This is a genomic window from Pedobacter sp. GQ55 (assembly GCF_059758925.1).
In genome coordinates this window covers 403700-865072 of sequence record NZ_JCAXEI010000001.1, presented here as the reverse complement: position 1 = coordinate 865072, position 461373 = coordinate 403700, and the positions used below count along the sequence as shown (strand labels likewise).

Sequence of the window (461373 nt, the reverse complement as noted above, 5' to 3'; positions counted from 1 at the left end):
GGTACTTATATCGGCACTCATCCCCTGGAAAAAATAGCCGGTGACTTTTACTATAACGGCGACTTAAAAAGCTGGCAAAAAGCAATAAACGCTTATACCATTAGGGTATTGATATCGCTGAGCAAAAAAGCAGATGATGCAGACTTGAAGATCAAAGATCGTTTTTCAGCGATCATCAACAACCCAGCTCAATACCCACTAATGACTGGTTTGGCTAACAATATGCAGATTACCCATAGAGATGAGGATGGCTTTAGAGGAAATTACAATCCAAATGCGGCCGTATATCGTGCAAGTGTGGTATTGGTAGATACTTATGTAGACCTGCTGAAAGGGTATATGGATCCGCGTTTACAAAAAATAGCCGACCCTACGCCTGACGCGTTAGCGGCCAATCCGACAAATGAGACTGCTGTAAGAGAAGATTTTAATTCGTACGCTGGTGCAAACACTGCTGCAAGCGGCGCAACCAATGTATCGAGAAAACAAAATGGCGAATTATCACTTCCAAACGAAAAACGTTACTGGAATTTTATCGGGCAGCCATCGATACTAATCGGTTATCCTGAACAGGAATTAAACATTGCTGAAGCCGCCCATTTGGGATGGATTGGTGCCAGTGCAAAAACCCATTACGACAATGGTGTAAAAGCATCTATGGAATTTTACACTGTAGACCTTTCAGCGGCCAATGATTATGTGAATAATAAGGCACCGTATCTACCTGGAGCTGCCGGCTTAAAAAGAATACATGAACAAATGTACCTGGCCCTTTCAGAAAATTCAGGCTTGGAATCATTCTTTATGACCCGTAGAACAGGAGTACCTACCTATAAATTCTCAGATGAGAATAGTGTAACCAAGATTCCGGTTCGCTGGGCCTACCCTACTGCAGAAGATACCGACAACAAAGCGAATTACAGAGCCGCACTGAGGGCTCAGTTTGGAGCCGAAGTAGACGACAGAGACCAAATAATGTGGTTGTTAAAATAATGGTTGGTTAGTTGATGAAGGGCCGTTTAAACGCGGCTCTTTTCACTAATTTTACATAAACCAACCATCCTGTTTAACAATGACCAAAACAACGTCTTGAAAAGCAACTAAAAACAATAAAAACAACGTAATAATGAATAATATATCAACTCAACCCTTTTCAGTTAATGGTAAAACGTATACACCGCCGGCAAAACCCATTGTGGTAATTTGCATGGATGGCTCCGCAGATGAATATCTGGATACTACCATGGCACATGATCGAATGCCTAACCTCAAAAAAATGGCTTTGCAGGGCTACAGAGGTATGGTGCGTGGTGCATTGCCATCATTTACCAATGTAAATAACTCATCCATAGTTACAGGCGTTAGCCCTGCTGTTCATGGCATTTGCGGTAATTTCTTTTATGATACAGTAAAGGATCAGGAAGTAATGATGAACTCCTCGGAATACCTTAGAGCAGAAACGCTTCTTGCCGCAGCTGCAAATGCCGGCCGTAAGGTTGCAGTGGTTACTGCAAAGGAAAAACTGCGCGACATCCTTTCTTACAAACTAAACGGCATCGCTTTTTCGGCAGAAAAAGCAGATCAGGCAAAACTGGATACCCATGGGATTGAAAATGCAGAGCAAGTTATTGGTCACAAAACACCAGCTATTTACAGTGCCGAAGCCAGCTTATTTGTATTGCGTGCCGGTGTTGCTTTAATACAGAACGGAATGGCCGATTTCTTATACTTATCATTAACTGATTATATGCAGCATACTTATGCACCTGATACGGAAGAATCATTGGCATTTTATGAAGCTCAGGATGTTGAGCTAGGAAAAATGCTTGACCTGGGTGCTGTTATTGGTGCTACGGCAGATCATGGCATGAATGCAAAGGTTAAAGCCAACGGCGCGCCTAATGTATTGTTTATTGAAACCATGCTTACCGAGAAATTTGGCAATGGCTTTAGAGTGATTTGCCCGATTACAGATCCTTATGTAAAACACCATGGCGCTTTGGGTTCTTATGTCGCCGTGCATATAGACGACACATCAAAAGTTAACGAAGTGAAAAACTGGCTTGCGGTACAACCGGGAATTACAGAGGTATACGACAAAGAAACAGGATGCCGCATACTTGAGCAACCTACCGACAGAACAGGAGATCTCTTTGTATTGTCGGCCCGGGATGTGGTTGTTGGTAAAACCGCAGCTCATCATGACTTAAAAGCACTAGATGGCACACTGCGCTCACATGGCGGCAGGTATGAAGAAATGGTCCCGTTGGTTGTTTCTCATCCGCTAAATGCGACCTACAAAATGAAAACACAGGGCGACCCCCGCAATTTCGATGTGTTCGATTTTACCGTTAATGGTACTAATTAAGTAAATGATGTTAATTAAATATTAATCGTCATCCTGAGCACCCGGCATTAGAAAAAATACAAAAAAGTGGTAATGACAATCATACTATCGTCTCGACGATAACGGGATGACGACAGCTTTAAACACCCCATCATTGGTAATTTATATAAAAAATGAAAGAAGAAGATATTAATAACGCTCGCAATATTTTAAAATTGGCATCACTAATTGCCGGCAAGCCTGTCTCATCAGGCAATCAATTGGCTGTACGCAATCCCTACAACGGCGAACTGGTAGGAACTGTGGAAACAGCTGACTTAAACGACACCAACAACGCTATTGAAACTGCCCTTAAAGGTGGTGTTGCAATGACTCGCTTTGAAAGATACACTGTGCTTGATAAAGCCAGAACATTGCTCTTAGAAAGAAAAGAAGAATTTGCTCAGCTGATCACTTCCGAATCTGGCCTGTGTATATCTGAAAGCACTTATGAAATTGGAAGGGCGCATGATGTGCTTCTGTTTGCTGCTATTGAATGTCTTAAAGACAATGGGCAAATATACTCATGCGACATATCGCCCAATGGCAAACAGCGCAAAATATTTACTACTTATGAGCCGTTGAAGCTTGCGGTAGCCATCACTCCTTTTAATCATCCGCTAAACCAGGTTGCACACAAGATTGCTCCCGCCCTGGCAGCCGGGACTCCGGTGATTTTAAAACCATCGGAAAAAACACCTTTAACGGCTATTCGCTTTGTAGAGTTATTGTATGAAGCAGGCTTACCTCCGTATATGTTAAGTGTACTTTTAGGAGATACTAAAGTCGTTGCCGAAATACTGGTACAAGATCCAAGAATTGACGTTGTTTCTTTTACAGGCAGCGTTGCTGTTGGTAAAATGATAGCGAAAACAGTTGGCTACAAAAAGGTAATTCTTGAACTCGGCGGTAACGACCCACTAATTGTCCTGGAAGATGCGGACCTCGATCTGGCAGTGGAATTGGCTGCCGAAGGATCATTTAGAAACTCTGGCCAGCGATGCACCGCAGTAAAACGTATTCTGGTACAGGAAAGTATTTCTGAAGAATTCACCAAACGATTTGTTGAAAAGGCTAAAGAATATACCTGTGGCGATCCCGAAAATGCTGCAACCAAAGTTGGGACAGTTATAGATGAGGAATCGGCCATATACCTGGAAAGTGTGGTAAAGAAAGCAGTTGCACAGGGTGCTAAAGTTTTACTTGGCGGTAAACGTACCGGTGCTTTATTGGAACCAACTGTAATTACCAATGTGCCCAGAGATGCACAAATGGTAGTACAGGAATCTTTTGGCCCGCTTGCCCCTATTTTAACATTCAAAGATATAGATGATGCCATCAAACTTTCAAACGCTACCGCTTTCGGCTTATCATCTGGAGTGGTTACGGTGAATATGGATCATGCCATCCGTTTTGTAAAAGAACTTAAAGTGGGTACAGTAAATATTAATGAAGTACCCGGATACCGGATAGAAAATTCTCCGTTCGGAGGAATTAAGGATTCGGGTTTAGGTATAAAAGAAGGAGTAATTGAGGCGATTAAGTGCTTCTCTTATGTAAAAACATTTTCAATGCCCTGGTAATTATGACAAAGAATATTCAATATGATTTAATAGTGGTGGGCGCTGGTATACTGGGCACTTTCCACGCATTACATGCGCTTAGGTTAGGTAAAAGTGTACTGCTTACAGAAAAGGATCAATATCCTGTAAATGCTACCGTACGAAACTTTGGACAGGCAGTGGTATCGGGTATGTCATCGGACTGGTTTGATTACGCCAGAAGGTCAACCGAACTGTATCAGGAAATTCAACAGGAAGCCGACATCAGCGTGCGGAACAACGGCACCGTTTATCTTTCTTCTGATGATGATGAGACGCAGTTACTGCATGAGCTAAAGGAACGGATGGATGCGATTGATTATGAGGCCAATTTGCTATCTGTAGAGGATTGTTTAGCGAAATGGCCCTCATTAAAAAGAGGATATTGTAAAGGAGGGCTGTTCTTTCCACAAGAAGTAAGTGTAGAACCAAACAAGTTGATTTATCAGTTAATTGAATATGCTGTTGCTAAATACCCTCAGCTTACTTACATGCCTTCAACAGCAGTTTTAGATTGCGTCGTGGTAGGTGACCATGTTGAGATTGCCACTGCTGCCCGGCAAACATTTACTGCAGAAAAAGCAATTATTTGCAATGGAGGCGAGTTTAAACTGCTGTTTGCAGATCTGTTTAGCCAAAGCGGGATCATATTAAGCAAACTCCAGATGATGAAAACTGTCCCGATGCCCGAGGTACAGCTGGAAGGGAATATCTTGACAGGATTGTCTATCCGCAGGTATGAGTCATTTCAGGAATGTCCATCTTTCTCCGGAATTTCTACTCCTGAACATTATAAAGAATGCCAGAAATGGGGAATTCATATTCTGTTTAAGAAAGCAGTAGATGGTTCAATTATAATTGGTGATTCGCATGAATATGCCGAGGTAAATCATACAGATGATCTTGGTTTTGGCATTAACAGCCACATTAACGAACTGATGTTAGCCGCAGCACAAAAGATTGTAAGCTTTGATGTACGTAGAATAGCAACGACCTGGGCCGGCTTTTACCCTCAGCACGACAGTAAGCATATTGTGGAATATGATATTGAAGACCGGATACACATCAGAACTGCCATTGGAGGCAAAGGAATGACGTCCTCAGCCGGATATGCAGAGGCAAGTATAAAAAAAATTTACAACTAGGCAGACTCAGATAAACTCTACGATCAATCCTTATGAAGCGAATAAACCATTTACTGGCCAACTCGAAACTCTTCTTTATTATCTGGTGTATGCTTGCCGCCTTTGGCACTTACTTTTGCATGTACGCTTTTAGAAAACCTTTTACCAATGGAACCTACACCGGGATAACACTCTGGGATCTTGATTACAAAGCGATCTTAATAATTGCGCAGCTTATGGGCTATATGCTTTCTAAGGTTATGGGCATAAAGATAATTTCGGAACTTAAGGCATCGGGCAGAAAAAAGCTGATCATTTTCCTTATTCTTTTTGCGGAGGCGGCACTCCTTCTTTTTGGAGCAGTGCCGCAGCCCTACAATTTCTTTTTTCTGTTTTTAAATGGCCTTCCACTCGGCATGGTTTGGGGAATTGTATTTAGTTATCTGGAAGGCAGACGCTTTACAGAAACACTGGCCATGGGATTAAGCATTAGCCTGATCTTTTCATCGGGAATGATCAAAACAATCTATTTTACAGTACATGAATGGATGCCATTGGTTTCCGAGTTTTGGATGCCCGCATTGATAGGCATACTTTTCTTGCCGCTGTTTCTCACTTTTGTTTGGATGCTTTCTGTGATTCCTGAACCTACAGAAACCGACAAGCTTTTACGCGTTGAACGTTTACCGATGAATGCTGAAGATAAACGCTCGGTGATGGCAGAATTTGGTTTCGCTATTTTTGGTATTGGTTTGATCTATATGATGCTGACCACCATGAGGGATTTTAGGGATAATTTTTCAGTTGAGATCTGGAATGAAATTGATAGTCATTGGGATAAGGGTGTATTATCCCTAACAGAAACGATTTCGGGAATTATCGTATTAATCGCTATAGGGAGTCTTTCGATGATCCGCAACAACATACGCGGTTTTTGGGCCACGCAATATCTGATTGCCCTTGGCCTGGTACTTAGCGGTGGTAGTACCCTGTTTTTCCAACTGCATCTGATAAGTCCTTTTTGGTGGATGTTACTGGTAGGAATGGGTATGTTTTTAGCCTACACCCCTATTCAGGTAGTGCTATTCGACAGGATGATTGCATTATTTAAGGTAAAAGCCAACGCAGGATTCTTTGTTTATATATGTGATTCGGCAGGATACCTGGGCAGTGTATTCTTACTGCTTTACAAGGAGTTTTTCATGAAGGATTTAAGCTGGTGCAAGGTGTTGATTCGGTTCAGCTATGCGCTTACGGTGATTTGCCTGATCCTATTGGTTATGGTGTCCCTATTTTTTAACCGTAAAATCGGCATTAAAGGTCCGATTACCGGGGTATTGGATAGAAAGGTTTAAAACTGGCCAGATAAAGAGAAGCCGAAAGCCTTATTTTGATACATGGGCACCACATTAAAATCAGAAGCTTGCTTACCCATGATCAGCTTTTTTAAATGTGGATATACCAGATAACTTATTTTGGTTGACAAAATACCAAAGCCGGCCCCTGCTACCACATCACTAACCCAGTGCCTGTTGTTATATAACCTAAAAACGCCTGTAGCGCCGGCAACGGCATATCCGGCATAACCTATCCATGGCGATACATCTTTATATTCCTGCTTTAGAAACTCTGCTGCAGCAAATGATGTTGCGGTATGACCGGAAGGAAATGAGTTGTTGGTGCTGCCATCAGGGCGAAGCCTGTGTGTATTAGATTTAACAATAAGTGTAGAGGCTTTCATTAATCCGAAAGAGATTGCATAAATACCTGTAGCATCTGCAAGGTTGTGTCTGCCTTTCACACCTGATAGATTTAAGGCATAAACGGCTGCTGCAGGAGCATATTGCATAAAATTATCGGCATGTACGGAAAAGAAAGGATGATCCTCCTGTAATTCATTACGGGTACTTACATCCAGGTCGTGCACAAAATTATTACCACCTCCCATTGCTCCATATGTGAGAAACACCGCAGGAATAATAAAGGGTGCGACTTTGAAAGTATTCTTTTTTTGAGTCAGGGAGTCTGTTGGGTCGGAGTACTGCGCGAGACAACAAAAGGGTAAACAAAGGATAATCAGAAAGCCGTACTTCATTTTTAATATCTTCTTATTAAATTCTTTGCCAAAACTAGCTGCCAATTTTGTAGTAACTCTGAAGTTCTCCCTTGTTCAAAAACTCACCGTAAAAATGTGCCGTAGATCTTGGTACGCATAATTTAACTTAAAATGATATAAGTTACAAATTTGATTAGATATAGCAAGACCTAAACCCATTCCTTCTGAGGCTGCATTTTTATAAAATCTTTCAAAAACCTTATCGGCAATCAACGCTGCATCTGAGCTGGTATTACTGATGGTAAGCTGGCTTTCATCTAATTGGATAAAGATTTCACCATCTTCATAGTTATGACGGATGGCATTACTAAGCAGGTTATTAATCAACATATCGGCAAGATGCTTGTTCATATTGATTTGCTTGTTGGCAAGATCTGTTTTGAGGCGTATGTTATGCAAGTGAAGCAGTTCCTGAAATTGCCTTGTTTTTTGCCTGATCAAATTATCCAGGTCAATTGTTTCCTGATCTGCTATCAGGTTGTTCTCGATCTTGGCAAGCATCAGTAAGGACTGGTTAAGGCGGGATAACTTGCCTACTGCAACATATATATCTTCTATAAGCTCCCCTTGCGAATCACTGAATGTTTCTGTTTGGATCAGTGTATCAAGTTTCGAGTTGATTACAGCCAAAGGCGTCAACATTTCATGAGAGGCATTATCTGTAAAACTCTTCAGCTCCCTATAATCTTGTTTTACCCGTAACGACATTGCTGCAACGGCGGTATTTAGCTCTGTAAATTCATCAATTTTGGTTGACTCTATTTTTATATTATTTTTATCTGCCAAATTAAAGGCCTTCATTTGCGACAATATGCCATAAAATGGCTTCCATATGTTATCGAGTATAAATCTATTGATTAACAATAGGGTAATCAATAGCAGTATGGTTACGCTAAGGGTTATTAAAAATATTATTCTGACAAGGTCTTCTGCCTCTACTCTGGATTTCGTTACCGTAACAGAATACAGTTTTCCTTTTACTTCTATTTCACTGACGAGGCTTCTTCCCGGTTCTATCCTTTGTTCTGATTCATTAAAATAATCATTATAGAAATACCTGCGTTCAAGATTATAATTGGGATCTAAAAGGTGATAACTCACCTTCTGCTCTTTAAAACTACCTGCTTGTGGTAATTTACCATTCGTTTTTACATAGGCAGCAATTTCATCTTCTTCAATAGCCAAATCCCTGTCCAGCTGATCCGTCAGAATATAATGGATTACTGAGTAATAGATAACTCCTGTAAATATAAAAACAATAATAGAGGCGATTAAGGTGACTCTGTTATATTTTGCAGCCAGTTTCATATATTTTCGAATTTGTAGCCAACACCATACATGGATTTGATGTAGTCTTTGCACCCCGCTTCAATCAACTTTTTCCTTAAGTTTTTAATATGGGTATAAATGAAATCGAAATGATCGGAAAGATCCATTTCATCTCCCCACAAATGTTCTGCTATTGCGCTTTTTGTAATCACCTTGCTGTGATTTGCAATAAAATAAACAAGTAGATCATATTCCTTACGGGTAAGGGTTAATACATTATCTCCTATTTTTACACTCATCGCCTGGGTATCGATATGTATTTCATCAAAAGTGATAATGTTGCTGCCATCATAACTTTTTCTACGCACTATTGCCGTTACCCTTGCTTTAAGCTCAGAAAGGTGGAAAGGTTTTACCAGGTAATCATCGGCACCGAGATTCAGTCCGTCAAGCTTATCATCAAGTGAGTGCCGGGCAGAAATGATGAGTACACCTTCTTTTTTATTGATCTTTTTAATCGCACGCAGAATTTCCATCCCATCGCCACCAGGCAATGTGAGGTCTAAAAGAATACAATCGTAATTATAGATATTGATTTTCTCTATTGCTGATTTATAATCTACCGCAGTTTCGCAGATATTACCTTCCCCTGTAAAATAGGTAGTAATACTTTCACGCAGTGAGCTTTCATCCTCTATCAATAGTATTTTCATTTTGGGGGTGTTAAAATTTAAATTTAGCAATAAAAAAGGCAGTTACTAGCTTTGCAGATGTCAACAACCAAATATGACAGAAAGGTAAAATCAAACTTTGAAGAAAATCTGTAGCGCTGCTGGCTATATCTAAACTAGCTTTTTCTTTTATGATGGATAAGCTTATCCATAGCCTCCTGAAATGATCCTGCCCTGGTAACCTCTCCGCTATTTACAAAGAAGATTTCATCGGCATTTTCTATGGTATTTAAACGATGAGCAATAATTACCAGGGTAGTTTCTTGTGGCAATTTGTCCAATATCTCACCCAGTAGTTTTTCTGTTATGGTATCAATATTTGCTGTCGCTTCATCAAGAATTAGGAGATCCGGCTTTCTGAGCACCGCACGCATAAAAGCGATCAATTGTTTTTGCCCCAGACTTAAGCTGTCGCCCGAAGAAAGAATCTTTGTTTCTGCTCCATCATCAAAAACTGAAACTAACCCCTCTAGTCCGGTAGCTTTAATTATAGCTAAGAAACTTTCCTGATCATATTCATGATATTGTTCATTGCCGTATAAGATATTCTCTCTAACCGTTCCTGTAAATAAGAATGGTTCCTGAAGTATAAATCCAATTTTCTTACTCCTTTCCTCGGGAGTATAAGATTTGATGTCTTTCCCATCCAAAAGGATCGATCCACTAACCGGATCGTATAAGCGTGCCATAATGGATGCTGTTGTGGTTTTGCCTCCACCTGTAGGACCTACCAGGGCATATGTTTTTCTTTTTTCGAGCTTAAAATTCACGTTGTGCAGTATCTCATTACTTGTTGTATATCCAAAATGTACGTTTCTGAATTCAAGTAATGAATCTGAAGCTTTTGCAACACTTCCGTTAACAATATCCAGATTACTTTGCAGAGATAACATACGGGAGATCCTATCCCAACCCGCAAGCGCCACCTGGAAACTTGTCCACAAAGCAGCCAACTGTCTTAATGGGTTATAAAAATTAGTAGCGTAAGCCAAATAACTTACCAGCAAGCCGATACTGAATTCTGAAGCAGTTATGAGGTAAATCCCGTAGCTCAGCACAATTAATTGCGCCAAAGCGGAGAACAACCCAAATACAGGTAAGAACATGTTGTTTGCCATTCCTGTGCCCATGGCAGTTTTATAATTATGCTGGTTGGCAACATCAAACTTTTTTCTAAAATAGTCTCTTCTGTTAAAAGCAATTATCACCTTGAAGTTGTTCAGGCTTTCCTGTATTTCGGCGCTTAGCCCACCAGAACTTTTTAAACTTAACGCATTCCTTTTTCTTACCCATGGCGAAACACTTCTTGTAAAAATCAGGATAACTAAGGCCGGCAGCAGGGTAGCCAGCCCAAGCTTTATATTGATAGATAATAAGAATACTCCGGAACCGATCATCGTAATAATACTACTGATGAACTGCATTAGGGCCTGAGAAAAGAATTGACTCAATTTATCCGTATCATTATTAACCCTTGAGATCAGATCACCTGCTTTGTTCTCATTAAAGAAGGCTACCGGTAATTGCTGGATTTTATTAAAGATTACGTTTCTTAACTTAAAGATGGCGCGCTGAGCTACCCCTCCCATCCATTGCGTTTGTAAGTAACTGCTTACAAAAGCGATAGCATACATGCCTAGTAAAATACCTGCAAATACCAAAACGCCGTGATATTTTCCGGTTTGCACGTAATGATCTATCGTATACCCTATTAAAAACGGGCCAAGGAGGTTAAGTGACGCGCTGACAAGAATTGCCGATAAAGAAAGAAATATACGCTTCCTCTCCTGGGCAACCAGATTCAACAGGTTTTTGAGACCTGTCCAGGATGAACTTTTTTTCTCCTGCTCGGCTATGCTGTTCAGATTATAATTCATAGTTGCTTGTGCTTTTTTGTGAATTAAAGATCTGTACATATTCAGGGCTCGTATTCATAAGCTCTTTGTGGGTTCCGGCAGCCAGTATTTCGCCCTGCATAAGCAAAATGATCTGTTCATAATGCTCCACCGCAGCTATTTTCTGAGTTACCGATATGAGCGTTAAATTAGGGTAGTTGCGTTGAATATTTTCAAGTATGCGCCTTTCAGTCTGATTATCTACCCGCGCCGTAAAATCATCGAGCAGCAATACATTTGGATTTATAGCCAATGCACGTGCCAGCATAATCCGTTGCTTTTGTCCACCGGAAAGACTCAGTCCCCTTTCGGAAACGCTGGTATTTAAACCTTCTGGCAATGATTCCATAAAATCTTTTAGTTCGGCGGTCTCAATTGCCCTTTGTAAAGATTCGTCTGTTACCGTTTCACTAAAGGTAATATTTTCACGGATGCTCATATTGAACAGGATACTATCCTGAAAAACAAAACCTAGCTTTTGGTAAAAAGATTCACTTTTATATTCATCTATTTGATGTCCGTCGAATGTTAACACACCGCCGTCGGGTTTAATTAAACCACTAAGCAAATAGAGCAATTGTGTTTTACCCGCTGCTGTTGGCCCAATTACCGCAGTACGAGATCCGGGATGCACAGAGAAATCGATATGCTTTAATACAGGTTTTTCACTGTAATTAACGTTTATATCTTTCATTTCTATAGCTCCGGTTAAATTAGCTGTCAGCTGACCCGTTTCAATTGTATCTGGTCTTTCTAGCATTTCGCTGATCCTGCCATAGGAAGCAGTAGCCTGAGCGATTACGTTACTCATAAAACCTATGATCAGAATCGGAAAAATTAACAATGCCAGATAGCTGTTAAAAGCAGCAAAATCACCCAAGCTCATTTTGCCGTTAATTACATAATGGCCACCTAGTACCAGGATCATCAGACCCGCCATATTAGCAGTGAATACAATTATGGGGATTAACCAGGCAAATAGCCTGAGGATTGAAAGTCCAATATCTTTGGCCTTATTGCTCGCCTCAAAAAATTTATCATATTCCAGCTGTTGCGAATTAATTACCCGAATTAACATGGCCCCAAGGATACTTTCATTAATTACTTTATTTAACCAGTCTATTACTTCCCTGCTTTTTTTGAATAGCACACGTACCTTGCCCAATACGATAAAAAACGTACCTCCAATAATTGGAATGATGGCCATTACAATTAAACCAAGTTTCCAGTTGATGCTAAGCAGTAAGATACTTGCTCCAATAATGATGAACAGGGAAGATACGATAGAAACAATGGCCTGGGATACAAACAATTTTATTGAATCTACATCGGAAGTAAGATTGGTAAGTAAACGGGATGGGTTGGTGGTTTGTATGTAGGCAAAGCTTTGTCGGGATATTTTATCGGCTAACCGGGTTCTTAAGTCTCTTGCTACCTTTTCTGAGGCATAGGTTTGCATTAAACTTTGCAGGAAACTGAATAGAAAGATGATGAGTACTACCACTATAAACTCGGTAGCAATGGTTTTATATGAAAATTTGCCTCCACTATATGCATCTATACCACTACCAATAAGTTTTGGTATCCAAAGGTTGAGACCATTGCTGAGCAATGCAAATAAGATGAGTAGCATAATCAGGCCTGAATAAGGTTTAAGCAAACTAAAAATGCTTTGACCCTGTTTCGTTTTCTGTTTTGGACCCTGACTATCTGAATTTTTCATTTTCAACTTACGAAATTGGGATTTTTTTTCAATACTATAACCCAATATCAATTATAATTCAGTTATTTTTAAGTTACGAAAATGAATCTCGGCGCCCTCAGATTCTAAACACAGGTATCCCTTTTTTACGGTTGATTTACTTATCCCATTTACGAACTTGCCATTCACTGATAATTTGATGGTTCCATCCACACAAACCACGGTATAACTATTCCATTCACCTTTTCCTTTGCAACGGTTCTCTACAGATTTACTGCGTTCGCCCCTTGGATTGTCCGGAACTGTTTGTACACCCCCAACCCCAAAAAGTTCGCCGTGAACATATGCAATAGGTGGCTTTTCCCCATTAGTAATATTTTGATTTACCCAGTCAAGCTCAAGCATCTGTACTTCTACCCCACCGGGCAGGCGATTCTCTGCTCCTGGTTTTGCATCACTCCATACAAATACTCCGGAATTTCCGCCAGCTTCCATATGCTTCCATTCTACCTGAAGTATAAAATTCTCATACAATTTTTCTGAGCGCATAACGCCAATGGGCTTGCCTTTACAAATGAGCAGATCTTTGTCTACTCTCCAGGTATCGGGATCGGTATTTACATTTATCCAATTAATCGACTGTCCCTTGGCTTTATCACCACTGGTTGTTTGCTCAAATTTTAACTCAGTCCCAAATTTAATAGATTTTGGTTGCGCGTATAATGATGATTTGCAAAGTAAAAGAAATAGAAAGGTCATACCTATCCCACTTAATATTCTCATACCTATACAGGTTAAATTACTTTAGTGATACCTGGTAAAGCTACCGGATGGTCTTCCCATTTAAGATCCCAATGATAATCCTCTATTTTCGGGCCTAGCGTTTCGGTAGATTTCATGACTTGTTCTAAGGTCAGCGTTTGACCACTATATGCAACCATGCGCCCCCAAATAGCCAACAGGGTGCTGTTTGCCATTTCTTCGCCCTGGTTTATTGGATTTCCACTTCTTATACCAGCAAAAAGTTCATTATGTTGAGTTTGGTACATATTATTTTTCTCTCCATTATAGATCCATTTGTTTTTCCCGGTGATTTCATATTTACTGCCAACATTAATAACTGCATTTCCATCTGAGCCTAAAACGTCTACACTGTTGCGATGCGATGTCCCCTCCTGCTGTCTGCAGAAATGGTATCCCTTAACTCCATTAGCAAACTCATACTCGATTGCAAAATGGTCATATATATTACCAAAGATTTCATCAACACGAACTTGTCTGCCACCAGTTCCCGTTGCACTAATCGGCATTTTTCCGCCCATTGCCCATGACATCAAGTCCAAGCTATGAACAGCCTGTTCTGTTATAAAATCACCCGAAAGCCAACCGTGGTAATGCCAGTTACGCATTTTATAGGTGAGATCAGTCCAATCCGGCTGGCGAGGGTTTGACCAATTTCCTGCACCATTCCTGAATGTAGAAACAGTTCTGATATCGCCAACATCACCATTTAAAATTCTTCCGAAAGTGGCCCTGCTTGGCAGATCATAACGGAAACAAAAACCAGACACCAGTGAAAGGTTTTTCTCGCGTGCTTTTTTTGCTGCATCTAAAACTTTACGTATCCCGGGTACATCAACGGCAACAGGCTTTTCACAGAAAACATGTTTATCCGCATTTATTGCAGCGGTCAGATGGTCGGGTCTGAATGCCGGCGGGGTTGTAAGCAAAACAACATCAACTCCAGAATCTATTAGCTTTTGATAAGCATCAAACCCAATAAATCTATTCTTCTTATTTACTTTAACCCTATCACCTCCAATTTCTACAAGAGCCGCATATGCACCTTCCAATCTATCCTCAAAAACATCGGCCAAGGCAGTAATTATAACATCAGGGTCAGCTTGCAATGCTTGCGCTGCAGCACCCGTACCGCGGCCACCGCAGCCTATTAAACCTACTTTAAGCTTAGACTTCGCTGAAGAAAACAATGGAGAAGCAAAGCCCGATTGATAAGCCAATGTACTTCCTACAAGTACCAGACCCGATTTTTTCAAAAACGATCTTCGATCTGTTAAATTTGGAATTGTAATTTTAGTCATAATATTAGGTTCATTTGTTTGGTTGTGTTCTCCCTGGCAGGAGTAGTTTCATTTTGTACTAAATTTATGGTTAAGTTATTTAAAGATGTTATTATTCACAAAAAGATTACTTAAAAAACGTGTAAAACCATAAGAGATCTAGTAGTACTTTTTCGTTACAAATTGAGTCGTCAACAATAATTTCATTGGTTAAATGATAAAAAAATTGCATGATGATGTCCAATTTCAGAAATTACAATCGTCATCTGTTTTTAACCATTAAAACTTAAACAAAATGAAAGAGTTCTTATTTGTATTTAGAAATGATTATCAGGCAATGAACGCAGGTTCTCCTGATGAAATTCAAGCTGTAACAAAAAAATGGATGGATTGGATAGGCGGCATTGCTGCACAAAACAAACTGGTTGACCGGGGTAACCGTTTAGGCGATGAAGGCAATACTGTAAAACCTGGAAATGTAATTACCGATGGCCCGTACATGGAAATAAAAGAATCTATTGGAGGGTATACTATTGTAAGGGCTGAATCATTAGCAGAAGCTACCGAAATGGCTAAAGCCTGTCCTATCTTTCAGGTTGGTGGCAGCGTAGAAGTGAGGGTTATTAACTCTTTGTAGCCCCTTAATTTCAATTCGTTTAAAAAAACGAAAAGCCTTTGTATTTTGCAGAGGCTTTTCAATTTTGAGCGTGTAACTCATACCAGTTTCACTATGGAACAAACAGAAGAATTAATACCGCATTTATTTAGAACAGAATACAGGAAATTAACTGCTGTACTCACTAAAATATTTGGTCTGGAACATATAGAAATTGCGGAGGATATTTCAAGCGATACTTTTTTGATGGCTTCTGAAACCTGGGGGATAAAAGGTCTGCCCGAAAACCCTGTTGCCTGGCTCTATACTGTAGCAAAAAACAAGGCCAAAGATTATTTGAAAAGGAATACGCTGTTTGATCAAAAGATCATGCCGCACCTCCAAAACAATAGCTCCGAAATTCAGGAATTTGAAATTGATCTGTCGGAACAGAACATTACAGATTGCCAGTTGCAAATGATGTTTGCCGTGTGCCACCCTTCAATTTCATCTGAAGCGCAGATAAGCTTATCGCTCCGTGTGCTCTGCGGTTTTGGAATTGATGAAATAGCAAATGCCTTTTTAACCAACAAAGAGGTTATTAACAAGCGACTGTTTCGGGCTAAAGAAAAACTCAGGATTGAACAGGTTAAAATCGAATTTCCTAATCAGGGAGCAATTGAGGGCAGATTAGAAATGGTTCTAAGAACTTTATATCTTCTTTTTAATGAAGGTTATTATTCATCTGGAAAAGATGTAACCTTAAGAAAAGAGGTTTGCCTGGAAGCCATGCGTTTGACTAATCTGCTACTTGAAAACAAAACAACAAACAAACCAGCCGTAAATGCGTTACTTTCCCTAATGTGCTTTCATGCCTCCCGTTTTGAAGCAAGAGTAAATGTAAACGGAGAAACCATACTTTATCAGGATCAGAACGAGAAACTTTGGAATGAAGAACTCATTATTCAGGGAGAATACTTTTTAAACCAGGGTTCGGCAGGCAATAAACTTTCAAAGTACCATCTGGAAGCAGGTATTGCCTATTGGCATACCCATAAGCAAGACACAGCTGAAAAATGGGAAAGCATTTTGCAACTTTATAATAAGCTGCTTCAACTAGAATACTCGCCAATTGCAGCATTAAACAGAACCTACGCCTTATCAAAAGCCAATGGTAAGAACCAAGCAATTGTAGAGGCAGAAAAGCTCAATCTAAAGGATAATCATCTATATCATGCCCTCTTGGGTAATTTATATACGGGAATTGACAACGCTAAGGCACGGTCACATTTTCAAAATGCATTAAAACTAGCTAAATCAAAAGCTGATAAAACGATAATATCCAAAAACATAAGTGATCTTGGTTCTGATTAATGATTTAAATTTAAACATCAAACAAAGACTCGAGCAAACGATAACAAACTGATCCTTATTTTCCCAAGAGCAATCTGGCCTGTGTTCCCCATTGGCCAATAAAAAGGTCTGGTTTGCCATCTCCGTTTACATCACCAACAGCGATCCCCCAGCTTCTGCCTACTGTAGATTCCGGAATGACCTCATTGGTCACTAATTTAAAATTTCCTTTGCCATCATTTTGCAATGCCTGAACTTGCATCGGTTGGAAAGGAGGAATCTTGAGCGAACTTAAGATAATGTCTGGATGGCCATCATGGTTGAAATCAAAAATTGCCCCTGCATAAGTAGAGTATTCTTGCTTAGGAATCCTTTTTACCGTTTCATCTTTAAAATTCCCCTTACCATCATTAATCAGCAAACGAGCAGTAGGATCTTTCTCAAATGCACCACCATTGCTTGTCAGGTTAAGAAATAGAATATCAGGGTGTTTGTCTCCATTTGCATCGAACACTAAAACTTCTCTTGTATGTAAAGGCACCAGTAGCTCCAGCTTTTCTGCATGTTCAGTGAAACGTCCTTTGCCATCATTAAAGAATAAACGATTGGGAGGAACCTCATTCCCTGCAATTAAATCCAGATGTCCATCGCCGTTTAAATCAGTCAGCTTAACTGATTGTGTTTCCCAGCGGAGTGCAGGCAACCCTGTTTTTGTATAATCAATAAAGTGCCCCGGCTTTTCCGGGTTATTTAGCCACAGGAAATTCTGAGGCGTAGGTCCGGTATTTCCAACGACAACATCCAATAAACCATCTCCGTTTAGGTCTCCGATGTCCAGTCCATTCGCTTCACTTTTTGCAGGCAATCGCTCGCTTACATTTCTAAAAGTGCCGTCTCCATTCCCTAAATAGAACTCATGATTTTGATCATCTTCGGCAACGAAGATGACATCTAAGTTTCCATCTTTATCAAAATCTCCTGCACGTACGTGTTCTGTATCGTGCGATTCTTCTGCAAAAATGCCTTTATTCCAGGTAAATTTTCCTGTACCATCGTTTAGGTACAATCGGTTGGGCAAATTTTCTAACGCCAATATCGCGTCCAAATGACCATCTTTATTCACATCAGCCAAAACCACATCCAAAGCATGTGCTTCTGCATCAATAGGCAAATGAGTTAGGGTAACATCTTTGAAATACTTACTTTCTACGCCCTGCGAACAAGCATTATTAATAACGACAAGGCTTAGTAAAGCCGCAATCGTATAGAATTTTCTGAATGGAGAAAGCTGCATAATTAAAGTTAATCATATTTTTTTAATCCATTCCGTTGAGTATGGTGAAAAAAGAAATTCAAAACAAAATGATTTTTCATCAAAAGTTGTTTGTATTAAATCTAAATAAGAATACCTTTGCGGGCAGTTTTAATCTTTACACGAACAATTATATGCCAGATTCCCAAATCAAAACGCATGCAGAAAACCAATCTTCCTTATTAACATATAAATTATTACTGATTTTATCAGTGTTGCTTCTTATTGTAACACCTGTTATCTCATTTGCACAAAACAACAACAATTCGAAGGCTTCGCTATCAGGTATAGTCAATGATAATGAAGGCCAACCGCTTAAATATGCGACTGTTGGGCTGAGTGGCGGTAAAAGCATTCCGACAGATAAACTTGGCAGATTCCTGATCAAAGATCTTTCTGCCGGCGTTTATCGTGTTAGTGTCAGCCTGGTCGGCTATCAAACTTCAGTCAAAGAGGTAACGCTTATTGCCGATACCACCACCGAAGTTTCTTTTGTGCTTGAAACAGGAAATGCCCTTTCTGAAGTAGTTGTTACTGCTGGTAGAAAACCAGAGAGCTTGAAGGATGTTCCCTCTTCAGTTACTATTCTTACCGCGAGAGATGTAAAGGAGCAGCTGAATGTTAACCCTTCAGTTACCGCCATTCTTGGAAACACCGTACCGGGACTGGGAACTTCCAGTAATAAGGCAACCAATTCAGGGCAGACCCTACGCGGCCGTCAGGTATTGGTACTGATTGACGGGATTCCCCAATCTACGCCGCTTATGAACGGAAGTCGTGATATCCGTACACTTGACCCGGCAGCTATTGAACGCGTTGAGGTCATTAAGGGTGCAACTTCTATTTATGGTAATGGATCCGCAGGTGGTATTATTAATTTCATTACTAAAAAACCAGCGGCTGATCAAACGTTTAGCGGCACTAGCAGTGTGGGGATAAATGGTAACCTGGCCCATCCATCAAACACAACAGGATACCGATTTTCGCAAACTTTTTCAGGAACGATAAATAAGTTTTCCTATGTGGTGAATGGAACATACAATTATACCGGGGTATTAAAGGATGCTAAGGGAAACGTGAATGCCCAGCCTGATGGACTTGGAGAAAATTCACTTTATAATACCTTTGTTAAACTTGCTTACAAACCAAATGAACATAGTGAAATTATTGCTTCATATAACCTGTTTAGAAGCGTACAAAGCAGCGATTATATCAACGTAACAGGGAAATATGGCGAAAATCCTTCAGTAGGTAAAAAAGGAGATGATCCGGGAGAAGCTGCAGGTACACCATATAACCACAACGCTTTGGTTTCCTATCATAATGATGCGCTACCCTTAGCCAGTTCTCTTGATGTTTCAGCTTATTACAATAGCTTTATTTCTATGAACAGGTATGTAGAGAAGGCAACGGCCTGGTACGGCCCAGGGCAAACGAAGATACAGTCGTTCAAAAAAGGTATGCGCCTGACATTGAACACACCATGGAAAATGGGTACTTTTGGAGATGGAGAGTTGACCTACGGACTCGATCTGCTGAGCGACAGAACCAATCAGGTTCTTACCGATGGCAGAGTATATATTCCGGACATGAACATGCTTAATCTTGCACCATATGCCCAGATGAAGATGGACATAATGACCAATTTTGTTTTGAAAGCCGGAGTCCGCTATGAAAATGCCCGTGTTAAAGTACAGGATTTCAGCACAATTGCCAGAGGGCCTAACGGCGAAGGCAGTATTGCTGTTACCGGGGGTAAGATTCCTTATCATAGCACCACTTTCAATGCTGGCTTACGATACAACAAACATGATATCTTCAATCCTTTCGTGAGTTTCTCTCAAGGGTTTGCAATCAACGAATTGGGTCGTATATTAAGAAGTGCGACCAGCAATACACTGGAGAGCATTGCCACAGATCCTATTATTACCAATAATTACGAAGCGGGCTTCAGCAGCAGGTTAGGCATTGTTAATTTAACCGCATCTTATTATATCAGTACATCTAAACTGGGAGCCAACCTTGTTGATGTTGGGGGGTACCTTGTCCCTCAGCGCGAGCCGGAACGGATCCATGGCTACGAAATTTCAGCTGATGTTTACTTTAGTCAGAAATGGACTGCAGGAGGCAGCTACTCTTATGTAGAAGGAAAAGCAGAACAAACAGGCGGCGCAAAAGTATATATGAATGGCTTACGCATTGCGCCACCTAAAGCAACCGCTTACCTGGGCTATCGCCCGTTGAGTTCGCTTGATGTAAAACTATACTGGGTATATACCGAGGGTCGTGATCGTTTTGATGTTCGCGCTAATGGTTTATACGCCAACAGTGAGGGTCCGGTTAAACCGGTAAGTCTTTTCAACCTGTCGGCCGGTTACAGATTTAACAGTAGATGGTCAGTCGGACTGGGTGTAGAGAATCTGCTGAATAGCTCGTACTACCCTGTAGTAAGCCAGTACCGTGCCATTGATGCAGAATATGTACGTGGCAACGGCGCAACCATGAATCTGAATCTTTCTTACAACTTTTAATAATGCTGCGGAAATTTTTTTTCTGGTTGCATAAATGGCTGGGTCTGATTACAGGCCTGGTTGTTTTGGTTGTTAGTTTAACTGGTTGTATAAATGTCTTTTCGGATGAACTGAAAGAATACTTTTATCATAAGCGATATTATGTAGAACCCGAGGGAAATCGCAACTTTTTAAATTTTAGTGAGCTGCGCAATCAGGCACAAAAGGCTCTTGGCCCGAAGATTAAAATTACCCGCTGCGAGATCTATCCCGCTAAAGGCCATACCTGGATATTTCGGGCATCGCTTACAGATAAAAAAGCCATCGGACACTGGAACTATTACAAGTATTATTACAGGGTCTATGTAAACCCCTACAATGGGAAAGTAGTATACGTGGAGGACACGCGAAACGAATTCTTTCAACTGATCTTGAACCTGCACATGAACCTGCTATTGGGGGACTCAGTTGGCGGCATGGTAACAGGAATTTCGGCACTGTGTTTTTTTGTTTTACTGCTGAGCGGTCTGGTTCTCTGGTTTCCTCGAAAATGGAAGAAAAAAACCTTCAAAAAGGGACTAGTATTTAAGCGCGATGTGGGAATAAAGCGAAGGATCTATGATTTGCACAATACATCAGGTTTTTATATCCTGATTCCGGCGATCCTGATCTGTGTAACAGGTTTGGTCTTTGCTTTTCCTTGGGCCGATCAGTCCGTTCAGTTCCTGGCTAATGGTGGAAAAGCTGCTGAAAAGCGGGTTATTCCATTATCTACGCCCAACGACACCTACCATCTTCAGCCGACCGACAGCGCGATTACCCATCTTTTTCAGTTGCATCCTCAAGCCGATATACTATCGATCCGCTTCCGCGAAAAGAATACAGATCCAATGGATGTTCAGGTACGGCTTGCCAAAAATCGTACACACGTGTTCGAATGGTATTATTTTGATCGTAACAACGGCAAACTGCTGATGAAATATGGCGACCGGGACATAAAGGGTGGTGAGAAATTCAGAAGCATGAACTACGACCTGCATACCGGAGCCTATGCGGGCATCCCAACCAAACTTTTCGCTTTCTTTGTTTCATTAATCTGTGCCAGCATGCCTATCACAGGCTTTTTAATGTGGTACAACAAAGGGAACAAAAAGAAAAATAAGAAAACCCTTTCTTTCACATAGTTTCTTGAAGGATATGTAACTTTCGCCAACATTGCCGGCAGTTTTGTTGCAGAACCGCTTGATAGGGATTTCAAGAAAAAATACCAACGCAAATTCACCCCAAAAAGAAATCCCAGAGTTTCCTTTATCACAGATTGAGTGCGGTATAACCGCAGCGCAGACTTTATTTATGCTCCCAGATAACCCGATCAGCTTACTTGGTTTGTGTCGGACGTACCTCTATTTTACTTGGCAATACATTCGGATTCATGTTCAGCAAATTAACAATTATTTCACCAATGTCCGATGGTTGGATCTTCCAGGAATCGGCATCATTTGGGGTATGCTTATTAAAATGAGAGGTCACCGAACCCGGCATGATGGTGGTCGACTTTATGCCGTATTCCCTCAAATCTAGCATTGCAGCCTGCGTAAAGCCCACTACGCCGAATTTTGAAGCGTTATAGCCCGATCCACCTGCGAAAAAATTTGTGCCTGCCAGACTGGCGATAGTGATATAATATCCTTTATTTAATTTGAGCTGCTGCACCCCTGCTTTGAGCGTATGAAACGCTCCCGTCAGATTGGTGGATATCATCGCGTTCCAATCCGCCAGACTTAACTGATCCACAGGAGCAAACTTTCCTACGCCGGCATTCGCAATAAGAACGTCCAGCTGACCAAAAGTTTCTACGATCTGTTCCACTGCGCGGGCTTCATTTTCAAAGTTTGAGACATCAGAAGCGATAGCCAATACATTTTCAGAACCGAGTTCTTCCCTTGCTCGTTGCGTATCTTCCAGTTTGCGGCCCGAAATGGCTACTTTCAAACCAGCTTCTACCAGTGCTTTAGCGATCCCAAAACCGATGCCTTTTGTTCCACCAGTAACGTAAGCCACTTTATTGTTTAAATTTTGCATATGAAATTGTTTTATGGAGCTTGTAAATATTTTTTTGCTTAAAACCTCCAATTCTTATTCCAAAATATAAAACATTGGACAATTGAATGAAAGATGTGCGAATAAACTTTCTAATATATATATCAGAAGCATGCAATGGTACGTCCCTTGTTCAAAGACAATCTTGCTACGATGGGTGCACTTAGAACTAATTCGCGCACTATGATAATTTATTAAAAATCGAGAGGGTTGCTTTTTTATGAGCAACCCTCTCGATTTTTGGCTTTGAGCCCGGTTAGTACTCGGTGCAAAATTCTATCCCTACCAATTGGGGCATGATTTAAGGATTATTTGCAGGATATCGATTGATCCATTGGAACTGTCTGATCATGATGAAGTACATTGAAAACACATTTGTTCAGTAGCGTTTTCGATTATTCTCATAATTGTAAGTGCCTAATCAAAAATTTGTGAAGGGCTATTCACCTCTAGAAATCAGACCTAAGTTTACTTGAGTCATAAAATTTAGTAGGATTAGAAGCCATACATGCCGCCCGAAACCGAGATTTGCTCACCGGTGATCCAAGCTGCATCATCAGATGCGAGAAATACTACAGCTTTCGCAATATCTTCGGGCTGGCCTCTTCGACCAAGTGGTGTATTGGCAATAAACATTTTTTCATAATCACTCCCAGTGGTTACACCCGCACTGGTTGCGCCTTCTGTTTCAGTAGCGCCAGGCAAAATAGAATTGATCCGAACTTTTTTTGCACCCAGCTCTTTTGACAAAGCGATGGTGAAGGCATCTAGTGCAGCCTTGGTTGAAGAGTACAAAGAGGCATTCGGAAGTGGATATTTACTTGCACCCGAACTGATATTAATTATGTTGCCTCCCTCATCACCGAAAAGTTTCAATGCTGCCTGGATAGTCAATATAGGCCCTAGCACATTGACATTAAAACTTTGGCGAAATGCTTCTACTGAAATCTGCTCAATAGGTGCGTACCCTTGAGATACTGCATTGTTAACTAAAATATTTAATGTTCCATAAGCATTTTCCGTTTCTTCAAACAGCCTAATCACATCAGCTTCTTGAGATACATCTGCCTGCACGGCAATGGCTGTGCCTCCATTATCTGTTATGGCTTTCACCACTTTTTCTGCACTTTCTTTACTTGAGGCATAATTCACTACAACTTTTGCGCCTTCTGCAGCAAAATGTTTTGCTATTGCTGCACCTATTCCTTTTGAAGCACCGGTAACAACCGCCACTTTGTTTTTTAATCTGTTCATTCCGAATTATTTTAAATACTTAATAGACAGTAATAAATCCGCACTAAACGTGAGGCTATTACTTAGATAAATAGGTCATGCCACCATCAACAAGTAATTCGGCACCCAACATGAAAGAAGAATCATCTGAAGCTAGGAATACCGCTGTCTTACCGATATCTGATGGTTGGCCGATCCTGCCAATTGGCATCACACTAGCAAAGTGTGTTTTTAGAGCTTCGATTTGTTCAGCAGGAACAAACTTGTCAAATGCCGGCGTATCCGTTGTACCTGGTGTAATTACGTTTACTCTAATCTTTCTTTCTATAAGGTCATTTGAAAACCCTTTTGCCAGATAGATTACTGCTGCTTTTGCAGCGCCATAAAGCCCAAATGAAGGGTAGGCACGATGTGCTGCATTAGATCCGATTAGAATAACAGAACCACCATCATTCATGTAAGGCAGTGCTTTTTGAACAGTGAAGTAAACACTTTTTAAGTTTAGGTTCATGGTTTTGTTATAGTCGGCTTCAGTCGTATCTGCCACGGTTCCGGCAGTTCCAACACCTGCGTTCGCAACAACCACGTCTATCTTACCAAATTTTTCAGCGGTTTCTTTAAACACCCTCTCCAGATCGGCTAGATTGGTTACATCGGCGTTGATGGCTATAAAATCATCACCAAGCTGTGCCACAGCACTAGTTAGGGTTTCCTTGTTTCTGCCAACAATAGTTCCGACTGCGCCGTCATTTTTAAATGCTTCCGCAATACCAAAGCCAATACCACTATTGCCGCCTGTAATTACCGCGACTTTATTTTTTAACTTATTCATGATTTTTGTGATTTAATTAACATATCCAAAGATGCAGCCTCATAACGGGCTGAGTATTGACTTAAGTCATTAAATACACTTGATAAAAATCAATTCATTTTAAGGAGTTCTTCCTTATCCTACTTAAAGTCTCGGGGGATAATCCCAGGTAAGATGCGATCATGTTTTGTGGAAACCGCTGTAGAAAATGTGGATATTCATTAACCAATTCTTGGAAACGCTCTTCGCCGGAATGGCTTATGGCAGACTGCATCCTTTTCTGTGCTGCAATGGTGTAATTTTGACTGATAACGTTTTGCATTGCCGAAAAAGCGGGAATGGGCTTTATAAACTCATCAACAAGCGCATTCGTTATTTGAAGAATTTCCATATCCTCCAGTGCTTGTATATTAAATCGACTTGGTGTTAATTGATAAAAACTTTCAAAATCGTTTAACCACCAGTTTTCGACACTTAATTTCAGAATATGTTCATGCCCTTTTTCATTTACTGTAAACGTTCTAGCTGAGCCTTTTACGATAAATCCAGTATATTTACATATATCCCCCTCTTGTAGAAAATATTGTCGCTTTCGTAGTCTTTTTGACTTGAAATGTGTCATAAATATTTGCTTCTCGTCATCTGAAAGTATCTTGCCAGAAAGTTTTTGAACATAATCAAAAAGCGCTGAGAAATTGGACATCATATAAATATCTATAAAAATAAGATCAAAAATAGCCTTTTTTGATCTTATTTTTATAGTCTTTTATCACTTGAAACTCCCTTGAACTTACTTTAACGGCCGCTTGGGAAAAGCTATACCCTTATGATCATCCCATCGCCGTCTACAGATATAGGTAGTACACGAAAACTAACAAACCATTAAATAAATCAAAACAGAAACTGACCACTAAAGGATAAAATTGAAATAAGACCATGAAGGCAAATACCAAGAAGAGCTTCCAAGGCAGGATTGTGTTTTGGACGAAACCCAATCCTGGTCTATTTCATTAAAAAGTAAACCTTACAAACGGCACAGGGAAAAATCCCTGCTGGTAATTGTTTACGACTTGTCCGGTACGGGCGTTCCAATCCTGTCTGAAAATATTATTGTTATTGGTAACGTTTTGCAGGTCCAGCGAAATTTCTAAAGACGATTTTCGGTATTCCTTCCGGTAGGATAGCTTTACATCCGAACGGAAATAAGGCGATTGCCTTAATGAAAAAGCCTCTTCTTCGATAAACTGTATTTCGCCGTCTGCAATAGATGCTGTAATGTCCACAGGTGAAAGATAGCGACCTCCGACGGCAGAGATCTTCATTGAAATGCTGAAATATCTTTCCCTGTTGAACTTCCATTCCTTGCCTGCAAGGGCATTGATTACATAACCCATATTAAACGCCGTATTTCGCAATACCCCATCGCTTCCCTGATATTTGGAATCAAACAGGGACGTGGTAAGCAGGTAATAAAGTCCTTTTGAAAAATTCCTTTCAAGCGTAAGCTCTACGCCGAAATTTCTTCCCTTGCCCTGGTTGATAAGACTGTCCCGCAATGTAGGAGTGGCATCTGCTCCAAGATTGATGGTCGAAAAAGAAGACGGATGACTTTCCACAGGCAGGTCATACAACGACTGGTAATAAAGTTCGGTCTTCAGGCTTGTATTATTGTTTAATTTCCAGCTGTGTGACAACACAGCATGGTTGCTTCTTATAAACCCTAAAGATTCATTTGTATACAGGTGGTCGGACGGAGTGGATGTTACAACCGTGTAATTTAACAGATTGTCCATTTGGCTGTGCATTCCGAAACCGAAGCCTAAAGTATGCCTGTTGTTTATTTTAGCATTTAGCCCGATTCTTGGCTCTATGCTTTGGCTCTGGGAAATATCCAGATATTGGTAGTGCATCCCTGCGATAAATGTCCACACATCGTTCATCCTGTATTTCCATTGAGCGTAGCTCTGCAACAGGTTCAAACCGCGTTGGCGGTCAGCAATTACAAGGTCGTGTACGCCGGCATAGATCCGTTTGTTGAGTATGGAAAAGTCGGTATAGTCATTGGAAACCCCTGCAATAAGGCTATGCCTTGCATTTAACTTATGATTCAACTGAAAGACAGCAGAATATTTTTGCGTGGAGAATTTCCAGTGCCAGTCAGGAGTAGCGATATCGGGTTTTACCGTACTGATAGAATCCCTGTCAAACCATTCGTTCGTACTGCTATAACCGACTGTTATTTTCGCAGTAGTCTTATTATTTAGCAGATGCTCATAACTAAGTCCTGTAATGTTGGTTTCGTAATCGGCAAAACGATTGGAGTAGCTATTTCCATAAGCCTGTCCGTCGGGATCATAATCTTTGCCCAGGCTCACAAATGAACTTCTGCCCCATATACCGAACAAACTCAGGTTTCCTTTTGCCCCGACTGATGAGTTTACTTTATAATTTACATCGTAGTAGTCGGGTTGCCCTCCGCCAGTACCAAAGTTGAGCCCCAACTGCCGGAATACAGAAAGGGTGGAATATCTGGCATTTACGAGGTAGGATGCTTTTTTAACTTTACCGATCGGCCCCTCTGCTCCGGCTTCAAATCCGTTGAAACCTACTTGTCCTACAAATTCGTGCTTGTCTTTATTTCCATTTCGCAACCGTAAATCAAAGACGCCCGCAACAGCGTTACCATATTGGGCGGGGAAAGCACCTGATATAAAATCAGACTTGGCTATCAGGTTGTTGTTCAGCATACTTACAGAACCTCCCATACTGTTCAGCGCACCGAAGTGGTTAGGATTGGGAATGTTAAGACCTTCAAACTGCCATAACATAGCATTTGGGGAATTGCCTCGTATAATGATGTCATTTCTTGTGTCATTGGTGGATACCACTCCGGCAAAGTTTATAGCCATCCGCGCAGGGTCGCCAAAAGAACCGGCGTATCTTTTGGTTTCTTCCATATTGAACGTGCGGACGCTTACAGTAGCCATTTCATTGTTGGGTGATTTCCTGTTAGGAGCGCTAATGACCGCTTCATCCAACATCTTAATTTTTTCACGCATTGCCACATTATTAAGTTGAAGTTCTTTCCCTGCGGTGATCAATAAATCGGAAAGAAACAAGGGTTCGTATCCAACAAACGTAATGATAATAGATTGCCTGCCTAAAGGAACTTCCATAAGCCTAAAACTTCCAAGCGAATCTGAAAACGTGCTTATCCCGGGGTAATTTGCCATTTGTATTGTCGCACCACCGATAGGGGCAAACGAGGCATCGTCAACTAATTTCCCGTTTATAGTTTGGGTTTGGGCTTGTACATTGCTGAAAAAGGCAATGAGGAACACAGCCAATAAAGTGGCCTTATAATAGATTGATTTTGCTGCCATAATTCGATACATTTGTCTCAGGAAATTATTTTGGACAAATTTCCACAACAGGATCTCCCTGTTCATTGATTTGGGTCAATAAAGAAAGTACCCTAGGAAAAACAGTCTATTGAAGCCCGCTAAGTTTATGTTTGAAAATATTCATCAGTATTTTTTGCAATTTTTACCCAACCTTTCTACCGGGGCATGGGAGCCTCTTACTGAGCTTTTGGTAGTGAAGTCTTACAAGAAAGGGGAAATTATCAGTGATTTGGGTTCTGTAAACAAATGGGTTTCCTTTATTGAGAAGGGGGCGGTGATCGCATTTGATTTGTCTGACGGGAAGAAGACCGTCTATGAGTTCTTTTTTGAACATCAATTTACAGGAGATTATGAAAGTTTTTTGACGTCCCGTCCTGCTAATTATGGAATAGAAGCCTTGGAAGATTGTGAATTGTATCATCTTCATTTCAACAGCCTGCAAAAGCTGTATGAAAGGTTTCCTGAGTATGAACGCATTGGCAGGCTCATTGCAGAAGCTCAGTTTTTGCGTGTTACCCAAAAAAACGCCAAGTTGATGGGAGAAAAGCCCGAAGAGCGGTATTTGAATCTTATAAAAGAAAGGGAAGAGTTGATTCAAAGAGTACCGCAGTATTACGTGGCATCTTATCTCGGAGTTACGCCCGAAGCATTAAGCCGGATCAGGAAAAGGCTGGTTTCAAAATAGTTGCAACACTGCATAGTGGATAATGGAACCGTTGGCCGGAAGAAAATTAAGAAGGGGCCGTCTCATTTTAACTTTCCATAAGCTAATTTGTTTAAAGGCTATGGCACGCGGAAAAACCTCCATCATCCTTTTTAAAGCAGACTTGCAACATCAAGTGATGTTGTTCCCACCCGATCTTAACGATCTGATTACTGCTAAGATCACCCCCTCTACTCTAAGTTTGTTTATTAAACAAGAAATTATAGGATTATAAAGTGTTCAAAGAATCCGTCACTATCCTGATCGAGAATCGAACACACTTATAGATATAAATGTATGATTTATAGAGTTTTACAAAAGAAATGAAAATTAAAAATACGCATTATCGCCTAGTAGATTAAAGGACAAAGCCCTAACAATCAGATTGTTAGGGCTTATTTACTCGCTTTTCGTACCCAGCGCCGGAGTCGAACCGGCACGGTTTCCCACAGGTGTTTGAGACCAGCGCGTCTACCAATTCCGCCAGCTGGGCATTTGCTTATTCAGCGGGATGCAAATGTATTAATTGAATAACTAATTACCAAGACTTATTTAAATTATCTTCTTTAAGTCTTTTGTCTACCCAAAAAGGGGCAAATGGCACTAATGATGCAAACCCTATGAGTACCACCTTTTTAAAGCTCCATTTATACTCTTGCCATGCCATAATTAAAAAAACAATATACAGCACAAATAAAAGGCCATGAGCCCAGCCTGTATATTTCACAGCCAAAGGCATGTCGGCCCAGTACTTTAGGGGCATCGCAATAAATACCAGTAAGATGTAAGAAATTCCCTCAGCAACGGCAATTTTTCTAAAAATGGATAATGTGTTCATATGTATGGATTTGCGGCAAAGGTATCCAAACAATCATTGTAAAAAAGTAGCATTTTACTTTTTTACAATGATTTAACAGCTAGCCTTATAAATTGGCAGCTTTAGCAATACTTTCTCTAAGTCTTAACAAATACTTAGTACGATAATACAAGTCCTTTATTGCAATAAGTGTTTTATCCTGTTCCGCTGAGCTCTGATGTTCAAAAGAAGTTGTAAGTGATAAAATTTCATCCGACAGCCCCTTCTCCACCCCATTAACAGCATCCTTTAGACTTGCCAGTTTCACAGGGTCAGGATCAAATTGCAAATCCATCAGCGCCTCATTGATATCCATCATCTCCATTAAAAAGCTCTGAGGCAGAACATAGTTCTCACCTTCCTTTAACAAGCCTTTTAATTCCAGAACATAATGTAACCGCTTCTGCGGATCACTTAGAACCTGATATGCTTTATTGTTTGCCGTACTTAACTCCAGTACCTCAGCCTGTTTCTCATCGTTTTCATTAATATAAAAATCAGGATGATACTTCTTACTAAACTCATAAAACTTTTGCTTTACAAGAGCCACATCAGGATTAAAGCTTAATGGTAAGCCATAAAATGCAAAATAATCTGTCATAAGGGTTTAATGCATTACGGCCTTAAATATGTCGTTGCCGAGCACAAAAACCATCAAGGACAATAGCAGAACAAAACCAACTATCTGGGCGCGCTCCATAAATTTATCGCCAAGAGGCTTTCCTTTGATCATCTCTACAATAAGAAATACAACATGTCCCCCATCCAAAGCTGGTATAGGTAACAGATTCATGAATGCTAGAGCAATAGAAATAAAACCAGTAGAAGCCCAGAATCTAGTCCACACCCACTCTCCGCCATAAACTTTACGCGCAATCTCTACAGGGCCCGAAAACGCTTTGTTTGCCTGGATCTTGCCAGTAAGCACTTTCCAAATTCCTTTACCATTGTCACTAAAAACTTTCCAGGCCTGGTTAGCCCCTATTGGAAGCGAAGCAAAAAATCCATAATTAATCGTTTCTTGCTTAATTTCACTTGACGTAAATCCAATACCCACTGTACCGCTGGTATCTATAGGGACTTTAACAGACAACTTCTCTGCGCCTCTATTAATGCCTACATCTATCGTTTTACCTTTATATTTCGGAACAAGAGATCTGAAATCAACATCATAGTTCACAGGTATGCCATTTAAAGAAGTAATTTTATCGCCTTTTTTTAAGCCCGCTTTCTCTGCAGCCTTTCCTGTAACTATGCTGTCTATCCTAGTGCTTAAAAGAGGCATCCTGCTAATAAACGCTTCAATTCCTAAATCAGAAACCTTATTTAATATATTCTCAGGCACTTTAATATCTAAAGTTCTGTCCCCACGAATAACTGTTAAATTTGTATTTCCCAACAAAACCTTTGAACTGATCAACTCATCAAAGCGAATTACCTTGTTTCCATTAACGGCAATTACCTTATCTCCTTTTTGAAGTCCGATTTCTTTACCGATACTTCCGGGATTAATACCATTCTGTACAGAACTATTAGGAATAAATGTTTCCCCGTATTTAAAGGTAAGCATCCAGAAAATCAGGATACCAACAACTATATTAACAATAACACCACCAAGCATTACTATTAAACGTTGCCAGGCTGGTTTAGATCTAAATTCCCAAGGCTGTGCTGGCTGATTCATTTGTTCGGTATCCATAGATTCATCTATCATACCTGCTATTTTAACATAACCACCTAATGGTAACCAACCAATCCCGTACTCACAATCCCCTTTCTTAAAACTAAACAACTTAACACCCCAGGCGTCAAAAAACAGATAAAACTTCTCTACCTTAATTCCAAAAGCACGTGCCGCAAGAAAATGTCCTAATTCGTGTAAAATAACTAATATCGATAATCCCAGAAGTAACTGGGCCGCCATAATCAATCCGCTCATATATGATTTTAAATGTTTCTAAATTTGACTGTAAAAAACTTATTTTGTTACCAGCTCGCCCGCAAATATACGTGTATGCTGGTCGGTTTCTAAATAATTATTAAGAGTTGGTGTCGCTATAAAGCTGATATCAGACATACATTGTTCTATTATATCGCTCATTTCCAGGAAACCAATCTGATTTTGTAAAAAAGCATTTACCACTACTTCATTAGCAGCATTAATGATGCAAGGCATATTTCCTGCTTTGCGTAAAGCCTCAAATGCAAGGTCAAGATTTCTAAAGGTACTTCTATCAGCCTTTGAGAACGTAAGCTCCGGATAATCCATAAAGTTGAAACGTTTAAAATTGCTGCTTATTCTTCCAGGGTATGCAAAAGCATAATGAATTGGCAATTTCATATCAGGAAGCCCCATCTGAGCCTTCATAGAACCATCATTAAACTGCACCAGCGAATGTACAATAGATTGAGGATGTACAATCACATCAATCTGGTCCACATTCAAATCAAACAGCCATCTTGCTTCAATAACTTCGAGGCCTTTATTCATTAAAGACGCAGAATCAATAGTGATCTTTGCGCCCATTACCCAGTTGGGGTGTTTAAGTGCCTCGACTTTGGTAACATTAGCTAAAAAAGCACGCTCTTTCCCTCTAAATGGCCCACCGGATGCGGTTAAATAGATCTTTTCAATTGTATCAACTGCCTCACCTACCAGACACTGAAAAATTGCGGAATGCTCAGAATCTACAGGTATAATTTTTACCCCATATTGCTTTGCTAAGCTAGTTATCAAATCACCGGCAACCACCAGCGTTTCTTTATTGGCCAGGCCAATATCTTTTTTAGCTTCAATAGCAGCAATAGTCGGTTTTAAACCAACAGAACCTACTATTGCAGTAAGTACCAAATCTGTCTCTGCCAAACTAGCTGCTTCACACAATGCTGCTTCACCTGCCAAAACCTTGATGCCTGTAGCTGATAAAGCCGCTTTTACTGATTGATATTGACGCTCGTCGCCAATAACAACCATTAAAGGCTTAAATTTTAATGCCTGGGCAATCAACAGATCAGCATTTGATTGTGCTGTAAGCGCTGTAACCTTATACAACTCCGGATTTGCCTCAATAACTTCTAAGGCCTGTGTTCCTATTGAACCGGTTGCGCCTAAAATGGATATGTTTTTCAATTTGTAAAACTACTTAAATTATCAGCAATCTTTCTGTCGTTCGATAATCTTGGAACCTTATTCTGCCCGCCAAGCTTACCCTGGCTACGCATAAAATTCACAAAGGCATCTTTTTGTAAAGAACGAATGATCAGTGGCTGCAGTATTTTTCCCTCAATGAGGTCAAAATAGTAAATATTCTTCTTTTGTAGTGCTTCATCTACTTTTTTACTGAATGCTTCAATATCTTTAGGAGGATTAGAAAACTCCACAAACCACTCGTGGTAAGGCAATTCGCCTGGTTTGGTTTCTACCTGAGGAGCTACAGTAAATTCTGTAATACCAACACCTTCCTGGTTAGCTACGGTAAGTAAAGCATGTTCTACCTCTTCGCCAATTACATGTTCTCCGAAGGCTGAAATAAAATGCTTAATACGTCCTGTCACCAATATTTTATATGGGTTTTTAGATACAAACTTAATCGTATCTCCAATGCTATACCCCCATAACCCGGCATTTGTATTGAGTATCAAAGCATAATTCTTTTCTAGCTCCACATCTTCCAGGCTTACTCTCAAAGGGTTATCATTATAGTACTCATCGGCAGGAATAAATTCATAAAATATGCCTGCATTTGCCAGCAGCAACAGACTTTTATCCTGCTGAGAATCCTGATAGGCGATAAATCCTTCGGAGGCAGGATAAGTTTCAATTGTATCTATTTTCTTGCCTATGCTTTCCTCAATTTTAGCCCGATAAGGTTCGTAATTAACCCCACCATACACAAACAAGCTAAAATTTTTAAAAATATCTTTAATTTTTTTGCCTCCGGATTTCTGTGCAAGCCTGTCAAAATACATTTGCACCCATGGTGGTATGCCCGAAATCAGGGTCATATCCTCGTTAATGGTTTCTTCTACTATTGCATCAACCTTTTGCTCCCAATCTTCAATACAATTTGTAGCATAAGAAGGCAAGCGGTTTCTCTGTAAATACCCCGGAACAAGATGGGCAACTATACCCGATAATCTGCCTACATTAATTCCATTTTTTTTACTCAGCACAGGGCTTCCCTGCAAAAAGATCATCTTACCATTAACAAATGCGGTGTTACCGGTTTGGTGAATATAAGTAAGTAAAGCATTACGGGCAGCTTTAACATGCTCGGGCACCGATTCTTTGGAAAGTGGAATGTATTTAACGCCCGATGTGGTACCAGATGTTTTTGCAAAATAAAGAGGTTTACCTTTCCACATTACATCCGGTTCGCCTGCAACTACCCTTTCAATATAAGGTCTTAACTCTTCATAATCCCTAACAGGCACCGCCTTTTTAAAGTCTTCATATGTTTTTACAGAGGCAAAACCATGATCCTTACCAAAGGCTGTACCTTTTGCAGAATCAATGAGTTGGCTTAAAGTTTCCTTCTGTGCGCCCACTGCATTTTTTTTCCATTTATTGATGCCTTTTACAATAAAGGCAGCAAACGGTTTACTTAATGCCGCTTTTAATCCCATAAGTTCTGTTTAAACTATGTTATGTATAATATCAGGCTCAGCATCTCCCTTGTATTCACTCATCATTTTACGATAAGCAATAGTTAAAGCCACACTTGATAGCGGAACAATAATAAAGGAGCTCAAAATATTTATAAAGAATGAGAACACCGGCCAGTGTATGTAACTAAAAAACAAATAAAGCAGGTGAAAACTTAATAGCACTAATAAAAGCAGGAAGATCTTTGTAAAATTGCCTTTTGTAGTGGCTAAGCTAAACTTTATAGACAGAAATGGGGGTAAATCTTTATCGATTATAAAAAACGGAAAGAAAGAAATACGGATCCATGTAATGAATATTGCAATTACACCAACAGAAATAGCCACATTGGTTATCACTTCCATTTTTATCCCTGTGTATATAAAAGGAAAAGCGATCAATACCACTATCGAATACACGCCTACAATACAAAGCATAAAGTAAAGTGTTGCTACCAGGAATCTGATAATTTGTTTCCGGGTGGGAATGGTGCTTACAATGCTTACATCATGCTCTTCGTCATCCAGTAAATGAAAAATATACTTAAACAGTGACAGATTGATGGTAAAGTAGAACATCACAAAAATGAAAGCCATCAATATGCTCAATCCCTTACTCACATCCTTTAAAAAGAATGCCATTAAGCCCGAAGCATTAGAAGTAATAAACATCAAAAAGCACAGCGTCGCAATAGAAAAGTAATTCCTTTTGGTCACTGTCCAGGCCTTGCTAATCACCTCATTTACAGCAAATGTACTCTCCTTTAAAAATTCTATCATTGTTGTTTAAATACTACTCTTTTAATAAAATCCTGCATAAAACCCAAACCGTAGGCAGTTAGCTGAATGAACGCTGCAATAATGCTCAAAAATGCAACTTTTAATGACTTATTAACCTGCCATGAGTGAAAAAATATCAACATAAAGTATATCAGCATTACAAAGTTACAAATGAATGCCAAAGGCCAATATAATATATTAATAAGCACAGTAAATATTACCGTACATGTAAATGCTGCCGGAAAGAAATGTACCAATTTTAATTCGGAGGGGAAATGTTTATAAATATTTATCCTGGCCCTGCCAAAAAAGTGCAGCTGCTTATAGAACTGGCTAAAACTTGTGCGTCGTTTATGAAAAACTCTGGCTGCCGGAATTAGACCGATCTTAAAGCCGTGTTCGTGGATACGAATACTATATTCGATATCCTCTCCCAATCTTGTTAAAATAAAGCCGCCAACTTTTTCCCATACTTCTCTGGATACCCCCATGTTAAAACTACGGGGATGAAATTGTCCGATATGCTTTTTATTGCCTCTTATCCCTCCGGTTGTAAATGGAGAAGTCATAGCATAGCTGATGGCCTTTTGTACCGGAGTAAAACTTTGGTGTGCAGCATCAGGCCCACCATAAGCATCCAGTTTATGTTCAAAAAGATAATCCTTTACTATTTCAAGGTAATCCTCAGGGATCAGACAATCGGAATCAAAAATCACAAAGAAATCGCCTTTGGCCCTTTCAAACCCATAATTACGCGAAAATCCTTGTCCCTCGTTAGGTTTAAAGAAATATTTTACATCAAGCGAGTTGGCATATTTATCAACAATAGCCTTAGCATCATTTACAGAACCATCTTCAATTACCAATACTTCGAATTGGGTATAGGTTTGCCTGGTAAGCGTAGTAAGCAATTCATCAATCTCCTGGGGGCGATTGTAAAGGGGAATTATAATCGAAAAAAACATTTGTTATAAAATCTCCTTTTCTATTAAATATTGATTACGTTCTGGTGCATTTCTGGTCACCAGTTCTGCAACAAAACCAGTTAAAAACAACTGAGAGCCAAGTATTATGGCTACCAAAGCAATATAGAACAATGGTTGATCGGTTACATCTCTTTTATACGGAATGGCCATAGATATATGATATAACTTAACGCCAATAAGCCATAAGGCCATAAATGTTCCTACTACAAAACTCAGCACCCCTAATGAACCAAAAAAGTGCATTGGGCGTTTGCCAAATTTACCTACAAAAAAGATAGACAGGAGGTCTAGAAATCCGTTAACAAAACGGCTCATTCCAAACTTGGTAACCCCATATTTACGTGCTCTATGTTCTACTACCTGTTCCCCTATATTCTTAAATCCTGCCCATTTTGCAATTACAGGAATGTAACGGTGCATCTCGCCATAAACTTCAATGGTTTTAACCACATCACTACGGTAAGCTTTTAAACCGCAATTAAAATCATTTAATTGAATGCCCGACATTTTGCGGGTGGCTGCATTAAAGAGTTTGGTGGGTATGGTTTTGGTAATCGGATCGTAACGCTTCTTTTTCCAGCCGGATATAATATCAAACTTTTCCTCTTTTATCCGACGGAAAAGCTCGGGTATCTCATCCGGACTATCCTGTAAATCAGCATCCATAGTAATTACCACATCACCCTGTGCAGCCTCAAAAGCAACATTTAAAGCCGCAGACTTACCATAGTTTCTTCTGAATTTAATTCCTTTTACTGAACTATATTGTTGCTTTAAATCTTCAATTATGCTCCAGGAGGTATCAGTACTTCCATCGTCAACAAAAAGAACCTCATAACTAAAGTTATGCTCCTGCATTACCTTAGCAATCCATGAAGTTAATTCAGGTAACGATTCTTCTTCATTATATAGGGGGATTACAACAGAAATATCCATGTGTGATTACAACGCTTAAAACTGTGCAAACTTACGATTTTTTTCTGTTAGAAGACTAATACACTTGAGCCTTAGGCGGTGAATGAATTTGGGATTATTTGGTTTTCAATATATCCTTTAATGGTATCATCTAAAATATGTCCGATTGTCTCACCACAATAACTTCATGTCCACAAGGAGGTAATTTCGTTTTCAGCTAAGGGAATTCCTTTTCAAACTTAACAAATATGCATTCACAAAATTGTTAAGTTTAGCCACCATCTGAGCCCTATTATATCCATCTCAATCTTAACACGCCGGTTAGAATCAAACTGTAACAATATTAGCCGTTCCCAATAAATACTTAGAGAATTACTATAATTAATCCCATTTAATTATAAATTTGAATAGTTATTAAATTAAATCACACAATGATAAACATGCGTAAATCAGTTATCCTTGCTACATTAATGATGGCAGGAATTAACATTGTTCAGGCTCAAGATGCAAAACCTGAAGACACCGAAGTATATACTCCAGTTCCTAAAGTAGTATCAACACCGGAGCTTACAATAGCCCCTCCTTCTGATGCTATTATACTTTTTGACGGCAAAAACCTTGACCAATGGGTAATGACTGAAGACAGGTCTAAACCTGCTGCATGGACAGTTGCCAACAAAGTATTTACCGTAAATAAAAAATCGGGAAACATAGAAACCAAAGAATCATTTGGTAATTATCAGTTACACCTGGAGTGGCGTGTGCCTGCAAACATTACTGGCAAAGGACAAGGCAGAGGCAATAGCGGACTTTTCCTTGCTTCTATTGGTAAAGGCGATGCTGGTTATGAATTGCAAATTCTTGACTCTTATAAAAACGACACTTATACAAATGGACAGGCTGCAAGTATTTACAAACAATTTGTGCCTCTCGCCAACCCAACCCGCAAACCTGGAGAATGGAACAGTTACGATGTAATCTGGACTGCACCTACATTTAACGAAGATAAAACTGTAAAAACGCCTGCCAGAGTTACCGTGTTATTTAACGGAGTGTTGGTTCAGGATAATACTACATTATTGGGCCCAACACAATATATCGGAGCTCCTGCATACAGACAAGCTCATGGCCCTGCACCAATTAAGTTACAATCTCATGGAGATCCTAGCGAGCCGTTGAGTTTCCGTAACATCTGGATCAGAAATCTGTAATATCCATTAGTATACATCATAAGAAGAGGCCGTTGTACGGCCTCTTCTTATGATGTATGTATTTCTGTGATGTTTTTAGTTTTGATATTTCCCCGACACAGCTTGTCCCTGGTAATCAGTTAAAAGCCTGACGAAATTCCAGCGGCGATAAATTCGTCTTTTTTTTGAAAAGCGTGCTAAAGGATTGCGCGTGCTCAAAGCCTAAGGCATAGGCGATCTCGCTAACCGAAAGACTGGTCATGGAAAGTTTTTCCTTGGCTTTCGCGATCAGTTTTTCATGAATATGCTGCTGTGTGTTCTGTCCGGTATGAGCCCGAAGCAAGTCACTCAGGTAGTTCGGCGACAGGTTCATCTGCGCAGCAATATATTGTACCGTGAGCAAACCCTGTATGTCGCTGTTAAAGTAGTCATCGATTAACTGCTCGAACCTGGTCAGCAGCGCTGAATTATTATTCTTGCGGGTCAAAAACTGCCGCTCATAAAAACGGTTGGAATACTTTAGCAGGCTCTCGATCTGCGTCAGAATGATCTCCTGGGTATGCTTATCGATATGCTGGCACTCCTTATCAATTTTATGGAGGATTGTGATCAGGTCATCTTCTTCCTCGGCCGACAGGTGCAGCGCTTCGTTAACCGCGTAATCGAAAAAACCGTAATGATGAATGCTGTTCGCCAGAGTATGCTGTAACAGGAAGTCCGGGTGAAAGATCAGGAGATAACCGGAACCGCATTCCATATTTTGGAGGTCCAGTTGTTGCACCTGATTAGGGGCAGTAAAACTCAATACTCCTTTATCGTAATCATAATGCTGCTGTCCGTACCTGATTTTGCCCTTGGCTTCGCGTTTGAGCGCCACGCAATAAAAGCGGTTAACGAAACCTTTCCAGATCTGGTCTTCCAAAAAAACACTTTCCGCCAGATTGATCACGCTCACCAGCGGGTGGCGGGGTTCTGTTAAGGATAGCAAACGGTGAAATTCCGATATGGAGTTAATGGCGTTCATAAACAAAATTAATCAATTAAGCCCATACTGAACTCATCATAAGGCGCGCCAGTATCCGTACCTAAAGGCACGATGCTTTCCAGTTGTGATAGGTCCGCCTGAGTTAAAACAATAGTTGTTGCCGCAATGTTTTGCTCCAGGTACTTCCGGCGTTTCGTTCCCGGGATCGGCAGGATACCTTTGCTCATGATCCAGGCCAAAGCCAGCTGCGAAGAAGTCACCTGCTTGGCTTCAGCCATTACTTCGATAGCTTTCACCAATTCAATATTCTTGTCGAACTGTATGCCCTGGAAACGCGGGATTGCCCTGCGGAAATCATTCTCAGGCAGGTCATTGATGCTTTTGATCTGTCCAGATAAGAATCCACGGCCCAGCGGTGAGTAAGCTACAAAACCAATACCCAATTCCTTTAAGGTTGCCAAAACCCCACGTTCTTCCACTGTCCGCTCGAACAATGAGTACTCACTTTGTACAGCAGTGATTGGGTGCACGGCATGCGCCCGCTTAACCGTTTCAGACGAAACTTCCGACAAACCAATATAACCCACTTTACCCTGTTGAACCAGCTGAGCCATCGCCTCAACCGTTTCCTCGATCGGCGTATTTTTATCCAGACGGTGCAGGTAATACAGATCGATGTAATCCGTATTCAGATTTTTGAGCGAACGCTCCAAAGATTTCTTTACATAATCTTTCTTACCATTGATGGCCCAGGTTACCTTATTGTTATCATCGATTTCCCAGCCAAATTTGCTCGCCAAAATATACTGATCACGTTTACCACTGATCGCTTTAGCAATCAACTGCTCATTCTTCAGCGGTCCGTACAGATCGGCAGTATCTAAAAAACTACCGCCTAACTCAAGCGAACGTTGGATCGTCGCGATGGCTTCCTGCTCATCCGCAGGACCATACATATGCGCCTTTTCAAAACCCGTCATCCCCATACAGCCCAGGCCGATCACAGGCACAACCAAACCCTGGCTGCCCAATGTTATTTGCTTTATTTCCATGACCCAAAGGTCGGTTAGCCAAATCGCACGCATGTATGCAAACCCCTGAAGCTTGTAAGCAAATCAAGGAATGATTTTTTAAACGCCTATAAACGTTTCGACTTATGGGAGGATCTGACTTACTTTGAAATAGCGTTATCTCAATATTTTTGTAAAATTGGGTTAGAGATAATTATTTGATATGAATTTAACGCGGCTTACTCCTCGTAAAGGGGTTGTTCCTTTTTAATAACAGCTGCACCAATTAAACTGATAATCAAACCATATATCGTATAACTCACTGCTACTCCAAATCCTATAAAAAAGATCATATAAGGTCTCATCATCTCTACCCCTTTAACCTTGTTTTCATCATCACCAGCCGCAGCTTTTGCTGAATCCATTAGCTGATTAAAAGCATTCGTATCTAAGACCTTATAATAAAGGATAGTAAATACAGCTATAAACAATCCTGCATATGCAGCTACTTTAAAGCCCGAAGAAAAAGCTTTACCAAAGCTTATATATCCCCCCAATTCCTTTTTGTATGTAGTTTGCACAAATACAACAGCCATAATAAATGGAATATAGGAAGCTAGCGAGTATATAATTTTCTCTGCTACACTGGTATTCGGATTGTTCTGATCAACTCCTAGCCACTTCATTACAAACATAAGCACAAGGAAATAAACAGAATATGCCATTGCGCTTTTAAACGCCAGCATATTTGGATTCTTTTTGGGTTCAACTACTACTTCTTCCATTTGAAAGTTTTAAATAAACGTTAATATATAAGTTAATAATAAAAACTATTGCCTAAGCTGTAGCTGCATTAAAATTAGCGATTAAGGTATACACCGCAATATCAAACTCTTTGTTTGCACTAAAATCCTCAAGCTCTTTAATGATCTTATCATTGGCCTTAGGCTGATGGAAGAAAACCATGAAAGGAACAAAAAGCTCTTCCATTTCTTCACCCAGATCTATCATTCCGGCATGACTGCAGATATCTTCAACACTTCCTTCAATCAATTGCTGATTGCTGATCAGGTCTTCATAAATATGAAATTCATCCTGAAACTCGTCTTCCTCAACCAATAAGAATTCTTTAAGGAAATCACCTAATTCAGGTTTTATACGCTCATCATGACATTCATTGATATACAACAAAAGGTTTAATAACTCTGTTCCTCTATCTATTGTTTCTTCTTCAATCCTTAGCCACTCTTCAGAGTCAAGATAGTCTTCTTCAAGTTTTTTAATGTCAATAGAAAAGAAATTAATCATCAGCAAATCAAAGAATACTTCTCTAAGTTCATCAAATGATGGATGCTCATCAAAAACTTCATCAAACTCTTCAACTTTCTCTATAAAGCCAAGGTCTTTGCTAAACACTTCAACAAGGCTTTCCTCTAACTTAACCGAGTCATTACCAGATACTGCAGCAAATTTATCTAACGATGCAATTAGTGCTACTTTTACATGATTATCCATATGATTGTAATTGTTTGTTATTATATACCAGTTGAACTTTACCGGTCAGTTTTTTATTTAATAGCGGAGAGTTGGCAGATTTTGAATAGTTGCTTGCAATATTATACTCCCATTGTAAAGCAGGATTATACACTGTAAAGTTGGCTTCAGCGCCTTCTTCAATCACAGGAATTGCAAGACCCAGTAATTTACGGGGATTTACAGAAAGCTTCTCGGCTATCTGCGTTGCATCAAGTCCAGCTTTAATAAGAAAAGGTAAAACAGTTTGCAGGGCAATGATACCATACGATGCGATTTCAAACTCAACATCTTTAAATTCAATCTCATGCGGGCGATGCTGCGATCCTACTGCATCAATAGTTCCGTCTTTTAAACCTGTAAGCAAGGCCTTCACATCAGTTTTACCACGCAAAGGTGGCTTAACCTTATAATTGCTATCAAAATCATTCAGCAGCTCCTCTGTAAACACCAAATGATGTGCAGCTACATCACAAGTAATTTTAACACCATCCTTTTTAGCTTTCTTTATAAGCGCTACAGATCCGGCCGTTGAAATATTACTAATATGAACAGGAGCATCATGATAAGTGGCTAAAAAGATGTCGCGACTAATGTGCATTTCCTCTGCCAATGATGGCAATCCTTTCATTCCCAATAACACGCTGGTTTTACTTTCGTTAATCTGCGATTTTCCTGCGATGGATTTATTCTCTGGATATACCATTAAAAGTCCGTTAAAGCCCTGGGTGTATTGTAAAGCGCGACTCATAAAGCCATCGTCAACAATAGCTTTTCCTCCATCAGAAAATGCGACTGCACCGGCCTGCTTCATGTCGTACAATTCCGCAAGCTCTTTACCTTCTAGTCCCTGACTAACCGCTCCTATTGGCAGCACATCTACCAGGTTGTTTTTTGCCCTGTTAATAATGTATTCAACTTCGGCCTTAGATTGTACCACGGGCTTAGTGTTTGGCAAAACAGCAATCCCTGTGAACCCACCTGCTTTAGCAGCTTCGGTTGCCGTATTAATATCTTCTTTGGTTTCGAAACCTGGATCACCGATTGAACAGTTTAAATCAAAGAAACCCGGAGAAAGAACAGCACCTTTGCCATCAAAAACCTGTTCATTTTTGGAGGGAGCCAGGTTGTTTCCTATAGCCGTTATCTTTCCTTGTTCTACACGAACATCACATTTCTTTTGATTGAACTGGCTGTTTGGATCGGCAATAACTATACCCGTGATAAGAAGGTTCATGATATTTCTATGTTTTTTATGTTATTAAAGAATCTAATAAGTAGTATTTCACCGGCTAAAAAAACAATAGCTAAAATTAGGCAAAGTTTCCATAATTCACTGCTGCTATTTTTTCCCTCGATATTTAATGATTGTGCATCCTTTTTAGAATTAAATACTGCCACTTTTTGTTTGCCAAACAAGTTGTTAAGCTCCGTTTCCGCAGCATAATGCATATCAGATTCCGTGCGGTTGTCATTAAATGCTACAACGGCCAAAACAGAATCTGCTTTTTTTAATTCATAAAAGCCAGATTTCTTTACCTGATCTGCTACATATAATAAAGTTTTTCCGGCAGTTTGTCGTACTTCAGGGATAACTTCAAAGTTATCCGACATCAATTTTAACGACTGATTAGCAAGAAGACTAATTTTTTCACTTTCCAATAGATTATTGAGGCCTATTGTATAATACAGTGGTTGCTCTTTTGCACTTGCAAAAGCGATCTTATACATTAAGGGTACAAAAACCGGGTGCTTAGGCAGGTTGCTATCTTTAATATCCAATGAGCTTGATGAAAGATATAGTTTACCAGCCCCTGTAGTATACTTTGCAAAAAGGAAACGATTTAAAGGCAATTGCAAAATGCTTTCTTTAGCACTTGTATTCTGCTCAGTATAACTAAAATACCTGGTTACTAAAGGCAGATCTATATTTTTAGGAATCTGATCGAACACATCTTTAAAAACAGAGTTCTTTAAATCCATACTACTTGCTAATGGTAGTCCCGAATTTAATTGCTGAACCGCAGGCAGCGACAAGCCGGTTAAGAACGAAGTGTAAACACTGCTATTTGCATCAAGATCAGGGAAGATAACTACTGACCCTCCATTTTGCACATAACCTTTTAATTGTTGAGCCAAGCCTGAGGATGGTTCTTTTAGTCCGTTAAGAACTATTAAACTAAAATCTGAAAAGCTAGAATATTTAATGTTCGACTCAGGCATTTCGGTAAGTTTAAAATAACTGTCGGATGCAAAGAGCGCCTTTATGAATTTATCAGAAGAATTGCCTGTAATGTTTAGCACCTTTAGCTCATTACTTACCTTAAAGCTAAAATTCAGATCATCATCAAATGTTAAAGGAAAGTCTTTAATACTAATAACGCCTTTTTGCCATCCGCTTTTTAATCCGCTAAAAGATAAAGTGTCATTAACTGATTTACCTGCCCCAACATTTACATTACTAATTGCTTTTTGTTGCTTGTTTATGGTCAGCTTCAAGGCTATACCCGAAGCATCCTCTTCACCATAATTTCTTAATTGAACCACAACCTTCTCTGCTTGCCCTGGTTGGTGTACCGGAGAAAGAGTCCAAACACTATCAATCGAAATATTTGGAAGGCTATTCGCATTTAACTTAATTATGGTATAGCTGATCTCCTTATTTACAGCTAAAGGTTTATTACCCGTAAAACTATTTTGAAAGTCGGAAAGCAGGTAACAGATTTCGTTTCTGCTGGCCGAAAAACTAGCCTGTTGTCTATGGAGAATTTGTTGTAAAGTCTTATTTGCAGGTGATATCTTAATTTCATCCAGCAATTGAATAAACTCTTCTTTATTAACCAGTCTTTGGTGCTTGCCTTCAAAATCGTTTGTAATTAATTGAAACTGATCATTAATATCGTATGATCTAACAATTTCCTTTGCCTTTCTTTTAGCTTCGTCAAGTAAACTCCCTTCCTTGTTTACGGTCTCCATACTATAAGAGTTATCAATATATATACTGATAACATTTCTCTGTCCTGGATTATGTTTGTTGCCTGAGGGAATAAAAGGTCTGGCAAATGCCAGGACAAGAAATACAATGGCCAATATCCTGCACAAAAGCACAAGTAAATTTTTAAGCTTTTCTCTCGAAGAATTTTGCTCCTTTGCCTCCTTTAAGAATTGTACATTACTAAAATATACTTTCTTAAATTTTCTGAAATTAAATAAGTGAATTACAATAGGTATGGCTATTGCCAGCAGTGCGAAAAGAAAACCTGGGTATAGGAAATTCATTAAAAACCAAAGGTAGAACTTTTACATGAATTTTTTCATAGCATCCCATAAAGTTTCATCTAAACCATAAACATCTGGTCGGAACTGCAAACTACCGTTTTTCGACCATGCGGTTATGTAATTGATGATCAAGGGGACAGGTTTTTTAACGCCAAACCATTTAGGCCTTAATTTATAAACATTTACTGTATCGGCTTTTTTGGCCATTTTTTTCCGGTAAACCGCCATTCTATTGGTATCTATTGGCGGCAGGTTTACTTCCATCCTTAACTGATCGTATTCGTATTTATCTTTAACCAGCGTTTCGGCAAATTGTAACGGTTTTTCTACACGAACACAACCATGGCTTATTGCGCGGTTGGCTCTGGAAAAAGCGCTTTTATTATTCGTATCGTGCAGGTAGATGCTCGAGCCATTGTCGAATATAAATTTAAACTTACCTAAAGCATTCCCCTCTCCTGAGCCTTGCTTGAATTGGAAAGGCAGCTTTTCTCTGGAATACTTACTCCATTGAATGGTATCAGGCTCCCCTATTTGTTTACCCTTATAGTAGACTTTGATGTTACTGTTAGAAAGATAATACGGATCTCTGACTGCCTGCCAGTAAATCTCACTCTGTGCAATGCTAACTGGAATATTCCATATCGGATTTACCTGTATAGAGTTAAGTTTACTGTACAATAACGGCGTTTCATGATTTTTTGGCTTATCATCAAGATTTCCAGATTTCAGATACTGCTTAATTTTATCTGCATAACCTTCCTCGCGTTTTCCCCCAACACAAACTTTCATTTGGGTAAGTGTGTCTTGGTTTTTAAACCAGGTAAGCGAAAAATCAGGGATATTTACCTGCACATACTCGTCGCCAAGCTCTGGCAATTTCCAGCGCAAACGCTCCATATTTACCATAATGGTTTTTACCATATAGCTTTTACTGCCAGAGTCGGCCTTGTATTTCGAGAGTTTATTCTGGAATACCTGATAATCCGGAGAAGAAGGCTGGATGCTCGTTAGTAGTTTTTGAATGTCTTTTGTCTGCAAAACAGCAGTTACACTTAAGCTATCAGGTCTTTTTACCGGCACATAATACCGGCTAAATAATTTCCTTGGATTGATGCTACCGTAATAAACAAAATTATTGTATTTGATAAGTCCCTCGGCAGCATTAAGTTCCAGATCGGCAATTACAGGATAAACCTCATTAATTGAGTTGAATTTATTGGCCTGTAATGTAGCCAATAGTGATTTTATTTGCTTATACCTAAATAGATTTGGGCTAAAGCCGTGCTGCTCACTCCTGCCTATATAGTTTTCCAGACTATCTAATCCGCCATTTACAAAGAATTTTGTAACCAATTCAGGTTTATACTCATTCGTATAATAATAATTTGTTAATGTATTGGGATTCGAAAATTTAGATTTTAAAGAATCAAGGTGTTTTTTAAAAACACCATTATATACAGCAGTATCAAATTTTTTGTACAGTTTATTTTTGAAATGATCTGACAGTACAACACCCACTTCAGGTATATCCTTAAACCAATTACACGATGATAACATCGTTATTAACACAACAACAGGCAGTACAGTTTTTTTCAAAGCAAGGGAGTTAGCGACAAATTTAGGCGTTTTTTTTATACTTAATGCTTTACCTAAACAAATTAAGTGCCACTTACTATTTCTTAAGCTCCAAACTTCCTTACTTTAAATATAAACGAAAGCATAAAATATCTTCCCAATCTGTTTACTTGTCTATCTACAATTACGTTATCAAACACATCTCTTGAGATACCCGAATTTTCATTAAATAAATCAAAACCATCCAGACGCAGGGTGCCCATGTCTTTTTTAAGAAACTTGTACTCCATAAACAAGCGTAATATAGTAGGGTTATTCACAAAAGAATTATCATAACCAGAATTGATCTGTTTAGTAAAATCGTAACCAAGAGTGAGATCTTTTAAAAAGTAATTACGACCTTCTATCCCATATTCAAAGCGATTGGTCTGCCGATCTTCGAAATTGTCTTGCGAATAGGTAGTCCTATTTTGCATATAAGACGTCTCTATTTCGAAATTAACAATATTTTCCAGGTCTACTCTAAATTCCAGTTCTTGTCTCCATACTGCATTTTTTGCGACGTTTTTATTTTGATCAACAAAAGCAACATTGTTATTTAAAGAACCCCAGCCAGAAAACTCTAGCGTAAACTTACGCTCAAAGAATGGCTTGGAATAGTTATAGTCTCCACTTAAATTATAAAAACCGTCGGTATTGGTATAACTGGTTATCTGATTTACTGTATTTGGGATCAGCACTTTAGTAGTTACGATCTTATTTTGTGTTTGGTTATAAGAAATGTTGGCCGATAACATGTGCCCACGGTTCCAATCTGATTGTTTGTAGCGGGCATTTACACTGTGAATAAATTCAGGCTTTAAGTCGGGATTACCAATCACTACGTTTTGAAGGTTAGAATTATCAGCAATTGGCTGTAGTTGTAAAAACCCGGGTTGGTTGTTGCGTCCCCAATAATTGAACTCAAATGACTCCTGATTTGAAAATCTATACACCATTCTGGCCGAAGGGATCAGATTAAATGTCCTTTGTTCTGTACTGATGTCTTTACTGATATTTTGTCCTTTAAGTACGGCTGGCTGACCATTTACACCTAAAGTATAATTAAACTTTTCACTAATAAAACGATAGTTTACCCCTACTTTATTGGTAATAAACTGATAATCGTAGTTATTACTTAAATCCGGATTAAACACCTCTTCTCCGGTAAGCACATCACGGGTATCTCTGGTGCTGGAAGTAGCAGATCGGCTATAATTGTAGTTGAATTCTATAAATGTTTTACGCCACAATGGCTCCATGTAAGAAAATCCCGAGTAGGTACCAAGGGTATGGCTATTCTGATCAGTAAGTTGATTTTGGAATCTTGTAGAATCAATCCCATCCTCAGTAATCAGGTAATCATTAGACACATCCTTAAAGTTATCGCCATTAGAATAGTTAAAACCACCCCAATAACTAAAATTCCTGCCTTTCTTAGAAAACTTATGATTGTAAAACAAGTTAGTTTTCATAAATAAGGAGTTAGCATTATTCAGGTTTTTACTATTGCGGTTAGTGATCAGGTCTTCTTGAGTAATAGTAGAAAGGCCACCACTACTACCACTATTTGTATTGTATGTAAATTGTGGAGACACTTTAAGGTAATTCATAGTATCTCTCTTATATTCTACATTACCATTAAACTCATGATTATACCTGTTGTTTAAATTATCGTTTCTTGAGTCCTCTAAACGGGTATAACTATCAAGAAAGTTCTGGGTATGCGAAGTACTGACAGTATTATTTTTAGTGTTATCAAAGTTATAGCTTGCATCAGCAGAAAGTTTTGGGCTCCACTCATTTCGATAATTCAATCCACCTGCATTTCGGGTAGTAATTCCATCACCCCCACCGCCTCTGTTGTTTGCATTATTTATTGTACCATCAAAAGAAACCTGTCGCTCTCCTTTCATACTATTGCCCCTAAAGCTGGTATTATACCTATCGGAATTCCCTACCCCTCCCTGGGCCCGGGCAAAGTATCCCTTTTTTTTATCCTCTTGGATGGTTAGGTTCAGTATTTTTTCGGGCTCACCTGTTTTTATGCCTGTTAATTTAGCCTGATCACCATAGTCATCAATAAACTGGAGGTTTTTAATGATGTCGGCGGGTAAATTTTTAATGGCAGTAGCCACATCAGTACCAAAGAAATCCTTTCCGTTTACTTTTATCTTGGTTACCGGTGTGCCTTGGTTAGTTACATTTCCATCTTTATCCACCTTTATACCGGGCAGCTTTTTCAATATTTCATCTACAGCATCTCCTTCTCTCACCGGAAAAGAAGCGGCATTAAAGCTTACTGTATCTTCCATAACTTTTACAGGCGGGACTCCCGAAATAACTACTGCGTCCAAGGTATTAGAAGCTGGCTTTAGTTTAACATTAGGAATTACCAGACTGTTACCTTGCGTAATCGTGTATTGCTTGGTAAAAGTATCAAATCCAATAAATGCTGCTGTTAAGGTAAATTGTTTGGATTTAACCTTGGTAAAACTGAAGCTTCCGTCTGAATTGGCCGAAATACCCAGGCTATCCTTAACCCAGTTAATTCTAACGATGGCACCGGGCAATGGCAGCCCTGCGGTATCTAATATGCTTCCTTTAACCGTGTAGTTCTGTGCTTCACTGGTTAAAAAAGCACCAGTAAGCGCTACAAGTAAAAGAATTGATTTAATAAAATGGTTCATTTGGTTGTGTGTGTGCCATAAAGGTACAATAAGCTTTGCTAAAGCGTTTTAAGCGTAATTAACATGTTACAACAAACACGGTCGCCAAATTCAGAATACCAAGATCGGGAAGCCCATGCTATCGCATGGGCACCGATCATTTCGATTGAGAGTCGCTGGGCTTCTTTATATGAGCATTCATAATTAGTCTTTTGTTTTTGGTAAGATATAATCCATTGGCACCATATCTGCAACCTTTTCATAGCCCCAAAAACCTTCATAGAGCAATGACCCGGGATCATAAATACCCCCGTTCTCATAAAAGTTGATGGACGATTTTAATTGATAAACCAAAGAGATCTGAAACCTCGAATATTCTGGCGGTCTTTCAATCTTGTAGCCTGAATGACTTGCATAGTTTCTTGTTTCCTTTTCTTTTTTAAAAACGACATACAGTGCATCTTTGTAATTGAGGGTTTTTAGGCTGCTTAATTTTTGTTTAACCAAAGTATCTGTTAACACCTTCCCTCTGGTTAACACCTCCAAAGTATCTGGCTTATTCTTCATTATAGTCCAATAACTCAGAGAATCTCTTCTTTTCTTTAAGCTTATTTGTTTCCCTCTTATATCAGAAAAGTAATTAATCTTAGCCTCAGTCAATGTATCCGGCCGTTTACTCTTATTTGGAGCCTTTACCAGCTTATTAATAATAAAGCCATCTTCCTCAATTGAGTTGCGGTATAAGGACCTAAAAAAATGTTGGGGAGAACCTAAGTAGGCTACTTTTCTTTTTTCCTGATAACCTCTTATTTTTGATCTTGTGCCCTTGATTTCCTCAAAATAAGGATAGCCATAAAATAAGACAATCTTTGTTTCTTCATCTTCTTCAAAGTATCTAAGCAGATATTTAATTCGGTACCCCAATGCTTTATTTTCTACAACAATAAATTCATCAGCTATTGCTTTTAAGATGTGCTTTTCCTCATCATAATCAAATTGTATTACCTCAGGGTTAGTAATTTTGCACTTTTTGGAGTTTGGAGATGCGCCAATGAAACTTTCTTTAAAGGCCTTAAGGCGCGCTTCACGACGTGGGTCTAATGTAATTACAACCTCTTTTAATTGCTTAACGTTTTCCTGAAGCTTAAATTCTATATCGGCAGATTTGCTAATGATTGTTACATTCTGATTGGCAGGTAAATACCCAATCATTTGAACAAGCACATTATAATTTCCTTCCTTTAAATTTCGAATCACAAACTTTCCTTCATTATCCGCCACAGTTCCTGTTTGGTATCCGCTAAGCAAAATCCCTGCGCCCGGCAATGTTTCTCCATTTTTATCTTTAACCACCCCAGAAATAGCATACAAACTCTGTGGCGGCAAAACTTCATTCTTATTCTTGGCAATAATCATTACGATTTTATTTTCGATAATGTAGGTTACAGGCAATTCTTCAAAAACAGTACTCAACACCAAATCAATGCCCGCATTTTTAACAGTTATACTTACCGGTTTTAAACCCTGAAGTAAAGAGTTATCGTACAAAAAGTCATAACTACACTGTTTTCTGATCTCCTTAAAAACTGCCGATAATGCTGCATTCTTTAGCGATAGGGTGATGCCTTGCCCATTTGCATTAGATGTGGTATGCAGAAATACAATCAAAAAAAATGCGAATATCAATCTCATCTACTCTGTAACTATAACTCTATTTCCGTCTATTTTAAATTTAACCTTACCTGTTACTTCTAATGCTTTTAAAACAACCGAAATATTTTTTGAACGGGATACAGTACCACTTAAATGCAGGTTCTTATGATTTCCATTGTCAATAATTGCAACATTATACCATCGGGCAACCTGGCGCAGAATACTGCCAAAATCTTCGTTATTAAATATAAAATCTCCATTTTTCCAGGCCACAGCCTCCTCTGTATCTGCCTTACGAACACTCAGGTTATTTTTGGCTAACAATGATTCCTGGCCAGGCCGTAAAATCTTTTGTTCATTATGGTTGGATACCTTAACAGATCCTTCTAATAATGTCGTTCTGGTTGCATCCTCATCACTATAAGAATTTATGTTGAAATGAGTACCCAATACTTCGACCTCTTGTCTATCTGTTTTCACGATAAAAGGATGGGCTTTATCTTTCGCAACTTCAAAATAAGCCTCGCCTACAAGTTCAACTTTGCGCTGAAGTGAGGTAAAAGTTGCTGGAAATGTAAATGTTGAAGCGGCGTTTAACCAGATCTTTGAACCATCGGGTAAAACCACCTGATATTGCTGTCCCCTTGCCGTAGTTATACGATTTAGTTCAGCATTGTTTATCGCTGTTTTCTGCTCATTGTTCTTTAAAAATTTAGCTTTATAGACCAATTTCCCGTCTGCAGTTTTAAAAATAGATACATTTGTTTGTTCAGCAATCATACCTATCGGCGCATCAGATAAAATTATCTTTTCCCCGCTTGCAAGAGTTAAAGTAGCCGTATTTTGAGCAGGTGCTACATCATTAGTGATATTTGTTACTATAGCAGCCTTAGGTTCGGGACTGATTTGCTGATTGTAATAAAACAAACCGCCCCCAATAACCATTGCCAAGCATGCAGCAGCAACAGCCAGATACCATAAGTGTTTTACTTTTGCCGGGGCCTTATCTTCCATCAGCGATATGTAAATCGCTTCAGTTTCCTGATTCAGCTCATCTTCAGAAAGTACGGGAATATCATTTTTAGAAAAATAATGCAGCCAATATTTAGCAGTTTGTTCATCAGCAGGAGTCGCTGTACCTGCACTCACTTTATCCAAAACTTTTTTAATATCTTTCCTTTCCATTGGCATATTAGAATTTCCGCTGATTTGAATTTGAAATTCCACTCTTTGTAGATATAGACAACTCAGGGTTACCAAATGGGGACAGCCTGTGAAAATATTTTACACAAATCAGGAATTAACAATAAAAACCAAATAAATAACAAGACCTAGTTTTAATTTCAAGTGCTTCATTGCCCTTTTAAGCTGCGTATTTACCGTGGATTCAGCCACGCCTAAATGTTCAGATATATCTTTTGCAGACATATATTGTTTGCTTCGCAATTCATAAACCTTTCGCATTCCTGGTGGCATTGCCGCTATTTCTTTTTCTATCATCGTAGCAATATCCTTCTCTCTTATCAGAAAATCGGTTTCTTCACTATCAACATCTATGTAATGATTTCCTTCATCAGCGTATCTGCGCAAAACGTCTTTATGTTTAAAAACGTTAAAAATTTTATTAAGAACAGATTTATAGAGATAACCAGAAAGGGTGGTTTTTAAATGGAGCGTTTCACGGTTGTTTAACATCCATGCAAAAACATCCTGCACTATATCTCTGGATTCTTCTTTATTACCAAGTTTGTGATAGGCATAGAGATAAAGCGGCTTATCGTGCCTCATGTAGATTTCCCTAAACGCGGCATCGTCTCCAGACTTAAATAGCCGGATTAACTCACTTTCGTTATATTTGGTATAGTCTAACATATTAGCAACTTCTCTAAAGTTAACTATTATCTGAATACTCAAATCAGAAAATATCCCCGTATTGAGAAAATTACAATAGGTGAATAAGAGCGTACACTAGCGGCTGATGGGGTTAGGCCCTTTCTAGGGTTTGGGGGAGGGTCAATTGCCCTATGAACGCCCTGGCAAAGCTCCACCGCACTTAACTCCCTATCAAGTTTGAGGAGGTTTTGGCTCCTTTTTTTTGGTACAACAGCTAGATATTAATTTTAAACCAAATTTTATTTGGAATTGCGATTTCAATCTATATATTTGCATCTCCTCAGGATGCTAGCCATTGTTGATAAGGAACTTAAATAATATTATGAACACTATTTTGAACCATCATTTACATTTGCACCATCGCCAATTGGCGATGTATATGTAATGTTTTGTACTTCAAAACTTGTTTCCGACCTTATTTTCTTGTTCAATTCAATAATAATCAAAAGCACATTTGAAAACACTTAAAATCGCTATCCAGAAATCGGGTAGATTAAACGAAAAATCAGTAGAAATCCTTAAAAATTGTGGTCTATCTTTCGAAAACTACAAAAGCTCATTAATTTCAACCGTTACAAACTTCCCATTGGAAATCCTTTTCTTAAGAGATGATGACATTCCGGAATATGTACAGGATGGAATTGCCGATCTGGGTATAGTTGGCGAAAACGTAATTGTGGAGTCTGGCTCTGAAGTTACCTATCTTCAAAAATTAGGCTTCGGTAAGTGCACCCTTAAAATCGCAATTCCTAACGAAAGTCACATTACAGAAATTGCACAATTGGAAGGAAAAGCCATTGCAACTTCTTACCCTGTAATCCTTGAAAAATACCTTAAAGACAGTCATGTAAATGCTGAGGTTCGCACCATATCAGGATCTGTAGAAATTGGTCCGGGTTTAGGGTTAAGCGATGCGATTTGCGACATCGTTTCAACTGGTGGAACATTGAAAAGTAATGGCCTAAAGCCATTCTCAGAAGTGATGAAATCTGAAGCTGTTTTGATTGGAAAAGAAGGTTCAGAATTATTACCAGAAGTTCAGGAGTTGTTGCAAAGGATCCGTTCGGTACTGCGTGCAAAAGAAACCAAATATGTTGTGCTGAATGTGGCTAAATCTAACCTTAAAAAAGTTGTAGATCTTTTGCCTGGCGTAAAAAGCCCGACTGTAGTTCCATTGTTCGATGAGGACTGGGTTGCTGTACATTCGGTTATTGCAGAACATGATTTCTGGGAAAAGATCAATAGTCTTAAAGCAGCCGGCGCACAAGGAATTGTTGTTATGCCTATTGAAAAAATCATTGCTTAATCATAAGATTACAATAGAAAAATGCTTATTTTATCATTAACTAATAGTTAAACTTAAAATATAACAACTTGAAAATCTACAGTTATAAAGACTTATCTAAACAAAAGATTGAATCGATCTGTTTAAGGCAGCTGGAAGACGACACTACAATAAAAGACCGTGTTAAAGGCATAGTCGATGCGGTTAGAACCGACCGAGACAAGGCCTTGTTTAACTTTGCAAAACAGTTTGACCAGGTTGAATTAACACAGCTGTTCATCGGCAAAAAAGAGATTGAAGAGATTGCTACATCAATTCCTGCAGAGGCAAAGGCGGCTATTGACACGGCCTATCAAAACATCCGAACCTTCCATGCGGCTCAGGCCAATAAAGAAGAAAAGATAGAGACAATGCCAGGTGTAACCTGCTGGCGCGAAACAAGGGCTATTGACCGCGTAGGCCTTTATATCCCTGGTGGCTCTGCTGTTTTGCCCAGTACTTTTTTGATGCTGGGGATACCGGCTATACTTGCAGGATGCAAAGAGATTGTGGTATGTTCTCCTCCTCAAAAAGATGGAAAAACAAATTGCTACCTAGCCTATTGTGCCTTGAAATTGGGAATTGAAAAGATCTATCTTGTTGGCGGTGCACAGGCAGTTGCGGCAATGGCTTACGGAACAGAAAGCGTACCTAAGGTATATAAGATCTTTGGTCCGGGTAACCGTTATGTAACGCAGGCAAAACAGCTGATACAGTCGACAACCATGACTGCAATTGATATGCCGGCTGGTCCTTCAGAGGTTTTAGTGCTTGCAGATGAGACTGCCAATCCGTCATACGTTGCTTCCGACCTACTTGCACAGGCTGAACACGGCGCTGATAGTCAGGCCATACTAGTCTCTACCTCAAATGAAATTATAACTAAAACACTTGAACAAGTTGACATTCAACTAAAAGAGCTTCCAAGAAAAGACGTAACCGCTCTTGCAATAGCAAATTCGTACGCTGTACTGGTAAATGATCTGGAACAAGGCATGGAATTTAGCAACACATATGCTCCGGAACACCTGATCCTTTCTACAGATCATTTTGAACCGCTTATACCGCTGATAGCTAACGCAGGATCAGTATTTCTGGGCAATTTAACCCCGGAAAGCGCAGGAGATTATGCGTCGGGAACTAACCATACTTTGCCTACAAGTGGCTTTGCAAAAGCTTATTCTGGTGTTTCACTTGATTCGTTTGTAAAGAAGATTACCTTCCAGCACATCACTCCTAAGGGTTTAGAAAATATTGGAGGCACTGTTGAGGTACTTGCAGAAGCAGAAGGCTTAAGGGCACACAAGAATGCGATTAGTATTAGATTGAAAGACATAGTTTAATAATCCGTCATCTCTCTCTTCGTTCGAGATGACGGTGGCAAAAATTAATCCCCTTAACATGGATATTAATAAATTACAAAGAGAAAACATTAAAAACCTTCGCCCCTATTCTACAGCGAGGGATGAATATAAAGGTCAGGCCAGCATATTTTTGGATGCAAATGAGAACAGCTATGGCTCTCCACTAGATCAGAATTACAACCGCTACCCCGATCCTTTACAGCTTGATCTTAAAGATGCGATCAGCAAAATCAAAGGAGTTCCAATTGAAAATACCTTTCTTGGAAACGGAAGCGACGAAGCGATTGATCTTCTTTTCAGGGCTTTTTGTGAACCGGGAATAGACAACATCATCATCCTTCCTCCCACCTATGGCATGTATGAAGTTTCAGCAAATATCAACAATGTTGAAATACGTAAAGTCGATTTACTACCTAGCTTTCAGCTGGATCTTGAGGGCATTGCAGAGGCTATTGATGAACACACTAAACTGATCTTTATCTGTTCACCAAACAACCCTACCGGAAACTCAATTATCCGTACCGATATTGAAACAGTGCTGGCTAATTTCAATGGCCTGGTGGTGATAGATGAGGCGTACATTAACTACGCAAAACAGCGCACATTTATTAAAGAATTAACGGAATATCCGAACCTTGTGGTCTTGCAAACTTTCTCTAAAGCCTGGGGGTTGGCAGCGCTGCGTTTAGGTATGGCTTTTGGCGCCCGTCCAGTTATAGATGTACTGAATAAAGTTAAACCTCCATACAACATTAACCAAGCCACTCAGGATATTGCTTTAAAAGCTTTAGAAAATATAGAACAGGTAAATGACTGGATTAAAATTACTGTTGAAGAAAGAGACAAATTAAGTACAGATCTGTCAGCATTGGCCATGGTTAGAAAGGTATATCCATCTGATGCTAATTTTATACTAATACAGGTTGATGATGCGTTACATACATACAATGCCCTGGTAGACCAGGGTATCATCATCAGAGACCGATCTAAAGTATCATTGTGCGAAGGATGCCTGCGCATCACTATCGGAACCACCCAAGAAAACGAAACCCTCTTAAAAGCCCTAAAAACACTATAATGAAGAAAGTATTATTTATAGACCGTGATGGTACACTCATTAAAGAGCCCGCGGATGAGCAGATTGATTCATTTGCCAAATTAGAATTTTACCCCAAAGCGCTTTACTACCTTTCAAAAATTGCGGCAGAACTGGATTATGAGCTTGTAATGGTTACTAATCAGGATGGTTTAGGTACAGATTCTCACCCAGAGGAGCACTTCTGGCCGGTACATAATTTCATTATGGATACTTTTGCTGGTGAAGGCGTAGAATTTAGTGAGGTAATTATCGACAAGACCTTTGCCCATCAGAATGCAATAACACGCAAACCCAATACAGGTTTACTGCAACACTATTTTACTGATGCTTACGATCTGGACAATTCATTTGTAGTTGGCGACCGTATAAACGACGTTATTCTGGCTAAAAACCTTGGTGCAAAAGCCATATGGCTCTGCAATAATGATCAGCTCGGCGCTAATGAAAAGCTTGAAAAAGCCGAGCATTTAACTGAGTATATTGCTTTAAGAACCCAAAATTGGGTGGATATCTATACCATGCTTAAAGCCGGAACAAGAACAATTAGACATGAACGCAATACCAATGAAACCAAGATTAGCATTAGCATTGATCTGGATGGAACCGGTAAAGCGAACATCGACACAGGGTTAAATTTCTTTAACCATATGCTTGATCAGATTGCGCGTCATGGAAGTATTGATTTACGAATCAAGACCAATGGCGATTTGCATATAGATGAGCACCATACTATCGAGGATACTGGCATTGCACTTGGAGAAGCTTTTGCCAAGGCTATAGGAAACAAACTTGGTCTTGAACGCTATGGCTTCTGCTTGCCTATGGACGATTGTTTGGCTCAGGCAGCAATAGACTTTGGCGGACGTAACTGGATTGTTTGGGAAGCAGATTTTAAACGCGAAATGGTTGGCGATATGCCTACCGAAATGTTTTATCACTTCTTTAAATCATTCAGCGATGCGGCAAAATGCAACCTGAACATTAAAGCCGAAGGCGAAAACGAACATCATAAAATTGAGGCTATATTTAAAGCTTTTGCCAAGGCAATTAAAATGGCTATTAAGCGTGATGCTGAAAAGCTCGTTTTACCTAGTACTAAAGGAGTATTGTAGCGTATAGCAGATGACCAGGAGCATAATAAATAAATATAATGACAACTGAAGTATTTACACCACAAGACCTGGACCAGATCAATGGTACGATCAAGCCCAAACATAGGAAAACACTATTCGTGTTGTCGCTGGGTGCGTTGGCACTTTGTTTTTTATTGCCTTTTTTCCCCGGTAAGCATGGCCGTCTCTCCCCTTATCTTGAAGGTACTTACTGGCACGCTTTTATTTTCTACCTGATATTTTTTTCTGCTTCGATGCTGCTAGTCTACTACAGACTTATCATGGGTCTCAATCAGGACCTGCGGGACGGCGAAAAGATTGTGGCCACTATCCCTGTAAAAATTAAGAATACCTTGATTTTTGGTGGAAAGTTCGCGCTTATATTTGAAAAAGGACGCTTGTTACATACACCAAAAATCACGTTACCAAAAGAAGAACTGGACAATTGGCAGGAAGGTGACTTGGTAAAAATCAACCTATTATACAAAAGTGGGGAGATATTGAATTATAAAAAAGTAAACAGTAAAGATCTATGATTGGAATAGTAAACTACGGCGCTGGCAACATCTTTTCCCTTACTTCCGCATTGGAAAGGTTAGCTATACCCTTCGGAATGGTAAACACAGAAGCTGATCTGGACAAATACACCCACATCATTATTCCAGGTGTGGGACATGCAGGAGCTGCAATGAGTAAACTGGAACAAACAGGACTGGTTGAACCAATAAAAGCATTAAAAAAACCAGTGCTAGGCATCTGTGTGGGCATGCAATTACTTACCGAACATTCGGAAGAAGGAAATGCCAACATGATGAACATAGTACCTGTTAAAACAAAACTATTCGATAAGAATCAAGGGATTAAAATCCCGCACATGGGTTGGAATAATATAGATCATAAAAACAATTCTTTGTTTGAAGGTGTTGAAAATCTGACACAATTTTACTTTGTGCATTCGTACTTTATTGAATATAACCCTACTTTTGATATCGCGACTGCAAATTATGGTAAACCATTTTCTGCAGCAGTGCAAAAGGATAATTTCTATGGCGTACAATTTCATCCAGAGAAATCTGGTATCGCCGGAGAACGTTTATTAAAGAATTTTTCAAACTTAAAACAGTAAAATGTACATAATTCCCGCAATTGATATTCTAGATGGTAAGGTTGTTCGCCTTAGAGAAGGTGATTATAACCAAAAGACAGTATATGATGTTTCCATCGCTGAAATGATAGACACTTACCGGTCTAATGGTACAGAATTCATACATATTATTGACTTAAATGGAGCAAAAGGAGATTTCAGTAATCAGGCAGCGCTTTTTGACATCATTAGAAAAACCGACATGCGTGTTCAATATGGAGGTGGTATACGCACAATTAAGCAAGTTACAGATTTGCTTGATGCAGGTATTCATCGCGTTATTGTTGGTACGCAAGCCATTACCAACCCGGATTTCTTAAAAGATCTTAGTACCGAAGTAGGCAAAAAATATGATTATGCAAATCGTATTGTAATCGCTATTGACGTATTAGACGAAGTAATTAAATACTCAGGCTGGATGGAAAGCTCGCCCATTAAGCTATTGGATTACGTTGACAAGTGCTTACAGCTTGGATTTTTTAGGTTCTTGTGCACAGACATCAACAAAGACGGTAAACTGGGTGGTGCGGCCGTAGATTTGTATAAGAAGCTATTGGAGCACTCTCCGTTTATAAAACTGATTGCATCTGGTGGTATCAGCTCAATGGCCGACATTGAAGAACTGGCAAATCTGGATATCCGCTCAGTAGTTGTTGGTAAGGCTATATATGAAAACAGGATTTCTATTGATGAAATTAAGCAATGGAATTTAAAGCAAATGACCTCTCTTTAATCGATGTTAAGCAAACGTATTATTCCATGCCTTGATGTTAAAGATGGGCGCACGGTTAAAGGTGTAAATTTTGTTGACCTGAAAGATGCCGGAGACCCCGTAGAACTTGCCTGGCAATATGCCCAGCAAGGAGCTGATGAATTGGTTTTTTTAGACATTACTGCAACACATGAAAGACGTGGCACCACGATAGAAATGGTGAAATCGGTGGCCCGTCAGCTGAATATTCCCTTTACCATAGGTGGGGGTATTACTACCATTGCTGATGCTGAAGCGCTGTTGAATTCAGGTGCTGACAAGATCAGCATCAACTCTGCAGCTGTCAGAAACCCTTCGTTAATTGAAGATCTGGCTAAAGCATTTGGTGTTCAGTTTGTGGTGGTGGCTGTGGACACCAAGTTGGTAGATGGCAAAAATATGGTTCACCTTAATGGCGGACGATTGATTACGGAACTGGAAACAGAAGATTGGATCCTTAAGGCTGAAAGCTTAGGCGCAGGAGAAATTCTATTGACTTCAATGGATCACGATGGGACTAAAAATGGCTTTGATTGCCTATTACTTGATAAAATAGCGCGAGCTATCAACATCCCTGTAATTGCCTCTGGTGGTGCAGGTAAGGTTGAGCATTTTACAGAAGTATTTTTAGAAACAGGTGTTGATGCTGCTTTGGCAGCCTCGGTTTTCCACTTTGGTGAGATTGCTATCCCCTATTTAAAAAGCGAATTAAAAAAACACAATATACCGGTAAGATTGTAGCAAAATCTTGTAACTAAAGCGGCCATCATCCTGAATTCATTTCAGGATCCCGTAAGAGAAAGATAAATAACATCGCCGGGTGCTGAAATAAATTCAGCATGATGAGATCGTATAAAGAGTTAAAAATGATATGAACATAGATTTTGAAAAAACACAGGGTTTGGTACCTGTAATTATACAGGATGTACATACCCTGGAAGTTTTAATGCTGGGTTACATGAACCAGGAAGCATGGGATAAAACGCTTGCAGAAGGGAAAGTTACTTTCTTTTCGCGCAGTAAAAACAGACTATGGACTAAAGGTGAGGAAAGCGGAAATTTTCTTTTTGTAAAGGAAACGCATATAGATTGTGACAACGATACAATCCTTATAAAAGCTACACCCGTTGGCCCTACTTGCCATACAGGTTCCCGCAGCTGTTTTAAAACTGATTACAACCAGAACTTTATCTTTGAATTGGAGCAGATCATTGCCGATCGTTATGAAAACCCATCAGAGGAATCTTATGTAAATAAACTTCGCGCAAAAGGCCTTAATAAGATCGCACAAAAAGTAGGTGAAGAAGGTGTTGAAACCGTTATCGCTGCATTGGCAGAAACTGATGTGGATTTTGTTAACGAGAGCTCTGACCTGATCTTTCATTTACTGGTTTTACTTAGAGAAAAGGGCAAAACATTGGCAGATATCGGCTTAAATCTAAAAGGCCGACATAGCAAGTAATTATATGTTAAAGCACTTACATACACTTAGCGGTCACCAAAACCCAATTTATGCGCTAGCCAGTCCTGCTGCAAAAGAAGATGTTTTTTTTAGCGCAGGCAATGATAAAGGCGTAGTGGAATGGTCATTAAAAACAATGACCTTTGTTAAGGTTCTGGTGCCCGTACAAAGTTCTGTGTATGCTTTACACAGCTATAAAGATTTGCTCTTTATAGCACAAAGAAGTGGGTTAATTCTTGTATTTGACCTAATGCTTGAGAAAACCATTGCGACTTTAAGTCATCACCAAAAGGGAGTGTTCGATCTAAAAACCATTGCTTATAAAAACGAACTTTTAAGTACCGGAGAAGATGGAACAGTGGCTGTATGGTCGCTCAGTGATTTCTCATTACTTTATAATTTCCCTGTTTTACAGAATACAGTTCGTACCATTGCGGTAAGCAATTCAGAAGAAGAAGTTGCTTTTGGTTGTAAGGATGGAATTATCAGAGTTTATAATTCTTTGGATTATAGCTTAAAGATCGAGTTGAGCAGTCATAAACTCCCAATTACCTCATTACAGTATGCTCCGGATGGATCATCTTTAATTTCGGGTGGTCGTGACGCACAATTAAAAGTATGGACCTTACCGGCCTATCAACTGGTAAACAACATAGCCGCACATATGTTCAGTGTGTATACTATTGCCTTCCATCCTACTCAGCCTTATTTTGCTACCTGCAGTCAGGACAAAAGCATTAAGCTATGGGGAGCCAATGATTTTAAACTTTATAAGATCCTTAGTTTAGAAAAAAACACTGAGGGACATTTCCATTCCATTAACAAACTCATCTGGAGTTCAGATGGTAAATACCTGATCTCTACCGGCGACGACAGACAGGTAATGGTTTGGGAGTTTAATTCTTAAAGTATACTATTTTTTTAAGGAAAGTTTGTTTAAATTGGAGGCTACTAAGTATAAGTTATGGCCAAAGAACATCTATATCAGACGAGTTTAACATGGACAGGTAATAAAGGTTCAGGAACAATGGACTACCGGTCTTACGAAAGAAGTTATATCATATCAATAGACCATAAGGCAGATATCCAGGGATCATCAGATTCGGCATTTTTAGGGGATAAAACTAAACACAATCCAGAAGATTTGTTGGTTTCATCATTATCATCATGTCATATGCTTTGGTTTTTACACCTATGCTCTCAAAATGAGATCATAGTATTGGATTATACCGACAATGCAGTAGGAAAAATGGTCGAAGAACCTAGTGGAAGCGGTCATTTCACTGAAGTTATTTTAAACCCCGTGGTAGTAATTAACAATGAAGACCACGTAGAAAAAGCCAATTCATTACATGAACAGGCAAACAAGATGTGCTTTATTGCTAATTCTTGCAATTTCCCGGTTACGCATAGCCCTAAATGCATAGTAGAAAAGGGTTAAATTCATCAAAATTTTAACTTAGAATCATTAAGTGAATCGCTTAATGATTCTAAGTTTATGAGAATATCTTCCTAATTCCGGGTTATAAATACCTTGATTATCCATTGGATCTATCCTGACTTTGCCCGAAGCATGAATAATATCGGTTGCATTTAGCATAATACCAACATGAATAATGCGACCTTCTTCATTATCAAAAAAAGCTACATCCCCTGGTTTAATTTCTGGCAAAAAATCAACCGTGGTGCCTTGTTCTGCCTGTTGCCACGCATCTCTGTTTAATGGTATCCCATTTAGTTTAAAAACGATCTGCACAAATCCGGAACAATCCATTCCAAACAAATTTTTGCCGCCCCATAAATAAGGAACGTTTTGAAAGAAAAGTGCTGTATTTATCACATCAACCTGCTCAGAAGGAGGAATTACCCCTGGGCTAAACAAAACCTTATATTTTTCAATACCTATACTGCAATAGCCATTATTAAACGAAGGAAGATTACTGCCAGGAGAAATGTAATATTTACTACCCTGCTGATCTGTTATTACATTCCCTATTTCGGCCGGAGCCAGGTATTTGCAACTATGGTTACTTACGAACTCTTCTAAAGGTACTTCTGTTAACTGCTTAAAGTCTATCCAGCCCTCATATCTATCATAAGCATTACGTACTTGCCACCACTTTTCATTTCGTTGAAGTATCTCCACATGATCTCCAAAAAGCAATTGAGATGCAATTTCGGCTCTGTCTGATGGTTCAGATCTTAAGGGTGCTACTGCCACCCTGCACATTCCATAGTATTGTTCCATAGCATAAAATCAATGGTATAAATGTAAACTTTTGCACAGTTATTTTGTTATTTTTATAGTATAAACCTTAATCTATAAGACGATGAACCTCAAAAAAATTTTAATTGCTGTTGATAATAGCACCTGTTCAGAAAAAGCAGCAAAAGTTGGTTATGAAGTAGCGAAGACATTTGGCGCAGAGGTTGCACTTGTCAACATTATAGAACCCGTGCCAGCAAACATCAGCCCTGACTTAACCTTAGCCCCTGTTTTTTTGGAAACTTACGACAACAGTGAAGAAAACAGTCATTTATTATTAAAGGAAATTGAAACTAAATTTAGCCATGGCATAACTACCACATATTTAAGTGTGGTTGATAGTGCTGCACACGGTATTATACAGCAATCTGATGAGTATGGCTCTGATCTTATTGTAATTGGCACATATGGCCGCACAGGTCTATATCACTTTTTAATGGGAAGTGTTGCGGAGCATGTGGCCAGAAAATCGGCTTGCCCGGTTTTAATTGTGCCAAACAAATACGAAGAAAAAGCTTAAATAAAAAAGGACACCCAAAAGGTGTCCTGTATAAATTTGATTAGAAAAGCTAAACTAGTTCTCTTGGTGTAACCAAGCTTTTTTAGCCAATAATTCTTCTTCTGTTTCGCGAACATCCTCATCGTCAACGCAGCAATCTACCGGACAAACCGCAGCGCACTGAGGTTCATCATGAAAGCCTTTACATTCTGTACACTTATCTGAAACAATATAATAGACCTCGTCAGATGCCGCATCCTGTGCAGCTCCAGCGTCTATTTGTTTGTCGCCAAAGTCGATAATACCATTTAAATTAGTACCATCAGAAAATCTCCAGGCAGTGCCTGCATCGTAAATTGCATTATTTGGGCATTCAGGCTCACATGCTCCGCAGTTAATACATTCGTCTGTTATTTTAATAGCCATGTCTTCGTGTAAATCTATTGCTAAGGGTTACCTTTGCATTGCAAATATAACACTTAAACTTTAAAATTGTTGGAAATATGCCAATCCTTACTGCGGAAAAACTAATTATTGCTTTAAAAAAACTTAGTGACTATATAGCCATTCCTGATCAGGGATTCAAAAACCTGATTTTAGCGGCCCAAAACAGCAATGCTTGGTTTACTATAGATGAGGTGGAAAGATCATTAAATGCTTTGCATAAAATGCTTAACCAACAAGATCTGGAGACCTGGTTCAAACATATTACGATTAATGAAAATCCTAAAAAAGTTGGGCTAATATTGGCAGGAAACATCCCTCTGGTAGGTTTTCATGATGTACTATCTGTTTTGGCTACCGGAAACATAGCGCTTATTAAGCTATCATCATCTGATGACAAATTGCTACCCGCCCTGCTCGCTCAATTAATAATTATTGAGCCTCAGCTGACAGATCATATTGTTTATGTGGAACGTTTGAAAGATTTTGATGCGGTGATTGCTACAGGCAGTAATAACACCTCAAGATATTTTGATTTTTATTTTGGCAAGGTTCCAAACATCATTCGAAAAAACAGAAATAGTGTTGCGGTATTAAACGGGCAAGAGAGTCCTTCCGAAATTGCCTCGCTTGGTCATGATATATTTGATTATTTTGGCTTAGGTTGCAGAAATGTTTCTAAACTATTTATCCCGGAGGATTATAATATCAAAGATTTTTTTGAGCCGATAGAGCATTTCAAAGAAATTATTAATCATTTCAAATACAACAACAACTACGATTATAACAAATCTATTTACCTGGTAAATATGGCTGAGCATTACGATAACGGTTTCTTATTGTTAAAAGAAGATTCAGGAATGTCATCACCGTTGGCTGTACTGTATTATGAGCGCTATAAAAACATCGAAGATGTTGCAGCTAAACTAAAGGCAGAAGAAGAAAACATTCAATGCGTGGTAAGTAATATTCCTTTTGAACTAAAAACCGGTGTATTAGGATTCGGAGAAAGTCAGGTTCCAAAACTATGGGATTATGCTGATAATGTAGATACCATAGCCTTCCTTAATAAGCTATAAAAAAGCCAGCCTATTTCATATCTTCTGATATGAAATAGGCTGGCTTTGCCTTTAATGTAACCTGCTATTTATGTATAACACCATTTAATTTAATGGTGATTAAATAAGTACCCAGTTGCTTAATCTGGAAGCCAAATCTTGGATTAATACTAAATGTTGAGCCTGGTGCATGACCTGCCGGGAATGTAGTCAAACTAGCAAACTTACTTGGTATCCTGTAATACATTAGAAAATCTCCATATCCGCTAATTCTCTTGATCGGGAAAGGCGTAATTTCAAAATTACACACCATCGAAGTATCTGTATACGTTACCGGATTAAATTTCGCATATGATTCAAAGGTTGGCCTATCTCCTCTTTTAATGATCTCTCCAGTTTTAGGATTAAAAGGCACCCCATTTTGATCTACAATTTTCACTATTGCATTGGTCCCCTCATCACTGATTTTTGTAATGATCATTTCTGGATTAGCGGATAAAGCACCATTGTCTGTTGCCACCCCATTATCATTAAACCAGCTTGCTGCTATTGCATACGGCTTAAACAACTCCGGATCTCTAAAATGAATTTCGCCAATGTTTTTAAACACCTTTTTTCCACTCTCATTACTAACTTCCACATCAAATTCATACTCAGATCTGGCCGGCAAAAATGATGTACCTGCATTAAACAAGAATTGTCCGCTTGGTAAAAATTCAAAAGGAGGCAGCATTTTCTTCTCTCTTTTGGCATTTACCTGAGCAATAGTAGTATCTACATCCGGGTCAATTGGTTGCTTATAAACATACACTTCATGTTCTTCATAAAATTCCTCAGCTTTTTGGCTTGTACCTTTTTTTCTCACTTCCAGCAATTTAACTAACACTGGAAGTGTTGATCCATCTAGATTTAGTGAGCTTGTTACTATTTTAACATTACCCTGTTCAATCAAAAAAGGGCTGTCTTTATAATACATTGTTTCTCCAATAAAACCTACGGGGATCTTTTTACACCCCACCCAGGCCAAACTTGCGCATACAATTAGTATTAGTGCATATCTTATAATTTTCATTTCTTTCAATTTAATTGAGTAAAAGATTTACCAGTAAAATTTGTGCGTATTATTTAATACGTGGAGCACTCCGTTGGTCGTTAAAATCCCAGAGGTTTGAACCAGTTCTATTATATCCCTATCCTCATCAAGATAATCATCCGGAATCGGATCGGGATCCAGGCCATTTCTTATCTTAGTCAGAAAAAGATACTGCGGTTTAGTGGTTACAAGCCCTGTATAGCTATCAACTTGTTTTAGTAAAATAGAGAAATCCTCACCAGATAGACTCTTGAAAACTTTATTTTCTAAAGAAAGCTGCTCGCGATTAATCTTACCGGCAAAAAGGTGAGACCTTAATGAGTCTCTTAATTCTGGAATAGGCAAACTATCCAATGTATACTTGATATTCTCATCCTGATATTTCTGTTGGATAACGAGCGTCCTTCTTGCCAGAAGAGATTTAATTGAATAATCTGTAGGTGCAAAAAAAGTGTTGCTTCCGTTAATCTCATCTTTCAATCCTGCTTTATCAATAAGGACTATCAGCGTATCAAATAGAGGCTTGGTTTTAAGAAAATCATAAGTTGTCATATTTACATGTGGATCATGTAAATCGCCTCCAATGATATAATCATTCTTTTTACAGGCAGTAAATGCCAGGCAAAAAGAGAATAGAGTTAGAATGTATGATAATTTAATTTTCATGATATTTAATTTAAGAGTCCGCTTATCTTAGCTTTCCGATCCAATATTTATTTTGTGTCAATACTTTATTATCAACAAACAATCCTCTGTTAATAGGCCATTTCCAGCCTTCTTCATCATATCTGGATTGAGGAAAACGATCGGCTCCAAGATAATCCACAACCATTTTGTTTCGCACCATATCATACCAGGTATGACCTTCGCAAAACAATTCGCGAAAAGTTTCATCAAAGATCTCATACCTAAGATCATCTCCACTTCCGGCATAGTTTTCAAGATTAGACCTTCTTTTAACTGCATTTAAGTCAGTAAGTGCCTCTCCGCTTTTATTAAGCAAGGCATTGCATTCTGCTCTCAGCAATAACATTTCTGCCAATCGGAAAATACTGATATTACAATCTATAACAGCGCCTGTTTGGGCATTGGGATCTTTAAAAGTCAAATTCTGTTTGTTTTTACCAATGTATTTTGTGAGGATCATATCTTCAGGTTTCGACCTGTCGAAATAATAGTTGTATCTCGCATCAGAGTCATCTGCAAAAATTGCATCGACCATATCCTTATCAAAAATTGTAGATCTTACTTTATTTGGAACATAAGGAATACCAAGCGTATATAAATAGAAACCGCCGTTTACCTGATATTCACCTTGTGAAAAGTTGGTGCTGATCTCAAATATACCTTCTGATGATTTCCCCTTAAATAGTTTGGGAAAACTTGAAGCGGGCTCTAACTGATATTTTCCAGATGTTGTTATAGAATCAATTGCGGCAACCGCATTATTTAATAAAGTTTGGTCTGTTTCTTTAGTTACAAAATATTTCCATCTGTTTAAATGTGCCATCAAAGCAAAGGCCGCCCCTTTATCAGCTCTAACAATTTCTTCATTACTGGTTTTCCAAGCTAAAAGCTTTACAGCTTTATCCATGTCCACAGCACAAGAATCCAAAACTATGGCTTCAGAAGTACGTGAAATGTTTACAGAAGTTACCGGATCTGGATCATACTGAAGTACCAGAGGCAAATCTCCCCATATACGAACCATATAAAAATAGGTATAGGCACGAATAAAGTAGGCCTCCCCCAAAATCTTCCTTTTATCAGCAGGGGTCTTAAATACATTATCTGGCATTTTGCCTACCTTTTCGATTACGGTATTTGCTTGCGTTATTGTTTTATAAAAGGGAGTCCAGGTTTGGAAATCATCCAGGTAATCGCCTCTGAAATCATTAACATTTAATCCTGTACCATAATACTCATCACCCCTAACAAGAAAGTTTAAGGCATAATCTCCCCCTTGATTAAAAACTCCTGCAGTAAAATCGCCAAACACAAAATTCGACATACCTTGTCCGCCAAGAGTAAGCGACTTCCGCAATAAAGAATAGGCTCCCATTAAGCCAGAAGTGGCGTCATCCTGAGTTTTCCAATACACTCCTTCATATACCGAACCTTCTGGCTTTAAGTCTAATAATTTTTTACAGGAAAATAGTCCTGTGCAAAGCATTCCTCCTAAAAGAAAAATACTTAATGCTCTATATTTTGATAAAATCATGATCTATGTTCTAATTATTAATTATTTATTTACCGTAGCCTAAAAAGAGGCCTGAATACCAAAAGTGAATTTTCTAGGTACCGGATAACTATTTCCCGTATATATTCCAAGCTCATTCACGGCTTCAACATCTGGTAATGTTGATTTCTGGAAAGAGTAAACATTATCTATGATGGTATAAATCTGTAAGCGCTTCATTTTTAATTTCTCAAGCATCTTGGTTGGAAAATTATAGGCTAAATTGATGTATTTGATTTTCGCATAAGATCCATCTTCCATATAAGCTGAAGAGAAATTATTAAATTGATAATAATAATCTCCATAAGGATTTAAATCAGCATAGGTAGCCTTATCTCCCGGTTTACGCCAAATAGGTAATTTATCCAGATTGATAAGGCCGGTGCTTGGGAAGCTTCCAAGTTGTTTGTATTGATCCAGTAAGCTCGATATATAAGTGTTATAAACCTCTCTGCCCAATAAGAAGGTTGTGAAAACTTCAAGAGAGAAATTCTTATAGGTAAAGGTATTACTGAGACCACCTGTAACCCTTGGATTCGGATTACCTACCCTTACTTTATCAAAATGATCCCATACATCATAGTCAAAGTTTTGATCTATCCACCTGTATGAACCAGGTTTTGCTGTTTGTGATCCGTTCCAATAAGTAATTAGGTCTCCGGTACGAGGATCGAAAGGAATTTCATTCTTATCTGAATATACCCCAGCCGATTTAACCAAAAAGTACTCATAAATAGGACGCCCTTTGGTAAGTATAAAAGTAGTACCCGTATTACCATCAGTAACCATAATGTCTCTATTACCGTTAGGCAACGACATGATTTGATTTTTATTGAATGACATTACCAATCTTGGGTTCCATTGAAATTTACTTTCAGGATTAAATACTCTTCCTGTAACATTCAAATCAATCCCTAAATTCCTAACATCAACAGCATTAGTTCTTACTTTATCGTACCCGCTGGTAACCGGCATGATCAAATCGAAAATGAGGTCTGATGTACCACGGTTATAGGCATCAACAGACATGTTTAATCTGCTTTTAAAGAATTCGGCATCAATACCAATGTTTGATTGGATTGATCTTTCCCATGTCAAATTATCCTGGGTAATTGATCCTGGATTATAAGTAACCGCATTTATGCCATCGTAAGTATTTGTGGCAGCAGATCCTTGATACCCTGCGCCCCCATTTCCAGTAATGTATGAGTTAAATGGCGCATAGTAATCTGCCGGTAAGTTACCAGAAACACCATAACTACCCCTTATCTTCAATAAAGACACCCAATTTTCTGCCGATTTCATAAATGGCTCGTCTGATATTACCCAACCTGCAGAAACAGACGGAAAGTGAGCCCATCTGTAATTTTTGCCAAAGCGAGATGAGGCATCGGCACGGAAACTAACTGAAAAGAGATACTTATCTTTATAATCATAGCTTGCTCTTCCAAAGAAAGATAGCATTCCGGAAGCTTCGCGCTTAGACCCCGTTATCATGTTACCGTATGGATCACTAAATACATACTCATTGATCCCTTGGACCGTAGAAATTACGTTATTCCCTTTTCCAATTCCTCCGATTCCTGTATATTCTCGTGTCAGGTAGTTTATGGTATTTCCACCCAGTACAGTAATATGATGATCCGAATTTACGGAAGTAGTATACGAAAGAAGGTTATCTATATTAAAGTTATCAAAATTCGATTTCGATGATTGAACATAAAAATTACCATCTGCATCCAAAATACTTGGCCTGAAGATGTCCCTGCCCCCCCTACTTGATTGTAATGATCCTTGTGTTTGGAAATGAAACTTTTTACTGATATCGTAATTAAGTGTTATACTGGAAGTGATATCGTCATTGATATTCTTATCCTTCACCTGATCAAGCACACCTGTAAAGTTTTGCATATCCACATCACTTATATATAACAATGAAGTAGGGAATGTCCCTGCATTTATTGGAAGTGGATTTTCCCATGGTGCTTGTCCGCGCCCTCTGGCACGGTCTCCTCTTGACAATCTAAACAACGCATCAAGTTTAAGACGCTCTGAAAGCTTAACTCCCATTGATCCCGACATGGTATAACGTTTAAACCCCGTCCCTTTAATAATACCACCCTCGTTGTAATAGTTACCACTAAAACGGTAATTCATGGTCTCCGAGCCACCAGAGGCAGAAGCATCGTAATTTTGAATGATACCTGTGCGGTAAAATATTCCCTGCCAATCGTTCGCGTTATTAAATGCGGGATTTAAACTATCGGTTAGTAACATTGGATATAAACCCTGCTGCTCATGGCTGGCATACTTGTTCAAATAATCCATTTTATACCTACGTTCCTGAGCACCTGTGATGTACTCCTGCATCTCACCTTGTTTAGAAACACCGGTATATGCACTTACATTAATCTCAGGTTTTCCAGACTTACCACGCTTAGTTTTAACAACTACTACTCCGTTTGCACCTCTTGATCCATAGATTGATGCCGCTGCTGCATCTTTTAAAACATCAATGGATTCTATATCATTGGGATTTAATCCAGCAATGAAGTTAGTACCCGTCAAATCTCCAAATGAAGTAACATCCTCACTTGAAATAGGAATTCCATCTATCACAAATAATGGACTGCTCAATGCACGTGCTGCGTTTACTGCTCTTCCGATTGATGAATTACCACGTACAACAAATGTTGGTGTACCGCCTGGCTCACCAGAAAAAGCCTGAACATTTAGGCCCGCCACCCTACCTTGCAGTAGCTTATCAAATGTTGGTGACGGTAAATTCTCTATGTCTTTAGCTTTCACCGTAGATACTGCTGCAGTACTCTTTTTCCTTGATACTTCCTGGTATCCTATAACTACTACATCCTTAAGTGCATTTGCTGAAGGAGTCAATTGAACATTGATTTCACTTTGTCCGGCAATGTTTACATCCTTGGCATTATATCCTATATATGAAAAATGAAGCACACCTTCTGCAGGTGCGTCAATTGTAAATTTTCCATTTCCATCTGTACTAACCCCTTTCGAGGTTCCTTTTAATGTAACAGACACTCCTGGAAGAGGACCACCGTCATCTGATCCTTTAACTGTTCCGCTAATCTTTTTTTGTGCGAATGCAATTACAGAAAACAGTAGCAACAGGCCGGTAAAGAGTTGCTTCTTGTAAAAATTATTCATAAACATTTTTTTAGTTTAAAATCAAATAGTTGAATTCAATGAAGAGAGATTTTCTTTCAATCTGTTAAGTGGCTAGACTATTCCTGGATAGCCATATTCACCAATTGCAATTAGGTAACTTGATTTTTCATGGGTTGGTTAGTTGTTAGTTTAAATAAGTTTGTTAATACAATTAAGGCATACGAATCCCCCGGCTATATTTATTGTAAATAGCCAATTGAGGTTTACCTAATTCCCTCGTTTAAAATTATATATGGTTATTTGTTGTTCTGGTTTGATGCCCTAAATCAAATCCTGGTTAATGGTTAGAAAATGGTTAATAATTAATTATCAAGCTTTTATATGCTAAAATATTATCGTTGTTTTGGTTGATAGGTCTAATCTAGTGTTATTGAAATGTCATTTAACAATCCTTAACAACGCAACCGTTTGCATTAACGAAATAAGATTACTTGGGGTGCTCATATCAGTATATAAGTCTTAAACAATACTGGAAATAATTTAACCATAGTGACATTAATGATCGTTATTCATTACATATGTGGATGCCAAAAAAAATCAGATAGTTAGCTATATCAATAATTCAACACAAACGGTTGCTTTACATAAAAAATGTTATTTGAAGGCCATTAATGGGGTTTTAGCAACAAGCTCGTTCTCTTACTCTTTCCTTAAAAAAACACCTCAAACAACTAATAATAAGGCACTTAAACAAAACATGAATTTTAGCCATTAAAATTTGTTTTTTATGTCATTATAGTAAATGGCATGATCAAGATTCGGATGGCTCCATTAGGGGGCAACAAGATTATTTAAAATACAGAGAATAAGCAGTATATTGTATTGGCTTAAATAACTGTATTGACCTGGGGATATACAAAACTTATTGCATTATTTTTGATTCTGACCTTTAATGCTGCAAAGGTGATGGCACAGGTATGTACCGGTTCTCTAGGAGATCCTGTGGTCAACATAGATTTTGGAAGTGGGAGTGCGGATGCCGGTCCCGATCCGGGTTTTAGCAGTTACACCTATGTAAACGACAGAAATGTACGGGATGGCACTTATACCATTGCAAAAACAACTATAGGAATGAACAGGAACTGGTATACTGTAACCAACCATACCCCTGGTGATGTTGACGGTTATATGATGGTTGTGAATGCTGATTACGGTCCTGGTGTTTTTTTTGAGGCGCCAGTACAGACACCGCTTTGCGCCAACACCAAATATGAATTTGCCGCATGGCTGTTTAATATGCTCGACTATAATGGTCTAAAGCCGAACATCACATTCGTTATATTGGATATGAACAACACAGAATTAGGCAGATACAATCCGGGTGACATTCCTGATCAGAACAACAATTGGCGACAATACGGTTTCACTTTTCGGACCACAGCAGCAACCCAAGTAAAAATCAGAATGATCAATAATGTTTTTAATACAGATCCTAATCCACGCGGGGGTAATGACTTCATAATAGATGACATTACATTTAGAGCCTGTGGGCCAGACATTAAGGCTGGAGTAGGCAGCAGTTTCAACCGGACTCAGGATATTTGCCGGGGAGCAAATACTGTCATCAACTTATCGAGCGTGATAGCCGGTTCAGAAACATTCCATTTTCAGTGGCAAAAACAGACTAATGGTATCTGGTTGGATATTGCAGGAGCTACTGATCCATTAAGCTACAATGTCCCATTTCCTAATGCAAGCCCGGGATCCAACCATTATAGGCTAACCGCCGCAGAACCTGGGAACTTTAATTCGCCGGGTTGTCGTACGGCTTCCCAAACTATAACAATCAGAGTTAATCCTCCGCCAGTAGTAAACCCGATAAGTAACGGGCCTGTGTGTGTAGGAGATGCGATTATGTTACATGTAGATAATGAAGGTACATATATATGGCGAAAGCCCGATGGCACTTTACTTTCGCCAGATAAATCGCCAAAAATCCCAAATGCAACCGTTGGCATGTCCGGCACCTATACTGTTACTGTGAAAAATCTGGGGTGTGAGGTTACTTCTGCAATAAATGTAAACGTCATTCCTCCACCCATTCCGGTTGTAGACAATCCGGCACCTCAGATTTGCGAAGGAAAAAATGTACAATTGAGCGCTTCAGGAGGCACAAGTTATACCTGGTCGCCGGCAACCGGGCTTTCAGATCCCAATATTGCGAATCCCGTCGCATCACCAACGATAACTACATTATATACAGTTCAGGTGAAGAGTGGCACCTGTTACAGGGAAGCTCAGGTAAATGTGATTGTTAACAAAATACCAACTGCTGATGCGGGTCCTGATAAAAAAATATTGCGTGGATATGATGTCAAACTAAGCGGAAAGGTATCTGGTGATGGCATAACATATTTCTGGACCCCAAACACTGATATTGAAGATCAAAACTCCCTTACCCCCAGGGTATCGCCTAAAGAGGATACAGAGTATACCCTGCATGCTGAATCGAATCTAGGCTGTGTAACGGCTCTGGATACCGTATTTGTTAAGGTTTACCAAGGGTTTATTGTCCCAAATGCCTTTAGTCCGAATGGCGACAATATTAATGATGCGTGGAATATCACTGCTATAGATGCGCTGGATGCCCCTGTGGTAAAAGTAATGAATCGTTATGGTACCCTCGTCTTTGAAAGCACTGGCTATGAAAAGCCATGGGATGGAAAGTACAGAAATGAGGATGTTCCAGTCGGTGTCTATTATTACATCATTGATCTGAAAAATGGCATGAAAACAGTCACCGGATCCCTTACCCTGATTAGATAAATACATCACATGCCTTATTTCTCAATTTGAAATACTATTTTTGACCTAATGTATGTTATTAAAGTAAAAGGCATTGCCAAGATCCCTGATTATGTACAATTAAGGGATGATAAATTTACCTTATTGGCCTACTTTAGGGTAGACAGGCCTGATAAATCGCTTGAAAAATTGGGCTTAGGTGATAAATTGCCTTACATTATGAATTTTGTAAATGATTTGCCTTTTGGACAAATTGCTAAAATAGATATTTAAAAATGACAGGAAACGCAGTTATAAATCTAAAGAATGTAGATGTATTTCAACAAAAACATCTGGTTTTATCAGATGTAAATTTAAATGTTGATAAAGGAGAGTTCGTTTTTTTAATTGGTCAAACCGGTTCCGGTAAAAGCAGTTTGCTTAAAATCATTTACGGAGATCTTCATATCGGTAACGGAGACGGACAAATAGCCGGTTTCGATTTAAAAAACCTGGCCATTAAAGATGTACCCTATTTACGTAGAAAATTAGGAATCGTATTCCAGGACTTTCAACTGCTTACCGACAGAACGATTGAAAAAAATCTTGAGTTCGTATTAAAAGCGACGGGTTGGAAAGATCAAGCGCTAATTGAAGAACGCATAAAAGATGTTCTTGAAAAGGTAGGCTTACGTTCAAAGATCAGAAAAATGCCTCATGAGCTTTCGGGCGGCGAGCAGCAACGCGTTGTAATTGCACGTGCGTTATTAAATAACCCTGAAATAATACTTGCTGATGAGCCTACAGGAAACTTAGATCCTGATACATCAGAAGAAATAGTAATGTTGCTTAAACAGATTAGTCAGAGCGGAACTGCTGTACTTATGGCTACCCATGACTATCATATTATAAGAACTTTCCCTTCAAGAATCATCAAATGCGAAGGTGGTATTGTGCATGAAGATGCGCAAATTGTTTAACCGCCAAAATCTGACAAAACATTCCTTTTCAGTCATTCGCGTCAGTTTATTTTAAATAAAACTGCCACCATGACTGATATATTTCATTGGCAAAACTTTTGAGTTTACAATCAAAAATTCTACTATACCATGTTTAGCAAGAAGAAAAAGAACGATAACACAGATCCAATTGTGAAAAATAACGCTGAAGAGCAGATGAATAATACCGAAGATCAAATAAATACTGAAGAAGTAACTGCAGAAAATCCAGTTGCTGAAACCGAAGTTGTGCCAGAGCTTTCTGCCGAAGAAAAATTACAACAAGAAAATGCAGCTTTAAACGATAAATATCTACGCTTGTTTGCCGAGTTTGACAATTTCAAACGTCGTACCCAAAAAGAACGTAGTGAGCTTTTACAAACTGCCGGAAAAGATGTAATAGTTTCACTTTTACCTGTTTTAGACGATTTTGATCGTGCCACCAAGGCTATAGAAACTGCTACTGATATAAATCCAATTCGTGAAGGTGTTGCTTTAGTGCATAGCAAGCTAAAAAGTATTTTAGCTCAAAAAGGTTTAAAAGAAATTGAAAGCATCAACAATGTTTTTGATACCGATAACCATGAGGCTATTACTAAAATACCTGCGCCAAATGAGGAGTTAAAAGGAAAAGTAATTGATGAATTAGAGAAAGGCTACACTTTGAATGATAAAGTAATTCGCTTTGCTAAAGTTGTAGTAGGTAGTTAAAATTATGAGTAAGAGAGATTTTTATGATGTACTTGGTGTAACCAAAAGCGCATCTGCCGAAGAGATTAAAAAGGCTTATCGCAAACTAGCTATCAAATTTCACCCTGATAAGAACCCTGGGGATAAAGCTGCCGAAGATAACTTTAAAGAAGCTGCTGAAGCCTATGAAGTTTTAAGCAATCCGGAAAAGAAACAGCGTTATGACCATTACGGTCATGCTGGTGTTGGCGGCGCTTCTGGTGGTGGATATGGCGGAGGCGGCATGAACATGGAAGATATCTTCAGTCAGTTTGGAGATATTTTTGGTGGTGGTGGCAGTCCTTTTGAAAGTTTCTTTGGAGGCGGCGGTCAGCAGTCACGCGGCGGTCGACGTGTAGCTAAGGGAACTAACCTGCGCATCAAAGTAAAACTCACTCTTGAGGAAATTGCCAATGGTACCGAGAAGAAGATCAAAGTAAATAAACAGATTAGCTGTAAAACATGCGACGGAACAGGAGCCAAAGATCGCTCATCGGTAAGTACATGTAAAACCTGCGGTGGAAGCGGTGCAGTTCGCAGAGTGACCAATACAATTCTTGGTCAGATGCAAACTACCTCTACCTGCCCTACCTGTAATGGTAGCGGACAGCAGATCACCGCTAAATGTACATCTTGCCATGGTGATGGTATAGTTCGTGGCGAAGAAACCATTACAATTAATATCCCGGCTGGTGTAAGTGATGGTATGCAATTAAGCATGAGCGGAAAAGGTAATGCAGCACCTAGCGGAGGTATTCCTGGAGATCTGATCATCCTGATTGAAGAAATACCTCATGAAACCTTAAAACGTGAAGGAAATAATGTGGTTTATGATTTACACGTTTCTATCATTGATGCTGCATTAGGCTATAGTGCTGAGGTTCCAACTATCGATGGTAAAGCAAAAATCAAAATTGAACCAGGTACCCAAAGCGGAAAGTTATTACGCTTAAAAGGTAAAGGTATCCCTGAAATCAATTCATACCACAGAGGCGATGAGATTATCCATGTAAACATATGGACTCCAAAAGCACTAAGTTCTGAAGAAAGAAGCATGCTTGAGAAATTAAGAGACTCTCCTAATTTTAAACCACAACCGGGTAAGCACGATAAGAGTTTCTTCGAGAAAATGAAGGAATATTTCGAATAATAATTAAATAATTTTTTAAAAAGCCATCCAATAGGGTGGCTTTTTTTTGCACTTTTACCATTAAATAAACCTTTGATGAGAGCCGCAGTTATTGATCTTGGTACAAATACCTTTCACCTAATCATAGCAGAAATATCTGCTACAGGGGTTCAGATAATCTATAAAACAAATGTACCCGTTCGGCTTGGTCAGGGGCGCATTAATGAAAACATCATTATACCAGAAGCATTTGAACGTGGAATTGAAACATTAAAGACCTTTAAACAAGAAATTGATAAACACCATGTTCAACAAGCACTTGCAATTGCTACTTCCGCAGTAAGGAGCGCAGCCAATGGAAGTGATTTTGTTGATGCTGCAAAAAAAAACGCGGGCATCAATATAGACGTTATTGATGGCGACAAAGAAGCTGAATACATTTATAAAGGAGTAAAAGCCACAGGTGCAATCAACGGGACATCATTGATTATGGATATCGGCGGAGGAAGCACTGAATTCATAATCTGTAATAACAAAGAACTCCTGTGGAAGAAAAGCTATAACATAGGTGCAGCCAGATTAATGCAGGCTTATTTCCATTCAGATCCAATTAGTGAGCTGGATAAATCAGCTATTATTAGCCATTTAAACAATGAGCTCACAGGTCTAAAAGAAGCTTGTATATTGTATAAACCTGATCATTTAGTTGGTTCAGCAGGAGCTTTTGAGACCTTCGCTGGTATGATCTTAAAAGAAGTGGATATAGCGCATATAAAATCAATACCCATTGAATTTGCGGCGTACGGCAGTCTCTCAGAAAAACTGATTAAATCTACCCATGCAGCGCGCGAAAACATGCCTGATCTCATAAAATTAAGGGTTGATATGATTGTTATTGCTGCAATTCTTACAAATCACGTTCTATCAATGTCTCAGATTAAACAGATCAGTTTATCTACTTACGATTTAAAAATGGGTGTTTTATATTCGTTATCAGAACTAAAATCCTGACAAAGCCTTATATAGCTTTTCAGTTGGCAAACCCATCACATTTGTATAGGAACCAATGATCTTATCGACAGCAACAAGGCCTATCCAATCCTGAATACCATAAGCACCTGCTTTATCAAAGGGATTAAAATTGGCGATATAAAATTCAACCTGTTCTGGTGTAAGTGGATTAAAAAACACTTCTGTAACATCGTAAAAAGAATGCATTTTACCCGCATGAGCAATACTCACACCAGTATATACCTGATGGTTTGTGCCAGACAATTTGGTTAGCATTTCAGTAGCATGGGTTACATCCTCAGGTTTACCCAATATTTCATTGTTATAGGCCACAATAGTATCTGCAGTAATCACTATACTTTCATGGCTATCATCTGCAAAGGCTGCTGCCTTCTTTTCGGCAATGTAAATCGCAATTTCGGCTGGGAGTAAATCCTCCGGATAGCTTTCATCAACTTCCTTCAAAACTACTTTAAAATCAAGATTCATCGATTTCATCAATTCTTGTCTGCGTGGAGATTTTGAGGCGAGTATTATTGGAAGTGTCTGTCTATACATAATTAATATTTGCTCAAAAATAACAAAAGCGACCATATGCCGCTTCTATTATTTTAAATGTTTTTATGATTATTGCCCCCCGCCATTACCATCTTGTCTTTTTTTCATCGCTTCTTTTCGCTCTTCTTTCCAGGTGGTGTAAGCTTTTTTCTGATCGTCGTTTAACAAAGCATTAATCTTAGTGTCGCTTTCCTCGTTAGATTTCACCATTGCAGCCCGCATTGCGTCCCTGTCTCCTGCCGCATCTTCACGCAATTTTTTCATCGCCTCAGCTTGTTCCAGGTAAATGGCAGAAACTTTGGTTTGCTGATCTGCTGTAAGACTAAGCTTTTTAGTCAACATTTCGGTATTTCTTTTTGCTCTCTCTTCAGGTGTTCCTCCTCTGCGACCACCTTGACCCTGTTGTGCTTGTGCAAATGTTATTACACTAAATAACAATCCGCAGATAATCAATAATTTTTTCATACTCTTTTACAATTTTTAATGGTTATAAAGCTTTTAGCTTCGGTTTTGTAAGAGATTGGAGTACAAACAGAGGATTAGGTTTAATCCGGCAGAAGTAACATAATTGTTGCAGGCTGTTACTTCCCGGAATCGGCTGCAGAGGGGCTCTCATCGAACCATTTTTGCTGTACTTTAAGTACTTTTTCAATAATATCCCGAACTGCTGTTTTACCTCCCGGATATGGAGAAATATATTCAGAAATTGCTTTTATTTCGGGTACAGCATCTGAAGGGCATGTTGCCAGGCCTGCCAATTGCATAACTTTAAGATCGGGAATATCATCGCCCATATACAATACTTCGTCGGCCGTGATGTTATGCTTAGCTAAAAGAGAATTAAAAACATCTACTTTATCTGAAACACCCAGAAATACTTCTGCAATGCCTAAACCTTCAAAACGTCTTTGCATTGCTAAACCCCGTCCCCCGGAGATGATACAAATGAGATATCCCCTTTTTACGGCCAACTGTAAAGCATAACCGTCTTTAATGTTAAATGTGCGCAGAAACTCCCCACTGTCTGATGCTATAATATCACCATTTGTGAGCACACCATCCACATCAAAAATAAGGGTGGTAATGTTTTTAAGTTTCTGCAGGAACATATCTTACTAATCCTGGTTATCTCTCCATTCGTAAACCCAGGCCGATTGGATTTGTTCCAAATGACCTTCACTACTTTCTTCTCTGGTTCCTTTAAAATTAGGTAATTCTAGTACCCATTCTATTAGCTCAGTGAATCTGATACGGTATATTTTGGCTTCATTAAAATCGTCACCAAATTTCTCGTATAACTCCTGGGCGATATCCTCATGGTCATTCCAGTATATTGGTAAAGCAAATTTATCTTGCATGTTTTTGTATAATTTATTGATTAATTGTTAGTGACCTAAAAATTCTGATTGATCGGGGATCGTTACTTCTATATCTCCATCTATAACAACACACTGGCAACCTAATCTTGAAGTAATTCTAGGACGAACAGCTCTGTCAATAAAATCCTCTTCTTTATCAGAAATTTCCTGGATATTATCCATTCCCTTTAACACGTAAACATGACATGTGCTGCAGCCGCATACTCCGCCACAGTTATGCTGTAATTCTATTCCGTGATCTAAACAAGCATCAAGAACCGATTCTCCGCTTACAATAGGTAATTCAAGAGGTTCTTTTCCTTGTTCTTCAAAATTTATCTTTAATTTAAAAATACTCATAATTGTGTCCAAAAATAAGCACGAAAAACGGCATTTATAACTATAAATGTGTTTTTTTAATGCTTTTACTTAAAGTTTGATAGATTTCTTTTAATTCAGGCATACCATTTAGTAAATCCTGATGTTTAATCATAGTTTGCTCATCATTCCGAACGGCAGGTCCGGTTTGTACATTTATAGGTAGTTCAGTCTGTACTTTTAAAGCTGTTTCCATTATTAATGGCTTAAGCATCTCAAAGTCGAGCTCAAAATGTTCCACTATTTTATCACTTAATGTGTAAAGATGGTTAACAAAATTACAGGCAAAAACTGCCGCCAAATGCAATATTTTCCTTTTCTCGCTATCCACTTCATAAACAGGCGACGAAAGCTTACCCGCGACACTTCTTAACACTTCCAAAGAATGTACATTGTTTGCCTCAATACATAATGGAACATTCGCAAAATCGATTGGCTTTGCTTTAGAGAAAGTTTGCAGTGGATATAAAACACCGTAATTTTTCAGTGCCGACAAGGCGTCTATTGATGTAGCTCCAGAGGTATGAACCACCAATCCGTTTATATCTTTTAAGCTATAAGATACCGATGAAATGGCATCATCTTTCACGGCAATAATGTATAAGTCAGCAAAACGGTCAATCTCATCCAGATTTGAGATCGCTACTGAGTTTGTGCGCTTTGCCAGCTCAGAGGCATTCGCTAAATCACGGCTCCATACCTGAATCAGATCTACACCCTTTGCTTTTAGTGCATTAGCCAAATGGGTTGCCACATTGCCAGAACCAATACAGACTACTTTCATTAAACAGCTTTAACTTCTTTTTGTCTCCTGAAAATGGATATTAAAAATCCTGCAACCATTACGATGGTACCAATCCAATATAAATTGATGTAAGGGAATTCAATAGATTTAAAAACAACCCAGTCCTTAGCTTGCTGAGGTTTTTCAAAAACCTGCAATTCTACTTTGCCTTGATCAGGAATTACTTTTGTAAACCTAACCCTTAATCCTAAATCATCAATATTACGGGCAAAGTCAAACACGTTATTTCCTTTAACCAAAAAGATGGGTTCAGTTTTATATATTTTACCATTTACGTCAACCTCAATTGGCATACCTACAGCTAAGTCTTTAGGCCCTAATATTAAATCTTTCGCCTGGGGTTTTGGATTTAATGCTTTAACCGTAAGCACCCCACTGCTTGTATGCAAAGTATCACCAACGCTAAGTGTTACAATCCTCGGAGCCTTGTAGTTCTCCTCTTCACTATGTCCTTCATGGTCTCCATGCTCTTTATCTTCTTTCAAAGGAGCACTGGTAACGTGAGTATAAATATCGTAGGTTAGATAATGTTTCGTATCCGGAGAGGCGATAAGCCCCATTTTCTCGTTCGACTGAATATGAGGATTTACTTCGAAATCTTCTTTTACCTTGCCGGTACTTTCATCATAAACTTTAAAGTTCAATTTGTAAAAAGTATTTGGAGCAACAGTAGTATCGCTAATATAGGTAACGGTGTACTTACCCATTTTCTTTGGCTCATTCTTGTAAAGAACAATGTTTTCCCCAGGTTTTTCAGCCTTCTCGAAATCTTTAACCGGAATAAAGTTAGATGCATTTAACGAGATTGGTTTGTTAGTAGCAGCGGCTACTAAAGCGCCAAGCAGCAGCAAAGCGAAACCAATGTGTGCAACGGCCGCACCTACCAATTTCCGCTTACCTCCAAAACCCTGCCCCAGAATCTTCGCGTTAGACATAACTGCAAACACACAACTGAAGGTTAAAAGAATATACATCAGGTTATGATATACATTGGTGATATACACAAAACCGGCAGTAATTACAATTGAGAAAATCACAGTAGCCGCAAGACTGCTATAGAATTTACGGATATCAGTTCTCTTGTACTTCATGAACTGAGTGAATCCTGATATGATCGTTACTAAAATAGCAAACGGAGCCTGCCATTGGTTGTAGTACTTAATGGCATCTATAGGAGGTGCAAAGTTAGTTCCAAATGCTGCGTTAAACACAGGTACCGAAGTGGAGAAAATTACCTGGATACAAGCTACAGTAATAACAAGCGCACCTATAAACATCCAGAATTCTCTTGAATAAGTTTCTTCGTCTTTATTGGTAATAGGCAACTCTTTCCACCTTACAATTAGTAAAATTACCGGTAAAGCCAAAAAGACAACATTGTATAATATCAGGTGGCCAAACATGCCCAGATCTGTAAATGAGTGTACAGATGTTTCGCCTAAAATTCCGCTTCTGGTCAGGAATGAAGCATATAGTACCAGTACAAAGCTGAGAAAGATCAATACAATTGCAGTGAAGAATGCGTGCCCAGTATTTTTAAAGGCAATCATTACGTGTACACCTGCTATAAGGGTTAACCAGGGAATAATGGAAGCATTTTCAACCGGATCCCAGGCCCAGAAACCGCCAAAGTTTAGTGCTTCATATGCCCAAAACGACCCCATAATGATACCTGTTCCCAAAATCATTACTGCAAACAATGCCCATGGCATTGCTGGTTTTACCCATTCTTTATATTTCTTTTGCCATAGTCCTGCAATTCCATAAGCGAATGGCACAACCATGCTTGCAAAACCTAAAAACAAGGTTGGAGGGTGAATAACCATCCAGTAATTTTGAAGTAACGGGTTTAATCCGCGTCCGTCGGATATAAATTTAAGGTAGTTTTTAAAGTTTTCAGGATCTGCAAACACAACTGGTGCCATCTCCTTAAGGTTTAAAGCATCTCTTAAAAGTATAAATGGAGAGCTACCTATTCTTTCGCCAAAGATTTCAACACCTAATAACATTGAAGTTAAAAACGCTTGCGAGAAAGCTACCACTGTCATAACGCCAGTTTCCCAGGTTCTGGCCTTCCACATTAATATTACGCCCAGCAATGATTGCCAAAACGCCCATAACCAGAAACTCCCCTCTTGTCCTTCCCAAAATGCTGACACGATATAATATACAGGCAGTTCTTTTGAAGAGTGTGAATAGACGTAATAGTATTCGTTGTAATGATTTAATATCAGAAAAAAAAGTGTAGCTCCTATACCTATTACACTAAGCCAGTTTATTAGAAATGAGATGCGTCCGATGCGTTTCCATGATTGATCTGCAAGATCCTTATTTTGGGTAGCAAAAAAATAAGAGATGGCTGATAGTAATGACGCAGCGAATGCTAAAACAATAAAGAATTGCCCGACTTTACCCGGAAGGAGGTTCTCTCCAATAAATTGTATATCCATTAAGATTAATTGTATTTTTCCACTTTACCGTCCTTCTTGACTTCTACAAGATCGTTATTATATTTAGATGGACATTTCATGAGTATTTTAGAAGCGTAAAAGGTATCGTCTTTCATCTTACCGATTAATACCAGCTTTTCGGAGCGTTCAAAGTCCTGAGGTTTAGTACCATTGTAAACAACTTTATTTACACTGCCTTTTTGATCCTTCATGTAAAAAGCAAAATGGTTAGCATCCTTCTGAGCGTCGTAATAGGTACCCTTTTCTTTTTCCCAGTATCCCATTACGTGAAATTCCTTAGGATCTTTTGCAGCTTCAGTAAATGTAGAATAGCTATTTGTATCGGCGTTTAGACTAACTAAAAAACCTACACATATCGCTATAGTAATTAAACCAACAATTGCACTTTTTCTCATGGTCGTAATAAAAATAAATTGAACCCTACAAAGATAAAAAATATAAGTACCTAAAGTCTTTTAGCCACCTCCAATTCGGGATGATGACCGTTTATTGATAGTTCTCTGACAAAAAGTGCATTTTTCAGTCTTTATATTCAGATTTTATGAGGTAAGGCATAGTTTTTCTGAGTTTTAGCACTTTTGGGCGAGAAACATTTCTAATGTATGGCTCCCAGCTACGCCTCCTATAATAATCCTGATGTTCGGTTTCGGCTGGATAAATGACTTTAAATGGAACCACCTCAGTTACCACCGGCCTGTTGTAACCATTAATAGAATCAATCCTACTAATTAGGTTGTGAATTATCATTTTCTCTGAGGGCGACCTATAAAAAGCGATCGAACGATAATCAGGGCCCAGATCAGGTCCCTGTCCATCCTCCTGGGTAGGATCATGCGCATTGAAGAATGCTTCGGTTAGTTTTTCAAAGCTTATTACTTTTGGGTCATAATAAACCTGCACGGCTTCTGCATATCCGGTAGTTTTAGACAATACCTCATTATAATCCGGGTTTGGTTTGGTACCACCTGAATAGCCACTTATAACCTTACTCACTCCTTTTAACTCCAGCATACATTCCTGCATTGCCCAAAAACAGCCACCAGCATAAGTTGCCACAGCTTCTCCCCTTTTTGCTGCTGTTATTACTGCAAATCCGTTTTTAGTTTCCAGTTTTTGCGCTTCATTACAGGCACAGAAAAAGGCAGGCAGAAGTATCAAAAATATTAGCTTAACTTTCATAATCAGGCTTTATGCAATATACGCGGATAAACGCACTTTGATTTTAACACCTGGTTTAATTAGCAAACAGATGACAAAAAAAATCCGCACCATTATACGTGATGCGGATTAAAATAGCTGTCTTTAAAACCTATGGCCAGATACCAAGGTTCATATAAGAAACCGCGATCTTGTCAATTGAACCAACAAAAGCAGCTGTCCTTAATGTTTGAACACCGGGTTTAGTAATTAAATTCTCTCTGATCTCATGATAGGAATGCATCATTGTGTCCTCTAATCCTGAATTTACAAGCTCCATCTCAGAGGCCCCCTTAACAATCATTAGACGATTTTCTGCAGGAATCTTTTTACCAGTAAGATTTTCTAAAGTATTGATCAAATTGGCATTAGAATTCTCTGCATAACGATTTTCCATACGTCCAAATGCCACGTGTGAAAGATTTTTTAGCCATTCAAAATAAGAAACAGTAACACCACCTGCATTACAATACATATCAGGAATAATGATTCCTCCCATTTCAGTAAATATTTCTTCCGCCTCAGGCGTAGTTGGCCCGTTTGCACCTTCAGCAATAATTTTTGCCTTTATATTACGAATGTTGTTTACCGTAATTTGATTCTCTAAAGCTGCCGGAACTAAAATATCGCATGGTTGTTCTAATCCTTCCATTGAATTTTTGAAATCAGTCGCTCCAGGGAACCCTAATATCGATCCTGTATTTTTACGATGAGCAAAAACCTCATCAATATTTAATCCGTTTTCATTGTAAATTGCCCCCTCGTACTCGCAAAGACCAACAATTGTTGCTCCGAATTCCGAAAGGAATTTAGCCGAATGATAACCCACGTTTCCTAAGCCCTGAACAATAACACGTTTATCGCCTAATCCTGCTTTAAATCCAATCTTTTTCATGTCCTCGGCAACATTAACGCATTCCTTAACCGCGTAAGCAACACCACGCCCGGTAGCTTCTTTACGACCGCGAATACCATGTAAAGCAATTGGCTTTCCTGTAACGCAACCTAAAGCATCAAGCTGACCAGGATTCATAGTCATATAGGTATCTGCAATCCAGCTCATTTCACGTTCACCAGATCCATAATCTGGAGCCGGAACATCAATACCAGGACCAATAAAATTTTTCTTTATTAACTCAGTTGTGTAGCGGCGCGTTATGGTTTCCAACTCGGCCACAGAGTAGTTTTTAGGATTAATACAAATACCACCTTTTGCCCCACCGAAAGGAACATTTACAATAGCACATTTGTAGGTCATTAGGGCTGCTAAAGCCATTACCTCATCTTCATTTACCATCTCACTGTAACGGATACCACCCTTGGTAGGGCTCATGTGATGAGAGTGTTCTACTCGCCATGCATCAATAACTTCAAATCCATTTCCTCTTCTAATTGGGAACTGGAAACGATACACACTGTTACAGGCTTTAATTTGATTTAATAATCCCTCGGGATGGGATGTGAACTGCGCTGCACTGTCAAAATTTTTACACACGTCTGCAAAAAATTTTGTCTCATTTGCTGAATTAGCCATTATTTGTTTTTTATGAATTTTGAATAAGTTCTCAGTTATGAGTACAAAATTGCACTAAAAAAAATGATTAATACAAATGCTGAATTACTTAGTGTACACCACACACTAGCGTTAAAAAGGCGCAAAAACGATGATTAAACGATTTAAAATTAGTTTTTGTCAGAAGATTTCTTTTCTATTTTTTTTAATCTTTTATCGAGAGAGAATAGATAAATCAACAAACCGACAAGAATTATTACGATACAGATAACAACAACATATATCTTTCCGTTGCTGCGTAAAGCATCAGCCATCTCCACATCATTAGATTGAGCAAATAATTGCACTGAACTTAATAGCAGCATTAAAGCAAATATGATCTTCTTCATTTTAGGAATTTTGTTTGTTTTCTATTGTACGAATCCTGAATCTAATAGTATAGATCCAATATCCAATTATTGACCAGCCAATGAAAGCCGGATATAAAACAGCACGCATACGGCTATCTAAATCGTAACTATTAAAGCCCGGATTACCACCGTTTCCGGGGTGTAAAGAATCTGACAAACGGGGTAATACCATTATGAGTACCACCATCATCGGAAAGGCAAAAATATTGTAAATAGCCGATATTTTGGCTCTTTTTTGTTGCTCATCAATAGCATTTCTAAGTACCAGATAGGCAAAATATAAAAGTATGGCCACCGCTGTAAAATTCTGTTTCACATCAAAACTCCAGAACTGTCCCCAGGTAAACTTAGCCCAAACTGCTCCTGTAATTAAGCCAAGTATACTAAAGATGATCCCCACATTTACACTCTCTATTGCTCTGATATCATCAGATTCCTTTCCGTACAATAAATATTTCACACTGTAGAATACCGAAATGGAGAATAGTGTAAGCATTGCAAACCACATGGGTACATGGAAATACAGGTTGCGAATTGTCTCATTTAATATGGCCAAATGGGGTACTCCCGATAGTAATCCTGCAATGGCGGTATACAAAACTAATACCGACCCTAAAATCTTCCACCAAATCTTGTTCATTATATAGGCTTAATTGTAACAAAGGTAATAACTGGGCAGGGGATTTTAAAGCTCAATCTCTCCATAAATAAGGGAATAGCAGTAATGTTACCGCTGCAACCAGTGCATTTATAATCAAAAGCAGGCCAATCTCATCTAAACTAACACTTCTGTCCAGGCCGTCAATTGCATTTTTTGTAAGCTTGATCAGTACAATTAGCACCGGTATAATAACAGGAAAGCTAAGTATAGCCATTAGCATCCCTCCGTTACCTGCTTTAGACGCAATTGCTGAAATCATGGTAAAAATGGTTGAAAAGCTTAGACTACCAAGCACTGTTGCTATGATGTAAAGACCAAGATCCTGAGGCACATAATCGAATACCATCATGTAAAAAAACAATGCAATAAGGGTAAGCAGCATCATCAAAAGTACATTGTATACCGTTTTAGAAATGATGAGCGCCAGTGGGCTTGCAATGGTATAAATGTATAATTGCTGTCCTTTGCTTTCATGTAAAAAACCTTTTGAAACCGCATTTATAGATGCAAAAAGCATGATAATCCAAAACAATGCATTCCAGGTAATTGGAGCAATACTTACGAAAGACAGAAAACAAACAAAAACGGTTGAAACTACATAAAGCAGAACGCCATTAAGTGCATATTTAGAGCGCCACTCCAGCAGTACTTCTTTCTTAATTAAATATTTTACCTGATGTAGTAGTTGCATACTGTGGCAAAGATAATTTTTAATCGGTTATTTTCGATTCAAATAGGTGTTTTGTAAACTAAATATGAATAATATTGTATTAATAATGAACCCTGATCATGAACCAATATCTTGACATCATTTTAAGAAGCCTTGCTGTTTATGCTTTTATGCTTGTTGCAATTCGCTTAACCGGCAAAAAGGAACTCTCGCAGCTCAACACTACTGATGTAGTATTGATTTTACTGATCAGTAATGCTGTTCAAAATGCTATGGTTGGCAACAACACAAGCTTATTAGGAGGATTAATTGCAGCAGCCGTTTTGTTTGCTTTAAACTACGCTTTAAAAAAGCTCATGTTCAAAAACAAAAAGCTGAGAGACTTTATCTCTCAGCATCCTGAAATCCTTATCCACAATGGTAAATTTAATTTCGACAAACTCAGCAAGTTGGATATCACCAACGAGGAACTTGAAGAAGCCATGAGAGAGCACGGAATTGAAAAATATAAAGATGTAAAATTGGCTATTCTTGAGGTTGATGGAAACATCAGCATCATCAGCGGTGATGAACATCTAAAGCAAACTCAGTTTAAAAGGAAAAGGAAGCACAAATCATTAGGCGATTTGAATTAAGAACTTACTTTACCTGAACCACTTCATTTACCAAAACAACTTTCGGTTTTCTTACAGTTATCAATATAAATGTTCCGGCGGCAATAACATACCATCCCCATTTTAATTTAACCATACCTGCACCAAAGTTTATGAGTTTTTTAAAATGAAGAAAACTAAATGAATCATGTGCCTTAAAGTATATCCCGGCCAGGGTAATTAGCACCAAAACAATTCCTCCCCAACCGGCCAATTTTATGAGTCCGGCTTTATTCGCGAAGGTCCCTATCAATCCAATTACTACCATTACATAAAAAGCAATAGCTAATCTCTGATCTATATCAAAATAATTCCAGCTGCCAATAATTGGAATACGCATAAGTGGGCACATCCCTCCCACAGCCATAATTACTGACCCAATAATTCCTTGCAGTCTCATTTTATTTATCCTTGAGTATTGATCCCCATTTTATCGGCAAAATGCGCACAGTAATCACGCAAATCTTCCACTATAAGTGTTTCTCCTGTGGCCTTTAAAAAACTATCGCCCATAGTTTGCAACGTTTCATAAAAAAAACGCTTCATCTCATCAACAGGCATGTCTTTAGTCCAAAGATCAATGCGCATTGAGTTCTTATAGTTGTGATCCCACAATGCCAGCATCATAGACTTAACCGGAACTTGTTCCTGAGTTTGTGCATCTGTAGATTCCCAAAGGATATTGTCAGGAACATTATTATCGTCTAACTGAACGGTGATTTTGATTTCTGCTTGCTTCATTAACTTATACTAGCTTTTATTATAAATATTAAAATGATGATGAAAATAACTAACACGCCTTCTACAACCCATAGTTTCTTTAGGTTTAAAATAAACCTTCTAAAAATTTGATCTGATATGAAAGCAACAATTGCGGTCAAAAAGCTAAACCCAATAAGAATTCCGGTAATATCCACATATTTGGGATTCCCCTCTTCTTTCTTATTTATCAGCAACATTATGGCGATAACCAGGCAGATGGCTGAAACAATATTAAGCGGGGTCAGTTTTACTTTCAATGTCTTTAACTATTTTTTGAATTTCTTCTTTTTCCAAGCAGGCTGCTTATTTGTTTTATTTCTTGCAGCAGCTGCAATGGCGGCAGCATGTTTTTTCTCATGGAAAGCACCTTTAAAATCAGGATCTTCTTTACGCTTTTGATCGTCAATTGCACGATTTATTGCCTGTTTCTCCTCATAAGGGGTTTCTTCCACAAAAACTTCAGCTGGCAAAGGTACAACAGGAATTTCTTGTCTTATTAATTTTTGTATTTTCTCAATGTAATATTTTTCGGCTGGTGTACAAAAGGTAAGCGCATCTCCTTTTGAATATGCTCTTCCGGTACGACCAATTCTATGCACATAGTCTTCAATGATAATTGGAACATCAAAATTAATCACATGACTTACTTCCGAAACATCAATACCTCGTGATGCGACATCGGTTGCTACCAATACCCTGATATTGCCTTCTTTAAAATTATTTATAGAATTAATCCTTGTATTCTGGCCTTTATTGGCATGGATTACCCTAACCGCTTCTGCCCCAAACTTACGCTCAATGAAACTAAAAATGTTATCGGCTACCGTTTTGGTTTTACAGAAAATGATCAGTCTTTTAAACTCCTCATCATTTTTCATTAAGTGTTGCAGCAGGTTGATCTTTGTTTTAAAGTTAGGCACTTCGTACAAGGTTTGAGTAACCGTTGCTGCTGGCGTAGCTTGCTCCGCTACTTCAATTAAAGTTGGGTGTTTTAAAAAGTCGCCCGCAATCTTTTGTACCAAATTACTCATGGTAGCCGAGAACAAAAGGTTTTGCCTTTTACGAGGTACAATCTCCAAAATCCTATGAATAGAGCCAATAAAGCCCATATCCATCATCTTATCTGCCTCATCTAGCACCAAAAACTTTATGTATTGGGTATTGATATGGCCTGCTAAATAAATATCTAAAAATCTTCCTGGTGTAGCTACAATAATATCAACACCGGCTTTAATCTGTTCAATCTGAGTTTTAGGCCCAAGTCCTCCATAAACCACAACAGTACGTAGATCTGTATATTTAGAGAAAATCTGGATATGCTCGGTAATTTGCATAGCCAACTCTCTTGTTGGAGCTAATATTAATGCGCGCGCAGAATCTCCCTGAGCATATTTCAATTGCATTAGAATAGGCAAAACATAAGCAGCAGTTTTACCTGTTCCGGTTTCGGCAATACCAAAAATATCCTGACCCGATAATACAGGGGCTATTGCTTTTTCTTGTATAGGAGTTGCAACAGTAAAGCCTGCATCAGCTACAGCATTTAAAATCTGTCGATTTAGGTTAAACTCTTCGAAATTCTTGGCCATTCGGCAAAAGTAGTCAAAATTTATTTCCTAGCCTTTGTATTTAACCACCACCTCATCCTGAATTTATTTCAGGACCTCATACCTGCAATGCCTCCTTTCTCTTTGGAGGTCCTGAAATAAATTCAGGATGAGGTAAGCCGAAAAGAATATTTTATTTAAGTTTGATACCATGAATACCATACTTATAAAAGCTGCTTCAATTGTAAATGAAGGCCAAATTGTAGTCGCCGACGTACTCATCAAGGCTGGGTTTATTGAAAAAATTGCACCAAACATTGATGAACCTGCAGATCAGGAAATCAATGCGGAAGGATTACATCTTTTCCCTGGAATGATTGACGACCAGGTACATTTCAGAGAGCCTGGCCTTACAGACAAGGCAGATATCTTTTCTGAAAGTATGGCAGCAGTAGCAGGGGGCATCACCTCTTTTATGGAAATGCCCAATACCATTCCTAATACACTAACGCAGGAATTACTTGCAGATAAGTATCAGATTGCAGCTGAAATGTCTCTTGCCAACTACTCTTTCTTTATGGGTGCATCAAATACTAACATTGAAGAAGTACTAAAAACAGATCCTAAAAACGTTTGTGGAATTAAAGTTTTTATGGGCTCATCAACCGGTAATATGTTGGTCGACAATGAAAAGGTATTAGAAAACATCTTCAAAGAAGCCCCAATGTTAGTCGCAACTCACTGTGAAGATGAGCAAACCATAAGAGCCAATATGGCCTTATACAAGGAAAAGTATGGAGAGAATATAACCATTGATATGCACCCTCTTATCAGAAGTGCAGAGGCTTGTTATATTTCTTCATCAATGGCTATTGAACTTGCTAAGAAACATGGAACCCGCCTACATATTTTACACATATCAACTGCTAAAGAAGTTGCATTGTTCGACAACACAACTCCTTTAAAAGATAAAAAAATCACTGCGGAAGCCTGCGTTCATCACCTTTGGTTTGACGACAGAGACTATGCCACTAAAGGAAACTGGATAAAGTGGAATCCTGCTGTAAAAACAGCTGAAGACAAGGATGCCATTTTAAAAGGAGTATTGGACAACCATTTGGATATTATAGCTACAGATCATGCTCCGCATACCATAGCAGAAAAGGAACAGCCTTATCTGAAAGCTCCTTCTGGTGGGCCATTGGTACAGCATGCACTGCCTGCTTTATTTGAAATGTACCATCAAAAAAAGATCACTTTAGAAAAGATTGCCGAAAAAACCGCTCATAATGTAGCTATTTGTTTCAATATCGATAGAAGAGGCTTTATCAGAGAAGGCTATTGGGCAGATCTGGTATTGGTAAACCTAAATGATCCGTTTAAAGTGACCAGACAAAATGTGCTTTACAAATGTGGATGGTCTCCTTTTGAAGGTCAAACATTCCAGGCCGAGGTAACACACACCTTTGTATCGGGCAATCTTGCCTATCAAAAAGGACGATTCACGACAAGAGAAAACGGAAAAAGATTAACCTTTAACAGGTAATGAATGCAGCTTATAAACCTGAAATACGGAAATTTGTTATCCTCCTATCTCTTTCAGTAATTGTATTTTTAGCTGGCTTTTTTAGCCAGTTCATTGAAAACATTTATTCAGAAGGACTTTACCAGGTCATTTCCGTTATTCAGCGCTTTATAAGCTCACTGGTTCCTTTTGCCCTTGGCGATTTTCTTTACTTGCTGCTTATACTTTTTGTAATCAGAAGCTTATTTCTATTCTATAAAAAGATAGCCCGTAAATCGCTAAAAAAAGCCGATCGGGTAAAAGTGCCCTTACAGGCAGTAAACTTTATTCTTATTCTTTATTTAATCTTTAAAATCCTTTGGGGCTTAAACTATTCGCGCCCTTCCGTTTCAAAACAGCTGGGCATCAACAATGAAAAATACAATACACCTGAGCTGGTTTTACTTGGCAAGTTTTTCATCAATAAACTGAATCATCTCCAAAAAGTAAAGAAAACAAGATATAACATTAAGGAATTAGAGCTTAAAGCAAAAGCTGGTTATGACAAGATGGAGCAAAGAAATTCCATTTTTAAATACCGTAGTCCCGCGGTAAAACCGGTATTAAATAGCTGGATAGTTACTAAAATTGGCATCGAAGGATATTACAATCCACTCTCTGGAGAGGCAAATGTGAATATGAGATTACCGGCTATAGCCCTACCCTTTGTTACCTGTCACGAAATAGCCCATCAGCTGGGTATTGGTCGCGAAGATGAAGCAAATCTTATCGGTTACCTTGTAGCTGCAAATAGTGATGATCCTAATTTTCAGTATTCTGCATCCTATGCGATGTTAAAAAGCATTCTTTTCGAGATCAGAATCAAATCTCAGGAAGATTATGATGCCTTATATGCTACCATTAATACCGGCACCATACAGGATTTTAAAAACGATCGTAATTTTTGGCGCAAGTATAACAGCGAAATGTTTGGGTACATGGATGTTGCTTTCGACAGGTTTCTAAAACTAAACAATCAGGATAAGGGAACAGACAGCTATCAGGATATTGTGCTTTGGCTTTATAACATTCATAAAAAGGAACTTGCCCCTTAAAATTAGTGGTTCAATTAAAATAATTCCTTAGAGATTACGAATTACTCAATGTATTGAGTAATTTTACTCAATACATTGAGTAATTCGTAAAACATGTTCCAAAGACCTCATATTAAAGAACTTACATCTAGAATCTTAGAACCAAGGAAGCACATTCAAGTAGTACTGGGCCCACGTCAGGTAGGGAAAACCACATTAGTTAATCAAATAGCTAAGCAAATCAACACCCCATCCTATTTCGTTTCTGCAGATGCGGTAGCATTTTCTGATAAAGCATGGTTATCTCAACAATGGGAAGTCGCACGACAGCGAATGGCTGTTAATAAGGCTTCAGAATTTTTACTAATTATAGATGAGATCCAGAAAATAAATAACTGGAGTGAAACCGTAAAATTATTATGGGATACGGATACAAGAGAAAATAGACCGCTAAAAGTAATTTTATTAGGTTCGTCAAGGTTACTCATACAACAAGGTCTCACAGAATCACTTGCCGGTCGATTTGAAACTACCTACATGTCTCACTGGTCCTATACAGAAATGAGCAGCGCCTTTAACTGGACGCTTGATCAATATATCTGGTTTGGGGGGTATCCAGGGTCCGGAAATATGATTGAAAATGAAAAACGATGGAAAAACTATATTAACCAATCACTCATAGAAACAAGCATTTCCAAAGATATTTTGATGCTCACACGTGTGGATAAACCTACACTAATGAGAAGACTATTTGAACTCGGATGTTTGTATTCGGGACAAATTCTGTCATTCACAAAGATATTAGGTCAATTACAAGATGCAGGCAATACGGTAACATTATCACATTACCTTGAACTGCTTGATACTGCCGGTCTATTAGGTGGAATTGAAAAATATGCTGCCGATGTAATTAGAAAACGTTCTTCAAGCCCTAAATTTCAAGTTCACAATACTGCATTAATTAGCGCACAGCGTAATGAGTATTTCGATGAAGTTAGGCAAGATCCAAAAGAATGGGGTAGAATCGCAGAATCTGCCATAGGAGCTCATTTGGTTAATTCGGCACTCACCGAAGGCTTTAAAGTATATTATTGGCGCGAGCGCAACAATGAGGTAGATTTTGTATTGGAGCGTCGGGGAAAAGTCATAGGACTCGAAGTAAAAAGTGGCCAAGATTTAAGTATGTCCGGTTTAAATGAATTCCAAAAACAATTCAACCCTGAGAAGATACTGCTCATTGGAAAAAGCGGACTGAGCATAGAAGAGTTTTTGAAGCTTGATCCTGTAACTTTATTTTAAACCTCCTGGTAGAACAAGTTAATTTCCCACCATCTGAAAAACATTACAACCTTAAAACAAAAAAACAGCTAAACATTCCTAAATTTGCCGAACTATGGCAAAAATATCCATCAACCTGGCAACAGGCTCATTCCAGCAGGAAGAAATCATCGTTGGAATTGATTTAGGAACAACTAACAGTCTGGTTGCCTTTATCGATCCGGACAAAAACCCTAAAGTGATAAACGACACTGGTAAAGGTTTATTGGTTCCTTCTATTGTACATTTCAATGCGCAAGGGGATGCTTTGGTTGGAAACGAAGCCAAAGAGTTTTTAATTACAGATCCTTCAAACACGATATTTTCTGTTAAGCGCTTACTAGGCAGGTCATATAAGGATGTAGCCAGCCATCAGGATACTTTCTCTTATAAAATAATTGATGACCAGAACGATTCCCTGGTCAAAATTAAAGCCGGCGACAAGTTCTATACCCCAATTGAATTATCAGCCGAAATACTAAAAGAGCTTAAAGCCAGAGCAGAGCACGCACTTAAAACCCCTGTAAACAGAGCCGTAATAACCGTTCCTGCGTATTTCAACGACAGTCAGCGCCAAGCAACCCGCGATGCAGGAAAACTAGCAGGGCTTGATGTTTTAAGAATTGTAAACGAACCAACTGCAGCTAGTTTGGCCTATGGACTGGGTCTGGACCCTACTCAACAAAAAACCATAGCCGTTTATGATCTGGGTGGAGGCACCTTTGATGTGTCTGTACTTTCAATTCAAAACGGGATATTTGAAGTATTATCAACTAATGGCAATACCTTTTTAGGTGGAGATGATTTTGATCGTGCCATCGTTCATTACTGGATAGACAAAAACAAACTAAACAAAGAAGATCTTGCTGCAGATTCAGGTTTGATGCAAGCTTTAAGGTTAAAAGCCGAAGAAGCTAAAAAAGCTTTAACCACCCAAAATCTATTTAATGAGAAGCTTGGCGAAATCTGGTGCTCAATAGATAAACAAACTTTTGAACAACTAATAGCCGCTAAAGTTCAAGAAACCATAAACTCATGTAAACAAGCCTTAATTGACGCCAAATTAACAATTGAGAATATTGATGAGGTGGTTTTAGTTGGTGGCTCGACACGCACTCCTTATGTTAAAAAACAGGTAGCTGATTTCTTTGGCCGTACTCCTCACGATCAGATCAACCCCGATGAGGTAGTTGCTTTAGGAGCTGCTATACAAGCCGATATCCTTGCCGGAAACAGGTCAGACATCCTTTTATTGGACGTAACCCCTTTATCATTAGGAATTGAAACTATGGGCGGCTTAATGGATGTAATTATTCCAAGAAATGCAAAAGTTCCTACCAAGGCAGGCAGACAATACACCACCTCGGTTGACGGACAAGTAAACATGAAAATATCTGTATTCCAGGGGGAGCGTGATCTTGTTCAGGAAAACAGAAAACTAGCAGAATTTGATCTTAAGGGAATCCCATCTATGCCGGCTGGGTTACCGAAGGTCGATATCAATTTCCTTTTAAACGCCGATGGAATTTTAACTGTGCAGGCTGTTGAATTGCGCTCCGGTGTAAAACAGGAAATAGACATCACTCCTAGTTATGGTCTTACTGATGAAACGGTCGAAAAGATGTTGATTGATAGCATTACGCATGCAAAAAGTGATGTAGCACAAAGGATGCTGATTGAAGCCAGAAGTGAAGGCGAACAATTGGTTTACACAGCCGAACGCTTTATCGAAAAACATGGAACTTTCCTTACCGCAGACGAAATCGAAAACACCAACATCCGTATTCTAGCACTTAAAGCAGCACTTGCTAAAGCAGAGAAAGATGAAATTCTTAAGAAAGCCGACGAATTAAATGAATTTACGCGCCCATTTGCCGAACGGGTTATGGACGTGGCTGTTTCTTCAGCAATGAAGGGAAAAAGCATCGATAAATAACCACCTCAAAGGTTTCTTTATATCGTTTTACGGAAATGAAATATATACTTTTATTTCCGTAAAACTAATTGCGACAATTGTGCTGTTTAGCTCCTACGGGATTCTTTGCTCATATGAGAATTAACCACCTGGCAGTTTTCACGCGTCCTTCTGGCATCAATAGTTTCTATAACAGAATATGCCAGAGCACATCATACTTATATGAACAATATGGTAGAAAGGCCGATGAAATCAGCGATATTAACCATACGGTCATTCTGGTACTCAGCATGGGTTGATGCGGGTCAGCCCTCCTACTAATCTACTCTTTTACTTCTTTCTTTTTAAACTTAGATCTTAAGGCCGCAAATATTGCCGGGAAAAAAGTAACAACAGCAATCACTACAATTACGATATCAAAGTTCTTTTTAACCACAGGAATCTGTCCCAATAAGTATCCTGCCATCAGTAAACTGGTTATCCAGGCAACCCCTCCAATAACATTAAAAAGAGTAAATCTTCCAAAAGGCATTTTTGCTACACCCGCAACAAACGGCGCTATTGTCCTGAAAATAGGCAGGAAGCGACTAAAAATAATGGCTTTACCACCATGCTTTTCAAAAAACATGTGCGACTGGTTATAATATTCAAGTTTTAGTATTCTGTTGTTCTCTTTAAATACCCGAACCCCAAAATAACTGCCTAATTTATAATTTAAGGAATTACCTAATATCGCTGCTACAATTAAGAGAATCAGCATTACCCAAATACTTAAACCGGTATTCCCTCCGGCAATTAAAGTCCCCATGGCAAATAATAAAGAGTCGCCTGGTAAAAAGGGAGTAACTACAAAACCTGTTTCGGCAAAAATGATTAAAAAAAGAATGGCGTAAGTCCAATTCTGATAATCTCTGATGATCTCCTCCAAATGCTTATCAATATGAAGAAGAAAGTCTATTAAAAAAGTGAAAAATTCCAAGTTTTATAAATTAAGCCCAAAAATAAAAATATCATGCTTATTACCATGATATTTTTAAACTTAGAAATGTCATTTAATTAATTAGTGTGCTATAACGTGTCCTGTTAGTTCTGTTGCGGTTACACCATCAACCCAAATGGTATAATTTTTATTTGCTTGCAAATTCGGATCAAGTTCAACCGAAGCAGGTGAATCTACTATATCTGCAACAAATTTAAATTTGGTACCTGGATCTAAATCGATATAAGATGATGAACTTTTAAAAGGGATTTTTTCTACGATTTTAGTTGTTCCAGATAAAACCGAAATCGTATTAAGTAATAAATAATTTAAATTAACAAATCTCACCTTAGCCTTACCTGCAACCGCTGATGGCTTCATATCATCATTGGTAATAGTAGCCATATGCAATTCCTCTTGAGTGCCTTCACTCTTCGATTCGGTATAATAAAAAACCGTTGCGTTAACCCCAATTGGCACACCTACAACTTGTGTAGCAGCGTTAGCTGTTTCCGAACTTACATTACCAAAAGCAAACTGACTATTTCCTGAGGTAACAGTAATATAGCCACTGGATGCACCATAAGGAATAGGAACAGAATTTTTCTTACTTCCGTTCAAATAAAATTCCTGTGGACTCGACCCTCTTACCGCGTTAACAGCATTAATATACGCGTCTCCAACAGGTTCTGGTTTGGGTTCTTTAAAACAAGAGCTCAGGAGTACAACACCCAGAGTTAAGCATAAAAAGAATGATTTTTTCATAGTAATATTATTAAAATTACACTAAACAACGATGACCTGGTCAAAAACCAAGCCATCCAAAATATTTAAATGAGTATTAATTATAGTTATTCAACATTACCGGCATAACCAGCATTAAAACATCTTCATTTTCATCATTAGTCTGTGGAATTAACAATCCGGCACGATTTGGGGTAGAAAGTTCCAATGTAACTTCCTCTCCGCTCAAATTGCTTAACATTTCAATTAAGAAACGTGCGTTAAATCCTATTTCCAGATCTTCTCCTTCGTACTGGCAACTTAAACGCTCATGCGCTTCATTCGCAAAATCTAAATCTTCAGAAGAAATGTTTAATTCACTTCCATTGATTTTTAACCTTACCTGGTGAGTGGTTTTGTTAGCAAAAATAACTACCCTACGTAGTGTATTCAAAAACAAAGCTCTGTCAATCACTAACTTATTTGGATTATTAGCAGGTATTACCGCTTCATAATCTGGATAGCGTTCATCAATCAAACGACAAACCAGGTTTATATTCTCAAATTTAAAGAAAGCGCTTGTTGCGTTATAATCAACAGAAACATTCACATCTGTTGATGGTAAGGCCGCTTTCAATAAAGTTAAAGCTTTTTTAGGAAGAATAAAAGAAGATGTTTTATCTGCTTTACTATCCATACGTCTGTATCTCACCAATTTATGTGCGTCGGTTGCTACAAAAGTGATGTGTTCTTCAGACAATTGACAAAAAACACCAGTCATGGCTGGTCTTAACTCATCATTACTTACTGCAAAAATGGTTTTGGTAATGGCCTCGGTCAATACAGATGCCGGTAAGTTTACAGATGAAGCATTTTCAACAACCGGTATTTTTGGAAAATCATCTCCATTTTCACCGCTCAATTTATATTTACCATCTCCTGCACTAATTTCAATTGAGAATGATGCATCGTCAATATTAAAAGAAATAGGTTGATCTGGTAAAGTCTTTAAGGTATCTAACAGTATTCTTGCCGGCACAGCTACTTTACCGCCTTCTTTAGATTCAACAGCCAAAGAGGTGGTCATGCTGGTTTGTAAGTCCGTTGCAGATATCGTTAAATTTCCGTCTTTAATTTCAAATAAGAAATTTTCCAGTATAGGCAAAACAGTACTGCTGCTTGATGCACCATTTACTGTTTGCAAATGTTTTAATAACGTTGATGTGGATACAATAAATCTCATAGTATGATCTTGTCAGTTCTCAAAAATATAAAAATTACCTTGCATACTTATGTTTGCGGTAATAATGTTGAAAAATTGCGAACGATATTAACAATAGTAAAGGAAAAACAACATTAATAAGCTGCCATTGTAGCTTTTCGGTACGCAAACGCACCTTATCCAACAACCTGATCTTAACTTCTTTATTGCGTAAAGAGATCAAATTATCATCATTAGATAAAAAGTCGGCAATATTTAATAACAATGCCTTATTTCCATAGTTTCTTTCCGTATATCTGTCAAAACCCAATGGAAAAACAGATCCGTCTCTGGCACTTATCTGATTTTTGAAGAGATCTCCATCCCCAATCACTATCATTTTTGTGGGTTTACCCTCTGCAGGCACACCATATTGTTCAGTAATTCCGGCAGGAACAGGTCTGTTTAAAAATACAGATTGAAATTTACCCTCCAATAGCACACCCACAGTTTGCTGAACACTGGCATACTCGCGCGGATCCGGCTGTTCAGCAACCATTTGCAAGGAAAGCATCTTTGGTGTATGGTGCACTTTATTATAAGCCGAGCTTTGTAAAATCACCTTTTTGCTAATTCCTTTTACCCCAATAGTATCAACAGTACTAACAAACTCACTTCTTATTCCATCAATATTTTTTACCAGACTATTAGCTGTATCCGGCATCAGAATTGGATAAAACACCCAGGGTGCCATTTGAATCTGCCCCTGCTGTCCACCCATGCTTAAGGGGATTTCTGCACAATTGGCATCAGCTATAAGATCGTAGTTAACCCTTGCGCCGTATACAAACAGCATATCATCAAGGTTCAGTTTTTTGTTAAAAGCCAATTGCTCTCCTGCTCCTCTTAAACTATCTAAACTGGCGCTCACCTGATCTATACTCCAAACTACCCTGCCGCCGTTCATTACAAAATAATTGATCTTGTATTTTTCGGCTTCTGTAAATTCCCTTTCGGGTTTTGCAATGATCAATAGCTTTAATTTATCTAAACCCCCTTTATCAATTTGGCTAAGGTTTACCCTACCCACGTCGTAACTATCCGACAAACTTTTTATCGCATCATTCAACAGCAAATCAGAGAGCTCACCATTTCCTTCCGTAAAGCCAATTCTTGGGTGCTGTCCGCTCAATATCTTTTGAATGGCTGAAGTAAATACATATTCCAGGTTTTGGATAGAATTATTAATATTTTCTTCATAGTTGCCCGATGCATCGAGGTTTTGCAGCAATTTTAAGGACAACTGATTTCCATTCCCTTCAACCATTGCCATCGGAAATATGGTTTTCTGTGCAAATCCATTATCGTTCTTAATATTTAAGGTAGTAGGCTCTATTCCGACCTGATATAGGTGATTGATAACCGTATCCTGCTCGGTGGCAGACAGCCCGGATATCGGATCAACAAATTCAATATTAATATCAGTACCTGCATAGGCTTTGTAGTCTGTTAGCAGATCCTTTGTAGCGTTTCTCAAACGCTTAAAAGCCGCCGGTAAATCCCCCTCCAGAAAAACAGTAATTGTTATTGGTGTCTTAGCTTCTTTTAAAATCGTTTTAGATTTTGGTGTTAACGTAAAACGCTTCTCTTTTGTAAAGTCTATCCTGGTATAAACGTATTGTGATGCAATATTCAGTAATATTAGCCCTGCCAAAAGACCAATTAATCCGGCACTTTTGCTATTTTTCAACTTTACCATTTTCTCCCCCCTATTACCAGCTTGGTAATTCCCAAAAAGAACAGTACAAAACTGACAAAATAAACAAGGTCACGAGTATCCAAAACCCCCCTGCTTATAGATTGATAGTGCTCATTTACACTTAATCCTAAAAAAATACTTTCCAGATACCGCATCGAAAAAATTTTGCTCAATGCGTCAAAACCGCTGTACGCTACAAAGCAGATAAATACTGCAACGGCAAAGGCAATAACCTGGTTTTTAGTGATAGATGATGCAAATATACCAATGCCAACAAAAGCACTTCCTAATAATAATAAGCCCAGGTAAGAACCAATTACCGCACCAGTATCAATATTCCCGGCTGGCAAACCCAGCTTGTAAATAGAGTAGTAATAAATTAGCGTGGGTATTAATGAAAATAACACCAGTACCAAACATGCAAAATACTTTGCCAGAATAATTTGCCAATCTGTTAATGGTCTTGATGCCAGCAAAATATAGGTACCTTCTCTCCTTTCTTCAGCAAACGAACGCATGGTAATTGCAGGGATCAGAAACATGAATAGGAATGGCACCAAACTAAAGAACCCAGTGAGTTCAGCATATCCATACTCCAATATCGAGGTATCCGGAAAAAACCAAAGCAGCAGCCCTGAGGTCAATAGAAACACACCAATGGTAATATAAGCCATTAATGAATTTAACAAACTAAATAATTCCCTTTTAAAAACTGCGTACATTTATTTGCTTTTAAAAATTGTATCCGGCCCTTAAACCAATAAATGATAAAGTTCCGGCATTCTTTGTCCACCCCTCATATCTGGTGCCTATATCTAAAGAACCTGTACGTGAAATAGGAATTTCAACGCCCAAACCCGGTGTGTAAATAAAAGAAGCTCCACTGCCGTTAGCTGTGGCGATAGACGAGCCGACTTCAGCGGTTCCGTAGATATTTTCAGTTATGAAATATCTTACCCCAACTTTAATTGGAATAAAACTTTGCCTGTATTTCAATGTCCCAATCGTTTCTTTTCCATTGAACCTGATATAGCCTACATTTCCGGTAATGTTTAATGATTTTGATACCGGATGTTGATAAAGTATAGAACCACCTGTTCCATAATTTGCAAAATCTCCAAAATCACCAATAGGTAAGCCCAAGTCGAACCCTATCCCCAGTCTAGGCGCTGCAATTTGAGAACCTGATTGTGCTTTAGCGGTAACCAACTGGAAAAGTCCGGCAGTAATAATTAAGAAAAATATTTTTTTCATTAGTTAAATTTCACTGAGCTGCAATATTATAAAATATAGCTAGTATAACAAAAAAAGGGCTTCCTAATGGAAGCCCTTTTAACTCTTTTCGGTAAATATTAATTATAAACCGAAGTTATATGCTAATCTAAGTCCGATGAAAGACCTTGTAGTTGAATTAGCTGACCATCCTTCATAACGTCCTCCTAATTCGATAGCACCACCATCAGAAACGGGAAACTCTATGCCAATGCCAGGAGCGTAAGCAAAAGCCGTTTTACCACCTTTTTCAGTAGAGAAAGCAGCCCCAAGTTCACCACCTATATAAAAGTTTTCAGCTACAAAATATCTTGCGCCTGCTTTAACAGGAATCGAACCAGAAGTACCGCCTCCAAATTCATCCTTAGCTTTAAAACTCAAATAGCCTGCGCTACCAGTTAAATTCAAGTTAGCGGCTACTGGATGTTGATACAATAGCGAACCACCAAAACCTAGATTATAAACATCACCGAAGTCACCCATTGGAAATGCAAACTCAGCTCCAATACCTAACTTTGGACCTGTCATGGCAACGTCTTTCTGCGCTTTAACGCTTGAAAAAGCAAAAAGACCTGCAATTGCTGTTAGTAAAAATACTTTTTTCATTTCTGTTTAATTTAAATTGTGTAATTATAATCCTTAGATACAAAAACTTGGCCAATCGTTACAAAAAATAAAACTCTACAGTAAATAATTATTAACAAACGCACAATTGACTTATCATATTAAGAAGTCAGTTTTCTAAAAATATCTTCAAGAGACGAAGACTGGTGTTGTTTTTTAAGTTCAGTGATTTCAGCATTTGCTACAATCTTTCCTTTATTGAGAATGATAACCTCGTCGCAAACGGCCTCTACTTCTTGCATAATATGTGTTGAAAGGATAACTGTTTTGTCCTTTCCAAGCTTCTTAATCAGTTCCCGAATGTCGGTAAGCTGATTTGGATCTAAACCTGATGTAGGCTCATCAAGGATTAAGATCTCCGGATTATGAATAATTGCCTGGGCCAATCCTACCCTTTGCCTGTAGCCCTTGGAAAGCATATTTATCTTTTTGTGTTGCTCAGTCCCTAAGCCAACAGCTGCTATAGTGTCCTTAACTTTTTGTTCAGGATGTTGAAGCTTATAAGCATTGGCAACAAACAGTAAAAACTCTTTCACATACATATCGGTATATAAAGGTGTGTTTTCTGGCAGGTAACCAATAATACGCCTAACCTCTAAACTTTGGGTTTGCGCATCAAAGCCGCACAGCTCAGCTGAACCCGAGCTTGGTTTCAGATAACCGGTAAGCATGCGCATGGTGGTAGATTTTCCGGCGCCGTTAGGGCCCAGAAAACCTAATATCTTGCCCGGTTTAACTTCAAAACTAACTTCATCGACAGCCTTTTGCTTATCGTAGTACTTAGACAAATACTGTACTTTAATGCTCAATTTATTTAATTTTTAGGTTTACCGGAGTGATCATCTTCAAAAGTAGAAAAAACACCACTGCATTCATGAAAACCATTAAAATATTTTATCTAAGTTTGCATCATTATGGCAAAAAACACTAACGACGAGCAATTTAAAAATGTAATATCACACGCCAAGGAATATGGTTTTGTATTCCAAAGCAGCGAAATATATGATGGACTAAGTGCTGTATACGATTACGGGCAGTTAGGAGCAGAATTAAAAAACAACATCAAAACTTATTGGTGGAAAGCCATGGTACAAATGCATGAAAATATTGTAGGTATTGATTCTGCTATATTTATGCATCCAAAAATATGGAAAGCAAGTGGTCACGTTGACGGATTTAACGATCCTATGATCGATAATAAAGATTCGAAAAAACGCTACCGTGCTGATCAGTTACTAGAAGATAAAATTGCACGTTACGAAAAAGACGGCAAAACAGATAAAGCTGCAAAGCTGCAAGCTGATATGGATGAGGCTTTAAAAGCTGAAAACCTACAGCAATTAAAAACATTAATTGAAGAACACGAAATAGCATGCCCAGTAAGCGGCACCAAAAACTGGACGGAAGTACGTCAGTTTAACCTGATGTTTAGTACCCAGTTTGGTGCTATGGCCGAAGGAGCAGAAGAGATATACTTGCGCCCTGAAACTGCTCAGGGTATTTTTGTAAATTTCCTTAACGTTCAAAAATCGGGAAGGATGAAAATTCCTTTTGGTATTGCACAGATAGGAAAAGCCTTTAGAAATGAAGTGATTGCCCGTCAGTTTATTATGCGCATGCGCGAGTTTGAACAAATGGAGATGCAATTCTTTGTACGCCCTGGTGAAGACAAGAAATGGTTTGCTTACTGGAAAGAGGCACGTTTAAAATGGCATTTAGCGTTAGGCACCTCTGCCGAAAAATACAGATACCACGACCATGTTAAGCTTGCTCACTATGCAAATGCAGCTACTGATATTGAATTTGAATTCCCATTCGGTTTTAAAGAAGTAGAGGGTATTCATAGTCGTACAGATTTCGATCTTTCACAGCACCAGGAATTCTCTGGTAAGAAAATGCAATATTTCGACAATGATCTTAATGAAGAAGGAAAACCATATGGCAACTATGTACCTTATGTAATAGAAACTTCTATCGGCTTAGATCGTATGTTCCTTTTAACCATGATCAATGCTTTTGAAGAGCAGGATCTTAGTGATGGAGAAAAACAAGACAGCAGAACATTATTACGCTTACACCCTTGCCTTGCTCCTGTTAAAGTAGCAATATTCCCACTTACCAAAAAAGATGGCTTACCGGAAAAAGCAAGAGAAATCATGAACAGCTTAAAACTGGATTTCAACTGTGTATACGAAGAAAAAGATGCTATTGGTAAACGCTACCGCAGGCAAGATGCCATTGGTACCCCATTCTGTTTAACAATTGACCACCAAACGCTGGAAGATGATACGGTAACCATCCGTCATCGTGATACAATGGAGCAGCAACGTATCGATATTAAAGACCTTCAAACATTAATTGAAAGCAAAACAAGCTGGAAAAACTTGTTGAGATAGTATTTCGAAGCTGCCGTCATCTCTCCTATCCTAGAGATGGCGGCTGTTTTAGAACAGATAATATATATCAAACAGCTGTCCCATAGCTCAAATTCATCGCTCTTATTACCTCAAACAAGCATTTTTGCTTTTATTTAAATTAGTTCTAAATAAATTTGTTACTCTAAACCAGAGATACTACTTTTGCGGCCAACTAGAATTAATCTAAATAAAGCAAATGAAACACTTATACAAATTACTTATTCTTACTGGTTTTATATTCTCAGGTCTTACAGCTTCCGCACAACTAGCATCCGCTCCTGCAAGAGGAACTATAGCCGGAAAAATAAAAACCAATGATGGAAAACCTGCTGCTTATGTGAGTGTTCAAATTGTTGAGAATAATAAAAAAACTGCCTCTGATGAAGATGGCAACTTTACTTTTAACAGTTTAAAAACTGGCGAATATACCCTTAAAACTTCTTACGTAGGTTTACAGGTACAAACTCAAAAAGTATCTGTTACTGAAGGACAAACTACAACGGTTGAATTTACATTGTCAGAAAATTCTGCCCAGTTAGATGAAGTAGCTATTAATGGGTATAGAACACCTAATGAAAAACCGGTAAGCGTCGGAAAAATAGCTATTGCACCAAGAGATTTGCCTCAGTCTGTTCAGGTTATCGGCGCTCAGGTCATTGCAGATCAGCAAGCCAACCGCTTAAGCGACATCATGAAAAACGTAAATGGTATTGCATTAGGTGCTAACCGAGGATCTGTAGGTGATAACTTTTTTGCAAGAGGCTATAGTCTTGGTTCTAATAATATTTTCAAAAATGGGGCAAGAACTACTATCGGAGGTTTTCCTGAAGCAAGTACATTAGAATCTGTAGAGGTTTTAAAAGGAAGCTCTGCATTACTTTACGGTGGTGTTTCGGGCGGTGCTGTGGTAAACATGGTAACCAAAAAACCCAAATTTGAATATGGAGGTGAGGTTTCTATGCGTGTTGGCAGTTATGACTTATATAAACCAACTGTAGATGTTTACGGTCCCATTTCCCAAAAAGTTGCATTCCGTTTAATCGGAACTTACGAAACCGCAGGTAGCTACAGAGACAATGTTGACTCTAAAAGATTCTATGTAAACCCATCTCTACTTTATAAAATCAGTGAGAATACAGATATACTAGTTCAAGGAGATTACCTGAAAAGTGATTTCACTCCTGATTTCGGTATTGGTACTGTCGGCAACAAAATATCTCCACTTGGAAGAAATGTATTTGTTAATACTGATTGGGCATATAACAAAACAAATACTGCAACTGCACAGGCTGCATTAAATCATAAATTTAATGATAACTGGAAATTAAATGCAATAGTATCTCTACAATCTTATAATAGAAATTATTTTTCTTCAGAGCGTCCCTTTGCGGATAATGCAGGAGTATGGTATCGTGCACTTACACGTTCTAAAATAAAAGAGTTGACATATAATGAGCAAATCAATTTAACCGGAACATTTAAAACTGGTTCTATAGCACATAATTTATTAGTTGGCATTGATGCGGATCAGTCTGGCACAAAAACCGGGGGTTTCAGCAATCCCAACACACAGCCTGCAAGCACAAACCCTGCAAAGGCAGCCTATTATGATTTGGTGAACATTCTTGATCCATCTTCATTTAACATACCTACAAACATTAACACACCTGAGACTAATCTTCTAACCAATACCAAAGCCCCTGTTTTCAGAATGGGCGGTTTCGCACAGGATTTAGTTGCATTGACAGATAAATTTAAGGTATTGGCCGGTATTCGCTGGACTTTCCAAAAAACGCCAACTACAACAATTGACACTTTGGCGAACGGAAAAGTTGGAAAAGGTGCTGTTGCAGACAAGATTGACAAAGCTTTCTCTCCAAAAGTAGGCTTAGTATATCAACCGCTTAAATCAACCTCTGTTTATGTAAGTTACGCTAATAATTTCACCTCAAATGCCGGTATTGACGTTGCTACTAACGCACCTATGCGTCCCTCGATCATTGATCAGTATGAAGCTGGTGTAAAGAATGACTTCCTGGATGGCAAACTATCTGCAAATGTAACCTGGTATAAAATACTTAATAATAGGTTTGCACAAACCGCTGATTTTAATCTTAGCGGAGATCCTAATGGCGATACCAATTTAAAAGAGTTTACCGGAAAAACCGCCAGTGAGGGATTAGAATTTGATATTTCAGGTACGATAGTAAAAGGATTAAACTTTATTGCCGGATATAGCTACAATTACATGCGTTATACCTCTACATCTGATACCAGGAAATATATTGATGCTAAGGGTAAGGAAACAACTATAACTGGGATAGTAGAAGGCGAGCGTTTGGTAGGTACTACTAAAAATACTGCCAATGGAACATTATTTTACACCTTCAGCGATGGAAGCTTAAAAGGATTAAAACTTGGTGCTTCGGCCTTTTACACGGGAGATCGTAACGGTGGTAGAAATACCAATAAAGCTGGCACTTCTAGCGGAGTAATCCCGGTTAAAGCTTTTACCACAGTTGATTTCTCTGCTGGTTACGCTTACAAAAAGTTCACAATCCTTGGTAAATTATCTAACATAACTAACGAATTGAATTACTATGTTCATGAGAACTATAGCGTAAACCCAATTCCTCCAAGACAATTTGTTACGACACTTAGCTACCGATTCTAGATATTATATTTTACCTATTTAAACAATAAAGGCGCCAATGGCGCCTTTATTGTTTAATATGGCCTGGCTTTTGCTCTTGGTGAAAACATGAAACTTTTTTCTATCTCTATCCTATTTCTATTTTCTGTTTTTACGACTACTCAGGTCAACAGCACATCTGGCGACTACACCTGGTCTAAAGAAGAGTTAAAAATGGCCAATACTGCAGGTAATTCAAATTACCTCAGCGGAGAAGAAAAGGACCTGGTTATTTATATGAATCTGGCACGTATGGACGGTGAAAAATTCTTTAACACTTATTTTCAGGATTTTGTAGCCGCTTACAACAAAAAAGCCATGAAGTATAGCAATTATAATGAGCTTAAAATAACTACAAATAACAAATACTACAGGAGTTTAGCACAGCAGATTAGAGCGGTGAAAGGCCTCCCGATGCTTTGGCCGGATGAAGCTTTAAGCATTGTAGCAAGACAACACGGGAGAGATATGAATCGCAACAATTTTAGCGGGCATAACTCCAGCGACGGAAGGTCTGTTAAAGACAGAATATCAGAGATTTACCCTAAAAGATCTAATGGTGAAAACCTTGCATTCGGGTTTTCTTCCGGTCTCGACAACATTTGTATGTTACTTCTAGACAAAGGTGTTCCAGATCTTGGACACAGGAAAATGATCTTAAATGATTCCTATGGGTTAAACTATATTGGGGTAAGCATTCAACCTCACAAAAAATTTGGTTATTGTGCGGTGATTGATTTTGTGGCTTTACCCAGGTAATTCCGCGTCATCAATATTTCAAAAAGAACCTATCGTAAACTTATTGTTAACAAATCGTTTCCAAAATACTTAGTTTTACTGCCTCTAATTAAAAGCAGTTGAAAATTAAGAACACAAAAGAGGTAAACCTTTACCTGGCACTAGCATATCGGTTTTTTATTGTATTGATTTTATATACGCTTTGCAGATTGGGCTTTTATGCCTTTAACCATAGTTTATTTCAAGGCATTACATTTCCTAAATATCTTGTTATCCTATATGGAGGGGTCAAGTTTGATGTTTCTGCCCTGCTGTACATTAACCTAATATTTATATTATTACATGTTATCCCCTTCCCTTTCAGGTACAAGGAAGGATATCAAAGGTTCTGCAAATGGCTTTTCATTATTACCAACAGTATAGGTATAATGGCAAACTTTGCTGATTTTGCCTATTATAAATATACCTTAAAGCGTACTACGGCAACCGTTTACGATCAGTTTAAAAACGAGCAAAACAAGCTTAAACTATTAGGTGACTTCCTTGCGGACTATTGGTATCTTCTGATCCTTTTTGCTTTGTTTGTCTGGTTATTTGTTAAGCTTTACGATCTGGTTAAAATTAACAAAGCACCTGGTTTCACCTGGCCTATTTATGTGTTACATACCGCGCTTATGCTCGGTGTAGCACTAGCCTGCCTTACTGGAATAAGAGGTGGATGGGGTTTTGGAACAAGACCAATTACGCTGAGTAATGCAGGTGAATTTGTAGACACACCAGATCAGATGAACCTGGTTTTAAATACACCATTTTGCATATTCAGAACACTTAAAGCTTCTAAGTTAAAACCTGTTCATTTTTATGACGAACAGACATTAAATTCGATTTATAATCCGGTTCACATGCCGGCTGATACGGGTAAGTTCAAGCCGCTCAATGTAGTTTTTCTAATCATTGAAAGTTTAGGGAAAGAGCATGTTGGAAGCCTAAACACTGATCTGGACGGAGGAAAATACAAAGGCTACACTCCTTTTCTTGATTCTTTGATTTCGCAGAGTTACACCTTTACACATACTTATGCTAACGGCCGCAAATCTATAGATGCCTTGCCTTCTGTTATTACCGGTGTTCCCAGTATCAGAGAGCCCTTTATTCTTTCCATCTATTCTGGCAATAAAACCACCAGCATTGCTAAATTATTAGGCGACAAGGGCTATGAAACAGCATTTTTTCATGGCGCCCCAAATGGATCAATGGGTTTTTCATCGTACACCCACCTTGCAGGTATAAAACATTACTTCGGGCAAAACGAGTATAAAAAAACTGGCGATACGGATGGTACCTGGGGAATTTGGGATGATCCTTTTATGCAGTACATGGCCCAAACCATGAATACTTTTAAACAGCCATTCTTTTCAAGTTTCTTCTCGTTATCATCTCATCACCCTTTTAGATTACCTGACCAGTATAAAGGTAAATTTCCTAAAGGCCCCCTTCCTGTGCAGGAAATTTTTGGTTACACCGATATGGCTTTGCGCAACTTTTTTAAAACCGCATCAACAATGCCCTGGTATAAAAACACGCTGTTTGTTCTTTGTGCAGACCACGCAACGGTTTCTTACTTCCCGGAGTATCAAACAACGCCCGGCTATTTTTCCATTCCAATTGTGTTGTACTATCCGGGCGGAAACTTAAAAGGAAAGGCCGACAAAGTTGTACAGCAGATAGACATTATGCCAACGGTATTAAACTATTTACATTACGATAAGCCCTATTTTGCATTAGGTTTTGATGCATTTAAAGAAGGTAATGATAACTTTGCTGTAAACAGTAACGATGGCACTTTTAGCTTCTACCAGGGCGATTATCTGTTGGTTAATGATGGGAAAGAAAATAACGCCTTGTATAATTTAAAAACAGATCGTTTAACAAAAAACAACATTCTGGAAAAAGAACCGTTAATTGCAGAGAAAATGGAGAAATACCTGAAAGCATTTATCCAGCAATACAACAACAGGATGATTGAAAATAAACTAACAGCAAATTAATTGCATGCGCAAAGCCTTATTAAAAATAATAGACTTCTTTTATCCCCCATTTTCTCGTTGGTTACCCATTCATACATTCAGATACATGGTATCTGGTGGCACTACTGCGGCCACTGGAATTGTAGTATATTATATTTGCTACAACTGGGTATTGCATCAAAAAGATGTTCACCTCTCTATACCATTTTTTCCAAACTTAATTACCGCACCAACGGCAGCTTTGGCCATAGAATCTGTAATTACTTTCTTTATTGGTTTTATATTAAATAAGTATCTGATTTTTACAAAATCAGATTTAAAAGGCCGGATCCAATTGTTTAGATATGGATCAGTGGTAGCAACCAATATCCTACTTAACTACGCCTTACTTAAGGTATTTTTATCTTTCGGATTCTATCCAACCATTTCAAAGATTATCATTACCACTATTCTAACTGTTTTCAGTTATTTTTCTCAAAAACACTTTTCGTTTAAAGTAAAAAAATAGACCATCGTATCTATTGTCTAATTAATTTTACTTGTTTAAAGCCCGTTATACCATTAACTTAGACAATTAATACAAGAATTTAGTAATGAGTGATTTTAATGACTTTAATAATCCACAAGTAGCTAATTTGCCAACGCATCTAAAGCAATTTATTGTAGAGCAACACTACGAGAAATATACGCCAGTAGATCAAGCAGTTTGGCGATATGTGATGCGTCAAAATTATAGCTATTTAAAACATGTCGCTTATTATCCTTATATAAAGGGCTTACAGCGGGCAGGTCTTAGTATTGAACATATACCTGATTTGCAAAACATGAACGATAATCTTGGCAAAATAGGCTGGGGTGCAGTTACTGTTGATGGATTTATCCCACCTTCGGCATTCATGGAATATCAGGCATACCGTGTACTTGTTATTGCAGCCGATATCCGTCAGATTAATCATATAGAATATACCCCTGCTCCTGATATTATTCATGAGTCGGCCGGCCACGCCCCAATTATTGCAGATGCTGATTATAATAATTACCTGAGTTATTTCGGATCTATTGGTGCAAAGGCCATGTTCTCTTCAAAAGATTTTGAATTGTATGAAGCCATACGACACCTTTCTATATTAAAAGAGGCTGCTGATGTTCAGGAACAGGAAATTGCAAGGGCTGAACAGCGCTTACAGCAAATCTCTGAAGACATGGGCGAGCCCTCAGAAATGGCCTTATTGAGCAGGTTACATTGGTGGACTGTAGAATATGGCTTGATAGGCACCTTAGAAAATCCTAAGATTTACGGAGCTGGCTTGCTGTCGTCAATTGGAGAAAGTTCATCGTGCATGAAGCCTGATGTAAAAAAATTATGGTATAATAAAGACACCATAAACTACCCATATGACATTACTAAACCACAGCCTCAGTTATTTGTGACGGAAACTTTCCAAAATCTGATTGATGTTTTGGAAGATTTTGCAGATACGATGGCATTCAGGCGCGGTGGTTCAGAAAGTATCATTAAAGCTATTGAATGTAAAAACCCCGCAACTGCTGTTTACAGTTCTGGTTTGCAGGTTACCGGTGTATTTACAGATATGGGAATCGATCAGAATGATGAGCTTACGTTTATAAAAACCACCGGACCGTCGGCCCTTGCTTTTGGAGGTCAACAACTTGAAGATCATGGCAAATTTCATCATAAAGATGGTTTCTCATCGCCAGTAGGTAGACTGAAGGGAATTGATACGCTGCTGGAAGATATGGACACATTGCAATTGTTGAAATGCGGAATCAAACCTTTTAACCTGGCCATCCTGGAGTTTGAAAGCGGTATTACCGTAAAAGGTATAGTCAAGATCATCCATCAGAAAAATAAAAAGACTTTCCTTATCAGGTTTGAAGATTGTACAGTTAAGGAAAGTAACGGAAATATACTTTTCCAGCCAGACTGGGGCGTATACGACATGGCTGTTGGTGCAACCATTGTTTCTGTTTTTAATGGCGCAGCAGATAAAGGTTCTTATGAGGAAATTACGCATGTTAGCGATAAGCAAACTCATAAAATAAATTACGATGAGAATACGCAAAAGCTTCATAACATCTATAGAAGCGTGCGCTTGATAAGGGAAAATGAGGTAGGCTTTGAGCAATTACCTGTTTTGTTTGAAAAAGTAAAGACAGAACATCGCCAGGATTGGCTTTCTGCTCTTGAAATTCTTGAAATTTTACACCACAAAAAACTTTTTCCTGAATTGGAAAGGGAAGTTCGCAATTATTTAGAGCTTAAGTCTGAGAACGAAGCTGAACATAAAAAACTGATTAATGATGGATTACATGTAATCGAAAATCCTGTTAGTCAATTAATCACTGAAGAAGATAATTAATGAATATAGTATTAACCGGTGCAAGCAGCGGAATCGGCTTTGAAGCCGCTTTAGAATTTACATTGAGTAGTGAGAACAAGGTAGTATGTATTGCCCGATCTTCTGATAAGTTGCGTAAACTTTTGGAAATAGCGAAAGGCATTAATCCTGATTGTACGCTGCTACCCGTAGAGTTTGATATTGTAAATGACGACTATGCGGCCCTAACCCCTTTTTTGAAAGAAAGACTTGGTAAGGTTGATGTTCTAATAAATAATGCTGGTGCATTAATTAACAAACCGTTTCTGGAGACTACTCATGCTGATCTTTATGAGATGTTTGAAAGCAATGTTGTCGGACATTTTAGTATGATCCAAAACCTAATTCCTTTAATGGGTGAGAGCAGTCATATTGTAAATATTGGCAGTATGGGTGGGTTCCAGGGAAGTGTTAAATTTCCGGGACTTTCGGCCTATTCTTCGAGCAAATCTGCTTTGCATACTTTGACCGAATGCCTGGCATTTGAACTGGCAGAAACTGGTATTAAAGTGAACTGTCTGGCTCTTGGTTCTGCACAAACAGAGATGCTTGAACAAGCATTTCCTGGTTACCAATCGCCGGTTTTAGCTTTCGAAATGGCCAAGTATGTGGCTGATTTTGCAAGAACTGGACATAAATTTTTTAACGGAAAAGTAATCCCTGTTGCAGTAACAACGCCATAATCAACAAGTTATCAACATTTTTAGGGTTCAAAGATAATTTTAATATCTTTAACCCGATTGATATGAAGAAAACCATTATTCTATTCAGTATAATACTTTTAAGTTTTACGGCAGCGAAGTCACAAACTTCTATACCCGTTCAATTTCAGGAACTGGTGCATAAGCTTAGCGAGGAAGTACCGGGTCAGGATAAAAAATCAGCAATCACTACTTCGCCAAATCGCTTATTGGAATTTGCAAGATCCATGCTTGGTATTCGATACCGGACAGCTTCCAGTAGTCCCAGCAAAGGTTTTGACTGCTCTGGTTTTGTAAATTATGTTTTCAGCAATTTTGGATTTAAAGTGCCCCGCTCATCCAGAGAATTTGCAACTAGCGGTGAAGCCAAAAAGCTAGAGGACGCAAAAATTGGAGATGTAATCCTGTTCACAGGAACAAATAGCAGATCAAGAACCCCAGGCCATGTGGGGATTATCTATTCCATAGATGGAGATGAAATCAAATTCATTCATTCTTCTTCAGGAAAGAAAAGAGGAGTAACGATTACAAGTCTCGATGATGGCTTTTACAAGAAACGCTTTATAAAAGTAATCAGCATCCTATAACAATACTATTTTTAACGCTTGGTTTACATTGCCCTGCGCCAACCAGTCCTTAGCAAGTTCATGAAGCTCACGCTCGCGATTATTAGCATCACCAATGGTTGCGTCTAAAATCTCTTTCACTTCCGGTACATTTCTAACTGCATCTATTTCATCGTCTGTTGGCAAATGCTCTATATTACCAAGTTTCCCAAGATCATTTCCCGTGAGTACAATTGAATTACGGACGGCTTTTGGTAGTGCATCAACCCCTATTCCAAGTGTTGTTAATGGTTTAGCTACTTTAAACAAATTTTCCGGTGTAACCCTGCAATACCAATCTCCCCCTAAACGCGCTACAAGATCAATTTTGGCCTGATCAATTTTTCCCTCTTCATCTAATATTTCTTCTTTAATGTGAATTAGCTTTACCTCAGCCAAGATGAGATTACCTGCTCCGGGATTTTCTCCCAGATGAATTATTTCTCTGACCACACATTCCATCTGCACAGGAGCCTCTGCAACCCTTGGCGGCTTAACCAATTGTGAAGGGAGCATAGTAAACCCGGCCTTTTCAAATTCATTTACTCCTTTTGGATATTCAGTACTGGCTAAACTGGTCTGCTGTACCATAGGGTAATTTACAATATTAATAACGCACTCCTTTATCTCTAATATGTTTTCGAGTGTATGTTTGGTTGTATTATCACGTACCCTTCTTGCCGGAGAAAATATACACAAGGGCGGGTTGGTACTAAACATATTGAAAAAACTAAAGGGGCTCAAATTGATATTTCCTGCCTTATCGACAGTTGTAGCAAAACAAATTGGTCTTGGTGCAATTGCATATTGCATATAGTTCTGCAATTGTGCAGGATTAAGCTCTGAGGTATTGAGGGTAAGCATTTTTTATAAGAATTATCTTGTTATTTTGTTTTTAAAACGGTCGTCACCCTGAATTTATTTCGGGGTCCTGGAAGAGAGAAATAGCCTTATAAGTCCGGGATCCTGAAATAAATTCAGGGTGACGGGTGGCAATAGCACGACCTACGATTGAATTATTTCTTCAAAGTCAAAATTTACTTCTTCTTTAATGCCAAAATAGAAAAAACGGTGTCCACCTTCTTGATGGTATTACTTAAATGACCAAGGCCTGTGATTTCCATTTCCACTACATCACCGTCCTGCAACCATTGAGGTTTAAAATTTGGGTTATTTAATAATCCTGTACCGTTTAATTCAAGAAAACATCCGGTTCCAACGGTACCAGACCCTATTACATCGCCTGGTAAAATATCTACACCATACGCACACCGTTCAATAATTTCAGCAAAAGTCCAGTCCATATCGGCCATGTTTCCGGCAGACACTTGCTTACCGTTCACAGTACAAGTCATTTCAAGATTATAAGTACTACCGGTATGCCCTGATTTAGCTGAGGTTTTGTACTCTAACAATTCATCAGGAGTTACCAGCCATGGTCCTATTATAGTGGAAAAATCTTTGCCTTTAGCAGGTCCAAGATTTAACAACATTTCTTCCATTTGCAATGTTCTGGCACTCATATCATTCATAATGGTAAAACCAGCTATATAATCATCAGCCTCTGCAGCTGTAATATTTCTTCCCTTTTTGCCTATTACTACGGCTACCTCCAATTCAAAATCAAGTTTTTGGAAATGGTCAGGCATACATTCAATTTCACCGGGACCCTGGATGGCATTGTGATTGGTGAAATAAAAGATTGGATATTGATCAAACTCCGCAATCATATCAACTTTACGGTTCCTGCGGGCGGCAGCTACATGCTGGCGAAAAGCGTAACCATCTCTGCACGAGGTTGGATGAGGTACCGGGGCAAGCAATTCAAAAAAGGCTTCCTGCTTTGGCGACAGCTCCCCTAATTTGATCTGATTGTCAATTTTTTTTGCGCGTTCCATCAAAACTTCGCCACCTTGCAAAAAGGCATTCATCTCATCAGGCAGTTGTTTATCGCATGAATTTAAATTGTAAATGTGTCCGTTTACAAAAACACCAAGGTGTTCTCTGTCTTCTGTTTTATAGGATACCAGTTTCATATGATCAATAGTTTTTTGTAGTTATTCAAATCTATATAAAAATAAGGCAAACAGACTAAATAATTTTCGCAGAGAATTATCGTCTACAATTTGTTGATTAGCAGATTAAATACTTAATTTAGCCACCGTAAAAGAAAAATGATACAAAGCAATTTTATATATCAGAGTCAGATAGCCAGGCAAGCATTGGCTTCATTTAGATACGCGATGCTTTCCAAAATCATTTTTGCGCAATATTCCTTTTAAGCTCCCCATCATCCGGCTTTATTTAAAACGTTTTGCACGTTTTAATCGTTATTAAATTACATTTTAACCAAATACCTACTGTTATGCCTATATATCATACCTTAGGAACTATACCTGCTAAACGCCACACTGTTTTTCGTAAACCGGATGGTAAATTATACGCAGAAGAATTAGTCTCTACTGAAGGGTTTTCAAGCCTATATTCACTTGTTTATCACTGCCACCCACCTACCATTGTAAAGTCATTAGGAGAACCATATTCTGTAGAGCCTAAGATTGCCCGTGAAAAACACTTACGCCATACCAGTTTAATCGGATTTAATATCAAACCTGAAGATGATTATTTACAAAGCCGTAAACCAGTATTGGTCAACAGTGATTTACACATTTCTCTCGCTGCTCCAAGAAAATCAATGACTGATTATTTTTATAAGAATAGTCAGGCAGATGAGGTAATTTTTATTCATGAAGGTACTGGTACTTTAAAAACAGGTTTCGGCAAGATACGCTTTGAATATGGCGACTACCTGGTGGTACCACGGGGCACCATTTATCAGATGGAATTTGATGATGAAAAAAATCGCTTGTTTATTGTAGAAAGCTTTAGTCCTATCCGATCTCCTAAACGTTACCGTAATGAATATGGGCAATTAATGGAACACTCGCCTTATTGCGAGCGCGACATTAAGCGACCAGCAGACCTGGAGACCATTGATGAATTTGGTGATTTTAAGGTACTGATTAAAAAACAAGGATTAATGTATCCATATACCTATGGAACCCACCCTTTTGATTTTATAGGATGGGATGGCTTTCATTACCCATGGGCTTTCTCTATTCATAACTTCGAGCCGATTACTGGTCGTCTGCATCAGCCGCCGCCTGTTCATCAAACATTTGAAGGACACAATTTTGTAATCTGTTCTTTTGTTCCGCGCAAATACGATTACCATCCGCTTTCTATACCTGCTCCCTATAATCATAGTAATGTAGATAGTGATGAAGTACTTTATTATGTTGACGGAGATTTTATGAGTAGAAAGAGCGTAGTTAAAGGCCAGATCACTTTGCATCCCGGAGGCATCCCTCATGGCCCACATCCAGGTGCAGTGGAAAAATCTATAGGCAAAGAGAGTACAGATGAGCTGGCCGTTATGATAGATCCTTTTAGACCGTTAATGCTCACTGAAGATGCAGTTAATATTGAGGATGAAAGTTATCATAAAAGCTGGCAGGAAAATATAGAATAAAATTAAAAAACTGAAACTAACTTATTATTCAAATAATACTGAAATGACTACACAAACATTTGCAGAAAAGATTGCTAAAGCGCAAGATTTTCTTCCCATAAATGGAACAGATTATATAGAATTTTATGTAGGAAATGCCAAACAGGCTGCACATTTTTATAAAACAGCATTTGGCTTCCAATCATTAGCCTATGCAGGTCCGGAAACAGGGCTGCGTGATCGGGCATCTTATGTACTGCAGCAAGGAAAAATCAGATTGGTATTAACAACCGGGTTAAAATCTGACAATCAGATTTCTGAACATGTAAAAAAACATGGTGATGGAGTTAAAATATTAGCCTTATGGGTAGACGACGCCTACAGCGCTTTTGAAGAAACCACCAAACGTGGCGCTAAGCCTTATTTAGAACCGGTTACTAAAACTGATGAGCATGGCGAAGTACGTATGTCCGGCATTTATACCTACGGCGAAACTGTACATATGTTCGTTGAGCGTAAAAACTACAATGGTTCCTTTTTACCGGGATATCGGGATTGGAAAAGCGACTACAACCCTGTTGATGCAGGTTTACTTTATATAGATCATTGTGTGGGCAATGTTGGCTGGAACCGAATGAATGAAACTGTTAAATGGTACGAAGATGTAATGGGTTTTGTAAACATTCTTTCGTTCGATGACAAACAGATCAACACAGAATATTCAGCCCTGATGAGCAAGGTGATGAGCAATGGGAATGGCTACTCTAAATTCCCAATCAATGAGCCTGCAGAAGGCAAAAAGAAATCGCAGATTGAGGAGTATCTCGAATTTTATGAGGGCGAAGGGGTGCAACATATTGCTGTAGCAACGAAAGATATTTTAGCTACAGTAAAGGAATTAAAAGCTCGAGGGGTTGAGTTTTTAAGTGCACCCCCTGAAGCCTATTACAGTATGATGCCCGAACGTGTTGGAGAAATTGATGAAGAAATAGTGCAACTAAAAGAGCTCGGAATTCTTGTCGATTGTGACGAAGAAGGCTATTTACTCCAAATATTTACCAAACCGGTTGAGGATCGTCCGACTTTATTCTTTGAAATCATACAGCGCAAGGGAGCTCAATCCTTTGGTGCAGGAAATTTCAAAGCTTTGTTCGAATCTCTGGAACGTGAACAAGAACTGAGAGGAAACTTGTAAACTACCCACCCACGTTATCCCATGGGTTGGGCGTCATAGGTCATAGACTCACCTATTGGCAACGCCTCACTATGTTTCTGTTTTGTGTCCGATTGCATCCCACAACCAGACATATATTTATAAACCAGAGCGTTTGGTCGCTTAGGCCCCATCCACGTTCCATGAATGGGTTTTACGCTCTGGTTTATGAAAAAAAATAGTTACTTTCGGGGTTCAAGGCTATAATGTGGAAATAGAGATTAATAGAGTTAACAAGATAATGCTGTTTTGTACACATTTCAAAGCAGCATTTAAATTATTTCAAAAAAACGATCCATTACGTTTAGCCGGAGCTACAGCCTTTTTTGCAAATTTTGCACTGCCTCCTATCCTAATTATATTAATTAGGCTTTTTGGGTATTTTATTGACAGAAAAATACTCGCTTCGAGAATGTTTGAACGCTTAGCCAATATTTTAGATGATACCAGTACAGGGCAGATCAGACAGACCTTAAGAAATATAAGAGGAATTGACCATAAATGGTATGCAACCTTACTCAGCTTTATTTTCTTCTTATTTGTAGCTACTACACTTTTCACTGTAATTAAAAATTCTATGGATCAGATATGGTCCATTGCAAATAAAGAACATGCAGGTTTTATGTTTAAAATGAAGTTAAGAGCGCGCTCCATGATAATCATTTTACTGGCCGGACTTTTATTTACCATGGGGTTTATAACCGACAGTATTCAGGCATTTATAGGCTCCTATATAAACACAGCCGCTCCTACTTTTGGAAAAATATTTCTATCAATATTAAATCAGCTTTTATTTATAGCCATTGTAATGATCTGGTTTACGGTGTTATTTAAATTTCTAACCAATGGTCGGCCAACCTGGAAAGCGGCGCTAAAGGGTGGGCTCTTAACAGCCGTATTATTTACAATTGGCAAGTATATACTTAGAATAATGCTTCCACTTAGCGGAATAGGGAACATTTACGGTACTTCTGGCTCTATTGTTCTAATTATGTTGTTTGTATTTTATTCATCTTTTATATTTTATTTTGGGGCCTGCTACATTAAGGTGTTAAGTGATTCCAAAGAAACTCCTATACGTCCAATAAAAGGGGCGTTTGAATATGAAATAAAAGAAGTGTTAAAAAACACTTAGCATATCTGAGGTTTGGAAATCTGCTCGAATCCATGCATTTCAAATACCGCCAACTTGTTTAATAAATTGTAATGTAAAGTACCAAAGAAGTTGACAATCCCATCTTTGTTTTTACCTTCAATACAGATGTTCTCTTTGACAATCTCCTGGTGTGCTAATTTATGATCAGCAAGAAGGACATCTTCATCCTGAATTTTCACATCATCTGCCTCGATTGAGAACTGATTTAGCAGCTTAGAGAAGCTTTGGCCATTTAGCAATAGTTCTTTGATGTTCATGATCAATTTGATTTAAGTAGGGACGGAAGCATCATCAATTTTAAAGCCAAAAAGAAAGGGCAAACAATTAATGTTTACCCTTTTATAAAAAATGTTAATAACTTGATATTTCTAAAACAATGTATAAGCTAAACCTAAGGTAAACAAACTAAGTTTTGTATCATCATAGCCATCTTTCCCTATTTTAGAAAGCCCTTGTTCGAATCTTAAATCGATACCTAATTTTTTGATATCTAAGCCCGCACCAAATTGCCAAGCAAAGTTCTGACCTTTAAAATTACCAGAAAATGCTTCTCCGACAGCCTTTTTAACTGACTGACTGTCATCTACGATAAAGGAAACCACCGGACCTGTATTGAGGCGCACGCCAATGCCTGCAGCTCCTATTTTTGTTCCTATTAAAACAGGAACATCCACGCTGGTAAATTTCACTTCATTCTCGGCACCGTCACTTTCTCTTTTTAATGTGGTGTTTTTTCCGCTTATGTATAATTCCGGCTGTAAATGAATACCGGCGCCACCAACACGCGCCCATAAACCACCATAGAATCCAGCTCTGTTATCGCTGCTAAGCGTATTTTCTTTACTCAATTTAGACAAGTTGGCTCCTGCCTTTAAACCTAATTGGAAACTTGGTAAAAGTTGACTAAATGCCGCCAGGTTAAAGCAAACAAATAATGCGGATAAGATTAATTTTTTCATATTAGAATGATTTGTATTTTATTAATTAACGGACTATTACTATGTAAAACTAAGAATATTTTTAATTTGTAACTAAATTACGTAGTTTTATCTTAAAAAGATCAACACAATATCATTGCTGTCCTCTTATCCCTCATTATTATTATTTATTACTTTACCAATTTAAATGGATTTTACATTTAATTTATACTCGATTGTTCTAATTTTATTTGGCGCAGCTACGCTCCTGCTCTCTTATTATATCTGTAGAAAAGAAGGAGGAGCCGTTCGCTTTTTTGGCATTATGATGTTCTCAAGTGCCATATGGTCGTTAGCGTATGGCTTTGAATTGGCTAGCACCACAATTGAGCAAGCAAAACTTTGGATAAGTATTGAGTATATAGGTATCTCCATGCTCCCGTTATCCTGGCTGCTATTCTGCTTAAAGCTATCAGGGAAGGATCGTTGGTACCAGAATAAAATCAATATGTTTTTTTTAATCGCCACAGCAGTTATTCCCACATTAATGGTCTGGACTAATGATTATCACCATTTGCATTTTAAAAGCTACCATATGGACTCTACAGGGGGTTTTCCAATGGTCGCTCTTGAAATGGGACCATCATTTTGGATATTCACTTTATATTTCTATCTGTTATTGGCTACTGGAAGCTATTTATTATTCATCACATTCCGCAAATCAGACCCCATTTACAAAAGTCAAAACTATAGCATAATAGTAGCTGCATTTATACCTTGGGTAACAAACATCACCTATTTTTTGGGGTTTAGACCTTTCGGCCAACTCGACATTACTCCCTTTGCATTTATTATTACAGTATTTTTAATCACCATTGCCATCTATCGCTTTAAGCTCTTTGATATTTTACCCGTTGCAAGAGAAAAAGTATTAGAACTAATGCAAGATGGTTTCGTTATCCTGGATAGCAAAAACAGGGTAATTGATTATAACTCTTCTTTCAGAAGATATTTATCAGATATTAAGAAAAATAAAATAATAGGAACTCAGATTGAAGCGCTTTTTCCCGATCACAAAAAACTTGCAACATTGATAAAAGAAAGGCAATCGGGAAAAATAGAAATAAAAATAGAAAACCATAACGGATCATTTGAACTGGAAGCTGAAATTAGAACGTTAAATGAAAATCAGCTTAAATTAAATAGTGAGGCAGTAATTATAAAACTCCAGGACCTTACTACACTAAGAAAAGAAGCCCTACGATCTAAATCACAAACAACAGAACTTCAACAACTTAATCAGCTTAAAGACAGGGTATTTTCAATAATTGCTCATGATTTAAGGGGGCCTTTGGTTAACCTTGGACAAATTCTTAAAATGACATCCGAAGATGTGATTACAATTGAAGAATTCAAAGCGCTGTCCCCCACTTTAAGCAAAGACATTTCATATACCACAGAACTTTTAGATAACATTTTGCATTGGTCTAGAAGCCAATTAAAAGGTTACGGAATCAATAGGGACCTTTTTGATCTAAAAAGCATACTAGTCAATGAAATCAACTATCATTTACCGGCCGCAGAAGCAAAAAGTATTCGAATAGTACAGGATGTTTTTCCGGGTGAGATGGTTTATGCCGATAGATTGATGATACAGATTGTGGTTAGAAATATATTAAATAACGCCATTAAATTTTGTAACGAAAATTGTGAAATACACATTACCGCTGTGTATAAGAAAGGTGGCTTTGTTGAGCTGTGTATTGAGGACAATGGTATTGGAATGTCAGAAATTGCACTCAAAAAAATACATAATGGAGATAACATATCCACAAGAGGTACAATGAATGAGAAAGGCACGGGATTAGGCCTGGTGATATGCAAAGAATTTATGGAAAAAAATGGCGGCAAGCTTATAGTAAAAAGTAAATTAGGTAAAGGATCTTCTTTTTACATATATCTACCGGTAGACGTAAAGTAAAATGCCCACAAGTTGCGGGCATTTTACTGTGTTTAGATTTTTATTTACCTGTGGCGTCGTTTATAGCTTGCTGCTCTTTTAATGCATCAACATTATTTTTGTTACCAAAGTTTTGAGTTTTATCTGCAAAATAATCGAGTATGCCAACAATAGTATCCAAATTATCTGAAACTCTCTGATGCATATCAGGCAAATCTTTCTCTAACCTTTTATCTCCAAGTTCTATATTATCAACTTCAATTTTCCCTATTTTTTGAATTATTGCCTGTTGTGAGTGCTGTAAGTCTTCTAATTCTCTTACGATTTTCTGCATCAATTCAAACTTCTTTAAAGTATCCATATTCGTATTTTAATTAAGATTAATATTCATTTTATATTATAATTCAACCAATTACCCTGCCAATATGTTTTGATTTTTTATAATGAGATCGTCCGGGTATCGTTATATACGTAAATAAATAGGGACAAAATTTGCAATACCAACAAATAACTAATACTTTAGTTGTTTAAATATTACCCGTATGAAAAGAGCACTTCTTGTATTTTTTGCAGTTATTTCTTGCCAGATTAGTTACGGACAGAGTAAAGCTGTTCTTGATAATGAGAAACTCCTGGAATATTACCAAACGCAAAAATATATTGATGCCGCTCAATATTTAAAAAGCATTTATGCCGAGGATACTCAGGATGAAAAAGAAATATCGCAGCTTGCTTATGCCAATATGATGGCCGGCAAACTTCCAGAAGCAGAAAAAAATTATTTAAAGCTCCACGATAAACAACCTCAGAATTTACCTGTATTGTTTAGCCTTGCCAACATCAACCTTAGAAGAGGTAACGATGAAAAAGCTAAAGCCTATTACATGGATATCCTTAAAATCGACAGCACAAATTTTACGGTGTATAAGCAGCTGGCAAATTTAAATAAGGGTGAAATGAACCTGGCTAAAATAGGCTATCTGGAAAAAGCGAATGAAATAAATCCTATTGACCCGGATGTGGTATTTGATTTATGTGAGCTATATTTTAAAATGAACTTTTTTGACAAAGCAAGTAATATATTACGACCGGCCTTAGATGCCGACAGCACCAATCTGCAATTGCTCAAAATGAAAATGCCTATTAGTATGGCAAATAAAAAATATGATGAGGCTATCAAAACAGGCGAGAAATTATTAAGCTATGGTGACAGCTCGACCTTTGTCTTAAATAATCTGGGGAAATCTTATTTCTTCAATCTTGATTATAAAAATGCGTTAAAGAATTTTTTAGCGATAGAAAGCAAGTCGATGGACAGCGAAGCGCTATATTATGCCATTGGACTTAGTTACAGAGGAGTAAAAGATTACAAAAGCGCTATTCCCTACCTCGAAAAAGCAATACAAGAAGGCATATCAACCAAAATTGCCAGCTATTATGGGTTACTTGGAGATTCATTTGAAGGTGTAAACAAGAATACAGAAGCAAATACGGCTTACAAAAAAGGCCTCCAATTCGAAAATAACGGAAGCCTGTTGTATAATATCGCCCTTGTCTATGAAACAAAGCTTAACGACAAGAAGAATGCAATTGATTATTACGAGCAATACTTAAAAACAATCAATCCTAAGGAGCAAACAAAGCTGATTGGATTTATCAAAAACAAGATTGCCGAATTAAAAAGATAACTACCTGTTTACCAGTCTTGCAACATATTTACCTATAATATCAAACTCAAGGTTCACGGTACTATCTACAGTAACCTCATGTAAATTAGTATGTTCAAAAGTGTAAGGTATTATGAATACAGAAAATTCATCAATATCTGAATTCACTACCGTTAAGCTGATCCCATTAACAGATACTGATCCTTTTTCTACAGTAACATTCCCACTATTAGAATCGTACTTAAACCTGTACTCCCAGCTTCCATCGAGCTCAGTTCTCTTAATACATACTGCTGTTTGATCTACGTGGCCTTGAACAATATGTCCGTCCAATCTTCCGTTCATTAACATACAGCGCTCCAGATTTACTTTATTACCTATCTTTAGCTCATTAAGATTGCTTTTCTGCAGAGTCTCTTCTATTGCTGTAACAGTATGGGTATCGTCTGACAGCGCGACTACAGTTAAACACACTCCATTATGCGAAACACTTTGATCTATCTTAAGCTCGTTACTTAAATTTGATTTTACAATATAATGTTTGTTTGTTCCTTCCGATATTATATCTGTAACCTCCCCAAGTGTTTCTATTATTCCTGTAAACATATTTATTAATTAAACTTAACTCTATTTTTCCTCCAGTTGCTTACTACTTCCACCCGGTTTTGCGCTGGTATCACATCTGGTTTTCTCAATGAAATCACTGCGGTTAAAGCCGCCATCAGCGCCTCATCCTCATCTTCTTTTTTTAAACTTTCAGCACTAAAGTATTTGCTTACAAAATGGGTGTCAAAATTACCCTCTTTAAAAGCAGCGTGCTGCATTACAAATTTCCCAAAAGCAAGGGTAGTTTTTATACCCGTAATGTCATATTCATCAATGGCACGGATCATCCGTTCAATTGCCTCTTCCCTATCCTTGCCGTATGTGATTAATTTTGCAATCATTGGATCATAATAGATCGGAATTTCCATTCCCTGTTTAAAACCATCATCAACACGTACTCCGTTCCCCTTTGGTGTATTATATGTTTGCAATACACCTATATCCGGCAAGAAATTGTTTTCCGGGTCTTCAGCATAAACCCTCAGTTCAAGAGCATGTCCGTTAATCTTTAAGTCCTCTTGTTTATAGGAAAGTTTTTCGCCTCTGGCAATCTTAATCTGTTCTTTTACCAGATCCAAACCCGTTATCATTTCAGTAACGGGATGTTCCACCTGAAGTCTGGTATTCATTTCAAGGAAGAAGAAATCAAGATTTTCATCCAGAATAAATTCAACCGTTCCCGCTCCTACATAACTTACAGAACGCGCCACATCTACTGCACAAGCGCCCATTTTTCTACGCGTTTCTTCGGTTAGAATACTAGATGGCGCCTCTTCAATTACTTTCTGATGTCTTCTTTGAATAGAACATTCACGTTCAAACAAATGAACAATATTACCATGAGTATCACCAAGAATTTGAATTTCTATATGCCGTGGCGATGAAACATAGCGTTCAATAAATACAGATCCATCACCAAAAGCTGATGTAGCTTCGCTAACCGCCAATTGCATTTGTTCCTCAAAGTCAGCCGCTTGTTCCACCACTCTCATTCCTTTTCCACCGCCACCGGCAGCAGCTTTAATCAAAATGGGGAACCCAACTTCAACGGCCCTTATCTTTGCTTCTTCAATATCCGTAATTGCTTCTTCGGTGCCCGGAACCATAGGAATATTATATCTCAAGGCAGCGGCTTTGGCCGATAATTTATTACCCATAATTTCCATTGCCTCTGGAGTGGGACCAATGAGAATTAATCCTGATTCTTTAACCAATCTTGCAAAGCCTGCATTTTCTGATAAAAAACCATATCCGGGATGTATTGCTTCAGCTCCGGTAACCTTACATGCCTCTATTATTTTTTCTCCTATCAAGTAGGATTGATTTGACGGAGCCGGGCCAATGCAAATTGCTTCATCCGCATAAAGTACATGCAACGCTTCCCTATCAGCTTCAGAAAATACAGCAACTGTTTTTATTCCCATTTCACGTGCAGAACGCATAATGCGCAATGCGATCTCACCTCTGTTGGCTATAAGAATTTTATTCATCTGTTAAAGTTATTTATGGGCAATTGGATGCAAATGTATTATGTTTTCGATTGCCATATCTATCATTTGCGAAGAAACATCCAAATGAGTAACCATTCTAATTGTATTTGGACCAGTGGTATTACAGGCAATGCCCTTTTCGGCTAATAGATGAACGATATCATTAGCTCTAAATCCTGGCGCTACATCAAATAGTACAATATTTGTTTGGACAGGTAATACAGACGACACATAATTAACTTCACTTAAAGCACTTGCCAATACTGCGGCGTGCTGATGATCGATCGCTAAACGCGCAACATGATGATCTAACGCATAGATACCTGCTGCGGCTAAAAAACCTGCCTGTCTCATCCCGCCACCAAATGCCTTGCGTATCTTCCTTGCCTTTTTAATTGTTTCCTGAGATCCAAGCAGCACAGAGCCTACGGGAGCACCGAGTCCCTTTGATAAGCAAACCGATATTCCATCGAAATATTTCCCATAATCTTTTGCATGGTCGCCGGTAGCAATTAAAGCATTAAATATCCTTGCTCCATCCAGATGAAGTTTTAATCCTTTAATATTACATAATGTGTGAATGGGCTCTATTTGATCTAAAGTATAAGCTATCCCTCCCCCTTTATTTACAGTATTCTCTAAAACTACCAGGCTTGAATTTGGATAGTGAATATTATTTTCATTTATTTCCGGTTCAATTAACTCTGGTGTTAATATCCCTCTGTTTCCATACAACAGGCGAACTGAAGCCATAGAGTGATAAGCGATACCGCCTCCCTCATAACGATACACGTGAGATGTTTGGTCACATATCACCTCGTCCATAGGCTGTGTAAAACACTTAATTGCAATCTGATTGGTCATTGTACCTGATGGACAAAACAATCCGGCTTCCATATTAAATATGTTTGCCAGTTTTCTTTCCAATTCATTTACAGTCTCATCTTCGCCAAAAACATCATCACCTATTTTTGCACTCATCATAGCTGCCCGCATTTCTGCTGTAGGTTTTGTTACTGTGTCGCTTCTAAAATCAACTTTTATTGCCATGTTATTTTTTACTGAATACAAAGATTTATTTTTAATGTTTCTAATGAAAGAGGGATTGATAATTTTACAAAATACAATATAAAATAACGCTTTTAGATAAAAAAAGAATTAACAGCGGCTTTAAACAGATAAAAATCATATTATCGTTCATTTTTAACCAAAAAACTACTATTATAGCGGCTGTAACCTAAATTCATAAAAACAAGAAATTTTATAATTTGGATTTTAAAATAACAAGTGTATTTTAGCCTTAGTGTTTATTTAACAATATGGTAATCAAAAAATCACGAGCAAAATTAAAAAAAACACTGTTTTTAAGCATTTAAAGGCAGAAAACTAACAACTAACCAAAACTAAAAAATTAAATTTATGAAAAAAAACCATACGAAAGTTGTAGGATTATTTACTTTTATCCCGAAAAAATCAAATTAAGATGATAGTTATTGCAGATGGTGGTTCAACTAAAACCAATTGGTGTTTAATTAATGAGGCTGGTAGAAAAATTCATTTTAATACAGAGGGCTATAACCCGTACTTTTCGAGCACAGAGTACATAGTAGAGTCATTAAGAAAAACCTTACCTGATCACTTGGAAACTGACAAGTTGAAAGAGGTAAATTATTATGGAGCGGGCTGTTCTACAGACGCCAAACGTAAAATTGTTGCTGATGCAATGAAGCAGGTTTTTCCTAATGCGGAGATCAATATTGGTCATGACTTATTAGCTTCATGCAGAGCATTATTAGGTGATGAGCCTGGTTTTGCCGCAATTTTAGGAACAGGAACAAACTCATGTTTATACGATGGAAAAGACATCACTTTAAACATTGATTCACTTGGATATTTCCTTGGTGATGAAGGAAGTGGCTGTTTCATTGGAAAAAGAATTCTTTCAGACTATATGAAAGGTTATATGCCAAAAGGGCTTAGAGAAAGTTTCTATGACAACTTTGCATTAACCAACGAAGATATTTTTGATCATATTTATAACAAACCATTGCCAAATCGCTTCTGCGCGAGCTTTAGTAAGTTTTTATATGACTTCAAAGACAACTATGAGGATTATACTTTCTCTACTGTTGAATATGCATTTACTGCATTCTTTGAAAACCTTGTAATTCATTATCCTAACTATAAAGAGCATTCGTTAAACTGCGTAGGTTCTGTTGGTTATAGCTTTAGAGATATATTAAGTATAGTAGCAGACAGATATGAAATGGGTGTTGGTAAAGTTATCCGCTCACCTATAGATGATCTAGTTGATTACCACTTATTAGTAGCCAACAAGTAATAGCAAATAAGCACAATAAAAAGGGCCAGTTTCAATGATTCTGGCCCTTTTTATCTTTTTATTGTGTAGCAAATACTTAAAAGGAAATCTCCTTTTCAAACAATTTGGCATACTTTCTCTTGTCAAATTTATACAAGGTAGCCGCCCTAAAGGAAACACCCTGTTGCTTCTCCTGAAGGTCTCTTAACACGCCGAAGCTTAACATTTTCTTTCTAAAATTTCTTTTATCCAATTTCTTGTTCAAGATAATTTCATAAACATTCTGCAGCTGGGTTAGTGTAAACTTCTCCGGCAAAAGCTCAAACGCTATTGGCTGATGTTTAATACGACGCTTGATCTTTTCAAGCCCTTTATCAAAAATCTGCTGATGGTCAAATGCCAACCTTGGCAAATCCTTTACATTAATCCAGTGTGCCCGCTTTGCATAGGTACTAATGGGCTTTACAGCCTTATCGCCGCCTAAACGCAAAAGTGCATAGTAGGCAATACTTACTACCCTTCCTTGTGGATGTCGGTTAACATCGCCAAAAGTGTAGTATTGTTCCATATAAATGTTACTTAGTCCGGTGAGCTCGTTTAAGATCCTGGAGGCCGATTGATCTAGACTTTCAACTTCTCCAACAATATTACCCGGCAATGCCCACCAGTCTTTAAACGGCTCTTCATTTCTCTCGATTAATAGGATCTTTAATTCTCCCTCGTCGAATCCGAACACCACACAGTCAATCGAAAAAGTGGAATCAAACTTTGGTAAGACTTCTTTCAAAATATTAAATATTAATTACGCTAATTACTCGTTATACAATACCTCTAAATATAATTAAAGGTGGTTTCATTTGTTGTAAAATCCAAATTACAATCTCCTATTTTATCAAAAACTGTATATGAATTTCTCCATAAAGATAGATAAGAATCCCAATTTAGCAATACATAACGTTTACTCTTGGATTTATTTTCGAACTTCCTCTTTCATTAAATAATCCGTTAAGTAAAACAATAAGTATGCTTCTATTTTACTTTTTTTCCATTCCTTTGAAACCGGGTTCAAGCTAGGCACTTATTCTTCTGTTTCAATATATTAAATTTTTAAATATTAAAGCAAATAAATATACTTGTCCCCAAATTACACAGAAAATACAAAATAAATTACTTAGTGTAAAAAATACACCCTATATTCGTATAATAAATCATGAAACCAAATATCAAAAATATCGCTGTGTTGACATCTGGAGGAGATGCTCCGGGAATGAATGCTTGTATTAGAGCTGTAGTAAGAACCGGAATATACAATGGTATAAATATGTTTGGAGTTTTGCAGGGATACCAGGGATTAATAAACAACAATATTAATCCAATGGATGCAAGGTCCGTAAGTAACATTATCCACCTCGGAGGAACAATATTAAAAACAGCACGTTGTCTGGATTTCAAAACTGAAGAAGGACTAGATCTTGCTTTTGAAAATTTAAAAGCAAGAGACATAGATGGACTAATTGTCATCGGTGGAGACGGAACTTTCACTGGAGCCCTGAGATTTGCAAAAAAGCATGGCGTAAAGGTTATAGGTATTCCAGGAACTATTGATAATGATTTATACGGATCAGATTTCACGTTAGGATATGATACCGCAATAAATACAGTTATTGAAGCCATTGACAAAATCAGAGATACAGCCGACTCACATGACAGGTTGTTCTTTATTGAAGTAATGGGCAGAGATTCTGGATGTATCGCTTTAAGAAGTGCAATTGCCAGTGGTGCAGAAGCTGTTTTGTTACCTGAAAGAGAAACTAGTGTTGATGAATTGGTAGCTCAACTGGAAACAGGTGCATCTACTAAAAAATCTTCGAGCATCGTTATTGTTTCTGAAGGACATAAAGATGGTGGGGCCTATGACATTGCCAAAAAAGTGAAAGAAAGGTTTAACCACTATGATACAAAAGTGACTATCTTAGGCCACCTTCAACGAGGAGGCAGCCCGAGTAGTTTTGACAGGATACTTGGAAGCAGGCTTGGCTTTGCTGCTGTAAATGAACTTTTGAAAGGGAACACCATGCGAATGGTTGGCCTACGTGGTAATGATATACACACAACCACTATTGAAGAAGCACTTACAAAGCACAGCTTTAAATTGGAAAGTGATTTATTGGAAATGACTAAAGTCTTATCAATATAAATATGATTGCAGTAGTTTATAGCGGATCAAAAACAGCGTTCTGGAAAATTGCACGGGATGGTAAAACCATTGCCGAATGCACTATGCCCGGCATTAATCCCTGTTTTAATGATCAGAAAGCAGTACTGCAATTTTTAAACAAAAAGGCTACACTGATTAATCATGCCGAAAGCATAAAGAAAATATATGTGTTTGCCGCAGGAGCTTCCTCAGTAGAAAGAAGAAACGAATTGGCAGAAACGCTTGGAATCTTCTTTAAGTACAGCAAGATCACCGTTAGGGATGATCTGTATGGGGCAGCAATTTCTGCATGCTACAATAACAGTGGCATTGTAGGGATATTGGGCAGTGGTGCCAACTGTGCATATTTTGATGGTAAAAGTCCTGAGAAAAACAACTTTGGCCTTGGATTTATTCTAGGTGACGAAGGCTCAGCGACTTATCTGGGAAAGATTCTGGTAAAGGACTTTCTTCAGGAAAAGTTACCAAAAGATTTACAAAGTGAGTTTCAGGTTAAATATAATCTTGACAGACCGCAAATACTTGAGCGTGTGTATAAAAAACCAATGGCTCAGCAGTTTTTCAGTTCTTTCTTCGATTTTTTCCTTGAGAACCGCAACCATAAATATATACTAGATCTAATAGATAAAGCGTTTGAAAGTTACTTCAAAATATATCTGTTGCCAACAATAAAGCTACACCCTGGAAAGGAAATACATTTTGTGGGCCTTGTTGCAGGAACATTTCAGGAGCAATTACGAGAAACAGCAGGAAAACACGGATTAAAAATAACATCAATTACTAAAGAACCAATATATAATTTACTAAACTACTATTCAAATTAATAAGATGAGCAAAATTGGAATAAACGGCTTTGGCCGTATCGGCAGACTGGTTTTTAGAGCTGCTTTAAAAAGAGGATTAGATATCGTTGCAATCAATGACTTAGTTGAGCCTGATTACATGGCTTATATGTTAAAGTATGATACTACACATGGTCGTTTTGATGGTACTATCGCTGTAGAAAATGGAAATCTTGTAGTAAACGGAAAGACCATCCGTATCACTGCTGAAAGAGATCCGGCAAACTTAAAATGGAATGAAGTTGGTGTAGAAACTGTTATTGAGTCAACTGGTTTATTCTTAACTCAAGAAGATGGTGCAAAACACATTGCTGCTGGTGCAAAAAGAGTAGTATTCTCTGCTCCGGCAAAAGACGATACCCCTACTTATGTAATGGGTGTAAATCATCATAAATTAACTGCAGACCAAACTATCGTTTCAAATGCATCTTGTACTACTAACTGCTTGGCACCAATTGCTAAAGTATTAAATGATAATTTTGGTATCGTAGAAGGTTTAATGAGTACTATTCACGCGGTAACTGCAACTCAAAAAACAGTTGACGGTCCTTCAGCTAAAGACTGGAGAGGCGGACGTGGTGGTTTCTCTAATATCATCCCTTCATCAACAGGTGCTGCAAAAGCTGTAGGCTTGGTACTTCCTGAATTAAAAGGTAAATTAACTGGTATGTCTTTCCGCGTTCCTGTAGCCGACGTTTCTGTAGTCGATCTTACTGTACGTTTGGAAAAACCTGCTACTTACGAAGACGTAAAAAAAGCCATGAAAGCTGCCTCTGAAGGTGAGTTGAAAGGCGTATTAGCATATACTGAAGATGAAGTGGTTTCTTCTGATTTTATCGGCGATGAGCATGCATCAATTTTTGACGCTAAAGCTGGTATTTCATTGAATGATAACTTCGTTAAAGTGGTTTCTTGGTATGACAACGAATGGGGCTATTCTAATGCATTAGCTAAATTCGTAGAGTACTACGGAAACTTAAAGTAAAACCCGTTCATACAGGTTTATATTTGGTTAGAAAAGGGATGTGCGTGGATGCGACATCCCTTTCTTTGTTTCTAAGCCTCTTATACCCCATGTATTTCAACTAGTTAGACTCCAAACTAAGGTTCAACATGTGTTAATAATTCTGTTACTTGTATTGCAATATTGAATGCTAATATAGAGATTTAAGCCCTGTATCGAAGGTCTTGTCCTATCCCTATCGGCCACTAATCCGCATAGAGCACATTGATCACCACTTCATAAAAATCCTCCCCTTTTTTGATAAAAGGAGGAGCTTCACCCCATGCTTTCAGGGAGGTTAAATAAAGAGTAAATACATTTTTGATATTCTGTGGATCCGGATATGTCGGATAGAACGCACTGGTGCGGTATGTTGAACCGCCGTGATCAAGTATCGTTTCTCCTGTCGCGCTATTGATGAATTCAAAATAATACTGTGCGTCCAGCCCACCATCGGGGACACCGTCCGGTAAGACCACATAGGTGGCATCGTCTATTTGCCTGCTAACGTTACTGATGGTGCCCACCTCAGCAAAATATTCATTCCAGTCTTCGTCACTGTACTTTACTGTTACCTTGATATCTGTCTGCGCAAAAGGGATGAGATCCTGCGCGTAATTGGCAATTTTCAACTTGATATGCCCCTCCGGGGCAGCCTCTTCTGAGGACTGTGCATGCGGGTCAATAAATTTAACCGGGGAATCCGTCGTAGGCTGAAAAAGATAATACTCCTGTTTTTCGCCAGGCATCACCTCGATCGTCGTATCGCATACCACCTGATTGTTGCGGGTATCATAAAATTCAAATGTTCCCTTCCCCTCCACTACCCGGACCTTACCGGGACTAAAATCCCAGTCGATGGGGTGTCCATTGTATCGCAAAGCGATAGCCGGGCCGGCGTCCGTTTGAAGAGTTGTTAAGCGTGCATCAAAATAAACATCTACAAAATTATGATATGATTTCACGTATTCGTTTTTTTTACAGGAAGATAACCCTGATACCATCAGGAATACTAACCAAATTACTGCTATTTTCTTCATCGTATTATTATATTGCGGTTAAAAATTATAGGTCAGCGACAGGCTAATGCGCTGTCCTTCCTTTCGGCGGTACATGATGGTATCGCCGTCTTCTTTATTGAATTTATTGTCGCCCTTGTGAGGCACCCAATCAGCGCCCTCGGTGCCGCCGGTCATCAACTCCGAATTGCGGTAAAAAAGTGTCCATTTGTTCAACAGGTTGGCCATATTCAGCTTTAGCTCCGCTTTTTTCTTAAAAAACCGTGCATAGAACTGTGCATCCAATTGGCCGGGCGTCTTTTCATATTCCACGGCGTTCTCGATTCCGGCCGTGAGGTTGGTCCGGTATCCCCGTTGGTTGTAGCTCGCTGTAACTCCAAACCGGTCTCCCCAGTACCCCATTCCGAGGTTGAGCAACCAGGGCGATTGTCCGAGTAAGGGCCTGTCCTGTTCCCCTAACTTTTCCTGTCTGAACTCTGAGTTGCCTTGTTCATCGATGACCTTTGCACGCCAGCCTGTCATCACCTTCACATTGGACTTCAGCAAACTTCCGTTGCCATAGACAAAGATATCATCCCACCATTCGTGATCACCGAGGAAGCCCAGGTGCTTACGAACCTCCATTTCCAGCCCCAGGTTGGTTGCCGATTCCATATTGGCGAAGGAGTAATATTCACCCTGTACCTGATCTTTGATCAGTTCTATAGGGCGGTCCAGGTATTTGTAATAGCCTGTCAGGGAAATGATCTCTCCAGGGGAAGGGTACCACTCCAGGCGCATATCCAGGTTGTCTATCAGGGTAGACTCCACCCGGTCTCCGCTGATGTTGGCATCCAGCTCATAGTCATAAAACCCGAAAAAAGAGCTTTCCCGGAAATCAGGACGGATAACCGTACGCGAATAGGACGAGCGTACATTGAAGTCTCTAGTCACCTCATAAGTAGCATTGATCGATGGCAGCCAGCGCCAGCCGCTTTCCATCACTCCCTTCCGAAAACTGATGAACTCATCGGGATTGGGCCCGTATTGCCGCTTGAGCAGATCCTCCTGACTGCTGTTCAGCTGGAAGGATTCACCCCTTACACCATACACTAGGCGCAGCCTGTCCCACATTTTCTGGTCGGCCATCGCAAACACCGAATGCGATTGGATTCGTCCGTCAAAGATTGGACCATTGGTCTGCTGCGCCCAGTAGTAGGCCTGATTGGCGCCACTGCCCATATTGGCCGGATTCAGTACTTCCTCATAAGATGCTTCTATTAAGCTGCCCCGCGAGGCATATGGAATCATCCGCAGCAAAGCTAGGTCGCGCCGCTTGTCATAACCCTGATAACCCAGTTTTACCAAGGTACTGACGGTACCGCCTGTGCCAAAAGCCCTGGAAAAGCCGGTCGCCCAGTTGTAATCCTTTTCATTCACATGCGTCCACATGCGCGAATCTGCCGACACCGCATCGGTACCTGCCTGCGCCGGCGTAGCGATATTGGGCGTTTGAAAATAATATTGATCGCCGATCTGCATGGTCAGGAGGTATTTGAACTTACGCTCGTCCAAGATACGCTGGGTAATCTTATTGAAAGTGACCATCCCGGTCCCCTTGATATCCCAGGGCAGCTGGTATTCACCACTCAGTTGGTGCTGCTGCAACGCCATCGCTTCTGGCAATTGGTACTGCTCTTTGTACGGCTTTGGATTGTCACCGAGATCCGGATAATTCAGCCGGACGGCTTCATTGTAATTATTGCTGTAGGTGCGGGCATACATATTTTTCAATACTACCTTGACGCGGTTGCCCTGCAGCCCGAGGTTGGCCACCAGACCGCTATTGCTATTGGAACGGTACGATTTCCCTGCTCCATTGTATCCATACTTCGTACTATCGATGTACTGTACGCCTCCAAACGGGGCACCTCTCAGGTTGTTGAATTCGTACAGCTGCTGGTCATTGCGCAGGCTGGCACTTGCCGAAAAGCCGAAACGCATCCCATCGGAAAAATTGTACACCCGGCCCAGACTGAAGCGATAGTTCTGGTTTGGCCTCCCAGAGCTCCTGTAGAGTTTAAGCGGCTCTGCCGACAGGCGCTTCGACTGCGCTACAGCATCTAAGCTGCTATACGGAATACCGGAGCCCGGGTAGAGTTCCATCTGTTCAGTATCAGAACCGGGGATGCCCGGTGGCGGTGCGTCTTGATTCTGGAAACTCCAGGACTGAATCCCTTCGGGCTGCCTGGCCGATTGGTCAAAAAAACCAAAGTATTCGCTGGCATGCCGCTGCCCCAACCGGTACATGTCGCTGCCGGCGGACTGGCTGTTGAATCCCGATCCCACCTGGATACTCATGAAGTTTTGCTCGGGGATATCCAGCGTGTTGATGGATACCTGTCCGCCGGAAAACTCTGAAGACACATCTGGTGTAGCCGTTTTATTGACCACTACGCTACTGACCATCTCGGTGGGAATGATGTCGAAAGAAAAGTCGCGCTTGTTCATGGAGGTGCTGGGAACCGCCACGCCATCAAGCATCGCTTGATTGTATCTGTCAGACATTCCGCGCACCACTACGCTCTTGTTGTTAATGGTCGTCAGGCCAGAAATGCGTTTCAGCACCTGTCCCATGTCATTATCCGGCGTACGGGCAATTTGCTCGGCGCTGATGCCATCAGTAACCGAGGCGGCATTTTTCTGTGCCGCATACAGGCCTTCCACTGATGCTTTTTTGTAGGAAGATTTTACAACCACCTCTTTAAGTGAACTTGAGGATATCTTAAGCAGCACATCCAGCCTGGTCAGTTCACCCACTTTTACAACCACATCCGAAATGCGTTTAGTCTGAAAAGAGATGTAGCTTACCTCTACAGTGTAAGTACCAGGTTTTAAACTAATGTTGTAAGTACCGTCAATGCTGCTTTGAACACTCTGCCTTGTTTCTATAATTTTAACAGAGGCACCGGGCAAAGTTTCGCCCTTGTCGTCTACAATCTTGCCAAAAATACGGCCGGGCTGCTGACGAGCTGCCACCTTCAAACGAGTAACCTCAGGTACTGCCTTTTCTTTTATCAGGATCGTTTTTTCAAGGATTTCATATTCGAGAACCTGATCTTCGAACACCAGGTTCAGGGCCTCATCTAGCGATGTCTTTTTTACATTCAGGTCTACTGGTTTTCCTCTCCTTAGCAGTTCGGTGCTATAGAGCACTTCATAGCCCGTCTGCCTGTTAATCTGTTTCAATACGGTCTCCAGTGGGGCTTTTTTTACTGAAATGGTAATTTTTTGGGAAAACACTGCTGAGCTGACCTGCATACAGGCAAGTGTAATGATCAATGCTGTGAGTTTCATAGCACGTATAGTGTTAAATGACGATTTTCTACAGACCTTTTGCAGGGCTGCTCGCGTTCTCTTGCGGGGAACGTTAAAATTCATATTTTTGTTGAAGTTAAGCGGTTAAAAAACTTGATAATTTAATTGTTGCACGATTGATTACAGGCGCTTAATAATACCGGTAGCGTTCCACCGCTATCGGTTTTTACACCTTTGTTTGTACTGGCTTTAGGTCATGAGCAAGGGGGGGTTAAGAGTTAAATAATTATTTAGCTAATTCGATCTTCACGTTTTTGCCGGTAATGGTAAAATTGATCCCGCCGGTGATTTCCAGCATTTTCAGCACCCGAGATAAAGGGACATTCCTGGAAACCCCTCCGTTGAAATGCAATAAGGGCATGTTTTTATAATCTATATCGACATCATACCATCGCTCCAGCTGCTGCATTACCGTTTTCAGGTCATCGTCCTGAAAGCGGAACAGCCCGTTTTTCCAGGCCAGGGCGTTTTCGATATCCGCATCCTGTATCTTCATACCGCTTTCTGTAAGCAGAGACTGTTGTCCTGGCTTCAAAAATCTGGCAGCCAATCCTGTAGGTTTTACTTTTATGCTGCCTTCTGCAAGGGTTGTTTTTACAACCGGTTCATTGCTATAGGCATTAATGTTAAAGTGCGTCCCCAAAACCTCCACCTGCTGCTTTTTCGTAACCACCATAAAGGGCATCCTGCCGTTGTTCTTCATTACTTTTGCCACCTCAAAATAGACCTCACCAGTCATTTGGACTTTTCGTCCGTCTTTTGAAAAGGTTACCGGATAAATAAGTGATGAGCCCGAATTAAGCCAGGCATGTGTCCCATCGGGCAGAACTACCTGATATTGTCCACCCCTTGGCGTGGATATGGTATGATAAGCGATGCGTTCCTGATCAGCCGGGGATGTATGATTTGCTGTCGCTGGGCCTGAAAGCTCATAAACTAGTTTTCCCTCTTTTGTTTTTGTGATTTTAACTCCGGCCTCGCTGTCAAGTTTACCATTGGCCACATCTGTCAGTGATATACTTGTGCCATCAGAAAGGGTGAGGGTGGCTTTGTTGGTCCCCGGATAACTGTCGTTTACTAGGGAGATCTTCGGGTTCGTGTCTATAACGTCTGTTTTGAACAAAAACAAAAATCCGACAAAGATAATCAGGAATATAAAGCTCCCCAAAATCCTGACAGACGGGGCGTAGGTATTTTTCTTTTTTACAATAGGAAAATTCGTTTTTCTGCTGATTTTTGCAAAAAGCTGATTTTCGTAATTCTTTTTCTGCTGTTCATTAAACTGACCGGTAATATCTTCCTTACGCTCAAAATCCTCATATGCGACATCCAGCTCCAGAAGCTCTGCTGCCGTTGCTGTTCCGTTTTCCATTTTTTCAATCAGTTCCAGGAACCGTTCCTTATCCATCTTACTGCTCTTTACCTACAAGACACACTCGTAGCAAAAAACCGCTATTCTAAAAAAAACTTATTTTTAGATAGACAGCAGGTATAGTAAAAACAGGGCAAGGCTAAGGTTGTATTCACGAAAGTCAGCTCTCAGGATTTTCATCGCTTTACTGATATGCTTTTCTACTGTACTGAGAGAAATGCTCAGTTTTTCAGCTATCGTTTTATTGGGCAGATTTTCAATTTTACTCAGCAGGAATACTTCACGGCATTTTTCGGGCATTTTATGGGTAGCTATCTCCATCTTTTGCATAAGCTCTTTTACCTGAAGGGAATGGTCCGGGGTATATAATTGGAGCCGGTTTTCCTCCAAAATACTATTCAGATATTTTTGATGGATATGTTTGGAACGATAGAGATTCAGCACCCTGTGTTTAAGCGAAGTTTTGAGGTAGCCTTCAAGTGTGGTATTGATCTGTAAACTATTTCTGTTTACATAAAGGGTAATGAAAAGATCCTGTAGGATTTCCTCGGCCTCTTCAATGGAATCAAGTCTTTTATAGGCCGTATTTAGTAATGTTTCCCAGTACCTGTGATACAGTTCCCCAAAAGCCTGATGATCTCCGGATTTAAGCAATTGGGTCAGTTCTCTGTCTGTTAATACACTATACTTTGCCATGTTCTATTTGCCTGATGCAAAATCTGTTTGCAATATTAGGCATATTTTTAAGTCTTACCCCCCAGGAAACAGCACGTTTCAATGGTTTTAACAAACAAAAGTGTGCTATTGCATGCAAAAGCCTGTACTTAACGTTCTATTATTGAAATGATAATAAAAAATTCATATTAAAATTTAGTAAAGGCAGATACTAAAAAAATCCGCCTTTATACTGATTTAAGTGCCTTAGGCAAGAGAAACACTCATTTGACGTCAATGATCCTAGCCTTATTAAACTGATCCCGGCTGAATCAGTTTTCATTCTTAGAGAAAACTTCCTTGGCGAACCTGTACATTTCCAGGATGATTTCCTCATATTTATCTGAGCTGTATTTACCGTAAAAGGCGTGCATATAATTAGGATATATTTTCTGCTCCGCCCTGCCTCCTTTTTGTTTGATCGCATCACATAAAAGAAAAGACTGCTGATATGGAATAGTGATATCCGCAGTGCCATGAAATACGATAACTGCCGGGAGATTTTTGCCAGGGATATGATTTATAGGCGAAATCTCTTTTAATTTTGAGATATTATTGTTGTAATTCCTTAAGTATACATTTGATTTCCCAGGAAAACTGCCAACATGATCCTGATAGGTGAAATCGTATATACCATTTGTTCCTATAAATAATTTTGCCCCATTTTTCATTGCAGCCAATGATGCCAAAGGCGTACCGGCAGATCCGCCCGCATAGCCAAAACGGGTAAGATCCAAATTCCAAGCCTTAGCATTAGTTTTTACAAACTGCAGGGCAGCATCCAGTTCTTCCATCCCTTGATCAAAATGACCATTTTGTTGTCTAAGTGTATAGGATATTCTTACTCCGGCAATTCCTCTCGATGCCAGGTATTTAGACTGATTAACAAAACCATTCAAATTACCTCCGGCCCATCCTCCGCCATGAACGTAAATCACGAATGGAGAAGGCCCTTTTCCTTGTTTGGGAATATCAACTTCCATTTCCAATTTGTAACCGTTGTACGCTTTAAAGACGAAGGTCTGCGTGATACAATTGGTATAGTCGTCAGCCCGTATTTTATCTCCCCGATATTTGTAAGGGGTGCATAGATCCTGAAGGCTATCCAAATTAATGAGTTTTTCTATTTCTCCCCGGCGCTCGATTTCACATCCTTTTTCAGTTTGTTTTACCAACATTCCATAACGATTTTTTTGGGCATCTTCGGCATTCACGGTAAATATTTGTTCATACGGCTCGCGTAAGGGCACACCTACGGCGCTATAGGCCCCTTTAGCCACATACAGTTTATACGCTTCATTTTTTGTTAACGGTATATCTGGTACAAACTGAAAATAAGTACCCTTTCTTGATACCTTAAAACTTCCCTTGACTTGCTTGTTGGTTTTGATATCTACCACCTTGAAAGCGTTCTTCACGCTGACAGTATCTATCTGCGGTGAAAAATGCATAACTATTGGTGAGGTATTTTTCACTAAATTTTGGCTACCATTATAGGGCGCCGCATATAAAATATTTGGCGGAAGATTTGGCTCCAGGTAGCTGGAGAAAAACTTTTCAACAACCTCTTCCCTTCTATAACCCAAATCTGGCTGGAACCCTACGGCCATCTCATGACCTCTGTCCAGCATCGGTATGCCTAGCCAATTTGCATCCCGGTCAACCGAATAGGCTTTGACTACATCTGCCCAAACCCTCCAATGATTGGCCGGATCAAGTTTGCCAACTGCTGTGATCATGGGGGCATAATTATCTTTAACAAGTGCCAGGGACCTTCTTGTTCCATTTCCCATGGACTGGTAACCAACCTGAATGTTACTTGAAAATCCCAGATTAGGTTGAGAGCCGTAAGGTTCAACAGGCCCTTTCCATTCATCTGATGCTACATTGATATCAGGATCTCTTGCGGAATGAAGGGGTCAGTTTTGGGTTCTTCCTCACTTTTTGGTGGTTATGTGGGTTTCAGCACCAATCTTTTTCTGAGCAAGTCAAAGCTGGCCCTGCCATACATTTGCCGTTTGATAGTCTTTAGCTTATTTACATTGCCTTCTACCGGGCCATTGCTCCAAGGCAAGCTGATCGCATTTTCGATGGACTGATAATCTCTAGGATTCGTTACACTTCATCCTGGATAAAGGTAGAGAAAAGCATTCATGAGCCAGCCGATTTGCCAAAATTAAAACCATAACAGTGCAAAGCAATGGCGTATGTTTTGAGCGACATTAGATTTGCCGAATACTGAATAGCCCACAACTAGCTTTGATAATACTATAAGCCTATTGATAGAACGAACTATCCGCAATGTCAGTAATAGATACCACAAAAGCCTATTCCAGCACTGCATAGTGGCGACTCCAACCCTTTCACAGCTTAAACCCCAATCTGTGAAGAGGGTTAAAGTGGGAATAATAAGAAGATTACAAACTATTGCAAACTTATATAGCCTTTAAAATAAACCGCAATTGCCATTGGCAATAGTAAACTAGCAATCCAAATAACCCAACAAATCACACGAGTTCTCTTACTATTCCATTGATGGTTTATAAATTCATCATATATACCTTGATGTCTGCCTTTTGCTGCTAATATACGGTACAGTATCCCTAAAATTACAAGGTTTATTACAATGCCTATTACGCGAGTAAACGGTGTAAGGTGCATTATGGATTTATTGACCAGCAGACCAATCAACATCGTTAGGCCGAAGATGCTTAATTCCACTAGTAGCACGGCCCTAAACCATCCGTCCCAATCCTCAGGTTTGTCTTTATAAAAGTAGAGGAAACAGAAGTAATAAAATCTTAACAGCATGCTCGTATAAATATAGAAAATTTATGCTTATCAATCAATTGGGAGACTCGATGACTGTCCCGTTGTGTATTGCACTCGATGATAGTAAAATGCTCCCTTATATCGCACCTAAGGTATTACTGATCTTCGGTCTCATCGTAGTAAAGGTTGACCAGTTCATTGTTGTATTGCGGCATAGTCTTAATAACTTCCTTCTCAGTACCGTTCTTCTTACCAAGGATGTAGAATCTATTTTCCAATTACATTTCGGTTTATAAGCTAACTGGCGCTATGTAAATAGCTTTAGGCAATTTATAGAATACATCAACCGTAACCTGACAAAGCCACATTTCATGATTAAACAATTCCCCCCTATAGGTTTCCATAATATAATTACCACCACCAATAGTATTAGTTAAGTCTTGAACAAGTTTAATCCTGTCGGCACCCTCAAACTGTTCATCACTCATTTCTAAGTAACATTCATTACTATATGCACTAACTTTATCAAGCATCGTATCTGCCCCATCTACCATTTGCAAATCATCAATTGAGCCACCCCATTCAGGCAGATCAATGTACCACTTACCGTCAGCCGTCTTGTAAAATCTAAATGTGTCCTTCATATCTTGTCGGGTGAGGAAATAAAAACCATTTTATGTATATCGTAACTTATGCCTTTATGGATCATCGTTTTACTTTTCTCTGTTAAGAATTTGAAACCAACTGATTCGTAACACTTAATTGCTGCATAATTCTTTACCCAGGTAAAAAGTTCAACGGTATCCGTGTTGTAAAGTCGCTTAGATTCTTCCATCAGCAATTTAATAAAATACCTTCCTAATCCCTTGCCCCGAAGTGATGGTTCTCCTACAAGAATCCTGGCTAATCTTGGGTAACCACTTTCCTGAGGGATGATTTCTCCAAAAGCAAATGGAAGCTTTTCTAAGGTATAGCATATATAAAGATGACGATCTGGATAAGTGTCCTGATAATCCTGAATTTGCTGTTCTGTTAAAGGATAAGAAAAATCTGTCCCAGAGAATTGAAGCAAAAGCGCTGCATCGGTTACCCAATTCTCCAATAATTTAAAATCTGAATTCTTATACGGTTTAAGCATTTCTAAACTTTTATTTTACAGGAACAGAGAACTTTATTGTCTCTCTTGGCAAACATCGTTGATCATTGCAAATCATAAACTCGACCTCCCCTTTAACCGTAGCAGTCGAACCTGCAAGTTGTATTTTTTGGTCAAACACTACCGATTTCTCAAAGTAGCTTACATTTATGTCTAATGTTTTTTCAAATTTAGTAATTGGTTTGGGCTCCAATGTCTTGCTTTTCAACTTATAAGTTTTTTCGGGAAAAAAGTAAATATTGTTTTTAATTGATCTCCTTTTGGGATGTTCAGAGCATAAATATGCCATCCACTTTCCAGGGAGGCCTTTATGTACAAAATTGCTTCAGTGGCGGATGTCTTCTTTGCAGCATAACTCCATTTTACTGGCTTCAATATCTGGCCCTTCACTGTTATGGTAAATAGTGATACCATCACAATTAGAATTATTTTTTTCATTAATATTTTCCTCATACCAATGTTACGAAGATATATTTGGATATTTAATGTCAGAATTTAACTTTGTTAAAACCAAATATTCCTCTTATCTCAAAATTTTATGAAAACTATTTTTTACGCCCTTCTAACAACCGTTGCTTTCTCTGCTTGTCAAGGCAATAAGGAAAATGCCGCAACTTACACTCCGACAGTGCTAACTGCAACAGAAAAATTCAATTATTATCCTGAAACCAAAGGCGACACGTTAGCTCTTATTACTGCCGAAGGTGATAAAAAAGCGGTTGAAGAAGCAACAGAGGTGTTTAGTGTAAAGTACAAGGATACTGTTATTCAAATCCAAACAAATCCGGCAGACAAAGCCTCTGCAATAGGTAAATTTTCTACTGCTGAATATGTAAATACTCAAAAAACTACTTTACTTGTCCAAATTGCAGACAACTCAGGTCTGGTGGCTCCTGTATATTTAATCACAATAACAGATAAAAGACCAGAAGTGATTAGCCTTTACAGAGCATCTAAAGGTAAAGAGGATAAAAAATATACCAAGGGAATTATTAAAACCGGAAGAGATGGTTACTTGGTTAATAATGATTTCTTTGTTGCCAATGTTAACGCTAAAGTTTTCTTAATTAAAAGACAAAATCCGGATGAAAGAATCCAGGGAGAATTTATGTTGAAGTCTCCCGACAAACAAACATTTGCATTTCTAGGCGAAAAATCTTTTTTCCAGGTGCACTATCCTACAGGAAAAGTATATGACCAACCTTTAAAAACTTTACCAACAGCAAAAGGAAATGATCTGTTTGCATGGATTCAGGAAAACTATAAATGGGATAGAGATAAAGAAGGTATTTCACACTTAATCCCTAGCGACAACGATAAGATTGTCGATTTAAAATCATTCAAGTAAGCATTACAAATTGCACATAAAAAAGCGCCTGCATCAACACCTAATGATACAGGCGCTTTTTTATGTACATTAGAGCAACAAAATAAAAAAACTGCATGAAAACATCATTTAAGGTTCCTTTGTTTGCAATGCTTGCAATTCTAACCTCTTGTCAAAATACCGACAAAAAGTCGACAGCAGACAGGACGGCTTTATCACCCTCAAACCCCTTTCTTAACCAGAGCAAACTACCTTACCAGGCACCTGATTTTGATCATATAAAAGATAGCGATTTTAAGCCTGCCTTCGAAGAAGGAATGGAAGTTCATTTAGAAGAAATCCAAAAAATTGCTGGCAATACCGAAACGCCAACATTCGAAAACACGCTTGTCGCAATGGAGAAATCAGGTGAAATGCTGACGAGGGTAAATCGGATATTTGGCCTCCTTACAGGTGCAAATACAAACGATGATCTACAAAAATTACAAGAAGAAATTGCACCTAAACTTGCTGCTCACCAGGATGCTATATCATTAAATCCTGAGTTATTCAAAAGGATCGAATCCATTTATAATACAAGAGAAAAGTTAAAATTAGATCAGGAATCAAAACGATTAATAGCATATTACTATCAGGCATTTGTTTTAGCCGGGGCTAAACTTTCAGAAACAGACAAAACAAATCTTAAAAAGCTGAATGAACAGGAGGCCTCTTTAAGTGCTAAATTTTCTAATCAGCTTCTTGCTGCTGCCAAAGCAGGTGCTTTAATTGTTAATGACAAATCAGAACTTGCAGGCTTATCAGAAGGTGAGCTTGCTGCTGCTGCCCAAACTGCGAAAGCAAATAAGTTAGAAGGCAAGTGGATGTTATCTCTTCAAAATACCACCCAGCAACCTTCGTTGCAAATGTTATCAAACCGTTCAACCAGACAGAAGCTCTTTGATGCTTCCTGGAATCGTGCTGAGCGAAACGACACAAATGACACCAGAAAAGCTATTGTAGAAATAGCAAAAATCAGAGCAGAGAAAGCAAAACTTATTGGCTTTCCTAATTATGCTACATGGAAACTGCAAGATCAAATGGCTAAAACTCCTGCCGCAGTGGAAACCTTCTTTTCCAAGCTCGTGCCCTCCGCAACAGCAAAAGCCAAAGCTGAAGCTGCTGATATCCAGGCTGTAATTGATCAACAAAAAGGTGGTTTTAAAGTAGAACCGTACGACTGGAATTATTATGCAGAACAGGTTCGCAAAGCGAAATACGACCTGGATGAAAATCAGATAAAACCTTATTTCGAATTAAACAAGGTACTTCAGAATGGTGTATTTTATGCTGCCACCCAACTTTATGGCATCACTTTTAAAGAGCGCACAGATCTTCCGGTATATCATAAAGATGTTAAAGTATATGAGCTATTTGATAAAGACAATACTACCATAGGCTTGTTTTACTGTGACTATTTTAAACGTGACAACAAATCTGGAGGCGCCTGGATGGACAATATGGTTGGTCAATCTAAGCTATTGGGTACTAAACCAGTAATTTTCAACGTATGTAACTTCACTAAACCTGCAGCCGGTCAGCCGGCATTAATCAGCTTTGATGACGTAACTACAATGTTCCATGAGTTTGGTCATGCGCTGCATGGTTTCTTTGCGAACCAACAATACCCAAGCTTATCTGGCGCCAATGTTGCCAGGGATTTTGTGGAGTTTCCATCTCAATTCAATGAACATTGGGCAATAAACCCAATGGTATTTAAAAATTACGCTGTTCATTATAAAACAGGTGAGCCAATGTCACAAGCATTGGTTGATAAGATCAAAAAGGCTGGTACATTTAATCAGGGTTATGCATTAACAGAAGTCCTTGCAGCCGCTGCACTCGATATGCAATGGCATAAGCTATCAGCAAAAGATCCTTTGCAGGATGCAGACAAATTTGAAACCGCAGCCTTACAAAAAACACATCTTGATTTATCTTATGTTCCATCGCGCTATCGTTCTTCTTACTTTTTACACATTTGGGGAAATGGCTATGCCGCGGGCTACTATGCTTACCTGTGGACAGAGATGTTAGATCATGATGCATTCTCCTGGTTCGAAGATAATGGAGGATTAACCCGTGCCAATGGTCAACGCTTCAGAGACATGATACTTTCAAAAGGCAACACAGAAGATTACGGTAAGATGTTTAGAGATTTTCGCGGACATGATCCAAATATTTCTGCAATGCAGAAATATAGAGGCTTAATTACAAAATAACATATAAAGGGAACCGGCTAATTACCGGTTTTCTTTTTTAAACCTTCCTCCTATCCAAACCGATAAAAACGACAACACCAGGAACACAACAAGCACATAAAAACAGTTTACGAATACTGTTGCGTACCCATATTTCGCCACATCTACAAAAGGGTAAGGGTAAAATCCTGATGCAGATCCTCTGTATAAGATAAACATCAAATAAATAAAAGGATAAATAAGCCAGCTAAAGGCATCATTCCATTTCAATGAATCTTTAGGTACAAATAAGAACCAGTATGCTACAAATAAAATAGGAATAATTAAGTGGAGTAACTCGTCGACGATCAGTTGTAAGCCCTTTGGTTCCCATGTAAACCTCAATATTAGGTTATAAATTAAAGCCACTACAGTAATGTAAACCGCGGTTGAGGTCAGGGTAGCCGGCTTTGTAAAGAACATGCTTTCCTTTCGTTTCAGTAACAATGAAGTAAAGCACAATGCTACAAGAATATTAGTTAAAACAGTAAAGTAGCTGAAATACCTAATAACTGACTCATCAACCGGTACAATATTGCTTTGCATAGTAAGATAAAGCTGTGCTATTAGTGCAAACCAGCTTAATACAACACCTGTTATTAACAACCAATTACCGCCTTTGATATTGCTTTGTTCCATACTAACACCAAGTTACGGAAAAAGGAATACATAAATGCAAGGCCAAAAAAGTTTAATCATTAGCTATTAAGGGAGAATAATCTTAATCCTTATCCCCTATCTTAGGTAATTGTTAACCAAATCAATAAACTTCCAATAAACGAAGCATTCATGTCCATTTTAAAAGCATTTATAACCACTGGTATTTTCACGGCATTAACATTTAGCTCATCTATGGCACAAGACATTGAACGATGGGACAAACAAGCCAATGAAAAAGAAAATCCTAATGCCAAATGGTTTAAAGAAGCAAAATTCGGTATGTTTATCCATTGGGGCTTATATTCAAAACTTGGAGGCGTATGGAATGGCAAAGATTATTATGGCAGTGGCGAGTGGCTAATGCATCAGGCCAAAGTACCTGCAGCGGATTATGCAAAAGTTGCTAAAGCGTTTAATCCCGTAAAATTTAATGCCGATGAATGGGCCGATCTTGCAAAGGATGCCGGCATCAAGTACATGGTAATTACCGCCAAACACCACGAAGGCTTTGCAATGTACGATTCAAAAGTAAGCGATTTCAATATCGTAAAGGCTTCTCCTTACGGAAAAGATCCTATGAAAGCACTTTCAGATGCCACAAGAAAAAGGGGTATACAATTTGGCTTTTACTATTCTCAATTCCTGGATTGGCACGAGCCAAACGGCGGTGGCAACAAATGGGACTTTGATGAAAAAAAGAAAGATTACTTAAAATATTATAAAGAAAAGTCAATTCCACAGCTAAAAGAACTGCTTACCAATTATGGTGATCTTGGTATTGTTTGGTTTGACATGCCCGGTGGTCTTGATAAGAAACAGACTCAGGAACTGGTAGACAGTATGCATGCCCTGCAGCCTAAGAGCCTTTTTAGCAGCAGAGTTGGGCAAGGACTGGGAGATTACCGCACCTTCGGTGATTCTGAAGTTCCTGCAACACCAATTAAAGGTGCCTGGGAATCCATATACACGCACAACGATTCATGGGGATATATTAGTCATGATATGAACTTTAAGTCTCCCAAAGAGATCATCCAGCTACTTGCAACCGTAGCTTCTAAAGGCGGCAACCTTATGCTAAACGTAGGACCTGATGGAGAGGGTAACATTCCTCCTTATTCTGTGAAATACTTAAATGAAACTGGTAAATGGCTTCAAATAAATGGCGAAAGTATTTATGGAACCACCTACGGATTAATTCCTGCCCAACCTTGGGGCGTGACCACATCGGCACCTGGCAAACTATACCTTCATGTACTAAATAACCCTAGAAACGGAAAAATTAGGATACCAGGCGTAAATGTAGCAGTAAACAAAGTGTATCAGCTTGCAAACAAACAACCGGTTAAATGGACAAAACAAGGTAACGATATTATTGTGGACGTGCCTAAATCCTTAAACGATCACAACACAGTAGTTGCAGTACAGTTCAGCGGGGATCTTAACGATGGTTACACAGCTTCAATACCACAGGTTTCATTACAGTACGAATTCAACACAGTAGATGCAGTAAATGCCGAAGTTAAGGGAAATGCAAAAATACAATCACTTACTTACAGTCATTATTTTGGCGACTGGAAACACACCACCTGCGTAACAAACATGAGCAGTCCAGAGGACGAGGTATCCTTTAAGTTTTCAATAGCAGAACCAGGCGATTATAAAATACTACTGGAATATTCATGCCCGGAAGCAAGCAGTAAACAAGAAGGACTAATGAGCTTTAACCAAACAACCTATAAGTTTCAAACATTAAGAACATCAGAGTTCAGTGCAGGAAAACCATTGTTATTTATTAAACATCCAGTTGCCATTGTTTCTGTTGATAAACCGGGTATTTATACCATAAAACTAACTCCAGACACTAATGGAAAGGCATTATTTAGTTTAAAATCTGTTATCCTGCAGCCGGTATTGTAAAACGACTCTCGGCAACTATATCTTGGTAAAGAAATTCAGGAACTCCTGCTTTTTTGTCCTGCTTAGGTTGATGATCGTGTTGTTGGTCATTACGACCTCCCCTCCTTCGCCCCGGATATAGTGTTTTATATAATCGAGGTTAATGATAAAGGATTTATGCGCTCTAAAAAATGAATGGTCGCCCAGTGCTTCTTCAAATGACGATAGTGTTTTACTTACTAAATGAACCTGCCCGTCGTTCATTATAATATTGGTATAACAGCTAGTCGCTTCAAGATATAATATTTCCTTTATCTTAATGAAATGAAGTCCCTTACTGCTGGATAAGGCTAATGTGTCCATGATTCTGGTTTGCGTAAAGTGCTTAGCCATTTGAAATTGTTTCTTGGATGCTGCGGTTTCGTTGTTTAAAAACCTATCTACGGCATCCTTTAGTTCAGTTTTATCTATTGGCTTTAGTAAATAATCTAATGCATTTAACCTCAATGCAGCAATCGCATACTGATCATATGCAGTAGTAAAAATTGTCTGAAAGTTAAATTCATCAAATTGCTCCAGAACATCCAAGCCGCTCATTACAGGCATTTCTATGTCCATAAAAACAATATCCGGTTGGCTCTCTTCAATAATTAATTTAGCCTCAGTACTTTTCTGACAAGTAGCAACCACCTCAATCTCTTTACAGCACTGATTCAGTAGGTGCTGCAGCGTTATTATACCATGCTTCTCATCGTCAACGATAATAGCTCTGATTGCGTTCATATTTAGATAGTTTTAGCTCTATAATTTTTAGTCCTTTCCAATAAATTTAATTCATTAATTTGTAAAACACGAGAACCAATTAGTAAACGGTAAGTTTTAACTATCAAATGGTTATCTCTCGAAAAAATTCTTTTACCAGTTTAATAAATCATGTTAAGGTAAATATGAACGGCAGTACCTATTGCTTCATTCTTTTCATTATACAGATCCTCAATTACAATCTGGCTGTCGCTACTCAATAGCTTCAGCCTGCTCGATGTAATATCTACCCCATAAGATTTATGTTTAAACTGGCTTGGCATAAAAGATCCGGCCGCCACACGACCAATTCCATTGTCTTTTATTGTAATATGCAGTATGTTTTCATCACTCTTTTCTATCAATACTTCCAAAAGCCCCATCCCTTCTTTATTTCTTAACCCATGCCAAATGGCATTCTCAGCAAAGGGTTGCAAAATAAGCGGAGGTACTCTTAAAGATTCCGGATGAATATCCTTGCTGAACTTAATAATATACCCAAAACAATGCTCCAGTCGAACTGCTTCCAAATTCAGATAAAGCTTCAGCGTATCCAGTTCTTTATCCAGAGAAATAGCGGTGTGTTTAGAATTATCCAGTATATTTCTCATCAGCTTAGAGAAAGTGGTAATGTACTCACTTGCTTCTTCGGTTTTATGTTCAATAACAAAGCTATTTATAGAGTTAAGTGTATTAAACATAAAGTGCGGATTCATTTGCGACCTAAGGGCCTGCATCTCGGCATCTTTTAGCTTTCGCCTATATTGTTCTTCTATCTTATGCTGATGAAACAAGTACCTGTAAACGTAAACTATACCCAGTATAATAAGCCCAAACATCAGGAACAAAAACCACTGCGTTTTATAAAATGGAGCTGGTAAAAATACTTTTACCAACAACCCCTTTGATTGCCAGTTCTCCATGTTGTCCCCCGCCTCAATTAATAAACTATAATCTCCGGGGGCAAGGTGTCTTAAAGACAATTCGGCCTTATTACCTAAGTAATTCCATTTGGTCTCATCCTTAAATTTATAACGGTATATTATTTTTCGCTTATCAATATAAGTAAGTGAAGAGAAAAGCAATTCCAGTTCTGTTTCCCCTTTCTTAAGCTCAATATTTGGATCATTGGTATTAATGGTTTTACCATTTATCTTAATGCCACATAGTTCCAGTTTGTTTACCAGTTGTGATCTAACAATTTTGCTTACATCAATAAAAGATAAACCATTCTCAACCCCAACAACAAGGTTTCCATTTTTCAATTTTCTAAATCCGTAAATCAAGTCATCCCCTGGTAATCCATCTATTTGCGATATTCTGATTACTTTATCGGTGTTCTTGTTGTAAACATTTAATCCTTCCTCTGTCGCAAACCAAATATTTCCATTAGGGTCTTCTGTAATCCCTTCAACCCTATCATTTGCTACATCATAGGTCTTAGTGTTTAGGAGCTTTTTTATCTCCCCATTAGCATTCAGCAGGTTCCAACCGCCATATCCTGAAACAAGTACATTATTATTTGCTGCCGGGGCGATCCGGTTATAATAATCACCAGAAAACATAGAATGATTGGCATTTGCTTTAAACTTACTTATCTCAGTAAAAGCCTTTTGCGATTCGCTGTAAATGGTAATTCCGAAGTCTTTGGGCATCCAGCCGATCAGCCAAATTTTACCATCACTGTGAACATAAATGTCATTCCACAAATTGTCCGACCAAAACTGTTTATCATTCGTCACTAAGCCCTCCTCTTTTTCAAGAGAAGGCCATTTGTAAACCTGAACCGGTTGTCCGGCAGGCAATACCCAAAGTTGTTTATTTTTATAAAGAATGCTTTTTCTTATCGCCCCATTTAAGGGGATTGCCAGCTTTTTAACCTTTTCGTTATCAACAAGGAAAATACCAATATTTGTACTTACAAAAAGCTGATTACCATTAAGGTGTAAGCGCTCACACTTAGCGTTCTTATCAGGTAGTGGTAGTTTGCGCCAGCTCGATGCTTTATAAATCCATAGTAAGTTATCCCTGCCACAGGCGTAGATATCGCCGTTGGGCATTTCAGCAATATCCACCATCATATTCCCCGGTTTTTGGAAATCAGTGGGCAACATCTCATTACTTATCGAGGTGTACCTATTAAACAGCTTCACCAGCCCCTTGTTTGTCGCAATCCAAATAACTTTGGTTTCGTTATTTACAATAACTTCATTAATAATCTGTCCTTGTGTTTTATAAAGTAATTTAGGTCTTAAATCGGTATCGCTTAACAGATATACGAACTGATCAGAATACAATAACCTCTGGTTAATCCCATCAAATACTATTTTGCCCAATCCAATAATCCGGTCATTGTTGGGCAAAGAAGGGAGTTGTTTAATCTCCTGTGTTACCAGATTATACTTTGCCAGCGATCCGTTAGTGGTACCAAAAAGGATTTCTTCTTTGTTGATTCGCAAGGCTGAGATATAGTTTAGGCTCCTTAGTTTAGCATCCGGATGAATACTAAGCTTACCAGTACTCTTTTGCCAAACATATAGCCCACGATTTGTAAACACCCAGATTTCGCCTTTTTGCATTTCTAAAAAAACGATATTCCTTTTTATCTTATCGGGATTTTTATCAGTGAAGAATACCTTGCCTCTGGCGCCGCTCGCATTATAATATTTAATATTGTTAAAATCACTGCACCATATCCTATCTTCCGAATCAACAAAAATATTTTCAAAATGATCGTTGTTTGGATCAGTATCATGGTATTTATTGGCCACAATTACCTTTGGTTTATCATAAAAGCTCTTTAATAAGCACAAGCCATTATAAACATCATGATAATAAATAACGTCGTCTTTAACTAAAAGTGAGGTAATATTAGTGAGGGCTGCCGGATGCTCTAGAAAACGATAACCATCATATTGCGATAAGCCCCTCCTGGTTGCCAGATACAGATAACCGTTTTTACTTAAACCTAACTGTCTTACAAAGTCAGAGGGTAGTCCCTCATCAAATCTGATAATTTCATCCTTTAAATGGCTTTGCGTCTTGCCGAAATAAGGCAAAATACAGAGCAACAATAAAATGTAATTAACAGATGCCTTAATACCCATTCTATATTAAACTTATCAATTTACAGTGTAATTTGCAAATGATCAGTCTATAACTGTACAGTCATCGTTTCTATTTTGCCACTGGAGGTTTCACTTCGGTTGTATCTTTTTCAAGAGTAGGCACAACATAGCCACCAAAATCCAGGGTCACTTTAGGAAATACCTTTTTAAGCTTTACCTCATCATCTTTAGTTATACCTGTCTGATAGAGGTAAATACTATTTAACTCTTTTAAAGCTTTTAACTGCTCTACTCCGGCAGCAGTAACTTTAGTACCAACAAGATTTACGTATTGCAGATGACTTACACCTTTGATCAACGCTACCCCTTTATCGGTAACTGCAGTTCTGCTTAAATTAAGACGGATCAGGTTGTCGAGCTTGGCAACTGCCTGCATCCCTTTATCATCCAAAGCAGTATTGGCAAAATTAAGCCAAACCAACTGTTTATCTAATGGTTCTAAAAGTTTTAACACATCAGCATTTGCCTTTGCGGTTACAAAACTGGCAGATAAATAATTACTGGTACTTAGCACAGGGATAACCACTACACCCGCCTGTTTAAGCTTTTCAATAGCCGCAGCATCTGCTTTTCCAATTTCTTTTTCAGGAATATCTGCCAATTTATTTTCTTTTTTAGCAGCCCCGGTCTGGAAACTTAACAGCAGTACCTTTTCCTTCTCTGATTGCTTAAAATCCTGCACCTTTTTATTAAAGTCAGCCCCTTGTTTTACCCACCACTGCAGCAATTCAATCTCTTCGGCAGTAAGTTGTGGTTTTTCTTTTGGAGGCATGTGATCTTCATTAGAAGGCGGTAAAAGCAATCTTTTAATCAACTCGCTTTCTTCAGCACTTCCCGGAACCAATGTTTTACCATCTTCGCCCCCTTTTAATATAAAGACCTTTCCGTCGAGCCTCAGCTTTCCTTTCTGTTTTTCTGCACCATGACAATTATAGCATCTGTTTTGCAACAAGGGTTGAATCATGTGAGTATATGCCATTGCCTGCTGTACATTTGCAATTGGTGGTATAGCAGCTTTTCCTTTCCCGTCATCTTTTAGCGCAGAACTGATATAATCAGATCCATGAGTAAGTGAGCCACCATAATGTCCGGTAATGGTTATCAAAACAATTAGAACTACTGCTACCAGGTTTAATAAGCCTTCTTTAGCCTGTTTTTTGTACATCGTATAAACAAGCAGCGAAATAACCGACACGCTAATGCCTAGCCATTGATGGATGCCCACCATATTGCTATCGTAATCTCCACTTTGCGACAATAAATAACCGCTTACTGAAGAAAAAACAGCGCCCAGTCCTCCAAGTAAATAAATAAGGGGTACTGCAGGTCTTAATGCCGAAAACTTAACACTTGTTGTAAGCAGTTGAAAAAGGCATCCTAGCAGCAAAATACCTATTGGTAAGTGAACAAGAATTGGATGAAACCGGCCGATAAAGTCGGGAATTGATAGTAATGTCATCTCCTACAACTGATAACGCTTGCGCAGCAGGTTCATCATATAAACATTTATCGCCCATTGGTCTGCCACTGGTTGTCGGGTGTAGGGTAAGGTCTGTAAGTAATCAGGCGGACCAAATTCTGTTAAAATGGTCATCCTTTCGCCTTTCAACTTCTTACGTTCTATAACCTTATCCCACCATTCAAGGTGTGCTTTTATAGCGCCATCCCATTCCGGTGCCCTCGGATCATTAACCTGTGCCCCCTGTGGATGGCCAACTCTGGAATGAATATGACTTACCCTTTCCAATGCAATATCAATAGTTGCTTTCTGATCTGCCAGCAAACTTTCATGTACCACACACCAGTGCGATATATCCAGGGTTAACCGCAAATCAGGATTTTTCTCCATAAAGTTTCTTGCTATAGGTGCACAGAAAAGCATTCGTCCACGATGCGTTTCATGATAAATCGGGACACCAGTTTCTTTACTCTTCTTTGTTGTATAATCTATAAACAGCTTGTTCTGCTCATAGGTAAAATAATCTTTACCAGAATGACAGTTCACGTAAACAGGCTTCTGAAAGCTATTGCCCGTTGCTGCATCCAGATTTTTCTTAAATGTATTTAAATGTGCTGTTGGCTCGCTCTGGCTGCCACCACACAGAAAACCAACCTGTAGGCCATGTTTCTTTAATGCAGTAAATAAATTCGCCTGCGCTTTGCCGTCATCTCCCGGCCACCAAACCTCTATCCCCTCATACCCTTCTTTTTTTGCTAAAGCGCAAAACTCATCAGTAGTACCCGGAAAACCCCAATCGGTAGCCATAAATAACAATTCATATCCTGCCTTTGCTTTAACGTAAGGAATTTCCTGAGCAGCTATTTCGCCTAGTGGAATCAATAATCCGGCAGCTGTTGCCGTTGCAGTAGTTTTTAAAAAATGTCGTCTGTTTTGGTGCATTTATAATTGCGGTAAAAGTTCTTTAAGTAAATTAATTAAGCAATAACATCATGGATAACCTTGCCTGCCACATCCGTAAGTCGGAACGGGCGACCCTGAAAAGGATAAGTAAATTTCTCATGATCAAAACCCAATTGATTCAGTATAGTGGCTTGTATATCAAAGGCATCTACCTTACCGCTTATGCCGCTATATCCGATCTCATCGGTTTCTCCATGGGTAAAACCTTTTTTAATGCCGCCTCCGGCCATCCAAATGGTAAAGGCATCCGTATGATGGTCTCTTCCATTATAAGGGTTCTGAACCCCGTTACGGTTCTCCATCATTGGCGTACGGCCAAACTCCCCACCCCAAACTACCAGGGTTTCTTCAAGTAAGCCTCGTTGTTTCAAATCCAGCAGTAATGCCGTAATAGGTTTATCAATACTGCGGCATTTATTCTTCAGTCCTATATTTAAGGAATTGTTAGGCCCATCGCCATGCGCATCCCAGCCCCAATCAAATAACTGCACATACCTTACTCCTTTTTCTACTAGTTTACGGGCAAGCAGAACATTATTTGCAAAGCAAGATTTGCCTGGTTGCGTTCCATACATTTCATGGATGTATTTAGGTTCGTCATTAATATTCATCACCTCCGGTGCTGAAATCTGCATCCGGTAAGCCATCTCATATTGCGATATACGCGATAATATCTCCGGATCATTATAAGCGGCGTACTCTTGCTCATTAGATGCATTAATGGCATCTATAGAAGCCTTACGCAAATCACGGCTCATTCCATGAGGGTCTTTAATAAATAGTACCGGGTCTCCCTCACTTCTGCATTGTACGCCCTGGTATACAGAAGGCAAAAACCCACTGCCCCATATGCTTTTACCGGCATCAGGAAAACTTCCACCGCTGGTAAGTACCACAAACCCCGGAAGGTTCTGATTTTCGGTACCTAATCCGTAAGTTGCCCAGCTGCCCATACTTGGTCTGCCTAAACGGGGGCTCCCTGTATGGATTAATAACTGCGCGGGTGCATGGTTAAACTGATCTGTCGAAACTGCCTTTAAAAAACTAACGTCATCTACCATTGTAGAGAAATGCGGAAGGTTATCGCTAACCCATGCCCTGCTTTGGCCATGCTGTGCAAACTTCGCCTGCGGACCAAGCATTTTAGGCACTCCGGTAATAAAAGCAAATTTCTTACCTGCCAGCAAAGATTGCGGACAATCCTGTCCATCCATCTTCATCAGTTCCGGCTTATAGTCAAATAATTCCAGCTGAGAAGGTGCACCTGCCATATGCAGGTAAATTACACTCTTAGCTTTACCTAAAAAAGGCGGTGCCTTTGGTAACAAAGGATGCACCGGATCATACAGAATATCATTATTGGTTTTACCTCCCAAACCACAGCTGCCCAACAAGGCTCCCATAGCCACGGCACCAAGCCCCATTGCACTTTCTTTAAGGAAATGCCTGCGTGTGAAAGCCCTAAGTTCAGTTTCCTGAGCTTCCTTTATCAGGCGATGTGCGTTCAATTCATCTCTTGTCATTACAATTAGTTTTTTGTTACCGCTTCATCCAAATTCAACATTGCATTTGCCACAACCACCAGAGCGGCTGTTTCCGGATATTTATCCGTCTGCTGACCTCCAAGAATTTGCTTTGCTTTATCCGGGTGTACTTTATAGTCATTTAGTGCCGTCAGATAAAGATTATCTAACACCTTAAGTTTAGCACCCGAAATGGGCTTATACATCATCCACTGATATCCTTTGGCTATTTGACTTTTTATTTCTTTTCCGCCCTCTTTCTTCATTCTTAAAGCAAAATATTTAGCCATATCTATATACGCCGAGTCGTTAAGCGTAACCAGCGCCTGCAAAGGCGTGTTGGTTCTGATCCTGCGCGGACTACAAACTACTCTTTGTGCTCCGTCAAAAGCAATCATAGATGGGTATGGCGAGCTTCTTTTCCAATAGGTATAAATCGCTCTTCTAAATTGATCTTCACCTGTCGCATTGTTCCAGGTAGCTCCATTGTATGGCGAATTCCAGATGCCATTTGGCTGCCATGGCATTACACCAGGGCCATACATCTTAGCACTTATTATTCCGCTTACAGAAAGATGCTGATCTCTGATCTGCTCTGCAGTTAGCCTCATTCTGGATCCGCGTGCATAATACTTATTAAACAGATCTTTCTTTTTCGTATCCTCAGTAACTCTTGAATCTTGTCTGTATGTTGCGCTCATCACCATTTCCTTAATCAACCGCTTCATACTCCATTTATAGTCATTCATGAGTTGCCAGGATAAATGATCCAGCAATTCTTTATGAGTAGGGTTCATGCCCTGGGTGCCCATATCTTCCAGCGTTTCTACAATGCCAGTTCCAAATAGCTGCTCCCACAAGCGGTTGGCCATAGTTCTGGACAGCAAGGGGTTCCTTTTATCAGTAAGCCACATGGCAAGCCCTAATCTGTTTTTTGGTGCATTGGCCGGCATGGCATAGGCTAAGGATTTAGGAACGCCTGCATGTACTTCTGCTCCGGGTGTAATCCATGCACCACGCTTAAATACAAAAGTTTTACGCGATCTGTCAGACGGATTTTCGACCATAATAGGTATCGATTGCACATTGGCATTCAACAGTGCCCAGAATAATGCTTTATTTTCTTCATAACCTGGTTTACCTTTCCCAGGAAACTGTGGCGAGAAACGAAACCAATCAAAGTATACAATAACCTCGTCCTTATTAGTTGCTGTTGCATTAGTATAAGTTAGGTAAACATCATGCACACCTGTTTGAACCTTAAAATCAACAGCCAGGTTACGGTAACCAGGGCCTTCAGGAACTTTCCATGAGGCAATTACCGGCCCGCCAGGCTTATCTAATCTTAATTGCATACTCCCACCCGGCTTCCCAGATGAATATCTATAGATCAGTTGGTCAACCTTGTTAAGGTTCACTGCAGGAATCCTTGCTACTGCATTATTTTTAAAGAAAAGTGCGATGTTGTTATTGCCTATAATCGCATTTACCATACTATCAGCAATAACAGAGTTGATAACTGGTTGACCTGTTTTTAAGAATTTATGAATATCCTTTGATTTCTCAGGCGATACATTAACCTTTAACCATTTAGTTAATGAAGTCAATTTTGTTTGTAAGGAATCATCATACTGTCTTAACAAAGGATATTCTGACGAAATATCTTCATCCCTTGTATTGTTAAAATAAGCCATGAATTTATAAAATTCGTCATGCTTAAAAGGATCATACGGATGGCTATGACATTGTACGCAGGCAAATGTTGTACTTAACAACCCTTCCCAGGTAGTATTGACACGATCTAACACCGCGGCAACCCTAAACTCTTCATTGTTTGTACCACCTTCATCATTGGTCATGGTATTTCTTTGAAATGCTGTAGCTATATATTGGGCGTCTGTAGGATCTGCAAAAAAATCACCTGCTATCTGTTCGGTAACAAATTCATTGTAAGGCATATCCTTATTAAATGCACGGATCACCCAATCACGATACTGCCAAATGTTTCTACCAACATCGGCCTCATAACCTTTAGTATCCGCATATCTTGCAACATCTAACCACATAGATGCCCATTTCTCACCAAAACGCTGAGAGGCAATTAATGAATCTACCAAGATTTGGTAGGCTTTATCGCCATCTTTGGCTGTTAAGTATTGTTCTGCTAGTTTTTTTGGCGGTGCCATACCGATCAGATCCAGACTCGCTCTTCTCAATAAAGTAGGCCTGTCTGCCTCGGCAGATGGCTTTAACTCCTGTTCATCGAGTTTTTCAAGGATGAAATTATCGATATCATTCTTAGCCCAATCACCACTAGCATCTGGTATTTCTACTTCTTTTACCGGCAAATAAGCCCAATGATCGCCCCATTTTGCACCTTGTTTTATCCACCTTTTGAAAATGTCTATTTCATCCTCGTTAAGCGCTTCATGCTTGTAAGGCATACGCTCCTCCGGATCTTTACTCAGTAAGCGTTTTATCAGCTCACTTCCATCAGGATCTCCGGGTATAATAGCAGGCTTACCGCTTTTAGTAGCGGCAATCGCTTCTTCATGGAATAACAAGCTAAATCCTCCTTGTTTTTTCACGCCTCCGTGACAGGAGATACACTTCTTGTTAATGATAGGTTTTACCTCAGTATTGAAATCCACTTTCTTGTCATACGACATCAGGAGCGAGCATAAAATCACTACAGCAAAAAGGACAAGCAGGACCAATAATTTTTTATTGCGAAAAAATCTCATACGGCATTACAGTATTTGGCTTCAATGTGTTAGTCTAACTTACTAAATATTTCACTAAACAACTAAGGATCAAGCCAAAACTTCTTAACACAAATAGCCAAAAACAATCAAAAAACCAGTTTAAGCTGCAAAACAAACCTTTGCGCAATTTTTATAATGTATACTCATCATCTCTGCTATCGTCGAGGACGACGTGCTAACCAAATAATAAATTACTACTTACCCACTTAAAATTTAATATTCTGTATTCTAACGGCATTCAGAATGGCAAGCAGTGCTACCCCCACATCAGCTATTACCGCTTCCCACAATGTGGCCACACCACCAGCACCTAAAATCAATACAGCTACCTTCACAATCATAGCCAGAGCAATGTTTTGCCAAACTATGTTACGGGTAATTTTACCAATCTTTATTGCAGTTACAATTTTTGATGGCTGATCGTTCTGTATCACAATATCGGCAGTTTCAATGGTCGCATCACTACCCAGTCCACCCATAGCAATTCCGGCATCCGCCAATGCCACAACAGGCGCATCGTTTACACCATCCCCAATAAAAGCAATTTTTAAGTTCTTATCCTTAAGCGCTTGTACTTTCTGCACTTTATTTTCAGGCAACAGATCACCAAATGCCTCATCAATACCTAAAAAGGCAGCTACCCTGCTCACCACACTTTGCTTATCACCACTTAACATTACTGTTTTTATACCCAAGGCATGCATATCTGCAATTGCCTGTTTAGCATCTTCTTTTACTTCATCCGCAATAGTGATATAACCGGCATATGCCTTATCAATGGCTACAACTACTACGCTATCGGTAATGTCATTGATGGCATTATCATAAGCTATGTTAAACTTTTTAAGCAATTTTGCGTTACCTGCAAGCACTTCCCTTCCATCAATAATTCCTTTTAAACCATGACCGGCAATCTCTTCAACCTGTTCTATTTTTATTCCTGAAATCTCATCTGTTGCGTATTCCTTAACTGCTACAGCAATTGGATGGGTTGATTTACTTTCAAGCGCAGCAGCTATCCTGACAAGCTCCTTTTCATTATAGCCATTAGCCACAACTACCTCCTGCACATCAAAAACTCCTTTAGTAAGGGTTCCTGTTTTATCCATCACTACAGTATTTACAGTAGTAATTACGTCCAGAAAATTAGACCCTTTAAACAAAATACCATTCTTAGATGCCAGGCCAATCCCGCCAAAATACCCCAATGGGATAGAAACCACCAATGCACAAGGACAACTAATTACCAGAAACACCAAACCCCTGTACAGCCAGTCGCTTAAGTTATAATCGGCTACAAAAAAATAAGGAACAGCAACCACAAGAACAGCCAATAAAAACACTATTGGCGTATACACTTTGGCAAAGCGCGAAATGAACAGTTGTGTTTGAGATTTCCTGGCGGTAGCGTCCTGCACCATTTCAAGAATTTTACTCAGCTTACTATCTTTAAACAGAGCGGTAACCTTTAATTCGGCAAGCTGGTTCAGGTTAATCATACCGGCAAGCACAGATTCCCCTTTTTCTTTATTGTCAGGTCTGCTTTCGCCAGTCAAGGCAGCAGTATTAAATGTTGCCTTATCAGATGCCAACATCCCATCAAGCGCTACCTTCTCTCCCGGTTTAACCTGTATAATTTCATCAATTTGAACATCAGCAGGCAGCACATTAATTACCTTTCCATCTCTGATCACATCCACACTATCGGGCCTAATATCCAGCAAGGCCTTAATGCTTCGCTTTGCATTACTAACTGCCGAATCCTGAAACCATTCTCCGATAGAATAGAATACCATTACCGCAACACCTTCACTATAGGATCCAATTGCAAAGGCTCCAATAGTAGCTACACTCATCAGAAAAAATTCATTAAAGAAATCAAGTCTAATTGCTTTTCTAAAAGCAAGGGCAAGCACATCATATCCCGCCAATAAATAAGCAGGGATAAACACTGCTAACTGAATAACATTGCTAAATACAATACCAAATCCATACTCCAACACCATCATAACAATAATCATGGCCAGTGCTGTTAATAATGGCCAATGCCCTATTATCCCTGAGGGTTCCGCGGCACCATGGTTGTGCCCGTCATCATCAGAATGTTCGTGCTGATGGTTCTCTTTATGATCATGTATTGCGGTTTTTTTGGGTTCTTCAACCGCACAGCAGTCCTTATGATGATTTGATAATTGCATAACGCTAATATATATATAGCCAAAGGTACAGGCTAGAGTTATGCAATGCTATTGCAAAGGTATAGATGGATTACACTGATCGCATATTCCTTTAATAATGAGGTTCATCTCCTGACGAAAGAAATTAATAGGCAATGAAATATCAGGTATTTTTGTATTTGGCAGACAAAATGTTTCTCTACAGGTATTGCAATAAAAATGAACATGAAGATCATGATGATTTTCTCCATCACAATCTTCCTCGCATAAAGCATATTTTGTAGCGCCACTCCCGTCTTCAATACTATGCACAAGCCCCTTTTCTTCAAAAGTTTTCAATGTCCGATAAAGGGTAATCCTATCCGATGGAGCCATCCCCCTTTCCAGGTCGTTTAAACTGATGGCCGCATTTTGCCTGGTTAAAAACTCCAACACTAACAAACGCATAGCGGTGGGATTAATATCCTTTACCTTTAATTTATTCTCAATGTCTATTATCATAAGCCTTGCACTTTTTATCGAAAATCACATTATTTATGATCGTCGTTCACTTCAAGCCAATGGCCGTCCGGGTCTTTAAAATAAACTTGTTTTACACCATCAACTCTTAAAGTAACTGCCTTACGTGTTCCTGCCCAGTCTTCAAATTCAATTTTTTTAACATTTAGTAAGGTAATGAACTTGTCTACAGAAGGCACACTAAAACATAAATGTTCATTCTTATCATGCTCTACGCCCCCTTTTGCGCCTTGAATCAAGTGCAGATGCCCGGCAGGGCCTATCGAGAACCAGGTATGTCTGCCATCTTTAAATGGCTCCGGTATAATCTCAAGATCAAAAACATCTTTATAAAATGCTGTAGATTTAGCCAGATCAGTAACATACACTGCAATATGATTTAGAACTGCGCCTTGTTGCTTCTTTTCTGCTTGCGCCATTGACTTTTTGAACGGGATTAACATCACTAGAGTTAAAACGACTAATGTAAAGGTCTTCATATAGAATGATTAGGTTTTCTTGAACAAGATGGTTAAAATTCTTGGAATCTCTGTTCTGTTATTGTCATCAAAATACTCTTCAACATCAACCAATGTCAATCCATGCTTTTTACCGGCCTGAATAAAATCAGATATATTATGGTTAAAACAATCTACAATCTGCTTGCCGTCTTCTGTGTCAAACCTGGCTTTAGTACCCGTATATTGCTTAAAAGGGTGCAATTCACCGATGTACACATAACCCTCAGGATTTAAAGATTTAGATACCTGATTAAAAACATAATCCAGATTATCTATGTGTTCCAATATCAAACTAAAAGTTACCAGATCGTATAAGCCATCTCTAAAATTCCAGCGGGCAGTAATATCAGCTTGTTTAAACGCAACCCTGTTAGATGTTATTTTATCTTTTGCCCTGGCCAGCATTTGATCGGAAAGATCAACCGCCGTAATCATTGCGGCTTTTCCGATCAGCCATTCTGTATTTTTCCCTGTTCCACAACCAATCTCCAAAACTTTATTAAATGGAACACGGGCAAGGCATAACTTTAACGCCAAACCCTCCAGATCTCTTGTTTTATTATCGTTGGTATCATATTGTGCAGCCCAGATGTTATAAGCTTGTTTAGTATTCATAAAGCAAAAATAATAAAAAGATCCTGATACCCCATTAAACCCTTATGCTCAAAATATCATGAATAGCATGCTTTGCATTAGGAAACTGAAAGACAAAACCTGCTTCAAGCAAGCGCTTCGGCGCTACCCACCTGCTCTTTAAAACCAATTCAGTTTCTGAGCCTATTAAAAGCATACCAATTTCCAATAACCACTGCGGACTCGGCAATCCAAAAGGAATACCATAAGCCTTGCGGATCAAGCGCATCAGCTCCATGTTTTTAACTGCCTGCGGGGCAACACAATTAACCACCCCCACAAGCTCCTGGCTATTTAATAACCATTCCGTAGATCTGGCTACATCGTGTTCATGAATCCATGAAACGTATTGTTGTCCGTCGCCCTGACATCCGCCTAAACCGAATTTAACAAGGTTAAGCAGACGAGGGAACACACTGTCATTTCTACCCAAAACAATTCCCATCCGCAAGGCAACTTTACGTGTTAAAGCTGTTTCCGTTTCAAAGAATGAGGCCTCCCATTTTTTACACACATCTATAGAAAAGCCATAACCAATTTCTCCAGTGTATTCATCCTGTGGATGATCTTCTGCATGGCGATAAATTGTGGCAGAAGTTACATTGATCCAAAGTTTTGGAGGGTTAGCCATTTCGGCAACTACTTTATTTAACAGTCTGGTAGGCACTGTTCTTGAGGCAATGATTTCTTCCCGATTCTTTTCATGATAACGGCAGTTTACATTTTTCCCGCAAAGGTTGATCAGCAGATCCGCATCCTTAAGTGTTTCGGTCCACGGCCCCTCAGTTCTTCCGTCCCACAAAACGGTTTCCACATTACCTTCAGCAGCTTTACTTTTTCTGCTGAGGATTACTACCTGTCTGGCAATAGTCTTATAATAGTTAGCTAAAACATTACCCAGATAACCGTTACCTCCAGCCAGAACTATTTTTGCGTATTTCATATTCTTTAAATAAAAAGGATCAGTAAAAGGACAATTATTCTGTACAGCACCCAGGTTAAGGTAGGTATATATCCTAACTTTAAAATGCCCATTCTTCTAAAATGTTCCAGAAACATAATGCCTGCCACTCCCATAAAATAAGCTGCATAAAAAAGCGCTGGCAATACCAAAAACTTAGCCATCAACAAAGCAGGTAAGAGCAATAAAGATCCGGCAAAAGATATCGTCATCATATTACCCAGGTACTCCCACTTTTTATCCCATGCCATAATGCTTACCACAATTGCCTGAAAAACAATTTGTCCGCCGCAAATAAAATACTCTCTGTAGGCATCCCCAACAGGCATCAGCTCCTTTAATAAACCCGCATAATGTGTAAGTATAAAACTGGCTATAAACCAGGTGAATGCTAAATAAGTAATGCGATATCTCAATTTAAAAGTAGGCTGGATTGCAAAGCTATCTTTTGTAATTTCTGCAGGTATAATTACTTTTCTATTGTAAGATACAAAAGCGTATACCTTACTCATTATCCAGATAAAAGGTTTAAGAGAAAATAAGGGTCCCAACAGCGGGATTGAATTTGCAAGCACTTTAAACAAACTGTTTATGCCGTATGTTACCTGCCCTGTTTCGGTATCAACCAATGCAATTTCATTAACTGCCCTTTGCTGGTCCACATAAGGACAAACGTTTTGAGGCATGTTCTGATAAGGTTGTGCTCCTGTCGGATCAAGCATTCCAACCTTAGTAAAACCTTTAGTATACAGCTTGCACATAGGGCATTCTGCATCAAAAAGGATCAAGTGGTTTTTTAAGCTTTTCATAAATCAAATGTAAGAACAAATTATTAAACTTTCAAAACTTATTGAAAGTTTAATATAAAACACAAATATGATTACACTGAATTTAGTTAAGTGTTGTGATCTTGTTTATCACATCAAAAAATCCTCTAGAATTTATTCTTATTTAGATTACAATTTACCCGAAAGCTCTTTCGCTTTTTGGTAATTCGGGGTGCCCTGTGGGATCTTGGATAACCAAATTAAGGCCTCTTTTTTGTTGTCTTGTTTGATATAACTCAATGCCACATAATAGGCAGCATCGTACTTAAATGCCGAATCTCCTTCGTACAATTTCTTAAGTACGGTTCTTGCCTCGTGTTCCTGAGAATTCTTTATCAGCGTAATAGAAAAATAATAAGACAGCAATGGATCCTGCGGGTTACTCATATATTCTCTTTGCATGATTTTACGTGCAGCAGTGTAATCTCCGGAGTTATATAGTTCAGCTGCTTTATTAAGCACTCCGGCACTTTCACCACGCTCTGTTACCGACATTTGTTTGCTGATCGCATATTTCTTGTACAAGCCTGAAGACCATGGTGCCCAAATAAACAAACCAATACCTAAAACCACAATTATACCAATCCATATGATAAAAGATTTGTAGTTCGCTTTCTTAAGAGGAGTCTCTGCTTGTTTACCTTCTTCTGAAAAATGTATATTAGCCATTAACGAGTTATAATAAAATATTGAAAAAAGATTATTTAGCCTGCTTTAAAACCAATGCCCCCAATGGAGGGATATTTAAAGAAATAGAATACTCCCGACCATGGCAGTTCTCTTTTAATGGCAGCAAAACTGCCTCATTCAACTTTCCGCTTCCAAAAAACTCTTCGGCATCAGTATTGAATATTTCTTTCCATTTAGCCTTAAATGGCAAACCTACAAGGTAGTTTTCGCGGAAAACAGGGGTAAGATTCAGGATCACAATAAGCGTATCTTTTGCCTTTAAACCTTTCCTAAGGTAAATGTAAATCGAATGCTGGGCATCGTCGGCATTGATCCATTCAAAGCCCTCATGCGAAAAGCTGTGTTCATATAGCGCCGGCTCAGATTTGTAAAGCTTATTGATGGCCCTAACGGTTTTCTGCATTCCCAAATGAGGAGGATGTTGTAACAGGTGCCAGTCTAACGAGTTCTTAAAATCCCATTCATGTGTTTGAGCAAACTCATTACCCATAAAAAGTAACTTGGTACCTGGTTGGGTAAACATATACGCATATAGCACACGCAGGTTGGCAAATTTTTGCCACTCATCGCCTGGCATTTTATAAATCATTGAAGATTTGCCATGCACTACCTCGTCATGAGAAAAAGGCAGCATAAAGTTCTCACTAAAGGCATAAGTAATGCTAAAAGTGAGTTGATGGTGGTGGTATTTCCTGTTAAGTGGATCGTTTTTAAAGTATTTTAACGTATCGTTCATCCAGCCCATCATCCATTTCATTCCAAAGCCTAGTCCGCCGGCAAATACCGGATGTGTTACCCCCGGATAAGTACTGCTTTCTTCTGCAATGGTATGTACTCCCTCAAAGGCACCATACACAGCTTCATTAAGGTCTTTAAGGAATAACGTTGCGCCAAGGTTCTCGCTGCCTCCAAACTCGTTGGTAGCGGCTTCATCGGCCTTTCTGGAGAAATCAAAATAAAGCATGGATGCCACAGCATCTACACGTAGTCCATCAGCATGGAATTTATCTAACCAGTACAATGCATTACTGATCAGGAAAGACCGCACCTCGTTTCTATCGTAATTAAAGATGTATGATTTCCAATCGGGATGAAACCCTTTGCGCATATCGGCATGCTCATACAAATGGGTACCATCAAACTTGAAAAGTCCATGGGCATCGCCTGGAAAATGCGAAGGAACCCAATCCAGGATCACACCGATATTGTTTTTATGCAGTTCCTCTATCAAAAACATTAACTCCTGCGGAGTTCCATGCCTGGAGCTTGCTGCAAAATAACCTGTAATCTGATAGCCCCATGATGGGTAATACGGATACTCCATAATAGGCATCAGCTCTACATGAGTAAAGCCCATATCCAATACATAAGGCACCAGGCTTACCGCTATTTCTTTGTAAGTTAAAACCCTTTTTGGTTCCGATGGGTCGCGCTGCCATGAGCCTAGATGTACCTCATAAACCGACATAGGTGTATTCAGTGCATTTGCTTTTGGGCGCTTATTGAGCCATGTTTTATCCTTCCAGGTATAATCTGTATCCCATACAATAGAAGCAGTTCTTGGTGGATGCTCCCATTTGGTAGCAAAGGGATCTCCTTTTTCTATATCGCTGCCATCAAAGCCTTTAATAGCGTATTTATAGACTTCGCCTTTACCAATGTTTGGGATAAAACCCTCCCATATTCCAGAAGAATCTAATCGTCTGTTAAGCTGGTGCGAAGTTTTGTTCCATTGATTAAAATTTCCGGTAACATTTACTGCCTGGGCATTTGGTGCCCAGACAGCAAAATAAGTTCCATCGGTTTTATTGTGTTGTATAAGGTGTGCACCAAATTTCTCATACAACCGAAAATGCTTGCCTGAAATAAATAATGAGATATCAAAATCGCTAAATAAACTGTAAGCAAGCACTTCCATTAATTATAGATTTTTATTGCTGTGAAATTTTTATTTGATTTAAAACGCAAACAATTAAGCTCATCCAACGTATAATCGGTGATTTCATGATCGTCAACCGTGATCTTATTTACGTTAAACGGTAGGCCAACGATGTTGTAATTATACAGTTCGTAATTAGGAGTATACAACCCACTTCTCGACTGCTCAATAGTTAGTGCGTACTGCGTTCCTTTTACACTGAACTTCTTCTCTGAATAGATGTCCTGCTCATAAGCAAATGTATCACCATGATCTTCGTATAAGAACGAATTCACTTCATAATCAGAAAAATAAACATTAAGCAATACTTCATCAATGTCCTTTTCGCCAACATATTGCATTACAGGATATTCCGGAATTACGGAGCCTGCTCTAACAAACAATGGCATATGATCTAAAGGTGTAGCAATGCTATGCTCGCTCTCTCCGGTTAATACTTCATGCGTCCAGAAGTTATACCATTTTCCTTTTGGCAGATAAACCATACGGGATGCTGCACCCTGCTCTAAAACAGGGCAAACCAATATTTTATCACCAAATGTAAACTCATCCTGACGGTAGCCATTGCTGATATTTTCTTGCTCCAGCATTACCAATGGTCTTAAAATTGGAAAACCATAACGGTGATGCTCCCAGAATACCGAATACAGATAAGGAAGTAGCCTGTATCTTAATTCAATGTATGTTCTGTTGATGCTGGTATATGGCTCTCCGAAACTCCATGGTTCTCTTTCGGCAGTATCGCCGGCAGAGTGTGCACGCATAAACGGAGAGAAGGTACCCAACTGGATCCATCTTGTAAATAATTCCGGATCAGGCTCTCCACTGAAACCTCCTATATCGGTTCCACAAAAAGGCACGCCTGAAACTGACATACGCTGACATTGGATATTGCCAATTTTTAAATGTTCCCATGTAGCTACGTTATCACCGGTCCACACACAACCATAGCGCTGCATACCTGAATATCCTGCACGGGTAATGGTAAACGGACGTTTATTGCGCATTAGCTTTTTCAAGCCATCGTAAGTTGAGCGTACCATCTGCATACCATAAACATTATGGGCTTTGCGGTGCGAACCTCTATAACCATCGTAGTTATGTCTTACATCGTTAGGAAATGTTCCCGAACCAAATACTGCCGGCTCGTTCATATCGTTCCATACTCCTGCAACACCTATATCTACTAATTCTTTGTATAGGTTACCCCACCATTCTCTTACAGTTGGGTTGGTAAAATCAGGGAACTGACATCGGCCCGGCCATACATGACCTTCCATAAAATAGTCGTCGCTACGGCGACAGAAGTAATTGTTTTCCTTACCTTCTTTAAATACCCAGTAGTTATCATCGACTTTAATACCCGGATCTATCATGACAACGGTTTTGAAACCATCGTTTGCCAGTTCCTTAATCATCCTTTTAGGATCAGGGAAATGGCTTTTGTTCCAGGTAAAGCAACGGTAACCATCCATATAATCGATATCCAGATAAATGGCATCGCAAGGAATATTACGTGATCTAAAGCCTTCTGCTATTTCTTTAACCTTCTTTTCAGGGTAATAACTCCACCTGCACTGGTGATAACCTAAGGCCCATTTTGGAGGCATTGGATGAGTTCCTGTTAGGGTTTGATATCTTTTTACCACGTCCATCATATGCGGCCCGTGGATGTAATAGTATTGCAATTCACCACCATCTGCCCAGAAGCTGGTTTTCGAATTGTCTTCCTTCCCAAAATCGAAATAAGAACGGAAGGTATTATCGAAGAAAATACCGTAAGCTGCCTGCTCGTTTACGCCAACATAAAAAGGAATGGTACGGTACAATGGATCCTGATCCCATCCAAATGAGTATGCGTCGGTATTCCAGTTTTGGAAATGACGTCCTCTAAGGTTCATGTTTCCGGATTTATCACCAAGACCAAAGAAATTCTCTTCTGCCCCGCATTTCTTAGTGGCATATACATAGTAACCACCAAATTCTATATTTTCTTCCCAATGCATTGGTGTAGCATCTTCACTCATCACCCTCTGGTTCAGATTATCTGTGAATGAAATGTGGAAATCGTTCTTTCTTACTTTGCAGGTAACGGTATTTGTAGATATCGCATAATAATCCGGCAGTTCTTCTAATTTAAATGTGGTTACCTTTTGGTCTACCACCGGAACTGCATAAGAGAAATCATCCAGAAAAACACCGTGTGGTGCCAGTCTAACCCTAATAATTTCGTCGCTTACTACTCTGATTTCGACTTTAGCATCTCCATCAGCAAAGAAAAACTTATTCCCGATTGTAGTAACGCTTTGTACCGGACTAAGATATTTTTTAACTATTGGTTTTATATCCGTTACCGGATTGTTTAAATGCTGAACTGGCTCCTCAACAATTTCCTTAGTAATTATATTATTTATTGTTTCTTTATTTTCTTCCATGAAAAATCGCTTTAGTAAAATTTTGCTCCCCTTTTGATCATGTAATAGATCGTGTATTCTGTACATACTAAAGTGTTAAATTTTCTATTAAAACCAAAGGATTATTATCATATAAAAATATACGCATAAAAAGAGCCCTGACATTACTATCAGGGCTCTTTTATAAAACTAATTAATTGATGTAGAGCTGTGCTAATTTGATTTTATGGGTTAAATGTAAATCCTATGTAGTAAAGTGCTCCTATTGAAGGGTTACCATAAGAAGTAAAGTAATATTTATTTAAAATGTTTGAACCTCCAAGTTTAACCATTGATTTCACCGAAGGTATTTTTAAGTTAACCTGAGCATCAATTGTGTTGAATGAAGGAACATCTCCTGAAGCAAATGATGAATTCCAGTAGAACTTATCTTGCCAGCGGTAATTAACATTAAAACCAAAGTTTTTAATGATCTCTTTGTTACCAAGACCCAAATTATAACGAACTTCAGGCGTGTTAAAATCATTGATATAATCTGCAGGAAGATCGCCTAATTTGTTGTAAGATACGTTACCGCTTAAGTTATATCCACCTATTAAATAATCCAATCCCAATGCACCTCCATAAGAAGTTACTTTACCTGTTGCGTTTACAGGCACTCCAAATTTAGAGAAGGAATTATCGTCATTTTGTTGAAAAACATCAACTGCTGTAATGAAATTTTTATAGGTATTGTAATAAGCGTAGGCATCTATCAGGAACCTTGACCCTAACAATCCTTTATAACCAACTTCGTAGGCTTGAACGCTCTCAGGACGAACTCCTCTTGGATCAAAATTGTATTGTTTTAACAAAGTTGGATTAGGTGCTCCAGTAGCTACGGATGCAAGGAATGCACGATAACTTACATCAGTATAAGGAATATCTGTTGTAAGCATGTTATACTTATTCAGCATACTTGGGATACCACCAATAAGCCTTTGTAAACCACCTGCTACCGATAAATCAATATATTGATTCTGGGTAGTTGGATTCCGGTAACCAGTTTGATATGATACCCTGATATTATTATCTGGAGCTATTGTTAGTACTCCTGATACTCTCGGCGTAAAGCGGCCATCAAAATTAGAGCTTTTATCATATCTGCCAGATACAGCCAGTTTGAATTTATCATCAAACATTTTTTTAGCGATCTGGGCAAATGCACCATATTCATTTATATCAATTTTATCGTTAAGGTCATCAAAAATAGTTCCTCCCGAACGCAATTGGTAAATTCTATATGAAGCACCAACCTGCAATTCAACTACGTTATTAAGTGCATTTGAAAAATTATACATTCCCTCATAGTGATACAGATTGGTTTTATCGTCAAATTTCGCACCTGTTCCGGAAGCAATTGTACTGTTTACAATTTTATCTTTTGCAGCCTCAAACTGAGGGGTGCCTGGTACAAAGCGGCCCTGATCTGCAATATTTCTTGCAGCTGCGTGAGCTTGTGCATCAGTAATTCCCGGAGTAGTCAATTTTGCTCCTATGTATGTACTGATGTATTGAGGATACCATGTTTGTGATGTTTTTGAAGCTTCGTTAATGAATGCTCCTAAAATAGAGGAGATATACGAATCACCCGAGCGTTCTTGTGTGGTATAACCCCTTACAAAGAAATCCTGTCCTTTTAATTCTAATTTGTATTGCCCGATGCTAAAGTTACGCAATGAGTAACGATCTGAACCGGTATATACTGAAGTACCCGTTCCCCAGTTTATCTGGGCAATACCTTCTATTGTAGGTGTAAATCTGTAGTGTAACGATCCGGAAGTTTTAAGCGATTGGGTATTATAATCAACCAGTGCGTTTTCATTATAGCCTGTTCTTGTTACTTCCTGATTCGGAAGAATGGTTTGATTTTTAAGTCCGAAATAGAATGGCAGATACTGACCAGCTACCGCAGGGCGTAAAGGGGCCGGAACATTTGTATTTATAAAATTCAGATACGCAGGATAGCTTGTTCCCGGATCAAGATTATCAAGCACCGTTTTTGGATTGAATGCACCACCAGATGCTGCTAAGATACCAGCCCGTATAGTAGGCTCAATGCTTTGCTGAACTATACTTCTCATATTTTGCGAGCTTTCATCACCATAAACGTTTATACCATCGTAAGCCGGATCTGATGCCCTGTCTCCTGCTTTAAACGCACGACCATTACGATCAAAGTTGCTATAATTATCTGCCTGCCAGTCTTTTGCCTGAAGGAATGAGAAAGTAGCTTTTACAGCGAACTTGTTATTCCAGGCTTTTGCTAGACGTACATCCAACTGGTTATACTGCTGATTTCCGGTATTGTTATCATTAACATGGTTAATTCCAGACTTATAAGAAAAGCTTGCTCCCTGGTAATCAAAAGGGCTTTTTGAGGTCATAAGCATGGTGCCGCTGATACCACCCGCACCATATAGTGCTGAAGATGCTCCAGGCAATAACTCTACGTTATCCAGATCAAGATCTGAAATACCTATAATATTTCCCACAGAAAAATTTAATCCCGGCGCTTGATTGTCCATTCCATCAACAAGCTGATTAAAACGGGTATTGCCATTTGAATTAAACCCTCTGGTATTTATCGATTTAAAAGTTAAACTCTGTGCACTGATCTCAACGCCTTTCATATTGGTTAGGGCATCATAAAATGAAGGCGCAGAAAGTTCCTTTAATACGGCGGGACCCATTCGCTCTACAGACACCGGGGACTCCAGGATTCGCTCCGGAGTTCTGGATGCCGAGATAACGACCTCCTGACCTAAAACTGCGGCAGTTTCTATCTCAAAGTCCAGATTCGAGGTATTTCCTGTAACTTCCTTCTCAACTGAGGCATATCCAACATAAGAAATAACGATTGTAAATGGAGCGGCTTGCTTAACTGTAAGTGTGTATTTACCACTCATATTGGTGGCTGTGGCTATTGTAGTTCCTTTGACAGTAATCCCAACACCTGGTATTGGTTCCTTAGTGGCTTTATCGGAAACAGAACCACTAATGGTTACATTTTGTGCCTGCGCTACCACCGCGGTAATACATAGCAATAAAAATGCAAAGATTGCTTTAGTAAAAGTTTTATTCATGCAGTTAATTTATATAAGGTTAATTTATTATAAATATAATACATTAATTTAATTTTCCAAATCCAATTTTGATGAATATTTCATTGCCAAAATCGGATTTTGATTGCAATTGATTTAACTTTTATGCTAACTTGCAAAGTCAATTTAAATTCAAAGGAAGTAACAACCAAATACTTTCATTTATGTTTTTGATGTGCCTTTAACTGAGCTATGATGAATAAAATAAAAGCCCTCATTTGCATTGTTATACCAATACTATTAACATATGCTCTCAATACAAAATTCGGTGATACTCCTCCTCTTCTTAGATTTCTGAATCCCTTTACCGGTTTTTGGCAAAACGCAGAAAAAACCACAGTAAATCCCAATAGAAAAATCACTTTAAAAGCTACATTTCAAAATGTTGATATCGCATTCGACGACAGGATGATTCCGCATATTTTTGCGCAAAACGATCATGATGTTTATTATGCTCAGGGTTACGTAACGGCAATGCATCGTTTATGGCAAATGGACTTCCAAACACGTTTTGCGGCAGGACGCATATCTGAAGTGGTAGGCAAAAAGGCCATAGCGCTTGACAAATATCAACGCCGGATGGGTATGGTTTACGGTGCTGAGAAATCCATGGAAGGAATGATGGCCGATCCTAAATCAAAAGAAATGATCCTGGCATATACCGCCGGTATTAACGACTATATCCATTCTTTATCTCAGGCAAGCCTGCCGATTGAATACAAGCTATTAGATTTTAAACCGGAGGACTGGACGCCATTAAAATGCGCATTGTTGCTAAAACAGATGTCGGCAGTGCTAGCCATGGGTTCCGACGAATTTTACATGACCAATATCAGAAAGAAATTTGGCACTGATGTGGTTAAGGATTTATTTCCAGACTACCCTTTTAAAGAAGATCCGATTATCCCTGTGGGCACCAAGTGGGATTTTAATCCGTTGCCAATACCTACGCCTCCTGCTGATGCTTTAAAGGAAATGGTAACAGGGAATATAGAAACCAAACAAAAAGAAGAGGGAATTGGAAGTAATAACTGGGCGATATCAGGGGCAAAAACAGCATCGGGCTACCCTATTTTATCAAACGATCCGCATCTTGATTTAACCCTCCCTTCTATCTGGTACCAGATCCAGCTTCACGCTCCGGGATTAAATAGTTATGGCGTATCATTACCAGGAGCACCCGGCGTTATTATAGGCTTTAACCAAAATATTGCCTGGGGAGTTACCAATGTGGCTGCAGATGTGCTGGATTTTTATGAGATCAAATTCAAAGACAATACCCATAAAAGCTATTGGTATAATAACCAGTGGAAAAATACGACAACCCGACTTGAAAAAATTCTGATAAGGGGCAGCAAAACTGAAATTGATACGGTTTATTATACGCACCAGGGTCCGGTAGTTTATCTGCAAAAGCCCGAAAAGTTTTCTAAAGCTAAGAATATTCCTATTGGTAATGCACTAAGGTGGATTGCTCATGATAAATCTAATGAGCTTAAAACTTTCTATTTACTAAACAGAGGCAAAAACTATAACGATTACCGCAAGGCACTTACTTATTATACCGCTCCAGCGCAAAACTTTGTATTCGCTTCGATTGATAATGATATCGCCATTACAGCAAATGGCAAATTCCCACTAAAGTGGAAAGATCAGGGTAAATTTATTATGGACGGCTCTGATCCTAAAAATGATTGGCAAGGATGGATTCCTGCTTCTCAAAACCCTACTGTTAAAAACCCTCCAAGAAATTTTGTGAGCTCGGCCAATCAATCATCAACTGACCAAACTTACCCTTACTACATTAACTGGGAGTTTAGTCCGTATGAGCGGGCAAAACGCATAAACGACAGATTAGCGGTTATGACTAACGCCACTGCCGACAGCATCAGAACGATGCAGACGGACACTTACAGCATTCATGCTCAAAATATTTTACCGGCCATTTTACCTTTGGTAGATGGCAGCAAGTTAAATGCAACACAAAAAGAAGGATTCTCTTTGGTGTCTGCCTGGAATAAACACTACGATGCAAAAGAAGTTGCAGCAAGTATTTTTGATCTTTGGACCAAGCGTATTCAATACAACATCTGGGATGACGAATTTAGTGTTGATGGTGTTCCAATGCGCTATCCTTCCAGAGACAGAACCGTCCAGCTGATTTTAACGCAACCAGACTCTAAATGGGTCGACAATATTAAGACACCAGAGAAAGAGACATTGAGTGATCTTGTAAATGAAGCCTTTAAGTATTCATGTGATAGCCTGGAACGAAAATATGGGCCTATTGGTGAAAGATGGCAATGGGCTAACTTTAAACACAGCAATGTTCCCCACCTGGCAAAAATACCAGGCTTTGGTTCTAAAACCTTAATGATTGGTGGTGGTAAAATGACCATAGATGCATTAGGCGAAAGCAATGGCCCATCATGGAGAATGGTGGTTGAATTGGGAAAAACACCTAGGGGACATGGCGTATTTCCGGGTGGACAATCGGGCAATCCCGGAAGTAAATTCTATGACAATATGATCGACACCTGGGCCAGCGGAGCGCTATATGATCTTTTCTTTATGCAATCTGTTGACGACCCATCGGCCAAAATAATCTCTAAATTAAAAATATCCAAAAAATAGCATCATGGTATTTATTGTAATTTTAATAGCCTCTTATTTACTTCAAATGGTTTTACCCTGGTGGATAATCGTAGTGATTTCATTTGCGACATGTGGCTTAATCGGTAAAACAGGAAAAATATCTCTATGGTCGCCATTTTTTGCGATCCTGCTCTTGTGGACAGGAATGGCTTTATTCAAAAGTCTACCTAACAACAATATTTTAGCGCTAAGAGTAGCGGGTATGCTGGGTGTAAATTCATGGATATTGGTACTGGCATTAAGCGCTTTGTTAGGTGCATTTATTGCAGCGGTAAGTGGCTTTTGTGGTTATCATTTCAGAAAAGCTGTTCTAATCAAGAAAACCAATTCTTAATTAAATCTTTGTTGTGTATTTTTGCACACGTGAAAGATTTAATCAGGCAAATTTTCTCTATTGAGACTAAAGAACAGTTTGAAAAAGCATCCCTTGAAGTATTTAAACATCAGGCCAAAAATTGTTCAGTGTATCGTGAATACATATCTCATCTAAGGATTAGGCCCCAGGAGATATCTTCATCAGATCGTATTCCTTACTTGCCGATCAGCTTTTTTAAAAGTCATGAGGTACTAAGTTCTGCTGACGAAACGGAGATTATTTTTAGCAGTTCAGGCACTACAGGTATGTCGCAAAGCAGACATTTGGTTACCGACGTTAAAGTATACGAACAAAGCTTTAACCTTGCTTTTGAACAGTTTTACAGCAAACCCGAACAAACTTGTTTTCTTGCCCTGCTGCCTTCTTATCTGGAACGTGATGGGTCGTCTTTGATCTACATGGTTGATGCGCTGCTAAAACAAAGCAAACATAAAGACAGTGGCTACTTCTTGCACAATCATGATGATTTGTTCCAAAAACTAAAACAGCTGCAAGCCTCTGGACAGAAAACAATTCTGATTGGCGTTACCTATGCCCTGCTTGATTTCGTTGAGCAGTACAAAATAAATTTCCCCGAACTGATTGTTATGGAAACTGGTGGCATGAAAGGAAAAAGGAAAGAAATGGTGAGAGAAGGACTGCACGAAATACTTCAGAATGGCTTTGGCGTAAATGCCATCCATAGCGAATACGGCATGACGGAGCTTTTATCGCAAGCCTATTCTTACGGAAATGGAATATTTAATTGTCCACCCTGGATGAAGATCAACCTTAGGGATACCAATGATCCTTTGAGTCTTATCGCAAACAACAAAACAGGAGGAATCAATCTTATCGACCTTGCTAACATCAATTCCTGTTCTTTTATAGCGACCCAGGACCTGGGCCGCGTATTTGACGATGGATCTTTTGAGGTTTTGGGCCGTTTTGACAACGCTGATATCAGAGGCTGTAACCTGTTGGTAAATTAGCTTTCTAATTACTTAGCGATTATCAGGTAGTAATTCTTTTTACCTTTTTGAACAATGATAAACTGATCATTCAATAGATTTTCAGTATTAAAAACTGCTTGGGCATCACCAACCTTTTCTTTATTTACAGATACTCCGCCACCTTGTATCAATTTTTTAGCTTCTCCTTTAGAAGCAAAAACACTCGATTTTTCAGCAAGCAATGTAGCAGCATCAATTCCCTGCTCCAGCTCCGATTTTGAAATTTCAAACTGAGGGATCCCTTCAAATATCTCTAAAACCTGAGTCTCACTTAGCGTTTTGAAAAACTCCAATGAACCATTACCGAATAAAAATTCAGAAGTTTTAATTGCAGTTTCCAATGCCTCAACGGAATGTGTTCTGATGGTTATATCTTCTGCCAATGCCTTTTGAAGCACGCGCAAATGCGGTGCAGTGTCGTGCTCTGCTTCAAGGCTTTCTATTTCCTCACGCGATTTAAGCGTAAAAATTCTGATCCATTTTTTGGTATCATCATCAGAAGCATTAAGCCAAAACTGATAGAATTTGTAAGGCGATGTTTTTGCTGCATCTAACCATACTGCTCCGCTTTCCGTTTTACCAAACTTAGTACCATCAGCTTTTTTGATCAGGTTGGTAGTCACCGCAAAAGCAGTACCTCCATCTTTCCTTCTGATGAGTTCTGTTCCGGTAACAATATTACCCCATTGATCCGAACCACCCATTTGCACCAGGCAATTGTGGTGTTTCCACAAATAGTAAAAGTCATAACCCTGAATCAATTGGTAGCAGAATTCGGTAAAAGAAAGTCCGGAATCCCCTTCCAGTCTTCTTTTAACACTATCTTTTGCCATCATGTAGTTTACAGTAATGTGTTTACCTACATCTCTGATAAAAGTAAACAGGTTCATATCTTTAAACCAGTCATTATTGTTTACCATCACCGCACCATTGCCTGCTGCTTCAAATTTCAAAAACTTAGAAAGTTGTTTTTTCATCCCGGCAAGATTATGTTCTACTATGGCCTCGGTTTGAAGATTTCTTTCGTCAGATTTACCGGAAGGATCACCTACCATACCGGTAGCTCCGCCTACTAATGCATATGGCTTATGTCCGGCACGTTGAAAATGAATAAGTGTCATGATCTGAGTTAAATGTCCTACATGCAGTGAATCAGCAGTAGGGTCAAATCCTATATAACCTGAGGTCATTCCTTCATTCAATTTATCTTCAGTACCCGGCATGATGTCCTGTAACATGCCTCTCCAGCGTAGCTCTTCAACGAAATTGGTCATTCTTATATCCTTTTGCCGCAAATATAGGAAAACCTATGTTATCCTTTAAATTCAATACGCCTCAAAAACGCTTAAACTGAACAAAATTAGCTACTTTTAGGGCAATGAACTTTTTGTCGCATTTTTATTTTGAAAGAGACAATCATGATGCAAACATGGTAATTGGGGTCGTTTTGCCAGATTTTGTAAAGAACGCACAGAAAGACAGCAACTTATACCCATTAAAAGAAAAACATCTTTTTGAATCCGATGCGGATGAAAATTCTATCCTTATTGGATGGAGCCGGCACATTGCAGTAGATGCTGTTTTTCATTCCTCAGCGTTTTTTAAACTGCATACCAATAATTTAAAACAAATTATCTTACCTGCACTTAAAGACAGTCCTGTTAAGCCTTTTTTCTTAGCCCATATTGGTCTTGAACTGGTGCTAGATCATTTGTTAACCATCCATGGAACGGTTAACATCAATACTTTTTACGAGCAGTTAGCCCAGGCTAATAAACAAGCAATAGATTCTTTTCTGAAAAAAAGTGGTGTACCAGATACAAGGGTATTCTTTAAATTCCTGAATAGCTTTATTTCCGGCAGGTACCTCTTTAGTTACCAAAAAATCGAAAACATCTCCTATGCACTGAACCGCATTTGTATGCGCCTGTGGGACAGTCCTTTTACCGAACCACAACTTGCATTGTTAACAGATAAACTCTCTGTTTTTAAGACCAGTATTGAAGATGATTACATGTCCATATTCAGCGATGTGGAGCAACATTTAAAGGCTGGCAATCATTAGAATCCTCAGCATCAAAAATATTTCATATAAATCTCAATTAGCTCCTAAAGCTAATTTGTATCTTCGCTTCTATGTCACTATTTGATATAAAAGATAAAATGGATGCATTGGTTAAGGAGCTTAACCAACACAGTTACAATTATTACGTATTGGCAATGCCTACCATTGCCGATTATGAGTTCGACAAAAAACTTAAGGAACTTGGTAAGCTGGAAAAGGAGCATCCGGAATTTGCAGACCCAGATTCTCCTACCCTGAAAGTTGGAGGCGAAATCACCAAAACATTTACCACGGTAAAGCACAGGTGGCCAATGCTTTCATTGGGCAATACGTATAACGAGCAAGACCTTCGTGATTTTGATGAACGGGTAAGAAAAACCATTGGTGAAAGTTTTGAATACGTTTGTGAACTCAAATTCGACGGACTTTCTATTAGCCTTACCTACGAAGATACCAGGCTTGTAAGGGCCGTTACCCGCGGGGACGGAACCAAGGGCGATGACGTAACCACCAACGTTAAAACCATTAACAACATCCCTCATAAATTAAAAAATGAAGAGGTACCTCCCCTGTTCGAGATCAGAGGTGAAATCTTTATGCACCGTGCAGCCTTTGAGCGCTTAAATAAGGAACGCGAAGAGCTTGGGGAGATCCAATATGCCAACCCAAGAAATTTTGCCGCAGGAACCGTAAAAATGCAGGACTCAAAAGAAGTGGCCAGACGCCCTCTTGATTGCTTCCTGTATTCACTAAATACCGACAAGAATTATTTTAAAACACATTGGGAAAGCCTGCAGACTTTAAAAAGCTGGGGATTCAACGTAAGTACCAATTCCAAACTGGTTGACAATATTGATGATGTATTATTGTTCATTAAGCATTGGGAAACTGAGCGTTTCAAACTATCATACGACATTGATGGCATTGTAATTAAAGTGAACAGCTATGCACAACAACAGGAATTGGGCTTTACGGCTAAATCTCCACGCTGGGCCATTTCATTTAAATTCAAAGCAGAAGAAGTAGAGACCATTCTGGAAAAGGTAACCTATCAGGTGGGCCGCACAGGCGCAGTTACTCCTGTGGCGAATTTAAAACCGGTGCAACTTGCCGGCACTACTGTAAAGAGGGCCACCCTGCACAATGCCAATGAGATTGAAAGATTGGATTTGCATGAGGGAGATAGTGTTTTTGTAGAAAAAGGCGGAGAGATTATCCCTAAAATAATTAATGTGAACCTGGATAAACGCAAAGCCGGTGCACTTAAAATTATATATCCTTCAGTTTGTCCCGAATGCCAATCAGCCCTGATCAGAAAAGAAGGTGAAGTTGCCTACTACTGCCCTAATGATGAAGCTTGTCCGCCACAAATTGTAGGCAAGATCCAACATTTTATTGGCAGAAAAGCAATGAATATCGACGGCCTTGGCGACGAAACCATAGAAACATTTTATCAAAAGGGATTAGTAAAGCACATCAGTGATCTGTATACACTTCATGAAAAAGCCGAAGAACTGAAAACTTTAGACCGCTTTGGAGAACGTTCTATTGAAAATATGCTTAAAGGTATTGAGCAGTCTAAACAGATGCCTTTTGAAAAAGTATTGTTCGGATTGGGTATCAGATATGTAGGCGAAACTGTAGCCAAAAAATTAGCTTTCGGTGCTAAAGATATCGACAAATTGTCGACAGCCAGCCTCGAAGAACTAACCGCAATAGATGAAATCGGACAACGTATCGCAGAAAGTATCATTGAATATTTTGGAAATCCCGAACATTTACATCAAATTGGGCTTTTAAAATCCTACGGACTTCAATTTGAAGCTATAGAAAATGAAATTGCTTTACAAAGTGACAAATTAACTGGAAAAACATTTGTAATTTCGGGCGTTTTTGAAAATTATAGCAGAGAAGAACTTAAGGATCTGATAGAAAGCAATGGTGGCAAAATCTTAAGCGGCATTTCGGCCAAGCTTAATTATTTGCTTGCCGGCGACAATATGGGTCCGTCTAAACTGGATAAAGCGAAGAAACTAAATGTACCACTGATTTCAGAGGGTGATTTATTAGAGATGTTGAAATAATAACTAAACAATGAACAAATTTCATGGAACGGGTGTAGCACTGGTTACGCCATTTAATGCAGATGGGTCAGTAGATTTTGACGGGTTGAAAAACCTGATCAACTACCTGATCGAGGGAAAGGTAGAATACCTGGTATCATTAGGTACTACAGGAGAAGCATCAACACTCAATAAGGACGAAAAAAAGAAGATCTGGGAATTTACAGCAGAAATAAATAATGGCCGTTTACCACTAATTGCCGGTATTGGCGGCAACGACACAACTGTTATTGCGCAAAACATAAAAGATTTTGAAGTAAGTGGTTACGACGCCATTTTATCTGCCAGCCCATACTATAATAAACCAACTCAGGAAGGCATTTACCAACACTATAAAGCACTTAGTGAGTCCAGCTCACTGCCAATTTTGTTGTATAACGTACCAGGACGTACAGGAAGCAATATCAGCGCCGAAACGACCTGTCGCCTTGCTACAGATTTAAAGAACATCATTGCCATTAAAGAAGCTTCTGGAAACTTTGATCAGTTTAATCAGATCATGAGAGATAAACCGGCCGACTTTATGTTAATTTCTGGTGATGATCCTGTTGCAATGCCAATGATATCATTAGGTGCTGTAGGTGTAATTTCTGTGATCGGAAATGCATTGCCAAAACAACTGTCTGACATGATCAGATTATGTCTGACCGGCGATTTTGCTAAAGCACTTCCGCTGCACCTTAGTTTAATCGAGTTTACCAGATTAATGTTTGTAGAAGGTAACCCGGCAGGCGCTAAAGCAGCGTTAAAATACTTTGGTGTATGCGATGATAACCTTAGACTTCCTTTGGTTAAAGTATCACCTGCTATACGTGAGGCAATTATTTCCGAATCGAAAAAGATTACAGCTTAGCGCATTAAATCGTCATCTCTCCTATCGTTGAGATGACGAAAGTTTTAAAACATTTACCCAATAAAAAAAGCGTCGCGATAATTCGTGACGCTTTTTTTATTCATCAAAACAAAAATAAAGTGGTTCTAACCTTTATTTTTTGTTTCTTGAATCTCTAAACGAATCGTTTGAGCTAAGTTCTTAAGATCTTGCATACCTTTACGTACACGAGTACCTGCAGCGCTGTTCGCCTTGTTGTAGAATTTGTCAGCATCAGCTTCTAAAGCTGCTACAAGCTCTTTTACTTCATTAAATTTTTTCATCGTTAATTTACTCCTTTTAGGTTTTTAAGGTTTTGATTAATACTCTATTACTAAAGTAAGATGTTTATTTTACAAAAAAAACTTTTGGATTAATAAAAAAGTGCCTAAAACACTGTTTTTTTCCACATTATAGGGGGTTATACACAATTATTCCGCCTAAAATCGAATTATCCAATTGAAAATCAGATAATTACGAAACAACACAACATAAAAAAGCCCCTCCAATATACTTAGAGGGGCTTTTTTATTAAGTGAATTTTATGCTATTGAGAATTGATTCTCTTTGTAGTATCCGCTTTTCAATTTATCTGAAACTTCGCTAAAGGCATCTAATGTACGCTGTACGTCTTCCGTTGTGTGAACAGCTGTTGGTATTAACCTAAGCTCTATTAGCCCTTTAGGGATAACAGGATACACCACAATAGAACAGAATATTCCGTAGTTCTCACGAAGATCCATTGTCAGTGCAGTAGCATCCAATAACTCGCCTTTTAAGAATACCGGAGTAACCATTGTATTTGTTACGCCTAAATCGAATCCTCGCTCCCTAAGACCTTTCTGCAACGTATTAGCTACATTCCATAATTTCTCTCTAAGTTCAGGATTGTTCTTTAACAGCTCCAGCCTTTTCAACAAACCAATAACCATTGGCATGGGCAATGCTTTAGCAAAAGTTTGAGAACGCATGTTGTAGCGGAAGAAATTAGTCATATCTTCTGTAGAGGCAACAAATGCTCCTATACCCGCCATAGATTTAGCGAAAGTACCAAAGTAAACATCTACGCCGTCGATACAATTTTGCGCTTCATGAGTACCTGCACCGGTAGGTCCCATAGTACCAAAACCATGTGCATCATCAATCAATAAACGGAAGTTGAATTCTTTTTTAAGGTCAACAAGCTCTTTTAATTTTCCTTGCGCACCCGACATACCAAAAACACCTTCTGTTATTACCAGTATACCGCCACCACTTTGCTCAACAAGCCTGGTTGCTCTTTCAAGCTGTTTGCGCGCGCTATCAATATCGTTATGTTTATATACAAAACGCTTACCCATATGCAAACGTAATCCGTCAATAATACATGCATGAGATTCAGCATCATAAACAATAACATCATTCCTATCCACAAGGCTATCAATGATAGAAACCATTCCCTGATACCCATAATTCAACAAGAAAGCATCTGGTTTACCTACAAATGCCGCAAGCTCCTGCTCCAGTTGTTCATGGTATTTAGAGTTACCCGACATCATACGGGCACCCATTGGATAAGCCATTCCAAATTCTGCTGCTCCCTTTAAATCAGCTTCCCTTACTTCAGGGTGATTAGCTAAACCTAAATAGTTATTTAAACTCCACACTAAATGTTCTTTACCTCGGAAGTTCATATGAGGTGCAATATCTCCTTCTAATTTAGGAAATGAGAAATATCCATGTGACCATTTGTGATGTTGCCCAAGCGGGCCCATATGCTTTGTTATCTTTTCAAAAATATCCAATGTTATATGTATTAAGTTTTTTTATTTTTTTGCAAATTTAAGGTTAATATGACTGATACGCAACATCAGTATGTATTAAGGCTAATACGCGATTATTATGCCAAAAAAGCCCTAACATGTTTATTTGCTAAGGCTTTTTATTTTTTTTATCTTAATAATTAATCAACATTATCATGAAGAAATGAGTTATTTGGTCTGATTTCAGTAGATCCATCCTCGTCATTACTTAAAGTAAATCTTGAAACCTGAGACTCAGATGAGTGCTGAACCTGCTGTAACTGCATTTGCTTACGTTTATAAGCCGGCTCATTCTCTAACTCCTGCAAACCATTGCTAGTTCTTAACTTCATACTCAGGTCTTTTAACCTTAAAATCCTTTCTTTTGATTTTTTAAGCTGATCTTCTATTGACTCATCATTTTTGTCATCATCCGCTCCTGCTTCCTGAACTTCTTCTCTATGAGGTTCAACATCATTATTGAATACTGATGCAGGGGTTTCAAATACAAAATCAGTTTCTGCAAGCTTAATTTCGAATTCAAAGCCAGATGACTCTTGTTGAGTTTCCTGAGCTGGTTCTTCTTCAATTAAGGTGTGTCTTACCACTGTATTTTCAGGCTCATCAGCTTTTCTGGCTTTATTGATATTAAATAAATCACCGAAAAGATCAGATTGCTTTATTTCTTCTTTGCCTTTCATAACCGGCTCCTGAACAGGAACGTCAGCTTTAGGTTGTATGAAAGAGTTAACAGGCTCTACCGGACGCACCATAGGTGCTTCTTCAGGAGTTAATAAAGAGATCTTTTTAACGTTCTTTTTATCTTCTTCGCGCTGTTCTTTAGTTTGGAAACCAGTAGCAATAATGGTTACAGACAACCTTTCACCAAGGTTCTCATCAATACAGTTACCCCAGATCAAATCGGCAGAAAGACCGGCTTTATCCTGGATATAATCAGTTATGATCGTTACCTCGTCCATTGTTACTTCCTGTACTCCGGAACTGATGTTTAATAAGATATATCTTGCACCTTCAATCTCATTGTCTTTCAACAATGGAGAAGCCAAAGCACCTTCAACAGCATTTAATGCCCTGTTTTCACCTTCGCATGCAAAACTCCCCATTATAGATACGCCACTATCTTTCATAACAGTACGCACATCTTTAAAATCCACGTTGATGTATCCCGGTACCGTAATAATTTCGGCAATTCCTTTTGCAGCAGTGGTTAAAATATCATCCGCCTGGGCAAATGCTGAACCTAAAGTAAGGTTACCGAATATTTCACGCAACCTGTCGTTAGAAATAACCAGGTAAGAATCTACATATTTTTTAAGTTCATCTAAACCATCGTTAGCCTGCATTTTACGTCTTTTACCTTCAAAGGAGAAAGGCGTCGTAATAATGGCTACCGTTAAAATATCTAATTCTTTTGCAGCTTTAGCAATGATCGGGCTGGCGCCTGTTCCGGTACCTCCACCCATTCCTGCCGTAATGAACAACATTTTTGTAGTATTGCCCAGCATCTGCTTAATATCGTCTATATTCTCTATGGCTGAATTTTTACCAACTTCAGGAATAGAGCCTGCACCCATACCTTCAGTTAAACTTGCACCAAGTTGAACCTTATTAGGAATAGGACTAAACTCCAAAGCCTGCGCATCAGTATTACAAATGATAAAGTCAACACCTGTAATTCCAGAACGGTACATATGGTTTACCGCATTACCTCCACCGCCACCAACACCAATTACCTTGATGATTGACGACTTATCTTTTAACATTTCAAACTGCATATCTTTATGAATCAGTTATTTAAAAATTCGTTTTTCCTGTTCATCTCTCTATGTAATATTAACACTTTTTTAACAGGCGTTTTCCACAACTGTTAAGAATGTGGAAAAATCGTGTTTTGTTGAAAAATATTACGGCTTTATATAATCTTCATCGCTTACATTCATGTCATCCTTGATGAAATCTTTTGTTTTAGCTAGAAGTTTATCAAATAATCCACCACCTGAACGTTTCACTTTCTCTTTATCTTTTGGTCGCTCTACAAATACTCCCGGTTGCTTCATTTCTTCAAGCAGCTCCTCAGCTTTTTGTATACCTTTAATTAACAAGCCAACACTGGTAGCATACATTGGGCTTTTTAAATCATCATAGATGGTTTTAGGCATGTCTTCATATTTAGACAAATGCTCATTCGGATATCCAACACGGCAATCCAATCCGGTTACATATTCAACCAACTGAGACAAGTGTTTCAACAACGCACCACCACCGGTAATGACTACTCCTCCGATTAGTTTTTTCTCATATCCCGAAGATTTGATTTCGTAATAAACATGCTCAATAATTTCCTCCATACGGGCCTGGATTACATAAGCAAGATTTTTCACTGAAATCTCTTTAGGTTCTCTTCCTCTTAATCCCGGAACACAAATAATCTCGTTCTCTTTATTCTCTTCTGCAAGCGCCGAACCAAAACGGGTCTTCAACAATTCCGCCTGGTTTCTCATCACAGAACACCCTTCTCTGATGTCTTCAGTTACGCTGTTACCACCAAAAGGAATAACAGCAGTATGACGGATAATTCCTTCATGGAAAATAGCGATATCGGTAGTACCTCCACCTATATCTACCAAAGCCACGCCCGCCTCTTTCTCTTCATCGCTCAACACCGATTCAGAAGAAGCTAATGGCTCCAGTATTAATTCCTGAGTTTGTAACCCAGCATTGGTTACGCACCTCATTATATTTTTTACCGCAGTTACCTGACCGGAAATGATATGGAAGTTTGCTTCCAAACGCACGCCTGCCATTCCAATAGGATCTTTAATACCCGGCTCATTGTCGATAGTAAACTCTTGTGGCAATACATGGATGATTTCTTCTCCTGGGGGCATAACCAGTTTGAACATATCATCAATTAGCTTGTCAATATCCTTCTTTCCTATCTCATTATTTAACTCTCTTCTGGTCAAAATACCTCTGTGTTGTAAACTTTTGATATGCTGGCCAGCAATACCTACATTAACAACGCGGATTTCGACGTTCGATTGCCCACTTGCAAGTTCTACCGCCTGAGCTATCCCCTGAACTGTTTTCTGGATATTGGATACCACGCCACGTGTTACCCCTGCGGATTCTGCTTTTCCTATACCTAATACTTCTATTTTTCCGTGTTGTGTTCTGCGACCAACGATCACACAGATCTTAGTAGTACCAATATCCAACCCTACTACGATTGGAGACTGAGTGGTTAATTTTTCTTTGCCCATAACTATATTGATTTGTTGAGTTTATTATTCTTGTTTTTCCTGGTATCTGTTTTAATTATCATCCTTTAGTTCTTCAGGCATCTCTTCGCGAACCATCGTATCTATCGGCCTCCTCTCCAGCGAGTCTAACTTAGCTACCCCGGATAAAGAATCAACCTTGTTCTTTTCGCAAACAACCTGATTGGTATATTTTATATTGATGGTTTTATAGGTGTCCCATCCCACCTTAGGCATTGCCTTATCGTAAAAAGCGCGCAAATTCCTCATCTTAACTTCCAGTGAATCTGCAGTTCCTAAAATGATCCGCTGATTGCCTACTCTTGGCACCAATTGAATATCATTTTTATCATCCACAATCAACTGCTCAATCTGCTCATTCCATAATGTATCCTGTTCAATATAGAATGCCGTTTTATACAGATCCTTGGCCAGCCTGGTAATTAAAGTATCTACTTTACCACTAAAATGCTCCATTATTTTTCCGTTCGCCACCAATACACTGGCTGTAAAATTTGGAGAAATAGGCATTTTCAATCCATTCCTGTCGATATAAAAATCCTGATCACTTGCATTGATAATCCTTAATATCGGCTGGCGCTGTTTAACATTAATATGAATTACCCCATTCATATCAGCGTAAACTGTTGCAAAAGCGATGTAGGGATTAGCCTTTAATTTTTGTTCTATTTCTTCCAGATTGATCTGCTCCAGTTTCTTACCAATCAATACACCCTGACTTTGTTTTAAAATTGCATCTACTTCTTCCCTCTCAATAAAGTTATCCGCTCCCGGAATTAAGATTTTAATATTGGTACAAGTCACGGTATCTTTCTTAATGCTCACAAAACTCATGAGCACTATAATTCCGGCCAGACTAACTATCCAGGCGAAACCTTTAAATACCGATCTCCAATTTATCCTCTTAAGCATTTGTCAACAGGGTTTTTAGTGGTTGTATCAATGTATCTATATCACCGGCACCTACAGTTAAAATTAACTCAGGCTGCTTGTTCTTTATGCGTTCTACAACTAAATCTTTTCCACATATCTCTTTGTCTTTCAACGAGATCTTATCTAACAAATACTGCGAATTAATCCCTTCCAGCGGCAATTCCCGGGCCGGATATATTTCCAACAGTATCAAATCATCTGCAGTGCTTAAAACTTGTGCAAAATCATCTGCAAAGTCGCGGGTGCGGGTAAACAAATGCGGCTGGAAGATCACTGTCAGTTTCTTATCAGGATACAATTGTCTTACCGCATTAAAGCAGGCCCTTAATTCTTCAGGGTGATGGGCATAGTCATCTATATAAATATGTTTCGGAGAGTTTACGATATACTCAAATCTTCTCTTTACACCCTTAAAATTACCTACTGCAGTTTTTATCTTATCAGGATCAATACCCAGTTTTAAAGCAACAGCAATTGCCGCCACCGTATTTTCCACGTTATGTTTTCCCGGAAGCATCAGGCTTATTCCCTCAATCGAATGATCGGCATCCTCATAATCGAACACAAAACTTGCGTGCTCCACCCTGATGTTTTTGGCCTTAACCTGCGAATCCAGATCTGCGCTATAACTTATCGAACCGGCAAGGGGCAAACCTTCTTTAGCAAACAGTGTACCTTCAGGCTTTAGCTGACCGGCAAACAACTGAAACGACTCCTGCAATTGCGAAGCATCACCATAAATATCCAGGTGATCAGCATCCATAGAAGTGATTACCGAAATATCCGGATGCAGCGTCAAAAATGAACGGTCATATTCATCAGCCTCTACCACAACTACATTGTTACTGCCAATTAAAAAGTTACTGTTATAATTAGTAGCAATGCCGCCTAAAAATGCGGTACAGCCATAACCTGTGTCCGTTAAAATATGGGCAACTACCGATGAAGTAGTGGTTTTGCCGTGCGTACCGGCAACAGCAATACAAAACTGACCTTTACTAATGATACCCAAAACCTCGGAGCGTTTTTTAAGTTTAAAACCATGCCCTTTATAATAATTCAATATTTCCGAATTCTTAGGGATGGCAGGTGTATAAACTACCAGTGTTTCTTTATCATCTGCCGTAAAGCAATTGGGCAAGGTGTCCTCATTATCCACATAAGATATCAAAACTCCCTCCTGCTCAAGAGCAGTTGTTAGGTTGGTCTTTGTTTTATCGTAACCGCAAACAATGCATTTTCTCTTCACAAAATAACGGGCAAGGGCACTCATTCCAATCCCGCCGATACCTACAAAATAAACTCTTTTTATGTTATCCAGTTCCATTACTCCGCCCCCCCTTTCCAGCTAAATTTAAAACCTGTTGTGCAATCAGGTTATCGGCATCAGGCAAAGCCATCTCACCAATATGCTCAGAAAATGTTTTACACCGCTCTTTATCTTTCAGCAACGATAAAGCTTCAGGCACCAGCGTATCTTCGGCAGAGTGATCTGTTATCAACAGCGCTGCATTGTTTTTCACCAAAGCCAGCGCATTTTTGGTCTGATGATCTTCAGCCACATTTGGTGAAGGAACCAGGATAACCGGTTTTTTAATCAAACACAATTCTGCAATAGTACCGGCACCGGCTCTTGATATAATAAGATCAGCAGCGGCATAAGCCATGTCCATCTTATTCAGGAATTCCAGAATGCGCACATTCGGATGAAAATTCAAACCTAAACGCTCCACAATTCCTTTGTAATAAAACTTACCCGTTTGCCATACCACTTGTACATCTTCCTTCAATAACTCAGGCAAATGTTTTTCAATGCTTTTATTTAAAGTACCTGCACCCAGGCTGCCACCTGTAACCAATATCGTTTTCTTAAGCGGATCAAGCTTTAGCAATTCTGCTCCTGAATGATGCTTGTTTAAAATATCAACAACATCTTTTCTTACCGGATTTCCGGTTTTCAATATATTGGCAGCAGGGAAAAACTGATCCATGCCATCAAAAGCAACACAAACTTTAGCCGCTTTTTTACCCAGCCATTTATTGGTTATACCTGCATAAGAGTTTTGCTCCTGTATCAGGTAAGGAATATTTTTTAATGATGCGGCATACAATATCGGTCCCGATGCATAGCCACCAACTCCAACTACAACATCTGGTTTAAATTCAGCGATCAGCTGCATGGCCTTTTTAACACTTCCTAAAAGCTTAAACGGAAGGCCAAGGTTTTTAATAATAGATCCCCTTTGGATACCACTTATATTTAAACCCACAATCTTATACCCGGCAGCAGGAACCTTTTCCATTTCCATTCTGCCGGTTGCACCAACAAATAATATTTCGCAGGCTGGCTCCATACGCTTCAGCGCATTGGCGATAGATATGGCCGGAAAAATATGTCCGCCAGTACCGCCACCCGAAATAATTACCCTTGTTGGTTTCATCATCTTATTTTATGCCATTGCAGGTATTTCACCTACAATTACTTTTTTACTATTATTTTCTTCAACATCCTTGCTCACACTCAATATTATCCCAAATGCAATACTGGTAAATAACAGAGAGGTTCCACCCATACTCACCAGCGGTAAAGGCACACCGGTAACCGGGCCCAAACCGACAGCAACAGCCATATTTGCAAAGGCCTGTATGGTTAAACTAAAACTTAATCCTGCCGCCAGCAATGCCCCAAATGCCTTGGGCGCCCTGGTTACAATCTTTATACATCGATAAAGCAGTACCAGATAAAGCGACATTACAATTATCCCCCCTATAGTTCCGTACTCCTCAATGATCATTGCAAACACAAAATCAGAATACGGGTGAGGCAAAAAGTTCTTTTCAATACTATTCCCCGGACCTTTACCAAAAACCCCGCCAGAGGCCAAAGCAATTTTGGAATGGTCGGACTGAAATGTTTTATCAGAGTTCTGACGCTCCGGGTGCATATAAGTTTCAATACGTGATTTGTACACTTCCCGGCGTGGACCTAAAAAGGCTACAAAAAGCAACAGTACAAAACCACCGGCACACACCATCATGATTTGCTTAATACTGATACGGCCAATAATCAACAGCAAAATACTTACACCAAAAAGCATTAAAGCGGTCGACATGTTTGCCCATGCAATCAGCACAAACACCACGCAAACAGAGCCCATAATGGGTATAAATGCTTCTTTAACATCCTTAATATTCTCCTGCTTCCTGGTCAGCATCCTGGCCAGAAACGTAATTAAAGCCAGCTTGGCCAAATCCGAGGTCTGAAACGTTAACCCGATCAGCGGGATCTTCACCCATCTCGAAGCATCATTTACATTGGCTCCAAAAATCAGCGTATACACCAGCAGCGGAATCGTAATTACCATCAGCACTTTAGAAATTCCGGCATAGTACCTGTAATCCAAAAGGTGGGCGATATAAATCATAGCAATACCTATCAGCACAAATATCACGTGTTTGGTAAGCAGTAATTTTTCCACTCCTACACCACGCTTAAATGCCAGAGTACTGGTAGAACTGTATACTACCAAAATGGAAATAAGCGACAACAAAATGATGATCAGCCAAATCCAGCGATCTCCTTTTGTCTTGTCCAGAAGTTTATTTATTGCAACCATAGTCTACAATTCTTTAACGGCGCTCTTAAATTGATTGCCCCTGTCTTCATAATTTTTAAACAAATCAAAGCTTGCACATGCCGGCGAAAGCAATACCGTATCTCCTTTTTTAGCAAGGTGATAGGCTACCTGCACCGCCTCGTGAGCAGAAAAAGTATTCACGATAATCTCCACATCATCTTCAAAAGCCTCGTGAATGCGTTTATTGTCTTTACCCAAACATACAATGGCTTTCACCTTCTGGTGCACCATATCCTTAAGCATATTGTAATCATTGCCCTTATCAACGCCTCCCATAATCAAGATCACGTCAGTTCCTACACTCTCCAAAGCGTACCAGGTCGAATTCACATTAGTGGCTTTAGAATCATTGATGTAATCCACCCCCGAAATCTTTGCCACATGCTCCAACCTGTGTTCAATATTCTTAAAATCTCCCATACTTTCGCGGATGGAAGTATTTCGAATGTCTAATACTTTGGCTACTATGCCCGAAGCCATAGAGTTGTAAATATTATGCTTGCCCTGAAGGGCTAACTCTGAAATAGACATGGTTAGTTCGTCGTTTAGGTGTATATTTATGTGTATGTTATCGCTTTCCAGGTATGCCCCGCTCTCAATCTTTTTACGAATAGAGAAGGGATACATTTTTGAACTCACGTTCGTTGTTTTTAAAACCTTTAAAGTTTCAGGGTCATCAGCGCAGTAAATGAAAACATCATCAGCTGTCTGATTTTGGGTGATGCGCATTTTTGATGCTGCATAATTACCCAGTTTATAATCATACCTGTCCAAATGATCAGGTGTAATGTTCAATAATACCGCTATATCGGCTTTAAACTCATGCATGTCATCCAGCATAAAGCTCGAAAGCTCCAGCACATACCAGTCATAATCGGCCGTTGCCACCAAAGCCGCGAAGCTATGTCCAACATTACCGCCAAGGCCCACATTAAAACCTGATTTTCTCAGCGTATGATAGGTAAGCATGGTAGTAGTTGTTTTACCGTTCGAGCCGGTAATACAAATGGTTTTTGCATTGGTATACCGTTTTGCAAACTCAATTTCCGAAACCACAGGAATCCCCTTTTTCTTAATCTCCTTAATAATCGGAGCGGTATCAGGTATTCCCGGACTTTTTATCACTTCAACTGCATTCAATATTTTCTCGGCGGTATGCTGTTTCTCTTCAAAAGGGACACGCAATTCCTCTAAAATCTCTTTATACTGGGTGGCTATGGCACCAAAGTCCGACACAAAAACATCAAAACCCTGTTTCTGCGCCAGCATTGCCGCTCCAACCCCACTCTCTCCCGCACCAAGAATTACAATCCTATCCTTTTCCATTACCGCAGTTTTAAAGTGACTAAAGTGATGATGGCCAATAAGATCCCAATGATCCAAAACCGGGTTACGATTTTAGCTTCATGGTATCCTTTCTTCTGATAATGATGGTGTAAGGGCGACATCAGAAAAACCCTTCTGCCCTCGCCAAACCGCTTTCTGGTATATTTAAAATAGCTTACCTGAATAATTACAGATAAATTCTCTATCAGAAAAACCCCACATAAAATCGGGATCAATAATTCTTTTCTAATCATGATGGCAAAAACTGCTATGATACCTCCAATAGCCAAACTTCCTGTATCGCCCATAAATACCTGGGCAGGATAAGAGTTGTACCATAAAAAGCCCACACAAGCCCCTACAAAAGCACCCGCAAAAATCATCAGCTCACCCGAATTCGGGATATACATAATGTTCAGGTAATCCGCAATCACGGTATTACCAGACACGTAGGCCAGCAGCCCCAGTGTTAAACCAATAATAGCCGACGTACCCGTGGCCAGCCCGTCAATACCGTCGGTAATATTGGCCCCATTGGAAACCGCTATTACAATTACAATCACAAATAACAGAAAAACTACAAAAGCATATTTCTCATAACCAGGGCCTAAAAACTTAAGCACCTTAGCATAATCCATCTCGTTATTTTTATAGAAAGGAACATTGGTCAGTGTTGACTTAACATCCTGAGTATAATAAAAACTCTCTCCCTTTTGTCTTAAAACCATCGGAGCAGTAGTCTTGGCACCTATACCGGTTGTCACTTTTGTATTCGCGGTCTCATCAACAGTCTGCCTTACTACGATATTCGGGTTAAAGTACATTGTCCAGCCAATAATAAGTGCCAGTCCAAATTGCCCGACAACCTTAAAACGACCTGCTAGTCCCTCTTTATTTTTTCTAAAAACCTTAATATAATCATCAACAAAGCCTATAACCCCCATCCAAATAGTGGTTACAATCATCAGGATCACATAAATATTGGTAAGGTTGGCAAACAACAATGTAGGCACCAATATGCCCAGCAAAATGATAATCCCCCCCATAGTAGGAGTCCCTTGTTTTTGCATTTGCCCTTCCAGGCCAAGGTTCCTAACCGTTTCACCCACCTGCATTTTGTGCAGGTAATTAATCAATCTTCTACCGTAAACAGTAGTAATGATCAGTGAGATAATTACAGCCAAAGAGGTACGGAAGGTGATGTATTGAAACAACCTCAATCCGGGAAATTCATAATTCTGATTCAGATACTCGAATAAATAATACAACATTAGCTCATCAAGTTAAATTGTTCCATCAATACCTCTTTATCATCAAAATGATGTCTGACACCATTTATTTCCTGATACTTCTCATGCCCCTTGCCTGCCAATAAAATAATATCACCAGGTTTGGCCAAATGACAGGCAGTTTTAATTGCCTCTTTCCTGTCCACTATGCTTAATGTTTTTCTTTTATTTGTTGGCGAAACACCTTTTTCCATATCCTCCACTATCGCTTGCGGGTTTTCCGTTCTCGGATTATCCGAAGTTAAAATCACTTTATCGCTCCAATCACAGGCCACTTGTGCCATAATAGGTCGTTTAGTTTTATCCCTATCGCCACCACAGCCAATTATCGTAATCACCTGTTCGGTACCTTTTCTTATATCCTGTATGGTGCTCAATACATTTTGTACTGCATCAGGAGTATGTGCGTAATCTATTATTCCAATTATGTTCTGAGTAGAAGTGATGTATTCAAACCTGCCTTCAGCCCCTGTTAACCTGCTCAACACAGTCAGCACAGAAAGCTGATCCTGCTCCAATAACATCGCCGTACCATATACCGCAAGCAAATTATAAGCGTTAAAAGAACCCACCAGTTTAAAGAACACATCAGCCCCGTCAATATCCAAATGCAAACCGCTAAAGCTGTTCTCAATCACCTTTGCTTTAAAATCAGCAAGCTGTTTAAGCGCATAAGTCTTTTTCGACGCCTTGGTGTTCTGAAGCATCACCATACCGTTTTTGTCATCAAGATTAGTTAATGCAAAAGCCGATTTTGGTAACACATCAAAAAATGCCTTTTTAGCTTTAATGTAGTTGTCAAAGGTTAAGTGAAAATCTAAATGGTCGTGGGTGATGTTAGAAAACACCCCACCCGAAAAACTCAAGCCCTCAATTCTATGCTGCACCACCGCATGCGAGCTTACTTCCATAAAGCAATAACTGCAATCGGCCGCTACCATATCCTGTAATAGGCTGTTTAAAGCCAAAGGATTTGGTGTAGTATGTGTAGCAGGGATCACCTCATCATTAATATGGTTCTCCACGGTCGAGATCAAACCAACCTTATAACCAAGCTCCCTGAATAATTTAAATAACAAGGTAGCAATAGTAGTTTTACCATTAGTACCGGTAATACCAATTAACTGCAGTTTAGAAGAAGGATTACCGTAAAAATTAGAAGCCATAATACCCAGCGCAGCAGCACTGTTTTCAACCTCTACATAGGTTACCAGTTCGTTTTTAACCTCGGGCATCGTCTCACAAACTATAACACTTGCACCCGCTTCAATAGTAGCCGGGATAAAAGCATGACCGTCAGACAAAGTACCTTTAACAGCAAAAAACGCAACATCCTTAACAACCTGACGCGAGTCAAACACCAAAGCACGAACCTCCCTGTTGGTTGATCCAACCAGGTTTGTTATTGCTACCCCATATAAAACTTCCTGCAACTGCATCCTATTGTAATTCAAGTTGAACTAATAATCCTCTTCCAATTCTATTTCCGGCAGGTATAGATTGAGCTACAACCTTACCGCCTCCTTTTACCCTGGTTTTTAAACCCGCATTACCCAACAGGTATAATGCATCCTTTAAACCCATCCCTTTTACGTCAGGCATTACCCCTTTTATGGTAGCATGCTCTTCGTAAGGAACACCGTTATTGGTATCAATGCCACTTACAGATTTATCTGCATAAAGCGCTTTAATACCCAGGGCTTTATAAATCTTTTTAACCGCTTTGCTCTCACCAACTTTCGCTTCGGGAGCTTTGGTATTACCTACCAGGTGATTTGGAATGTCGTTGTACATTTCCATATCGCTGGCATAAATACGATCGGCAATCTCTTTAAACACCGGCCCGGCGACTGCCGCACCGTAGTATCCATTTTTAGGGCCGTTAATGGCCACCATAATGGAGTATTTAGGCTTATCAGCAGGGAAATAACCGCAAAAAGAAGCCTGATAGCTTTTCTTAGCCCTATAACCCTTGTTCCCATCGGCCACCTGAGCAGTACCGGTTTTACCCGCTACCCTGTACAATGGCGATCCCATTTGCTTACCGGTACCTTTGGTAATTACCGATTCAAGCATGGCCTGTAATTTTTTAACCGTTTTCTCGGAGCAAACCCTTTCAGAAATCACCCTTGCGCTAAACTGCTCAATCGGATTTCCCAGTCTGCGAATTTCTTTAACAAAAATTGGCGCTATATACTTACCATCATTGGCAATGGCATTATAAAAGGTCAGCATTTGCAAAGGCGTAATCTGCATTTCATAACCATAAGCCATTTGGGGCAGGGTCATGTTTTTATTCCAGCTTTTAAACGAAGGATTTTTTATTACAGGTTTAGTTTCTCCCGGTATCTGCAGCACAAGCCTTTCATTCATATGAATATCATACAGATGATCCGTAAACTGCGATGGATTATCCTGATAAGCTGCATTAACCAATTTAGCTACAGCTGTATTTGCCGATTGCTCAAAAGCCTTCATTACCGTTACCGTTCCAATACCACCATGCGAATCTTTAATCGTATGTCCAGGTATCCGGTAAGTTCCGTCACCCGTAGCTACCATGGTATTGGTATCTACTTTATTATCTTCCAGAAGCGCCATGTACGAAGCCAGCTTAAAGGTCGAGCCAGGATCCTGACTGCCACCAATAGCATAATTAAACTTCTCTTCGTAAACACCTTCTTTAACCCTTGTGTAATTGGCAACCGCCCTCACCTCGCCGGTAGTCACCTCCATCAATATCACCGTTCCGTGATCCGCATCGCTTATTTTCAACTGTTTTTCCAACGCGCTTTGCGCCAGATCCTGCATGTTAATGTCAATGGTCGAAATAATATCAGCGCCCTCTTTAGGTGCGACTTCAGCTTCATCGTTAACCGGCATCCAAACACCGCCAGATATTCTCTGCACCAATCTTTTTCCACTTTCTCCATTGATGTATTCACCATAAGCACCTTCTAAACCAACTCCATTGCTTACATTTTCATTTTTATAACCAATAGTCCTTGCGGCAAGGTATTTAAACGGCTTAATTCTTTTATTTTGTTGAACAGCAATTAAACCACCGGTATATTTCCCTACATTATATAAAGGAAACGTTCTTATCGTTTTCAACTCCTGATATCCAACTTTGCGCTTAATCAATAAGTAACGGGCACTATCACGTCTGGCCGAGCGTAAATACCTCGAGTACTCTTTAGGTGTTTTATCTTTAAAGAACTGAGATAACCTCAATGCCAGCGAATCCACCTTACTATCAAATACTTCATTATCAGTAATACCACCGGCATACATATCCATGCGTAGCTCATACTCAGGAATAGAAGTTGCAAGCAAGCTTCCATCGTTTGAATAGATATTTCCACGTGCTGCTTCCACATTGATATACTTTGTAGAGAGACTATCGGCCATGGCACGCCATCTATGTCCCTCCACAAACTGTACATCGCAAAGTCTGATCAATACTGCCACGGCAAACAGCACAATCAGTCCGAAAGACAGATAAACACGTAATAATATGTTAGCTCTAATATTCATTACTGCTTATTACAATTTTTTTAGGCGGCTCTGTTAATTCTTTAATTCCCAGTGTATCCACCTTTTTAGCAACCTCTGTTAGTTTACTTTTGAACATCAAATCCGCCTTAAGCGACTTGTATTCCCAGCTCATTTCTTTTACTTCCTTACTTAACTGATCAATATTTCTGATGTTTTTAATGGCCATATGGCTATTCGCGATATACAGCATTCCCAAAACCGACAGAAATATCAAAAACGGCAACATCTCTGTTGCAGCCTCCTTACTCACTACCCCCTCAATAAATAACTTTTTAAAGAACTGATTTTCAGATACAGGCTCTTTCTTCTTAACCCTGATATCTAATTCCTCTTCTTCTTCAGGCTCTTCGTCTATATGTTCCCTAAACCTGTTATTCATAACTTCTCTCCAATCCTTAATTTTGCACTTCTGGATCTGCTATTGCGTTCCAGCTCAGCTTCATCAGCCATTACAGCTTTCCTTGTTATTACTTTAAAAGGCTTTTGTTCGTTGCCAAAAAAATCCTTATCAACCTCCCCTTTAAACTTTCCTTTGGCCAGGTAATTCTTTACCGGCCTGTCTTCCAAAGAATGGTAAGACATCACCACCAGACGTCCACCACTCTTTAGCACATCAGCAGTCTGTGCCAGAAAATTCTCCAGCACTTCTATCTCGGCATTCACCTCGATGCGCAGGGCCTGAAAAACCTGCGCCATATATTTATTTTCTTTTCCCTTTGGAATATGTGCGGCAACCGCCTTTTTAAAATCGGCCAGCGTCTCTATCGGGTGTTCTATACGACCGGTCACTACAGCCTTAGCCAGCGACTTTGCATTTTTAACCTCGCCATAAATCCCAAATATCCGGTGCAGCCTTTCTTCAGTATAAGTATTCAATACCTCCGCAGCAGTCAGCTTGCCCTGTTTGTCCATCCGCATATCTAATGTAGATTCAAACCTGGTCGAGAACCCTCGGTCCGGTTCATTAAACTGATGAGAAGAAACGCCAAGATCAGCCAGAATACCATCAACAGCTTTAAAGCCTAATAAGCGAAGGTTATTTTTAAGGAATGCGAAATTCTGATCTACAAAATGAAAGCGCGGATCATCTATCTTATTTCTTTGCGCATCCGGATCCTGATCAAAAGCAATCAGCACACCGTCTTTGCCTAAATGCTTAAGGATCTCTCTGGAGTGTCCGCCACCGCCAAATGTCACATCAACATAAACGCCATCGGGTTTAATATTCAAACCATCGATGCACGCTTTCAACAAAACCGGAACATGGTAATTATTCTCCATTTTCCCTCCTGTTCTTATCCCCCATCACTTCGGCAGCAAGCAGCGCAAAGTCAGCAGGATCTTTATCAAATAATGCTTCGTATGATTTTTTCGACCAAACCTCAATCTTATCAAACTGACAAGCCAGCACCAGTTCAGTATTGATTTCAATACCTACCGATTCCAGTAAAGAGTTTGGCAAATTAACCCTGCCGGTTGCATCCAGCGTCAATTCCGTGGCACCGCGGGTAAATAATCTTATAAATTCTCTGTTTTTTTGTTCGTACGGATTCAGCTTACTCAAGTCCTCCACTATCTTTTCCCATACTTTTTTAGGGTAGATCACCAGGTGCTTTTCAAAACCCCTGTTAACCACAAGTCCCTCTTGCTCAACATTAGGCAATTGTTTTTTTAGGCTCGAAGGGACCATCAAGCGGCCTTTCGCGTCTAATTTACAATCAAATTCTCCTAATAACTGAACCATAATAATATGTGCACTTTTTATGTAGTGTAAAAATAGGTACTTCTACCACTTTTTACCACATTCTACCACAAAAAGTTTTCCACATATTATTTCTCTACCACTTTCCCCCTTTTTTACTATAAAAAGACCATAAAACAAGGTGGGAGGAAGTGGTAAACAAAACAGGCGTTTCGCAAAAACGAAACGCCTGTCCTTAAAATTAGTCAGGTATACTAGTCATTTATAGCCTTAACACCTGGTAATTCTTTACCTTCCATATACTCAAGCAATGCTCCACCACCGGTTGATACATAACTTACTTCATCTTCTAAATTAAACTTCGCAATTGCAGCGGCCGAATCACCACCACCAATTAAAGAGAAAGCGCCGTTTTCTTTGGTAGCTGCAACAACTGCATCAGCAATTGCACGCGTACCCACTTCAAAATTAGCCATTTCAAAAACACCCATCGGGCCATTCCACAATAATGTTTTAGAATCTTTAATGATACCGGAGAACAATTCAGAGGTTTTCGGACCAATATCTAATCCCATCCAGTCCGCAGGAATTTGCCCAGAATCAACTGTACTTTTTTCTGCATCATTGTCAAATTTATCAGCAATAACAGTATCTACAGGTAAAACCAGGTTTACACCTTTAGCTTTAGCTTTATCCAATAACTCCAGGCAAAGCGCCATTCTATCTGCTTCCAATAGAGAAGTACCAATTTCACCACCTTGTGCTTTAGCAAAAGTGTAAGCCATACCACCACCTATAATCAGGTTGTCTACTTTTTCAAGCAAGCTTTCAATTAATAAGATCTTGTCCGAAACCTTAGCACCACCCATAATAGCGGTAAAAGGTCTAACAGCACCATGATTTACTTTTTCAGCATTTTTCAATTCTTCAGCCATTAAATAACCGAAGTATTTAGCGTTAGGAAAAAACTCGGCAACAATAGCAGTCGATGCGTGTGCACGGTGTGCAGTACCAAAAGCGTCGTTTACATATACGTTTCCAAGTTTCGATAACTTTTCAGCAAAGGCTTTATCACCTTTTTCTTCTTCTTTATAAAAACGTAAGTTCTCTAATAAAAGAACTTGTCCCGGAGTTAAATTCTTAGCTTTTTCTACGGCTTCAGCACCAATACAATCATTAGCAAATTTCACCTCAAGATCCAGCATTCTCGAAAGGTCACCTAAAATGTGTTTCAAAGAATTTTTATCATCCGGACCATCTTTTGGTCTGCCCAGGTGAGACATTAGAATAACACTACCGCCATCATTTAAAATTTTATTGATTGTAGGTAGCGCTGCACGCATTCTTTTATCATCAGTAATATTAAAATCTTTATCCAAAGGGACGTTAAAGTCAACTCTGACTAAAGCTTTCTTATCTGCAAAGTTGCATTGATCTATTGTTCTCATTTTTTAAAATTATTGTTTTGTAATGGTTGGTTCTAAATTTAAGCTGTCAAATACGCCGAACTGGCGATGCGCCAAATATAAGAAGCATTACCCATTATTCTTTATAATTTTTTGCACCACATCTACCAAACGTGCAGAGTAGCCCGATTCATTATCGTACCAGCCAACCACCTTTACCAGGTCGCCCACTATAGAAGTAAGCTGACTATCAAATATGCACGAATGCGGGTTGTCTAAAATATCAACGGAAACAATCGGGTCTTCAGTATACTCCAATATTTCGTTCATCTCATTTTCCGAAGCTTTTCTAAAAGCTGCATTGATCTCTTCAATGGTGGTTTCCTTTTTAAGGATACAGGTAAAATCTGTTAAAGAGCCATTTAATACAGGCACCCTGATGCCTGCACCACCCAGCCTACCATCCAGATGAGGGAATATATTGGTAATTGCTTTTGCAGCTCCTGTACTGGTAGGGATTATAGACGCCGAAGCTGCCCTTGCCCTGCGCAAATCTTTATGCGGTGCATCGTGCAGGTTCTGATCGCCGGTCATAGAGTGCACAGTGGTGATGTAACCATCCAGAATCCCCCAATTGTCGTCCAATATCTTAACCATTGGCGCCACATTATTAGTGGTACACGAAGCATTCGAAAGCACTTCGGATTTCAAATCTACCTCAGCATCATTTACACCTAGCACTACCATTTGCACGCCCTTATCACCACATGGAGCCGATATCAGCACCTGCTTAGCGCCCGCTTTCAAATGAAGATCAGCACCTGCCTTGCTGGCAAACTTCCCTGTCGACTCCAATACCAGATCAATTCCCAGATCAGCCCATGGCAGTTTTTCTGGATCAGGCTCAGCATAAACAAGAATCTTCTTTCCATTAATGATTAAGCTGTCATTTTCAAATTTTACAGTCCCCTTAAAACCTCTGTGTACAGTATCATATTTAAAAAGGTGGGCCAAAGTAGCCGGATCTCCCAGATCATTGATGGCAACAACGTTGATGTTTTTTTCGATAGCGGTGCGCAGAAAGATACGTCCTATCCTACCAAAACCATTAATTGCGATATTCATTTTACTCGTTTTGTTCTGGGGCAAAAGTACCTATATTCTTATTAGCACTGGTATAAATTCAGAAGGGATTATTAAAAATTACGCAGGCATTATGCAAGTCACAATTCGTCTGGAGATGATGACTTCGAATTAAATCTCTTGACCATGAAACCATGTTAATCCTTTCAAATTCTCTTCTCTTTCAAAGACCTGGTCATGATATCGCCCTTACCCCCGTCATCCTGTCCTCTCGACTATAACATGGCAGCAATTTCAAAAAATCACCCCTTCGAATAATGCAGCGACACACATCCCGATTCAAGCACCCTCGAATCCACCAGTTTCAAACCCTGCTGCAGATCAAAACCCGTATCATCGAACAACCGCCGTCCTTCGCCAACAATAATAGGATGAACCAAAAAATAAAACTCATCAACCAAACCAAGTGCTATCAGCTCCGAAGGCAAACTAACACCACCAATTGAAATATTTTTACCTGCTCCTTGCTTCAGTTTTAGAACTTCCTCCTCAAGGTTCTCACGAATAAGCTTTGTCTTTCCTTCAACCTTATCTAAGGTTCGGGAGAAAACAACTTTGTCAATGGCGTCAAATGTTTGCGCAAATTCATCCACTACTTTCGTTTCCGATTGTTTTTTTGCTACATCAGGCCAATAAGGAACCATCAGCTCATAGGTTTTGCGCCCATATATAATCAGGTCAACGTTCCGCATGAGATCCGTAAAATACTCATGCGTCCCTTCGCTGCCACCAAATTTGGTATGATCGCAACAACCATCCGCACTCAGATTGATACCATAGATTATCTTTCTCATCTGGTTAGTTTTAGTATTGATTTCTTTAATTGCTTTCCTGTCATAAATATAAAAAAAAAGCGCCACTCCCTTTAAGGGCAAGCCCGACAAAATAAAGGGGCATTTACGCCAAAAGTACCGCAGTAATGTAAACTACCCACACTTTGTGATGCATTGGGAATCTCCAACCAATAATTGGAGATTTAATAACCCACATTTTACGCATACTTTCAATATCTATTATTACTTTTATGTCTACTAACTTCAAAATCATGGCATCACGTATATCAGGCATTGGCGGTATTTTCTTCCGCTCTAAAAACCATGAAGCACTTGCAGATTGGTACGAGAAACACTTCGGCATCAACTCCATGAAAACCGGGTACATCTGGGATCAGGAAGCCGGCCCTACCGTATTTTCTCCTTTTGCTCAAAACACAGATTATTTCGGCAACGATCAGCAGCAGTTCATGCTCAACTTCCGCGTAAATAACCTCGATGGGTTGCTTGTGCTACTTAGAGAAGAAGGCGTAAAAATCGATGAAAAAACCCAGAACGAAAGCTATGGCAAATTCGCCTGGGTTTACGATCCCGAAGGCAACAAAATCGAATTGTGGGAACCGTTAGAGTCTAATTAAAGGGAGAGCAACTTTTCGGTATAATCAACCATAAACAAAGGGATATTAATTAATCCATCATCCTTTTTGAGATTTTTCAATGAATACCTGATTCTAATAGATGGCTGATAAAGACCATTGTACACAGAAAGGCTTTTACTTCGTACATTCTCATCAGATTTCACTTCAATTGGAATGATCTCATTTTTAAGTTGAATTAAAAAATCCACTTCAGCCTACATCGCGCATGCAAAATGCCGCTCTTGTTGGCAATGCCGATTCATACCATGCCCCCACTGGATCACCCGGTTTTCCTTTATAGCTTAATGCCATTTCTTTGGTCCTGCCGAATGCAGTCTGCAATGCAGCATCTGATGAGGTAAAAGTTACCCCGCCATTCTGGGCATAAGCGCCACACCAAAAGCAAAGCAATAAGTATAGAAAAAGGTTTCTTTTCATGCGCTTAATATAAACATATCTAATGGTTTTCATCAACCAGGTACGACTTCACAACAGTAAGGAAACCATCAATAGAACTACATAAGTTATTAGAAGACAGGTTTAGAGATTTATGTATATTTAACACACCAACCCCTAAACCAATGAACCACAATCCATTAACCAATACCATTCAAAAGATCTTTATAGTTCTGTTTTTGCTTGCTCCTTGCCGCTCTTTTAGCCAGCAAACAGACTCAGCCGGTCTTGATCAGTTTATTGCCAAACAGGTAGCGGACTACAAAATCCCCGGTCTTGCTATTGGCATCATCCAAAACAATAAAGTAATCTTTAAAAAAGGTTATGGTGTAACCAGCACCACCAAAGGATTTCCGATAAACACCCAAACCATTTTCCCGATATCCTCCTGCACAAAAGCCTTTACGGCAGCCGCACTGGGCATACTTATAGATGATGGAAAAATCAACTGGGATGACAAAGTCATTAAATACCTGCCTAATTTTAAATTGAGCGATCCATGGATTACCAAAGAACTTACCATTACCGACATTTTAAGTCACAGGTCCGGCTTAAAAACATTTGATGGCGACCTGCTTTGGTACGGTACAAAAAACACCAGAGAAGACATCGCAAAATTAATTCGTTACTCACCAATCCGCACCAATTTCCGTACTGATTATGCCTACCAGAACATCATGTACCTTGTAGCCGGACTTGTTGTCGAATCCGTTACTGGAAAAACATGGGATGAGTTTTTAAAAGAAAGGATTTTCAGCCCCCTCAAAATGACTGGCACCGCAACCAACAGAGATTCCATAACCAGCGAAAGCAATTTTGCCCTGCCGCACATCCAGAATAAACCAATTAAACCGCTCAATATGCACAACATCGCCCCTGCAGGCGGGATAGATTCAAATATCGACGACATGCTAACCTGGATGCAAATGTTGCTCGCACATGGCCGCATTGATGACATCACCATATTAAACGATGGCACTATTAACACCCTAACCAGTGTTAAAACACTGTTCTCAAATAATAAAGACGATGGTTATGGGCTAGGCTGGTACATTAAACACACCAAAAATGGCAAAGTAATTAACCACAACGGAGGGATGCCTGGCTACATATCCAGCGTTGTCCTGTTTCCCGACAGCAGTTCCGGCATAGTAATCCTTACCAACAAAATATCCCAGGTCAACGATGAGCTGGTTAAGGCAATTACCGGGTACATGACCCAAAAAGATACTTTTAACTGGAAGGAAGCCGACAAAGAAATGTCTGGAAAAAACACCGTTTTCGATTGGGACAAGAAAAGAAAACCTCAGCCTAAAAAGAGTGCTGTAATACCAAACTTTAACCGCTATGAAGGTGAATATGAAGACACGGCCTACGGTAAAGCGGTGATCAGACGAGAAAAAGGAAAACCTTTTCTCGAATTGCTTCCCGCTAAGGAACTCTTTTCGGGTTTTTTATATAACATCGATGCAGACCGCTGTAAGATCATCTTTAATGACCCCTTTGTACCCGAAGGCGAAGTAATTTTTGTAAGGGATACCGATAAAAAGATAACGGGATTCAAGCTAAATATTGATTCAAATGATTTCTTATTTAACGATCTCGCCTTTGATAAAATCCCTTAATTTTTCACAAACTTATCTGCTATTAAGTTCAGATTGATACCGTGCTCCAGATAAGCCTTTAGCCCATCTACTACAGTCGTAAAACCACCGCTTGCATCATTAATCTCTGCGAGCAGTTTGTCACCTGTAGTCTGAAAACCATACTGCGTAATGGTAACATAAGTAGTGCCCTCACTCAATGCCTCAAATTCAAAATCAACGGGAGTTGAATACTGGTCCCATTCAATAGCTATTTTTTTATTCGGCACAATTTCTTTGACCAGCACAGAGCTGGAAACATTATACATTTCCCATTCCCAGGTAATCGTTTTCCCCTCCTCTAGTCTGTCGCTTCCTTTGGTAAACCAGAAATGCTTGGTGATCTCAGGATCAATAAATGCTTCAAATACTATTGCCACCGGCCTTCTGATCAGCATTTGCGCTTGCACGCTTGGTGTTTTATTTACTTTTTCCATAGCATAAATATAATAATTATCCACGCCAGATCTGTAGAAAACTAGTTAAGTTTAAGAACAAAAAAAATACTTGTCAGTTTTTCGGTTGTACACTGCGCCCAACTAACCTAATTTTGAAGAAAAGAAACAGAAATGCTGACCAACGAAACCATGTACAACGCCATCCTTAAAAAGGACAACACTTTTGAGGGCACTTTCATAACAGCAGTTAAAACTACAGGTATATTTTGCAGACCAACCTGTACCGCAAGAAAACCCAAAGCAGAAAATGTGGAGTTTTTTAAAACAACCAGCGAAGCCATACGCAAAGGCTACAGACCTTGCAAAGTATGCAACCCGCTTGAAAAAATTGGAGAGACCCCTGATTTTATTAAATCGATCCTGGACGAATTAAACGCAGATCCATCTTTAAAATTTAAGGACTGGGACTTAATTCAAAAAGGTATTGAGCCCAGCAAAATCAGAAGATGGTTTCTTAAAAATCATGGCATTACCTTTCATGCTTACCAACGGATGTTTCGGATCAATTCTGCATTTAAAAGAATCCAGGATGGCGAAGCCATTACTACCGCCGCGTTTGATGCCGGGTACGAATCTTTAAGTGGCTTTGGTGATTCTTTTAAAGCCATCTTTGGCGTTTCTCCGTTAAACAGCAAAGACAAACAAGTCATTAACATCACCCGACTCGAAACACCATTGGGAACTATGTTTGCCTGCGCCGTTAAACAAGGCATCTGCCTTCTAGAATTTACTGACCGAAAAATGCTGGAGACAGAATTCAAAACACTGGCAAAACAATTAAATGCCACGATCATTCAGGGCAACAACCCTCATTTTGAACTGCTAAAACAGCAGCTTGATGAATATTTTACGGGCAAGAGAAAACAATTCACAGTGCCCCTGTTTTCGCCTGGAACAGAATTTCAGCAATCTGTATGGCAAATTCTGCAGGAAATCCCATACGGTGCAACGCGCAATTATAAGCAGCAAGCCCTGGCTTTAAATAAGCCCGAAGCTGTCCGCGCAGTAGCAAATGCCAATGGAATGAATAGAATCTCCATTTTAATTCCATGCCACAGGGTCATTGGCACAGACGGAAGCATGACCGGCTATGGCGGCGGACTGGTCAGAAAAAAATGGCTGCTCGATCTCGAAAAATCAAACTCCTGATTTCTTAATTAAAAACTCATTTCACTCATTCATATCATGGATGAGAAGGATTTCCTATGCCTAAAAAACAGACTAAATTATCATGGAAAAGAAAAAAAACAACTCAAAATGGCTTGCATTGGCAATCGTTTTAACCGCACCAATGCTCTATGTAATAGATATTTTTATCATCAACATGGCAATACCGGGCATTAAAGCCGGTGTAAACGCTACCGATGGAGAAGTGCAGCTGGTGATAGCAGGGTATTTGCTGGGCAGTGCCGCTTTTCTGATCATTGGTGGCCGGGCCGGAGATTACCTTGGCAAAAAGAAAGTACTGTTCTGGGGGCTTTTCCTGTTCACCTTAACCTCCTGCATCTGCGGCATCACACAAACGGCCTTACAACTTAACATTGCCCGCTTCTTTCAGGGCATCAGTTCATCTATCATGGTCCCTCAATCCATTGCTTTTATACAGGTACTGTTTACCGATCCCCGGGAGCAGGCAAAAGCAATAGGCTGGTATGGCGTTACCCTGAGTATTGCCGCTATTATAGGCCAGATATTGGGCGGATATCTGGTAGACAAATCTTTTTTAGGAATTGAGGGCTGGCGGTTGATCTTTTTAATAAACCTTCCGGTAGGAATTGCAGCATTATGGGCCATATGGAAGTATTTAAACGAGACCGTTAAAGACGCCAGCCAAAGCTTCGATTATTCCGGTGCAATGATTTTAACGGCAGGACTATTTTGCCTGATCTACCCCCTTGCAGAAGGCCGCGAAGCGGGATGGCCGCTTTGGAGTATAATCATGATACTATCGTCGGTCCTTATCTTTGCCTGCTTCATCCACAATCAAAAGAAAAAGCTGTTACTGAACATCGCTCCTTTAATAGATGTCTCGCTTTTTAAATTAAAGGAATTTAACATTGGCCTGCTCGCTGTATTGTTCCATTTTATGATGCATACGGCTTTTCTGTTAATGAGTGCGGTGTACCTTCAAAATGGCCTTGGCTTGTCTGCGCTGGATTGTGGCTTGTATTTCGTACTACATGCCGTTCTTTTTATGATATCGGCAATGTTGGCGTCTAAGCTGATTGTTAAATTTGGAAAGCGTGTACTTCAACTGGGTGTAGCCATTATCATGGTATCCTTTGTGCTCCAAATCCTGCTTTTTAAACCGCAGGTAAGCGGGTTCTGCGTCATTTTACTCATTGGACTGTATGGCCTGGGCAACGGACTTGTCCTACCATCTCTGCTTACCATTGCATTAGGAAGCATCCCAACTAAGTTTGCAGGTGTTGCTGCAGGTATCTTTTCCACCTTCCAACAAACTGCTTCAGCACTGGGGGTCAGCATTTTGGGAGGCGTATTTTATTACGAAATTAGCACCAACAAGGCCAATCCCGATTACCTTAAAGCTTTCGATTATGGCATTGCTGCCAACATGGCCTGCCTTTGCTTAGTGATATATATGCTTTACCTCATCCCCAAACCTATTAAAGCTAAATAATGGGGGATAACCATTAATATTGATTATCTTTGAGTAGGCAGCGATAAGTGTATCGCCGTCGAATTTGACTTCATGATCAGACTAAAAAAAACAGAACTCGAAATTTCTGATGATCAATTCCCTGTAGTGGGAATTGGAGCTTCAGCAGGAGGACTAAAAGCCATAAGTCGATTTTTAAAGGCTATCCCTCCGAAGTCTGGAATAGCTTACGTATTTGTTCAGCACTTAAGCCCTGATCATGAAAGTTCCTTACCGGAACTGCTTCAAAAAATATCAAAAATCCCGGTACATCAAATAACAGACGACATTCATTTGGAACCGGATAACTTTTATGTTATCCCCGAAAACAAGATCGTAACCGCTACAGATGGAGTTCTTAAACTCTCATCGCTTGATGATAAACGCTATAAAGTAAAAGTGATAGACCGCTTTTTCTCTTCACTGGCCATTGTGCACCAGGGCTATGCAATAGGTGTAGTGTTATCGGGCTCATTAAACGACGGCACGCTAGGTTTAGAGGCCATTAAGGCCTATGGAGGAATTACCTTTGCACAGGATGAAGATTCTGCAGAGTATAATGAAATGCCCGCAAGCGCTATACATGCTAAAACGGTAGATTTTGTGCTTAACCCCGAAAAAATTGCAGCGCATCTCCTCCACATTAATACGCCATTTTTCAATAACCATATCAACTCAACATCACAGGATAAAGGTTCAAGGGACGAAGAGGTTTTTAAGCAAATACTTACATTACTTCGGGTACGCAGGGGTGTCGATTTTTCATTCTATAAATCAAGCACTTTAAAAAGGCGCATTGTACGTAGAATGGCCTTAAAGGGAACCGACAAACCGGAAGTTTACTTATCCGTTCTGCGCGAAAAAAAGGACGAACAGGATTCGCTGTACAATGACATGCTCATTTCGGTTACTAATTTTTTCCGTGACCCGGCCATCTTCGAAACCCTGTGTACCACCGTACTTTCTTCGATCATAGACCAAAAGAAAAACGGTGAACCCTTACGGATCTGGATTGCCGGCTGCGCTACCGGAGAAGAGGCCTACTCTATGGCCATCTGCTTAACCGAGCAACTGGGTGATAAAGCTTCGGCAATGAAAATACAGATCTTTGCTACTGATATCTCTGAAACGGCAATTAACAAAGCACGTACGGGTATTTACAGGCCTACCGATGTAGAGGGTGTTTCAGAATCTCGTCTGCGCCAGTTCTTTAATAAAATTGATGGCAACTATCAGGTCAGAAAAAGCATTAGGGATATGTGTGTTTTTGCACATCATAACTTTTTAAAAGATCCGCCTTTCTCCAGACTCGACTTAATTACCTGTCGCAATGTTTTAATCTACCTGGAGCCTGTATTACAGAAAAAAGCAATTACGGCCTTTCATTATGCCCTTGCTAATCATGGTTTTTTAATGCTGGGAAAATCAGAAAGCATTGGTAAAGATTCGGATCTGTTTCTTCCTTTTAACCATGCAGGCAAAATTTTTCAGCGGATTGGAATCCCCGGCAGGATTATGCAGGTAGCTACGCAGGGTAGCGAACAGAATTTTAAAAATGTTGACACCAGTGCACGTAAAGGAGCCGAAGAACCGGATATCTCCAAACTTGCAGACCAGGTTGTATTGGCTAAATTCTCGCCTTCGGGAGTACTGGTGAGCGACAACTTTGACATCATCCAGTTCAGAGGGAAAACCGATACCTGGTTAGCCCCCTCGCCCGGAAGAGCCAGTTTAAGTCTGCTAAAAATGGCAAGGGAAGACCTAGTTTTTGAACTCCGGAATTTATTGCAGCTGGCAAAGAAAAACCAAACTCCTGTAGGAAAAAAGAATGTGGCCTTTAGCCACAATGAGCAACAGCAATTTGTGGATATAGAAATTACCCCCATTGTAAAGCCTGAAAGTGTACATTACCTGGTATTGTTCCAAACCGGCTTTTCACCTGTCCGCAAAAGACCTTCATCAAAAGCCGGAAAACTGATTGAAAGCGACAAAGACCTGAGGTTAAAACAACAGGAAATGGAGCTAACCCAACTCAGGGCAGAAATGAGGAGTGCAACCGAAGAACAGGAAGCGGCCCACGAGGAACTGCAAAGCGCAAATGAGGAGCTGCTTTCTGGAAGCGAAGAGCTGCAGAGTTTAAACGAAGAGCTGGAAACCTCAAAAGAAGAGCTGCAAAGCACAAATGAAGAGATCAACATCATTAACAATGAACTTACCGGACGCAACGAAGAACTAAACAATGCAAGGGTATATACGGAGGCCATCATAAATACAATCCGCGACCCTTTGATTATCCTGGATAAAGACTTAAGGGTTAAAAGGGCAACTGACGGATTTTACACCAAGTTCCATGTCACTAAAAAAGAAACAGAAGGAGAATATTTCTACGATCTTGGCGACCGGCAATGGGATATCCCATTACTCCGCGATCTGCTGGAAAACATCCTGCCCGAGAAAAAGATATTGACTGACTTTGAGGTGAGCCATGTTTTCCCTACAATAGGCCTGCGCATCATGAGTTTAAACTCCAGGCTACTGGATGGCTTAATATTACTGGCCATTGAAGACATTACGGATAAACGCAAGGTAGAACAGGGATTAGCCGAGGTGGAATTGCTGTTCAAAGAAAGTAAAGAACGGTTAAAACTTGCCGTTGAGGCTGCAGGATTAGGCACCTGGGATTACAACGCACTTACGGATCAGCTGATCTTTGATGGCCGGTCCAAAGAGCTTTTCGGACTTAAACCCAATCACGACATCACTTACCAGCAGTTTATAAACATGATCCATGTGGATGATCGTGCCGATGTAGACAGAAACCTTAAACAGGCACTTGCCGGCATAAACAACGGTGAATACGAGAAGGAATTCAGAACATCAGGTAATCTGATTAAAAAATTAAAATGGGTTAAATTTAAAGGTAAAGCCTATTTTAATGAAGATAATGAGCCTTATCGCTTTGTTGGAACATCATTAGACATTACCCCTCAAAAGATTCATGACCAGGCGATAAAAGAACTATTACAGCATAAAGATGACTTTATAAGCATTGCCAGTCACGAGCTAAAAACACCGCTTACTAGTCTAAAAGCATCAATGCAGCTGATTGACAGATTAAAGGACGCTTCCTTTTCTGATAAACTGAATTCATTGATTGCCATGTCGACCAGGAGTTTAGACAAAGTAAGTATATTGATAGAAGACCTGCTGAATGCCAGCAGGATTAATCAGGGCCATCTTGAGCTTAACAAAACGCAATTCAACATCGCTAAAATGGTTGATGATTCTTGTTACCACATTCGTGCAGCAAATAAATACGCCATAATTACGACAGGTGATTTAGCACTGGAGGTCTATGGCGACAGCGATAGGCTAAGTCAGGTAGTGATCAATTTTGTGAATAACGCCATTAAGTATGCTCCTGAAAGTAAGGACATTACCATTTCTATAGAAAAACAAAAAGAAAACATTCGGGTTTCGGTAAGCGACAAAGGCCCCGGCATTTCGGAAGAGAAAATCCCCCATCTGTTTGAACGCTATTACCAGGTAGACGGCAAAAATGCAAGTTATTCCGGTTTAGGGTTAGGCTTATTCATCTGTACTGAAATCATAAAGAAACACAATGGAAAAATAGGTGCCGATAGTAACCTGGGCCAGGGCAGCACTTTTTACTTTACCCTGCCTATAAAATAGCGTTAGCGAGTGTGCTGTAGCACACTCGCTGCAACACGGCAATTTCACCTAATGCCCGTGCCCGGCCTCTTCGTTATTTTTCAATTTAGACAGCAGGTCATAAGCCCCCTTTAAAACCACCTTTCCATTTACATCCACACCTAGGGGAACCTGCACCTCTAAATAGCCCCCATCACTTACCCCAATACTCACCTCTACCATTTTAAAATAAGACACTCCCTGTTTCTCGGAAGCCTCCGAAACAAATATGTATTTCTTGCCTCCAAAATCAACTACAGCACTATTTGGCAATGCCTGCACTTTACTAGTACCGGTTTCAATATATGCTTTAAGATATGCTCCCGGAATAAAACTGGTGCTTCCTTTTGAAATGGCATGAACGGTAATCGTTTTATCGGCATTAATTTCCCGGCCAACCAAATCTACAACTGCAATCTGCTCTTCGGTATCGTTAGCCATGGAAAAACGAACCCTTTGACCTGCCTTCACTTTCGAAGCATCTCTTTCAAATACGTTCAGCTCAACATGCAAATTAGCACTGTTTACAATCTCAAACATCGCATCATTCGGATTTACAAACTTCCCTGTATTCACATTTACCTTGGTTACATAACCCGTAATCGGCGAATAAATATTAATCTGGCTTCTGATATTGGCGGCCGATAAACTTGCCGGATTAATGTTGATCAGTTGCAACCTTTGTTTCAATGCGCTTTCTCTTGCCAGCATGGTTTGAAACTGCGCGCGTGCCTGCTGCAGTGTTTTCTTTGCATTAACATTCTGCTCTGCCAGTGTTTGCTGTCTTTTATACTCCGAATCGGCTAGTTCCAGCTGACTTTTACTCTCCAGATAATCTTGCTGAAGCAATACATATTCCTGATTTTGCAAAACGGCAATTACCTGCCCTTTACTCACAGTACTGCCCTGCAATAGTGGAGTCGATTTAACAATCCCGCCCATCTGCGTGGTAACGCTTACCAGATTTTGCGGCGGCACATCAATAAAACCATTAACTTTTAACAAGCCACTTAAATCTTTCATTTCCGGCGAGCCTAGTGTAATGCCTGCGGTTTTATATTGCGTCCCGGTAAATTCCACCGTATTTTCGTCCTCATGGCTGGCAGGTTCTTCTTTAACTGCTGCTGTTTCTTCTGATTTCGGAGTACGCTCTCCGCATGAGGTTAAAACCCCAGCAAACAGGGAAACATAGATGATCACTTGAATAGTTCTTTTCATTTTTTTAATTATAAACCACTGAGGTATTGAAGTGTATAAACTGATTGATTGTATTGATTAATAGCCTGCAGATAGCTAAAATGGGTTTCCGAATACGTCCTTAACCCCTGAAGATATTCTACATAACCGATCTCTCCATTTTGAAACGCGATTTGCGATTGCTTCAAAATCAGGTTGGCATTTGGCAGAGCACTTTTTTTATAATAACCGATACTCCGTGAGTTTTTGAGCAATGCCTGATTGGCCTTATTGTACTGGCCCTGCAGATTGGTCTGGAAAAGTTCATATTGACTTTCGGCAACCTGCTTTTCTATTCTGGCAGCTTTTATACGGGCCAAAAAAGGCTTAAAGAATAAAGGAATGGCTACTGCAGCCTGTACCCCCTGAAATCTTTTACCGCCGTTAAAGTACTGATCCTGCCCGTTTACCGCTTGCGTGCCGATAATGGACTGGTTAAAATAACCTACCGTAAAGTCAGGTCCTGAGCGGGCTTTCTCTACCCCCAGCGCTTTATCTGCAATCTCAATCTGCTGTTTTTGCCGGGCAAGCTGTGGGTTTGCGCCAACACTATTGCCAGCTGCAACATTCCATTCTGCCTGTATAAACTGACCCTTAACAATTTCGACAGGTTCTTGTGTATTGAGCAGTCGCTGCAGTTCAGAAGTATAAGCCAGGATATCGGATTCATTTTCACCCATCTGATTCCTTACTTCATTGTACTGCGTTTCGGCAGTGGTTTTCTCTAACAGATTGGTCTCCCCTGTTTCATACCTTAAGGAAGCTGCTTTTAAGAAATTGCTGTACACCGAATCCTGACTTTGATACAGGTCTTTTAGAGCAATAAAATAAGCAAGCTGCATATAAGTGCTTTTTACCTGATAGGTGAGCTCGTTTTGTGTAACGGCCACATTAATTTGGGCACCCTTGATCTGCGCATCATACAGGTTACGCTGGTTTTTAAACAGTCCAGGATTCGGAATACTTTGGGAAGCACTAAAATTATTGTCCCTTTTAATTCCATTAATTTGTCCGTATTGCACCTCAAGATTTGTTTTCCCTAAGTCGGTCGAACTGCCTCTTAATGCCTGCTGCTGATTAACCTGAAGGCCTGAAGATCTAATGGCCTGGTTGTTCTTAAGGGCAGTTTGCAGGGCTTGTTCCATAGTAAGGGGGCTCCCTTTTAAAGGTGTTTGTTGCGCATTTGCCACAACGGGTACCGTGAAAGTGAGCAAAGCAATAATGACAATTATTGCTGCAGGAACACCTGTTTTAGGCTTACGTTTATAGCCTTCGAAATAAGTATATAACACGGGTAATACGATTAAAGTTAAAATAGTAGAGGTAACGAGGCCGCCGATTACAACGGTAGCAAGGGGTTTTTGAACCTCTGCCCCTGCCGCTGTTGAAATGGCCATAGGCAGGAAACCCAATGAAGCCACGGTAGCGGTCATCAGTACCGGTCTTAAACGGATGGCCGTACCTTTAAGCACTATTTCACCCAATCCGTATTTATCAAGTTTGCGGAGCCTGTTAAACTCGGTGATCAGTACAATCCCATTCAACACCGCAACACCAAAGAGCGCAATAAAACCAACACCTGCAGAGATACTGAAAGGCATTCCGCGAAGCAGCAGTGCAAAAATACCTCCTATTGCCGCCATTGGAATGGCAGAAAATATAAGTACCGATTGCTTAACGGATCCAAAAGAGAAATACAACAAAAGCAGGATCAACGCCAGGGCTACAGGAACAGCAATAGAAAGCCTTTGAGTTGCTTCTTTCAGGTTTTCAAACTGTCCGCCATAAGTGATGTAATAACCGGTTGGCAGTTTGATCTGTGCATTGATCTTTTCTTCAATCTCGGCCACCACGCTGGCAATATCACGTCCCCTTACGTTTAGTCCAACAATGATCCTCCGTTTGGTATCTTCACGCTGAATCTGATTTGGCCCTACCTTAAATTCTACATCAGCAAGCTGATCAAGCGGAACCTGATTGCCGTTAGGTGCTGACACGTAAACATTTTTTACATCACTAATGTCCTGCCGGTTCTGTTGCGACAAGCGCACCACCATGTCATAACGCTGCTCGCCCTCGTAAACTACCCCTGCAGACTGACCCGCAAAGGCGGTATTAAGGGCCTGGTTTACCTTATCAACAGTTAAACCATATTGGGCAATCCTATCCCGGTTGATCTTTACCACGATCTGCGGAAGACCTGTAGCCTGCTCCAGATAAAGGTCTTTTGCACCGCCAACTGTGGAAACAATTTTCCCGATCTTTTGTGAAATATCAGTTAGCGCGTTCAGGTCATCTCCAAAGATTTTAATTCCAATATCCTGCCTTACTCCTGAAATCAGCTCATTAGAGCGAAGCTGAATCGGCTGAGAAAAACCAAAGCTTACGCCGGGCACATCCTCAAGGGCTTTACCCATAAGTTCGGCCAGTTCAACCCTATCCTTAGTGGTTGTCCAGTCTTTTTTATCTTTTAAAATAATGGTAAGGTCACAGGCTTCCATAGGCATTGGATCGGTAGGGATCTCGGCTGCACCGATCTTTCCGATCACCTCTTTTACCTCAGGAAATCTCTTAACCAGGATATCAGATGCCTGATTTACTTTATCTATGGTTTGCGAGAGTGAGCTTCCGGTAAGCAAACGGGTTTCTACAGCAAAATCTCCTTCTTCAAGGGTCGGAATAAACTCTCCTCCCATTCTCAAAAACAGCAATATACTGATGGCTAAAAGCACTACAGACGACACCACCACTGCCATACGTTTACGCAAAGCCGCATGTATAATCGGTGTGTACTGACTTTGAAAGAAATCCATCATACGGTCCGAAAAATTCCTTTGTTGTGTTGCTTTTTTACTTAATATCAGCGAGGAAACCATTGGCACATAGGTAAGCGAAAGCAGGAAGGCACCAAGAATAGCAAATGAAACCGTTTGTGCCATAGGGCCAAACATTTTCCCTTCTATGCCCACTAATGCCAGAATCGGCAGATACACAATCAGAATAATGATCTGACCAAAGGCAGCAGCACTCATCATACGCACTGAAGATTTCTCTACCTCTGCATCCATTTGGAGTTGGGTATAGGCCCTGCCTAATTTATTGGCTGCCAGGATGTGCATGGTGGCCTCCACGATAATTACAGCCCCATCTACGATCAGGCCGAAATCGATAGCGCCCAAACTCATCAGGTTTCCCGATACCCCGAAGAGGTTCATCAATGAGATGGCAAAAAGCATGGATAGCGGAATAACCGAGGCGACTACCAATCCTGCCCGCAGGTTCCCTAAAAAGAGCACCAGCACAAAGATCACAATTAGTGCGCCCTCAATAAGGTTTTTGGCTACCGTACCCATGGCACGGTCTACCAAGGCACTTCTGTCCAGAAAAGGTTCAACAACAACTCCTACAGGCAGGGTTTTATTGATCCGCTCTATTTTAGCTTTAACCTTTTTAACCACATCATTGGCATTGGCACCTTTCAGCATCATTACAATACCGCCAACGGCTTCGCCATGGCCCTTGGTTGTTGCCCTGGTAAGTGCTCCATAACGGATGGAACTGCCCAACTGAACGGTGGCAATGTCGCGGATAAGCACCGGAATTCCATTGGCATTGTTCTTAACCACTATTTTATTGATGTCATCCAAACTCCCAATTAAACCCTCACTACGGATAAAATAAGCAGTCGGTTTTTTATCAATATAAGCCCCACCTGTATTTTGGTTGCTGGATTCCAAGGCAGTAAAGACATCAGCGATGCTTAAATTAAGACCCCTTAATTTATCGGGATCAAGTGCAATTTCGTACTGTTTTAATAAACCACCGAAACTGTTTACTTCGGCAATACCGGGAGTTCCCAATAATTGTTTCCTCACAATCCAGTCCTGAATACTGCGCAGGTCACGGGCATTGTATTTCTCTTCAAAGCCCGGTTTCGCATGGATTACATACTGGTATATTTCACCCAGACCGGTTGATATCGGAGATATTTCAGGATTCCCCAATCCTGCCGGGATGTTGCTCTTTGCTTCAGCAAGCTTTTCATTGACCTGCTGGCGTGCCCAGTAAATGTCCACATCATCATGAAAAACGATGGTTACTACCGATAAGCCGAATCTGGAAATAGAGCGTACCTGTTCAATTTCGGGTATGGTAGACATGGTCTGCTCCACAGGGTAAGAGATTAACCTTTCTACCTCCTGGGTAGCCAAAGAAGGGCTAAGTGTGATAACCTGTACCTGGTTATTTGTAATGTCGGGTACGGCATCTATAGGTAATTGTTTTAGCGAATAAACACCCCAGGCAATAAGCGCGAGGGTAAATAATCCGATAACCAATTTGTTCTGTATAGAAAACTGAATGATTTTTTTCAGCATTGAATTTTAAATTATGTTAAAGAAAAAACCAAGGCAATACATAACCGAATCATTCCATGAGGATAGATCCGCTGCAATAAAACCTGAAATTTAAATTAACCTAACTTAGGTGGCTGCCAGACTGAAGGATCATTGGAAGCAATATGGCCAGGAGCGATATCTGAATACTCTTTATTAACAATTAATGAAACCGAACTGGTTAATAATGTTTGTGTTACAACTGTCGGGGTACTGCAGCAGCAGCAAACGCAAAACGGAGAGCAATCGTCATTTGCCAGGCTGTTGTGATCATCGGCATGCCCTGCTTTTGAAACACTGGTCTGCTCAGCGAATTTGGCGTTGGCGAAATCCTTGCAGGGCGTAAAGCTCACAACAATAATGATCACACAAATAAGCCAACTGAAGAATTTCACAGCAAACAATTTTTCCAAAAGTATAAAAAATTCTAATATTCCGTATCTTATCCACAAATTCAAACCTGTTACTTTTAAGAAGATATGATCAGATCAGTCATTTTTTGGAGTGTTGCCTGCATACTTGCAATATTGGGAAGCATAAAATTTATGGGGTCAAAAACCAAAGCCAGCCCGCAGTCAATAGATCAGCCCAATATCATTGTTATTATTTCCGACGACCATGCTTATCAGGCAATTGGCGCTTATGGCAATAAAATAGCGCATACACCAAACATTGACCGGCTTGCCAAAGAAGGTGCATTATTAACGAATCAATTGGTTACCAATTCTATATGCGGACCAAGCAGGGCCTGCTTTTTAACAGGGAAGTACAGCCATATAAATGGCTACAAAGCAAACGACGGCAAGTTTAATGTGGATCAGCAACTGCTGCCGGGGCTATTAAGCAGTGCGGGCTATCAGACCGCATGGATTGGCAAATGGCATTTAGGCACTTTGCCGGGTAAGACATTTGACCATTGGGAAATTATGCCCGATCAGGGATTTTATTACAACCCTGATTTTATCAATAAAAACAACGATACCCTCAGAACTGAAGGTTATGTTACCAATATCATTACCGATAAAGCAACCCGATGGCTCGACTCCCGTGATAAAAGCAAACCTTTCTTTTTGGTAGTGGGCGAAAAGGCCACCCACAGGGAATGGTTACCAGATATTCAGGATCTTGGTGCTTATGATGATGTAGATTTCCCACTTCCTGCAACATTTTTTGATGAATACGAAGGAAGGCCTGCTGCCAAACAACAGTACATGACCATTGCTAATGCCATGCAGCTTGACCGCGATTTAAAGGTTAATGTGGATTTTAACAATTTCAATCTTTACAAAAGGATGAACCCTGTTCAGCGCAAAGCGTTTGCAGATTATTATCAGCAAAAGGTAACCAAAGATTTTGAACAGAAAAAACCATCGGGCAAAGCCTTAGCAACCTGGAAATACCAGCGCTACATGAAAGATTATTATGCTACGGCAAATTCGCTGGACAGGAATATTGGTGAAATCCTTAATTACCTTGATAAAGCACAGCTAAGCAAAAATACCATTGTAATTTATGCCTCAGATCAGGGTTTTTACCTGGGTGAGCATGGCTGGTTCGACAAGCGCTTTATGTACGAAGAATCTTTAAAAACACCCTTCATAGTAAGGTATCCGGGTAAAGTAAAAGCAGGAAGTACTATAAACAATATAGTGGCCAACATAGACTGGGCACCTACGCTGTTGGATATTGCAGGGGCAAAAGTACCGGCCGATATACAGGGGAAATCTTTCTGGCCTTTGCTTAAAGGCAACAAAACAGGAAAACCAGATAAACCTGTTTATTACCACTACTATGAATACCCTGGTCCGCATTTGGTAAATCCGCACTTTGGCATCAGGACCAATCAATATGCACTGATCCGTTTCTATGGAAAGCTAAATTACTGGGAGCTTTACGATGTAAAAAAAGACCCCAGCGAATTAAAGAATCTGGCTGAGCTTAAGAAATATGCACCGGTTATGGCCGAGCTAAAGAAAAAGCTAAACGCAGCTACCCTGGAATACAAGGATGAGGAGGCCAAACAAATTATAAATAATTTATAATTTGACATTTATTTGATAATATTCCTTATATTCCGTTATTAAAGGGGGAAATTATGAGATTATTATTCATGTTTACATTTTGCCTGCTGGCAATCACTGCAGTAGGTCAAACCAGTCCGGTATCTGATAAAGTAAATGTTGTTTATGAAAAGGACGTTAAGAAATTCCACACGGAAACCCAACCTAAGTATTTTCTGGATAGTACGCTGATTGGAGCTTGTCTGCCGCTCTTTAGTATGAGCGAAATCAAAGACGTTAAAGTAAACTCAGATAGTAAGTTTGGTGAGGTTTACGTGGCAACCAAAAACCCTGGTTCATTCAGGTTTATGACACTGGAAGAAATCAAGAACAAATATGTTAAATCTCCGGCTTCCGCTACCTTATATATGATAGATAATAACCTGTTAAAAGGCAATATAGCCAATGTTAAAATTGATGAGAATTACATTTTAAACATCAATATTTTGTCTGCAAGTGATTTTGGCTCTTTAAAAGGAGCTGTAAAAGACATCGACATCATCAAGATCACTACTAAAAGTGAAGAAAACCTGGAGAGAGCAGGCCAGGTTTACATCAGAGGCACTGAACTTCAGGCAGGATTATAAGCTGGATTACCAGCTATCTGTCCTGAAGGGTTCAGCAGGTAATCCTTCTACATTATACAGATTTCCTTCGGCTCTGTCTTTAAAGGCATATCTAACAGCTACCGGGCTTTTAACCGATTCACTACATACTACAATAGTTTTGCCTTTAATTAATGCTTCGGCAGGATAAAACACCTTGTCCTCCCCTGCAATCTCGAAAGAAATCAGCTTCTTATCATAAGCGGTCAATCCGTTTGGAATCTCATCAAAGCTCAGAACCGCTTTGTCACCCGCTATTTCTAAAGACTTATAAACCGGTCCTTTGAATACGATTCCCTGTTTACCATAGGTATTGTGGAGTGCCCAGTAGGCCAACCTTTTACTGATAACGGTTTTATCGGGCGGATGGATGGTAGTCATACTGCCCACGTCAACACTAACCACCATTCCGGAGTTCGGTATCAGTTTCATTGCTCTAGATTGCGCTTCATACAATAAGGGGATTTGATCGGCATGGTCCTTATATACATTTGGCGCAATCTGCACATAGTAAAACGGCCATTCTCCGCAGTTCCATAACTGTCGCCACTGCTTAACCATAGCCGCCATTTTTTTATCATACGTAAGCGGGTTCATACGGTTATTCTCTCCCTGATACCATAACGTACCTTTAATGGAATAACCAATAATTGGATTGATCATGGCATTGAACAATACACCAGGATTGTTCTTCTTAATTTTAGCAGTATCGGCCGGAGTTTTAAAATCATTGAACCCCTGCAGGCTGCTTGTAGTCATCCACGCTTCTATATCTGTACCCCCAAATGCCGATTGGATAATCCCTACAGGAACTTTTAGTCTTTTCTGAAGTATCCTTGCAAACTGATAACCAACTGCACTGAACTCTTTAACGGAGGCTGCATCGGCACTTTGCCATTTGGCATCCAATTGTGTTTGCGGGGTTTTAGACATTTTCTTTTCTACCCTGAACAACCTGACGCCCGGCTCATCGGCATCGATTAATATCTCATTGGAATTCAGGATTGGCTGATTGGCATATCCCTTTACCGGCATTTCCATATTTGACTGGCCGGAGCATAACCAAACTTCTCCAATAAAAACATCATCCACTACCAGTTTACTGCCATCGTTAAAAGTAATTTTATAGGGCCCACCGGCTTTAGGAGTGGCTACAGCCAGCCGCCATGTTCCTTCTTTTGTAGTGCTTACGCTATATGTTTTTTGGCTCCAGGAGGTAAGCACCGTTACTTTTGCGCCAGCTTTGGCCGTACCCCACAAGGTAGCATTGCTTTGCTGTTGTAATACCATGCCACTGGAAATGATGGCCGGCAAGGTTACATTTGCTTTGAGGACTGCAGTATTCCATAAAAGCATTACAGATACCAGGATAATAAAATATTTTTTCATAGTAATAAATTTATACATTATTCTTTTTTAGTTTCACTGCAAATAATGACCATGTTGCCAGGAGCATTGCAACTGCTGAAACCTGATAAACAATAGAAAGATCTACCTGAGCATCTTTTAGCGCACCACCTACATACACCATTAAGCCTCCTATAATTGTGCTCAGGAAATTAAGAAAGCCATAACCCGTGGCGATGTATCTTCCATCGGCCACTTGCCGTAATATAGGCATTAAGTTCGCATCATTAAAGCCTCTGGCCAACCCAAAAACCAGCATGGCAATAATGGCGATGCTGAATACATTTGTAGAAGCCATGAGAAACAAGAAAGGTGCGCCAAGTGTAAACCCAATAATGAGCATGTACAAACGGCCTCTGTTATTTTTACGGGTCCACCTATCGGCCAGAATCCCCCCTACAATTACGCCCACAAAGGATCCGATCTGAATATAGCCTGTTGCCGAAATACCGGCTTCGCCAAGATTAAGGTTAAAATGATCTTTAAGAAAGGTTGGCAGCCAGCCATAAACAAGCCAGTTTACGATACCCAGTATGGCAAAATAGAACAACAGGATAAAGAAAGAAGCCTCACTAAAAAGCACTTTTAAAGCTCCTGTAAGGCTAATTTTGGGTGTTTGCTCTGCTTCTCCTTCTGTAGCCTCAGCAGGATCAGGTTTATGATCTTTCAACACATACAAAAGAATCAGGGAATATACAATACCAACAATTCCAAAAACATGGAATCCCGAACGCCAGCCCCACAATTCGGCAATGTATCCACCTAAACCACCAAGTGCCAAGCCTGCATATAAACCACTCATATGCAAACCTGTTGCAAGGGAACGGGTTTTTCCTTTATGATAATCGGTAATTAAAGCAAGTGCAGCAGGGATATAGCAAGCCTCGCTTACGCCCATTAAAAAGCGGGCGGCCAGCATTTCGTGAAATGAGCTGGTAAAGCCGGTCCACAAAGTAACCACCGACCAAACCATTACACTAAAAACGATTACCTTTTTTCTGCTGTACCTATCGGCAAAGTAACCGCCAAAAGGACTTAAAAAGCCATACGACCATAAGAACACAGAGGTAAGCAATCCAAATTGTGCATCAGTTAAATTGAAATCTGTAACAATAGGATCGCGCATCGAGGTAATTAAAATACGGTCCAGATAGTTTAAAAAAGCCACTATCCATAGCATGGCTACAATGATCCACGAGTAGAAGGAAGTGGTTTGTCCGGGATTCTTCATTTGTAAGTTGCGATTAATACTTTAGGGGTTCTCACTGCGGGTCTGATTTCGCCACCGGGAATAATTACATTTCCGTTCCAAACAGTTAAGGTTGTGGTTACAGGCGGCCGGGTAGCAAAGGCCTTTCCGTCAGACGTCCAGGTATTGGTAAGGGTATTATAATTTAGGATTCTGTTTGAAAAGCCAGGGTGTTTTTCTTTTAGCACTGTAGCGCTGGCGGCTAGTTTTCCATCATCGCCACCAAATATTTGTAATGAGGATTGTCCGGAGGCAAAAGCTGGTGTTGGGGCTGCCGCTACCGAAGCCGGAAGGTCTGCTATTTTTTTCCATCCTGTTTCGGGATGGTACTGATAAGCATCTTTTAAATACTCGCGGTTACCATCGATCAGCGCTACCCCGCTGAACAGGTAAAATGTACCGCCTTGCGCACCAGCAACACTAAGCATCCTTGGGGCACCAGGCCAGGTTGGCAATACTTTCCAGCCCTTTTCAATTGCATTAAGATCCAGTGCCCAGAAATTATTTCCGGCAACTTTATCATCTGGTTTCTCAATTCCACCGGCAACATAAATTACACTTCCGACCAGCGCGGCCGAGGTATTTGCAATCGCATGAGGCAGACCTGGCAGATTGACCGTTTCAATTTTCCCGTTCATATAATTTAACCTAAACACGTCTGCGCGGTGACCTTTTTCATTGCTGCCGCCAAGAATAATTAAGGCGTCTTTCCAGTTTATGGAAGCTCCATAGCCTAATGGATAGGGTAATTTACCCGCCTCTTTCCATTTCCCTTTGGGGCTTTCCAGAACAAAAATATGATCGTGCCATGCCTTGGCAGCGCCCGTCCAGGGTGCACCGCCATCAGGGAAATTTGCACCACCGGCAACCAGCAGTGCACCATTGGAAACACCGGCAAAGGAACCTGCGAAACCTATGCGATCAGGAACTGGCGGCAGGTTGCTCCATAATAAGCCAGATCTGGAGACCTGCTGTGCCAGCCCTTTATTTAAGAGTATAGTCATAATCAAAATAAGAATTAGATTAAAGGACCTGTTCATCATCAGGATTGTTTAACGATATCGAAAAATCCGATCTCATCAAGGGAAGTTTTAAATTGCGTTGCCTGTGCATCTGAAAGCGGCTCAAGAGGTAGTCGGCAATCTCCTAAATCCAGTCCTCCCATTTTCATGATGGCCCGTTGTGCAGGAATTGGCGGATACTTTACCAAAGCACGAACCATATTTACCGAATGCAGTTGCATGGCTGCTGCTTCTTGTTGCTTTCCTTCATTATAAAGCTTTATTACTTTCAAATACAGCGGAGCCGCGAAAGTATAAGTACTGCCGATAGCCCCCTTGGCCCCTACTGCAAGTGCAGGAAGCAACATTTCATCGTAACCAAAAAGGATATCAAATTTACCGTTCTTATAATTCAGACAAGCCTGGTATTCATGCAAGGTAGAGGCGGTATACTTAATCCCCGCAAGGTTTGGAATTGCCTTTTCTGCCTGTTCCAAAAAGGTGATCATATCCATACCCACACCGGTAAGGGTTGGGATGCTGTAGTAATAAAATGGTGTATTAGGTGCCGCTGATGCAATCTGCGCCATGCTTTTAACCAGATTATCAACACTTGTTGGTTTAAAATAAAAAGCGGCAACAGAAGAAATGGCATCGGCCCCAATCTGCTCCGCATGAGCCGCAAGCTTGCGGCATTCGTGGATTGAACTGTGCCCTACATGCACCAATACAAGGATACGTTTGGCTGCAGCCTTCACATAAGCTTCGGCAATGGCCATCCGCTCTTCAATTGTAAGGTTTGGTCCTTCGCCATTGGTGCCGCAAATAAAAACGCCAGATAATCCATCAGCTATCATTTTGTCGACTATCGTTGGGATAATGTCTAAATTAATTGTTCCATCTTCACGATAAGCCGCAAAAGTGGCGGCTATTAATCCGGTTATTTTGTTCATATATATTTAAATTGTTTGTTGATTATTTATTTTTCGTTGGGAGTTGTAAGCCATTTGGGGTTAAACCTTTTAAGCACCATGGAATAGTCAAAATCGTTGCTGGTATTGGTTTCATACAGGCAATAAATGGTTCCATCGGGGGTAACAGCCACATCAGAATAACCTGATGAACCTGCATTGACTACCTTCTTTACCGTCCAGGTTTGTCCTTCATCGTAACTGACCCTGGCAGTAAGGTTTTTGCGTGGCGGTTTAGGTATATCTTTGGTATCAGGGTTGATAAAAAGCATTGCCGGTTTTTGTTTGTCCTGCAGCATGATGATGGTAGCCATACATATTGGCTCGTATAATTCTTCGTCAAATACAGGCTTTGTCCACCCGCTGATTCCATCATTGCTATAACTAACCCCTCTGCGGTGTTCATCAGAAGCATTTCTGATGTTTACCATTACACGGCCATCGTTAAGCTCAATTGCCATGGTTTCACTTGGGTTTTTAAACTCCGGAGTGTTACCGGCAATAATGGCTCCGCGTTTCCAGGTCTTACCAAGATCATCGCTGTAAATAGTGGCAATACAAGATGGCGCATGGCTTCTTCTTGGTGTAGTTTTAGCCGGATCGCTTAGCCATACAGGCACCAGCAGTCGGCCATTTTTTAATTGTATGCTATGACCCGGACCTGGTGCCAGTACTTTCCAGTTGTACTCTGGTTTAAAGGCCTCAAATGCATAGGTAATGTCAACTGCGGGGCTCCATGTTTTGCCATCATCGGTAGAACGGGTATAGTAAGCAGTAGCATAATCGCGCTGATACAGCAGGTGAATGGTACCCTCGCGATCTACAATTGGTGTAGGATTACTTGTTGGCTGTCCGCTTTTCCTTGCGGCAATAACTACATTATTTTCCCAGGTGCGGCCTCCGTCTGTGCTTCGGCGCATCAGCAGATCCATATCTGCCCAATCACTGGCTGTGCCTATCCTTCCTTCACAAAAAGCAAGCAGTGTTCCTTTTTTGGTTGCCACCAATGCAGGTATCCGCATGGAGGCGTATTCCCCTGCGGGCGAAAAGACTACCGTACTATCAAGCAATGCCCGATCGGCAGATGGTTTTCTTATTTTACATCCATTGCCGATCATTAGCAATAGCAAGCTGGTACAAATTAGGATAAAGCAGTTTCTTAGTGTTTTTTGCATTGGGAAAATATTAAACTTGGTTAGTAAAAACTTCTGGTAAAAGTTCAGCACATTTTTCTCTTACCGGCAGTACCTCTGCCTCTGGGATCCATTTATAGGGCCAGCGCAAGCGGGTACTTATGGGTGTCCAGCCACCTACAGCTGCCATAAATTTATCTACAGCCTGGTTGGAGTATCCTTTATCTCTAATATAAGGAACAATACAGTCATCCATAAATTTCTGGATTCGAGATTGCAGTTCAAAAGGATCTCCGGTGTGATCGGCAATGTTGTTATACCAGCGCTGCGCAAGCCCCGGATTTAAACAAGCTACATTGGAATAAGCACCGTGGGCCCCGTTTGCAATTCCCGTGGCCAAATGATGACCTGGGATGAACACCGAAAACGGGATGCTTATTGCATTCATTTCCTTGTACCACTGCTCATCGCCACCTGCCACTTTACATCCCGCCAGAGGGATACCGGCATGGAGTATTTCTGCAAATTCTTTAGGCAGGAGTTTTCTTTTGGCATGCGGAGGGTTGTATAAAATCAGCTTTATGGGATCGGCCACGGCACACATCACCTTTAAAAAGTCACTGATCTCTTCCATGGAAGGCACAAACCAATCGGGCAGAATGATCTGTATGGCAGAAGGCTGCAACGCTGTAGTACGCTTAATCCTTTCCAATGATATTTTAGGGCTCATATGTGAGCAGCCAATTTGAAATGGCATACCTACAGCATTACATTTTGTTGCCAGGATGCCATTTACTTTATCAAATTCCTGCTCGGTCTGGTTATAGAACTCACCTGCGGTACCATTAGAATAGATTCCATTTACTTCACTTGCAATCAATACATCGATTTCACTTTCCAGCTGCTGGTAATTGATGCTGTCATCATTGTTGATTGGAAGCAGCAAAGTTGCCCAATTGCCATAAATTTCATCTGCCTTTAGTGGAGTCATTTTATTCTGAATTGCGATAAATTAATATCCGTCTGTTTGTTTAATGTTAGGATTGTTTGCAAATACCGTAGTATTTAGCGGCCAGAACAATGGCGTAGTTTTACCAGCCAGATTTGGAACATAGGTGTATACATCAATAGTTCCGCCTTTATGAAAACGGACAAGATCGTACCAGCGCTTGTTCTCAAAAAACAGTTCACGACCACGTTCATCAAGGATCTCGCGTTCCACATCTCCTTTAACCGTAGATGCAGTATAGTTTCCGGTATTGGCCCTTTGTCTTACTTTGTTCAGGTATTCAATTGCCAGTGGTATGTTATTTAATCCGGCGTAAGCTTCTGCCTTCATCAGAAAGATATCCGATAAACGATAGATGATCAAATCATTATCAGACACACGGCCATCGGCATAGATGTTTCCGGAATATTTAGTAATCCATGAAATTTTCGGACCGCTGGCCTGCAGCTCCGTAATCCAGGTATGAGGTATCCTTTTATCATCAGGATTGGTAAATAAGGCCTTTGACTTTGGACTGATCTGGTATGCCCCCTGTCCGTTTGATGAGGTCTGTGCATAAGGAATCTGATCCAGGTTCAATGCGCCATCAATCCCTGTTAAATTAGGAAGTGCGTTTAATCCGTAGTTACTACCAGCCTCATCCCGTTGAAAATAAGCTGCTAGTGCCACTTCAGGATTGGCAGTTGCCCTTACCCCGGTTACGTTTTTATAATCCTGGTTTAGAGTTAATCCCGATGCTTCCACTTCAGTAATCGCGGCGGCGGCGGCAGTAAGATCGGCATCGCCACCACCAAGCACTTTTGCATTCCATAAGTAGGCATCTGCCTTTAGTGCCATTGCTGAACCGTAAGCAAAGCGGTATTTAGACGGATAAGCCGTTTTAGAAAATCCGCTCATAGCCGTAAAATTCTGGATGGCCAGATCAAGATCTGATTGGATCTGTTTCAAAACATCCACGGCCTTTGACCTGGGCAGCAAAGGCACATTTTCATCTTCAACTGCGGTCAGCATTAAAGGCGCATCACCAATGATACGGGTAAGGTTGAAATAAAAATAAGCCCTTAAGGAATAGGTTTCTGCAAGGATCCTTTTCTTCGTATCCGGATTGGTGGCAAAAGGAAATTCTTCGATCTTTTTTAGCAATAAGTTGCAATGCCCGATGGCTTTGTACCAGTCGTTGTAGTTGATTGCACCTGAAGAGGGCGTGATGATCTGAGTCCACGATACGCCAAACCTGGCATTAAGGCCGGCTACAAGTTCTTCGCTGCGCTCGGTACCGTACACGATATTATTGGCGAACAAACGCATATAGGTATAAATACCGGTAACATTGGGTTCAAAATCATTCTCGCTATTAAAGAACATGTCATCGGTGATGCTTGACTGAGGATCTACTTCGAGCAGCTTTTTACAGCCAGGAGATGTGGCTGATAGAGACACGATGGCTATTATAATTAATGTAATCTTTTTCATCTGTTTAAATTTTATTTTAGAATTTCAATGTGGCCCCTAATAAAAATTGTCTTGGTCTTGGATAACCACCCGGATCAAAGCCGGTATATACTTCGGGGTTCAGCCCTTCGTATTTGGTTAAATAGCCAACATTATATACCGTAGCGAAAATATTAAGCCCCGAGGCTTTTATTTTTTCCAGTACTTTTTTGGGAACATCATATGAAATGGAGATCTCCCTGAAGGCCAGAAAATCGCCTTTAGAATACATAGCAGATACATCTGAATTGTAACTGTTGTTATTTCCAAGCGGCGCGTTACGTAAGTAATTGCGCTGTCCGAAATCATAATCTGCAAAAGAGAAACGGGCATATTTTTTACCCACATCACCTTGTTTCTGCCAGATATCCCCTCCGATAGCGATAGACGGTGCACCTTCATTAAAGGCCCTGCCCTGGCCCAGTGAACGGGCTAAAGCGCCATTACTGATCAGGTGGCCCATGGCATAATCCACCGTAAATCTTAAGGAGATGTTTTTATAACTAAAGGTATTTTGCATACCACCCATTTTATTAGGGTTTCTATACCCCATAAAAACCTGGTCTTTTGAATCGATCACCCCATCGCCATTCACATCATCAAAAATATAATCGCCACCACGTTTCCCTACTGTTATCCCTTGCGGAGAAGCAAGGTTATCTTTTACTTTGGCATTCCATGCTTTGGCCGCTTCATCTGTAGCAAATACACCTGTTACCCGGTATGCATAAATTGGGTAAGGGCGCTCACCTTCTGCAAAACCTCCTGCTTCTACCAGTGAATTTGAAGCCGGGTCAAAGATCATATCACCACTCTGTCTATTCTTGGCGCGACCGTTATCAGGCAGTTTAGTAATCAAAGCCTGGTTGTATGCAAAAGAAAAATTAGCGTCCCATTTAAAATCATTTCCTTTAATGATGGCTGCACCAAGTTCAATTTCCACACCTCGGTTGCGCAGCTCGCCATTGTTAAATGCGATGGATTCAAAAGGGGATTCCGACGGCAAAGGTTTAGAAGCCAGCCTGTCCTTGGTTCTTTTGTTATAATAATCTACAGTCAGGTTAATGCGGCTGTTTAAGAAAGAGGCATCAAACGCCAGGTCAGTCGTTTCGGTTGATTCCCAGCGCAGGTTATAGTTTGCCAGGTTGGCCCTTAAAATACCGGCGCTTTGCCCGTAATTAGCCGTTCTGTTATTCAGAACTGAAGCATAACCCCCATAAGTATCGGTAATGCTCAGGTCGCTAAGCCCTGCAGCACCCCAGCTTGCTCGTAGTTTTAAGGCATTTATAGCTTTTACGTTCCAGAAATCTTCTTTATGAACATTCCATCCGATGGAAGCTGAAGGAAAAAATGCGTATTTGTTTTCAATGGCAAAATTCGAAAAACCATCGTAACGGAGTGAACCGCTGAACAGGTATTTAGCTTTGTAATCATAGTTTACCTGCGTAAATGCACTGGCAGATCTGGATTCGCCAATGGTGGTTGCAAAGTTGGTAACATTGCTCATGACCACTCCATTAATTACGGTCGTGGGTGGCTCGTTTATGGTATAGATATAATCGTTATTCCCTCTCTGAGAACCTAAGCTGGCCACGTGATCTGTGTTCCTGATAAAGTTAACACCACCAAGGGCCGTAAAATTATGCACATCCTTTATGCTGAAATCGTATTGCAAAACCTGATCGATCATCAGCTGCCTTACGTTTTTAGTATAGTCGCTTTTCTGACGCTGCGTGGAGGGCTGAACCTCATCGGCAGGTGTTCCCTTTCTCATGAACATCTCTTTATAATCATCTATCAGATAGGAGAAGGAAGGCTTAAAATGCAATCCTTTGATAATGGTAAGGTCTCCGGCAACTCTGGACACCAACCTTTCACTTGAGGTACGGGTATCGTCATACATCAACGTATGAAAGCGGTTACGAACGGTATACAACTCGCCGGGCATTGGGTTTCCATCGTCTTTGAAAGTACGGATCAAGGGCGTAATACGTGTACCCCTTACCAGCTCGTTTTGAAAACCATCCACATAATTAGGCATTACGTTCTGATAGTTTAACATCACATCGATGCGGAAATTATCTGCAGCTTTGAACCCAAAATTTCCAAGTCCGTCGTAACGTTTGTATTTGGTTCCTACAAAGGTTCCTGCCTGATTGGTATAGCCCATCGACAGGTTAAAGTCCGATTTTTCACCGCCCCCACTGATAGACAGGTTTTCGTTACTGCTCAAACCAGTGTTCCAAAGCATATCCTGATAATTGTTATCCGCATACAATAGTTTTGTACCCGGGTTAATGGGATCTTCCATAACTTTCCAGCCTTTGGACAACAGGTTATCTACGTAAGATTGTCCTTCTAGAGATACGATATTATCATATAAGGCAGTAAGGTTGATGTTTTTACCGTACTGGCCTTTTTGCGTGTAAACACGAGTACCTGCAGAGAAACCACCATTGTTTAAAAGGTTATTTTTATCCAGCGCATCCGCAGTATTTTTAACTGTAGTACGCGCTAAACTAAGGTATTGTTCGGCATTAAGGTAATCGTAATCCCGGGCCTGTGTTTCCCATGTTGTTCTGTGATTTAGCGTAATGGTCATTTTGCTATTTGCTTTGCCCCCTTTTGTTTTGATCACAATAACCCCATTTGCACCCCTTGCACCGTATATTGCTGTGGAAGCTGCATCCTTCATTACCTGCAGGGATTCGATATTATCGGGATTCACATCATTCATAGACCTGAAAACCCCATCAACGATCACAAGGGGAGCACTGCTGTCGGAATTGAACGTTGAACTGCCACCGTTGTTACCCAAGCCAGATCCATAAGCATTCGGTTTGGTCCCCCCCCTGATGATGATGTTTGTCGCACCTACCCCCGGCTGTCCGGTGGTAACCGGCACTGAAACACCTGCAATTTTACCCTGCAAGGCCTGTACGGGATTGGGACTGGCGATGTTTTTAAGCTCATCGGCACCAAGCTTTGAAATGGCAGCTGTGGTTTTGGTTCTCGACTGCTGTGTATACCCTACAATCAAAACTTCTTCCATAGCAGTTACATCAGATTCCAGCACTACATCAATTTGTTTTTGCCCGTTCACAGGCACCTCCTTAGCTTTAAAGCCAAGGTAAGTGAACACCAAAACCCCTTGATTTGATGGTATTTTAATGGTGTATTTACCATCTACATCGGTAGATATTCCGATCGTACTACCCTTAAGTTTTACACTAACACCCGGTAATGTTTCCCCTGCTGCACCCGAAGTAACCTTTCCCGAAATCTGCAGTTCGCGTGTCTGGCCAAAGAGGTTTGTGGTTGCGAAAAAGCAACAGAGAACGGATAGAAAAATAAAAATCCTTTTCTTCATAACTGTTTTAATTTTAATATTTGGTTTATGGTTGTTATGTACTCGAGGGATGATAAAAGCACATGGTATTTGGTTTTATGGTTCTGTACTGCCGTTTAAGATCCAGGCAAGATTGAACTTGTTAAATTCAATGGATTTATTGCTGCTGGCTGAATCATGAACATTTTCATTGTATTCCACTAAAGCACCAATGCAGTAATCGGCGGTTTTTACCATGCTCGAGTAGCCACCGTAAACTACAGTGCTGTTGGTATAATTGCAGTTAGCAGTACTATAAAGCGCGCGGCTTCTTGGCCAGGTCGCCCCATCATCATAACTGATGCGCACGGTCATGTTACAACGCTGACCAGTTCCGTTAGGATTAAGGAATATGATCCTGTTTGGGTCGTCGGTATTGTATCTTAACATGGACCCTTCACACTTTGGATCGGGCAACGCGGTTACTGTTGAAAAAGCAGGGAAGCCGCCGGCAATAGAGCCAACTGATTTTCTTCTGGTTTTTGATAAGTTCCACTCGGTAGTACCCGGTCTATCATTTCTCATCAGGCTTCCATTCATCAATTCCACTATGGTACCTTCATCCGTACCCCCGGCAGTTAATTCATATTGCCATGTTGCACCATGATCATCACTATATATATTTCTTCCGTATGCGGGAACGATCAGCCGGCCGGGATGATCGTAAGCCGTTCTGATGCCTATACCCGGACCAACACAATCCCATTTGTAGGAAGGTGGTGTTAGGCTGCTGGTACGATCTAAAGGAACCGACCAGGTAACACCATCATCATCACTATAAGAGGTATGAATTTTTCTATCGCCCCATGCCTGAAAATCTGACCATTGTGTTTTAAACTCATCATTCCATTCCAGAAACAGCCAGATCCTTCCATTTGCGCCCTGAGTTGGGTCGTAAACAGCTGTTGGATTGCCCCATGTCCCTGCCCCACTTCCAACAACCTCTCCTAAGGTAGACCAGCTGGTTCCGTTATTTACAGATCTTTTATATACTACATTGATATCACCATAATCACTTGGGCTCCATCTTCTGCCTTCAGCAAAGGCAACCAGGGTTCCATTCTTTGTTTTTATGATTGATGGGATTCTGAAAGAATGGTATATACTTTCATTGCCCCCGTTAAATACAACCACACGCGTATTAACTGGAGCGGCCAGTACGGCAACGGCAGCCTTGGCTGTGTTCGACTCTTTTGGATTTTCAATTTTACTTGCACTTATTGAGTTTTTAGCACACCCGATGGCAAGAGAGATGAGGAGAATGAGACAGCAAGATACGATGACAAGATATTTGCTATCATTTTTTTTGAAGTGATTCATCGCGGTCATTTAATATTTGGTTATAAGCACTTATGTAGTACATATCAAATGTGGGAACTATTTTTTATAAAAACAAATAATTAAATTCGATTATACAAAAAAGGCCTTAAAATAATATTTTAAGGCCTTTTTTGTATAAAGATGTAAAGTGAAAATTACTTTAAGCGATCGAAATGAGGCTTAAGATGCGCCTCCATTCCCTTTTTAAAATCGGCTTTTGATCCGGTTTTCAGAATCTGAACCAGGTCCATATGGTTAACTTTACCTCTTGTTGGTTTCTTTTCCAGGGTAACTACATAGTCAAAAATAGGAAGCAGCATGATTTGAAATCTTTTCAGTGTATCGTTGCCCGACATTTCGTAAAGTTTACCATGAAAAGCGATTTCATTTTTAATTCTGAATGAATTATCAAGGTTTACTTCTTTTTTGGCTATGTTTTCTAATTCGGCAATATCCTTGTCGGTTTTTCTGATGTAAATCAGATCAGCCAATCCCATTTCAAGTACAAGTCTGAGCTCAAAAATATCCTGAAGGGTTTCCTTGTCTATAATCAACGGATCCAAAACACGTTCAAACGTTCCAAGAATATCTGGTCTGGCCAGCACCATCCCTCTTTTCTTTTTGGTTTCAATCATGCCCAGCATGCGCAGTCTGCTCAGTGCTTCGCGTAAAACATTTCTGCTTACACCTAAAGCTTCTGCTAACTCCAGTTCTTTTGGCAGCGCATCGCCGGGCAGGAAGGACTTCTTTTTTAAATATTCTCTGAGTTTTACTTCAACAACATCTGCCATCGTAATAGAAGCGATGGGAGCCAGATCTTTACTTAAATCGTTAATTGCCATAATGCCTCAAAAATGAGATATTTTTTGTTAATATGTACGACAAGATAAAAATATTCTTATTAAGCGATGCTGACAATTAAGGTTTTCCGACTCTATTTTAAAGGCTCCGTAGTCAGGGTAAGTATCGGCCAAACACCCGGTCTAGGTACGCTCACACCTTTAGTTTCCCCTCTGGCGACATCTGGTCCAAAATAGTAAAGCGGACGCCCCTTATAAGTTAATTGATTTTTACCTACAGAGGTGATCACAGCCATCAGATCTTTAGTAAGAACAGAAGGAACATTCAGTATCTGAGATTCAAATATTGGCCATATCGCATTATTGCTAAGATCTGGTTTGGTATAGTTGTTCTTATTAAAAGTATCGGGAGCATAAGCATATAGGGTTCTGCCTTTGGCGTCAGTTAGATAAACAGTTATACCAACCCCTTCTTTAGCATCGGCAGTATAATTTTTACCATCATCGCCAACAAGCTGCTTGCTGGCAAACATCACCGAATAATCGGGTTTACCTACGAACCATATCCCGCCTACTCCATCCCCTTTGAATTCTCCGGCGGCTTTATCTTCGGAATAATAATATAGCGGCCATCCTTTATAGGTGGTTTGTTTTGTACCATCGCCCCTGGTAATTGTTGCAATATCTGCAGCATCTATTCCGGCAGGCGGAGTTGCATTTGCAGCATAATAAATCGGCCACAAAGTTAAGCAGCCACCGGTACAATTGGAAGTACCATTGGGATCGTTGGCAAAGAAATAGAGGGTTTTCCCCTGACCATCGGTAAGGACATTACCAAATTTGGTTGAAGTAGCAAGTTTAAGGTCCAAAGAAACTTCATCAGGTTCTTTGATAGGATCTTCTTTCTTTGAGCAAGCCGTAAAAAGTACAGCAGCTAAACTAAACAGTACTAGCGTTTTTTTGAATAAGGGTGACATAATTGTTTTTTTTAAGGTGAATTAAAGAGTTGACTGATCACTAATATGGATTACGGGAAGGCCGCATAAATGGTTGCGCAGAGATCAGAAAATAAATATTTATTTTTAAAGCAACCTATTGCGTAACTTCAACGTACTATAGTTAGTATAGGTAAAAATGGCCAATGTAAAATCGAAAAAATAGGTGCAGGAAATTATTGAAGGTTGCATCAGGAAGGACAGAACAAGTCAGTATTTGCTCTATAAAGAATTTTATAGTTATTGCATGGCCATATGCCGGCGGTACGCTTTGAATGATGATGACGCGGCAGATGTATTGAATAGCGGGTTCATGAAAGTGTTTACACATATTGAAAAATATGACCCCGAAAAGCCTTTTAAAGCGTGGCTTGGAAAGATTATAACCAATACCGCTATTGACCATTACAGGAAAAGCCTTAAGTTTTCAAATCACGACGAGCTGAGTGAACACCAGGATATGGGCGGGCCTGCGCAGGTATATGAGCAAATGGCCTATAAAGACCTGCTGGTATTGGTTCAGGGATTGCCACCAGCATATAGAACTGTATTTAACTTATTTGCTATAGACGGATACTCACACGAAGAAATTTCGGAACTTTTAAATATATCGGTAGGGACATCGAAATCAAATTTATTTAAAGCACGACAAAAGCTGCAAGAAAGGCTTAGTTCCGCGGCTGGAACCAGGTCTGGGGATGTATATTTTAATAACTTTAGTACTCAAAATGAAGTGCCTTTACAAAACAAAATAGCTGCAGATGGAAAAAGATAATGGAATAGATAAGCTGTTTAGAGATGGGTTGAATGATCCTGAAATCCCTTTCAATGAATTGGACTGGGCAAAGATGGAACAGAAACTGGATGCGGGTGCTAAGAAAAAGGTTATCCCATTCTGGTTCTATGCTGCAAGTGGCATTGCTGCTGCATTGGTTGTTGGTTTGTTCTGGTATTTCTCAGGATCAGACAAAGTAGTTAAAGAACCTAAAAAGACTGAAATAGTTGAATCAAAAAAAGAGAAACCTGCAAATAATAATCCTTCACTTACAAGCACAGATACCGGCGTTGTTGTGAAGACCAATCCGGAAATTGTTGTTGAACCGGATATTGAGTCACCCGTTAAGAATATTGATCAAAACTACGTGAAGATTCCGCAGGTTATAACCCCAACTCAGGATCTTATGATTACTCCTGATACCGGTTCAGTTAAAGAAAATAAAAAACAGGAACGCATTGCAGAGGTGGTAACACCAAAAACAGAAGAGAAACAAACTGCTACTCCGGTTGACAGCTTGCCGGCAGGCAAGAAAGCTGAGGTGTTAGCACAAACGAATGAGCCTGCTACAAAAACAAATGTTCCTGAAAAGAAAGAGAATAAGCAAGTGTCTCCAAGCTTTACCGGAAAACCGAGTGCACTTACACTTTCTATTATGGCTGCGCCGGATATTTCGACTTCGAATAAGAATGTGGATACCAAAGTAAGCTCCAACATAGGGCTGCTTGCCACTTATGCCATTACAAATAAAATTAGTGTGACCACTGGCGCTGTTTATTCAAGAAAGCTATACAATTATGGTGGGGTTGGATCGGCAGGAATAGCCTATATGCAAAATGCATGGCAGGTTGATGCTGATTGTATTGTATTGGATGTTCCGCTTAATGTAAACTACACCTTTTTAAAACGAAGAAACTTTTCAGTTGGTGTAAACTCAGGCCTTTCGAGTTATTTTATGCTTAATGAGAAATACAAATACATTACAGGACCACAGGGAGGAGCACAAAAGGTTTCTGTACTTGAAATTAAGAATGAGAACCAGCATATTTTTGGTGTAGCCAACCTATCTTTAAGTTTTGAGCGCCGGATAACCAACTCCCTAAGCTTTGGGGTACAACCTTTTATAAAACTGCCGCTTACAGGAATTGGAAATGGCGATGCCAGATTAAAATCTACAGGAGTTGCTTTCTCGTTGAACCTTGGTTTGTTTCCTAAATCCGGGCGCAAATAGCGCTTATTATTTGAATTTACTTACATCTATGGCACGGTAGTCCTCTCTTTTCCCCCAATGCCATCTCTTAAGCTACAGCTCAATAAACCATAAATCTATTTTATTTACACCGGATTACCTGCAGTAAAATCTAGGATACGTAAGCCCTATAATTTAATATAATTACTTATATTTAAGGCTCACCCTAGTTTATTATATGTTCTAATTTGTCACAAATCGCCCTTCAAAATGTCGTTTACGCACCTCATTAAATCTGCTTTTGCACTATAAATTCACTGTAATAAAGGAATTGCCGCACCAAGCATTTAATCAGAATCAACCATCTCAAAATATGACTATATCTAAAACCGCCACAAATTCAAATAAGGTAAGTGCACACATCAAAAGATTAGAAGCACCCATAGCAGCCGCAACTCAATATATAAGGCAGATCATTTTAAGCACGGATAAAGAGATAGGAGAACAAATAAAGTGGAATTCGCCCTGCTTCTATTATGCAGGTCCAATGAAACCGTTCGATCCTAAAGAATATAAAAGAGATATTGTGGTAGTAAACCTCCATAAGGGCAATATCTTACTGGTTTTTCCTACGGGGGCAAAAGTTAATGATACCAGTGGATTGCTTGAAGGAAATTTTACAGATGGCAGAAGACTGCTTAGGTTTAAAGATATGGATGATGTCAAAGCCAAACAGGATTCGTTAAAGACAATAATTACGGAATGGCTTAAGTTGGTAGAAAGCAATTAGCATAAAAAGCGGGTGCACCATGATTTATGATACACCCGCTTTTAGTTTAAGTTATTACTTAGTAGAAAGTATATACTTTACAATTTTCTCGGCGTCAGCCTGAGTAACAGATGGGTGAGGTGCCATAGGGATTTCGCCCCATACTCCACTTCCTCCTTTAATTACTTTTTTAGCAAGCAAAGTAACGTTTGCCTGTGTTGCAGGATATTTCTTTGCAACATCTGAGTATGCAGGTCCAACTAATTTTTCAGTTGGTTTATGACATGCAAAACAGTCTGATTTTGTAATCAGTGCTTTTCCCTGTGCAACCTCAGCAGGTGATAAAACACTAGATGCCGGTTTAGCCCCCTTACCGGTTTTCTTAGTTTGTGCGTATCCGCTTGTGCATACTGCAAAAACAGAACAAATTAAAAAGACAAAGCTCTTTTTCATATTCAATACATTAAAATTAATTGAGTTCGGTTCATTTGATAATGCAAATAAACTAATTTTTATGATTTAAACGTGAAATCTGGCAAAGGAATTATTTCTCCACCCTTCATTGCCGACTCATGCGCCAAAATACCTACACAAGTGATGTTGGCAGATTCCTGAGCATCAGGATAAGGAGCTCTGTTTTCAGTTAAAGCTTTTAAAAACTCATTTACAAGATGTGGATGCGAACCTCCATGGCCAGATCCCTGTATAAACGAAAGGTGTTGGTTGTCTTCAGAATCATAAACACCAGCCGTGGTAAAATGCTGGATTTCCTTAGGTAGAAGGTGCGCATAATCTGGTATCTTAACTTTTTCAGGAGATTCACCGGTATGGATTACACTGTCCTCATGTTCAATTAACGTCCACTCAAACGATTTTTTAGAACCATACACGTCAAAACTTTCCCGGTATTGTCTTGCGGTATTAAACAGCGATCTTGTAACTTCTGCAGACAAATCTGAATCACGATATTTGATATGACAAGTTTCGATTGCAAATGGAGATCCATATTTTTCGATCAAATTATCATCAATCTTTCCAGAACCAAAACAAGAAACATATGCTGCCTGTGCTTTTGGCAATGCCAATACAGGGCCAACACAATGTGTCGCATAGTGCATTGGTGGCAAACCTTCCCAATACCCCGGCCAACCTGCCATTTCCTGCTGATGGGATGCCCTTAAGAACTGTATTTTGCCTAGGTCTCCCCTTTCATAAAGTTCCTTTACAAATAGAAATTCACGACTGTAAATAACCGTTTCCATCATCATATAGGTCAATCCGGTTTCTTTTACCGCCTCAACAATCTGACGGCACTCCTCAACAGTAGTAGCCATTGGTACTGTACAAGCCACGTGCTTTCCGGCCCTTAAGGCTGCAATAGATTGTTCCGCATGATTTTGTATTGGCGTATTGATGTGAACAGCATCCACATCAGGATCTTTAAGCAGATCCTCGTAATTCGCATATCTTTTTTCTATTCCAAACGCTTCTCCTATTTCTTTCAGTTTATCTGGATTACGCTGACATATTGCGTACATATTTGCATTAGGATGTTTTTGATAAATTGGAATGAATTCTGCACCAAATCCAAGTCCAACAATGGCAATATTTATTTTTTTCTGACTCATATTATTAACTGATACAATGTTTATTTGATATGTTATTTACTCCAGTTTTTTAAAAATTTAATCCCCTGTTCGGCAAAACTATCCTGGCTTGGGGCGAGCGCGCGCCAGATGCAAACCGCTCCGGCCAGTTCTTTTACTTCAGGAGTAAAACTTTCAATTGAAACAGCGCCCTGGTAGTTTATAGCTTCTAAGCCTCTTTTATAGGCATCCCATCGGGTTTGACCAGTACCTGGAGTACCTCTATAGTTTTCAGAAACCTGTACGTGCAAAAGGTCTTTACCTGCAAGCAAAATTGCCCTTTCAATATCCGGTTCTTCAATATTCATATGAAATCCGTCCAGCAATATCTTTGCTGCTGGATGATTAATATCTTTAATCAGACGAACAACATCTTCGGCAGTATTGATCAGATCAGACTCAAAACGATTCAATGGCTCTATAGCCAACTGAAGTCCTCTTTCCTGCGCCATCTCACCTACTTTATAAAGATTACTTGCAGCCCTGTCCCACTCTATTTTTTTCTGTTCAGGCGACACTAACCGTGCTTTACCTACTGCAGAATACATTGGTCCGGCAAAAAAACCAGCGCCAATTTCATATGCAATTTCCAGACAAGATTCTATGTAATTAAAACTGGTATCATGATACTTTACATCATCATTTGTTAAATCCCTGGTAGGGCCAAAAGCACCACAAATAGCAGGCACTAAATCAAACGCTTTGAGTGCTTCTTTAACAATTTTTGTATCAATTAGGGCGGGATCCTCAATTGGTATTTCTACCATATCATATCCCATACTTTTAATCTTTGAGAACAGTGAAATGGTGTCTGTTTTAAATGGCGATGTCCATAACCACGTACTAACACCTAACTTAATATTTAAACTCATAATGTACCGGCAGATATTTGATTACTATTTATTTGGTTACTTTCATTACACCATTCATGATGCTCCAGTGCCCCGGAAAAGTACACAGAAAAGGATAATCTCCGGGCTTATCGGGTGCAGTGAACTGTAAGGTAACTTTTTCTTCCGGATTCAACAACTTGGTTGCGAACAAAATCTCAGGAATTGCAGGTACATAATTCTTCTCGGCACCGTTAGGATCCTTCGCCATTTCATCGGCGGCCGCGCCAACTTTTTTAAGTGTGCCAGGTTTAGAAATCACCATATTGTGCTGCATAAAATCTGGATTTTCCAGGTTAATCGTTACTGTTTGTCCTGCTTTTACAGTGAATGAGGTTTTGTTAAATTTCATTACATGTTCTACGACCTTAATGTTGATCACCACTTCCTCAGAAGGCTTGCCAGAATGGTGTTCTTTTTCAGATGAAGCCACATCTTTGTTTTTCACATTCGGAAGAATATTCTTAACTATTGTCTGAATATATGGAGATGGATTTGGGGCTGTTTTAGACATGGCCAGGAACCCTTCATGATGTAGTAATGCTGCTGTATACAATGCCTGAGCAATGTATTTATCTTTTGCATTTACTGAATCAGCAGCGGCTTCGTACAAAAGATGTCCAAGATGAACAGAAGCAGGTATATCTGATATCGCAAGTATGGCTGCCAGCCGAACACGAAGATCTTTGTCTTTAAGTAAACCTGCTTTTTGGATTGAACCAATCATTGCATTGTCTTTTGGAAGCGCTTGAATTGCCGCCTTTCTTACACCAGCTGCAGGATGATTTAACGCCTCCTGTACGGCCTTTAAAGCCTCAGCATTAGATCCATTTAGCGCACCTAATCCTTGCAAGGTCCAGATCGCGTTTACCGCGGGCCCGTTTAAATCTATTTCATCTACTTTTTGATTACTGATGATTTTATAAAGACCCGGTATAACTGATAGATTTTTAGATTCCACTATTAAACGCTGAGCAGTCATTCTCCAGAATAGGTTATCGCTTTCTAAAGCTGCAACTAATCCTTCAGGATTGTCTTTAGATAATTTAATTGGGGTATATGCTTTCGCATTTTTATATTTAATTCTGTAGATACGGCCACGTACACGATCACGTAGTGGATTTATGTATGCATTACCTTCTCCATTCTCAAACCCACGCGGTGTAGGGTTATGTTGAATGATAAAATCGTACCAATCTGCTACCCATACTGCACCATCCGGACCAACTTCGGCATGTACAGGACCTACCCATTCGTCGGAACTTGCCAAGAAATTCCAACCATCCTTTTCGATGAAACCTGCCCCTTCTTTTTTAAGTAGGGCACTGTGAATTACCCTTCCGGTAGGTTCACAAACAAAGGCTGTACTGTTCCAGTAACTTTTAGGGAAATTTCTTGCAGTATAAAAGTTATGGCCCGCTGCAGCAGTAAAACCACCGTGCACATCCACTTGTCTTAAGTTTGGAAATACCACATGCATTTCATAATGGCCATCGATCTTTTGAACCGGCTGAACATTAGAACCCGGTAATACTTTACGCATGTATTTTTCCGGCATCGAGAAAAATGCGGTGTGTGTATTGTTGGCGGTAGAAATGAATACATCATTTTCTTCTGTAAAAGCCAATCCCCAGGTGTTGTTGCTGGTTCTGCCCTTAAAATCGAGGTTTTTACCATCAGGGGTAAAGCTATAAACACCCTGACTGAATTTTAGCTGCTGATCAGCTACTTTACCATCAAACCCGGCATACCCTACAACTCCCCAGATCTTATTATCGAATCCGTATTTTAAATTTGAAGGCCCGGCATGGGTGTCACTTTTACCCCATCCAGTGATGATATTTTCACGAAGATCAGCCTTATCATCACCATCGGTATCTTTCAGAAAAATAAAGTCGGGGGCTTGTGCAACGATTACACCACCATTTGAAAACATGATACTGGTAGGAATGTTCAAACCATCGGCAAAAATTGTAAATTTATCTGCCTTACCATCTCCGTCAGTATCCTCACAAATCTTTATTCTGTCATCGCCCTTACCATTTTTGTTTCTTATTGTATTTGGGTAATCTATCGTTTCTATCACCCATAATCTTCCTTTTTCATCCCATGCCATTGAAATAGGGTTAATAATATCTGGCTCCGATGCAAAAAGTGCTATCTCAAAATCTACAGGAACCTGCATGTGTTTTTGAGATTCACCGGCAGTAAAAGCATGTTGAAATCTTGGTGCCGGATCACGTTTTTCATAGTTAGGAATATTGGCATCAGAATATACACCAACAGGAATTTTATAATCAGCAATTTGCTTTTGTACTTTATCTCCCAGCGCCCAAAGCACACCATTACTTATAAGTTTTATAAAGTCGGGCTGTTTCCAGGTACTATCATTATGGCCACTTGCAGTATAAAATACCCTTCCTTTACCTTGTTTGCGAACCCAGGTATAAGGCTCATGTAAATCGCCCTCTACGCGTTCCTGCAAAACGGTCATATCAGGATTAAGCTTGGTATGAACATAGGTTTCATCCCATGAGGAGAAAGGATTAACGCCTTTCATGACAGGGTGATTTTTATTTACGGTTACCGCCGAGAATACCCCCGTTTTATGGGTACTAAACTGTCCGCCAACGGCCTGAATATACCAATCAGAATTCTGAAAGCAGAAAGAAGCAGAGTGAATAGGGATTAAAGCTTTCCCTCCTTCTACAAAATCTTTAAGTGCTTTTTCTTTATCTGGAGTAATGGTATCATAGTTACCATAAATAATGATACCATCGTATTTGCTAAGTGTTTGGGTGTTTAACAAACTCGTATCAGTGGTATAAGAGACATTAATACCAAGTCCGAAAAGAGGACTGATCAGCATCGGAGCAAGCTTTGATGAGTTATGATGCGTACTTTCGTTTCCCAGAAAAAGAACCTCAGCTCTGCGGGGATGCTGTTTCTCTGCATTTCCACCGACTACTCTTGTTTTATTTGAACAATACTGAAACAAGACACTACTTAATACGATTAGAAAAATAATCTTTCTCATTTGGTCATTATTATATTTGGAAATACAAATAAGCTATTTTTTATATCATTATTCTATCTAAATATTATCAGTTTCTAAGTGTATTTTGTCATTGCTCTATTTTTTTATACTTTCACATCACATGAAATGCATTGTTCAAAAATCCGCCATCCCTTATTCTAAACTACTGGTTGTTAAAAGACTGGAGGAATTAAACTTCGACCCAAGTCTTCACCAACACCCTGAATATCAATTATTTTTAGTCCTAAAAGGATGGGGCACACGCTTTATTGGAGATAATATTAAGCCATTTAATCCGGGAGACCTTGTATTTACAGGCCCTAATCTTCCGCATTTATGGAGAAATGACCCTGACACCAAAAAATCATCAAAAACACTAGGCATAGTGATATATTTTCCCCAGAATTTTCTTAGTGAGATTATCAATTCAAAGGAAGAAATGGAGAACATCCGCTTACTATTTGAGAAAGCAGGAAGGGGACTGGAGATTTATGGCAAAACGAATAAAGTGGTAGGTAAAATGATGCAGGAACTCCTTTATGCAAAGGGGGTTTCGCGATTAATTATACTACTTCAGATTCTAAATACCATTGCAGATTCAACGGATTCACACCCCATTACCCATGTTAATTATATCCAAATAAATAACAAAACCGAATCTGACCGGATGAATAAGATCTATAGATATATTATGAAAAACTTCAGAAATAAAATTAGCCTGGAAGTGATCGCCGACCTTATAAACATGACACCCAGTTCGTTTAGCAGGTACTTTAAATCGAGGGTCAACAAATCCTTTTCTGATTTTTTAAAGGAGCTAAGGATAGATTATGCACGTAAACTTTTGAATGAGAACAAAATAAGTATCAACAGCGTGAGCTACGATTCCGGTTACACCACGCTTTCTAATTTCAACAAGCAATTTAAAGAGGTAACAGGAAAAACGCCTCTTCAATATAGAAATGAATACCTTAAAATAAGGACAGAGAGCATCTAAAACCAGCCTGAATTCCGCAATAAAATGCCTGCTTGCGTACTGTGCACTAAATGAACAAATTGAACAAATTCATAAGCGCTATCGATTTTCACATCATACAAATGGTTTTCTTGTCAAAAACCCACATTTTACCCTTCTAAGTCAATAAACGGGCGCTTCCGAGCGGATTTTCCCGGCCATGGTTTTCTCACTTTTATTGTTACTTTCGTTTTAGTGTTGGCCAACATAGGCGTATCCTGAAAAGCCTTTAACGAGTAAGGAATTTAACAATAACAACCCCCTATTATGAACAAGTTAGAATTAAACAATCTTGGTGTTCAAGAAATGAACACGACTGAAATGACAAAAGTTGAAGGCGGTGGTTTACTTGGCGGTATATTAGATAGTCTTTTGACTTCTGTAGTAGGAACCGTAAACTCTGTAGCAGCTGACACTTCAGCTTTCTTAAGCAAAACATTGACCAATGTTTTGAAACTGGTTTGGAGCCTGTAAGAAAAAATACCGGTAACCACTATTCTGGAATTCAGAATAGCGGTTACTTTAATATCCAACTATATGCCCCTTTCTACCTATTCTGCCGAAACAATTTCAAGTACCTCTCTTGTTTATCGATCACAAATCAGTAATTCAACCAAGCTCATATACCTCATTGCAGTATTTGCAATACTTGGAACTTTTGCAGCACTCCCATTCATAAAAACTCCAATAAGTGTAAAAAGCGCTGGACTACTACAATCTTCAGTTGAAAAAACTGAACTAACAATACCTGTAAACGGCAGGCTTACCCTGCTTAAGCTTACAGACAACAAGAAACTTAAACAAGGCGATACGCTCTTAATCATTGATGGAGCACTACCCAAACAGCAGGGTGCTTTGGTACAAAACCGCCAGGGACAAATCGGGCAGTTCCTGCAGGATATACATATGCTGTTAATTTACATTAATCGAAACGGATACAGCTACCCTAGCCTCCAAACAGGCCAATATAATGCTTCATGGCAACAATTTGCCCAAGAGCTTGAAAATGCACGAATAGCAAAAAAACAAGCAGAAAGTACTTTCAACAGATACAACAAATTATACCAGAACAAAGTGCTTACAGAATCTGAATACGACAAGTACAAATTTGAACTTGAGCAAGCAGAATCTGCCTTTTTGATGGTAAGTACAAAATATAAAACCCAATGGCAAACCGAAGCAAACCAATTGCGAAATGAATTGCGTGAGCTTTCAGGTCAACAGGTAGAAATAAACGAACAAAAAAAACAATACCTATTAAGGGCCCCTATTTCGGGATCTTTACAAAATTTGGTGGGACTTCAAAAAGGGGCATACGTTTTTGCCAATCAAAAAATAGGAGAAATATCTCCTGACACCAACCTTACGGCTTTTTGCTATATAAAACCAGCAGATATTGGTTTAATAAAGAAGGGCCAGGAAGTACGCTTTCAAATAGACGCTTTTAACTACAACCAATGGGGTTTGGCTGAGGGTAAAGTGCTCGACATTTCTGATGACATCATTATAATTAATAATAACCAACCCGTGTTTAAAGTAAAATGCAGTTTGGATCAGAATTATTTAATGTTAAAAAATGGTTACAAGGGCTATTTAAAAAAGGGTATGAATTTTACTGCCCGCTTTACGGTAACCGAAAGAAGTTTATACCAATTGCTATACGATAAGGTAGATGATTGGGTAAATCCAAATGTTAGCGGAGCGATATGAGAAGGCTATGAGCATCAAAGTAAAACAACACGATATAACTGACTGTGGGGCAGCTTGCCTCGCGTCTATAGCATCCCATTATAAATTGGATTTGCCTGTTGCGCGCATCAGACAACTTGCAGGTACCGACAAAAAAGGAACCAACGTACTTGGCATGGTAGAAGCCGCCGAGAAATTGGGTTTTGAGGCTAAAGGAGTTAAAGGCCCATTTGAAAGTTTATTTAAAATCCCAAAACCGGCCGTTGCACATCTTATTGTGCATGATATTTTGCAACACTATGTGGTCATATACAAGGTGACCAATAAGTATATAGAGGTCATGGATCCTATTGACGGACAGATGCACCGCAAAAGTCACGAGCTGTTTAAAAAAGAATGGACCGGTGCACTAGTACTGCTTCTGCCAGCAGAAGAATTCCAGTCGGGGAATGAAAAAGTATCTGTACAGGGCCGTTTCTGGAACCTGATAAGACCACACAAAAGCATCCTGATTCAGGCATTGTTTGGCGCAATTGTATACACTATCCTTGGTTTGTCTACCTCTGTATTTGTCCAAAAGCTGGTAGATTTTGTTCTTGTAGATGGCAATAGAAACTTACTCAACTTAATGAGTATCGGAATGATCATCATTCTGGCCCTGCAACTCTTTATAGGTACGGCTAAAACTATCTTTACCCTTAAAACAGGGCAAATGATAGATGCCCAGCTGATACTAGGATACTATAAACACCTGTTAAAACTGCCTCAACAATTTTTCGATACCATGCGTGTGGGCGAAATCATTTCAAGAATTAATGATGCAGTAAAAATCAGGACGTTCTTAAATGATGTGAGCATAAATTTTTTAGTAAATATCTTTATCGTGTTCTTTTCATTTATCATGATGTTTACTTATTACTGGAAGCTGGCCTTAATCATGCTAACGGTAATTCCTTTGTATTTACTGATCTATTATATCACCAATAAACTGAACAAAAAAGCGCAGAGAAAACTAATGGAAGATTCGGCTGAACTGGAATCACAATTGGTTGAAAGCTTAAATGCAATAGGAACAATAAAGCGTTTTGGGTTAGAAGGCCATGCCAATGAAAAAACGGAAACACGCTTTATAAAACTGCTACAAACAGGGTTTAAATCCAACATTAACGCTGTTTTTTCTGGAACATCCTCCGAATTGGTTTCTCGTTTATTAACCATTATCTTATTATGGGTAGGTGCCGGTTATGTACTGGAAAGTAAAATTACTCCCGGCGAGCTTTTATCATTCTATACCCTTATAGGTTATTTCACCGGACCGGTATCTTCTTTAATTGGCATGAACAGAACCGTTCAGGATGCTGTTATTGCAGCAGATAGGTTGTTTGAAATAATGGACCTGGAGCGCGAAAATGACGAAAATCAAATTGACCTTACTCCTGATAAAATAGGCGACATTCATTTTGAAAATGTTTCTTTCCGTTACGGAACAAGGGTTACCGTATTTGAAAACCTTAACCTTACCATACCTAAAGGTAAATTTACAGCGATTGTTGGAGAAAGTGGTTCTGGTAAATCAACGCTGATGTCTATACTCCAAAACATATATCCGATACAAAAAGGAAATGTGAGTATTGGCAAGTACGACCTGAAGTATATTCGTAACGCCTCTCTTCGGAATGTGGTTTCTGTTGTACCGCAGAAAATTGATCTTTTTGCCGGTAATGTTATCGACAATATCGCTGTTGGCGACTATGAACCCGACATGCAAAAGATCATAGATATAGCTACCCAGCTTGGAATTATTGACTTTATAGAAACCTTACCGTCAGGATTTCAAACCTATCTTGGCGAAAATGGCACTACCCTATCTGGTGGACAAAGACAACGCATAGCGATAGCCAGAGCAATATATAGTAATCCCGAGATTCTTATTCTTGATGAAGCCACTTCTTCATTAGATTCTGCATCTGAACAGCATGTACAAAGAATGATTGACCTATTAAAAGCTCAACATAAAACGGTAATTGTTATTGCCCATCGCCTAAGTACGCTGAACAATGCGGATAAGATCATTGTATTAGACAAGGGCCTTGTTGTTGAAGAAGGAACTCATAATGAGCTGTTGTTCGACAAAAACTCTGCTTATGCAAACCTCTGGAAATTGCAAACTCCGCAGTTAATAACACACGGATAGCTATCACAATTTCTTTAAAATTAATGAGCTGAATTTACTGGTTTTTCAGCGCTGTGATATGGAGGCGGCAAATGAAGATCGGCAGCGCTATAGTGCCAAAAAAAAATCAGAATACCGCAGGGCAATGAAAAGTTCATGTTATTTAAGTCAGTTAACATTCTATCATAAAAGATAGCTTTTGTTAATAATTTCATAATACTATCTAACAAAATTACTAATCCACCAAGTACATCTTTGTAGCACATTTCGCAGCGCCTAATTGCGGTTGCTGAGGAAGTATTTTCCAAATAACCATAACTAATTATTCATGAAACAAAATTACAAATTCAATTATTTGACTTTGATCGGGAGATGGCAATTTCTTGCCATGTACCTGCTCCTGTTTTCATTAAATTTATTTGCTCAAAGTAGTAAAACGATTACAGGTAAAGTTATCGATGAGACGAACCAACCTATTCCTGGTGCTACTGTTAGAATTAAAGGAATTAGCGGAGGAACTGCCACTAATTCAGATGGTATTTACAGAATACAGGCAAAAAGTACAGATATTATCATTTATTCAATGCTTGGCGGGGTAACCCAAGAGATAACAGTTGGTAATCAAACCAATATCAACATAACATTAGTGCCCGACAATCAAACCCTTAAAGATGTGGTTGTTATTGGTTATGGTACGGCAAATAAGAAAGATTTAACAGGTGCCATTACTTCAATAAAATCAGAAGATTTTAATCAGGGAGTTATGGTTAATCCGGCACAGCTTTTACAAGGAAAGGTAGCTGGTTTAAACGTAACAAAAAGTGGCGACCCGAATGCAAAGCCTTCAACTATTTTACGTGGTCCTTCTACCTTAAGAGAAGGTGCTGCACAAGAACCATTTTATGTTATTGATGGGGTTCCAGGTGCTTCGATTGATTTACTTGCTCCCTCTGACATTGAAAACATCGACATTTTAAAAGACGCTTCTTCTACCGCAATTTATGGTTCCAGAGCTGCAAACGGTGTGATCATTGTAACGACAAAACGTTCTAAAAATGGTCAGGCCCGCTTATCTTATAACGGCTATGCAGCAGTAGAGAAAGTTTCAAAAACGTATGATATGCTCTCTGCACCAGAATTAAGGCAATATCTTACTGATAATAAACAGACCTTAAATGCGGTTGATGATGATGGCGCTGATACCGACTGGCAGTCGCTTTTGGAAAGAACAGGTTACTCGCAAAACCACAATCTATCTTATGGGGGTGCAGCACAGTCATCAGATTATGGCGCAAGTGTTAATTACCTTGATAATAAAGGGATACTTAAAAATACATCACTAAAGAGAACGATTGTAAGAGGATTCATCAATCAAAAATTTTTTAATGACAGGTTGAAACTGGGCTTAACCATTACAAACAGTAATTCAAAAAGTTCAGATATTTATCAATCTCAGGCTTTGCCAAACATGCTTTTCTATTTACCAACAGTGAGCCCTTTTAACACTGACGGGACTTATAAAGAGAACTATGACCGTACCGGAAGCGGCACACGTAATCCTTTATCAATTGTCGACAACAATCAAATTAGCAACCTGAATAACAAAACGTTGATTAACGGTATGGCGCAGGTAAATATTCTTGATGGGTTAAAGTTTACAGCCAGCGTTTCTTCGCAGAGGGATCAAAATAATTACAGCACCTATTTAAACAGCCAATCTGGTTTAGCGAGAGGCGTAAACGGGCAAGCACAAAAAATTGATGTACTAAACAAAAGCCAGGTTCTTGAAGGTTATTTTAATTATGATAAAACCTTTGGTAAGCATAGTCTAAAACTACTGGCCGGCTACTCCTGGCAGGAAGACAGAACCAATGATGGTTTTGGCGTAACCACACAAAATTTTTCGAACGATAAATTAGGTTATAACAACTTATTTCTTTCTAACCCACGCTTATTGTCACAAATCACCTTCAATGATGCTCCTATATCTACTTTAAGATTAATATCGTACTATGGCAGGGCCCAATACAACTATAATGAAAAATATCTTTTTCAGGCATCGTTAAGAAATGATGGTTCTTCAGCTTTCGGTAAAAACGATCGTTGGGGTTTATTTCCAGCGGTATCAGCCGGATGGAGAATTATAGGTGAAGATTTTATGCAGGCAGTTCCTGTGATCAGCGATTTAAAACTCCGTGCAGGTTACGGCGTTTCGGGTAACAGCTTAGGTTTCAATGCCTTTTCTTCTTTACTTATTTATGGAACTCTTGCTGGAAGCAACAAATTCTTAAACAATGGCAATATCAGCAATGCAATTGGTCCAGTTAGAAATGAAAATCCCGATTTGAAATGGGAAAGTACGGCAACCACAAACATTGGTTTAGATTTTGGTTTATTTAATGATAGAATTACAGGTTCGGTAGATTTTTATGTTAAACAAACTTCTGATTTAATTTATGACCGTTACCAAGTTTCAACCACACAGTTTTTCTTACCAACCATTACAGCTAACGTAGGTAAAATAAAAAATACCGGGATTGAGTTTTCATTAAATGCGATAGCAGTTAAAACTGATAATTTTAAGTGGACAACCTCTCCAACTATTGCGCATAATAAAAACGTAGTTGAAACTTTATCAGACGATTTCTATAAAATACCAGCAATCGAGACCGCACAGCTAGGAGGTAAAGGGCAGTCTGGAAATTTCAGTCAGCTTGTTCAACCAGGTTATGCCTTGGGTACATTTAACTTGTGGAATTATGCAGGTAAAAATGCGGCAGGTGTAAGTACTTATATTAATGCAGCCGGAGAAACCATTGCAACGCAACCATTAACAACCGACCAAAAAATTGCGGGCAATGCGCAGCCTAAATTAATTTACGGTTGGGCCAATAATTTCAGCTACAAAAACTGGGATTTAAATTTCCTGGTTCGTGGTGTATTGGGTAATAAGATTTTAAATGCGACAATGGCATCTCTCAATAATCCGGCTGATGCTAGGTTGCAAAATATTCCACGTTTTACTTTGGGCGAATCATTCAATGATATTAATGCTTATTTAATCTCGGATCGTTTCCTTGAAAGTGGCTCTTACCTGCGTTTGGACAATACTACATTAGGTTATACCATCAGGCCAAAAACGTCTTCAATTAAAGCAATTAGGCTTTATGCTACGGCGAATAACGTTTTTGTGATAACAAAATACAGTGGTATCGATCCAGAAATCAACATCGGTGGCTTAACACCAGGGATTGACAATAATAATTATTATCCAAAAACAAGAACCTTCAGTTTTGGTGTAAGCGCATCATTTTAAAAAAATATGAAAATGAAAAAAATTATAATCCTATTTAATATTCTTGTCTGCCTGATGGTCTTTGAATCATGCAGTAAGCTAGACGTCGATGTAGAATCGCAATATGTGAAAGATAATTTCCCCAACACCAACTCAGATTATGCGGCACTTTTTGGCACCATGTATTCTAATCTGTCATCACAATACGGTGTGCCCTACTTTAGAATGCAGGAGCTTTCTACTGATGCGGCAATTTTACCGGCACGTGATGGAAATTTTGATGATGGTGGTCAGTACCGTCAACTTCACTACCACACCTGGACCATTGACCATCCAAATGTTAGAGACATTTGGCAGTGGGGTTTCGGCGGGATCAATAACTGTAATCGCTTAATAAACCTGACCAGCCAATCTCTGGTTTCTGATGCTTCAAAAGCAAGTAGTTTGGCCGAAGTAAAAGCAATGAGGGCTTTGTATTACTACTTTATGATGGATTTATATGGTAATGTGCCAATTATCGATACTTTTCCTGTAAGTCAACTACCAGGAAACCAAACCCGCGAAAAAGTATTCGAATTTATTGAAAAAGAGCTTTTATCTATTGCTGGGCAATTACCTGTTAAAAATGACGGTAACCGTGTATTGCTTTATGGCAGACCAACACAGGCTATGGCTTACGCCTTGTTGGAGAAAATGTATCTAAATGCCCAGGTTTATACCGGAAAAGCGAGATATACTGATGCAGTTGCTATGGCCGATAATATTTTGAAAAACGGTAACTATGCACTGGATGCAAAGTACAGCGATATTTTTGATGTTAACAACGGACCATATATCAACGAAACCATCTTTGCTATTCCTTATGACCAGCAAATTCCAGGTAACCAAATTACACGTTTTGGTTTTTTACCACATCTGGCAGCATCTTACGGTATCAATGTAGGTTTCAGTATTTCGATGAGTACCACACCCGAGTATTATAACCGCTTCAATTTAGCAAATGACATTCGCAATAGCTTTTGGTTAATTGGCAAGCAATATGCCCCGGATGCTAACCGTAAACCGGATTTAACTAAACCAGTTTTTGTAGCAGGTACAACTACACAAATTGAAATAACTCCGGCTTTGATCCTTAAACCAGGTAAGCCAATGGACTTAGGGAATACCGTAGCCGATCAGTTAAAAGGAATTCGCTCTGTTAAATACTGGCCAGATGTAAATGCAATTCAGGCAACCAGATTAAATGGAAATGACATGCCTGTTTTACGTTTAGCCGATGTAATGTTAATGAAAGCAGAAGCAATTTTAAGAGGCGCTGCCGCTACAATAGTTAATGGAGAGTTACAAACACCCCTTATACTTGTAAATAAAATAAGAGCTCGTGCCGGTGCCGATTTAGCGACTTCTGTAGATCTGACAACTTTGCTAGATGAAAGAGCTCGTGAATTGAGCTGGGAAGCCTGGAGAAGAAACGATTTAATCCGCTTCGGACAGTTCGAAGTGGAATACCCGCTGCCAAACGACGTATTGTTTATGAATAAAGATGTAACAAGAAGGATATTCCCTATTCCTGCCAATGAGTTAAAATTAAATACTAATTTAAAGCAGAATCCTGGTTATTAATAATTACCCAAAATTAAAAGTATGAAACTTAATACCTGTATTGGTCTATTGCTGGTTCTGCCAGCAATAGCTTTAATTTCTAAAAAAGAAGACCTACCGATAAATCAAATTCAGGTTATCGGCTCGCACAATAGCTACAAGCAGGCAATTGATCCCGTTCTTTTTAAAATAATCAAGGCCTCCGACTCTGCAGCTGCCAATAGTTTAGATTATGAGCACATTAGCATGCCCGAACAATTGAATATGGGTCTTCGTAACTTAGAAATTGATGTTTACGCAGATGAAAAAGGCGGAAAATACGCCCATCCTAACGGACTTGAGCTGGCTAAAGGTCAGGCACCTTTTGATTTGCAAGGTGAAATGAGCAAGCCCGGTTTTAAGGTTTTACACGTTCCTGATTTAGATTTCAGATCTTCGGCACTCAGCTTTAAGTCAGCCTTACAACAATTAAAAACATGGTCGGAAGCCAATCCTGAGCATACACCGGTTTTTATCACTTTAGAGGCAAAGGACGATTCCATAAAACGCAAAGGACTTACGCAGCCCGAAGCATTTACGGGGGAAACCTTTGATGAACTAGATGCAGTTATTTTAGAAAATCTCGGCAAAGAACATGTGATTACTCCTGAGGTGATTAAAGGCAAATACAAAACTTTAGAAGAAGCTGTTTTAAATGGAAACTGGCCTAAACTGAGCAAAGCGAAAGGAAAGTTCATTTTCGTTTTGGATGCTACAGGCAGGAAACGATCGACATATATCCAGGCACATCCGTCATTAACAGGTCGTGTGATGTTCGCAAATGCAGATGCCGGAACACCAGAAGCTGCATTAATGATTAGAAACAATCCGCATGATGTTCAAATTCCTGTTTTGGTAAAAAAGGGGTATATCATTAGAACCAGAGCTGATGCCGATACGCAGCAAGCCAGAAAAAATGACTGGAGCAATTTTGAGACCGCATGTAAATCTGGGGCTCAAATTATCACCACTGATTATTATAAAAAAAGCACGCATTTTAAATCAGATTACGTCATCAGCTTTGCTGAGGGTAAATACTTCCGGACTAATCCTTTATTTAAAAAATAAGAGAAGAAACTAATAGAGAATCGCTATTAAAAAGGCGGCTTGCTAACCAAATTTAAAAATTGATGATACACCTTCATTCCAGATATTATTGTCTACTGCTAACCATCATTTTATATTTAAATGCGGCTAATTTATATGCGCAAGAAAATAGCGCTGCGCAACCTATTATCAACACATCTGGTGTTTGGTTAAAAGGCGATTTGCATATACATTCTAAACACAGTACGGAGTCAACTAATAATTCCATTTCAAAAATTATAAATTTTTCCAAATCGGTTAAAATGGATTATTTATGCATCACCGATCATGATAATCATGTAAACGGCGATGTTGCACACCATACCTGGGCAGATCCGGAATTCAAATCAGATTCGTTACTTTTATTGTATGGAGCGGAATGGACTACTGCAAGGGGCCATGGAAACGTTTTCTCTGACAAGCCTTACAATCATCAAAAATTATTCGATGTGAGAGATCAACGTGATGTTAAGATTGGCAAAGTCAAAAAATCTCTTGGTGTACATTTATCGGCCAACCATCCTATAGGAAAAGATAATTTCGGGTTTTCTTATGATTTGGTTCAATCTATTGAAGTTTGGAATTCCGCCGTATGGCCTAAAAATGCAAATGCAGTTATGATTTGGGATGACATGCTTTCCTCTGGCAGGATGATCACAGCAAGAGGAGGAAGTGATGCCCATCATGGAGTTCCAACCGGAGCTGAAAAGCCAAGTGCAAATACTTTTGAGGCAGCATATAATTATGTGGGCACACCAACAACCTGGGTATTTGCAAAAGAACGCAGTTTAAGTGCAATTGTAGAGGCTTTAAATCATGGTAAAGTGTCTATTAGTTCAAATCCGTATTCTCCTCGTGTCGAGTTTTATGCCGATGCTAAGGGTAATGGAAAGTTCGAAATGATGATGGGTGATCATACCGTCTCAAAAGGTAATCCTGTTCAATTTCATGTTCAATTAATTGGTAATACCTTGCCAAATGAAATCTACACAATTACCGTTATTAAAAATGGAAGGAAATTTAATACCTATCAAATTAAAGGCGAAATGCCCACTTTAGAATTTGCAGATACCCCAGATATAAAACAACGCACTTATTACCGTGTAGTTGTAGAAGGCAAGAATACACCATACCCGGAGTTGCCAAAATCTGTAGCGCTAAGCGAAAATATGGTTGGGTTATCAAACCCGATTTACTTTAATTTTGATCCAAAGTTTTAATATAAGCATGGCACTGCAATGATGATCTGACTCCCTCTACCTATGTCTAGGGGGCAGAATACATCGAAGCAGATTTGGCAAATGTTCCGATGATCAACGACTTTTAGAAGAATAAGATTATTGAGGAATATGTGAAGAAAGAATAATTTTTCCGCTCAAATGTTATACCTTGCGTGGTCTAAAACACTTCTATAATTTATGGCAACATCCCGAAAGGCTGCATTAAGTTTTATCTTTATTACCCTACTACTTGATGTTATTGGCATTGGCCTTATCATCCCCGTTTTTCCTCAGTTAATTGAACAGCTAATTGGTGGCAATATCAGCCAGGCATCCCAATGGAGTGGATGGCTTACCTTTGTTTATGCCATTATGCAATTTGTTTGTGCTCCTATTATAGGAAATCTTAGTGACAAATACGGCCGGAGACCTGTTCTTCTCTTATCTCTTTTCGGATTCGGAATAGATTATATTTTCCTTGCCCTTGCCCCTACCATCTGGTGGCTTTTTGTGGGCCGTATCGTAGCGGGCATCTTTGGTGCAAGTATGACCACTGCAACAGCATATATTGCCGACATCAGTACAAAAGAAAACCGTGCACAGAACTTTGGAATGATTGGAGCAGCGTTTGGAGTAGGTTTTATTATTGGCCCAGCATTAGGAGGTTTACTTGGAGAAATCGGACCACGTGTACCTTTCATAGCAGCAGCGATATTAACATTGGTTAATGTGGTTTATGGCTATTTTGTATTACCAGAATCTCTGGATAAAGAACACAGGCGTGCCTTTGAATGGAAAAGAGCCAACCCGCTTGGGTCTTTAATGCAGCTTAAAAAGTACAAAGGACTTGGTGGTTTAATTATAGCACTTGTTTTCCTTTACATAGCCAGCCATTCTGTGCAAAGCACCTGGACATTTATCAATATAGAGAAGTTTAACTGGAGCACTTCAATGATAGGAATATCTTTAACTGTGGTAGGTGTTCTTGTCGCTGCAGTGCAGGGAGGACTGATCCGCTTTATTAATCCCAGACTGGGCAATGAAAAGAGTATCTATGTTGGCTTTATGTTATATGCTGTAGGCCTGTTTCTTTTCGCCTTCGCTTCAGAAACCTGGATGATGTTTGCTTTCCTTGTACCTTATTGTCTTGGTGGAATTGCAGGCCCTGCTTTACAGGCAATTATGTCTGGCAACGTCCCTCAAAACGAGCAAGGCGAATTACAGGGTGCCTTAACAAGTTTAATGAGTGTAACCGCAATTATAGGCCCGCTATTCATGACAAACTTATTTGCATGGTTTACAAGCCCTGGTGCGACAATTAAATTTGCGGGAGCTCCGTTTCTTGCCGGAGCTGTATTAATGTTAATTAGTGTATTAATTGCCTATAGGACAATGAAAGGTCATTCATTTATGAACAGAAAGAATGCTTAGCTGTTAATGGCTGCCCAAAGCATATCTTTTAATTCCACCAATCCCTTTTGTGCTACAGATGAAATAAATATAGCAGGAATATTTTTAGGAAGTTCCTTCTTCATTTCTGCTACCAATTCCTCATCAAGCATATCTGACTTGGTTATGGCCAGTAAATGAGGCTTTTGCATCAGCTCAGGGTTGTAATCCTTAAGCTCTGCTTTCAATATCTCATACTCTTGGGTTATGGTTCTTTGTGTATCAGCCGGCACCATAAATAGCAATACAGAATTACGTTCTATATGTCTAAGAAACCGATAACCTAACCCTTTACCTTTAGAAGCACCCTCTATAATCCCGGGAATATCTGCCATTACAAAAGATTTGCTATCTCTATAAGATACGATACCCAGATTAGGTACAATCGTTGTAAACGGATAATCCGCAATCTCTGGCTTCGCAGCTGAAAGTACAGATAACAAAGTTGATTTACCGGCATTAGGAAACCCGACAAGACCAACATCAGCGAGAACTTTAAGTTCAAGCACCATCCATTCCTCCTTGCCCGACTCTCCTGGCTGTGCGAAACGTGGGGTTTGCAAAGTAGGCGTTTTAAAGTGCCAGTTACCCAAACCTCCTCTTCCTCCCGCAGTAAGTACTTTGGTTTCACCCTCCTGGGTAATTTCAAAAAGGACATTTCCAGTTTCAGCGTCTTTAGCAATAGTACCTAAAGGAACATCAAGGATTTCATCTTTACCTTGTTTTCCTGTTGAGGTACCACTAGAGCCTGGTGCACCGTCCTGCGCGATAATATGCTTGCGATATTTTAAGTGAAGCAATGTCCAGAATTGAGCATTTCCCCTTAGTATGATGTGTCCACCACGACCACCATCGCCACCATCAGGCCCACCTGTAGAGGTTCGTATATCCCGGTGCAAATGTGCAGAGCCCGACCCTCCTTTTCCAGAGCGACAGCATATTTTAACATAATCTACAAAATTGGAACCTTGTGACATAACCTTCTATTTTTAAAAAAATAAACCTGAAAAAGTTTTTCAGGATATATGAAAATAGCGGGAAGAACTGAAAATTCGCCCCGCTATTTGTATTATTATTGAACTAGTATTTATCTATTACAGCGCTTAAATCAGCAAAAATATCATCGATCTTTCCGATGCCATTCACTTTACTTAGCTTATTTTGTCCTTCATAATAAGGCAAAACATGAATTGTTTTGCTGAAGTACTCTTCTATACGTTTTTGTAATTTATCAGCCTGATCATCAACACGACCTGTCTCAATTTGTCTTTGTGCAATACGCTTGGTTAGCTCCTGCTGATCCACATCAAGTGCAATTACGCCAGCAATTGAACTTCCTTTGCTCTCCAAAAACTCATCTAACGCCTCAGCCTGAGGTACCGTACGAGGGAAACCATCGAATATAAATCCTTTAGCATTTGGATTTTTATCAACTTCTTCTTCCAGCATAGCAATCGTAATTTCATCAGGAACAAGTTGTCCTTCTGCAATCAGGGCGCTTACGCGTTGCCCCAAAGGAGATTGATTTTTGATATGGGCCCTAAAAAGGTCGCCTGTTGAAATGTGAATTAACTGATACTTCTCAATTAATTTTTCTGATTGGGTGCCTTTGCCTGCACCCGGTGGGCCAAAGAGAACAAAATTAAGCATTCGGGTTGTCTTTAAAGTTAAAAAGCCTTCTGCGCAAGCAGTAAGGCTTTTGGTTGTTATTTATACATTCACAGTTAAAAATCTCTAAGAAATTTATTGAAGATCTAATAAAATTAACTTCTACAAATAGAGATTTAACCATTCAAAATAATTTACTTATACCTATTAAATCAGTTGTGATAACTCTCCAGTTCTCAATTCATTAATCTCAACAAATACCGAGAAAAGAAGGTTACTTTTTAGCCTGCAAATATATAATTATTAATTTACTATATTGATTTTTTTACAAATAACCCTTGTCAGGGATCAATACAGGCCGACTAAATCTTTCCTAAAGGGGATAGATTGCCTTAAAGCACCAGTGGATTAATTTCTGATTTCACCAAATCGCCAATAGCTGCATTCATCAACCAACGCTCACGGTCATTTACCTGCCAGCTATTTTTAGGTTCAGCCACTCTTGCGCCATCAGCGACATAAATAATAGTCATTACCTCTCGCATAACATCAGATTGGTTACCGGGAGCACTGTGAATCGTATTGCCATAATGCCAGGTTGCGTCTCCGGCTTTCATCGTCGATGAACGCATTATGGGGAAAGCATTATCCTTTACATATTTTTCATACTCCGCTTCCGATTCATCAGAGATTTCATAATTAAACACGACCCCCTTTTTATGAGAATCAGAAGCAAAGGTTAGCATACCCATTTCTACATTAATATCTACCAGAGGCATCCACATGGTGACGGTATTATGCGTATCTAAAGGCCAATAATACTGATCCTGATGCCATGGAGTGGGCCCACCGCCAGGTTCTTTAAACAGGGCCTGATCATGATAAATACGTACATTTTCTACGCCAAGTAAGTCTGCCGCAATCTTACCCATACGTTTGGCAAGCGTAAATTTCTTCGCTTGTTCATCCACTTCCCACAAATTCATGATCTGCAAAAAAGCTTTCCCGTAGGTATCTCTTTCGGCTAAATCTCTCTTTTCAGTATTGAACTTAGCAGCGGCTTCTTTTATTACATCTCTGTAAATAATCACTTCTTCCGCATCAAGTACATTTGGGATTAAAACATGTCCGTTCTGACGGAACGCTGAAGCCTGTGCATAAGTTATTTCACGATACTGATCTAATTCAGGCAATTCAATTGTCGACATGGCTCTATTTGATTTAGGTTTACATTTGGTATTTTCAATTACTAAATAACTGTTTATCCCTAGTCTGCAAAAGGAGTAAATTGGCCTTTTAATGGTTTTTTTTATCCATTTACAAGAATTAACCAATAACTTTATGAGAATATGAAACAATTAACATGGCAAGAGCTGCATTTGAAGCATTAGACCCGTATAATGATAATTCCTTTCTCCTTCGTGAATTCACGGAGTTTACCGCGCCCTATCATTTTCATCCGGAACATGAGCTTACCCTTATTGTAAAAGGTAAGGGTAATCGCTACGTTGGCAATCATATGGATATATACAGCTCCGGTGATCTGGTTCTTATAGGTTCAAACCTACCCCACTGCTGGAAAATTGAAAACAACGAAGAAGAAGACAACGATGTTGCATCAGTGGTGATTCAATTTAACAATGATTTTCTAGGTGCAGATTTCCTGGCCAAACCAGAGCTGGCTCAAATATTACATCTACTGGAAAGAAGCAAGCATGGAATACAGTTTTTAAACCATACTGCAGAGGAAATAACCAAAAGATTAATTCTTTTGGCTAAACAACCAAATTCTTTTAAGCGGCTCATAGAATTTTTAGAAATCTTATATACCCTCGCCATTTCCAAAGAATACAAATTACTTGATAAACAAGAAACAAAGACGCATCAGTCAGCGAAAACAGAAAGAATCAATATCGTTCTGGGGTATATTATTGACAATTACAAGGATGAGATTTTGCTTGATCAGGCGGCCTCCTTAGTAAACATGACCCCAAATGCCTTTTGCAAGTACTACAAAAAAACCACAAAAAAAACTTTTATAGAAACAGTAACCGACTACCGAATAAATTACGCCATTCAACAACTTGTAAATTCAGATAAATCTATCTCTGATATCTGCTTTGAGAATGGTTTTGGCGACCTATCCCATTTCTATAAGCTTTTTAAAAGAAAGATGAAGCTTAGTCCCTTAAAATACCGCAAGGAATTCAGGAAAGATATTTCAGTCCTGGTTGGTTGACCCTTCTCTAGATATTGAGGTAAAAGCCCAGGTACTCGCCAAAGCATACTATGCAGCCAGGGAAATTGAAGTCAGTATGCTGCATGCCGTTAGTTTGATTCGCTCTGGGATGTTACTTCTTACCATGACTTAACAATCTATCGATCCTCAGCCTGTTATATTGCTGGAGTAGAATTGGATAGACGTTATATAAAATATTGCAAAGCATGATCAAAAGCCCCATGCCAGGTTTTCCGACAAAAAATGCGCTAACGGTGGTTAGAAAAAATAACGCAAAACAGCAGTAGTGAAACTTTTCCTGCATGACAATAGTCTTGAGATATTTCTCCGCCTGTTTACGGTTATGAATCATGCCTGATTTTTTGTGGTATTTTCTTTGAATGCGGTTGACCAGAGTCCCATTTTGCACAATATACACCAGCAATTTCACTCCGATGCGCTCGTAGATTTTTTTTTCGTTACTTAATTTTAATGTTCTGAGCCATCGGTTGGGTATTGCGTAAATTAATATGCTAAGAACAATAAATACGGCCAGTACCAACGGTGATCTTTGTTCCGCAAAATACCGGCCCCAATAAACACCGAGTATCGCGAATGAGAGTATAGTCCAAAACAGGTTTATTATTTGGTTGAGCATCGTAGCGCCAAGTTAGTCAAATCCTGTCTAAACCGCGAGATAGGAAAACGCACGCTTTTTAATCTATTTAAAAATGACGATTTTTATGGAAATGAAGATGAGCAATCATCATTGTTCCAACAAACTCCTAAATGCTATGATAAAATCCAGACTCTTATTTTGCATCCTTATCATTCTCTTCCCGTCAAGCTTATTTGCCTGCTCATGTGCCAATGAGGGTGTGGTCAATAATTTCCAGCGGTCTGAATTTGTGGCAAAAGCTAAAATCATCAAAATAACATCGGATTCAACAAATTCGGATTATCATGATGCGGTGATAGAAATCATCAACTTATATAAAGGTGAGCAGCTGAGTAAGATCAAGATCATGAGTTCACTTAATAGTTCCTGTAGCTTTCTACCAGATGAAAATTCAACCTGGATCATATTTGCAAGTACATGGCAGGGAGTGTTAAGTTTTGGGTTCTGTTCTGGCAGCATGCAAGTTGACGAGTACTTCGACCCTGTTGAGTATCCAAATGCTGCAAAGAATTGGGGCAATACAATTAAACTAAGAGAAGGCGCGATTGCATTTCTTAGCGACCATAAGTTTTTTAACCCCAACCCTTCTTTGATCCGTGCACACAATAGTGAGATTGGTTCATTCAAAGGTTATAAAAATGGGAACGGCTTCGCCGTATTTCAGGTAGATGTGAATCCTGATCTCTCGATTGCTAAGATCAAACAGCTCAAAAAATTTCAAAACGGAAAGCTAAACAAGCTAGTCTTTAAAAGCATAAAAACGAATCTAAGGCTTGATGGTAAACGAGACAAACCACTGACAAAATCCACGAAGCTGATCTTATTCTGCTATTATTATGAACAAAATGGATCACAGCAAAGCTTCTTAAGTTTTTTTGATGTTTAGGTTCCTGCTTATCCAAAAAGATCGGGTATTCATATTTGAGGCACAGCTTTAATATTTCCATGCTAGGTGTCTTTGTCGAACGTTTCGGCATGCTTGTCGCTAATTTTGATTTTAATGTCAAGCAATTCGATTCCAATGGGGGATATTTCGTCCTCCATGTCGAGCATTTCGACTATTCCGTATTGATGGTTCTTCGTCTTTTGGTAGTGAAACACAATCTCCTTTAATAGCTAAACAAAATACATTATTCACCTAGCGATGTAAGCGATATTCTACTATCGAAATTCATTCCAAATTTACCCTATCACCAAAATTGGCGAAGAATAGGTAAACTACGATTTTAATAATCTTTTCTAAATTTAATTTCACACAAAGGATCGAAAATCTTTATATAAATAGGAGCATGATCATCATCAATTCGCCAGACGTGTGTGTAAAAGGTGCTCTGATTAAAAATGGTTGATGGCAAAACATCTGCGTAAAACACACTTTTCCCTTCCCAATCTATCCATGAGATTTTTAATTTCTTAGTTGAATTATTTACGATGACCAGCATTGATGATTGAGCCGAATTTCCTGATGGTATACCTTCAGCTACAATTTGTGTTTTTTTACTAATAAGACCGGGTGATATCTGGCCTGTATAAATTATATTTAATAGGTTATAGCCCCCCGGATCATAAGATTGTAACCACTCTGGGCCGGGAGTGTGCTCTTGGCCAGGCACAGCGGAACCACGACCACCAAAATACCAGTTTGTCAGTTCAGCCCAATATTCTTGTTCATTGGTCGATGCATATGCTCCTTTCCATAACCCCTTGCCCATAGATGATTTATATTGAATGGCTATTTTATTCTGCAAAACGCTGTCAAGACCAAAAGACATTAAGGTATGTGCAAATTCATGTATGCAGATATCGTTGCCACCGCCATAACGGTCGTTGGGTAAATTTAGCAAGTTTTCTTCTCCGCAGGAAGCATATAATCCACCAAGACCTCTGGTGCGCTTATCTATGTCTGTCATGTTGCCATTATCTTCAAACGGCACCCCTTTCATGTGTCTGAATTCTGGCAGGTCTGAAGTTTGTTGATCTTTACCTATAATATGTAGTTCAGCACCATGTGCAATTAGATTTTGCCGGGCAATGGGAAGATTTCTCAACATCATGTTGAGCTTCTTTGATGCAATAATCAATGCGCTATCCTTCACGACTTCTGCTGAACGGATGGGTATGCCGCCACTGTTTAGATATTTTGAATAAAATTGCTGGTATGGTGGGGTTATTTGTTGTACAGTATCCCATTGGATCGTTTTTAGTTGTCCAAAAGAACTACTGCTAAACAAGCAACTTATGAAAAGAAACAGCCCTGACTTTGAAGAGATAAACATTTCGATAGCGGTATAAGACTTGAATTTACAATTTTTCTCAGTAAGGAAAGAAGTTTATCAAAGTGAACGAATAATAACACCAAAAGTGATAGAGTTTACAAGGACTAGGTAATTTATACTACATTTAATATTTCCAAGCTATATTTTTCATGAAGCAGCTGGTTTTCATTCCATTTCTTCTTTTTTATTATTCAGGTTGCGTCGCTCAAAGCACCCATTTTCTGCAAACAGAACCAGAAAGGCTTGATTCCCTTTTCACAGGAGCACTGTCTGTTTTACAGCTCCCCGGTTTTTCCATAGGAGTTATTAAAGATGGACAAACAATATATGCCCAAGGATATGGTAAAAAAGAATTGGGTAAGCCCGAAGGGGTTACAACCAGTTCCATTTTTCACATGGCCTCACTTTCAAAACCATTTGTAGCCTTGGCCATTCTGCAACTTTCGGAAACTGGAAAACTGAAACTGGATGCACCTCTAACGACTTATATTCCTTATTTCAAGATGGCTGACGCCCGCTACAAACAGGTTACGATCCGCCAGATGCTCAGCCATACTTCTGGCTTCCCGGATGTGGCAGATTATGGCTGGAAAAGCCCGCAGTATGATGCAGAGGCACGTGAACGTTACATTAAAGACAGTATTTCTCATGACGTACTTCTTAGTACGCCCGGACAGGATTTTGCTTACAGTATATGGCTTATGATGTGCTGGCAGAAGTCATTAGCAACGTCTCTGGTGTAGTATTCGAAGATTATATGCAGATCCATATTTTTAATCCTTGTGGAATGACGCACACTACTTTTCTTGGCCCTAAAACTAATTCTGCACTCCAAACCAGTCCACACTATCTAGGGGGCAATGGGCGTATTGTGCCAAGTCCGGTTTATCCCTATAACCGAGTACATGCAGGAAGCTCTACCCTACATTCACCGACAGGAACTTTTTCTAGTGATTGAGATTTTACAAAAGGAGAAAGCAAAACAAAGCATGCTCCTAAGAACATGCTTCTTGTTAAGTTAAAAGTCGTCATTATCTGTATGTTAAACAGTGAATATAAAGAAAATGACGAAATAATACCCTATTAAGCTTTTACCGCAAATGCACCCGGCTGATAATCTCCTGCCGGAGTACGAAAAGCAATATTAAGGCGATTGTAACTGTTAATCGTATTTACTGCTATTGTCAAATCTATCAGTTCCTCTTCAGTAAACTGCTGTATCGCTTCACTATATACTTCATCAGAAACATCACCTCCTGTTATCCTTGTTACCGCTTCAGCCCATGCCAATGCAGCACGCTCACGGGCGGTATACAGCGGAGCATCACGCCATGCATTCAATACATACAGTCGCTGCTCGGTCTCACCTTCTACATGCAAATCTTTAGAGTGCATATCCAAACAAAATGCACATCCATTAATTTGAGATACCCTAAAATAAATCAAGTGTAAAAGTTTCTTTTCAACAGGAGATTTAGCAAGATAACTTCCTAAACCATACATTGCTTTTATAGCATTCTGTCCTTTTGCGAATAAATTGATTCTTTGTTCCATTTTCCTTTTGATCTAAATTGTAATACAATATTTGTTTTATACCGCTATGACAATTGAGATTTCGGAAATAGGACACACATGAATAAATATTTTTTTAAATTGTTTTTCATCACCCCAAACAGTTTGTTATTTTCTATATTGGGTGAGCTTATTATAGAATCATGTAATTTCATTTAAACCCAAATTTATGAGCAAAAAACTGCCAGTGCCTTTATGGACCATTCTATCTCCTATCATAGCCTGGCTTGCCTATTTTGGCAGTTCGCTGGATCTGGGGATTTTCTATACATTCTTTCTCGCAGCCGTACTCATTGCTGGAGTACTTGCCGCTGTACATCATGCTGAAGTTGTTGCGCATCGCGTTGGCGAACCATTTGGCACTTTGCTGCTGGCGCTTGCCATTACCGTTATTGAGGTTGCGCTGATTGTTTCTTTAATGCTAACAGGTGGCCCCGATACCGCTGCACTTGCACGGGATACAGTTCTGGCTGCAGTGATGATTATTTTAACGGGAATTATCGGTTTATGCTTACTCGTAGGCGGAGCCAAGTTTAAAGAACAGGTGTTTAGCCTACCAGGAGTAAGTGCGGCGGTGGTTACGCTTACCGCAATACTGGTACTAACGCTGATTCTTCCAAATTACACCACCAGTAAGGCAGGTCCCGAATACACCTCTACCCAGCTCATCTTTGTAGCTATAGTATGCCTGGTGTTATATGGCGCTTTTGTAATGGTTCAAACCATCAGACATCGCGATTTCTTTCTACCTCCCGATGCGGATGGTGACGAAGAGGTGCACGCTGAACCGCCAACTAATAAGGTTGCGTTACTGAGTACCTTTTTATTGCTTTTATGCCTCGGTATAGTAGTGCTGTTGGCAAAGGCTCTGGCACCCGATATAGAAAATGCCGTAATCAACTTTGGAGCGCCGAAGTCATTAGTAGGGGTCATCATTGCTGCAGTAGTATTATTACCAGAGGGGCTCGCAGCATACCGTGCAGCTAGAAAGAACCGTTTACAAACAAGTCTGAACCTCGCGTTAGGATCTGCGCTGGCTAGTATTGGCTTAACCATTCCAGCTGTGGCAATCGTATCTATGGTAACAGGAATGACCATTACGTTAGGAATTGACATGAAGGCAACGGTACTACTCTTGCTAGCACAATTTACAATCATGCTTTCACTGGCTACCGGCAAAACTAATATATTACAGGGAGTGGTTTTACTGGTCATATTTGCGGTTTATCTTTTCACTATTATAGCCCCGTAATTTATTTAAATGGGTTACCTTTTTAGGTTAAGGGTATTAAGAAATGAACAAAACTTGTATCTAAAACAGAATTATTATGAAAAACCTATTCAAATTTGGCTTTTTAGCTTTAGCAATATCTTTATCAGTTGCCGCTTGTACATCAGAAAAAAAAGCTGATGCTACAGATTCTACAATGACTGATTCTTCTATGACCACTATGGACACTACTGTAACTGATACAGCTGCTATCGATACCGCTGTGACTCAATAAAAAAATAACTTAGGCTGATTACCTAACTAAAAGCGCCTGCTCATTAATTTGAGCAGGCGCTTTTAGTTTAATTATCTACTCCACAAATTTATACCAGACCTATTTTTTCTTTTTGGAGGATTTGGCCAGTGGATTAAACTCCAGGCAGAGATCCAGCCAATACCTCAGCTCCTGTGGCTTCTCTACATCAGTATCATCTACATAGACAAAGTCTTTCATGGTTCGTCCATTGTTGATCATTTGCCGGCAATTGCTCTCTTCCAATTTTTCATCTGCTTTACTTGCTCCAATACGGCATAGCAACCCCGTGCTGGTCACGCATATACACATCTTGTCCTCAACCATAAAGCAAATCCCGCTGAACATTGCTTTTTCTGTCACATCGTCCCTGTCCACAAGTAGCTCGCGAACACGATCCGCTAATCGTTCGTTATAACCCATGATCTATTTTTAAGTTCAATTCTATGGTAAAAATACTACTTCTCTGTTAGAGCAAAAAATTCAGGAATTCCTGAATGACAACTGCTGCCTACCGACGGACCTTTCAGCGATGAAGATCGCAGCTCATAGCATTAATGGCATCAACGGGCGATCCGGAGACTTGCTGCGCTGGTTGGGGGAGGCGCCAAGTTCCATCAAAATTTAAATCTAAGGGTGCTTCCCGTCATTAAGATATCTTTACCTGGGCCTGCCTGCTTTAAATAGCTTCCTGCACTAAACCAGGTAAGCTCCTGCCTGAAATCAAAGTGTTTTCCTAAAGAAAATTCCAGGGAAGCGCCCAGCTGACGACCAATCTGTTTTGAAGCACCTGCCTTGCCACTATAGATAGGCTTACCATTTACAGCATACAGGCCATCGCTGCTGCTCATTCGCCAGAACAAGTCGTAGTCTACAGCAAGGACGACCTGCTTACTCAGGTTAAGCTGAACATAAGGGTGAACATCAAACAAATTACTTGGCCCGATCAAAGCGGCCAAACCAAAATAAGCACCTCTGGGAAATAGTGGATTGAAAGTATTTAGCTTTCCATCGTTATCGTTTTTGTCCCCGCTGATCGCCTCTATCTTCAATCCGGCCTGCGGGGTAAATCTGGCTTGCGAAAAAGTATAGGAAATATTGGATGAAAGGGTCCAGGCAGAAATGCTGCTGGCATTAAATCTCCCGAATTGATACAGTCCTTCAATGTCATACCGCCACCCCGGTGTATTTTTCCATGCCCTTGCACCGATTGAATGCCGCGTCTCGGGTCCCTTATCGTCATCAAAAAAGGCGACGTTTTTACGGATACCTAAATAATACAGGTCCAGATTTTTGATCAGGGACACACCATTAAACGTGCCGTATGAACCCCAGAACCGTGTAGCATTGCTGAACCGGTCATCAAAAATATTGGCTCTGGCGACCACATAATTGGCATAGAAGAGGTCAATTTTTATATTCCTTGTGGCATAGACCGCCTTGGCTGCATCAAATGACTGCCGATTATTGGGGCCTTCACGGACCGCCACCAATCGTTGTGATCCATAGCTTAGTTCCTGCCTGCCCATTCGTATGGTTAATTCTTTTCCTGTTTTTAACAGCCCTGAGTACTCCATAAATGCCTGATGAATATCCAGTGTATTTTCATCCACCGGCGATGGTGGCTCCAGCTGACCACTTGATAAGCTGCTCTGCAATTCTGCAAAAGCCCTTAAATGTTTCCCCACAGTGAAATCTGCATGCCCCAGGTAGCGGGCCAGTACAAAGCCATCTCTGTCCGGGGGCGCCTCGCCCCAGTCCTGGTTCTTGAAATAGAAATATTGATAACGGACTTCTCCGCCAACACTGTAATGCAAGTTCTTTTTGGGAGGTGTTGCAGTCGTATCCTGCGCCAATCCGGCATAGGCCAGAAACAGGAAAAGAAAAGTAATGCAGGTTCTCATCATCTTAAATTTTAGATTTAAATGTTTGATTGGTTTACATGGTTGTGCCACTAGCGGCCCTTGACAGTATCTATTCCTATTCTGGGAAATTTCTGGCGAACGCCGGCTGATGACAGGTGCGGCAAGTCGTTTTTTCCCGGCATCGACGATTATTGCACTCATGCTGCTCTCAAGATGTTGTTTGATTGATAAGTTCATAACAGAGAATTATTGGTAAGTAATCCCCTCACAATGACCAAGACTGAAACCGAATTCATAATAATCTTACTATCAACTTGTTAAACGAAACGCTAATGAAGGCTCTTGCTATATTTCGGAATCAATCCGGTTTTTTTATGATATATCGTTATTGCCGGTGAATCCACCAGACAGCCATGGGTAAGGATATACTGAGGCACAACGCTCCCAATTACCGGATATCGTTGTTTCTGCTTCGCCAGTTGACGAAATAGCGTTATTCAAAAAACACCACAAAACCAAAAACATCTATGTATCAACAAGTTGTATTCTCGGTTTATGGCTTGCCATAAACGATCCAGCAAAACAACGAATATGAAAACTTCAAAATCCAACATCATTGTCTTTATCACCGGCGCATTTGTGAGCAGTGACTGCTGGGACCAATGGTCAGTCTTCTTCCAGCAACAGGGATACGAGACTTTAGCTCCTGCCTGGCCACATAAGGAAGCCTCGGCATGTACATTGCGCCAGCGGCATCCGGATGCTAATGTCGCAAGTCAGCGTTTGAAGACCTTGACCACCTACTTCCAGGACATCCTCGCACAGTTGCCTGAAAAGCCGATTTTGATCGGTCATTCTATGGGCGGGCTCATCACCCAGTTATTGGTTCAAAAAGGTATGGCAGCTGCAGGAATCGCTGTGCATTCCCTGCAGCCTCAGGGAATTTTTACCTTTAAATTTTCGTTTTATAAAGCAGGCTGGCCGGCACTGGGTTTCTTTACAGACACAAAAAAAACCTATCTCATGTCATTTGCCCAGTGGCAGTACGCATTCACCAATGGCATGTCCTACGAAGCACAGAAAGAAGCCTACTACAACCTGCTGACCCCTGAATCAAAACTATTGGTCAGAGATGCTACAACAAGTGCAGCTAAAATAGATTTCTCCATGCCCCATGTCCCGCTGCTTTTCATCTCAGGGAGCGCGGATCGCTTCATCCCGGCTTCACTGAACTACGCCAATTACAGAAAGTACAGCCACCGCCAATCGGTAACCGATTATAAAGAGTTTTCCGGGCGCAACCATTTTGTGCTAGGGCAACCTGGATGGCAACAGCATGCCGACTTTATTTTGAACTGGCTTACAAAGATTTAGAACACTAAAGCAATTAAGTATGAAAACCTTATTTTATCTTATTAAAAGACTGAGTTTACCGCTATTTTTTGTAGCAGCTGCCACTACCGCGGATGCCCGGCAAAAAGCTGACCTGATCATCTATAATGGTAAAATTGCCACCATGGCAAAACCAGGAGAATTCAAACAGGCTATAGCCATGGAAAAAGGTCTGATCCTGGCTACAGGTAATAACCGGGTAATCCTGCAAGCCTATAAAGACAATAGGACAAAACTCGTCGATGCAAAGGGCAGCACGGTGATTCCCGGTTTAAACGACAGTCACATCCATGCCATCCGCGAAGGACTCAACTACCATATGGAATTACGCTGGGATGGAGTGAAAACCCTAAAACGCGCTTTACAGATGCTCAAAGAACAGGCAGCTCGAACGCCCGCAGGAGCCTGGGTCAAAGTGGTTGGCGGCTGGAATGAATTTCAGTTTGAAGAAAAAAGACAGCCAACCCTTGAGGAGATCAACGCAGCGGTACCGGACAAGCCGGTATTCATTACCTACCTATATGGAAAAGCATTTTTAAACAAAAAAGGCATCGAAGTACTCGGCTATAACAAAAACACCAGCTACCCTGGCAGCGTTGTCGAACTCGATAAAAATGAGCAGCCGACAGGCCTGTTGTACGCCAGGCAAACACCTATGGCGATCTACCGGACACTCGCCCTTACCGGCACGCTTAGCGCCCAGGAACAGATCAATAGCTCCGAACATTTTTACAGGGAGCTCAACAGCTTTGGGATCACCAGTGTGAGTGATGCTGCCGGAGGTGCGCAACACTATGATCAGGATTATCAGGCTTCCCTTACGCTGGCAAAAACCGGCAGACTGACCGTAAGGACGGCCTATTTTCTCTTTGCACAACAAAAAGGGACTGAACTTCAGGATTATGAAAAATGGATCCTGAAAACATACCCCAGGAAAAACGACCATCTAATGATGGCCAACGGGTATAATATGGAAGGCGCAGGGGAACACCTGGTGGCCTCTGCCGCAGACTTTGAAAATTTCCTGGAACCCCGCGTACAACTGTCAGCGGAAATGGAAGCCGATCTGGAACCCATCATCCGGACACTGGTGAAAAACCGCTGGCCATTCCGCCTGCACGCTACCTATGGAGAGTCTATCGGCAGAATGCTGAACGTCTTTGAAAAGGTGAACAAGGATACCCCTTTTGATGGTTTACGCTGGTTTTTTGATCATGCAGAAACCATCACAGATGACGAGCTGGTACGCGTTAAAGCCCTGGGTGGCGGTGTAGCGGTGCAATTCCGGATGTATTTTCAGGGAGAATTGTACACCAAAATGTATGGACAGCCTAAAACACAGCTCCCGCCTATAAAAAAGATGCTGGCCATGGGCATTCCCGTCGGCATGGGTACAGATGCACCCCGTATCTCCACTTACAACCCATGGATGGCCATCCACTGGCTGCTCACCGGTAAAACAATTGGCGGTATGCAGTTCTGGCCCAAAACACAGGTTCTGGATAAATTTACCGCACTGCAACTTTATACCTCCGGCAGCGCATGGTTTTCCGGTGACCAGGCCCTTAAAGGAAAACTCATCAAAGGGATGTATGCAGATATGACCATCCTCACAGCTGATTATTTCACTGCAGGCCCAGAGAAATTGAAAACAATAACCTCGCTAATGACCATCCTGAACGGAAAAGTGGTTTACGCTGCAGGCGGCTACGCTGCGCTAAACCCTCCAATTCCTGAAGTGATTCCGTCGTGGTCACCGGTAAAGTACTTTGGCGGCTATCAAAAATAAGCGACAAGGACATTAAAAACTAAAGAACGAACGAAATGAAAAAGCTAATTTCAACTCTGTCAGGGCTTTGCGCAATATTGCTTTGCCTCACCGACAACCTGTTTGCCCAATCGATGCCACCCCAGATACCTATATGGGATGCCAATAAGGTAAACCTGAAACTACAGAAGATCAACACGGATATCTACGCCGTTATCCCGGAAACTGCCTCATCCGAAACACTCAAAGGTATTCCCCAGGCCACTACAGGAGGCTTCATTGTTGGCCAAAAAGGTGTCTTGATGATAGAAGTGATGCTCACTAAACGATTATACGATCAGCAGATCAGGCTCATCCGCTCGGTGACTGACAAACCCATCATTTATGCGGTGAACACCAGCGATCATGGTGATCATTGTTTCAGCAACTACCTGCTTCCAAAATCTACGCTCATCATTCAAAATGATTTTGCAAATGAAAATCTGGCAAAAAACTTCCAAGGTATTAGGCAATTCATGGTGAACTTGTTTGGCGCCGGAAGAGGTATAGAAGATGCAGTCTACCGTCCGGCTGATGTCCTGATCCCTAAAAACAGTAACTTAAGAATTGATTTAGGTGAAGGCAAACTTGTTGAGCTGCTGAACGTGGGTACCGCCCAGTCCCCGGCAGATCTGTTTGTGTGGATGGCAAACCAAAAAGTATTCTGGGCAGGTAACCCTTTTATTGCAGAAAGCCCGGCTATACCCTGGCTATTTGATGGCTTCTTTTTAGAGCCGGCAGCAAACTTGAAAAAGATGTATGATTTCCTTCCCCAGGATGCCGTGGTTATTCCCGGTCATGGAGAAATTACTACCAAATCGGGTATAAAATACACCATCGATTACGTCCAGGATCTGAAAAAAGAAGTGGAGGCAGCGGTAGATAAGGGCCTGACCCTGGAACAGACAAAACAGGTGGTGAAAATGAAAGCATACGACAAAGGGTATGTGCTTTTTGACTGGCTGCACTACAACTTTAACCTGCCTAATGCCTATAAAGATATCTCGGGGAACAGAAAAAAATAACCATTCACATTTTAAAATAAAAATCATGAAAACAATCACAACAATCAGGCACCTGGTGCTGGCCTTACTACTGATGGTCCTTACTGAAAGCTCATCAGCCACGATTACTCCTACCAATCCGCCGGCTAATTTTAAACATCATTATGCTACAGTGAACGGCGTGAAAATTCATTACGTTTCCGGAGGCAAAGGAGAACCCCTGCTGTTGATCCACGGATTCGGCCAGAACTGGTACATGTGGAACAGGCTGTTGCCCGAGCTCTCCAAACACTTTACCGTTATTGCGCCGGATATGCGTGGAGTAGGAGAATCTGGTAAACCTACAGGAGGCTATGACAAAAAGAACATGGCTGTGGATATGCACGAACTTGTTAAAAAGCTCGGGTACAAGAACATTAATCTGGCCGGTCACGATATCGGCCTGATGGTGGGCTATGCCTACGCAGCTCAATTTCCCGGTGAAGTGAAGAAACTGGCGCTGATGGATGCCCTATTACCAGGCATTGAACCGGTATGGAGCCAAGTAAAAGCCCAGGCATGGTGGTTTGGATTTTTCGGGCAGCCACATTCGGGGGAGCTCGTTTCGGGTAAAGTTGGCTTATTCTTTACTGACTTCTGGCCAACGGTAGGGTTTCAAAAAAACGCCTTCACAAAGGCAGAAACCGCTGAATTTATCAGAGCGTATTCGGTTCCCGGAGCAACAACCGGCGCCTTTCAATGGTTTGGACAGTTCGGCCAGGATGCAACGGACAATGTGGAATTTGCGAAAAGAAAACTGCCAATGCCGGTACTGGCTATGGGATCTGATCATTTTGCAGGGGCTTTTCTGGCAGCTCACAGCAAACTTGTCGCTACCAATGTACAGGAGTCAATCATTAAAGATTCCGGGCACTGGATCGTACAGGAGCAGACCGCACAGGTTCAAAAGGACCTCCTGAATTTTTTCCTGAAATAAAACAATCAGCGAAATACCGTTGTGCTTACCGACAACGGTATTTCTTTGCCTGCAGTCAGCAAAAGCCCTTTCTCGTAAAATAGCGAAATAGGGTCAATAATTATGATATAACCTAAGCAATAAAGTTAGATAGTTATCGAAATCCCTAGCGTACAATTTCTTAAATTTAAGGGTTCTAATTTGAGTCGGAACCTGTATGTAAGCAAGGATTATGAATAAGATAAATTGTATGCGGTTTTCGCTCGCGCTGTTTTTACTGTATTTCTACCTGCCGGGGTCCTTACAGGCTCAGCCTATACCTACTAAAAGTACCGGTGATGCTTACATGGAATCAGCCGAGGTATGGAGGTTAAAAAACGACAGTGCCAGAGCCAATGCCCATATACGCAAAGGGATTGCCGCTTATTTAAAGAACCGGCAGCTCAGGGAAGCCGCTGAGGCCTGGCTTACATTGGAAAATTATTATGCATTTTTTAATGGTCCTGGTTATGCGCCAAGGATTGCTTACTATCAGCGGGCCTTAACACTTTTTAATCAAGCCAGGATTACCGACCGGGCCGCCGCTACGCTGGGTATACTCGGCGATTTCTACTGGAAGCAGGGGCAGCATTCAAAAGCTTCACATGCATTTACCAGATCACTGTCACTATACCAGTCTATTCATAAAACCGATTTACAGGGCTTATATAATATGATATCGACTTTTCATACGCAGATGGGGAATTATGACCAGGCACTTAAGTATGGTATACTCGCTGTGCGGGCAACCGAAAAGGCCGGCGACACCAGCCTGATGCTGTGCACGGTCCTTAACAGCGTGGGATTCACTTATTTCAATCTTAAAAAATATGAGCAATCTCTGCTATATTTTGAGAAAGCATTAACCAACGCCAAAAGAAATAAGAACCTGGATTACATCATAATACTCAGCTATAATGTAGCCGATGCGCTCAAAAGTTCAAACAGGCCATTGGAAAGTTATCAGCTGATGAAGGAAACCGAAAAGAACTATCACCCCAGGGATGTGGCTAACCGAATCATGATTAATGTATCCTGTCTTGGTTCCTTAATTCCTCTGAAACGATACAGTGAAGCAAGAAAATATGCTGACAATTTACTTCAGCTGGAATCCCATCTTGACACAGATGATGCAAATCAGGCGGTACTGCTCCAGACCCTGTCCATGTTTTTTATGGCTGTTAAGAGTTATGAGAAAGCCCGGCTATACAATACAAGATATGAAAGTATGGGTAGGGCAAACAAACAAAACAATATATTGCTCAATGCATATAGGATGGCGTATGAAATAGACTCGGCAAAGGGGGATTATCTAAGGGAAAATAAGAGCTACAGGCAATACATCAAATTTCGGGATTTTCTGTTTGATGAAACAAAAACCAGGCAGATCGCCCAGCTGGAAATACAGTACCAGACCGAGAAAAAGGATCAGGAAATTAAGTCCAAGCAGGATAATATCGTAATTCTCAAACAGCAGGCGCAATTGCAGGCAATTAACATTAAACAGCAGCAAACTACACAAAAACTCAGCATTGCAGGGGTTATATTACTCGCTTTATTACTTGGTTTGAACTATAACCGGTATTTGTCAAAGCAACGGGTAAACCGGCAGTTGCAACTGCAGCAATCAGAAATCAACCTCAAGAATCAATCTTTAACCGACCTGATAGCCGAGAAGGATAACCTGCTTGAGGAAAAAGAATGGCTGATGAAGGAGATTCATCACCGGGTAAAAAACAATCTGCAGATCGTGACCAGCTTATTAAATACCCAATCCTCCTTCCTTAATGATAAAGTTGCCTATAATGCCATCAGGGAAAGCCAGCATCGCATGCAGTCTATTTCCCTGATTCATCAAAAGCTTTATCAGTCTGATAGTCTGGCACGGGTGAATATGCCAGCTTATATCAGCGATCTGGTACAATATTTAAGTGGAACTTTTGATATCCAGGGCAGAATCAGGTTTGAGATAGCTATTGACCCCATTGAACTCGACCTTACCAAATCGGTTCCTCTTGGACTTATTTTGAACGAGGCAATCACCAACTCAATTAAATACGCATTCGCTGATAATGGCGAAGGTATGATTTCCATAAGGTTAGTCGAATTGAGCGAAGGCCGGTACGGGTTAACCATACGTGACAACGGGATCGGCCTTGCAGTAAACACCGACATTTCTAAAAGCAAAACACTCGGAATGAGCCTGATGCGCGGGCTTAGCAAACAATTAAGCGGTAGCTTTTCGGTTAAAAACGATGATGGAATTACCATCAACGTGGTGTTTGCGCAGCAGAAGACCACGGAAACTATTAACGCCTGAACAAACTATGATCATGAGCAAGAAAATATTAATTGTAGAGGACGAATTCATTGTAGCAAATGACCTGTCAATCATGCTGGAGAAAGCCGGCTATGATGTTTGTGATATTGCCGATTCGGTAGAAGAAGCCAGAGAGATCATCGCGACACAAAAGCCACAACTAGTATTGCTTGACATTCATTTAAAAGGCGAGCTGTCAGGAATTGACCTGGCAGAGCAGTTGAAAGATGAGCAGATCGCCTTTGTTTATCTGTCGGCCAACTCAAACCAAAAGATTTTGGAACAAGCCAAAGCTACCCAGCCTTACGGTTTTATGGTGAAGCCTTTCCGGGAAAAAGATGTGCTGGTGAGTCTGGAAATTGCACAATACCTGCATGAACAAAGCATGTTGACTAAAGCTGCTAATGAACAGGTACTGCAAAGCGCACTAACCGATATTCTGGCCGAAAAAAATCAATGGAGCGAAAAATTCCTGAAAATAGCCAAGACCCTGCAACCTTATCTGCCGTTTGATTACCTAACCGTAGGCATGAAAAATTTAGAGAGTCTGCCCTACAATGGGATTAGCTATATGCGCACCGGCTTTAATGATTATCAGGCAATAGGGTTGGATGAGCTGATGAATATTTCGGGATTACCAAAAGCCAGGCTGATAAAATTACAAGAGGCCTCAGCAGACGATACTTTTTCTGCACTGTATAACAATCGGGACTTTATTGAACGCTGTAAGGCCAACCCGGCAAAAAGATTTGTGTCAAATTCGTTTGAAATGAGATCGAACCTGATCATGTATGTACCGGTTACCGGCAGGCCCGGATTTATCTTTTCGTTCTACAGTCGCAAAAGTGATATTTACAATAACGGGCATCTTGCCCTTGTCAACAAACTTCAACGGTCATTGTCCCTTACCATTGAAGGACTTTTGACAAGCCATAAAAGCTTAACCCCTGGCAATCGGGTAGAATCCTCGGAGAAAGACAGTCTACCGGTGTTGGAAAAAGGATTTGATGGCATGATCGGCAGCAGCCATCTTTTACTCACAGCACTTGATCATCTTACCTTGGTGGCCCCCACGGAAACTTCTGTGTTGATACTTGGGGAAAGCGGGACGGGTAAGGAAAGGTTTGCTAAATCTATCCATTTGCGGTCACTGCGCAGCAAAGAACAGTTCGTGGTGGTCAATTGTGCAGTATTGCCTGCACACCTGATCGAATCGGAATTATTCGGGCATGAAAAAGGTGCATTTACCGGTGCTGTTGAACGGCGGGTGGGCAAATTTGAACAGGCCTCCGGCGGCACTATTTTTTTGGATGAGATAGGCGAACTGTCTTTGGAGTCCCAATCAAAATTACTACGCGTACTGCAGGAAAAGGAGATAGAAAGGCTGGGAGGAAAAGAAACCGTTAAGGTAGATGTGAGGATAATTGCCGCGACCAATTGCAATTTAGAAAAGGAAGTTGCCTCAGGTAAGTTCCGGCTAGATCTGTATTACCGCCTAAATATCTTCCCGATAGAACTTCCCGCACTCAGAGACCGGAAAGAAGATATACCCGAACTGACTGATTTTTTTGTAAGTAAGTATGCTGAGCGTGCGGGTAAAAAAGAAATGAGCTTATCGTTACAGGCACTGAATGAGCTTTCGAATTATGACTGGCCGGGGAATATTCGTGAGCTGGAGCACCTTATCGAGCGACACGTATTGCTTAGCCGTGGAAATGTGATTGAAGCAATAAAACTACCGGCTGCAAAACTCGATTCGGTTTCCTCAGCTGGTAATCAGAGGATAAAAACGATAGATGATAATGAAAGAGAGTATATACTGAATGTACTTAAAAAATGCGGCGGACGCATTTCCGGACCTGGTGGAGCAGCCGAACTACTGAATCTGCCCTCAACCACTCTTAATTCGAAAATGAAACGGCTAGGTATCACCCGTAAACATGTAGGCGGCTGATCATGAGTGAACGTCGTTTTTTATAGCCATAATATAATGAATTTGAATTCGGTATTTTTATCTAAGTGCAATATACAAGCAATAACATCTGGTATATTTTCAGAAAAGTGGTTCAGCGCACAAATTAAATGTATGCTTCTAATTATTGAAATAAACTATCCAAAAAACGTTTAAGATGGTTAACTTTAATCATATCAAACAAAGGGCCTATGAAAAACCAAGGTGCATCTGTTGTGATTACCCCTCACGCTTTCTCAGGTGCACTCGCTGCCCTTTCATACGTTTTTTTCAGCAAACTATTCTCTGGTGCTCCTACACTATTGTTACTCTTTTACCTTATCAACCATACCATTTAGAACTTAACCCTAAAAACTAATATCATGCTACAAAAAAATGATGTTGCTCCCGATTTTACTTTATTTGCGACGCCGGACCAAAAAATCACTTTATCAGAATTCAAAGGACAGAATGTGATCCTCGCATTTTATCCGGCTGACTGGAGTCCTGTTTGCAGTGATCAGATGGCACTGTACAACGAAACGCTAAAATATTTCAAAAAATATGATGCAGCGATTTTCGGGATCTCAGTAGATAGCAAATGGTGTCATTTGGCATTTTCACAATCCAGAAACTTGCATCTCCCTTTACTGGCTGATTTTGAATCTAAAGGAGAAACAGCGAAAAAATACGGTTAGCAGCTTTGGAAACACTTAAAACAAAATAATTATGTCACTAAGACCAGCGGTTAGCAATACTGATCATGTACAAGGATATCTGGAAGCCGATTTAGTCATTGTAGAATATGGAGATTACCAATGTCCGTATTGCGGGGATGTCTATCCCCTACTAAAAGAACTGATGAGCCAATTCGGATCGCAGATCAAATTCGTTTTTAGAAACTTCCCACTCTCCGAGATACACCAATATGCACGACCTGCAGCACTTGCAGCGGAAGCCGCTGCATTGCAGGGAAAATTCTGGGAAATGCATGATGCCATTTATGAAAATCAAGCATATCTGAATGAAAGTTTACTGTTAGAATTGGCAGAAAAAATAAGCTTAAATATTGAGGAATTCAAAACAGATTTGGAAAAATCAACATTAGCTAATCGGATAGATGCTGATTTCGAAAGCGGAATTATTAGCGGTGTGAACGGGACGCCTTCATTTTTTGTCAATGGGGCGAAATTTAGTGGTGGTGCAGCAGATTTATTTCATTTAGTAAGCCAAAATTCAAACTGAATTTATATGATTAAATAAGTGTTAAGATAAATAAATCATTTTAATAACCTTTAAACTCCAGAAAACATGAGTAAACTAAAATTAAAAGACGGAACAGAAATCTTTTACAAAGATCTTGGAACAGGGCAACCCATTATGTTTCACCACGGATGGCCTTTATCAGCAGACGATTGGGATGCACAAATAATGTTTTTCCTACGCGAAGGCTACAGAGTGATCGCTCACGACAGAAGAGGTCACGGCCGTTCAAGCCAGATAACTTCAGGTCACGAGATGGAAACCTACGCTGCTGACGTCGCCGAACTGACGGAATTTTTAGATTTAAAAGACGCGATCCACATAGGTCACTCAACCGGTGGTGGAGAAGTAATCAGATATGTAAATAAATACGGCAAAGACAGAGTTGCCAAAGCCGTATTGATCAGTGCAGTTCCGCCGGTAATGGTGAAAAGTGAAGCAAATCCTGATGGTGTTCCAATCGAAGTGTTCGATAATATCAGAAATGAAACCCTCACCAATAGACAACAGTTCTATATCGATTTGACAATCCCTTTTTATGGGTATAACAGAGAAGGTGCAGTTGTGAAAGATGGAATACGGAGAAACTGGTGGCGACAGGGAATGATGGGAAGTATACTCGCACATTACGAATGTGTCAAAGCATTTTCTGAAACAGATTTCACTGAAGATTTAAAAGCAGTTGATGTTCCAGTATTGGTATTGCATGGTGAGGACGATCAGATCGTACCCTATCAAAATGCCGGCGTAAAATCAGCTAAATTACTTAAAAACGGCAAATTGATTACCTATCCGGGATTTCCTCATGGAATGCCAACTACTGAAGCAGCAATAATTAATAAAGATATCTTAGAATTTATTCAATCTTAAACTAAATCCGATTTTGCTTGTTTAAATAAGTACCGAACCTTTAATCATAGCTAGTGATAAGCAAGCTTAAATCTTAGACTTTGCGATTGCTTGAAATTAACAAAAAATTGCTATAGAAAGTGGTGTAACATTCCTATGCTGGTTTAATTAATAGGTCTATTTTTTCTTTGCAACATCTCCCATTTCAGCAAAATTGTCAAGAAAAATGATTCGAATACACGCCACGATGACCACGATAAATGCAGTTCTTTGAGAACTGCATTTAATTGAACAGACTTTTATCCCACAAAAATATTTTGCATCAATGCCTGCTTAAGATTCACAAAAAACGATTATTCAACTACCCAAAGCGTATAAAAAATCTCTCCAGGTATTAATTATCTAATCAGCCCGCTGAAATCAACGATATAGAAGAAAGCAATTGGAAAACCGATCCAGATTTGACCAGCAAAGACCTGCCCTTTTCACTTTCATAACCTTTATTGAGAAGGGGTAAGCTTATTAGCCGATGCGTTAGGCAGTTCTTGATCTTTGAAAATTTTGCTCTTCATTGCCTCCTGTATTTATATTTTCTTAATAAAAAACCAACGATTGATCTGATAAAGACCAACGAGAGCCATCTTAATTAATTATTATACGAACTCAGTTTGGGCTTCACTTCAAACAGGGTTATCGATTGGGCAAGCAATGCAGTATTTGAATAATAACCCCAAGCCTTACATTACAATGTTATTGATGGGACCTACCGCTTCAGGCAATTCTGTTTCGTTCAGCATTTCCCTTAGATCTGTTTCAACCATTTTACTAATCTGAGTAATGGGTACGTCATTGGCACTTCCTTCAAATGGATTTATCGAGCTGTCTCCAACAGCATCCAATGTCAGAAAAGCCCAACCGATAATTGTCGAGAATGGAATTATGAAATAAATGGTAAAATTTTCAAGTACTGTCCCATCTCCAAGATGGGTAAATTCCTTTAATAGTCCAAAAGGCAGTAGCAAAACAAACATGTAAAGCAGGTAGGTAGTAATTGACGAAAAATTTCGCGGATATGGGAAATTCTTGATTCGCTCAGCCTTTCCCTGCTGTTCATAAAATGAATCAACATCCTGCTGCAACTGCAATTGCTGTATATCACTTATTTTCCCTTCGACACGAAGTTGATTTATGGTAATTGACTGAAGCGACAAAACATGCACAGCACGATTCTTTTTCCCAAGTATATATTCCATCTCAGCGTTACTAAGCAGATTTTCTAATGCGTCCTCTAGAGACTTCTCTCTTTCCGGTATTTTAAAAATGGCGGATTGGTATTCTTTATAACGCAATTCGTCCATTGTTTCCCAGTTACGGGGTTCACGTAGCTGGTATCGAAGAAAGGTAAGCCAGGAAATATGCCTATTGAACATTAATATCACATTAACATCGTTATTACCCTCTAAAAAATCCCGGACCTTGACCGCAAAGCTCCTACTATTATTTATGATAGACCCGTAAATTTGTCTGGCTTCCCACAGTCTATTATAGCTTGCATTATTTTTAAATCCGACAATAAATGCTACTGCTGTTCCGAGCATCGCTACTGGCATCCAAGAAATCGCTAAAAATTTCCATCCTGAACTATACAAAAGTGTCGGAATTAATGATAGAAAGAAACATTTATAGATATCCCTTCGGCTCCAAATCACAAACTCTTTTAAGCTGTAGCGTTTACCAATATTCATGTTAAAAACCTTTTAAGTCAAACTCAACTCTAAAATAACAATTGCGAGGCATTTCTCTTGTATCTACAATAATATTTTTAAACTACTAACGTCGGGCCAGTTAATCTCCAAAATTAAATACAGGCAGGTTGTTGTCAATCTGAACAATGGTGGCATGCAAGGGGATCCGGTTATTCAGACACCTGATTCTATTGCTATACATGATCATAACCAGCTTTTTATTGTTCAGTTCTTAACAAAAAATAACAATCTGATATGAATACGCTCATCTTAATGCAAGCCTTACTTGTTATGCATCTCACCGGGCTAACGCAACTGGCAGGGACTACTGTTGCAGATTATGTTACCTTCCGTACTTTTTCCAACCAGTTTAACACCAAAGGCGAACCATCCGGTAGCCTGTTAAACCTAATGTCCAGGCTTGCTATAATTTTAGCAATAGGTGGCGGTTTACTATTTTCTTCAGGCGTAGGTTTGATGGTTACCCACGGTGTTTTCATGCATCAATTGTGGTTCAAAATTAAACTGGCACTTATCCTGACACTGGTTCTCAATGGATTCCTGGTAGGAAACAGGCAGATCACAAAATTAAAGAAGGGTTTAAAACAGAGCAGTGCAGGTACTGATAAACTGGTTAGGGCTACTATATTGCAACTCCATGTTTTCTACCTGGTGCAATGGCGATATTTCTGTCCATCATTATCCTGGCCATTTTCAAAATCAGCTAGGAGCGGTATTTGACGTATCAAAATGAGCAGAGATTGGAAAGCATTAAGTCGGAATTTCAATGGCCTAGCTCTTGCGGATCACCAAATGGGCAAGCGCAGGATCCCCCATCATTCGCAGAACCTCAGACTGCACGATGTCCTGCACATCCTGTTTGATCTGCAGGTAATTCTTTTGGACCATACTTGAATTGACCGTTCTGATCACAGGGATGGGAACATAAGCTTTCTCTTCCTTATTCAGGGCATCGAAATCATTCTGTATCTCACCATGAAAAGCTTTTAAGGCAATTTTTTGATCTGGGATATCGGCAACCATGCCTACAAATTCCCCGCTGGAAAGTGCCGCAATTCTGGAGGCCGGAACGGCAAACTCCAGCTGCTTGCTTTTACTGATAGAAGTATCTCCGCTATTGATTGACATGCTTTGGCGGTCCTGCAGGATTTTGCCAATACGTTCACTCAGCTGCTTGGCGGTGTCCCCTGTCACCTGTCCGGCAATGATGTTACCCACCGTACTCATGATCACCTCTGCCTGTTCCCGGCCATAATCCTTCCGCAGCTGACTGGCATCCTGTATGCCTAGACATACCCCGATTTTATTACTTCTGCCAGTAGCAATGGTAGGAATGATATCTGTAGTCAGCGTCGGAAACTCATCGAAGATCAGCATGGATTTTAGTTTATTCTTCTGATTGATGATTTTCAGCAAACGGTTTACATACAAAGAAAGTACTGCCCCGTAGGTCTGAATCTTCTGCGGATTATTTCCCATACAAATGATCTTCGGATGCTCGGGGTTATTGATGTCCAGACTAAAATCATTCCCGGATAGCACATAATACAATTGGGGTGAAGACAACCTGGCCAGGGCAATCTTAGCTGAAGCGATCTGTCCTTCGAGTTGCTCCATCACATCATTCAAGTAGGCATTTACAAATGGGTTAATCAATACTTCTATTTCCTTCTCCAGACGCAGTACCGTAAACAAACTGTCATAGTCCAGCTGAATCAGTTCAATGGCATGTGGTAATGTACAATAGACGCCGTTTTGATACTTACGTAAAAACCAAATAATTGCAGTCACAAAATTAATTGGGGATTCCACAAAAAAATCGCCCTGTTTTTTCTGCCATTCCCGATTCAATCCCAACAGAATGGTACGTGCAGATTCAGAGGCATCGGTAATGTCAATCATGCCCAAAGGGTCAAACACATTCCCGCGATGACATCGCGACAGGTCATCAAAATTGATGAAAATACATTCAGGCTTTCCAGGAAAGCGGTCCTTATGCTTTAACCAGTGGTTATAGGCAATTAAAGACAGATCTGGAAATTTGAAATCGTATACGAGCATGGAATAAGGTGAAGCTTTCCCAAGGGCCTGAGTGATGAATTCCCGAATACAAAAAACAGACTTACCTGAACCGGGATTACCAAGCACAATGGTAGCCCTGGCCGGGGAGATTACATTGATATAGCCCTTTCGCTCCTTCCCTTTCAACTTATATCTGGTCGGCAAATTGATTGAAAACTCATTCTCCAGCAGTCGTTCTTCCTGAGGAAAACTCTCCTGATCACTATTGAAAATATCACCGCTCAGCTTGTCTTTAATGATTCTGGAGAACAGCGTAGCACCAGTCAGAATCAATAAATATCCGACGGAAGTCAGCCCCATATACAGCATTCCCTGCCAAGGCAAATTCAGATCCAACACCAGGGTCAGTGCGCTGACAAAATACAACAGCAGACCGGTAAGCAAATAAGCCAAGCCGGTTTTATGACTTAGTTTTTCATCCTTTTTCCCCCTTACCCCTAATAGGGAGATGAACAGAAACCCTAAAGCAATAAACTTGGATCTATGAAAGTCTTCAAACAACCCCGAACGAGCAATATTGATCATCAGCTGGTCAGAGAAAGTACTGGTAAAGCCCCAGAAACGAAATGCCGCGTAGCCATAATAATAAAAATGCAGGAGCAGGATACTAATCGAAATGAGCCTGGTCATGTCCAGAATCTTTCTCATTGCCTGCTCATTCTCACCTGTTTGCATTGCCATAAATTTCGCGTTAATGTTTGATCCTTTGTTTTCTTCTTCGTTCTTTCCGATTCATTTTTACCACAGAAACCAAAGAACGATCCCACTCAGAGCGAATCTGCGATAAATTGACCAATGCCGATATATCAACACTAATCAAACTATGTTGCAAGCTATCAGCATGTAGACCCCGATCCTTTTCAAATTCCGGAACATTGTCAGTACTAGCGTTCTTGATGCTTTTTTGATTTGCATGCAAGGCGCTCAATATGCCTTTGGTATCATAAACACTACCCAGTTCTGCTCCCCTGAACGCACATCTACTGTTGTGATCGACATAAATCATCTCCTGCGATCTACCAGCAGCATCGCCCTGGAGTACCAAATCAATCCCCTTTGTTTTCAACGATGCCCATAAGGCCGCTGCATCACAAATTTCCACGTTGTTTAGCGCAAGGTTAATTTCCCGGACAATTCTGTACTCCAGGCCTAGCCTAAGCGGAATATTCCTTTTAAACTTTTCCTCGAGCACATTTAATCCCGGGTTGAATGGTAGCGCACTGGCTTTGACCGGTACACCGGCGCGCTTACCCGACCCATCCAGTAAACGGTAAATCAGTCCTCTGTTTTTAAACAGCTTCGACCCTTCCTTACCCCGTTCCGCCCGAACGTTATACAAACCCAGGATCGCATTTAACTCTGCAAATGAGGTAAAACGGTACCCACTAAGCACACTTTCCAACACACTAGCAATACCGCTAAACGTTGGTGATTTACCATAGGCTAGCTTCGAGGGCTGGGCACGATACAAAGCTGCTACCGGATCTTTTGCTAGGCTGCTTGTATGCAGCGCAAAACGGGTACGTATCTGCTTGAGCAGGGACTGAAAATGAACACTTTTCATATATAGATTTATTCGGCTGCCATCAGCACGTATATTGGTGGTTAAAACATGAAGGTGTGGATGTGCAGCATCTAAATGCTCATATACCAAATACGGTTGATTCCCAAAACCAATCCCCTGCATATAAAATCGTGCAATCTCCCGCAACTTACTTGGATTGAGCTGGTTCGAAGGATCAAAATTTAAAAAGATATGCAGACCATTTACTTTAGTGCGCGGGTTTAACGCAGCCATTTTTTCCAGCATCTGCAAGCGGTCAGACTGAGTCAGTTCAGAAAGTTGACGTGGGTAATTCTCAGCCATCAGGCAGGTTGAATCACCCGAACCCAACTTACGCTCATTGTAGTAAAAACTTCCACTTAAGGATTTAATTGTTTTTATGATTGCAACCATTTCTCAGCAGTTGAATTGACGAATACGTTAATCTCCCGAATATCTTTTAGCAATTTTCGACGATCCATTTCATAGTTTAACAGCCAACTCTGGAATAGTGGAATGCTGGCTACGGTATGCAGTTTTTGTACAGCCTGATTGAAGTGAATTGCCACATCATTCAACCCCTGTCGTAAGGCCACCAGTTCCACGAAAATGTCCTGTAGCGACTGGTTTCTTACTGCTGCAATCATGGGTTTTCCCAGTAAAATTGCCCGCGCATATTCACTAAAATTCCTGTGGGTTGTACCTGCAAAATTCTTCAGCAGTATCTCCTGTTCAGCTGCACTTAACCGTACCGCATAGCATTTGTCTCTATTATTTTTCTTCTTTTTCATTCCTACATCCTTAAACAATAACCAAAAAACCAATTAGTGCACCAGATGGTACAGCCCCTTTAGCATAAAGGCTCCAGTGCTCCGCTAACAGCAGATCAAGCAAACCTTATGCTTAGCATTTACTCCGGCTTGCAGTACAAAAGTAAGGTTGATAAAAAACATAAAACGATCCAGGATAAATTCTAAAGAGGATAACATTCATGAACAAAAAACACACAGGAAAGCAAAGTCAATCCCATGAATCTTCAGGGCAATATTAAAACAAGGCAAACAGAGAAAATAGGACAATAGCATTGGAGAAGCCCTCTTCAATGCCCTTTAAATTCTAAATAGGTTATTTTTCACACAATGGATGACCTTTATTGATCCGGGCATGTGAAAGGAATAAATGAAAAAATCCGAGTCATTCTAAATACGTTTATCCTGCTCAGAACAACAAACAGATTGCCAACACCAGAAAAAGTTCAATTATGGGAGAGTACATAAAATACAAAAACAGAGTCATCAAACTGGGCACCTGCGAGAGTCTCTATTACGCCAGTTATCCGAAATATGTCCTGGCACTGGAATCAGGCCAGGTCCAACAAGAACCAGGAAGCCTTTCACCCGAACAATACGCCGAAGCTGATATGGGTTTCCTCTTTCGCTTTCCTTTTCCAGATGAAGATCATTTGAAGTTGGGAGAAATAGAGGATTACAGACGCGGAGTGCCTGTAAGCATTACTGACCCTACCATGATGGAAAATTCTCCTTCTGAGACCAAGGGGTCCTATCCCAGGGAGATTGAAGTTACCCAACAAAAACTAATACATCGGGATTCCGATGGCAGACTTTGCCTGGTCCTGGTTTACCGGGATCCTTATCTTGGCTGCTCTTTCCGTGTAGAAGACGATGCTGATGTGAAACAAATCCTCAAGCAGCTGATTAGAAACAACATTATCCTGGAAAAGGATTCTCAAAAGAAAATATTTTACCGTCAGATCGCGCGTAGGATCATCAATGGATATCAACTAAAAAACCACAACCTAATGATCACCCATCCAAAAAAAGATGTCCCAGGACCAAGAATTTCAACAGTAAGAAAAAAGTTAAACTGATCAGAGCAAAATCGGAGGAATGGGAAAATTTGAAAGGGAAATAAGCGAGTCAGGGAATCCGATTCACAACATGATCATTTTGGAATTTCGTTTTCATTCATTTTCCGGAACCATCAAGTCGCTCTGCCTAAAAATAGGAGGTCGAAGAAGATTTTAAGTTTCTTCAGCTCAGCGTCTCCTATTATTACCTGATAAGATCCCATGGAACACAAGAGAATAAACTAACTAGGCGAAGTAAGCCAGGAAAATTGAAAGAAAGCAATTACCCTGGCGGAATTAACAACTAATACTCCTTAATCAAGCGGATCATCTTTTCCATTGCACGAATGACTACGTGTTTATCCACATCCTCACCTGTATAGGCATTACTACGCAGACTTCCCGCGGAGACACTGCTCTGTCCGGAAGCGGTTACAACCAGGGGTGCTAGCTCCTCACATAAAGATTGAAAGGATTTGCCTTTGATTACCGAAGCATCCAGAGCAGCACGGACAGCCATCCCCAATTGATCTACCGACAAACCAAATTGTGTTTGTGCTTTTTTTTTCTTTGCCAAATTTACCCCTGCAGATACCACCAGATTGGGTTTATCCAGATCATTGATCTGCGCTAATACGAATTGGGTTATCAAATCACAAGCCAGGAACCTGGCAAAAAGGTAATCGCAGGCAGTACGTGACATTCCCGGTAATAGAGGTAACTCAGGGACAGCAACAGACATTTTCATATCCGGAAGGAAATATAAATGGTCAGTTTGGTTCATCCCGCTTCGGAAATAACTGTAATAAAATCCATAACGCTTCAAAAAGTAATCAAGCTGCTCCAATTCTGACTCATAAAAAGACTTGATCCCCTGTTTTGTACTAAGAGGCTTACTCAAAAACAGGTGATAACGTTCCAGATAAAACAGCCAAAGGGCGACAAATTTCGGACGAATCTGCTTAAAAAATACGATCCGAGTAGCATCAGATAGGTCAACCAAATCGGCAAATGAATTATCCAGTACCTGAACATCCGTTCGAATCAAAACCAAGGCGGCGCTGAGTATTTCAAGTGGAGCGCCGACCTCGGTGTCCATCAAACGTTGCTGGAGATTCACGTAAGCTAATTCAGATTTCTTTACAAATAAAACCCAAACAGCAGTCGGGTCTGTGTTTTCATTTTTCATCATAGGGAGAGAATGAGTTTAACAAAAAGTTCTTTTAAGTTCCTGCCATTGGGAAGCTTTGGGGCAGGGACATGTTGCCATGAAAGTGGATGTTAAAGACAAAAATGTCAATAGGGAAAATCCCCTATTTTACAAAATAAGGAAAAACCCTTAGCTTAATTTACCTGGAAAACCCATTTCTATAATAGATGACATCCGCCGGATCGTTTCTAATCGTATGCTAAAAAAGTGTAACATCAACTCTGGAAAATCACATTTGCTGATTTATTTTAAAAAAATAAAAAGAGCATAGTAAAAAAACTAATCCGGCTCGTACTACTAATAAAGCAGGGCAATTAATTGCCTGATGAAAAAGGAAATGACAAAAGAATTAATATATAAATATTTTAAGGGAGAATGCTCATTTATCACAACAACCATTTCCTTTTTAGTATTTCACTATGAATTATATTCGCCAACTTTGACAATTAAAGTTCCCAATGGACATAGTGCCTGCATATTTAGGTAATAAAGGACACTCTTTTCTGATGAAATAAACAATGACAGATGAGCCGAATCAGGGTAGTGAGCAATCCGGAATAACTTTTGCAAGTTAACTTGCAGAATCAGCCCGTGACTCTCGAATGTTTAAAGATCAAAATTTAAGTAGTCAAAACGAACTCATTGCCCATCAACCTTTTAATGCGGTCGTTTCCAATTACCCTAAAATTACCGCGGTGATTTTTAGTAAAGAATCAATCACCTATTTTGAATTAAATAAAAAAGTAGAAATTCCATCTAATACTACTCTGAATCTGGTGTCCAATCGGCAAATTATAGGAATAAGTGCAACGCGCACTATAGAAATGATCATTTGCCTATCGGCAGTTCTTAAAACTGAAAAATCTTCCTGGCCATTAGCCCCACGCTACCCTAAAAATAGGCTCCGGCGGAACAAAGAGGATCCCGGGGTGAGCACATGTATCTCCTTAGTAAGCGCATCTAAGCCCCTCCCTGGTCCGGGATTTAACCTGATACATTCAGATAAATTGTATGCTCCAACACTCCATACCACAACTTCTTCTCAGTCTGAAAACAGACGCATTCTTTATATGTCTGGTGTTACAGATAAACCAAAAAGGATTTGTTTAATACAGGAGCGCTTGAGCAGTTTTTTAAGTTGGCAGCATGAACATTCGCCTCCAGGCAACGACCTTGATGTCTTACCATTTTGTCACCTTGGTTTTCATGCCTCTTTTCAGAATTTTTTTGTCCTCTTAAATGTCTCAGGGCCAACCCAAACAACGGTTTGGAGAGCCGAGAAAACATTGACATCCAAACCTAATAAGTGGGCATCAACCCCCACAACCGGGGAAATAATTGCGCAATCCTCCGTTTATTTCTTGGACGAAAATCTAAGGTTCCTGAAAAAAGAAGAAATAGGAGAAATGAATATTTCTGGTCCTTGTTTGTCCAATAGATATCTTCATCAAATAAAACCAATAAAGGAGAAATTCATTAAATTGTCCCATCCCAGGGTTGGAAAAATTCAAGAAGGAAACGCATCATGGTTGATGATTAATCCCAATAAGAGAGGAAAATTTCTTCAAATCAAAATTGATTAAATCATGGCAGATCAACGTCCTATAATAAACACGATTGAAATCAATTTCAATCCTTTTGAAGACTCAAATGAAATAGTAAAGGCCGTCCAAACTAACGAGTCACAAAGAGAAATATGGCTATCATGTGTGATAGGCGGAGAACCCGCAAACCTTGCATACAATGAATCTGTGTCTTTAGAATTGACCGGACAATTTGATTTTGATTGTTTTAAAAAGGCCTTATTAAAAGTAGTAAAACGACACGAAGCACTCAGATCTGTAATCAGTCCCAACGGGGAATATTTTATCATCTACAGTGATGTATTATTTGATTTTGAAATTAAAGATCTGACTAGCTATAATGTTAGCGAGCAAAAAGAACGTTTAAATGAGTTTGTAAAAAGAGAAATCAACACTCCATTTAACATTCAAGTGCCCCCTCTTTTCAAGTTCTATCTTCATAAATTAAGCGCTCGTCGGCACCATTTCACCATTGTAATTCATCACCTAATTGCTGATGGTTGGTCTATAGGTATAATCTTAGAAGATTTAAGCAAATACTACAATGAATATCTGAAAGGAATGGTTGCAAATCTCGAAGAGGCATCACAGATTAGCGACTATGCTTTAGCGGAAGCCAGCTTCATCAAAAGCGATTCATTTAGAAAAACTGAAAGTTTCTGGTTAGACCTTTATAAAAAGGATATACCGGTTTTGGATTTACCAACTGACTTCCCCAGACCAGTACCCCGATCCTATAAAGCAAATAGAATTGACCAGCTGCTGCCTGCAAAATCAGTGGATCAATTGAAAGTAATTGGTGCAAAATCAGGATGTAGTTTTGTCATTACGTTACTCTCTGCCTTTGAGATTTTTTTGTCTTTTAAAACTGGAAAAGCACAGGTAATTATAGGCTTGCCATCGGCGGGTCAGTCCGCTACTGAAATGTACAGCCTGGTTGGACACTGTGTTAACTTAATGCCTCTTAAAAGTACAGTGGAATCCAATTGGTCATTCCATGAATACTTAAAGAAGAGGAAACCTGCTTTTTTTGATGCTTATGAACACCAGCAAATTAGTTTTGGTCAACTTATTAAAAAATTAAATCTGAAAAGAGATCCATCAAGGATTCCATTGGTCCCTGTAATGTTCAATATTGATATGGGCATGGACAGTGCGGTATCATTTGATCATTTAGAACATAGACTTATTTCCAATCCCAGGGCATATGAAACTTTCGAGATCTTTTTAAACGCCACAGAAGCTCAAGGCACATTTATTTTAGAATGGACTTATAATACGCAATTGTTTAAGGCTTCAACGATGAGGCTTATGATGGAAGAGTTTGAAAACTTATTGAGTTCATTGTGCAAAAACCCTGACGGTAAGATACTAGAATCATTTCCAAAAAAATCAATCCCACCATCTTTAGTTGAGACAAAAACTAAAGAGTCAATTTTAGCATCTGACAAAACATTTATTGAGCTGATAGAACAAATTGGCAATCAATATCCAGATAAGATTGCTGCAAATTTCAAAAATTCATCTTTAAGTTATAGATCACTCATGGAGAAATCCAACCAGTTTGCCTCCCTGTTAGTTGACAACGGTGTTAGCACTGGCGATGTAGTTGGACTGGCTGTTGATCGTTCACTTGAAATGATTATTGCATTAATTGGCATTTTAAAATCAGGAGCAACATATCTTCCGCTAGACCCTAAATACCCTGTTGAAAGAGTGGAGTTCATGCTCAAGGATTCTGCGGCAAAGGTACTGCTTACTTCTAAAACTTATCAAGGTCGCTATCCTATAAATGCCAGGGAAATTATAATCGAAGAAACCTGGCCATTACTTGAACAATACGATAAAATCAATTTAAATCAGCCTGGTTTTACCGTCCTTGCCTATATTCTTTATACCTCTGGCTCAACAGGGAATCCAAAAGGGGTAAAGATCTCTCATCAAAATCTCCTCAATTTCTTATCCAGTATGAAAAACGTACCAGGGATGGATCACAACGACCGTCTTTTGGCTGTTACAACCATCTCATTCGATATTGCTGGTCTGGAACTTTATCTACCACTAATTTGTGGCGCCGAAGTATTTATAGCTGATTCCGAACAAGTTAAGGATGGCAGATTACTTTTGAATCTTATTGAGGAAAAGAAAATCAGTGTAATGCAGGCGACACCTTCGTTATGGCAAATGCTTATCGATTCAGGCTGGAATAAAAAATATAACTTAAAGGTATTAACAGGAGGTGAAGCACTAAGTAATGAACTTGCCCATCAATTGCTGGCACTTTCAGATGAAGTATGGAACATGTATGGCCCAACCGAAACAACCATATGGTCAACAATTAAACAAATCACTTCAAATGACAAACTTATCACCATTGGTTCTCCAATTCACAACACACAAGTTTATATCTTAGATGAGAATCTAAATGAGCGGCCTGTTCTAGAAACCGGAGAAATATACATTGGTGGAAACGGAGTAGCTGAAGGATATCTGAACAACCCCCAGCTTACCAACGAAAAGTTTATTGCGGATCCATATTCTAATGTAACAGGATCAAAATTATACAGAACAGGTGATTTAGGGAAACTGCTCGATAACGGAGAAATCCAATTTCTTGGAAGAATTGACCAGCAGGTAAAAATCCGTGGCCATAGAATCGAATTAGGTGAGATAGAGGCAAAAATCTCATCCCTTGATGGCATTAAACAGTCTGTTGTGGTTGTAAGAGAGGGTACACTCCTGGGCAAACGTTTAGTGGCCTATATTGTGCTAAATAATGGTTCAGAAGAAAATAATGATTTATCCTGGAGAGAAGAACTTAAGGCAATTTTACCAGATTACATGATTCCTCAAGATTTCGTTGTGCTTAGGAATTTTCCTTTAACACCTAATGCTAAAATTGATCGAAATGCACTTCCTGAAATAGCGGGCAAAAGTATCAAAAAAACCGATAAAGAAACATTACCAATTACAAAAAACGAACAAATTATTGCTAGTATTTGGACTACTGTATTAGGAATAGAGGGCATCAAAATTAGTGATGACTTTTTTGAGCTTGGAGGGCATTCAATTCTGGCGGTGAAAACTATGGTTGCTCTTGAAAAAGAAACTGGCAAACGGTTGCCAATATCTGCCCTCTTTGAGAACTCAACAATTGAAAAATTGGCAGTTCAGCTATCAAAAGAAACGCCATTGGAACTGGGGGGATCGATAGTCCCTTTAAAAATTGGCGGGAACAAGACTCCTGTATTCTTAATCCATGGTGGTGGATTAAACATTTTATCATTCAAGTCCATAATAAAACATTTTACTGATGATCAGCCAATATACGGAATACAAGCTTTGGGACTCAGCAATGAGACCATGGTTCCCCCATCCATTGAAGAAATTTCGAGAACACATCTGCAAGAGATACTAAAAATCCATCCAGATGGTCCATTTGCTTTAGCCGGCTACTCATTAGGAGGTTTTATAGCGTTCGAGATCGCCAGACAGCTTAGGGAAATGGGAAAAGAAGTAAAAATGCTGGGTGTTATTGATACCTATGTATATGATCTCTATCAGCATAAACCGATGTTAACGCCACTGGCAAATTTGAAACGTCTGTTCCAAAAAGTCCTATTTACTGCAAAATCGTTCTGCAAATACCCTAAAGACGCTGTGCCTTATCGATTTAAGCTAATAACAAATAAGCTGAACGCATTAATATTCTCTAAAGAAAAAGAGGACAAAAAAATGCTTTCTGACTACGAAAAATACATATACGAAATTTACAGTAAGGCAATCAGTGATTATGTCTTAGTTCCAAGCAAGGTCAGAGTGACCCTTTTCAGGGTGGAAAAGCGATTGTATCATTTAGATGACCTGGTTTATTTAGGATGGAATAAATTTGCATTGGACGGAGTAGAAATCCTAAAGATTCCCGGAGACCATAGAACATGTCTGTATTCACCGAATGACAAGTCTTTTGCAGGAATTCTGCAAAAGACTCTTGATAAAGATTAAGTTTAGAAAAGAATGCGTGCAGTAATTGATTGGGAATTATTTTCCCGCCTGTAGGATTTTTCTAAAATCTCGTAAATATATTGTCTCACCGATGAAACGACAAGTAAATGCAGGAAGAACAGTGGCTATTCCTCACTCATATCTTTGAAAGATACAGGTAACTACAGATCTTGTTTAGCACTAAGTGGTATTCATAGCCTTAAGCAGAAGCATTTTTCCAATGTCACTGAATTTAATGTCCTGAGTGTTTTGTTTGCCAATGTCACTCATCTTAATCAGTGTTTTATGAAGGATGCTGATCATTTTTTCTTCTGGTTGCGTTTTAATGAGTGCGTCATACTGGAATTCTAAAAACACAAGGCACAGTGCATCTTCTATTACCTGTACCTCATCATCATTTTTTATTCCTTTTTTCAGTATGATTTCCTTGACGCGCTTTATAATGTCTTCACTATAATCAATGGAGCGAAGTATCTCTTCACACTTTTTTGAATGAAATTTTGAAAGATCACTTCTCCATTTTAAATAGCCAATCCGGCCCTCGGGGTAGGTTTTTCTTGCGATTTCCCAACGGCCAATATGTTGACATCTGGAGGCAAGCAGCAAGGCTTCACTGGCATTTGGTTCAAGTTTTAGTACCCATCGGTGAAGCTTTAGCGCATAAAAATATTCAATTGGATAAGTCTTGCCCTGGTATGTAATACTTTCGGGAGACCTCTGGTTATATTGGTCAAAAAGAGTGTAGGCCTGTTGAATATTTGACATATTTACTTTAATTGGAATCTATTGCCAAGTGGCATTTGTTTTGGTTATCGGGGATTATTTTATGGGTAACACAATTACAGGAACTGGGCAAATGGATAAAAAGTTTGTTACACCCCGCCATCCACAGCAGCAGATATCGGTAAGGGTTTATGTTTTATTCGCATAATTGAGTCTAATTTAGTGTAAAAAATCAATTGTAATAAAAAATAGTGAGTTATTTAACTCTGTCTGTATATTTCGGAGATACTCGTTCTTCATCGCTTTTGGTGAAAGTGTATTAAAAACTACACTCGACCTGATGCGGATTTCGCTTTACAGTTGGGTGATAATCCGAGTATTAGTAGAAGACACCTCATTTAATGCTAAAACGCGATACTTTAAAGAGAAAGCTTAATTATTTGTTAACAGTAGGGTATTACTTTTACAAGTAAAAGCCTAGTTAAAACCATTATGGGAAGCACATTACACATTGCCAAAAGGAACTGCATGAATTGGATGTGCCTTGTTGTTGGCCTAGTATTTATTCAGGTCTCTTGTAAGAAGGACAAAGATAACAAACCTGACTATCCTATTGGCACTAATGAAAACATCAACACATGGATACTGGACAGCCTGAAACGTTATTATTACTGGAACGAATCACTTCCGTCTAAGCCGACCGTTAACCTTGCACCAAAAGATTTTTTTAGCTCAGTACGCAACAGTGCTGATCGGTTCTCCTATATGATATTGCCCAATGACCCTGCCTCTTTCCCTAAGAACAACAAAAATTTTGGGTTTGACTACGCTACGGTAAAGGAACAAAATACGGGGCAGGTGATCGGTATTGTAAAACTCGTATTAAATGAGTCCCCTGCTTCCAGGGCAGGCCTGAAACGCGGCGATTATATCCGCAAAATTAATGGACGGCTGCTGACCGAAGGCAATGCAGTCGCGTTACAACAGGAACTTCTCGACAGAGGCAGTTTTTCATTAGGTCTTGCAGAACTGACCGGGAATACCTGGAATGATATTCGTTCGGTAGAAATAAGTTCCGGGGTGATTCTGGATCAGCAGGAGACTGTTAAAATTATTGAAAGCGGAGGTAAGAAAATTGGCTATCTTTATTTCAATGACTTTAGCCCTGGACTGGCAACTGCGTTAACCAGGGCATTTGCGCGTTTTAAAAGTGCAAGCGTAACGGAACTTATTCTTGATCTTCGCTATAATTCCGGAGGACAGGTGGCCGAGGCGGCCGGACTCAGCACCATGATTGCTAGCGGCATTAGTTACGATAAACCATTTATCATCTATAAGGGTAATAAAAACGGTGGGACCAGAACAGATTCTTTCGGAAGTGCGGCCACATTTGACGGTACATCGAATTTCAACAGCCTTCTGCAGAATAATCTCGGTTTAAGCCGGGTATTTGTCTTAGGCACAGCTGCAACAGCATCTGCCTCTGAGGTGATGATCAATAACTTGAAACCTTATGTCCAAACCATACTTATTGGGGAAAAAACCCGAGGGAAGGATGAAGCTTCCTTTAGCATATCCGACATGCGTATCCCCAAGCAAGTTCAATGGGAGATGCATCCTATAGTTTATAAATTATTCAATGCTTCGGGCAACGGTGGGTACAGTGCCGGAATTAATCCGGACATCAACGCAAACGAACTGGCAACGCTTCCCTTGCTTCCTTTCGGAGATTTAAACGATCCGCTGGTCAAAGCTGCATTATCCAGAATTAACGGTAATGCCAGGGGATCGGCATCCTACTCACAACAGGCCAAACCAAGCCCTGTGGCTATCAGCAGAGTCTTAACCGACACACATCAAAAGGCAACCGAATACAGTATCGTGATCACCCATAGGTAAATCATCTTAAATATTTAACAATCAATTAATATTGGTCTGGTAACTTTCCCCCGTTAACCTCATCATCCATGAAAAGAGAATTGGAAAACTTCACCAACGAACAAATACTTGATCTGGTGCGCTCAGGGAACACCTCTGCCTTTCACGAGCTTTACCGCCGTACCAGGAATAAAGTAACTGGTTTTGCTTACCGATTCCTACAGGATCAGGAGCAGGCAAAAGAGCTTACACAGGAGGTGTTTGTCCGTCTTTGGGAAAACAAAGAAAAGATTGATTCCGCCAAATCTCCGGAAGTCCTGTTGTTTGTTATGGTACGAAGTAAGTTCCTGGACTCCTTAAAACGTAAAGCGAGATTGACACGGTTCATTGCCCAGGAACGTCAGGAAGAACCCCATCTGTGTTCAACCGATAATTACATGGATTTCAAAGATTCTGGTGAAATCGTTTCCCAGGCTATTGAAACACTGCCATGCCAAGCCAGGATCATTTATTTGCTAAGCCGTGATAATGGGTGGTCTCATAAAGAAATATCAGAACACTTACACCTTTCTAAAAAGACGGTCAATAACCAGATCACAAAGTCAACCGGCCATATTCGGCGCTACTTTATGCGCCTCTCACCGGAAACAGTGCTCACTGCAGTGATACTGCTACAATACCTCTTACCACCCCCCCTTTAAGACACCCTGTAAAGCGATATAAGCCAAGCAACTTGGCCCCTCTCCTATCAAATTATTTGCCCTTATGGGCATTTCGCATTAGCAGAGCTTCCTTAGGTTCTACCTTAAGATCGGAAAATGATATAAATTGTTGCTCTGGAATATCTGCGTGGCAAGACCTCCTGAAGCGTTCCCATCTTTGTCCGGATCTAAATTCAAATTCTAAAAATTAGAATTTACAATCTCTTTTACGATCAGATCCTATATCGGAAATAACCTCGATTCATTGTACTGAATTAGCAAAGCTTAAAAAAGACCCGAGCAAATGACACAACCTCAGAACACCTTTTTTTGAAAAATTATACCACTGAATATGAATGAGTTAAGGGCTACCTGAAAATATATCAAAATATGGGATAGGTATATAAGCCGTTTCAATCTTAATACATATATAAAGACACCTTAAATACAACAAACAGCAGTGAAATATAACGACGACGAAATTAGAAGACTGTTTAAACTCTACCTGGAAGGCAAAGCAAACCACCAACAGGAGGAAGAATTGCTCCGTTTCCTGGGTAGCGGCGAAACCGATGATAAACAGCTTTCTGATTTGATAGAAGAAGCGTGGGCTATAGAACCGTCATTGCGTGAGGATTCTTCGGATGTAGATCAGGAATTCGAAGAGATATTGGCCAAAACGGAAACAGGACACCAAAAGAAGAGCAAGCATTTCCAGGTACTCCAATATGCCGCTTCAATTGTTCTGGTATGTTCAGCTGCACTGGGCTGGTATGCCTACCAGAGTAATCAAGTAAAACCGGCAGAGGCCATTGAGATGCTTAGCCGAACCACCCTACGGGGAGAAAAGCTGAAGATCATCCTTTCGGACAGTACGGTTGTATACCTGGGAGGCTCTTCTAGCTTGAAATGGCCTTCCCGTTTTATAAAAGGCCATCATCGTAACATCCGTTTGGAAGGTGAAGGATTTTTTGAAGTAAAACGCGATACCCTCAGCCCTTTTGTAGTCCACTCAGGCAACATCCAGACCCGGGTACTGGGTACTTCCTTTAACATCAGTGCCTATCCCGCGGACCATATATTCAGCGTAGCGGTACGGACAGGGAAAGTGCGCGTTTCAGAAATTAATAATGGAGTATTAATAAAATTATCCCTTCTCACCCGTGGCATGAAGCTGGATTATAACACCCGGAATCAGCGTTATTTGGTTAGCACTGCGGATGCGGAAGAAATCAACAGCTGGACTGCAAACCGGTTCATTTTCAAAGATGCCAATCTACTTACACTGCTGGGCAAATTGGAAAGGTATTATAATGTACGGTTTGAACTGAAGTCGCCATGCCTGGCAAACAGCCGTCAGTTCAATGCGACATTCAACCAAAAAAGCATCAAAGACGTTATGGAGCAGGTACGGATGATGAGCGGGGGAAACATACATTATAAAATAACAACGAATTCATTAATTACCGTTTGGGGGGAGGACTGCAAATGATCGATTAACTACTTACAAAGACCACACCAACCAAAATTAAGGTTGGCTTAAAGAAACATATCAAAACAAATAGTTAACAAAAAACCGCCCTGCGTCAACAGGGCGGCCATAAAAAAAATTGTTTTTAACTCGTGAAAATTAAAAAACGCAATAAATCTATGAAAATAGGTTTTTACTTCGATATACTAAAGCACTTTTCCTTTGAAAGATTCAGGGAGGTTGCGGCTTTATGCCTGCTACCCCTTGTTTTATTCCCACCCCTATCTGCCTATGCGGCGCTAAACCAGATTTCAGACAAGAAGATCAGCATAAAACTGACATCAGTAACCCTACCGGAAGCAATTATCAGACTGCAGGATAAATCAGGTTGTGTGATCAATTATGATAAGACGATTTTTAATTCCGGCCAAAAAGTTAGCCTGGATTTAAAAAATGTTTACTTACAGGATGCCATTAGGAAACTTTTGGCTAACACGCGTGTCGGTTTCAGACACGCCGATGAAAACACCATTATTTTATATAAGCTACCGGACCCCGTAAAACCGGGAAAGATCTCCGGTAAAATCGTCGACGAAAAGGGTGAAACCCTACCAGGAGCTTCTGTAAAGGTGGTCGAAACTGGTGCCGGTACACAGACCGGAGCAGACGGAAGTTATACCCTAAGCATAGACCCAGGCACATATACAATAGAAGTGAGCTATATCTCTTTCCAGACTCAACGTATAACAGAGGTGGTAGTAAAAGAAGGTAAAAATACGCCGCTGGAAATTTCTCTGAAACCTGATACTAAAGGATTAAAGGAAGTGGTCGTAACTGCCGGCTATAAAAAAGCTTCTACCGCAGGTCTGCTGGCCAAACAAAAAAATGCCTCGGAGATAAGTAACGGCATCAGCGCTGAGCAAATCGCAAGAACACCGGACAAAAATGTTGGAGAAAGTCTAAAGCGAATCAGTGGGGTAAGTTCGGTGGACAACAAATTCATACTCGTTCGTGGCATAGGAGAACGCTATAATTCAGCCATGTTAGATGGGGTGGTCCTGCCCAGTACAGAAGCTCAAAGCCGAAACTTCTCCTTTGATCTGATCCCCTCAAATATGGTGGATAATGTGATTGTAAGCAAGACTGTTACTCCGGATATGAATGCCAGTTTCGGTGGCGGATTGATCCAGATCAATACTAAGGATATTCCTAATGAGAATTTCACAAGCTTTAGTGTCGGCGCTTCTTACAACGACCAAACCACGGGAAAAGATTTTTTAAGCCATAAAAGGGGCAAATATGATTATTTCGGTTTCGATGACGGCAGGCGCGACTTTCCGAAAGATTTGGTGCGAACCGCGCGGGACGGGGATAATGCAGAGCTGACAGATGAACAATATTGGAAGAAAGTAACAGATCAAAGTCTGAGATTCAAAAATGATAATTTTACGGTCTATAAATACAAGGCTATCCCATCGCAGAATTATCAGTTTACCATGGGACGCTTGATATCCCTGGATACCGGCAATAACAATAAATTAGGGTTTACCGGCTCTCTCAGCTATCGCAATACGCAGAATACTAATAATATTAATCAGCAGAATCGGGGAAGCTGGGCACCTTACTTGGAGAATACAGGAAACACGTATGGCTTTACCACCACCTGGGGAGGCTTGTTGAATGCAGGTTTGCAGCTGGGAAAGAACAATCGTTTCAGTTTGCGCAATACATATACACATGTGTATGACAATGCGCTCACGCGAATTGTTGGTTATGATCAAAATGGTATAGAGGGTAATCCACCCAACAGAATAGAAGAATCGGATGATCCGATTTTCACCGATCTTTTGCAAAACAAACTTTCAGGCCAGCACCAGTTTGGCAAAGTAAAAATAGACTGGGATGCAGCCCGGACTTCTATCAGCCGAAAAGAAAAAGATCTTTCCGTAGTCAATAGCTATTCACAACTTGTGTCAGGCAACTACGAATACTTTGCATCAGTTGGCAATAGTTCAAATGCTTCATTTTTTCCTACTTCCCGCCAGAATTACGCTAACAAGGAAATCAACTACTCATGGGATGTGTCGGCGACGATCCCTTTTAACGTTGCAGGAATCCGGAGCAGCGTAAAAACTGGTTATTTTGGAAATCAAAAGAAGGCAAAATTTGACTGGCTGATCGCCGCTTTTACCGATGATCCCTCAACACCCAACGATGAACGCCTGCAATTCCTGTCTATTGCAGAAATGCAAAAGCCGGAGAACATAGGGGAAAATGGTTTTTTCTACACCATAAATCCGCTGTTTTCAGATACTTACGAGGGTGAAAGCAAAAACCATGCAGGCTTTATTATGCTGGACAACCGGCTGGCGGACAAGTTGCGTTTGGTTTGGGGTATCCGTGGAGAATATTATAAATACAAAGAGATCAATAACGGGACCAACACGAGTTTTGAGGTTTATAGCTTAAAACCGGACCCACGCTGGCAGTGGTTGCCATCGGCTAATTTGACCTATAGCCCACTTTCTACACTAAATATTCGTGCGGCCTATTCCAGCAGCATTGTGCGGCCTGAACTCATGGACAACAGCCAGTTCTGGCGCTACCGTGCGGATCTTGGTGGTCAATACGGTAATCAGGGCTTATATAGTACAAAAATTGATAGCTGGGATTTTAAATCGGAGTGGTTTCCAGGTCTGGGAGAAATTATATCAGTTGGTGGCTTCTATAAAAAGTTCGACAAGCCGGCAGAACTTAATTTCGATATTTCTTCAGGCAATCCGCAGTATTACCTGAAAAGTGCAGATTATGCCAAAGTCTATGGATTAGAATTCGAGTTGCGTAAAAATTTTGGACTGCTCTTCGACAATACCGTATTGAAAGGCTTAACCGTGTATGGAAACCTGACCTTACAGAAATCGGAGGTGAGGAGTACCTTTCTTGGGCGAAACCCAGAAGAAGGCCAACCAGATTTGATTTTGACGAGCAAAATCAAACGATATATGTATGGGCAAAGTCCTTACTTAATCAATGCAGGACTGCAATATGCAGGGGAGCATTTAAGCTTAAATCTGATGTATAACAAATCGGGCTACAAAACCTACATCGTAGGTAACGATCCGATGCAGATTGAATACGAGAAGCCGCGGGAACAAATTGATGCGCAGGCGAGCTACAGGTTCATGAAGAAAAAATTGGAGATAAAAATCAACGCCGGAAATCTGCTGAATGCTGCATCTTCATTTTACCGCAATACTGCCAGCTATGAAAGCAACCCGGATTTTGATCCGACAAGTTCTGACATAAGTAACGCATTCCAGTTAATACCTGGCTTTAGCAACAAATATGATGACGGGGATATGGTAACCTTTAGTCAAAAATTTGGCCGCACATTCAGCACCTCATTGACTTACACATTTTAAAGAGAATACATAATGAATGTAGAGATAAATGTTAAATCACCATTAACGAGAAAGGAGGAAACCATAGAAAAGGTTTCCTGACTGGCTGGAACAAAAAAACGAAGGGCAGTTTGAGCGCCCCTCGTTTAAATAACCGATTCACTCACCGGCAATCAGGATAAACCCGAATATTATTTATAGCTATCTGTAAAGTTGCCAAGGGCATGAAACAGAAACTCTTTAAGTCAAATAGATTTGGCTGCAAAGATATAAAAAAATGATATATGCTGGTTGCTGACTGGAGTTTAAAATGTCAAGTAAAAAAAAGACGTCTCCAAAAAGGAATTAAAGTCCCTCAGCAACAATATAAAAACAACCTTGACTAAAAAATAACATTTACAGCAGGTGATAATTAGATCCTGTCAAACTTATAAGTTATGTTAAAAAAATCATTCGCTATCACTAGCTCCTTCATTAAAAACAATGTGGTTGAGCCACTTCAAAAACTAAGTTCACTTAAAACTCTTAAAAAAAGTGCCGCGCTAACCATTATCGCTTTTGCCGCAGTTTCTTTTTCGTCATGTAAAAAAGAGGCAAACCCCGGATCAGACAGTTTCGATAACCGCAGTACTGCTGCGGCAGATTATCCAACTTCGGTTACAAGTTTGCCAGTTGTTTCAGTGCCTGCAGGTGATATCACTGCCAATACCACTTGGGATAACGACCATATTTGGGAAATTAACGGCATTGTAACAGTAACAGGAGGAACATTAACCATCGAAGCTGGTACTTTTATCAAATCAAGCGTTAATCCAGGTGGTGCAAATCCCCCTGCTAATGGTGTACTGGTAGTTTCGAAAACCGGTAAAATCCGTGCTGTGGGTAGTGCTGCTAGTCCAATTGTATTTACCAGTCGTTATTTATTAGATGGCTTAGCTAACACTACTCCAAATCCTGGTGATTTTGGGGGTGTGATTATCTTGGGTAACGATACAGTAAATGTTGCCAATAAACTAATTGAAGGCTTACCTGACCTACCTAAGTTCCGCTATGGTGGCACTACCGGAAATGACAACCGCGGAGAATTTCAATTTGTACGGATAGAATATGCAGGATTTGCATTAGCTACAGATATTGAAGTGAACGGGCTTACTTTGGGTGGTGTTGGAACAGGAACTACGATTCATCACGTTCAAACTGCCTATGGTAAGGATGATGGTTTTGAATTCTTCGGTGGATCTGTTAGCCCTTCTTACCTAGTTGCTTTAGGCTCTGATGATGATCAGTTTGACTTTGATAACGGTTTTAATGGCACGATCACTTTCGGTCTATCATTAGCTGATGGAACAAGCAGCCATAGTGGTACAAGTCCGAACAGTGATTCAAACGGAATCGAGTCAGATAATAATTCCGTAGCTGAAAGTGCTTCGTTCAACCTGATCCCAAGAACTTCTCCACGATTAGATAAGTTCAGTGTAATCGGAACACAAACCGCTGCAGGTGCAACCGGAGTTGGTTATTTAAACGGTGCCCGTGTTCGTCGTGGTTCAAGAATCAGAATGAACAACACTGTGGTAACCGGATTTAAAACAGGAGTTACCTTTGATTCAGGTACAGCGGCAGGCGATGCTGCGAATTCAAACATCAGCAACACAAGTATACATGGCTTTAATTTCGGTTTAGTGGGTTCACCGGCCGGAACTGGAAGAATTCTACCAGCAGTAAGTGCAACTGCTGCTAGCTTCGGAATGATAAACCCATGGTATGTTAACCGTCCAGGATTGGATTGGGTGACAAATGGAACAAGCGCCGGAAGAGGTGCTGACAATGGCACAGACCTTTGGTTAACATTGTCGTGGATCAGATTCAATTATTAATTATAAAGTTCTTTCAATAAGATTCAATGAGCGTGTTCCTGTGGAACACGCTCATTTGAAAAAATTAAAACAATTATTTTTTATGCAAAAATTAAAATACTCATTCTTCCTTTTATTCCCCCTACTAACCTTCTTCGCGTGTAAAAAAGAATCCCTTTTACAGGAAACAAAAAACATTGTAAAAGTTGAGATCAAAGGATATGTAATGACTGATACCCTCGAATTTGTCGTGAATGGCAAGAGTATCATTCAGGCAATTGATGATTCATTCCGAAATCCAGAAGACGGAACCACTACAGCATATCTCAACGCTGGTGATGAAATCTTGGTACGTAAAAAAGCAGACGGAAAAGCTGTGGGTAAATTTAATATTCAGGCTGACCCCTTCACGCAAGAAAAAAAGGTTTTTTATGACGGCACCACCTTAACAGACAATCTGGAGCTTACACCAGTTTCTGATCCTAATAATTATGGATTTAGACTCCAGTTCAGCACAAACTTCGCAGATTTTTACGGAGGGCCAGTAGACATTGAGTTTTTTGAACAAGTGACGACCACTACCCGACCTAGGGTCACAACTTATGAATCTGTTAAACTAATCACAAGCGTAACTAATAAATTCAGTGACTTTTATGAGTTTCCACCAACCCAGCCTGAACCCGGAAAATTAAAAGCATATGTATTTAAAGTTTATAAAGCAGGTACAAAAGAACTGCCATATACTAAAATGGACAATGTAGATATTTCCGACCCCGATAACTTCTATGTTACGTTATTATTGGATGGTGCAGAACCAATCCCAGGAGCAAGTCTGCTAATTTCAATCTCACCTGTTTTGACAGATGAGAACGGGAACCAAACGCCGACTGGGACACGAGTGTCTCCTGATTATGCACTACGTGACTTTGCTGCTGTTTTTCGTTAGTAAGTTTAAGCAATCAATATTAGGATATTCGCATGCATCTCTATTTACTAAAAAATTTATTCATTCCGATAATGTGTCTGAAGACACGCTTGATTTGGTGATTTTTCAAAATTTCTCGCTTTTGACAAAAAACAATAAACCCTACAACAACGGTTATGATCGTTCAATCGATGACAGATGAAGAAATAATTCGGCAATAGAAAACAGACCTACCGGAAAAAGCGGCAAAATTCACCAAGGCTTTCATGAACGATGCGATAACATGTAACATTACACCGAATATCCAGCCATTTATGGATGGGCTTACCTGGCAAATGGCATTTCTGATAAAGTGAGGGGATATCTGATTAGAATATTTGTAACAAGGAGCCCACCCATTGAATGCCCCAAAACCAATCTATACGGTGCGACACTGTATTTTTTTTCAATGAAAGGGATTAGTTCTTTTCCAAGAAAGGATATAAATTTATCGCCGCCACCATTCGGATTATTTTTGCCATGCAAAAATTGAGAATAAATAAAATAACTAAACAGTATTTCTTCATACAATTGTTTTCCACAATATACAAATAGTAGGTGCTAACTTTGCTACAGCTATTTATTTATGCAAATACTGTTGTAAGTGATAAATGGGTATATGATGGAAGATTGAAATGAAAGAGGGTAAAGTTAAAACCAGATGTAAAGTTTATAATTTACGATGTTCTTTGATGTTTTTTCTTAAATAAGAATTCCATTGGCCATCTTCCACTTCCAATTCTAGCTTAAAAATATCCTTCATGCTGGTATAAGACATTAGGCGTTTAAGCCCCTGCATACCATCTTTCTTGTAAACAATGCGACAGATTAACCCCCTGATGGCACTACCCGGATTGGTATAAAGATCAGCGTACCAAAAGTCTTCCAAGTTATTAAGATCGGCTTCCGGATGTTTCTCTAAATAAGCATTGACTCTTTTAAGTTGCCAATCAATAGAATGCCCCATACTACCACCATAAAAGACAGCCAGGCCTTCTCTGATTGGTGATTTCGGGTAAAGACGATTGAGATAAACATGCACAACCTCGTGAAAGTAATTCTCCCCTAAACTCGCACAAAAAACCTGATTATCCTTATCATCTGAGATCCCCGAAGGCTTTTCTCTATTGCCCATAGATAATGCAAAATCGAAACCCCTTAACTTTTGCAGTTCATCCCAGGTATTTGAAAGGTAATAACGGATGTGAATTGGCTTTAGGTTCCAATCGTTTTCTAGTTTTACAATTTGCCGAATCAAACTATCTGCTTTTCTCGCATTGAACTGATGTTGTTTAGGATAAAAGAAAGTTATGTTTCTTAATTTTGTGCTCCGCCACGAAGCCAGATTTATAGTAAACGGGTTAATAAAGTGCGATCCTTTCTTACCTTTTGATGCTATATAATGGTTAGTAACTGCTATTGTCATGATGTTTCCAACAGAATCATTGATGGCAGAGAACTGAGTTTTGAAATGGATGTATTTGTCTGTTGGCTTTATATAGAGAATGGTGGCTTTGTATCCCTGAGTATATAATGGACTATCATTTATAGCATAGATCAGTTGATCAGGAATAGTTCGTTGTTCCAATTCATCCGCGTCCCAAAATTGAGATAACTCCGGCAATTCCTTACCATTAAAACCTGCTAAATAGTGATTGAAAAACTTCAGCGCGGTTTGTACCTCTATTCCAGATGTGTCGACACCAGGATTCAGGTAAGTCTGCGCATTACCATATAATGTCAAACTAGTTAACAAAAGCGAAAGAAGATATTTTATCATTAGTACAATTTAATAATGTCTAAGATATAAATGTTTGGTTAAATTACTGCCGTAGGATAGATATGAAATACCATTCTATGGTTGCTAAGAGGGTTATGCAGATTTTGTTACAACAACAGTAGATTCGGTTAGCCCTGCCTGCTGGTTACTTCTGAGTTTTGTAGTCTCAAACAATTGATATTAATCGAACATTTTATGAAAAAACTGATCATTATTTTAAGCATTGCTTTTTCTGCTCTGGCATATGGACAGCAGCACCATGCCCGTACTTTTCTTTACGTTCCGGGTGCCTGGGATGGTGGCTGGGATTACGCAAAAGTGGATTCCATATCGACAGCACATGGAGACAAAGTCTACCGCCCGACCCTTACAGGCCTCGGTGAAAGGGTTCACCTTTCTAATCCTGGCATTAATCTAACCACCTACGTCAATGACATTCTGAACGTGATCAGGTTTGAGAATCTCCATGATGTGATTCTTGTCGGGCATAGTTATGGAGGAATGGTCATTTCCGGCGTGGCTGAACGAGTGCCGGATCGAATTAAACAACTGGTCTATCTGGATGCGATGGTTCCAAATGACGGGGAAAGCGCAAAAGATGTCTGTGGGGATCTTTGGTTGCCGATGACTCAGGGTAACGTTAAGGACAGCATGGTGCTTTATCCTTTCAGTACTACGAAGTCTGTTCCGCCCAACGATGTACCGCAACCGCTGAATACCTTTACCGAAGCTCTTAAAATTGGAAATCCTCTGGTCAAAAAGATTCCGACAGTTTTTATTTTGATGACCAAAGACGGCAAGAGCAGTGCCGAACATGATAAGATGGGCCTGTTACGGGCCAGGGCCAGGAATTGGAAAGTCTTTAGTTTTGAAGGCGGGCATTATTCCATGCGGGAACAACCAGAGAATCTGGTTAAAAAGCTGGAAGAGGTAACGCAGCACTAAGGTTTGAGTGTAGGGTCTAAGGAAATGAGCTGAAGTACTTAAGCCATTCTTAAAACATTTATCTTAACTTAGCATATGGGAAACAGGGTGATCCACAGGATAAAAACAATCAGTGAATACCACAAGGTCATGGGGCTTCCCAAGCCGGAGCACTCGCTGATCAGCGTAATCGATTACGGCTCCATTCAACTGCCCTGCAAGGCCAGCATGGGTTTTATGTTCGACTTTTATTCCATCCTTATCGACCGGAATTTTAAGGGCAACATGAAGTACGGCCAGCAGTCGGGAGATTTTGAGGAAGGTGTCATGTTCTTCATGTCTCCGGGTCAGGTATTTGAAGTGGAGGCAGATGATGCGGAAATTAACAACCGATCAGGCTGGCTCTTGCTCATCCATCCCGATTTCCTATGGAAAACAGCACTGGTAAAGACAATCAAGAACTATGATTATTTTGGGTATTCCGTCAATGAGGCCTTATTCTTATCGGATAAGGAAGAAAAGTCCATCCTTGCCATCCTGGAAAACATGGCACAGGAATATCGCAGTAACATTGACAAGTTTAGCGGTCCTGTGATCATTGCGCAGCTGGAACTGCTGTTGACTTATGCAGACCGGTATCACCAGCGGCAATTCATTACCCGCAAAAGGTCCGGCCACTCGATTCTTGACCGCTTGGAAACTTTGCTGGATGGGTATTTTAAAGGTGAGGAATTATCATCAGATGGTATGCCCAGCGTCCAGTATGTGGCGGCATCATTGAATATTTCCGCTGGCTATTTGAGTGGCTTTTTGAAGACACTAACAGGAAAGAGCACTCAACATTACATACAGGATAGATTGATAGAACATGCCAAAGCGCAATTGTCCACAACAGATCTCTCGGTGAGTGAGATTGCCTATGGTCTAGGTTTTGAACATCCGCAGTCGTTTAGTAGGCTGTTCAAAGCAAAGACCAGTTTATCGCCGTTGGATTTTAGGGCGAGTTTTAATTGAGTATGTCATTTAATTTTTTATAGTACGTCCAAGAAGCATTTATACCTGGACAATTAATCCCTTTTTGTTGCTTCATATACTAAGTCCTCATAAAGAACTACGTTTCCTTTTTCCGTTGGTTAACTTCATTCCTATTCTTGTGATAAACGTACTGATCATCTTTAATTCTGCAGGTTTATCCAGCAGTAGAACACCTGCCAAAATTGGGATCTTACAGATTTAAGTTGTTTTCCCGACCTGCTTTAAAATAATTCACTACTGGATTCAGCTCCTCCCCCGTTGAAAAAAATTGTGGTGATAATTTGGAATTCAAAGAGGCTGAAACTTCAACCTCTTTGAACATCAATACTATTTATGGAAAAAAGCGATTTGTTACCTTTTAAAATTAAAATAGGATTCGAATAAATCGTCTATTTTTAAAATAGATACCCGATCAAGTCTTCCCGGACAAACTTCTTGTTCAAAATATCCCGGAGAATAATAATGCAATCTCCGGATCTCTCCTTTGGTAATTAAATAGAAATTAATCCCGCCACCGTCATAGATGTACTTCTCCATATCTGTTTTACCATCCTTACCTAGGCAACCTACTCCTGCCGTAGCATCGTCTTTCAATCTCCATGGATCTTCTTTCATTACACTATTCCAGAAATTGGTCAGGCTATCCTTTGATAAATAAACTGGTTCAAAAAAGCTATTCACATCTTCAGGAACGTTGTTAATAGACATATATTTTTTCTCCCGGATTTTTAATGCAACAGCCCTAGGCATTTTAATTCGCTTATCAAATCGTTCAACTGGTCTATAGGCATATCCAGTAATTGTATCCGCTTTTTTACTTAGAATAAAAAGTGGTTCATGTTGTATTGTTGCCTGATCATACTGGAATATAACAGTACTGTCAGCTGCATTTTGAAATAATTTATGAAGTTCGGTCACATCAAATTTCACTTGAGAAATTGCGCCACGACTAAATAAAGTCAAGAATAAAAAAATAAGGATAGGTAGGGATGTTTTGTTCATTTCAATAGGATTTAATTACAAATATACTCTCCTTTTCGGTAAAGGGGATCCGTGTCGTTGTAGTCGGGAGCTAAATCAAATATCTCACCTTTGGTTACTTTAGTGCCATCATGCATTGTAAATTCTGTTTCATTTACGGCCTTTACCATTACCTTGGCATCAGGAATACCTGCCCATGCCAATGCATAGGCATTTTTTATTGGCAACCTATTCATTGAGTAAACTGCCATACGAAAAAAATGAAAGAGAGAATCAAATTATGCATTAAAGGCATTACACAAGAAACGCAGACACCATAACCATACACTTTTCGCAGCAGAAAAAAGACTAAACTACACCTCTGGCCAATATCTGACGCTTATTCCGGAAAGGAAGTAAGAAGGGTTTATTCGCTTTGCTCTTCATCTTATACCGATCAAGATTTATCTGTCTCGTAGGATATCCAAAATCTGATGACGTGGTTATCGAGTTTAGTTGAATGGAAGGACAATGAAGGGCAGCTGCGAACAAGATAAAAAACAAATCAAGCCTACCCACCCAAACAATTTGACTCTTTACAGAGGCTGTTCATTTTGACTACAAAAACAGTCGTTCCGGCTACATCTGTTTTTTGACAGTGTTGCACTTTTGTATCAATAAAACAGACAGCATATGAATATCGTTTTAACAGGCTCATTGGGCAACATTAGCAAACCACTTGCAACAGCATTGATTGCAAAAGGACATTCGGTAACCGTGATCAGCAGCAACACCGGCAAACAAAAAGACATTCAAACCATCGGCGCAAACGCAGCAATCGGTTCAGTAGAAGACATTACTTTTCTAACAACAGCTTTTGCCGATGCAGACGCCGTCTATTGTATGATACCTTTCAATTTTATGGAAGAAGACCAAACGGCCTATTTCAGTAAAATGGAAACGAATTATGTGCAGGCCATCAGGCAAAACGGAATTGAAAAAGTTGTATTTCTGACCGGTTGGGCGGCGGATACGAAGGACTCTTACCTGCTTAATCAGCTATCAGACAGAACGGTTATCGAACTACGTCCCGGTTATTTTTATACCAATTTTTATAATGATATTAACATCATAAAAGAGCATGGTGCACTCATGGCCGGCTATGGAGGAGATGATAAAATTGCCTTCGTTTCGCCAGATGATATTGCCGAGGCGGCTTTTGAAGAATTGACAACACCGTTTCAGGGAAAAAAGGCCCGTTATGTGGCAAGCGAAGAATTGACCTGTAATGAAGCTGCAAAAATTTTAGGCGAAGCCATTGACAAGCCTGACCTGAAATGGATAGCGCTATCAGAAGAGCAACTGTTAAACGGCTTAATCCAATCAGGCTTTCAGCAACAGCTTGCACATGATTTCGTAAGAATGCAGGCCGAGACACACAGCGGAAAAACATTTGAGAATTATCTCAAAAACAGACCTGTTTTAGGTAAAACAAAATTGAAAGAATTTACAAAGGAATTTGCAAAAGCCTACAATCAACAATAATTATCTTTGTATATGGCACATACAAAACCAATCAGAATAAAATCAATCAGCGAGTTTCATCGGCTAAGAGGTTTGTCTAAGCCCGAACACCCTTTGATCAGCATAGTGACAACAGACGATTTCACCAAACTGACCGATAAAATCGCTGTGAATGCGGTATTTGATTTTTATTTTATTGCTTTGAAACGTATGAAAGGTGTTAAGTACAAATACGGACAACTGCATTACGATTTTGAAGATGACGGCATACTGTTCTTTATGTCGCCCAATCAAGTGCTCCAACTTGAAATCACGGAAGAAGAAAATTCCGAAAAACAATCAGGTTGGATGTTGCTCATTCACCCTGATTTTATTTGGAACACGCCATTGGCAAAAACAATTAAGCAGTATGCGTTTTTTGACTATTCGGTAAATGAAGCGTTACTGTTATCAGAGAAAGAAGAAATAACACTTTCAGGCATTATACGAAATATCAGAGAAGAATATCATTCCAATATTGATCGATTCAGTAAACAGATCATTAGCACCCATATTGAAAATTTGCTTAGCTATTCCGAGCGATTTTATAACCGCCAGTTCATTACAAGGGAAAAAGCCAATCATCAAATTTTAGAACGTTTGGAAAAACTGTTGGCAGATTACTTTAACAGTGACGATTTGGCAATAAGAGGTTTACCTTCGGTTCAACACGTTTCGGAAGAACTGAATGTTTCACCAAGTTATTTAGGTAGTTTGCTGCGAACGGTAACCGGTCAAAGTACACAACAACATATTCATGACAAACTGATAGAAAAAGCCAGGGAAAAACTATCAACCACAAACCTTTCCATAAGCGAAATTGCTTACGAATTGGGTTTCGAACATTCACAATCGTTCAGCAAACTATTCAAGACAAAGACAAATGTTTCGCCTTTGGAGTTCCGACAATCGTTTAACTGAGAAAGTGAACTAGCAAGACCCGCCCAATATTCCAAGATTATTGACATCCTCTTTTGGCTACAACAACCTAACTTTTGGCTACATATGTGTATTAACAGTTAGCTAGTAATCTCTAATTACCAATGAGTTTTTATTTTGTGTGGCAATACGCTGAATAATATATGGACGTATACTGTAGACGCATATTCTAGGACAATAATTCAGAATGTATATTTTCTTGCCTCTTATTAAATTCACTCATAAATTCACCCCCCCAATTTTCCATCATATCAACAAGTGGCAAAAGAGATTCACCTACTTCAGTTAAAAAATATTCGACTTTAGGGGGAAGTATTGGATAAATTACTTTTCTTATAACACCATTCGCTTCCAATTCTTTTAGTTGTAAGTTCAAAACTCTTTTGCTTGCATGCGGATGTTGCTTTGCTAACTCACTAGGCCTTCGTATTCCCTGATTGATAGAATCAATTAAACAGGGCTTCCATTTACCACCAATAATCTCAAATGTAATACTGATGCCACAGCTAAAATCTTTTGGTATTTTTTTCTCGTACATTGTTAATTTCCATTTTGTTGAACAAATTTACGGCATATTTCATCTAGAATGATATAGGGACAATATTTTCCTTATAGCAATATTTTTACCCATATTTTTTCAGGTACATAAGGTCGGTACTTTTGCCTATAGTTAATCTTAATAGTTAAAAAATGGAATTATCAAATAGAGACAAAGCTGAAGCTATACAAAATAGCATCGAAACTGAAACGTTGGCAGAAATAGGATTGATCAATCCTATTTCTTACAAGCAACACAATCCAAATGTAGCAACAGGTTTTAAAGCGATCTTAGATTTACATGAGCAAATGCCTATGGATAAGGTTTATACTAATGTAGTTCGCAAATTTCAAGATGGTGACATTGGATTTGTCCACGTAGACTATTTTCTTTTTGAACCTACCGTCGCTTTTGACATACATCGGTTTGAAAATGGAGTCAGCGTTGAACATTGGGATAATCTTGAAACCAATCCAAAAAAATTGAATAAAAGCGGAAGAACAATGACCGATGGAAAGACCAAGGCAAAAGATCATCATAAAACTGAGGTTAACAAAGCCCTTGTTCGGAGCTTTGTTCAAAACATTCTTATTAATGGACAAATCGATTTGGCATCAAATTATTTCAGGGGAGGCGAATTGATTCAGCATAATCCACACATGGGTGACGGGGTACAAGAATTTCTAGATATGTTGGAACAATGGAAAAAGGACGGAAAACCTCAAATTTATAATAAAATACATAAAGTGCTTGGAGAGGGAAATTTTGTCCTGGTATTAAGTGAAGGTTCTTTTAAAGGAGAGCATGTCGCTTTCTACGATCTGTATAGAATTGAAGAAGATAAAATTGTAGAACATTGGGATGTCGTTGAAACCATACCTGAACCTGGAAAACGAAAAAATGATAATGGTAAATTCTAAGAAAGATAGACGCTACAGAATAATTAGTGCCTTTTTTGTAGTTCTGCCAACAACTTTTGTGATGTCAGTTTTATCAAGTTTTACTGAAGAGGTTTCATCTGAAAATTGGATTGGTGAACTTTTTAAGTCATGGCTTTTTTCATTGCCTATTGTTTACTCTTGCGTATTGCTTCTATTGCCAATTGCCAATAAAATAACAAGCAAGATTTTAGATAAAAAGATACATTTATAAAGATATAGTGTTCCTAAAAGTTTGTACTTTTTTGGGACACTATATATTGTTTTATTAAGGTGCTAATACTGATCAATGACAACCAACTCCACATAAACAGCAAGGTATAGAAAATTACATTTAGTGCGCAGGGAAACTTATTTAATGCTTGGTTTCCTTCAGCTTCAGATGTCCGTACAGAAAACCTAAGATTTCATTTCCATCTACCCTTAGTGCCAAAGCTATCAGGTAAATTTCATCACCTCTAAGTTTAGTCGTTGGATTAATACTAAGCTCGCTTAACCTGGATTCACTAAGACCAGTGTTACGCGATAACTCAGCTCTATTAACGAATTTTTTAGCCAAGTACAGACCAAGTTTTGTTAAGTCAGATTTACGTTTAGATTTCACCATTATCAATGAAATTAAAACTCATTCTTCATTTTTGTAAATCTAACACGATTTAGCAATACTTTCTGTATTTTTATATAGATTTTCTATATTTTATTTATATATTTGAATTAAGGAAATGAGAAATAGGTTATTTACTAAAACATTATTCATGAAATAAGTTAAATTTGCGATCACTAAATATCCAATGATATTGTGGTGTTCACCCAAGAGCCTCGTTCGAGTTATGTAGGAGTTTCAAGAACGCGAGGGATAAGTGAGCACCCGGTCTTATATAGCCTTTGCTATTAGGCCGGGGCAGCTTATTGATTGCGTTCAGATTAGCGTTTGCTAATCCCCGTCCTACACGGGAACTCGAGCAATTTCAATGAGAACTACTGTCCCGGGCCTTATGGCATTCAACTCCCAAAAACATCTCAAGAGGCTCATATCATGTTCAACTAACGAAGAATAAATATGAGAAGCAGAACTGTTAACCAAGGAATTTCAAACAACAACTTTAAACTCATTATCAGGGCGCCACAATAGTATGTCAATATTTTTTTTGCAAGGCGGGCGGGTTATGCAGGGAGGCATGGCTTTGCCTGCGTTGCGCCGTAATTCTTTATTGACTAACTATTTTCTTAAAAACTGATAATGAAAAAAACGATACTTACCATCGTAATGGCCATGCTATGTCTAAACCTGGCCGTCACACAGAACGCCATCCTCAAAGCTAGAGTCACCGATGAGCAAGGCAAAGCCCTACCCGATGTCACTATTGCCATAAAAGGATCCAACAATAAAACCAAAACAAATGACCAGGGAATCTTTGTCCTCAGGAACTTTCAGAACGGACAAATCCTGATAATATCCCACTTGGGCTACCAAACCAGAGAACTCCTTTACAACCAAGTCACAGACATCATCATCCTGGAATCAAATCAACAAACCTTGGAGGAGATTAACATTGTCAGCACAGGATATCAAACAATCAATAGGGAAAAAACTACAGGAAGCTTTGTTCAAATAGATAATAAATTATTGAACAGAAGTGTATCTACCAGTGTGTTAGATAGAATTAAGGATTTGGTGCCAGGGATCTATTTTCAAAATCGCGATCCGCAAAATACTACAATCACCAGATTTCCCAATAGTAAAAACCTGGGAATCACAATCAGAGGGGAAAGCACGCTTAATGCTTCGAAGCAACCACTAATTATACTTGACAATTTTCCATATGAGGGTGAGATTGGCAACATTAATCCAAATGATGTGGAGAGTGTAACTGTGCTAAAGGATGCCTCCGCAGCATCAATCTGGGGTGCCAGATCAGGCAATGGTGTCATTGTAATTACAACCAAAAAAGGAAGGGCGAATCAAAAGATGAAAGTTGATTTTAGCAGTAACCTTACCCTTATTAACAGACCTAACCTAAAATATTCGTCCAATTTTCTGGATTCCAGGAGCTACATAGAAGTTGAACAGTTTCTATTTGATAAAGGATTTTTCAATAGCCAGTTGAACAATACGAGCACGTTTCCAACAGTTTCACCAGCTGTTGAATTGATGGCAAAATATAAAGCTTCGACTAATGAACAGGAAAAATTGGAACTAAAAACACAGCTGAGCGAACTCAAGAACATCGATGTTAGAGATGACTATGCAGGACACGTTTATCAAACGGCAATAAACCAACAATATTCTTTAGGAATAAGAGGCGGCACGAACAATATGTCCTATACTTTATCTGCTGGTTACGATAATAATAAGAACAATCTTATCCGCAATGGTTTCACCAGGTCATCTATAAATTCGCTTTATGCTTATAAACCGATAAAAAATTTAGAATTAACGGCAGGACTAAACTACAGTCAAAATTCAACCCTGTTAAACAATGAATTTTCCTTTGGGAGTAACATTGCTATTGGAAAGCCGTATGAAAAAATTTATCCCTACGCAAGACTCATTGATGAGAATGGAAGTGCCTTAAGCTTACCCAAGGGTCTGAGAAACTCATATTTGGACCTAGCGGAAACAAGAGGTTTTTTAGATTGGCACTTTCGCCCTTTGGATGAGATCAGGCTGGCCGATAACACGGTAAAAGTTTCAGATCTGGTGTTCCAATTTAGTTCAAAATACCAAATCATTCCACAATTGAGTGTTCAGGTAAATTATCAAAACGAAATGCAAATTATCAATGGCCGAAATAACAGGAGTATCGACACTTACTATTCTAGGGATTTGATTAATAAATTTAGTACTTATGACATTCATACGGACGCAATCACCTACAATCTGCCAAAGGGAGGGATGCTCGACCTTGCCCATACAGACTGGAATCAGATTAACTTAAGAGGACAATTAAATTATGATCAGACCTTTAATAAGCATACGATTAGTGCATTGGCAGGGACCGAAATAAGAGAGCTTAAAACAGAAGGACATAATCGTACCTCTTATGGTTATAATGACCGGTTTGGTACCGCTACCGGTACCCTGAATTTCAACACGTCCTACCCTATCAATCCTTCAGGGTCAGCACGAATACCGGCTCCTGATGGTTCAGCGTATGGTTATGTCAACCGTTACATTTCTTATTATGCTATTGGAAGCTACAGTTTTGACGATCGATACGTCTTTAATATCAGTGGACGCAGAGACGGCGCTAATTTATTCGGCGCATTGGCAAATGACAAAATCAAACCTTTGTGGTCGGCCGGACTTAGCTGGAATATAAGCAAAGAGCATTTCTTTGCTGTTAAATGGATTAACCTGTTGCGTTTAAGATCGACTTACGGTTTCCAGGGCAATACCTATGACAACGGAACGGCATACCTGACCGGTATATATGATGTTAATTACGATACAGGTACTCCGGTAATATACGTAGCAACGGCGCCGAATCCAAGACTGCAATGGGAGAAGGTAAGAAACATTAATTTGGCATTGGATTTTGGAATTACAGGAAATAAAGTAAATGGTACTGTTGAAGTCTTTAAGAAAAATGGCGAGGATCTTATCCAGCCCACTGAGCTTGCACCACAAACCGGCTTCAGAACTTACCAGGCGAACACAGCAGGAACCGAAACGAAAGGGATAGATATTGCCCTGCAAAGTCAAAACCTATCAGGTCCGGTAAAGTGGGTTACTAATTTAATGTTTAGTGCCATAAAAGACAAAGTCACCAACTATGATGCGGTCCGGGGCTCAATAACCAGTATCACTGTTGGCAAACCCCTGCAATCAATTTTCAGTTACAAATGGGCCGGCCTGAACCCCCAAAATGGCAATCCTATGGGGTATTTAAATGGTCAAAAGAGTGAAAATTATACTGCGATAAGAAATAATATTGATCCTGACAGCCTTGTATTTCATGGCTCAGCTGTACCCACTGTATATGGGGCGATACGCAATGATGTATCCTATAATGGATTCACACTTTCGGTGAACATTAGTTACAGATTTGGTTATGTATTCAGAAGGACAACTACGAGTATCAACTATCCAGGCATTTTATTAAGGGATCAGCATCCTGATTACTCTTTCAGATGGCAGAGGCCAGGGGATGAAAAGAAAACCAATGTCCCCTCGTTAGTATATCCTGCTAATGGCAATAGAAATTCTTTTTATCAAAATACAGAAATATTGGTAGAATCCGGCAATCATATTCGCTTACAAGATATCAGACTGAATTATGAGTTTAATGCCTCGTTTCTTGGAAAGATAAAATTGGCAAAACTTAACGTTTTTTCCTATGCCAATAACTTAGGTATCCTATGGAGGAAAAACAAGTATGGGATAGACCCATCTACTGTTGGAACCAATAACCCCCATCCAAGTCCGTTCTCGATATCATTCGGTATAAACGCAAACTTTTAACAAATGAAAAGATCTAACAAAACCAGAATATTTATACTCACCATTGCTTTTTCGCTGTCTCTTTTTATCGCAGGATGCAAGAAGCAAAACGAGTGGCTTGACGTGAAAAATAATAAAAGCAGTGTAGTCCCCGAAACACCAGCTGATTTTCAGGCAATCCTAGATAATTCAAATCCATTTAATGATTCATATTCAACTCTGGGTCAATTCCAGTCAGATGACTTTTATCTTCCAGATATTAATTACCTGGCAGTTAGTGAAACGGAGCAGAACCTCTATATCTGGAATAAAGAAATTTGGGGAAATAGTGGGGGATCATCCGCCTGGAGTAATTTATTCAAGATCATAGCGCTTTCAAATGTCGTATTGGATGGGCTGCAGAAAACAAAGCCAAGTGGAAAAGAGGTCGATAATATTAAAGCTCAGGCGCTGTTTCACAGAGCCTCGGCCTATTATGTTTTAGCACAGTTATTCTGTAAGGAATACACTGGAACGGCCGATTCCGATCTGGGACTTCCCATCAGGGTCGATCCGGACGTTAACAATACGGTACAACGTTCAACACTGGCTATAACTTACGATCAGATATTAACAGATCTAAAACAAGCTTGCGATCTCTTTTATGGTCCCCAACCGTATATTCAGAGACCCGCTAAAGCAGCCGCATACGCATTGTTGGCAAAAACATATTTGCATATGTCCGATTATACAAATGCAGGTAAATATGCCACGCTTGCAATCGACTTAAAACCTCAATTATTAGATTACAACGACAGCACTCTAGTAAATCTCAGCAGTCAGTTTCGGTTTACAACCTTAGCTAAAGGAAATCCTGAGATCTTGTTTTATGCTGAAAGTTCTGAATTTTTCAATATCTCATCGGAGTCATCGGCATTGGGTATCGTTACACCGGAATTATATCAGTTGTATGAAACCAACGATTTACGAAAAACCTATTACTACACAAATGTAGAGACTGGCATAAAATATCGAGGCACTTATACCGGTAAATACACCAATTTCTGCGGATTATCCATCAATGAAGTATACTTAATCCGTTCCGAATGTTTTGCACGTGAAGGAAATTTAGACAACTCAATGAATGACCTTAATGCACTCTTGATAAAACGATACAAAACAGGCGAATTTAACCCTAGGGTAGCAGCAAGTGCCGAACAAGCATTGGAGGTCATTTTAACAGAACGCCGTAAAGAACTGGCATTTACAGCCAACAGTAGATGGGAAGATCTGAGAAGACTAAATAAGGAGCCGCATTTTCAGCAAACCTTGTCCCGCCTGATAAACAATACTTCATACACGCTCGTCCCTAACGATAAACGATATGTACTGCCGATCCCCCTGGCTGAAATACAATTAGTTGGTTTAAAACAAAATGAAAGATGATCGCAAATAGAAAATTTAACCTGCCGATATATCTGACCTGTATGGTGTCAGTCCTTATAACTATTTGCTTTTCTTTTACTGCTCCCACAGCCCTAAAAGAAACACAGAATAAAGGAAATATCAAGTTGAAGATTTACTTTATAGAGGCAAAAGCCGACGATACGCTTAGCGTTAAAATTGATGACATGTTTCACATTATTAACGACAATGCGCGAAGGATTTATTCTTCTACCAGAGATCCTGACGGATATTTTAGGTTTACAATTCCGGTAGACCGTGAGTATGGCTATTTTACACTATCCAAATCTAGATTAACAACCGAGGGTATTGAAAGTAACCTTGTTCCAATGATAAAGCCACAGTTCTGGGAAAAATCAGACAGCATTAATTTAAGAATCAGTTATAAAGATACCCCATTGGGTCGGAATGGAATTTGTGAATTTAGAGGATTTGGATCTGAAAAGTACACAGCTGCTTTTAAAATTAAGAGCCTGCTAATTTCCCCCGATGCAACAAGCCGCTATGAAGATAGTATACATAGGAAATGGGATGGGAATATTTTAAAGCATCAGACATTCGACTTATTAAGTCATCATACCTTGAAAAGGTTAGAAATACTGAATACTTACAGAAACAAGATCAGTGTTTTTAGTTACAATGTGTTGAAGGCAGATATTATTTATGCGGGCACTTCTATTTTAGGTAGAACCCAGAAATGGGCCGCTAAGGGCGGAATGAACAGTTTGGATGATCTTGAACAAAAACAGTTCATTACAAGGTTCAATACCTCCTTCGACTATCCCTATCATTATGCTATAGATCCAATAGCTATGGCTTACTCCTTAAATTATTTGGTTCATCTCAATAGGAAGTTTCAAACGGCCTCACTATTGAATACAGGAAAGTATTCACTGGAGTGGATCTACAAAGAATTGAAAAACTACCAGGTTAGTAGCCAGGTGAGGGAAATTATGGTTATGATGTTTTTAACCAGAATAACTTACAATTCAGAAAATCCGGCAGCAATTTATAATGATGCAATACATCTCATTAAAAACCCAGAATATTTGGAGATTCTAACCCCATTATTAAAAAATGTGCCTGGTGTAAAGTTCTCCGAGTTCACCTTAGAGGACTCATATGGTGAAAACAGGTCATTATCTGAGTTTCTTGGTAAAGTGGTGCTTATTGATCTTTGGTATACGGGTTGCGGTGGCTGTACTCGCTTTTATACTGATGTACTTTCGAAAGTTGAACATTCATTAAAGGCTAATCCCAATGTCGAATTTTTATCGATATCAATAGATCGGAATAAAGAGATTTGGCTCAAAACTATTGCCGGAGGCAAATATACATCTAGAGAATCTGTTAATCTTTATACCGGTGGGCTGATGGACAAACATCCATTAATTACCACAAATAATATCTTGAGCTATCCTTCAGTAATTCTTTTAGATAAGGACGGAAAGATTAGATTTTTCAATTCTGAGAATCTTCGGAATGAACAATCGTTGTTGAAAGTCATTAACGAGTTGTTATAAAATGTAGGAAGGGAAGGTGTGACACCTTCCCTTTTCAGATTTAAATTAAAATGCTGTTCGGCGAGACAGGATGGTAATTTTAGTCGGATCATTAACATCCGCGGCAGGAATCGTTCCATCACTTGGGAGTTGATAGCTACCAACTGTTCGTATTGCACAGGGTTCAACTTGTGCTGGAGGACAGTTAGCAGTCCCTGTCGAGTATTCGTACACTGTACCGTCACCGTTAACATCTGACAGATATGCATCTGCCCTCAAAGTGGTCGCGTTGGTGAATGCACTGGCGCTTAGCGCAACCACTGCTACTGCTAAGCCATAAAATACTGATTTCATAATCATATTAATTAAGGTTTGATTTTTTACCATATTTCTTTAAGCAGGGTATGGTTTTACCTGCCTTGCGCGCACAAATTCTTTATTTCTTATACGTTCTTAACCCTATTAGTGACAGGAAGAGAAAAAACGAATTAAACCAGATATGCTGCTGCCAGGAAAGTTTGGAAATGATCCCTCCACAACTGCAAGGCAAGGCCTGGTTAAACACGAATAGGTATATGATGTATGAAAGAAAACTAAGCATTAAGAAAAAAGATGCAAACAGCCCAAATCTTCTCAAAAACGGGAGGATCAACAAAGCCGAAGTGACCAGTTCAACCAAAGGAATAAAATAGGCAACAAATTTACGATAGCCGCCAATTAAAGGATATTTCGACAGCACATCTTTAAATGTCTCTATCGTCATTAACTTGCTCGCCGCAGTATAGACAAACAACAACACCAACAAGTAACTAATGAGCTCAACTAAAGTTGATCTTTGTTTCTCTTTAAGAAAACTAAAACGCGAGATACGTATAACCTTTTGCATAACGGGAGGATTGATTACCCCTAAGCTAACAAGGTAAAAAACGAAAAGACCCGACCAAGATCTTTAAAAAAACCGGCGTACCTCTTTAAAAATTCAGACGTGGGTCTGAATTTTGAAGCAAAAGCGATCATTTGACCTATTTCCGACTGGAATACTTTTTTCTAAGTTTCCCTAAAGTATCGGAAGCCATACCCATAAATTCCGCCACATATTTTAGTTTCGTACGTATCATTAGCGCTTCCAGGAAATCTGGATGGCCCAGATACCGGTCTTCTGTGGACCAGTTCTCCACCCTATCCATATGCTGTAACCTCCTCTTTTCAGAAACAGCCCTGATTTTTTCGGTAATTAAATCTGCTTCTGGGAACCGCTCCTTCAGGATTTTCCAGTCGCCATAGCTGATCCAGACCATATCACTATTGGCTAGCACTTCAATGGCTCTTTGTGATGGTTCCTGGCTAAAGAAACCCGGTGTAGTATATAAAAAACTCTCCTTGAACCAAAACCAGCTTGTTCTTTCCTTGAATGTCCGTTCATCTACCTTAATTTCCCTGGTTAATCCTGACAGGATAAACCAGGCCTTTTGTTGAATCTGTCCAAAACTTAAAATTCTTGCACCTTTCTCATAGGCCGCCTCAAACACTACCTGTTTTAGTGCAGCTTTAAATCTAAGGCTAAGGGGCTGGTAACCTTCCATGACCCTGATCAACTCATGAAACGATCCATCAGAAATAGACTGCATCATACCTAAGCAATTAACAATTCTGATTTCCTAACCCACCACACCCCAGTACTTTTTGAAGCTCCATTCTTTTATTGACACCGGTTTTTGAGAAAATATGTTGTACGTGAGCGTCAACCGTCTTACTAGAAATAAACAGCTGGTCGCCGATCCCCTTATAAGTGTTACCTAGACAAAGCATGACCGCGATCTCCGTTTCCCGGCTACTTAGACCAACGTCCATGCAGTTTTTTATTAAATGCGTCTGATGGCGCGCCTCTATTGCATCCTTCTCCATTAAACGTAACTTTTCCAATCGCTCAAAACGACCGGAACGGTGTAGAAACAATATCCCATTAACCACAAATCCCATATTGGTAAAGATGACCTCTACCCACTGAGCCACCGCTACATAGGCAAACAAACACATGAAAATCCAGGGTGAAACAGCCCAATAAATCATGTGCATTTCCAGTCCTTTATATGGTTTCAAATCCACTGAATGATCGCTATGGCTTACGCGGACAGCCTTGACCATAGAGAGCAACAACACTGGAGAGTAAACACAAGGGATGATTAATCCATAGTTAACCGCAAACTTCAAATCGCCCAGAACCTGATAAGTCAACACAAAAAACACCACGTAAGGCAATAACAAAAATAGGGGAGCACCATAACACGCATGAAATTTCAACACGGTCAGGTCAAATGACTTGTAAAAATAGAATGGAAAATAGGCTGCCATCAAAAAACCGGAACCATAGGCCAGCATGTTCTGTACGGTGACGGAAAGGAAACGAATTTCAGGATCAGGGAAAAGACCGCCTGTGATATTATAACACATCAATAGCAAGAGTAGCACCAGATAACCCATGCAGCGCTTATCACTAGGCCACATGAGATAGCGGTATAGCTGCACACTGAACATCATCAGTTCAAGCAGAATAAATAAGAGCGTAATCAGATGCATTTCAGAATTAAAGACTAACATAGGGAGATGTTTAGGCGATGATTGGAATGACTCAGTTTAATTTTAAGGACTATGCCGTAAAAAATATAAGCGATACCCGATGTCCAGCTCATGAAAAATCTGGAAGCCGCTTTTTTCATACCAGGGAATATTTTTCAAGGTGGACGTTTCCAGGTAAAAAGGTTTTTGCATGGAATTGGCATCGGCAATTAGTTGTTTCAAAAGACCAGTACCCAAGCCTTTCCCCTGGTGCTCTGGATCAATGGCAATGAACCAGAGGTAATAAATACGTTTATGTGGATGCTGCGCATTGATCAGCCCCTCTCTTTTGAGTATTTTAACAAGGCGTCCGAAGCCAGTGACCCCCAGAATCAGTTTCAAATCCAGAACCATCGAACGGAGCGAAAGCTTCTTCTGATCCGGAAACAGAACCAATGCACAGCCATGACCATCTTCAGTGCTTATTATTTTACCATAATGTTCACATGTGGTATATGCATATTCCATTAGTCTTGCCATACGAATCTTCTTTTTCTGATCCTGCTGTACAATATAATTTACACTAAGATTGTCTTCAAAAGCCGCCTGAAGTAAATCGATAAAATGCGCCTTATTGTTTGATGGTTCCATTGTACAGTTCTAGTTAAAATCAGACACCCACTAGGGAAGTCCATCTGTAGTTACCTGCTGTTAGCTATTTTTTTTCAGTTAAAAATACATTTTTCGAATTTAGCTGCAAGAATTTATAATTAAGTTCAGAAAACCGCTCGTTCGCGCCTACTTTTTTACACATGTTGACGATTCACCGTGGCAAAATACGGTTTGAGTTACACGAGGCTTTTATGGTGATACAGGCTTTCCTGATTTACTTTTTTTAATCCCGGTCAATGCCTTAAAACATGTAACTGCTCAATGCTTTGGTGTAAAAAGTGCTGAGAGTCGAAATCGGCGCTTTAGCTTCCCATCGTGAAAAGAGCTAAATCCAACTTACTTGCAATTTATCCAAAGGCATTATTAAGAACGCCTCAATTTCCTTTGGACGCGGAATTGCGGGTTAGCTGGCAGAGGCTTAAAATATCTATTTCTTATGCGGCTCCTGGTTTCTATAATCTAATTAAGGAGATGAATTATGAGGACTTGCTAGCCGCCTCAGATGCTATTGGCTATACCGTGTGGAAGTATTTCAATAGGGCAAAATACCGTGCCACCCCCTTTGGCAGCTTTGCAGGTATTGGTCTGCTGAATATTTGTTCTTCAAACGACAAGGACATTATTTTGGAATCTGAGCAGCAATTATACGTTTTCCAGGATTGGCCCGAAACTGTTGAGGCTGATCCTTTAACAAAGGATATAAAAAGCCTTAAGTTCTTCACAAATCACAGTTGCTATATTTTCCAGAATACCATTCGTTATTTGAGTCATTTTGACGATAAACACCAGCTTTCTGAGGTGGAATCCGACCCAGTCATTCTCAAACTCTTAAAGCGCTGCAGTACATTAGTTTCATATGATGTCATTGTAGATATCCTGATGGACTCGATTTGCGCGGAGTCAATTCAAGGGCGGATCAGAGATCTGGTAGCTATACAACTCTTATTTACCAGCGACCGGCCCCAGGTTATCGGTACCAGTCAATTCAAAAAGATGAATCTTGTCGCTACCACTCCTCATCGTTCGTATATTATTGCAGAACGGAAGGTTTCCGCTGGGACTGTGCACCCTTCCAAGTTCAGCCATCTCCCTGAATTGGTACAGATGCTAAATGGAATACTTAAACCCGCAACCTCTCCGCAACTTACAGAATTCATATCCCGCTTCAGGCAAAAATTCGGAGAACAGTGGATACCGTTCATGCGTGCACTGGATCCTGAAATTGGCCTTGGTTATGGCAATCTGGAGCAATTTGACATTGAAGATTCCCCTTTTCCCTCTTTGAAAACACGTCCCCTACCTGGGGACTTTTCGAAATTAAAAACCCGTTTACTGAATTTCCTGAGTGCCAGCCAGCTGCAGGGGATCTCAGTGATCAGCTTAGAGGACCTGGATCTGGAACCTCATAGCAAACCCGCGACCCTTCCAAATTCTTTGACTGTGGTAGCCCAGCTGTCAGGAGAACTGATGCATGTTCAATCTATCGGTGGTAGTACCACAAATGCCGTTTTGGGCAGGTTTTCTTTATGTGGGGATGCTTATCTGAACCATTGCCGAGAGATTAAGGATCTGGAACAGCATGCCAATCCAGACGTGCTGTTTTTTGACATTGGTTATCTTGCTGAAAAAGGCGCAGCGAACATCAACAGACGGGCGTCAATTTATGACCTGGAATTGAATTTATTGAATAATGGCACCTCAACTGATCAACTCACTCTCGATGATTTATTACTTGGTGTCCAGGGAAATGAATTGATTTTGTATTCACGCAAATTAGCAAAACGCCTGGTACCAAGAATGGCCAGTGCCTATAATTACAACCGCTCTGATCTGGCAGTTTTCAGGTTATTGTGTGACCTGCAACATCAGGGAATACAGACCGATCTCAATTTAAATTTGAGAGATCTTTATCCTGATCTGTCATACTATCCCAGGCTAATGTTCAAAAGCATCATCATCTCTCCTGCAGCCTGGAAAATTGATATCAAGGGAGTAACCGATATCACTTTGATCTTGAAAAATCTCAAAAAACTTGGTGTTCCACGCTTATTTACAGCCGGAGAAACAGACCAAACACTATGTTTTGATCAATGTAGAGAAGAGGACATGCAAGCTTTTGCCCAATACCTGTACAAGCACAAAGTTTTTTATGTCCAGGAAGCCTGGAATGACGGTTTTGCCAGGGATAGCTCGGGACACTCCTACCAAAATCAACTGGTGTTATCCCTGACCCATAACAATAAAATTTACCATCGCAATGATCTCGATTTCCCTGTAGGGGATCTATTAAAAACTCAGACCTGCTTTCTACCGGGAAGTAAATGGCTTTACTTCCAGATCTTTTGTCACCCTTTTCGTACAGAAGCGTTGCTGCTGAATTCCATCGGGCCCTTTCTGGCCGAATTTCGCCCGGTCATTAAAAAATGGTTCTTTATCCGTTATGATGAAAATGGACCCCATATTCGTTTGCGTGTATGCCTGAAAGACCCGGGGTTAGCCATGCAGCTAACCGCCGAACTTTCAGCTTTGCTGGGCGTCTATCTGGAATCCGGAATGGTGTCAGAATTTTTGATCAGCACTTACAAACCGGAAGTAGCGCGTTATGGTTCTGATCTTATTGAACAGGTAGAAGTTCATTTCTGCCGGGATAGTGAACTGATAATTGGCCTGCTTTCCACACCGTTAAATACTTTCGAAAAATACAGGCTTTGTGAAAGCATTTTTCAAAAAATCGAATGCTCGGGCATTTTTGGATTAAAAGAATTTGAACATCTGACACAGGCTATATGTGATTCCTTTGCTTTGGAGTTCAGTGTTAGGCCACCAGATTTCAAACTGCTAAATGAGACTTACCAAAAATTCCTAAAAGTCAATCCGCCTTCATTAACAGAGGTTCAAAAAGAGGCCTTTGATCTTTATTGTTCCTCTCTGTTGGAACTATTGAAATCATGTAATGTTGAAAGAAGAGGAAAGTTATTTTCAGATTTAATACACATGCATGTGAACAGATTGTTTCTGAATGCGCAGCGAAGGCACGAATTATCTATTTATTACTTTATGTCAAAAACGCTGAAAAGCACCCAGTTTATGGTTCTGCAATAAATGCAACATCCTTACTCATGATTTCTAATAAGAAAGCGAGAATGATCTGACGACCATCCCCGCTTAAATTAACGCTCTCGCCGATCATCGTACAAAATACATACCTCCCTACCCTTTTGAATTCATTTAGTGTGAGTAGTCTCATCGATGTTACAGTGGTACATTTTTTTTTGCGCCATTATTCATAAATTGCAGATAATCAATCCTATAATTATGAAAAATATTCTAAATTGCGTAATTGTTGACGACGATCATGATGCAGTCGAGATACTGAGGGACTATATTTCAGAATTTCCCGCACTGAATTTAAAACAGGTGTATATGAGTCCTGTCCTCGCCCTAACAGATGTAGGCATGTCCGATCCTGTAGACTTACTTTTCCTGGACATAGACATGCCCGGTATTTCCGGGATCAAACTAGCCGAGCGCTTGAAAGACCGCGTGGGACATATTGTCTTTACCACAGCTCACCGTGAGTATGCACCAACATCTTATGCGCTGCTGGTGAAATATTACCTACTGAAGCCTTTTGATTTTGTCCGGTTTGCATCAGTCATTTCAGACCTGATCTACACCAACTACGGGAAGCCCGATGGGCCCGAAGTTTCAGACGATGACACCTACTTACGTACCGGAGAAAGAGGCAAATTAACCAAAGTACTTAAAAGTGAAATTCTTTATATTCAGGCAGCAAGTAATTATGTATTCCTGCTTCTGCATGACAGGCAGTATACCATTTACATGACCCTGACCGAAATGGCGGAGATACTGGAGAAAGACAACCGCTTTTTCCGTGTCCATAAGTCCTATATTGTGAATAAGGATCATGTTAAGCTGATAACAGGCAACACCATTGATCTGGGCAAATACCAGGTACCGATGAGCAGCCAATATAAAAACGACTTCACCTCATACCTGGAGAAAAAGACGCTAACGTCAAAGCGTCTTTAAGTCCATTGTTAATTAATTTTCGAGACGTTGCTGATTAGTCAATCTTGTACCACCCGAAATGATGGTTATTGTTGCTAATGTGGGATCTCCGCCAGGCCAATCGGTCGGCTGATCCTGTCTGAAAACGAATGCCGTTTTCCGGACAATTTTAATATTTCTGATCTTTTTCATGATGGAAGTTAGTTCAAATGGAAAGGCCCATGAAACTTTTTACACGAACCTAAAAATGACTTACATGAAAGACATGGATACTTTGATCGATCGCTTGCGTGCCTGGATAAAAAAATACAGATTTCACCTTTGGGCCTGGGGTATTTTCATTGCCTATGAATCATCAGTGGCATTCAAAGCAACAGGCGTCGCAGGGCATGTTTTCAGTTACCTGCTGCACTATGCCATAAACATCAGCTTGTTTTATTTTCACGCACACCTGGCCTTCCCTATGGCATTCAAGAAAACAGCTGCTTATCGTTTCTGGCTGATCCCTTTGCTGATTGTATTTGAGATTGCTTTATATCTAATCGTTGGTTTCGCAGGGGATTGGCTCCTGGCGAAATTCACAGGTGTGCTGCCATTGGCTGAAATTCATTTCAGTGAACGCTTCATTTGGGGTAGTGTATGGCGGGGTTTATACTTCATTGGTTTTTCTTCGGGATATTACTTTCTGGATAAGTATTTTAAGGAGCAGAAAACTACGATATTGCTGCAACAGCAAGCCCTTGAGCAGATGATTCGTGAAAAACAAACAGCCCTTGAACTTGTTGAAGCCAGGAATGCTTTTTTACGGGCGCAGATCAACCCGCATTTGTTATTCAACACACTCAATTTCCTCTACAATCAGGTACGCAAGAACAATGTTACCGCGGCAAATGCAATTCTTCTGCTGTCCGAAATTATGAGCTATGCCATCGACCAGGATGAGTATTCGGGACAAAGACCGTTAGCGGGAGAAATTAAACAAGCAAAAAATCTCATTGCACTTTGGCTGCTTAAGCAGCGTGAACCAACTTATATTGAATTTATAGCAGAGGACGGTGTTGAAGAGATTGCTTTTATTCCACTGGTACTGGTAACGCTAATCGAAAACATGCTAAAACATGGTGATTTAACTAAAGCGGAACATCCCGGGAAGATACACGTTTCCTTGCAAGACGGTCTGTTTCGCATCACTACAGATAACCTAGCAGCTCCAAGATCAACTCATGCCGGATTTCATTCTGGCTTAGAGAATATCCGCCAGCGACTGGCTTATAAATATGATAAGATGATTACTTTAGACTATGGCTTAACAAGTATTGATCATTTCTTTGTACTTATCCAGCTTCATCTACCACCAATATAAATGATAATTTATATTATTATATATATTATAGTTACCTGCCCATTCATCAACATTGGTAATAACCAATCTCTTAATTCTGCGAGTTCTTGATTTTGATCTTCAAGTAGGTTTTACTTAGCAAAAAAAGGCTATTACCTTCCTATATACTTCCAAAATATCATGTTTTGGCAAACAAATGGGTATTTGATTTTTAAAATTGATACCGAAATTTCCTTAGAAGCTAGGCGTACTGTATTGTTTTCTACAGAAGATTTAACAATCAGTTAAAGATTTAATTGAGTTTGTAAAACAGAATTTGATTTAAATAAAGGAATTGCAATACAAAAGTACCCCAAGTTAACAAATTAATGCAAAATGTAATACAAGAATTCACCTACACACTCTCCGAACTTAAAAATAGCAAAAGCGCTTAATGCCGTTGCCGCTACTGTTAGTCCTAGCTTATGTCTTTTAATTAATAGAGTTAGGTTGTCCATAGTTTTTTTGTTGTTCTATTCAAATTTAAAAAAAACCATTTTATTTTCAAAGTGCTTTCCTGAAGATTTAATTCATTTCAATATCCTTTCAAAATGTTTGATTTGTCGAAATTGCTTTCAATACGCTCTGCAGCCTCTATTTCAGCTTCTTCTTATCGCGACGGAAACCGTATGCTCTGATGCGTATTTGCCTGGCAGTGCAGATTAATATTGAGCTGAAATCTAGTTTTATTCCATTCCCGGTGTTCTATTGCTGCCCTAAGGTTTTTTGTAAGGCTTCACCCAATAAATGGGATGGCGCTTACCGTTTAGCGTATTTTATAGGCTTGAATACCAGCAGATACAGGGATACAGCTTTTCTTATGTATCCTCAACACTTCTCCAACCTGCCCACCTTTGTTTCATCAGCCCACTGCAAGTCCAGTGTTCTTGCAGCGAGACTGAAAAATAGAAACTAAAAATTACAGACATGTTAAACTCCATTACCTGGACACAGTACCTTAGCGGACTCATTATCCTGACACTTATTTACTATACCTGGATAGCCATCCGGTTCTATCCGCAAGCGCTCAGGGCGCTGCTCAGCGGCAAAAAAAACATCCCTTTCCAATCAGCTGAGCCTGCCCCTGCTGAGCAGCAACTGCCGGCTAGTCAAATCCTCCCTGATCAACCAATTACCCCAATTCAAAACGGTGAGGAAACTTTTGACAGGATCGAGAGCCTGATTACCGGGCTCAAATCACAGATCCACCGGAAGGGAGCAGGAGCCATGGAAACTAGCATTTTAGAAAAACTCAGAACAGTGATCCATGCCTACCCTGACCTGAAAGGCTCGCCATTTTGTCCATCCATCAATGAGATGATCATCAGTGAATGCCAATTAGCAAAAATTCCCCCGCCTGATGAAACCGAACTCCAGCAGCTATGGTAGAGCTGAGCTGGAATTCCCCTTGCCCGCTCAGGCCATTGGCGGGCATAGGGGAATAAAGTCTGACCGCCATCCCTGCCAAACACAATAGCAAAAAGACAGGAAAAGAAGGCAGCGTGATGGCCGCCATTTCTGCACCCGGTACAGTTAAGTACCGGGCGACAGAAATCCATTCCATGAACAAGAAAAAAACAATATGAAAGCAATACCCAAACCACACAAATCCCTGAACTTAAAGAAATACGGGGCGCTGCTGCTGCTAAATTTAATCCACCTGTACAGCAGCGCCCAGGATGGCAATGCCGGCATTCAAAAGGCAAACGCCGAAGTCAGAAGTTATTTCCAATCCGGGGTCCAGCTGATGTATGCGGTAGGTGCCCTGCTTGGTCTCATCGGCGCCGTTAAAGTTTATCAGAAATGGAGCAACGGCGACCAGGACACCTCTAAAATTGCCGCCGCCTGGTTTGGCAGCTGCATCTTCCTGGTCGTTGTCGCTACCATCATCAAATCTTTCTTCGGCGTTTAATTCCATTTCCATGAAACAACAGTTAAAAAAGCAACTCGAGAACTATCTGGTGCAGCACAATCCTGACCTGATCATCAGTCTGCAACATCGGGCCCTGGATCAATACCTGGAAGAAAAGTTAGCAAAGCATCTTCCCCGATTCGACGCCTTTATCGTCAACGGAAAAGCGCCTGAGTTGATTGCCAGGGTTCTGATGAAGGTGCTTACTGCCGATTTGCGGCCTTCTAAATATCATTACCTGCGCAATCTTTTAAAAGAAGATTTTACAGGGGATTACCTGCAGCTTCGGGAGAATGGCACCCTGACTCAGGAAATTGTCCAGCTGATCACAGTATGCACACCCATTTTCAGTTCCATGCATTTCAGTGAGGCAACACTTAACGACACGCTGATTCGCTGTGTGGTTTGCCGGCAGATCAAAAAATACCTGAACACGACCAAAGCTTAACATCAAAGTCATGAACAACAGCATTTACACCATCAACAAGGGCATCAATAAAAGCATTGAGTTTAAAGGGCTCAAGGCGCAATACATCTGGTATTTTGCAGGAGGCATGCTGGTCCTGATGATCCTTTTTGCCCTCCTGTACCTGATCGGGCTCAATACCTATTTCTGTATGGCCTTTATCCTAATTACAGGAGCCTTCCTTATGGTAAAAGTTTACCAATGGAGCAATACCTATGGCGAGCACGGCATGATGAAGGCCATCGCCAGGCGAAAAATGCCCAAACTGATCAAAAACTATAGCCGGATTACCTTTCAACACTTAACCATTACCGCTCATGAAAGCCAGTATTAGCATTATCCTGGACGGCTCACTGTTCTATGTTGACAGTGAAAAACAGCAATTTGTCCAGGCGGCCTACCCAGAAAACAGAATTCCTTTTTCCCAGCTCAAAGAAGAAGGTGGCTATTATTCGATGATCTATGCGATCGTAGAAAAAGTAGCCAAATCCCATTTGCAACTCATGCGGGAGCTCAGCCCCCAGCTCCGGCGCATCATCATTCCCAAAGAGGTATTGCAAAAAGAATTCGGCAAAGACAGCAGCCTGCCGGCACTTTTCAATCAAACCAGTTACCGCCACAACTGGGGTATACTGATGATTGATGAGGCCATCGACCGGAGGCTCAAAGGTGAACTACCCAAAATCACATTGATGGAAAAACCCTACATCATTGATGTCCGCATGCGGGAATTGCGTTCAGCAGCCCAGCCCGCAGTGCGCATCGGGATTAAGGAACTGGAGCTGAGCTCCGATGGGGAGAAACTCCGCCTGTTCTTTGACACTACTCAGGGACAACAGATCAGCAAAGAATCGGTTTTAATGCCCTTTAGGGAAGGAATCGTCCTGCTGGAAATGCCCAACGAGATCCTGCTCGATCCCGTGGGAGCAGCAAGACTTTACCGGCTGGAAGACACCGAGTTGCTATCACGCTTCCCCATGAAAATGAGCCACCAGGCTGTAGCCATTCCCCTGACCAAACTTGCACATCAGGAAATGGTCGAACTACAAAAAAAGAAGACCATCCCCCCTCAAGCACCCAAATTAAGATCCTACATCCAACCACGCAGGAAAGGAAAAAGCATATGAACACCAAGACACCAAACCTTTTCGACATGCTGCCCATTATGGGTATAGAAAATGACTGTATTCTCTCCAGCCAAGGAGACCTTACCCTGGTCTTTCAGGCGGAGCTTCCGGAGATATTCAGTCTTTCAGATGCAGAATATGAGGCTTTCCACCAGAGCTGGGTCAAGGCCATTAAAGTATTGCCCAAATATAGTCTGATGCACAAGCAAGACTGGTTCCTGCAACACGCCCATCAGGGGCAGGAGAATCTTCCCGGATTTTTGGCTGAAAGCAGTGCCAGACATTTTCAGGGCAGGCCATTCCTCCAGCATGAATGCTACCTCATGCTCTGCAAAAAACCCGATGGCAGGAAAACCAGCAGCTCCTTGTTCAGCAACCTGCTTAAAAAAACCATTGTGCCCAGGGAGTTTTTGAGACCAGCAGCATTTAACGCGTTCCTGGACCAGGTCAGTCAGTTCAAGCGTATCCTGGAAGACAGCGGGCTGATTAAACTCAAAAGGCTCAAAGCTGCTGAGCTGGAAAGCTACCGGCACAAATCAGGCTTAATTGAACGGTACTGCAGCCTGTCTGAACGTCCTGGCGAGTTTCTCTACAAGGACATCTCGTTTGATGACGGCGTACAAATTGGTGACCAGTTTGCACTGCTGTATACTTTGGGTGATGCAGCTGACCTGCCCCATCTCTGCGGACCAAGAATCACTTATGATAAATTCTCTACCGACAAAACCAAGTTCCCTATCGGTTTCGCCGGGTCGCTGGGGCTGCTGTTGTCCTGCAACCACATTTATAATCAGTACCTGTTTATTGACGATCCCCAGGCAAGCTTAAAAAAGATTGAAAGGAAACGACTGCGCTTGCAGTCCCTGTCGGGTTACTCCCGGGAAAACACCATTGCCAGGGATGCCAGTAATGAATTCTTAAATGAGGCCATCGCTCAGCAGCGCCTGCCGGTAAAAGCCCATTTCAATGTACTGGTCTGGACCGACCGCAAATCTGAGCTCCCTGAGCTGAAAAACAAAGTCTGCTCTGCGCTCACTCAGATGGATGCTGCAGCCAAACCTGAGCTGGTTGGTGCCGGACAGATCTGGTGGGCAGGCATCCCCGGAAATGCTGCAGATTTCCCCATGAACGATACTTTTGACACTTTTGCGGAGCAGGCCTGTTGTTTTTTAAATTTGGAAAGCAATTACCGAAGTGTAAAAGCCAGTCAGGGCATTCGTTTCAGCGACCGGTTAAGCGGAAAACCCGTCTATGTAGACCTGTTTGATGAGCCAAGGGCTTCGGGTATCGCCTCCAATATGGGCATGCTGGTCTGCGGAAGCTCTGGAGGCGGCAAAAGCATGACCATCAACCATATCCTCAGCACTTTGTACCAGCAGGGAGCACATTGCGTTACGGTAGACATCGGCGGCAGTTATAAAGGATTATGTGAATTGGTCGGAGGTTATTATTTCACCTACACTGAAGATGACCCCATCCGATTCAATCCTTTTTACCTGCCGGAAGGAAACGGACTGGATACCGAGAAAAAAGAAAGTTTAAAGGCACTGCTCATCTCATTATGGAAACAGGAACACGACCCTTTCAACCGCAGCGAATACGTGGCCTTGTCGAATGCCTTGCAGGGATATTATGATGAATTGAAAAAAGACCAGAAAATATTCCCATGCTTTAACACCTTTTACGACTTCCTTCGGGACCAATATGCCGCTTTGCTCCAGCAACACAAGGTAAAAGATAAAGATTTTGACCTGGACAACTTTCTGTATGTCTTGCGTCCCTACTATCAGGGGGGTGAATTTGATTACCTGCTCAATGCCAGGGAAAACCTGGACCTGCTGCAACAGACCTTTATTGTTATTGAACTGGACAACATTAAAGATCATCCCATCCTGTTCCCCGTAGTCACCTTGATTGTCATGGAGTTGTTTATTTCAAAAATGCGCAAGCTACCGGGTGTACGCAAGGTACTCACCATAGATGAAGCCTGGAAAGCCATCGCTAAGTCCGGAATGGCCGAATTCCTGAAGTATGCCTTTAAGACCATCCGCAAATTCAATGGGGTACCAATTGTCATTACCCAGGAATTGGATGATTTGATCAGTTCACCGATCATCAAAGATGCCATCATTAACAATGCCGACATCAAGATTCTGATGGACATGCGTAAGTTCCTCCACAAGTTTGACAAGCTCCAAAATGCCCTGGGTTTGTCAGATAAGGCCAAAACCATCCTGCTCTCTGTGAATAAGGACAACAGGGAGATTTTCATTGAGATTGGTGGACAAAGGGCCAAGGTCTACAAAAATGAGCTCTGTCCCGAAGAATATTATGCCTACACCACCGAAGGCAGGGAAAGGGTTCTGGTCAGCACTTCTGCGGAAAAACATGGCAGTATGGAAGCGGGAATAACAGCATTGCTCAAAGACAAAAACAACACTTAAATTATGAAAATATTCCTGATCACCATCCTGCTACTGGCGGGCTTACTGCAACCAAAACCTGTCCAGGCTCAGCTGGCCATCGCAGAAGTCATCAAAACTGGCGTTAAAAAAGTCATTAGAGCCATTGACCTGAAAGTCCAGCGCATGCAAAATCAAACCATCTGGTTACAAAATGCGCAGAAAACATTGGAAAATGCGATGAGCAAAGTCAAGCTGGGGGAGATTTCCGACTGGACCCAGCGGCAGCGGAACCTCTACCAGGACTACTTTGCAGAGCTGAGTAAAGTTAAACACATCATCAGCACTTACCACCAGGTCAAAGCGATAGGCTCTGGCCAGATCCGTCTGGTGCAGGCTTACCGCAAAGCCTGGCAACTGTTGAAAAAGGATGCACATTTTTCTACGGGCGAGCTGGAATATATGGCAAAAGTATATGCAGGAATCCTAGAGCAAAGCGTCCGGCAAATTGATCAGCTCCTATTGGTGGTGGATTCCTTTCAAACCCAGATGAGTGACGCGGCCAGGCTGGAACTCATCAGGCAGGCCTCAGACCAGGCCGATCAGGCCTATTTCGACCTGCTGAGCTTCAACCAGCAAAACATCAGCCTCTCCCTTAACCGGGCGGTGGACCAGAATGACCTGCGTCAGATACAGCGCTTATACGGACTGAAATGATCATCGAAGCACATCAACGGATCAAAAGACATGTCGCAGACCTGGAAAATCTGCTGGCTCAGAAAGGCTACCTGGGACCGTTCCTGGCAACCTTTCAACAAGACGGCAAAATGCTTTCGGACAGCCTGAAATACCTGATGCTGACGCATGAAGTGCTCGGTAAAAAACTACCTAAGCTTTCCTTAGTCAGCCAGGATATCGGACTGAAAGCAGGATACCGCGTTAGCTGCATTTTCAGTCTGGATTATACCAAGCAAAAGGGATTCCTGATTACCAGCATGGACATCATCTGCCTGAATCAAAATGGCCTGACACGGGACTACGATTATCAGCAGATCAACAGCCATTCAGAGTTACCCCAATGCAGCTGGGCCACTGCCCGGGTGGTCCCAGCTCATTTAAAAATAAAGCAAAAACACAGAAAAAGCCTAAACCGTTAAGCATATGAAATCCATATTTTTCACCTTTTCCCTCTTGCTGCTGATTGGATCAGCTGGCAAAGCCCAGACCTGGGCAGAATTCTTTAAACAGAAAAAAACCCAGCGACGATACCTGGCGCAGCAGGTTGCAGGCCTGCAGGTTTACCTCAGTTTTGCCAGGCAAGGTTACAACATCGTTAAAGATGGGACCAGTACCATCAGTGCTTTAAAAAAAGGAGACTTTAATCTCCACAGCCTACACTTTTCGGGCTTAAAAAATCCAAGTACCAAAATAAAAAAACTAAGCCTGCTCGCTGATATGGTCCTGCTCCAAGGTCGTATACTCAGCCTCAGCGCCAGCTACCTGAAAGAAGCGCTACAGAAAGAAAGTTTTTCTCCTGATGAGCTGTCCTACCAGCAAAGGGTCTTTCAAAAACTCCGTAGCTCCTGTGCGCAGACGATGGAAGAATCTTATCAGCTGACTGCAGACCATCAACTGGAAATCAGCGATGACCAGCGGATCAATCGGCTCAGGGATCTGCATCATCAAATGTTGTCACATCTGGATTTCTGCAAAGATTTTGTGCGGCAAGGTATGTCCCTGGACCAACAAAGGACATCCGAATTAAGGAATATCCATTTGGAGCTACAGTTAAACAACCTCAATACGGCGTTATGAAAATCCTGCTACTCACATTCCTGCTTCAGCTGACCTGTTATTATGGAAAAGGGCAAAGCCAGGAGGTGCAGCAATTGCTGCTGAATGTTGAAAAACTTGACCAGTTTAAAAAAATACTTAAAGACGTGAAAAAAGGTTATACCCTCATCAGTAAGGGTTACAATACCATTCGGGACCTTTCTCAGGGGAACTTCAACTTGCATCGGATCTTTTTAGACGGGCTGATGCAAGTTAGTCCTGCGGTCAGAAAGTATAAAAAGGTGGCCGATATTGTATCCGGTCAGACGATCTTGGTTCACGAATACAAAACCGCTTACCGGCGTTTTCTCCATAGCAGCAATTTCAGCCCTGCTGAGCTGCAGTATATCGCCAGAATCTACGACCGCCTCCTAAAGCAAAGTCTGGACAATCTTGATGACCTGCTGATGGTAGTCACTGCCGGCCGGCTGCGTATGTCAGACCAGGAGCGGCTTGATGCCATTGATCAGATCTATCTGGAGCTGCAGCAAAAGCTCATTTTTCTGAACAAATTCAACACTTCGACCAGTCTTCTTTCCTTGCAGCGCAGTGCAGCGGATCAAGACATTCAATCCAGCCGCGAGCTTTATGGCATCCGGCCCTAGACTTAATCACATGAAAAAAACGACAAAACGACTAGGCCCATTATTTTTCTTACTACTGCCGGCATTTTGCCAGGCACAGGGGCTTGCCCAGGAAATGAATAGCCTGCATAGTGTACTGGACCAACTGTATCAGGAAATGATGCCACTATGTAGTAAACTCATCAGCGTTGCCCAGGGCATTGCCGGTTTTGCAGCCCTTTGGTATATAGGCTCCAGGGTGTGGAGACATATCGCCAATGCAGAGTCCATCAATTTCTATCCCTTGTTTCGCCCCTTTGTGCTGGGCTTTGCCATTATGATCTACCCTTCGGTACTGGGCCTGATCAATGGGGTAATGAAACCTACGGTAACCGCTACTGCGGAAATGATGAGTAGCTCCAACCAGGCGATCGCCAGGCTTCTTAAGGCAAAAGAAAAACAGGTTAAGGCAAGCGAAGCCTGGAAAATGTATATCGGATCAACCGGTGAGGGTGACCGGGACAAGTGGTATAAATACACTTATGACAACCAGGATCCCGCAGAAGAAGGAATCCTGGAAGGCCTGGGCAATGAAGTCCGCTTTGCCATGTCAAAGGCTTCTTACAGTTTCAGAAATTCAGTAAAAGAATGGATGAGTGAAATCCTGCGTGTAGTGTATGAAGCAGCCGCGCTTTGCATCAACACCCTACGGACCTTTAATCTGGTGGTCATGGCCATTCTGGGACCATTGGTGTTCGGGATCGCGGTATTCGATGGCTTTCAAAATACACTGAGTTCCTGGCTGGCACGCTACCTGAACATCTTTTTGTGGTTACCTGTGGCCAATATCTTTGGCAGCATCATCGCAAAAGTGCAGGAGAAAATGCTCATCCTGGATATCGGAGAGATTCAGCAAAATGGGGATACGCTATTTAGCTCTACTGATACCGCTTACCTGATCTTCCTGCTGATTGGCATTGTCGGCTACTTTACCGTTCCCAGTGTTGCCGGTTACATTGTCAATGCCGGCGGAGCTGGCGCCATGACCCAGCAAATTACCAGCATGGTCTCAGGGGCAGCGGCAGGTACAGCCGCAGTTGCCTCCGCGGGTGCCCTTAAAGCAGCCAGCGGCGCACAGCAAGTGATGGGTACAGCGCTCGGTCTTAGCGCTGGCGGCTCAGGCACTGATCTGGGCACGGGCGGATCATCCGGAAAAACCGACAGCTACATGCACAATAAAATACTTGGTTCTTAATTAATCCCAGCGATATGTTTCAGCGAATAAAAAATATTGACACCGCTTTCCGGCAAGTCCGAACCTTCAGCCTGGTGGTTATCTTGGCAAATGTGGCTTTCACTTGCTTCTATACTTACCGCTCAGACCAGCGGGTCACCCGGGCGGAAGACCGTGTACTGATTTTGCTCAACGGCAAGGTGGTCAGTGCCATGAGTTCCAGCAGGAAAGACAACCTGGAGGTAGAAGCCAGGGACCATGTCGCCACCTTTCACCAGCTTTTTTTCAACCTCAGCCCCGACGATCAAGTCATCAAAGAGCACATCACTAAGTCATTGTATCTGGCTGATCAAAGTGCCAAGCATGCCTATGACAATCTGGAGGAGAAAGGCTACTATGCAAGTTTGATTGCTGGAAACATCAATCAATCACTGCAGGTGGATAGCGTTAAAATTGATACCAGAAGCTACCCTTACCCCTTTCGCTGCTATGCCACCCAGCAGATTATCCGCCAGACCAGCCGGCTCTCCAGAACGCTGATTACTTCGGGCCATCTCCGGGAGGTGATTCGCAGTGACAACAATCCCCATGGCTTTCTAATCGAACGCTGGACCACCCTGGAAAACAAAGACCTGCAAACCACACAGCCTTAATCATGAAAAACAACAACGAAGGACACCCCAAAGCAATGCTGCAAGAGGTTATCGCCAGAAACATCAGCACGGCAATTCTAAAGCTGCAAACCCATTGGGCCCATGGAATGAGCTGCTTGTTCAATTGCCTGCCAATGAAAATAAAAATCGCCACGTTGCTATTTGTGGGCATTCTCCTAAGCGCATGGAACATTACACTGCTTAGCAAAAATGGGCTAAAGGGTCAGCCCATTCCTCCTGTTCAAACAAAAAGTGGCCCCATTCCTCAGACCCTGCCCTCAGACAGCTTGTTGCTGATGGAAAAAATTTATGAATCACGTAAAAAACCACAGAAATGAATCAACTACTCAAATCCCCGGAATTTCTTAACAAACGCAGGTTCTTTACTTTCCTGCCTGTTATTATCGTCCCATTTGCCACGCTCCTGTTCGCGCTGCTAGGTGGCGGAAAAGACATTACAAACAATGGAGTTCCCGTTTCTGGCATCAATACCGAACTGCCCGATGCCAGAAACGACACGAAAAATCAGCTCAATAAGATGAGTCTTTATGAAAGGGCAACAGCCGATTCCGATCGGCTTGCCCAGCAGTATAAAACAGATCCTTATAATTCGTCAAATGTCTCATCCGTCCCGGAGACATTTGATCAAGACGCTTTGCTCCCGAACAGGCATCATCGCCCGGAGTCCGGCGAACAACAGGTCTATCAAAAGCTGGAACAGCTTAACAGGGTACTGAATCAACCGGATAAAAAATTTCCGGATCTGATCTCAAAAAGCAATCCGGTCCCTATAGCTGAAAACGCTCCTCAGCTCCAGCAACTCAGCGCTATGATGGACGCCGTGGAAGAAGGAAAGCAAGAAGATCCCGAGCTTGGTCAGCTACATCAAATACTGGAAAAGATCCAGGAGATTCAGCATCCGGAATTGCTAAAGGAAAAAACCAACCCAATTCTGCCCGAAAGTACTAAAAAAACATACACTGCCATCCCTGCCGTCATTGCTAAAAACCAGAAGGTCAAACAAGGTACCGTGGTGGCCTTAACCCTGTTGGATTCAGCAGTCCTGAATGGGCAACACATCCCTAAAGGACACCAGGTTTATGGCAGCTGCGAAATCAACAACCAGCGAATCAGACTACACATTAAAAGCATCGGCCTTGGCTATGCCATCATCCCGGTTGACCTGCAGGTATACGACCTGAAAGACAGTATGGAAGGCATCAATGCACCCGAAGCGGTAATTACTGATGCGCTTAAAGAGGGTTCCGATAATGCCATCCAGGGTCTGCAGCTGATGGGTATGGAGCAGAATTTAAGCACCCAGATTGCAGGCGCAGGTATCACTACTGCCAAGGGATTATTCGGAAAAAAAATAAAGCGCATCAAAGCAAGGCTCAAAGCCGGCTACAAGGTATTGCTAAAAGACAATCAATCATATTAATCAATTAAATCCAAAAATCATGAACAAGAAAAATGTAGAATTCCTGAAAGACCAAATCAAATACACCGGATTTGGCGAAGGCTATGAAAGCCAGCTGAATGAGAAGATCGGCAAAGAACTCAAAGAATTTCAACTTTTAAACCGCACAGAATTCGGCAATGATGTGGTCATCTCCAGGTTAGACTTCAGCCGGTCAGAATCAAGCGATTTATATTTTTTTAACCGCTATGAACTGACTTTCAGACCTGAACGCTCGGCAGAACTGATGAGCCAAACCTTTCAAATCGGCAAGGAGAACAACATCACCCAGAAAGAAGCCTATAACCTGTTAAGCGGAAGGTCAGTTTTCAAAGAATACAGCAAAATGGAAAAAGAGCTTATCCAGGACAAATATATTGCTACAGATGAGAAATATAATGTTTGGACGCAGCTCAACTTTAAGGAAACCGATAAATATGGAAACTACAAATTCCAAACGTTCGGAGACAATTACGGTTTCGATCTCCAGCAAGCATTGAAAAAATTACCAATTGCAGAACTTGGGGAGGAAACCACAGCTGCAAGACTCCTGCAATCGCTTCAAAAAGGCAACCTGCAGTCGGTAAACTTCGTAGAAGATGGTCAGCTGCAACAGCATTTTCTCGCTGCCAACCCTCGATTTAAAAGTATTGATGTATACGACATGAACCTAAATAAATTGTACCACAACCAGCAGCAGTCTAAAGAACAAACAAATTCCGAGACACCATCACTGGAAAACAAAACACCCAGGCCCAGGGTAAAAAAATCCGGTCCAACAATGTCTTAGCAGACAAAAAATCCAACGCTGACGCCAATAATGGCGTCAGCAATTTAACCTAGCCCGAGATGGAAACAACAGCTATTTTAAAACAATTTCTGAAAAAAATCGAACACGATCCGCGAATCAGGACCACACACATTGCCGTTTACATGGCGCTTTATCAACACTGGATTCGAAGCAATCACCCCGCTTTCATCCTGGTAAAAAGCAAGCAGCTCATGCCGCTGGCAAAAGTATCCAGCAGTGCAACCTGGCATAACGCCATCCGGGCCTTAGATGAATATGGCTATATTTGTTATCAGCCCAATTTCAACAGAATGAGTAGTAGCAAAGTGATGATGCTGGGTTTCTCAGGCACGCCATAGCTTAAAGGTAAAAATCAAGGTTTAAGTTTCCTCCTTCCCAGCCAGATGCAAAACCCCGTAACAGGTAAACCTGCAGAAATCAGGCTTGCAAAAAAAACTAGGAATTTCCCGGTTAGCCCCAATGCGTTGCCTGTATGAATATCATAGTTTAGCATACTTAGTTTCTCTCCGTTGTGCTGGTCTTCAAACGTAGCGACTTTAAGAATCTGTCCAGTGTGTCTGTCGTATTGCCGAATTAATGAACGATAGCTCCGTCCGTTGTCGATATAAACATTTAATACTCCTTGTGGATTAATGCCAGGAGGATAGATGTAATAAGCCCTGGCATTAGGCTGGTCGTTCCTCACTTCATTAAATATTTTGTCTATCGGAGGCTGATCCGCCACAAGTGAGGTATCAGATAATACCTGCTTTGGAGTTTCATACGCTACCCCCCCATTGGCTATCCACTGCAGGCTTCGGTCAAACCATTCAAAGGCCATGGCCAAACCCGTAAGTGCAATTATTAAAGCCAAAATCGTGACGTAAAAGCCGCTGATACTATGCAGATCGTAATTTTTTCGCTTCCATTTTGTGGTGCCCTTCCAACGGAACCAATATCTTTTCTTGGCTACGGTTTTATTTTTAGGCCACCAGAGGGCAACCCCTGTAATCAACAGGACCACAAATACCATAGTGGCAATTCCGGTTATCATTTTCCCTACGCCACCAGCAAGCAATAAATTACAGTGGAGCATCAGTACTAGATTAAAAAACTCAAAAGTGTTATCTTCTACCTTAATCACTTCAGCAGTGTAAGGATTAAGATAAGCAGTCTGATGATAGACAACATTATCCCATTCCCATATACCACCCGTTTTGTCCTTATATGCCCTGAACTGATAAGTATCACCTGGCTTAGAACCGGTGGTGAAGCGTCCAATTGTTTTATCCTTTCCAAGAGCTAGTTGGGCCTTTGTCCACAATTCACTGAATGGCTTTCTTGTGGCCCCATTTGCCTTAATATCTAGTTGCCGATGATAAATAATTGGCTTCAACTCATCGGCAAATGCATAGATACAACCAGTTACACCCAGAACAAATACAATGATCCCCGATAGTAGTCCAAGCCACAAATGAAGTTTTCTAATTTGTTTTTTTAGCATTCAGTTTGAAGTCAGTATAAAGCTGCATCATAAATATCAAAAGGTTTATGATACAGCTTTATGTATTTATTTAGAATCTAACGGTTAAGTTGACCGCGAAGTTCGAGGGTCTTTGCGCATTCCATTGCGAATCCCAGTATTTTTTATTGGTCATGTTATTGAACTTTGCACCAATTCTCCATTGCTCACGGTCATAAAACACGGTCGAGTTATACAGTGTGTATTCCGGAGTATAAGCCAGGTTATCTGCTAAACGGAAAGACCGGTCTACATAATTGCCGCCAAATCCAAGTCCAAATCCTTTTAACTGATTCTGAAAAAGATAGGACACCCAGAAATTGGCCACGTTGTTTGGCGAATTCTCTGCTTTATTACCATCCAATGTGAGATCATCAGTTTTCAAAATGCGATTGTTATTATAGGCGTATCCTACAGCTATATTCAGTCCTTCAATCGGATTGGCTATCAATTCAAACTCAGCACCTTTGCTGCGCTGCTTTCCATCCTGTACTGTCAATAATTCCGCGGTAGTCCTGGTTGCATTATTAATCTCAATATTATAATAACTTAATGTAGTGCTCAGTTTTTTATCAAACAGTTCTGCTTTAACCCCTCCTTCAAATTGTCTGGCGAAAATAGGGTCCAGAACCTTTAGCGAACCATCCGGCTGGTTTACCGGAGCCGAATTCTGAAAACCACTCATATAATTCGAGAATACCGACACTTTATCATCGATCAACTGATATACCAATCCAAGTTTTGGTGCCAGTGAGGTCTGTCTGTAACCTTTATCGGTCTCATCAATAGCTTTTCGGTCAAAATGATCTACCCTCAGGCTCAGCAAAGCCGAGAATTTACTGGTAAAATTCACCACGTCACTTACATAAGCGCTTGCTGTGTGCTGGTCCGCAGTCGGATAGTTTTCCATTACCGTTAACTTGTCTATAGTCCCTTTGGTTACAGGGGCAAACTTCCCGGTCACATCTACCTGATCAATAACGTCTACATTAGAGGTAAGGAATTTGCCATTATAGTAACGGTAATTCAGGCCAATCAACATCTTATGCTTGATGGCACCAGTAGCAAAATCACCCGTTAAGTTTTCCTGGATGTTTGTGTAATTGTTGTAGAGCGGGCCATATACAGAAAATGCCCTTGTCACTACCGTTGGTGACATCCACAGCACAGGGCGTTGATAGCTGTGGTCTACATTTTCACCGGTAAAGGAGAATAAAGTTTTCGACTTCCAGTTATCAGCTAACTGGTAATCGGCTACTGCGAAAAACTTGGTCGTATAACCTTTAGCATCGGCATCATCATGGTACAAAGTAGAGCGGTAAGCCAAAGGAATATCCGCAGCGCTTTTAAAATTTGCTGCAGGGTATACAATATGGTTCAATGGCTGCGTATTGTTGAATTTTAACAACTCTGCATCAAAGTTGAAGGTTAAGCGCTCGTTTACACGATAACTCAAACTGGGAGCTACCAGGGTCGTATTGTTAAACCCATAGTCTAAAAAACTTTTCTCTCTGTTTACTGCGGCATTAACCCTGAACAAAACAGTTTTTTCGGAATTAAGTGGTGTATTTACATCCACAGTGATCCTGTTCAGGCCGAAGCTTCCAGTTGTATACGAAAGCTCAGATTTGCTTGCTTCAAATGGTTTTTTAGTGACGACGTTAACCACGCCACCAAAAGAAGCTGCTGAAGCCCCGAACAATGTGCCGGATGGGCCTTTTAGTACTTCTATACGTTCGATATTGGCAACATCAATGCCCGATCTTTCCGTAGTGGTTTCCATACCATTGCGTGCATTGGCACCTATGGAGAATCCTCTGAAACTAACCCCGAAACCTCCTGAGGGATAGATTACCGGCACTGCACCAGTTGCATTACGTATGGCTTCAACGGGAGTAACCACCACCTGTTCTTTCATCAATTCAGAGGTCACTACGTTATACACCTGCGGGTTTTCCAAGTTTTTAAGCTGCATACGAGCAACATACTCAGACTCTTTTGAAGCGAATTTATTCTTTTTGTTGCCACTTACAATAACTTCGCTCAGCTCTTTGGAACTGCTGGAAATTACGAAATCAACTATAGCGTCCTCATTAATCTTGACCTGAACTTTCTGGCTTCCAGCAGCGTAACCCACATAACTTACCTCAACTATGTAATTTCCTCCAGGGATATTTTTGATGATGAAAGTTCCGTCTTCATCGGTATGGGTAGTTCTTAGTCCCTTCACAGTTACTGTTACATTGGATGCCGGCTGGTTATCAGATGTTCGGACAGCGCCGCGGATACTGCCACGATCAGACTGAGTGATCACAATCTGATTCCCAAAACGTTCAAACCGTAAACCCGTTTTGGCATTTAGAGCAAAAAGAAGCTGGTCTATTTTCATTCGTGCCGATTGCAGGCTTACCGGTTGTTCTGCTGCTACAAATTTTTTACTGTAAACAAAACGAAAGGGGGTTTGTGCCTGTACCTGTTCAACAATAGCAGCAAGCGTAATGGTTTTTGAGGAGAGCATTATTTCTGAATCACTATTCTGGGCATAAAGCTGCCCGATGGCACATAATAACGTTACGAATAATGTTAAATATCCTTTAGCTGAAAGGAAACTAAATTTCATATTTTTGATTGTTTTAAAATTGGATTGATTGATCGTCGAATAATTAATTAAATCTGTTTTAAACGCCGGGTTCTGTTCGCGCAGGCCCGGTTTTTATTTAAGTAGTGTTCATTTCTCCTTTTTTGTTTTGAGTTATTTATGGATGTAAATTGTTTTTCCTTGTTGAATAAAATTCAGTTTTCCAGCTTTTTTCAGGAGGGTTAACACCCTTGAAAGCGATTCATTTTCAAATTGTGCAGTGATGAGCTGCTGTGTGTCATTCGCTCTGTTTTTGAATGTAACTCCGTAAAATTGTTCCAGCTCATCGAGTACCTGTGCTACAGGTGTTTCTTTAAACAGAAGGATATTCCTTCTCCATGCATCTGTTTCTGTAGTATCAACGGCAACCGGCTGGCTGATGGCATCCGATACAGGGAAATAGTGCAGCTGCTGCCCGGGCAAAAGCAACTGCGCCTGTTTCCCAGAGCGCTCAAAAGAAATTTTTCCACTATTTAAGGTGATTTCTATTCTAGATTTATGTCGGTCTTGTTTAACATTGAAATGTGTACCTAATACTTTTATCTGACTGGCATTTCCTGTTTTTACTACAAAAGGATGTTTAGCATCTTTTGTAACCATAAAAAAAGCATCTCCTTGCAGCAGTTTTATATTTCTTTCTGAGATAAAACGCTCCGGATAACTAATTGCGGAGCCTCCATTGAGTTCTATTGTGCTGCCATCCGAAAGTATCACTTTTGCTTTTTGCCCCATAGTTGTAGCTGTTGTTCTCCATACGATATGACTTTCAACCTCAGGATTAATCTTGGGCTTGTAATAGTTAAAAAGCAAAGTAAGGACACAAGCAATTAGCAGAGAGGCTGCTATACCCAACTGCCATTTCCTATTGGCTTGCATTTTCTTGTGCGATTCTACTTTTTCGCTGAGTGCTGTTGATGCCCTTTCCTTGATGATCGTGTCTGCTTGGGTTGGAGATGTATTAGGGAGGTCCTCGGACTGCTCCAGCCACTGCTCAACAGCAGCTCGTTCCTGCTCGGTACAGGTTCCATTAAAGTATTTTTCCAGTAGATGATGATTCATACCACTATAGTTACCAAAATGGAACGCCGCACTAAACAAAAAAAGAAATTTCTAGAATTATTATCTTAAATCACTGTCAATCAGACAAAAAAATGAGAATGGGGTTATAAAAAAGTATGGAGCTTTTTTCTGATGCTCTTTAATGCACTTCCAATGTGATATTCAACCATCCCCAAAGAGATGTTCATTTTTTCAGAGATTTGCTTGTGGCTCATGGCATGATTCCGACTCAGCAAAAATATTTCCCTACATGGTTCAGGTAAGGTATTGCAAAATTTAGAAAAATAAGCATTAAGTTCTTTAAATTCCATTTGTATAGCCGGATGCTCGTTGTCCACTGGTTCTGTAGACAGATCTGTGATTTCCAACTTGGCCCTGCTTTTATTACGCATGAAATTGAAAGCCTTTAATTTGGCGGCACCATGCAGGTACTTGGAAATGTCCTGTACATTTATGGTTTCTCTGCGTTTCCAAATGGAAAAGAAAATATCCTGAGCCAATTCCTCTGAATCGATTTCAGAACCAGTATACTTCAAACAAATATGATACACACTATTCCAATATTTTTGAAATAGATCATTAAGTATCCGCTCATCAATAAAAATGCAATCTTTTTCATTTGCCTCGTTAGTATTCAGCATAGTGTTTGATTTGCTGCAAATGTAGTTATTTAGACTTATTATAAATAATTTAAAAAAAATAAACTAGAACCCTTTCCGGCACACTTAAGAAATATGCTTTCTGAAAGCTGTCCAACTAATTCAGGCTATGTCCAAACACTGGTTTTCTCTTCTGGATTAATACCTCTTGCCTGATAAATTTATTTTGTGCTTCAATCAGATTGACTCGTCCTGGATTTACTTGTCGTTTACTATTTCCTAAAGAAACGCTCGGCATTTTGATAATATATTTTGTTTTTTTGCCCTTTAGATAAAAATTTAAGGCGCTCAATTCTAGCAATAACTTTCTTTATGTTTCCATTGTCTGTTCCAAACATGAGCCGATCTATCAATCCTGCCTCAAGAAAACTTTTCATTATCATTGTAAATTGCGCGGTTGGTACAATATCAGGGTTAGAAATCACTGAGATATCTGCATATACTTGATTATGTATTGTCATTATGGCAATTGCTTCTTTAAAATACTGGTCGCCGCTGTGCATGATCCAAACTTTTAATTTCGGAAATTTTAGAAATAGCGGTTCCATTAAACGGGGATCTCCTAATTCCATTTTAAAGTTAGGACTGCCATGATTTGGACCTGCACCACCTGTATGTATTCCAACAGGAAGATTATATTTTTCGGCTAGAGCATAATAAGGAAACAATAAAGAATCGGCTGAAGATATGCCATAATACTGACTTAAAATCTCGCCAAAGTAATCTATTTTTCTATCTTTAATTTGTTGTTCTACCCAAGCGAGCGGGGGCCAGTCTTTTTTATTTTCAAAACAGGGCTGAAGGCTGTAAGGTACACTACCATTTGGACAGGGAAACATCAAACCATACAACAAGCCTATTTGCCTATGTGCTCTGTAGCTGTTTTGTAAGTTCCATGAAGTACTAAGGGCCGCTTTATAAACACCTGCTTCCTTTAATTCCTTTAGTTGTGACACGATGTCATTGCTCCCATGGATATGAACATCAAATATTTTTTGTGCAAGTCCTTTAGAGGCGGGAAAAAATAAACTTGAAAATAGAATTAAGAAAATTAATGTTTTCATAGTGTATTTATAAAGACAACTCAATTTTTCTCGTGGCTAAGCTCGATCTTTATAGTAAATTTATAATATTTATCGAATATAGTTTCGTCAATTAATTTATCTCAAAATCCGCATTAGAAAATAATCGGTCTTATCCGTCTATAACTTTCGGTATTCGACAAGAATCTAAACTTATTGCTGTTACTGTTTCCGATCAAGGACATCTTTGATTTTATTTGCATGCTCCATCAACTCGGTGAGGTAAGCCCAGTTCTCCTTCTCAATGCATGATTTGAATTTCCTGAGCTGAGTGATGTGTTCATTTAGCACATCGAGTACATTTTCCTTATTTTGCTTAAATATGGGCATCCACATAGCAGGGGAGCTTTTCGCTAGCCTTACTGTACTTTCGAAACCGGCACTGGCCAGTTCAAATATAGCATTTTCTTCTTTCTCTTTTTCCAGCACCGTGTTGGCTAAAGCAAAGGAAGTAATATGGGAAATATGGCTGACATACGCCACATGTACATCATGATCCTTTCCCCCCATGTACACATTATACATGCCAAGTAATTTGTACAACTGCTCTACTGTTGCAAGGGCATCCTTATCGCTTTCTGCTGCATCACAGATTACATTGGCCCGGCCGTCGAACGCATCCAAAGTAGCCGCTTCCGGTCCACTGAATTCTGTTCCCCACATGGGGTGCGTGGCGATATACCTTCCCCTATTGGCATGTCCCCTTACTGCATCCAGGAGAGAGGTTTTAGTGGAACCGGTATCCAGTACAACCTGGTGCTTTACCTGGTCTAATATTTGGGGTAATAATACCGCACAAACGCTTACTGGAGCACTAAGTATAATCAGGTCACTGCTTGCTATTGCGCTATCCAGATCAGCTACTTCATCCACAATCCCAAGCTCCAGTGCCTTCTGTGTATGTGCCTGCTGATTATCAACTCCTATCACTTTTGAAGCAAAGCCTCTTTGTTTTAACACCATGGCCATGGAACCGCCGATAAGTCCAAGACCTACAACTGCTATTTTCATCTGTTTAGGTATTTCCTTTTTATTTGTGAGTATATGCGTTATTTAAATGATTTACTGATCCGGGTTATGGCCTCCTCAAACCTGGAAAGATCGCCACAAAGACTAATCCGGATGTAACGATTTCCCTGACTACCAAATATACCTCCCGGTGTCAGAAAAACGTTTGCTCGGTAAAGTATTTCATCACTAAGGGCATAAGCATCCTGGTAATGATCAGGGATTTTTGCCCAAACAAATAAACCAACCTGTTTAAGCTCGTAACTGCAACCCAGAATGTCAAGTATACGATATACTTTATCTCTCCTTTGCGAATAGATGCTATTGATAGAACTGTACCAGTCAGCCCCAAGACTTAAAGCCTTTGCAGCCGCCATTTGCAATGGCTGGAACATACCGCTATCCATATTACTTTTAAATCTTAACACCTCTTCAACTCGTTCTTTTGATCCGCAAAGCACACCAATACGCCAACCAGCCATATTATGCGATTTGCTTAAAGAGTTCAGTTCCAATACCACTTCTTTAGCGCCAGGCACCTCCAAAAGGCTTACAGGATGATCATTTAGAATGAAACTGTAAGGATTATCATGTATCAGCAAGATTTGATTTTCTTTTGCAAAGCGTATCAGGTTTTCAAACATGCCGGCATTTACCTGCTGACCGGTAGGCATGTGGGGATAATTCACAAACATTAGTTTCACCTTGCTCAGATCCATAGCTGCCAGTGCCTCAAGATCGGGATACCAGTTCCGCTGTTCTTGTAAGAGGTAAGTTACTGCTTTGCCTCCTGCCAGTTTAACCGCACTGGCATAAGTAGGATAACCGGGATCCGGTATCAATGCTTCATCACCCTCATTCAAATAGGTCATACAAATGTGCATGATGCCTTCTTTAGAGCCAATTAGGGGTAATACTTCGGTATCAGGATCAAGCGTTACCCGATACCACTGCTGGTACCAATCTGCAAAAGCTTGTCGCAACGCGGGTATGCCTTTGTAGCCTTGATAGCCATGTACTCCTGGCTTTGCAGCCTCTTCCTGCAGTGTCCTGATCACATCCGGATGCGGTGGAAGATCGGGACTCCCGATACCTAAGTTAATGATGTTTTTGCCTTCTTTATTCAGAGAATCTATCTCCCTAAGTTTTTGGGAGAAGTAGTATTCACTAACCCCCTCCATTCTTTTTGCAATCATGATTAAAAATTACTTTTACCCCAAAACAGTGATAACCGAATGAATTCTGACATTAAATATCTATAGATTCGTTTTGATGTTGATCTGTAAAAAACTGTTTTCCTTCAAGCCATAAAAATAGGTTTTTAATCTAGAAAATTAAGTCATAATTTTTACACAAGAAATTTCATCTGAGTAAATTTAGTTGTATCGCTTTATTTTATTTGATTGCAAAAAATATAAAGACCTCAATAATAAAATTAATTTTACTGATCATAAAAACCAGTTACTCACTATACCGATGAAAATCAATGCGAAGCCCTTATTGATCACGTTAACCTTAGGTATTTTAACTGCAATAGGCTCTATCTCCATTGACATCTACTTACCGGCTTTTGGTGTAATGGCCAATTACTTTAAAGTACCAATCGTTCGTATTGAAGGTACAGTCACATTGTTTCTGTTCGGCATGTCCTTTGGGCAGTTGTTTATTGGGCCGATGTCTGATGTATGGGGCAGAAAAACACCCTTAAGAGTAGGCCTGGCAGTATATGTTCTTTGCAGCATTTGCTGTGTAATTACCAGTTCTTTCCCTGTATTTCTAGCGCTAAGGTTTATCCAGGGACTTGCAGGAAGCGCTTGTCAGGTAATCTGCAGGGCATTGGTAGGTGATATTTATAAGGATAAAAATGCGGCACATGTTTTCACTATTTTACAGATAATAATGGGTGTTTCGCCAATATTGTCACCAATAGCCGGAGGGATGTTAGCAGAAACATCCACCTGGAAGTATTTATTTCTAATTATGGCAGTTGTTTCCGGAGCCGGACTAATAGGATGTTTAACTATTTTACCCGCTGGAAAACCCCCGGCTGGTGATAAAAAATTCCACCTTCCTGTGATATTCAAAAACTACAGCTATTGCGTAAAACATCCTGCTTTTATTAATTACGCAGTAGTAAGAGCCATTAGCAATAGCGCAGCATTTTCATTTATTACGGCTTCTCCGTTTATATTTACGCAGATCTATGCGCTCAGTAAAAAGCAGTTCGGCTTTGTGTTTTCGGGTTTGGCCATAGGCATAATTGCTACCGGAATACTCAATACCAAACTGCTGAAACATTTTGAGGTTCAAAAAATCACAAAATTTGCAATGACTTGCCAATTGGTGACAGGCTTAATCATGATAATTGTGCTATACTTTAATGGACCTTTTTCTGTTTTACTGGTTTTGATTTTTATATTTTTATCTATGCTTGGCTTGATTCTACCCAATACTACTTCTTTATATATTGGAGCCATTCCATCATTCAGCGGATCGGCTTCGGCACTAATAGGAGCCTTAAGTTATCTCTCTGCTTTTTTGATTACATCGATACTAAGTGTACTTTACAATGGTACAGCCTACCCCATGATCTTAATGATGTATTGCTGCGCTGTTGTTGCTTATTTGTGTTTACAACACAAAAATTTGGCAACATAGTGACCTTAGGCAGTCCTATATTTTGATGGCGACAATTCAGTATGTTTCCTAAAAAAATTATTGAAATGCGCCGGTTCTTCAAAACCCAGACAATAGCTGATCTCAGAAATGTTCCAGTCTGTATGTTTCAACAATGCCTTGGCTTCGCTAGCAATCCTGTTTGCAATGTAGTAGCTGGTCGTCTTTCCTGTTGTCTCTTTTATGGCCCTGTTAAGGTGGTTGACGTGAACAAACAGCCGCTCAGCAAAGTCTTTGGCCGAACGCATATTAAATCTTTGTTCAGAGGATACAATCGGAAACTGACGTTCCAGTAGCTCTGAAAATACAGCAGTAATTCTCGCATTGGCATCATTGGTATGGTACAAGCTTTCGGTAGGCTGCAGCTTGAGCGCATAATGGATCATTTCGGTCACATAGTTCAACAATAAATCCCGTTTGTATTTATAATCAGATTCCATCTCCTTGATGATCTTTTTAAAGATCATCGAAACTTCATCTTTTTGTTGCTCATCAAGAATATAGCATGGTTTTCCACCAATTGTAAACATTGGAAGATCATTTAAGCTACCTCTCAGTTTTTCGCTATAAAAGGCTTCTTTGAAAATACAGAAGAAGCCTCTATTTTCTGTGGATGAACATTCCATTTTATAGGGCACCTGCGGGTTGAAAAACATGAGTGCAGTACCATCAATCTTTATGGTTTTGTCGGCATAATGATAGAGGTTGGATCCTGTAATCAAGCTGATCTTGAAAAAATCTCTACGTGCATATTCAACAGTCGAATTTCCCTCCAGAGTACTGATGTCTTCCAATACAAAGGCATTAAAATCGCCAATTGCCTTTTGTGCACCGCTGGAAACGCCTGCGAATTTGTGTTTGTAAAAATCTTCTAAAGTTTCTATTTCAGCCATATGTTTTTTACCTAATCAAAAATAAAGATATTCCCGCAATTATTGATCTTTGTTATTCAAAGCCCGTGGCTTTGCCGATATGTGCCACTAGTTCCATGTCTTTTTGTACAGCTGCTATTTTCACGTTGGCTAGTTCATATGCATCCTCCCCAAGAAACAAGTGGACCGGAGGGTTTTCCATGTCTGCTACGCTGATAAAGGCTGCAGCAGCTTTTTTCGGATCACCAGGTTGATTCCCGTTAATATCCTGCTCATGGGCAGCCTGAACTGCTCGCACCTCAGCATACTCTTGCATTTGATTTGATGGTACATTTAGCGAGGAATCACTTAAAAAGTTGGTTCTGAAATATCCCGGTGATACTACCGTTACTTTTACGCCAAAATTTTTCACTTCTTCTCTCAATGATTCTGAGAAACCATGAACTGCAAATTTTGTCGCACAGTAAATTCCAAAACCTGGGAAAGCCCCTGTAAAACCACCAATAGATGCGATGTTAAAGATATGCCCCGAACCCTGTTTGCGCAGATATGGCATTGCTTTTCTGATCACATTTAAAGAACCAAATACGTTGACATCGAAATTTTGCCTGCTTTCCGCATCTGTCAATTCCTCGAGGGCTCCCGCTAAGCCATAGCCTGCATTATTCACAATAACATCCACCTTTCCGAAGCGTGCAACAACTTGCTGGATTGCAGCTGAGACATTTTCCTCATTCCTGATATCAACCGATAAGGGAAGAAAATTGTCATTTTCCGTACCTATCGCATTTTTTAGGTCCTCAATGCTTCTGGAAGTTGCAGCTACCTTTTGTCCTTGTTCCAATAACTGTATTGCAAGTGCTAATCCTAGCCCCTTCGAAGCTCCTGTAATAAACTATACTTTTTGAATTATTTTATCCATGATTATTGCTTTTAATTTATGTAAGCAAAGGTAACCCTCCTAGAAACGCAATGATTGCAGAGAACAAATGAATACTTGCAAAATTCAAACAATCGACTTGTTAACATTAAGTCTACCCGGTTTGCTGGACGACCCGTTATTTTGTAATTGTACTAAGAATGGGCTTTGCCTCGCTCGAGGAAAATGAAATGGTGGAGGCACTCGACATGCTTAAAAAGGTAATCCAATAATGTTTATTGGACTACCTCATTTTGGATTTTTTAGGCCAGAGCAGTCTTCAGCTCATTACTCAAACGTACCTTCCTATGTCGGTTAAAGGCAATAAATATAATACCAATCACAAGGATCAAAGAAATGTTTGCTATCCCCAGTAATGTCTGGCTTTTAACCGCATATAAATTTGCAAATCCATAGCTGAATACTGAGCTAACCATATACATGGCACCACCGGTAAGCCCACTTGCTACTCCCGCATTTTTTGAAAAGCGGCTGAGACAATAACCATAAATGATGTTAAAAATAAAACCACCACACATATGGATACCAATCGTGAAGCCTATCAAGGTATAAATATTACTACCAAAGGGAACTGTAAAGATCATAAGGAATACCAGACCGGTCTGTATAACCAGCGCTGTGACCACCTTTTTTGCTAAAGGCTCCTTAATTAGCGATTTGGCAATAATTCCGCCTGTCATGATAGAAAAACCAGATAACAGTGAACTATAACCGGTAGTCACAGCAGAATAACCAAATACACTTTCTATAATAAAGGGGCTCGACAAACTATAAATAACTACCAGACCAAAGCAAATGCCGATGATAGCTAAACCAAGTGTAAAATCAGCGGTCTTCAACATCCCACTATAAGTCTGCGCAATTGACCTGATCTTAAATGGATGGAAGTGTTTTAAAGATTCGCCGCTATAGATGAGTTCCAGGATCAAAAAAAGAAGCGACAGCACACCAAGGAAATAGAAGTTGGATCTCCAACCAAAGATGCTCTGCAAGTATCCCCCTAAAAATGGCGCCATAATTGGAGCACAAGCCCAGATAATGGCAAACAAGCTGATGTAATGCTTTAATTTCTCTCCCGAATAGAGATCAACAAAATAGGCACGTTTTCCTACTACAATAAAGGCAATGGTAATTCCCTGAATAATACGCATTGCGTAAATAACATAAATATTGGGAACAGCGGCAATGACAAAACTGGTCAGCGAAAACAGTGCAAGTGATATGACACTGATCCTAAAACGTCCGAAACTATCCAATATGCTACCAATAAAAATCTGACTTACGCCTATACTAAACATAAATAGCACCAAGGAAAGCTGAATAGCAGATGCTGAAACATGCAAGTCTTTTGCCATCGCCGGAAGAGAGGGCAGATAAATATCTGTAGCAAATCCCGACAATGGAATAAGCGAGAAGGCTAACACGGTACTAAAACCCTGATGATTTTCTTTTAAAATTCTCATTGTTTTCTGCTATCAATTCGTTCCGTGTGCAGCTTCAGAAACATCTTTCCATTCTTCAAAACTGGCCAGGCGTTCTTCATATACTTTTTTTACCGATGGATAAGCAAAAGCCCCTAACAATAATCTTAGTGGTGGATTAGGTGCATCTATTAATTTAATTATAGCTGCAGCAGTTGCTTGCGGCTGTCCAAAAAAACCAGGAACGGATGCAGCCTTCTGAAATGCATCTTTTACCGGAGTATATATCTCCATAGGCTTTGCTTGAAAAGCCGACTCCCCAGACCAATCTGTTGCATACCCATTAGGTTCAACCATAGAAACGTTAATACCGAAAGCTCTTACTTCGGTGGCAAGTGTTTCACTTAAACCTTCTACAGCAAATTTAGAAGCATTGTAAATTCCCAATACCGGAGCTGTAATTAAACCTAAATAACTCGATACCTGAATAATGTGACCAGCCTTTTGTGCACGCATAATTGGCAATACAGCCTGGGTTGTCCAAAGCACCCCAAAGAAATTGGTTTCCATTTGGCTCCTTGCTTCCTGCTCAGAAGTTTCTTCAACAGCACCAAACAACCCATATCCAGCATTGTTGATCAGCACATCGATTCTTCCAAAATGTTCCTTCGCCCTATTTACTGCTTCAAAGCAGGCCTGGCGATCATTTACATCCAATTGAACAGGCAATACCTGATCCCCAAATTGATCTCTTAGCTCCTGAAGTGCTTCGATATTCCTTCCGGTAACCACTACCCGATCACCACGTTTTAGAAATGCTTCTGCCCAGATTTTTCCAAATCCTCTGGAGGCTCCTGTTATTAAAATTACTTTTGACATTGTTTCTTATAATTAATTGTTAAAACTCAATAGCTAAAATAGACCAATCGGTCTTTAATTTGACAAAAAAAATTACACCAAATACGACTCAAATTCCAGTTTGATGGCCTCATGAATAATCCGCATTTGCTCATCGCTCTCTAATACCCTTCTGCACAAAATGGCACCTTCAATCATGGCAAAAACTTTTATGCTAAAATTCTTCGGATTCACAGCTGCCGATATTTCATTATTGGCAATACCATCAGATATGATCTCAAAAAATCTTTTCTGGGAAGACCGGATTGCCTTCTTTACATTTTCCTTCATACCAGGATGTGTATCATCGGCCTCTACACCAAAATTCAGAATAGGGCATCCTCCTTCAGTATTTATAATCTCTTTATAGGCATCCAATAAATTTAAAAATTTCTCTTTCGCAGTTCCCCCACCCAAGACGGCTCTGTTCAATTGATTAGCAAGCGTCTCTGTTAAGTATAAAAATGACGCTACGCATATTTCATCCTTACTTTCGAAGTTTCCATAAATACCACCCTTGGCTAATTTTGTTGCCTCCATGATATCACTAAGAGAAGTACCGGCCATTCCTTTTTTATTAATAATGGACGCCGATTTCTCTATAATAAATCTCTTAGTCCGTTCTGCCTTATTCATTACTTAAAGATTAGATGAAACAAAAATAAACCATTCGGTCTATTTTAACAAATATTTTGATCTTTATATTGTAAAATTGCCAATAATACGGGCAATCCAATAGTCTACAGACCATGCCCCACTCCCCTTAATAATTATGATAAGCAGGATTGATAAGAGCAATATAAAATATTCAATGCCTTCTCCTTTTTTTCTGCCTGTCCAGTTCATCGCCCATCCATCGGGGGCGTGCACCACAATAGCCGCAGCAAAGATGATGAAATTACCAAAAGCGGCTACCCGGCCAAGGCATCCAATAATCAGCCCTATACTGCCCAATGTCTGGGCAATAATTACCAACCAGGCTATTAATATAGGAACCTTCTTAGTTTTAAAATCCGCTAGCGTTCCTTTAATACCTATTCCTCCTCCCAATGGTGGAAACCATCCAAAGAGCTTTTGCATACCATAGGGCAAAATGATGACTCCAGCCACGACCCTAAGGATAAGCGGAACATAATCATTACTGGTATAAAAGATGCTGTCTATCATAAGGAGAGAAGAACCTAAAGTTAGCAACAAATTTCTAAAATTGCATTTTACATTCACCCTGGGGTGATTAATAGGGGTAAGTAACTATTGCTTTCATAACTGTTCGATAGTTACCTCCCATCAACTTCAGGGTTGGTCCAGCCCCATGGGAACCAACCCTGAAGAGGGTTTTGAGCAATTGTTAAGCAATTGTGAAAGCAGCGGTATGACTAGTTGATATGTACACTAGCAATTCCTTTGTCCAATGCATGATCTTGTATGCCTGGCAATGAGGTTCCTTCTGCACGGATCACGGTAATGTCGGTCATCCCCAAAAAGCCTAAAATAGTTCTCAGGTAAGGTTCAACATAGTCGATCGATTTTAGTGGGCCTTCTGAGTAAATCGCTCCTGATGACAGGGCTATATAAACTTTTTTGTTTTTAACCAGTCCTTCAGGGCCGTTTTCATCGTATTTGAAAGTGAGGCCGGATCTGGCGATATGATCTATCCAAGCTTTTAATGAGGAGTGAATGCTGTAATTGTAAATCGGAGCGCCGATCACAATCACATCCGCTTCCATGATTTCTTTGATTGCTTCATCTGAATGTTTAACGGCAGCTAAGAGCTCTGGTGTTCTATTTTCAGCTGGCGTAAAAAAGGAGGCTAAATGTGATTCTTCCAGGTGTGGAAAGTGCTTTTCAAGGAGATTGGTTTCCTGGACGGTAGTGTCTGGGTAAACCATTCTGATCTTTTCTACAATGGCATTTCCTAATTTAATGCTAAAAGAGGCATCGCCTCTCGGACTTGATATAACATGCAATATCTTTTTCATGAATTTATGATTTATTGTTGTCAAATCTATATACATTTGCTTACAAAAGATTAGTAGTATACAAAAGGTTAGCGCTAATATTTTAGTTAGCGAACTGTAAATCAATTAATTATGAACAAAACTCTACAGCCGACTTCGCATAAATGTATAAGCAGACTGACATCAATCTCTGATGCACTTTATGTGATTGGAGGCAAATGGAAACTTAGGGTTGTGGTTTCCCTTCGCGAGAACAACAAACGATTTAACGAGATCCAGCGAAGTGTTGAGGGAATATCTGCACGTGTGCTATCTGCTGAACTTAAAGAACTTGAAATAAATGGTTTTGTAAAAAGAGTGGTTCATACACAAACACCAGTAGTGGTTGAATATCAATTGACACCGTATGCTGATACTTTGAACGGTGTGTTGGAGTCTCTATCTGATTGGGGTGCAATGCACCGAAATAAATTGAAAAGTGAGCGATAGAAAAGGGAGAATTTCTCAATTCTCCCTTTTAGTGTTCCTTAAGTATTTACAAGTCTGTTCACTTTCCCCTTTTCTTTGATTAAGTCAAAAGCATCCAATAATTCCCCTGTGGCGAGGTAAGATCTGAAAGACAAGGTTCGGCCATTGATGTCTATGAGATGATAAAGTTGTAAATTACTGAAGAGTTTGTCGGCCCAGAACTGAGGCTCTGTTTCATACATCTTCGAACCGCTTACAGATACCACATACATTGTACGGGAATGTTCCTGTTCACTGCCTGCTGTTAATGGAATTTTATGCATGCCTCGGGCGTAGGCATGATCGTGCCCTTGCAGCACCAGGTCTACACCATAGCGATCAAATAATGGTTTTAAATGTGTTCTTGTTTTTTTATTGTCCCTACCCTTCTTGGTCGAATATACAGGGTGGTGCATAACCACACAAGTCCAACTTTGAGGATTGTTTTCTAACAAATGTTCCAGCCATTTCACTTGTGTGAATATCCCTTCCTGTGTGTGTGCCTCCTCAATCATCTGGGTGTTCAATGAAATGATCCTTACTCCATTGATATCGGTATAATAACTATTATTTTTCAACAATTCATCTTTAGGGCCATTTTGCGGGAGCAAAAACTGCTGATTCCAGTAAACAGAGAGATTGGCCTTTCCATCCTCGTGGGTGTATTCATGATTTCCGGGAGTCATCATGGATGCAATTGAACCATGAATAAATCCACCTGCGGCAAACCATTCTCCCCAATCTTGATCTTTATTTGCCACATTGACCAGGTCACCTGCGTGTATCATTAGGTCTGCTTCGGGCATTCCAGCGTAGGCCTTACGGATTACCCTGCTCCATAGTGGCTTTATTCCCTGCTGGGCATCTCCCATATAAATAAATGATAGCTTCGGATTATTCAGTGCTTCTTTTGCCGTGCGGAACTGCATCCATTCACTCCAGCAATCTGTGTACCCTACACGGTACATATATAGCGTGTTGGCCTTCAAATGATCAACAGTGATCCTGTGGTGCACTGCACTGATCTTTTCAAAGTTAAAAGCCCTTGATTGGGCTTTTAACTGAGTGATTGGGGTGAATTTTGGATGCGCATCGGCAAGGCCATATTCAACCATACCCACTGATGTTGATTCCATTGTTCGCCAGTTCATTGTTATACTGGTTGCCGGACTTCCCGTTACCGTCAGAATAATTCGATCTGGAAACGCAGTTGGTACATATTCCACCGGCAACGCTAAATCAGATGATTTTTCCTGCGAGCTACCGTACAGGAGCGTTGCGGGCAAATTCATCGCTGGCAACAAAGCACCAGCTTTAATGGCAGTAGACAGGAATTTTCTACGGGCTAGTCGTTTCATATCACCTGTTGATCTTTTTATCCTGTTTTAAAATCTTTTCCTGTGCTTTGGTTACATCCTTCATCATGGTAAAATGGTCTTTAACCTGACCCTCAGCGCTAACCCATTTCAGGTCCAGCTGACCGCCTTTGATCTCCAGAACCACGGCACCACCTACTTCGTTATTCGAATAATACATAGCATTGTGAGGCCAGGTCTGTTTATGTCCTCCCTGTGCACCTGCAGAGCCACTTACAACATATACAGTGCCATTAGGATTAGCTTCTGATTTTATATAAGGTCCAGAATCTTTGCTGCCATCATAAAGTGCAGTTGAGGTGCTTAGGTTATATTTTGCCGCATCAAAATCTGCTTCCTTCCCGTAATATCCTTTCATCAGTCTGGATCTTTCATATACATGGCTATGTCCGCAAAGGATCAGATCCACCTTGCTATCTTCCAGCACTTTAATGAAATTTTCTCTGATCTTAACAAGTAGGCCCTCGGTATCGGAGTTGTGCGAACCCATGGTATAAGGTGGGTGATGCCAGTAGGCAACAATCCATTTGCTCTTATTTGCAGCTAAGTCTTTCTTTACCCATTCCACCTGCTCACCCATCTGATCGTACATAAATTTTCCTTTGCTGTCAGGGCCATAGGAATCCAGTGCTAAAAAATGCGTATTTCCGATATCATAAGAATAATAGGATTTGGTATTAGAAGCCACACCACCTGCCTCTCCCTGGGTTGGAACAGAGAAGTTCTGGAAATACGCAATCTTAAACTGGTCGGTTACTGCAGCAGATTGGAAGTCATGATAATCGTGATTCCCCGGAACTGGAAATAAGGGATATTTGTTTAACAGGGTGCCCTGGTAATTGTTAAAGAACTTGGCCTGAAACTCAGCGTCTGTTCCGTCTGAGTAAGCATTGTCACCCATTAATATCCATGCATTCAGATAGTCATTACCAAGATAGTTTACGATGGCATCTCTCACTTTACGCTGATTAAGCGAATTATTGCCACAATCACCAAATCCGGCAACCCTGATCAACGTTTCGCTACCTATTTCAGGCAGGGTATAGAAGTAGTTATTCTCATTTCCCTGAATCACAGTTTTCAAATTACCAATAGCGTAATAGTATTTTGTTAGTGGTTTTAGGCCTGATAACTTAACAATATGCTCAGAAACGAGTGTCGAATCAGTAGCCTGCATGTCCAGACGATCAGGCGTAAGGCCATAGCGCACATTGCTTCTGTCATAAACATTGGTTCTCCACCTTACAGTCATACTGGTGGGAGTAGCAACCTGAAGATAAGGTCCTCTTATCAATTCGGCTAAATATCCCTTAGGGGTTGGTTTGGCCGCTGGCATAGTTGTTGGATTTACTTGCGAAAATGCGATAATGGGAAATGCAGCAATCGCAAGAAAAAGTAATTTAATTGTTTTCATGTGAGTTATTAAGGGGATTAAATGTTTGTTTTGAATCGGTTAATGAATGAATGAACTGGATGATCTGATTGCATTCTTCTTTCGAAAGGTTTAAGGGTTTAGCTGCCAGGGTTTGCTCAGGCATGTTTAAGCCAAGTCCGGCGCCACCGCCTTTGTTATAAAAATCAAGTACACTTTCGAGTGTTTTAAATGAGCCATTATGCATGTAAGGGGCTGTTTTTTCGGCATTCCTTACCGTTGGAGTTTTAAAAGCCTGTTTATAAAAGTGAATTTTGTACAGGTCAAAACGTCCCATATCACCATCATAATCAGGATTTTCGAAATTATCATCTTTTGTCGTTCCTATGATCTCCAGTTCAGAGACCTGGTAATAAGGTGGTACAAGGGAATTAAAATAAGGCACAAAGTGGCATGTGCCACATTGCGCCTTACCCATAAACAGGTTAAAACCTTTGATCTGTGCAGTGGTCATCGCCTTTCTGTCTCCGGCAACATACTTGTCGAAAGCAGAGCTTAGGGGATTTAGACTGGCAACGTATGCCGACAACGCGAGTGCGGTTTCATCTATGTTTTTATTTAGCAGCTCTTTTTTTCCTGCCATTTCAAGCGGATTGAACAGCACTTCTTTAACCTGGCTTACCAGGTTTCTTGCCCGGCCATCCAGGAATTGTGAATGCTGTTTCCCCGCATACAAAATAGAGGGCGTGTTTCTCTTGAGTACGGAGTCCTGAACAATTGAAGGGCTTTTTATGCTCCCATCTGTAAAATAATGATCGGGCTTATGACAGGTGCCGCAGCTTACTTCTAAATTACCAGAAAGCTTCTTGTCAAAAAACAACTTTTCTCCAAGCTTCACCAAATTGCCCCTTTTTGCTTCCGGTATAGAATCCCAGGTACTCAGGAAGTCTGGACTGAACAGGTTTGGCGCATTATAATTCAGATAAGCCGAGGTATTCACTTCCAGACCTACATCCCTTATAAAAACACCTAATTGCTGCTGTAATGGCAATGCGTACTTGACAAGGTACTCCATACGGTCAAAAGCATCAAACTGCTGATGAACACTAAGATAGTCAATGCCATTTTGCAGTGTTTTTGCGAGCACTTTAGCCTTTTCTTGTCCATATTCAAAATAGGGCTGCAATACCATTTGGATGGTTTTACTGGATGCTAAGCTCTCTGAAATTCCGGTTTTCAGTAGGGGTGCATCGTATCCGCTGATGTATAAGGCATTGATCCTGATCAGCTCAATCCGAATGCTTTCAAGTACCTGTCTGTCATTCACATTAAATTGATAAAGGAGGTTCTTCAGATCTTTTACCGAGTGGTAAAGTGCGTCTGACTGGGCTAAGAGTTCGGCTTTATGTTTCTGTACCGGCTCATCAAACAGCAAAGCTTCTATCTGTTGTAACCCCATAGGCTCTACCAGTTCCAGTTCGGGTTCCTCCACTTCATATTTAGGCGCTGCATTATACATCGCAGTCTCACTTGAAAAAAAATAAGCACTAAAAAAAGAGATGCTTTTATAGCGCATCCTGCATTCGCTCAGACAGTTTCTTGCCCTCAACACACTAGCCGAATCCTGATCAAGGAATGTTAAAGCAGTGTGCAGAGATTCCAGTGATGAGGTAAACTGTGCAGTGTTTTTACTAAACAATGCTACCGTGTTTTCTACCCCGATATCTTTCGTTTTGGTTGCAGAAAGAGACAACAGGACCACCATTGAAACAGAAATAAGAAAAAACAGGAGTACTTTGCGCTGCATCTGATGGTTTTTAAGATTAAAATAAGTTCAATTTAAGTCCCAGACTTACAGTGGAACCAGTGTATAAGGATGAATAAGTATACTCAGACTGGTACTGGTACCTTCTTTGCGCCTGGTTCAGCAAATTATTTCCTGAGGCGTAAATTACAAGCTTCGGTGTTAAAAAGAAGTTAAGGTTAGCGTCCAAGTAGTTAACACGATCGTAATAAATGTCGTTTTTAACCGTGCTGCCTATAGTGGTGATAAATGCTGAGGTATGGTTGTAAGACACTCTGGCATTAAATCTTTTCACCTCATAAGCCAGCGAAACATTGGCAATATCTTTCGCCGTTCCAGGTAATTTAGGCTGATCCTTTTTTACAAAAATAAAGTTGTGCGTATAATTACTGTAAATACTCAGGTTGCTAAGTGGTCTTGGCAGAAAATCCAGATTTCGCTGAAACGACAGCTCCAGGCCGACTAAGTTAGCCACTCCGCCATTTCCTGGTTTTACTCTTTCAATAATCCCATTTTCTGCAGCAAGCTTTTCATAAGTATCTTTATAATCGATAATAGAAAGTGGATCTGCTCCCTGATCAAGTAGCGACTGCGGCGTCTGAATAGATTCTTTAACATCTTCAAATCTCACGTTATCCCTTACATCAACCCGGTAACTGCTGATGTTTTTAAAATATACACCTGCAGAGATCAAGCCGGTATTACCCGTATAGAGTTCCCCTAACAAATCCAGGTTGTTGGATAAAGCCGGCTTAACTTCAGGATTACCTTCACTCATCTCCTGATCTTCAATATTGATACTTCTGTAAGGTGAGATGTCCCTGTAGTTTGGACGCGAGATGGTTCTGGTATAAGCAAACCTGAATACAGAATTTTTAGTCGGTGTAAATTTTACCAGAAATGCCGGCATAAAATTGATAAAATCCTTCTTGGTAATTGTTTTTGAGGGGCTAAAACCCAAGTCTTCATTAAAATTGTACCCGGAGTATTTGACCATGCTTTTTTCTACTCTTGCGCCTAATATAACTGATACTTGTTCTCCAAAATTCTGGGTGCTCATTAAGTAAGCTGCCGCAATACCTTCATCGCCATTGTAATTTCTTGCCAACACATCCTGTTTTACCTGTTTAACAATAAAATCCTCGGTATCGCCAAAATTACTGGTATTCAGGTTAGATAGCCATTTAGCGCTCCCGGCATTCCCTACATTATAATCTGCATTTCCAAGGTACAGACCACTGCTCATATTCGATAGGTTATTGCCGAATCCAGTCCAGAAAGGTTTCCAACCGATATAATCTCCAATTCTTACGGCTTGTCCCGAAGCAACTTTTGCATCATATTCTGCCTTTTTTTCCGGATCTATACTTGGCAGCCAGGTCAGCTTGGATAGGGTCTCGTTATCTTTGCTCATTCCACGGTATTTCCCGCCGAACTTAAGAGAATTTGCAAATTTACCGGTTGCAACTGGAACCGTAAAATCAAGCTGGGCAAGGTATTGCTGTGTAGTTGCCCTTGCATCGGTACCGGTAAGTGCGTCCATGTACCATGTATCCACTGAGTCGGTATGGAACGACGGCCTGCTCGCTAAACTTCCCAATATATTATCAATTTCGAATCCTTTATCTGCCTTAACAAATCTAGTGTCCAGATAATCCATTTGTACTGATTTTTCGTTCTCACTTTCCAGTTCCAGTTCCCGTCGGTTGGGTGTGTTCTCAACATTTTTCATATAAGAGCCTTTCCAGTTCAGTTTTACTTTACCCAACACATGCTCTCCTTCCATTCCAAAGTTCATGATCTTCTGCTCTATCATAGCGGCATTCCTGTCATTTACACCACCTTCAACATGTCGTTCCAACTCCGGCTGATATTTAGGATGTTTCGGATCATTGTTTAAATTCAGGTAAGGCACCTTTGCCACATCATCGATAAAATCCCTGTTGGCATCTGTGATTTTTCTTTTAGCACCCTCCCATCCAGGTGCGCGCTCCCAGTTTTTTGGATAGCCGTTACCAAGGTCATCAACCTTTAGTGTAGAGATTTCCCTCCAGTCCTTGTAATTGTTGTAGATTCCTGTGAAAGTAATGGTATTGTTAAGGTTCAATTTATAATCAAGGCCAACGGTATAACTTTGTCTGATCCGCTCTAGTTTGTTCTGAACCATGTTCAGGTACTGCGGCATGAAATAAGTTTGTTTGTCTACCCAATTGACATCTTCCCAGGCGCTGCCATGTGAGGAGCTTCCCAAAAACTGACGATAATAAGATGCCGAGGCCATTACACCTAATTTTTTATCTTTCAGATACCGATCACCAAATACAAAGTTCCCATTATAAGTTTGCTTATGCACAATCTGGCTATAGCCTGAACCACCCGTTAGTGAGAGCAATTTTTTATAAGGAGCCTTTCTGGTGATCAGATTTACCACTCCACCAATAGCGTCGCCATCCATATCTGGTGTTATGGCTTTGGTTACCTCGACGGTTTGAACCATATCTGCCGGGATGGCACTAATGCTTACCGACCTGTTGTCGCCTGTTCCGGAAATATTGGTACCATTGATATTGATGGTACTTTTGGATGGATCTGTTCCCCGGATACTAACTAGAGAAGCTTCTCCTTCATCAAGCTGCACATAAATCCCGGGAACCCTTTTCAACGCGTCGCCGATATTGGGATCCGGAAAACGGCCAATCTGATCGGCAGAAATCACGTTAACGATTCGGTCAGAGTTTTTTTGCTGATTAAGTGCTTTTAGTGTGGAGCTCATCTGCCCGGAAACTACCACCTCAGAAAGTTTGGCTCCTGTGGTCAGTTTCAATTTAAAATCAATGTTTATGGCCTTCTTGTCCATAACAACCATTTTTGTTTGTGGTTCATATCCAATATAGGCCACTAAAACCTCATGTTTTCCGGCAGGTACGTCTATAAGTTTAAAGCCTCCGTTCTCATCTGTAATTACGCCCCTGTTCAGGCTGGAGATCCTGACTGTGGCACCCGGTAAGGTTGAACCGCCTTCATCCACAACCCGGCCGGTAATTAATCCCTGGGCCGAAAGTACTGCCGGCAGTAAAAGCAATGATAATATAAGTACGCAAAAGTGTTTCATTTTTTTGTTCTGAGTTTTGAATAATTTAAATTCTTGCTGAAAATATTTGTTGGTGTTTACTTATTGGTTCTTATGCTCCGGCCCTGAATTCAAAGCGCTTTAAATACATTTCCGGGATAACCAAATCAAAGTTTGACAAGAATTTACAGCCACACAAACCCCGACCGTTACAAAACGGCTACTTGCATGAAAACCAGTGGAACAAAACAGCTACAACACAAAAAAACACACAACAACAAGCACATTATCAATGCATTACGAAAAACACAACAGCCATTAATTCTTTGTTAATTCCCCGTTATAAAATTCCCCTTACCAGTAATCAGCTGCCTTTAGAATTGCTGCACAAAGCTCAGCAGGCTTTCGCCCTCCGGAATTTGCAACTTCTGGCGAAGCCGATATTTAGAAGTCCTTAAACTATCCTGCGAAATCCCGATCATAGTGGCAATATCCGCCGAGTCCAGATTCATCTTTAACAAGGCCAGTAAACGGAGGTCGGCAGAGGTAAGGCCATCACAATATTTTTTTAATTCAGCAAAAAAGTTAACATGCACCTTTTCAAATACCACCCTGAAATCATTCCAGTTCTTATCCTGATCACTATTGGTACTGATCAGGCCTATCAGTTGCTTTACTTCCTTACGCTGATCCCTTTTATCACTTTTAACGATCGTGTTCAGTTTTCCTTTAAGTTCATCCAACAACTGATTTTTCTGGATGATGTGCAATGTATGGCTGGTCAGTTCCTTGCTTTTTAGTTCCAGTTCTTCACTGAGCAAACTCTGCTCAAGCATTTTATTTTTTAGCTGGGCCTTCATAAAGTTCTGCTGCGCATCAAAAATAATCTGGTCATTACGACTTTTCATACGTTGCTTGCTTAGAACGGTAAAGCCGAGCAGGATCAGGAGCAAACAGATCGCTATTACAGATCCAGTGGACATAAGGGTGATCTTTTTATCAACTTTCAACTGCTGGATTTCGTTATCCTTTCTTTCCACTTCAAAAAAGGTCTGCAATAAATTGATTTGCTTGCTGCTTTCTTCCTTAAATGTCTGGTGATAGTTTTTGCTGGCAGTTTCACTATAATAATAGGCACTATCGGTATTGCCCATCAGCTTATAGGTTTGGGCAAGGTTGTCGCAAGCACTGATAAGTTCTCTTTTACTTTTAAGTTCAATTGCCAGCGCTTTGGCCTGCATGGTAGCGGAAAGTGCCTTTTTGTAATCACCGGTTTTGCGGTAGAAATCGCCAATGTTATTGATATTCCCGATCTGACCCAACCGGTTGTCCAATGACCTGTTTATTGACAGTGCTAAAGTAAAATACTTCAAGGCATCATTGTATTGGCGCTTGCGCTCCAGGATTGAACCAATATCGTTGTATACTTTGGCAAGGCCCAAACTATCGCCTATTTTTTTATACCGCGCAAGTGCGCGTTGCTGATAGTCAAAACTGATGTTATAGGTATCTTTCTTTTCCAGGAACTTCCCCAGAAGGCTGTAAGTCTTCCCTATACCCTTATCGTTCCTGAGCTCCTGAAAAATCTTCAATGCTTCTTTAAACATTGGTAGCGATTTCTGTTTAAGGTGGGCAGAACTATAGGTTTGGGCAATGTTATTAAGATTTTGAGCAATGAGCAGGCGATCCTGCTCTGTTCGGAATATCTTATCTGCCTTGAGGTAAAAGGTTAGTGCCTGCGCGTAGGCTCCCTGATAATGAAAGATCTTGCCCAGCTGCTGGTTACATATCGCCAGGGCGTGTACATTCCCTTGCTCTATATATTGCTTACGAAGTTTTTGGATCAATAAAAATGCCGAATCAGGATTAGTAAGCACCAGTTTTTCCGTATAGGCCAGCGCCTCGGCTGGTCGCTGCACAGGAGTCTTACCCAAAGCATTAAGGGCAAAAGAAAAAAGGGGTAAAAAAAATAACAAACTGAAAATACCGGAAGCGGTTATCTTGTTGCGCAAATACATTTATTTACTCCTGGATATCCAATAGATCGCATAGGGACAAGTTTAAGCTTTGTCTGTGAACTTAAGTTTACTAAATCTTAAAGTCTCAGGTCTCGCAATAAAAAAATATAGTTTATCTTTCCTACCACAACAACGAATTTCAATAGTTTTTATGAAAATAATCTTTACCAGTATCCTACTCCTGCTTATTCCAAGCATGATTTTCAGTAATCAATTAGAGCCGAATATTGAAAAACTCGAATGTGAACAGCTTTTAAATCCAATAGCGATTGAGCATCAACATCCAATGCTTAGCTGGCAATTGGCATCCGAATATAAAGCTAAAAGCCAAACAGCATACCGGATAATAGTGGCGAGCAGTGTCTCTTTATTACAGCAAAATAAAGGTGATTACTGGGATAGCGGCAAAATAAATTCTGCAAATTCAAGTCAGGTTTTCTATCAGGGCAAGCCACTGGCTTCCAGAAAGAAGTTATATTGGAAAGTAATGATTTGGGATGAAAAAAATACGCCCTCTAACTGGAGTCAGACTGCTTGGTGGTCTATGGGCCTATTAAAAGCTACAGACTGGCAGTCGAAATGGATTGGAGCTTTCGAAAATCCGTATCCAGATTCGGCTATTACCTATCCCTCTCCCTTTTTTCGTAAAGAATTCATCGCCGAAAAAAAGATAAAACAAGCTACCGTTCATATCAGTGGACTGGGTTTTTATGAATTGTTTTTCAATGGAAAGAAAATTGGGGACCAGGTGCTGGCTCCTGCAGTTACCAATTATGATAAAAGACCACTCAAGAAATTACTTTATCCTTATGATGATCAATCCACTCAACGCGTACTATATAACAGTTTCGATGTCACTAATTATCTGCTACAAAAAAACAATGCGATTGGAATACAACTTGGTAATGGATGGTACAACCAACGAGACCGAAGGGTTGAAGGGGATATGTGGTACGATGCGCCAAGGTTAATTTTTCAATTAGAGATAGAATACGTAGACGGCAGCAGCAAAATCATCGGATCCGACAAAACCTGGAAAACAGCAAATGGACCATTATTAAAGGATGGTATTTTTACCGGAGAAAAATATGATGCACGATTAGAATTGGGGGAATGGAATAAAATTGGTTATTCCGATGTTCAGTGGAAACCGGCAATTTTAGTTCGTTCACCTACCGGTGCTTTACATCCGCAGCTTGCACCTTTTGATAAAGTTACCAGAACGCTAATACCTGCTTTTGAGGGTAAAACAAAAGATTCTGTTTATTCCTATCATTTAGATGAAACGATATCAGGCTGGGCAGCGATTACTGTTAGGGGAAAAGCAGGTAGTCGGATTAAAATTAGGTATATCAGCGAAGAAGGCGATGATTATGGTCAGCTCGACAGCTACATTCTGAAAGGCGAAGGAATAGAAAACTGGGAGCCAAAATTTACCTGGCATGCTTTCAGAAAAATTGAACTCATTACCCAGGATGTAAGCCTTGACAAGGAAAGTTTAAAAATAAAGGAAGTCCACACGGATGTAAAATCAAATGGAAGTTTCGAATGCTCTAACCCATTTCTAAACAAAATAAATACGGCTTATATCAAAACACAGAATGCAAACTTTCATGGAAGTATAAGTAGCGATTGTCCTCATAGAGAAAGGCTGGGCTATACCGGAGATGGGCAGGTGATTATAGAGAGTTCGATTTTTACTTATGATATGCGTCAGTTTTATCGCAAGTGGTTCAATGACATGGACGATGCCAGGAATAAAAAAACTGGTTTTGTTACACACACAGCACCTTTTGGTGGCGGTGGTGGTGGGCCAGCCTGGGGGTCGGCCTATGTGATTATGCCTTGGACATACTTTTCCCATTATGGCGATACCACAGTATTGGCCGAGCATTATACAGGCATGAAACAATGGGTTGAATACCTGCAAACCAGAACAGATAAAGACGGATTAGTAACCAGAGAAGAACCTAACGGATGGTGTTTAGGAGATTGGTGTACGCCCAGTAACATTCAAATTCCGGCGCCTTTGGTTAACACCGCTTATTTTTATCATGTGACCAATATTATGACAAAAGTGGCAAAGACATTAGGTAAAAATGATGATTATCAAAAATTTGAGAACCTTGCAAATCAAATAAAAACAAATTTTAATAAAGTGTATTATAATCCTTCAAAGCAAACCTACTGGGAAGGCAGACAGGGTGCTGATGTATTTGCCTTAGCTTTTGGCCTGGTACCAAAGGAGAATTACGAGATCGTTTTCAACTCTTTATTGGCCCATCTAAAAGAAATTAATTATCATTTTGATACGGGCATTTTAGGAACTCCCCTGCTGATAAAAGTGCTTTCACAAAATGACAGGGATGACATTGCCTACCAAATTATGAATCAAAAAGATTCCCCGGGCTTTGGTTATTTACTGGACAGTAAAAACAGCACCTTATGGGAATCGTGGAATGGAGATGGCTCCAAGTGCCACCCCATGTTTGGAAGTGTAGTGGAATGGTTTTATTCGGGTATTGCCGGGATAAAGGTTGATCCGGCAAGTGTGGGTATGAAACATTTTTTAATGGAACCAAAACCGATTGCCGATTTAAATTATTGCAAATCCTCATACAATAGTTCATTTGGAAAAATACGTTCGGAATGGAAAAGAGATAAAAATGGAAAGCTGCAAATATTGATTGAGGTACCTAAAAATAGCACCGCAACTTTTGTTTTGCCTGCAAATAAAACAAAGATAAAGTATGATTCCGGGCAAAGCACTTTAGCGAAAAAGACTAACAATAAGTATGAGGTTGAATTTCAATCAGGCGTATATAGGTTTGAAACATTATAAACTTCCTGGTTCTTAGTTTGATATTCAAGCAAATTTTAATTATTTTACGATATGAAATTACTGTTAACGCTCTTATGTACTGTCATTTGCCTTACTGGCTTGGCTCAAGAAAAATCACAATCAGACACTACAGTATATGAATTTACGGTAGTTCAGGAAATGCCTAAATTTAAAGGTGGCATGAAAAAGTTTTACGAAGCAGTAAATGCTAACCTGGAATACCCTAAAGGCGCAAAGGAGGGTGGAATTAAAGGCAGGGTATTTTTGTCATTCATAGTTGAATTGGATGGACGTATATCTAACATCAAAGTTGATAGAAAACTTGGTCATGGATGTGATGAAGCTGCAGTCGCTGCAGTTCAAAAAACATCATTTACCGAACCAGCGATTTACAAGGGAAAACCAGTGCGTATGTTACTAAATATGCCTGTTGGCTTTGGCATTTAATCTAGCAGTCGAATTTTTCTGTTCCACTTTATTTGGGCTTCTTTATCTGAACCATGGTTGGTTTCTTCGTCATACTGATGCTGCAGTTTCTCGAACTCCTGATAATACTTCTTGTAATTGGCTTTGATTTCTTCCTTATAATTTTTGGTGTAATGGCTGGCGTTTAGGGCATCCTGAACCTTCTTGCCAATAAAGAAGCCGATAACAATGTGCCCCTGTTCATGAGCGATTAGCTGATCTAAATTCTCCTTTTTTATTCTCGATCTGTCGAGGTAACTCCGGGCACTATTAGGACTGATATTCAAGGCGACCCTCACTTTCACCTCCTGGGAACGTCGGCTACGCTCTATGTTGAAACCGTAACTGTAATCAATATATGTCATGCTTGCAAAGGATGTATTATTAGGTACAGGACCTTTGAAAAAGCTAATGTCAATTACCGGAATGTCTTTAGAAATATTGCTTTGAGCAAAAGAATGAGCCTGAGCCAAAAGCAAAAGAATAAATACAGATCTTTTTAGCAAAGAAATAAAAGGAAAAAATAACTTGATATCCATAGGAGATTACCATTGTGATGACGCTCAATAAGGCCAATAATAGTGCCAGTCATTTTGACCTTCTCCCACCATCATTAAACACGAACGGAAACCTGACTACTTCTGGTAAACACGTACATAATCAACTTCAAAACGGTTGGGAAATTTGGTATTTGCAAGTTCGCCACCGTTCATACCTCCCATGGCAAGGTTCAACAACATATAATGAGGCTGTTTGAATGGATGTATATTACTGCCATCTTTGTTGTACAGCTTATCCATATCTACTTTAATCAACAGTTGGTCATCTACATATAAAGCGATGTCTTTTTCCGTCCAATCCATCCTCCAGATGTGGAATTTCAATGCCCATTCCGTTCCACCCAGCTCCTTTATGGACTTGGTTTTGCTGTGCCATTCAGCATGATATTTCTTTGAAGTTCCAACTGCAATATTGGCCAGTATTTTGCCCCGGTAATATTCCATAATGTCTATCTCACCATTAGATGGCCACTCTCCAGATACACCAAGTGTCCACCATGCCGGCCATAGCCCGGAACTGACATCAATTTTGCCCCGCATCACAAAACGTCCATATTGCCAGGTATGTTTACCTTTAGTATTTATGCTTGAGGAGGTATACTCAACATTTTCACGACTACTTTTCCAATCCCCAGATTCTTTTTTAAAGCCCGGATTAGGTCTGGTTTCTTTTCTTCCCTCAATAACGAGCAGCCCGTTTTCACACCAGGCATTATCCGTTTGGTACCATTGCAATTCTTCGTTGCGCACAAATCCCTGCTCATATTTCCAACTTGTGGTGTCAGGTTTACCATTATTGTTAAATTCATCTGCCCAGACCAACTTATAACCTTCTTTTGTGTAGATCGATTCTGGGCTTGCTTGCTGTGCCGATACATTTACAGTTCCAGCAAGGGCAAAAGCAAAAGGGATGCAAATCATTTTATTTACCATATTCATTTTTAATGCAGGTGATATGCATCCCCTTAAGGTAACCATTCTGAGTTTTATTGCAACATTCTAACCCATTCTATAGAAAAATTCGTCGGATACGATCTTGCCGTCTTTAACCTCATAAACACAAATTTCGCTCATCGGCATTCTACCATGCTCTTTATAGGTGGCATCTATATCCATAACGATAGAAAAATGGTTGTCTGCAACAAGAGGGTCTGAGGTCGAAGCACTATGGATTTCTGTTAGGCTTTCTTCCCACCGCAAAGTTTTATTTTTAACTGCATCCTTGCCTTCTGTCAATTCCATCGGAGAGCCTTTTGGCTCTTTACTAACTACATTGTCGGCATACAGTTCATCAATGGCTTCTGCGTGCTTGCCGTCACGGCAAAGCTGTACTAATTTGTCAGCTACTTCCTGAGTATTCATACGATTATATTTAAGTTATCTCTAAGTTATTACAAATCTGCCTTCTAATTGTTTATCAAATGTTATGTTTAGGTTATTTTGGTATTCATCGTAAATAAAAATCAGAACGCTGTAGATCAAGCTTTTTTAGCTAAATTAGCCTTAATTTAACGCAAACAAACCTCAGAATGAAGCCCGAAATACAAAAGCTCCACAAAGTATGGGAAATCAACAGAGCTGATCAAAACACGTCCTTTCCGCAAATAAGCTTTGATGATTTAACCAATTCAATTATCAGTACAGGCTCCTTCTATTATTACATTATTGACTTTCATGACATGTCCATCTCGAACGTCAGTCCTTCAATTTATGAGATACATGGTCTGGATCCTGAAACGGTAACCTTTAATGATATTTTGAGCATCGGTCATCCAGAGGATACAGATTTTATTGTCAAAGCAGAGGCTGCTGTAGCCAGTTTCTTTTATAAAAATATTGGCGCAGATAAACTGCTTAAGTACAAGGTAAATTATTGTCTTAGAGGCAAACTGAAAAATGGGGAATATGCATTATTTAACCATCAGGCGCTAATGCTCACTTTAGATCCCTCCGGCAAGTTTGGGAAATCGCTTAATATCCATACCCTTATCGACCATTTAACCAATTTAAATACTTTTAAATTCTCACTGATCGGTTTAAATGGTGAGCCTTCTTTTATGAACATGGGTGTGGGTATGGATGACCAGTCAAAGAATGCTATGCAATTTTCAAAACGGGAAATTGACATCATCAAACACATCGCTGAAGGGTTAAACAGTTATGAAATTGGCGAAAAACTTTTCATAAGTGAACAAACCGTTCAAAAACATCGCAAAAATATTTTGGAAAAATCTGAATGCAAAAACACTGCACAATTGATTAAGAACAGTGTGCTGCAGGGATTGGTTTAGTGCTATAAAATTGATTCTATTCTTAGCCCTCAGCATTTATTTCTTGCTTACAGAATTTAACAAAACAACACCACTTTCAAGGCCGCTGGACATCGCTTTTAGCTTTATCGTTCCAGTCTGTCCCAACCTTCCACGGACAATTACCAAACAGAGCCCATTAAAAGCTTCCCGCTCTGGTGAATGGAATGGGACAAGACTTGCTGCATCTCCGTTATCTGTTGCTACAATCTCACCCGGACCTTCAATTGAGAATTGAATAACCTGTTTTGAACGAGGCACCATTCTCCCATCTTTATCGGTTACACGAACGGTGACAAATGACAGGTCTTTTCCGTCAGCCAGGATAGTCTGATGATCTGCAGAAAGCCATAAGCCAACAGCCTTGCCTGTAGTCCTTACCATGTCCTGCGCCCATTTCTTTCCATTCTTGTAAGCCACCACTTTAAGTTCTCCCGGAACATATTTCACCGTATCCCAGCGCAGGCGGGATTCATATTTCCCCATTTTTTTTCGTCCAAGTGATTTGCCATTAATAAACAACTCTGCCTGATCACCAGAGGTGAATACATGAACTGGTGTAACCTCACCAAGGCGATCCTGCCAATTCCAATGTGGCAAAATATGCGCCATCGGCAATTCCGGCCGCCAGCGCGCCTGATACAAGTAAAAACGATCTTTTTTAAATCCTGCAAGATCTATGATGCCAAAATAGGAGCTGCGTGATAAATAGTAGGGAGTTGGTTCCCCAAGATAATCCCATCCACTCCAGGCAAAGCCTCCGGCTACAAAAGGATGCTGATCCATTGTAGCAAACACTTTATCAGCAGATGAACCAAAATCAACAGAATATACCTCGTAGGCGCTAATCTGCTGATTTTTAGCATCCCCGCCAAACCCATCTTTCACAGGTGAGCTGACCTCATTGGCTACCGGGAACAAGTATTCACCGCGACTGCTTAAAGCTGCCGCATTTTCACTGCTTAATATCATTTTATTGGGAAACTGCTCTCTGAAAGCAGGAAACAAGGGCGGGGTATTGATCCCTTTTAACCCGCTATATGCAGGTGCATTTCGAATTCCCTCTCCCTGATAATTCAGACTAATGATGTCTGCAACATCCGGTAGTGGCATATGTGGTTTCGCAAAATTCATAGATATTGTAGTCGGTCGCGTTGAATCTTCGCTTTTTACAATCTCATTCAATTTTTTCGCCAGCAATGCTCCTTGTTCACCGGTATACTGCTCGCCAACTTCGTTACCAAAACTCCACATAATCACAGAAGGGTGATTCCGGTCTCGGCGAATAAGGGCACGCAAATCCTGCTCATGCCAGTCCGGAAATATAAGGTGAAAATCGTGTGGAGTTTTTTTTAGCTCCCAAACATCGAAAATCTCATTCACCACAAGAAAACCCATGCTATCGGTAAGCTCAAGCAACTCCGGAGCAGGCGGATTATGGGCCATTCGAATCGCATTGCAGCCCATGTCGCGGAGCATTTCAAGCTGGCGCTCAGCTGCCCGCCGATTAAATGCGGCACCCAAGGCTCCAAGGTCATGATGTTGATTTACACCTTTAAGGAATACCCGTTCACCATTAATAATCACCCCTTTGCTTGCATCAAACCGGAGATCACGAATTCCAAAGGTTGTTTGATAGTTGTCAACAGTATTACCTTTTGAGGAAACCGTGGTAATAGCAACATAGCGGTTAGGATAGTGATTAGGAGGCGGACCCCATAATTTAGGTTTTAAAATGGTCGCAGACCCTGAAAAAGTTTTATTTGATTGTGATTTAATTAAAGCGCTTGCGGGCTTTATTGTTGCCACAGGTCTTGCTGATTTACGCCCCCCGGCATCCAGTATATAGATGTCTGTTGAAATGTCAAAGTTTCCGTCTATATCTGAGGTATTTTCAATTTCAACCGCTACATCAACAACTGCGGCTGATTTGGAAACATTACGCGTTTTTACAAAAGTACCCCATTGACTTACATGCACAGGACTTGTTTTTGTGAGCCAGACATTGCGATAAATTCCACCACCGGGATACCAACGGGACGAGCTTGCCGGATTGTCTAAACGGATAGCCAATTGATTGTTCCCACCAGCAACAATATATGGTGTAAGGTTTAACCGCCAGGAACTGTAGCCATAAGGCCAGCCACCGACCAGCTTACCATTAAGCCATACCATAGCATAAGACATTGCACCCTCCAAATCTAAGAAGATAGACTTCCCTGCATCAGAGGCAGGAATCTCCAGCTTTTTCCTGTACCATGCAACGCCCTGGCTCGGTAAACGACCCATCCCCCCACCTATTTCGGTATCCCATCCTTTATAAAAAGGCCCTTTGATGGCCCAGTCGTGAGGTAGATTTAAACTTTCCCAGTCGTTGTCATTAAAATTGTACTGTACAAATGGAAAATCACTACCAGGGTTTCCTGATGGACGTGTATACCTTTTTGAGGGATCTTTGATAAATTGGTTGCCTGTTGGAAGTATCCAGGGTTTAAGAATATGCTTATCGGATAAAACTTTTACAGCCTGGGTTGGTTTTGCATCAGCAGCTTTACCATCCTCATCATCCTTAACTTCGGGGCGTACATCGTATATTAAACTATCCGCTTTTTCCGTTGATTGATACTTATAAAACTTCCATCCCTGGTTAATAGAAATGCGCTCCCTGCTTGTGCTTCGGACGCCAGAGGGCAGCTCTTGCGCAAGTGTTTGGGCACTGAAAAACAAAGACAGGCATCCTAATGCGAACAAAGTGTTCCATGCCTTGAAATTGAAAAGATGGCTTCTATAATATTTTTCCATAATAACGATCACTTATCTGTGCGGAACGGTGAAGCTGGCAGTTTTTCCAGATTATACAGGTTCGGATCAACGGGATTATCTGCCCAGGCATAACGAACATACTTTGGACTGCTAATTTGATCTGACCATACTACTACTGTATCGCCTTCAATTTCAGCGTTGGCCCATATGAATTTTTTGTCTTCACCTGCAATAGCAAATTGAGCAAGTGGTTCTCCATCAATGGCAATAAGGCCCCCTCCTATGTTGGTAAAACTGACAATGATCTTATTTCCCTTGATTTTTGAAGATTGAAAAAGTGGTCCGGAGTAAATAAGCTTCTTCTCGTTGTAATTAAAATGCCTGGCAATTAAACCAAGTCTTTCCCCTACATCCTTTTTATTATCGGGGTGTATATCATTCCACTCGCCAAGGTCAATGGTAACCGCCATTCCAGTATAAGGTAGTTTTAAGGTCTGCAATGCTGCCTCTCTTATTAAAGCCAAATTGCTTTCGACAGGTTGATAGTTCATCTCTCCAAGATTTGGCAACTGTACATAATAAAAAGGAAGATCGGGTCTGTTAAACCTATCCCGCCAATCCGCTATAATGGAGGGAAGCAGTATATTGTATGCCTTAGCATTTCCTACATTGCTTTCGCCCTGATACCATAGAACTCCTTTTAACCCATAATTGGCTAAAGGCGCTATCATCGCATTATACAGGGCTGTAGGTTGTCCCTGTGCTGAAATACCATAACCATCTCTTTTAAGTATTGGCGGATATGTTTCTCCTACCTTATATTGCCAATACCCTTTAAGATCAATAATTTGATCACCGGCCTGCAAATAGTAAGGTTTATCAGGCACAAAGCCTCCATTATCGGCCGTATTTTGCACCCTGATTACAAAAATATTTTTCCCTGACTTTAATATGCCCGGGGGCAAATCATATCTTCTCTGCGGATACTGATATGCTGTTCTCCCCACCTCATTTCCGTTTATATAAAAATTGTCAGCATCAACTATTCTGCCCATAAAAAGTCGCGCTGGTATTCCGGTCATTTCTGCAGGTACTTCAAACGCTCTGCGGTACCAAACCACTCCATTCAGATCATGTACGCCCTGATCTTCCCAATACCCTGGTATATTGATATTTCTCCATCCTTTAGGTACATATCGCGGATCATACCATTTTACGGCCTCTGCCAATCCTTTATCTATTTTTTTTACATTTCTGGCGGTGTTAGTCATTCGGTTAAGTCCGGCTATATAGGCAGTATCTTTATTACGCTTAATTGTTTCTCTTAACGCTTCATTTGTTTCTAATCCTGTTTCGCTTGTCCATGCTTCAATGGGTGTTCCGCCAACGCTTGAGTTGATGATGCCTATAGGTATTCCATACTTCTTAAACACTTGTCTGGCAAAGAAATAAGCAACAGCAGAAAAATCATTTACATCCTTTTGATTTGCTGATTTCCAATAGCCCTGCGGAAGATCCTCTTTCGGACCGGTTAAACTGGTTGCTGTGGGAACCCAATACTGCCGGATTTCGGGATAGTCTGCTTCTGCAATATCTGTAGCATAGGTAATGTTGTGCAGCTTCATTTGATGGACCATATTAGATTGGCCGGCACATAACCACACATCACCTATCAAAATATCCTTTAATACAATGGAGTTTCTTCCGGTGAATTGCATTTTAAACGGCCCACCAGCTTTGGTGGCCGGCAGTTTGAGAAGCCATTTTCCATCAGGGCCAGCAGTACACCTTACAATATTACCGTTAAAACTAACCTTCACTTTTTCTCCAGGCGAACTCCAACCCCAAATTTTAAGAGGCGTATCACGCTGTAGCACCATACTGTCGCGTATTAAAGCTGGAAGCCTAATCTGGGCCCCGCTTTTTTCAGCCAGCAAAAAACAAAAGAATATAAAGATTGAAAATCGCTTAATTTGGTTCATAAACCCATTTTTCATGTAAAAATCAATTATGATTCTGGGCTAAAATATAGACTTCATTCTATTTCGGCAAGGCGCTTTGGCCAACAAACAGCACATTTCAACATTTGTGCTTTATATTTGTTCAAACGTTTAAGTCAATCCGCGTATGCTAGCTAAAATTACGCGCTCCCCTTTCCCCAAGCCCGCATTAAACCATCTTAAATAGATTGCATATTACCTGTTTTACGCTTTAAGCTCATAAACTCAGAAGGCTGCATATTAAACTTGGCTTTGAAGGATTTTGCAAAATAATTTGGCGTCGCAAAACCTACCATATAAGCAATCTGTGATACATTCAGATCGCTCCTTTCAAGCAAAACGGTAGCCTTATCCAATTTAACAGACCTAATATACTCCACAGGCGACAGACCTGTTAATTCTAGTATTTTATGGTATAATGAACCCCTGCTCATCCCTACATGCTTGCTTAAATCTTCAACAGAAAGCCTCGGATTGTTAAGGTTTTCTTCAATGTACAGAACTACCTTATTTAATAATCTATCGCTATGGGATTCTATTAAAATTTCGGGCGTCTGCATCCTGATCTGTTTAGTATAAGTATCTTTTAGTGTCCTGTTTAAAAACAATAGATTTTTAATTTTGGCGTTCAGAATCTCGAAATTAAAGGGCTTGGTCAAATAATCATTTGCTCCGGTTTCCAACCCCCTGATCTGCTCCTGTTCGGCAGTCAATGCTGTTAATAGTATAATCGGGATATGGTTGGTGCGCTTATCAAGCTTTACCTTGCAACACAACTCTATCCCATTCATAAATGGCATGTTAATATCGCTGACAATCACCTGTGGATGATGTGCCAGCGTCTTTTGCCATCCTTCTTGTCCGTTAGATGCTTCGTAGATCTTATAAAATGATTTTAAACTGTCTTTAAGATAGAATCTAAAGTCCTCATTGTCTTCTATCAGTAGAATTGATGGCATTTCACCTCCGTCAGCAATTTTCCCGTGGGTCTCAAATACTTCTGAGTGCAGTACAGGTTTTGTTGAAGCCGAAAAATCTATGGTCATCTCGTCCATCTCTTGGGTTGGATTAAAAGGAAGATCGATGATAAAACTACTTCCCATTCCTGGTTCACTTTCAACAGTAATGTTTCCACCGTGCATTTTAACGAATTCCTTTGCAATTGACAAACCTATACCACTCCCCTGGTTCAAAATAGAGGCGGTTGTATCGATCTGGAAAAAACGATCAAATATCTTCTGTTTTACATTGGCAGCAATACCAATACCTGTATCGGAAACCCTGATAACTATTGATGGTGCCGAAGCACCAGCGGTATGCTCATTCTTCTCTAATTCTAAGGTTATGGTACCATGCAGAGGGGTAAACTTAAAAGCATTGGATAACAAGTTAAACAATACCCGCTCTATTTTATCCTGATCAAATGAAGTATAAAAGGCTCTAATCTGGCTCTTAAATACAAGTTGTATCTGCTTGCGCTCACTTAGGTCATTAAAAGATTCCAGAACCTCTTTAATAAAAGAAACAAGCTCAGTATCAGAAGCATTCAATCTTAATTCATGCTCCTCCATTTTTCTGAAATCTAGAATTTGATTCACTAAGTTTAGTAATCGCCTTGTATTTCGCTTAATCATATTTAAAGGCCCGCTAACCGTCTCATCTTTCTTTTCCGACAACAACTTTTCAACAGGGCCCATTATTAAAGAAAGCGGGGTCCGAAACTCGTGACTTAAATTAGTCAGGAACTTAATCTTAAGCTTATCCAGTTCGCGTAAACGTTCGGCCTCTTTACGCTCCTGCTCTGCCTTCATTTTTTCCTGAACCATGGCAAATTTTAGCTTCAGTTTTTGGATTCCTCTGTGTCTGATATAAAGCAGTGAGCCTATAATGATCAATCCATACAAAACATACGCATATATCGTACGCCAGAAAGGAGGTTTTACATGTATTTTTATAGCAGTTTCCGCTTTATTCCATAACCCATCGTTATTGCTTGCCTTTACATGGAACACGTATTCTCCCGGATCAAGATTAGTATAAGAGACGGTTTTAGAAGTACCCGATTCAATCCAGTCCTTATCAAACCCCTCTAATCGATACGAATATCTATTTTGTTCAGGCGCGGTATAGTTTACACTGACATAACTCAGCGAAAAATTCTGTTTATAATCCAAATAAATATCCTTAGCAACAGAAATATGTTCTTTTATAGGCCCATCAGCTGATGCTTCTACCGAATTATTAGAGATTCGTAAATCTGTAAAAAGAACAGATGGTACATTTTTATTTTTCTTAAAATACTGTGGATTAAAATAATTAAAACCCTCGGCGCCTCCAAAGAAAATCTCCCCATCTGACGACCTGAAGCCAGCTCCAAGAACAAAATTATTGTTTTGAACACCATTAAAAATGGTATAGTTGGTAAACTTTTTAGTCTTCGGATCAAAACTGCTGATACCTTTGTTAGTGCTCACCCAGATTCGTCCCTGTATGTCCTCAACTATTGCATAAACAGTAGCATTATTCAAACCTTCTTTTTGAGAAAAAGTAATAAACTGATTTGTTTTCTGATCAAACAGACTTAATCCTCCGCTGAATGTTCCTACCCAAATATTCCCCTTACTATCTTCCAGGATAGATAATAGAAGATTGTTGGGCAGTTTACTGTTAGCTTTATTATAAAGTGTAAACTTATTGTCACCTGGATTAAATAATGCAATCCCCGTCCCATAGGAACCAATCCAGATATGACCAGCTTTATCTTCTTCAATAAATCTGATATAGTTATTTATGGGATAACCGCCTCTATTTGCAGCTTGAGTACTTTCACCATATTTAAAGATAACCTTATTCTCCGCATTCAGTACATTAACGCCACCGCCGTTTGTGCCAACCCAAATTCTGCCTTTTCTATCCTCCTTAATACAAAATATATCGTTGGAACTTAAATCACTAGCATGCTCACCACGCTTAAATTGACTGAATTTTTCTGTGGACAAGTCCAGAACAAACAAACCTTTGGAAAAGGTTCCGATATACAATTTCTTAGATCTGGTCATTTCCATACCCATTACTGCAATGTCAGCGGATGTGTTTCCACTGGTAATCGGAATCTTAAGATGTCTGAATAATTCCGTCTGCCGGTTAAATATACTAAGACCACCGCCGTCTGTTCCAACAAAAATCTCGTCATCTTTGTATTCGACAAACGAAGTTACAACCGACGAATTCAGCCCGCTCTGATCGAAAACATTACCTTGTTTTAGATGGAATAGATTAAGATTGTTATCATACTTGTTGATGCCCCCACGGTAAGATCCCACCCAATAGATCTCCTGTTTATCTATGTATATACAGGTTATGGATTTACCAATCAGGCTATAAATATTTCTCGAGTCTGGCTTATACTGTGTAATTATACCACTTTTAATATCCAGGGTATTTAAACCCTCATCTGTGCCCACCCATAATTGGTTGCTGTCGTTTGCGGCTACCGCCTGAATGTTATTGCTATTCAGGGTATTGGCCTCCCCCTTCTTATGTTTAAAGTTCTTAAAACCTTTTCCATCCGGAAGCAGCATACTTAGCCCGCCTTTAGTACCTATCCATAAATTCGCAAAACTATCTTCGGTAATTCCCGACACAAAATTATTGCTCAGACTGGCGGAATCTAAGGCAGAATTTTGAAAGTGTTCAAATGACTTCGTTTTTCTGTTGTATAAATGTAATCCATCATAAGCTCCAATCCACATTCTGTGTTTACTATCCTCAAAAAGACAATTTATTCGCACAACAGGCAGTGTTGTCTGAGGATTGAATTGAATAGAAAGCCGCTCAATCTTTTTACTTTTGGGATCGAGCACATCGAGGCCATCATACGTTGCGACCCATATTTTACCAGTATAATCGCTCCAAATGCCACGTATGATGTCACTGCTTAAGCCATTTTTAGTATTTCCCGGAAAATTTATAAAAGAATTTTTTTTTCTGTTATATAAGCTCAGTGAGCCACCCGAACTACCAACCCATAAATTACCGGCTCTATCTTCGTGTAATACCCGAATATCATTGGATTGCAGACCATTCGGTTCATCAGACTTGTGTTTATAAACAGTAAAATTAGTGCCATCAAATTTATTGAGCCCATCTTCGGTTGCAAACCACATCAATCCGTAACGGTCCTTTAAGATCGCGTTAACGGTATTAGAGGAAAGCCCGTCCTTAGATTTTAGCGAGGTAAAGTTTATTTTTTGCTGTTGTGCATATCCGGAATGTAATATCCAGATAGTACTCAATAAAAAACAGCAAGCACTTTTTAAAATGGCCCGGTTCAGCATCATCGTTTAGTTACCTAAAGTTAATCATAATAATTATGCCTCACAGTACTTTATAAATTTTGAGAAAACCCAAGGTAAATGACTGCAAAGCTCCATAAATTCCCAATAAATCTTTTAATTTAGGAAGACAGATACAAGAGGAATATTTGGTTATGGCAACGAAAGTACCTACAAATTGAACATATAACAGCAACAAATGTTCAATTTAGTGCTACATAAGTTCAAATAGCTATAGTCATTCGCGATAAATCTCTCTTTGCACTTAATCTCAAAAGAGAGACATCTGTATCAACATAATGGCAATTGAACGATAAACACAAACAAAACCTGTCTACTGTTAGTCCAACATGTCACCGTCTATATCGGATACAGCAACCAGTACAACTAAGTAGGAAAAAGAATACGCATGTCCGTGTAAAAAAGTTAGAACCAGCTCAAAACTACTGGCCTAACAAAAAGAAACCAGCCTCACTTCTTGAATTTAAAGCGATGAATGTTTGCACACAGGCAAACAACACTCTGTTTCATGAAATTATTAAACATTTGTTCTCTTATTAATAACAAACGAACACCCTATACCCTTCCGGGCTGCATATTTTTACATTACTAACGATGAATTTACTGATCAATAAAATCCAGCTGCAATTAATCAATATTACACCAGTCAATGAAAGCATATAAGAACAGGCCAAAAGTCGCTATTGTTACTGGCGGTGGCTCAGGAATAGGTCTCGCCATCACAGAAGAATTTATCAACAACAACATTTATACTATAATTATCGGCAGAGACGAGTTAAAGCTACAAGCAGCCAAAGAGAAATTTGGAGACCGATGTGAAACAATTGCATTTGATCTGGACAAGCTGGGCCAGATTCCTCCTCTCATAAAACAAATAACACGCAAACACAAACAGATTGACATACTTGTAAATAATGCCGGCATCAACATGAAAAAGGAGTTCTGTGAAGTAACAGACGCCGACTTCGCGAAGATTATTCAAACAAATGTTTTATCTGTATTCAGCATTTCACGAGAAGTGATCAAAACAATGCTTGCCGTTAACTCCGGTTGCATTATCAACATCAGCTCTATGGCGGCGCAATACGGAATACCCAAAGTAATTGCATATACCGCGGCAAAAAGCGCAATAGATGGCATGACAAAAGCAATGGCTGTAGAGCTCTCTCCAAAGGGAATCCGTGTTAACGCAATCGCACCGGGGTTTATTCACAGCGACATGTCAGCCAAGGCATTGGATGCTGATCCCGAAAGAAAAGCAAGGGTCTACTCGCGCACTCCAATGGGACATCTTGGAAAACCCGAAGACATTGGGGCTGCCGCAGCTTTCCTTGCATCTGCTGCAGCAAAATACATTACCGGAGTGATCTTACCGGTTGATGGTGGAAACTCAATTGGATTTTAAAAAGAAGAATATGATAAAAGCAACTATTTTTTTTATGCTGATAAGCAGTTTAAGCACCTTTTGTTTGGCTGCCGGCACCAACCCGTTCATTTCTAAAAAATATGTTCCCGGCAGTTTTTGCCTTGTGGAAAAACAAAAATCAGCGACAATTATCCTAAGTAACAATGAGTGGAAAGGTGTAGTAAGGGCAGCTAAAGATCTGCAAGACGACATCAGAAAAGTAACAGGGGTAACTGCCGATCTTTTAAGCGAACAAACCGCACCAATGGCCATTATTATTGGCACTATCGGAACCAGTAACCTTATAGATCAATTGATAAAGTCCAATAAAATTAAGGTGGCGGGGATTGCCGGTAACTGGGAAAGCACATTGATTCAGGTAGTAAAAAATCCCATACCGGGTGTAGATAGTGCCCTTGTTATTGCAGGCAGCGACAAACGGGGAACAATATATGGAATTTATGAACTGTCCTATCAGATTGGTGTTTCTCCATGGCACTACTGGGCCGATGTTCCTGTACAGAAAAGCAATAGTTTATTTGCCATGCCGGGCCGTTACGTAATTGCTTCTCCAGCGGTGAAATACCGGGGTATATTTTTAAATGACGAAGCCCCTGCCCTCTCAGGATGGGCACACAAGGAATTCGGCGGCTTCAATCATAAATTCTACTCAAAAGTTTTTGAGCTCATTCTTCGCCTTAAGGGTAATTATTTATGGCCTGCAATGTGGGGAAATGCTTTTAACGACGACGACAAAATGAATCCCATTCTGGCCGATGAATATGGTGTAGTAATTGGCACCTCACACCATGAACCCTTGACGCGTGCACATGACGAATGGAAAAGATACAAAGGTGGGAAATGGAACTATGACCAAAACCCGGAGCAATTAAAAGCTTTTTGGGAAAGCGGACTAAAACGCGTTGCAGATAAAGAACAAATTATAACTATTGGTATGCGCGGTGATGGCGATGAACCCATGACCGAAGGAACGGCAACTGCCCTGCTCGAAAAAATTGTTAAAGATCAACGTGATATTATAGCAAAGGTAACCGGAAAGCCAGCTGCTCAAACACCTCAAATCTGGGCACTTTATAAAGAAGTTCAATCCTATTATGATAAGGGAATGCGCGTGCCTGATGATGTGACACTGCTGCTTTGCGACGACAACTGGGGTAACATCAGAAAGCTTCCTGCTTTAAATGAGCTGCCCAGAGCGGGTGGTTATGGCATTTACTATCATTTTGATTACGTGGGTGACCCAAGAAATTACAAATGGATCAATACCAATCCCATTCAGAAGGTATGGGAACAGATGAATCTTGCGTACCAGTATCAGGCCAACCAGATCTGGATTGTAAACGTCGGTGATTTAAAACCCATGGAGTTCCCCATAGAATTCTTTCTGGATTATGCATGGGCACCTGATGCCATTCCGGCAGAAAAGCTGAAACAATATACAATAGATTGGTGCAACAAGCAATTCGGGTCGGCCTATGCGTCTGAAATTGCAGCGATTTTAGATACTTATTCGAAATACAGTGGCCGGATCAAACCCGAACTCTTAAATGAAAACACTTACAGCTTAATTAACTACCGGGAATTTGAAAATGTTGTAGCTGATTTTAAAAACCTTGAACACAGGGCGCGATCTATTTACAACCTAATATCTAAAGATCAGAAAGATGCTTATTACCAATTAGTTCTTCATCAGATTGAAGCCAGCGCTAACCTAAATGAACTTTATTACGTTGTAGCCAAAAATAAGCTTTATGCCAAGCAAGGCAGAATACGCACTAATGTCCTGGCCAGCAAAGCCGATTCCCTTTATAAAAGAGACGCAGTGATCAGTCATTATTACAACAAGGAGATGGCAAATGGCAAATGGGACCACATGATGGATCAGACGCATATAGGCTATACCGGCTGGCAGCAGCCTGAGCAAAATGTTATGCCCCGAACCTATAAAATTGAGCCTGCCAAAGCCAGTTTGGGTTTGGCAATTGAAGGTGCAGATACCAGCTGGACCGGAAAAACCCGGATAAATAGAAGTTTACCGGTGCTGAATAACCTAACCAACAACACCCATTACTTCGAAATTTTCAATAAAGGAGCTGGCACCTTAACATACAACATTAAAGCCCCCTCATATATTTTAATTGATCAGAAAAAGGCCATACTGAAGGAGGAAAAACGGATTTACCTAAGCGTTGACTGGCAGAAAGCACCTACGGGTGCTGTAGAATCCTTGATCACCATTTCGGGAAGCGACGGAAGTAGAATAACGATGCCATTGCAAACCAACAATAACAAAACATTTAATGACAAAGAAGGGAATGTATTTGTACCACAAAACGGATATATCGCTATTGAAGGTCCTAATTACTCAAAAGCAGTAAACAGCAGGCCTGTTTACTGGAAGGTCATTCCTGGTTACGGTAAAACTTTAGGTGGGGTAATCTCAGTTCCGGTAACCGCCGCCGAGCAAAAGCCAGATAAAAACACAGCGCATTTAGCTTATGACATTTACCTCGATAATGCCGGCACATTTACATTAAACAACTTTATTTCACCAACCATAGATTTCACCAATTCTGATGGTCTGAAGTTTGCCATTTCTGTAGACGATGAACCAGCCATAACAGTAAACATCAGTACCGGGTACAGCACAGAAACCGCCTGGCGAGCATCTGTTGCCAACAGCATTAAAATTTTTAAAACACCTTTAAAATTTAATAAGCCCGGAAAACACACCATAAAGTACTGGAGGGTGAGCCCCGGTGTTGTACTGCAAAAGCTCGTGCTTGACCTGGGCGGTTTAAAGCCAAGCTATCTGGGGCCAGCCGAAACGTTTAAAAGCAGCTCGAAATAAATAACAATTTACAACCAAAAACTCATGAACAAACTTAAAAAATATCCCTCTGCAGCCTTTATAGTGGCTATTCTGGCTACAAGCGCTTGCCAACAAAACAGCAATGCGGTTACATCGGGAACAAGTGATACTACAAAAAAAACAAATTTCTTGTCTGAACCATTGATTACTGAAATTTACACTGCCGATCCATCAGCACATCTTTTTAATGACAAAATATACATTTATCCTTCGCATGATGTTGAAGCGGGAACCCCGGAGAACGATAATGGCGATCATTTTGATATGCGTGATTATCATATTTTGAGCATGGACAGTATTAACGGGAAAGTAACCGACCACGGTGTAGCTTTAAGCATAAAGGATATTCCCTGGGCAGGCAGGCAACTTTGGGCACCCGATGCCGCATTTAAAAACGGCTCCTATTATTTATACTTTCCGGTTAAGGATAAAAAAGACGTATTTAGAATTGGGGTAGCTACTGCAAAAAACCCGGCCGGACCATTTAAGGCCCAAGCCAAACCAATTGAAGGGAGTTATAGTATAGACCCCGCGGTTTTTACCGATACAGATGGCAACTCTTATATGTATTTTGGCGGTATATGGGGAGGCCAGTTGCAGCGATGGAATAACGGAAACTATAACGCCAATGGCTCCAAAACCGATTCAGGTAAAGAAAATGAGCCGGCTCTTACCGCTAAAATAGCCAAAATGAGTACCGACATGCTGAGCTTTGACGGACCGGTAAAAGATGTAGTGATATTGGATAAAGAAGGTAAGCCACTGTTAACTAAAGACCACGACAGAAGGTTTTTTGAAGGAAGCTGGATGCATAAATACAATAGCAAATACTACTTTAGCTATTCGACCGGAGACACCCATTTCCTTGCATATGCCATCGGCGACACCCCATATGGTCCTTTTTACTACCAGGGAACTTTTATGGATCCTGTTCAGGGCTGGACTACCCATCATTCTATCATTGAACTCAATGGCAAATGGTATATTTATTATCATGATACCCAATTATCTAATAAAACGCATCTAAGAAACATTAAGGTAACCGAACTTAAGCATCATGCGAATGGAAGTATTGAATTGATTAAACCTATGCTCAAGTAAAATAGCGCATTATTAAATTAAAAAGAAGGTGTATTTGCAAAATCAAATACACCTTCTTTTATGAAACTAATTCGCGTAACCCGGATTCTGATAAGCAGTCTTCTCTGCTCCACTCATTTCCATAGCATCAAGCTGACCTTGCGGTATAGGTCGCAGATACAAATAAGGCTGAATGTTTCTGGTAATCGTTTGTGCATTATGATCGCCAACGTTTGATCCGCCAATTTTATAAGAACCCGCAATTTCTGCCCACTTTTGAGTTCTCACCAAATCGTACCAGCGGTATCCCTCTCCATAATATTCACGTGATCGCTCTGCTAAAATATATTCAATATCTATTGTTGCAGGGGTAGCTGCTATCATAACCGCACTGTGATCTTCTGCCTTTACAGTATTGCCATTATTATTAAAACGCCACTTACCAGCTCTGCCCCGAATCACATTTATTAAATCTCTGGCGCTTTTATTAGCTGTTGTTGCTGCACCTTTTACCGCAGCCTCGGCTGCAACAAAGTAAAGTTCCGAGAATTTAGCGATATTAAACGGACGGGTACTGCCTCCATTGGGTTGTCCTAAGCCTGTACCATTGTCAGTCCGGTAGATTCCCAGCTTCCAAAGATTTGGATACGCATACCTGCTAATGCCACTTGGTGCAATAACATAATCCGCCCTTCCTGGCAATATACCTGCTCCAACATTACTTTTATATACGGAATTAGAATAATTAATAGGCGAAGCAGGCTCTTGGTCAAGGAAAGTAAGTATTGCCTCACCTGGCTTTACTTGCAAGGCATTGGCATTGTATAAAACCGGGTTTGTTACACCTCCTTTATTCCAGTTACCACGGTAAGTAGTAACAAACGTTCCATCATAGCGCGAATCATTAGTCTTATCCGCAAATGTATTTGTAATTGCACCAATAGTAGGTGCCATACATTTCCATGGCCTGCCGTAAGCCTGTGCCGCCTCACGCTGTACCGACCGCACAGTCGAAGTCCATGCCGCACTCGTTGCACTTTCAAGAAATGTATAGTCCCAGGTAGCCATCCAAACCGCAAAATTATCGGGAGCTGCACCACTACCATAACTATGGCTTCCCCCATTGTAATATTCACTGCCCTCAGTATGGTCGGCATATAGCAAAATCTCGCTGTTACGATCGTTCGCTCCCAGATTCACATCATAATACGTTCCCTGCAAACGAAAAGATCCTGGACTTTCAATCCCCGCAGTTGCAACATCGTATGCCTGTTGAAAATACCACAGGGCATTATGCCCATCAGAATCGGTTCTTGGCGATTCCGGATAGGTAGGAATGTTCTTTGGATTTTCCAGCCACCACCCGTAGGTCAGATAAGCTTTTGCCAAATAAAGGCGGGCAAGTGTTTTAGTGACACCTCCGGTGACACGCCCTACGTCCGGCAAATCTTTTACTGCAATTAGCAAATCAGGAAAAACAGCCTTGGTATAAACCTCAGGAACAATATTACGGACCGAACTTCTTGAAGTTGAGGTATTAAACTTCAACTCACCTGCACCCAAATCCAAAGGTACACCGCCAAAAGTTTGTACCAGCATAAAGTAGTCAAATGCACGAAAGAACCTTGCCTCTGCAATCAGTGCGTTAGAAATGGTTCCCACTTCGGTGGCATTTTCGATGATACCGCTAGCGGTATTAATATTACGAAATGCTTCGTTCCACAATACATCAGATCTGCTACTTGATGGTGTAAGAGAGCCTACACCGGAAAGGTCCATGTCTTTAAAGTTCCCATCTCCACCATGACCATAAGTATACTCATCCGTACCGGTCAAACATGCGTTATAATAATATCCCTGTCCGTATATATTGCGAAGGTGGCCATATAAAGACGTTATTCCTCCCATGACACCTTTTTCGCTCTTAAAGTATTCGGGTGTAAATATCGCACGGGGCTGTTCGTCCAAAACTTTTGTACATCCAGCCATAAATAGCGCTATAAGGGACGCGCCTACAATTTTTCTTATATGAGTATGTTTCATAAATCTTTTTTTAGAATGTTAAATTAAGACCGATCAAATAATTACGGGTAACCGGTGTATTCACACCTAAGGTCAACAGGCGTCTGAGGTTACCAGATAGAGGTACAGCTGCGTTTTCGTTTCCGTATGAGTTTGTCTCCGGATCCATACCAGATTCTGAATAGTATGGAGAGAAAAACACAAATGGATTTTGAACCGTACAATAAAGACGCAGTTTGCTAATGTCTTTACCTTTTAGCCACTTACTACTATCGAAATTATAACCAAGCGTTATCGTACGTACCTTCATATATGATGCATCGAAATAGCCCAGGGTGCTACCATATTTAGGATTATTACTACTCTCTATTCCGCCAGGTTTTGGATACTTTGCGCCAGTATTTTCAGGAGTCCAGTAATCTATCTTTACATTATTCCTTCTGCCGCTCATCATATTTAGGTAACCCGAAGATGAGTAAAGACTACTAAGTAGCACCCCACCACTTTTAAATATACCAACAACCCCCAAATCGAATCCTTTATAGGCCACGCGGGTATTAAAACCACCCTCGAAATCCGGGTTTATATTCATAATTTGTCTATCGTCGGCATTTACCTGTCTTTTCGGGGAACCATCCTCATTGTAACCACCGGTGTATTTAACTTTAATCATACCTGCATTTCCTCCCGGCTCCAAATTATTCCGATAAGGTTCTCCTTCCTGCCACAGACCCACTTTCTCATAGTCAAAAATCACATCAATAGGATGCCCCACAAACCACCAGTTACTTTCGTCTCTTGTCTGCTCCGAAGCAAGCGAAATCAGTTTATTGCGATTGGCGTATAGATTAAAACCTGCTTCCCAAGTCCATCCGTTTAAATCATTTATGATTACACCATTTAAAGATAGCTCCACCCCCTTATTCTGCGTTTCGCCAATATTGGCCATATAACTACCCACACCAGCAGTAGAAGGAAGTCCTACTCTCAACAAGATATCCTTGGTGTTCTGCACATAATATTCAACCGTACCCGACAAACGTTTATTGAATAGGGAGAAATCCAAGCCATAGTTCCATGTTTGAGAATATTCCCATCCCAGCTTATCGTTAGGTAATTCAGACACATAGTTTCCAACTACAAACTGATCTCCAAAATTGTAAGGTCTGGTACTTAGCAGGCCCATTGTTTTATACGGATCAACCGACTGGTTAGACGTCTGTCCATAGCCTACACGCAACTTCAATTGATCAATTGCGGTAATATTCTTCATAAACGACTCATTTTTGATGTTCCATCCGGCAGATATAGCTGGATAGGAATGCCATTGCTTCCCCTTTGCCAATCTGGAAGATGCATCGGAACGAATAGTAACACTCAGCATATATTTATTGTCGTATGAATACATTGCCCTTCCCATGTAAGACATCAATCCGCTTTTATAATAGCCCTGGTTATCCGGATTAACAGTAATTTCACCTGCGGCATGTCCGAGATTATAGAACTGAAACTTATCCGAAGGAATATCCAATGCAGAAATGTACGAACTGTTAAAACTGGTTTGTTCTGAAGAGAACAAGCCAACTACATTTAACTGATGCTTTTCGTTAAAAGTACGGTCGTAAGTCAGTAAATTTTCAATCACCCAATGTGTGGTAAGTGAGTTACTGATAGCAGCCGTTGAAAGCGTCTTTTCATTATCACTAAATACACCTTCTCCCGTGTAATTACCGCCGTTGCTCATTCGGAAATTCAGACCAACGTTTGCACGATATTTTAAACCTTCAATACCGGGAATTTTAACCTCACCATAAATGGTATTGTAAGATCCAAATCCTTTAGTCCGATCTATCCACTTATCACCCAAGTTCTCTATAACTTCCCTTGAGTATGCATAGTGATTGTCATTCGCCATTCTTACAATTCTTTTCCATGAGCCATCTTCATTATATGGATTGGCAATAGGTGTAGTACTTAAAGTAGTGTATAATCCTAAATTGTTACCATTAGATACTGAATAGTTATTATTTGAGGTAAAACCAAAACGAAAGGCCTCGCCTACTCGCTGATCTAATGTACCCCGAATAGAAAAGCGCTCAAAATTTTGTCCTGGCAATACCGCCTCATCTCTATAATAACCAGCTCCGAAATTATAACTGCTTTGTTCGGCTCCACCGGCAATGCTTAAGTCGTGACTGGTTACCATACTATTTTTATATAGCAGATCCTGCCAGTTTACATTAACATCGTCAGATTCGTCCACTCCTGGTTGAGTAAACCTACCTGCTGCCTTTCGCAGAGCAACAAATTCAGGTCCGTCCATCATAGGGTATTCAGCAAAAACCTTTTTAAGGCCAACATAATTACTGTAATTTACTCTTGCTTTTTGGCCGCTGTTACCTTGATTGGTTGTTATCAATATAACGCCATTAGCCCCACGTGAGCCATAAATAGCAGTTGCCGAGGCATCTTTCAGGATATCAATGCTCTTGATGTCGTTAGGATTAATATCCCCAACAGATCCCGCAAATGGAATACCGTTAAGCACAATCAGCGGATCATTGCTGGCGTTCAGCGAGCGTGTACCACGAATGCGGAATTGCATATTGGCACCGGGTTTAGTTGAAGTTTGCGACAATTGCACACCCGCAATACGCCCTTGCAAAGCCTGTGAAATATTAGCAGAAGGAACTTCGCTCAGCTTAGCTCCGCTAATAGAAGCTACTGAGCCCGTTACAGCCTCTTTCCTTTGCGTACCATAACCTACAACAATAACCTGTTCAAGATCTGATGAGCTTGGAGTAAGACCAACATTAATTGTCGATTGATTGCCTACCGCCACTTCTTTTATGGCATAACCGATGAATGAAAATACCAGGACTGCATTTTTTCCAGTCACCTGAATCGAATAGCTGCCATTTTCAATAGTTGAAGTGCCTGAAGTAGAACCTTTCAGTACTACACTAACTCCCGGTAAGCCCTTACCTAATTCATCCACAACCTTACCTTTCACTACTGTCTGAGCTTGAACAGTGTTAGCAGCGGAAATCAGAATGGCAAACATCAAAATCTTCCAGAGATATCCAGGATACCTCCAATAAGGGATTACAGAAAATCGTAAAATTTCTTTTCTCATAAAATTCAGTTTATAATTGGTTAAAAAATATGAACGACTAACTAAGTTTTAGAAATCGATTCTTCCTTCGTAAAAGATGAAGTTCCTTTTCCAGATTCGGAGCAATTAGACTATGGAGTTAGTTGAAGAGCTGTTTTTCCTTACATATTCGTTCAACGATAAAGGTATTTTCTATCGCAATTAAAACGTGATTCAAATGTTCATATTCATAGAAGAAATGTTCAACGACAATTTTCAAGACAAGACTAGTCTATTCAGAAAAACTTTTGCTGATCGCTTTCAGGTAAGTTTCATTGTTGGATCGTTTGAAGACAATGTCCTTGCATTGGTTGAATTGGACGAATGCTTTTAAGGCTTGAACAAACTTTTCAATAATGATTTGCTCAAGATCAATGGGTTCAAAATGGAGGTTATGGACGATCAGTACTTTTTGTTTGCGGTCGGCTTTAGCATCCATCCTTGCGATAAAAGTTTCCCCCCCGAGTACAGGAAGTGAAAAATAACCGTACTGGCGTTTAGGGGCAGGCACGAAGCATTCGATCTGGTAATCGAAATTGAAGAAGTCTTTTAAGCGGTGGCGGAAGACGTTGAGAATATCAAAGGGCGAAAGGATGAAGACATCGTTGGATAGCTTAATGTTCATTTCCTGATTGGGGAGCATATAGAGCGGGCCTTTCAAGCCCTCTACAATTACCATTTTCACTTTGCCTGTCTGAACCATGTTTTCCAGTTCTTTTTTAACCAGGTTGCCTTTCACACGGCGGGCACGCCACGCCATTTCCTTGGCAGAGCAGATACCCAGTGCACCTAAAGTACGATTGATCACAAAACGAGCGTATTCCTCATCTGTAGGCATGGTTAGGTCTGTTTCCTCAGGCACTAAATTAAATGGTAAATCATAGGTTTTCTGAAAAGCTTTGGTACGGCTGATCATCAATTTCCCGTTAAGGTAAAGCCTTTCCAGCGCAACCTTAGCGGGTCGCCAATCCCACCAACCAGAGCTGGCTTCCAGGCGGTCGTTTTCAAAATCCCCAACCATTAGCGCCCCTTCCCTTTCCACCCGGTCCAGAATCTGCTTCATTAAGTTAATTTCCGGCTTGGTGAGCGGTTTGCCTTGTGTTTCAAAGGCTTTTTTCACAGGCAGTGAAAAGCGGAAATCGCCCATCGGAAGATAGCCTGCGTCCGAAGTGAAGTATTCATAAACCCGGCCATCTTCGCAAAGGTTGGCCAGCCATTCTGTTTGGTAGTCAGGTACGCGCGCAGCCATGACATGATGATGGGCGCGCTCCACAACATAATTTGTATCCAGCTGTACAAAACCCAGATGGTCAATTACCCTGTAAACAGCCTCTATTCCAGTCCCGAACTGTGCCTTGCGGGCAAGTCCGGCGGCATCAAGAATGATTTTCCGCGCTTGCGGTTTAGTAAGGGCAATAGATGCTATTGGCATAAGCAGTATATAGGGCTTTCGGATTATAAAGGTAATGTGAAAAATTATAAAACTGGCAAACCTCCTATTACTTTATTTAGATTCATTATAATTAACATACTTTTGCTTACTTTCGGCAAAAAAATAAATACGATGATTAAAAACTTACTTTTGCTGCTCTCATTTCTGCTGCTTTCCTTTTCTCAGACCTATGGCCAGAACATTAAAATTCAGGGTGTGGTCACGGATAAAAATTCGGGAGTTCCGTTTGTAACTATCGAAACAAATAAATCGACAAAAACACAAACTGATACCAAAGGACATTTTACATTATTTGTAGAAGCCGATAAACCTGTAGTATTAAAAACAAAGGCTGTAGGATATAAAAGCCTAAATATAGAACTAGGATCTTTACAACGTGACACAACCTTAAATTGGGTACTGGAACAAGAAAGCAACACATTAGAAAATGTAATCATCTCTGCCACACGTAAGCCCGAAAATATACGCAACATAGCTGCATCAGTAAGTGTTGTTTCAAAAAAGAAGCTCGAATCAGAAATGACCATTAATCCTGACTTAAGTACGATTTTAGCCAATCAGGTTCCGGGATTTGCCCCAACCGCACAAACAGGAAATAACGTAGGACAAAATCTTCGTGGACGGCCAATGCTGGTTATGATTGATGGGGTAAGCCAATCTTCTCCGTTAAGAAATGCCGAGGTAGACCTTCGCTCTATCGACCCTGCGGTTTTACAACAAATAGAAGTTGTAAAAGGTGCAACAGCAATTTATGGAAATGGCGCAGCCGGCGGCTTGGTTAACTACATTACACTTGTTCCTGATACTGCCGCAAAGTTTGCAGGAAAAACATCTGTAAACTTAAACGGATCGCTGATCAACCCAAAAAATTCCGGAGGTGGCCGCATCAATCAAATGTTTTATGGCAAGGTTGGAAAGATTGATTATGTAGCTAGTGGAACTTACGAACAAACAGGTGAATATAAAGATGCCAAAGGCGATGTAGTTGGCCCAAACTATAGTTTAGGCGAAACTGATAGTTACAATGCGTTCTTCAAAGTCGGTTATCAGCCAACCAAAAATCAACGTTTGCAGCTCGTGTATAATATGTACAGCAGTTTACAGAACAGTAATTTCACATTAGTGAATGGTAATCTTGCCACGGGTCAAAAAGCTACTGGTATTTTAGGTAAGCCGCTTGGTATACCAACCGGAGTTGATTACAACCATAATATCCACCTTTCGTATAAAATAGACAGCATACTATTGAATACCAGTCTGACTGTTGATACTTACTTTGAAAAACGTAAAGATGTATTTTACGTCTCTTTAGGTCGTTTTGATGGCGGCGACGGACAATCGCTAGCTACGAATGATAAAAAAGGTGCCCGCTTATTTTTGGAAACGCCTGTTCTGCAAACTTCATCTTTAAAGGCAACACTAGCTTATGGTGCAGACTTTTTAAAGGATAAAACGGCACAGCCTTTAGTTGACGGCAGGACCTGGGTACCAGAAATGGATATGGCCAACCTGGCTCCATTTGCGCAGGCAAGCATAACCGCGTTAAATGACCTGATATTTACCACAGGGGTACGCCTGGAACATGTAAATATTGATGTGGACGACTACAAAACATTGCGTACTACAAATGCAACGGGGGGAACGTTGACACCTTCTTTTGATGTTACAGGCGGTAAATTAAAGTACAATACCTATCTGTATAATGCAGCATTAAAATATAACCGTATTGCGTTGTTCAGTCCTTTTATCAGTTTCTCTCAGGGTTTTTCGGTGATGGACATTGGTCTGGCGTTGCGTGAAGCTAAAGTGAACAGCATTGATAAGATCAATACCGATGCCGTAAAAGTGAATAATTATGAGGCTGGTTTTCAAAGTACCTATCAGGACCTGACTTTTCTTGCTTCCGTGTACAAAAGTACATCGAAACTTGGTATTGAAGTGGTTTACGACGCGGCTACGGGGTTGTTTAATACTGCAAGGAGTCCGGAAGAAATATATGGATTTGAACTCGCTGCCAATTATAAGTTGATGCCTTCATTAGCATTTGGTGCAAGTTATAGTTACACAGAAGGTAAACGTGACCTTGATAACAATGGCAAATTTGATGACAGTACGGATATGTATATGAATGGTCGCCGAATTTCAGCACCTAAAATTACCGGAACAGTTACTTATAGCCCATTGACCGTATTAGATCTAACACTTAACTATACCGGAATAGCGTCACGCAATCGCTTCGAGAAAAACGCTACAGGCGTGTACAATGGTAATGAAGGAGCAGTTAAAGCGTATAACCTATTCAGTTTTGCTGGTAGCTACAGGGCTAATAAAAACACCCGGATTACTTTAGGCGTGGAAAACCTGTTCAACCAGGACTATTTTCCAGCAAGGGCACAATGGTTTATGCAACCGGGTTTCTATTCCAAAGGTAGAGGAACATCAGTTAACCTGGGCGTATCTGTAAGCTACTAAGTGGCTTACAGACTAATTTTAGTCGGCTTACAAGCTATAATTTGAGTATGTGAAAAAATGTTAAATCAAACTGTTTTTGTATCATGGTAAATTTTAATACACTAGTTTGTGCTAAAATTAACCCCTATGATAAAAAAGCTTTGTTTCTCCTTGTTCCTAATCCTGGTATTCACAATTAAATCCAATGGTCAGAATATATCTGAAAACTCCTTTGAGCTAAACGGCAGTATTGATGTGGATACCGGGACTATTAAATTAGCATTTATTAACGCAAAAGATTACTATCCTTCAGGCATCGAAGAAATCGCGGTTAAGATTAAAGATGGAAAATTTCAATTCAAAGGTTCAATTCCTTACCCCATTGGAGTATTTTTAAATGCCAATATATTTATGACCGAGTGGTTTATCTTAGAAAAAGGTGTGCAGACCATTACATGTAACATAGATTCCAATCGTAAGATACCCTTAGTGAAAAATCATGCGATGGATGAATATCATAATGAGTATTTAAAAGCTTTCGGGGCAAGTAAAGTCTATAAAAATAAAGTGAATACGAGATGGGATGATCTGACCAAGCAATATTCAGGTAAATTACCCGACAGCATTCAGTTAGGTTTAATGGTTGACCTGAAAAAAGCTTATTCAATGAATGATGAGAATTTGTTGCAATACGTAAAAAACCATCCCAATTCTTACCTGGCTTTTTGGGATCTTGTCAGATTATTAGGTTTCGGCTATGAGAACATTTTCGACTCCATCTTTGCAGCATTTTCGCCCGAAATAAAAACGACTTTTACAGGTAAGAAAATTGCTGAAAAGCTTAAAAATGCCGGGTCTCATATCGCTATTGGCAAATCTTTCCCCTTGATAGATTGTATTGATCAAAACAAGGTAAAGTTAACAGCAGCATCCTATGTAAGTAATAAATTTACACTGATTGACTTTTGGTATAGTAACTGTGGCCCATGCCTCGCTCAATTTCCGGATTTAAAGAAAACATACCTGGCCTATAAAGACAAAGGGTTTGAAATACTTGCAATATCAACAGATAAGGCAAAATATGAAGCTGAATGGCGAACAGTAATTCTTGAAAAACAATTATCCTGGCCTCAATATTGGGATATTGATGGCGTTCAGGCATCCAAACTAACCATCAATTCATTCCCTAGTAACTTCCTTTTAGATCATAATGGCAGGATTATCGCTAAAAACATCAGCCCGGTCGAACTGGCTGATTTTCTTACTAAAAACTTATAATAGAAATATGCAAACTTCAGGTATGGTTTTATAATTAAACTGAATCATGTCTCTTTTTATTGCTTCAAAAAGATGGCGAGGCCTTCAGAACTACTACTAGCGCCATTGGAAACGTGGGTAGCAACTCCGTTTTTCCAAACAATAAGGGTATAATAGGTGAATTTCATTTTTGTGTTTCTGATCAATTGATTGTTGGAAATATAGTTTTCAATTTTGAACATTTTAAACAAGATTCAGACCAAGAAGGTTTTTCTTTTTGTGGTGGCGAATCAGGCGGCCTGGCCAAGGCTTGAAATCTTACTCAACTTTTCGGTAAGCCACCGGATAGAGCTTTCTGAACATCGCATAGGTCACACTGACCATCACTAACGCTACAACGGCATCTGTGGCTGCCCCAACGCCAATGACGGCTACTTTTGATCCGAATGCGAAGATAATATCAAAGAAGATTCCGGCAAATACCCATTCTTTTAATCTCAGCAATTTGTCGGGAATCAGGAGCACGATGATGCCCGATATTTTGGCGACCCCCAACAGGTAAATAAAATGTGCAGGGTAACCCAGTTGCCGGGTAATTTCCCAAACCAGCGCATTGTTGGTCAGTTCAAAGAATCCGCTCGCACCGAACCATAGGGAAGTTAAAACGATGCCGATCCAGTAGATTATTTTTGTTGTTTTAGTATTCATGATTTCTATATTTATGTACTGTCTTACTTAAGTGTTTAAAATTTTTACTCCGTATCTTAATTGTCTTTGAATTCGACGGCGGTTAATATTGCCCTGGTCGCGCTGTGTATAGCTTTGCTTTTTTTGTCCTGCAGCAGACCGATAATTTCCCATCCTGATGTGCGGTATTCTTTGGGTAGTTCAAGACTCAGCTGACCCTTTTCGGATTGATCCAGTTGGAAGGTCTGTAAGCTTCTCACAATCTGAGCATGACTCAGTGTGCGGCCTTCATTTTCCCCACGCTGGATCTGATGAGCAGCTTTCTTTTGAACAATTGCGATCAACAGCTCATCTTCAGCTGTTTTTCCAGTTACCCGGTAACTGAGGTTCATTTTTTTGCCCTGTTGTTTCCCCTGCAGTTGCAAGGTGCTGACTGCCCTACCTGTAATGCCACTTGCTATGGCATAATTCATGGCTGACTCATTGGAACCTACGAATTCCGTTTTACCGTTAACTACTACCTGCGGTGTGTAAACCTGTGCGCGGAGTTTGCTTGCATACTGGTACTGACGTTTGCTGTAGTCCGGATTGCTAAACACATCACGCCAGCCTTGGTTATCCCAGTAATCTACATGGTAAGACAAAGCATAAACGGGTTTGTCGCCGGCCTCGCGCTGTACTTTAGCCAGTAGCTCGTCCGCTGGCGGGCAACTGGAACAGCCTTCGGAAGTAAAGAGTTCGAGAACGACGAAGCCGTCTCCTTTTACCGTTTGTGAGATGGATGATTTGGAGGCCATTGATCTATTGGCCAGGGTCGCGGTCAGTAATAAGATGACGGCTAATGCGCAAAGCATAGTGAGTTGTATCCTTTTCATAATTTGAATCTTTAATTTGATCCAAACTTAGGGACTAATGATACCCAAAAACAGGAGATTCGGGTTGAATCGGACAATTGGGATCGCCATATAGACAGGGCGATCCTTCAATTGTATTGTTGTTAACGGTTCTCCATCCAGGATAAGAAAGAGGTCGATTTTTCTTTATTGATAAGCAGTTTATCGGGAGTTTCGAGTACCAATTTCACATACAGCTTACGCAGGAAATAATGCTCAATCTCCTTAATCGCGCTGAAGTTGACCAGGTATTGCCGATTAACCCTGAAAAACTGCTTTTGGGAAACCGACCCGGCAACCTGATCCAGAGATTGGCTCAGAGAAAATTCCTGCCCGTCGAAGCACATGATCGAAGTGGACTCATTCCGGATGTAGAAATAGGCAATCTGTGCGACCTGTACTGTGGTATATTTCTGGTGCTTGAATACCAGGAAACTGGTCTTCTCTGCAGGTTGAACCATCTGGATCAGCAGATCGCTCAGATCCGGAATAGTCTTTTGCTGAAAGAAGTTCTTCAGGTCGTCCACTTTTTTCATGGCCCCGGCGATATCTTCTTTTGAAAACGGCTTCAGCACGTAATCCACTCCGTTACGCTTGAAGGCCTCCAGCGAATACTCGTCAAAGGCGGTGCAAAAAACCACCGGGCAGCTAATTGTTACCGACTTGAAAATCTCAAAGCTCAATCCATCTGCCAGCTGAACGTCCATGAAAATCAGGTCGGGGTGCGGTCCCTTGGACAGCGCCGCTACCGACTCTTCGATACTTTGATAGGCGCCGGTGATTTTAGCAGCGGGACGGAGTTCCCGTAGTATGTTTTCCAATGATTTGGCGGTTCGTAATTCGTCCTCAATGATGATGATGTTCATAGATTAATGGAAGTTTGATTTGAAATAATTGCTGGTCGTTCAGTATCTCCACCTTCCTGTCCAGCAAATGACTGTACTTGAGTTCAATATTTTTGAGACCAACCCCTAGGGAGCTTTCCTCGTTATTCTTTAGCTGTATCTGATTCTCCACCACCAAAGTATCAGCATCACGGTAGATACTGATGTTTAATGGCCGATGCAGGGAGACAATGTTATGTTTCAGGCAGTTCTCTACCAGCAGTTGCAGGGTAAAGGGCGGAATAAGTGTTTCCAACACCTCATCATCCAGTTTGCTGGTAAATATAAAACCATCATCAAATCTTGCCTTTTGCAGGAAAAGGTAAGCGTTGAGGATATCCATCTCTTCACGAACGTGAATGAGATCCAGCTTGCGGCTCTCCAGAGTATACCGGTAAAAATTAGCCAGCTTCAGGATGAAATCTACAGACTGCTCATCTTTGCTCTCCACCATGGCTTTCAGGGTATTCAGGCTGTTGAAAAGGAAATGTGGGTTGACCTGTTGTTTGAGCAGATCATACTGCGCGCTGAGATTGTCGTTTCTGAAGCGTTCCAGTTCCATATTTACGTGCTGGTTTTCATAGTTCTGCTGCAGTAGGGTCAGGAACATATAGAAGACCAGGTTAATCAATATCCCCCGAACCTCTATCATCAGCATAGTGGGACCGAATTCAATATGGGAAAGTATTAGCTGCTGAACATAAGCCAGTGCGAGCATTACCGCGAGTCCGAATAACAGGGACTTCAGCAGCTTATGGTAAGAGATCTGCTGACCTTGGGGCTTATTGCTTTTTCGCGAAAGCATATAGATATTGAAGTACCACATCGTTACCGCAAACGCTGTGGTGATACCTGCATTCACCGCAGCTTCAGAAAAATTGAACTGGTGGGAAGCAAGTTGAGGTACTGAAGACAATACCCCCAGCACGATAGAACTGCTCCAGATAATGGTATTTGATATCTTGAAATTCGTTTTTTTCATGGATAAGCCGGGTAAGGTTAATCTGTTATTCTTATTTTTTCACGGTGCTGCTTGCCCCATCGGATCATCTCCAGGATAATGGCACCAAAAGAAAGGCAATAGTCTGTTTCAGTGTATTCGACCAGCACTGGTGTTGAGGGCGTTACAGTTCTTTTGATCAGTTTATTGGCTTCCATATCCTTCAACTCCCTGGAAAGCATCCGGGTAGTGATACCTGGAATGCTTCTTTGTATGTCGCGAAAGCGCCTGTTACCGTTGCAAATCGAATTGATGATCATCAGCCTCCATTTTCCGCCCATGACGTACATGGTATCCTGCAGTGCCTGGCTTTCTTCCTTTTGATTTCGGGGATCTGAAAGTATTTCTCCCGACTTACGGATAAGTTCTTCATTACTCATGATGTACTGGTTAAGGATTGCTTGCAAGATACTAAAATACGAAAGCTTATAAACTCATCCCCCCGTCCATCACGATTTCCGCTCCGGTGATAAAACTGGAAGCCGCTCCGGCGAAATAAGCGACCATTCTAGCAACATCATCGGCACCACCTATCTTCCGTAGCGGAATGCGCTCAATCATCCAGTCATCCAGTCCTTGGCGGCTGGCCTGGTCAAGCCCCAGTTTATTTAAAATCTCGGTCTGCGTTGGCCCTGGACTTACCGCATTCACACGTATCCCGCGCGGTGCCAATTCTACAGCGGCGATCTTCATTATTGAGTTCAACGCCGTTTTGCTCGAGCTGTAGATAGAGGAGTGGGCTCCGCTCATGCTCGCCACATTCGAGGAGAGGAAAATTACCGACGCGCCATCATTCAGAATCGGAATAAAGCGGCTCAGCGTAAAATATGCTCCCTTAAAATTGACATCCATCACATAGTCGAAATCACTCTCGGTTGCATTTTCAATCCCTGCACCTGCCAAAACTCCCGCATTGATGAACAGAATATCGATCCTGCCAAATTGTGCGCTCACTTTTTGAGCAAGTTTTTCAATAGCGGAGACCCGGCCCTGATCACTCACAAAACCAATTACACCCAGATCTGCCGCCGCATTTTGTAGCGCATCTTCCCGTCTGCCTGTAATGATGACTTCCGCTCCTTGTGATTTTAATTCTTTCGCAGTTGCATATCCGATACCACTGTTCCCTCCTGTGATGAGGGCTATTTTTCCTTTTAAAGTTTCCATATTTTTCTATTGTAAGTTTGAACAAAAGTAAAATGCGTTTGGTATAATTTTGTTACCAGTATAATCAATGATACCAGCTAAAACATTAATTCTGACATCATGCCGACAATACAATAACATCGTTTTATTTGTTCATATTTAGTGCTTTATACGGTTACTGAAATTGCTACGTTGATATTATTTCTGCTTGCCTTCGAATACGGACAGGTCTGATGGGCAGCCTCTACAATGCTGATTGCCTCTTCAACAGAAATGCCTGGCAGGTTAACCTGCAATCTGGCCTGTAAGGCAAAGCCCTCTTCTCCTGTCCCCAAGTCCACTTCAGTGTCTACAGAGGTTCCCTCCGGAAGTTTGATTTTTATGGCCGCGGCATTGTGCTGCATAGCGCCGATGAAACAGGCAGACCAGCCAGCAGCGAACAGTTGCTCCGGGTTGGTACCTTTGCCGGCACTTCCCGGGGTAGACAGGTCAATGTCTAAACGTCCGTCTGTGCTCTTTGCTTTACCGTCGCGACCTCCGGTAATGTGGACTTTTCCAGTATATAATACTTTAGTGATTGCAGATCCGCCGATAGCGGTAAAAACGGTTTGATTTTTCATTGTATTTGAATATTAAATTATTGAATGATGATTTTACGTATTTATCGGCTCCATGCCGCAACCTCAAGGATGGCATCCGCAAAAGCTTGCGGGGCTTCCTGCGGGAGGTTATGCCCCACGCCTCCCTTAACGTTATGATGTGCATATTTTCCTTTAAAGCGGATCGCATAGCTGCTCGGGTCTGGGTGGGGCGCTCCGTTGGCATCTCCTTCCAGCGTTACTGTGGGCACCATAATATCAGGTGCAGTAGCAAGTTTAGATTCCAGGGCGTCATATTTAGCTTCCCCCTTGGTAATGCCCAGTCTCCAACGGTAATTGTCAATCACAATTTGTACGTGATCGGGGTTTTTGAACGACGCTGCAGAACGGTTATAAGTCTCCTCACTGAATTTCCAGGTTGGCGAGGCCGTCTGCCAGATCAATTTGTTGAACTCAGCGGTATGTACCTGATATCCTGCCTGGCCACGATCTGTAGTAAAGTAGTATTGATACCACCAGGACAGCTCGGCTTGTGGTTTAAGCGGCGCCTTGTTACCCGCCTGGCTACCGATCAGGTAACCACTCACAGAAACCAGTCCTTTCACGCGCTCTGGCCATAGTGCCGCCATGATATCTGCGGTACGCGCACCCCAGTCAAATCCGCCGACGATGGCATTTTTGATTTTCAAGGCATCCATAAAGGCAATCATGTCCACAGCAAGGGCAGATTGCTGACCGTTACGTGGTGTTGCAGCGGAAAGGAAGCGCGTACTGCCGTAACCGCGCAGATAAGGAATGAGCACCCTATAGCCTTTAGTGGTCAGGATTTCCGATACTTCTTTATAACTATAAATGTCATATGGCCAACCATGAAGAAGCAAAATGGGTGCACCATTGGCCGGACCCGCCTCTACATAACCTATATTGAGTACGCCGGCTTTTATTTGCTTTAGGTGATCAAAAGGATCCTCGAGCTGCGTGAGGATACTGTTCTGAGCGGGTGTGATTGGTTTTGCTGCAGCTGCAGAAAGTAAAATCAGCTGTAAAGCAGCAAGGATGAAGGTTAGTCTTCCTAAGAAGTGTCGAGGGGATATAGATTGATTTTTCATTTATTTTGGAGTATTTGTTGATTGATAGGATAAATTTAGTGCTGCCAGGACCTGAAAAAAATCACAACCGGGCTGAAGTAGACAAGCCTAGATGCCAACCAGGCATTTTGGGGGTCGAACTTTACGCTCAATTTACGCTGATGGTCGTTTTTTCTTTTTCAACTGGGCGGTGATCGTACCGCAGCTTTGAGGATCCCGCTCAAATCTCGCAGTAGATATTGCGAGTACAGAAGCGAAGGCGATCATAGCTGCCGCAAGCCGCCTCCTGACCGCTACTGTCAGACCCCGGGCCGAAAATAAGAAGATGCTAATTTTCATAATTACTGTTTATTAGGTGATTTGATAGCCCAAAACTACCAGGACAGACTATGAAAAAACGACCAAAAAACCCTGGGCCAGACAAATCAGGTACTGATTCAGACAGCCTGATGGTTGAGTTTTGTCGGAAAGCAATCTTCAAAAAAAATCCTTTACGGGATTTTGGATTTGGCTAGGTTAGAGGAATATATTAAATTTAGCAAGGACCAACTTACAAAGCCAATTAGCATCACCACCCTTTATGAAATTTGTTGTAATATTTATTTTGTCTTTCATATCGGTATCTGCCCTGCCATTTCTCTGGAATGAATTTTCATTTGTTAAAGCAGGCTTTCCCTTTCCTTACTTGCAAAGAATGACTTTTGAGGGTTCAGATTCAACATCCACAGTAGTCTCGTTTCTAAGGGTAAATTTCGCATATGACTTGATTTTAGTAGGGATTTTTGTTTGGGTATTATATAAATTCAGAGCAACCATGAAAACTAACACTTAATCTAAGCGTCCTTTTGAGAATTTAAATCAATGAGAAAAACCTTAATTTTAATTTTAATTGCAATAGGTACAATTGGCTCAATTTGTGCCCTGGTCCACTACATCAAAATGGATGGTTTTTCATTCGCGTGGGCACTGAATTTCCTATTGATGCTATGTGTGCTTGCTTTTACTGAAACACTAAAAAGCCAACTTACTTCCGCTTACTACAACGAAAAGGGCTGGGAACGGAGCGGAAAAATATACGAACATTTTGGAATAAAATTTTTCAGAAAATTATTGGTTTGGATTGGATGGGAAAAATTGAATAAAAAATCTAACCCGATAGAGAAAAACACCAAAGCTTTGATGAATTTACATTATCAAACAAAAAAATCTGAACTAGGTCACCTAATTATCTTACTTATTGTCCTGGGGTTTAATGTTTTCGTGGCATTCAAATTTGGAGTTCTCAAATCTTTGTGGTTACTCATACTAAATGTCTTACTAAACCTTTATCCGATTTTCCTTCAACGATATAATCGGCCACGAATAGAACGCGCTATAAATTTAAGTAAACGAGCTATCTAATTTGATCGCTTCTTTTAAAAGCTTTTTTATGGGATTTTCATCAATCTCCTCTGGGGTTTGAAAGATTTTATAAAAAATTTGCTTGTTTGTTCCATGAGACAGAAAGCGATCATAGTCATTTAATTTGTTTCCATACCAAAAACCTAAAAGAACTCCTTTTTTGATACCGCCTCTTGGAACGGTTGATGGCCAAATAATACATATACCTTTGTTGCCATAAAAAAATGGAACATTGTATGATATTTTCTCTTTACAGTATTCCGGAAGAGATTCAATAATTATCTGCCGCAAAACATCTACAATTATTTTTTCGTTTTCAGGAAGAATAGTAAACAGATCAACAAGGTTTCTAATTTTCATAGGAATTGGTTTTGGTAGAATACAAATATCTGCAATCGCTATATGTATTGCTCATACAAGCTCAGCAAAAGATTATTTTTTCAGCGATCCCAAATGCTTATAAGTATTGAGCAGCACACCCGTTGGTGTGGTCAATGTGCTAACGAATTCGAGCTCGCGCGCATCAAAGTTGTCTGAAAGAAGACGTTTGCCTCTACCTAGTAATACCGGGTATACAATCAGGATAACCTCATCTATCAATCCTGCCTCGAGCAACAAAGGAGTCAGCGATATACTTCCCGAAAGTACAAGATCGGGGCCGTCTGTCAATTTGAGTTTGCGAAGCTCCTCGATGAAATCTTCGCCTAAACCCTTAATTGGCTCCCACTTAAGGCTGTCAGGTCTGTGGGTCACTACATATTTGGTTGCAGCGTTTATAGCGTTTGCCATCGGAAAGTCCCCGGCATTTGGCCAGTAGCCCAACCACTCATCGTATGTGCGGCGACCAATCAACAGATCGAAATTGGTACCGTATGCCTCAAGAAGCATCGACATCCCCTCAGGGGTTCGGTATGGTGCAGTCCATCCGCCATATGCATAGTTTTTGTCGTGCTCAATCACGCCGTCAAGCGACATATGTTCAAAAATTCTGATCTTTCTCATTTTGATCCTATTTAGTTTATGATGATTCAAATTTAATGTGGATCAGCTACTTATGTGAGGTGCAATCGCGACAATATGAGGGTGTTTTGCAACCTGAAGCATAATTCCAGGGTACAAAACTGTATCGGCACTCCGCAACTTGCGGAAAAATGCAACAGTATAAGGAAATGAACCAATCAGTAAAGCACTGTAAATCAAGGCCGTGCCAAAATACCGGTAGTTAGGCATTATTATGTAGCATACTCAAAACATAAATAATAAGAATATTTAATTGAACTTTAATATAATAATTATGAAAAAGATCATTTTATCAGCAGCAATTTTAGCTGTAGCAGGATTAACCTCAGTAAAAGCAAGCGAAATCAAAAATCCAGTGACCATTAGTGTTCATCAGGATAGTACAACAAAAACTCCGGTAGAATTAAAAGATCTTCCAGAACCAGTGCAAAAAACTTTGCAAACAGATCCAGTTAAAGAATGGACTCCAACTGCTGCGTTTTTGGTAACAAATGCAGATAAATCAACCTTCTATCAAATCGATGTTAAAAAAGGTGAGGAAACATCATCTTTGAAAGTCGACAAAGACGGTAAAATAGTACAATAACATTTCATCTCAGTCAGAACCCCTGAATAGTTCTGATAAAATATGATCACAACAGAATTCCCTTAGTGATTTAAAAGGGCTGATGATGATTGAAAAGGGCTGCTTTTTAAGCAGCCTTTTTTTATAAAAAGTTATATACAGAATAGGCGCTTATAAGAGACGCGATTCGTCTGGTTCTATAAATCCCCCAGCCAGTTTACCAGGTCTTGTGCTGCTTTGAAATTATCATAAACTGCTGGTAATTTCCTGCCATCCACGTACTCGTTATATAACCAGGGATCACCGATTGCATAAACCGTTCCTTTGCCAAACTTTGTAACCGACATCACATCAGCGCCATCCTTATCTTTTAAGATGGACCTTGCCGGAGCGGAAAGTTTTAAACTGCTATATTCTTTAATGAACAGATTTGTGGCGCTTTTAAAGAGTTTATTTCCTGCAGGAACCACAACTTTGGCCATTTCAAAGTTCCCGGGCACAGGAATTCTGCCTTTGCTGTCTCCATTGAAAAATACCCCAAATTTTTCAGCTAGTGCATTGAAATGCTTAAGCTCAACATTAGGTGCATCATTGGCCATTAAAATCAAAGTTCCACCTGCTTTCAGCCATTCAGCAATTCCCTTTATGTGTGCCGCTGTTATAAAATTCGGCACTGGATTCTCCTTCTCAAAATCGGGATCTACAATAATATAAACCGATATTCCTTTTAAATTTTCCGCAGTGGGGCCCTGATATGCTGTTTTTGTTTTGAAGCCTGCGTTACTGAATAGTTGTGCCCAAAATGAAAATCCGGTATTGCTTTGTTCTTCCCATTTGTAATGCCAGGAAAGGTCATTTCCACTTTGATCCTTTTTAATTTCATTGTTAAAATAAGAATCCAATAAGACCGTCTTTCCTAAGCCTGGCTTCGGCAAAGCGGCAATTCCCATTTCATTGGCGGCCAGTAAAAATGCGCCGACACCCTTAGCATCATTGCTGATCACCTTTTCACTTAAATAATAAGCATAGCTCCCATCACGATAAGGCTTGCCACCTAAACCAGAAACACTTACTGTTCCATTCAAGTTTATCCGATCGGCATCAACATTTTCAACAAAGGTTTTTTTTATACCTTCATACCCTTTTTCCGCAACTACGAAAAAATCATTGGGCAAATAACCTTTCCTTACCGCTTTAGCAAAGGTATAGACAAACATACTCGAGGCAGAGGCTTCAAAGTAATTACCCTTTCCCTTAGGCAGGTCCAAAATATCATACCACAATCCGGTTTCCGAACTTTGTACTTTTTGCACTGCAACAGCAAAGCGATGAAGGATTTCCAATATTTTTTTGCGTTTAGGATGCTGCTCAGGAAAATTGTCCAGCACATCTACCAATGCCATTCCATACCATCCCATTGCTCTCCCCCAGAAATGTGGTGAACGCCCTGTCGTTTTATCTGCCCATTGTTCAGCTTTGGATTCATCCCAACCGTGATACATTAAACCTGTTTTGCTATCCCTGGAATTTTTTTCCATCCAGATGAACTGATTGGCAATATCATCGAAAGCCTTTTCGTCTTTAATCAATGCGGCATATTCAGCATAGAATGGCTCACCCATATACAAACCATCAAGCCACATTTGGTTTGGATAGATTTTCTTATGCCAGAACCCGCCTTCTTTAGTACGTGGCTGTTGCTGCAACTGATCCCAGAGCACACTGGCGATTTTAAAATATTTTTGTTGACCGGTCACTTTGTATAAGGTCAACAGCGTCCGGCCGTTTTTTACATTATCAATATTAAAATCTGTTATTTTATAATTATTTATGTAGCCATCTTCTGAAAGATAGCTGTCCATATTTTTCTGCATTGCTTTAAAATAGGTAACATCGCCGGTCCTTTTCCAAATGCCTTCAAAGCCCTCATAAATTACACCTAAATCATAGGACCATTTCTTTGGAGTTAAGCTTGGTGCGGTACTGGCGGTATCATTCCAGGCTGCCATTACGGTTGCTGCCATTTTTTGGGCCAACTGATCATCTTGAGCCTTTACAGGAAAAGCGAGGCCCAAAGTTAAGGCCATTGCAAAATATTTAAAGATGGATTTTTTCATGTTATTTATTGATTTGCAGTGATTTATCAGATGCACCAGCCAGAAATTCATTTTTAGATTTTGCTTTCGAAGGGTCTAAACCAACTGAAGTGATTCCACTATTCCTATCTCCACTGATACGGAAAAGCAAATCAGCAGCATTATAATTTACATTTCTGAATTGGAGTTGATTTCCATTTTGAATATTGATCAATGGATTGCCATCTGTGATGTGCAGATTCAGGTTGTTTAAATTTATATTTTTTGCTTCCTGGATGTCTATCCCTTCTTTTGCTACGATGGTCAGATTTTCCAATGTAATATCACTAATACTCAATTCCGGAAGACCCCTCAAAAAAATGGCTTTTGCAGCACCGTTACAAACTACATTTTTGATGTCAAAATTCCTGAAAACTGGAGTTTCCTTAGTTACCGGTAATAATACAACCTTAGGTATATCCCTTTTTTCTCCTCTCAATGGTACCGGATCTACAGCTGCGTAATACATATCGAACAGGATGGCCTCACCAATAATGTCCTTCATATTAATGTTTTTAATGTAAATATGTTCCACTACCCCTCCTCTGCCCCTTGTGGTTTTGAAACGGAGGCCGATGTCTGTGCCAATAAATGAACAATCTGATACGAATATATTTTTTGCTCCGCCGCTCATCTCGCTTCCAATTACAAATCCACCATGGGCATGATAAACTGTACTATTGCGGATAATTACGTTTTCGGTAGGCATCCCTCGAGCTCTCCCTGCTGCATCACGGCCGGATTTAATACAGATTCCATCATCACCAACATCAAAAGTGCTACCCTCTATCAATACATTTTTGCAAGATTCAATGTCGATGCCATCTCCATTTTGAGCGTACCAGGGATTCTTTGCGTAAACGTTCCTAACTGTTAGGTCTTCACACATCAACGGATGTATGTTCCAGGCCGGTGAATTCTGAAAAGTAACACCTTCCAATAAAATCCGTTTGCAGGATGTGAAAACCAATAAATTTGGCCGTAAAAAGTCTTTAATAGATTGATAGAATTCAGGAGTCTTATCAGGCGTAATCTCCCCTGGATTTTTCATTCTTGAACCTTTAAAATTTTTCTCCGAAGGATACCAGCCTTTTTTATCCTCAGATACAATCCCACCGGATGCAATGAGTTTGGCCCATTGGCTTTCTGTTAACTTCTCTTTTTTAACCATTCGCCAGGCATCCCCGGCACCATCCACAATTCCCAAACCTGTAATGGCAATATTTTGTTGGTTTGTTGCCCATAGGGGAGATTGATTGCGCATTTGAGGTAAGCCCTCCCAATTGCTTGCTACCAACGGATATTGATCAAAATCTTTACTAAACTGTAAAATAGCATTGGCCTGCAGGTGTAAATTCACATTACTTTTTAGCTCGATAGGGCCAGTTAACCACATTCCTTTTGGCACCAGGACCACACCCCCTCCTTGTTGGCTACAGACAATAATTGCTTCATTAATACTTTTCGTGTTTAACGTTAAACCGTCATTTACAGCACCATATTTAACAATATTAAAAGTGTCCTTTTTAAAAGCGGTTTTCGCAATAACAGGCAAGTTATTAAAAGAGTATGGTGTTGCATTTTTAGATTGAGCGTTTACACAAAATGAGGTAGTAAGGAGAAATACAAAAATGGAAAAGATGATTTTTTTCATGCGCGTGGATTCTTTATATTGGTTTGCTTTAGCTAATGTATAATAACAAGTCTACATAGTTTTAAAATAGGATAAAACCTTTTAAACGAAAATAACTATGCAATCGTTGCCATTTTTTTTGCGCCCAAAGGGCTTATAAAATTTTCGGTGATCTTGACACTAATGAACCCTGAAATAGTCGAAATCTGAATATCCAGAATCATTGATTTGTTCCGTTCTAACACAGAACAAACCAACTTTTGCACCAATCCATTTTCCAGGTTCAGCTTCAAAAACTTCATTTACAATGGCAAAATCAGTTCCGTTAGTACTATAGCTAAATTGGCATTTTGCACCTTCAGTTACACTGACCCGAAAATACACCTCCTTTCCGCTGAGCTTGCCAAGGATTCGTTCATTTTCCGCCTTTCCCGCTTCGGCATTTTTACAGGTACTATAAACAATAAAAATTTCGTCCTTTTTGCTTTTCAAGGCAATATTTGCGTAACTCATACCCATAATGATCAATCCTGTTTTTTCATTTTCGAGTTTGGGATTTGGAGTGAAACTTAACTTAGTGGTTACCGTAAACTTTGTTGTTGGAAACTTTTGCATTAACAAATTTGGAACGCTCCAATAATTTTTGGCACTATCCGGTATTTTAGCAGAAAACAAGCGCAACGTTCCTTTTTCGGCGTTCCTAAATGACCAGGTAGCCACAGGGTTGGCCTGCCACTGCCATTGTAAACCCAAATTTAATCCACTGAATTCATCGCTTTCTTGTGGTGTTACCATAGCTGATTTTGGTGTATTTACTGGCTTGCTATATGTTAAAACAGGTTCGCCAATACCATTTCCGTCCGCATCGGTTCCAATCACAGGCCAATTGTCTTGCCATTTCATGGGTTGCAGGTGAACAACACGACCATAAGCCCCTTTATCCTGAAAATGCAAAAACCAATCTTCACCTGTCAGTGTATTGACCCACGCACCTTGATGGGGACCATTAATTGGAGATTTTCCCTGATCCATAACAACTTTGCGTTCGTATGGACCATAAATATTTTTCGATCTCAACACCAATTGCCATCCGGTAGATACGCCGCCAGCAGGTGCAAAAATGTAGTAAAATCCATTCCTCTTATATAGTTTAGGTCCCTCAATAGTGGGATCTAGTTCATGTCCGTCATAAACCAACTGACCTTCATCTACGATCTTATCACCAGAGACATTCATTCTTTTAACTACTATAATTGTTTTTATTCCGGCCCTGCTCCCCGCATACGCATGGACAAGATAAACCTTACCATCTTCATCCCAAAGCGGACAGGGATCGATCAAACCTTTACCTGCCTCTACTAAAACCGGGTCAGACCAAGGGCCAGCTGGGTTTTTAGCTTTGGTCACATAAATTCCAAAATCCGGATCCGGATAATAGATGTAAAATTCATTCTTATGAAAACGGATGGCTGGTGCCCAAACTCCATTCCCATGTTGTGTTTTGGCAAAATGATCAAATGGAGGTTGTTTTTTTAGGGCATGGCCAATGATGGTCCAATTCACCAAATCTTTCGAATGTAAAATCGGCAAGCCCGGAACAGCATCAAAACTCGAGGACACCAGATAATAGTTGTCGCCAACACGAATGGCGTCAGGATCAGAGTAATCTGCATCAATTACCGGATTTTTATATTTTCCATTTCCAAGATCAGCAACCCATACCTTCGATACCTCAGCTTTCTTCTTTTGAATAGTTTGTGCATCGGCAAAAGGGCTTAAACCTAGGATGAGCAGGACTATTCTTGTATTAAAAATGATTAATTTATTCTTGATTCTCATCCTTTAAAAATTTGAGTGTTTTGTATCTGCGTTCATGGAATTAATCCCCGGCATCCAGATTGTGCCTGTCTTAAAGATATTGGCCAGCGAGTAAAAGCTTAATTCATTTTTTGTCAACCGTTTTGACCAGCTGACACGTTTTTCCATGTTTGCTCCCGGGCCTAAACTTTTATATTCGGCATAATAAGCTGTTTTTTCTTTGTCAGGAAACATCACATCTCCCGGCCATGGATGCCAACCGGTTGAAACGATATGTGCACCCATCTCAGTTCTAATAAAAACAGTTTTTGCATACGGCCTCCACGGTCTTCCTAGAAAAACTTTGTCTACACCCTTATCCGCAATCAGTTTACAATCCAGAAAAACAAAACCGAAGCGCTGACTTTCAGAAGTAGCTGCTGCAGTGATATAAGAATTAGTTAAACTTTTAACCGTACAGTTTTGAAATACAACGGTGGCCTCGCCAAAAATAAAGTCAGTAGTCCCTGCTATATAACAGCTTACGTAAAGCTGCCTGCTGCTCGTAGTTGCAGCGTACAACGTATCCTGGTTCCCTAATATGCGGCAATTTTTGATGATCACCCTGTCGGCCTCTACGTGCAGGGCCACGGCCTGACCAACCTTTCCTGAGGCATTTTCAATGGTAAGGTTTTGAGCTGTAAAACCATTGCCTTGTACTAGCACCGTATAAGAAGTATAAGTGCTAAATTTATCAATTCCATAAGTATCTTTGCCTTTGGGGTAACTTTTGCCGGAATAATCTGAATTTGTGATAACGGTATTACGGGCATCTTCTCCAATCAATGATACATTTGTTTTCCACGAGGGGATAATCAGTTTTTCATGATAGATCCCTTTTTTAATGAGGATTTTTACCTCTTGCTTACCCAAGTCACGGACAGAGTTTACCGCTTCCTGAATGGTCTTATAATCTCCGCTACCATCTTGCGCTACAGTAAGGGCAGATGGAAATTTTTGCTGTGCATAACCTGTTAAGGTTATACACAGCATGCAGAAAAGCCAAACGATGTTTACAGGTTTTGCCATTAATAAATGTTATTGGTATTCAGGATTTTGTTTAAACTCATCAGGATTTGTAACCGCATCCATCTGTGCCCTTGGAATAGGCCTTACCACATGAAAACCCTGTATACCAGTAGCATTAGGATTATGCGCTTTAACGCGTTCCACCAGTTTACCGGATCTTTTTAAATCAAACCATCGAATCTGTTCTCCAGCAAATTCTCTGGCACGTTCATCTAAAATAAAATCGAGCGTCACCTGGCTTGCAGTTATTTGCATTTCAGCAACCTTATTTGCTTTGGCTGCCCTGGTACGGATTACATTTAAATAAGTTGCTGCCTGAGTTGAATTTCCTAAATTAAATTCGGCCTCGGCAGCAATCAGATACAACTCAGCAAAACGGATTACAAAAACGTCTCTTGCACTTTGAGCCTCATTTGCACTTGGCCGCGTAGGATCATCGAACTTATTAAGAGACACATAATGCAACTGATCCTTCACAGTACCATCAGCGTTATATACTGCATTACGATCAAAAATTTTGTAAGGTTTGTTTCCCGGAGCATATACTTTCCTGGTCGCAAAAATCGCAGTATCGCCAACCTTTATCCCTGTTGTTGCTTTATTTGAATACCATACGGTTTTAAAAGTTCCCTCATACCTGGAATCATCATCACTATATAAGTCCAACAGAAACCGTGTAGGCATATAACGATCGAAGGGCCTTCCATTAGCTATATCACGGACCATCCCTGGCTGATCATCATATTTCATAGCAAAAAGCAAATGCCCGTTATTACTTCCCCGACCGTGTCCTAAAGGATTTAAAATTTTATCAACCAGGTCATTTAAAACAAGATTTGTTGAATAATTAACGGCATAAACAACTTCCGTATTCCTGAGGTTAGACATTTTCCACAGGTCTGCATAATTAGGCAACAGACTAAAACCATAATTACCATTTATTACCGCCAGTGCCATATCCCTGGCTTCCGTGTATTTCTTTTGCGTTAAGTACATTCTTGCCAGAAAAGCCTGGGCAGCAGGCTTTGTAACCCTGCCATATTCGTTGGTAGTAGTGGGCAGATTAGCAACAGCAAAAACCAGATCATCAATGATCTGCTTATTAAAGGTTTCAACAGGTGTTTTGTTAGCGGTAGTAACCACCCCCTGAGTTTCCGCTATAGAAAAATGCACACCTCCCCAGGTTTCAACGATATGCCAATAATAAAAGGCCCTCAAAAATTTTAATTCAGCTTCCCGAACAGGTCTGATGTTATCGGCCAGGCCAGCCCCACCAATTCTGTTGATTCCAGTATTACATAAATTTATAACGGCATAAAGCTGCTGCCATTCGGTAGTAATAGCTTTATTAGCCGACTGCAGATTTAGGTATTGCGTCAAATCTGTGGTTACATCCCCAGCTCCGCTCATCCATAAATCCGTACCCATTTCAGACATGCTATAACCATCTTCTTTACCATACCACCAACGCTGAGAAGAGTAGGCGCCATTAACCAATGTTTCAAAACCTTCGGGCGTGGTAAATACACTTTCAGGAGTTATTCCAGTATAGTTTTTCTCTTCTAATGCTTTCTTACAGGATACAAATAGGGCCAATCCGGCTAAAACAAGTAATCCTTTATATATATAATGTTTCATGTCAATTTTCTTTTAATATTTAAAATGTTGCGCTTAATCCAAACACGTACAATTTAGTCATAGGAGCATTTTCTGATCCACCTCTCTCAGGATCATAGTCTTTTAGCAGGCTTGACTTTGTATAAGTAAATGGATTTCTCGCTGTCGCATAAATTCGTATGTTTTTGATAAAGGTCTTTTCCATTAAAAGCTTTGGAATTGTGTAACCAAGAGTAACATTTCGCAGCCTTACGAAAGACCCATCCGTATATCCAAGACTGCTGGAATATAAAGTAGAAGCTAAAGATGCATTTTTATTTGGCCTAGGATATTGATTACTAGGATTCTCAGGAGTCCAATAATTGATGATTGTTCCACTATTTTCAACTCCCTGAGGATCATATCTTCTCAAAAAATCAGGATATATAGTTTGTCCTATCCTTGCAAAAACATAGACATTCAAATCCCATGCTTTATAACTGAAAGTATTCTCTAAGCCACCGCTCCATTTAGGTCTGTTAGAACCGATAATCTTACGATCATTGGTATCATCAATTTTACCGTCGTTATTTAAATCTCTCACTCTGATATCTCCTGGTTTCTGTCCGTATTTAGCGGCTTCCGCTTCATCTCCAGTTTGCCAGATCCCGATCTTCTCATAATTATAAAAAGCCTGCACCGGCGATCCTACAAACCAGGAATTCAATAAGTCAGCCTTTGTTCCCCCTGCAAGCTCAACAATCTTTTCTTTGTTCTTACTGAAACTTAGGTTAGTAGTCCAATTAAAATCAGCACCAACAATGTTTTTAGAAGATATGTAAACCTCTAAACCTTTATTGCTTGTTTTAGCCACATTTTGAATAATGCTCGAAAACCCTGTTGTTGGCGGTAAACCTCTATCCAATAACAAATCATAAGTGCGAGAGGAATAATAATCTACCGTGGCATTGATCCTGTTTTTAAACAAGCCAATTTCTAACCCGATATCACTCGTTTTTGTTTTTTCCCATGTCAGATCCCTGTTCCCCATTTTTGGAGAATACCCGTATGCTAATGCAGAAGCATCGTCATAAGCGAATGCAATTTTTGATAATGAACTTTGGGTAGAGTAAGCGCTGATATTATCGCTTCCTGCAAGACCATAACTGTACTTCAACTTCAAATCGCTGATCACTTTATTATCCTTTAAAAACTGTTCATCACTCACTCTCCAAGCAATAGCTGCCGATGGAAAAAATGCCCATTTGTTACCTTCAGCCAGCTTTGAAGAACCATCTGTACGACCGGTAGCTGTTAATAAATATTTCCCTTTGTAGGCATAATTTATCCTCCCTGCAAAAGAAATCAGATTATTCATTGTATAGCTGGTAATTACTGCCTGATTCTGTGTATTTCCAAGACCATAGAATAGTTGAGATTTTAACAACTGATTTTCTCCAGAAGCTGCAACATCGTCATATCGGTTATACAGCAAACTATTGATTCCTGTTAGGGTAAATGAATGGTCATTAATGTCTTTATTGTAAGTAATAAAATTCTCTATGTTAATTAGTTGGCTGTTTGTCGCGGTATAAGAAGCCTTAGGGGCAGAACCATTGCGATCTAAAGAATACCGACCAGAATAGGTTCCGTTACGGTCGTGATTGAGATTTACACCAACGTTAGACCGTGCAACCAATCCTTTAAAAGGTTTAAACTCCATATATGCCGACAATAGCGTACGGTTGATAATGGTTTCATTTGTAAACACATCTGGCTGTTCATCCATCAGTGGATTAACAAAAGTACCCGAAAGCGGGTAATTAATGATGTTGCCCTGCTCATCATATACGCTTCCCAGAGGGGAAACTTTGTTTGCCTGATTTAGCGGGTCTCTCCGATTACTTTGGTCATAATGTGTAAACTGTGCTTGCATTCCTGTCTTAAAATATTTACCGATATTCTGATCAAGGTTCAAGCGGGCAGTATAACGGGACGAACCATCAAGTTTTAGTATTCCCTTTTCATTCAGGTAGTCCAGAGAGAAATATACTTTAGTATTTTCCGTTCCTGCCTTTACGCCTAATTGATAATCCTGCTGATAACCATCATGAATCAGTAAATCCCGATAATTAACGTACTGTTTATTTTGTATAGCGGCATATTCTGCTGAATTAAAAATCTTACTATCGTCAGCAGGGCTACTCCAATTACCTACTGCACGGTGCGCCTCACGTCTCAATTGCAAGAATTGATCTCCATCCAACACATCGGGATATTTTGCTACCTGAGAAAGACCAAAATAAGAATTTAAGGAAACTGTCGCTTCGCCTGACACTCCTTTTTTAGTGGTAATCAAAATTACACCATTTGCTCCTCTGGATCCATATATGGCGGTTGAAGAAGCATCCTTCAGGATCTCCATAGACGCTATATCATTCGGATTTAAATCCTGAAGGTTGGAATACTGCACCCCGTCAACAATAATTAATGGCCCATTTCCTGCTGTGATCGATCTGTTACCCCGAATGGTTATATTTACACCTGAAGACGCTGAACCATTGTTTCTGGTAATATCTACTCCAGGAACCTTCCCCTGAATAGATTCAAGTGGATTTGCTGAAGGAACTTTTGCAATCTCCTCGCCTTTTACAGAGACCACTGATCCGGTGAGATCTCTTTTCTTTACTGTTCCATAACCAATAACAACAACTTCATTTAAGGCGGTTTCGTTTGAAGTCAGCTTAATATTGAGAAGTGTCTTATTCCCAACATTAATTTCCTGCCCAACATAACCTACATAATTAACCATAATGACGGCATTATTTGAAGGAATGTTTAATGTGAATTTCCCGTTGGTATCCGTACTGGTCCCTTGTGAAGTTCCTTTAACAAGTACGCTTACCCCGATTAATGTTTCCCCACTCTTTGAGTCGGAGACCTGGCCTGAGATGACCCGGTTTTGGGCCGATACAATGCTGCTGAAAAAGCAGATAGCGACCAGTGAAAGATAAAGTTTGATCATAATATTTGGTTAGTTTAATTTTTAACAGAACTGTAAGTTTTTAACTACAGATGGAAATGACCCATTTAGGCAATCGATTGCTTGTTTATTTAAAAAGCTACACTCTTTTATTTGCCAATAGCACACTTGAGCACTATTATTTAGATAAATAAGCCCTATATTTTTTCTTAGTTGATTATACTAGATCTCATCTAGCAATCGATTGCTATTTTTGACTAAACCTTTCATATCCGTTCTAATTTGGTTAAACAATCATACGAACTTTGGAACGCCATTTTGTGAATTTTGGGAATTTAATTTGCGCAATCGTTTCCGAAAACGCTCATTAAAATCTATATAAAAAGCACAGAAAATGAAGTATATTTTAGATAGAAGATAGTCCCGATTAGTTAGGCTGGTTTATCAATGGAAAATCATCCATTTTAGCAAAAGGAATCATGATCAGCATGTTAAGAACATTAATTTATTATTTTCTTTTGAAAATTTAAAGAATTTTTACATAAATTAGTATCAACCAAACCGAAATTAATTACTTAACGACACTATAGTTCTTTCGAATTAAAACAAACCGGACCCAGTACAAACCTCTATTTATCAAAAAAATTATTAGATGCTCTCACCAATATATATCTATTCAGCTACACGAATTTTTCCGTTCGTACCAGTAGATATCATAACGACTTCCAGCGCGTCTATTAATTTTATGCGCAAAAAAAATCAACCTAATTTTTATTGTTTATTCACCATTTTAAATTTCAGACTATGTCAACAGAACCATTTATTGGAGAAGTCAAAATTTTTGCCTTCAATTTTGCCCCGACGGGTTATACTGCTTGTAATGGGCAGCTCTTAGCTATTTCAACAAATAGTGTCTTGTTTTCTTTACTGGGCACAACCTATGGTGGTGATGGAGCAAATACTTTTGCATTGCCCAATCTGCAGGGCCGTATGCCCATTGGACAAGGGAACGGAGTTGGGCTTCCCCCACGCACCATAGGAGAAACAAGCGGAAACACCAATACATCATTGACTTTAGCAAATCTACCTGAGCATGTACACGGTTTACATAATGTACAAGTAAGTACCCCCGTTTTTACTGGTGGTGGGGAGTCAAGTAGCCCGGCGGGTGCTTTCCCGGCAACAGCCACTTCTGATATTTATGCCGCGACGGCATCACCAAATTCGTTCATGGGAAAAGCCAATGTGTCAGGCACCACAGACCCGGCTGGAGGCAACCAGCCAATAGATATTACAAATCCTTTTTTGGTCATGAATTACAGTATTGCACTAGCAGGGATCTTTCCAGCACGGGCTTAGATGCCTTAAAAAAGATCAAATGACCATAGGAGTATTATTGCCAAGATCGACCTATTATTCAGCGATTGCTTTGGACATTATTCAGGGTTTAAAATTGGGATGCAGTAAACTTCCATTTAAATCAATGAAAATAATTTCCGAGAATATCGGGTTCGGTGCAGATAAACAGCGCTGTTATAGTGCTGCAGAAAACCTGATTTTCAATCACGAGGTGGACGTCATTGTGGGTTACATTGGCCAGCGGATGGCGCAATTATTAAAACCTTTACTATTGGCCAGTAATAAGTTACTATTGGTGCTGGATGCGGGTGCACATTTACCTCAGGAGTACGCTGAGTGCCCAAATATCATCTACATTTCTCTACATAACGCATTGGGTGCCTCATTATCCGCAGCGCTCGCCGCAAAAGACGGATATACCACCGGCGGAATGGTTACCGGGTATTATGACGCCGGATACCTGCATACCTTTGCGCTTTGCAATGGTTTCCAGCGAGCAGGAGGCACCATCGTTTTCAATCATGCCACCGGATACACTATGCAGGATTTCACCATGCAGCCATTGGACAATCAGCTTTCCAAACACAAGGACAGTGCCTTGTTAAGTATATTCAGTGGTGATTATGTGCAATGGTACTTCAATGAATTACGTAGGGTTTTCGGCGCGGTTAACCTACCCGTTTACCTACAGCCATTCGCATTGGAAGAAAGGGTATTAAGCGAGACGGCATTTCCAGGACATGCGATCAAAGGGGTCACTTCCTGGTCGTCTACACTGGACAACGAAGCGAATATTGCGTTTACAAAAACGATGGAACTGGCGGGAATACCGCCTTCCATTTTTTCTTTACTGGCCTGGGAGGCGGCAACAGTGCTATTCTGCCTGGAGGAGGCAATAGCAGGGAAAAGAGCAGCGATAGCTACAATAATCGAAATACTCGAAGATTTTGAATTTGAGGGCCCAAGGGGCAGTATCCGATTCCATGCACCCACCTATACTTTTGTTTCGCCGATGTACGTATCAACCATAGAAGCGGCAGCCAATGGCGCCTGCAAGTTGGTACTGGGCGAAGGTATACCAGATATTGAAGACCACCTTCAGCAATTACATGAACAACCGATCGGAGAATCTATTTCGGGTTGGTACAATAGTTACACCTGCACATGACAAAACCCAAAAGGAGAATTATGGTATTGTGTGGCGGCAAATTTGCGCTGCCGGCATTGCAGAGACTTGCCTTTGAAGGTGTGCTCTGTGCGGTGGGCATAGGACAAGGCGAGCCTTTACTGGTCAGATCTCTCAGGCAGGAGTGTGCAAACAAAAATCTTCCTTTCCGTACTTTTGTCAATAAAAAAGCACTTTCTGAATTAGTGGAATGGGTAGAAGAAGTGAATCCAGACCATGTGTTCACCATCACTTTTCCATTGCTGATCCCCCTGATGGCATTGCAGCGATTTCCTGATCGCTTCATCAATTTCCATCCGGGACCACTACCCCAGTACCGAGGGCCAATGCCCATTTTTGAGGTATTGCGCCACCAGGAAAAGGTAACAGCGGTTAGTGTGCATTACATGGACGAACATGCGGATGAAGGTGACCTCTTATTTGCCGATCCTGTAAAAATCAAACCCAATGAGACCTATGGTGAACTGACCATCAGGCTGAGCGAACATACGGCGCAGACGACAAGCAACTTGATTAATATGCTTGATTTTGGCACTTTCCTACCCCGAAAGCCACAGGATGAATCATTAGCCTGTTATTACGAAAAACCAACATTAACCGATACCACCATTCAATGGCAGGAGCAAACTGCAGATGAAATACAAGCCTTAATCAACGCTTGTAATCCATGGCATAACGGAGCCTGGACCCAATTATGGGAGAAACAGGTACAGATCATCGCGGCCACTATTGTCACGCAGCAACATCAGGAAGCTCCCGGTACGGTGATAACCCATTTAGACGGCACATTACATATCGCCTGCCTGGACAACCAATGGCTCGCAGTGAATATCCTGCGCACCGATGAGGGAATCATGGAGACTAAGGTGTTTATTAAGAAATTCAAAAAACAACCAGATGTCGTTTGGGCATCAAACCAAACAGGATAATATGAGAACAATTGCTACGTTTATTTTATCGTTTATGTTATTAAGCCTATGGGCTGCAGGAGGAAACGCACAGACGAAATTTTGGGACGATAATTTTGAGGGCGCATCCAATCCAAGTAGTGGGATCAGAACACCTTCTTTCGACGGCGGGTCTACTACTGCTTATCATAAACGTACAAATGGATCTGACATTAATTATTATATTACCGATCCCCCAGTGCCAAATTCATATTCAGGTCAGTCAGGAACCTATTTTTGGGCAGGAGAGGATTACAAGTCGGGTCCGGCTGGGCTAACGGATGCAGAACAACTCATTGAGTGGACCCAAATTGATATTTCTGGAAAGACCAACTTGTCCTTTAAGGGATTATTTGCCGCGCAAAATAACAGCAATGCCTGGGAAAATACAGCTTATAGCCCTGGAAGTTCTCATAACGATTATATTACCCTGGAATATAAGATTGATGCCGGAAGCTGGATAAAAATGATTCAGTTCAAAGGTAACAACGGTACAGACAAGCGATTGGCGGAAGATGCAAATTTTGATGAATTGGGGGATGGCATATTGTTATCGCGGACCTTTCAGCAATTTACAAAGACGATACCTGGAACCGGGAATACTCTATCAATCCGGATTCGCTCCTATTCAAATGATGGTGCAGAAGAATTCGCTTGGGATGATTTTCAGCTATTGGCGACCACAGCGACAAATCAAGCTCCAGTAGCAGTAGACGATCAAATAACGGTTAACGAAGATGCGCCTATGACCGGTAATGTATTAACAAACGACAGGGACGATGATGGAGATCCGCTGACCGCGTCGCTAATCACCGACCCTAACAATGGAACTGTAATATTTGATACAGATGGCAGTTTCACCTACACGCCCACCGCAAATTATACCGGCACAGATGCTTTCGTTTACCAGGTCTGTGATGATGGGACACCATCGCTATGTGCTACAGCTACGGTCAGAATAACTATTACAGCGGTCAATGATGCCCCGACCATTACCGGGTTACCTTCAGATATTACTGTGATGGAAGATGGTACAGAAGACCCATTAAATATTTCTTCTGCTACGATAAGTGATGTTGATGCAGGAACGGGAACGCTCACATTGACATTAAATACAACAGGCGGAATTTTTGATATCGCTGTGGCACCTGGCATAGCAATTACCGGCCATTTAACCAACCATCTGACAGTTACGGGCAATTTGACAGACTTAAATCAGTATATCAGTCGGCCCAACAATATTTATTTCAGACCCGCTCAGAACCTCAGTGGCGACAACGCCGCTGTAGTAGAAGTGTCCATCAATGATAATGGTAATACCGGCTCAGGAGGCGGAAGCAATGTCGCTCTTGGAGCAGTTAATATCGACATTACTCCGGTGAACGATGCACCAGCCAACACGGTGCCGGTTGCTCAGGCAATTGATCAAAATGGCACCCTGATTTTCGGCGCCAGCAATGGCAATCTTATTTCCATCAGTGATGTAGACGCAGGGGGTGGTATAGTATCGGTGACATTGATGGCCAGCAATGGCCTGATGACACTGGCTGGCACCACTGGATTGTCCTTCACCACGGGTGATGGGACGGCGGATGGCACCATGACTTTTGAAGGTACCATTTCTGGTATTAATTCGGCACTGAATGGGATGAGCTTTCTCCCAACCGCTGGCTATAGTGGCCCGGCTAGTTTACAAATTACGACGAATGACCAGGGATTATCCGGATCCGGCGGAGCCCAGACCGATAACGACACAATTAATATCACGGTAAATGGAGTCATTCCGGAAATCACAACGGTAGATACCAATACCCCTGATGGCACTTATAAACCGGGTGACGTAATTACAATAATGGTCACCACCAACCAGTCGGTTGTGGTGAATGGTGCAGGTGGCGTACCCAGCCTGCTACTGGAGACAGGAAACACGGACCGTCAGGCGATCTATCAGTCCGGATCGGGATCCGATATACTCTTGTTCAATTACACCGTGCAGGCGGGCGACCTGAGCGCTGACCTGGATTATGCATCTACTTCAGCTTTATCGTTAAATGGCGCAACCATACGAAACCCATCCGGGGATGATGCTGTATTGACCTTACCTGCTGTTGGCGGGGCCAATTCAATTGCCGGGCAGCACAACATTGTTATTGATGGCGTAAAACCTTTAGTCATCACGGTAGGTGTGCCTGCAAATAGAATATATACCACTGGCAATACATTGGCTTTTACTACCAATTTCAATGAGCAGGTAAATATAGATGCCACAAGCGGCACACCTTATATCAATGTAGTTATTGGAACAACAACCCATCAGGCCACCTATGTAAGCGGCACCGGCACCACCGCCCTGATCTTCAGCTATACCGTACAATCCGGCGATATGGATATGGATGGCATTGGACTTGGTACCTCACTGGGGCTGAACGGCGGTACGATTAAAGATATCGCAGGCAATGATGCGGTGATTGCGCTCAATGGAATATCCAATACATCAGGTGTCTTAGTGAATACGGCTAATCCAACTGTAACCATCTCAACCTCGGTTACTTCGCCGATAAACCAACCCTTTACAGCAACCATCACCTTCAGCGAGGCGGTAACAGGGTTCGTGTTAGGGGATATAGTGGCTGCGAACGCCACGTTGAGCGATTTGCAAACTACGGACAATATTTCTTATAGGCTGTTGGTAACCCCGACAGCCGACGGTGCCCTAAGCATACAAGTTCCCGCTGGTGTTGCTGTGAATATCGGCAATAACAGCAATACAGTTTCTAACAGCCTGAGCTTAACATTCGATGCTTCAGGCCCAATAACTCCAGTAGGTCTTGCAGCTACCGCTGGAAATGCGGAGAACAGTTTGACATGGGCGGCAAATACTGAGGCTGATCTTGAGTCCTATAAAATCTATGCAGGTACGGAAACCGATCCTACCACCTTGCTGACCACAGTGCCAGCTCCAGGAACCACACATGTACATAACAATCTCTTAAACGGAACAACCTATTACTACCGAATTTCAGCGGTGGATCAGGCAGGCAACGAAAGTCCTCTTTCACCTTCTGTATTTGCAAAACCGATGGCTACTCAAGTCATCACGTTTAACCAGCCCGCAACGAAAACATATGGACAAGAAGCTTTTGATCTGGTTGGAAGTTCTGATTCCGGGCTACAATTAATTTATACCAGCAGCGACCCAACTATTGCAAGTATTAATGGCAAAACAGTTAATATTTTAAAGGCTGGCACAGTTCAGATCACCGCGACACAGAACGGAAACGATGAGGTAGAAGCCGCTGCTCCGGTCACCAGACCCTTGGTAATCGGCAAGAAAATCATTACCGTAACTGCTGTTGCCAAATCAAAAGCCTATGGTGCCGCTGACCCGGAGTTAACTTACACCTTCAGCCCGGAACTTGAGGGTACCGACGAGTTTACCGGAGCGCTGGACAGGGCTCCAGGTGAAATTGCAGGCACTTATGCCATCAACCAAGGTACACTGGCACTTAGTTCTAATTATACCATCACTTTTGTACCAGCGAATCTGACCATCGGCAAGAAAACCATTACCGTTACTGCTGTAGCCAAGTCTAAAGCTTACGGTGCTGCCGATCCCGAGCTCACTTATACCTTCAGCCCAGCGCTGGATGGTACCGACGAGTTTACCGGCACGCTGGACAGGGCACCAGGTGAAACTGCAGGCACTTATGCCATCAACCAAGGTACACTGGCACTGGGCAGCAATTATACCATCACTTTTGTACCAGCCAACCTGACCATCGGCACCAAGACCATTACCGTTACTGCTGTAGCCAAATCAAAAGCCTATGGTGCTGCTGACCCGGAGTTAACTTACACCTTCAGCCCGGAACTTGAGGGTACCGACGAGTTTACCGGAGCGCTGGACAGGGCACCAGGTGAAACTGCAGGAACTTATGCCATCAACCAAGGCACACTGGCACTGGGCAGCAATTACACCATCACTTTTGTGCCAGCGAATCTGACCATCGGCACCAAGACCATTACCGTTACTGCTGTAGCCAAATCAAAAGCCTATGGTGCTGCCGATCCCGAGCTCACCTATACCTTCAGTCCAGCGCTGGATGGTACAGACGAGTTTACCGGAGCGCTGGACAGGGCACCAGGTGAAACTGCAGGCACTTATGCAATCAACCAGGGTACACTGACACTCAGTTCTAATTATACCATCACTTTTGTACCAGCGAATCTGACCATCGGCACCAAGACCATTACCGTAACTGCTGTAGCCAAGTCTAAAGCTTACGGCGCCGCCGATCCCGAGCTCACTTATACCTTCAGTCCAGCGCTGGATGGTACAGATGAGTTTACCGGATCGCTGGACAGGACTCCAGGTGAAACTGCAGGAACTTATGCCATCAACCAGGGTACACTGGCACTGGGCAGCAATTATACCATCACTTTTGTGCCAGCGAATCTGACCATCGGCACCAAGACCATTACCGTTACTGCTGTAGCCAAATCAAAAGCTTATGGAACTGCTGACCCGGAGTTAACTTACACCTTCAGCCCAGCGCTGGATGGTACAGACGAGTTTACCGGAACACTGGACAGGGCACCAGGTGAAACTGCAGGCACTTATGCCATCAACCAAGGTACACTGGCACTCAGTTCTAATTATACCATCACTTTTGTACCAGCCAACCTGACCATCGGCAAGAAAACCATTACCGTAACTGCTGTTGCCAAGTCTAAAGCTTACGGTGCCGCCGATCCCGAGCTCACTTATACCTTCAGTCCAGCGCTGGATGGTACAGATGAGTTTACCGGATCGCTGGACAGGGCACCAGGTGAAACTGCAGGAACTTATGCCATCAACCAGGGTACACTGGCACTGGGCAGCAATTACACCATCACTTTTGTGCCAGCGAATCTGACCATCGGCACCAAGACCATTACCGTTACTGCTGTAGCCAAATCAAAAGCCTATGGTGCTGCCGATCCCGAGCTCACCTATACCTTCAGTCCAGCGCTGGATGGTACAGACGAGTTTACCGGAGCGCTGGACAGGGCACCAGGTGAAACTGCAGGAACTTATGCCATCAACCAGGGTACACTGGCACTGGGCAGCAATTATACCATCTCTTTTGTGCCAGCGAATCTGACCATCGGCACCAAGACCATTACCGTTACTGCTGTAGCCAAATCAAAAGCCTATGGTGCTGCTGATCCCGAGCTCACTTACACCTTCAGCCCAGCGCTGGATGGTACAGACGAGTTTACCGGAGCGCTGGACAGGGCACCAGGTGAAACTGCAGGCACTTATGCCATCAACCAGGGTACACTGGCACTGGGCAGCAATTATACCATCACTTTTGTGCCAGCCAACCTGACCATCGGCAAGAAAATCATTACCGTTACTGCTGCAGCCAAATCAAAAGCCTATGGCGCTGCAGATCCCGAACTCACTTATACCTTCAGTCCAGAACTTGAGGGTACAGATAAATTTACCGGAACACTGGACAGGGCACCAGGTGAAACTGCAGGAATTTATGCCATCAACCAGGGTACACTGGCACTCAGTTCTAATTATACCATCACTTTTGTACCAGCCAACCTGACCATCGGCACCAAGACCATTACCGTAACTGCTGTTGCCAAATCTAAAGCTTATGGAACTGCTGACCCGGAGCTCACTTACACCTTCAGCCCAGCGCTGGATGGTACAGACGAGTTTACCGGAGCGCTGGACAGGGCACCAGGTGAAACTGCAGGCACCTATGCCATCAACCAGGGTACACTGGCACTCAGTTCTAATTATACCATCACTTTTGTACCAGCCAACATGACCATCGGCAAGAAAACCATTACCGTTACTGCTGTAGCCAAATCTAAAGCCTATGGCGCTGCAGATCCCGAGCTCACTTATACCTTCAGTCCAGCGCTGGATGGTACAGACGAGTTTACCGGAGCGTTGGACAGGGCACCAGGTGAAACTGCAGGCACCTATGCCATCAACCAGGGTACACTGGCACTGGGCAGCAATTACAACATCACTTTTGTACCGGCGAATCTGACTATCGGCAAGAAAATCATTACCGTTACTGCTGTAGCCAAATCAAAAGCCTATGGCGCTGCAGATCCCGAGCTCACTTATACCTTCAGTCCAGCGCTGGATGGTACAGACGAGTTTACCGGAACACTGGACAGGGCACCAGGTGAAACTGCAGGCACCTATGCCATTAACCAAGGCACACTGGCACTCAGTTCTAATTATACCATCACTTTTGTACCAGCGAATCTGACTATCGGCAAGAAAACCATTACCGTTACCGCTGATGCCAAATCTAAAGCTTATGGAACTGCTGACCCGGAGTTAACTTATACCTTCAGCCCAGCGCTGGATGGTACAGATAAATTTACCGGAACACTGGACAGGGCACCAGGTGAAACTGCAGAAACTTATGCCATCAACCAGGGCACACTGGCACTGGGTAGCAATTATGTACTGAATTATTTAGCAGCAAGCTTAACCGTGAACAAAGTGAGCCTTATCATAACTGCCGAAAACAAGGAGAAATTTGCAGGAACAGTCAATCCTCCTTTGACCCTGAATTATACCGGATTTGTTGGTAATGAAACCAAAGAAGTCTTGATTACTCAACCCTCCATTAGTACTTCAGCAACAGTCTCTAGTCCGGCTGGCGATTATCCAATTCTTGTTTCCGGAGCAGCTGCTTTGAACTATGAAATTAAGTATGTTAATGGTGTTCTTAAAGTTAAGCCAGGCGCACCAAATAACATTACTCTGGACGGCATAACGGTTTATGAAAATGGCCCTGTCAAAACAAAAGCCGGAACATTTAATTCCATTTCAGAGGATCCATCGGCAACCTATACCTATTCCTTAGTGTCCGGTACAGGTGATACAGATAACACCTTATTCTCCATAGAGGATCAGTCTTTATATACCAAATCCTCTCTTGATTTCGAGGACAAATCAATTTACAGCATTCGCGTAAAAGCGACAACACAAAATGGCTTAACTCTGGAAAAAGTGTTCAGCGTAACCATTAGCGACGTCAACGAAGCCCCAACCCTCACATCCATTTCAAATGCAACCCTTTGCTATACTCAGGCATCACAAACGATACCGCTTAATGGTATTAGTGCTGGTCCGGAAAAAAACCAATCGGTAAGACTTGATGTGAAAAGCGACAACCCTACCCTATTTCAAAATTTAAAAGTATCTGATTCTGCAAATGAAGCTTTCGTTAGCTACAGTATAAAAAATGGAATGAGTGGCACAGCGAATATTACCGTTACTGTTACTGACAACGGTGGAATTTCAAACGGCGGTGTCAACACCTATTCCAGAACATTCGTCCTCAAGATCAATCCTTTACCAGTGATTGCCATTACCAGTGATAAGGGGACTGATATCAGCAAAGGTGACATTGTACAGCTAACCGCCAGCGGAGCAGCATCATATGTTTGGACAGCAAACAGTAGCATCATTAGCGGACAAAACACTGCCACATTAACCGTAAGACCAACTGCAAACACAACTTACACTGTAACAGGCACAAACGACTATGGATGTTCTGAAAAACAAAGCTTTAGTATTAACGTAGCTGAGGATCTGAAACTGATTGCCAATAACATCGTAACACCCAATGGCGACGGCTACAATGATAAATGGATCGTTCAAAACATCGATGTGTACCCGGATAATTTGATCAAGATATTTGATCGCGCAGGACGCCTATTGTATTCGAAAAAAGGGTATGACAATAGTTGGGATGCCTCCTATAATGGAGTTCCACTTAACGAGGACACCTACTACTACCTGATGGAATTTACAGGCAGTAACAGGAAATTCAGAGGATACATTACAGTTGTAAGAGAAAATTAGCATGAACAATCGCATGAAAAAAATTAAAAGAAAGATATACTTAGTACTTCTCCTGATCATTGGAATGATGTCGGCAAAAGCTCAGCTCAACCCAATGGGTGCACAATATTATACCAATCAATACCTGGCGAACCCTGCATTTGCCGGGGCAGAAAAGGGACTGAGACTAAACGGGGGATTACGCAAGTTATGGAGCGACATCCCCGGATCCCCTCTAACGCAAACACTAACTGTCGATTATGGCTTCAATAAGGTGGGACTGGGAATCAACGCTTTTAATGAAAGCGCCGGATTACAACGAATGACACGGGTGGTTGCGAGCTATGCTTACCATTTGCCACTAAATAACGCTTCTAATCAGCTTCATTTCGGGTTGTCTGGGGGGGTCTTAACTCAGCGTCTGGAGACTGAGGACATACAGGGTAATCCGAACGATCCCCTAATCGGCATGTACAACAATCGAAAAGCATATTTGGATGGAGATTTTGGGATTGCTTTTACCACCAACACATTAAACCTCCAAGCTTCCATCCCTAACCTCAAAAGCTTCTTCAAAAAAGATGTCATCAAACTGGCTGATGTAGCCACTTTCTATAGTGCTGCAAGTTATAAGATCAAATTGGACGAAGGTAACAATGGTATGGAAATAGAACCCAAAGTTGCATACCGGGGCGTGAAAGGCTTTGATAACATCTGGGACGCCGGTGCCCAGCTGAGTTTTTCTAATCAGCAGTTGCTTTTTACAGGCATGTATCACAGTTCCGAAAGTGCTTCCTTTGGCTTCGGTATGGATTTCAGGAAAAAATACCTGATCACAGGCTTATATACCACTCAGACTTCTGATCTAAGTGGTTATAGCAATGGCAGCTTTGAATTGAATTTCAGGATTAACTTTAACAGATAATGGTACCTTGAATTGCCTTTTTCCTTTACTACCTTGTCCTTTGAACAGGCAAACAGAAGAGAATAAGAGGTATTTCATAATTTAGAAAGGAATAGGCTTAGAATTACTTTTCCTGACCTAAGGCTGATACTGGTTTTTCCGGCAAAATGTAAGGCAATTAGTATTAATGCAATTAACACCCGCCAAGTCATTTTGGTTTTTTAATATGTCTCGATTTCTATGACAAAACCAAATCATTTTTATAGATGGTTTGGTTTTTTATTACAGCGAATATCCTATGGATGATTTTGTTTCTTACCGCATTTAAAACGCTCATCTTGTTCTTTCCCTCCTCAACTTTTCGTTTATAATATGTCCCCAGATCATTATTTAGTCTTATCGAACTCATGGCCGCAAGGTGGAGCAGGCTTTTCATCCCTTTATCTGCAAATACCGACACCCTGGGCCTATATCTTATTGAGGTTCCCGATTGATGGTCAAATGGCACCACTCCACAGTAACATGCCATTTTCCGTGGGTCGCTGATCGATGTAAAGCCCTCGGTCTTTGCAATCATCATCCATGAGACCACCTTTCCAACTCCTGGAACAGACCGTATAAGTTCGGCTTTGCACTTGAGTTCGCTATCCTGCATAATGTTCATTTCAATATCGGATTCAATCTTCTTTATCTGCACATCGATCGATTCAATGAGCTTTTTATTCAGCTTTAGCAGTTCTTTGTCCAACGCGATTGACTTCATCATCTTATAATCATGTTGCTGCCTTACAAAACTGCTTTTCATTGCTACCCTAGTTGCCCGCTCGGTTAGCAGAACTTTAAGCCTTCTTATCGATAACGATAACTGGCTCCATTGTTTAGTTCCTTGCTGGTTCTTTTCGATGTAGCTACAGATCCGAAGCGAATCAATCTTATCGTTCTTTCCTCGTGAGAGACCAAGGCTCTTCTTCAAGTGCAATGGTGAGAGCACATAAACGAATAGTTCTAGCTCGGCTAGAACCTCAAACAGGTTCCAGTTGTAGCGCCCGGTATTCTCCATAGCAACTACGGTTCCTACTGTTGTGTGCTTTTTAAAGAACAATCTAATGGGTTTTAGTTGGTTCTGAATGTTGAAATACTCAACCTTTCCATCAGTCTTTAAACAGATCTCTAATGTTTTGCTGCTGATGTCGATTCCAATAAAAATCTTTTTCATAAATTTGTTTTAAGAATTGAAATGAGAATTCATCAGTTCGGCTCAAGTCCTTAATAATGGGTCACTAGCCCTAATTTCTATTTGAGTTCCTGATGAAAGGGAGGCAGAAGTCTAAATCGAGACATGAGTCCAAACTCTGACGAAAGGATAGTTTACTTCTGCTTCCTTCTCATTCTAAAAATAATCAAAACAAATCTAAAGGACGAAGGAGACCTCTTGATCATAATATTAGGACTAGAAAAATAACCCATTATGAACGTCATTCCTTGTCCGGCACATAATCAAAGGGCAGTTGATCTGCAATACGTAAAGTAGCCCAGTACCCCTCATGTAATACGGCTTGCGGATTTGCCAGATTTCCGTGAATATCCACAAAAGTTTCCGGAGTCAACATCGTTAGAATAGATGTTACGTTTTTTTTCTTCTTGTAAGTAACAAATAAGGAATTGTTGAAAGAAAGTTTGTAGTTGCCGTTGAGATTAGTCGTCACAACGCTATCGTAAGGCAACTCTTCAGGATAAAGCCGATCATATCCCATTTTTCTGCCGCCTATTAAACTACCTGCTCCAGAAAGAACAGTTGTATCTTTGGCGAAATAATCTCTTCCATTCCATTGCATGGTGACAATGGTATCAGTTGATTTAAATTCGTTTTCCTCTGATTTCCGTAAGTTAGTTTTGACCAGTTTTTTCATCACAAAGCCCTTTTCCTTTGATGTTTTATCTACCAGCGAGCGCATAAAATGTATTGAAGAACCGAAATATGCTTTCTCCCTGTTGAATTTCCATTCCTTTTGTTCTTTGTTATTTGTAGTGGTCATTTCCTCAAAACGGGTATAACCAGAATACGAGGTTCGGCCGGCATAGTGAACAAAAGAATTTAACTCATAATATATCCTATACCCTAACGCCTGATTTTCAATAATTAGGGGTTTGGCCGCTTGTGCAGTTAAAACATACGAAGTGTCATTATGATCAAAAGACAGTGTTTTTGGATTTTTGATCGTGCAGTACTGTCCCTGTTTTCCCAAAAAAAACATTTTAAAAAGCAGAAAATATTCCTGCCAATTTGGATTTGCTGTTATAGCCACTTCATCAAGTAATTTCACACTTGGAGTAAGCTCAACAATTAAATTGGGAGTATTCTTTTCGGTCAAGTCAACGAACGCCGAACTATAGCCGATATAGGATATAATTAACTTGTAATTTCCTGATGGAATATTTTTTAGCACAAAGTCTCCACTATCAGAACTAATCGTAGCTTTAGTGGTATGGTCAAGATATATCGTCGCCCCGGCAAGCGGCTGTTTACTCTGAGCATCAATCACCATCCCTGTTATTTGCGTGGTAGATTGCCGGGCAGAAACCAAGACCCAATTTAAAGAGATAAACAGTGTTATCAAAAATATTCTCAGAGAAAAATGTAGAAACAGCATTACCTAAGCGCTTAATCATCACCAATATACATTTTAATTTTATAAATCTTATATTGTAAAAGTTTAGAAATCATTAATTACGCTAACGCTCAGATTATGCTTAAAAAATGTCTTTTTTTAGTATTTGTGTGCCTTCTTGCATCTTTTGTTTCTTCAGCCCAACTCAAAGTAGGTGAGAAAGCTCCAGAAATAGTCATCACCAACTGGATCAAGAATGTCCCTAAGTCTTACGACTTAAAAGGCAAATTTGTTATTATAGATTTTTGGGCAACCTGGTGCGCGCCCTGCCTGGAATCCGTTCCGCATATGAACGATTTGGTGAATAAAAATAAATCCAGATCTAATTTAGTATTCCTGGCCATTACAGATGAAAAAGTAGATAAAGTGAATTGGATACTAAAAAGAGTACAGTTTTCGTCTGTTGTAGTGTCAGATACTACTCGCAAGACATTTACAGACTACAAGGCCACCTCTATACCTTTATGTGTGGTCATTGATGATAAAAATGAGATCCGGTGGGTGGGACATGCAGCAAAGCTTACCAATGAAGCTATTGATAATATCGTGGAAGGGAAAGCAGTCGCCCCTCCGGAAAAAAGTAAATCATCTTTACCAGAAGAAGTAATATCCAGGTACAATTCGTTATTTAGCCAATATTATAAATCCTATCAAGATGATAATATTAAAGAATATTTTAAAATGGAACCTTTAAGCCAATACAGATGGGGGGCTACCGTGTTCCGCAACGGAAATGGATATCGGAAGGAGGTCGTTGTCGGCGATAGTCTGATACAACGTCTTTCCGCGTTTTTAGATATTGCGGATAATCAAATAGTGTTGCCTGAAAAATTCGTCGGCTCATGCGTTTCTTACTGCTATAAAAGTGCAGTGAAAAACACAAGCCAGGATGCAATGGATACGCTACTTCATCAGTTGAATCTAAGTTACACATCTGGAGATAGTTTAATGAATGTAATGCAGTTAGAAGTCGTAGATAAAGAAATCTTTGAGAAGTTTTTAGTCGGCCCAAAACCACAGGTAGGCCACGCTTCCAATTCGGATAGTTATGCGGCAATCGACTATGACCAATTTTCCAAATTAACAAGAGCGATACAGCAAAAATTCAAGACCGTTATAGTTTTGAAGGATAGTATCCCAGATAAAAAAATGTCCATTACTATACAAGTTGATACTATGAAAAATCTGATTGCATCGTTCAAAGCGCACGGGATCAAAGTAAGCATGACTAAAAAGATAATACCGGTATATCGGTTTCTGCTAAGAAACTGATATTCCTAAAGCCTTGCTTAAGAAAAGATATTGCTTTTTAATCTTATGATTTAACAGAAAATAGGTAAATTAGAGAGTTACCAAATAATAAGAACAATGGCCTGGGGTATTATAATTACTGTGGCGGTTTATTTAATGCTTCTGCATGAAGGATATCGAGCAGGTGAAAGCAGAAGCATGGGAGGTGCTGGTGGGGTGATTTTGGTTTTGCTTTTTAATGTTCTTGGGCTAATATTTATCTACCTATCCCCTAAAGAATAAATATGCAAGGTATTTTTGAAGTTATCACTAGTTTTTTCCCGACTTATATTTATTTGACTTAACCCTGATGCCAAGCGAACCGAAAATGGAAACCTCTATTCAGAGGTAGCAGGATTTATACTGTTGTTAATACTAGCTTTGATCATATTTACTCTGGTGATTAGATATATGAAGTAAACTTAAAAAATGCTTGTTTTTCATAATCCGAAAAACTACCTTAACGATATAACGCACGCTCATGAAAAATCTTCTTTGCTTATTCAGCCTTTTGTTTTTGTTATCATGTAATCAGTCTGCTAGTAAGGCAACAGATACACCTACTATAAAAGCAGGTACAGCTAAGATAACAGGAAGGATAAAAAGTCCGAATGACACTAACAAGGATAGCATTTATGTACATATTTTTGTTCCACATCCAATTTCGGGAGAGCAGGTTCAACATAAAGCACTTGTTGATCGATCAGGGAGATTCTCTACTGATGTTGATGTGGAAACAGATATCTCTCTGATTGGATTATACACAAGTTTAAAACCATATAAATCTCTGTATGTTAAATTGACAAGCGGTGGTGTTACCAACATTGATATTGCTTACAATTCTGATTTTGATTTCGAAAATATTGACGTTACACCTGCTGGTCTAACTCAAGATGACATGACCCGAAGCTTGGATGTCATAAATAAAATGATTGATTACAGATCGGGCAGAAAACCGGAACCTTTGTATAATAAAAGTCCGGATGTTTTTCTGAATCATGCTAAAACTGTTGTAACGGAAAGATTAGAGATTTTAAATAATGATGCATTAATATCAAAAGAATTAAAAGGAATACTGTCTAAAGATTTTCGTTTATTCACGTATGTTGGATTCGTCTTTAATTACGAACAATACATGATGCTTAATTATCGAAACGTTACTCAGGATAAGATCAACGAACCTGCTATCCAAAAGATTGATAGGTCGTATTATCGTTTTTTGAAAGATTTTAAGCTCAATGATCCACAATATCTGATTTGTTCTGAATTCCTGAAATTTCAAAATGAAACCCTTCATAATGAAATATTGGGCCTTCCTGAGATTGGCGAAAGCGATATCTCCTCCTGGTTAGCCAAAGTGAAAACGATCTTGTCCGATTTAGTCGGATTCAAGGATGGTCCTTACTATGATATTTTAGCGGCTAATGCCTATGGGAGACAGCTAACTGAAGAAGTAAGACCGCTAACCGAAAAGCAAAAAGAGAATATTGTAAAGTATTGGAAAAATGGAGAAATCGCAAAAATCTTATTTCGAAAAAACCAACAAGTAGCTGAATTAGACAAATTCAAATCACCCGCTGTTGTAAATGACATCTCCTCTGTTTCGGATGACAAAGTCATAGAAACAATTGTCGCTAAACATAAGGGCAAAGTTGTTTTTATCGACCTTTGGGCCACATGGTGTAGTCCTTGCCTGGATGCGATGACGGAATTTAGGAGTACAAAAATTAAGTATCATGATAAGGATGTTGCGTTTGTGTATTTAACAAATGGCTCCTCACCCCGAAAGCTTTGGGAAGAAAAAATTAAAGGTATAGGTAGTGAGCATTATTACTTAAAAGGCTCCCAATGGGAATACATCATGAACCAATTTAAGTTCGAATATATTCCGTCATATCTATTATATAACAAAGAAGGTACCCTGATCAATAAAGTTACAGCCTTCCCTGGAAATGACAAAGTGAAAGAGATGATTAACGGCCTGTTGTAAAAGTGAGTGTATATTTCAGCCTGAAGAACTTAGATTATAAATAAAAATGTAAACTTTGTAAATAAAATCTTGATATTATGGATGTTAGCCAAAATATCCTGTCCGGGAAACGCAAGTACCTGTGCGGATTGTTATTACTCTTGTTTATCGCTGTAATCTGCGCGGCTTTTAGTATGACCGGCAATGACGATTTTGATATCGCCAGAAGGGAAGTTTTGCTTCGCAGGATCGGACATGAACTACTCTTACAGTCGGGCGACAGTACATCAAGAGTGCTCCCTGTAAAAAAGATCGCTGAAAATGAATACCAGATCAGGTTTGAGAATGATCTTACTTTTCAACCTGACTCGCTGGTGAATACTACTCAGCGTTTGTTGGCCAAAGACCCGATGGCACGTGATTATGTCGTTAACGTAATGAACTGTGGCAATGCCAGTGTAGCCTATGGATACGCGATATCCAAAAATAAAAAAGATGATATTGTAGCATGTACAGGAAGAAGGCAACCCAGGGCATGTTACATGATAAACATTAAATTTAAACCGATGGGCATAAATGCAGTAAAGAATGAATATTTTTTGAGCGGTCTGTCATTTTTAGCAGTTGTTGGATTTATCTTTCTGAGATCTGCTAAACCGCGGAAGGCCTTACCCAGCAGTCGGGATACTGGTGTGTTCAATGTGGGGTCGATGTTGTTCGACACGAAGAATCGTAAGCTCACGATAAATGGAAAGACTATAGACCTGACCGGAACGGAAACCCGTGTTCTGCGCGTTTTCGCGTTGTCTCCCAACGAAACTATAGCGCGAGGCCGATTACAAAAAGAGATATGGGAGGATGAAGGTGTTATTGTAGGCCGCAGCCTGGATATGTTTATATCAAAACTTAGAAAAAAATTAGAGATTGATCCGAATATCAAAATTGTTGTTATTCGCGGCAAAGGGTATAGGCTTGAAATTAGCTCTTAAGAAGAATCTTCCGGCTCCGAACTGATTTTATTAGACTTCAATACCTAATTCTTATATATTCTCCCTCCTTTAACAACCGTAATTTTAGAGTTAAAATTCAAATAATTATTAAAAGGACTTTTATCCCAAATCAACAGGTTTGCCTGCTTACCTGATTCTAAAACTCCTATCTCATTTTCCAAACCGATAGCCTTTGCGCCATTGATTGTGGCAATTTTAAAAGCTTGGGCCACTGAAAAACCATATTTGCAAAGCAATATCAATTCTGAAACATTCACCTTTCCTCCATCAGGCATATCTGATCCAAGACGAATCACTATGCCTTTCTCACTCATTATCTTTGCATATTCCATTAGAATTGCAAAGTTTTCCAGACAACGTTTATTCTGATAATCAGTTAACGAACTGTCCTTCACTTTTGTAAAAAAGGTGGGTTGGAATTGTTCATACAGTCTATGTATTGTTGTTGAAATGGTTACTTTCCTTTTGGCAAGATTAACAATGAGAGCTTCCATCTCGGCTTTCTTATGCTCATTAATAAAACGAAATTGCTCAAGAAAATATTCCAATACTCTGGCCTCGGAATTTAATTTACCAAACTGTCGATCAAATTCCTTTTCTAAAATTTCTTTATCCCTGGTGGATGTAATTAAGCTATTTGGAATGATTGCGAGATGCTCATAATTAGTCAATCCCATTTTTAGTGTTTGATCTATGTTTAGGTATTCTGGACTGAAGTCACCAATGTGGCCATATGTTCTTATTCCTAAACTGTCTGCCGTTTTAAGAGCAACTTCGAATTCAGGATTTTTGAGCCGATAATACAATTTCAAGTATCTAATTCCTTCATTGTGATATTTAATTATTTTTTGCTTTGCGACTTCTGGAGTCTCCACAGTGGTATGAGCAATATAAGGCACCCTCTTTTCTTTTGATATTAGCGCACCTGCTGACACATACATATCTGAATAATTTGACTCAGGTTTATTCTGCCACTCCAGAAATGGGGATATCCAGGCTTCAGGTTGTCCCATTGTCAAGGTAGTAGTCGTTCCATAAGGAAGGTACTGATCGGATATCCGTTTGCGGAAACAACTCAAAGAATCTTCTGCTAGAATTTCAGGTGCTTTATCATAATCTCCCAAAACATCTGTTGGATGAATGTGAGTATCTATAAAACCAGGGGTAACTAATTTGCCTTTTGCATCTATTGTCTCATCTGCTGAATATTCTTGTGCGGAAACAATTATTGCGATAATCTTTCCATTATGGATAACGATTGTTCGTTTCGATGATATCTCTCCATTTCTTACATTTAAAACTTTTGCGTTAGTAATAATCAAATCAACCTTCTTTTGCTGTGCAAACATAGAAGTGGCCAAAAGCATTAAAAATATTAATGATGTTATTATCTTCATAAATATAATATAAACATTATAGTAGCTCTAATTTTTCCAATAGATCAACTGGAATGACGTATCGTCCAAATTAGATATATTTATTGATAAGGCCCACTATGAACAAATTAATATTATTTCTTTGCTTATTATTTCCGACAACAATTTCTTCACAGGATCTGGGAAAGGTTTAGGGATTAAATTCTAGACATTTTCAACTTAATGGAAATAAAGACACTATTGACTTCATTCTGGTAAATGATAAAATAGACACAATCAAGCCAATTCTAATTTTTTGTCAGGGATCGACCCCATCCCTTGCCACTTTTGCACCTTCCTGAGTATCTCTCGACACTTGGACCTGTTTTGCCAAACCACTCCTGAATGACTTCTTAAAAGTAAAAATCCCTGTTTATGTCGCTTATGGAACTGAGGATTTCAGATCAGTGATGTGTGACTTACTTCCTGTCTACTTCATTAGTGCAGGAAAAGAAAATTTGACGCTAAAACCCTACATAGGATTAGAACATAGAGAAGCTCAATATGTTTCAAAAAAACTAGAATTCGCATTTTGATCCTGCCTTATCTACCACATTAACAATAAATAACATGGCTTAAATTTTGTGCTTTCATTGGAAGATCAGATGCTGAGAGTGCAGTCAATAGATGAGAGTTACGATTTAACGTCATCCTGAGACTGAATTAACAGACAAATGCTATCAGTTAGTGCTTCTACACGGTGAAAAACCATCTTTGGTATTTCCAACTCATCAAACTTATCAAGTACAACTAAACGTCCTGCTTCGATATAGTTTACTTTCCCTTCAACAACTACTAATTTAGCCCTTAAAGGGGTTTTATGATCTTTTAATACCATTTCCTTTTTAAAACCAAGTACAACCACTTTAAACTGGCCTCCTTTTTCTAATACTTTAATTACTGGTTCTGTTTGCGACTCCGCTAACTGTGCTAAAACTTCTTTTATAATCATGATACTTGATGTTTATACATTTTCCTTTAAAAATTGTTATTCAATTTCTAAAAGATCGCATTAATCTGGCTCTTTAAAATCGTCAGTACTTCTTGTTGAAACCATTTGTTTTTTGCTCGCCAGATATTATTTCTTGGCGATGGGTGTGGTAAGGGTAAATATTGCGGCAAATACGTTTCATAATTCTTAACCGTCTCCGTCAGTGTATTTTTACGCCTTTCTTTTAAATAATAGTGCTGTGCATATTGACCAATCAGTAGAATCAGCCTTTTTTCCTGCATATCATCTAACAATTTCTCATGCCATAAAGGGGCACATTCTTTTCTAGGTGGGAGATCACCGGATTTCCCCTTTCCAGGGAAGCAAAAGCCCATGGGCACTAATGCAAAAATATCCTCATTATAAAAGGTTGCCTTATCCACACCTAACCAGCTTCTTAAATTATCTCCACTTTTATCATTCCAGGGAATACCTGTCTGATGGACAATCCGTCCCGGCGCTTGCCCAATGATCACAATTTTACTTTTCGAACTTGCCGAAACAATTGGATTAGCCCCTGATTCAAGATAACGCTCACATACTTTACAATTTCTGATGTCTGTTAAAAGATTGTCCATGATGTATTTTTTATACTATTTTAACAATCATCCCATTACACTGTTCATCAATCAATAACTGACAGGCCAAACGTATGTTAAGGTTATTGATTCCGTGTTTACTAAGTGTCGTATTTTCATTTCTATCGAAATCAGTTAAAGTATGACCTTGAATAACTTCGACCAGACAAGTACCGCATTTTCCCATCCCCAGACATACCCCAAATTCTTCAGGGCTTATCCGATCAAAGATCAGCATCATTAAACTACGGTATTCATTAGGAAAGGTTTCTATCTCATAACTTATTCCATCCCAAATTACAGTTAAACTAATATTTCTTACTTTACGAATCCTGGTTATCGACCTCAACATCTGAAATTCCTTTAACTGCTTTCATAATTCTTGCAATACTTAAGGCTCGCTTTTTTGCATTTTCAGCAATTCCACCTACAAACAACTCATCAACTGTTTCATTGAATAAGTGAATCCATTGGTCAAAATGAGCTTTAGAGAGTCTAAGTGGTAAATGTTTAGGTAATGGGTCAGCATTATACTTTCTGGAATACAACAATAATGTCGACCAAAAATCCACCATAAGTTTCAGGTGGACATCCCAATTACCCTTAATAACCGGTGCAAAAACAGCATCTAAAAGGGCATCATTTCTTACCTTGGTATAAAAACTATTTACGAGCAATTCCACATCAGTTTCGTTCTCTATATCTTTTCGTTGTTCTTTCATCATCTCTAATTATACAATTACCTTATCTGCTCCACCTTTCATATCCTGTATCCTGTTCAAAAACATCTCAGCCATCATTTCAGCTTTCCTTTTAGATAAAGTAGCCATTGTTCCTGCATACTTTTCGTCAATAGTTTTATTGAATAGCAGTAACCAACGGTCGAAATGCTCTTTACAAAGCGATAATGGCGCATGTCTGGCAAATGGATTACCCTTAAAACCTGGAATACCAAACAGTGCCGCATTCCAAAATTTATACATCTTTTCCAAATGTAGCCCCCAGTCGTCAATAACAGCGTCAAATATAGGCCCTATCAAATCATCTGACTGCACCTTATGGTAAAATGAATCCACAAACCATACGATATCTTCAAAATTGTTAATGTCGGTTTTCATATATATAATTTTACAGATGAGGAAGTAACCAGGTAATAAATGGCCCATCCAACAAAAAGAATTAATAAAATAAATATCCAGAATGGAATACTTTGTGGTGTTTCACTTCCAACAATTAAAAAGTTTTTTTGATTGCCTTTTCCATAGGCATTGATCATGATGGGTACAATGCCATCAACAACCGCATTTTCCTGGATTCCTTCTATCGCAATAGCTGGTCCGTTCCTCACTTCAAAAGGAATTAACCTGATTCCTTCCTTGCCTGTAGGATCCTTACTTACAATTCTAAGGACATGTTTGCCGTCGACCAATTTTGAGGTATCCAGTTCAAAGTTGACTGGAGAAATTAACTCCGCTATCGGCTTAAGTCCCTCATCGATAAATATGAACACTTTACTTTTCTCTTCCATATCAGTCCAGATTTAAGATTGAAAACTTGATATGTGATGCAGATTTTTCTCCAGGTCTTAACAACCATTTAACGGAGAAAAAAAAACAAAACAAAACGATGATTGCCGTAATGCTGACAATCACATAATCCCAGTTACTATCCGGGCCTGCCCCATGGGTTATTCCCTTCAATAATTTAGGTTGCTGCTGCTCACAGGCAGGACAAGCCATAACTGTTACCGAAAAAAATAAAACAATGCTGGTTAAAAATATTTTTTTCATGACATCAATATTTCATATACTTCGGAAGCCATTGCTTCACTTACAGTTTCATAATATTTCATTATTTGGCAGCTTTAACTTTCACTACATCCATTAATTTTTTCACCTGTTCCGTTGTCACTTTTTTAGCTGAATTCCCCCAACTCGTTTTTTCATGGTTCATAATTGCAGCAATCTCCTCAGGCTTCAATCTGTTATTGGTTCCAACTGCCGGCATTGCACCAAAGCCTTCACTTTCCCGTGCACTGTAACCATTCATAATGATGTTCACCATCAGCTCTGCATTCTCGTCAAGTACAATTTTACTCCCTTTCAACGCTGGAAAAGCACCTTTTAGTCCTTCTCCATTAGCCTGGTGACAACTTTGACAATTATTCGTGTATAACATGGCTCCATTAAGTTCTTTAGAGGTCTCTTTCTCTGTTGAACCAGAGCCAAGTTCTCCAACTTTCTTATATAGAAAATCAGGCTCAGGCGTACCATCGGGTAATTTTGTTTGTTTTAATGCCTTTAAATAGGCGACCAGCTGCAATGCTTTGGCACTGGCAATGACTTTATCCTTACTTCCGTTTCTAAATTCTTCAGGAACGTTTATGGCTACATCGCCCTTTTCCACCTTGTTTTTAACCTCAAATAAAAAAGGATAGGCAGGCATAATGGATTCCTTTACGACGATACGGGGGTTGTATAGGTGAACCAGGTGCCAGTCGGCGCTGGGCTGTCGTTGCCCGATATTGGTTAAGTCCGGGCCTGTTCGCTCAGTTCCCATCAGGGTAGCCGTATTACGCCAGAAATCTGTTCTATGATTATCTGCGTAATCCGCAGCAATACTTGGACGTGACCCCCAAACCTTATCCATGTCCACATTTCGCACCTGCTGAGTGTGGCAAGCCACACAGCCATTGGCAATAAATACCGCCTTACCCAATATGGCCTGTTCGTCCAAAGGAATCGCATTGGGTAAAGGTGCATTATTCTGCTCGTTATTTAAGGCCGGGATGATGCATACAAATAACGTAAGCAGTGCGAATAACAAAAATGCGCCAGTAAAAAGTTGTTTATGATTGTTAAAAAAATCCATATCAATTATTCTTAAAACTTTTTTCTATTAAATCATCGGGTTGGGTCAACTTATTTATAGCCGCTTTTGCAACATCAATAGTTTGGTTACTTCCTTTTAACATTTTGTAGAAATTGTAGCCGAAGAACAAATGTGACAGCCACATCAGACTTCCACCAATTGCACGCCATAACCAATACGGAGCCATAAACACCACACTGTCAATAAATGGCTTACCATCCATCCACATCAATCCTTTCAATGTACTTCCATACATCAACGGAATGGTATAAAACATCAAACCGATTATAGCCAGCCAAAAATGTGCACCAACAGTAATTTGAGGCGCTTCTTTCCCTGTTAACCTTGGAACAAGCGCATAGATACCTGCCCAAAGAAAGAAACAAATAATTCCATACATGGTTAAGTGAGAATGTGCAACCGTAAAATCTGTAAAATGCCAGATTAGGTTGGTAGAACGGAAAGCCTCGGCGGTGCCCTGTAAGGAGCCGGTAAAGTAAAAGATGATGCCCACGATAAAGAAAGGCAGCGTATAGCTTGAAGGTACCTTATGCCAGGCTCCCTTAAAGGTCATGATAAAATTGGTTGTACCGGCTGCTACCGGGATTACCATACCCATACTTCCTAAAATGGCAACGGTTTGCAATGACCATGGGATAGAACTAAATACAAAGTGATGGGTTCCAATCACAGTGTAAAACAAGATCTGTGTCCAAAATGCAAGAATACCGAGGCTGTAAGAATAAATGGGCTTGTTTAATTGCTGAGGCAAGAAATAATAAACGATACCCAGGGTAAAAAGCATAAACCACATCCCAACACCCTGATGCATATAATAGCCTTGTATAATGGTCTCTCCTAATCCATCTTGCCACCATGGGACATAAGCTACAAAAGCAATGACGATAACAAATATTACCGAGGCAATGATGTACCAGTTGGAAATATAAATTTCTTTAGTCTTTCTTCCGGCAATGGTTTGCATAAAGTTAATTAAAGTCAGAATGACACCAATGCCAAAAAGAAGCATTACCGGCCAGGTATACTCTCTGTATTCCCCACCGCCATTATTGATTCCAGCCATTAGACATAAACTGCCTGTAATTACGGCTGCATTAATGAGCCAAAAGCTATACCAGCCTAATTTGATACTCGCCAGTGGTGCATTACCAACTCTGGGAACCACATACAGACCAAGTCCAATCATACCCAAAGATGCCCAGCCCCAGAATACTGCGTTGGTGTGTACCGGACGCAAGCGGCCGAAACTTAGCCAACTTAACTGATCTGCATCCGGAGCAACAAACTTTATCCCCAGATATTCTCCAACGGTAGTTCCAAACAAAAGCCAGAATGTAGCGGCGCCCAAATACCATAAGATGAGTTTTGACAACTGAGGATCAACTCGAGGCCTTTTTAAGGCTCTTTTCTTCAGCGATACAACAGGCAATCCCGGATCACTTTGTATTTGATGCAGCAGCCCTTTATCATCTTCAGCAGCTATTTCTCCTGATAATTCATTGTGCTTTAAAGTGTAATCGAGCGCCTTTTTGCGTTTAGTCAGTATCTCTTGCAAGTCCAAGGAATCTGCCTGATCAATCCATCTAGCCAATTCGTCGGCTTCCTGTAAGCGCTGTCTATCCTGATACTGGCGGAATATATTATTCACCTTGACCATCATCAGCCATATTCCGGCCAGTATAGGTATTAATATTAAAACTACTGTAATAATCACCCCGCCTTCGGACCAAAAGGAACCAGTAGCTTTTACAGGTTGAGAAAATCCAGGATTACCGCAAAACACTAAAAAAAATAGTGCAGCGAGGCTTAATAGTCCCGAACTGGCAATTCCAGTGGAACCTTTCTTTTTTTTTCGCAAATATTCCCTAAAAGCTTCAATCTGACTACTGTTAAATGTATATAAATGTTGTTGTAGCAAAGACGCTTTCCCCGCTGAGTTTCTCTTTTTATAGATTTCTCTTGTTGCTTTAATCCTGTTAAATATGAAAACTGCAGCCGCCAAAGTGATCAATAGAACAAAAAAGGAGACACACAGCAATACTGAAATAAAACTTACTGGTGTGGATGCCAACACCAAGCTAACGTTTATCAAGAGGTACGCCTTAATCATAATGTATTATTTTTTATCATTTTGTCCAAAAAGGAGAATCATTAATAGTGATCCGTACTTTTTAACCAATAAATTAATTCAATTGAAGCAAGGCTGGTCCGAATTCTTCGAATAGAATCGACTCCTTTTCAATTCCTTTGGCAACAAGGTCATTGAATTGCTTTTGAATAAATGCAGAAGGCCCGCATACGTAATATCTTGTTCCTGGAAACTGAGGCAGGGAAGCTATTTTATTGATATCCAAAAACCCTTCCAATACACCTTCCTGTTTATCCGCTGCCGTTAGAAGATCATAAAAAATATGCTGACTTACATTCTCATTTACTTCTGTAATTTCGTCTAACTCTGCTTTAAAAGCATGGACCTTACGGCTTCTGCAGCCATGCAACCAGGTAATAGAATGGTTATAGTCTTTTTCAACCAAATTCTGCAGCATACTCATCATAGGTGTTAGCCCTACTCCCCCACTAATCAATACTACCGGAGCATTTAAATCCTCGGTTAAAGTAAAGTTACCGGCCGGAGCAGTAAGGTCAACTTTATTCCCCTCCTGAATAAAATTATGGAGATAGTTACTGATCTTCCCATCGGTATCCAGTTGGAGTCCTTTTTCTATTTTTACCGAGATGCGGTAATAATCATGAGTTGGCGTACTTGAAACACTGTATTGACGCGATTGATACAAGCTCAATTCCGGCAAAAATACACGGATACTAATGTATTGACCAGGTACATGAGGCATTACCTTTCCACCATCTGCAGGATAAAGGTAAAAAGAGGTTATTTCGGCTGATTCAATTGTTTTCTTTCCAACAAAAAATGGCCTCCAACCCGTCCAACCGTCCTTTTGTGCTGCTTTTTGTTCGTATAGTTTTGTCTCATGTCCCGACATCAATGTTGCCAGTTGTTGATATGCTACTGTCCAGGCATCTAAGATATCAGCAGTTGCAGCATCTCCCAAAACCTCTTGTATTGACGCAATTAAGTGACGCCCAACAATTTGATAATGCTCTGGTCTGATGTCTAAACTCACATGTTTATGTCCAATCCTATCTACAACAGGCATTAATACACCAGGATTTGCAATGTTCTCTGCATAAGCCAACACAGCCATGGCTAAAGCCGTTTGTTGTTTTCCGCTATCCTGATTCCCCATATTGAACATATTTTTAAGTTCAGGGTTGTGTGTAAACATTCTGTTGTAGAAGTGTGTAGTTAGTAATACTCCATTCTCTCTCAGTACTGGTACCGTAGCGCTAATCAATTGTTTTTGTTCGATGTTCATAATAAATATATTAATACCTTTTTATCTTTTATTATTGTAAATTTTTTTTCGCTATTATTTCCTCAATTTGGTAATGCCCAAATTGAGACTTTCACTAAAATCAGCAATAGTTGTCTGCTCCAACAAATCTTTCAATTGGTTACGAATGGCTTTAAATTCATTGTGCAAAGGACATGGATTTGTTTCGGAACAATTAGCAAGGCCTAAACCACATCCGGTAAAAATGCTTCTGCCATCTACTGCTTCTACCACCTCTGACAAGGGGCGTTTAAGACTACGTTCATCCAGGTAAAACCCACCATTTGGTCCTTTGGCAGACTGAACTATTCCTCTTCTACTTAAGTCTTGTAAAATTTTGGCCAGAAAATGTTCAGGAGAATCAATGCCATTAGCAATTTCTTTTATCCCTACCCTATTGCCAGAGGCTGTACGGTGCGCGATAAAAAAAACCGAGCGTATTGCATATTCACATGTTTTTGAAAAGACTCCCATAACCACCACAAAGCTACACATATCCATCAAAAATAAAAGACTTTTTCATCTTTTATTTAAATATTAATCTCATCAAGACATCTTTATAGACAATAGCATAAAGGTAGCTGGATCATCCCCCATAAACTCCGATATGCACCAAACTGAAATAGGTAATAAAATAGATCGCGAATCCATGCCTTGTTGCCCATTTGTGCTAAACTATGACAAGGCAGTATTTTCATAAAAAAGCGGCCGACACCTACTCATCGCCTGCACGTGCGCGATAGGTATAGTTGTACTGTACATTATTGATGTCTGAAGCCCAATCCATCACAAAGTGTGGCTGGGTAATTTACTTCGTAACCCAATCCAAGTAATTCTCCTGATCTAATATGGTAAATGAAGCGTCAGGATAAGCTTTTCCAAAAGCAATTGGTTTCTTAGCATTGTTGTTTTTCCACTTGCATTCAAATGCATGTAGTTTCCCATTATGAGATTCTATCAGGTCTATTTCCTGCCCATCATAGGTCCTCCAGAAAAAATATTGAGGATAATGGCCGTTATAGGTATTATTTTTGATCCTTTCACCCAGCATATATTGCTCCCACAATTGTCCAATGTCATTACGTTGGCTTAAAGGACTAAAATTGTTGATCAGTGCATTTCTTAATCCATTATCAAAAAAATACCATTTCTTACTTTTAGTTACTTCTTTGCGCAAGTTGCTACTATACCCTGTTAAGGGATAAATAATAAATACTTTACTCAATAGATCAAGATATCGTTCTACGGTAATTTTATTCAACTGTAAACTATTTCCAATCTCTACTGTACTTACCTGCCTTCCAACTTGCCAGGCAAGCATTTGTAATAATTTGTACAGCACATCTGCACCTTTCACATTTTCTATGGTCAATAAATCCTTAAGCAGATAACTGCTGACCATTTGTTTCAAATAATTCTCTTTTTCTTGTAAACTATCTAAATGCCACAACTCCGGATAACTGCCATAAATTAATCTTTGCTCTAAGTTTCTTGCAGTAGTTATATAGTCTTCAGCAGTTGACAATTCTGCCTGGGCGATTGGAAACAATTGATAAATGATGTTTCTTCCAACTAACGGTTCCCCTGTAGCATATACCAGATCAAAGCTACTACTACCGGTTGCAATGACGGTAATGCCTTTGATCCCGTCAATCATCAACTTCAATATCTTACCAATTTCTGGTATCGTTTGCGCTTCATCTATAATTACTATTTTCTTACCACCTATCAGTTGAGTATAATTTGCGATTGTCCGACGCTGCAAGATTTCCGAAATCTGCATATCCTCTCCCTGAAGTAAAAGCGTATCATTGGGATATTTGCTCACAATATTTCCAATGATAGTGGTTTTTCCAGTACGACGGGTACCATACAACATCAGCACTTTTTGAGTGCCTAGTTTTGCAACCATTTGCTGCTGTATTAATCTTGGAATATTCATTTATGTAAATTAAGTCATCATGCTGACCTAATTTACATAAATTAAGTCACTGCACTGACGCAATTTACAAAAAAATTAAGTGAAAATAATAAACCCGCCAAAGTAATTCCTAGGCTGCTTTTCTCTATCATCAACCACCTATTACAATAAAATCAACTTTGTTTAATAAAAGCTCCTTTAATAAGTCCTGGTGTTTTTCTATAAACAGATTCATCCAGTTGTAATTATTCTAATTTTGCGTGTAGCAGTTCTGTTTTTTAGGTCTTCTCTACTTACATGATACACACGTAAAATAAGTTCGACAGTCTGCCTCAAACGGTCAACAGGTGATTCTTTAATAATATCCTGTATCTCCTTTTCTTTCGCGGCTTCAAGTGAATTGAAAATATGTATCCTATTCTTCATTTTATTGGATGATCAGTTCCTATAAATGTAAATATATCTTTCTAAACATAAAACACGCGCATCTTATTCACTTAAAGGTGTTTTGATTTCGGGCAGTTAAATTGGAACCGACCTGATGACAGGCTGCAACAGGACAAAACAATATTCAAATACTGCACAAAACAACACATCCAGGGTACTGGAAAAGTGGCTTAAAAAAAACGAGAGAAATAAAATTATGAATAACTGAATTTGACACTCTCAGGCTCGGCTACAGAAAATTTTAGCTAAAAAAGTTCTTACAACTTAAAGAAAATGGGACAATTAATCTAACTTATAATAATCATTCCTAATTAATTTTTTTGATTCCGTTAATTTCTGTAATCTTTTAACATCGGTAACGTCTTGCCTGCGACCAGAGGACTGCTTATTCTTTATACGCTCTTTCGTGGCCCGGATGGCAGAAAGTATAACCACCCAAAGCCAATCAGAAAAAGAGCTAATGAGGCGATAAAAGATGGAAATGCAATATCTGCGTTTTTTTCCAATGCATTATTCAGCGCAGTATACAATAACCAGATCTGAATGCTCACATTTAAAATCAATATCACGATAAGTGCCAGCATCAGTGTACTGGTTTTGTTCGGATGTGCCTGATTTTGGGCTTCACGAAAATTACTCATAACCTAAACTTTAATTATTTTAAGCTGAACGGTCTCAGGATCCGGAAGAATGACCTTTTCCCAAATTGTCGTCATTCACCTTAAAATCTTTAACATATACTTCTTCTCCCTTAATTACGACATCTAAACGGGGTAACGGCCGGGGTGGCGGCCCTGCCAGCACCTCACCTGTAAAAGCATCAAATAAACCATTATGACAGGGACATTCAATTTTTCCGCTACCGGGCTTATAAAAAACAGCACATGATAAATGTGTACATTTTTGTTCATAAGCCCTAAACTGATCGTTCTCCATATGAATAAGGATATACGGAATGGTACTGCCCTTAATCACAAACGAACGGGTTCCCCCGATCGGAAGTTCGCTTTTCTTACAAACAAAATGATCACCACCAACTTTTTTCGGGGGAAAAAAATTAGCTTTCACCGCAACGTATCCACTTCCAACGGCCAATCCACCCGATACCAAGCACAAAAATTTTGCAAAATCACGTCTGCTTACCTGAGTAGATTCAAGCTGATACACCGGAAAATCTTCTTTCCAGTGGTTGTCCTTTTTACCTCTCGCCATAACTGATGTCAATCTATAATAAGTTCTGTACTTCCTTTAGGCATCATAATATTTACTTTGGTACTCACATGCTCTTTTCCGAAGATAAAATTGTTAACCGGTGTGCTGTTAGGTCTCATTCTTGCGATTTCTTCGCGTGTACCATAAAATAAAGCCTGCGTTGGGCAAACTGTTGCACACATTGGCTTTTTACCTGCGCTGGTCCTGTCATAGCACATATTGCACTTCATCATCAAGTCATAGGCTTCATTTTTTTTCGGCACACCGAAAGGACATGCCATGACACAGTTTGAGCAACCGATACAACGTGCGGTATTGGCCGTATGCACGACACCAAATTCATCTTTTGTGATCGCGTCTGCCGGACAGACATTGGCGCAAACCGGATCATCACAATGCATACAAACCTGAACGGTAGTTTGTACAGTAACTGCACGGTCTACATAATTGACATGAATCATGGACTCCTGTCCGTTTGTTTCGCATTCTGCACAAGCCATTTCACAGGCTTTGCATCCGATGCATCTTTGCATGTCTACAAAAAACTCCTGGTCGGTTCTGTAATTGGTTATGGGCATAGTTATTATTTTAAGTGATCATTTCATTAAATACTTGCATATGCACCCGAGTCGGCTGATGGCGATGATATTACGCCTGATGCCTTCAGCTTACAGGCACAAACTTTAAACTCAGGAATTTTTGATATCGGATCAAGTGTTGCCGGCGTAAACTGATTGGCTGATTTCTTACCTGGCCAGTGATAAGGTAAAAAAACCGTATCCCTGCGAATGGTTTCTACAATGTTAGCCGGGAATTCATCGGTTCCCCTGCGGGTAGATACCTGTACCAATTCATTTTGTCTGATTCCATATTTCTCGGCCAACGCCGGATGTATTTCCAGTTTGGGTTCAGGATACAGATCAACCAACTTGCCGATTCTACGCGTTTGAGTTCCACTTAAGTATTGCGATACCACCCTACCAGTTGTTAAGATTACCGGATACTCTTCATCTGTAACCTCACCTGGTTCGCGGTAAGCCACAGGATTAAAGTGCGCTTTGCCATCAGCAGTGGCAAATTTCCTATCTTCCCATAAACGCGGTGTACCGGGATGATCCAAGGTAGGACAAGGCCAGAAAACACCCATGGTATCCTCAATCTTTTGATAAGTAATGCCATAATAATCTGCAGTACCACCTTTGGAAGCAATTCTCAATTCATTAAATATCTCCTCGCTGTTTTGGTAGGTAAATTTATCTTCTGCACCAAGCCTTTTGGCAAGTTCCAATATAATAGCGGTATCACTGCGGGCATTGCCGGGCGGGTTTACTGCTTTGCGTATTCGTACCACCCTTCCTTCTGCAGTAGTAACCGTTCCCTCTTCCTCTTCCTGTAACGATCCGGCCAAAATAACATCAGCATGCCGGGCGGTTTCATTCATAAAGAAATCAATGCATACATAAAACTCCAGCTTCTCTAGCGCCTCACGTACATAATTGTTGTTAGGTAAGGAAACCAATGGGTTAAAACAAATAGACAATAGTCCTTTTACTTCGCCCCTATGAATTGCGTCAATCAATTCATAGGCGGTATAACCTTTACCTGGCATCTCCTTTTCATCAATACCCCAAACCCCGGCGATATATTTACGATGCTCTGGATTGGTAATGTCCCGGTTTCCTGGTAATTGGTCACACTTATGGCCATGCTCGCGCCCCCCCTGTCCGTTACCCTGACCCGTAATGGTACCATAACCACAATACGGTTTACCAATACGCCCAGTTGCGAGTACAATATTAATACAGCCCAGCACATTATCTACCCCCTTGGAATGGTGCTCTATACCGCGGGCGTGCAGCAAAAAACTGGTTTTTGCCTTGCCCCACCACTGGGCCGCCAATTCAATTTTAGCCTTTTCGATGCCTGTAATTTCTTCAGCCCATTCCAGGGTATAATCCTGAACTGCTGCCAATGCCTTATCAAAATCCGTAGTATGGTTATCAATAAAATCATGGTCCAGCATATCGTGGTCCGCCAGGTATTTCAGTATAGCGCCATATAAAGCGGAGTCGGTTCCCGGTTTGACCGGTAAGTGCAAATCAGCAGTTCGCGCAAGCGGAATTACCCGAGGGTCAACTACAATCAGTTTCGCCCCGTAATCTCTTGCCCGCCACACCCAATGTGTTAAGGTCGGAAAAGTTTCACTGATGTTGGCACCCGCTACGATGATCACTTCTGCCCTTTCCAGATCAGCATAGGTATTTGAAGCGCGATCAAGACCGAAGGCCTTTTTATTCCCGGCACCTGCACTCACCATGCAAAGGCGCCCGTTATAATCTAAATTTGCGGTTTTTAAAGCAACCCGGGCAAACTTACCCATCAGGTAACTTTTTTCATTGGTAAGCGAAACACCTGACAATACAGAAAAAGCATCCTTCCCGTATTTCTCTTGTATCCGTTTTATTTCATTCACAGTTTTATCCATCGCCTCATCCCAGGAAACCGGATTAAAACCCACTCCCTCCTTGCGTTGCAATGGCTGCAAAAGCCTGTCAGGATGGTTATTCTGCATATACCTTTGTACTCCTTTGGGGCATAGTCGGCCTTCATTAAAAGGAAATTCCATCCATGGATCAAAACCTACAACTTTTTCATTCTTCACCAATAGCTTTATGCCACATTGCATTCCGCAGAAACAGCAATGCGTTTTCACCACTTTATCCGGCTCATCACGGCCAATAAATCCTTCCTGAGGAGGGTAATTCAGGTGCGGCCCAAATTGAGCGATTAGTTTTTCAGGCGAAACAGGTAAATGAGCCATAGTGTATCGAATTATCCTTAATTAGCCAAAAAGGTTACCTTCATTTTGCTGCCTTGCTTTAAGATGGGCCATAGCCAGCCTGGATCTTTTCCCTTCGGGACTAAGATCAAGGTGCGATGAACCATCTTCTAGGGTAAAATCAAAGCCTAACTCTTTGGTTACAATTTTTAAATCATCTATATGTAATTGGGTAGCAAATTCCTGATGTGTATGAGGGCACACTGCCATCCCTCTTTTTATGCCTTCCCTTCTGTAAATATGGGCACCAATCTGTGCAGGCCTCTGTATGATGTGAAAAAACTTACCAAATGGAATCCAGATCAGAAACATGATAACCGTGATTGCATGGGTTACCGCCATAAAATCATAGGCAAAACCTTTTAAATATTCATAGCCATAGCCAAGGCCCAAACCGGTAACTGAGATCGCCAAAAGCAGGATTAACGGTAGCAAATCACCCTCAAAGGTTTGTGTAGCAACTAAACCCGCATGGGTAAGGCGGCGGCGCATAAATATCAAAACCCCGGCAATAACCAACCAGGAACACCAGTTAAGTGCTTTAAATATCAGAAAAGCGGTAAAAGAGCCGAGCGGAAATTCAAACATCTTAAAGCCGAAGAAATGGGCCTCATACATATGGATATCGGCCGGATTTACACTGGTTGCCCCGTTCATGGTAAAGTGTATCCAGCCAAAGGTTAAAGGAAAGGTAATCCCAAAAGCCATTGTACAACCTGTCGCCATCAAAAAATGTCCTATCCACCTGCTTCGTCCACGGGGATAAATGAATTTTTGAAAACCGATGTTTTGTATAAATTCTTTTATGAATAAAATAAAATGCAAAAATACCTTGCCTGTAAAAAAAAACTGCCAGGTACGCTTAAAATACATCCAGGTAGGTGGCCGCTGTAGCCATACCGTGTAGCGGTAAACCACCCCGAAAAATGCGAAAACTGTTCCAAACAAATAAATAATCAGTGCGGGATCAAAATTCTGAAGTTTACGGGAGCCATAAAAAACCAACGCAGTCAACAGCAATGAAACTACCGTAGCTATAAACAAAGCTTTTTTATTCAGAGAAATATCCATCTACTAATTGTATTAATTAAAAAGTATGATATATATCGTATGCTATAAATGAACAAGCAGCTTACCGTACCAGCTTAACCTCGTTCACCATATCAGGCTATGTTGATATGGATTTTCCTGGATCTTTATCGATTAACTAATTGCTGTGCAATTAATTAATTTATTTAAATATATAAAAAAAATAGCTTCTTGTATTAATTTTATATCTATTTTTAATAACATGTTATCATAAAATTACTGCGGAAATATGGAAGCTCATCCTATAATGCTGCCACCTAAGCCAGGCGAACCCATTACCGGTCACGCGCTCCAGACCTTTTTCCCGGGATATTTTGCCCTGGTGATGGCAACAGGTATCGTTTCTATCGGCGCGTTTTTATATGACCTTAAATTGCTTGCGAATATCCTGCTGGCGATTAACATATTTTTTTATATTGTCCTTTGGATTATACTGCTACTCCGGGTAATAAAATATCCGGCAGATGTTTGGAAAGACATGACCAGTTCATCCCGGGGGGTTACTTTTCTAACGATTGTTGCAGCAAATAATGTTTTAGGAAATCAATTTGCCTTGATGACCACACACAAGGACCTCGCCATCTTCTTATGGGGGATTGGTCTGGTACTTTGGGCGCTGATCACCTATACTTTTTTTGTGGTCCTTACCGCTAAGGAACCCAAACAGGGAATAGAAACAAGCATAAGCGGCGCCTGGCTACTTATTGTTGTGGCTACCGAATCAGTTGCGGTACTTGGGGCGATAATTGCTGCCGGAATGGTTCACAAAGAAATTGTTATTTTTGTATCATTTTGTGCCTTTTTAATCGGCGCAATGCATTATATGGTATTCATATCATTAATTATCTACCGGTGGCTGTTCATCAGCATGAAGGCTGAATTACTTACACCTCCCTACTGGATAAATATGGGAGCTGTGGCCATTACCACGCTTGCCGGTTCACGTCTGCTTATGTACTCACATCAGTATGAATGGATCAGCGGTATTCAGTATTTTCTGCCGGGCCTTACTGTCTTTTTCTGGGCATTTGCAACCTGGTGGATTCCAATCCTATTTTTACTTCCCATCTGGCGGCATGTCATACAAAAGGTACCTGTTAAATATGATCCGCAATACTGGTCGCTTGTCTTCCCGGCGGGCATGTACACCGTTGCTACTTTTAATTTTTCCAAAGCACTTGAACTTCCTTTCATTCTTCCTATAGCAAATGTTTTTATCTATTTTTCAATAACTGCCTGGGTGATTGTTTTTATCGGGATGTTATGGCAGGTCATCCAATTGTTGTTTCCAGGAAAGAATATTTAGCTATTTCGTTTAAGTGCCCCATGCCGGATTCAGAGCTGAAATTATTAAATACAGAATCAATCCGTTCCGAAATTGTTAACCAAGTTCAGGTATAACTTAATTACACCATACAAGGTTATGGAACAGCTCAGATTAGAAGCCGCAAACGCATCACTTAATCCCTTCACGAACTTTTAACGCCTTTTCCCGGTGACTTTCCAAAACAGGTAAAAATTGACGGGCAAAGTTACTGATCGCGGTATCGGGACTATCCCCGGCACCTTTGAAAAGCTCAATAT

Annotated in this window: 387 protein-coding genes, 1 tRNA gene and 2 pseudogenes (2 of these 390 only partly in view); 155 read left to right on the top strand and 235 right to left on the bottom strand. The window is 40.2% G+C overall.

Annotated features, from left to right (window positions below; genetic code table 11):
• The 5 genes from AC6CH7_RS03605 to AC6CH7_RS03585 all read left to right on the top strand — a co-directional run.
• Positions 1 to 993, top strand: the 3' portion of a protein-coding gene (locus tag AC6CH7_RS03605) for a SusD/RagB family nutrient-binding outer membrane lipoprotein (RefSeq protein ID WP_498261381.1). The gene continues 498 nt to the left of window position 1, outside the view; only the last 993 of its 1491 coding nucleotides appear in the window; its start codon lies off the left edge, out of view; its stop codon occupies positions 991 to 993.
• A gap of 133 nt (positions 994 to 1126) precedes the next feature.
• Positions 1127 to 2368, top strand: a complete 1242-nt coding sequence (gene phnA / locus AC6CH7_RS03600; RefSeq protein ID WP_498261380.1) for a phosphonoacetate hydrolase — start codon at positions 1127 to 1129, stop codon at positions 2366 to 2368.
• Positions 2369 to 2520: 152 nt separating this feature from the next.
• Positions 2521 to 3969, top strand: a complete 1449-nt coding sequence (phnY, locus tag AC6CH7_RS03595; protein ID WP_498261379.1) for a phosphonoacetaldehyde dehydrogenase — start codon at positions 2521 to 2523, stop codon at positions 3967 to 3969.
• Between the two features lie 2 nt (positions 3970 to 3971).
• Positions 3972 to 5132 (top strand): TIGR03364 family FAD-dependent oxidoreductase, encoded by a 1161-nt coding sequence (locus tag AC6CH7_RS03590; RefSeq protein WP_498261378.1) that lies wholly within the window; start codon positions 3972 to 3974, stop codon positions 5130 to 5132.
• Between the two features lie 32 nt (positions 5133 to 5164).
• On the top strand, positions 5165 to 6466 hold the full coding sequence (locus tag AC6CH7_RS03585) for a DUF5690 family protein (RefSeq protein WP_498261377.1): 1302 nt from the start codon (positions 5165 to 5167) through the stop codon (positions 6464 to 6466).
• On the opposite strand, the gene AC6CH7_RS03580 is transcribed toward AC6CH7_RS03585, so the two are convergent.
• The 7 genes from AC6CH7_RS03580 to AC6CH7_RS03550 all read right to left on the bottom strand — a co-directional run bounded on the left by AC6CH7_RS03580 (position 6463) and on the right by AC6CH7_RS03550 (position 14926).
• Positions 6463 to 7206: a phosphatase PAP2 family protein gene (locus AC6CH7_RS03580; protein ID WP_498261376.1), complete on the bottom strand. Its 744-nt coding sequence runs from the start codon at positions 7204 to 7206 to the stop codon at positions 6463 to 6465. The genes AC6CH7_RS03585 and AC6CH7_RS03580 overlap by 4 nt on opposite strands.
• A 75-nt stretch (positions 7207 to 7281) precedes the next feature.
• Positions 7282 to 8535: a sensor histidine kinase gene (locus AC6CH7_RS03575; protein WP_498261375.1), complete on the bottom strand. Its 1254-nt coding sequence runs from the start codon at positions 8533 to 8535 to the stop codon at positions 7282 to 7284.
• Positions 8532 to 9209 carry a response regulator transcription factor gene (locus AC6CH7_RS03570; protein WP_498261374.1) on the bottom strand — a complete coding sequence of 226 codons (678 nt, stop codon included), beginning with the start codon at positions 9207 to 9209 and terminating at the stop codon, positions 8532 to 8534. Before AC6CH7_RS03570 ends, AC6CH7_RS03575 begins: the two co-directional genes overlap by 4 nt.
• A 134-nt stretch (positions 9210 to 9343) precedes the next feature.
• Entirely contained in the window at positions 9344 to 11104 is a 1761-nt protein-coding gene (locus AC6CH7_RS03565; RefSeq protein ID WP_498261373.1) for an ABC transporter ATP-binding protein, read from the bottom strand.
• A complete protein-coding gene (locus tag AC6CH7_RS03560) occupies positions 11094 to 12845 on the bottom strand; it encodes an ABC transporter ATP-binding protein (protein WP_498261372.1) in 1752 nt (583 codons plus the stop codon). The genes AC6CH7_RS03565 and AC6CH7_RS03560 overlap by 11 nt, the downstream gene beginning before the upstream one ends.
• Before the next feature lie 51 nt (positions 12846 to 12896).
• Positions 12897 to 13607, bottom strand: coding sequence for a 3-keto-disaccharide hydrolase (locus AC6CH7_RS03555; RefSeq protein WP_498261371.1), 711 nt, complete (start codon positions 13605 to 13607; stop codon positions 12897 to 12899).
• Between the two features lie 11 nt (positions 13608 to 13618).
• Complete coding sequence (locus tag AC6CH7_RS03550; RefSeq protein ID WP_498261370.1) at positions 13619 to 14926, bottom strand: Gfo/Idh/MocA family protein; 1308 nt, start codon at positions 14924 to 14926, stop codon at positions 13619 to 13621.
• Between the two features lie 274 nt (positions 14927 to 15200).
• Between AC6CH7_RS03550 and AC6CH7_RS03545 the strand changes: the two genes are divergently transcribed.
• Both AC6CH7_RS03545 and AC6CH7_RS03540 read left to right on the top strand, forming a co-directional pair.
• Positions 15201 to 15542: a YciI family protein gene (locus tag AC6CH7_RS03545; protein ID WP_498261369.1), complete on the top strand. Its 342-nt coding sequence runs from the start codon at positions 15201 to 15203 to the stop codon at positions 15540 to 15542.
• Between the two features lie 93 nt (positions 15543 to 15635).
• Positions 15636 to 16874, top strand: a complete 1239-nt coding sequence (locus tag AC6CH7_RS03540) for an RNA polymerase sigma factor (protein WP_498261368.1) — start codon at positions 15636 to 15638, stop codon at positions 16872 to 16874.
• A gap of 55 nt (positions 16875 to 16929) precedes the next feature.
• Here AC6CH7_RS03540 and AC6CH7_RS03535 read toward each other — a convergent pair whose 3' ends face one another.
• Positions 16930 to 18147, bottom strand: a complete 1218-nt coding sequence (locus tag AC6CH7_RS03535; protein ID WP_498261367.1) for an FG-GAP repeat domain-containing protein — start codon at positions 18145 to 18147, stop codon at positions 16930 to 16932.
• A gap of 41 nt (positions 18148 to 18188) precedes the next feature.
• Here AC6CH7_RS03535 and AC6CH7_RS03530 point away from each other — a divergent pair, with 41 nt between their 5' ends.
• Both AC6CH7_RS03530 and AC6CH7_RS03525 read left to right on the top strand, forming a co-directional pair.
• Positions 18189 to 20696, top strand: coding sequence for a TonB-dependent receptor (locus AC6CH7_RS03530; RefSeq protein ID WP_498261366.1), 2508 nt, complete (start codon positions 18189 to 18191; stop codon positions 20694 to 20696).
• Positions 20697 to 20698: 2 nt separating this feature from the next.
• Positions 20699 to 21859 carry a PepSY-associated TM helix domain-containing protein gene (locus AC6CH7_RS03525; protein ID WP_498261365.1) on the top strand — a complete coding sequence of 387 codons (1161 nt, stop codon included), beginning with the start codon at positions 20699 to 20701 and terminating at the stop codon, positions 21857 to 21859.
• A 193-nt stretch (positions 21860 to 22052) separates the two neighbouring features.
• On the opposite strand, the gene AC6CH7_RS03520 is transcribed toward AC6CH7_RS03525, so the two are convergent.
• The 5 genes from AC6CH7_RS03520 to AC6CH7_RS03500 all read right to left on the bottom strand — a co-directional run bounded on the left by AC6CH7_RS03520 (position 22053) and on the right by AC6CH7_RS03500 (position 28202).
• Positions 22053 to 22808, bottom strand: a complete 756-nt coding sequence (locus AC6CH7_RS03520; protein WP_498261364.1) for an SDR family oxidoreductase — start codon at positions 22806 to 22808, stop codon at positions 22053 to 22055.
• 462 nt (positions 22809 to 23270) lie between these two features.
• The gene (locus AC6CH7_RS03515) at positions 23271 to 24029 is read right to left on the bottom strand and encodes an SDR family NAD(P)-dependent oxidoreductase (protein WP_498261363.1); all 759 of its coding nucleotides are present in this window, start codon (positions 24027 to 24029) and stop codon (positions 23271 to 23273) included.
• 58 nt (positions 24030 to 24087) lie between these two features.
• Positions 24088 to 24840, bottom strand: coding sequence for an SDR family NAD(P)-dependent oxidoreductase (locus AC6CH7_RS03510; protein WP_498261362.1), 753 nt, complete (start codon positions 24838 to 24840; stop codon positions 24088 to 24090).
• 94 nt (positions 24841 to 24934) lie between these two features.
• Positions 24935 to 25525: a Crp/Fnr family transcriptional regulator gene (locus tag AC6CH7_RS03505; RefSeq protein WP_498261361.1), complete on the bottom strand. Its 591-nt coding sequence runs from the start codon at positions 25523 to 25525 to the stop codon at positions 24935 to 24937.
• 304 nt (positions 25526 to 25829) lie between these two features.
• Entirely contained in the window at positions 25830 to 28202 is a 2373-nt protein-coding gene (locus tag AC6CH7_RS03500) for a TonB-dependent receptor (RefSeq protein WP_498261360.1), read from the bottom strand.
• A gap of 127 nt (positions 28203 to 28329) precedes the next feature.
• On the opposite strand from AC6CH7_RS03500, the gene AC6CH7_RS03495 reads away from it, so the two are divergent.
• Entirely contained in the window at positions 28330 to 28908 is a 579-nt protein-coding gene (locus AC6CH7_RS03495) for a Crp/Fnr family transcriptional regulator (RefSeq protein WP_498261359.1), read from the top strand.
• Between the two features lie 431 nt (positions 28909 to 29339).
• Here the strand turns inward: AC6CH7_RS03495 and AC6CH7_RS03490 are convergent.
• From AC6CH7_RS03490 to AC6CH7_RS03450, 9 genes are all read right to left on the bottom strand, one after another.
• A tRNA-Leu gene (locus AC6CH7_RS03490) sits at positions 29340 to 29419 on the bottom strand.
• Positions 29420 to 29464: 45 nt separating this feature from the next.
• A complete protein-coding gene (locus tag AC6CH7_RS03485) occupies positions 29465 to 29764 on the bottom strand; it encodes a DUF3817 domain-containing protein (protein WP_498261358.1) in 300 nt (99 codons plus the stop codon).
• 85 nt (positions 29765 to 29849) lie between these two features.
• Positions 29850 to 30383 (bottom strand): iron-sulfur cluster co-chaperone HscB C-terminal domain-containing protein, encoded by a 534-nt coding sequence (locus AC6CH7_RS03480; protein ID WP_498261357.1) that lies wholly within the window; start codon positions 30381 to 30383, stop codon positions 29850 to 29852.
• Positions 30384 to 30389: 6 nt separating this feature from the next.
• Positions 30390 to 31721, bottom strand: coding sequence for an RIP metalloprotease RseP (gene rseP / locus AC6CH7_RS03475; RefSeq protein ID WP_498261356.1), 1332 nt, complete (start codon positions 31719 to 31721; stop codon positions 30390 to 30392).
• A gap of 39 nt (positions 31722 to 31760) precedes the next feature.
• On the bottom strand, positions 31761 to 32912 hold the full coding sequence (locus AC6CH7_RS03470) for a 1-deoxy-D-xylulose-5-phosphate reductoisomerase (protein ID WP_498261355.1): 1152 nt from the start codon (positions 32910 to 32912) through the stop codon (positions 31761 to 31763).
• Complete coding sequence (locus tag AC6CH7_RS03465; protein WP_498261354.1) at positions 32909 to 34408, bottom strand: GH3 auxin-responsive promoter family protein; 1500 nt, start codon at positions 34406 to 34408, stop codon at positions 32909 to 32911. Before AC6CH7_RS03465 ends, AC6CH7_RS03470 begins: the two co-directional genes overlap by 4 nt.
• Positions 34409 to 34417: 9 nt before the next feature.
• A complete protein-coding gene (locus AC6CH7_RS03460) occupies positions 34418 to 35206 on the bottom strand; it encodes a hypothetical protein (RefSeq protein WP_498261353.1) in 789 nt (262 codons plus the stop codon).
• Positions 35203 to 36171 (bottom strand): glycosyltransferase family 2 protein, encoded by a 969-nt coding sequence (locus tag AC6CH7_RS03455; RefSeq protein ID WP_498261352.1) that lies wholly within the window; start codon positions 36169 to 36171, stop codon positions 35203 to 35205. Before AC6CH7_RS03455 ends, AC6CH7_RS03460 begins: the two co-directional genes overlap by 4 nt.
• 3 nt (positions 36172 to 36174) lie before the next feature.
• The gene (locus tag AC6CH7_RS03450) at positions 36175 to 37128 is read right to left on the bottom strand and encodes a glycosyltransferase family 2 protein (protein ID WP_498261351.1); all 954 of its coding nucleotides are present in this window, start codon (positions 37126 to 37128) and stop codon (positions 36175 to 36177) included.
• A gap of 419 nt (positions 37129 to 37547) precedes the next feature.
• Here AC6CH7_RS03450 and AC6CH7_RS03445 point away from each other — a divergent pair, with 419 nt between their 5' ends.
• The gene (locus AC6CH7_RS03445; RefSeq protein ID WP_084498238.1) at positions 37548 to 38318 is read left to right on the top strand and encodes a 3-keto-disaccharide hydrolase; all 771 of its coding nucleotides are present in this window, start codon (positions 37548 to 37550) and stop codon (positions 38316 to 38318) included.
• Between the two features lie 115 nt (positions 38319 to 38433).
• Here AC6CH7_RS03445 and AC6CH7_RS03440 read toward each other — a convergent pair whose 3' ends face one another.
• The 11 genes from AC6CH7_RS03440 to AC6CH7_RS03390 form a co-directional block, all read right to left on the bottom strand.
• A complete protein-coding gene (locus AC6CH7_RS03440; RefSeq protein ID WP_498261350.1) occupies positions 38434 to 39321 on the bottom strand; it encodes a helix-turn-helix domain-containing protein in 888 nt (295 codons plus the stop codon).
• A gap of 8 nt (positions 39322 to 39329) precedes the next feature.
• Entirely contained in the window at positions 39330 to 40334 is a 1005-nt protein-coding gene (locus AC6CH7_RS03435) for an aldo/keto reductase (protein ID WP_498261349.1), read from the bottom strand.
• Between the two features lie 197 nt (positions 40335 to 40531).
• A complete protein-coding gene (locus tag AC6CH7_RS03430; protein WP_498261348.1) occupies positions 40532 to 41077 on the bottom strand; it encodes a DUF4199 domain-containing protein in 546 nt (181 codons plus the stop codon).
• 52 nt (positions 41078 to 41129) lie between these two features.
• Positions 41130 to 41807 carry a hypothetical protein gene (locus AC6CH7_RS03425; RefSeq protein WP_498261347.1) on the bottom strand — a complete coding sequence of 226 codons (678 nt, stop codon included), beginning with the start codon at positions 41805 to 41807 and terminating at the stop codon, positions 41130 to 41132.
• Complete coding sequence (locus AC6CH7_RS03420; protein WP_498261346.1) at positions 41800 to 43062, bottom strand: dihydroorotase; 1263 nt, start codon at positions 43060 to 43062, stop codon at positions 41800 to 41802. Before AC6CH7_RS03420 ends, AC6CH7_RS03425 begins: the two co-directional genes overlap by 8 nt.
• Positions 43059 to 45104: a BatA domain-containing protein gene (locus AC6CH7_RS03415; RefSeq protein ID WP_498261345.1), complete on the bottom strand. Its 2046-nt coding sequence runs from the start codon at positions 45102 to 45104 to the stop codon at positions 43059 to 43061. Before AC6CH7_RS03415 ends, AC6CH7_RS03420 begins: the two co-directional genes overlap by 4 nt.
• Positions 45105 to 45125: 21 nt before the next feature.
• The gene (locus AC6CH7_RS03410; RefSeq protein WP_498261344.1) at positions 45126 to 46703 is read right to left on the bottom strand and encodes a L,D-transpeptidase family protein; all 1578 of its coding nucleotides are present in this window, start codon (positions 46701 to 46703) and stop codon (positions 45126 to 45128) included.
• 83 nt (positions 46704 to 46786) lie between these two features.
• Positions 46787 to 49411: a TonB-dependent receptor gene (locus tag AC6CH7_RS03405; protein WP_498261343.1), complete on the bottom strand. Its 2625-nt coding sequence runs from the start codon at positions 49409 to 49411 to the stop codon at positions 46787 to 46789.
• A 183-nt stretch (positions 49412 to 49594) separates the two neighbouring features.
• Positions 49595 to 51082, bottom strand: a complete 1488-nt coding sequence (locus AC6CH7_RS03400) for a carboxypeptidase-like regulatory domain-containing protein (protein ID WP_498261342.1) — start codon at positions 51080 to 51082, stop codon at positions 49595 to 49597.
• Positions 51083 to 52228, bottom strand: a complete 1146-nt coding sequence (locus AC6CH7_RS03395) for a FecR family protein (protein ID WP_498261341.1) — start codon at positions 52226 to 52228, stop codon at positions 51083 to 51085. It lies immediately after the preceding gene.
• A 108-nt stretch (positions 52229 to 52336) separates the two neighbouring features.
• Positions 52337 to 52915, bottom strand: a complete 579-nt coding sequence (locus AC6CH7_RS03390) for an RNA polymerase sigma factor (protein WP_498261340.1) — start codon at positions 52913 to 52915, stop codon at positions 52337 to 52339.
• A 475-nt stretch (positions 52916 to 53390) separates the two neighbouring features.
• On the opposite strand from AC6CH7_RS03390, the gene hisG reads away from it, so the two are divergent.
• The 11 genes from hisG (at position 53391) to AC6CH7_RS03335 (ending at position 62633) form a co-directional block, all read left to right on the top strand.
• Positions 53391 to 54242 carry an ATP phosphoribosyltransferase gene (gene hisG, locus AC6CH7_RS03385; RefSeq protein ID WP_498261339.1) on the top strand — a complete coding sequence of 284 codons (852 nt, stop codon included), beginning with the start codon at positions 53391 to 53393 and terminating at the stop codon, positions 54240 to 54242.
• Positions 54243 to 54310: 68 nt separating this feature from the next.
• Positions 54311 to 55603 carry a histidinol dehydrogenase gene (gene hisD, locus AC6CH7_RS03380; RefSeq protein WP_498261338.1) on the top strand — a complete coding sequence of 431 codons (1293 nt, stop codon included), beginning with the start codon at positions 54311 to 54313 and terminating at the stop codon, positions 55601 to 55603.
• A gap of 58 nt (positions 55604 to 55661) precedes the next feature.
• Positions 55662 to 56702 carry a histidinol-phosphate transaminase gene (gene hisC / locus AC6CH7_RS03375; RefSeq protein WP_498261337.1) on the top strand — a complete coding sequence of 347 codons (1041 nt, stop codon included), beginning with the start codon at positions 55662 to 55664 and terminating at the stop codon, positions 56700 to 56702.
• Complete coding sequence (hisB, locus tag AC6CH7_RS03370; protein ID WP_498261336.1) at positions 56702 to 57835, top strand: bifunctional histidinol-phosphatase/imidazoleglycerol-phosphate dehydratase HisB; 1134 nt, start codon at positions 56702 to 56704, stop codon at positions 57833 to 57835. The genes hisC and hisB overlap by 1 nt, the downstream gene beginning before the upstream one ends.
• Positions 57836 to 57873: 38 nt before the next feature.
• On the top strand, positions 57874 to 58371 hold the full coding sequence (locus tag AC6CH7_RS03365; RefSeq protein ID WP_498261335.1) for a hypothetical protein: 498 nt from the start codon (positions 57874 to 57876) through the stop codon (positions 58369 to 58371).
• The gene (gene hisH, locus AC6CH7_RS03360; RefSeq protein WP_498261334.1) at positions 58368 to 58961 is read left to right on the top strand and encodes an imidazole glycerol phosphate synthase subunit HisH; all 594 of its coding nucleotides are present in this window, start codon (positions 58368 to 58370) and stop codon (positions 58959 to 58961) included. Before AC6CH7_RS03365 ends, hisH begins: the two co-directional genes overlap by 4 nt.
• A 1-nt stretch (position 58962) precedes the next feature.
• Positions 58963 to 59712 (top strand): 1-(5-phosphoribosyl)-5-[(5-phosphoribosylamino)methylideneamino]imidazole-4-carboxamide isomerase, encoded by a 750-nt coding sequence (hisA, locus tag AC6CH7_RS03355; protein ID WP_498261333.1) that lies wholly within the window; start codon positions 58963 to 58965, stop codon positions 59710 to 59712.
• 3 nt (positions 59713 to 59715) lie between these two features.
• Positions 59716 to 60471 (top strand): imidazole glycerol phosphate synthase subunit HisF, encoded by a 756-nt coding sequence (hisF, locus tag AC6CH7_RS03350; RefSeq protein WP_498261332.1) that lies wholly within the window; start codon positions 59716 to 59718, stop codon positions 60469 to 60471.
• 130 nt (positions 60472 to 60601) lie between these two features.
• Positions 60602 to 61192 (top strand): bifunctional phosphoribosyl-AMP cyclohydrolase/phosphoribosyl-ATP diphosphatase HisIE, encoded by a 591-nt coding sequence (gene hisIE, locus AC6CH7_RS03345; protein ID WP_048904305.1) that lies wholly within the window; start codon positions 60602 to 60604, stop codon positions 61190 to 61192.
• 4 nt (positions 61193 to 61196) lie between these two features.
• Entirely contained in the window at positions 61197 to 62099 is a 903-nt protein-coding gene (locus AC6CH7_RS03340) for a WD40 repeat domain-containing protein (RefSeq protein WP_498261331.1), read from the top strand.
• Positions 62100 to 62156: 57 nt separating this feature from the next.
• Positions 62157 to 62633: an OsmC family protein gene (locus AC6CH7_RS03335; protein ID WP_498261330.1), complete on the top strand. Its 477-nt coding sequence runs from the start codon at positions 62157 to 62159 to the stop codon at positions 62631 to 62633.
• A gap of 27 nt (positions 62634 to 62660) precedes the next feature.
• On the opposite strand, the gene AC6CH7_RS03330 is transcribed toward AC6CH7_RS03335, so the two are convergent.
• Positions 62661 to 63440, bottom strand: coding sequence for a C40 family peptidase (locus AC6CH7_RS03330; RefSeq protein WP_498261329.1), 780 nt, complete (start codon positions 63438 to 63440; stop codon positions 62661 to 62663).
• 82 nt (positions 63441 to 63522) lie between these two features.
• Here AC6CH7_RS03330 and AC6CH7_RS03325 point away from each other — a divergent pair, with 82 nt between their 5' ends.
• A complete protein-coding gene (locus tag AC6CH7_RS03325) occupies positions 63523 to 63978 on the top strand; it encodes a universal stress protein (RefSeq protein ID WP_048904301.1) in 456 nt (151 codons plus the stop codon).
• A gap of 54 nt (positions 63979 to 64032) precedes the next feature.
• Here AC6CH7_RS03325 and AC6CH7_RS03320 read toward each other — a convergent pair whose 3' ends face one another.
• Entirely contained in the window at positions 64033 to 64383 is a 351-nt protein-coding gene (locus AC6CH7_RS03320) for a 4Fe-4S dicluster domain-containing protein (RefSeq protein ID WP_498261328.1), read from the bottom strand.
• A gap of 77 nt (positions 64384 to 64460) precedes the next feature.
• On the opposite strand from AC6CH7_RS03320, the gene AC6CH7_RS03315 reads away from it, so the two are divergent.
• Positions 64461 to 65480, top strand: coding sequence for an acyl-CoA reductase (locus AC6CH7_RS03315; protein ID WP_498261327.1), 1020 nt, complete (start codon positions 64461 to 64463; stop codon positions 65478 to 65480).
• A 64-nt stretch (positions 65481 to 65544) separates the two neighbouring features.
• Here the strand turns inward: AC6CH7_RS03315 and AC6CH7_RS03310 are convergent, their stop codons facing one another.
• The 4 genes from AC6CH7_RS03310 to AC6CH7_RS03295 are packed head-to-tail and all read right to left on the bottom strand — an operon-like array spanning position 65545 to position 71974.
• Positions 65545 to 66531 (bottom strand): DUF5007 domain-containing protein, encoded by a 987-nt coding sequence (locus tag AC6CH7_RS03310; RefSeq protein ID WP_498261326.1) that lies wholly within the window; start codon positions 66529 to 66531, stop codon positions 65545 to 65547.
• Between the two features lie 27 nt (positions 66532 to 66558).
• The gene (locus tag AC6CH7_RS03305) at positions 66559 to 67218 is read right to left on the bottom strand and encodes a fasciclin domain-containing protein (protein WP_498261325.1); all 660 of its coding nucleotides are present in this window, start codon (positions 67216 to 67218) and stop codon (positions 66559 to 66561) included.
• 22 nt (positions 67219 to 67240) lie between these two features.
• Positions 67241 to 68773 carry a RagB/SusD family nutrient uptake outer membrane protein gene (locus AC6CH7_RS03300; RefSeq protein WP_498261324.1) on the bottom strand — a complete coding sequence of 511 codons (1533 nt, stop codon included), beginning with the start codon at positions 68771 to 68773 and terminating at the stop codon, positions 67241 to 67243.
• A gap of 39 nt (positions 68774 to 68812) precedes the next feature.
• Entirely contained in the window at positions 68813 to 71974 is a 3162-nt protein-coding gene (locus AC6CH7_RS03295) for a SusC/RagA family TonB-linked outer membrane protein (protein WP_498261323.1), read from the bottom strand.
• An 897-nt stretch (positions 71975 to 72871) separates the two neighbouring features.
• Between AC6CH7_RS03295 and AC6CH7_RS03290 the strand changes: the two genes are divergently transcribed.
• The 6 genes from AC6CH7_RS03290 (at position 72872) to AC6CH7_RS03265 (ending at position 78586) form a co-directional block, all read left to right on the top strand.
• Positions 72872 to 74761, top strand: coding sequence for a T9SS type B sorting domain-containing protein (locus tag AC6CH7_RS03290; RefSeq protein WP_498261322.1), 1890 nt, complete (start codon positions 72872 to 72874; stop codon positions 74759 to 74761).
• Positions 74762 to 74809: 48 nt separating this feature from the next.
• Positions 74810 to 75013 carry a hypothetical protein gene (locus AC6CH7_RS03285; RefSeq protein WP_048904292.1) on the top strand — a complete coding sequence of 68 codons (204 nt, stop codon included), beginning with the start codon at positions 74810 to 74812 and terminating at the stop codon, positions 75011 to 75013.
• Positions 75014 to 75015: 2 nt separating this feature from the next.
• A complete protein-coding gene (locus tag AC6CH7_RS03280; RefSeq protein ID WP_048904291.1) occupies positions 75016 to 75699 on the top strand; it encodes a cell division ATP-binding protein FtsE in 684 nt (227 codons plus the stop codon).
• Between the two features lie 129 nt (positions 75700 to 75828).
• Complete coding sequence (locus AC6CH7_RS03275; protein ID WP_498261321.1) at positions 75829 to 76428, top strand: nucleotide exchange factor GrpE; 600 nt, start codon at positions 75829 to 75831, stop codon at positions 76426 to 76428.
• Positions 76429 to 76432: 4 nt separating this feature from the next.
• The gene (gene dnaJ / locus AC6CH7_RS03270) at positions 76433 to 77596 is read left to right on the top strand and encodes a molecular chaperone DnaJ (protein WP_498261320.1); all 1164 of its coding nucleotides are present in this window, start codon (positions 76433 to 76435) and stop codon (positions 77594 to 77596) included.
• 75 nt (positions 77597 to 77671) lie between these two features.
• Positions 77672 to 78586, top strand: coding sequence for a Ppx/GppA phosphatase family protein (locus AC6CH7_RS03265; RefSeq protein ID WP_498261319.1), 915 nt, complete (start codon positions 77672 to 77674; stop codon positions 78584 to 78586).
• Here the strand turns inward: AC6CH7_RS03265 and AC6CH7_RS03260 are convergent.
• The 13 genes from AC6CH7_RS03260 to AC6CH7_RS03200 form a co-directional block, all read right to left on the bottom strand.
• Positions 78575 to 79144 carry a Maf family protein gene (locus AC6CH7_RS03260; protein ID WP_498261318.1) on the bottom strand — a complete coding sequence of 190 codons (570 nt, stop codon included), beginning with the start codon at positions 79142 to 79144 and terminating at the stop codon, positions 78575 to 78577. The genes AC6CH7_RS03265 and AC6CH7_RS03260 overlap by 12 nt on opposite strands.
• 69 nt (positions 79145 to 79213) lie before the next feature.
• Positions 79214 to 79609, bottom strand: coding sequence for a DUF4890 domain-containing protein (locus AC6CH7_RS03255; RefSeq protein WP_498261317.1), 396 nt, complete (start codon positions 79607 to 79609; stop codon positions 79214 to 79216).
• A gap of 116 nt (positions 79610 to 79725) precedes the next feature.
• Entirely contained in the window at positions 79726 to 80253 is a 528-nt protein-coding gene (locus AC6CH7_RS03250; RefSeq protein ID WP_498261316.1) for a KdsC family phosphatase, read from the bottom strand.
• A 6-nt stretch (positions 80254 to 80259) separates the two neighbouring features.
• Entirely contained in the window at positions 80260 to 80502 is a 243-nt protein-coding gene (gene iscX, locus AC6CH7_RS03245) for a Fe-S cluster assembly protein IscX (protein WP_048904286.1), read from the bottom strand.
• 27 nt (positions 80503 to 80529) lie between these two features.
• Positions 80530 to 80862 carry a 2Fe-2S iron-sulfur cluster-binding protein gene (locus tag AC6CH7_RS03240; protein WP_048904285.1) on the bottom strand — a complete coding sequence of 111 codons (333 nt, stop codon included), beginning with the start codon at positions 80860 to 80862 and terminating at the stop codon, positions 80530 to 80532.
• 40 nt (positions 80863 to 80902) lie between these two features.
• The gene (locus tag AC6CH7_RS03235; RefSeq protein WP_498261315.1) at positions 80903 to 81664 is read right to left on the bottom strand and encodes a Rossmann-like and DUF2520 domain-containing protein; all 762 of its coding nucleotides are present in this window, start codon (positions 81662 to 81664) and stop codon (positions 80903 to 80905) included.
• Positions 81664 to 84135, bottom strand: a complete 2472-nt coding sequence (gene ccsA / locus AC6CH7_RS03230) for a cytochrome c biogenesis protein CcsA (RefSeq protein ID WP_498261314.1) — start codon at positions 84133 to 84135, stop codon at positions 81664 to 81666. The genes AC6CH7_RS03235 and ccsA (AC6CH7_RS03230) overlap by 1 nt, the downstream gene beginning before the upstream one ends.
• A 5-nt stretch (positions 84136 to 84140) precedes the next feature.
• Entirely contained in the window at positions 84141 to 84551 is a 411-nt protein-coding gene (locus tag AC6CH7_RS03225; protein WP_048904282.1) for a cytochrome c maturation protein CcmE domain-containing protein, read from the bottom strand.
• A 124-nt stretch (positions 84552 to 84675) separates the two neighbouring features.
• The gene (msrA, locus tag AC6CH7_RS03220) at positions 84676 to 85335 is read right to left on the bottom strand and encodes a peptide-methionine (S)-S-oxide reductase MsrA (protein ID WP_498261313.1); all 660 of its coding nucleotides are present in this window, start codon (positions 85333 to 85335) and stop codon (positions 84676 to 84678) included.
• Between the two features lie 130 nt (positions 85336 to 85465).
• A complete protein-coding gene (locus tag AC6CH7_RS03215; protein ID WP_498261312.1) occupies positions 85466 to 86887 on the bottom strand; it encodes a Glu/Leu/Phe/Val family dehydrogenase in 1422 nt (473 codons plus the stop codon).
• Between the two features lie 149 nt (positions 86888 to 87036).
• Positions 87037 to 87255, bottom strand: coding sequence for a CcmD family protein (locus AC6CH7_RS03210; protein WP_172660721.1), 219 nt, complete (start codon positions 87253 to 87255; stop codon positions 87037 to 87039).
• A gap of 1 nt (position 87256) precedes the next feature.
• Positions 87257 to 87916, bottom strand: coding sequence for a cytochrome c biogenesis protein CcsA (ccsA, locus tag AC6CH7_RS03205; RefSeq protein WP_172660722.1), 660 nt, complete (start codon positions 87914 to 87916; stop codon positions 87257 to 87259).
• A 52-nt stretch (positions 87917 to 87968) separates the two neighbouring features.
• Positions 87969 to 88628, bottom strand: a complete 660-nt coding sequence (locus AC6CH7_RS03200) for a heme exporter protein CcmB (RefSeq protein WP_498261311.1) — start codon at positions 88626 to 88628, stop codon at positions 87969 to 87971.
• Between the two features lie 98 nt (positions 88629 to 88726).
• Here AC6CH7_RS03200 and AC6CH7_RS03195 point away from each other — a divergent pair, with 98 nt between their 5' ends.
• Positions 88727 to 89242: a DUF421 domain-containing protein gene (locus tag AC6CH7_RS03195; protein ID WP_498261310.1), complete on the top strand. Its 516-nt coding sequence runs from the start codon at positions 88727 to 88729 to the stop codon at positions 89240 to 89242.
• Positions 89243 to 89246: 4 nt separating this feature from the next.
• Here AC6CH7_RS03195 and AC6CH7_RS03190 read toward each other — a convergent pair whose 3' ends face one another.
• The 4 genes from AC6CH7_RS03190 to AC6CH7_RS03175 are packed head-to-tail and all read right to left on the bottom strand — an operon-like array spanning position 89247 to position 91611.
• The gene (locus tag AC6CH7_RS03190; RefSeq protein ID WP_498261309.1) at positions 89247 to 89660 is read right to left on the bottom strand and encodes a hypothetical protein; all 414 of its coding nucleotides are present in this window, start codon (positions 89658 to 89660) and stop codon (positions 89247 to 89249) included.
• 5 nt (positions 89661 to 89665) lie between these two features.
• Complete coding sequence (gene gldC, locus AC6CH7_RS03185; protein WP_048904276.1) at positions 89666 to 90001, bottom strand: gliding motility protein GldC; 336 nt, start codon at positions 89999 to 90001, stop codon at positions 89666 to 89668.
• Entirely contained in the window at positions 90001 to 90279 is a 279-nt protein-coding gene (locus AC6CH7_RS03180; RefSeq protein ID WP_498261308.1) for a hypothetical protein, read from the bottom strand. Before AC6CH7_RS03180 ends, gldC begins: the two co-directional genes overlap by 1 nt.
• Positions 90280 to 90288: 9 nt before the next feature.
• Positions 90289 to 91611, bottom strand: a complete 1323-nt coding sequence (locus tag AC6CH7_RS03175) for a DEAD/DEAH box helicase (protein ID WP_498261307.1) — start codon at positions 91609 to 91611, stop codon at positions 90289 to 90291.
• A gap of 169 nt (positions 91612 to 91780) precedes the next feature.
• Between AC6CH7_RS03175 and AC6CH7_RS03170 the strand changes: the two genes are divergently transcribed.
• The 4 genes from AC6CH7_RS03170 to dnaK all read left to right on the top strand — a co-directional run bounded on the left by AC6CH7_RS03170 (position 91781) and on the right by dnaK (position 97420).
• Positions 91781 to 93115, top strand: a complete 1335-nt coding sequence (locus AC6CH7_RS03170) for a dihydroorotase (protein ID WP_498261306.1) — start codon at positions 91781 to 91783, stop codon at positions 93113 to 93115.
• A complete protein-coding gene (locus AC6CH7_RS03165) occupies positions 93115 to 94188 on the top strand; it encodes a DUF3810 domain-containing protein (RefSeq protein ID WP_498261305.1) in 1074 nt (357 codons plus the stop codon). Before AC6CH7_RS03170 ends, AC6CH7_RS03165 begins: the two co-directional genes overlap by 1 nt.
• Positions 94189 to 94281: 93 nt before the next feature.
• The gene (locus tag AC6CH7_RS03160; protein WP_498261304.1) at positions 94282 to 95466 is read left to right on the top strand and encodes an ATP-binding protein; all 1185 of its coding nucleotides are present in this window, start codon (positions 94282 to 94284) and stop codon (positions 95464 to 95466) included.
• A gap of 94 nt (positions 95467 to 95560) precedes the next feature.
• Positions 95561 to 97420 (top strand): molecular chaperone DnaK, encoded by a 1860-nt coding sequence (gene dnaK / locus AC6CH7_RS03155; RefSeq protein ID WP_498261303.1) that lies wholly within the window; start codon positions 95561 to 95563, stop codon positions 97418 to 97420.
• 301 nt (positions 97421 to 97721) lie between these two features.
• Here the strand turns inward: dnaK and AC6CH7_RS03150 are convergent, their stop codons facing one another.
• From AC6CH7_RS03150 to AC6CH7_RS03115, 8 genes are all read right to left on the bottom strand, one after another.
• Entirely contained in the window at positions 97722 to 98378 is a 657-nt protein-coding gene (locus AC6CH7_RS03150; protein WP_498261302.1) for a DedA family protein, read from the bottom strand.
• An 81-nt stretch (positions 98379 to 98459) separates the two neighbouring features.
• Positions 98460 to 99143 carry a DUF4397 domain-containing protein gene (locus AC6CH7_RS03145; RefSeq protein WP_498261301.1) on the bottom strand — a complete coding sequence of 228 codons (684 nt, stop codon included), beginning with the start codon at positions 99141 to 99143 and terminating at the stop codon, positions 98460 to 98462.
• A gap of 76 nt (positions 99144 to 99219) precedes the next feature.
• Positions 99220 to 100344 carry a DNA polymerase III subunit beta gene (gene dnaN, locus AC6CH7_RS03140; protein ID WP_048904267.1) on the bottom strand — a complete coding sequence of 375 codons (1125 nt, stop codon included), beginning with the start codon at positions 100342 to 100344 and terminating at the stop codon, positions 99220 to 99222.
• A 34-nt stretch (positions 100345 to 100378) separates the two neighbouring features.
• Positions 100379 to 102061 (bottom strand): gliding motility-associated ABC transporter substrate-binding protein GldG, encoded by a 1683-nt coding sequence (gene gldG / locus AC6CH7_RS03135; protein ID WP_498261300.1) that lies wholly within the window; start codon positions 102059 to 102061, stop codon positions 100379 to 100381.
• Positions 102055 to 102783, bottom strand: coding sequence for a gliding motility-associated ABC transporter permease subunit GldF (gene gldF, locus AC6CH7_RS03130; RefSeq protein WP_498261299.1), 729 nt, complete (start codon positions 102781 to 102783; stop codon positions 102055 to 102057). The genes gldG and gldF overlap by 7 nt, the downstream gene beginning before the upstream one ends.
• Before the next feature lie 10 nt (positions 102784 to 102793).
• Entirely contained in the window at positions 102794 to 103315 is a 522-nt protein-coding gene (locus tag AC6CH7_RS03125; protein WP_498261298.1) for a hypothetical protein, read from the bottom strand.
• A 102-nt stretch (positions 103316 to 103417) separates the two neighbouring features.
• Positions 103418 to 103939, bottom strand: a complete 522-nt coding sequence (locus AC6CH7_RS03120; RefSeq protein WP_498261297.1) for an outer membrane beta-barrel protein — start codon at positions 103937 to 103939, stop codon at positions 103418 to 103420.
• 119 nt (positions 103940 to 104058) lie between these two features.
• On the bottom strand, positions 104059 to 104766 hold the full coding sequence (locus AC6CH7_RS03115) for an ATP-binding cassette domain-containing protein (RefSeq protein ID WP_498261296.1): 708 nt from the start codon (positions 104764 to 104766) through the stop codon (positions 104059 to 104061).
• Positions 104767 to 104871: 105 nt separating this feature from the next.
• On the opposite strand from AC6CH7_RS03115, the gene AC6CH7_RS03110 reads away from it, so the two are divergent.
• The 8 genes from AC6CH7_RS03110 to AC6CH7_RS03075 all read left to right on the top strand — a co-directional run bounded on the left by AC6CH7_RS03110 (position 104872) and on the right by AC6CH7_RS03075 (position 115518).
• On the top strand, positions 104872 to 106353 hold the full coding sequence (locus AC6CH7_RS03110; protein WP_498261295.1) for a glycine--tRNA ligase: 1482 nt from the start codon (positions 104872 to 104874) through the stop codon (positions 106351 to 106353).
• Between the two features lie 217 nt (positions 106354 to 106570).
• A complete protein-coding gene (locus tag AC6CH7_RS03105) occupies positions 106571 to 109048 on the top strand; it encodes a TonB-dependent siderophore receptor (RefSeq protein WP_498261294.1) in 2478 nt (825 codons plus the stop codon).
• Positions 109049 to 109135: 87 nt separating this feature from the next.
• On the top strand, positions 109136 to 109825 hold the full coding sequence (locus AC6CH7_RS03100; RefSeq protein ID WP_498261293.1) for a CAP domain-containing protein: 690 nt from the start codon (positions 109136 to 109138) through the stop codon (positions 109823 to 109825).
• A 98-nt stretch (positions 109826 to 109923) separates the two neighbouring features.
• Positions 109924 to 111852 (top strand): LTA synthase family protein, encoded by a 1929-nt coding sequence (locus AC6CH7_RS03095; protein ID WP_498261292.1) that lies wholly within the window; start codon positions 109924 to 109926, stop codon positions 111850 to 111852.
• 4 nt (positions 111853 to 111856) lie between these two features.
• The gene (locus tag AC6CH7_RS03090; protein ID WP_172660749.1) at positions 111857 to 112339 is read left to right on the top strand and encodes a GtrA family protein; all 483 of its coding nucleotides are present in this window, start codon (positions 111857 to 111859) and stop codon (positions 112337 to 112339) included.
• Positions 112340 to 112424: 85 nt separating this feature from the next.
• Positions 112425 to 114212, top strand: coding sequence for an aromatic amino acid hydroxylase (locus tag AC6CH7_RS03085; RefSeq protein WP_498261291.1), 1788 nt, complete (start codon positions 112425 to 112427; stop codon positions 114210 to 114212).
• Complete coding sequence (locus AC6CH7_RS03080; RefSeq protein WP_498261290.1) at positions 114212 to 114913, top strand: SDR family oxidoreductase; 702 nt, start codon at positions 114212 to 114214, stop codon at positions 114911 to 114913. Before AC6CH7_RS03085 ends, AC6CH7_RS03080 begins: the two co-directional genes overlap by 1 nt.
• 62 nt (positions 114914 to 114975) lie before the next feature.
• Positions 114976 to 115518, top strand: coding sequence for a C40 family peptidase (locus AC6CH7_RS03075; protein ID WP_498261289.1), 543 nt, complete (start codon positions 114976 to 114978; stop codon positions 115516 to 115518).
• Here AC6CH7_RS03075 and AC6CH7_RS03070 read toward each other — a convergent pair.
• On the bottom strand, positions 115513 to 116400 hold the full coding sequence (locus tag AC6CH7_RS03070; RefSeq protein WP_498261288.1) for a flavin reductase family protein: 888 nt from the start codon (positions 116398 to 116400) through the stop codon (positions 115513 to 115515). The genes AC6CH7_RS03075 and AC6CH7_RS03070 overlap by 6 nt on opposite strands.
• 173 nt (positions 116401 to 116573) lie before the next feature.
• Positions 116574 to 117572, bottom strand: a complete 999-nt coding sequence (locus AC6CH7_RS03065; RefSeq protein WP_498261287.1) for a fumarylacetoacetate hydrolase family protein — start codon at positions 117570 to 117572, stop codon at positions 116574 to 116576.
• Positions 117573 to 117901: 329 nt separating this feature from the next.
• On the opposite strand from AC6CH7_RS03065, the gene AC6CH7_RS03060 reads away from it, so the two are divergent.
• The 3 genes from AC6CH7_RS03060 to AC6CH7_RS03050 all read left to right on the top strand — a co-directional run bounded on the left by AC6CH7_RS03060 (position 117902) and on the right by AC6CH7_RS03050 (position 121395).
• Positions 117902 to 119068, top strand: a complete 1167-nt coding sequence (locus tag AC6CH7_RS03060) for a homogentisate 1,2-dioxygenase (protein ID WP_498261286.1) — start codon at positions 117902 to 117904, stop codon at positions 119066 to 119068.
• Between the two features lie 43 nt (positions 119069 to 119111).
• Positions 119112 to 120242: a 4-hydroxyphenylpyruvate dioxygenase gene (hppD, locus tag AC6CH7_RS03055; RefSeq protein ID WP_498261285.1), complete on the top strand. Its 1131-nt coding sequence runs from the start codon at positions 119112 to 119114 to the stop codon at positions 120240 to 120242.
• Positions 120243 to 120501: 259 nt separating this feature from the next.
• Positions 120502 to 121395, top strand: coding sequence for a YihY/virulence factor BrkB family protein (locus AC6CH7_RS03050; RefSeq protein WP_498261556.1), 894 nt, complete (start codon positions 120502 to 120504; stop codon positions 121393 to 121395).
• Here the strand turns inward: AC6CH7_RS03050 and AC6CH7_RS03045 are convergent.
• Together AC6CH7_RS03045 and AC6CH7_RS03040 are read right to left on the bottom strand one after the other, a co-directional pair.
• The gene (locus AC6CH7_RS03045; protein WP_498261284.1) at positions 121392 to 121673 is read right to left on the bottom strand and encodes a hypothetical protein; all 282 of its coding nucleotides are present in this window, start codon (positions 121671 to 121673) and stop codon (positions 121392 to 121394) included. The two genes, AC6CH7_RS03050 and AC6CH7_RS03045, sit on opposite strands and share 4 nt — an antisense overlap.
• 111 nt (positions 121674 to 121784) lie before the next feature.
• Positions 121785 to 122375: a porin family protein gene (locus AC6CH7_RS03040; protein ID WP_498261283.1), complete on the bottom strand. Its 591-nt coding sequence runs from the start codon at positions 122373 to 122375 to the stop codon at positions 121785 to 121787.
• Between the two features lie 166 nt (positions 122376 to 122541).
• Between AC6CH7_RS03040 and AC6CH7_RS03035 the strand changes: the two genes are divergently transcribed.
• Entirely contained in the window at positions 122542 to 124314 is a 1773-nt protein-coding gene (locus tag AC6CH7_RS03035; RefSeq protein WP_498261282.1) for a sensor histidine kinase, read from the top strand.
• A 40-nt stretch (positions 124315 to 124354) separates the two neighbouring features.
• Here the strand turns inward: AC6CH7_RS03035 and AC6CH7_RS03030 are convergent, their stop codons facing one another.
• Positions 124355 to 124654, bottom strand: a complete 300-nt coding sequence (locus AC6CH7_RS03030; RefSeq protein WP_048904240.1) for a hypothetical protein — start codon at positions 124652 to 124654, stop codon at positions 124355 to 124357.
• Between the two features lie 181 nt (positions 124655 to 124835).
• Here AC6CH7_RS03030 and AC6CH7_RS03025 point away from each other — a divergent pair, with 181 nt between their 5' ends.
• The gene (locus AC6CH7_RS03025; protein ID WP_498261281.1) at positions 124836 to 125981 is read left to right on the top strand and encodes a tetratricopeptide repeat protein; all 1146 of its coding nucleotides are present in this window, start codon (positions 124836 to 124838) and stop codon (positions 125979 to 125981) included.
• On the opposite strand, the gene AC6CH7_RS03020 is transcribed toward AC6CH7_RS03025, so the two are convergent.
• Genes AC6CH7_RS03020 through AC6CH7_RS03010 form a run of 3 tightly spaced genes read right to left on the bottom strand, consistent with a single transcriptional unit; the run spans position 125982 to position 129106 of the window.
• Complete coding sequence (locus AC6CH7_RS03020) at positions 125982 to 126566, bottom strand: riboflavin synthase (RefSeq protein ID WP_498261280.1); 585 nt, start codon at positions 126564 to 126566, stop codon at positions 125982 to 125984. It lies immediately after the preceding gene.
• Between the two features lie 5 nt (positions 126567 to 126571).
• Positions 126572 to 128056 carry an acetyl-CoA carboxylase biotin carboxylase subunit gene (gene accC / locus AC6CH7_RS03015; RefSeq protein ID WP_498261279.1) on the bottom strand — a complete coding sequence of 495 codons (1485 nt, stop codon included), beginning with the start codon at positions 128054 to 128056 and terminating at the stop codon, positions 126572 to 126574.
• A 9-nt stretch (positions 128057 to 128065) separates the two neighbouring features.
• On the bottom strand, positions 128066 to 129106 hold the full coding sequence (locus AC6CH7_RS03010) for a threonine aldolase family protein (protein WP_498261278.1): 1041 nt from the start codon (positions 129104 to 129106) through the stop codon (positions 128066 to 128068).
• A gap of 433 nt (positions 129107 to 129539) precedes the next feature.
• On the opposite strand from AC6CH7_RS03010, the gene AC6CH7_RS03005 reads away from it, so the two are divergent.
• The gene (locus AC6CH7_RS03005; RefSeq protein WP_048904235.1) at positions 129540 to 130397 is read left to right on the top strand and encodes an N-acetylglucosamine kinase; all 858 of its coding nucleotides are present in this window, start codon (positions 129540 to 129542) and stop codon (positions 130395 to 130397) included.
• 76 nt (positions 130398 to 130473) lie between these two features.
• Here AC6CH7_RS03005 and AC6CH7_RS03000 read toward each other — a convergent pair whose 3' ends face one another.
• Positions 130474 to 131163 (bottom strand): NUDIX hydrolase, encoded by a 690-nt coding sequence (locus AC6CH7_RS03000; protein WP_048904234.1) that lies wholly within the window; start codon positions 131161 to 131163, stop codon positions 130474 to 130476.
• 423 nt (positions 131164 to 131586) lie between these two features.
• Between AC6CH7_RS03000 and pfkA the strand changes: the two genes are divergently transcribed.
• From pfkA to gap (AC6CH7_RS02985), 3 genes are read left to right on the top strand one after another with little or no spacing between them, the layout of a single operon-like run.
• Complete coding sequence (gene pfkA / locus AC6CH7_RS02995) at positions 131587 to 132573, top strand: 6-phosphofructokinase (protein WP_498261277.1); 987 nt, start codon at positions 131587 to 131589, stop codon at positions 132571 to 132573.
• Between the two features lie 2 nt (positions 132574 to 132575).
• Positions 132576 to 133418 carry a hypothetical protein gene (locus tag AC6CH7_RS02990; protein ID WP_498261276.1) on the top strand — a complete coding sequence of 281 codons (843 nt, stop codon included), beginning with the start codon at positions 132576 to 132578 and terminating at the stop codon, positions 133416 to 133418.
• Between the two features lie 4 nt (positions 133419 to 133422).
• Positions 133423 to 134421 carry a type I glyceraldehyde-3-phosphate dehydrogenase gene (gene gap / locus AC6CH7_RS02985; RefSeq protein ID WP_498261275.1) on the top strand — a complete coding sequence of 333 codons (999 nt, stop codon included), beginning with the start codon at positions 133423 to 133425 and terminating at the stop codon, positions 134419 to 134421.
• A 224-nt stretch (positions 134422 to 134645) separates the two neighbouring features.
• Here gap (AC6CH7_RS02985) and AC6CH7_RS02980 read toward each other — a convergent pair whose 3' ends face one another.
• The 11 genes and pseudogenes from AC6CH7_RS02980 to AC6CH7_RS02930 all read right to left on the bottom strand — a co-directional run bounded on the left by AC6CH7_RS02980 (position 134646) and on the right by AC6CH7_RS02930 (position 145267).
• Positions 134646 to 135479, bottom strand: coding sequence for a hypothetical protein (locus tag AC6CH7_RS02980; protein WP_498261274.1), 834 nt, complete (start codon positions 135477 to 135479; stop codon positions 134646 to 134648).
• 18 nt (positions 135480 to 135497) lie between these two features.
• Positions 135498 to 138794, bottom strand: a complete 3297-nt coding sequence (locus tag AC6CH7_RS02975; RefSeq protein WP_498261273.1) for a TonB-dependent receptor — start codon at positions 138792 to 138794, stop codon at positions 135498 to 135500.
• A gap of 247 nt (positions 138795 to 139041) precedes the next feature.
• Positions 139042 to 140223 (bottom strand): FecR family protein, encoded by a 1182-nt coding sequence (locus AC6CH7_RS02970; protein ID WP_498261272.1) that lies wholly within the window; start codon positions 140221 to 140223, stop codon positions 139042 to 139044.
• Positions 140224 to 140289: 66 nt separating this feature from the next.
• Positions 140290 to 140883: an RNA polymerase sigma factor gene (locus AC6CH7_RS02965; protein ID WP_498261271.1), complete on the bottom strand. Its 594-nt coding sequence runs from the start codon at positions 140881 to 140883 to the stop codon at positions 140290 to 140292.
• Between the two features lie 290 nt (positions 140884 to 141173).
• The gene (locus AC6CH7_RS02960) at positions 141174 to 142640 is read right to left on the bottom strand and encodes a prolyl oligopeptidase family serine peptidase (RefSeq protein ID WP_498261270.1); all 1467 of its coding nucleotides are present in this window, start codon (positions 142638 to 142640) and stop codon (positions 141174 to 141176) included.
• Between the two features lie 212 nt (positions 142641 to 142852).
• Positions 142853 to 142993 (bottom strand): annotated as a pseudogene (locus tag AC6CH7_RS02955) (transposase); the annotation flags it as partial.
• A gap of 835 nt (positions 142994 to 143828) precedes the next feature.
• The gene (locus AC6CH7_RS02950) at positions 143829 to 143951 is read right to left on the bottom strand and encodes a hypothetical protein (RefSeq protein ID WP_498261269.1); all 123 of its coding nucleotides are present in this window, start codon (positions 143949 to 143951) and stop codon (positions 143829 to 143831) included.
• 12 nt (positions 143952 to 143963) lie between these two features.
• Positions 143964 to 144317, bottom strand: coding sequence for a DUF6717 family protein (locus AC6CH7_RS02945; RefSeq protein ID WP_498261268.1), 354 nt, complete (start codon positions 144315 to 144317; stop codon positions 143964 to 143966).
• On the bottom strand, positions 144314 to 144811 hold the full coding sequence (locus AC6CH7_RS02940) for a GNAT family N-acetyltransferase (RefSeq protein WP_498261267.1): 498 nt from the start codon (positions 144809 to 144811) through the stop codon (positions 144314 to 144316). The genes AC6CH7_RS02945 and AC6CH7_RS02940 overlap by 4 nt, the downstream gene beginning before the upstream one ends.
• 10 nt (positions 144812 to 144821) lie before the next feature.
• Positions 144822 to 145037, bottom strand: coding sequence for a protein-disulfide reductase DsbD domain-containing protein (locus AC6CH7_RS02935; RefSeq protein ID WP_498261266.1), 216 nt, complete (start codon positions 145035 to 145037; stop codon positions 144822 to 144824).
• Entirely contained in the window at positions 145034 to 145267 is a 234-nt protein-coding gene (locus AC6CH7_RS02930) for a hypothetical protein (protein ID WP_498261265.1), read from the bottom strand. The genes AC6CH7_RS02935 and AC6CH7_RS02930 overlap by 4 nt, the downstream gene beginning before the upstream one ends.
• A gap of 100 nt (positions 145268 to 145367) precedes the next feature.
• Between AC6CH7_RS02930 and AC6CH7_RS02925 the strand changes: the two genes are divergently transcribed.
• Together AC6CH7_RS02925 and dcp are read left to right on the top strand one after the other, a co-directional pair.
• Entirely contained in the window at positions 145368 to 146177 is an 810-nt protein-coding gene (locus tag AC6CH7_RS02925; RefSeq protein WP_498261264.1) for a hypothetical protein, read from the top strand.
• A gap of 95 nt (positions 146178 to 146272) precedes the next feature.
• Positions 146273 to 148417 (top strand): peptidyl-dipeptidase Dcp, encoded by a 2145-nt coding sequence (gene dcp, locus AC6CH7_RS02920; RefSeq protein ID WP_498261263.1) that lies wholly within the window; start codon positions 146273 to 146275, stop codon positions 148415 to 148417.
• Between the two features lie 21 nt (positions 148418 to 148438).
• On the opposite strand, the gene AC6CH7_RS02915 is transcribed toward dcp, so the two are convergent.
• Positions 148439 to 149074 (bottom strand): Pr6Pr family membrane protein, encoded by a 636-nt coding sequence (locus AC6CH7_RS02915; protein ID WP_498261262.1) that lies wholly within the window; start codon positions 149072 to 149074, stop codon positions 148439 to 148441.
• A gap of 150 nt (positions 149075 to 149224) precedes the next feature.
• Between AC6CH7_RS02915 and AC6CH7_RS02910 the strand changes: the two genes are divergently transcribed.
• Positions 149225 to 151012: an alpha-L-fucosidase gene (locus AC6CH7_RS02910; protein WP_498261261.1), complete on the top strand. Its 1788-nt coding sequence runs from the start codon at positions 149225 to 149227 to the stop codon at positions 151010 to 151012.
• Positions 151013 to 151027: 15 nt separating this feature from the next.
• Here the strand turns inward: AC6CH7_RS02910 and AC6CH7_RS02905 are convergent, their stop codons facing one another.
• The 16 genes from AC6CH7_RS02905 to AC6CH7_RS02830 all read right to left on the bottom strand — a co-directional run bounded on the left by AC6CH7_RS02905 (position 151028) and on the right by AC6CH7_RS02830 (position 175415).
• Positions 151028 to 151774 carry a LytR/AlgR family response regulator transcription factor gene (locus AC6CH7_RS02905; RefSeq protein ID WP_498261260.1) on the bottom strand — a complete coding sequence of 249 codons (747 nt, stop codon included), beginning with the start codon at positions 151772 to 151774 and terminating at the stop codon, positions 151028 to 151030.
• A gap of 140 nt (positions 151775 to 151914) precedes the next feature.
• The gene (locus AC6CH7_RS02900; RefSeq protein ID WP_498261259.1) at positions 151915 to 154899 is read right to left on the bottom strand and encodes a sensor histidine kinase; all 2985 of its coding nucleotides are present in this window, start codon (positions 154897 to 154899) and stop codon (positions 151915 to 151917) included.
• A gap of 70 nt (positions 154900 to 154969) precedes the next feature.
• Positions 154970 to 156379, bottom strand: a complete 1410-nt coding sequence (locus AC6CH7_RS02895; RefSeq protein WP_498261258.1) for a c-type cytochrome domain-containing protein — start codon at positions 156377 to 156379, stop codon at positions 154970 to 154972.
• 3 nt (positions 156380 to 156382) lie between these two features.
• The gene (locus AC6CH7_RS02890) at positions 156383 to 157321 is read right to left on the bottom strand and encodes a sugar phosphate isomerase/epimerase family protein (RefSeq protein ID WP_498261257.1); all 939 of its coding nucleotides are present in this window, start codon (positions 157319 to 157321) and stop codon (positions 156383 to 156385) included.
• A gap of 35 nt (positions 157322 to 157356) precedes the next feature.
• Complete coding sequence (locus tag AC6CH7_RS02885; RefSeq protein WP_498261256.1) at positions 157357 to 158865, bottom strand: DUF1501 domain-containing protein; 1509 nt, start codon at positions 158863 to 158865, stop codon at positions 157357 to 157359.
• Between the two features lie 5 nt (positions 158866 to 158870).
• Complete coding sequence (locus AC6CH7_RS02880; protein WP_498261255.1) at positions 158871 to 161609, bottom strand: DUF1553 domain-containing protein; 2739 nt, start codon at positions 161607 to 161609, stop codon at positions 158871 to 158873.
• Between the two features lie 227 nt (positions 161610 to 161836).
• The gene (locus AC6CH7_RS02875; protein WP_498261254.1) at positions 161837 to 163828 is read right to left on the bottom strand and encodes a heavy metal translocating P-type ATPase; all 1992 of its coding nucleotides are present in this window, start codon (positions 163826 to 163828) and stop codon (positions 161837 to 161839) included.
• A 48-nt stretch (positions 163829 to 163876) separates the two neighbouring features.
• The gene (locus AC6CH7_RS02870; RefSeq protein WP_498261253.1) at positions 163877 to 164308 is read right to left on the bottom strand and encodes a Fur family transcriptional regulator; all 432 of its coding nucleotides are present in this window, start codon (positions 164306 to 164308) and stop codon (positions 163877 to 163879) included.
• 29 nt (positions 164309 to 164337) lie between these two features.
• On the bottom strand, positions 164338 to 164805 hold the full coding sequence (locus AC6CH7_RS02865) for a VOC family protein (RefSeq protein ID WP_498261252.1): 468 nt from the start codon (positions 164803 to 164805) through the stop codon (positions 164338 to 164340).
• 9 nt (positions 164806 to 164814) lie between these two features.
• Positions 164815 to 165441: a class I SAM-dependent methyltransferase gene (locus tag AC6CH7_RS02860; protein WP_498261251.1), complete on the bottom strand. Its 627-nt coding sequence runs from the start codon at positions 165439 to 165441 to the stop codon at positions 164815 to 164817.
• A gap of 34 nt (positions 165442 to 165475) precedes the next feature.
• The gene (locus tag AC6CH7_RS02855) at positions 165476 to 166402 is read right to left on the bottom strand and encodes a TIGR01777 family oxidoreductase (RefSeq protein ID WP_498261250.1); all 927 of its coding nucleotides are present in this window, start codon (positions 166400 to 166402) and stop codon (positions 165476 to 165478) included.
• Between the two features lie 5 nt (positions 166403 to 166407).
• Entirely contained in the window at positions 166408 to 167229 is an 822-nt protein-coding gene (locus tag AC6CH7_RS02850) for a thiol-disulfide oxidoreductase DCC family protein (RefSeq protein WP_498261249.1), read from the bottom strand.
• 147 nt (positions 167230 to 167376) lie between these two features.
• Positions 167377 to 167916 (bottom strand): tetratricopeptide repeat protein, encoded by a 540-nt coding sequence (locus AC6CH7_RS02845; protein WP_498261248.1) that lies wholly within the window; start codon positions 167914 to 167916, stop codon positions 167377 to 167379.
• A gap of 31 nt (positions 167917 to 167947) precedes the next feature.
• The gene (gene glgB / locus AC6CH7_RS02840) at positions 167948 to 169855 is read right to left on the bottom strand and encodes a 1,4-alpha-glucan branching protein GlgB (protein ID WP_498261247.1); all 1908 of its coding nucleotides are present in this window, start codon (positions 169853 to 169855) and stop codon (positions 167948 to 167950) included.
• Positions 169855 to 172311 carry a glycoside hydrolase family 31 protein gene (locus AC6CH7_RS02835; protein WP_498261246.1) on the bottom strand — a complete coding sequence of 819 codons (2457 nt, stop codon included), beginning with the start codon at positions 172309 to 172311 and terminating at the stop codon, positions 169855 to 169857. The genes glgB and AC6CH7_RS02835 overlap by 1 nt, the downstream gene beginning before the upstream one ends.
• Positions 172312 to 172514: 203 nt before the next feature.
• The gene (locus AC6CH7_RS02830) at positions 172515 to 175415 is read right to left on the bottom strand and encodes a TonB-dependent receptor (protein ID WP_498261245.1); all 2901 of its coding nucleotides are present in this window, start codon (positions 175413 to 175415) and stop codon (positions 172515 to 172517) included.
• Between the two features lie 210 nt (positions 175416 to 175625).
• On the opposite strand from AC6CH7_RS02830, the gene AC6CH7_RS02825 reads away from it, so the two are divergent.
• The 3 genes from AC6CH7_RS02825 to AC6CH7_RS02815 are packed head-to-tail and all read left to right on the top strand — an operon-like array spanning position 175626 to position 179435.
• Positions 175626 to 178067: a penicillin acylase family protein gene (locus AC6CH7_RS02825; RefSeq protein WP_498261244.1), complete on the top strand. Its 2442-nt coding sequence runs from the start codon at positions 175626 to 175628 to the stop codon at positions 178065 to 178067.
• Between the two features lie 4 nt (positions 178068 to 178071).
• Complete coding sequence (locus AC6CH7_RS02820) at positions 178072 to 178422, top strand: hypothetical protein (protein WP_498261243.1); 351 nt, start codon at positions 178072 to 178074, stop codon at positions 178420 to 178422.
• A 29-nt stretch (positions 178423 to 178451) separates the two neighbouring features.
• Positions 178452 to 179435 carry a LuxE/PaaK family acyltransferase gene (locus AC6CH7_RS02815; protein ID WP_498261242.1) on the top strand — a complete coding sequence of 328 codons (984 nt, stop codon included), beginning with the start codon at positions 178452 to 178454 and terminating at the stop codon, positions 179433 to 179435.
• A gap of 8 nt (positions 179436 to 179443) precedes the next feature.
• Here AC6CH7_RS02815 and tyrS read toward each other — a convergent pair whose 3' ends face one another.
• Positions 179444 to 180730: a tyrosine--tRNA ligase gene (tyrS, locus tag AC6CH7_RS02810; RefSeq protein WP_498261241.1), complete on the bottom strand. Its 1287-nt coding sequence runs from the start codon at positions 180728 to 180730 to the stop codon at positions 179444 to 179446.
• A gap of 104 nt (positions 180731 to 180834) precedes the next feature.
• On the opposite strand from tyrS, the gene AC6CH7_RS02805 reads away from it, so the two are divergent.
• From AC6CH7_RS02805 to dapA, 3 genes are all read left to right on the top strand, one after another.
• On the top strand, positions 180835 to 181521 hold the full coding sequence (locus AC6CH7_RS02805) for an ACP phosphodiesterase (protein WP_498261240.1): 687 nt from the start codon (positions 180835 to 180837) through the stop codon (positions 181519 to 181521).
• Between the two features lie 71 nt (positions 181522 to 181592).
• Complete coding sequence (gene ligA, locus AC6CH7_RS02800) at positions 181593 to 183605, top strand: NAD-dependent DNA ligase LigA (RefSeq protein WP_498261239.1); 2013 nt, start codon at positions 181593 to 181595, stop codon at positions 183603 to 183605.
• Between the two features lie 10 nt (positions 183606 to 183615).
• Positions 183616 to 184497, top strand: a complete 882-nt coding sequence (gene dapA, locus AC6CH7_RS02795) for a 4-hydroxy-tetrahydrodipicolinate synthase (protein ID WP_498261238.1) — start codon at positions 183616 to 183618, stop codon at positions 184495 to 184497.
• A gap of 125 nt (positions 184498 to 184622) precedes the next feature.
• Here the strand turns inward: dapA and AC6CH7_RS02790 are convergent, their stop codons facing one another.
• The 18 genes from AC6CH7_RS02790 to AC6CH7_RS02705 all read right to left on the bottom strand — a co-directional run bounded on the left by AC6CH7_RS02790 (position 184623) and on the right by AC6CH7_RS02705 (position 205387).
• Positions 184623 to 184799: a BF3379 family histone-like protein gene (locus AC6CH7_RS02790; RefSeq protein WP_048904203.1), complete on the bottom strand. Its 177-nt coding sequence runs from the start codon at positions 184797 to 184799 to the stop codon at positions 184623 to 184625.
• A 258-nt stretch (positions 184800 to 185057) separates the two neighbouring features.
• Positions 185058 to 186299 carry an aminotransferase class I/II-fold pyridoxal phosphate-dependent enzyme gene (locus AC6CH7_RS02785; RefSeq protein WP_498261237.1) on the bottom strand — a complete coding sequence of 414 codons (1242 nt, stop codon included), beginning with the start codon at positions 186297 to 186299 and terminating at the stop codon, positions 185058 to 185060.
• A gap of 158 nt (positions 186300 to 186457) precedes the next feature.
• Entirely contained in the window at positions 186458 to 188092 is a 1635-nt protein-coding gene (gene ftsZ / locus AC6CH7_RS02780) for a cell division protein FtsZ (RefSeq protein ID WP_498261236.1), read from the bottom strand.
• A gap of 129 nt (positions 188093 to 188221) precedes the next feature.
• Entirely contained in the window at positions 188222 to 189580 is a 1359-nt protein-coding gene (gene ftsA / locus AC6CH7_RS02775) for a cell division protein FtsA (protein WP_048904200.1), read from the bottom strand.
• A gap of 51 nt (positions 189581 to 189631) precedes the next feature.
• Positions 189632 to 190510, bottom strand: a complete 879-nt coding sequence (locus tag AC6CH7_RS02770) for a cell division protein FtsQ/DivIB (protein WP_498261235.1) — start codon at positions 190508 to 190510, stop codon at positions 189632 to 189634.
• Positions 190503 to 191858, bottom strand: a complete 1356-nt coding sequence (gene murC / locus AC6CH7_RS02765) for a UDP-N-acetylmuramate--L-alanine ligase (RefSeq protein WP_498261234.1) — start codon at positions 191856 to 191858, stop codon at positions 190503 to 190505. The genes AC6CH7_RS02770 and murC overlap by 8 nt, the downstream gene beginning before the upstream one ends.
• On the bottom strand, positions 191845 to 192972 hold the full coding sequence (murG, locus tag AC6CH7_RS02760; protein WP_498261555.1) for an undecaprenyldiphospho-muramoylpentapeptide beta-N-acetylglucosaminyltransferase: 1128 nt from the start codon (positions 192970 to 192972) through the stop codon (positions 191845 to 191847). The genes murC and murG overlap by 14 nt, the downstream gene beginning before the upstream one ends.
• A gap of 9 nt (positions 192973 to 192981) precedes the next feature.
• Positions 192982 to 194148, bottom strand: a complete 1167-nt coding sequence (locus AC6CH7_RS02755; RefSeq protein WP_052334066.1) for an FtsW/RodA/SpoVE family cell cycle protein — start codon at positions 194146 to 194148, stop codon at positions 192982 to 192984.
• Positions 194149 to 194151: 3 nt separating this feature from the next.
• Entirely contained in the window at positions 194152 to 195495 is a 1344-nt protein-coding gene (gene murD / locus AC6CH7_RS02750) for a UDP-N-acetylmuramoyl-L-alanine--D-glutamate ligase (RefSeq protein ID WP_498261233.1), read from the bottom strand.
• Positions 195495 to 196766, bottom strand: a complete 1272-nt coding sequence (gene mraY / locus AC6CH7_RS02745; protein ID WP_498261232.1) for a phospho-N-acetylmuramoyl-pentapeptide-transferase — start codon at positions 196764 to 196766, stop codon at positions 195495 to 195497. The genes murD and mraY overlap by 1 nt, the downstream gene beginning before the upstream one ends.
• Positions 196766 to 198223 (bottom strand): UDP-N-acetylmuramoyl-L-alanyl-D-glutamate--2,6-diaminopimelate ligase, encoded by a 1458-nt coding sequence (locus AC6CH7_RS02740; protein ID WP_498261554.1) that lies wholly within the window; start codon positions 198221 to 198223, stop codon positions 196766 to 196768. The genes mraY and AC6CH7_RS02740 overlap by 1 nt, the downstream gene beginning before the upstream one ends.
• Before the next feature lies 1 nt (position 198224).
• Positions 198225 to 200321, bottom strand: a complete 2097-nt coding sequence (locus AC6CH7_RS02735) for a penicillin-binding protein (protein ID WP_498261231.1) — start codon at positions 200319 to 200321, stop codon at positions 198225 to 198227.
• A complete protein-coding gene (locus AC6CH7_RS02730; RefSeq protein WP_498261230.1) occupies positions 200311 to 200721 on the bottom strand; it encodes an FtsL-like putative cell division protein in 411 nt (136 codons plus the stop codon). Before AC6CH7_RS02730 ends, AC6CH7_RS02735 begins: the two co-directional genes overlap by 11 nt.
• Positions 200718 to 201623, bottom strand: a complete 906-nt coding sequence (gene rsmH, locus AC6CH7_RS02725) for a 16S rRNA (cytosine(1402)-N(4))-methyltransferase RsmH (protein ID WP_498261229.1) — start codon at positions 201621 to 201623, stop codon at positions 200718 to 200720. Before rsmH ends, AC6CH7_RS02730 begins: the two co-directional genes overlap by 4 nt.
• Positions 201613 to 202086: a division/cell wall cluster transcriptional repressor MraZ gene (gene mraZ / locus AC6CH7_RS02720; RefSeq protein WP_498261228.1), complete on the bottom strand. Its 474-nt coding sequence runs from the start codon at positions 202084 to 202086 to the stop codon at positions 201613 to 201615. Before mraZ ends, rsmH begins: the two co-directional genes overlap by 11 nt.
• A 212-nt stretch (positions 202087 to 202298) precedes the next feature.
• Positions 202299 to 203492, bottom strand: coding sequence for a phosphoglycerate kinase (locus AC6CH7_RS02715; protein ID WP_498261227.1), 1194 nt, complete (start codon positions 203490 to 203492; stop codon positions 202299 to 202301).
• Positions 203493 to 203579: 87 nt separating this feature from the next.
• Entirely contained in the window at positions 203580 to 204575 is a 996-nt protein-coding gene (gene gap / locus AC6CH7_RS02710) for a type I glyceraldehyde-3-phosphate dehydrogenase (protein WP_498261226.1), read from the bottom strand.
• 260 nt (positions 204576 to 204835) lie between these two features.
• Positions 204836 to 205387, bottom strand: coding sequence for a dihydrofolate reductase family protein (locus tag AC6CH7_RS02705; protein ID WP_498261225.1), 552 nt, complete (start codon positions 205385 to 205387; stop codon positions 204836 to 204838).
• Positions 205388 to 205638: 251 nt separating this feature from the next.
• Between AC6CH7_RS02705 and AC6CH7_RS02700 the strand changes: the two genes are divergently transcribed.
• Positions 205639 to 206004 (top strand): VOC family protein, encoded by a 366-nt coding sequence (locus AC6CH7_RS02700; protein ID WP_498261224.1) that lies wholly within the window; start codon positions 205639 to 205641, stop codon positions 206002 to 206004.
• Here the strand turns inward: AC6CH7_RS02700 and AC6CH7_RS02695 are convergent.
• Positions 206001 to 206213 (bottom strand): DUF4143 domain-containing protein, encoded by a 213-nt coding sequence (locus AC6CH7_RS02695; RefSeq protein WP_498261223.1) that lies wholly within the window; start codon positions 206211 to 206213, stop codon positions 206001 to 206003. The genes AC6CH7_RS02700 and AC6CH7_RS02695 overlap by 4 nt on opposite strands.
• A gap of 1 nt (position 206214) precedes the next feature.
• Positions 206215 to 206442 (bottom strand): hypothetical protein, encoded by a 228-nt coding sequence (locus tag AC6CH7_RS02690; RefSeq protein ID WP_498261222.1) that lies wholly within the window; start codon positions 206440 to 206442, stop codon positions 206215 to 206217.
• A gap of 143 nt (positions 206443 to 206585) precedes the next feature.
• Here AC6CH7_RS02690 and AC6CH7_RS02685 point away from each other — a divergent pair, with 143 nt between their 5' ends.
• Positions 206586 to 208085 carry a serine hydrolase gene (locus AC6CH7_RS02685; protein WP_498261221.1) on the top strand — a complete coding sequence of 500 codons (1500 nt, stop codon included), beginning with the start codon at positions 206586 to 206588 and terminating at the stop codon, positions 208083 to 208085.
• Here AC6CH7_RS02685 and AC6CH7_RS02680 read toward each other — a convergent pair.
• Positions 208082 to 208540, bottom strand: coding sequence for an SRPBCC family protein (locus AC6CH7_RS02680; RefSeq protein ID WP_498261220.1), 459 nt, complete (start codon positions 208538 to 208540; stop codon positions 208082 to 208084). The two genes, AC6CH7_RS02685 and AC6CH7_RS02680, sit on opposite strands and share 4 nt — an antisense overlap.
• Positions 208541 to 208672: 132 nt before the next feature.
• On the opposite strand from AC6CH7_RS02680, the gene AC6CH7_RS02675 reads away from it, so the two are divergent.
• The 3 genes from AC6CH7_RS02675 to AC6CH7_RS02665 all read left to right on the top strand — a co-directional run bounded on the left by AC6CH7_RS02675 (position 208673) and on the right by AC6CH7_RS02665 (position 214913).
• On the top strand, positions 208673 to 209710 hold the full coding sequence (locus AC6CH7_RS02675) for a bifunctional transcriptional activator/DNA repair enzyme AdaA (protein WP_498261219.1): 1038 nt from the start codon (positions 208673 to 208675) through the stop codon (positions 209708 to 209710).
• A gap of 82 nt (positions 209711 to 209792) precedes the next feature.
• On the top strand, positions 209793 to 211202 hold the full coding sequence (locus AC6CH7_RS02670) for an MFS transporter (protein WP_498261218.1): 1410 nt from the start codon (positions 209793 to 209795) through the stop codon (positions 211200 to 211202).
• Positions 211203 to 211274: 72 nt separating this feature from the next.
• Positions 211275 to 214913 (top strand): CheR family methyltransferase, encoded by a 3639-nt coding sequence (locus AC6CH7_RS02665; RefSeq protein WP_498261217.1) that lies wholly within the window; start codon positions 211275 to 211277, stop codon positions 214911 to 214913.
• Between the two features lie 48 nt (positions 214914 to 214961).
• On the opposite strand, the gene AC6CH7_RS02660 is transcribed toward AC6CH7_RS02665, so the two are convergent.
• From AC6CH7_RS02660 to AC6CH7_RS02650, 3 genes are all read right to left on the bottom strand, one after another.
• A complete protein-coding gene (locus AC6CH7_RS02660; protein WP_498261216.1) occupies positions 214962 to 216149 on the bottom strand; it encodes an efflux RND transporter periplasmic adaptor subunit in 1188 nt (395 codons plus the stop codon).
• Between the two features lie 8 nt (positions 216150 to 216157).
• Positions 216158 to 220543, bottom strand: a complete 4386-nt coding sequence (locus AC6CH7_RS02655; RefSeq protein WP_498261215.1) for a CusA/CzcA family heavy metal efflux RND transporter — start codon at positions 220541 to 220543, stop codon at positions 216158 to 216160.
• A 95-nt stretch (positions 220544 to 220638) separates the two neighbouring features.
• Positions 220639 to 220956: a hypothetical protein gene (locus tag AC6CH7_RS02650; protein ID WP_498261214.1), complete on the bottom strand. Its 318-nt coding sequence runs from the start codon at positions 220954 to 220956 to the stop codon at positions 220639 to 220641.
• A gap of 84 nt (positions 220957 to 221040) precedes the next feature.
• Here AC6CH7_RS02650 and AC6CH7_RS02645 point away from each other — a divergent pair, with 84 nt between their 5' ends.
• Together AC6CH7_RS02645 and AC6CH7_RS02640 are read left to right on the top strand one after the other, a co-directional pair.
• A complete protein-coding gene (locus AC6CH7_RS02645) occupies positions 221041 to 222603 on the top strand; it encodes a sulfatase family protein (RefSeq protein ID WP_498261213.1) in 1563 nt (520 codons plus the stop codon).
• A 53-nt stretch (positions 222604 to 222656) separates the two neighbouring features.
• Positions 222657 to 223208 carry a hypothetical protein gene (locus AC6CH7_RS02640; protein ID WP_498261212.1) on the top strand — a complete coding sequence of 184 codons (552 nt, stop codon included), beginning with the start codon at positions 222657 to 222659 and terminating at the stop codon, positions 223206 to 223208.
• 6 nt (positions 223209 to 223214) lie between these two features.
• Here AC6CH7_RS02640 and AC6CH7_RS02635 read toward each other — a convergent pair whose 3' ends face one another.
• The 11 genes from AC6CH7_RS02635 to AC6CH7_RS02585 all read right to left on the bottom strand — a co-directional run bounded on the left by AC6CH7_RS02635 (position 223215) and on the right by AC6CH7_RS02585 (position 237972).
• Positions 223215 to 224615, bottom strand: a complete 1401-nt coding sequence (locus AC6CH7_RS02635) for a sialate O-acetylesterase (RefSeq protein WP_498261211.1) — start codon at positions 224613 to 224615, stop codon at positions 223215 to 223217.
• 10 nt (positions 224616 to 224625) lie between these two features.
• Positions 224626 to 225864 (bottom strand): MFS transporter, encoded by a 1239-nt coding sequence (locus AC6CH7_RS02630; protein ID WP_498261210.1) that lies wholly within the window; start codon positions 225862 to 225864, stop codon positions 224626 to 224628.
• A complete protein-coding gene (locus AC6CH7_RS02625; protein ID WP_498261209.1) occupies positions 225861 to 226886 on the bottom strand; it encodes a galactose oxidase in 1026 nt (341 codons plus the stop codon). Before AC6CH7_RS02625 ends, AC6CH7_RS02630 begins: the two co-directional genes overlap by 4 nt.
• Before the next feature lie 38 nt (positions 226887 to 226924).
• On the bottom strand, positions 226925 to 227836 hold the full coding sequence (locus AC6CH7_RS02620; protein WP_498261208.1) for a dihydrodipicolinate synthase family protein: 912 nt from the start codon (positions 227834 to 227836) through the stop codon (positions 226925 to 226927).
• 26 nt (positions 227837 to 227862) lie between these two features.
• Entirely contained in the window at positions 227863 to 229029 is a 1167-nt protein-coding gene (locus AC6CH7_RS02615) for a sialidase family protein (RefSeq protein WP_498261207.1), read from the bottom strand.
• A gap of 10 nt (positions 229030 to 229039) precedes the next feature.
• Positions 229040 to 229978 (bottom strand): dihydrodipicolinate synthase family protein, encoded by a 939-nt coding sequence (locus AC6CH7_RS02610; RefSeq protein WP_498261206.1) that lies wholly within the window; start codon positions 229976 to 229978, stop codon positions 229040 to 229042.
• A 21-nt stretch (positions 229979 to 229999) separates the two neighbouring features.
• Positions 230000 to 231469: a RagB/SusD family nutrient uptake outer membrane protein gene (locus tag AC6CH7_RS02605; protein ID WP_498261205.1), complete on the bottom strand. Its 1470-nt coding sequence runs from the start codon at positions 231467 to 231469 to the stop codon at positions 230000 to 230002.
• A 16-nt stretch (positions 231470 to 231485) separates the two neighbouring features.
• Positions 231486 to 234857, bottom strand: coding sequence for a SusC/RagA family TonB-linked outer membrane protein (locus AC6CH7_RS02600; protein ID WP_498261204.1), 3372 nt, complete (start codon positions 234855 to 234857; stop codon positions 231486 to 231488).
• 75 nt (positions 234858 to 234932) lie between these two features.
• A complete protein-coding gene (locus AC6CH7_RS02595) occupies positions 234933 to 236195 on the bottom strand; it encodes a sialidase family protein (RefSeq protein WP_498261203.1) in 1263 nt (420 codons plus the stop codon).
• Positions 236196 to 236350: 155 nt separating this feature from the next.
• On the bottom strand, positions 236351 to 237037 hold the full coding sequence (locus AC6CH7_RS02590) for a FadR/GntR family transcriptional regulator (RefSeq protein WP_498261202.1): 687 nt from the start codon (positions 237035 to 237037) through the stop codon (positions 236351 to 236353).
• A 92-nt stretch (positions 237038 to 237129) separates the two neighbouring features.
• Positions 237130 to 237972: a hypothetical protein gene (locus AC6CH7_RS02585; RefSeq protein ID WP_498261201.1), complete on the bottom strand. Its 843-nt coding sequence runs from the start codon at positions 237970 to 237972 to the stop codon at positions 237130 to 237132.
• A 184-nt stretch (positions 237973 to 238156) separates the two neighbouring features.
• On the opposite strand from AC6CH7_RS02585, the gene AC6CH7_RS02580 reads away from it, so the two are divergent.
• The 3 genes from AC6CH7_RS02580 to AC6CH7_RS02570 all read left to right on the top strand — a co-directional run bounded on the left by AC6CH7_RS02580 (position 238157) and on the right by AC6CH7_RS02570 (position 240744).
• On the top strand, positions 238157 to 238765 hold the full coding sequence (locus AC6CH7_RS02580) for an RNA polymerase sigma factor (protein ID WP_498261200.1): 609 nt from the start codon (positions 238157 to 238159) through the stop codon (positions 238763 to 238765).
• Positions 238752 to 239996: a hypothetical protein gene (locus tag AC6CH7_RS02575; protein ID WP_498261199.1), complete on the top strand. Its 1245-nt coding sequence runs from the start codon at positions 238752 to 238754 to the stop codon at positions 239994 to 239996. The genes AC6CH7_RS02580 and AC6CH7_RS02575 overlap by 14 nt, the downstream gene beginning before the upstream one ends.
• Before the next feature lie 331 nt (positions 239997 to 240327).
• A complete protein-coding gene (locus AC6CH7_RS02570; RefSeq protein ID WP_498261198.1) occupies positions 240328 to 240744 on the top strand; it encodes a DUF1801 domain-containing protein in 417 nt (138 codons plus the stop codon).
• Between the two features lie 54 nt (positions 240745 to 240798).
• On the opposite strand, the gene AC6CH7_RS02565 is transcribed toward AC6CH7_RS02570, so the two are convergent.
• From AC6CH7_RS02565 to AC6CH7_RS02550, 4 genes are read right to left on the bottom strand one after another with little or no spacing between them, the layout of a single operon-like run.
• Positions 240799 to 241176, bottom strand: a complete 378-nt coding sequence (locus AC6CH7_RS02565) for a c-type cytochrome (RefSeq protein ID WP_498261197.1) — start codon at positions 241174 to 241176, stop codon at positions 240799 to 240801.
• Between the two features lie 59 nt (positions 241177 to 241235).
• Positions 241236 to 242351: a Gfo/Idh/MocA family protein gene (locus AC6CH7_RS02560; RefSeq protein WP_498261196.1), complete on the bottom strand. Its 1116-nt coding sequence runs from the start codon at positions 242349 to 242351 to the stop codon at positions 241236 to 241238.
• Positions 242352 to 242383: 32 nt separating this feature from the next.
• Positions 242384 to 243241 carry a sugar phosphate isomerase/epimerase family protein gene (locus AC6CH7_RS02555; RefSeq protein ID WP_498261195.1) on the bottom strand — a complete coding sequence of 286 codons (858 nt, stop codon included), beginning with the start codon at positions 243239 to 243241 and terminating at the stop codon, positions 242384 to 242386.
• Positions 243242 to 243269: 28 nt separating this feature from the next.
• Positions 243270 to 246296 carry a PVC-type heme-binding CxxCH protein gene (locus AC6CH7_RS02550; protein WP_498261194.1) on the bottom strand — a complete coding sequence of 1009 codons (3027 nt, stop codon included), beginning with the start codon at positions 246294 to 246296 and terminating at the stop codon, positions 243270 to 243272.
• 121 nt (positions 246297 to 246417) lie between these two features.
• Here AC6CH7_RS02550 and AC6CH7_RS02545 point away from each other — a divergent pair, with 121 nt between their 5' ends.
• The 9 genes from AC6CH7_RS02545 to AC6CH7_RS02505 all read left to right on the top strand — a co-directional run bounded on the left by AC6CH7_RS02545 (position 246418) and on the right by AC6CH7_RS02505 (position 259846).
• Positions 246418 to 247293 (top strand): AraC family transcriptional regulator, encoded by an 876-nt coding sequence (locus tag AC6CH7_RS02545; RefSeq protein WP_498261193.1) that lies wholly within the window; start codon positions 246418 to 246420, stop codon positions 247291 to 247293.
• 285 nt (positions 247294 to 247578) lie between these two features.
• Complete coding sequence (locus tag AC6CH7_RS02540; RefSeq protein WP_048904154.1) at positions 247579 to 247785, top strand: hypothetical protein; 207 nt, start codon at positions 247579 to 247581, stop codon at positions 247783 to 247785.
• 63 nt (positions 247786 to 247848) lie between these two features.
• Positions 247849 to 249021, top strand: coding sequence for an HlyD family secretion protein (locus AC6CH7_RS02535; protein ID WP_498261192.1), 1173 nt, complete (start codon positions 247849 to 247851; stop codon positions 249019 to 249021).
• A 7-nt stretch (positions 249022 to 249028) separates the two neighbouring features.
• Positions 249029 to 251194, top strand: coding sequence for a peptidase domain-containing ABC transporter (locus tag AC6CH7_RS02530; protein WP_498261191.1), 2166 nt, complete (start codon positions 249029 to 249031; stop codon positions 251192 to 251194).
• A 307-nt stretch (positions 251195 to 251501) separates the two neighbouring features.
• Positions 251502 to 254489, top strand: a complete 2988-nt coding sequence (locus AC6CH7_RS02525) for a SusC/RagA family TonB-linked outer membrane protein (RefSeq protein ID WP_498261190.1) — start codon at positions 251502 to 251504, stop codon at positions 254487 to 254489.
• A gap of 12 nt (positions 254490 to 254501) precedes the next feature.
• Entirely contained in the window at positions 254502 to 256091 is a 1590-nt protein-coding gene (locus AC6CH7_RS02520) for a RagB/SusD family nutrient uptake outer membrane protein (RefSeq protein WP_498261189.1), read from the top strand.
• Between the two features lie 21 nt (positions 256092 to 256112).
• Positions 256113 to 257177, top strand: a complete 1065-nt coding sequence (locus tag AC6CH7_RS02515; protein ID WP_498261188.1) for a phosphatidylinositol-specific phospholipase C1-like protein — start codon at positions 256113 to 256115, stop codon at positions 257175 to 257177.
• Positions 257178 to 257239: 62 nt separating this feature from the next.
• Positions 257240 to 258415, top strand: coding sequence for a CehA/McbA family metallohydrolase (locus AC6CH7_RS02510; protein WP_498261187.1), 1176 nt, complete (start codon positions 257240 to 257242; stop codon positions 258413 to 258415).
• Between the two features lie 198 nt (positions 258416 to 258613).
• Positions 258614 to 259846 (top strand): TCR/Tet family MFS transporter, encoded by a 1233-nt coding sequence (locus AC6CH7_RS02505; protein WP_498261186.1) that lies wholly within the window; start codon positions 258614 to 258616, stop codon positions 259844 to 259846.
• Here AC6CH7_RS02505 and obgE read toward each other — a convergent pair.
• From obgE to AC6CH7_RS02490, 3 genes are all read right to left on the bottom strand, one after another.
• Positions 259843 to 260841, bottom strand: a complete 999-nt coding sequence (gene obgE / locus AC6CH7_RS02500) for a GTPase ObgE (RefSeq protein WP_498261185.1) — start codon at positions 260839 to 260841, stop codon at positions 259843 to 259845. The genes AC6CH7_RS02505 and obgE overlap by 4 nt on opposite strands.
• Positions 260842 to 260944: 103 nt before the next feature.
• Positions 260945 to 261514 (bottom strand): adenylate kinase, encoded by a 570-nt coding sequence (locus AC6CH7_RS02495; RefSeq protein WP_172660846.1) that lies wholly within the window; start codon positions 261512 to 261514, stop codon positions 260945 to 260947.
• A 350-nt stretch (positions 261515 to 261864) separates the two neighbouring features.
• Positions 261865 to 262680 carry a phytanoyl-CoA dioxygenase family protein gene (locus AC6CH7_RS02490; RefSeq protein WP_498261184.1) on the bottom strand — a complete coding sequence of 272 codons (816 nt, stop codon included), beginning with the start codon at positions 262678 to 262680 and terminating at the stop codon, positions 261865 to 261867.
• 155 nt (positions 262681 to 262835) lie between these two features.
• Here AC6CH7_RS02490 and AC6CH7_RS02485 point away from each other — a divergent pair, with 155 nt between their 5' ends.
• Positions 262836 to 263711, top strand: a complete 876-nt coding sequence (locus AC6CH7_RS02485) for an AraC family transcriptional regulator (RefSeq protein ID WP_498261183.1) — start codon at positions 262836 to 262838, stop codon at positions 263709 to 263711.
• A gap of 112 nt (positions 263712 to 263823) precedes the next feature.
• Here the strand turns inward: AC6CH7_RS02485 and AC6CH7_RS02480 are convergent, their stop codons facing one another.
• Positions 263824 to 264348, bottom strand: coding sequence for a glycosyl-4,4'-diaponeurosporenoate acyltransferase CrtO family protein (locus AC6CH7_RS02480; protein WP_498261182.1), 525 nt, complete (start codon positions 264346 to 264348; stop codon positions 263824 to 263826).
• Between the two features lie 136 nt (positions 264349 to 264484).
• Here AC6CH7_RS02480 and AC6CH7_RS02475 point away from each other — a divergent pair, with 136 nt between their 5' ends.
• Positions 264485 to 265255, top strand: coding sequence for a hypothetical protein (locus AC6CH7_RS02475; RefSeq protein ID WP_498261181.1), 771 nt, complete (start codon positions 264485 to 264487; stop codon positions 265253 to 265255).
• A 340-nt stretch (positions 265256 to 265595) separates the two neighbouring features.
• Here the strand turns inward: AC6CH7_RS02475 and AC6CH7_RS02470 are convergent, their stop codons facing one another.
• Entirely contained in the window at positions 265596 to 266645 is a 1050-nt protein-coding gene (locus AC6CH7_RS02470) for a VHL beta domain-containing protein (protein WP_498261180.1), read from the bottom strand.
• A gap of 149 nt (positions 266646 to 266794) precedes the next feature.
• On the opposite strand from AC6CH7_RS02470, the pseudogene AC6CH7_RS02465 reads away from it, so the two are divergent.
• Positions 266795 to 267603: pseudogene (locus tag AC6CH7_RS02465) on the top strand (serine hydrolase domain-containing protein).
• A 125-nt stretch (positions 267604 to 267728) separates the two neighbouring features.
• On the opposite strand, the gene AC6CH7_RS02460 reads toward AC6CH7_RS02465, so the two are convergent.
• Positions 267729 to 268199 carry a carboxymuconolactone decarboxylase family protein gene (locus tag AC6CH7_RS02460; protein ID WP_498261179.1) on the bottom strand — a complete coding sequence of 157 codons (471 nt, stop codon included), beginning with the start codon at positions 268197 to 268199 and terminating at the stop codon, positions 267729 to 267731.
• A gap of 187 nt (positions 268200 to 268386) precedes the next feature.
• Here AC6CH7_RS02460 and AC6CH7_RS02455 point away from each other — a divergent pair, with 187 nt between their 5' ends.
• Together AC6CH7_RS02455 and AC6CH7_RS02450 are read left to right on the top strand one after the other, a co-directional pair.
• Positions 268387 to 269469 (top strand): calcium:cation antiporter, encoded by a 1083-nt coding sequence (locus AC6CH7_RS02455; protein ID WP_498261178.1) that lies wholly within the window; start codon positions 268387 to 268389, stop codon positions 269467 to 269469.
• A gap of 76 nt (positions 269470 to 269545) precedes the next feature.
• On the top strand, positions 269546 to 269722 hold the full coding sequence (locus AC6CH7_RS02450) for a hypothetical protein (protein WP_498261177.1): 177 nt from the start codon (positions 269546 to 269548) through the stop codon (positions 269720 to 269722).
• A 99-nt stretch (positions 269723 to 269821) separates the two neighbouring features.
• On the opposite strand, the gene AC6CH7_RS02445 is transcribed toward AC6CH7_RS02450, so the two are convergent.
• Positions 269822 to 270163, bottom strand: a complete 342-nt coding sequence (locus tag AC6CH7_RS02445; RefSeq protein ID WP_498261176.1) for a TfoX/Sxy family protein — start codon at positions 270161 to 270163, stop codon at positions 269822 to 269824.
• A 194-nt stretch (positions 270164 to 270357) separates the two neighbouring features.
• Positions 270358 to 271647, bottom strand: a complete 1290-nt coding sequence (locus AC6CH7_RS02440) for an alginate export family protein (protein WP_498261175.1) — start codon at positions 271645 to 271647, stop codon at positions 270358 to 270360.
• A 549-nt stretch (positions 271648 to 272196) separates the two neighbouring features.
• Between AC6CH7_RS02440 and AC6CH7_RS02435 the strand changes: the two genes are divergently transcribed.
• From AC6CH7_RS02435 to AC6CH7_RS02390, 10 genes are all read left to right on the top strand, one after another.
• Positions 272197 to 272979, top strand: coding sequence for an alpha/beta hydrolase (locus tag AC6CH7_RS02435; RefSeq protein ID WP_498261174.1), 783 nt, complete (start codon positions 272197 to 272199; stop codon positions 272977 to 272979).
• A 19-nt stretch (positions 272980 to 272998) separates the two neighbouring features.
• Positions 272999 to 274786 carry an amidohydrolase gene (locus tag AC6CH7_RS02430; RefSeq protein WP_498261173.1) on the top strand — a complete coding sequence of 596 codons (1788 nt, stop codon included), beginning with the start codon at positions 272999 to 273001 and terminating at the stop codon, positions 274784 to 274786.
• Between the two features lie 35 nt (positions 274787 to 274821).
• Positions 274822 to 275829 carry an MBL fold metallo-hydrolase gene (locus tag AC6CH7_RS02425; protein WP_498261172.1) on the top strand — a complete coding sequence of 336 codons (1008 nt, stop codon included), beginning with the start codon at positions 274822 to 274824 and terminating at the stop codon, positions 275827 to 275829.
• Positions 275792 to 276784 carry an alpha/beta fold hydrolase gene (locus AC6CH7_RS02420; protein WP_498261171.1) on the top strand — a complete coding sequence of 331 codons (993 nt, stop codon included), beginning with the start codon at positions 275792 to 275794 and terminating at the stop codon, positions 276782 to 276784. The genes AC6CH7_RS02425 and AC6CH7_RS02420 overlap by 38 nt, the downstream gene beginning before the upstream one ends.
• 211 nt (positions 276785 to 276995) lie before the next feature.
• A complete protein-coding gene (locus AC6CH7_RS02415; RefSeq protein WP_498261170.1) occupies positions 276996 to 279122 on the top strand; it encodes a tetratricopeptide repeat-containing sensor histidine kinase in 2127 nt (708 codons plus the stop codon).
• 13 nt (positions 279123 to 279135) lie between these two features.
• The gene (locus AC6CH7_RS02410) at positions 279136 to 281076 is read left to right on the top strand and encodes a sigma 54-interacting transcriptional regulator (protein WP_498261169.1); all 1941 of its coding nucleotides are present in this window, start codon (positions 279136 to 279138) and stop codon (positions 281074 to 281076) included.
• Between the two features lie 209 nt (positions 281077 to 281285).
• Entirely contained in the window at positions 281286 to 281432 is a 147-nt protein-coding gene (locus AC6CH7_RS02405; protein ID WP_498261168.1) for a hypothetical protein, read from the top strand.
• Positions 281433 to 281456: 24 nt separating this feature from the next.
• Positions 281457 to 281771 carry a redoxin domain-containing protein gene (locus tag AC6CH7_RS02400; protein WP_498261167.1) on the top strand — a complete coding sequence of 105 codons (315 nt, stop codon included), beginning with the start codon at positions 281457 to 281459 and terminating at the stop codon, positions 281769 to 281771.
• 31 nt (positions 281772 to 281802) lie between these two features.
• Entirely contained in the window at positions 281803 to 282318 is a 516-nt protein-coding gene (locus tag AC6CH7_RS02395; protein WP_498261166.1) for a DsbA family protein, read from the top strand.
• A gap of 66 nt (positions 282319 to 282384) precedes the next feature.
• On the top strand, positions 282385 to 283206 hold the full coding sequence (locus tag AC6CH7_RS02390; RefSeq protein ID WP_498261165.1) for an alpha/beta fold hydrolase: 822 nt from the start codon (positions 282385 to 282387) through the stop codon (positions 283204 to 283206).
• Between the two features lie 716 nt (positions 283207 to 283922).
• Here AC6CH7_RS02390 and AC6CH7_RS02385 read toward each other — a convergent pair.
• Positions 283923 to 284930, bottom strand: coding sequence for a bestrophin family protein (locus AC6CH7_RS02385; protein ID WP_498261164.1), 1008 nt, complete (start codon positions 284928 to 284930; stop codon positions 283923 to 283925).
• Between the two features lie 255 nt (positions 284931 to 285185).
• Here AC6CH7_RS02385 and AC6CH7_RS02380 point away from each other — a divergent pair, with 255 nt between their 5' ends.
• Positions 285186 to 285671, top strand: a complete 486-nt coding sequence (locus AC6CH7_RS02380; RefSeq protein ID WP_498261163.1) for a hypothetical protein — start codon at positions 285186 to 285188, stop codon at positions 285669 to 285671.
• A gap of 51 nt (positions 285672 to 285722) precedes the next feature.
• On the opposite strand, the gene mobC is transcribed toward AC6CH7_RS02380, so the two are convergent.
• Genes mobC through AC6CH7_RS02365 form a run of 3 tightly spaced genes read right to left on the bottom strand, consistent with a single transcriptional unit; the run spans position 285723 to position 289367 of the window.
• The gene (gene mobC / locus AC6CH7_RS02375) at positions 285723 to 287714 is read right to left on the bottom strand and encodes a conjugal transfer protein MobC (protein ID WP_498261162.1); all 1992 of its coding nucleotides are present in this window, start codon (positions 287712 to 287714) and stop codon (positions 285723 to 285725) included.
• Positions 287715 to 287724: 10 nt separating this feature from the next.
• Positions 287725 to 288990: a relaxase/mobilization nuclease domain-containing protein gene (locus tag AC6CH7_RS02370; RefSeq protein WP_498261161.1), complete on the bottom strand. Its 1266-nt coding sequence runs from the start codon at positions 288988 to 288990 to the stop codon at positions 287725 to 287727.
• Positions 288975 to 289367 (bottom strand): plasmid mobilization protein, encoded by a 393-nt coding sequence (locus AC6CH7_RS02365; RefSeq protein WP_498261160.1) that lies wholly within the window; start codon positions 289365 to 289367, stop codon positions 288975 to 288977. The genes AC6CH7_RS02370 and AC6CH7_RS02365 overlap by 16 nt, the downstream gene beginning before the upstream one ends.
• Positions 289368 to 289837: 470 nt before the next feature.
• Here AC6CH7_RS02365 and AC6CH7_RS02360 point away from each other — a divergent pair, with 470 nt between their 5' ends.
• Positions 289838 to 290464, top strand: coding sequence for a hypothetical protein (locus AC6CH7_RS02360; RefSeq protein WP_498261159.1), 627 nt, complete (start codon positions 289838 to 289840; stop codon positions 290462 to 290464).
• A gap of 283 nt (positions 290465 to 290747) precedes the next feature.
• Here AC6CH7_RS02360 and AC6CH7_RS02355 read toward each other — a convergent pair whose 3' ends face one another.
• Complete coding sequence (locus tag AC6CH7_RS02355) at positions 290748 to 291635, bottom strand: RteC domain-containing protein (RefSeq protein ID WP_498261158.1); 888 nt, start codon at positions 291633 to 291635, stop codon at positions 290748 to 290750.
• Between the two features lie 620 nt (positions 291636 to 292255).
• Between AC6CH7_RS02355 and AC6CH7_RS02350 the strand changes: the two genes are divergently transcribed.
• Entirely contained in the window at positions 292256 to 293236 is a 981-nt protein-coding gene (locus AC6CH7_RS02350; RefSeq protein ID WP_498261157.1) for an AMP-binding protein, read from the top strand.
• 3 nt (positions 293237 to 293239) lie between these two features.
• Positions 293240 to 297241 carry a non-ribosomal peptide synthetase gene (locus AC6CH7_RS02345; RefSeq protein WP_498261156.1) on the top strand — a complete coding sequence of 1334 codons (4002 nt, stop codon included), beginning with the start codon at positions 293240 to 293242 and terminating at the stop codon, positions 297239 to 297241.
• A gap of 180 nt (positions 297242 to 297421) precedes the next feature.
• Here AC6CH7_RS02345 and AC6CH7_RS02340 read toward each other — a convergent pair whose 3' ends face one another.
• Positions 297422 to 298006, bottom strand: coding sequence for a DUF4202 domain-containing protein (locus AC6CH7_RS02340; RefSeq protein WP_498261155.1), 585 nt, complete (start codon positions 298004 to 298006; stop codon positions 297422 to 297424).
• Between the two features lie 450 nt (positions 298007 to 298456).
• Between AC6CH7_RS02340 and AC6CH7_RS02335 the strand changes: the two genes are divergently transcribed.
• From AC6CH7_RS02335 to AC6CH7_RS02310, 6 genes are all read left to right on the top strand, one after another.
• Positions 298457 to 299863, top strand: coding sequence for a S41 family peptidase (locus AC6CH7_RS02335; RefSeq protein ID WP_498261154.1), 1407 nt, complete (start codon positions 298457 to 298459; stop codon positions 299861 to 299863).
• Between the two features lie 68 nt (positions 299864 to 299931).
• A complete protein-coding gene (locus AC6CH7_RS02330; RefSeq protein WP_498261153.1) occupies positions 299932 to 300543 on the top strand; it encodes an RNA polymerase sigma-70 factor in 612 nt (203 codons plus the stop codon).
• Between the two features lie 460 nt (positions 300544 to 301003).
• Positions 301004 to 302035, top strand: a complete 1032-nt coding sequence (locus AC6CH7_RS02325) for a FecR family protein (protein WP_498261152.1) — start codon at positions 301004 to 301006, stop codon at positions 302033 to 302035.
• Positions 302036 to 302193: 158 nt separating this feature from the next.
• The gene (locus tag AC6CH7_RS02320) at positions 302194 to 305436 is read left to right on the top strand and encodes a TonB-dependent receptor (protein ID WP_498261151.1); all 3243 of its coding nucleotides are present in this window, start codon (positions 302194 to 302196) and stop codon (positions 305434 to 305436) included.
• A gap of 416 nt (positions 305437 to 305852) precedes the next feature.
• Entirely contained in the window at positions 305853 to 307292 is a 1440-nt protein-coding gene (locus tag AC6CH7_RS02315) for a beta-helix domain-containing protein (RefSeq protein WP_498261150.1), read from the top strand.
• A gap of 82 nt (positions 307293 to 307374) precedes the next feature.
• Positions 307375 to 308217, top strand: a complete 843-nt coding sequence (locus tag AC6CH7_RS02310; RefSeq protein WP_498261149.1) for a hypothetical protein — start codon at positions 307375 to 307377, stop codon at positions 308215 to 308217.
• 303 nt (positions 308218 to 308520) lie between these two features.
• Here AC6CH7_RS02310 and AC6CH7_RS02305 read toward each other — a convergent pair whose 3' ends face one another.
• Both AC6CH7_RS02305 and AC6CH7_RS02300 read right to left on the bottom strand, forming a co-directional pair.
• Complete coding sequence (locus tag AC6CH7_RS02305; protein ID WP_498261148.1) at positions 308521 to 308721, bottom strand: alpha/beta hydrolase-fold protein; 201 nt, start codon at positions 308719 to 308721, stop codon at positions 308521 to 308523.
• A gap of 184 nt (positions 308722 to 308905) precedes the next feature.
• Positions 308906 to 310015 carry a hypothetical protein gene (locus AC6CH7_RS02300; protein ID WP_498261147.1) on the bottom strand — a complete coding sequence of 370 codons (1110 nt, stop codon included), beginning with the start codon at positions 310013 to 310015 and terminating at the stop codon, positions 308906 to 308908.
• A 195-nt stretch (positions 310016 to 310210) separates the two neighbouring features.
• Here AC6CH7_RS02300 and AC6CH7_RS02295 point away from each other — a divergent pair, with 195 nt between their 5' ends.
• The 3 genes from AC6CH7_RS02295 (at position 310211) to AC6CH7_RS02285 (ending at position 312176) form a co-directional block, all read left to right on the top strand.
• Positions 310211 to 310960 (top strand): alpha/beta fold hydrolase, encoded by a 750-nt coding sequence (locus AC6CH7_RS02295; protein WP_498261146.1) that lies wholly within the window; start codon positions 310211 to 310213, stop codon positions 310958 to 310960.
• A 264-nt stretch (positions 310961 to 311224) separates the two neighbouring features.
• Positions 311225 to 311953 (top strand): helix-turn-helix domain-containing protein, encoded by a 729-nt coding sequence (locus AC6CH7_RS02290; RefSeq protein ID WP_498261145.1) that lies wholly within the window; start codon positions 311225 to 311227, stop codon positions 311951 to 311953.
• Positions 311954 to 311972: 19 nt separating this feature from the next.
• On the top strand, positions 311973 to 312176 hold the full coding sequence (locus AC6CH7_RS02285) for a hypothetical protein (RefSeq protein WP_498261553.1): 204 nt from the start codon (positions 311973 to 311975) through the stop codon (positions 312174 to 312176).
• A 149-nt stretch (positions 312177 to 312325) separates the two neighbouring features.
• Here the strand turns inward: AC6CH7_RS02285 and AC6CH7_RS02280 are convergent, their stop codons facing one another.
• A complete protein-coding gene (locus AC6CH7_RS02280; RefSeq protein ID WP_498261144.1) occupies positions 312326 to 312976 on the bottom strand; it encodes a hypothetical protein in 651 nt (216 codons plus the stop codon).
• 11 nt (positions 312977 to 312987) lie between these two features.
• Positions 312988 to 313206 (bottom strand): hypothetical protein, encoded by a 219-nt coding sequence (locus AC6CH7_RS02275; protein WP_498261143.1) that lies wholly within the window; start codon positions 313204 to 313206, stop codon positions 312988 to 312990.
• A gap of 421 nt (positions 313207 to 313627) precedes the next feature.
• On the opposite strand from AC6CH7_RS02275, the gene AC6CH7_RS02270 reads away from it, so the two are divergent.
• Positions 313628 to 314479, top strand: a complete 852-nt coding sequence (locus AC6CH7_RS02270; protein ID WP_498261142.1) for an SDR family oxidoreductase — start codon at positions 313628 to 313630, stop codon at positions 314477 to 314479.
• 12 nt (positions 314480 to 314491) lie between these two features.
• On the top strand, positions 314492 to 315418 hold the full coding sequence (locus AC6CH7_RS02265) for a helix-turn-helix domain-containing protein (RefSeq protein ID WP_498261141.1): 927 nt from the start codon (positions 314492 to 314494) through the stop codon (positions 315416 to 315418).
• Positions 315419 to 315605: 187 nt separating this feature from the next.
• On the opposite strand, the gene AC6CH7_RS02260 is transcribed toward AC6CH7_RS02265, so the two are convergent.
• Positions 315606 to 315974 (bottom strand): winged helix-turn-helix transcriptional regulator, encoded by a 369-nt coding sequence (locus AC6CH7_RS02260; RefSeq protein WP_498261140.1) that lies wholly within the window; start codon positions 315972 to 315974, stop codon positions 315606 to 315608.
• 152 nt (positions 315975 to 316126) lie between these two features.
• Here AC6CH7_RS02260 and AC6CH7_RS02255 point away from each other — a divergent pair, with 152 nt between their 5' ends.
• Together AC6CH7_RS02255 and AC6CH7_RS02250 are read left to right on the top strand one after the other, a co-directional pair.
• Positions 316127 to 316894, top strand: coding sequence for a nuclear transport factor 2 family protein (locus tag AC6CH7_RS02255; RefSeq protein WP_498261139.1), 768 nt, complete (start codon positions 316127 to 316129; stop codon positions 316892 to 316894).
• Positions 316836 to 317126: a DUF2798 domain-containing protein gene (locus AC6CH7_RS02250; protein WP_498261138.1), complete on the top strand. Its 291-nt coding sequence runs from the start codon at positions 316836 to 316838 to the stop codon at positions 317124 to 317126. The genes AC6CH7_RS02255 and AC6CH7_RS02250 overlap by 59 nt, the downstream gene beginning before the upstream one ends.
• A gap of 141 nt (positions 317127 to 317267) precedes the next feature.
• Here the strand turns inward: AC6CH7_RS02250 and AC6CH7_RS02245 are convergent, their stop codons facing one another.
• On the bottom strand, positions 317268 to 317519 hold the full coding sequence (locus AC6CH7_RS02245; RefSeq protein WP_498261137.1) for a helix-turn-helix domain-containing protein: 252 nt from the start codon (positions 317517 to 317519) through the stop codon (positions 317268 to 317270).
• 633 nt (positions 317520 to 318152) lie between these two features.
• Between AC6CH7_RS02245 and AC6CH7_RS02240 the strand changes: the two genes are divergently transcribed.
• Genes AC6CH7_RS02240 through AC6CH7_RS02230 form a run of 3 tightly spaced genes read left to right on the top strand, consistent with a single transcriptional unit; the run spans position 318153 to position 324322 of the window.
• A complete protein-coding gene (locus AC6CH7_RS02240; RefSeq protein WP_498261136.1) occupies positions 318153 to 321377 on the top strand; it encodes a SusC/RagA family TonB-linked outer membrane protein in 3225 nt (1074 codons plus the stop codon).
• Between the two features lie 3 nt (positions 321378 to 321380).
• Complete coding sequence (locus AC6CH7_RS02235; protein WP_498261135.1) at positions 321381 to 322781, top strand: RagB/SusD family nutrient uptake outer membrane protein; 1401 nt, start codon at positions 321381 to 321383, stop codon at positions 322779 to 322781.
• The gene (locus AC6CH7_RS02230) at positions 322778 to 324322 is read left to right on the top strand and encodes a TlpA family protein disulfide reductase (protein WP_498261134.1); all 1545 of its coding nucleotides are present in this window, start codon (positions 322778 to 322780) and stop codon (positions 324320 to 324322) included. The genes AC6CH7_RS02235 and AC6CH7_RS02230 overlap by 4 nt, the downstream gene beginning before the upstream one ends.
• 45 nt (positions 324323 to 324367) lie before the next feature.
• Here the strand turns inward: AC6CH7_RS02230 and AC6CH7_RS02225 are convergent, their stop codons facing one another.
• The 5 genes from AC6CH7_RS02225 to AC6CH7_RS02205 form a co-directional block, all read right to left on the bottom strand.
• Entirely contained in the window at positions 324368 to 324688 is a 321-nt protein-coding gene (locus AC6CH7_RS02225) for a hypothetical protein (RefSeq protein WP_498261133.1), read from the bottom strand.
• A 49-nt stretch (positions 324689 to 324737) separates the two neighbouring features.
• Positions 324738 to 325187, bottom strand: a complete 450-nt coding sequence (locus AC6CH7_RS02220; protein ID WP_498261132.1) for a MauE/DoxX family redox-associated membrane protein — start codon at positions 325185 to 325187, stop codon at positions 324738 to 324740.
• Between the two features lie 136 nt (positions 325188 to 325323).
• The gene (locus AC6CH7_RS02215) at positions 325324 to 325932 is read right to left on the bottom strand and encodes a Crp/Fnr family transcriptional regulator (protein ID WP_498261131.1); all 609 of its coding nucleotides are present in this window, start codon (positions 325930 to 325932) and stop codon (positions 325324 to 325326) included.
• Positions 325933 to 325942: 10 nt separating this feature from the next.
• Positions 325943 to 326899, bottom strand: coding sequence for a response regulator transcription factor (locus AC6CH7_RS02210; protein WP_498261130.1), 957 nt, complete (start codon positions 326897 to 326899; stop codon positions 325943 to 325945).
• A gap of 42 nt (positions 326900 to 326941) precedes the next feature.
• A complete protein-coding gene (locus AC6CH7_RS02205) occupies positions 326942 to 327508 on the bottom strand; it encodes a GNAT family N-acetyltransferase (RefSeq protein ID WP_498261129.1) in 567 nt (188 codons plus the stop codon).
• A 336-nt stretch (positions 327509 to 327844) separates the two neighbouring features.
• Between AC6CH7_RS02205 and AC6CH7_RS02200 the strand changes: the two genes are divergently transcribed.
• The gene (locus AC6CH7_RS02200) at positions 327845 to 330631 is read left to right on the top strand and encodes a lantibiotic dehydratase (protein WP_498261128.1); all 2787 of its coding nucleotides are present in this window, start codon (positions 327845 to 327847) and stop codon (positions 330629 to 330631) included.
• Here the strand turns inward: AC6CH7_RS02200 and AC6CH7_RS02195 are convergent.
• Positions 330615 to 330776 carry a hypothetical protein gene (locus tag AC6CH7_RS02195; protein WP_498261127.1) on the bottom strand — a complete coding sequence of 54 codons (162 nt, stop codon included), beginning with the start codon at positions 330774 to 330776 and terminating at the stop codon, positions 330615 to 330617. The genes AC6CH7_RS02200 and AC6CH7_RS02195 overlap by 17 nt on opposite strands.
• Positions 330777 to 330844: 68 nt before the next feature.
• On the opposite strand from AC6CH7_RS02195, the gene AC6CH7_RS02190 reads away from it, so the two are divergent.
• A complete protein-coding gene (locus AC6CH7_RS02190; RefSeq protein WP_498261126.1) occupies positions 330845 to 331582 on the top strand; it encodes a LytR/AlgR family response regulator transcription factor in 738 nt (245 codons plus the stop codon).
• A gap of 12 nt (positions 331583 to 331594) precedes the next feature.
• Here AC6CH7_RS02190 and AC6CH7_RS02185 read toward each other — a convergent pair whose 3' ends face one another.
• Entirely contained in the window at positions 331595 to 331753 is a 159-nt protein-coding gene (locus AC6CH7_RS02185) for a hypothetical protein (protein ID WP_498261125.1), read from the bottom strand.
• Between the two features lie 55 nt (positions 331754 to 331808).
• Between AC6CH7_RS02185 and AC6CH7_RS02180 the strand changes: the two genes are divergently transcribed.
• The 17 genes from AC6CH7_RS02180 (at position 331809) to AC6CH7_RS02100 (ending at position 345740) form a co-directional block, all read left to right on the top strand.
• Positions 331809 to 332924 (top strand): sensor histidine kinase, encoded by a 1116-nt coding sequence (locus AC6CH7_RS02180; RefSeq protein ID WP_498261124.1) that lies wholly within the window; start codon positions 331809 to 331811, stop codon positions 332922 to 332924.
• A 945-nt stretch (positions 332925 to 333869) separates the two neighbouring features.
• Positions 333870 to 334331: a hypothetical protein gene (locus AC6CH7_RS02175; RefSeq protein ID WP_498261123.1), complete on the top strand. Its 462-nt coding sequence runs from the start codon at positions 333870 to 333872 to the stop codon at positions 334329 to 334331.
• 193 nt (positions 334332 to 334524) lie between these two features.
• The gene (locus tag AC6CH7_RS02170) at positions 334525 to 334854 is read left to right on the top strand and encodes a DUF4134 domain-containing protein (protein WP_498261122.1); all 330 of its coding nucleotides are present in this window, start codon (positions 334525 to 334527) and stop codon (positions 334852 to 334854) included.
• 10 nt (positions 334855 to 334864) lie between these two features.
• Positions 334865 to 335302, top strand: a complete 438-nt coding sequence (locus AC6CH7_RS02165; protein ID WP_498261121.1) for a hypothetical protein — start codon at positions 334865 to 334867, stop codon at positions 335300 to 335302.
• A 10-nt stretch (positions 335303 to 335312) separates the two neighbouring features.
• Positions 335313 to 335654: a DUF4133 domain-containing protein gene (locus AC6CH7_RS02160; RefSeq protein WP_498261120.1), complete on the top strand. Its 342-nt coding sequence runs from the start codon at positions 335313 to 335315 to the stop codon at positions 335652 to 335654.
• On the top strand, positions 335638 to 336447 hold the full coding sequence (locus tag AC6CH7_RS02155) for a hypothetical protein (RefSeq protein ID WP_498261119.1): 810 nt from the start codon (positions 335638 to 335640) through the stop codon (positions 336445 to 336447). Before AC6CH7_RS02160 ends, AC6CH7_RS02155 begins: the two co-directional genes overlap by 17 nt.
• Positions 336444 to 338891, top strand: a complete 2448-nt coding sequence (locus tag AC6CH7_RS02150) for a TraG family conjugative transposon ATPase (protein ID WP_498261118.1) — start codon at positions 336444 to 336446, stop codon at positions 338889 to 338891. Before AC6CH7_RS02155 ends, AC6CH7_RS02150 begins: the two co-directional genes overlap by 4 nt.
• Before the next feature lie 3 nt (positions 338892 to 338894).
• Positions 338895 to 339566, top strand: coding sequence for a conjugal transfer protein TraI (locus tag AC6CH7_RS02145; protein WP_498261117.1), 672 nt, complete (start codon positions 338895 to 338897; stop codon positions 339564 to 339566).
• Complete coding sequence (locus AC6CH7_RS02140) at positions 339563 to 340006, top strand: hypothetical protein (RefSeq protein ID WP_498261116.1); 444 nt, start codon at positions 339563 to 339565, stop codon at positions 340004 to 340006. The genes AC6CH7_RS02145 and AC6CH7_RS02140 overlap by 4 nt, the downstream gene beginning before the upstream one ends.
• A 4-nt stretch (positions 340007 to 340010) precedes the next feature.
• A complete protein-coding gene (locus AC6CH7_RS02135; protein ID WP_498261115.1) occupies positions 340011 to 340664 on the top strand; it encodes a hypothetical protein in 654 nt (217 codons plus the stop codon).
• Complete coding sequence (locus tag AC6CH7_RS02130; RefSeq protein ID WP_498261114.1) at positions 340661 to 341287, top strand: TerB family tellurite resistance protein; 627 nt, start codon at positions 340661 to 340663, stop codon at positions 341285 to 341287. The genes AC6CH7_RS02135 and AC6CH7_RS02130 overlap by 4 nt, the downstream gene beginning before the upstream one ends.
• Before the next feature lie 10 nt (positions 341288 to 341297).
• Positions 341298 to 342500, top strand: a complete 1203-nt coding sequence (gene traJ, locus AC6CH7_RS02125) for a conjugative transposon protein TraJ (protein ID WP_498261113.1) — start codon at positions 341298 to 341300, stop codon at positions 342498 to 342500.
• 14 nt (positions 342501 to 342514) lie between these two features.
• Positions 342515 to 343132, top strand: a complete 618-nt coding sequence (gene traK / locus AC6CH7_RS02120; RefSeq protein WP_498261112.1) for a conjugative transposon protein TraK — start codon at positions 342515 to 342517, stop codon at positions 343130 to 343132.
• A gap of 2 nt (positions 343133 to 343134) precedes the next feature.
• Positions 343135 to 343470, top strand: coding sequence for a hypothetical protein (locus AC6CH7_RS02115; protein ID WP_498261111.1), 336 nt, complete (start codon positions 343135 to 343137; stop codon positions 343468 to 343470).
• Positions 343467 to 344573 (top strand): conjugative transposon protein TraM, encoded by a 1107-nt coding sequence (gene traM / locus AC6CH7_RS02110; RefSeq protein WP_498261110.1) that lies wholly within the window; start codon positions 343467 to 343469, stop codon positions 344571 to 344573. Before AC6CH7_RS02115 ends, traM begins: the two co-directional genes overlap by 4 nt.
• Positions 344574 to 344592: 19 nt before the next feature.
• Positions 344593 to 345381 carry a hypothetical protein gene (locus AC6CH7_RS02105; protein WP_498261109.1) on the top strand — a complete coding sequence of 263 codons (789 nt, stop codon included), beginning with the start codon at positions 344593 to 344595 and terminating at the stop codon, positions 345379 to 345381.
• A gap of 59 nt (positions 345382 to 345440) precedes the next feature.
• Positions 345441 to 345740, top strand: a complete 300-nt coding sequence (locus AC6CH7_RS02100) for a hypothetical protein (RefSeq protein WP_498261108.1) — start codon at positions 345441 to 345443, stop codon at positions 345738 to 345740.
• Between the two features lie 14 nt (positions 345741 to 345754).
• On the opposite strand, the gene AC6CH7_RS02095 is transcribed toward AC6CH7_RS02100, so the two are convergent.
• From AC6CH7_RS02095 to AC6CH7_RS02065, 7 genes are all read right to left on the bottom strand, one after another.
• Positions 345755 to 346885 carry a PepSY-associated TM helix domain-containing protein gene (locus tag AC6CH7_RS02095; RefSeq protein ID WP_498261107.1) on the bottom strand — a complete coding sequence of 377 codons (1131 nt, stop codon included), beginning with the start codon at positions 346883 to 346885 and terminating at the stop codon, positions 345755 to 345757.
• A 70-nt stretch (positions 346886 to 346955) separates the two neighbouring features.
• Positions 346956 to 349523 (bottom strand): TonB-dependent siderophore receptor, encoded by a 2568-nt coding sequence (locus tag AC6CH7_RS02090; RefSeq protein ID WP_498261106.1) that lies wholly within the window; start codon positions 349521 to 349523, stop codon positions 346956 to 346958.
• Between the two features lie 132 nt (positions 349524 to 349655).
• Positions 349656 to 350600, bottom strand: a complete 945-nt coding sequence (locus AC6CH7_RS02085) for a FecR family protein (protein WP_498261105.1) — start codon at positions 350598 to 350600, stop codon at positions 349656 to 349658.
• A gap of 104 nt (positions 350601 to 350704) precedes the next feature.
• The gene (locus AC6CH7_RS02080) at positions 350705 to 351241 is read right to left on the bottom strand and encodes a sigma-70 family RNA polymerase sigma factor (protein ID WP_498261104.1); all 537 of its coding nucleotides are present in this window, start codon (positions 351239 to 351241) and stop codon (positions 350705 to 350707) included.
• A gap of 230 nt (positions 351242 to 351471) precedes the next feature.
• Complete coding sequence (locus AC6CH7_RS02075; protein WP_498261103.1) at positions 351472 to 352323, bottom strand: amidohydrolase family protein; 852 nt, start codon at positions 352321 to 352323, stop codon at positions 351472 to 351474.
• Positions 352324 to 352503: 180 nt separating this feature from the next.
• The gene (locus AC6CH7_RS02070; RefSeq protein WP_498261102.1) at positions 352504 to 353352 is read right to left on the bottom strand and encodes a prephenate dehydrogenase; all 849 of its coding nucleotides are present in this window, start codon (positions 353350 to 353352) and stop codon (positions 352504 to 352506) included.
• Between the two features lie 38 nt (positions 353353 to 353390).
• Complete coding sequence (locus AC6CH7_RS02065; protein ID WP_498261101.1) at positions 353391 to 354545, bottom strand: pyridoxal phosphate-dependent aminotransferase; 1155 nt, start codon at positions 354543 to 354545, stop codon at positions 353391 to 353393.
• A 280-nt stretch (positions 354546 to 354825) separates the two neighbouring features.
• On the opposite strand from AC6CH7_RS02065, the gene AC6CH7_RS02060 reads away from it, so the two are divergent.
• On the top strand, positions 354826 to 356007 hold the full coding sequence (locus AC6CH7_RS02060; RefSeq protein WP_498261100.1) for a multidrug effflux MFS transporter: 1182 nt from the start codon (positions 354826 to 354828) through the stop codon (positions 356005 to 356007).
• A 5-nt stretch (positions 356008 to 356012) separates the two neighbouring features.
• On the opposite strand, the gene AC6CH7_RS02055 is transcribed toward AC6CH7_RS02060, so the two are convergent.
• The 7 genes from AC6CH7_RS02055 to AC6CH7_RS02025 form a co-directional block, all read right to left on the bottom strand.
• Positions 356013 to 356918: an AraC family transcriptional regulator gene (locus AC6CH7_RS02055; RefSeq protein WP_498261099.1), complete on the bottom strand. Its 906-nt coding sequence runs from the start codon at positions 356916 to 356918 to the stop codon at positions 356013 to 356015.
• 52 nt (positions 356919 to 356970) lie between these two features.
• Positions 356971 to 357789, bottom strand: a complete 819-nt coding sequence (locus tag AC6CH7_RS02050; protein WP_498261552.1) for an SDR family oxidoreductase — start codon at positions 357787 to 357789, stop codon at positions 356971 to 356973.
• A gap of 290 nt (positions 357790 to 358079) precedes the next feature.
• On the bottom strand, positions 358080 to 359300 hold the full coding sequence (locus AC6CH7_RS02045; RefSeq protein ID WP_498261098.1) for an MFS transporter: 1221 nt from the start codon (positions 359298 to 359300) through the stop codon (positions 358080 to 358082).
• A 12-nt stretch (positions 359301 to 359312) separates the two neighbouring features.
• Positions 359313 to 360137 (bottom strand): SDR family NAD(P)-dependent oxidoreductase, encoded by an 825-nt coding sequence (locus tag AC6CH7_RS02040; RefSeq protein WP_498261097.1) that lies wholly within the window; start codon positions 360135 to 360137, stop codon positions 359313 to 359315.
• Between the two features lie 72 nt (positions 360138 to 360209).
• Entirely contained in the window at positions 360210 to 360791 is a 582-nt protein-coding gene (locus AC6CH7_RS02035; protein ID WP_498261096.1) for a TetR/AcrR family transcriptional regulator, read from the bottom strand.
• Between the two features lie 63 nt (positions 360792 to 360854).
• Positions 360855 to 361322 (bottom strand): DoxX family protein, encoded by a 468-nt coding sequence (locus AC6CH7_RS02030; protein ID WP_498261095.1) that lies wholly within the window; start codon positions 361320 to 361322, stop codon positions 360855 to 360857.
• A 209-nt stretch (positions 361323 to 361531) separates the two neighbouring features.
• The gene (locus AC6CH7_RS02025; RefSeq protein ID WP_498261094.1) at positions 361532 to 362134 is read right to left on the bottom strand and encodes an FMN-dependent NADH-azoreductase; all 603 of its coding nucleotides are present in this window, start codon (positions 362132 to 362134) and stop codon (positions 361532 to 361534) included.
• A gap of 111 nt (positions 362135 to 362245) precedes the next feature.
• Here AC6CH7_RS02025 and AC6CH7_RS02020 point away from each other — a divergent pair, with 111 nt between their 5' ends.
• A complete protein-coding gene (locus AC6CH7_RS02020; protein WP_498261093.1) occupies positions 362246 to 362602 on the top strand; it encodes a winged helix-turn-helix transcriptional regulator in 357 nt (118 codons plus the stop codon).
• Positions 362603 to 362640: 38 nt separating this feature from the next.
• On the opposite strand, the gene AC6CH7_RS02015 is transcribed toward AC6CH7_RS02020, so the two are convergent.
• The 5 genes from AC6CH7_RS02015 to AC6CH7_RS01995 form a co-directional block, all read right to left on the bottom strand.
• The gene (locus AC6CH7_RS02015; RefSeq protein ID WP_498261092.1) at positions 362641 to 363978 is read right to left on the bottom strand and encodes a purple acid phosphatase family protein; all 1338 of its coding nucleotides are present in this window, start codon (positions 363976 to 363978) and stop codon (positions 362641 to 362643) included.
• Between the two features lies 1 nt (position 363979).
• The gene (locus AC6CH7_RS02010) at positions 363980 to 365410 is read right to left on the bottom strand and encodes a purple acid phosphatase family protein (RefSeq protein ID WP_498261091.1); all 1431 of its coding nucleotides are present in this window, start codon (positions 365408 to 365410) and stop codon (positions 363980 to 363982) included.
• Positions 365397 to 367175, bottom strand: a complete 1779-nt coding sequence (locus tag AC6CH7_RS02005) for a cytochrome-c peroxidase (RefSeq protein ID WP_498261090.1) — start codon at positions 367173 to 367175, stop codon at positions 365397 to 365399. The genes AC6CH7_RS02010 and AC6CH7_RS02005 overlap by 14 nt, the downstream gene beginning before the upstream one ends.
• A 16-nt stretch (positions 367176 to 367191) precedes the next feature.
• Positions 367192 to 370284: a TonB-dependent receptor gene (locus tag AC6CH7_RS02000; RefSeq protein ID WP_498261089.1), complete on the bottom strand. Its 3093-nt coding sequence runs from the start codon at positions 370282 to 370284 to the stop codon at positions 367192 to 367194.
• Positions 370285 to 370616: 332 nt separating this feature from the next.
• Positions 370617 to 372254: a tetratricopeptide repeat protein gene (locus AC6CH7_RS01995; protein WP_498261088.1), complete on the bottom strand. Its 1638-nt coding sequence runs from the start codon at positions 372252 to 372254 to the stop codon at positions 370617 to 370619.
• Between the two features lie 157 nt (positions 372255 to 372411).
• Here AC6CH7_RS01995 and AC6CH7_RS01990 point away from each other — a divergent pair, with 157 nt between their 5' ends.
• Both AC6CH7_RS01990 and AC6CH7_RS01985 read left to right on the top strand, forming a co-directional pair.
• Positions 372412 to 375102, top strand: coding sequence for a family 78 glycoside hydrolase catalytic domain (locus AC6CH7_RS01990; protein WP_498261087.1), 2691 nt, complete (start codon positions 372412 to 372414; stop codon positions 375100 to 375102).
• A gap of 51 nt (positions 375103 to 375153) precedes the next feature.
• Positions 375154 to 375549 carry an energy transducer TonB gene (locus AC6CH7_RS01985; protein ID WP_498261086.1) on the top strand — a complete coding sequence of 132 codons (396 nt, stop codon included), beginning with the start codon at positions 375154 to 375156 and terminating at the stop codon, positions 375547 to 375549.
• Here the strand turns inward: AC6CH7_RS01985 and AC6CH7_RS01980 are convergent.
• The 3 genes from AC6CH7_RS01980 to AC6CH7_RS01970 form a co-directional block, all read right to left on the bottom strand.
• A complete protein-coding gene (locus AC6CH7_RS01980; RefSeq protein ID WP_498261085.1) occupies positions 375546 to 376106 on the bottom strand; it encodes a DUF922 domain-containing protein in 561 nt (186 codons plus the stop codon). The two genes, AC6CH7_RS01985 and AC6CH7_RS01980, sit on opposite strands and share 4 nt — an antisense overlap.
• Positions 376107 to 376202: 96 nt before the next feature.
• On the bottom strand, positions 376203 to 377066 hold the full coding sequence (locus tag AC6CH7_RS01975) for a glycoside hydrolase family 16 protein (protein WP_498261084.1): 864 nt from the start codon (positions 377064 to 377066) through the stop codon (positions 376203 to 376205).
• A 60-nt stretch (positions 377067 to 377126) separates the two neighbouring features.
• Entirely contained in the window at positions 377127 to 377489 is a 363-nt protein-coding gene (locus AC6CH7_RS01970) for a SnoaL-like domain-containing protein (protein WP_498261083.1), read from the bottom strand.
• A gap of 167 nt (positions 377490 to 377656) precedes the next feature.
• Here AC6CH7_RS01970 and AC6CH7_RS01965 point away from each other — a divergent pair, with 167 nt between their 5' ends.
• Positions 377657 to 378418, top strand: coding sequence for a LuxR C-terminal-related transcriptional regulator (locus AC6CH7_RS01965; RefSeq protein ID WP_498261082.1), 762 nt, complete (start codon positions 377657 to 377659; stop codon positions 378416 to 378418).
• A 36-nt stretch (positions 378419 to 378454) separates the two neighbouring features.
• Here the strand turns inward: AC6CH7_RS01965 and galB are convergent, their stop codons facing one another.
• The 3 genes from galB to AC6CH7_RS01950 all read right to left on the bottom strand — a co-directional run bounded on the left by galB (position 378455) and on the right by AC6CH7_RS01950 (position 387539).
• The gene (gene galB / locus AC6CH7_RS01960; protein ID WP_498261081.1) at positions 378455 to 381238 is read right to left on the bottom strand and encodes a beta-galactosidase GalB; all 2784 of its coding nucleotides are present in this window, start codon (positions 381236 to 381238) and stop codon (positions 378455 to 378457) included.
• 8 nt (positions 381239 to 381246) lie between these two features.
• Positions 381247 to 383079 (bottom strand): sialate O-acetylesterase, encoded by a 1833-nt coding sequence (locus tag AC6CH7_RS01955; protein ID WP_498261080.1) that lies wholly within the window; start codon positions 383077 to 383079, stop codon positions 381247 to 381249.
• A 299-nt stretch (positions 383080 to 383378) separates the two neighbouring features.
• Positions 383379 to 387539 carry a hybrid sensor histidine kinase/response regulator transcription factor gene (locus tag AC6CH7_RS01950; protein WP_498261079.1) on the bottom strand — a complete coding sequence of 1387 codons (4161 nt, stop codon included), beginning with the start codon at positions 387537 to 387539 and terminating at the stop codon, positions 383379 to 383381.
• A 664-nt stretch (positions 387540 to 388203) separates the two neighbouring features.
• Between AC6CH7_RS01950 and AC6CH7_RS01945 the strand changes: the two genes are divergently transcribed.
• From AC6CH7_RS01945 to AC6CH7_RS01935, 3 genes are read left to right on the top strand one after another with little or no spacing between them, the layout of a single operon-like run.
• Positions 388204 to 388959: an SDR family NAD(P)-dependent oxidoreductase gene (locus AC6CH7_RS01945; protein WP_498261078.1), complete on the top strand. Its 756-nt coding sequence runs from the start codon at positions 388204 to 388206 to the stop codon at positions 388957 to 388959.
• A 10-nt stretch (positions 388960 to 388969) separates the two neighbouring features.
• Entirely contained in the window at positions 388970 to 391831 is a 2862-nt protein-coding gene (locus AC6CH7_RS01940; protein ID WP_498261077.1) for a glycosyl hydrolase 115 family protein, read from the top strand.
• A 24-nt stretch (positions 391832 to 391855) separates the two neighbouring features.
• Positions 391856 to 392953 carry a glycoside hydrolase family 43 protein gene (locus AC6CH7_RS01935; protein ID WP_498261076.1) on the top strand — a complete coding sequence of 366 codons (1098 nt, stop codon included), beginning with the start codon at positions 391856 to 391858 and terminating at the stop codon, positions 392951 to 392953.
• A 66-nt stretch (positions 392954 to 393019) separates the two neighbouring features.
• Here AC6CH7_RS01935 and AC6CH7_RS01930 read toward each other — a convergent pair whose 3' ends face one another.
• From AC6CH7_RS01930 to AC6CH7_RS01920, 3 genes are all read right to left on the bottom strand, one after another.
• Positions 393020 to 394975 carry a RagB/SusD family nutrient uptake outer membrane protein gene (locus AC6CH7_RS01930; RefSeq protein WP_498261075.1) on the bottom strand — a complete coding sequence of 652 codons (1956 nt, stop codon included), beginning with the start codon at positions 394973 to 394975 and terminating at the stop codon, positions 393020 to 393022.
• Between the two features lie 10 nt (positions 394976 to 394985).
• On the bottom strand, positions 394986 to 398090 hold the full coding sequence (locus AC6CH7_RS01925; RefSeq protein ID WP_498261074.1) for a SusC/RagA family TonB-linked outer membrane protein: 3105 nt from the start codon (positions 398088 to 398090) through the stop codon (positions 394986 to 394988).
• Between the two features lie 250 nt (positions 398091 to 398340).
• Positions 398341 to 399540, bottom strand: a complete 1200-nt coding sequence (locus AC6CH7_RS01920) for a winged helix-turn-helix domain-containing protein (protein WP_498261073.1) — start codon at positions 399538 to 399540, stop codon at positions 398341 to 398343.
• A gap of 132 nt (positions 399541 to 399672) precedes the next feature.
• Between AC6CH7_RS01920 and AC6CH7_RS01915 the strand changes: the two genes are divergently transcribed.
• Positions 399673 to 402033 (top strand): TonB-dependent receptor, encoded by a 2361-nt coding sequence (locus AC6CH7_RS01915; protein WP_498261072.1) that lies wholly within the window; start codon positions 399673 to 399675, stop codon positions 402031 to 402033.
• Positions 402034 to 402159: 126 nt separating this feature from the next.
• Positions 402160 to 403290, top strand: a complete 1131-nt coding sequence (locus tag AC6CH7_RS01910; RefSeq protein ID WP_498261071.1) for a redoxin family protein — start codon at positions 402160 to 402162, stop codon at positions 403288 to 403290.
• Between the two features lie 56 nt (positions 403291 to 403346).
• Here the strand turns inward: AC6CH7_RS01910 and AC6CH7_RS01905 are convergent, their stop codons facing one another.
• The 9 genes from AC6CH7_RS01905 to AC6CH7_RS01865 form a co-directional block, all read right to left on the bottom strand.
• Complete coding sequence (locus AC6CH7_RS01905) at positions 403347 to 403511, bottom strand: hypothetical protein (protein WP_498261070.1); 165 nt, start codon at positions 403509 to 403511, stop codon at positions 403347 to 403349.
• A 76-nt stretch (positions 403512 to 403587) separates the two neighbouring features.
• A complete protein-coding gene (locus AC6CH7_RS01900; RefSeq protein ID WP_498261069.1) occupies positions 403588 to 403977 on the bottom strand; it encodes a DoxX family protein in 390 nt (129 codons plus the stop codon).
• Positions 403978 to 404033: 56 nt separating this feature from the next.
• Positions 404034 to 404831, bottom strand: a complete 798-nt coding sequence (locus AC6CH7_RS01895) for a DUF1223 domain-containing protein (protein ID WP_498261068.1) — start codon at positions 404829 to 404831, stop codon at positions 404034 to 404036.
• Between the two features lie 122 nt (positions 404832 to 404953).
• Positions 404954 to 405715 carry a LytR/AlgR family response regulator transcription factor gene (locus AC6CH7_RS01890; RefSeq protein WP_498261067.1) on the bottom strand — a complete coding sequence of 254 codons (762 nt, stop codon included), beginning with the start codon at positions 405713 to 405715 and terminating at the stop codon, positions 404954 to 404956.
• The gene (locus AC6CH7_RS01885; RefSeq protein ID WP_498261066.1) at positions 405696 to 406715 is read right to left on the bottom strand and encodes a sensor histidine kinase; all 1020 of its coding nucleotides are present in this window, start codon (positions 406713 to 406715) and stop codon (positions 405696 to 405698) included. The genes AC6CH7_RS01890 and AC6CH7_RS01885 overlap by 20 nt, the downstream gene beginning before the upstream one ends.
• Positions 406716 to 406732: 17 nt before the next feature.
• Entirely contained in the window at positions 406733 to 407113 is a 381-nt protein-coding gene (locus AC6CH7_RS01880; RefSeq protein WP_498261065.1) for a winged helix-turn-helix transcriptional regulator, read from the bottom strand.
• A gap of 46 nt (positions 407114 to 407159) precedes the next feature.
• Positions 407160 to 407900 carry an SDR family oxidoreductase gene (locus tag AC6CH7_RS01875; protein WP_498261064.1) on the bottom strand — a complete coding sequence of 247 codons (741 nt, stop codon included), beginning with the start codon at positions 407898 to 407900 and terminating at the stop codon, positions 407160 to 407162.
• A 146-nt stretch (positions 407901 to 408046) separates the two neighbouring features.
• A complete protein-coding gene (locus AC6CH7_RS01870; RefSeq protein ID WP_498261063.1) occupies positions 408047 to 408499 on the bottom strand; it encodes an organic hydroperoxide resistance protein in 453 nt (150 codons plus the stop codon).
• Positions 408500 to 408540: 41 nt separating this feature from the next.
• The gene (locus tag AC6CH7_RS01865; protein ID WP_498261062.1) at positions 408541 to 409587 is read right to left on the bottom strand and encodes an alpha/beta fold hydrolase; all 1047 of its coding nucleotides are present in this window, start codon (positions 409585 to 409587) and stop codon (positions 408541 to 408543) included.
• Between the two features lie 840 nt (positions 409588 to 410427).
• Between AC6CH7_RS01865 and AC6CH7_RS01860 the strand changes: the two genes are divergently transcribed.
• Positions 410428 to 410967: a glycosyl-4,4'-diaponeurosporenoate acyltransferase CrtO family protein gene (locus AC6CH7_RS01860; protein WP_498261061.1), complete on the top strand. Its 540-nt coding sequence runs from the start codon at positions 410428 to 410430 to the stop codon at positions 410965 to 410967.
• Here AC6CH7_RS01860 and AC6CH7_RS01855 read toward each other — a convergent pair.
• Together AC6CH7_RS01855 and AC6CH7_RS01850 are read right to left on the bottom strand one after the other, a co-directional pair.
• Entirely contained in the window at positions 410947 to 411327 is a 381-nt protein-coding gene (locus tag AC6CH7_RS01855) for a DUF1801 domain-containing protein (RefSeq protein WP_498261060.1), read from the bottom strand. The two genes, AC6CH7_RS01860 and AC6CH7_RS01855, sit on opposite strands and share 21 nt — an antisense overlap.
• A gap of 72 nt (positions 411328 to 411399) precedes the next feature.
• Positions 411400 to 411969 (bottom strand): dihydrofolate reductase family protein, encoded by a 570-nt coding sequence (locus AC6CH7_RS01850; RefSeq protein WP_498261059.1) that lies wholly within the window; start codon positions 411967 to 411969, stop codon positions 411400 to 411402.
• Positions 411970 to 412261: 292 nt separating this feature from the next.
• Between AC6CH7_RS01850 and AC6CH7_RS01845 the strand changes: the two genes are divergently transcribed.
• Complete coding sequence (locus tag AC6CH7_RS01845) at positions 412262 to 412573, top strand: hypothetical protein (protein WP_498261058.1); 312 nt, start codon at positions 412262 to 412264, stop codon at positions 412571 to 412573.
• Between the two features lie 176 nt (positions 412574 to 412749).
• On the opposite strand, the gene AC6CH7_RS01840 is transcribed toward AC6CH7_RS01845, so the two are convergent.
• From AC6CH7_RS01840 to AC6CH7_RS01815, 6 genes are all read right to left on the bottom strand, one after another.
• Positions 412750 to 414669, bottom strand: coding sequence for a DUF4350 domain-containing protein (locus tag AC6CH7_RS01840; protein ID WP_498261057.1), 1920 nt, complete (start codon positions 414667 to 414669; stop codon positions 412750 to 412752).
• 1 nt (position 414670) lies between these two features.
• Positions 414671 to 416341 (bottom strand): glycoside hydrolase family 28 protein, encoded by a 1671-nt coding sequence (locus AC6CH7_RS01835; protein WP_498261056.1) that lies wholly within the window; start codon positions 416339 to 416341, stop codon positions 414671 to 414673.
• A gap of 159 nt (positions 416342 to 416500) precedes the next feature.
• Entirely contained in the window at positions 416501 to 418159 is a 1659-nt protein-coding gene (locus tag AC6CH7_RS01830; protein WP_498261055.1) for a glycoside hydrolase family 43 protein, read from the bottom strand.
• Positions 418160 to 418162: 3 nt separating this feature from the next.
• On the bottom strand, positions 418163 to 419206 hold the full coding sequence (locus AC6CH7_RS01825) for a pectinesterase family protein (RefSeq protein WP_498261054.1): 1044 nt from the start codon (positions 419204 to 419206) through the stop codon (positions 418163 to 418165).
• A 9-nt stretch (positions 419207 to 419215) separates the two neighbouring features.
• The gene (locus tag AC6CH7_RS01820; RefSeq protein WP_498261053.1) at positions 419216 to 420844 is read right to left on the bottom strand and encodes a RagB/SusD family nutrient uptake outer membrane protein; all 1629 of its coding nucleotides are present in this window, start codon (positions 420842 to 420844) and stop codon (positions 419216 to 419218) included.
• A gap of 19 nt (positions 420845 to 420863) precedes the next feature.
• Complete coding sequence (locus AC6CH7_RS01815) at positions 420864 to 423827, bottom strand: SusC/RagA family TonB-linked outer membrane protein (RefSeq protein WP_498261052.1); 2964 nt, start codon at positions 423825 to 423827, stop codon at positions 420864 to 420866.
• A 762-nt stretch (positions 423828 to 424589) separates the two neighbouring features.
• Here AC6CH7_RS01815 and AC6CH7_RS01810 point away from each other — a divergent pair.
• From AC6CH7_RS01810 to AC6CH7_RS01790, 5 genes are read left to right on the top strand one after another with little or no spacing between them, the layout of a single operon-like run.
• On the top strand, positions 424590 to 425144 hold the full coding sequence (locus tag AC6CH7_RS01810; RefSeq protein WP_498261051.1) for a phage tail protein: 555 nt from the start codon (positions 424590 to 424592) through the stop codon (positions 425142 to 425144).
• 19 nt (positions 425145 to 425163) lie between these two features.
• Positions 425164 to 426312 carry an ABC transporter substrate-binding protein gene (locus tag AC6CH7_RS01805; protein ID WP_498261050.1) on the top strand — a complete coding sequence of 383 codons (1149 nt, stop codon included), beginning with the start codon at positions 425164 to 425166 and terminating at the stop codon, positions 426310 to 426312.
• A complete protein-coding gene (locus AC6CH7_RS01800; protein ID WP_498261049.1) occupies positions 426309 to 427259 on the top strand; it encodes a methionyl-tRNA formyltransferase in 951 nt (316 codons plus the stop codon). The genes AC6CH7_RS01805 and AC6CH7_RS01800 overlap by 4 nt, the downstream gene beginning before the upstream one ends.
• A gap of 1 nt (position 427260) precedes the next feature.
• Positions 427261 to 435171: an MBG domain-containing protein gene (locus AC6CH7_RS01795; RefSeq protein ID WP_498261048.1), complete on the top strand. Its 7911-nt coding sequence runs from the start codon at positions 427261 to 427263 to the stop codon at positions 435169 to 435171.
• A gap of 13 nt (positions 435172 to 435184) precedes the next feature.
• Positions 435185 to 436075, top strand: coding sequence for a PorP/SprF family type IX secretion system membrane protein (locus AC6CH7_RS01790; RefSeq protein ID WP_498261047.1), 891 nt, complete (start codon positions 435185 to 435187; stop codon positions 436073 to 436075).
• A gap of 217 nt (positions 436076 to 436292) precedes the next feature.
• Here AC6CH7_RS01790 and AC6CH7_RS01785 read toward each other — a convergent pair whose 3' ends face one another.
• Positions 436293 to 437270 carry an IS110 family RNA-guided transposase gene (locus tag AC6CH7_RS01785; protein WP_498261046.1) on the bottom strand — a complete coding sequence of 326 codons (978 nt, stop codon included), beginning with the start codon at positions 437268 to 437270 and terminating at the stop codon, positions 436293 to 436295.
• A gap of 259 nt (positions 437271 to 437529) precedes the next feature.
• Positions 437530 to 438600 (bottom strand): carboxypeptidase-like regulatory domain-containing protein, encoded by a 1071-nt coding sequence (locus tag AC6CH7_RS01780; RefSeq protein ID WP_498261045.1) that lies wholly within the window; start codon positions 438598 to 438600, stop codon positions 437530 to 437532.
• A 201-nt stretch (positions 438601 to 438801) separates the two neighbouring features.
• Here AC6CH7_RS01780 and AC6CH7_RS01775 point away from each other — a divergent pair, with 201 nt between their 5' ends.
• The 3 genes from AC6CH7_RS01775 to AC6CH7_RS01765 all read left to right on the top strand — a co-directional run bounded on the left by AC6CH7_RS01775 (position 438802) and on the right by AC6CH7_RS01765 (position 442971).
• Positions 438802 to 439995, top strand: a complete 1194-nt coding sequence (locus tag AC6CH7_RS01775; protein WP_498261044.1) for a TlpA family protein disulfide reductase — start codon at positions 438802 to 438804, stop codon at positions 439993 to 439995.
• A gap of 499 nt (positions 439996 to 440494) precedes the next feature.
• Positions 440495 to 442003 (top strand): TlpA family protein disulfide reductase, encoded by a 1509-nt coding sequence (locus AC6CH7_RS01770; RefSeq protein ID WP_498261043.1) that lies wholly within the window; start codon positions 440495 to 440497, stop codon positions 442001 to 442003.
• 77 nt (positions 442004 to 442080) lie between these two features.
• Positions 442081 to 442971 (top strand): winged helix-turn-helix domain-containing protein, encoded by an 891-nt coding sequence (locus AC6CH7_RS01765; protein WP_498261042.1) that lies wholly within the window; start codon positions 442081 to 442083, stop codon positions 442969 to 442971.
• 44 nt (positions 442972 to 443015) lie between these two features.
• Here AC6CH7_RS01765 and AC6CH7_RS01760 read toward each other — a convergent pair whose 3' ends face one another.
• From AC6CH7_RS01760 to AC6CH7_RS01670, 19 genes are all read right to left on the bottom strand, one after another.
• On the bottom strand, positions 443016 to 444389 hold the full coding sequence (locus AC6CH7_RS01760; protein ID WP_498261041.1) for an amidohydrolase family protein: 1374 nt from the start codon (positions 444387 to 444389) through the stop codon (positions 443016 to 443018).
• A 652-nt stretch (positions 444390 to 445041) separates the two neighbouring features.
• Positions 445042 to 445359: a cupin domain-containing protein gene (locus AC6CH7_RS01755; protein ID WP_498261040.1), complete on the bottom strand. Its 318-nt coding sequence runs from the start codon at positions 445357 to 445359 to the stop codon at positions 445042 to 445044.
• A gap of 47 nt (positions 445360 to 445406) precedes the next feature.
• Positions 445407 to 445976: a uracil-DNA glycosylase family protein gene (locus tag AC6CH7_RS01750; protein WP_498261039.1), complete on the bottom strand. Its 570-nt coding sequence runs from the start codon at positions 445974 to 445976 to the stop codon at positions 445407 to 445409.
• A gap of 10 nt (positions 445977 to 445986) precedes the next feature.
• Complete coding sequence (locus tag AC6CH7_RS01745; RefSeq protein ID WP_498261038.1) at positions 445987 to 446328, bottom strand: 2Fe-2S iron-sulfur cluster-binding protein; 342 nt, start codon at positions 446326 to 446328, stop codon at positions 445987 to 445989.
• Entirely contained in the window at positions 446300 to 446698 is a 399-nt protein-coding gene (locus tag AC6CH7_RS01740) for a group III truncated hemoglobin (RefSeq protein ID WP_498261037.1), read from the bottom strand. The genes AC6CH7_RS01745 and AC6CH7_RS01740 overlap by 29 nt, the downstream gene beginning before the upstream one ends.
• 9 nt (positions 446699 to 446707) lie before the next feature.
• The gene (locus AC6CH7_RS01735; protein WP_498261036.1) at positions 446708 to 447094 is read right to left on the bottom strand and encodes a group III truncated hemoglobin; all 387 of its coding nucleotides are present in this window, start codon (positions 447092 to 447094) and stop codon (positions 446708 to 446710) included.
• Positions 447091 to 447504 (bottom strand): cytochrome C, encoded by a 414-nt coding sequence (locus AC6CH7_RS01730; protein ID WP_498261035.1) that lies wholly within the window; start codon positions 447502 to 447504, stop codon positions 447091 to 447093. Before AC6CH7_RS01730 ends, AC6CH7_RS01735 begins: the two co-directional genes overlap by 4 nt.
• Position 447505: 1 nt before the next feature.
• Entirely contained in the window at positions 447506 to 447766 is a 261-nt protein-coding gene (locus tag AC6CH7_RS01725) for a hypothetical protein (protein ID WP_498261034.1), read from the bottom strand.
• Between the two features lie 61 nt (positions 447767 to 447827).
• The gene (locus AC6CH7_RS01720; protein ID WP_498261033.1) at positions 447828 to 448847 is read right to left on the bottom strand and encodes a cytochrome c; all 1020 of its coding nucleotides are present in this window, start codon (positions 448845 to 448847) and stop codon (positions 447828 to 447830) included.
• Between the two features lies 1 nt (position 448848).
• Positions 448849 to 450978 carry a cbb3-type cytochrome c oxidase subunit I gene (locus AC6CH7_RS01715; protein WP_498261032.1) on the bottom strand — a complete coding sequence of 710 codons (2130 nt, stop codon included), beginning with the start codon at positions 450976 to 450978 and terminating at the stop codon, positions 448849 to 448851.
• Positions 450979 to 451051: 73 nt separating this feature from the next.
• Positions 451052 to 452263, bottom strand: coding sequence for an NO-inducible flavohemoprotein (gene hmpA, locus AC6CH7_RS01710; protein ID WP_498261031.1), 1212 nt, complete (start codon positions 452261 to 452263; stop codon positions 451052 to 451054).
• Between the two features lie 54 nt (positions 452264 to 452317).
• Positions 452318 to 452776: an RrF2 family transcriptional regulator gene (locus AC6CH7_RS01705; RefSeq protein WP_498261030.1), complete on the bottom strand. Its 459-nt coding sequence runs from the start codon at positions 452774 to 452776 to the stop codon at positions 452318 to 452320.
• Positions 452777 to 453089: 313 nt separating this feature from the next.
• Entirely contained in the window at positions 453090 to 454223 is a 1134-nt protein-coding gene (locus tag AC6CH7_RS01700) for an ATP-binding protein (protein WP_498261029.1), read from the bottom strand.
• A 210-nt stretch (positions 454224 to 454433) separates the two neighbouring features.
• On the bottom strand, positions 454434 to 454628 hold the full coding sequence (locus tag AC6CH7_RS01695) for a hypothetical protein (protein WP_498261028.1): 195 nt from the start codon (positions 454626 to 454628) through the stop codon (positions 454434 to 454436).
• Between the two features lie 413 nt (positions 454629 to 455041).
• Complete coding sequence (locus AC6CH7_RS01690) at positions 455042 to 455290, bottom strand: DUF6755 family protein (RefSeq protein WP_498261027.1); 249 nt, start codon at positions 455288 to 455290, stop codon at positions 455042 to 455044.
• A 34-nt stretch (positions 455291 to 455324) separates the two neighbouring features.
• Complete coding sequence (locus AC6CH7_RS01685) at positions 455325 to 455861, bottom strand: Rieske (2Fe-2S) protein (RefSeq protein ID WP_498261026.1); 537 nt, start codon at positions 455859 to 455861, stop codon at positions 455325 to 455327.
• A gap of 8 nt (positions 455862 to 455869) precedes the next feature.
• On the bottom strand, positions 455870 to 456439 hold the full coding sequence (locus AC6CH7_RS01680) for a 4Fe-4S dicluster domain-containing protein (RefSeq protein WP_498261025.1): 570 nt from the start codon (positions 456437 to 456439) through the stop codon (positions 455870 to 455872).
• Positions 456440 to 456465: 26 nt separating this feature from the next.
• Positions 456466 to 458682 carry a molybdopterin oxidoreductase family protein gene (locus AC6CH7_RS01675; RefSeq protein WP_498261024.1) on the bottom strand — a complete coding sequence of 739 codons (2217 nt, stop codon included), beginning with the start codon at positions 458680 to 458682 and terminating at the stop codon, positions 456466 to 456468.
• 21 nt (positions 458683 to 458703) lie between these two features.
• A complete protein-coding gene (locus AC6CH7_RS01670; protein WP_498261023.1) occupies positions 458704 to 459771 on the bottom strand; it encodes an MFS transporter in 1068 nt (355 codons plus the stop codon).
• Positions 459772 to 460018: 247 nt separating this feature from the next.
• On the opposite strand from AC6CH7_RS01670, the gene AC6CH7_RS01665 reads away from it, so the two are divergent.
• A complete protein-coding gene (locus tag AC6CH7_RS01665; protein ID WP_498261022.1) occupies positions 460019 to 461095 on the top strand; it encodes a tellurite resistance/C4-dicarboxylate transporter family protein in 1077 nt (358 codons plus the stop codon).
• A 150-nt stretch (positions 461096 to 461245) separates the two neighbouring features.
• On the opposite strand, the gene AC6CH7_RS01660 is transcribed toward AC6CH7_RS01665, so the two are convergent.
• Positions 461246 to 461373, bottom strand: partial view of a DUF4142 domain-containing protein gene (locus AC6CH7_RS01660; protein ID WP_498261021.1) — the 3' end only. Its footprint extends 460 nt past the window's final position; the window shows 128 of its 588 coding nt (coding positions 461–588); its start codon lies off the right edge, out of view — the gene reads right to left on this strand; the stop codon is at positions 461246 to 461248.

Bases quoted from the DNA above. Each gene is read 5' to 3' on its own strand.
- phnA (WP_498261380.1), top strand. From the start codon at position 1,127: ATGAATAATATATCAACTCAACCCTTTTCAGTTAATGGTAAAACGTAT.
- phnY (WP_498261379.1), top strand. From the start codon at position 2,521: ATGAAAGAAGAAGATATTAATAACGCTCGCAATATTTTAAAATTGGCA.
- AC6CH7_RS03590 (WP_498261378.1), top strand. From the start codon at position 3,972: ATGACAAAGAATATTCAATATGATTTAATAGTGGTGGGCGCTGGTATA.
- AC6CH7_RS03585 (WP_498261377.1), top strand. From the start codon at position 5,165: ATGAAGCGAATAAACCATTTACTGGCCAACTCGAAACTCTTCTTTATT.
- AC6CH7_RS03580 (WP_498261376.1), bottom strand. From the start codon at position 7,206: ATGAAGTACGGCTTTCTGATTATCCTTTGTTTACCCTTTTGTTGTCTC.
- AC6CH7_RS03575 (WP_498261375.1), bottom strand. From the start codon at position 8,535: ATGAAACTGGCTGCAAAATATAACAGAGTCACCTTAATCGCCTCTATT.
- AC6CH7_RS03570 (WP_498261374.1), bottom strand. From the start codon at position 9,209: ATGAAAATACTATTGATAGAGGATGAAAGCTCACTGCGTGAAAGTATT.
- AC6CH7_RS03565 (WP_498261373.1), bottom strand. From the start codon at position 11,104: ATGAATTATAATCTGAACAGCATAGCCGAGCAGGAGAAAAAAAGTTCA.
- AC6CH7_RS03560 (WP_498261372.1), bottom strand. From the start codon at position 12,845: ATGAAAAATTCAGATAGTCAGGGTCCAAAACAGAAAACGAAACAGGGT.
- AC6CH7_RS03555 (WP_498261371.1), bottom strand. From the start codon at position 13,607: ATGAGAATATTAAGTGGGATAGGTATGACCTTTCTATTTCTTTTACTT.
- AC6CH7_RS03550 (WP_498261370.1), bottom strand. From the start codon at position 14,926: ATGACTAAAATTACAATTCCAAATTTAACAGATCGAAGATCGTTTTTG.
- AC6CH7_RS03545 (WP_498261369.1), top strand. From the start codon at position 15,201: ATGAAAGAGTTCTTATTTGTATTTAGAAATGATTATCAGGCAATGAAC.
- AC6CH7_RS03540 (WP_498261368.1), top strand. From the start codon at position 15,636: ATGGAACAAACAGAAGAATTAATACCGCATTTATTTAGAACAGAATAC.
- AC6CH7_RS03535 (WP_498261367.1), bottom strand. From the start codon at position 18,147: ATGCAGCTTTCTCCATTCAGAAAATTCTATACGATTGCGGCTTTACTA.
- AC6CH7_RS03530 (WP_498261366.1), top strand. From the start codon at position 18,189: ATGGTGAAAAAAGAAATTCAAAACAAAATGATTTTTCATCAAAAGTTG.
- AC6CH7_RS03525 (WP_498261365.1), top strand. From the start codon at position 20,699: ATGCTGCGGAAATTTTTTTTCTGGTTGCATAAATGGCTGGGTCTGATT.
- AC6CH7_RS03515 (WP_498261363.1), bottom strand. From the start codon at position 24,029: ATGAACAGATTAAAAAACAAAGTGGCGGTTGTTACCGGTGCTTCAAAA.
- AC6CH7_RS03510 (WP_498261362.1), bottom strand. From the start codon at position 24,840: ATGAATAAGTTAAAAAATAAAGTCGCGGTAATTACAGGCGGCAATAGT.
- AC6CH7_RS03505 (WP_498261361.1), bottom strand. From the start codon at position 25,525: ATGATGTCCAATTTCTCAGCGCTTTTTGATTATGTTCAAAAACTTTCT.
- AC6CH7_RS03500 (WP_498261360.1), bottom strand. From the start codon at position 28,202: ATGGCAGCAAAATCAATCTATTATAAGGCCACTTTATTGGCTGTGTTC.
- AC6CH7_RS03495 (WP_498261359.1), top strand. From the start codon at position 28,330: ATGTTTGAAAATATTCATCAGTATTTTTTGCAATTTTTACCCAACCTT.
- AC6CH7_RS03485 (WP_498261358.1), bottom strand. From the start codon at position 29,764: ATGAACACATTATCCATTTTTAGAAAAATTGCCGTTGCTGAGGGAATT.
- AC6CH7_RS03480 (WP_498261357.1), bottom strand. From the start codon at position 30,383: ATGACAGATTATTTTGCATTTTATGGCTTACCATTAAGCTTTAATCCT.
- rseP (WP_498261356.1), bottom strand. From the start codon at position 31,721: ATGAGCGGATTGATTATGGCGGCCCAGTTACTTCTGGGATTATCGATA.
- AC6CH7_RS03465 (WP_498261354.1), bottom strand. From the start codon at position 34,408: ATGGGATTAAAAGCGGCATTAAGTAAACCGTTTGCTGCCTTTATTGTA.
- AC6CH7_RS03460 (WP_498261353.1), bottom strand. From the start codon at position 35,206: ATGATAGAATTTTTAAAGGAGAGTACATTTGCTGTAAATGAGGTGATT.
- AC6CH7_RS03455 (WP_498261352.1), bottom strand. From the start codon at position 36,171: ATGTTTTTTTCGATTATAATTCCCCTTTACAATCGCCCCCAGGAGATT.
- AC6CH7_RS03450 (WP_498261351.1), bottom strand. From the start codon at position 37,128: ATGGATATTTCTGTTGTAATCCCCCTATATAATGAAGAAGAATCGTTA.
- AC6CH7_RS03445 (WP_084498238.1), top strand. From the start codon at position 37,548: ATGCGTAAATCAGTTATCCTTGCTACATTAATGATGGCAGGAATTAAC.
- AC6CH7_RS03440 (WP_498261350.1), bottom strand. From the start codon at position 39,321: ATGAACGCCATTAACTCCATATCGGAATTTCACCGTTTGCTATCCTTA.
- AC6CH7_RS03435 (WP_498261349.1), bottom strand. From the start codon at position 40,334: ATGGAAATAAAGCAAATAACATTGGGCAGCCAGGGTTTGGTTGTGCCT.
- AC6CH7_RS03430 (WP_498261348.1), bottom strand. From the start codon at position 41,077: ATGGAAGAAGTAGTAGTTGAACCCAAAAAGAATCCAAATATGCTGGCG.
- AC6CH7_RS03425 (WP_498261347.1), bottom strand. From the start codon at position 41,807: ATGGATAATCATGTAAAAGTAGCACTAATTGCATCGTTAGATAAATTT.
- AC6CH7_RS03420 (WP_498261346.1), bottom strand. From the start codon at position 43,062: ATGAACCTTCTTATCACGGGTATAGTTATTGCCGATCCAAACAGCCAG.
- AC6CH7_RS03415 (WP_498261345.1), bottom strand. From the start codon at position 45,104: ATGAATTTCCTATACCCAGGTTTTCTTTTCGCACTGCTGGCAATAGCC.
- AC6CH7_RS03405 (WP_498261343.1), bottom strand. From the start codon at position 49,411: ATGAACCATTTTATTAAATCAATTCTTTTACTTGTAGCGCTTACTGGT.
- AC6CH7_RS03400 (WP_498261342.1), bottom strand. From the start codon at position 51,082: ATGAGATTGATATTCGCATTTTTTTTGATTGTATTTCTGCATACCACA.
- AC6CH7_RS03395 (WP_498261341.1), bottom strand. From the start codon at position 52,228: ATGGAAAGGAAAGATATTAAAAAAGTTTTGGATAAAGTGAGTGCAGGT.
- AC6CH7_RS03390 (WP_498261340.1), bottom strand. From the start codon at position 52,915: ATGTTAGACTATACCAAATATAACGAAAGTGAGTTAATCCGGCTATTT.
- hisC (WP_498261337.1), top strand. From the start codon at position 55,662: ATGGATATTAATAAATTACAAAGAGAAAACATTAAAAACCTTCGCCCC.
- hisB (WP_498261336.1), top strand. From the start codon at position 56,702: ATGAAGAAAGTATTATTTATAGACCGTGATGGTACACTCATTAAAGAG.
- AC6CH7_RS03365 (WP_498261335.1), top strand. From the start codon at position 57,874: ATGACAACTGAAGTATTTACACCACAAGACCTGGACCAGATCAATGGT.
- hisH (WP_498261334.1), top strand. From the start codon at position 58,368: ATGATTGGAATAGTAAACTACGGCGCTGGCAACATCTTTTCCCTTACT.
- hisA (WP_498261333.1), top strand. From the start codon at position 58,963: ATGTACATAATTCCCGCAATTGATATTCTAGATGGTAAGGTTGTTCGC.
- hisF (WP_498261332.1), top strand. From the start codon at position 59,716: ATGTTAAGCAAACGTATTATTCCATGCCTTGATGTTAAAGATGGGCGC.
- hisIE (WP_048904305.1), top strand. From the start codon at position 60,602: ATGAACATAGATTTTGAAAAAACACAGGGTTTGGTACCTGTAATTATA.
- AC6CH7_RS03340 (WP_498261331.1), top strand. From the start codon at position 61,197: ATGTTAAAGCACTTACATACACTTAGCGGTCACCAAAACCCAATTTAT.
- AC6CH7_RS03335 (WP_498261330.1), top strand. From the start codon at position 62,157: ATGGCCAAAGAACATCTATATCAGACGAGTTTAACATGGACAGGTAAT.
- AC6CH7_RS03330 (WP_498261329.1), bottom strand. From the start codon at position 63,440: ATGGAACAATACTATGGAATGTGCAGGGTGGCAGTAGCACCCTTAAGA.
- AC6CH7_RS03325 (WP_048904301.1), top strand. From the start codon at position 63,523: ATGAACCTCAAAAAAATTTTAATTGCTGTTGATAATAGCACCTGTTCA.
- AC6CH7_RS03320 (WP_498261328.1), bottom strand. From the start codon at position 64,383: ATGGCTATTAAAATAACAGACGAATGTATTAACTGCGGAGCATGTGAG.
- AC6CH7_RS03315 (WP_498261327.1), top strand. From the start codon at position 64,461: ATGCCAATCCTTACTGCGGAAAAACTAATTATTGCTTTAAAAAAACTT.
- AC6CH7_RS03310 (WP_498261326.1), bottom strand. From the start codon at position 66,531: ATGAAAATTATAAGATATGCACTAATACTAATTGTATGCGCAAGTTTG.
- AC6CH7_RS03305 (WP_498261325.1), bottom strand. From the start codon at position 67,218: ATGAAAATTAAATTATCATACATTCTAACTCTATTCTCTTTTTGCCTG.
- AC6CH7_RS03300 (WP_498261324.1), bottom strand. From the start codon at position 68,773: ATGATTTTATCAAAATATAGAGCATTAAGTATTTTTCTTTTAGGAGGA.
- AC6CH7_RS03295 (WP_498261323.1), bottom strand. From the start codon at position 71,974: ATGAATAATTTTTACAAGAAGCAACTCTTTACCGGCCTGTTGCTACTG.
- AC6CH7_RS03285 (WP_048904292.1), top strand. From the start codon at position 74,810: ATGTATGTTATTAAAGTAAAAGGCATTGCCAAGATCCCTGATTATGTA.
- AC6CH7_RS03280 (WP_048904291.1), top strand. From the start codon at position 75,016: ATGACAGGAAACGCAGTTATAAATCTAAAGAATGTAGATGTATTTCAA.
- AC6CH7_RS03275 (WP_498261321.1), top strand. From the start codon at position 75,829: ATGTTTAGCAAGAAGAAAAAGAACGATAACACAGATCCAATTGTGAAA.
- dnaJ (WP_498261320.1), top strand. From the start codon at position 76,433: ATGAGTAAGAGAGATTTTTATGATGTACTTGGTGTAACCAAAAGCGCA.
- AC6CH7_RS03265 (WP_498261319.1), top strand. From the start codon at position 77,672: ATGAGAGCCGCAGTTATTGATCTTGGTACAAATACCTTTCACCTAATC.
- AC6CH7_RS03260 (WP_498261318.1), bottom strand. From the start codon at position 79,144: ATGTATAGACAGACACTTCCAATAATACTCGCCTCAAAATCTCCACGC.
- AC6CH7_RS03255 (WP_498261317.1), bottom strand. From the start codon at position 79,609: ATGAAAAAATTATTGATTATCTGCGGATTGTTATTTAGTGTAATAACA.
- AC6CH7_RS03250 (WP_498261316.1), bottom strand. From the start codon at position 80,253: ATGTTCCTGCAGAAACTTAAAAACATTACCACCCTTATTTTTGATGTG.
- iscX (WP_048904286.1), bottom strand. From the start codon at position 80,502: ATGCAAGATAAATTTGCTTTACCAATATACTGGAATGACCATGAGGAT.
- AC6CH7_RS03240 (WP_048904285.1), bottom strand. From the start codon at position 80,862: ATGAGTATTTTTAAATTAAAGATAAATTTTGAAGAACAAGGAAAAGAA.
- AC6CH7_RS03235 (WP_498261315.1), bottom strand. From the start codon at position 81,664: ATGAAAGTAGTCTGTATTGGTTCTGGCAATGTGGCAACCCATTTGGCT.
- ccsA (WP_498261314.1), bottom strand. From the start codon at position 84,135: ATGGATATACAATTTATTGGAGAGAACCTCCTTCCGGGTAAAGTCGGG.
- AC6CH7_RS03225 (WP_048904282.1), bottom strand. From the start codon at position 84,551: ATGAGAAAAAGTGCAATTGTTGGTTTAATTACTATAGCGATATGTGTA.
- msrA (WP_498261313.1), bottom strand. From the start codon at position 85,335: ATGAAAGTTAAGCTAATATTTTTGATACTTCTGCCTGCCTTTTTCTGT.
- AC6CH7_RS03215 (WP_498261312.1), bottom strand. From the start codon at position 86,887: ATGGCTAATTCAGCAAATGAGACAAAATTTTTTGCAGACGTGTGTAAA.
- AC6CH7_RS03210 (WP_172660721.1), bottom strand. From the start codon at position 87,255: ATGAAGAAGATCATATTTGCTTTAATGCTGCTATTAAGTTCAGTGCAA.
- ccsA (WP_172660722.1), bottom strand. From the start codon at position 87,916: ATGAACAAGATTTGGTGGAAGATTTTAGGGTCGGTATTAGTTTTGTAT.
- AC6CH7_RS03200 (WP_498261311.1), bottom strand. From the start codon at position 88,628: ATGCAACTACTACATCAGGTAAAATATTTAATTAAGAAAGAAGTACTG.
- AC6CH7_RS03195 (WP_498261310.1), top strand. From the start codon at position 88,727: ATGAACCAATATCTTGACATCATTTTAAGAAGCCTTGCTGTTTATGCT.
- AC6CH7_RS03190 (WP_498261309.1), bottom strand. From the start codon at position 89,660: ATGAGACTGCAAGGAATTATTGGGTCAGTAATTATGGCTGTGGGAGGG.
- gldC (WP_048904276.1), bottom strand. From the start codon at position 90,001: ATGAAGCAAGCAGAAATCAAAATCACCGTTCAGTTAGACGATAATAAT.
- AC6CH7_RS03175 (WP_498261307.1), bottom strand. From the start codon at position 91,611: ATGGCCAAGAATTTCGAAGAGTTTAACCTAAATCGACAGATTTTAAAT.
- AC6CH7_RS03170 (WP_498261306.1), top strand. From the start codon at position 91,781: ATGAATACCATACTTATAAAAGCTGCTTCAATTGTAAATGAAGGCCAA.
- AC6CH7_RS03165 (WP_498261305.1), top strand. From the start codon at position 93,115: ATGAATGCAGCTTATAAACCTGAAATACGGAAATTTGTTATCCTCCTA.
- AC6CH7_RS03160 (WP_498261304.1), top strand. From the start codon at position 94,282: ATGTTCCAAAGACCTCATATTAAAGAACTTACATCTAGAATCTTAGAA.
- dnaK (WP_498261303.1), top strand. From the start codon at position 95,561: ATGGCAAAAATATCCATCAACCTGGCAACAGGCTCATTCCAGCAGGAA.
- AC6CH7_RS03145 (WP_498261301.1), bottom strand. From the start codon at position 99,143: ATGAAAAAATCATTCTTTTTATGCTTAACTCTGGGTGTTGTACTCCTG.
- dnaN (WP_048904267.1), bottom strand. From the start codon at position 100,344: ATGAGATTTATTGTATCCACATCAACGTTATTAAAACATTTGCAAACA.
- gldG (WP_498261300.1), bottom strand. From the start codon at position 102,061: ATGGTAAAGTTGAAAAATAGCAAAAGTGCCGGATTAATTGGTCTTTTG.
- gldF (WP_498261299.1), bottom strand. From the start codon at position 102,783: ATGTACGCAGTTTTTAAAAGGGAATTATTTAGTTTGTTAAATTCATTA.
- AC6CH7_RS03125 (WP_498261298.1), bottom strand. From the start codon at position 103,315: ATGAAAAAAATATTTTTCTTAATTATTACTGCCGGACTTTTCCAGTTG.
- AC6CH7_RS03120 (WP_498261297.1), bottom strand. From the start codon at position 103,939: ATGAAAAAAGTATTTTTACTAACAGCAATTGCAGGTCTTTTTGCTTTT.
- AC6CH7_RS03110 (WP_498261295.1), top strand. From the start codon at position 104,872: ATGGCAAAAAACACTAACGACGAGCAATTTAAAAATGTAATATCACAC.
- AC6CH7_RS03105 (WP_498261294.1), top strand. From the start codon at position 106,571: ATGAAACACTTATACAAATTACTTATTCTTACTGGTTTTATATTCTCA.
- AC6CH7_RS03100 (WP_498261293.1), top strand. From the start codon at position 109,136: ATGAAACTTTTTTCTATCTCTATCCTATTTCTATTTTCTGTTTTTACG.
- AC6CH7_RS03090 (WP_172660749.1), top strand. From the start codon at position 111,857: ATGCGCAAAGCCTTATTAAAAATAATAGACTTCTTTTATCCCCCATTT.
- AC6CH7_RS03085 (WP_498261291.1), top strand. From the start codon at position 112,425: ATGAGTGATTTTAATGACTTTAATAATCCACAAGTAGCTAATTTGCCA.
- AC6CH7_RS03080 (WP_498261290.1), top strand. From the start codon at position 114,212: ATGAATATAGTATTAACCGGTGCAAGCAGCGGAATCGGCTTTGAAGCC.
- AC6CH7_RS03075 (WP_498261289.1), top strand. From the start codon at position 114,976: ATGAAGAAAACCATTATTCTATTCAGTATAATACTTTTAAGTTTTACG.
- AC6CH7_RS03070 (WP_498261288.1), bottom strand. From the start codon at position 116,400: ATGCTTACCCTCAATACCTCAGAGCTTAATCCTGCACAATTGCAGAAC.
- AC6CH7_RS03065 (WP_498261287.1), bottom strand. From the start codon at position 117,572: ATGAAACTGGTATCCTATAAAACAGAAGACAGAGAACACCTTGGTGTT.
- AC6CH7_RS03060 (WP_498261286.1), top strand. From the start codon at position 117,902: ATGCCTATATATCATACCTTAGGAACTATACCTGCTAAACGCCACACT.
- hppD (WP_498261285.1), top strand. From the start codon at position 119,112: ATGACTACACAAACATTTGCAGAAAAGATTGCTAAAGCGCAAGATTTT.
- AC6CH7_RS03050 (WP_498261556.1), top strand. From the start codon at position 120,502: ATGCTGTTTTGTACACATTTCAAAGCAGCATTTAAATTATTTCAAAAA.
- AC6CH7_RS03045 (WP_498261284.1), bottom strand. From the start codon at position 121,673: ATGAACATCAAAGAACTATTGCTAAATGGCCAAAGCTTCTCTAAGCTG.
- AC6CH7_RS03040 (WP_498261283.1), bottom strand. From the start codon at position 122,375: ATGAAAAAATTAATCTTATCCGCATTATTTGTTTGCTTTAACCTGGCG.
- AC6CH7_RS03035 (WP_498261282.1), top strand. From the start codon at position 122,542: ATGGATTTTACATTTAATTTATACTCGATTGTTCTAATTTTATTTGGC.
- AC6CH7_RS03030 (WP_048904240.1), bottom strand. From the start codon at position 124,654: ATGGATACTTTAAAGAAGTTTGAATTGATGCAGAAAATCGTAAGAGAA.
- AC6CH7_RS03025 (WP_498261281.1), top strand. From the start codon at position 124,836: ATGAAAAGAGCACTTCTTGTATTTTTTGCAGTTATTTCTTGCCAGATT.
- AC6CH7_RS03020 (WP_498261280.1), bottom strand. From the start codon at position 126,566: ATGTTTACAGGAATAATAGAAACACTTGGGGAGGTTACAGATATAATA.
- accC (WP_498261279.1), bottom strand. From the start codon at position 128,056: ATGAATAAAATTCTTATAGCCAACAGAGGTGAGATCGCATTGCGCATT.
- AC6CH7_RS03010 (WP_498261278.1), bottom strand. From the start codon at position 129,106: ATGGCAATAAAAGTTGATTTTAGAAGCGACACAGTAACAAAACCTACA.
- AC6CH7_RS03005 (WP_048904235.1), top strand. From the start codon at position 129,540: ATGATAGTTATTGCAGATGGTGGTTCAACTAAAACCAATTGGTGTTTA.
- pfkA (WP_498261277.1), top strand. From the start codon at position 131,587: ATGAAACCAAATATCAAAAATATCGCTGTGTTGACATCTGGAGGAGAT.
- AC6CH7_RS02990 (WP_498261276.1), top strand. From the start codon at position 132,576: ATGATTGCAGTAGTTTATAGCGGATCAAAAACAGCGTTCTGGAAAATT.
- gap (WP_498261275.1), top strand. From the start codon at position 133,423: ATGAGCAAAATTGGAATAAACGGCTTTGGCCGTATCGGCAGACTGGTT.
- AC6CH7_RS02980 (WP_498261274.1), bottom strand. From the start codon at position 135,479: ATGAAGAAAATAGCAGTAATTTGGTTAGTATTCCTGATGGTATCAGGG.
- AC6CH7_RS02975 (WP_498261273.1), bottom strand. From the start codon at position 138,794: ATGAAACTCACAGCATTGATCATTACACTTGCCTGTATGCAGGTCAGC.
- AC6CH7_RS02970 (WP_498261272.1), bottom strand. From the start codon at position 140,223: ATGGATAAGGAACGGTTCCTGGAACTGATTGAAAAAATGGAAAACGGA.
- AC6CH7_RS02965 (WP_498261271.1), bottom strand. From the start codon at position 140,883: ATGGCAAAGTATAGTGTATTAACAGACAGAGAACTGACCCAATTGCTT.
- AC6CH7_RS02960 (WP_498261270.1), bottom strand. From the start codon at position 142,640: ATGATCACAGCAGTTGGCAAACTTGATCCGGCCAATCATTGGAGGGTT.
- AC6CH7_RS02945 (WP_498261268.1), bottom strand. From the start codon at position 144,317: ATGAAGGACACATTTAGATTTTACAAGACGGCTGACGGTAAGTGGTAC.
- AC6CH7_RS02940 (WP_498261267.1), bottom strand. From the start codon at position 144,811: ATGCTTAAACCGTATAAGAATTCAGATTTTAAATTATTGGAGAATTGG.
- AC6CH7_RS02930 (WP_498261265.1), bottom strand. From the start codon at position 145,267: ATGAAAAAAATAATTCTAATTGTGATGGTATCACTATTTACCATAACA.
- AC6CH7_RS02925 (WP_498261264.1), top strand. From the start codon at position 145,368: ATGAAAACTATTTTTTACGCCCTTCTAACAACCGTTGCTTTCTCTGCT.
- dcp (WP_498261263.1), top strand. From the start codon at position 146,273: ATGAAAACATCATTTAAGGTTCCTTTGTTTGCAATGCTTGCAATTCTA.
- AC6CH7_RS02915 (WP_498261262.1), bottom strand. From the start codon at position 149,074: ATGGAACAAAGCAATATCAAAGGCGGTAATTGGTTGTTAATAACAGGT.
- AC6CH7_RS02910 (WP_498261261.1), top strand. From the start codon at position 149,225: ATGTCCATTTTAAAAGCATTTATAACCACTGGTATTTTCACGGCATTA.
- AC6CH7_RS02905 (WP_498261260.1), bottom strand. From the start codon at position 151,774: ATGAACGCAATCAGAGCTATTATCGTTGACGATGAGAAGCATGGTATA.
- AC6CH7_RS02900 (WP_498261259.1), bottom strand. From the start codon at position 154,899: ATGGGTATTAAGGCATCTGTTAATTACATTTTATTGTTGCTCTGTATT.
- AC6CH7_RS02895 (WP_498261258.1), bottom strand. From the start codon at position 156,379: ATGACATTACTATCAATTCCCGACTTTATCGGCCGGTTTCATCCAATT.
- AC6CH7_RS02890 (WP_498261257.1), bottom strand. From the start codon at position 157,321: ATGCACCAAAACAGACGACATTTTTTAAAAACTACTGCAACGGCAACA.
- AC6CH7_RS02885 (WP_498261256.1), bottom strand. From the start codon at position 158,865: ATGACAAGAGATGAATTGAACGCACATCGCCTGATAAAGGAAGCTCAG.
- AC6CH7_RS02880 (WP_498261255.1), bottom strand. From the start codon at position 161,609: ATGAGATTTTTTCGCAATAAAAAATTATTGGTCCTGCTTGTCCTTTTT.
- AC6CH7_RS02875 (WP_498261254.1), bottom strand. From the start codon at position 163,828: ATGCAATTATCAAATCATCATAAGGACTGCTGTGCGGTTGAAGAACCC.
- AC6CH7_RS02870 (WP_498261253.1), bottom strand. From the start codon at position 164,308: ATGATAATAGACATTGAGAATAAATTAAAGGTAAAGGATATTAATCCC.
- AC6CH7_RS02865 (WP_498261252.1), bottom strand. From the start codon at position 164,805: ATGAAGACCTTTACATTAGTCGTTTTAACTCTAGTGATGTTAATCCCG.
- AC6CH7_RS02860 (WP_498261251.1), bottom strand. From the start codon at position 165,441: ATGAATACTAAACAAGCTTATAACATCTGGGCTGCACAATATGATACC.
- AC6CH7_RS02855 (WP_498261250.1), bottom strand. From the start codon at position 166,402: ATGAAATACGCAAAAATAGTTCTGGCTGGAGGTAACGGTTATCTGGGT.
- AC6CH7_RS02850 (WP_498261249.1), bottom strand. From the start codon at position 167,229: ATGAAAAGCTTAAAAAACCACTTGATCCTTTTTGATGCAGAATGCCCT.
- AC6CH7_RS02845 (WP_498261248.1), bottom strand. From the start codon at position 167,916: ATGGCTAATATACATTTTTCAGAAGAAGGTAAACAAGCAGAGACTCCT.
- glgB (WP_498261247.1), bottom strand. From the start codon at position 169,855: ATGGAAGTGCTTGCTTACAGTTTATTTAGCGATTTTGATATCTCATTA.
- AC6CH7_RS02835 (WP_498261246.1), bottom strand. From the start codon at position 172,311: ATGGAAGAAAATAAAGAAACAATAAATAATATAATTACTAAGGAAATT.
- AC6CH7_RS02830 (WP_498261245.1), bottom strand. From the start codon at position 175,415: ATGAATAAAACTTTTACTAAAGCAATCTTTGCATTTTTATTGCTATGT.
- AC6CH7_RS02825 (WP_498261244.1), top strand. From the start codon at position 175,626: ATGATGAATAAAATAAAAGCCCTCATTTGCATTGTTATACCAATACTA.
- AC6CH7_RS02820 (WP_498261243.1), top strand. From the start codon at position 178,072: ATGGTATTTATTGTAATTTTAATAGCCTCTTATTTACTTCAAATGGTT.
- tyrS (WP_498261241.1), bottom strand. From the start codon at position 180,730: ATGACCAATTTCGTTGAAGAGCTACGCTGGAGAGGCATGTTACAGGAC.
- AC6CH7_RS02805 (WP_498261240.1), top strand. From the start codon at position 180,835: ATGAACTTTTTGTCGCATTTTTATTTTGAAAGAGACAATCATGATGCA.
- ligA (WP_498261239.1), top strand. From the start codon at position 181,593: ATGTCACTATTTGATATAAAAGATAAAATGGATGCATTGGTTAAGGAG.
- dapA (WP_498261238.1), top strand. From the start codon at position 183,616: ATGAACAAATTTCATGGAACGGGTGTAGCACTGGTTACGCCATTTAAT.
- AC6CH7_RS02790 (WP_048904203.1), bottom strand. From the start codon at position 184,799: ATGAAAAAATTTAATGAAGTAAAAGAGCTTGTAGCAGCTTTAGAAGCT.
- ftsZ (WP_498261236.1), bottom strand. From the start codon at position 188,092: ATGCAGTTTGAAATGTTAAAAGATAAGTCGTCAATCATCAAGGTAATT.
- ftsA (WP_048904200.1), bottom strand. From the start codon at position 189,580: ATGGGCAAAGAAAAATTAACCACTCAGTCTCCAATCGTAGTAGGGTTG.
- AC6CH7_RS02770 (WP_498261235.1), bottom strand. From the start codon at position 190,510: ATGCTTAAGAGGATAAATTGGAGATCGGTATTTAAAGGTTTCGCCTGG.
- murC (WP_498261234.1), bottom strand. From the start codon at position 191,858: ATGGAACTGGATAACATAAAAAGAGTTTATTTTGTAGGTATCGGCGGG.
- murG (WP_498261555.1), bottom strand. From the start codon at position 192,972: ATGAAACCAACAAGGGTAATTATTTCGGGTGGCGGTACTGGCGGACAT.
- AC6CH7_RS02755 (WP_052334066.1), bottom strand. From the start codon at position 194,148: ATGGTTGCAATAAATAAACTTCTGGACAAGACAAAAGGAGATCGCTGG.
- murD (WP_498261233.1), bottom strand. From the start codon at position 195,495: ATGGAAAAGGATAGGATTGTAATTCTTGGTGCGGGAGAGAGTGGGGTT.
- mraY (WP_498261232.1), bottom strand. From the start codon at position 196,766: ATGTTGTATTATTTATTCGAGTATCTGAATCAGAATTATGAATTTCCC.
- AC6CH7_RS02740 (WP_498261554.1), bottom strand. From the start codon at position 198,223: ATGCAGTTGCAGGAAGTTTTATATGGGGTAGCAATAACAAACCTGGTT.
- AC6CH7_RS02735 (WP_498261231.1), bottom strand. From the start codon at position 200,321: ATGAATATTAGAGCTAACATATTATTACGTGTTTATCTGTCTTTCGGA.
- AC6CH7_RS02730 (WP_498261230.1), bottom strand. From the start codon at position 200,721: ATGAATAACAGGTTTAGGGAACATATAGACGAAGAGCCTGAAGAAGAA.
- rsmH (WP_498261229.1), bottom strand. From the start codon at position 201,623: ATGGAGAATAATTACCATGTTCCGGTTTTGTTGAAAGCGTGCATCGAT.
- mraZ (WP_498261228.1), bottom strand. From the start codon at position 202,086: ATGGTTCAGTTATTAGGAGAATTTGATTGTAAATTAGACGCGAAAGGC.
- AC6CH7_RS02715 (WP_498261227.1), bottom strand. From the start codon at position 203,492: ATGAGAACAATAGATCAATGCAACTTTGCAGATAAGAAAGCTTTAGTC.
- gap (WP_498261226.1), bottom strand. From the start codon at position 204,575: ATGAATATCGCAATTAATGGTTTTGGTAGGATAGGACGTATCTTTCTG.
- AC6CH7_RS02705 (WP_498261225.1), bottom strand. From the start codon at position 205,387: ATGAGAAAGATAATCTATGGTATCAATCTGAGTGCGGATGGTTGTTGC.
- AC6CH7_RS02700 (WP_498261224.1), top strand. From the start codon at position 205,639: ATGGCATCACGTATATCAGGCATTGGCGGTATTTTCTTCCGCTCTAAA.
- AC6CH7_RS02690 (WP_498261222.1), bottom strand. From the start codon at position 206,442: ATGAAAAGAAACCTTTTTCTATACTTATTGCTTTGCTTTTGGTGTGGC.
- AC6CH7_RS02685 (WP_498261221.1), top strand. From the start codon at position 206,586: ATGAACCACAATCCATTAACCAATACCATTCAAAAGATCTTTATAGTT.
- AC6CH7_RS02680 (WP_498261220.1), bottom strand. From the start codon at position 208,540: ATGGAAAAAGTAAATAAAACACCAAGCGTGCAAGCGCAAATGCTGATC.
- AC6CH7_RS02675 (WP_498261219.1), top strand. From the start codon at position 208,673: ATGCTGACCAACGAAACCATGTACAACGCCATCCTTAAAAAGGACAAC.
- AC6CH7_RS02670 (WP_498261218.1), top strand. From the start codon at position 209,793: ATGGAAAAGAAAAAAAACAACTCAAAATGGCTTGCATTGGCAATCGTT.
- AC6CH7_RS02665 (WP_498261217.1), top strand. From the start codon at position 211,275: ATGATCAGACTAAAAAAAACAGAACTCGAAATTTCTGATGATCAATTC.
- AC6CH7_RS02660 (WP_498261216.1), bottom strand. From the start codon at position 216,149: ATGAAAAGAACTATTCAAGTGATCATCTATGTTTCCCTGTTTGCTGGG.
- AC6CH7_RS02655 (WP_498261215.1), bottom strand. From the start codon at position 220,543: ATGCTGAAAAAAATCATTCAGTTTTCTATACAGAACAAATTGGTTATC.
- AC6CH7_RS02645 (WP_498261213.1), top strand. From the start codon at position 221,041: ATGATCAGATCAGTCATTTTTTGGAGTGTTGCCTGCATACTTGCAATA.
- AC6CH7_RS02640 (WP_498261212.1), top strand. From the start codon at position 222,657: ATGAGATTATTATTCATGTTTACATTTTGCCTGCTGGCAATCACTGCA.
- AC6CH7_RS02635 (WP_498261211.1), bottom strand. From the start codon at position 224,615: ATGAAAAAATATTTTATTATCCTGGTATCTGTAATGCTTTTATGGAAT.
- AC6CH7_RS02630 (WP_498261210.1), bottom strand. From the start codon at position 225,864: ATGAAGAATCCCGGACAAACCACTTCCTTCTACTCGTGGATCATTGTA.
- AC6CH7_RS02625 (WP_498261209.1), bottom strand. From the start codon at position 226,886: ATGACTATACTCTTAAATAAAGGGCTGGCACAGCAGGTCTCCAGATCT.
- AC6CH7_RS02620 (WP_498261208.1), bottom strand. From the start codon at position 227,836: ATGAACAAAATAACCGGATTAATAGCCGCCACTTTTGCGGCTTATCGT.
- AC6CH7_RS02615 (WP_498261207.1), bottom strand. From the start codon at position 229,029: ATGCAAAAAACACTAAGAAACTGCTTTATCCTAATTTGTACCAGCTTG.
- AC6CH7_RS02610 (WP_498261206.1), bottom strand. From the start codon at position 229,978: ATGACTCCACTAAAGGCAGATGAAATTTATGGCAATTGGGCAACTTTG.
- AC6CH7_RS02605 (WP_498261205.1), bottom strand. From the start codon at position 231,469: ATGAAAAAGATTACATTAATTATAATAGCCATCGTGTCTCTATCAGCC.
- AC6CH7_RS02600 (WP_498261204.1), bottom strand. From the start codon at position 234,857: ATGAAGAAAAGGATTTTTATTTTTCTATCCGTTCTCTGTTGCTTTTTC.
- AC6CH7_RS02595 (WP_498261203.1), bottom strand. From the start codon at position 236,195: ATGAATCACTTCAAAAAAAATGATAGCAAATATCTTGTCATCGTATCT.
- AC6CH7_RS02590 (WP_498261202.1), bottom strand. From the start codon at position 237,037: ATGGCAATTAACGATTTAAGTAAAGATCTGGCTCCCATCGCTTCTATT.
- AC6CH7_RS02585 (WP_498261201.1), bottom strand. From the start codon at position 237,972: ATGTCACCCTTATTCAAAAAAACGCTAGTACTGTTTAGTTTAGCTGCT.
- AC6CH7_RS02575 (WP_498261199.1), top strand. From the start codon at position 238,752: ATGGAAAAAGATAATGGAATAGATAAGCTGTTTAGAGATGGGTTGAAT.
- AC6CH7_RS02570 (WP_498261198.1), top strand. From the start codon at position 240,328: ATGACTATATCTAAAACCGCCACAAATTCAAATAAGGTAAGTGCACAC.
- AC6CH7_RS02565 (WP_498261197.1), bottom strand. From the start codon at position 241,176: ATGAAAAAGAGCTTTGTCTTTTTAATTTGTTCTGTTTTTGCAGTATGC.
- AC6CH7_RS02560 (WP_498261196.1), bottom strand. From the start codon at position 242,351: ATGAGTCAGAAAAAAATAAATATTGCCATTGTTGGACTTGGATTTGGT.
- AC6CH7_RS02555 (WP_498261195.1), bottom strand. From the start codon at position 243,241: ATGAGTTTAAATATTAAGTTAGGTGTTAGTACGTGGTTATGGACATCG.
- AC6CH7_RS02550 (WP_498261194.1), bottom strand. From the start codon at position 246,296: ATGAGAAAGATTATTTTTCTAATCGTATTAAGTAGTGTCTTGTTTCAG.
- AC6CH7_RS02545 (WP_498261193.1), top strand. From the start codon at position 246,418: ATGAAATGCATTGTTCAAAAATCCGCCATCCCTTATTCTAAACTACTG.
- AC6CH7_RS02540 (WP_048904154.1), top strand. From the start codon at position 247,579: ATGAACAAGTTAGAATTAAACAATCTTGGTGTTCAAGAAATGAACACG.
- AC6CH7_RS02535 (WP_498261192.1), top strand. From the start codon at position 247,849: ATGCCCCTTTCTACCTATTCTGCCGAAACAATTTCAAGTACCTCTCTT.
- AC6CH7_RS02530 (WP_498261191.1), top strand. From the start codon at position 249,029: ATGAGCATCAAAGTAAAACAACACGATATAACTGACTGTGGGGCAGCT.
- AC6CH7_RS02525 (WP_498261190.1), top strand. From the start codon at position 251,502: ATGAAACAAAATTACAAATTCAATTATTTGACTTTGATCGGGAGATGG.
- AC6CH7_RS02520 (WP_498261189.1), top strand. From the start codon at position 254,502: ATGAAAAAAATTATAATCCTATTTAATATTCTTGTCTGCCTGATGGTC.
- AC6CH7_RS02515 (WP_498261188.1), top strand. From the start codon at position 256,113: ATGAAACTTAATACCTGTATTGGTCTATTGCTGGTTCTGCCAGCAATA.
- AC6CH7_RS02510 (WP_498261187.1), top strand. From the start codon at position 257,240: ATGATACACCTTCATTCCAGATATTATTGTCTACTGCTAACCATCATT.
- AC6CH7_RS02505 (WP_498261186.1), top strand. From the start codon at position 258,614: ATGGCAACATCCCGAAAGGCTGCATTAAGTTTTATCTTTATTACCCTA.
- obgE (WP_498261185.1), bottom strand. From the start codon at position 260,841: ATGTCACAAGGTTCCAATTTTGTAGATTATGTTAAAATATGCTGTCGC.
- AC6CH7_RS02495 (WP_172660846.1), bottom strand. From the start codon at position 261,514: ATGCTTAATTTTGTTCTCTTTGGCCCACCGGGTGCAGGCAAAGGCACC.
- AC6CH7_RS02490 (WP_498261184.1), bottom strand. From the start codon at position 262,680: ATGTCGACAATTGAATTGCCTGAATTAGATCAGTATCGTGAAATAACT.
- AC6CH7_RS02485 (WP_498261183.1), top strand. From the start codon at position 262,836: ATGGCAAGAGCTGCATTTGAAGCATTAGACCCGTATAATGATAATTCC.
- AC6CH7_RS02480 (WP_498261182.1), bottom strand. From the start codon at position 264,348: ATGCTCAACCAAATAATAAACCTGTTTTGGACTATACTCTCATTCGCG.
- AC6CH7_RS02475 (WP_498261181.1), top strand. From the start codon at position 264,485: ATGATAAAATCCAGACTCTTATTTTGCATCCTTATCATTCTCTTCCCG.
- AC6CH7_RS02470 (WP_498261180.1), bottom strand. From the start codon at position 266,645: ATGTTTATCTCTTCAAAGTCAGGGCTGTTTCTTTTCATAAGTTGCTTG.
- AC6CH7_RS02460 (WP_498261179.1), bottom strand. From the start codon at position 268,199: ATGGAACAAAGAATCAATTTATTCGCAAAAGGACAGAATGCTATAAAA.
- AC6CH7_RS02455 (WP_498261178.1), top strand. From the start codon at position 268,387: ATGAGCAAAAAACTGCCAGTGCCTTTATGGACCATTCTATCTCCTATC.
- AC6CH7_RS02450 (WP_498261177.1), top strand. From the start codon at position 269,546: ATGAAAAACCTATTCAAATTTGGCTTTTTAGCTTTAGCAATATCTTTA.
- AC6CH7_RS02445 (WP_498261176.1), bottom strand. From the start codon at position 270,163: ATGGGTTATAACGAACGATTAGCGGATCGTGTTCGCGAGCTACTTGTG.
- AC6CH7_RS02440 (WP_498261175.1), bottom strand. From the start codon at position 271,647: ATGATGAGAACCTGCATTACTTTTCTTTTCCTGTTTCTGGCCTATGCC.
- AC6CH7_RS02435 (WP_498261174.1), top strand. From the start codon at position 272,197: ATGAAAACTTCAAAATCCAACATCATTGTCTTTATCACCGGCGCATTT.
- AC6CH7_RS02430 (WP_498261173.1), top strand. From the start codon at position 272,999: ATGAAAACCTTATTTTATCTTATTAAAAGACTGAGTTTACCGCTATTT.
- AC6CH7_RS02425 (WP_498261172.1), top strand. From the start codon at position 274,822: ATGAAAAAGCTAATTTCAACTCTGTCAGGGCTTTGCGCAATATTGCTT.
- AC6CH7_RS02420 (WP_498261171.1), top strand. From the start codon at position 275,792: ATGCCTATAAAGATATCTCGGGGAACAGAAAAAAATAACCATTCACAT.
- AC6CH7_RS02415 (WP_498261170.1), top strand. From the start codon at position 276,996: ATGAATAAGATAAATTGTATGCGGTTTTCGCTCGCGCTGTTTTTACTG.
- AC6CH7_RS02410 (WP_498261169.1), top strand. From the start codon at position 279,136: ATGAGCAAGAAAATATTAATTGTAGAGGACGAATTCATTGTAGCAAAT.
- AC6CH7_RS02405 (WP_498261168.1), top strand. From the start codon at position 281,286: ATGAAAAACCAAGGTGCATCTGTTGTGATTACCCCTCACGCTTTCTCA.
- AC6CH7_RS02400 (WP_498261167.1), top strand. From the start codon at position 281,457: ATGCTACAAAAAAATGATGTTGCTCCCGATTTTACTTTATTTGCGACG.
- AC6CH7_RS02395 (WP_498261166.1), top strand. From the start codon at position 281,803: ATGTCACTAAGACCAGCGGTTAGCAATACTGATCATGTACAAGGATAT.
- AC6CH7_RS02390 (WP_498261165.1), top strand. From the start codon at position 282,385: ATGAGTAAACTAAAATTAAAAGACGGAACAGAAATCTTTTACAAAGAT.
- AC6CH7_RS02385 (WP_498261164.1), bottom strand. From the start codon at position 284,930: ATGAATATTGGTAAACGCTACAGCTTAAAAGAGTTTGTGATTTGGAGC.
- AC6CH7_RS02380 (WP_498261163.1), top strand. From the start codon at position 285,186: ATGAATACGCTCATCTTAATGCAAGCCTTACTTGTTATGCATCTCACC.
- mobC (WP_498261162.1), bottom strand. From the start codon at position 287,714: ATGGCAATGCAAACAGGTGAGAATGAGCAGGCAATGAGAAAGATTCTG.
- AC6CH7_RS02370 (WP_498261161.1), bottom strand. From the start codon at position 288,990: ATGGTTGCAATCATAAAAACAATTAAATCCTTAAGTGGAAGTTTTTAC.
- AC6CH7_RS02365 (WP_498261160.1), bottom strand. From the start codon at position 289,367: ATGAAAAAGAAGAAAAATAATAGAGACAAATGCTATGCGGTACGGTTA.
- AC6CH7_RS02360 (WP_498261159.1), top strand. From the start codon at position 289,838: ATGGGAGAGTACATAAAATACAAAAACAGAGTCATCAAACTGGGCACC.
- AC6CH7_RS02355 (WP_498261158.1), bottom strand. From the start codon at position 291,635: ATGATGAAAAATGAAAACACAGACCCGACTGCTGTTTGGGTTTTATTT.
- AC6CH7_RS02350 (WP_498261157.1), top strand. From the start codon at position 292,256: ATGTTTAAAGATCAAAATTTAAGTAGTCAAAACGAACTCATTGCCCAT.
- AC6CH7_RS02345 (WP_498261156.1), top strand. From the start codon at position 293,240: ATGGCAGATCAACGTCCTATAATAAACACGATTGAAATCAATTTCAAT.
- AC6CH7_RS02340 (WP_498261155.1), bottom strand. From the start codon at position 298,006: ATGTCAAATATTCAACAGGCCTACACTCTTTTTGACCAATATAACCAG.
- AC6CH7_RS02335 (WP_498261154.1), top strand. From the start codon at position 298,457: ATGGGAAGCACATTACACATTGCCAAAAGGAACTGCATGAATTGGATG.
- AC6CH7_RS02330 (WP_498261153.1), top strand. From the start codon at position 299,932: ATGAAAAGAGAATTGGAAAACTTCACCAACGAACAAATACTTGATCTG.
- AC6CH7_RS02320 (WP_498261151.1), top strand. From the start codon at position 302,194: ATGAAAATAGGTTTTTACTTCGATATACTAAAGCACTTTTCCTTTGAA.
- AC6CH7_RS02315 (WP_498261150.1), top strand. From the start codon at position 305,853: ATGTTAAAAAAATCATTCGCTATCACTAGCTCCTTCATTAAAAACAAT.
- AC6CH7_RS02310 (WP_498261149.1), top strand. From the start codon at position 307,375: ATGCAAAAATTAAAATACTCATTCTTCCTTTTATTCCCCCTACTAACC.
- AC6CH7_RS02300 (WP_498261147.1), bottom strand. From the start codon at position 310,015: ATGATAAAATATCTTCTTTCGCTTTTGTTAACTAGTTTGACATTATAT.
- AC6CH7_RS02295 (WP_498261146.1), top strand. From the start codon at position 310,211: ATGAAAAAACTGATCATTATTTTAAGCATTGCTTTTTCTGCTCTGGCA.
- AC6CH7_RS02290 (WP_498261145.1), top strand. From the start codon at position 311,225: ATGAAGTACGGCCAGCAGTCGGGAGATTTTGAGGAAGGTGTCATGTTC.
- AC6CH7_RS02280 (WP_498261144.1), bottom strand. From the start codon at position 312,976: ATGAACAAAACATCCCTACCTATCCTTATTTTTTTATTCTTGACTTTA.
- AC6CH7_RS02275 (WP_498261143.1), bottom strand. From the start codon at position 313,206: ATGGCAGTTTACTCAATGAATAGGTTGCCAATAAAAAATGCCTATGCA.
- AC6CH7_RS02270 (WP_498261142.1), top strand. From the start codon at position 313,628: ATGAATATCGTTTTAACAGGCTCATTGGGCAACATTAGCAAACCACTT.
- AC6CH7_RS02265 (WP_498261141.1), top strand. From the start codon at position 314,492: ATGGCACATACAAAACCAATCAGAATAAAATCAATCAGCGAGTTTCAT.
- AC6CH7_RS02260 (WP_498261140.1), bottom strand. From the start codon at position 315,974: ATGTACGAGAAAAAAATACCAAAAGATTTTAGCTGTGGCATCAGTATT.
- AC6CH7_RS02255 (WP_498261139.1), top strand. From the start codon at position 316,127: ATGGAATTATCAAATAGAGACAAAGCTGAAGCTATACAAAATAGCATC.
- AC6CH7_RS02250 (WP_498261138.1), top strand. From the start codon at position 316,836: ATGTCGTTGAAACCATACCTGAACCTGGAAAACGAAAAAATGATAATG.
- AC6CH7_RS02245 (WP_498261137.1), bottom strand. From the start codon at position 317,519: ATGGTGAAATCTAAACGTAAATCTGACTTAACAAAACTTGGTCTGTAC.
- AC6CH7_RS02240 (WP_498261136.1), top strand. From the start codon at position 318,153: ATGAAAAAAACGATACTTACCATCGTAATGGCCATGCTATGTCTAAAC.
- AC6CH7_RS02235 (WP_498261135.1), top strand. From the start codon at position 321,381: ATGAAAAGATCTAACAAAACCAGAATATTTATACTCACCATTGCTTTT.
- AC6CH7_RS02230 (WP_498261134.1), top strand. From the start codon at position 322,778: ATGATCGCAAATAGAAAATTTAACCTGCCGATATATCTGACCTGTATG.
- AC6CH7_RS02225 (WP_498261133.1), bottom strand. From the start codon at position 324,688: ATGGTAAAAAATCAAACCTTAATTAATATGATTATGAAATCAGTATTT.
- AC6CH7_RS02220 (WP_498261132.1), bottom strand. From the start codon at position 325,187: ATGCAAAAGGTTATACGTATCTCGCGTTTTAGTTTTCTTAAAGAGAAA.
- AC6CH7_RS02215 (WP_498261131.1), bottom strand. From the start codon at position 325,932: ATGATGCAGTCTATTTCTGATGGATCGTTTCATGAGTTGATCAGGGTC.
- AC6CH7_RS02210 (WP_498261130.1), bottom strand. From the start codon at position 326,899: ATGTTAGTCTTTAATTCTGAAATGCATCTGATTACGCTCTTATTTATT.
- AC6CH7_RS02205 (WP_498261129.1), bottom strand. From the start codon at position 327,508: ATGGAACCATCAAACAATAAGGCGCATTTTATCGATTTACTTCAGGCG.
- AC6CH7_RS02195 (WP_498261127.1), bottom strand. From the start codon at position 330,776: ATGAGACTACTCACACTAAATGAATTCAAAAGGGTAGGGAGGTATGTA.
- AC6CH7_RS02190 (WP_498261126.1), top strand. From the start codon at position 330,845: ATGAAAAATATTCTAAATTGCGTAATTGTTGACGACGATCATGATGCA.
- AC6CH7_RS02185 (WP_498261125.1), bottom strand. From the start codon at position 331,753: ATGAAAAAGATCAGAAATATTAAAATTGTCCGGAAAACGGCATTCGTT.
- AC6CH7_RS02180 (WP_498261124.1), top strand. From the start codon at position 331,809: ATGACTTACATGAAAGACATGGATACTTTGATCGATCGCTTGCGTGCC.
- AC6CH7_RS02175 (WP_498261123.1), top strand. From the start codon at position 333,870: ATGTTAAACTCCATTACCTGGACACAGTACCTTAGCGGACTCATTATC.
- AC6CH7_RS02170 (WP_498261122.1), top strand. From the start codon at position 334,525: ATGAAAGCAATACCCAAACCACACAAATCCCTGAACTTAAAGAAATAC.
- AC6CH7_RS02165 (WP_498261121.1), top strand. From the start codon at position 334,865: ATGAAACAACAGTTAAAAAAGCAACTCGAGAACTATCTGGTGCAGCAC.
- AC6CH7_RS02160 (WP_498261120.1), top strand. From the start codon at position 335,313: ATGAACAACAGCATTTACACCATCAACAAGGGCATCAATAAAAGCATT.
- AC6CH7_RS02155 (WP_498261119.1), top strand. From the start codon at position 335,638: ATGAAAGCCAGTATTAGCATTATCCTGGACGGCTCACTGTTCTATGTT.
- AC6CH7_RS02150 (WP_498261118.1), top strand. From the start codon at position 336,444: ATGAACACCAAGACACCAAACCTTTTCGACATGCTGCCCATTATGGGT.
- AC6CH7_RS02145 (WP_498261117.1), top strand. From the start codon at position 338,895: ATGAAAATATTCCTGATCACCATCCTGCTACTGGCGGGCTTACTGCAA.
- AC6CH7_RS02140 (WP_498261116.1), top strand. From the start codon at position 339,563: ATGATCATCGAAGCACATCAACGGATCAAAAGACATGTCGCAGACCTG.
- AC6CH7_RS02135 (WP_498261115.1), top strand. From the start codon at position 340,011: ATGAAATCCATATTTTTCACCTTTTCCCTCTTGCTGCTGATTGGATCA.
- AC6CH7_RS02130 (WP_498261114.1), top strand. From the start codon at position 340,661: ATGAAAATCCTGCTACTCACATTCCTGCTTCAGCTGACCTGTTATTAT.
- traJ (WP_498261113.1), top strand. From the start codon at position 341,298: ATGAAAAAAACGACAAAACGACTAGGCCCATTATTTTTCTTACTACTG.
- traK (WP_498261112.1), top strand. From the start codon at position 342,515: ATGTTTCAGCGAATAAAAAATATTGACACCGCTTTCCGGCAAGTCCGA.
- AC6CH7_RS02115 (WP_498261111.1), top strand. From the start codon at position 343,135: ATGAAAAACAACAACGAAGGACACCCCAAAGCAATGCTGCAAGAGGTT.
- traM (WP_498261110.1), top strand. From the start codon at position 343,467: ATGAATCAACTACTCAAATCCCCGGAATTTCTTAACAAACGCAGGTTC.
- AC6CH7_RS02105 (WP_498261109.1), top strand. From the start codon at position 344,593: ATGAACAAGAAAAATGTAGAATTCCTGAAAGACCAAATCAAATACACC.
- AC6CH7_RS02100 (WP_498261108.1), top strand. From the start codon at position 345,441: ATGGAAACAACAGCTATTTTAAAACAATTTCTGAAAAAAATCGAACAC.
- AC6CH7_RS02095 (WP_498261107.1), bottom strand. From the start codon at position 346,885: ATGCTAAAAAAACAAATTAGAAAACTTCATTTGTGGCTTGGACTACTA.
- AC6CH7_RS02090 (WP_498261106.1), bottom strand. From the start codon at position 349,523: ATGAAATTTAGTTTCCTTTCAGCTAAAGGATATTTAACATTATTCGTA.
- AC6CH7_RS02085 (WP_498261105.1), bottom strand. From the start codon at position 350,600: ATGAATCATCATCTACTGGAAAAATACTTTAATGGAACCTGTACCGAG.
- AC6CH7_RS02080 (WP_498261104.1), bottom strand. From the start codon at position 351,241: ATGCTGAATACTAACGAGGCAAATGAAAAAGATTGCATTTTTATTGAT.
- AC6CH7_RS02075 (WP_498261103.1), bottom strand. From the start codon at position 352,323: ATGAAAACATTAATTTTCTTAATTCTATTTTCAAGTTTATTTTTTCCC.
- AC6CH7_RS02070 (WP_498261102.1), bottom strand. From the start codon at position 353,352: ATGAAAATAGCAGTTGTAGGTCTTGGACTTATCGGCGGTTCCATGGCC.
- AC6CH7_RS02065 (WP_498261101.1), bottom strand. From the start codon at position 354,545: ATGATTGCAAAAAGAATGGAGGGGGTTAGTGAATACTACTTCTCCCAA.
- AC6CH7_RS02060 (WP_498261100.1), top strand. From the start codon at position 354,826: ATGAAAATCAATGCGAAGCCCTTATTGATCACGTTAACCTTAGGTATT.
- AC6CH7_RS02055 (WP_498261099.1), bottom strand. From the start codon at position 356,918: ATGGCTGAAATAGAAACTTTAGAAGATTTTTACAAACACAAATTCGCA.
- AC6CH7_RS02045 (WP_498261098.1), bottom strand. From the start codon at position 359,300: ATGAGAATTTTAAAAGAAAATCATCAGGGTTTTAGTACCGTGTTAGCC.
- AC6CH7_RS02040 (WP_498261097.1), bottom strand. From the start codon at position 360,137: ATGTCAAAAGTAATTTTAATAACAGGAGCCTCCAGAGGATTTGGAAAA.
- AC6CH7_RS02035 (WP_498261096.1), bottom strand. From the start codon at position 360,791: ATGAATAAGGCAGAACGGACTAAGAGATTTATTATAGAGAAATCGGCG.
- AC6CH7_RS02030 (WP_498261095.1), bottom strand. From the start codon at position 361,322: ATGATAGACAGCATCTTTTATACCAGTAATGATTATGTTCCGCTTATC.
- AC6CH7_RS02025 (WP_498261094.1), bottom strand. From the start codon at position 362,134: ATGAAAAAGATATTGCATGTTATATCAAGTCCGAGAGGCGATGCCTCT.
- AC6CH7_RS02020 (WP_498261093.1), top strand. From the start codon at position 362,246: ATGAACAAAACTCTACAGCCGACTTCGCATAAATGTATAAGCAGACTG.
- AC6CH7_RS02015 (WP_498261092.1), bottom strand. From the start codon at position 363,978: ATGAAACGACTAGCCCGTAGAAAATTCCTGTCTACTGCCATTAAAGCT.
- AC6CH7_RS02010 (WP_498261091.1), bottom strand. From the start codon at position 365,410: ATGAAAACAATTAAATTACTTTTTCTTGCGATTGCTGCATTTCCCATT.
- AC6CH7_RS02005 (WP_498261090.1), bottom strand. From the start codon at position 367,175: ATGCAGCGCAAAGTACTCCTGTTTTTTCTTATTTCTGTTTCAATGGTG.
- AC6CH7_RS02000 (WP_498261089.1), bottom strand. From the start codon at position 370,284: ATGAAACACTTTTGCGTACTTATATTATCATTGCTTTTACTGCCGGCA.
- AC6CH7_RS01990 (WP_498261087.1), top strand. From the start codon at position 372,412: ATGAAAATAATCTTTACCAGTATCCTACTCCTGCTTATTCCAAGCATG.
- AC6CH7_RS01985 (WP_498261086.1), top strand. From the start codon at position 375,154: ATGAAATTACTGTTAACGCTCTTATGTACTGTCATTTGCCTTACTGGC.
- AC6CH7_RS01980 (WP_498261085.1), bottom strand. From the start codon at position 376,106: ATGGATATCAAGTTATTTTTTCCTTTTATTTCTTTGCTAAAAAGATCT.
- AC6CH7_RS01975 (WP_498261084.1), bottom strand. From the start codon at position 377,066: ATGAATATGGTAAATAAAATGATTTGCATCCCTTTTGCTTTTGCCCTT.
- AC6CH7_RS01970 (WP_498261083.1), bottom strand. From the start codon at position 377,489: ATGAATACTCAGGAAGTAGCTGACAAATTAGTACAGCTTTGCCGTGAC.
- AC6CH7_RS01965 (WP_498261082.1), top strand. From the start codon at position 377,657: ATGAAGCCCGAAATACAAAAGCTCCACAAAGTATGGGAAATCAACAGA.
- galB (WP_498261081.1), bottom strand. From the start codon at position 381,238: ATGGAAAAATATTATAGAAGCCATCTTTTCAATTTCAAGGCATGGAAC.
- AC6CH7_RS01955 (WP_498261080.1), bottom strand. From the start codon at position 383,079: ATGGTGCTACAGCGTGATACGCCTCTTAAAATTTGGGGTTGGAGTTCG.
- AC6CH7_RS01950 (WP_498261079.1), bottom strand. From the start codon at position 387,539: ATGATGCTGAACCGGGCCATTTTAAAAAGTGCTTGCTGTTTTTTATTG.
- AC6CH7_RS01945 (WP_498261078.1), top strand. From the start codon at position 388,204: ATGAAAGCATATAAGAACAGGCCAAAAGTCGCTATTGTTACTGGCGGT.
- AC6CH7_RS01940 (WP_498261077.1), top strand. From the start codon at position 388,970: ATGATAAAAGCAACTATTTTTTTTATGCTGATAAGCAGTTTAAGCACC.
- AC6CH7_RS01935 (WP_498261076.1), top strand. From the start codon at position 391,856: ATGAACAAACTTAAAAAATATCCCTCTGCAGCCTTTATAGTGGCTATT.
- AC6CH7_RS01930 (WP_498261075.1), bottom strand. From the start codon at position 394,975: ATGAAACATACTCATATAAGAAAAATTGTAGGCGCGTCCCTTATAGCG.
- AC6CH7_RS01925 (WP_498261074.1), bottom strand. From the start codon at position 398,090: ATGAGAAAAGAAATTTTACGATTTTCTGTAATCCCTTATTGGAGGTAT.
- AC6CH7_RS01920 (WP_498261073.1), bottom strand. From the start codon at position 399,540: ATGCCAATAGCATCTATTGCCCTTACTAAACCGCAAGCGCGGAAAATC.
- AC6CH7_RS01915 (WP_498261072.1), top strand. From the start codon at position 399,673: ATGATTAAAAACTTACTTTTGCTGCTCTCATTTCTGCTGCTTTCCTTT.
- AC6CH7_RS01910 (WP_498261071.1), top strand. From the start codon at position 402,160: ATGATAAAAAAGCTTTGTTTCTCCTTGTTCCTAATCCTGGTATTCACA.
- AC6CH7_RS01905 (WP_498261070.1), bottom strand. From the start codon at position 403,511: ATGTTCAAAATTGAAAACTATATTTCCAACAATCAATTGATCAGAAAC.
- AC6CH7_RS01900 (WP_498261069.1), bottom strand. From the start codon at position 403,977: ATGAATACTAAAACAACAAAAATAATCTACTGGATCGGCATCGTTTTA.
- AC6CH7_RS01895 (WP_498261068.1), bottom strand. From the start codon at position 404,831: ATGAAAAGGATACAACTCACTATGCTTTGCGCATTAGCCGTCATCTTA.
- AC6CH7_RS01890 (WP_498261067.1), bottom strand. From the start codon at position 405,715: ATGAACATCATCATCATTGAGGACGAATTACGAACCGCCAAATCATTG.
- AC6CH7_RS01885 (WP_498261066.1), bottom strand. From the start codon at position 406,715: ATGAAAAAAACGAATTTCAAGATATCAAATACCATTATCTGGAGCAGT.
- AC6CH7_RS01880 (WP_498261065.1), bottom strand. From the start codon at position 407,113: ATGAGTAATGAAGAACTTATCCGTAAGTCGGGAGAAATACTTTCAGAT.
- AC6CH7_RS01875 (WP_498261064.1), bottom strand. From the start codon at position 407,900: ATGGAAACTTTAAAAGGAAAAATAGCCCTCATCACAGGAGGGAACAGT.
- AC6CH7_RS01870 (WP_498261063.1), bottom strand. From the start codon at position 408,499: ATGAAAAATCAAACCGTTTTTACCGCTATCGGCGGATCTGCAATCACT.
- AC6CH7_RS01865 (WP_498261062.1), bottom strand. From the start codon at position 409,587: ATGAAAAATCAATCTATATCCCCTCGACACTTCTTAGGAAGACTAACC.
- AC6CH7_RS01860 (WP_498261061.1), top strand. From the start codon at position 410,428: ATGAGAAAAACCTTAATTTTAATTTTAATTGCAATAGGTACAATTGGC.
- AC6CH7_RS01855 (WP_498261060.1), bottom strand. From the start codon at position 411,327: ATGAAAATTAGAAACCTTGTTGATCTGTTTACTATTCTTCCTGAAAAC.
- AC6CH7_RS01850 (WP_498261059.1), bottom strand. From the start codon at position 411,969: ATGAGAAAGATCAGAATTTTTGAACATATGTCGCTTGACGGCGTGATT.
- AC6CH7_RS01845 (WP_498261058.1), top strand. From the start codon at position 412,262: ATGAAAAAGATCATTTTATCAGCAGCAATTTTAGCTGTAGCAGGATTA.
- AC6CH7_RS01840 (WP_498261057.1), bottom strand. From the start codon at position 414,669: ATGAAAAAATCCATCTTTAAATATTTTGCAATGGCCTTAACTTTGGGC.
- AC6CH7_RS01835 (WP_498261056.1), bottom strand. From the start codon at position 416,341: ATGAAAAAAATCATCTTTTCCATTTTTGTATTTCTCCTTACTACCTCA.
- AC6CH7_RS01830 (WP_498261055.1), bottom strand. From the start codon at position 418,159: ATGAGAATCAAGAATAAATTAATCATTTTTAATACAAGAATAGTCCTG.
- AC6CH7_RS01825 (WP_498261054.1), bottom strand. From the start codon at position 419,206: ATGGCAAAACCTGTAAACATCGTTTGGCTTTTCTGCATGCTGTGTATA.
- AC6CH7_RS01820 (WP_498261053.1), bottom strand. From the start codon at position 420,844: ATGAAACATTATATATATAAAGGATTACTTGTTTTAGCCGGATTGGCC.
- AC6CH7_RS01815 (WP_498261052.1), bottom strand. From the start codon at position 423,827: ATGATCAAACTTTATCTTTCACTGGTCGCTATCTGCTTTTTCAGCAGC.
- AC6CH7_RS01810 (WP_498261051.1), top strand. From the start codon at position 424,590: ATGTCAACAGAACCATTTATTGGAGAAGTCAAAATTTTTGCCTTCAAT.
- AC6CH7_RS01805 (WP_498261050.1), top strand. From the start codon at position 425,164: ATGACCATAGGAGTATTATTGCCAAGATCGACCTATTATTCAGCGATT.
- AC6CH7_RS01800 (WP_498261049.1), top strand. From the start codon at position 426,309: ATGACAAAACCCAAAAGGAGAATTATGGTATTGTGTGGCGGCAAATTT.
- AC6CH7_RS01795 (WP_498261048.1), top strand. From the start codon at position 427,261: ATGAGAACAATTGCTACGTTTATTTTATCGTTTATGTTATTAAGCCTA.
- AC6CH7_RS01790 (WP_498261047.1), top strand. From the start codon at position 435,185: ATGAAAAAAATTAAAAGAAAGATATACTTAGTACTTCTCCTGATCATT.
- AC6CH7_RS01785 (WP_498261046.1), bottom strand. From the start codon at position 437,270: ATGAAAAAGATTTTTATTGGAATCGACATCAGCAGCAAAACATTAGAG.
- AC6CH7_RS01780 (WP_498261045.1), bottom strand. From the start codon at position 438,600: ATGGTGATTGATGCTCAGAGTAAACAGCCGCTTGCCGGGGCGACGATA.
- AC6CH7_RS01775 (WP_498261044.1), top strand. From the start codon at position 438,802: ATGCTTAAAAAATGTCTTTTTTTAGTATTTGTGTGCCTTCTTGCATCT.
- AC6CH7_RS01770 (WP_498261043.1), top strand. From the start codon at position 440,495: ATGAAAAATCTTCTTTGCTTATTCAGCCTTTTGTTTTTGTTATCATGT.
- AC6CH7_RS01765 (WP_498261042.1), top strand. From the start codon at position 442,081: ATGGATGTTAGCCAAAATATCCTGTCCGGGAAACGCAAGTACCTGTGC.
- AC6CH7_RS01760 (WP_498261041.1), bottom strand. From the start codon at position 444,389: ATGAAGATAATAACATCATTAATATTTTTAATGCTTTTGGCCACTTCT.
- AC6CH7_RS01755 (WP_498261040.1), bottom strand. From the start codon at position 445,359: ATGATTATAAAAGAAGTTTTAGCACAGTTAGCGGAGTCGCAAACAGAA.
- AC6CH7_RS01750 (WP_498261039.1), bottom strand. From the start codon at position 445,976: ATGGACAATCTTTTAACAGACATCAGAAATTGTAAAGTATGTGAGCGT.
- AC6CH7_RS01745 (WP_498261038.1), bottom strand. From the start codon at position 446,328: ATGTTGAGGTCGATAACCAGGATTCGTAAAGTAAGAAATATTAGTTTA.
- AC6CH7_RS01740 (WP_498261037.1), bottom strand. From the start codon at position 446,698: ATGAAAGAACAACGAAAAGATATAGAGAACGAAACTGATGTGGAATTG.
- AC6CH7_RS01735 (WP_498261036.1), bottom strand. From the start codon at position 447,094: ATGAAAACCGACATTAACAATTTTGAAGATATCGTATGGTTTGTGGAT.
- AC6CH7_RS01730 (WP_498261035.1), bottom strand. From the start codon at position 447,504: ATGGAAGAGAAAAGTAAAGTGTTCATATTTATCGATGAGGGACTTAAG.
- AC6CH7_RS01725 (WP_498261034.1), bottom strand. From the start codon at position 447,766: ATGAAAAAAATATTTTTAACCAGCATTGTTTTATTTTTTTCGGTAACA.
- AC6CH7_RS01720 (WP_498261033.1), bottom strand. From the start codon at position 448,847: ATGGATTTTTTTAACAATCATAAACAACTTTTTACTGGCGCATTTTTG.
- AC6CH7_RS01715 (WP_498261032.1), bottom strand. From the start codon at position 450,978: ATGATTAAGGCGTACCTCTTGATAAACGTTAGCTTGGTGTTGGCATCC.
- hmpA (WP_498261031.1), bottom strand. From the start codon at position 452,263: ATGAACATCGAACAAAAACAATTGATTAGCGCTACGGTACCAGTACTG.
- AC6CH7_RS01705 (WP_498261030.1), bottom strand. From the start codon at position 452,776: ATGTGTAGCTTTGTGGTGGTTATGGGAGTCTTTTCAAAAACATGTGAA.
- AC6CH7_RS01700 (WP_498261029.1), bottom strand. From the start codon at position 454,223: ATGAATATTCCAAGATTAATACAGCAGCAAATGGTTGCAAAACTAGGC.
- AC6CH7_RS01695 (WP_498261028.1), bottom strand. From the start codon at position 454,628: ATGAAGAATAGGATACATATTTTCAATTCACTTGAAGCCGCGAAAGAA.
- AC6CH7_RS01690 (WP_498261027.1), bottom strand. From the start codon at position 455,290: ATGAGTAATTTTCGTGAAGCCCAAAATCAGGCACATCCGAACAAAACC.
- AC6CH7_RS01685 (WP_498261026.1), bottom strand. From the start codon at position 455,861: ATGGCGAGAGGTAAAAAGGACAACCACTGGAAAGAAGATTTTCCGGTG.
- AC6CH7_RS01680 (WP_498261025.1), bottom strand. From the start codon at position 456,439: ATGCCCATAACCAATTACAGAACCGACCAGGAGTTTTTTGTAGACATG.
- AC6CH7_RS01675 (WP_498261024.1), bottom strand. From the start codon at position 458,682: ATGGCTCATTTACCTGTTTCGCCTGAAAAACTAATCGCTCAATTTGGG.
- AC6CH7_RS01670 (WP_498261023.1), bottom strand. From the start codon at position 459,771: ATGGATATTTCTCTGAATAAAAAAGCTTTGTTTATAGCTACGGTAGTT.
- AC6CH7_RS01665 (WP_498261022.1), top strand. From the start codon at position 460,019: ATGGAAGCTCATCCTATAATGCTGCCACCTAAGCCAGGCGAACCCATT.